The following is a 412,329-nucleotide window of genomic DNA, read 5'->3' on the forward strand; positions in this document are numbered from 1 at the left end:
AGGCCCAGGGCCAGCGAGGCGGCCAGCGTTGTAAGTGTTCCGCGACGGTTCATTGCACGACTCCAATAAGGAAAAGGGAAAAAATGAGAACCGGTCCAGATCGACCGTGCAAGGCACAACGCAATTGCTGTGCCAGGCCGCGTCCTTCACTGGCGCGTCGTGGTGGTACATACCGCTTGCGACCCGGTAGCGCGCATGATTCGCGCTGCGGTCAACCGTTGTGGTGCGCAATCGCCGGACCGGTGCAGGCACACTGCACCATTGCAGCGCGCGGCCTGGCGGTGGCATGCCACCGCAGGTGCAGAGGCCCGCATTTGGTGCCGGGCGCTCACCAAAATGTGGCCTGCTTCTTGCATCGTGGTGCTCAACCCGTTCTCACTCAGTCACTCACCGGACTTCATTCAGGATCGACCGCATATGGAACTCACTCCCCGCGAAAAGGACAAACTGCTGATCTTCACCGCCGCGCTGCTCGCGGAGCGGCGGCGCGCACGCGGGCTCAGGCTCAACTACCCGGAAGCCGTGGCCTTCATCAGCGCTGCCGTGATGGAAGGCGCGCGCGATGGCCGCAGCGTGGCGCAGCTCATGAGCGAAGGCCGCACCATCCTGACGCGCGACGACGTGATGGACGGCATCGCCGAGATGATTCCCGACATCCAGGTCGAGGCCACGTTTCCCGATGGCACCAAGCTGGTTACCGTGCATCAACCGATATCCTAGGAACATCTCCTGAGGCGCTTTCGCGCCTTCCCCCTTCGCTGCGGGCGGCCCTTGCTGGCTGGTTGCTGGTGTGGGCCGCTAACGACTTGAACTTCATTCACCTGATCGATTAGCCATGAAAAAATTTCGTTGTCTTGTTTCAGCGGCTGCGGCCTTCGCTGTGATTCCCTCTACGGTCTTCGCGCATGTGGGTGACCACGGCCACAGTCACAACCTGATCGACAGTTTCACCAGCGCGTTTGCGCATCCCTTCACCGGAGCAGACCATCTCGCAGCGATGGTGGCGGTGGGCATGTGGAGCGCGATTGCGGTGCGTCCCGCATGGCGCGCGCCCGTGGCCTTCGTGGCGTTGTTGATTGCGGGTTGCGTTGCGGGCTTTGCGGGTCTGGCCGTGCCGGGCGTGGAGCCGATGATCGCGGCCTCCGTGCTGGTGCTCGGTCTGCTCGTGGCGGTGCAAAAGCGCCTGCCCTGGGGCGTCGCCGCCGGCATTGCCGGTGTGTTCGCGTTCTTTCACGGGGCGGCGCATGGGGCCGAGCTGTCGGCCGACACCGCAATGATGGCGCTGGCCGCGCTGATCGGCATGGCCGCTGGCTCGGCCACGCTGCATCTCTTCGGCATGGGGCTCGGCCATGCGCTGCTGCAACGCCACGCGTGGATCGCCCGCGTCGGCGGCGCGGCAACGGCACTGCTCGGCGCCGTCATGCTCACCCGTCTGGTCTGAAACCAGGAAAAGGTACGCAATGACACCCGGTGAACTGTTGATCGACGAAGGCACCCGCGAGCTCAACACGGGCCGCGATGCGGTCACGCTGGTCGTGAAAAACGCCAGCGACCGCCCGATCCAGGTCGGCTCGCACTACCACTTTGCCGAGACCAACGCAGGCCTATCCTTCGACCGCGATATCGCCCACGGCATGCGCCTGAACATCGCGAGCGGCATGGCCGTGCGCTTCGAGCCCGGCCAGCAACGCACCGTAGAACTGATCCCCTTCGCAGGCGACCAAAAAATCTACGGCTTCCGCGCCCAGATCATGGGAAAAATCCACCCATGACCACAACAGAAGCGCGCACTCATCTCGCGAAGTCGCGAGATGAACGCCGCACGAGCGAAGCAAAGTGCCGAGCCCACATCTTCCCGACTGACTTGCGGCGGTTGTCCGAGCGCAGTGACGCAGGAACGAAGTCGAGTTCCGCCGCAGGTATTCCAGGCGCATTTTTGATTACTTTTTGGGCGCACCCCAAAAGTGATTGCCCCGCCGGGGCAGTCCCGGCCCCGGACCTCAACGTCCACTCCCAAGCTCGCCATCACCGATCGAACGGATGAATTGAAAAATGGCAAAAATCGACAATCGCGCCTACGCCGAAACCTACGGCCCCACGGTAGGCGACCGAGTCCGCCTGGCCGACACCGACCTCATCATCGAGGTCGAACACGACTACACCCTGCGCGCCGGAACCTACGGCGAAGAAGTGAAATTCGGCGGCGGCAAAACCATCCGCGACGGCATGGCTCAAAGCCAGCGCACGCGCGGCGAAGGCGCGATGGACACGGTCCTCACCAACGCGTTGATCCTCGACCACTGGGGCATCGTCAAGGCCGACATCGGCCTCAAGGATGGCCGCATTGCCAGGATCGGCAAGGCGGGCAATCCCGACACGCAACCGGGTGTGGACATCATCATCGGACCCGGCACGGAGATCATCAGTTGCGAAGGCAGCATCGTCACCGCAGGCGGGATCGATTCGCATATCCACTTCATCGCGCCGCAGCAGATCGAGGAAGCGCTCACCAGTGGCGTCACCACGATGATCGGCGGCGGCACCGGCCCGGCCACGGGCACGTTTGCGACCACCTGCACGCCCGGCCCGTGGAACATGGAGCGCATGCTGCAGGCGGCCGATGCGTTTCCCATGAACATCGGCTTTCTCGGCAAGGGCAATGCCAGTCTGCCCGCGGCCTTGCATGAGCAGATTTCCGCAGGCGCGATTGGCCTCAAGCTGCATGAAGACTGGGGCTCGACACCGGCGGCCATCGACAACTGCCTGAACGTGGCGGAAGACACCGACACGCAGGTCGCGATTCACACCGACACGCTCAATGAAAGCGGCTTTGTGGAAGACACCGTGGCCGCATTCAAGGGCCGCACCATCCACACGTTTCATACCGAAGGCGCGGGGGCGGTCATGCGCCGGACATCCTGAAGGTGGTTGGCGAGGCGAACGTGCTGCCCAGCTCCACCAATCCCACGCGCCCCTATACCGTGAACACGCTCGACGAACATGTGGACATGCTGATGGTCTGCCATCACCTCGACCCGTCGATTGCCGAAGACCTCGCGTTTGCCGAAAGCCGCATCCGCAAGGAGACCATTGCAGCGGAGGACATCCTGCACGACCTTGGCGCGATCAGCATGTTCAGCTCGGACAGTCAGGCCATGGGCCGCGTCGGCGAGGTGGTGCTGCGCACCTGGCAGACGGCGCACAAGATGAAGGTCCAGCGCGGCGCACTGCCCGGAGACAACAGCGCGCGCCATGACAATTTCCGCGTCAAGCGCTATGTCGCCAAGTACACCATCAACCCGGCCATCGCGCACGGCGTGAGCCACGAGGTCGGCAGCCTGGAACCTGGCAAATGGGCCGACATCGTGATCTGGAAGCCCGCGTTCTTCGGCGTCAAGCCATCGCTGATACTCAAGGGCGGCTTCATCGCGATGGCCGCCATGGGGATCCGAACGCATCGATTCCCACGCCCCAGCCGGTGCACTACCGGCCCATGTTCGGCAGCTTCGGCGGGGCCATCGCCAGGACCTCGCTCACCTTTGTCTCGCAGGCGGGACTGGCCGCCGGCATTGGCGAGCGTTTCGGTCTGCGCAAGAGCCTGTCGGTGGTGAGGGGCATTCGCGGCGTGGGCAAGCGCGACATGATCCACAACGACTACGCACCGCGCATGGAGGTGGATGCGCAGACCTATGCGGTGCGTGCCGATGGCATGCTGCTCACCTGCGAGCCTGCGGTCAGTCTCCCGATGGCGCAGCGCTATTTTCTGTTCTGATCGGAGGCCGCCGAATGCTGATGCTGGGCGCTCCTGCTCTCATGCCACACAAGCCAGTCCTGCGCGGCGATGACCGGCGCTCCCTTGAGCGCGGCGGGCATGGCCTCGTAGACCAGCACGCGCAACGTGCGTTCGCTGTCTTCGGCAGCCGGACGATGCGGCAGGAGTGCCACGCGCGCGTCAAGCACGCGCTTGGCGTATTCGCCGATGTCTTGCGGCCAGACGCATTCGATGCGGTCCAGCGCCTGCTCAAGCGCGTCGTCGAGCGGATAGACTTCGGCGAGTACCGGTGCGGTGCCGCTGAGGCTCAGGCCGGGATACCAGCCGAGATCGTGCAGCGTGCCGGTCAGCAGGGTCGTGCCCACGCGCGCTATGCCGCTGCGCAGCCGCGCAATGTCGTTCACGCCGCCCGCACGCAGCGTGCCGTAGACGGCGACATGCGTTGCGCCGCAGGCCTGCCAGGGTGGATTGGTGGTGATGGTGTCGCCCATGGCGCAAATGTAGTTTCTGAACAAAGACCTCGTCGCATGCATGCATGTTGCATGCGCGATGCCAACGTGCGAGGGCAATGCAAGGATGATGACGCAATGATCCAGATGAACAAACTGCTCGCCAAGGGCGCGGGCCTCTCTCAGGTGCTGCTCAAGCGCGCGGCGAGCGTCGAACTCGATTGGGATGTGCGCCAGAAAAGCCGCTTCGCCGCTACCGACAGCACGGGCCGCGAGCTGGCCATCTTCCTGCCGCGCGGGCAGGCCGTGCGCGGCGGCGACGTGCTCGTGGGCGAGGACGGATCGCTCGTGCGCGTGATTGCCGCGCCGCAGAAGGTGCTGCACATCGGCTGGTGCCGACAGCATGGAACGGCCTTCGATCTGACGCGCGCCGCCTACCACCTGGGCAATCGCCACGTGCCCATCGAGTTGCAAGCCGATCATCTCAAGATCGAGCCCGACCACGTGCTGGCAGGGATGCTGCGCAGCATGCACCTGATCGTCACCGAGGCCGAGATGCCGTTCGAGCCCGAGGGCGGCGCATATGGCGGGCATGTGACCCACGATGGACACGGCGGCCATCACGGCCATTCGCATGGCGCTCACGAAGGCCATCATCATCACGATCACTGAACGGCTGCGCCGCAGATGAGCACGCCGATCTCACCCCACAGCCTGCTGCAACTCATGTGGCTCGCTTCGCCCGCGCTTCCGATCGGTGGATTTTCGTACTCCGAGGGGCTGGAATCCGCCATCGACGCGGGATATGTCGATGGCGAAGCCAGTGCGGCGGACTGGCTGGTGGATCAACTGCATCTCACGCAGTCGCGCGGCGACATGGCGGCGCTGGCGCAGGCGATTCCCGCGTGGCAGGCGAGTGACGTGCATCGCGTCGAGGCGCTCAACGATTGGGTGACCACCACGCGCGAGACCAGCGAGCTGCGCCTGCAGAGCGAGCAGATGGGGCAGTCGCTCACGGTCTGGCTGCGCAATCAGCATGCGGATTCGGCGCAGCGCATGGTGCAAATCGAAACGCTGGCGCGGCTTTCGCAACGCACGCCCACCTACCCGATTGCCTTCGCGCTGGCCGCCGCATTCACGTTGGCACCGGTGCGCGAATGCGTGCTGGCCTACGCCTTTGGCTGGGCCGAAAACATGGTGCAGGCCGCCATCAAGGCCGTGCCGCTCGGGCAGAGCGCGGGACAGCGCATCCTGGCGCGGCTGGCCGTTGAGATTCCCCCCGCCGTGGAGCACGCGCTGAGCCTGCCAGACGAGGCGCGCACGGCGTTTTCACCCATGCTGGCGATCCTGTCGTCGCGGCATGAATCGCAGTATTCAAGAATCTTCAGATCATGACCACTTCCACCTCGACCACCCACTCCGCACTCCATCACATTCCCAACCGCACCAAGAAGCTGCCGCCACTGCGCGTGGGCATTGGCGGCCCGGTCGGTTCGGGCAAGACCACGATTCTCGAAATGCTCTGCAAGGCGATGCGCGACCGCTGGGATCTGGTCGCCATCACCAACGACATCTACACCAAGGAAGACCAGCGCCTGCTCACCATCAGCGGCGCATTGCCCGCCGAGCGCATCATGGGCGTGGAGACCGGCGGCTGCCCACACACGGCGATCCGCGAGGATGCGTCGATCAACCTCGAAGCCATAGACCGCATGCTCGGCGAGTTTCCCGATGCCGACATCGTCTTCATCGAGTCGGGCGGCGACAATCTGGCCGCGACCTTCAGCCCGAACTCAGCGATCTCACGATCTACGTGATCGATGTGGCGGCCGGAGAGAAAATCCCGCGCAAGGGTGGCCCGGGCATCACCAAGAGCGACCTTTTCGTGATCAACAAGACCGACCTCGCGCCGCACGTTGGCGCGAACCTCGACATCATGCGCAGCGACACCGAGCGCATGCGCCACACGCCCAAGGGCATGAAGCCATTCGTGATGACGAATCTGAAGACGCTTGACGGGCTCGACGAAGTGGTGGCCTTCATCGAAAAGAAGGGGCTGTTGGTCGCGTGAAAGCTGGCCCTGGGCGTTCAGTAGAATGCCGCGCTAATACCACCAACCGGCGCGGCGATCTTGGACAAAACTTTCATCAAAGGCCTGGTCCTTCTTGAAGCCATGGCCCGCAACGACAAGGGTTCGGGTGTGAGCGAGCTGGCCTCGCAGTTGCTGCTCAACAAGAGCAACGTGCACCGCCTGCTGCAGGCGCTGGTGCACCAGGGTTTTGCGCGCAAGAATGCCGACACCAACCGCTACGAACTCACGATGAAGATGTGGGAGCTGGGCTCGCGCATCGCGGGCAAGCTCGACGTGCGGCTGGAGTCGCTGCCGTTCATGAAACGGCTTGCCGAGGAAACGCGCGAGACCGTGCATCTGTCGATTCTTGATGGTGCCGAGGTTCTCTACATCGAAAAGATCGACAGCCCGCAACCGGTGCGCGCCTACACCTCCGTCGGCGGTCGCGCGCCCGCGCAATGCGTGGCGACCGGCAAGGCCCTGCTCGCATGGGCCGACGAGGACGTGCTGACGCTCGTGAAGAACCGTTTCAAGGCGCACACGCCAAAATCCATCGTGCGTATCGGCGATCTGCGCAAGCAACTCGAAGACATTCGCAGCAAGGGCTTTGCCATCAACGCCGGAGAGTGGCGCGAGCAGGTGGTGGGCGCGGCTGCGCCGATACGGGATGCGTCGGGCCGCGTGGTGGCGGCGCTCGGCATTTCGGGCCCCACCGACCGACTTGACCAGGAGGCGCTGGCCCGCACAGGCGCGCGCCTGATCGAGCAGACGCGGGCGATCTCGCTGCGCCTGGGCTACAGCTAGGGCCTGTTCACCCAATCCACGGGGTCGCGCAAGCCCGAAGGGTTGTGCAGTCTTGGGCGGTCTGCGGCGTTGCAGTCTCTCGCAACGTACCTACCTTGCTTCGAGCCTGCGCCTTGCATCCCATCCCAAGACTGCACAACGCGATCCCCGTGCGTTGGGTGAACAGGCCCTACGGCCTACTGGACGGCTTGCGTGCCCGCTGCGCCCGATTCGGGCACGTACACCATGGAGCCGTCCTTGAGCCGGTAGGCCACGCCCGCCTTCGCGCCCTGGCCCTCGCCGATCTCGCCGCTCGCGCGGTAGTGGTCGAGTTTCTGTCCATCCTTGACGATGATTTCCATGTTGTCCTTGCCGGGGTTGCGAATCACGGTCACCTGCTCGGCCGAGAACGGATTGACGGGACTCTGCGCCACCGCCAGCAGCAGCGCGGCGATGATCACCAGAAACACGTCGATGAGGTTGACGACGGAGAGAATCGGGTCGTCGCCGTCACCCTCATCCATGAGGCGCAGATGCTTCATGCCAGCACCTCGGGCGCAGGCCCCGCAACCGCGTGGTCGCGCACGCCCATGCGCTGTTCGATGGCGGCGAGATCGGCCGCATACCAGCGCTTGCGCACGTTGACCACCGCAAAGCTGATCGCCGCTGCCAGCAGCGCGAGAATGACGGCGGAAAAAGCGACCATCAGGCTGCGCGAGACGTCAGCCAACTGGCCTTCGGCAAGCGCCTTGAGTGCCGGCCCCATGGGGATCATGGTCGCGACGAGTCCGAGCATGGGCGCGACGCGCGTCGCGATGCGGGCCACTTCGAGGCGCTTGACGGCCAGTGTCTCCAGCTCGACCGGTGTGCGGGCAAGCTGTGCCGACATCGCGGCGTGCAGCTCGAACCCGGCGGGACGGCCGCGCCTGCGCTGCATGGCCTGCCAGCCAAACGCGCCCAGCGCATAGAAAGCATGGGCGAAAAGCACGGCAATCGCGATCAGGACGGGGTAGAGAAAGAGCTGGCTGATTTCATACATCGCCACTTCGATGGAGTTGTTCATGTTGCGGTTTCCTTGTTTGGTTGGTGCTGGATAAGGGATGCAAATCGCTGGTGCTGACGCCATGCGCCGACCAGGGCGAGCGCCGTGATGAGCAGCAAAAGCCATGGAGCGTTGCGCGTGTCCGAAGGCGGCTGCCAGGCTTCGACCGGTTGCAGCAGCAGGCCCGACAGCGGCGGTTGCTTGGGCGGCTGTGGTTCCTCACGGGCTTCGGGCTCGGGCGCCATCGCCGTCGCCATTGCCGTCTGTACGGGTGCGACGGTGGCCCTGGGCGCTGCGTGCACAGGGGCACTCATGCCAAAGCCCGCGCCGGGTTGGGCACGCGCCCCCACCATGGCCGCGAATGCCGCGTTGTCGCTGCGAATATCGTGCCTGCGAGCAAGATCCCGCCAGCGTTGCGTGAGTTCGTTGATCGTCGCCGCGTCGGTCTGCCAATAGCCCTGACGTGCGGCTTCGAGCATGCGCTCCATGGTTTGCGCCAACGCGTGCGGGTTGTGCCGCTCGAACCAGGCGCGCAGGCCGAGCTGGTGCTTGTCGCGAACATAGACCTCGGCCATCTCCTGCCACTGGTCGTCACGCACGATCTCGCGGGCCGTGGCGGTCCAGCCCCAGAAATTGTTGGTGGCATCCAGCACCTGCAGCGTGCCTGCGTAGCCTTCCCTCATCAGGCCGCTGATGTAGCCCGGATGAAATTGGCGGGTGGCGAGTTCCTTGGCGAGAAACTGCGACGCGCCTTCGACGCGCCCGGCACCCTGACCGCGCAGATTGCTGATGTAGAGCGCCGGAGCCTTGCCGTCCAGATGCCGCACGGCCAGCGAGATGCCGCCCAGATACTGAAAGGGATCATCCGTGGTGAGCATGCCGTAGAGGTTCGATGAGCGCGACAGCACCGCGCCCTGCGTGCCGCGCAAATGTTCGGCGTAGAGGTTGACGTCCTTGGCTCCGGCAATGCCGGATTCGCCCCAGTGTTGCTCGTCGGGACCGTAGGCGAACTGCATGCGCGAGAGATAGACTGCGGCGAGCTTGCGGTCGCCATCGGCCTTGCCCTTCCACGAGCCGGTGTCCAGCGCCGCGTCGTCGAGACCCGTGCCGTAGCGCCCGCTTTCCGAGGAAAAAATACGCGTGGCCCCGGCCCGCTCGGCAGCCGGGCCCGGAGCGCCGCGCGCGCGAAGCCGCTCGGCAATCGCGCGCGCGTTGGTGGCGATGGGGTTGTCGTCCTCCGCCGCGCGCGATGCGAGCCACACGGCCCGCGCCAGTTGTTTGAGCGTGTTGGGAAAGTGATCGCGGTACAGACCGGTTACCGACAGCACCACGTCCACGCGCGGCCTGCCCAGTGCCTCGCGCGGTAGCAGCCGCACGTCCGTCACGCGACCGCCTTTGTCCCACACCGGCTCCACGCCCATGAGCCACAACGCCTGCGCTTCGAGCTGGCCCTGATGGCGCATGGTCTCGACGGACCACAGGCTGAAGGTCAGCTTGGAGGGCTGGCGGCCATGCAGGCGCAGATGCTCCGCGAGCAGTTGCTCGGCGGACTGCTTTCCGGCCTCCCACGCCTGGCGCGTGGGCACGCGCGAGGGATCGAAGCCATACAGATTGCGACCCGTCGGGTAGGCGTCGGGATTCCTGATCGGGTCTCCGCCGTAGGAGGTGGGGAGATGTCGTCCATCGAGGAACGCGATCAGTGCGGGCGTTTCCCCCTGAGCGCCCAGATCATCGTAGGCCTTGCGAGCACGCGTGATCGCGCTGCGCAATGCGGCGGGCAGACCCTCGGCGCTCTCGCCGAGCACCACGTGGCGCTTCAGCAAGCGATAGGGCGCGGTGTCGGGCAGGCGTGCCCACGGGCCGACCAGGGCTTCGTCCAGATCGTCCTCGGCCACGCCAGCGTGCCGCGCGGCCGCTTGCCAGAATTCGCGGCCGAGCATCAACAGCACCGTGCCAAGGCGATGCAACTCCTCGGGCGCGCGGCCCAGCGTGTGCAGGCCCTGCGGCTGGGCGGTTTCGGCAAGTTCATGCAGTTGTGCATGCAGCGCGTCGACGAACTCCCGCATCGATTCGCGCGCACGCGTCTCGCTCCAGCCCATGTCGGCAAGCAGCCGCTCGCGCCGCGCGGCATCGACCAGATCGATGAAGATGCGCTCCTTGACCGCGCCTTCGTCCTGCGTGAGCCACTGGTGCAGCAGATCGTGGATGCGCGTGAGTGCATCGTGCAGACCGCCGGGTGCGAACGCGGGAGTCTGGTGCGTGATGGTCACGGCGCGCCCACGCCGCTTGGCCTGGATCGCTTCGCCGATGTTGTCGGCAATATAGGGATAGGCCACGGGAAGATCGCCCAGCGCGAGCATCGGCGGGTCATAGACCGAGAGGCCGCGCTCCTTGCCCGGCAGCCATTCCTGTGTGCCGTGCGTGCCATAGTGCACCAGCGCATCGGCGCGCCACTGCTGGCGCGCCCACAGATAGACGGCGAGGTAATGGTGCGACGGCATGGCGGTGTTCGAGTGATACAGCGTCTTTTCACGCGCATCCCATCGCTCGGATCGCGGCGGCTGCGGCAGCACGGCGACGTTGCCGAGCAGCAGCCTTGGAATCACGAAGTAGGGCGTTCCACCTTCACGCACCACCATGGCCGAGCGCTCGGGATCGCCCCATGCGCCGTGCAGCGCATCCTGCGTGGCCTTGGGCAGCGTGGCGAGCCATTCGCGATATTGCGCGACCGGCATGCGATCGGCCAGACCATCGCGCAGCAGCGGCTGCAACTGGTCGGTGCGGTACGCAGGCGCGAGCAGGCGTTGCAGCAGTGCGATGAGCGGCGCCTCTTCGGGGCCTGCGTGGAATAGCCAGCGGCCGACAGGCCGCCCAGCGTGCTTTGCAGGCTGCGCGGAACGTTGAGGAACGAGGCGCTCAGATTCTTTTCGCCGCCGGGGTAGTTCCAGAACATCAGCGCCACACGCTTGTCGGCCCGGGGCTTGCGCTGCAAGGCGACCATGCGCAGCGCCTTGTCGACCACGGCCTGCGTTTGCGCGGCAATCGGCACGACCTGATCGTCACCCTTGCGCGTGGCACCGGCCACCTGGATGTCGGTCACACCCGCGTACTCGGGCTGCGCGAGATAGAACGGAACATCCATGAGCGTCACGCCCTGCGGGCTTGCGGCCCACTGCGCCTCGTCGCCGCGCCGCGAGATCATGGCCTGCAACACGGGAATGCCCAATTGCTCGAATTCGCGGCGTCGGTCTTCGGGGTTGAGCATGATCTGCGTGGTGATCAGCACGTCGGCCAAGGTGTCGCGGCCCGGGCGCAGCAGGCTTGCGAAGCCGCTCGCGTCCATCATCGGCGTGTAGAAAGGCAGGGCAATCGCACCGGCCGCTTCGACGCGGTGGATCAGGTCGTCAATGAAGTCCGTCTGCATGGCCGCGATGTACTGCTGGTGCAGCGCGATGCCGATGATCGGCGCGCGCCGCGACGCACCGGCCCTGGCTTTGCCTTCCCTCGACTCGATGTAGGCACGGGCGTCGGAAAACACCAGCCCCGGTGCCTGCGGATGGTAGAAGGCCGCTTTGGGAAATACGATGGGCCGGGCGATGCCTTCGGTCGGCAGGTTGCGGAAATGCGCCGCGAGCGTGGCGAAGAACCCGGTGAAGTTCTGCCGCCCGCCATTGACGTAATAGTCTTGCAGACGCCCGGCAAGCGGCTCGGGAAACCCACTGGCCGTGGGCTCCCGTCCGTACAGCCAGACGATGGGTTGCTTGAGCTGCGGCAGCGCCCCGGCGAGCCGCTGTTCGACGGCATCGACGAGGTAGCTGTCGATGAACACGGCATCGTGCCCCCGCCATAAACCGGCATCGGTTTTCTCCGGCAACTGATGGAGATAGCGCACCTCCACGCTGATGCCGTGAGAGCGCGCGATGCTTGCGAGCTGGTGGAATTTTCCCGCCGGCACGTTGCCCGTGGCAATGAATAGCAGCGAGCGCTTGCCGTCGGCCGCCTGCGCGAGGCAGCACATCGACAGCATCCAGCAGGCGAGCACCAGTGACTTCAAACGCTTCATGTCAGATGTCCGGCGTGATCAGAAGTCCATGCGGCCCGACACGAAAATGCGCCTGCCCTGTTCCGCATAGCCGAACGCAGCGGATTTCTGCAGCAGCCGCAGGTCGCCAATGTTCTGCAGACCCGCACGCAGATGGAACTTGCGGTCATCGCCCAGATTCCACATGCGGCCCAAGCTCGCATTCCACAGCGTGTAGGCGGGCAGGCGTTCGATGTAGCTCGTTTGCCGGCCCGTGTATTCACCCTCGAGCTGCGCGCTCCACTGATGCACGCGCCACGACACACGCGAGGTGAAGCTGGTGCGCGGCCGGTCGTTGAGCTGCTTGCCGGTGGCCTTGTCGCGCGTGCTCAGGAACTGCGCGTCCGTGCTCCACCGCAGTGCCGGTGTCACATCCCATGCGAAGCCGGTCTCGAGGCCGCGCACACGGGCCTGGTCGACGTTGTCGTAGACATAGGTGCGCCGCATTCCCTCGGCCTTGAGCAGACGGTAGGTGATGAGCTGCTTCACATCCGTGTGGAACAGCGTGGCGTTGAGCTGCAATGCGGAGACCGGCTGCCAGTGCGCACTGAGTTCGAACGATGCCGAGGTCTCGGGCTGGAGGTCGCCATTGCCATGGAAGGTGTGCGGCCCCTCGGCACCGACATAGTTCGGTGAAATCTGCTTGAGGGTCGGGGCCTTGAAGGCGCGTCCGTATCCGCCCTTGATGACCAGATCGGGGTTTGCCTCCCAGGCGAGGTAGGCGCGGGGGCTGGCGTGGGAGCCGAACATCTCGTGATGGTCGGCACGCAGGCCCAGCGTGGCGGTCCAGCGCGCGCCCAGCGCGATTTCGTCCTGCAGGAAGAGCGCCTTGTGCGTTGCATCGTCGCGGCCGCCCTTCAGCCCGGCGTTCACCAGTTCCTCGTCGCGCCATTCGCCGCCCGCAGTGAGCAGGTGCGAGTCCAGCTTCATCGTGGCGTGGCCATCCACGACGGTGTCGCGCAGGTCCTGCGGGCGTGTGGGCGCGATGTTGTTGGTGCGGAAATTGCGCACCTTCATTTCGCTGCGGTAGGCGCGCAGCTGCCCGTTCCAGTTGTCGAATTGCCCGCGCCAGCCGACGTGGCCCTGGCTGCGGTCGATGTCGTAGCGGTTGTGATAAGGAATTCTGCGCATGTTCACCTCGTCGGAAAAGCGCGATTCCTTGCCATCCATGATTCCCGCTTCCACGAGCTGGCCCCGGGCAACATCCCACTCGCCGTTGACACCGAGCGTGCGCGGGCGACGACCTTCGATTTCGCTGAGGCGTCCATCCGTCGGTAGCGCGGCCATGCCGCGATAGCTGCCCTCGGCCTGAATCGAGAGCCGTGCCTTGTCGCCCAGAGGCCCAGCCGCGTAGACCGAGCCGCGTGCTTCGCGCGAGGCACTGTCGGCATCGAGCGGAACCGTGCCGGAAAAGCCCAGCGAGCCGACCCAGTGATCCCTGGGCCTGCGCGTGATCAGATTGATCACGCCGCCCAGAGCTTCCGATCCGTAGAGCGCAGACATCGGGCCACGAATGATCTCCACGCGCTCGATGGCCGACATCGGCAGCCAGCCGTATTGATAGTCCGAGTGCCCGATGACGTCGTCACTGGCGCTGATGCGGCGGCCATCGATCAGCGTGAGCGTGTGCTTGCCCTCCAGGCCGCGCAACGCAATGGTCTTGCGCCCGCCCACCTGCCGCGGGGTGAACGTGATGCCCGGCGCGCCGCGCACGGCGTCAAGCAGATCGGATGCGTTGCGCGCGGCCAGTTCCTCGGCGGTGATGACCGTGACGCTCGCGGGTGCGGTGCGCGTGTCGTGCTCGCTGAGGGTTGCCGTCACCGTCACGGTGGGCAGGGCGTTGGCGACGACCGACTCGCGCTGCGCGTCGGTGCCGGGGGGTGGTGCCTTGTCGCTGGCCTCTTCGGCGTGCGCAGCGCAATGGAGAAAAAACAATGCCGCGACGAACGGCGCGGCAACGAATGACTGACGTGGATGCATTGGAGTCCTTGCATGCAGGTGAAACCGCAATGGCTGGACGCAAAAGGCGTTGGGCTGGGCGGGGATGAAGACGGGATCGCTTCACAGCGATCCCGCAAGCCGTACAGAAATCACGGACCCACACACGACAGGTGTGCAGCGTGAGCGCCAGAGAAGATGGCGTCTACCCGCATCAGCATCCGGTTGGCGCGCAGGCCAGAACGTCACCGTGCTGCGTTGCCCAAATTAAATGCGAGTAATTCTTATTCGCTAATGTCGCGCAGTTTTAAACGAATGACCAATGATTTTTATCAACAAACCTGCGTGACTTCATGGGATGTGCGGCGACAGCACTTGTTGATGGTCAAGGTGTGTGCGCGGCGCGTGCGCTCTCTTCGCGGTACACGCGAATCCGCTCCTTCAAGCCCGGCGCAGAGGCCGACGCCACGAGCGCCGCCATGTCTCCATCGCGGTCGCGATGGCTGCTGCGGGTCAGCTCGCGCAGCAACCGGCGGCCTTCCGGGGGCAGGGACAGTGTGCTCGCGCTGACCTGCGCTATCAGCGCGGGCCATTCGTCCGGCGATTTCGTGCCCTGGACGAAACCGATGCGCTGCGCGTGTTCATCGCCAAAGCTCGCCGTGGTTTCGAGCAGTGAATAGGCGTGGCTTTCTCCGACGAGGCTGGCCAGCCTGCGCGTTCCCAGAGCGAGACCGAATTTCAGGCCCGGCATGCGGAACCTGCTTTGCGGCGCGCACCAGCGATGGCGGCACGCCGCAAACAGATCCACGCCCGCGCCGAAATTGTTGCCATGCGCGAGCGCGAGCGTGGCGAACGGGCCGTAGGCGATTTGCTGGAGCAGGGTCTCGATGCGCACGAATCGCAGCAGCAGATCGCCCTCGCTCTCGGCCTCATATCCGGTGAAATCAAAGCCCGCAGATAGATTCACGCCCGCGCCTTGCAGCACGAGCAGCGGCGCCTGTGCGGCGCTGGCCTCGCTCACGGCGGCGAGCAGCGCCTCGACCAGCGCGGCGGAAAGCGCGTTGCGCTTGTCGGGACGGTTGAGCGTGAGCGTCCAGTGCGATGCATGTCGACCGATCAGCAATACAGCGTTGGAGGAAGCGGCTTCGGTGCTCATTTCGCTGTCACTTCCTGCCCGTCGGCGAACACCTCGCCGTTGTGCTCGCCGAGCGCGGGCGGATTCATGCGAACCGGTTGGCCCTGGCCGTTGATCTTCACGGGCGATACGAAGGTTTTGGTCACGTTGTGGCCGGGCAGCGTGATCTCCTGCACCCAGTCCATGTGCTCGACCTGCGGATCCTCGAGTACCTGAGAGTAACTGTTGATCGGCGCGCTTGGCACGCCCGCGCGCGCAAATTCGGCAAGCCAGTGCGCGCCATCGCGCTGCATGAACGTCATCTCGAGCAGGTCGCGCAGCGCCACCTGGTTCTTCGCGCGCAGCGTCGGCGAGGTGAAGCGTTCATCATCGAGCAACTCGGGCAGGCCGACCACTTCGGTGACCGAGCGCCACAGCGCATTGTTGCCAGCCGCCATCGCGAAGTGGCCGTCGCTACAGCGAAATGCCTGGTACGGCGCATTGCGCGGATGGGCCGACCCGAGCTTGCCGGGGTCGCGGCCACTGCCGAAATATTCCGAGGTCTGCAGCGCCGCAATCGCCAGCGAGGTGCCGAGCATGGGCACGTCGATGTGCGCACCTTCGCCGCTCTGCTGCACATGGCGCAGCGATGCGGCAATCGTGTACGCGGCATAGAGACCCGCCGCGAAATCGCTGAGCGGAACGCCGCATTTGACGGGCGCGCCGTCCGCCTCGCCGGTCACGCTCATGATGCCGCTCATGGCCTGAATCGTGAGATCAAAGCCACCCTCGCTGGCACGCGGACCGGTCTGGCCATAAGCGGAAATCGAGCAGTACAGCAGCCGCCCATTCACCGCCTTGAGTGCGTCGTAGTCGAGGCCCAGGCGCTTCATCACGCCGGGCCGATTGTTCTCGATGAGCACGTCGGCACTCGCCACCAGTTCGCGCAGCCTCGCGACGTCGCCGGGTGACTTGAGGTCGAGCGTGACCGAGCGCTTGTTGCGGTTCAGCGAGGCAAAGTTCTCGCTGAAGCCCTCGGTGATCGGTGGCCAGGTACGCAGCGTGTCGCCGCCCGTGGGGTTCTCCACCTTGATGAGGTCCGCGCCCATGTCGGCCAGCAGCATGCCGCAGAACGGACCGGCCGCGACGTTGCACAGCTCCAGCACGCGGATGCCTTGCAGCGGAAGAATGGTCGGGGTGGACGGCATTGTCATGAATCTCCGGAAGTTGCATCGGTCGGTGGAATGTGCTTTTGGATATGCTGTAATCGTTCCAAATATTGAAACTATGTTTCTATTTTTGTACCGAGAGAAATTCTATGCCCGATTGCGCTGTGGTCAAACAATTGCGTGAGTCTGATCGGAGCCTGGCTCGCAAAGCCAGCGCTTTGGGAAACCGGCATGCGCGCATTCCGCATTGACATGCAGATTTTTTCGCCTCTATAGTCGGCGCGAGGATCGAAGGCCGGAGTGATGTCCGGCCCTGTTTTTCGTCCCGCCATTGCGCGTCGGGCCAGGCATGAGAAGCAAGAGAAGAGAGCAAACGATTTCAGATGAGCACACGGTTTGATCAATTCATTGAAGCCATGTCCCGGCTGACCGAAGAGGCTGCGGGCGACGAGCCGCGCATCCTGCGCGAAGGCAAGCCACTTCTCGGCGAGCTGGTGCGCCATGACGACTGGCTGGACGCGAGCCACGCGTTGCCGCATCCGCAGTTCTATCAACAGTATCTGCTGTACCGCGCGCCGGACAGCCGTTTTTCCGTGGTGAGCTTTGTCTGGGGCCCGGGACAGAAAACGCCGATTCACGATCACACGGTCTGGGGCCTGATCGGCATGCTGCGCAATGCGGAAACATCGCAAGCCTTCGACCGCGACGAGGGCACGGGCACGCTGACCGCTACCGAGCAAGTACGCCTCGAGCCCGGCGACGTCGAATGCGTATCGCCCACGGTGGGCGATATCCACCAGGTGGCGAATGCGTTCGATGATCGTGTGTCGATCAGCATCCATGTATACGGCGCAGACATCGGCCAGGTCCGCCGCCACGTCTTCGATCCTGCCAGTGGCGCGGCCAGGGAGTTTGTTTCGGGGTATGCGAATTAGCTGTCCCTGGAATATTCATTTCAGGCGACGCTAACTTTTCGCCCAAACGCTGCCAGCGCGAACTGGCTCGCTCAAGCCCGGCGAGGGTTGTTCTCACAGCACCCGCAGCACTACCAACGCTAGCGTGCATACGGCGACCTGCGCCTCGATCTCCTGCCACGGCATGCGCGAGGCCAGCACCGCCAGCGGATGGCGCACATCGATCATGTGATCAATGCGCGAGCGGAAGAAATCATCGGTGGCAGGGCAGGCAAACATCACGGCAAAACTCCCAGAGAACTGACGCTATTGGATAGCAAACTGGGAGTTTTGGGGATCGGAAATTGCCCCGAGCGGCTGTGTGCGGGCGGGTTTCTGGGGTTATTCAGGAGCGACTAGTTACATGTGATTTTTTTATAATTCGAGACTAATGCATCAAAATCAGCGTAATTGCCCTTCATTTTTATTGAGCACGCATCATTTAGTTTACATTTGTTATAGTCTTCTGACTGGCGTATTACCTCTCGCTGTATAGAACACACTAATTCTTTATTCCCGTCCGCCAAGGCTCGAATTTTATCCAGCTCATGAATTGTCGCCACTGATTTTGATGCCGCTATTTGATTGGATAAAGTAATTGTGTATTCAACAGTATACTCATTGTTCTTGTATACCCCTAGGCGATATCCGGCAAAAAAAGTCATCAGTATTACAAGAACTAAACCAAGTATTTTTTTCATGAGTTGAATTGCGAATTATTATTTATTTATAGCAAAAAATTTCAAACATAAAATCATTTTCGATGATATTTTTTGCAAAATAAATAAAATCCATAAATACAAGCTGCATAGAAAGATGCATTAATCACGTTGAATAGCATATTATGTCTTTCACTAGATTTTAAAAAATATTGTGCAACGCCAATCATTACAACAATCACGATCATGTGCAATATTGCAATTTGCGCTCTATTTTCTGAATTCAATTTGTCATTTGAAATAAGGATCATTAAAAAACAAAGAGTAGAGAAAATTAGTATATAGTGATTGAAGATATTCGAATAGCATAGATATGATGTTGAAACTATAGCGAGTACCAAAAAAACATATCTTCCATTTTTAATAAATTCACTCAACTCTTGAAATTTCATCATTAATTATCCTCACCTATTTATTCACTATTTAATTACAAGGATTGGATGCTTGTTGGAGATACTGTGGCGGCAGAAGCACCGATTCACCCCAGCGCGGAAGACATTGAGATTGATGAACTCCCACACCACCCACCGCGAGCCGGCCGTCTAGGGGGAGAGAAGCAGACAACGCAACTGCGCTGCAATGGTTTCCTGCACGGGCAAAAGGTCCTCGGGTTCTCCGCGCCTCTTCCATTTTGGCACCGTGACCGGGGGAATGTTGTAGCGCTGGGCAAGTTGTTCAGAAGTGACCGATGAAGCCCTGATCTTTGCTCTCGTTCGAAGGGTGATGCGAGCCTAGACGTGGATTTGGCTCATGCGATGAACTCCCTTTTGAAGGACTCAATGACGCTGCGCATTGCCTCTCTTGCCCGAAAGAAGTGCCCAGCTTCTTTGGGAATATGGTCGCACGAAACGGAACATACTTACTAATCCAGGTAAGAAATCCAGTAACTATCCAGAGCATCCATAAAAACGGAACCGCTTTTTTTAAAAAGCAGGCGAGCAATATTATTTTTCATATCATCAGGTAGATCAAAATAATATTCAAATTTCCAATCCTGAATTATATTTTTCGTGTTCAGATGATTTTCTACGAAAAGATCGGTTAATAAATTATCATTTAAATAGACTTCCTTCAAAAGTGACGGAAATGAGTGTTTATAAACAGGCTCATTTAAAACATCCGGCAACATCCATCCAGATATTTTTAAAGACGAAATATAATCCCAGTTTATATCTTTCCAAAGCTTGGATATCTCATAAAAGCATTTTTTTATATTCAACAGATCCCCTCGTAAAACCTATCAATTTCCAGAGAGCAAAACTCTGGAAATTCAATTGAATCTGAAGAGTTATAATATTTACACAAGCATTGAAATATATCATTCATAGCATTTCACCACAATTTTTTGCGGCATTCCAAACATTTCCTGCTTGCTGCCGATGATTATAATCGCCACCAGCAAAACACTTATTCATCATATTCTCACGTGCTCTGGCGCAAAGCCCAAATTGCGCGACTCGGTCTCCAATTATTGCAGCGGACATGTTTCGGCTGATCGCGTCGCTTGGCGGCGCACTCTTTATTGTGTCCTTTGGCGGTTTCTTTCGTTCAGGGCTCCCGTGATGGCGCCTCCTGCCCCAGGTTTGCTTGCCGGGGCTACAACGGGCAGGCTGTTGCCCGTTGGATCGAACCTCCGGCGGTGCTGGCCTCTTTATCGCAAAAGATTATCTGAAAATAATTCATACCTATAAAATTCATTCCTCTCTCCGAAATAAAAAAATTCTTTTCCGATTCCGTTTGAAAATTTACTATCAAAACTAATTCGTACCAATTTTCGTCCATCTTTTGTAGTTTGATCGAAATTTATATTTTGAATATTAGATTCTTTAAAATCACCAAGTTTTGATTTTATATATTGAAAATCTCTTTCATATTGATCCAATGAGACTGTCATGCCACTATATTTAGTCAGCCATTTGTAATTGGCTTCATAGTTTCCTGAATTATAATTTTCATGAAAAGCGTTCACATGCCTTTTCATATTATTTAAATTATCCTCGTCATTACAAGCGGTTATTGAAATGAGAAGCATTAATGCAATAAAATATTTAAACAATCGCATATTAACAATCCGTATTTTGAGTGCAGTCCAATTTGCTGACGCTGAATCCGTCTCCTTTGGCTACAGCAACGGAAATTGATGTTGAATTAGTAGCCACGTCTGTGGTGCCTTGAACTCCTGCCGAGCCCAAAGCGCCTCCACTAACATATCCGCCCGTTGATCTTGAAACCCCGCTTGAAGGCGCGCTATCTGAACCTCCTACCGCCACCCCTACACCATACATAACACCCAGCCCGAGCAAATCACAAGAAGTTGAATAATTGCAATTTATAATTGAAAGATCTTTTCTCATGCCAAATGCCTTGCCAGTTGAAATTGCTTTTCCATATACACCTTGGGCACCTGCATTTGTTTCCATAAAAATAGAAAAGGGAAGCGCAGGTGATTCTACAACTGGAGGCGGAGGACCCTTCATCGCCTCAGACAATGCCCCTTGATTACCAGGCAGGCTACCATTAAGTATAGGTACAGAACTCCATCCTTGTAAACCTAAGGGGTCGAAAAATTGGGCAGGATTATTAACATATACGAACTGATTCCACCCGCCATGCAGACCAATAGGGTCTTTGTTCGTATAGAAGCCGATTTCAGCTTGATAATAACGGTGCCGGTTGTAATACAGCGCGGTAGCGTCATCCTCATGCTGCCCAGGTAGCCGAATAGGCTGATACAGGCGCTTCGGACTGTATTCGTCTTTCACGTTCCCCCAAGCATCCAGCGTCGCAGCCCACTCCACTTGTCCTTCGCTGCTGAAGAGCGCATTGGGCGTTCCCAGATGGTCGCACAGGTAGTGCCGCACTTCCACGCTTTTGGCATTCTCCTGCCGCTCGCTGCGTGCCGTCTCTTCAAACTCCTGGCGCTGCGCGTTGATGAAGCTTTGCGCGTCAGCGGCCATGCCCAGCCCGACTATGCGCTCGTTGAGGAGCGCGCTGGTCGCATTGATATCCGTGAGCATGGCGCGCAAGGCGTCCCGCGCCATGCCAGCGGGGAGGTGGGCAATCAGTTCGTCGGCCATGCCTTGCGCTGCTCTGGCAGCCCGGCGCAACTGCACCAGCGGTGTAAAGCTGCCCGGCTCGTACACCGTGTGCACGATCTCCGGCTGGCTCTGCCCGTCGATGTCCCGGGCATTGCCATGGTTGAGCCGCTCGGTATGCACCAGCCGGTCCCCGTCCCAGCCAAAGTAATCGGTTGTCCCGCTTTCTTCGCCCGCATCCTTGTGACGTGTGTGACCTGTGTGACCTGTGTTGCCCGCATTGCTGTACTTGGCCAGCCGCCTGCCAAACGCGTCATAGCGGTAGCGCTGGGTGAGCTGTGTGCCTTCTTCCTCTTCACCATCATCTTTTTCGTGAACCACGACTTGCACCAGCTGGTTGCCCTTGTCGTAGGCCAGCTCCATCTGGCCCGTTGCCCAATGTAATATCAAGAATTTATTGAGTAGCTTTCAAATTTTATTGATATAAACCCCTCCACAATATCAAGTGCGAGGGTTTTTTCATTATAAACCTCACCCAATGTTGTTATTTTCACAAAGGAATTTGAAATATTTATATTGACTATATAGTCATTAGGCATCATGCCCTTTGGCGAAATCTCATAGTCCGTCACATTCATAAATTTTACGGCACAATTCTCAATATCTTTTGATTCTCCTGGTATCCAATTTTCTGTTTCGAAAATAGATAAACAATCAAACACAATGGTTATTGTATTTTTCATGGTTTCAAAAATAATTTTCTGAATAGCTCGATCACCCAGATAAATTTTCTGATTTTGATTTAATATCATATTGATTAATCCACTCCATTTCCCATGCAAGCTCTATCCGAAGTTTCCTCATCATGTCCCATCATCGTATTATTCAAAGCACAAAAGCACTGACCAAAGCCACCTTCTTTGCATGACTTTAGGCGTGTCATCTGAAGCAATCCCGTAGCGCATCGAGTACAGCGAACGATTTCAACGCAATGTGAGCCCCTGCACTATTAGCAGGCACTTGTTGACCATTTACATCAAGCGATGCACCTTGACCTTTTCTGCCCGCGCCACTCCCAGGTAGATGAGCATGGCCATGTGGGGTTGGATCGTTTGAGTGACCTTGCGGATTCAGCCTGTATGCATTAGACCCGTTTGAATACAAAGTGTGCGTATCAGGGCTAGATGGATTTGATGGTGGATACGGGATTGTTTTACCACCTACTGGTTCTGCAACGATATTTCCTCGCGAGTCAACAATGAATCGACCGACATTCTGTTTTGTAATAGGATCAGCCACACATACATTCGGGCCCGCCTGTGTTGCGAGCCCATAAGGATCGATCCATTTGAGTGGGTTGCCAGAATAGAGCCAGAGATTTATGCCTCCTGCATTTCCTATTGGGTCATGATTTATATAACCGCCCACCGCAACATCATAATATCGATGCCTGTTGTAATAAAAATTGGTGAGGTCATCCTCATGCTGCCCAGGTAGCCGAATAGGCTGATACAGGCGCTTCGGACTGTATTCGTCTTTCACGTTCCCCAAGCATCCAGCGTCGCAGCCCACTCCACTTGTCCTTCGCTGCTGAAGAGCGCATTGGGCGTTCCCAGATGGTCGCACAGGTAGTGCCGCACTTCCACGCTTTTGGCATTCTCCTGCCGCTCGCTGCGTGCCGTCTCTTCAAACTCCTGGCGCTGCGCGTTGATGAAGCTTTGCGCGTCAGCGGCCATGCCCAGCCCGACTATGCGCTCGTTGAGGAGCGCGCTGGTCGCATTGATATCCGTGAGCATGGCGCGCAAGGCGTCCCGCGCCATGCCAGCGGGGAGGTGGGCAATCAGGTCGTCGGCCATGCCTGGCGCTGCTCTGGCAGCCCGGCGCAACTGCACCAGCGGTGTAAAGCTGCCCGGCTCGTACACCGTGTGCACGATCTCCGGCTGGCTCTGCCCGTTGATGTCCCGGGCATTGCCATGGTTGAGCCGCTCGGTATGCACCAGCCGGTCCCCGTCCCAGCCAAAGTAATCGGTTGTCCCGCTTTCTTCGCCCGCATCCTTGTGGCCCATGTGACCCAAGTTGCTCGCATGGCCTGTGTTGCCCGCATTGCTGTACTTGGCCAGCCGCCTGCCAAACGCGTCATAGCGGTAGCGCTGGGTGAGCTGTGTGCCTTCTTCCTCTTCACCATCATCTTTTTCGTGAACCACGACTTGCACCAGCTGGTTGCCCTTGTCGTAGGCCAGCTCCATCTTGCGGCGCGCTTTTCCTGCCATGCCCTGCACGCTTTCAGTGCGGTTGCCCCGGCTGTCGTAGCGGTAGTGAATCCTGGCGCCTTCGCTGCTCGCATCTTCGCTGTTCTCGTAGTAGCCCACACGGTTGCCGTGCCACTTCGCGGTGGCGGCCCAGTCCTCCAGGTGTCCCCCTTGCTCCGGCTTGCCCTGCAGGGCGTTGTAGTCGCTGCGCGCCATCTGCTCGCGGCTGACCGGCGTTGCCTCGCGGCCCGCTCTTTGCTGCGTCCTTTGGCGGTCTGTTTCGTTCAGCGCTCCCGTGATGACATCGCCCGCCCCGGGGTTGCCTGCCGGCTCTGCAATGGGCAGGCGGTTGCCCGCCGGGTCGAACCTCCAGCGCTGCTGGCCCGCCTGCGGGGTGTCTGCACCTGTGAGGCGGCCTGCCGCGTCGTAGGCAAAGCGGCTCATGCCCGCCGGGCTCTGGATGCCCACCATCTGTCCCAGGCTGTCGTAGTGGTAGTGCCGGGACGCCAGCGCCCGAGCACGGCCTGTGGGGGCCTTGCGGGCTGGGCGAGGCCTGCGCTGTGGACGGGGCTGCCCCCGGCAGGCTGTCCAGCATGTCAGGCAGGCCCGCGCCTTGCGCAAAGCCGCCCACTGCATGGATGTCAGGCGCCCGGCGCTGTCCCAGCCCAGCTGGCGGATCAAAGGCTCGGCCGTGGTGCTCGCCAACTGGCGTCTGACCTCGCGGTGCAGCGCATCTCGCTCCAGGTCCACCAGGCTCTCGCCTTGCCAGGTGATGCCGTGCACGTGGCCCGAACCATAAAGCAGGTAGCCCACCTCGCCCAGACCCTGCAACTGGCTCGCTTGCCGGTTGCCCAGCACATCCAGGCGATGGCTGATGCGGTGTTCGAACTCGATCTCCGGCCCGGCGGCAGGAGGGTCCATCACACCGGCGCCGTTGTGGGTCGTGGCTCTGGAGGGGAGGTGTGTTTGTACAGGCGCTGGATCTCGCCTGTGACCCGGCCCGCCACATCGCGCTCGATGATGGCCTGGCTTTGCAGTTGCGCCCCGGCTTCTGGCGCTTCATGCCAGACGCTTGCTTGCAGCAACTCGCCTGCCTTGCCCCATTGGTAGCGGTGCGTGGTCGCGGGCACGAGCTCGCTTGGCGGCAGATGCCTTGCAATGAGCTGCCCCGTGATGCTCCACTCGTAGTGGCTCGTGTGGCTTGCCAGGCCCTGCTGCGCCTCCCAGCCGTCTGCCGAGTGCGTGAGCTGCCCGGCTGCATCGTAGCGGTAGCTTTGCACCCGGGCATCAAAGCCGGTCTCCCTTGCCAGACGGTCCATCACGTCCCACTCGAAGCGGGTGTGCTCACCGTTCTCGTTGGTCAGCAGCGCAAGGCGTCCGGCCACGTCATAGGCGAAGGCCAGGCTGTGGCCCGCGTGGCTGCGCCGCGTGAGCCGTCCCCACAGGTCGTACTCCATGCTGACCGAGGCCGCCGTCGTGCTGGCGGGCGCTCTGCTGCGGCCCTCTGCGCTGTACCCCTCCACGCTGTACACATCTGCGCTGCGCTTGTCATCCTGCCCCGCGCGCACCTGGCTCACCTGCCCCGGGCGTCGTACTCGTAGTGCTCTGAGCTGCCGTCGGCGTAGTGCACGGCCTGCAACTGGTCCCTGTCGCTGTACTGGTAGCGTACGCGCTCACCCAGCGCGTTCACCACCGCCGTGCTCCTGCCCCAGCGGTCGTACTCGTAGCGGGTGCTCTGCCCGGAGCAATCGGTGTAGCTTGCCACCTGCCCCGCCGCGGTATAGGCAATGTGCTTGTCTCCACCCCTGGCATCGGTGATGCGAACGGGTTTGTCTGCGTTCAGGCGCGTGGCAGGCTCCGCTGCCGCACTGGCAATGTCCGGGTAGTGATAGTGCTCGGCGCTGCCATCTGCCAGGATGATTTGCGTGAGGCGGCCCAGGCGGTCATATCCGTAGCGGATCGTGCGCCCGGCCGCATCGGTGGTGCTTTGCAGCAGCCCACTACCCTCCTCGTAGGTCTGGCTGCTGGTGCTGCCATCGGGCCCCTGGGTGGACAGCAGTTGCCCCAGGGGACTCACCTGCATGCGCACGCTGCGCCCCAGCGGGTCCGTGACGCCCGTGAGGTGCCCGTACTGGTTGTAGCTTCGCCTCACGGTGCTGCCATCGGCGCGCACATGCTCGGTCAGCCGCGACAGGCCCGCTTCGCCCTGGAAGATGTAGGTCTCAACGCGCCCCAGGCTGTCGGTGACGATGCAGGCCCGGCGCGGCTGTCCATCGGCTTCGGGTAGCGCGCGGTAGTCAAAGCGGTAGTCGATGCCCTCCTGGTTGCTTTGCTCTACCGCCTTGCCCCAGGCTCATAGCGGTCGTAGGCGTAGCGGTGCTCGGGCCCGCTTTTTTCCTGATGAAAGACCATCAGGTGGTTGCGCCAGGCAAACCGGCGCACTGTGTCCCCGTGGCGGTTCTTCACGGCAACCAGGTCGCCCTCCGCGCTGTAGGCGTAGCTGACGAGATCGATCGACTGCGCGAGAGCGCCGGTTTGCAGGGGAAGCGCAGGATCGCGCCTGAGCTCAATGCGCATCAGGCGCACGCCGCTGTCCGCCTGCCAGTGAAAGTGACTACCCTCGCGCCCGTAGTGCCGGGCGTCCTGTGCTGCGCTGACCCGGCTGTAGTGCAACTGGTAGTGGCGCCCCACGCCATCGTCGATGCCGGTGATGCGCGATTGCCCCAGCACCTCTGCCCAGTGGTAGCGCTGCGTGCGGCCAAGGCTCTCCAGCTTGCCCAGCAGCACCCAGCCCGCATCGGGCGCAGGCAGCTGCGTGGCCGGGTGCGTCTGCGCAGCCCTGCGCGCAGCCTCCATCGCCTGCCAGTTCGCGGGAGCAAACACCCACAGCGTGTCGCCACCCCCGTTGGCGGCAAAAATGAGATGACTTGCGCAGGCCATCTCGCGACTGATCCACGCAAAGCGGTCTCTCCACCAGGCGGGCGCCTGCTGGTCTGCAAGCGCAGCGGTGCCGACAGCCGAAGCCGCAACCGAAGCCTGCCCGCGTCCTGCCCGCGTCCAGGGCAAACCGCGCCCCGCCAGTGAGCGAGGCCAGCTCCTGCGCCAGGTTGCCCGGGTGCATCCCCGTGCGCAGCAGCCAGATGTCTTCGCTGGGACTGTAGAGCGACTCGCCTGGCGCCAGCGCATCAAACGTGATGGTGCGCCCCTGGCTGTCGTGCAGCAACGTGGCGCCGGCCTGCACCGTCAGGCGCAGCTCCAGCGGCGCGCTCCAGCCGTAACCCAGCACGCCGCAGTACCCCCCTTGCTCTGCGTTCACATAGCTGCTGTACTGGCGCTGCCACACCAGCGGCATGGCCCGGGCAGCGCAAAGTCAAGATCAGACGCCCCGAGAGCACCTTCGCGCCCAGCTGGGGATTGACCGGGCTGCCCTTGGCAACGCCCCCGGACACACCGAGCAGGCCACACCCCCTGGGTTCCTATCAGTACCGTGAGTGAGCCCGTCACAATGCGTGAATACGCAACCTTGTCGTCTATGCGTGCCGCTGGCTTTCCTGTCATGAAGACCTTCCCTCCAATTTTTTTCTGATCGTGCTTTCCAAAAAGCAATACCGGGATGCCCGCCCTAACAGTTGATGCGCACCAAGTCCGACAGGATGCGGATCAGGTCTTTATTCAGGCGGATGCTGCTTGAGCCACAGGTCAGCAGGATTTCTTGCGAGGCCGTGATCTCGATTTTCTTGGCCGTGATCTTCTGCGTCTCCTCCACCGTCACCGTGTCGCTCTTGACGGTGGTGGTGCGGGGGCCATTGACCACCTCGGTCTTGTCCACGCCACTGACCTCAATGCGCTTGCCGCCCACGATCGAGCTGTGCAGCAAGCCCACGTTCTCGGAGTGCACCAGCCCGACGTTGAAGGTGGAGAGCAGCCCCACCTTCTCCATCCGCATCTGGCCTACCGTGATATCCCATTTCTTCTTGATCTCGTCCGTCTCGTTCTTGAGGACCGTCTTCGTGCGGCTCTTCCTGACCGTCACATCCTCGTTGTGATCCACGGTACGCGTGCGGCTCTTGTGCACCGTGAGGGTCTCGTTCTTGTCCACCACTTCCGTGCGGTTGCCGTGAATCGTGATGGTCTCATCCAGATCCACTTCCTCGGTGCGCCACCCGTGCACATTGATCTTCTCGTTACGATCCACGATCTCCGTGCGGTCGCGGTGAATCGTGTTGAACTCATCCCGGTCGATCACCTTGCGCCGGTCGTTGCCCACCCACTTGTCCTCGTCGTGCTCGACCTCGGTGAGCTGGTCCTTCTGCGCATGCAGCCACAGTTGTTCCTCACCCTTCTTGTCCTCAAAGCGCAGCGCGTTGGCATCGCCCGCACCGTTCTTCATGCCCGCGCCGCCCGCACCACCCAGGCTGGAGCGGGTCTTGATGCCCGACTGCGTCTTGTTGGCAGGTAAATCCCACGGCGGCATCTGCATGGCGTTGTAGACCCGGCCCGTGATGATCGGGTAGTCCGGATCACCGTTCAAAAAATCCACGATCACTTCCTGCCCGATGCGCGGGATGTGCATGGAGCCGTAGTTCGCGCCCGCCCAGGTCTGGCTCACGCGAATCCAGCAGCTCGAGTTCTCGTCGTTCTTCCCGTAGCGGTCCCAGTGGAACTGCACCTTCACGCGGCCATACTTATCGGTGTAGATTTCTTCGCCTGCGGGGCCGGTGATGACCGCCGTCTGCGGGCCTGTGGTGTGGGGCTTGGGGGTCGTGCGCTGGCTGCGATATGGAACCGATTTGGGGATGACGCTGAAGCTGATGCGGTACGTGGTCGGGCTGTCGATGCCCGCGCGCTTGGCAGCGCCCGAGCCTCCCGCGCCGTCGCTTCGGCGCACGTTCTCTTCAAAGCGGTAATACGCCGACTCGATCAAATATTCCTTGTTCTGGTCGGCTCTCGGGTATTTGCTGAAGGTGAACAGGTAGCCTGGTGCGATGTTGCGCGCATTGCCTTCGCCCTGGGCGACTTCGCGCTGGGCCTTTTGCTGCTCGATGCGCACGCGTGCGTAGTTCTCGCCGTCGCCCGCATCGGTGTAGCCACCCGGCCAGTCGTAGAGTTCGCGACTGTCCTCGGGGTGGCCTGCGGGCTGCTGCTGGCGCGTCTCGAGCAAGGCCTTGGGTTTTTCGAAGTCGTAGTCATCCGATGCGAAGTGGCCGGAAGCGATATCTTCGGCAAAGCGCCAATCGTCAATGAAGTCGACGCTGTGAATGTTCGCAGCCCGGTTGCCGGGGTAATAGGAAATGGTGGCCGGTCCGTTGGGAAGAGGGCCGTGGCTTCCGATGTCATCCGCCAGCACCAGCTTGTGGCTTCCCATGCTGTGCTCAAAGAAGAAATAGCCGCCCTCGGCTTCAAGCAGGCGCGAGATGAAATTGAAATCAGTCTCGCCGTACTGGACCATATAGTCCCACGCGCGATAGCTGCCGACGAGCCGGTCATCAATGGTGAAACCGTAGGGACCCAGCACTTCCTTGATGATGTCCGGCACCTTCTTGAACTGGAAGATCTTGAAGTCCGAGCGACGTGTGGCATGCCAGAGCCAGGGGCGTAGCAGGGCCTCATATGCAAAATGGTCGCCGTCCTTTCCAATATAGGAAAACTGCGTCACCTGTCCCGAGAGAAATCGCTTGCCACTCCCTGCAGTTTCCGTCGTGAGATCGATCTCGATGCTCATGTCCTTGCCCAGCAAACTCCTGGCGGCAATCGACGAATTCTGGCTGATCAGACGAACCCGGTATTCAAACAATCGCGAGATCTGCTCATTGCCCTCCAATGAGCGGAATTCCAGTTCCTCGCCCAGCGGACTGTGCGCGATGAAGGTGCGATTCGCCATTGATTCCTCCTTTTGTCACTGACTTTTAATTAATTAAGCAAATGATACCCAAAGGGCAAGAAATTTCAATGATCGGTCAGGCGGGCTATCAAGGGGCTGACAAGATTGCGGATGCTCGCAAGACCGTGGCAATGCGCGCAGGCAAAAGCAAGGCTCTGAAATTGCCAGTTTGGGCCGCATTCGATACCTTGAAGACTCGGATTGAAGATTCGGGAAGTAGTGCGTTTCAAATTTTGGGGGATGGATGAGTTCGTCAGACTATCCTCAGCCCTCAATCACCTGCTGAATTTTCGCCTGCGCATCCCGCTCGCTCCAGTCGATTTCTCCAACGTGCCAGAACCGCACCTGTCCCTTGGCGTCGATGACGAAGCTGGTTGGCAGCGCGTAGGCGCTCCATGCCTTCATCTGTGTCTGGCTGCGATCGAGCAGCACTTCGCCGTTGAACGGCACAGCCTTCAGGAATTGCAGAATGCGCGCGGGCATCTCGCCATGGTTGACCGCCAGCACGCGCAGACCTTTGTCGCTGTAGAGATCCATCAGCATGTTGAACGCTGGCATCTCGAGACGACACGGGCCGCAGTACGACGCCCAGAAGTTCAGGATCAGCGGCTTGCCGAGATAGTCCTGCAGCGTGCGCTTGCTGCCTTCCATGGAGGTTGCGAGCAGCGCGGGTGTCGCGCCCTTCTTCCAGGGACGGAGTTTGCCGCCGCTGGCCTCCTGCGCGTCCGTTGGTTGCACGGCGAGTGCCGTGGGCGTTGCGGCACCCAGCCCGAAAGCGTCGCGAGGGCCGCCATGGCGCGCAGGCAGTCGCGTCGATCCATATGCGCTTGCCTCTTCATCGCCGTCAGGCCAGCTTGCGCGAGGTGATGGTGTAGGCGAAATGGGCCGGGTCGAGGCTGTCCAGGCGACCGTTGGCGGTCTCGCCCTGCGGATACATGAAAAAGCCTTCGGTGCGATTGGAGCCCGGCAGGCGCACGTCGGCGCCGGTGTTGTAGGCCATCCAGTTGCCCTCCCAGGCGCCGAACAGCATGGCGCGGGCGGCTCGCACCTTGGGCGCGTCCTTGGGCAGGCCGCCCGGTTGTTCTTCGAGCATGACCTTGGCGACATCGGCCGGATCGACCGGAATCCAGCCGTGACCGTCGGCATAGAACTCCGCGCGGCAGTGCTGGGCCTTGGAGATGTCGCCGCTCTTGCCAAGGCTCTTGAAGCCGCGTGAGGAATCTTCGACGCGCACGCCGTAGACGTCGCGTGCCGGAATCCGCGTGGCGCGGGCCAGCGCGGTGAACAGTCCGTTGAGATCGGCGCACTTGCCCGAGAGGTTGCCCGAGGTGAGCGTGTAGCTCACGTCGCCCGTGCCGCAGCCCGCCGTGGCCGGATTGCGCTTGGCGTTTTCGACGATCCATTCGTAGATCGCACGCGCCTTGGCGACGGTGTCCTTGGGGTGCCCGGCTTCGGCCTGGATTCTGTCGGCCGTTTCCTTGACGATGCCGTCGAGCGGTGCCAGCGATGTCGCCTGCAGATAGGGGCGCAGCGACGTGGCCGAGGTGCTGCCGCCATGTCCGCTGCTGCCCAGATCGACCGCGCGATCACGCGTGGCAACGCGGCTCACGATCTCGACGGACTGCGGCGCGCCCGCATCAGCAAATTTCACGGCCACCATGCGCACGTCGCTGCCGGGCAGGGTGAGCATGCGCGCGCTTTCGGCACCGGGGGCGTTGAAGTTCACGTCGAGCGTGCGCTGATAGTTGTCCAGCGTCGCCAGCGGCACGGGAATCCACAGGCGCGACAGCGCCGTCTGTTCGGCGACGTTCACCTTGGTGACGACTTCGTACTGACGCCAACCCGCGAGCGCATCCGGTGCGGCGAACACGTTCTGAAATCCACCGGCAGTGGCCGCGAGGGTGGACAGGGAAAGGAAGTGACGGCGCTGCATGGCGTTGGGACTTTCGCAAAAAACGGGGACGGTTGATCTCGGTCTCTTGCGAATTTGCCCGGAAAACGCGTGCGCATCGGCGCGACATCGCGAAGTTCCCGGGCGACACTGCAGGACCTGCAAGAGTGGGCAAATCCTATCACTTCCGCGTGCCGCAGGCGTTGTCCCTCGCAATGACGAAAACCGCCGGTCACCTCAGGGATGCGCATCCACCAGGCATTTCGCAAACGCGGCGGCCGCGCGGCTCGGCTCTGGCGACTTGCGCACCAGGCTCACGAAATCGCAATGGTAGTTAAGCAGTTGCGGGTGCACGGCCCGCATCAGCCCCTGCGATTCAAAATGCCCTGCGTAGTGCACCGGCAGAAAACCGAGGTAGCGGCCCGAGAGGATCAACGTGGCAATCGACTCCTGATCAAAGCCGGTCGCGGCACGCGAAAGTCGCGCCTGGTGTGTGAACTCCATGTTGGGGGAGTGATACCCAAGTCCGGCAAAGGCATGGGCGCGAACCGAGTCCCAATCGAGCCCCTCATGGTCGGCATCGAACAGCGAATGCTGCGCACCGCAGTAGAGCTGCATGGTCTCGCCGAACAGCCGGTGGTAGACCAGGCTCTGCGAACTGCGGTGCGTGGGAATGATGCCGATCTGGAAGGTGCCATCCATCACGCCGCGCTCGATCTCGTTGATCGAGCCCACATGCAGTTGCAGATGCACGTCGGGCGCCAGACTGTTGAACGCACCGATGGCCTCGCCAATGCGCGCGGCCGGATTGCTGGCCGTCTTGTCGAACACCGCCACCGCGAGCTGGCCGCCCATGCGCGCGTGGATGTCGTCGATGCCGTCGCGAAAGCCGCGCACGGACGACAGCAGGCGCAGCGTTTCCTCGTAGACGCGCTGGCCCTCGGCGGTCAGCGCAAAACCCGCTCGGCCCCGGCGGCACAGCGTGAGGCCGAGGCGCGTCTCCAGATCCTTCACATGGCGGCTCACGGTGCTGGTGCCGATGTTGAGCTCCAGCTCCGCCGCCGACATGCCGCCGCACTCCACCACCGCCTTGAACACCTGCAAGAGGCGCAGATCCATGTCGCTGAGCTGCCCGAGCACCGCGCGATTGCGGGTCGCGGGTGGGGTCTTTGGGGCTCTCGAAACCGGCGTTTTGACGGGGCGTTTTTTTACTTGCATAAAACCTCAAGTAAACAGTGATATTGCTCTATTTACGGGATTATCCATCGCCTCAACAATGCACTGGCGCCGCACTGCCAAAGTGCGCCGATTTCCCGAACCCATCCACGTCCTGCACGACCCAAGCCGGAGACACTCATGAGCCTCACCACCGTCGCCAATCCCGCCAGCGCCGACAGCGCAGTCCGCACCGATGCCGCGTGGCTCGATGCCCACTGGATGCCGTTCACCGGCAATCGCAACTTCAAGGCCAACCCGCGCATGATCGTCGGCGCCGAAGGGGCCTATCTGCATGACGACAAGGGCCGCAAGATATTCGACGGCCTCTCTGGCCTGTGGTGCACGGGTCTCGGCCACGGTCGCCGCGAGATCGCCGACGCCATCGGCAAGGCAGCGCTGCAACTCGACTACGCGCCAGCATTCCAGTTCGGTCACCCCGCTTCATTCGCGCTCGCCAACAAGATCAAGGAGATCACGCCCCAGGGCCTCGACTACGTGTTCTTCACGGGCTCGGGCTCGGAAGCCGCAGACACCTCGCTCAAGATGGCGCGCGCCTACTGGCGGCTCAAGGGCCAGGGCAGCAAGACCGTGCTGATCGGCCGCGAAAAAGGCTACCACGGCGTGAACTTTGGCGGCATCTCGGTGGGCGGCATCGGTGGCAACCGCAAGATGTACGGCCAAGGCATTGCGGCCGACCACATGCCGCATACCCAGCCACCGGCAGGCACGTTCCAGAAGGGCATGGCCGAGGACGGCGGACGCGCACTGGCCGACAAGCTGCTGGACATCATCGCGCTGCATGACGCCAGCAACGTGGCAGCCGTGATCATCGAGCCGTTTGCGGGCTCCGCCGGGGTGGTGATTCCCCCCAAGGGCTACCTCGAACGCATTCGCGAGATCTGCACGCAGAACCACATTCTGATGATTTTTGACGAGGTCATCACCGGCTTTGGCCGCTGCGGCGCAATGACCGGCGCGCACGCATTCGGCGTGGTGCCCGACATCATGAATTTCGCCAAGCAGGTCACCAACGGCTCGCAGCCCTTGGGCGGCTGCGTCGTGACCAAGGACATCTACGACACATTCATGGCAGCCGGTGGCCCGAGTACATGCTCGAGTTCGCGCATGGCTATACCTACTCCGCGCACCCGATCGCCTGCGCCGCCGGTATCGCCGCGCTCGACCTGCTCGAACAGGAAGACGGCCCGGGCCGCGTGAAGGCGCTGGCACCGTACTTCGAGAATGCCGTGCACGGCCTCAAGGGCACGAAACACGTCGCCGACATCCGCAACTACGGACTGGCCGCTGGCCTCACCATCGAGCACGCACCGGGCGAGCCCGCCAGGCGCCCCTATGAAATCGCCATGAAAATGTGGGAGCTGGGCTTCTACGTGCGCTACGGCGCAGACACCATCCAGTTGGCTCCTCCCTTCATCAGCGAGCGCGCCGAGATCGATCGCCTGATCAACGCACTCGGCGAAACCATCCCGTCGGTGGGCTGAACCACCAACCCGCTACCGCCACCAACCCGGCGGTAGCCGATTGTTGTCAAACCGATCCGGTTTGAATGGATCAGGTATTAAGCAAGGAGCTACGCGATCAGCGCAGCGCCCGATACCACCACCCCAATGACTCCCAACAAATCATGAACTGAAGCCGTGTGGCTTCCAGCGAGGACATAAACCATGAAAAACGACAAGAACGTTACTTCTACCGTGGGCCATCTGATCGATGGCAAGATCATTGCAGACACGGCACGCACACAACCCGTGTTCAACCCCGCCACCGGCCAGTCAAGCATCAACGTCGCCCTCGCAAGCAAGGCCACGGTCGAAGAAGCCATTGCCTCCGCCGAAAAGGCTTTTCCCGCCTGGCGCAACACCCCTCCGCTCAAGCGCGCCCGCGTGATGAGCAAGCTGAAAGTCCTGCTCGAAGAAAACGCCGACCGGATTGCCGAACTCATCACCGCCGAACACGGTAAAGTACTGGCCGACGCGCAGGGCGAATTGCAGCGCGGAATCGAGAACGTCGAATATGCAAGCTATGCGCCGCAACTGCTCAAGGGCGAGCACAGCCGCAACGTCGGACCCGGCATCGACAGCTGGAGCGAGTTCCAGGCCCTGGGCGTCACGGCAGGCATCACGCCGTTCAACTTCCCGGCGATGGTGCCGCTATGGATGTGGCCCATGGCCGTGGCCTGCGGAAACACCTTTGTGCTCAAGCCTTCGGAACGCGATCCGTCGAGCACCATGCTCATCGCACAACTCGCGCTCGAAGCCGGTCTGCCGCCGGGCGTGCTCAACGTGGTCAACGGTGACAAGGTTGCGGTCGACACGCTGCTGCAAGACCCACGCGTGAAGGCCGTGAGCTTCGTGGGCTCCACTCCGATTGCGGAATACATCTATTCCGAAGGCTGCAAGCACGGCAAGCGCGTGCAGGCCCTTGGCGGCGCAAAAAACCACGCCATCGTCATGCCTGACGCCGACATCGACAACGCCGTCACCGCGCTCATGGGCGCGGCCTATGGCAGCTGCGGCGAGCGCTGCATGGCGATCCCGCTGGTCGTGGCCATCGGCGATGAAACCGCAGACAAGGTGATCGACAGCCTCAAGGTCGAAATCCAAAAGATGAAGGTCGGCCCCGGCACCGACAACAGCAACGACATGGGCCCCCTGGTCACCCGACAGCACTTCGAGAAGGTCAAAGGCTATGTGGATGCCGGTGTCGCCGAAGGCGCAAAACTCGTCGTGGACGGACGCGGCGTGAAGGTGGCGGGCCACGAAGACGGCTACTTCCTCGGCGCCTGCCTGTTCGACAACGTCAAGCCCGGCATGAAGATCTATCAGGAAGAAATCTTCGGCCCGGTCCTCGGCGTGGTGCGCGCGAAGAACCTGCAGGAAGCCATGAAGCTCATCGACGACCATGAGTACGGCAACGGCACCTGCATCTTCACCCGCGACGGCGAAGCCGCGCGCTACTTCACCGACCACATCCAGGTCGGCATGGTGGGCGTGAACGTGCCACTTCCCGTGCCCGTGGCTTACCACTCGTTTGGAGGGTGGAAGCGATCACTGTTCGGCGATCTGCACGCCTATGGACCGGATGCTGTGCGCTTTTACACGAAGCGCAAGACGATTACGCAGCGTTGGCCTTCGGCCGGGGTGCGGGAGGGGCTATGTTCAGCTTTCCTAGCAGCAAGTAGTTTTTGTTTATTTGTTGTTGATTGCTGCTGTTTGAATGCTGCTGGCCGGGTCTCGCCCCGGCGGGCGAATTACTTTCTTTTGTCAAAAAAGAAAGTAATCAAAGAAAGTTGAGCCCGCTGTCCACGACCCCTCGCGTTGCGAGGGGCGACCTGGGGCGAGACGGTCGTGCGGTGCACGGCAAAACTCGCTGCGAGCCTGCGGCTCTCCGCTCAAACAATTGCCGTGAGCTAGACATTGAAGCTGTTGCGTCACTTGACGCAACAGCCACCGCACAACCGCCTCGCCCCAGGCGTGGTCAGAGGGCGGGAGTCGGCACTTCGCTGCGCTCGTGCAGTAGCGGGCACCAACGCCTCCACGCAACTCAAACCCGGCACGAGCGCAGCGACGTGCCGAACGCACCTCTTTCCAGCTGACTTGCGGCGGTTGTCCGAGCGAAGTGACGAAGGAACGAAGCGAGTTCTGCCGCAGGTATTCAAAGCGCTTTTTGGTGCCTTTTTGGCAAGACTGACCCGTCCTGAATAAAGTTGACACCTTGGACTTGCAAAAAAGGCAAGCGAGATGGAATCAGAGATCAAACGTACGCAGCGCGACTACACGCTGGCTTTTAAGCTGGCGGTGGTGGAGCAGGTAGAAAAAGGCGAGCTGACATACAGACAAGCGCAAAGCAAATACGGCATTCAGGGGAGATCGACCGTGTTGGTGTGGTTGCGCAAACACGGGCGACTGGGCTGGAGTGTTGGTGCATCATCTGCTGCCATGCGGATAGATAAAGAACCTCAGCCACTCACGCCTGAGCAACGGATCAAGGAGCTTGAAGTACAGCTCAAGGATTCTCAGCAGAAGGCGCAATTGTTTGAAGCAGTGATCGATGTGCTTCGCAAAGACTACGGAGTGCGTGTCGTAAAAAAGCCTTTGGGCAAGTTCTCCAGGAAAAACTCGTCCAAGGACTGAGTGTGAGCAGAGCTTGCCAACACATGGGCATGAGCCGTCAGGCGCATTACCAGGGCTGCCAGCGCCACGCCGCGCGCATGAACCAGGCCCAGACGGTCGTGCAACTTGTTGAACACGAGCGCATGCGCCAACCCCGGGTGGGCACGCGCAAGCTCCAGAAAATGCTGGAGGTTCCGCTACAGAAGGCGGGTATAGCGATGGGACGGGACGCGCTGTTTGATGTGCTGCGCAACGCCAGAATGCTTGTTGCGCCAAAGCGGGCCTATCACAAGACAACTCACAGCCATCATCGCTTCAGGCGCCACCCGAACCTGCTCAAGGCGGGCCACAGCAGGAGCAGGCCACAAGAAGCGAGCAAGTCTGGGTGGCGGACATCACCTACCTGCCCACGCAGGGAAAGTTCGTCTACCTGAGCCTGATCACAGACGCCTACTCACGCAAGATCGTGGGCTGGCATGTCCACGCAAGCCTGCAGACGCAGGAAGTGGCGCAGGCGTTCAAGAACGCATTGAAAGCACGACAAAGCCAGCAACCACTGACGCATCATTCGGACAGAGGCATTCAATACTGCGCAGACTACTACCAGGAGTTGCACAAGCGTCACGGGGTGACGTGCTCGATGACCGATGGCTACGACTGCTACCAGAATGCACTGGCCGAGCGGGTCAACGGAATCCTGAAAGGTGAGTTACTACTTCAAAGGCCAGCCGATCTGGCCCAGGCCAGGCGAATGGTGAAGGAGTCCGTGCAGATATACAACTGCGAGAGACTGCACACATCGCTGAAAATGCAGACGCCCAATGCTGTGCACCGGGCGTCTATGGCCGAATTACTCCGGAATGTTCAACCGTCTAAAGTGTCAACGTAATTTAGGACGGGTCAGACAAAAAGGTACTGCGCCGCCGGGCGCAATCCCGGCCAGCAGCACAAAAACCGTCCCCAAAACAAAAACAGCTCAAGAATATCCACAGCCCCCGGAGGCTCTCGGCATAGTCCGCCCCGAGCAGGAGACGGGCAAGCGGCCTACAATCGGCTCCCCTGTTCATGCTGACGGCTGACACAGATCATTAAATTCCGCCCTCAGCTTTGCCTTCGCTGGAGACTCTTGATGTCCGAGAATACGGCCCCGACCCCTGTTGATAAACGCGCTCAGTTGCGCAAAGCGGCGCTTGAATACCACGAGTTTCCGAAGCCCGGCAAGATCACGATTGCTGCGACCAAGCAGATGATCAACCAGCACGATCTGGCGCTGGCCTATTCGCCCGGCGTGGCGGCCCCCTGCGAAGAGATCGTCAAGGACCCGAACAACGCATTCCGCTACACGGCGCGTGGCAATCTGGTGGGCGTGGTCACCAACGGCACGGCGGTGCTGGGCCTGGGCGACATCGGCGCGCTGGCCGGCAAGCCGGTCATGGAAGGCAAGGCCGTGCTGTTCAAGAAATTCTCCGGCATCGATGTGTTCGACATCGAGATCGACGAGAAGGACCCGGACAAGCTCGTGGAAATCATCGCCGCGCTCGAACCGACGTTCGGCGGCATCAATCTCGAAGACATCAAGGCACCCGACTGCTTCTATGTGGAGCGCAAGCTGCGCGAGCGCATGAAGATTCCGGTCTTCCATGACGACCAGCACGGCACGGCCATCACCGTGGGCGCGGCCATCATCAATGGCCTGAAGGTTGCGGGCAAGGACATCAAGAGCGTCAAGCTCGTGGCCTCGGGCGCAGGTGCTGCGGCGCTCGCGTGCCTGGGTCTGCTGATCAAGCTCGGCATGCCGCGCGAGAACATCTGGGTGACCGACATTGCGGGCGTGGTCTACGAAGGCCGCACCGAGCTGATGGACGAGGACAAGGCGTTCTTCGCGCAGAACACGCCGCTGCGCAAACTTGCGGAGGTGATCGTTGACGCCGACGTGTTCCTCGGTCTCTCGGCGGGCGGCGTGCTCAAGCAGGACATGGTCAGGACGATGGCGGCCAATCCGCTGATCTTCGCGCTGGCCAATCCGAATCCCGAAATCGCGCCCGAGGACGTGAAGGCCGTGCGCGACGACGCGATCATCGCCACGGGCCGCACCGATTATCCGAACCAGGTCAACAACGTCCTGTGCTTCCCCTACATCTTTCGCGGTGCGCTCGATTGCGGTGCGACGACCATCACGACCGAGATGGAAATCGCCGCCGTGCACGCAATCGCCGAGCTGGCGCAGGCCGAGCAAAGCGAGGTGGTCGCCGCCGCCTATGTGGGCGAACAACTGGCATTTGGTCGTGAATACCTGATTCCCAAGCCGTTTGACCCGCGCCTGATGATGAAGATCGCTCCGGCGGTTGCCAAGGCCGCGGCCGACAGCGGCGTGGCCCTGCGCCCGATCGAGGACATGGACGCATACAGCGACCACCTGCAGACATTTGTCTACGCCTCGGGCACGACGATGAAGCCGATCTTCACCGCCGCGCGAGCGGCCGCGAAGAAACGCATTGCCTACGCCGAAGGCGAAGAAGAACGCGTGCTGCGCGCGGCGCAGATCGTGGCCGATGAGAACGTCGCGCGCCCCACGCTGATCGGCCGTCCCGCCATCATTGCCCAGCGCATCGAGAAATTCGGCCTGCGCCTCAAGGAAGGCCAGGACTACGATGTGGTGAACGTCGAGGACGATCACCGCTACCGCGACTTCTGGCAGACCTACCACCGCATGACGGAACGCAAGGGCATCACCGCCCCGGTCGCCAAGATCGAAATGCGACGCCGCCTGACGCTGATTGCTTCCATGTTGCTGCACAAGGGCGAAGTGGACGGAATGATCTGCGGCACCTGGGGCTTTACCGCGCATCACCTCAACTACATCGATCAGGTGATCGGCATGCGCGCGGGCTGCAACACCTATGCCTGCATGAACGGCCTGCTGTTGCCGGATCGCCAGGTGTTCCTGGTGGACACGCACGTCAACTACGACCCGACCGCCGCCCAGCTTGCCGAGATCACCGTGATGGCCGCCGAAGAAATGATGCGTTTTGGCATCAAGCCCAAGGCCGCGTTGTTGTCACATTCCAATTTCGGATCGAGCAACCATCCGAGCGCAGTAAAAATGCGGGAAACGCTGGAAATCCTCAAGATCCAGGCGCCATGGCTGGAGGTCGATGGCGAGATGCACGGCGACGTGGCGCTGGACGCCAAGTCACGCGCGTCCATCATGCCGCACAGCACGCTATCGGGCGACGCAAACCTGTTGGTGATGCCCAACATCGACGCCGCCAATATTTCCTACAACCTGCTCAAGACCGCCGCGGGCGGCGGCATTGCCATCGGCCCCGTACTGCTGGGCGCGGCCGAGCCGGTGCACATCCTCACGGCGAGTGCCACGGTGCGCCGGATCGTGAACATGACGGCCCTGACGGTGGCCGACGCAAACGCCGCGCGCTAGCCACCAGGCTCGCCTTGTCAGAACCTGCTCATACAAGGGACTGCTCAATTTTTGAGCAGTCCCTTGCTTTTTGCGGGTGTTTGAGTCAAACTATTGCCTCGAAATTCCGGGTAAACCCGTAGTTTTCGAAAGGTGTCGTTGATGTTGAAAGCTGTCGCCGTATCGGCGCATGGAACCGGTCTCAGAACTGGTTTGGCAGGTTTGGCGTACGCTTTGTTGATGACGGTGCCCGTCTGGGCTCCGGCCACTTCGCTCGCGCGCCAGAACACCGCTGATCCGGTCTCCATCCCCATTGCAGTTGCCGAATTGCCGCGCGAGGCGCGCAGCACCTATGCATTGATCAAGGATGGCGGTCCGTTTGCGCAGGACAAGGACGGTTCGATTTTTGGTAACTACGAGCGCCAGCTTCCCAGGGCGCGGCGTGGTTACTACCGTGAGTACACCGTCAAAACGCCTGGAGCCCGCAATCGGGGGCTCGGCGCATCGTCTGCGGGGGCCACCCCGGGTTCCCGACGCTTGCTACTACACCAACGATCACTACGCGAGTTTCCGAGAGATCAAGGAATAAAAGTCGACCTGTCGCCAATATGCGCACCCTGTAGGGAACTGACCCTTGGCGAGAGCCGGTTATGGGCCGACAATTCCGCGTTCCCCGAATTGAACCGAAACATTCATCTTTTGTGGATATCCAACAAGAAAGAGCAACGGAGATGGAAATGCCACTTCGTCACGATCAGGACAGTACGCTGCTGCGCGGTGTTCGTCCCAATATCGTCCAGTCCATCCGCGCCTATCGCATCCAGGATCTGCAGACCGCAGCCCAGGCGATGGGCAACCACTTCCTGTACGCCAATCTGGCGCATGCCCAGTCCAAGCAGGACATTCTCGACCTGATCGCCCAGCAGTTCATGTTCCCGGCGCACTTCGGCAAGAATTTCGATGCGCTGTACGACTGCATGACCGATCCGCTGCACAAGTCGGGGCCGCAGCCCGGGTTCATCGTGGTGCTCGAGCAGATACCCACCACGCCGAAGTTCGACAAGGAAGCGCGCGAGCAGCTCCTGGACATCTTCCGCGACGCTGCCGACTACTGGGCCGACCGCAAGGTGGCATTCCGCTGTTTCTATTCTTTTCTGTAGCCCGTTCTGCAACCTCAGGCCAAGTGGAACGGGCCAACGTGGCCGAAGCCGCCGCACCTCGTCGGCGCTCTCCTGCTATTGAAATCGTAGTAGATACATCCAGCGGCGAGAAAATGCCCACCGACAAGATCGTGGACGTTTCGCCGCAGGCCCTGCGCATGAGCAGTCCGTTCAACGCCACCTACTGGCTGGCGGCGGCCTGAAAAGCCCAACGAAAATCGCGTCCATTCATCGCAATCGACGCGATTTTTGTTGCCTGCGACCTCAGCGCCGTCAGGAATGCGGTGCGGGCGGTTTCAACTCGAGCGCCAACCGCACATAGTCCTCCACCGGCACTTCCTCGGCGCGCCGCTGCACATCGAACTCCCCGGTGAATCCGCGCGCCTGAAGCCACGCGCCCAGCGTGTGCCGCAGCTTCTTGCGCCGCTGGGAAAAGGCCACCTGCACCATCTCCTCCATCAGTTTCACGTCCACCGGCGCGGGATTGGCGCGCGGAACCATGCGCACCACGGCGCTGTTCACGCGCGGCGGCGGGTCGAAACTTCCGGGGGCACGAACAGGAAGTTCTCCATCTCGTAGCGCCACTGCAGCATCACCGACAAGCGACCGTAGTCGCCCGACGAGGGCGTACCGACCATGCGGTCGATGACCTCCTTTTGCAGCATGAAGTGCTGATCCTGAATCACATCGACATAGTCGAGCAGGTGAAACAGGATGGGCGTGGAGATGTTGTAGGGAAGATTGCCCACGACACGCACCTTGGGCACCTTCATGTCGGCGGCGAGCTTGCGGAAGTCCACGCGCAGCACGTCGGATTCGACCACGGTGAGCTGTCCGTGCCCGCGCAGGCGCTGCGCCAGATCGCGGTCGAGCTCGATTACGGTGAGGTGCCCGAGGCGCTCCACGAGTGGCTGGGTGAGCGCCGCCAGACCCGGGCCGATTTCCACCATCGGCTCGCCGGCCACGGGCGCGATGCCGCTGACGATGGACTCGATGATGTAGGTATCGCTCAGGAAATGCTGGCCGAAGCGTTTGCGCGGAATGTGCTTGCTCATAATGAAAATTGGCAGCCGGTGCTGCCATTCGAATACGCGATCCTGGGATTGTTCATTGCGGCGGTTCGCGGAATTCCACGTAGGCCCTCGAACGGGCCTCCTGCACCCAGTGCGTGTAGGCTTCTTCGAGCTTCTTCTCGCGCACCACGTCGCGAACCATCTCGCGCTGTTCGCGCTGCGTCAGCTTGACTTCGCGGCGATCGATCAACTGGATCAGGTGCATGCCGAAACGCGAGAGAAACGGCTGGCTCATCTGACCGGGCTGCAGCGATTCGACGACCTGCTCGAACTCCGGCACATAGCGGCCCGAACCCGCCCAGCCCAGATCACCGCCGTTCTGCGCGCTGCCGTCCTGCGAATGTTCGCGGGCCAGCGACTCGAACGTGGCCTGTCCGCTTTCCACGCGGCGGCGGTAGTCCTCAAGACGTTGCGCGGCTTCCTGCTCGGACATCTTGGCGTTCATGCGCAGGAGAATGTGGCGCACGTGCGATTGCACCGCTACGGTCGGCACACCGGTGAGCGAGCGATCCACCACCTTGAGAATGTGGAACCCCGCGGGCGAGCGGATCGGACCCACGACGCTGCCGACCGCAGCCTTCTGCGTGGCGGAGACGAACAGCTCCGGGTAGCGATCCGCAGGACGCAAACCCATCAGCCCGCCCTGCGCGGCATCGGCCGCATTGGACGATGCGCGGGCCACCTCGAAGAAATCCTTGCCGTCGCGAATCTCGCCCGCGAGCTGATCGGCCTTCGCCTTCTGCGCCTGCACCTGATCGGCCGAAGCACCCTCGGGCACGGCGATCAGGATGTGGCCCAGATTGATTTCCGCATTCGCTGCCGCGCTGGCGGAGGCACCGCGCTGGTCGCGCAAATGCTGGTCGATGTCGGCCTCCGAGACCTTGACGCGCGAATCCACTTCGCGCTCGCGAAGGCGTTGCACCAGCATCTGGTTGCGCAACTCGGCACGGAACTGCTCGCGGGTGATGCCGTCCTGCGCGAGGCGGCGATACATGTCTTCCTCGGCGATCTTGTTCTGCTGCGCCACCGACTTCACGGCCTGGGATACCGCGTAGTCGTCCACCTTGAGGCCCATTTCCTTGGCGTTCTGCAGCTGGATCTTCTCCATCACCAGACGCTCGAGCACCTCCTTGGCCAGAACGCGCTCGGGCGGCGGGGTCGCGCCCTGCGCCTGTGCCTGGGCGCGCACGCGCTCCATGCGGATCAGCACGTCGTTGTTGGTGATTGGCTCGGAGTTCACCACCGCGACGATGTAGTCGGCCGAACGCGTCGTGACGCGACCGTTGGTATTGGCCGGTGGCAGCGTCACGCTGGGCGACAGGCGCGGCGCCTGGGGTGTGCCTGCGGGCCGCAAGCCTTGCGCGGACGCGCCCAGAGGCAACAGGGCGGCGGACAAGGCGGCGGCGGATACGAGACCCAAGGTCAGTGCGCGAATTTTCATGACATCTTCAATGGTAAACGGGTGATTTCCACCCCTTGCGGCACGTGGCATTCAATCGCTGATGCGTCGGGCTGCCGCTGCATGGTCAATCGTATTGGCTGAAACGGCTCGGCGACACCGAATCCTGGCGCAGCATCTGGTAGCGCGGCACGTTGCGCTGCAAGCTTTGCAGCGGGTTCGATCCGAGCGACAGGCGCGAAAAACCGAGAAATTCCACCTGGAACATCAGCCGCGTATTGGAACTGCGGATCGAATTCTGCAAGCGCTCGAGCACCACGCGCCCGATCCAGCAGCAGCTCTCGTACTCGAAACCGACGATGGTATCGACGAACTTGCTGTCCTTCATGCTGTAGTTCAGGCGGCCCACGCTGTACCAGCGGCCCGGGCCACCGGGCACGCGCTCGCCCTTGTCACCCCACAGATCGTTGAGCGGCCACTGCCAACCTATGTCGAACTGCTCGCTGGGCTCGGTGATCGAGTCGGTGATCTTCTGCAGCCGGTAGGCCGCGCTGACCGTGTGGTACTTCGAGGGCGAGTAGCGCGCGCCGATGGTGCTGCGCGTGGAGCGCGAGGTCTTGGGGTTGTACTGAACCGTGGTGTCGAGAGACCACTGCGGCGTCCAGTTGATGCCCGCGCCCAGGAGAACATCCGAGAGGCGGTCCCGCACCGGATTGACACCCGGCATGGTGACGTCCTGGTCCGAGAACCGGATGCGCTGCGCCACGCCGAACCGCGCCGCCTCCGCGCCGGTATCGGCGTCGAGCAGGCGCGTGGTCACGCCGAGCGTGAGCAGATTGTTGTCGGCGATACGGTCATTGCCGCCAAACGCGTTTTCCGTATAAATCGACGCAAAGTTGAAGTCGCTCGGCGCGGTGTCGTAGATCGGCAGCATGCTCTGATCACGATACGGCGTATAGGTGTAGAACGCGCGCGGCTCGAGCGTCTGCAGAAAGCTGCGGCCAAAGAAATTGGCGTCGCGCTCGAACACCAGGCCACTGTCCAGGCTGAAGGTCGGCAAGGTGCGCGACATGCTGGTGCTGCCATTGACGAGCTGCGAATCGAATTGGTAGTTCGTGGTGTTGAGCATCACCTTGGGAATCACGAATCCCGCCGGAGCAAGAAACGGTCGGCTCAACTGCGCCATCGCGAACGAGCGCTCCGCATTCGGTTGACGCGTGAAGTTGCGATCCGCGCGGAATTTCGTGTAGTCGGCATCGACGCTGAAGTCGAAGCCGCCCGCCAGATCCTGCGGCGAATAGCGATAGTGCAGTTGCGGCAGGCGGTCATAAGGCGGCATGATCGGCGCCGACACGTCCTGCAGCGTCTGCCATTTGAGCGCACGCAGCGACACCGAATGATCGGCCCTGGTCCACCCAAGCGAGGCATCTGCGGCCAGCAGGCGCTGCGTGAGCTGCGTGCCCAGTCCAGCCGCGCTCGTGCGCTGGGAAAAATCGCGCCAGTAGTCATCGTCGCTGACGCGCTTGACGTCGATGTTCAGCCCGAGCCCGCCGATCGGCGAATCAAGCAGGCCGTTGTGCTTGAGCCCATAGGACCAGCGGTCACGGTCGCGCAACTGGTCTCTGGGCATGTACATCCCGGACGCTTCGCCGCGATAGGTCGGCTCCAGATAGCGGAAGTCGCCCGCGAGCGCCGCCCCACGGCGGGACATCAGTATCGGCGTGATCGTCGCATCGCGATTCGGGGCGATGTTCCAGTAATACGGCTGTTCGTACTCGACGCCGCTGTTGCTGCTCAGACCGATGGTCGGCGGCAGGAAACCGGATTTGCGTTTGTCCGACAGCGGAAACGACAGCCTCGGGACCGGCAGGATCGGAATGCCTTTGAACTCCAGCACGCCGTCTTCGGCGACGCCCACGTCCTCGCCGCGATCCAGGGTGATCTTGCGGGCCCGCAGAATCCAGTCCGGCCGCCAACTGGCTTCGTTGGTGCGCTCGCAGGTCGTGTACGTGCTGTTGTGGACGATGGAGTTGTCGTTGTCGATGAAATCGACACGCGACGCCTCGCCGTGGCCGCCGGTTTCGAGAAACCGGTAGCGCGCGTCGCTGAAGAAACCGGAGAACGCATCGACCTTCAGATCCAGCATCGTGCCCTGGTAGATATTGCCGGCCCGGTTGATGTGCACATTGCCTTCGGCCATCGCGCGGTCTTCGGGCACGTCGTATTCCATGCGATCGGCGCGGATGACGGTGTCGCCCCGGCGCAGCTCCGCATGGCCGTCGATCACGGCCTTGATGTCGGGCTGGCCGGTGACCTGATCGCCCGTGACGAACACCGGCAACTGCGGCCGCACCGCCGTCGGGATGTCTTCCTGCAGCATCGGGGACGCGCGTAGCGTCGGCGCGGGCAGCCCCGAAGTCACGGGCAGCGGATCGGACTCTTCGGTCGGCTGCGTCGTCAGCGTGGTCTGGGCCGTGCTCGCGGGCACCGCGCGCGAAGGTGCAGGAGTTGATGCAGGTGCAGGGGCAGGCACGGGCATGGCGGCTGGTGTGGACACGGTTGCGGCGGCGTCGGGATTTTTCGAATCCGGCGTCGCCACGGCCTGCTCGGCCTTGCGCGCTTCGGGCCTCCTGACGATGGAGGGAGTGGGCTCGGCAGGGAGCGCCTCCGCCGGTTTCGGTGCGGTCGCGGTCGCAGGTGGCGTGTCGAACGCCTCGATCACGACCGAGCCGTCCTTGGCCTTCCACTGCATGGGGTTCAGGTCCTGGGCAAGCAGGTGGCCGGACGCGGCACCGCAGACAGCAGCAGCCACCACGCGGGCGATCAAGCGTCGCTCGAAGCGCTGCAGGCCGGACACGGGCGCGCCCAGATGCACCGCAATGGTGGCATAGCCTGGGGCCAGGAAATCGGGAGTCTTCAGGTCTTCGAGCAAAGCAAGTCAGTCCAAGGTGTCGGAAGCCAGCGGCGCGTGGGAGCACGCACCGGGTCGTCTGCATCCGGCGGGCCGGGTTTGTAGAATCGGATTATCCATGAGCCAACCCAACCACCCCACTCCGGCGGGCACAGAAGCCCTCTCCAAAGCAGTTTCCTGGTCCGATCCGGCACGTGGGAAGCTATTCAATCAATGGCTGGCGGCGCTGGCTCCGGCACATGGCCTGCTCACCGACTCGGTCAGCATCGCCTCCGCAGATGCCAGCTTTCGCCGCTATCTGCGTGTGCAAAGCGCCAGCGGCGCAACATATATCATTATGGACGCTCCTCCGGACAAGGAGGACTGCCATCCGTTCGTGCATGTTCAGAAGCTGCTGCACCAGGCCCGGGTGCTCTCGCCCGAGGTGCTGGCCTGGGACGAGCCTCACGGATTCATGCTGATCACCGATTTCGGCGACCAGACGCTGATCGGCCTGCTCAACCCCGAACAGCCCGCCGCCGCGCACCCGTGGTACCTGAACGCGGTCGACACCCTGATCGACTGGCAGAACGCCTCGCGCCCCGGCCAGCTGCCCGAATACAACGACGCCCTGCTGCGCCGCGAGCTCCATCTCTTTCCCGACTGGTATCTGGGCCGGTATCGCCAAGCCACGCTCAGCGACAAGCAGCAGGCCACGCTCGCCAGGACCTTCGACGCGATCATCGCCAACAATCTGGCGGCACCGAGCGTCTTCGTGCACCGCGACTACATGACGCGCAACCTGATGGTGGCCGAGGACCGCTCGCTCGCGGTGCTGGACTTTCAGGATGCGGTCTACGGCCCCGTGACCTATGACATCGCCAGCCTGCTGCGCGACGCGTTCATCAGTTGGGACGAGGATTTCGTCATCGACATTACCGTCCGTTACTGGGAAAAGGCGCGCCGCGCGGGAATCCTCGGCGCGGGCAGCGCGACCGGCTGGGGCGCCGACTTCGGCGACTTCTACCGTGCAGTAGACTGGATGGCTTTGCAGCGCCATCTCAAGGTAGCCGGTATTTTTGCCCGTCTCACGCTGCGCGACGGCAAGCCGAAGTATCTGGCCGATACGCCACGCTTCATCGCCTACATCCGCCAGACCGCAGGCCGCTACCGCGAGCTCACGCCGCTGCTGCGACTTGTCGACGAGATCGAGGGCTCCGAGCCGGCCTACGGGTTTGCCTACGGCCGCATGTAATCGAGATACCAGAAGTCGCCACTCCGCCCCATGCCGCGTTTCCATTGCTCATTGCCGCTTGCCTCCGGCGCCGACGTCACCTTGCCGCCCATGGCCGCGCGCCATGTTCAGGTGCTGCGTTTGCAACCGGGCGACGAGGTCACGCTGTTCGACGGCCATGGCGGCGAGTACACCGCCACCGTCACCCGCATGGGCCGCAGCGACGTGGCCGTGCAGGTGGGCGCGCACGCCGCCACCGAGCGCGAGGCCCCGGTTGCCGTGCATCTCATCAGCGGCATGCCGGCCAACGAACGCATGGACTGGCTGGTCGAAAAGGCCACCGAGCTGGGCGCGGCCAGCCTCCAGCCGCTGGCCGCAGCGCGCAGCGTGATCAAGCTCTCGGGCGAACGTGCCGACAAGCGCAAGGAACGCTGGCAGGCGATTGCCATCTCCGCGTGCGAGCAGTGCGGGCGCAATCGCGTGCCCGGGGTGCACGCGCCCGTGTCTCTCTCCGAATGGTTGAAAAAGCCACCGGCCGAGGCGCTCGCAGCCGATGCCGTGCGCGTGGTGCTCTCGCTGCGCGAAGGCAATCGCCCGTTGCGTGAACTGGCGGCGGGCGCAAGAAGCGTCTGGATTCTTCATGGCCCCGAGGGGGTCTCACACAGGACGAGGAAGACGCCGCCATCGCCGCCGGCTTCGCTCCGGCAAGTCTTGGCAATCGCGTGCTACGCGCCGAAACCGCCGCCATCGCATCGCTCTCCCAACTGGTTTTTTCCTGATGCGCAGTGATTTTCAAGAACCCTCCGCAGCGACTGCGGAGGCCGATCTCCATGGCGATGCCACTGCCGCCGCCAAGAACCTGAAGAAAAAGAGAAACCAGCCCATGGATGATGCCGCATTGTTGATCGCCGAGCTGCTGGCTCGCCGCTGGTTGCCGCGCAATCACCCGCGTGTGAAACGCGCGCTCGTCGATGCCGAACTGTTCGCCCAGATCGAGCTGCGCCTGGCCCAATCGGGCCTGCGTTTGATGCAAAACATCTACGCCGACCATGTGAGCGTCGCGCTGCTGCCCGCCGCGCAGCACAGCCTGCTCGGCGAGGTGTGCCTGTCCTATGAGCAATCCGTGACCGAACCGCCACCCGGGCCGGATGTGGTGGACAACATGGAGGCCGCCATCGACGACATCGTCATCATCGACGAGCGCGCCACCACGCCACCGAGCCCCGGGAGTTCTGACACACCCTGTTCGATCTTCAGACTCCCGGACATCGACGAACCGTTCGCGCGCAAGAATTCGAGAGCGCGCGGTTCGGCACGGTGACAGGTCTTTACCGCAATCCGAATGCCCGACGGGCTGACCTTGCCGGTACCATCGCCGCCATGAGCACCCAATTCGAAGCCCTCAAAGACACCGACCTCTACCCGACCGCGTTTCGCGTGGAGTCGCCTGCCGAGCTGGGCGAGCGCCAGATCACGCCGCGCAAGCCCTCCTTTTTCGTCACGCGCACCCTGAGCGCAGCCACCGACGCCGAGAATGCCGCGCTCAAGGCAACGGTCGAAGCCGCGACCGACGCGCAGGCAGCTAGCGCAAAACGTCTGCTGGTGCCCGCACAGTTCGGGCTGGTGCCGCATTGGGTGAAGTCCGCGTCCGATGGCCGGTTGCGTGCGACCAAGCTCGTCAACGTCAAATCGGACATGCTGACCACGTCAACGGCGTTTCGCGATGCGTGGCTGGGCAATCAGCGCTGCATCGTGCCGATGATGGCCTTCATCACCAACGACCATCGCGGCGGCAAGCCGCAACCAACCCGCATCGCCCGCGTGGATGGCATGCCCATGGGCGTCGCGGGCGTGTGGGCGCGCTGGCGCGACCCCGAAGAGGGCTCGGAACTGCTGAGTTTCGCGATCATCACGATCAACGCCAACGCGCACGCGCTGATGAACCGCTACCAGCCGCCGGGTGCCGAAAAGAGCATGCCCGCGATCCTCAACGAAGGGCCTATGACGCGTGGCTCAACGCCAGGGCGTCGCAGGCCAAGGAGTTCCTGCGTGCCTATCCCGCGCAGAAACTGCTGGCCAACCCGGTCGAGAAAAAAGGGCGCAAGGACGCACTCGGTCTCGGGATGACGATCCGCCATCCGCGCTGATCAACGCGCCTTATTTTCGGGAAAGCGCTCATCGAGCCAGCCGAACAATTCGGCAAACACCGGCTCGGCATGCAGTTCGTTGAAGATCTCGTGGTAGAGCGCACCGAATTCCCTCACGCGCACGACGTCGGCGGGCGCGCTTGCAGCAAACGCGCGACTGCCTGCGGGTGCGACGAAATGATCCTCGCCAGCCCACATGAGCAGCGTCGGCACGGTCCATCGCGCCGCGGTGCCGACGGTTGCCGGCCCCGCTGTGGCAATGTACCTCGCAAGCCGCGCGCTCACGCGGTTATGCACCTGCGAATCGGTGCGGTAGGCCTCGATCACGGACGGGTCGTGCGAAAGATAGCGCAGCGGCAGGCCGGTCCTGACGCGCAGGTTGGGCGCGACGCGCGGCAGCGTCGCCACGAGCGCCTTCTGCACCGGGCTCAGCCCCGGATCGAGCGCCGGAGACGACAGCACGAGCGCATCGATGCGCGCCCTTTTCTCGGCAACGAAATGCCCGGCGACCAGACCGCCGAAGCTGTGGCCGAGCAACACCAGCGGCAGGTCTTGCGACATGCCGGTGATCGTCAGATTCAACACATGGGCGAGATCGAAGGTGAAACGCTTGTCATGGTCCATCCCGCCGCGCGGGCCGTCGGACTGGCCGTGTCCAAAATGGTCGTAGGCACGCACCGCAAACCCCGCTGCGAGCAGGCGCGACGCAAGCCGCTCGTAACGCCCCGAATGCTCGCCAAGGCCATGCACGATCAGCACCATGCCGCGCGCGGGCGGGGCAGGTTGCCGCCAGTCGCGAATGGCGAGGCGCACACCACCACTGTGTGAAAACCAGACGGACGACGTACAGGACAAGGCGCTTTCAACGTTGGCGGCCATGTACGGCTCCGTTCGGTGATCAGGGGTGATTCATGCGCGGGGCATCGGCGACCGGTCAGGGCCTGGCGGCAGGCATGCTCGCGATCACCTGGGCCACGGCAGCGGTGAGTTTCTTCGCATACGGCACGTGCAGAAATTCGTTGGGCCCGTGCGCATTGCTCTTGGGGCCGAGCACACCGCAGACCATCATCTGCGCGGTCGGAAAGCCCTTGCTGAGCATGTTCATGAGCGGAATCGTGCCGCCTTGGCCGATGTAGCCGCAGTCCGCGCCGAAGTGCGCGCGGCTGGCCGCATTCAGCGCCGTCTCGAACCAGGAGTCGATGCCAGGCGCGTTCCAGCCGCTGGCCGCTCCATCGGGCTTGAAGGTGACCTTGGCCTGGTAGGGCGCGTCGTCCTCGAGCAGCGCCTTGAGTTCACCGAGACAGGCCACGGCATCGACCAGCGGGGGCAGGCGCAGGCTGAGCTTGAATGCGCTGTAGGGACGCAGCACATTGCCCGCATCCTTGAGCGCCGGGAAGCCCTCGGCCCCGGTCACGCTCAAGGTGGGCTCCCAGGTGCGTTTGAGCAGCGCCTGTAGCGGATCGGTCGTGGTCGGCAGCGCGAAGGTGGTCGAGCCACCGCAGTCATAGTGTGCCCACGGGAAGCGCCTGTAGATTTCGTCACCCAGAATCTGCGCCGTGGCGTTGGCCTGCGCGACGCGATCGGCTGGCACCTCGCAATAAAAGCTTTGCGGCAGCAGGCGGCCGGTCTTGCTGTCTTCGAGCCGGTCAAGCACCATGCGCATGATGCGAAACGACGATGGCACCAGCCCCGACGAATCGCCTGAGTGCACGCCTTCGGTGAGGATTTCGACCTTGAGCGTGCCGCTTGCCATGCCGCGCAGGCTGGTCGTGAGCCAGAGCTGGTCGTAGTTGCCCGCGCCCGAGTCGAGGCAGATCACGAGGCCCACGTCACCCAGACGGGTCTTGAGCAAATCAATGTAGGGCAGCAGGTCGACGGAGCCGCTTTCCTCGCAGGTTTCGACGAGCCCCACGATGCGCGGATGCATGACGTTCTGGCGCTTGAGTTCCTGCACGGCGGCGATGCTCGCGTAGATCGCATAGCCATCGTCCGCGCCGCCGCGACCATAGAGCTTGCCGTCTTCGTACTTGGGCGTCCACGGGCCCAGATCGCTGCGCCAGCCTTCAAATTCGGGCTGCTTGTCCAGGTGGCCGTACATCAGCACGGTCTGCGCCGATGCAGCGTTCGATCCGGGCTGCGTGCCTTCCACTTCAAAGAAGATGACCGGCGTGCGCCCCGGCAGGCGCACCACTTCGAGCTTGAGGCCCGGCACCCTTTGCGCCTCGACCCAGGCGGCGGCGTTGCGCACCACCGTGTCGATGAAACCAAGTTGTTCCCAGTCCGGCGCAAAACCCGGCGACTTGGCCGGAATCGCGATGTAGTCGGTGAGCTGGCGGACGATGTCGTCGTCCCACTGCTGGCTGATGTGCGAGAGAGCGTCTGCGGATTGCAGCAGATGTTCGGCGGGTGTGCGTGCATTCATGGCGAAATCCTTTCTTCAACGAAACACGGGCAGGGGCGAAGCCGGATCGGCAGAGCGGTGTCTGTGAAGCTGCCATTGTCCCGCAGAGTGCATCGCCCTGCCAGCAGCGCGCTCGGTGAACAGGGATGAAAGAAAGTGTATCCATGCGCGGCAGGCACTTGACCCTCACATGGTGTGAACGTTCACACTGACTCCATCACTTCAAAGGAGTCACCATGACAACGTTCAAAGTACAAGGCATGACATGCGGCGGCTGCGCAGGCCGTATCGAACGCGCCATCGCAGCGCAGGACCCCGGCGCACGCGTGCAGATCGATCTGCGCGAACGGCTGGTGCAGGTGGACAGTGCCCTGCCCGCAGACGCGCTGACCGACACGCTGAAGGCCGCAGGCTACGACGCACAGGCCGTCGAATCCACCGCCTGAACGATGACCGAACGCGCCGCGCCATGCGGCGCAAACTGATGCGAGGAGACTGAAATGAACCATCCGCCCGATCATCGGCACGACACGGCAGCGCACACCGGCCATGTCCCAGCGGCCTCGGGAGGCGTGACCTACGTCTGCCCGATGCATCCGCAGATCAGACAGGATGCGCCCGGGCGCTGCCCGATCTGCCAGATGCATCTCGTCGCCGAGGACGAGGCTTCAACCACGGCCCATGCCCATCATCCTGTTCCCCAGGATGCGCGCGAACACGCCGCCCCGGCAAGCGGCGCGCACCGTGCCGAGCCGCAGCGCGCCGCTTCGGAGGGCACCGTCTACACCTGCCCGATGCACCCCGAGATCCGGCAGGACCATCCCGGCGACTGCCCGATCTGCGGCATGTCGCTCGAACCCCTGATTCCCCTCGACAGCGAGGACGACCACGAGCTGCGCGATTTCGAGCGGCGCTTCTGGTACACGCTTCCGTTCACGGTCGCCGTATTCGTGCTCGCGATGTTCGGCCACCGGCTTGGCTGGTTCGACATGTCCACGCAGTCATGGATCGAACTCGTGCTGTCGCTGCCGGTGGTGCTGTGGGCCGGGTGGCCGTTTTTCCTGCGCTGCTGGCATTCCATCAAAAATCGCAGCCCGAACATGTGGACGCTCATCGGACTCGGCACTTCGGCGGCATTTCTCTACAGCGTCGTCGCCACCGTCGCGCCAGGCGTGTTTCCCGCATCCTTCGTATCGATGGGCCGCGTGGCCGTGTATTTCGAGGCGGCGGTGGTCATCATTTCGCTGACCATGCTCGGGCAAATTCTCGAACTCAAGGCGCGTTCGCAGACCTCTGAAGCGATCAAGTCGCTGCTGCGCCTTGCACCGAAGACCGCGCGGCGCATCAATGCCGACGGCGGCGAGGAGGACGTCGCGCTCGACCACGTCCACGTCGGTGACCTGCTGCGCGTGCGGCCCGGCGAGAAGGTACCCGTGGACGGCATCGTCACCGAGGGCCAGAGCGCGGTCGATGAATCCATGCTCACGGGCGAACCGGTGCCGGTTACCAAGCGCACGGGCGACAGGCTCATCGGCGCAACGCTCAACACCAGCGGCGCGCTGGTCATGCGCTCCGAGAAGGTCGGGGCGGCCACGATGCTCTCGCAGATCGTGCAGATGGTGGCGACGGCGCAGCGCTCCAGGGCGCCCATGCAGCGCATGGCGGATACGGTGGCCGGCAAGTTCGTGCTCGTGGTCATCGCGGTCGCGATTGCGACGTTCTTCGTCTGGGGCCTGTTCGGTCCCGAGCCCAGTTGGGTGTATGGCCTCATCAACGCGGTCGCGGTGCTGATCATTGCATGCCCGTGCGCACTCGGGCTCGCAACGCCGATGTCGGTGATGGTGGCCACGGGCCGCGCGGCGTCTCAGGGCGTGTTGTTTCGCGACGCCGGCGCAATCGAGCGCATGCGCGAGGTCGACACGCTCATCATCGACAAGACCGGCACGCTGACCGAAGGCCGTCCGGCCTTCGACACCGCGGTCGCCGCGCCGGGCTTCACGCCGGACGAGGTGCTGCGCCTGGCGGCGAGTCTCGATCAGGGCAGCGAGCATCCGCTCGCCGATGCGATTGTGCGGGCCGCACGCGAGAAGGGCTTGCAGCTTGTCCATGCCGAGGATTTCGAATCCGGCAGCGGCATCGGCGTGCGCGGCAGCGTCGACGGCAGGCGGCTCGCGCTCGGCAATACCGCGCTCATGGAGCAGGAAGGCGTCACTGTGACCGCGCCGCTGCAGGCGGATGGCGAACGCCTGCGCGGCGAGGGCGCGAGCATCGTCCATCTCGCGGTGGACGGGCGGCTCGCAGGCATCCTCGCCGTGACCGACCCGATCAAGAAGACCACCCGCGAAGCCATCGAGACGCTCCAGCACAGCGGGCTTCGCATCGTGATGGCGACCGGCGACGGGCTCACGACGGCCAAGGCCGTCGGCGCGAAACTCGGCATCGACGAGGTCTACGGCGAAGTCAAGCCACAAGACAAGCTCGCTCTGGTCGAGCGCCTGCAAAGCGAGGGGCACGTCGTGGCAATGGCGGGCGACGGGATCAACGATGCGCCCGCTCTCGCGCGTGCCGATGTCGGCATCGCCATGGGAACAGGCACGGACGTGGCGATGAACAGCGGCCAGATCACGCTGATCAAGGGCGACCTGCGCGGCATCGCGGTATCGCGCGAGATTTCGACCGATACCGTGAACAACATGCGCCAGAACCTGATGTTCGCGTTTGTCTACAACGGCATCGGCGTACCGATCGCGGCGGGCGTGCTCTACCCATTCACCGGCTGGCTGCTGTCGCCGATGATCGCGGCGCTCGCCATGAGTCTTTCGTCTGCCTCCGTGATCGTCAACGCGCTGCGCCTGCGCATCAAGAAATAGGCGGACGATGGCGCTGCCAGCGCCCCCGCCATGTCTTGGGCGACATCACTCCCGCTCGAGACAGAACACCGCCGTGCTGGCGAGCACATTCGGCAAGGTGCGCACGATGCCGCCGTTTTCGTTGAGCCCGAAGGCGTCTGCCACGTTGAGCCCGCTCTTGCCCGCCAGCACCTCGAAATCCTTGAACGTGCCGACCCGGATGTTGGGCGTGTCGTACCACTGGTAGGGCAGGCGGCTCGTGACCGGCATGCGCCCGCGCAGGATCGACAGGCGGTTGGGCCAGTGCGCGAAATTGGGAAACGCGATCACGCCCTTGCGGCCCACGCGTGCCGTCTCGCGCAGCATGACCTCAGTATTGCGCAGATGCTGCAGCGTGTTGATCTGCAACACCACGTCGAACGAATCGTCCTCGAAGATCGTCAGCCCTCATCGAGATTGAGCTGCACCACGTTCACGCCGCGTTTGACGCAGGCCAGCAGATTGGCGTCGTCGATCTCGACGCCATAGCCCGTGCAGGCGCGCTCGCGCTGCAGATACGACAGCATCGCCCCGTCGCCGCAGCCCAGGTCGAGCACGCGCGCGCCGTCGGGAACCAGCCTGGCAATGGCTTGCATGGTGGCTTTGTCGGTCATGCGGAAAACTCCTTGGCGGCGTTGTCGAAATACGAGGCCATCAACGACATGTAGCGCGGATCGTCGAGCAAGAAGGCGTCGTGTCCATGCGGTGCATCGATTTCCGCATAGCTCACGTCACGCCGGTTGTCGAGCAGTCCCTTGACGATTTCGCGGCTGCGCTTGGGCGAGAAGCGCCAGTCGGTGGTGAAGCTCACCAGCAGGAAGCGGGCCTGCGCTTTGGCGAGCGCCAGCGTGAGATTGCCGCCGTATTGCCTGGCGGGATCGAAGTAGTCGAGCGCGCGTGTGATCAGCAGGTAGGTGTTGGCATCGAAGTAGTCACTGAACTTCTCGCCCTGGTAGCGCAGATAGCTCTCGATCTGGAATTCGATGTCCTGGGTGCTGTACTTCAGATCGAGTCCCTCGCGCAGAACGCGACCGAATTTCTCGTTCATCACGTCGTCGCTCAGATAGGTGATGTGGCCGATCATGCGTGCGATGCGTAGCCCGCGCTTCGGGATGACGCCGTGGGCATAGAAATCGCCGCCATGGAAATCGGGATCCGTGACGATGGCGCGGCGCGCGACCTCATTGAAGGCGATGTTCTCGGCATTGAGATTCGGCGCGCTCGCCACCACCACGGCATGGCGCGCGCGCTCGGGATGCTGCAGCGTCCAGGACAGCGCCTGCATGCCGCCCAGACTGCCGCCGAGCACCACCGACAGTTGGCGGATGCCAAGGCGATCGAGCAGCCGCGCCTGCGCGTTCACCCAGTCTTCGACCGTGACCACGGGAAAGCGCGATCCGTAGACCTCGCCGGTATCGGGGTTGGCATGCATCGGGCCGGTCGAGCCAAAGCACGAGCCGAGATTGTTCACCCCGATCACGAAGAACTTGTGGGTATCCACCGGCTTGCCCGGGCCGATCATGTTGTCCCACCAGCCCTCGCTTTTGGGCTGCCCTTCATAGACGCCCGCCACGTGATGCGAGGCATTGAGCGCATGGCAGACGAGCACGGCGTTGGACCGGTCGGCGTTCAGCGTACCGTAGGTCTCGTAGGCAAGCGTGTAGTCGCGAATCGAGGCCCGCTGGTGAGCGGCAGCGCCTCCTCGAAATGCATGAACTGTGGTGTGGCGATGAAGGACATGAAAAAACCCGGCATCGCTAAAAACGAGGCCGGGTCGATTGCGGGTCGCGATTCGTCGGACGGGTCTTTAGCAGGATTTATAAAGCGCCCGCAAGCTGTAGCAAATCGGCGCGTGAAGCGGTGATTATGCCAAAAGCTGCTTCACCGGTGACCACAATGCGATCAGGCCCAGCACGAGAAAGATCACGGCCGAGATTACATGCACGGTACGGATCGGCACCTTCTTGACGATCCGGTCGCCGAGCCAGACGACCGGCGCATTCGCGAGCATCATGCCCAGCGTCGTGCCGGCCACGACCCAGAAATACGAGCCGACGTACTTGGCGGCCAGCATCACGGTCGCGATCTGCGTCTTGTCGCCCATCTCGGCCAGAAAAAACGCAACCACCGTCGTGCCGAAAACGCCCCACTTGGAGTGGCTGCCGACTTCGTCATCGTCGAGCTTGTCCGGTATCAGCATCCACACCGCCATCGCGATGAACGAGATGCCCAGAATCCACTGCAGCGCGTTCTCGCCGAGATAGGCGGTGATCCAGGCACCGACGGCGCCGGCCAGGGCATGGTTGACGAGGGTGGCCACGAAGATCCCGAGCACGATCGGCAGCGGCTTGCGAAAGCGCGCGGCGAGCACGAGGGAGAGCAACTGGGTTTTGTCCCCATCTCGGCCAAAGCGACGATGGAGGTGGAAAGGAGAAAGGCTTCCATGGCGTGGGTGTATCGGCCGGAGACACCTGTACAAAACACATTGACCACGCACCGGCTCCGGCCCATATGAATATTGGATCGGTACGCAGTCAATGGTCTCGTCCAGCCCGTGATTCACACCGGCCTCATGCACCATAGGCCGTGAGGGCCCAAGTCTGTTGATGCATGCCTTTTTGCGCGCGGCAAAAACGGACTACTCCCCAAAGACAGCCTGTATTGTACCCCGGGGCCGCAACAGGCGGTGGCATGGCTGTTTGGCGATAGGAAAAAACGAATAACTCGGTTTTGGTGCAAAAATTTCGCGCAATTGCGGGTAAATCCTCATCCAAAGTGTTGCAGCCGCGCCAACTCTGCCTTTTTTCTTTGAATCCATGCTTGATAATCGTTTCGGCATTCTGTGTTACAGATTTGCGATTGCGGTGATGGTCGATTTCGCGTCTTTGAAGTCGTTACGGGTTTGTTGGCTGCGTTGGGCTCCATCGCTTATTCAGAAATTTCTTAGAGCCTCGTTTTATGAGCAACAAACTGTACGTGGGCAACCTGCCCTATTCCTTCCGTGATGGCGATCTGGAACAAACCTTTGGCCAATACGGCAACGTGCTGAGCGCCAAGGTGATGATGGAGCGCGACACCGGTCGTTCCAAGGGTTTCGGCTTTGTCGAAATGGGTACCGAGAACGAAGCCCAGGCCGCCATTCAGGGCGCGCATGGTCAAAACTTCGGTGGCCGTGACCTGGTGGTGAACATCGCTCGCCCGATGGAAGCCCGCCCTCCCGCAGCGGCGGCTTCGGTGGCGGTGGTGGTGACCGTGGCGGTTACCGCGGTGGCAACGGCGGCGGCGGTTACGACCGCAACGGCTACTGATTGTCGGCACGCTGGCGGACTGACTACAGTCAACACAAGCACACTATTCGGAATCTGATGTGACACCCCGGAATCTCTGTTTTTCTAGAGGCGGGCTCACATGAACTTGCGTTTTTTTCGAAGTTGTGGCGCATAATGTTTTGGCTGGGGTATTTTTCACGCCAAAGTTGCGGTGGTCCGTCAAATTTGTGCTCTATGCACATGGGTGATTAACCGACTGCGGTTTCGAGTCTCCATCACTTTTTTCTTAGTTCTTGAGGAGTCCCTTGATGGGCAACAAACTGTACGTCGGCAACCTGCCGTACTCGGTGCGCGATAGCGATCTGGAACAGGCCTTTGGTCAGTTCGGCGCCGTGAGCAGCGCCAAAGTCATGATGGAGCGCGACACTGGTCGTTCCAAGGGCTTTGGTTTCGTCGAAATGGCCAGCGACGCTGAAGCGCAAGCAGCCATCAACGGCATGAACGGCCAGCCCATGGGTGGCCGCAGCATCGTCGTGAACGAAGCTCGTCCAATGGAGCCCCGTCCTCCGCGCAGCGGTGGCGGTGGTTTCGGTGGTGGCGGCGGCTACGGCGGCGGTGGTGGTGGTGGCCGCAGCGGTGGCGGCGGCTACGGCGGTGGTGGTGGCGGCGGTGGCCGTGGCGGCGAAGGTGGCTTCCGTAGCCCCTACGGCGCTGGCTCGCGCAACGGCGGCGGCGGTGGTCGCAGCGGTGGCGGCGGCTACGGCGGCGGCAACAACGGTTATTGATTTTTGATTCCGGGCGACCGGAATCAGGCGTCAGCGAAAAAAGGCTCCTCATGGAGCCTTTTTCATGGGCGCTTCTTTATCAACGTCAGGCTTTGGGCGCTGGCGTACCACGGTGCTTGCGTTCGCGTCCATGCAAGGCCTTGTCAAAGGCCCAGTTGGGCAGCAGGCGCAGCAATTTGGCGACCACGCCCATCTGCCACGGGATGACGCGGTAGCTGGTGCGTGCCTCGATGGCATGAAATGCGCGGTTCGCGAAATCGTCCGCCGTGATCAGGAACGGCATCGAATACTGGTTCTCGCGCGTGAGGGGCGTATCCACATAGCCCGGCAGAATCGTCACGACCGACACGCCCTGCGGGCTCAGTTCGCCGCGCAGGCTCTCGCAATAGCTGATGACCGCCGCCTTGCTGGAGCAATACGCGCCATGCCCCGGCAGGCCGCGAATGCCCGCCACGCTCGCGATGCCGACCAGCGCTCCGTCGGCGCGCGCGCACATCAGCTTGATGAACGGCTGGAAGGTCGCGGCCAGGCCGATGTTGTTGATCGCGTAGACGCGTGCCATCTGGTCGATGTCCTCGCGCTCGGAGGTGTCCACGCCCACGCTGATCCCTGCATTGGCGATCACCACGTCGGGCACGCCCTGCCGCTCGATGCACTGCTCGCCCGCGGCGACGATGCTGTCGATGTCGGCCACGTCGGCATGGTAGATCTGGCAGCGGTCTTCGCCCAGCCCTGGGAGAGCGCCCACGCGCGCATGACCTCCGCGCGGCGTGCGACCAGCGCCAACCGGTAGCCAGCCGTGGCAAAGCGCAGGGCCAGCGCTTCGCCGATGCCGCTCGATGCGCCGGTGATGAAAACCAGGGGTGAGGAGTCCATGACGGCGTTCCGTAAGCGGCCATCAAGGCCGGGGGTGCGAGGTGAAATCGTCGAGGTGACGCGACCCGGTTGCATCCGGCCCTTCACGTCGCCGTGCATGCTGAGCACCTGGCTGAAGTTGTCGAAGTCCATGGCATTGCCGGTGAACTGATCCGGCCCGCGCGTGAGCGTCACGGGCAGATGCGACTTCACGCGTTCCTCGTTGGGCCAGACGTGCAGGAATTCGCCGCGGAACTGCATCGGCGGAACCGGCTTGGTGCCGCTCTTGCTGAACTCCTCGCGCGTGACGACCGCATCGCCAAACAGTTGCACCTCGGTGCCGTCGGAATTCGAAAGCGCGCGATTGGCCGTAGCCAGCGTCACGCGGCCATCCGGACTGACGGTGCGCATGTGCGCCTTCTGAATTTCCAGCGTGTCGGTGTCCATGAAGTGCTTCAGCGTCTCGCCCTTGATCTCGCTTTGCAGGCGGCCCGTGGCGTCGAACGACTTGATGGAGAAGTCGCGCATGTAGTAGTCGGGCTCGTGCGACACCGCGCGCTGCTGTGGCTGCTCGACCGGCTTGGGGGCATTGCGCACCAGCCACCAGGTACCGAGCGCCAGCAGGCTCATCAGCAAGATCGGCAGGTAGATGGAGAAGATCTCCCAGACGCGGCGCATGCGCTCGTTGAGGGTCATGCGTACTCCGCCAGCAATTGCGTGTATCTGCCGCTGGCCACCAGCAGCAGGTCGCAGAATTCACGCGCCGCGCCATGGCCTGCGGCGGCCCCGGTGATGTAGTGCGCATTGGCCTTGGCCTCGACCTGCGCGTTCGGCGGCGCGCAGGCGAATGCGGCGCGGCGCATCACGGGCAGATCGGGCCAGTCGTCGCCCATGGCGGCTGCCTGGCTCCAGTCAAGTCCCAGCTCGGCCAGAATCGCTTCGGCTGCCGGACGCTTGTCCTCGGTGCCGAAACGCGCATGCACCACGCCGAGCGCCTTCAGGCGCAAGCGCAATGCCGGTGAATCGCGACCGGTGACTACGGCCGGGGTGATGCCCGCCTTTTGCAGCAGCTTCAGACCGTGGCCGTCGAGCGTGTTGAAGCGCTTGAGGGTTTCGCCGGTCTCCGAGAAATACAGCCCGCCATCGGTGAGCACGCCGTCCACGTCGAAAAAAACCACCCGTACCGGTTGCGCGCGCAGTAGCAGTTCGGGATCGATCCGCAGCGCGGGTTGCAGCGGCTTTGCCGCAGCCTGGGAATTGCTCATCAAATGACCTTTGCGCGCATCAGATCGCCGATATGGACCATGCCGAGCAGTGTGCCCTGTTCGTCAGTGACCAGCACGCTGGTGATGGAATGCTGCTCCATGAGTGCCGCTGCATCGGCCGCGAGCGCCTGTGGACGGATGGTGCGCGGTCGCGTGTGCATCACCTCGCCGGCTTTTGCGCCGAGCAGCTCGCCACCCGATTCGATGCGGCGGCGCAAATCGCCATCGGTGAAGATGCCCAGCAGACGCCCCTCTGCATCGACCACCGTGGACGCGCCCAGAGACTTGGCGCTCATCTCGCGCATCAGTGCGCTGAACGAGGCGTCGAAGGGCACGCGCGGCAGCTCGTCGCCGGTGCGCATGACATCGCGCACCAGCGTGAGCAGCTTGCGGCCCAGCGCCCCGCCGGGGTGCGAGCGCGCGAAGTCTTCCGCACGAAAGCCGCGTGCGTCGAGCAGCGCCACCGCCAGCGCGTCGCCGAGCGCCATCTGCGCGGTGGTGCTGGTGGTCGGCGCGAGGTTCAGCGGGCAGGCCTCGCGCTCCACGCCGCTGTCGAGCACGACGTCGGCATGTTTGGCAAGCGAGGACTCCATGCCACCGGTCATGGCGACCAGCGGAATGCCCTGGCGCTTGAGGACCGGCAGCAGCACGGTCAGTTCATTGGCCTCGCCGCTGTTGGAAATGCCAAGCACCAGATCGCCCTGAGTGACCATGCCGAGATCGCCATGGCTGGCCTCGGCCGGATGCACGAAAAATGCCGGTGTGCCGGTGGATGCCAGCGTCGCCGCGATCTTGCGGCCCACATGGCCGCTCTTGCCCATGCCCATGACCACCACGCGGCCGGGAGTGGCGAGGATGCGCTCAACCGCGTTGACGAAGGATTCCCCTACGCGATCGGACAGGGCCACGAGCGCATGGGCCTCGTCCCGCAACGCCTCCCGGGCCAACTGCAATGCGCGGGCCGGGTCGAACGAAAGGGGCGGAATGGATAAAGAGGAAGACATTCGGGAATTTTATAGGGCGCATCTGCCTTTGGCTCGTTTAGCATCGGACATGTCCTCATTGGCCCTCACCCTGCTCTACCTGCTCGCCGCCGTGCTGGCCGTCGTCGTCTGCCGCACGCTCAAGCAACCACCCATGCTCGGCTACCTGGCGGCCGGAGTGCTGATCGGCCCGCATGCGCTGGCGCTGGCGAGCAATTCCGAGGCGTGCGCCATCTCGGCGAGTTCGGCGTGGTGTTCCTGATGTTCGCCATTGGCCTGGAATTCAGCCTGCCCAAGCTGCGGGCGATGCGCAAATTCGTGTTTGGCCTGGGCCTCATGCAGGTGGTGCTCACCATGCTGCTGTCGTTCATCGGGCTGATGCTGCTCTCGCGTTTCGTGGGCCGCGTCTGGGACATGAGCTGGCAGACCGCCGTGGCGCTGTCGGGCACGCTGGTGATGAGCAGCACCGCCATCGTCGTGAAGATGATGGCCGAGCGCGCCGAGCTGGAGACCGAACATGGCCGCCGCGTGATGGGCATCCTGCTGTTTCAGGATCTGGCCGTGGTGCCGCTGCTGATCCTGATTCCCGCGCTCGGCACCGATCCCGACAAGCTGATCTGGGCGCTGCCGCTCGAAATGCTCAAAGCCGGTGCCCTGATCGCCATCCTGCTCACCGGCGGTCAGCACCTGATGCGCTGGTGGTTCAATCTCGTGGCACGCCGTCACAGCGAAGAGCTGTTCATGCTCAACCTGCTGCTGTTCGCGCTGGGGCTCGCGTGGCTCACCGAACTGGCCGGGTTGTCGCTTGCGCTCGGCGCCTTCATCGCGGGCGTGCTGGTGTCGGAAACCGAATACAAGCACCAGGTGGAAACCGATATCCGCCCGTTTCACGACGTGCTGCTCGGCCTGTTCTTCATCACCATTGGCATGCAGCTCGACTGGCATATTCTCGTGGAGCGCTGGGCGCTGGTGCTGTTGCTGCTGATCGTGCCGATGCTGGTCAAGGGCATCGTGATCTTCGCCATCGCGCGATCCATGAAATCGACGGCCGGCGTGTCGCTGCGCACCGGCATCTATCTGGCGCAGGCCGGGGAATTCGGCTTCGTGCTGCTGTCGCTGAGCACGGCGCAGGGCTGGTGCAACCGGCACTGAAAAACCCGATTCTCGCGGCCATGGTCGTGTCGATGCTGTTCACGCCGCTGCTCATCCAGTACAGCAATCGCATCGTCATGCGGCTCGCCGCAAGCGACTGGTTGCAGCAGTCGCTACAGATGACGCAGATCGCGCGGCAGGCGATCAATACCGATCACCACGTGGTCATCTGCGGCTACGGACGCTCGGGGCAGAACCTTGCACGGCTTCTGACGCTGGAGCACATTCCCTATCTCGCGCTCGACCTCGACCCGGATCGCGTGCGTCAGGCGGCCGCGGGCGGTGAATCCGTGGTCTATGGCGACGCCACACGCCTTCAGGCGCTGATGGCGGCGGGCTGGCGCGGGCGAGCGCCGTGGTGATCACGCATCTGGACACCCACGCCACGCTCAAGACGCTTGCCAACATCAAGAAGCATGCGCCGGGCGTGCCCGTCATCGTGCGCACGGTGGACGATGCCAACCTCGACAAGCTGCAGCTCGCGGGCGCGAGCGAGGTCGTGCCCGAGGCCATCGAAGGCTCGCTGATGCTGGCAAGCCATGCGCTCGCGCTGGTGGGCGTGCCGATGCGCCGCGTGATCCGGCTGGTGCGCGAGCAGCGCGAGGGCCGCTACCAGTTGCTGCGCGACTACTTCCATGGTGCGGACGACGACACGCCTGCGGAACTCGATCAGGAGCGGCTGAAATCATTCACGCTGCCCTCGGGTGCCGCCGCGCTCGGCCGTGCGCTGCATGAACTGGCTCTGGGTTCGCGCGAGGTGCAATTCGTCGCCGTACGGCGCGCCAATGGCTCAGTCAGCGCCGACATGGCCGACCCGTCGCTGCTCGGCGAAGGCGATACACTGGTGCTGCGCGGCCTGCCCAGGGCGCTGGCCCTGACGGAAGACCTGCTGCTGCGCGGCAAGTGAGGGGCACGAGGTTCGCCCGCACCCCTTCCTGTCTTCCTCCCCACTCTTCTCTCTTTTTCTCACGCACGGCCACACCATCATGCAGCAGTCACTGAGCGTCAACGAATACCTGCGCCAGCACATCCGCACCGTGCCCGACTGGCCTGCGCCGGGCGTGCAGTTTCGCGACATCACTCCGCTGCTGCAGGACCCCAAGGTGTTTCGCGTGCTCATCGACGCGTTCGTGCACCGTTACATGGACAAGTCCATGCGCCCCGACATCGTCGCGGGCCTCGATGCGCGCGGCTTCATCATCGGCGCGGTGATCGCGTATGAACTCAATGTCGGCTTCGTGCCGATACGCAAGAAAGGCAAGCTGCCCTTCACGACGGTCGAAGAAACCTACGAACTCGAATACGGCAGCGCCACGGTCGAACTGCACGCCGATGCGGTCCAGCGCGGCGACCGGGTGTTGCTGATCGACGACCTGATCGCCACCGGCGGCACGATGATGGCGGGCAAGAACCTGCTCGAACGGCTCGGGCCACGGTGACCGAGGGCGCCGCCATCGTCGATCTGCCCGAGCTGGGTGGTTCCACGCGCCTGCGCGCATCGGGGCTGAAGATTTTCAACCTGGTGGATTTCGACGGGCACTGAACCCGCGCATTCGCGCGCCGGTTCGCTCTGCCGCGGCTACAGATCGCCGTATTGCGTGGCGCTCAGGTCGGAACTGGCCGAGTCGGCGGGCATCACCGTATCCGCGAAACTCGACGAGCCCGAAGGTTGCAGCAACGGCGAGCGCGTCATCGGGCCGCTGCGCACCGTGGTGCCGGGACGATCCGCTGCGGCATTGGGCCGCGCCGCCCCCCCGCCGCCATGCCGTGGAGCGCGCGCCTGAATGCGGCCACTTCATCGTCCTCGATCGGATCGAAATGACCCGCGCCGGGCGCGCCATTTCGGGCGCTGAGCGATGCTGCGGGCGCTGGCCTGCGGGCGGCCTCAGGAGTTGTGGGAGATACGGGCGCTGCGGCAGTTCTGTCCAGCAGGGGACTTCTGGCGCTCTCCAGCGGCGCACGCAGACTGGCAAGCGGCGTCAGTCCGGAATTGGCGCGCAGCGGCGCTGGCGCCGACGCCCGCGCCTCGTACGAGCCCACCGGCATGATCGGCGCGCGAATCGTGTTGGGCGTGCCCGACGCAGTGGCTGGTCCCGATTCCTTGTCCGTCGCGCGGCGCATGTGCAGGCCCACGGCCGAGTTGTCATGCATGCGCCAGTACACCGCCGTCACGAGAATTTCAAAACGCGTCTTGGCGCTCTGGATGATCAGGCTCTCGATTTCACCCAAGCGAGCCGTGCTGGAGCCATATTCGCGTGCGAGATCGATCATCACGACGAACTGCAGGCCCTGAGGGTCCAACGACAACACCTTGAATTTGTAGCCTGCCGACAACACGCCGGCACGCACCATCGCGTCACGAACCACCATGTACAGGGCTTCGCGGCGCTCCATGCGGACATTCTTGCGCGCGAGCTGCTCGGCCTGGTCTGCGACCTTGGGCGCGCGCGGCTGCGCAGCCGTCGCTGCTGCCGCGGCCGTTGGTGAGGGGTGGGAAGACGGCTTGCGCGTCGGCGCACCCTTGGATGGGCTTCTAGAAAACCAACTGAGAAAAGACATGGCGCACCTGAAAAGAAGCGCAAATTTGAAAAATGCGCAAGTAAGTGTACAGCGCAACCTCGGCGCGTGCTATTCGGGGCGCTAGAAGTTCGCCAGTCTTTTGGAGGGAAGCGCTAGCCCGAAAAATGGGTCAATCAGGTTGACGCCACGCGGCGCTTGCGATTGCCCAGGCGCTTGGATAATACCGCCCCACGGCCATCACCAGATGCAGCGCCACCGCCGGCTGGCGGTTCGACAGCTCGGTAAAGCGCATGGCCGGGAGACTCCACAGCTTGCATGGTGTGCCCGCCTGCACCGTGGCCGAGCGCGGCAGATGCGAAAAGAAGGCGCCTTCTCCCACCACCGATCCCGGGCCGACGATGGCCAGTCGCAGGCGCTGCTTGTCGTCCTCGAAATGCACGCTCAGCGAGCCGCTTTCGAGAAGAAACAGCGTGCGATCGGTCGTTCCCTGCTGGAACAGGACCTGCCCGCAGGCAACGATACCGGCAGGACATAGGAAGACAGCAATTCCCACTGCTCGCTGTTGAGCAGATTGTTCAGGCTGTCTTCCGCCGTGGCGTGACTGATGGCTTGCACCAACCCATGCAGATCTGCCTTGCCATCGCTTCTTGTGACTATCGTATTCATGGCGTGGAAGCTTATGTGAAGATGAAAAGGGAACCAGCATGCGTGCGCGCAAGCCCTCCCGGAATGCTCCGGCGTCGCGCGCGAATGCGTGAGTTAGGAAACGTTTGCCCACAATTTAATCAGTTCCGCGAGATTACTCAAGTCTTGTTTGCGCCGCGCCACTTGCGCAGCCACCCAAGTCCCTGGCTCGTGCCACCCGGCACGGCTCCGCGCACCGGTCGATATTCACAGCCCAGCCAGCCGTCAAAGCCCAGTTGGTCGATCAACTCGAACAGATAGGGATAGTTGACCTCACCCATGTCGGGTTCGTGGCGCTCGGGCACTCCGGCGATCTGCATATGGCCGACCCGCCCGGTCGGCAGAAACCGCCGCAGCTTCGCGGCCAGGTCGCCCTCGGCGATCTGGCAGTGATAGAGATCCATCTGCACCCGGACGTTGGATTCGCCAATCTCGTCGACGAGCGCGTGCGCGGCCTCTTGGCGCGACAGAAAATAGCCCGGCATGTCGCGCGCGTTGATCGGCTCGATCATGATGTCCACGCCCTGTTCGCCCGCGAGCCGCGCCGCATGCCGCAGATTTCCGACGTACGTGCGGTGCGCGTCGGCGCGATCAAGGCCCTCGGGAACCAGCCCCGCCATCACATGCACGCGCGGACAGGCCAGCGCTTGCGCATAGCCGAGCGCGAGCCCGATGCCGTCGCGGAATTCCGTCTCGCGTCCCGGCAGGCAGGCCGTGCCGCGCTCGCCCGCGTCCCAATCGCCCGGCGGCGCGTTGAACAGCACTTGGCTCAGTCGGTGCTGCTGCAGCCGCTGCGCCAGCAATTGCGGCGCAAACGCATAAGGGAACAGAAACTCGACACCCTCAAAACCGTCGGCAGCGGCGGCGCCAAACCGGTCCGGAAACTCCAGCTCGGTGTAGAGCATCGACAGGTTGGCGGCAAAGCGCGGCATGGCGAGTTGTCCTGTTGAGTGTTTTGCCGAAATCAGCGCCGTCACTTGCCGATGCAGAACGACGAGAAGATCACCCCGAGCAGATCGTCCGAGGTGAACTCTCCCGTAATCGTATTGAGCGCGTTCTGCGCAAGGCGCAATTCTTCGGCCAGCAGATCCAGCGCGGGGTGGTCGGAGTGGATCTGCGCGGCGGATTCCATCAGATGCGCATCCACCTCGCGCAGCGCCGCAATGTGGCGCGCGCGTGCTATGTACACGCCCTCGGAGGTCGACTGCCAACCGGCAATTTCGAGCAGCGTGCGGCGCAGCGCCTCCAGGCCATCACCGGTGCGCGCCGACAACTGCACCTGCGCCACGCGCCCCGGCGGCAGATCGACCGTCGCGTTCGATACGCTTTGCGCCGCGTCGGTCTTGTTCCAGACATCGATCACCGGCACCTGTTCGTGTAATTGACCGGCAAGCTCGGACGCGATCTGCGCATCGGCGGCTGCGTAGTCAGGCTCGTTCGCACGCGTCAGGTCGTGCAGGAACAGCACGGCGTCGGCGGCCTTGATCTCATCCCAGGCACGCGCGATGCCGATCTTCTCGACCTCGTCGTCGCTTTCGCGCAGGCCCGCCGTGTCGATCACGTGCAGCGGCACGCCTTCGATCTGAATCGTCTGCTGCACCTTGTCGCGCGTCGTGCCCGCAATCGGCGTGACGATGGCCAGTTCCGCGCCGGCCAGTGCGTTGAGCAGCGAACTCTTGCCCGCGTTCGGCTGCCCGCGATCACCACCTTGATGCCTTCGCGCAGCAGCGCGCCCTGTTGCGCGCGCTGCATCACGGCAGCCAGTTGGGTCTGGAGTCTTTCCAGCTGCCCTGCCGCATCGGCCTTTTTCAGAAAGTCGATTTCCTCTTCCGGAAAATCGAGCGTCGCCTCCACCAGCATGCGCAGATGAATCAACGCGTCGCGCAGCGTGTGAATCTCGTTGGAGAACGCGCCGGACAGAGAGCGTCCCGCGCTGCGCGCCGCCGCCTCGGTGCTGGCATCGATCAGATCGGCAACCGCCTCGGCCTGCGCCAGATCCATCTTGTTGTTGAGGAAGGCCCGTTCGGTGAACTCACCCGGTTCGGCCAGTCGCAAGCGCGGAAGCGCGGTGCGCGCCAATTCAAGGCAGCGCGCCACCAGCAATTGCAGCACGACCGGGCCGCCATGCGCCTGTAGTTCGAGCACGTCCTCGCCCGTGTAGCTGTGTGGCCCGGAAAGAACAGCGCAAGGCCATGATCGATGGCCTGCCCCGCCGCGTCCGCAAACGGCAGATAGTGCGCCTCGCGCGCGCGCGGCTTGCGCCCGAGCAGCAACTCCACAAACGCGCCCATCGACCGGCCCGACACCCGCACAATGCCCACGGCCCCACGTCCGGGAGCGGTGGCGATGGCGACGATGGGATCCAGATGGCGGGCGAACATGAAATGAGTGGCTTTCTCGGGGACGATCAACAAGCCCTGATTATCAGGGCTCAGGCCCCGTCCACGACATCCCGGCATCACGCCCGTGCGTAGGCCCTGCGTGCCAGAGCATTCGCCAGAATCGCCGTGGGATCGATCAATGTCCAGCCGCGTGCAGCAGGCGCCTGAGGCAGGGCGAGCGGGATCTCGGTGCAGGCCATGACCAGCGCGATGTCTCCATGCTGCGCGCGCAATTGCTCGCCGACTTCGGTAAAGCACTGCTGCGCCAATGCCAGATCCCCGGCCTTCACGCCGTCGTAGATGCCCTGCATGAGTCGCTTTCGTGCGGCTTGATCGGGCAGCAGGCACTGGATGCCGAGCGCGTCAAACGCGTGGCCGTACAGGCCCGCTCCATAGGTGCCCTCGGTGGCCAGCAAGGCCACGCGAGCGAGGCCGCGGCGTTCGACGTCGGTGGCCGTTTCGCTCGCGATGTGCAGCAGTTCGACCTCGGGCACGCGCTCCTGAAGGGCCGCGTGCCAGGCGTGCGCGGTGTTGCAGGGAATGGCAATGGCCGTGGCGCCGAGCGATGCGAGTTGCCGAAGTCCTCGCGCCATGGCATCGAGCGGCTGCTCGGCGCTGGCATCGGACAACGCGAGCGTGCGATCCGGCACGGGCAACTGCGCCATCCAGTGCTCGGGATAGGACTGATCGAGCACGGGATGACCATGCTCGCGCAACCAGCTCTCGCACGCCGCCACAAACAGGCGCACAAAATCGACACCGGCGGCCGGGCCCATGCCTGCGAGGATTCCGACGGTTCTGCTCACGGGCTGCGTGACATCGTTCATGGTGCTCGCTATTTCAACATGCTGGACATGGCGGACAGGCAATTGAGCATGCGCACCGCGGATTCGATTTCGGGCGCGGTGAAACGCACCGCGAGACCATCCACGCGTTCAAGCGTCGGCCACTGACAGAACAGATCGGCCAGCATCGGCGACTGAGTGACGAGATCGACCGTGATCGGCCCTTGAATCACGAATGGCGGCAGCTGCGCGCTCGACGCCTGCGCCACGGCACGCGCCACGCCCGCCTTGATCGCGGCGCACGACTGCTCGGGCGACAGGCTGATGCCCGAGGTCAGGCCGGTGGCGCGCTTGGTCTGCACGAATTCCGCGTGCGGAAACAGCCCCCGGTTTTCGCTGATGAACACGTTGTCACCCGAGGCCGCGATCACCGGCACGCCATATGCGCCCGCGAGCGCCCCATAGATGCCCGCCTCGCCGAGTTCCACGCCATTCATGCTGACCCGCGAGAACGCAAAGCTGTTGATGGTGTGCGCCAGAATGCCGCGCCCCTGCGCGCGCGAGTGGTAGCCAATGCAGCACAGGCCATTCAATCCAAGCTCGACGCCCGCGACCATGCCGAGATAGCGCGGCTTGCCCTGGATGGCCTGTGCACGCGCATCGAGCAGGTCGGGCGGCATGTTGCGAAAGCCGCCGTGTGAATCGTTCACATAGACCTCGGTGGCGCCCGCATCGAACGCACCGGCAATCGCCGCGTTGGCTTCGGCGGCCATCAAGCGCCGCGCGCGCTCGTATTCGACGTTTCCGGCGCGCACCTGTTCCTGGTGGTAGACACCGGCGACGCCTTCGATATCAACGGAAATCAGAATCTTCATAGGGCTTGAAAGAAAGGGCTCATGCGCCCAGGGTCGAGAGCACGTCGCGCAGCGACGCACGGTGGTTGCCATCACGCCCAGTGACCGGGCTGGCGTGCCAGAGCGCATGGATGATGGCCTGCTCCACGCTGTCGGCGGTGGCCTGGAAAAACCCGTCGAGCAGGGCCTCGTGCACCATGGCAATGCGCGGCATGGGCGCGTCGGGAAGATGCGGCAAGGTGTAGGCCGTCGAGAACGCGAGCGCGATGTCGCCACTGCCGTGGCCGAACACCGAGCCAGTGCGCGCCAGCCCGCGCCGGCGCGCCACGCGAGTCTATGCAACTGGCGCGCGTCGAGCGGCGCGTCGGTCGCGAGCACCATGATGATCGAGCCCTTTTCCGCGCGCTGCACCGGCGCGTCGCCGGTCGCCAATCTTTGCCCGAGCGGCTCGCCGCCCCACAACAGATTGGCGCGAACGCCGAAGTTGGAAAGCACCAGCGCGCCAACGGTGTAGTTCGTGCCATCGGCCAGCCCCACACGGCGCGATGCCGAGCCGATGCCGCCCTTGTACTGAAAGCTCGACATGCCGCGCCCCGCACCCACCGAGCCCTGCTCCACGACCTCGCCCGCACAGCGCAAGGCCTGTTCATAGTGCTGCGCCGTCACCGCCATGCGCTGGATGTCGTTGAGATAGCCGTCGTTGCATTCGAGCACCAACGGATTCACGGTGGGTAGCGTGCGGCCCGTCTCCGGGTTGTCACGCACGCATTGCGCGATCTGCGCCTGCGCAAGCGCGCCGACGCTGAAGGTGTTGGTCAGCGCAATCGGCGTTTCCAGTTGCCCGAGTTCTTCGAGCTGCATGAGCCCCACGCTCTTGCCAAACCCGTTGATCACCACGACCCCTGCCGGCACCTTGTGGCGAAACGCGTCCTGTGCGTGCGCACGGATCACGGTCACGCCGGTCTGCACGCCATCGTCGGCGAGCGTGACGCTGCCAACGGTGACACCCGCAACGTCCGTGATTGCATCGCGCGCACCCGATGCGAGCTGTCCGATGCGCGGCGGCTGCGTGTGGGAGGTCGTCATGTCTGGCGATCAATCTTGGGATCGAGCGCGTCGCGCAGGCCATCGCCGAGCAGATTGAATGCAAGCACGGTCAGAAAGATCGCAAGGCTCGGGAACAGCGCCACGTGCGGCGCATTCACCATGTCGGCTCGCGCTTCGTTGAGCATCGCGCCCCACTCGGGCGTCGGCGGTTGCGCGCCCATGCCGAGAAAGGACAGGCTGGCCGCCGTGATGATCGAGGTGCCCACGCGCATCGTGAAATACACCACGATGCCCGAGATCGTGCCCGGAAGGATGTGGCGCATGATGATCGTCCAGTCGTTCGCGCCAATGCTTTGCGCGGATTCGATGTAGGTCATGCGCTTGAGCACCAGCGTATTGCCGCGCACCAGTCGCGCAAACGCCGGCACGCTGAACACCGCCACCGCGACGATCACGTTGACCATGCTGCTGCCCAGAATCGCCACCACGCCGAGCGCGAGCAGGATGCCGGGAAACGCGAACAGCACGTCGGAGATGCGCATCACGATGCGATCCCACCAGCCTTCGTAATATCCCGCGAGCAGGCCAAGCGTCGTGCCGACCAGGCAGCCGATGGCCACCGACACCACGCCCGCCGCGAGCGAAATGCGCGTGCCCATGAGAATGCGGCTGAAGATGTCACGGCCCAGCGGATCGACGCCGAACCAGTGCTTCGCCGAAGGACCTTCATTCAGGCTGTCGTAGTCGAAATAATTCTCGGCATCGAACGGCGAGAGATACGGCGCCAGCACCGCAATCACCACCAGCAGCAACACGAAAACGAGCGCCGCCACGGCGACATGCTGCTTCTTGAATTTGCGCCAGAACTCGCGCCACGGCGTGCGCACGCGCGCGTCCTGCGCCGTGGCGACGGTCGCAGCAACGGGCGCCGGAGAGATCGGGGATGTGGTCATTTCGCTTGTGTCCTGCTGCGTTGCTTACTTGTAGCGGATGGTGGGGTTGATGTAGCCGTAGAGCATGTCCACCACCAGATTGATCAGAATGAACTCAAGGGAGAACATCAGCACCAGCGTCTGGATCATTGGGTAGTCGCGCTTGTTGACGGCATCGACCAGCAGACGGCCCACGCCGGGCCAGTTGAATACGGCCTCGACCACGATCGAGCCGCCCAGCAGAAAGCCGAATTGCAGGCCCATCATGGTGATCACGGGAATCATCGCGTTGCGCAGACAGTGCTTGAGAATCACCACGCGCTCGTTCAAGCCCTTGGCACGCGCGGTGCGCACGAAATCCTCGTTGATCACTTCAACGAACGACGCGCGCGTGAAACGCGCCATCACCGCCGCAACCGCCGCGCCCAGCGTGATCGACGGAAGTATGTAGTGTTTCCAGCTATCGGCGCCCACCGTGGGCAGCCAGCCGAGGTTGACCGAAAAAACCTGCATCAGCAACATGCCCAGCGCGAACGCGGGAAACGAAATGCCGGACACCGCAATCGCCATGCCGAGCCGGTCCTGCCACTGGTTGCGATACACCGCCGAGATGATGCCGATCCCCATGCCGAAGATGACCGACCACACCATGCTCGTGATGGTGAGCAACAGCGTCGGCATGAAGCGTTCCGCAATCTCGGCCGATACCGGACGATTGGTGATCATCGAGGTGCCGAAATCGCCTTGCAACATGCGCGTGAAGAAGTGCACGAACTGCGTTGGCAACGGCTGGTCCAGTCCCAGTTCCTTGCGCACGACCTGCACGGTGGCTTCATCGGCCTCCGGGCCCGCAGCCAGCCGCGCGGGATCGCCGGGCAGCATGTGGACGAACAGGAACACCAGCACCGCAACGATCAGCAGTGTGGGCAGCAGGCCGATCAGCCGCTTGAGGAAGTAATTCAGCATGAAAGCGTTGCTGCGCTTGCAGCAGAAAATCTAGAAATCAACCGGAAATCCGCCTCACGCACCATGGTTGACGGCGCGTGAGGCAGGAGGAGGCCTTACTTCACGGAGATCTCATCCGCGTTGATGTTCGCGTCGGGCATCACGTGTACGCCAGACAGACGCTTGGAATGGCCCGAAAGATTCACTTCGGTGACCAGAGGAATGCGCGGCAGATCCTTCATGAGCTGCTCCTGCACCGACTTGTACAGCGCTGCGCGTTCGTTGGAATCGTTGGTGACCAGCGCCTTGGCGATGCCGCTGTCCACCACTTCATTGCTGTAGTACGCCACGTTTTGCAGCTTGGGCGCCCAGGCTTCGGTCGCGAACAGCGGACGCAGCGCCCAATCTGCCTCGCCCGTGGAGGAGGACCAGCCGATGTAGTACATGCGCACGCCCGCAGTCTTCGGATCAGGCCATGCGTCGACCAATTCCGTACGCTGACCGGGCTCGAGAATCTGCACCTTGAGCTTGATGCCGACCTGCGCGAGCTGCTGCTGCACGAACTGCGCGACCTTCACGCTCGTGGTGTTGTTGTAGCCGCTCCAGATCACCGATTCAAAGCCGTTGGGCAGGCCCGCTTCCTTGAGCAGTTCCTTGGCCTTGGCGACGTTGTAGGGAATCGGGTCCATTTTCACGGCGTACTGAATGCCCTGCGGGACGATGCCCTGCGCGGGAACCGCATAGCCACCGAATGCCACCTTGGCGAGCGCCTCCTTGTTGATGGCATAGGCAATCGCCTGACGCACCTTGAGGTTGTCATACGGCTTCTGCAGCATGTTCAGGCTCAAAAAGCGCACGATGATCGACGGCGTGTTCACGACGTTGACCTTGTCGTTCTTCTTCAGGTTGTCGGCCTGTTCGTAGGGCAGCGGGAACGCGAAGTCGGCCTCGCCGGTCTGCAGCATTGCGGCGCGGGTATTGTTTTCGGGAACCGGTTTCCAGATGATCTGCTCGACCTTCGGATAGCCCTTCTTCCAGTAACCGGCAAACTTCTTGCCGATGATGGATTCGGTTTGCTTCCACTCGACGAATTCGAACGGGCCGGTGCCCACCGGGTGGAAGGCGATGTCCTTGCTGCCCCACTTCTTGAGCGCGGTCGGCGAGATCATGGCTGCCGAGGCGTGTGCCAGCGAGTTGATGAACGGACCAAAGGCTTCCTTGAGCGTGATGCGCACGGTGAGCGCGTCAATCGCCTCCACCTTGGAGATGCGATTGAACTGCGTGATGCGCAGCAGCCGGTTGGCCGGATCCATCACGCGTTCGAGATTGGTTTTCACGGCTTCGGCATTGAAGTCGCTGCCATCGTGAAACTTCACACCGCTCCGGAGCTTGAAGGTGTAGACGAGACCGTCCTTGGAAACCTCATGGCTCTCGGCCAGCACGTTCTTGACCTTGAGATCCTTGTCGAACTGGAACAGACCTTCGTAGAACGTCTTCGTCACGGCCGTCGTCATGGTCGTGTTGGTGTTGTAGGGGTCCAGCGTTTCGGGCGGATAGGCGATGGCCAGCACGGGGTTTGTGGGCGCCGCCAGCACCGCGCTGGAAGCTGCAATCGCGGCCAGTGCCAACAGACTCTGTGCAATGCGTTGGGTGGAAACCTTGTGTGTCATGAAAACCTCCGGTGAATAAACAATGAAGTGAAACGCGCGCTGGAACGCGCCGCCGTTCAGGCGATCAGGGGCGGCGCGACAAAATGATCCGGGCCTACCTGCACCATCGCTGGCACCACCGGCTCCTCGCCGACAGCGCGGATCGGGCTGGGAATATCACCCGCTTGCAGTTCGCGCCGGATGAAGCGGCGCGTCGGGTCGGCAATCGGCACAGCGGCCATGAGCTTCTTGGTGTAGTCGTGCTGCGGGTTCTCGAAAATCGCACGGCGCGGGCCGATCTCCACGATGCGGCCAAGGTACATCACGGCGACGCGGTGGCTGACGCGTTCGACCACGGCCATGTCGTGTGAAATGAAGAGAAACGCCACGCCCAGTTCACGTTGCAGATCGAGCATCAGATTGACGATCTGCGCCTGGATCGACACATCGAGCGCGGACACCGATTCATCGGCCACCACCACCTTGGGGTTGAGCGCGAGCGCGCGCGCAATCGCGATACGTTGACGCTGTCCACCTGAAAATTCATGCGGATAGCGCTGCGCGTATTCACGCGGCAGGCCGACTTTTTCCAGCAGCCAGTCGACGCGTTTCTGCGCCTCGTCACGCGTGCCGACCTTGTGCACGAGCAGCGGCTCCATGATCGAGAATCCGACGGTGAGACGCGGGTCGAGCGATGCAAACGGATCCTGGAAAATGAACTGGATGTCGCGGCGCAGGGCCTGCACTTCGCTGCGCGGCAGATCGAGAATATTGCGCCCACCGAACTCGATAGCCCCGCTCTGGCTTTCAACCAGGCGTAGCAATGAACGACCGGTGGTCGACTTGCCGCAACCGGATTCACCGACCAGCGCCAGCGTTTCGCCGGGATAGAGATCAAAGCTCACGTGCTCGACCGCATGCACGCGGCGCGTCACGCGGTTGAGCAGGCCCGAGCGCAAGTCGAAACGCGTGACCAGGTCCTTCACGCGCAGAATCGGCGTTGCGCCTTCGGGGCGCGTGTCGGTGGGCGTCGATTCGACCGATGCGGTGGTTCCATCGGCACGCAGCAGCTCGAAATGCCTGGGTAAATCGGTGCCCTGCATCGCCCCAGCTTGGGAACCGCGGAAAGCAGGGCGCGCGTGTAGCTGTGCTGCGGCGCCGCGAAGATCTGCTCCGACGTGCCTTCTTCCACCTTGTCGCCTCGGTACATCACCAGCACGCGGTCGGCCACCTCGGCCACCACACCCATGTCGTGCGTGATGAAGATGACGCCCATGTGCATTTCTTCCTGCAACTGCCGGATGAGTTGCAGGATCTGCGCCTGAATCGTCACGTCGAGTGCCGTCGTGGGCTCGTCGGCAATCAGCAGTTGCGGCTTGCAGGAGAGCGCCATCGCGATCATCACGCGCTGGCGCATGCCGCCCGAGAGCTGATGCGGAAAGCGGTCGAGCACGTTCCTCGCTTCCGGAATGCGCACCAGCTCCAGCATGCGCAGGGCCTCGGCGCGCGCAGCGGTGCGGTCCTTGCCCTGGTGCACGCGGATGGATTCGGCGATCTGGTCGCCCGCCGTAAACACCGGGTTCAGCGACGTCATCGGCTCCTGAAAGATCATCGCCACGTCCGCGCCGCGCACGCTGCGCATCTGCGCCTGCGAAGCGCTGACGACGTCAATCACCGAGCCACCGCGACGACGCAGCATGGCCGAGCCACTCACGATCTTTCCGCCGCCGTGTTCGACGAGGCGCATCAGCGCCAGCGAGGTCACCGACTTGCCCGAACCCGACTCACCCACGATCGCCAGCGTCTCGCCGCGATCGACATGAAATGAGAGATTGCGCACCGCCTCGACCGTGCGCTCCGAAGTGGCGAAACGGATCGTCATGTCGTTCACTGCAAGCACCTGATGCTCGGGCAGGATCAGCGGCGAACTGGCGGCTGGGGAATGCGTCATGGTCATGCAATGTGTCCGTTGGGAAACCGGTGCGCCGTGCGACTCAGCGGTAGATATGGGTTTCAGGCTCTGCACCCACGCGCGCGACGCCGCGGTACATGCCTTCGGTATTGAAGGGCAGGCAGACATTGCCGAGCCGGTCGACGGCGATCAGTCCGCCGCTGCCGTTGATTGCAGGCAGCGCCTCGTGCACCACCGCGTTTGCGGCCGCGTCGAGCGAGAGGCCACCATGGGCCATGCGCGCGCAGACGTCGAACGCCGCCGCCACGCGGATGAAGCTCTCGCCGTGCCCGGTGCACGACACCGCCGCCGCGCGGTCATCGGCATAGGTGCCCGCACCGATCTGGGGGTGTCTCCCACCCGGCCCGGGCGCTTGTTCGTGAGTCCTCCGGTGGACGTGGCGGCTGCGAGGTGGCCGTGCGCGTCGAGCGCCACCGCGCCGACGGTGCCCATCTTCCGGTTCTCGTGCAGTGGCCGCGCACCCAGCGAGGCAAGCGCCGCCGCGCCATCGTGATCGAGCACCGCACCGGCGCTGCTGGCCCGTGCCGCGAGCCATTGGGCGTGGCGCTGTTCGGTGAAGAAATATTCCGGGCCGACCATCGCGAGGCCCGCCGCGCGTGCCAGTTGCTCGGCTCCGTCGCCAATCATCAGCACATGCTTGCCATCGCGCATCACGGCGCGCGCCGCCTGCACGGGATTGCGCACCCGCATCACGGCCGCCACCGCACCGGCGGCGAGCGTCTCGCCGTCCATCACGGCGGCATCAAGCTCATGCGTTCCGTCCGCCGTGAACACCGCGCCATGACCGGCATTGAACAGCGGGCAATTTTCAAGCTCGGTGACCGCTGCGCAGACCGCCTCCATCGCCGAGCCCCCTGCGCGAGCACGTTCTGGCCGACCATGAGCACGGCCTGCAGCGCCGCGTGATAGGCGCGCTCCTGCCCGGCGCTGATATGGGCGCGGGTCAACGTGCCAGCGCCGCCGTGGATGGCGATCACGGGCACGGCGGCCGGGTGGAGCGGATTCTTGGTGGTGCTCATGGCGTTGTCATTCGGCCGAACGCGACCTGGCGGCGGTGTCGAGCGCCGCGCCGTTGGCGGTTCGGGATGGATGCTTGTGCTCGCCGGCACGCAGATGCAGGCGCGATGACTCGGCACCGTGCAGCCACGGCAGCACGGACTCGGTCATCTGCGCGGCGCTCTGCACGGACTCGTTGGCCTGTAGCGCAACCGCGCTTGCGAGCGCCTCGATCAGGGCCAGGATCGACGCTTCCGAGTTCGCTGCGTAGTAGTTTTCGGTCTGCGCATACAGGCAGCAGTCGGCAAACGCGGCGATGGGCGACTGCGGTCCATCGGTCAGCGCCAGCACCCGCACGCCGCGTTCACGCGCCGTTTGCGCGAGCAGGATGGTGTCGGTGATGTAGCGCGGAAAGCAGATGGCGATCAGCAGATCCGTGGTCTTCATGCGCGGCATGAGACGCGCGCCGTGCGACGATCCCGCGACACTGGTCAGCAGATGCACGTTCTCGCAATGCGACTCCAGATAGCGATGCAGCATGCCGCTGAGCCAGCCGCTGGAGCCAAAGCCCACGACGTAGACGCGTCGCGCACCCAGAATCTCATGCACCGCCGCCTCGCACGACGCGGGCACCAGCATCTCGCGCGTGGCCGCCACGTTGCGCTGGCTCTCCTCGAGCGCGGCCACGAACGCATCGTGCACCGAGCCCGGCTTTTCGAGCCGCGCGCGCATCTTCTCGACCGGAGCGAGCATCGCCTCGAAGCCGCGCACCAGTTCGGCACGCAGCATCGAATAGCCATCGAGGCCGATGGCGCGCGCAAAGCGATTCGCCGTGGCGATGGACACGCCGACCTGATCGGCCAGTTCGTCCACCGGCATCGTCGCGGCCTGCAGCGGATGGGCCAGCACATAGTCGGCCATCTGCTGGTGCGAGCGCGTCAACACCGGACGCGCCCGTGCAATGCGGGCACCGATGGAGATCGTCAGGGCCGGGTCTTCCGTGGTGATGGTCATGCTGGATTGATCGATTTTGATAAAAAAATCTCAATTGCCTATCTTATTGAAATTTTTTAGATCATTCCATAGGTGCAGGGCCTCATTCCTTAAGGGGAAACACCGAATTCGCGCGTTCTCGCCATGCGCGTGAAGACAAAAAAAGCCCGCTTGCGCGGGCTTGGAAATTTCCGTCGATGACGGCGTCTGCCTACTTCATCGTCGTCCAGTTGAACATCGGGCGGTCGTCTGCGCGGTGCTGCGTGGTCACGCCCTTGCGCATCGCCCAGGGGCGGATCTGGTGGTGGACCGGCAGGTAGTAGTACTCGTCCTTGACCAGCTTGAGCGAATCGTTGATCAGCGCGTCGCGCTTGGCGCTGTCCATCTCGACCTTGATCTGGTTGATCATGCCGTCGAGCTTGGCGTCGCTGAAGCGGCCGGCGTTGTAGGTACCAATGCCCTTGCCGTCCTTGGTCGACATGAGGGCGTCGAGCGAGTACAGCGAATCGAACGTGGCGACACCCCAGCCGAACAGATAGGCGCTCACTTCGGAATTCATCACGCGCGTGACGTACTGGGACATCGGCGCGGTCTTGAGATTCGTCTTCACGCCGATGCGGGTCCACATGGCGGTGACGGCCTGGCAGATCGCTTCGTCGTTCACATAGCGATCATTCGGGCATTCGAGATTCAGCGAGAAGCCATTCGGATAGCCCGCATCGGCGAGCAGCTTCTTCGCACCCTCGACGTCGAACTTCGCGGCGCGCGCATCGAGTTCCTTGGTCCAGCCGTGAACCATCGGCGCGACCATGGTGCCCGCATTGACGGACAGGCCGCGCATGGTGCGGTCGTGGATACCGGCGATGTCGATGGCCTGATACAGCGCCTGGCGCACACGCTTGTCCTTGAGCGGATTCTTGCCGGGCGTGCCGGCTCCCGGCAGTTCATCACGGAACTGGTCGAGACCCAGATAGATCGTGCGGTTTTCCGCGCCTTCGATGATCTTGATGTCGGAACTCGACTTCATCCGCGCCAGATCCTGCGGTGGCGGATCGACGACGAAATCGACCTGTCCGGAGATCAGCGCGGCAGAGCGCGTGGCGGCCGACTTGATGGGTGTGAACACCACCTCATCGATGTTGCCCTTGGGCTTGTCCCACCAGTTCGGGTTTTTCTTGAGCGTCAGCTTTACGTCCGGCTGCCAGCTCACGAGCTGGAAAGGCCCGGTGCCATTGGCGTTACGCGAGGCGAAATTTTCTTCCTTGCTCGCATAGTCCTGCGACTTGACGGAATTGTTCTTCTCGGCCCAGGCCTTGTTCATGATGCGGGCCTCGGTCAGGTCACGCAGCAGCGTCGGGTTGGGACCCTTGAGGATCAGGTCGACGGTGAAGTCGTCGATCTTCTTCATCTCCTGAATGCTCGCCACCGAGGCAATCATGTTCGATGGCTTGGTGCCCGCACGCGTCAGCGAGAAGATCACGTCGTCAGCGGTGAACGGCGCACCATCATGGAATTTCACGCCCTTGCGCAGCTCGAAGCGCACCTGGGTGGGGGACATCTGCGTCCACTTGGTGGCCAGCGCCGGAACGGTCTGGTATTTGTCGTCGTAGCGCACCAGGCTTTCGTAGACCTGCTGCATGTAGGAGTGCGTGGTCTGATGGTTCTGCGCCATCGGGTCGGTGGTGAGAACGTCGTTCGCACCGGCGGTGCGCAAGGTGACGGCACTGGCCGTGGCGGCCATGGTGAACAGCATGGCCGCAGCCAATGCGCCGCGCTTGAAACTCGCTCGTGGATTCATATCCCTGACTCCTGACTGAATGGGTTAAGTCATATGTCCATGAACTGGACGATGTACCTCGCTCGCAAAAGTCGTGCCCGCAAAACGATGGAACAAAGAACTAGGGATGCTACCGAAAACGACAACGGCCGCGTAGCGGCCGTTGTGCGATTTAGCTAGGGATAAACGCTCAAAGCAGGCGAGCGTCCACCGTGCCGTGCCGCTATTTGAACTTCGGCAGATTGAATTGCGGCGGAACCCCCATGCGGGTGTTGATGATCCACTGCTGTGCGATGGACAGAATGTTGTTCGTCAGCCAGTACAGCACGAGGCCGGCCGGGAAGAAGAAGAACATCACCGAGAACATCAGCGGCATGATCCACATGAGCTTGGCCTGCATCGGGTCCGGCGGCGCGGGGTTCAGCGCGGTTTGCAGCAGCGACGACAGCGTCATCAGAAGCGGCAGGATGAAGTACGGATCGGGAACCGACAGATCGTGAATCCAGCCGATCCACGGTGCATTGCGGATTTCCACGCTCGATTGCAGCACCCAGTACAGCGCCATGAACACCGGCATCTGGATCAGGATCGGCAGGCAGCCGCCCATCGGATTGACCTTTTCCTCGCGGTAGATGCGCATCATCTCCTGCTGCATCTGCTGCGGCTTGTCCTTGAGGCGCTCGCGCATTTCCTGAATGCGCGGATTGATGGCCTTCATCTTGGCCATCGACGAGTAGGCCTTGGCGTTGAACCAGTAGAACGCAATCTTCAAAAGCAGCACCAGCGCGACAATGGACCAGCCCCAGTTGCCGATGAAGCCGTGCAGCTTGGACAGCAGCCAGTAGAGCGGCTTGGCCAGAATCGTCAACCAGCCATAGTCCTTGACCAGTTCGAGACCCGGCGCTTCGGCCTCAAGCATGGGTTCGATCTGCGGGCCGGCAAAGAGACGCGCGCTCACCGACTTGGTCTGGCCCGGAGCCACCGTGCCGACCGGCGTGATCACGCCTGCGGCGTAGAGGTTGGGGCCGACCTTGTTCACGAAGTTTTCGCGCTGGGTGTCGTCCGGCAACAGCCAAGCGCTGGCGAAGTAGTGCTGCACCATGGCCACGTAGCCGGAGTTGGAGGTCTTCTCCACGCTGACCTTGTTGTTCTCGATGTCCTTGAACGTGACCTTCTGGTACTTCTTCTCGGGTGTGTACACGGCCGGGCCGGTGAACGTCGAGTAGAAAGGCGTCTGGTCGCCGGACTCCGAACCATCACGCACCAACTGCATGTAAAGGCGCGGATTGACGGCGGCGGCGCTGTTGTTGACCACGTCGTGCTGCACGGTCACGTCATAGGCACCGCGCTTGATGGTGTAGGTCTTGACGAGCTTCACACCGCCGACTTCCGCGGACTCAAAGCGCACCTGCACCGAGTCCTGGCCGTCCTTGAGTTCGCGCTCGCCGGGCTGCACGGTCATCGCGGTCTTGTGTGTCGGGAAAGTACCGCCGATCAGGCCGGTCTGTCCGAGATACTTGTGCGTGGCCGAATCGTCGAACAGCACCACGGGCCTGGGCGGCTCGGACTTGTCGAAATACTGGAGCAGCTCGGCGTGCTTGAGCGAGCCGCCTTCGCTGTCGAACGTCAACCGCAGCACGTCGCTGGTGATCACCACGTCCTGGCGCGGCGCCGCCACCGCAGCCGCCGGTGCGGGCGTCGCGCCCGGAACATCGGCAGCGCCGCTGCCCACTGCGGCCGATGCCGTGGGCACGCTGGCGTCGGCCGAAGCAGCCGCGCCTGCGGGCTGCGCGGCCTTTTGCTCGGGCACGGGGAAGAAGGTGGCCTTGTGGCCGTTATGTACTTGCCACTTGTCCCACAGGAGAACCAGCGAGAAGGCAAATATCACCCACAGTATGGTGCGGCGAATATCGTTCATGAAGTCTTCGTTGAAGAGGAATCGGATGAAGAGGAGGAGGCCATGTGCCGAGAAAACAGCCGCGTCGCGCGCGGCGGCTCCTGCGGTACGGGGTCGTGGCCTCCGTCACACCAGGGATGACAGCGCGCCAGCCGGCAGATCGTCAGATAGCTGCCGCCTGCTGCGCCATGTTTTTCGAGAGCCTCGAGAGCATAAACCGAACACGTCGGCTCAAAACGGCAAGCTGAGCCCAACCAAGGGCTAAGCAACAACCGATAGGCACGAACCATCCCCATGAGCGTATTACGCACGATCATGGTCGTGCGTCCTTGCCAGGGGTTTTGTCGCCGGCCTTCGCCTTGGGGGACTGTGGACTCAGGGCGTAGGTGAACAATTGCTCGAGTTCCTTGCGCACCGCCAGCCGCAAGGCGTCGGACGTGGCGCTCGGGAATTGCTTGCGGTCGAATGTCGAACGCAGACGCACCACATGCGCGGCCATCGGCAACTGCTGCTCGAAGGCGGCACCTGCGGCATAGATCTGGCGCTTGATGGCGTTGCGCGTGACGGCGCGGCGGGCCCAGCGTTTGGGCACCATCGCACCGAGCCACGGCTCGCTGACCTCGCCACCTGCAAGCGCGAACAGGGCCTGGGCCACGTGCTGCTCCTGCGGCGCGCGGCCAGACCCATCGCTTTTCTGCTCTGCCGGAACCGGGGCGGAAGCCACCCCATCGGCGCTGGCTGACGCTGTGTCCAAGGCAACGGGCATCAGTCCCAGGCGGTGCAGGGCAAAATGCGGGGTTCTGGAAACAGTTCCACCCGCCATGGCAGCCTGAAACTGCGGGCGGGTTTTCAACCGATGCATAAGCGCCACAAAAACGCCCTGCGCGCAGGAAAGGTGTTGCAACCGGAGCCTGCGGTCATGAGTGACGAGGCCCGCCAGTCAGCAAGACCTTAGACAGCCAGACGCTTGCGGCCCTTGGCGCGGCGAGCGTTGATGACGGCGCGGCCGCCACGGGTCTTCATGCGGACCAGGAAGCCGTGGGTGCGTGCGCGGCGGGTCTTGGATGGCTGGTAAGTGCGTTTCATGATCAAAAATTCCTTGATAGTTCGGTTACAGGCCCGGCTTCGATCGGCCGATCAGCCCGCCAGACGTTCCCGGAAAAACCATCAGGCACCCAAAAGACGGAGAAACGAACAATTGCCCAGCAACTGCTCAATTGCACTCCGCACTCATATGTAGGCGTTCTTTACGCGTACACATGGATGAAAAAGGATGAAAAAATGGCCCACCCGGGCTGGATCACCCTGAACAGGTTCAGGGAAACCCGAGATTATTGCAGGCTTGGAAAATTCTTGCAATCCCCGGGCATCGCCGGTTACACCGACGCTTCGCCGGGCATGCCCGAAAAAGTGCGCGACGATGTGAGGCCGATATTGCGGAAAAATTGTGGATAACTATTCCCGAAGGTACAATGGCAACCCGTCAACGTTCCTCCTATCCACAATTAGAATTCCCCCTGAAATGATCGAGGAACCCTCCAACACCGCCCACGACGAATCCGGCTCGGATGCCGGACAAGGCCTGTGGCAGGCATGCGTGGAGCAGCTCGCGCAGGAGCTGCCCGAGCTGCAGTTCAACACCTGGATCAAACCGCTGGCCGCCAAGGTGGCGCCCGATCTCTCCAAGGTCACGCTGTACGTGGCCAACCGCTTCAAACTCGACTGGATTCGCGCGCAGTACGCAGGGCGTATCGCGGCGATTCTCGAAGGTCTCTATGGCCAGCCGATTCCACTGGAGTTAGCGCTCGCTCAGCGGGAAAGCGTTGTACGCAAATACGTTCCACCTCAGCCCGTGGCTGAAAAGGAAACCGTCACAGCGCCCGAACCCACCTCCGCCGCGCCCGAGGACAATGGCTCCGGGCCGTTCCGCTCGCGCCTCAATCCGGCCCTCACCTTCGACTCGCTGGTCGAGGGTACCGCCAACCGCATGGCACGCTCCGCCGCCATGCACGTGGCCGCGTCTCCCGGCCATCTCTACAACCCGCTGTTCATCTATGGCGGCGTCGGCCTGGGCAAGACCCATCTGGTGCATGCCGTGGGCAACCGGTTGCTGGCCGACAAGCCTGACGCCAAAGTTCTCTACATCCATGCGGAGCAATTCGTGTCGGATGTGGTTAAGGCCTACCAGCGCCGCACCTTCGACGATTTCAAGGCGCGCTACCACTCGCTTGATTTGCTGCTCATCGATGACTTGCAATTCTTTGCGAACAAGGACCGTACGCAGGAAGAATTCTTCAACGCGTTTGAGGCGCTGCTTGCCAAGAAGAGCCACATCGTGATGACGTCGGACACCTACCCCAAGGGTCTGGCCAACATCCACGAGCGCCTGGTCTCGCGCTTCGATTCGGGCCTCACGGTGGCCATCGAGCCGCCCGAACTCGAAATGCGCGTGGCGATCCTGATCAACAAGGCCCGCGTCGAGAACGCCGACATGCCCGAGGAAGTGGCGTTCTTCGTTGCCAAGAACGTGCGCTCCAACGTGCGCGAACTCGAGGGCGCGCTGCGCAAGATCCTCGCCTATTCGCGCTTCAACCAGAAGGAAGTGTCGATCCAGTTGGCGCGCGAGGCGTTGCGCGATCTGCTGAGCATCCAGAATCGCCAGATCTCGGTGGAGAACATCCAGAAGACCGTGGCCGACTACTACAAGATCAAGGTCGCCGACATGTACAGCAAGAAGCGCCCCGCGAGCATCGCCCGCCCGCGCCAGATTGCGATGTACCTGGCCAAGGAACTCACGCAGAAGAGCCTGCCCGAGATCGGCGAGCTGTTCGGCGGGCGTGACCATACGACGGTGCTGCATGCGGTGCGCAAGATTGCGGGTGAGCGTCAACAGCTGACCGAACTCAATCAGCAACTGCATGTCCTAGAGCAGACGCTCAAAGGCTAGTCGTTTCGTGATGATTTGCCATGAATTTTGTTTCAGATCACAGGCAAAATGCCGTGTTGGGCGAAAGGGCCGGGCTCTTGAGAGGGAGCAAGCCCCGACACGCAACCGCCCTCTTTCGTTTTCCGCATTCAAAAACCAACCAAGGTTGAAGACATGATTGTCCTGAAGGCAACACAAGACAAGGTCCTCGCAGTTCTGCAATCGGTGTCCGGCATCGTCGAGCGCCGCCACACCCTGCCCATCCTGGCCAATGTGCTGATCCGCAAGACAGGAAATGCCTTGCAGCTCACCACCAGCGACCTGGAAATCCAGATCCGCACGACCGCCGAGCTGGGCGGCGACACCGGCGAATTCACCACCACCGTGGGTGCGCGCAAGGTGATCGACATCCTCAAGACCATGCCCTCGGACCAGACCGTGAGTCTGGAGACGAGCCAGAACAAGCTGATCCTCAAGGGCGGCAAGAGCCGCTTCACGCTGCAGTCGCTGCCCGCCGAAGACTTTCCGCTGGTGCAGGAAGCCGCCGGTTTCGGCCCGGCATTCAGCGTGCCGCAGAAGGTGCTCAAGAATCTGATGAGCCAGGTGTCGTTCGCCATGGCAGTACAGGACATCCGCTACTATTTGAACGGCATCCTGTTCGTGGCCGAGGGCAACACGCTGAGCCTGGTGGCCACCGATGGTCACCGCCTCGCGTTCTCGAGCGCCACGCTCGACGTCGAAGTGCCCAAGCAGGAAGTGATCCTGCCGCGCAAGACCGTGCTGGAGTTGCAGCGCCTGCTGTCCGACGCCGACGGCGCCATCGAGATGCAGTTCGCCAACAACCAGGCGAAGTTTTCGTTCGGCGGCATGGAGTTCGTGACCAAGCTCGTCGAAGGCAAGTTCCCCGACTACAACCGCGTGATTCCCAAGAATCACAAGAACAGCATCACGCTGGGTCGCGCGCCGCTGCTGTCCAGCCTGCAGCGCACGGCCATCATGACCAGCGACAAGTTCAAGGGCGTTCGCCTGAACCTCGAACCCGGCCTGCTGCGCGTGGCGTCCAACAACGCCGAGCAGGAAGAGGCCGTGGACGAACTCGACATCGACTACGGTGGCGACGCCATCGAGATCGGCTTCAACGTGAGCTATCTGATCGACGCGCTCACCAATATGAGCCAAGACATGGTCAAGGTGGAGCTGTCGGACAACAACAGCTCCGCCCTGCTCACCATCCCGAAAACGACCACTTCAAGTACGTCGTGATGCCCATGCGCATCTGATTGCAGGAACACCCATTGACGCACTGATCATCCGATCAATACCTCAAGGCTGCCATTGCTTGTTTTTTGAGCAATGGCAGCCATTTGATCATTTGATTGACTGAAATATCGACAGATTGTTAATGCCAGTTGCCCTGTTCCACACAGGAAAACGACTGGTTGATCGAGAGAAGAAAGCATTCCTCCATGACCGCAGAGAACACGCAGCCCACCCCCGAAGAGCCGACCGCAAACCAGGGCGGCGCAGCTCCCACGCCTTCCGCATCCGCAAGCGAAGGTTACGGCGAAGGCGCGATCCAGATCCTCGAGGGCCTGGAGGCCGTGCGCAAGCGCCCCGGCATGTACATCGGCGACACCTCCGACGGCACCGGCCTGCACCACCTGGTCTTCGAAGTGGTGGACAACTCCATCGACGAAGCGCTCGCCGGTTTCTGCGACGACATCGTCGTCACCATCCACACCGACAATTCCATCAGCGTGATCGACAACGGTCGTGGCATTCCCACGGGCGTGAAGATGGACGACAAGCACGAGCCCAAGCGCTCGGCCGCCGAAATCGCGCTGACCGAACTGCACGCCGGCGGCAAGTTCAACCAGAACAGCTACAAGGTCTCAGGCGGCCTGCACGGCGTGGGCGTTTCCTGCGTGAACGCGCTGTCCGTGACGCTCAAGCTCGTGGTGCGCCGCGACGGCCAGATCCACCAGATCGACTTCTCGCGCGGCCACGTACAGGACCGCATCATCGAGGTCGTGGGTGGCGTTGAAATCTCGCCAATGAAAATCGTCGGCCCGACGGAAAAGCGCGGCACCGAAGTGCGCTTCCTGCCCGACACCGAGATCTTCAAGGAGAACTACGATTTCCACTACGAAATCCTCGCCAAGCGCCTGCGCGAGTTGTCGTTCCTGAACAATGGCGTGCGCATTCGCCTGGTCGACGAACGCAACGGCAAGGAAGACGATTTCTCGGGCGCTGGCGGCGTCAAGGGCTTCGTCGAATACATCAACGGCACCAAGAAGGTGCTGCATCCCACGGCCTTCCACGCCATCGGCTCGCGCCCCGCAGAAACCTACGGCGGCATTCCCGGCACCGAAATCGGTGTCGAAGTGGCCATGCAGTGGAACGAGAGCTACGGCGAACAGGTTCTGTGCTTCACCAACAACATCCCGCAACGTGACGGCGGCACCCACCTGACGGGCCTGCGCGCCGCGATGACGCGCGTGATCGGCAAATACATCGAGCAGAACGAATTCGCCAAGAAGGCCAAGGTCGAAGTCTCCGGCGACGACATGCGCGAAGGCCTGTGCGCCGTGCTGTCGGTGAAGGTGCCCGAGCCCAAGTTCTCGAGCCAGACCAAGGACAAGCTGGTCAGCTCCGAGGTGCGCGCGCCGGTGGAGGACATCGTCGCCAAGGCGCTCACCGACTACCTCGAAGAAAAACCCAACGACGCCAAGATTCTCTGCGGCAAGATCGTCGAAGCCGCCCGTGCCCGCGAGGCCGCACGCAAGGCCCGCGAAATGACGCGCCGCAAGGGCGTGCTCGACGGCATGGGCCTGCCCGGCAAGCTCGCCGATTGCCAGGAAAAAGATCCGGCGCTCTGCGAAATCTACATCGTCGAGGGCGACTCCGCCGGCGGCTCCGCCAAGCAAGGCCGCGACCGCAAGTTCCAGGCCATCCTGCCGCTGCGCGGCAAGATCCTGAACGTCGAAAAGGCGCGTTATGAAAAGCTCCTGTCCAGCAATGAAATCATCACGCTGATCACCGCGCTCGGCACCGGCATCGGCAAGGCCAGCGCGGAAAGCGGCAAGAGCGCATCGGACGATTTCGACCCGAACAAGCTGCGCTATCACCGCATCATCATCATGACCGACGCCGACGTCGACGGCGCGCACATTCGCACCCTGCTGCTCACCTTCTTTTACCGACAGATGCCCGAGCTGGTCGAACGCGGCCACATCTACATCGCCCAACCGCCGCTCTACAAGGTCAAGAACGGCAAGGAAGAGCTGTACCTGAAAGACGCACTCGCGCTCGACACCTTTTTGCTGCGCGTGGCGCTCAACAACGCCTCCATCAGCACTGGCGGCGCGGACTCACGCGTGCTGCAAGGCGAGGAACTCGCCGACTTCGCGAAGAAACACCAGCACGCCGAACACGTGATCGACCGCCTGTCCAACTTCATGGACGCAGAAGCCCTGCGCGCCATTGCGGACGGCGTCGAAATCAAGCTCGACACCGTGCAGGACGCCGAAGCCAGCGCCGTGCAACTGCAACTCAAGCTGCGCGAACTCAATCTCAACGGCGTGCCCGCCGACGTCGCAGGCGAATTCGATACCCGCACCGACAAACCCATCCTGCGCATCAGCCGCCACCACCACGGCAACGTCAAGAGCAGCATCATCACGCAGGATTTCGTGAACGGCGCCGACTACGCCGCCCTCTCGGAAGAAGCCCACCTCTTCCGCAGCCTGATCGGCGAAGGCGCCAAGGCCACGCGCGGCGAAGGCGAAAAAGCCAAGGAAGAAAAGATCACCGACTTCCGCAGCGCAATGCAATGGCTCATCTCCGAAGCCGAACGCACCACCGCCCGCCAACGCTACAAGGGCCTCGGCGAAATGAACCCCGAACAACTCTGGGAAACCACCATGGACCCCGCCGTCCGCCGCCTGTTGCGCGTACAGATCGACGACGCCATCGAAGCGGACCGGGTGTTCACGATGCTCATGGGCGACGAAGTCGAACCGCGCCGGGATTTCATTGAGACCAATGCGTTGAGGGCGGGGAATATTGATGTTTGAGGTTTGTTTGTCTCTTTCGTTTGACAGTGAACACTGTGCCAAATTGGTGAAAAACTACCGACGCAGCTAGTGAAAAAGCGCCCGGCACAATCCGGGCTCTTTTTCCATTCTCCGCTGCGGTCAACCTATGAAGCTAAGCAGCGTTTGCCTGCCTTTCGGTCATGGCTGCCGACCCTATATCGCGACTAGATGCTCCCAATGATGCGGCATACCACTCATCGCAGACAAAGTTGATGCGGATATCAGCGAATTAACCGAAGAAGTGCTCAGCAAAATTGACCGAATCTTGACGGAGCATGGCAGCGGCAGAGAGTTGATTCTGAATCGTCAGATCTATCTGGCGGACATTCGCTAGTTCGCTGAAATGAATTCAATATGAAACAAATGGCTAGCATCAAGTAATGACCGGCACGCGCCACCGTGGAGGCGCGTCTCGCGAGTCCAGCCAAACCGATCAAAATTTGCATAGTCAGCTGCTGTGGGCGATTGGCGTTGGCGCTCTACAAAGATCGCGTGCCCTACCCCAAGCCGAAGGCAGCAAAGGCCTCAATCACGTGTCCGCACAATTGTGTCACCAAAACCTGATATGGTCTTTTTCTGTGCGGAGAATTTTCATGAATTTATGGCTTGCCGCAGCTTCGCTTGTATCAGCCGTCACCTGTGGACTGCATGTGTTCATGGGCGGTAAGGAGGCCGCTGGACCGCTGCTAAAGTCCTCGGAACTCGATCCGATTGCAAAATTCACCAACTACTACTGCTGGCATCTGGTGACCATTGTGATTGCGGGACTGGCGGTCGCATTTGCGTATTCGTGCTTAGCGGCCAGCGGAAATGATGTCGCCTTGCTTGCCACAGCTTTGGCGGCGCTGTTTGCCGCCTGGAGCGTAGGCATGATTGCCATTTTCCGCCTTCCGCCGCTGCAATTCGCTCAATGGGCATTGTTCCTGCCCATCAGTCTTCTGGGCTTGATCGGCAGCTTGCGGTGATGAATGCCCTCGGCGACGGCTGTCTGATTCAAAAATCAGATCGAACGCAGACTTTAGGTGCCTGACAAAGGAGAGGTTCATGACTCTGTCCAACTGGGGGCAATGCGGCTTGATCATTGGAGCGGCGTCAAGCGCAGCGGCTGCCGTCGCGCATTTGGTATGTATTGGGGTCGGCGCTCCTGCCTATCGCTTGCTCGGTGCAGGCGAGCGCATTGCGCGCAGAGTAGAAGCCGGGGATATCCAGCCCCATTTGCTGACGCTTGCCATCGCGGCGGTTTTGTTTTCCTGGTCGGCCTATGCACTTTCCGGCGCGGGAATCCTGTTTGATTTGCCCTTCACCAGGATCGTCCTCACGCTGATTACAGGCATCTATCTAGCGCGAGCCGTCGCGTTCCCGTTCGTGATCAACAAACATCCCGGCAACTCAATGCGCTTCTGGCTGGTGTCGTCAGCGATTTGCGGATTGATAGGCTTGCTGCACCTGATGGGCGTAGTTGCGTTGTGGCACGAGTAGCAAATAACCCATGCATGAGTGACGGGCCAGCAAATTACAAGTTCACCGATCCGTAAGGGCCAGCTTCAAACCCAGTCCCGCGAATGCCGACGCGAAGCCGTAGCGCAACCAGCGCTGCACTGCGGTGGATTCAATGACGAACTTGCGAAACGAGTGCGCGATGAATCCGTACACGACGAACACTGCAAAGGTCATGAGCATGAACACGCCGCTAAGCATCAACAGATGGGCGAGTGGATGCGGTGATTGAGGTGCAACGAACTGCGGCAGAAACGCCAGAAAGAAGATCGTGAGTTTGGGATTAAGGATGTTCAGCAAAAACGCCTTGGTCACCAGGCCCAACGCGTTGGTTCTGGACATGGCTCCATCCACGGCGAACGCAGACCTGCCACGCCATGTCATGACTGCAACGTACAAAAGATAGGCAACGCCCGCATATTTGAGCACCTGGAATGCAAGCGCGCTGGTGTGCATGACGGCAGCGAGGCCGAGCACGGTGGCCAACAGATGCGGCACGATTCCCAGCGTGCAACCGAGCGCAGCAAAGATACTCGCCTTGCGGCCCTGCGCGAGCCCTGCCGAAACGGTGTAGATCACGCCTGTGCCGGGAATGAGGACGACGATCAGCGAGGTGATGAGAAATTCAAAGGTGATCATGTGTGTACTTCTGTGTAGACATGGGTCGATCTGGAACGATTCCCCGCGAGCACTTTTGCGAAGCCCGCGCACCACGCAGTTGATTTACGTCCGCGCCGACCGATCACCGCCAGCAATTGGTCGCTGTTCCACTTGCACTCTTGGTGCCAGAGGCCGTGAGTTTGTATGTGCCGCACTTGTCTTTTGCTTGAATGCTCTCCGGTTTCGCGGTCAGTGTATAGCCGCCGTCGCCAGCTACTGGCGTTTCAACGGTGAGCGTGTAGTACCCGTTTTCGGATTTGCTCGGTATATTGAGTTTGGGCACTTCGTCTGCATATGAGCCATTCTGGGCACGCCAACGCTCCTGCCGTGCTGCTGCCTCCATGAGCATTTTCTGGCCCTCCACTCTACGAGAGCGCATCACATATTCCTGATACGAGGGAAATGCAATCGCAGCCAGAATGCCGACGACGGCAACTGTGATCATTAATTCGATCAGTGTGAATCCCTGTTCCTTAGCGCGCACTGAGTTCTCCTTGCACCTTGCTTTTCCCACCCGCACGCAGACGACCCCGACGACGCGTCGAAGCCGCTGCCATTGCATACGTTTTTCTGTCACTGCAACTGACGACGCCAGCTTTGGCGGCCACGGTCTAGACCGTCGTTGATGCCCAGGGAATCATTACCGCCTGGAGTAACCGCCTGACCACCGGCTGCCGTCACTTTACCGGGATCAAACTCGGTCCCGTTGACATCCTTGCTGCTGATCTGGTCAGCAGTAGTGAACTTGCCATCGTTGTTCATGTCGAACGCCGTATGGTCGGTCTTGCCGCCGTCGTTAGGATCGATGGCATAGATGGTGCCAGCAATGTCGGCCTTACACGGATCTTCCGAAGTACGCAACGACGTGAAGATCAGGCTTTTGCCGTACAACGTCATGTCATACACCACCTTCTCACCTGCGCGCGGAAGGTTCACAACCCAGCCCCACTTGGAAACATCCGCATCCGTGGTGCCGCTACCGGTTTTGTACCACGTGACCGCGCCGCCTGTGAGCTCGAAATTGGTGGACGGCTTGTTGGGATCGCTATTCGCGATACCGGTGAATGTCTGCGCATGCAGATCGCCGCGATTCTTGCTGGCGGTTGGCAGCGTCGCTGGCGTAGTTGCCCCTTTGGCGCTGTAACGGTCCCATATGCCATAAACGGTTTGTTGCTGCGTGCTTTCCTTGTCGGCATTACTCACAAAGCGACCGGTACCTACTATTACAAGATCACCTGGGCCGGTAGGATGCTTGATCACATAAGGCGCGGCGGTGATCGGCTGGCGCGTGCCGTTGATATCCTTGTCGCGCGCAACAAAGAACAGCTTGGCATTCCAGTCAGTGACGACTCCGCTTTTGAAATCAAAACGCCATACGTTGCCAACCAGATCGCCCGCGTAGGCCATGTCGATCTTTCCATCGCTGTCGTTATCCACGGCGGAAACGCGCGACAGACCATTGCCGAGCGGCAACGACGCGTTCAACTCACCGCCGCCCGGTGTGGTGGTCATGCCGCCGGGCAGATCAAACTTGCGGATCACGCTGCCGTTGGAAATATCCAGAACAAACATGCTGGCGTTGCCGGCAGCGCTGTTCAGTCCCTGATAGCCATTGGGCAGCAAGACCACCCATTTGCCTTGCACAGCACCCACATCGTTCAGTCGAGCAATCGTGGGCTGGGGCATGGAGTAACCCATATCCGAGCTCTGCGCTTCGCCGAACTCCCAAAGCAACTTCGGGCTGCTCGGGTCGGTGATATCAAGTGCGAAGATCTGACGACCGCCCGCTCCCATGCTGCCTACGAGTACCTTGTGCCAATCGCCGCCAAAGTAGACGTCTGTGACCGTCGGCGTGCCGTCAACGAAATAGCGATGCGCCAATCCTGTGGACGTACCGTAATTTGCAGAGGTCAGAACGTTGAGCGAAGCCTTCGTTGAAGAGGGAATGAACGCAAATACTTCGTCGCCCGTGCTGGCGTTGAAGGCGTGCAGCATGCCGTCGTTGGAGCCAACATAAAGCATCTCGGGCTGCGCAGCCTGCGCGGTCACAAAGGCTTGGTATTTCGTGCTGCCTTCGAGCTTGTCTGCTGCGCCTACGCGATAGGTGCCACCGCGAACGCGCACCAGAGAGGCATTCACGATATCACCGAGTATGTTGATTTTACCGGTGTCGATCTTGAAACGCTCGCGCAGCGTCTTATCGTCATTGCCGCGAATGAAATCGATGCGCTGCTGGGCCTTGCCATCCGGCACCAAGGTTGTCGGATTGATGTTGAGAGTCGTGATCCACGACGCATCATTCGCGCGCCCCGAGATATTCAGGTATGTGAACTCCGCCAACTCGGGCGCGCCGCCCGCATTCTTGCTTCCGTAGAAGATCTTGCGAGCGCTTGCTCCCTTGTCTGCCAGTTGCTGGGCCGCACTCCACCGGGTGGTCACGCCGGATGTAGCGAGATCACGCCGAATCACATCGCCGCTCCAGAAGTTGGCTTCAAAGGTGGTGTTATAGATCGATGACCCATTCGAGAGAGTCGATGATGTCTGGCTCACGTTCGCTGCAGTCACCGAAGTCGTGCTCTGCAGGATGCTGTTGAAGGCCTTGGTCATCTGGTCTTTCAAGGTCGTGGCATTCGTAACCAGAAAGTAGTTGTCCGGGTTTCCTACGATCTTGGTGGTATCGCGGTCCGGAATTCCGTACTTGGCTGCGTACCACAGTGGATCCTTGAGGAAACTACCGGAATCTGCGACACCCGGTGTGAACGAGCGAGTCGAACGCAGGCCAAGATTGGTGCACTCGTTTTTATCGTCAGAGGTCAAACCTGAGCGCGCGCAAAAACCTGGGAGCCTGCCCTGCGGAGTGTTGTATTTGTAGAAAGCGGATGCCGTGTCTTTATCACGCACATCAAGGTACATGCCATCGGTGGTGGTGCCGGAAATCACATAACCCATATGCTGACCGATGCCACCGGCTGCGAACTCTGAAACCAGGTCGATCTTTACCGTCGTGTTATCTGGCTGAAGCGCGATTACATAACGTGTGATCGCGTCCATGTCATGGTCAGCACCCTGCTCCACGTCTTCGTAGTTGATACGGAACTCGGCGTAAGGTCGGCCACCGTTGACACTGGTGTCTTTGTCGGAAGCCCCGGTGTTGGCAATTTTATCGACGTAATAATCAACGATCTGATTCGTTGGAGTGAACTTGTCGGGGTCAATGTTGTAGCCAGTCACGGACTTGGCAAACGGTGCGATGGTAATGAACTTGTCGTTGCCGACTGGAAAACGGATTTCCGGCAGCGGAGAGGCAATCGCCACCGAATACGTCATCATTTTGTTTTTGCCCTTGGCATTTCCGAAAACCGCGTTCTTGGCCGCAAAGCGTGCAACCGCTGCAGAGTAGTACGTGCCTTCCTTGCTTGGCTCTTGGGGGACAGGCCTCGCGCCCAAGATAGTTCGGACACTTGTTTGACGGACGGCGCCTGATCTGCATTGGTGCTGGATGACTGGCCGATGAAGAAGTTTTTGCCATTCAAGCCCTCATCTGCGCCGATGCCATTCGCTTCGCTGGAGGCATCGAACCCGCCAAGCGCCGAAAGGTCGTTGGCAGTAGATTCGAATCGGCTGCCAGGAACCTTTCCATCGTAAGACGGATTGATATCGCTGATCACGGTCATCACGGGTTTGGCGCAATGTTCGTAGCCGCCGCCACCATCTGTTTTGCTCTTGTATGGTGACACCCATGCCGGTTTGGACAATTTCAGTGTTGCATCCTTCGTGGAACTGCCAGTACCGTAATCGTAGGCAGCAAATGCACTGTTTGCGCCACCGAAATAGCGCATGGTTTCATACATCATTTCGCTAATGGGATTTCCCCACATAGCGCAGTCGGATGGCTTTGCCAATTGGCTAATGGCCTTGTCCGTAATCCAGCCACAGGTACCCCATGTTGAGCCGTTGTACCCAATGGCTCGTTGATTGTCGATGTTATAGACGACACCCTGTAACGACGTGAACTGACCCGTCTGCGCATTCACTTCGTCAGCGAAGTTACCGACATTGCGGCGCACGATTCCGCCTGCAATGTTTTTCTCATATGAGCCAGTCAACAGCCCAAAATACATCTTTCCGGTTTCCCCGAAATCGTGCAACAGCCCTGTTGGCTTGTACGTCACCTGACCACCGGTATTGGGATAGGCTTTGCAGCTCGCATCGCGCAAAGCGGCGTCGCTGGTTCCACCCGGGCAGACCTCAACACGAACGTTGTAGTCGGCAATGGCATTGGCGGGCTGATCGAATTGCCACGCCAATCCCCAGCCATCACCGCCAGTGGCATCCATATGCCTGAAGGTAATGTCCTGCCACCCGGCTGTACTGAAGTAAACCGATTTGGAATGCGCTTCGAAGGTTGAATCTGCGCGAGCTTGACCGTGTCCACCGTACCAGCTCCAAGAGTTGGAACCGATGGTTACGTCTACTGCATCATCTCCGTCGATACCAAATTTGTAGGTGCCCGCATTGGGGATGAAAATCTGGCCTTTAATGATCGTCATGTAGTTGTCTTGACCGCAACGGCCAGGCACAACAAACGGATTGTTGTCAGTGCCGGTGGCGTCGATGTCGGAGACTGAGCCCGTACCGCAGAGATTGGCTGCCACCGCGTGCGTATTGAACATCGTGTTCATCGCGGTCAATGTGGTGGGTGTACCCACGCTGGCAGGCTTGTTCCATGTGGTAATCGTCAGATTGCGGAAGCTTTCTGAAGGCACGACATCATAGCCTTTGACGGCCGCAGAATACGTGCAATTGGTAGTTGTGGTGACACAATTGTTTTGGCCCGCATTGCCCTGCTGCGACACCCAATCCCAAACCTTATAGCGCGTGTCGTTGAGCACACGGATTTGTGTGAGTTTGTCGGCGGTTTCCCCCTGCGTCGTTAGCGCGAACAAGTGGCGGGTACCAAACACCGGCTGAACCAAAGGTGTGTAGTTCTCGATAAGGTAGACAGCTTTGTCACGAACAGGGTCGTAGGCTTTTCCCGAGGCATGCGCATCTCGGGGCACATATGCCGCCTGCAGCACCGTACGGCCCGCGTTCGACGCATCTCCTTTGGTATCAAGCACCCGCGTGCCACCATAGAGTACACGGCGAATCGCATCCATCCGAGAGGTACCCAGATAGTTCAGAAAATCGCCACTCCATGCATTCGCGCACTGCTTCTTGTTGGTTCCTGTTGCAGCCGACACCGGTTTGAAGATGCCAGCGTTTCCGCTCAGTGTTTCGGACTTGTCATAGTTATAGCAAACGTTGCTATTGAAGTAGCCGTAGTAGTCGATCTTGTCAGGCTTGTATCCTACATCGATCACGCCATCACCGTTCAGATCGGAAGCGTCGTTATATGCCTCGTAGTACAGCTTGTGGTCTCGCCCCATCACCAGCATATTGAGCGGCGCGAGGGCCTGGCTCACGAAAAGCGGGGTTTGCGACAAGGCGGAGTTGGCCTGGCTGTGCACGAGTTGGCTGGCGCCGAGCAGCAGTGCCCCCGACACGATGGCCGTTGCCTGTACGGCATGCACCAGTCTGGCCGATGGACGACGGGTTGAATTTGAGGCGTAGATCATGATCGCTTCCCTCTTCTCTTTATTTGACGAACATGTTGATGCTCGAACGCAGACACAGGCCATCTGGTCCACACTTTTGCGCAGTCGTGAGTTCAGTGGCCTGCGCATTGACTTCGTAATACTCGGTACAACCAACGGTCGCTGCATTGAGCGCTGACGTGGCGCTGCTGCCTTTGGGGCACTCCGTTCCGATCTGGCGTGGATACCAGCGAGCCAAAGGTTTTACGGTCAGCCCGGTCGCCGCGGCACTGACGGTAAAGTCACTCCCCAGCTTCAGTGTGTCGGCCTTGGCTTCCGATACGTAGCAGGGAACAACACCATCCATCACAGAGGTGCTCTTGCACTTTTCGAGCGGAAATGCGTGCGTCAAGATGATGCGCTCACCCTCGCGCAGCGTGCCATCCGCAGCTTCATACATGCGCTGGTTTTCCAGCATGTTGGCGGTGATACGCGATTCCAGCGTGACGCTGCGCATGGCCACAACGGCGAGCAGCAACAGCAACAGGATCATGATCATCGACACCATCAGGGCCGCACCGCGCTGACGTGATGTATTGGAATATCTTTTGTGCATTGGAAAGGTCATGGCATCAAATTCCTCAGCATGAGGGTGCCGGTCGCGAGCTGATAAAGCTGGCCATTGCTGGTATCGCAAGATGCCGCCGTGCCGCCCGCGTCTGTCCAGCGGGTACATATCGACGAGGCCATGCCTTGCGTGAGATTTTTAGCGTTACTCGTCATGAGAATCGCGTAACGCAGTGATCTGATGACCTCATCGGCCACCGGCACGGTGCTCTTGAATTCGTCGACGTTCCGCCCCTTCTCTGGAGCGGCAGAGGTATCGACACCAAATTCGAAATGCACGTCCTTCACGCCGTCGGCCACCACCACGGATTTGTCGCTACTGCCGGCCGTACAAATCAATCCACCGTTGCTCAGCGAATAGCGCTCAATGAACAGGCCCGTGCCGGCGGCAGGGCCACATAGACGTCCGACGCGGCACCTAGCTTGCCATCAACGCCCGCGCAGTCGGTCTCGGACACGTCACGCGCCTGATAGCGGATACACAACGACTTGGCGTCGGGAGCATAAGCGGACTGGCCCCTCGCAAACTGGCAGGCGTTATTGGCATTGGCAGCACCATCGGCCGGAAATGCATCTTCGATGGCCTGCATGGGGTCGCGACGGTAACCAGCCTTGGTCAATTCATTGTCGAGCACGCTCAGCGCATAGCGCGAGTTGTTGAGATTCTCGCTTTGTCCCGCGCGAAAGCGCACTGTGGACAGACCCTGCACATAAATCGTCGTAGCGACGAGCACAATGAAGAGGCCGATGGCGATCGACACCATCAGCTCGATCAGCGTGAGGCCCCGTTCCCGCGAACGCAGGGTTGCGCTTGGCATGCGTTCAGAGACGCGATTGCAGCGTAAGGGTGCAAAATTCATCGTCTAATCCATCTTTCTTCAAACATTCACCCTTTTTGGTAGGCCAGGCTACCGTCACCGATACCAGTCCAGCGGCGTTCGAGGTGACGGAAAAATTCTTCGTCAACGTATCCGTGGTGATTTCGGGCATGAGCTTCATGGCGCGCGTTCCCCAGCAACCGACGCGCTTCGCCGCATCAGCAGTCAGGGGCTGACAATCGCCAGCCGAGACCGACGCCATTGCAGTCCCTTCCGCCTTTTTGTAACCACCGAGTTCGCTCTTGGGCATGCCCTTTTCGTCAAGAATGTTGCTCGCGTCGCTGCGCATGGTTTCCAGCAATTCGGTAGCCACCATTGCTGCCATTTGCCGACGCTCCGTATCGAGCGTGAATTCAACGGACCGCACATGCATGCCAGCCGCGCCGAGCAGTCCGAGAGTTACAACCAGCACGGCAACCAGCACTTCAATGAGGCCTGCACCCGACTGTTTCTTGAGAAAGGAATGACGAACTTTCATGGGACGATCACTCATGAGTAAGAGCAGGTGCTTCCGCTCGGGATGCGCTCCATGCGCACCACGCCCGAGCGTATGACGCTCACGCATTGAATACGGGTAGCCTGTGTTGAGCCGAATGACAGGCCAAAAGGTGGGGTGCCACCGCCGATCAGCTTCGCGGTGCCCATGGGATCGAAGGACACACCCTGATCCGAGTCGCTGCCCGGAGTGACCGTGACCTGAACCGGTAAGGTTGCCTCACGAAGCACCGCATTCCCGAGCTTCACCGACCAAGTCTGCGATGCTGCGGTCAACGTGATTTCCGATCGCTTGTAGATCGCCTCGGAGCGTGCAAACTGCAGCAGGGTCTGCACCTCCGACGCTGCAGTGCTCACCCGGTTGTTGGCGATCGCCGTCGTGAATGAGGGTGCAGCCAACGTCGCGAGGATGGCGACAATCGCCACCACGACCATCAGTTCGATGAGGGTGAAGCCGGTTTGCCGGGATCTGCAACGTATGCGTTCATGAATATGTGTTTGGCAACGAGAGAACTCGAGCGCCAGTTACGAATTTGAGGATTTCTATCGGAATTTGTTACTCGATACTCTAGGTAACAATTCACGAATCGAACATACCGCTCGTCGGACGCTTCAGACCAATTGTCCATATGCAAAGCGAATGAGTATCAGTTGCGGGAAAGGCGCACAACCGCGTCGTCGCCAGGAGAGAACACCTATGTCGGCGAGAGCGCCCGCCGAACCCATTCCGCAGTCACGAACTCTTGCTCAATGCGGCCGCGCTCGCGCGTCTTGAGGCGCTCGAAAAGCGCCTTTTCAGAATCCAGCAAGCTCGCTGGCAAATGGGGGCATGCACGATCTCCGGCACCGCCTGTGGTGCATGGGCATCGAAGGTGAGATCGTCCATCATGATGGCACGCAGCCCGGGAACGCAGGATCGTGCACGGCCCAGCATATATAGGCCCCACGTGTCCAAGTCGCCCCAATAGCTGACCTGCCTGTCTCGCAGCCAAGGGGCCGCGAGCCATTCGAGGTTCAAACCTGCACCAAGAATCGCAATCGTATCTGCCACCTTGGAAGGCAGCATATGTAGCGCCTGTTCGTTCTCGATGACCAGAATATGGGTTGCGGGCAATGCAGTGTGTATGAGGTCGCTCGCTGCGAGGCGCAGGCGGGGGAAAGGCAGCAGCCCCTGCGCGAGCGGCACGACCAGCAACCAATGCTCAGTTGCATGCAACGCACCCAGAAACGCGTGCAGACCCTGGCGCGTGGCCTCGCCGTCGAAGCGTTCGTCGAGCAGCGCCTTGAGCAGCGTTTCGTGGCGCTCAATGAATTTGCTGTCGTTGCCGGCCAGCGCAAGCGCACGCAGCGGTCGCCCTTCGGCGCAACCAGGCGTCAACAGCATGGCAACGCGCGTAGCCAGGATGAGCTCTTGTGGACTTAGCCCCTGTGTGAGTGCCGTGCGCCGTACAACCAGACGGTGCAGGCAGGGGTCGATCTGCGCGAGCGTCTCTCGCAGAAAGGCGTACTGCTTCTGCATCTCGGCGTCCTGCGCAGCGGCGAGCCAGTCCGAGGGTTTGTCGAGTAGCCATTTCACCGGCAAATCGACCGGCGCCGCTCCCGCCCGATATTTGCGTTGTGCCCACTGAACGCGCCCGGGACCGCCTTCGGACACGGCGCGCCAATCGGCGATATGCTGGCGCAAACGTGGCGTCATTCCTGCAAATTCGGCACTGTCGGGGAAGCCGATGGATTGCTCTATGGGCCATTCCTCGCCGCCTTGCAGCAGGCGCCGCTCGCGCAGATCGGCGTTGCGCCACTGGCGAGCCAGTTGCATCGCGATCTGGGCAGGAGACTTCATTCCGATGCGCCTCCGCCGTCCTCCGGAGAAGATGGCAAACGGGACGCGGCACGCACCAGGTCGAGTTCCTCCCAAGAGATAGATGTGAGGCTCGCCTGCTTGCCGCGCCGATGCACGACCACCGCGGAGCGCGAATGGTTGCGCAACAGCCGCATCTCCTTGTTGGGTGTGACGAACAGTGCATGCAAACCGAACTCCCGCAAGGCTTCGATGATGCGTCCAGCCACTGCCTGCGAGCTTTTGGAGAACGCCTCATCGAGCACGATGGTGCCGAACACCGGACGTGTGCGGCCTGCCGGGCACAACGCATAGCTCAGCGAGGCCGTCAGAACATAGCTCGCGATGATTTCCTTTTCCCCGCCACTGCCGCCCTGCGATCCCGTGCGTCGCTCAAGCAATTTTCCGTCTGTGCGCTGGTGTACCAACACGGAAAACTGCAGCCGGTAACGCGCGTCAAGCAAGGCCTGCGCCGCGCGAGTCTTGCGATTGGTAGCGTGGCGACGCAGCAGTTCAACCAATTCGCTTAGCACCTTGTAGTGAGACTCGCCGTTGTCATCACGCAGGCGCACGGATCGCAGTTCGCTCATCAGGCCGTTGAGGATCTTGAGTTCCGGATAGGTCACGTCCTGTGATTCCAACTGCAAATAACGACCTGTCTGAAAATCCACCTTCAACAAGGTCTGATTCAACTCGTCGATCCGATCCCGAATCTCTGTGGTCTGAGCGTTGATGCCGCTCAGCAGGTTGTTCACACCCTCTTCAGAAGACTTGTTCAGATAGGTCTGAAACCGTTGCCGCTTCTCGGCAGGGCTTCTTCTTCCAGCACGCGCAAACGAGAGAGAAATGCCGGCATCGAGTCAAGCTCGGCCATCTCGTCAGCAAGAAACCCGCGATTGGCTTCCTTCGCCACTGCCATTTGCCGGGTGATTTGGTTGGTGATCCGGCTCAGCGACTGACTCTCGGTATCCACCTGGGCTTGCACCTGTCGCAACGCCTGCCGCTCGCGCTCATCGAGACTTTCGCAAGTGAGCGGCAAATAGGCCGCGCTGAAATCTTCTGCCACACTGACGCTCTGCGCCTGCGCTTCGCGCTGTCGCCGTGCATAGCGCATTTGCGTGTCGACGGCGCGCTGAACATCACTTTGAACCACCGCCTCCTCCTTGCGCAAATTCATCAGCGCTTGCCGGTTCGTTGCCGTCAAGGCGCCCGCATGCTCCCAAAGTTGCTTGGCACGCGCAGTGTCGGAATCCGGGCGCAACAACGCATCAAGCCGTTGCTGTTCAAGCGCCAGCGCCTGCCTGGCTCCCTCCGCATCCACCGTTTCAAATTTCAGATCGATAAGTTGCAGGCAAAGCGCACGCAGCGCGACCAGATTGCCTTTGACGGCCTGCGCGTCGGCTTTACGCGACTCGCATGCTGACAATCGCCCCTGTGCATGAAGGCGCTGCTCTCGAAGCATCGACAGCCGGTCGTTATTGTCGAAGCCGGTCATCCAGTCGGCATCAAGACGCTTCTGATCCTGTTTGTCGAAGTAGCGCGCCTTGCCTGACATGCTGCCCTCACGGGTCATCGCATGCGGGGTGCTCTGAAGCTCTTCAATGCTGTCCACGCAGCGCAGATCATGCGCATGAAGCAGTTCGCGTAGCGCACCATCGTAGGCATGCGACTTGATGTTGAGCTTTGCGCAGAAACCGTCAACCCGGAACCGAACCGGAGTGTCAACGGTACGCACCTCCAAAAGCCGAACATGTAGTTGGTTGTGCCGTTGATTCACCCAATGCAATGCGGAGCGCATCGCGTCTGGAGGCACCAGAATACGCAGGCGCTGGCTTCCCAGAGCACGCTCGATGGCACCGCGCCAGTCGTTTTGCTTCTTCTGCACCTCGATCAATTCCGCAACAAACGGCAGTTCCTCAATGGGCCATTCCAGTTGATTGGCAAGATCGGCACGAAACCTCTGAAACTGCGGAGGGATGTTGGAGCCCGGACTCTTCAACGTCTGCTCATGCTCCTGTTGAAGCCTCGTGACATCGCTACGCGCATTGTGTTCTTCGGCGATTGCAGCCTCCAGCAAGGTTTCATGATCCTTGAGTTGCTGCGCCATCTCTTCACCGAGCGCCTCTGCCCTGCGCTGCTGTTCCGCCAATACCTCTGCATTCAAAACATCTGGTGCCACCAGAGAAAGGCTCTGAATGATTCTGCGGTAGTCGCGCTCACGTTGCTCGCGAGTGGCCAGCGTGTTCTTTGCAATGCCAATCAATCGTTCGAGCATCTGTATGTCGCTGCCACCGGTCTTCTGGTAGCTCGCGAAACACAGTTCTTCTTCTTGCCGCGCGCTCTCCACCATGGACTCGGCAGTGGAGATGTGGCCACCCAGTGTGGCAAGGCGCGCCTGCAATTCATCGATACGAATCCCCCAGAGCGCCTGCCCTTGTTCTGCAAACCACGCTGGAAGTGCTTCCTGCTGGTTCTGCATTGCTTGCAGCCGCTCGCCTTGCTCCACGTAACGCCGATCCTGCTCACGCAATGGCAGCAAAGACAGATGCTGATGGCGCGCCGTTTCCAGCTCCGCATGAATGCTCGTCAGTTCGTCGAAGTCTGTCGCAACTTTGAGCGCATCCTCAAAGGCGGACTGATCCTCCAGCACCAGTTCACGAAAGATCTCGTCGATGCTGTTGAGCTGCTTGAGCCCCGCCGCACGATTGAGCAGGGTGAACGCATTGGCGCCCACCTCGAAATGGCTTTGCAGTTTGGCCAAATAGGCTGACTTGGCGGTATGGACGTGCAGACCTTCGGTATTTTTCTCCAGTTTGGACAGCGCTCTCGCTCCGCCACGATGATGCTCCTCCAGCCAGAGATTGAGCGATTGGTGATCGGCGTTGTGCGAGAAGATCCAGCGACGCTGGAGATCCGTCGTCGAAGAGCTGCTGCCCTCAAACCAGAAAAGCGCACCAAGCCAAACCTGTTCGTTGGCATTTTTGACCATGCGCGCAGCGATTCCCGTGACCGTCTTGCCGGTACGGCTGATATGGTCGCTGCTGCCTTCAGTGCCCGGCCCGCTCACACCACGCACATAAGAAACCAGATCGCGGTCGCTCTCATGCCCGCCCGTAGATGCGAGGTTGTATTTGGGATTGGTACACAGCAGTGTCATCAACGCATCGATGACCGTGGTCTTGCCACTGCCTGTGGGGCCGACGATGGCAGTGTTGCGTGCGTCGAGGCTGGCCACGTGCCAGCCCTGGAATGCACCCCAGTTGTAGAGATGCAAATCCTGAAGCAGGTAGCTCGAACGCGCGGTTTCGAACCCATCGGCAGGGAGTTCCAAAAGATTCTGCTCGGCCATCCTCAAACGTCCTCCCGGTCGTCGCCATTTCCGGCGACAGCATCGCCTGCGATCTCGCCGCCTGCAACGCGTTGTAGGTGCAGGAGTAGCGCTTGAAGATTCTCAGGATTAGCCAGATGCACGATCATCGGACGAATCAGCACATAGTCCTGCGCGTCCACTTCCGACACCATGCCGTGCTTGCGCAGGTTGTCGAGCAGTTGCAGGAGCCGTTTGCGATCCTGCGTCTCGCTACCGCTACGGTCCATGAACACATCAAGCTGTGGTTGCAGATCATCCACCGCAATGCGTACGGTGACGCCAAGGCCACCCTCCTGCTCATGCTGAATGAACTCGCGCCGCAGTATCGCGACCAACAATGACTGTTCGAGCGTGAGCCGCTGCCGAAAGACCAGTGGATGCGACCAACCATCTTCATCTTCTTCGGGCACGGCCTCGCCTGCGAGATCATCCGTCAGCACAGTGAGAAACACGAGGCCACGCAGTTCGTCGATCTGGACTTGCAGATCGAATGGTTCCAGCATTGCGCCAATTACTGCGCTCCGGTTCTGCACAGTGGCAAACAGATGTGGCTTGGCACTGCGCTCAAGCGAACCATGTTTGAGCAGTTCCTGCACCGCACGGCGCAGAGCCGGCGCAGTGCGCTCGGCAGTGCTGTCGGAATCGCTGCCTGCCAACTCCACATTTGGTTGAATGTCTGGTGCATCCGAACCCGGCTGGGATTGCGGCTGAGCCAACGATGCGGACGCAGAAGCCCATTGGTCAAACAAGTCCACGTCCGGTTGCTTTTGGTTTGAAGTCATCACAACTCCCAATCCACGCGATCCAATGCCGCGCCATCCATCTGCACGCGCGGCACGGTAAAACACCAGCGCTGCTGCCCGTCCTCGGTCTCGATCTGTTCGCTGTCATCCTGCAACTCGAGCCCCGCCTCTCTTGCCATGCCAAGCCACAACGCCAACGTCTCCAGATCGTGCGCATGGGGTGGCAGTTGTCGCGCCAGCTCGGCGAGTGTCATCGGTTCACCTTTCAAACGCAATTGTTCCAACGTTTTTTCAAGCAGGGCATAGCGATCCAGCCCATCAAAGGCAAGCCAGAAATCGGCGTCCAGCGCTTCCACGCCAACTTGTTGCGATTGCAGCATGAGTTCAGGGCCTCCGCCGTCTTCCAGCGACTTGACGCGCAGGCGCTCGATCAACGGCATGCTGATGCCCAACCCCACGCCTACAGGCGGTAGCGGCGACCAGGAGCGACGCACCGACTGTTGCCGCCAGTCGATACGCGACGCTTGCTGCAAGATGTCGTTCACCAACTGCCCGACGCGATGATTTTCCGCGGCCTGCCCGCTCTTCATGAACTGGCTGACCTCACGCTCGCTGCGCGCGCGTACCGCCTGCACCAGCTTGGACTCCTTGATCAACTGAAGCACCAGCGTGCGCAGGCTGCTGCGTTGGACGTCATCAAGCGCCTGCGCCGTTGCAGGGTGATTCAAGATCTGAATGATGCGAAGGCGCATGGCATTGAGCTCATCCTGATCGCCCAATTGCTGATGGAAGTTGTCGAATACGCGACCCTCCAGCGTGCTCAGCAGATGATCATGCCCGTCGAGCAACTTGTCGACGACTTCACCGCGATGCAACTGTTCACTGATGATGGATTGCCGCAGGTTACGGTCGGCCTCCCGCCAGGAATCCTCCACGCGTTGAAAGTCGGCGCGCAGGCTCGTAGCCAGTACGTAGACTTCGCGAATGCCCTCCACAGCCTGCGCTTCAGAAAACTGAGGCACATGACCTGATCGCACTTCGTCCATCTGACACTGCAATTCATCGAGCTTGCGCTGAATGTGCTCCTCGCGTGCCTGCGGATCGGGGTTGAGTTGGGTGGCGAGGTGGTCGATTTCGCGCTGCACCACCGCCAGACGAGAGGCTGTGGATGTCATCATGCGCCGATCCAGTTGGGCCACGAAACGCAGGGCCATCTTGAATGCATCGGTTTCGAAGAGCTGACCCTGCCGTTCGACCACCAGAGACTTGCGGATCCAGTCCCTCAGATCGGCACGTGCCTGGCGTCCGATATCCGTCTCATCGATCTCGAACTCGGGCTGGCTGGCATGCGCAAGAAGAACACTGCACAACGACTGCACGGCCTCTTCAAAGGGCACGCCAGCGGGACGGTGCTCGAACACCGATTCAAGGCAACTGAGCACCAACGGCGCCCGCCGCGAAGCAAGCAGCATCCAAGCCGGATGCGTGCGCCGCGCAGAGACGTAGTTTTGCGTGCGTTGTTGGCTCACTGTGGACATGAGTAGGCAACCCGGGTTTGAAGACGCCAATGAGCCGTTTTACCACCGCTTGCGCGCCGTCCGTCGTGGCAGCCCCTAAACCGCCCGCTCGAACGGCGAGCGAATATCCGCCAGGAATTTCTGCGTGCGCGGATGCTGGGGGTGGTTGAAAAACTCCTGCGGCGTGGCGCGTTCGAGCACGGCGCCCTGGTCCATGAAGATCACGCGGTCGGCGACTTCGCGGGCGAAGCCCATTTCATGTGTCACGCAGATCATGGTCATGCCGTCCTTGGCAAGATCGCGCATGACTAGCAGCACTTCGCCGACCATCTCGGGGTCGAGGGCGCTCGTGGGTTCGTCGAGCAGCATGATCGGAGGCTTGAGCGTGAGTGCGCGGGCGATCGCGACGCGTTGCTGCTGGCCGCCCGAGAGCTGGCTCGGGATGGCCGTGGCCTTGTGTGCGAGGCCGACGCGTTCGAGCAGTGACATCGCGCGGGTCTTCGCGTCTGCGGCGCTGAGCTTGCCCAGTTGCACCGCGGCGAGCGTGCAGTTCTCGAGCACGGTCAGGTGCGGGAACAGGTTGAATTGCTGGAACACGAAGCCAATGCCCGCACGCAGCAGGTTCACGTCGAGTTTCGGGTCGTGCACGTCCTGGCCGTCGAGCAGAATGTTGCCGCCCTGGATTTCTTCGAGGCGATTGATGGTGCGGATCAGTGTGGACTTGCCCGAGCCCGATGGTCCGCACACCACGACGACCTCGCCGGTGGCGATGGTTTCGTTCACATCCACCAGCGCGTGGTATTCGCCATACCACTTGTTCACGTTTTTCAGCTCGATCATGCTGCTACCTTTGCTTGCGGGCGATTGCCGAGGCCTTTGCGCTCGAGTCGCCGCTCTATCCAGAATGCCAGTCGCGACAGGCCGAAGCACAGCACGAAGTATGTGAGTCCGAGAATGCCGAACACCTGCGCCGGCTTGGTGAAGACGAGGCTGTTGATCTGCGTGGCGATGAAGGTGACTTCGGCCAGACCGATGATGTAGCCAAGCGAGGTCTCCTTGATCGTCGAGATGAACTGGTTGACCAGCGAGGGCAGCGAGTTGCGCAGCGCCTGCGGCAGGATCACCGAGCGCATGGCCTTCATGTATGGCAAGCCCAGCGAGCGCGCGCATTCCATCTGGCCTCGGGGCAGACCGAGTATGCCGGCGCGCACGATTTCCGCGAGATAGGCGGCGTCGAACACCACCAGCGCGATCAGCATGGTCCAGAACTGGTCGGTCTTCACGCCGGTCACGCTGGGCAAAAAGAAGTAGGCCCAGAACACCACCATCAACAGCGGCGTGCCGCGCACGACGTAGACGAAGGCCGTGACCGGCACGCGCAGCCAGCGATACGGCGACACGCGGATCAACCCGAAGACGAGACCGAGCGGCAGCGAAAGCAGCAGGCCCAGGCTCGCCAGAATCAGCGTGAGCGCGAGCCCGCCGAGCGGACCCTTGGGGTATTGCCCGACCAGAAAATAAAGCCAGTATTGTTGAATGAGTTCCAGCATCGGCGTGTTCTCTTTTTTGTAGACGACGACTACATGGTGCGCACCGGATAGCGGTGCTGGAACCACGAGGCAAGGCCGGTGATGACGAGTGACACGCCGAGATAGGCGACGCTGGCAAAGCCGAACGCCTCGAAGCTGCGAAACGACTGGCTCTCGACCTGTCCGGCCTGGTACATCATTTCGGCGGCGCCGATCACCGTGGCAATCGACGTGCCCTTCCACATGTTCAGCGTTTGCGAGATCAGCGGCGGCACGGTCAGGCGAAACGCCTGCGGCAGGATCACGAGGCGCATGGTGCGCATGTAGCCAAGCCCCAGCGCGCGTGCGGCTTCCATCTGCACGGAAGGCACGGCGCGGATGCCGCTGCGGATGTCTTCCGCCATGTAGGCTGCCGTGTAGACGCCGAGCGCGACCACGGCGCAGATGGCTTCGACCGGGCCTTCATAGAGCAGCTCCTTGACCGAAGCGGGCAGCAGCTCGGGCACGCCGAAATACCAGAACAGCATGTGCACGATCAGTGGAATGCTGCGCACCACTTCCACGTACGTCGCGCCAATCCAGCGCAGCGGCTTGTAGGGCGAGAGCCGGAACAGCGCGATCACCAGCCCGAGCGGCAGCGCTATCCAGAAGGCCCAGAAAAGAAATTGCAGCGACATCTTGAGCCCGGCCACGAGCATGTCGTGGTACTGGCCCGAGATCAGCATCTGCGGATCGAAAGTCGTCATAAGTCAGGTCCCGCGTCGGCACGGGCCACACCCGTTGCGGCGCATGAAAGCACAAGGCGCTCTACCGGAGAGCGCCTTGTGCGCGGCAACGAGTCAGGCCCGAAGACCCTCATCGCATCACTCGCTGACCTTGTCGGTCTCGAACTTGAATGTGCGCTTTTCCATCTTCAGGTTGCTCTTCTGGCCAAACCACTGTTCATACAGGGCATCGGCCTTGCCGCTGGCTTCCATCTCGCGCAGCGTGTCGTCCACCACCTTCTTGAAGCCCGCTTCGCCCTTCTTGATGCCAAGCGCCAGCGGCTCGATGCTGATGATGGTGGGCAGCAGTTTGTAGTCCTTGCGCTGGTCACCCAGTTGCACCATGGCGCGCACCAGACTCATCTCGTCGTTCACGAATGCCACTGCCTTGCCCTGCTGCATGGCGACGAGCGCCTGCGGCGAGGTGTCGAACGACACCACCGTCACGGTCGGCACGGCCTTCTTGATGTTCACTTCCATCGAACCGCCCTTGGCCGTGGCCACGCGCTTGCCAGCGAGTTCGGGCACGTCCTTGATCGGGCTGCTGGCCTTGGTCATCACCTTCTGGCCGGTGATGAAGGTGGTCAGCGAAAAGTCGATCTGTGCTTCGCGCTCCTTGTTGTGCGTGAGCGATGCGGCCAGCAGGTCGACGTGGCCCTGCTGCAGCTCGGGGATGCGCGCTGCCAGCGTGATCTGCTTGAACACCGGCTTCACGCCGAGCTTTTGCGCCACGGCGCGGCCCAGATCCACGTCGTAGCCGACCATTTCGCGGGTCTTGGGATCGATGAAGCTGAGCGGCTCGTCCGTACCGAGCACGCCGACGACAAGCTCGCCCTTCTTTTTGATGTCATCGAGTTGATCGGCATGCGCGACGCCGCTGACGAGGGTTGCACCGGCGATGACGGCCGCAGCCAACAGACGAATCTTCATAGTTCTCCACTCCTTGGTTTGAGACCCGCATGCCATCCGGCAAAACGGGCCAAAGCCTGCCCTGAAAAAATGCCGCCATCGGCGTCACCGATGCATCGACGTCCGGGCGGCTTGCACAACCACTTTACCAGCCGCAAGCGGGTAGTTTGCACTCGCAAACCCGATAAGTCCGGCGAGCGGTTCGGCGCGCGACGTTTGATCAGAGGTTTTCAACATGGTTATCACCAGCTTTGTTCACATTCCCCTGACCCTGCGCAAACAGTCGGCGCATGCGACAAGCCATCCATCCATCTGTCGCAAAACCCGCTCCGGAGCGTCAATTCCCACAAAGTTATTCACAGAACGCTAACGCATGCACCCCAGGGCACCAAGCCGAGAAATCACATCAATATTTAACCGCCAAGTCTTTGATAATAAATAATTTAGCCCTCTTTACAACGTGTTGATGGACTGTGCACAAGTAGCGCATTTCTGTGGATGGCATGCCCGGCGCGCTGCACATCGGGCCATCAGTTGTCAACAACGGCCACTAAGCGGCCTCGCCCACCACGGCATCCCAGTGCAGGCCGAATTTGCCCAGGTATTTGCGCAAACGATCAGCATCATTGACCACCGCGCGCTGCTCGCGCGACTTGTCGAACAGTCGGCGACCCGCGTCCGAAAGCGTGCGCGACTGCCGACAGATGCGGATCACCGATTGCAGTTGCAGCCGATCAAAGCAATCCAGCGCCGCCAGTGCCTCGGGCGCAAGCAGCCGCTCCAGGTCGGCGGCTGGCGATGCTTCGCCGAGCGGGTCCGTGTGGTCGTCACCCGCGTGCTGCCACAGCCAGCGCAGTCGCTCGATCTCCGCCTCGACCTGATCGACGGAAATACGCCCGCCTTCTGCCAGCGTGGCAAGGCGCGTGATGCTTGCGGCGAGATCGCGGAAATTGCCCGACCACGGCGCCTCGCCCGATTTCGCAAACCGCAGATAGGCCGCGCGGGCCTCGGCGTTGAAACGCACGGAGCGGCCAATTTCGGCGGATGAGCGCGCCAGCATGTGGTCCATGTTCGGTTCGATGTCCTCGGCACGCTGCGCAAGCCCCGGCAGCGTGTACGACCACAGGTTGATACGCGCAAACAGGTCTTCGCGAAAGCGGCCCCGGCCACATCCACGCGCAGGTCGCGATGGGTGCCTGCCACGAGCTGGAAATCGCTCGACACCTCCTTGTCGCTGCCCATGGGAAAGAAACGTTTTTCCTCCACGGCCTTGAGCAGCATGGCCTGCTCGTCGAGGCCCAGCTCGCCAATCTCGTCAAGAAACAGCACGCCGTGGTGTGCCGCACGCAGCAGGCCAGCACGGTCCGCCGCCGCGCCGGTGAACGCGCCTTTCTTGTGGCCGAACAGCGTGGATGCCGCGCTGTCGCCGCGCAGCGTGGCGCAGTTCACCTCGACGAATTCACCCTCGACCTGATGGCGTGACTTCTTGAGTTCGAACATGCGCCGCGCCAGATGCGACTTGCCCGCGCCCGTTGGCCCGGTAAAAAGAATCGGTGCCTTTGAACGCACCGCCACGCGCTCGACCTCTTCGATCAACCGGTTGAAGCGCGCGTTGCGCGTGGCAATGCCGCTCTTGAGAAAGTCGATGGCCTCTTCCTTGGCCTGATGAAAGCGCTGCGCCAGCACGTCATAGCGCGAAAGATCGAGATCGATGAACGTGAGCTGGCCCGCCGCACCCGGCTCCTGCCTGCGCGGGGCGAGGTCTGCAGCAGCACGCCGGGAATCTGGCGCGACTCCACCATCAGAAACATGCAGATCTGCGCGACGTGCGTGCCGGTGGTGATGTGCACCCAATATTGCTCGCGGTCGGGATCGAACGCATAACCCTTGGCCCAGTCGTAGATGGCCGCATACATCTCGCCAAAATCCCAAGGGTCCCGCACCTCCATCGAAATCAGCCGCACCTCGGTTTCGGGCGACACATTGGCAATGTCCTTGACCAGCAGGTCGGCCAGCGCCTGATACCGCACCGAATACAGCAGATCGAGTCGATCGATCTGCGTGTCCTCGTGCTGCACCAGCGACACCGTGGGCCGCCACTTCGCCCAGCGTCCGGCACCCAGCCCCGAGTCGAGCTGGGTGCCGATGAAACCGATGACGACGTTTTTTCTGGTCATATCCAATTTTCTATATCTCTAGCTCAAATTCTAGCAATTGAAAGACAAAGATTTGGAAAATCCGTTATTCATCAGCAAGGATTTGATATTTTCTTCAACAAAATCAATGTCTTATGACTCATCAGAGGTGTTCATTCAAAAGTTGGCACACCCATTGCAATAAAGAAGGCACAGACGAATTGAATGAACGAACAAACGAATCGACAACCCCCTTAGATGAACCACTAGAAAGAACGAAAGAAAGGAAAGTCATCATGGTCTCGAAGCAACTTTTCCCCACCTACAAGGGCAACGCACTGCCAGCCGCAGATACGCTGAACAACGAAGCCTCGGCGGCTTACGCCTACAGCCCGCGTCATCAGCTCGCCCAGATCGCGGTGACCGGTTGCCTCGGCCAGACTTTCTATGCCAGCGCCCAGGATCAGCTCGATCAAATCGCCAACCTCGTGTTGATGGTGGACAACGAGTTCACCGCGAAGACGGCAGTCTATGCCCGCGAACGCGGTTACATGAAGGACGTGCCTGCCACACTGGCAGCGGCGCTTGCGGTGTGGAACACCGATCTGCTCGCACAGGTTTTTCCGCGAGTGATCGATAACGGCAAGATGCTGCGCAACTTCGTGCAAATCGTGCGAAGCGGTGCGATGGGTCGCAAGTCGCTCGGAACGCGTCCGAAGAAGCTGGTGCAGAACTGGCTGCTGACGGCGTCGGAAAAGCAACTGCTGAACGCATCGATTGGCAACACGCCTTCACTGGCGGACGTCGTGAAGATGGTTCACCCCAAGCCTACCGAGGCGTGGCGTGCAGCGTGGTTCGCCTGGTTGATCGGCAAGCCGTTCAACGAGGCCGACCTGCCGCCCATCACGCAGGCATTCGAGCGCTTCAAGCGCGATAACGCCCAGGGCGTGATCTCGCTCGACGTGCCGGACGTGCCCTTCCAGATGCTGACCGCGCAGACGCTCTACAGCAAGCAGTGGGCCGAGATCGCCAAGAAGGGATCGTGGCAGATGGTGCGACAGAACCTGAACACGTTCGCTCGCAACGATGTGTTCAAGCTGGCCGGAATGACGGATGCGATTGCGCAGAAACTGCGTGACGCCAACGCCATTGCCAAGGCCCGCGTGATGCCGTATCAACTGCTCGCAGCCTTCAAGGCCAGCGACGAGCAGGTGCCCGCCGCCGTGCAAAACGCATTGCAGGACGCGATGGAAATCGCGCTCGCCAATGTGCCGCGCTTCGACGGAAACGTGGTGGTATGCCCCGACGTGTCGGGCTCGATGGGCTCCATCGTGACCGGACATCGCGGTTCCGCCTCGTCCAAGGTGCGATGCATCGACGTGGCGGGTCTGGTGGCAGCCGCCGTGCTGCGCAAGAACAGCAATGCCCGTGTGTTGCCGTTCGAGCAGGAGGTCGTGAAGTTGAAGCTCAACGGACGCGATTCCGTGATGACCAACGCACAGAAGCTCGCCCAGATCGGCGGAGGTGGAACCAACTGCAGCGCGCCTTTGAAGCTACTGGCCGATGAAAAGGCCAAGGTGGATCTGGTGATCATGGTCTCGGATAACGAGTCCTGGATGGATAACCGCCATCGCGGTGCCACGGCAACGATGATGGAGTGGGAACGCATCAAGCAACGCAACCCTGATGCGAAGCTGGTGTGTATCGATATCCAGCCGTACGGAACTTCGCAGGCGATGGATCGAAAAGACATCCTGAATGTCGGCGGATTCAGCGACGCGGTGTTCGACGTGGTTGCCAGCTTTTCACAAGGAAAGCTCGGCGCTGCACACTGGGTGGGCGAGATCGAGAAAATCGTTCTCACTCCCCAGTGAGTTAACTGGAGTGAAAGTGAAATGAAATGAAGCGATCATCTGTCGCTGGCGAATGTTGATGGGACTACATCTTTAACCTGTACATGTCTCATCGCCTCCTCGTCGCCAGCGGCGGATGTTCCAACAAAAAGAAGAATAAGAAGAAAAATGAAGAACGAATGATTTTGAAGGTCTCGTTGCGAATGCAGGTGGAACTACAGCCTGTCACGCTCGTGGTCGCGGGTTCGAATCCCGCCAGCCCCGTAAAAAGGTGCTGTAGCTCAGTCTGGTAGAGCACGACGTTTCACCATCCCTCGTCGCAACGGGACATTCATTTGAAGAAGGATTTGATTTTTATGGGTGTGCGCGAATGCATGCAGGACTACATCTGGATCGCCAGGGGTTCGAATCCCCAGCCGGGCAACCGGTGGCACTACGTCCTGTAAATCCTGGTCGCGTCTTTTTGAATTTGAATTTTTGGTTTTGATTGCTGGTATCGAATGCAGGTGGAACTACATTTAATTTCGCTGTCGCGGGTTCGAGTCCCGTCAGCGTTCGCAAGTCCGCTGTAGCTCAGTTGGTAGAGCCCGAACGCGTTCCATCGATTCCTTGTCGATGCCGTGCAGTCAATACGTTGAACGCGAACGACGAAGATACAAGAGTTTGGTTGTCTCGCTGCGAATGCAGGTGGAATTACAGCTTCAGGTGCTCGGGATGCAGGTTCGATTCCTGCCAACGCAAGTTGTAGCTCAAGGGGATAGAGCACGAAAAATTTCACCCTCCCTTGTCGTGGCAAGTCCGCCAAGCAAAGATAGATAGATAGATAGATAGATAAAAGAAGGAAGCAAAAATGTCTGAAGAACTGAAGAACTACAACGTTGAACAGTCCCCCAACGGCGTGCCGGTAAAGATGTGGACCAAGGGCGTGCCGGTGGAAGACGAAGCCCGCCAACAACTGGCCAATACGGCGCAACTGCCCATCGTGTTCAAGCACATCGCGGCCATGCCCGATGTGCATCTGGGGATCGGCGCGACCATCGGGTCGGTGATTCCCACGATCAAGGCAATCATTCCTGCCGCCGTGGGCGTGGATATCGGTTGCGGAATGATGGCCGCCAAGACCACGCTGCGTGCGCAGGACTTGCCCGATAACCTGAGCGCCCTGCGTTCCGCGATCGAACGCGCGATTCCTCATGGCTTCTCGGGGAGGAATCGCGGACGCGATCCCGGAGCGTGGGACACACCGCCCGACGCGGTGGATCAGGCCTGGGCCGGACTGGTGGATGAATTCAACCAACTGGCCGAGCTGCACCCGCGCCTGAAGAACACCAACAACCACAAGCACCTGGGAACGCTGGGCTCGGGCAATCACTTCGTGGAAGTGTGCATCGATCAGAACGACTTCGTGTGGTTCATGCTGCACTCGGGCTCGCGCGGAGTGGGTAATGCCATCGGGAATCACTTCATTGAACTCGCGAAGAAGGACGCCGAGCGCAACATGCGAAATCTGCCAGACAAGGATCTGGCTTATTTCGAGGAAGGTGCTCAGTACTTCGGCGACTACGTGCGTGGTGTGTCATGGGCGCAGAAGTTCGCGATGAAGAATCGCGAGGTGATGATGACCAATCTGATTGCCGCCGTGCGCAAGGTGATTGCCAAGCCTTTCGAGTCGCATGTGGAAGCGGTGAACTGTCACCACAACTATGTGCAGAAGGAGCGCCACTTCGGTGAAGACGTGTTCGTGACCCGCAAGGGAGCGGTGAGCGCCAGGCGCGGGGAGATGGGAATCATCCCTGGAAGCATGGGTGCGCGCAGCTACATCGTTCGCGGCCTCGGAAATCCCGAGAGCTTCGAGAGCTGCAGCCACGGCGCGGGTCGCGTGATGAGCCGTACCAAGGCCAAGAAGATTTTCACAGTGGCCGATCAGATCAAGGCCACCGAGGGCGTGGAGTGCCGTAAGGATGCCGATGTGATCGACGAAATTCCCATGGCCTATAAGGACATCGATGCGGTAATGGACGCGCAAAAGGACCTGGTGGAAGTCGTGCATACGCTCAAGCAGGTGGTTTGCGTGAAAGGTTAGGGCCTGTTCACCCAACGCACGGGGAGCGCGCTATGCACTTGGGACGGGATGCAAGGCGCAGGCTCGAAACAAGGTATCTGCGTGACGCCGTGGCCTGCTGCAACGGCACGCCAGCGGCCGCGGCGACAACGAGCGACTGAATCGAACAATAAATGAACTGGGAAGAAGAAAATGACCATGATCGAGATCGACGGGTCCGCCGGAGAGGGCGGCGGGCAGATCCTGCGCACCTCGCTGGCGCTGTCGATGCACACCGGCCAGCCCTTTGCGCTGAACAACATCCGCGCCAAGCGAGCCAAGCCTGGGCTGATGCGCCAGCATCTGACCTGCGTGAATGCGGCCGCCCAGATCTCCGATGCGCAGGCCGAAGGTGCCGAACTGAATTCGCAGCATCTGCGGTTCACGCCCGGCGCAGTGAAGACGGGAGACTTTCAGTTCAACATCGGCTCTGCGGGAAGCTGCACGCTGGTGCTGCAGACGATATGGCCGGCGCTGTTGACGATGGCGGGAACGACCCGCGTGGAACTGCGCGGTGGCACGCACAACCATATGGCGCCACCGTTTCATTTTCTCGACCTGGCCTACGCGCCGCTGGTGCGCAGGCTGGGCGTGTCCGCGAGGCTGGTGCTCAAGCGACATGGGTTCTACCCGCAGGGCGGCGGCGAGATTCATGCCGAGTTCGGCGGTGCCGCCGGTCCGTTGACGCCTTTCGATCTGCTGGAGCGCGGTGAACTGCGCGACCAATATGCCGAGTGCCTGATCCCGTCGATTCCACGCTCCGTCGCCCGCCGCGAATTGCGGGCGCTCCAGCAGCGGCTGGGTTGGCAGGACGAGCAACTGCGTGTCGGCACCGCGCGGCAGGACGAAGGCCCGGGCAATGCGCTCATCGCGGTGCTCGCGCATCAGCACGTCTGTGAGGTGTTCACGCGCATCGGCGCAAAGGGCGTGACGTCCGAGCAGGTCGCGGACGGCGTGGCTTCCGAGGTGCGCAAGTACCGGATCAGCACGGCTGCGGTAGGCCCGCATCTGGCCGATCAATGGGCACTCCCACTGGCCATCGCAGTCCATCAAAGCGGCCAGGCGGCAAGCTACACCTGCTCGGCCATCACGCCGCACGCAACGACGAATTTCGAGGTGATTCAGCGGTTTTTGCCGGTGCAGTTCACCAAGGTAGTCTGCGACCACCATGTGAAGGTGAGCGTGGCACCCGCCTGAGAAAGCCAGGAAGGCTGGAACCTTCGTTCGCGAAACGCTTCTGCCTGCCTGGCTTTCCTTGGGCAGCTAGCGTTTCTTATCGCCACTCCAGTCCATAGCTGGCGTTTGTTACGAAATCAGTGATGTCTGAGGTTGATTCACGTAATGGCCGGATGCAAAACAGATCCAACGGAGACGGCAGAGGAAGATTAGGGCTTGCGCCTTGCATCCCATTCCAAGACTGCACAACGCGATCCCCGTGCGTTGTGTGAACAGGCCCCAGGGGTTTGCAAGGCCGTATCTCGCGCTGATCGCGGAGGATGCCGCGAATTAACAATTCAGGAATGATAAATTCAAATTGGTCATTGAATTTTCTCGCTGCGTGTATATGATTGTTCGGATAAATCATGTGCGGTGCATGCACCGCGCATTCACAGGGAGGATCAATGGCAAATCGCACTTTCATCGCCCACAGCCCGCTGGGCGAGGAACTGGAATTCCGTTCATTGGAGGGCAGTGAGCAGATCTCGCGATTGTTTGAATACCGGGTTCGTCTGATCAGCCAGAATTCGTCGATTGCCGCCAGGAGTTTGCTGGGCAGGGACATGTCCATCGAGATCGACCTCACGACGGAAACTACGGGGAGTGACAAGCGGTTTCTCTCCGGGCAGGTAACGCAGTTCTCGTACATAGGGCGCGATGGTGATTTTTACGCATATGAAGGGGTGTTGCGCCCGTGGCTCTGGCATGCGACGCGGCGCTCAGACTTCAAGATCTTCCAGTTCAAGAAGGTGCCGGACATCATCAAGGAAGTGCTTGGCCCCTACGGTTTCACGATTGATGACCGGCTCATCGGCAGCTATCGCGCGTGGGACTATATGGTCCAGTACGGCGAGACCGACTTCAATTTCATCTCGCGCCTGCTTGAAGCCGAGGGCGGCTATTTCTTCTTCGAGCACAGCCAGGGAAGCCACAAGCTGGTGCTGGCGGACGACATCGGAAGCCACGGCCCTCTTCCCAACGGACCGGCCACCATTTCCTATTACCCCGGCAACCGGGCTGCGAACATTCACAGCGTCGACTTCATTGACAATTGGCGCTTTGCCGAAGATATCGCTTCCGGCCACTTCGCGTCGGACGACTACGACTTCGAGAAGCCCAAGGCCTTGCTCGAGACCCGCCAGCAGCAGCCCGCAGGCCACCCCGAAGACAGTCGCGAACTCTACGACTGGCCCGGTGGCTACACCGATGCGGGCGACGGCGAGAACTACGCACGCGTGCGCATCGAGCAGCAAAAGGCCCAGCGCGAAGTCGCCCAGGGCGAAGGCAATGCGCGCAACATCGCACCAGGCTACCTGTTCACCTTCAGCAAATACCCGAGAGCCGACCAGAACAAGGAATATTTGATCGAGTCGGCGTATTACCGCTTTGAAGAGAACGTGCGCCGAAGCGACGGCGCGGGAGGCTCGGGCGCTGCCAAGCGCGCGGGCATCGACAGCCCGACCACGTACCGCATCAGCTTCAGCGTCATCCCCAAATCGGTTCCATATCGCAGCCAGCGCACGACCCCCAAGCCCCACACCACAGGCCCGCAGACGGCGGTCATCACCGGCCCGCAGGCGAAGAAATCTACACCGATAAGTATGGCCGCGTGAAGGTGCAGTTCCACTGGGACCGCTACGGGAAGAACGACGAGAACTCGAGCTGCTGGATTCGCGTGAGCCAGACCTGGGCGGGCGCGAACTACGGCTCCATGCACATCCCGCGCATCGGGCAGGAAGTGATCGTGGATTTTTTGAACGGTGATCCGGACTACCCGATCATCACGGGCCGGGTCTACAACGCCATGCAGATGCCGCCGTGGGATTTACCTGCCAACAAGACGCAGTCGGGCATCAAGACCCGCTCCAGCCTGGGTGGTGCGGGCGGCGCGGGCATGAAGAACGGTGCGGGCGATGCCAACGCGCTGCGCTTTGAGGACAAGAAGGGTGAGGAACAACTGTGGCTGCATGCGCAGAAGGACCAGCTCACCGAGGTCGAGCACGACGAGGACAAGTGGGTGGGCAACGACCGGCGCAAGGTGATCGACCGGGATGAGTTCAACACGATTCACCGCGACCGCACGGAGATCGTGGATCGTAACGAGAAGATCAATGTGCACGGGTGGCGCACCGAGGAAGTGGATCTGGATGAGACCATCACGATTCACGGCAACCGCACGGAAGTGGTGGACAAGAACGAGACCCTCACGGTGCACAAGAGCCGCACGCGTACCGTGGATCACAACGAGGATGTGACGGTCAGGAAGAGCCGCACGAAGACGGTCCTCAAGAACGAGACGGACGAGATCAAGAAGAAATGGGATATCACGGTAGGCCAGATGCGGATGGAGAAGGTGGGGCTGCTCTCCACCTTCAACGTCGGGCTGGTGCACTCCGAGAACGTGGGCTTGCTGCACAGCTCGATCGTGGGCGGCAAGCGCATTGAGGTCAGTGGCGTGGACAAGACCGAGGTGGTCAATGGCCCCGCACCACCACCGTCAAGAGCGACACGGTGACGGTGGAGGAGACGCAGAAGATCACGGCCAAGAAAATCGAGATCACGGCCTCGCAAGAAATCCTGCTGACCTGTGGCTCAAGCAGCATCCGCCTGAATAAAGACCTGATCCGCATCCTGTCGGACTTGGTGCGCATCAACTGTTAGGGGCGGGCATCCCGGTATTGCTTTTTGGAAAGCACGATCAGAAAAAAATTGGAGGGAAGGTCTTCATGACAGGAAAGCCAGCGGCACGCATAGACGACAAGGTTGCGTATTCACGCATTGTGACGGGCTCACTCACGGTACTGATAGGAACCCAGGGGGTGTGGCCTGCTCGGTGTGTCCGGGGGCGTTGCCAAGGGCAGCCCGGTCAATCCCCAGCTGGGCGCGAAGGTGCTCTCGGGGCGTCTGATCTTGACTTTGCGCTGCCCGGGCCATGCCGCTGGTGTGGCAGCGCCAGTACAGCAGCTATGTGAACGCAGAGCAAGGGGGTACTGCGGCGTGCTGGGTTACGGCTGGAGCGCGCCGCTGGAGCTGCGCCTGACGGTGCAGGCCGGCGCCACGTTGCTGCACGACAGCCAGGGGCGCACCATCACGTTTGATGCGCTGGCGCCAGGCGAGTCGCTCTACAGTCCCAGCGAAGACATCTGGCTGCTGCGCACGGGGATGCACCCGGGCAACCTGGCGCAGGAGCTGGCCTCGCTCACTGGCGGGGCGCGGTTTGCCCTGGACGCGGGCAGGACGCGGGGCAGGCTTCGGTTGCGGCTTCGGCTGTCGGCACCGCTGCGCTTGCAGACCAGCAGGCGCCCGCCTGGTGGAGAGACCGCTTTGCGTGGATCAGTCGCGAGATGGCCTGCGCAAGTCATCTCATTTTTGCCGCCAACGGGGGTGGCGACACGCTGTGGGTGTTTGCTCCCGCGAACTGGCAGGCGATGGAGGCTGCGCGCAGGGCTGCGCAGACGCACCCGGCCACGCAGCTGCCTGCGCCCGATGCGGGCTGGGTGCTGCTGGGCAAGCTGGAGAGCCTTGGCCGCACGCAGCGCTACCACTGGGCAGAGGTGCTGGGGCAATCGCGCATCACCGGCATCGACGATGGCGTGGGGCGCCACTACCAGTTGCACTACAGCCGGGTCAGCGCAGCACAGGACGCCCGGCACTACGGGCGCGAGGGTAGTCACTTTCACTGGCAGGCGGACAGCGGCGTGCGCCTGATGCGCATTGAGCTCAGGCGCGATCCTGCGCTTCCCCTGCAAACCGGCGCTCTCGCGCAGTCGATCGATCTCGTCAGCTACGCCTACAGCGCGGAGGGCGACCTGGTTGCCGTGAAGAACCGCCACGGGGACACAGTGCGCCGGTTTGCCTGGCGCAACCACCTGATGGTCTTTCATCAGGAAAAAAGCGGGCCCGAGCACCGCTACGCCTACGACCGCTATGAGCCTGGGGGCAAGGCGGTAGAGCAAAGCAACCAGGAGGGCATCGACTACCGCTTTGACTACCGCGCGCTACCCGAAGCCGATGGACAGCCGCGCCGGGCCTGCATCGTCACCGACAGCCTGGGGCGCGTTGAGACCTACATCTTCCAGGGCGAAGCGGGCCTGTCGCGGCTGACCGAGCATGTGCGCGCCGATGGCAGCACCGTGAGGCGAAGCTACAACCAGTACGGGCACCTCACGGGCGTCACGGACCCGCTGGGGCGCAGCGTGCGCATGCAGGTGAGTCCCCTGGGGCAACTGCTGTCCACCCAGGGGCCCGATGGCAGCACCAGCAGCCAGACCTACGAGGAGGGTAGTGGGCTGCTGCAAAGCACCACCGATGCGGCCGGGCGCACGATCCGCTACGGATATGACCGCCTGGGCCGCCTCACGCAAATCATCCTGGCAGATGGCAGCGCCGAGCACTATCACTACCCGGACATTGCCAGTGCGGCAGCGGAGCCTGCCACGCGCCTGAACGCAGACAAACCCGTTCGCATCACCGATGCCAGGGGTGGAGACAAGCACATTGCCTATACCGCGGCGGGGCAGGTGGCAAGCTACACCGATTGCTCCGGGCAGAGCACCCGCTACGAGTACGACCGCTGGGGCAGGAGCACGGCGGTGGTGAACGCGCTGGGTGAGCGCGTACGCTACCAGTACAGCGACAGGGACCAGTTGCAGGCCGTGCACTACGCCGACGGCAGCTCAGAGCACTACGAGTACGACGCCCGGGGCAGGTGAGCCAGGTGCGCGCGGGCAGGATGACAAGCGCAGCGCAGATGTGTACAGCGTGGAGGGGTACAGCGCAGAGGGCCGCAGCAGAGCGCCCGCCAGCACGACGGCGGCCTCGGTCAGCATGGAGTACGACCTGTGGGGACGGCTCACGCGGCGCAGCCACGCGGGCCACAGCCTGGCCTTCGCCTATGACGTGGCCGGACGCCTTGCGCTGCTGACCAACGAGAACGGTGAGCACACCCGCTTCGAGTGGGACGTGATGGACCGTCTGGCAAGGGAGACCGGCTTTGATGCCCGGGTGCAAAGCTACCGCTACGATGCAGCCGGGCAGCTCACGCACTCGGCAGACGGCTGGGAGGCGCAGCAGGGCCTGGCAAGCCACACGAGCCACTACGAGTGGAGCATCACGGGGCAGCTCATTGCAAGGCATCTGCCGCCAAGCGAGCTCGTGCCCGCGACCACGCACCGCTACCAATGGGGCAAGGCAGGCGAGTTGCTGCAAGCAAGCGTCTGGCATGAAGCGCCAGAAGCCGGGGCGCAACTGCAAAGCCAGGCCATCATCGAGCGCGATGTGGCGGGCCGGGTCACAGGCGAGATCCAGCGCCTGTACAAACACACCTCCCCTCCAGAGCCACGACCCACAACGGCGCCGGTGTGATGGACCCTCCTGCCGCCGGGCCGGAGATCGAGTTCGAACACCGCATCAGCCATCGCCTGGATGTGCTGGGCAACCGGCAAGCGAGCCAGTTGCAGGGTCTGGGCGAGGTGGGCTACCTGCTTTATGGTTCGGGCCACGTGCACGGCATCACCTGGCAAGGCGAGAGCCTGGTGGACCTGGAGCGAGATGCGCTGCACCGCGAGGTCAGACGCCAGTTGGCGAGCACCACGGCCGAGCCTTTGATCCGCCAGCTGGGCTGGGACAGCGCCGGGCGCCTGACATCCATGCAGTGGGGCGGCTTTGCGCAAGGCGCGGGCCTGCCTGACATGCTGGACAGCCTGCCGGGGGCAGCCCCGTCCACAGCGCAGGCCTCGCCCAGCCCGCAAGGCCCCACAGGCCGTGCTCGGGCGCTGGCGTCCCGGCACTACCACTACGACAGCCTGGGACAGATGGTGGGCATCCAGAGCCCGGCGGGCATGAGCCGCTTTGCCTACGACGCGGCAGGCCGCCTCACAGGTGCAGACACCCCGCAGGCGGGCCAGCAGCGCTGGAGGTTCGACCCGGCGGGCAACCGCCTGCCCATTGCAGAGCCGGCAGGCAACCCCGGGGCGGGCGATGTCATCACGGGAGCGCTGAACGAAACAGACCGCCAAAGGACGCAGCAAAGAGCGGGCCGCGAGGCAACGCCGGTCAGCCGCGAGCAGATGGCGCGCAGCGACTACAACGCCCTGCAGGGCAAGCCGGAGCAAGGGGACACCTGGAGGACTGGGCCGCCACCGCGAAGTGGCACGGCAACCGTGTGGGCTACTACGAGAACAGCGAAGATGCGAGCAGCGAAGGCGCCAGGATTCACTACCGCTACGACAGCCGGGGCAACCGCACTGAAAGCGTGCAGGGCATGGCAGGAAAAGCGCGCCGCAAGATGGAGCTGGCCTACGACAAGGGCAACCAGCTGGTGCAAGTCGTGGTTCACGAAAAAGATGGTGAAGGAGAGGACGAAGGCACACAGCTCACCCAGCGCTACCGCTATGACGCGTTTGGCAGGCGGCTGGCCAAGTACAGCAATGCGGGCAACACAGGTCACGCGAGCAACTTGGGTCACATGGGCCACAAGGATGCAGGCGAAGAAAGCGGGACAACCGATTACTTTGGCTGGGACGGGGACCGGCTGGTGCATACCGAGCGGCTCAACCATGGCAATGCCCGGGACATCGACGGGCAGAGCCAGCCGGAGATCGTGCACACGGTGTACGAGCCGGGCAGCTTTACGCCGCTGGTGCAGTTGCGCCGGGCTGCCAGAGCAGATTTGGATATGGCTGAAGAGCTAATTGAGCACATGCAACCGGGTGTTGCGCAAACGGCCCTTCGTGGCATGCTCAGAGATATTGGAGCGATAAATACGAGCATGCAGGGTTTTATCCAAAGACAGCTGATCGAATTTCAGCAAATGGTGCGAACGCAGCGTGCGGAAAGTGCGCAAAGTGTGGAGGTAAGGTATTACTTATGTGACCACTTGGGAACGCCAAACGAACTAGTCAATGAACAAGGATATTGTGAGTGGGCGAGTCTGTTTGACGCGTGGGGAAACGTTCAAAATGAATATAACCCCAAACACCTATATCAACCCATCCGCTTAGCTGGCCAACAAGTCGATGAAATTACTAACTTGCACTATAATAGACACAGATATTACGATAATTTTTGCGGAAATTACATAAACCAGGACCCAATAAATCTATCTGGTGGAATTAATCCATTTAGATATACAGCTAATAATCCAAATTCCGGTATTGATCCCCTAGGTTTGGCATGCGTTGCTTCTGGGAATACTGTGAATTGCAATGTTCCTGGCGGGCCTTCTATTTCATTCCCAAGACCAGACGGATGGCCGGATGCAATCAGTAGTGAAGCGAGTTGGCACTATCACTATTATAACAAGCAAGTTCCATTAAAGGGGGCAAATCCAGACTGCGTTATGAAAGGCATCGTTCAATCACCAACTCCCGGAAAGCCAAATGCTGCAACCCAAGCGGCGCCATGAACAATGCAACTCCAGATTTGGCACAAAGTGTATTCGATGGAGTTGATTATTTAAGTTCCTTTGGAAATGATTCTGGAGGATATAACAATAATCCAGTTAAGTCATTTAGTCTGAATAACGGAACCGTTGTTGTGAATGTCACTCAGCCTGGTCATAAACTTTTCCCGGGGTATGTGGCACGTACGGTGAGTAACGGCGTTGTGAATAATTTTGGAGAAGGCGTTGGTTGGGCGCAAGGGCCAATAGGGCAGAAATCTGGTTTGTCATATTTTATAGACAATGTATGGTATCCACAGACGGAACAAATACTAGGAGATTGCTTGTGCAAATGAATTTAAGAACATTAATCGCAATACTGATTGCCCCGCTATTTCCGGCCATGTTATTGATTTCTCTAAGTCTTATAACAAATGCGTCTCGATCAGGGTTGGGTGTTGGGGTTTTTGCTTCAATATTTTTTGGGTATATAGGTTTTTTTCTTTTTGGAGTTCCCAGTATTTTCATTTTGCAAAAAAATAATCTGCTTACTGTTCTGAATTTGGCCCTTTGTGCATCGATTTTTGGAGTGTTGGTGTATGGTGTTTTTCTTTTTTTATTTTCACTGATGATGGGTGTGAGTGTAAAAATGGAATCTCTAGGAAAGGTATTTGTAGGCGGGGTACTTGGCGCGGGTATCGCATTTTTCTACGGATTAATAGCAGGTGTTAGATTTAAATGAGGAATAGTAGTCGCTGAAATATTCATTTCAGGCGGCCCTACCGCCCCGAAGCGCTGCCAGTGTTGGAAGCCAATGAGTCGCTCCTGAATAATTTCGCCCTCGTGCGCGCAGCAGCTCGGGGATTTTTCGATGCAAAAACTTCCGGTTTGATATTCAATATCACCTGTCTTCTGGTGTTTTGCAGTGATGACGTTTTTTCACGCGCTACGTGCAGCATCCTGTAATTTTTGAAGATAATAAAATATTTATTAAATCTCGTAAGCTTTCCCTAAAATTAGACAACTCATAACTGGAGAATACGGCCTCAAAGAGAAAGCAGAGGCAGCAATGAGAAAGAGCAAGTTCAGCGAGAGCCAAATCGTGGCCATCTTGAAGGAAGGCGAAGCCGGCGCGCCGGTGGCTGAGGTCTGTCGCAAGCACGGTCATGACGCTGATGGCGGCCTGCTACAACCTCAAGCGTCTGGCTTCATTCCTTGAAAACGGGATTGATCCCTTCTTCAAATCGAAGCCCTCAAAGATACAGGCGCATCTGCAGGCTGCATAAGCGCGGGATTTAAGGACTAAAAGGCCTCAAATCGTCCGAAACTGCACTTTTGTCGTCAATTTACGCCTCTGAATCACGCTTTGCGCTACCAACCTCGCGAAATTCGGTGGCTATGAGAGGCACCCATATTGGACAGGGCAAGCAGCGTGATGATCTGAGCCGTGTTTTTAGCCCAAACCCTTGCATCACATCTTGAGGACGTTTTTCAGACTCTCCCCACGAGCCTTGCAATCAACTCATTCGTGCCCGACACATCGAACTTGCGAATCAAGCGCCCGCGATGGGCTTCGACGGTCCGCAAGCTGATGCCCAGATCGGCCGCAATCTGCTTGCTCGATTTGCCCGAGACCAGAAACTGTGCAATCTGCCGCTCGCGTGCCGTCAGGGCCGTGGTCACCGGGCGCTCGGCCGAGATGTCCTCGAACACCCAGACCGAAAGCGCGAAAGGATCCACGCGGTCCGCCGTCCTGCCCGCGACATGGCACCAGAACAGCGAGCCATCGTGCTTGCGCATGATGCGCGAGTCCGCATAGTTGCCTGTCTCGCGCATCAGCGCCAGCGCACGCGAGCCCGTGTCGGTAAATTCGGACGCAGACGGGTAGAGCACCTCCAGCGACCGGCCGAGCAGCGCCTCGGGCGGGTAGCCAAAGATGTCACAAAAGCTCTGGTTGTAGGAACTGATCTGCCGATGCTTTGCGACGAGGAGACCGACCGGAGCGAGGTCGAAGACCAGCAGATGATGATCGATATCGCTATAGGCCATGGCCGGGTTTGGGGCGAGTGCCGGAGTGGAACGTGCGCCCGCATGGTAATGCACGGATGGGAAACGCCCTCAAGCGCGCAGCAATGGGGCGCCGGTCATCGCCTGCAGTTGCTCGAACGTCAGGCCGTCCACCATCGAGCGCAGAACCAGCCCCCGGGGCGTCACGTCGATCACCGCCACATCGGTGTAGATGCGGTCGACAACACCGGCGCCGGTCAGCGGATAGGTGCATTGCTCCACGATCTTGGGCTGGCCGTCCCTGGTGGTGTGCTCCATCACCACGATGACCTGCTTGGCGCCAGCGACCAGATCCATCGCGCCGCCCACGGCGGGGATCGCGTCGAGCGCGCCGGTGTCCCAGTTGGCCAGATCGCCGTTGTGCGCGACCTGGAAGGCACCGAGCACTGACACGTCGATGTGCCCGCCGCGCATCATCGCAAACGACATGCTGTGGTCGCAGATCGATGCTCCTGCAAGCAGCGACACCGGTTCCTTGCTCGCGTTCAGCAGGCTGGGATCGACCAGGCCGTCAGCGGGGCGGGGCCCATGCCAAGGATGCCGTTCTCGCTGTGCAGGATCACGTCACGATCCTTGGGCAGGCATTTGGAGATCAGCGTCGGAATGCCGATGCCAAGATTCACGTAGCTGCCGTCCGGAATGTCGCTGGCGACGCGCGCGGCCATTTCCTCGCGGGTGAGTCGTTTGAAGGCGGTGATCATGGCTGGGAGGCTTTTACTTGAACGACGCGTTGCACGAAGATGCCGGGCACCATCACGTTTTCCGGCACGAAGCCGCCGAGCGCAACGATCTCGTCCACCTGTGCGACGGCAATCCTTGCGGCCATGCACATCACCGGACCGAAGTTGCGCTCGGCGTTGCGGAACATGAGATTGCCCAAGGGTCTGCGCTGCGCGCCTTCACGAACGCGAAGTCGCCACGCAGTGGGTTCTCGAGCACATAGCCCACGCCGTCGATGACCCGCGTTTCCTTGCCCTGCGCCAACGCGGTGCCATAGGACGTCGGTGTGAAGAACGGACCGAGGCCCGAGCCCGCGGCGCGCATGCGCTCGGCCATGGTTCCTTGAGGGACGCATTCGAGTTCGATCCTGCCCGCGCGATACCATTCGGCGAAGGCGTCGGCATTCGGTATTTTGGGGTTGGAATTGCGTGCGAACGAGCACACCATGCGCCGCACGCGGCCTGCCTCGATGAGTTGGCTCAGGCCATATTTCCCATTGCCCGCGTTGTTGTTGACGATGGTGAGTTCGCGAGCACCCTGATCGAGCAGCGCGCACACGAGTTCGGTCGGCACACCCGAAATTCCGAAGCCGCCGATCATGATGACGGCGCCATCCCGCACGTCGCGCACGGCGTGCTGCACCGAATCGACGACTTTGTTCAGCATGCGGACAGCTCCTGGAAACCGGCAGCTCTCACGGCGTTTCCGCCAGGCCCTGGCGCGACAGCGTGCCTGCGTTCGGTCATGGCGTCGCCGCCGCTGGAACTTCGTAGGTGGAGATCGGCCTGCCTTGCGCGACGAGCCGCTCGAGCAACGGAGCGGGTGTCCAGAGCTCACCGTGAATGCGGTGAAATTCGCGGATGCGTTCCAGCACCTTGGGCAGGCCGACGGTGTCCGCATAGAAGAGAGGGCCGCCGCGTCCCGCCGGGAAGCTGTAGCCGTTCACGTAGATCACGTCGATGTCGCTGCCGCGCTGTGCGATGCCGTCCTCCAGAATGCGCGCGGCCTCGTTGACCAGCGCGTACATGGTGCGCTCGACGATTTCCTCGTCGGTGATGGTGCGGCGCTCGATGCCGGACTCGTGCGCGCAGGCCTTGATGATGTCCTCGACCCTGGAATCGGGGATCGGCGCGCGGCTGCCCGCTTCATAGCGGTAGAAGCCTTCGCCGGTCTTCTGACCCAGTCGCCCGGACTCGCACAGTCGATCGGCGATGTGGCAGTAGCGGATGTGCCTGGGGCGTGTCGGCGCGAGACGCTTGCGTGCCGCCCAACTGATGTCGAGTCCGGCCATGTCGCCCATGCGCAAGGGGCCCATCGCCAGACCGAATCGCTCCAGCGCCTGATCCACCTGCTGCGGTGTGGCGCCTTCTTCGAGCAGGAAATGCGCCTCGCGCGTGTACGGGCTGACCATGCGATTGCCGACAAAACCATCGCATACGCCGACCACGGCAGGCACCTTGCCGATCTTTTTGGCGACCTGAAGCACCGTCGCCAGGACATCGGCCGAAGTGGCCTGTCCGCGCACGATCTCCAGCAGTTTCATGACATTCGCGGGACTGAAGAAATGCAGTCCCACCACGTCGTGCGGACGGCGGGTGACGGCGGCGATGTCGTTGATGTCGAGACGCGACGTGTTGGTGGCCAGGATGGCTCCTGGCTTGGCGATGCGGTCGAGTTGCCTGAACAGGTCGTGCTTGACGGCGACGTCTTCGAACGCGGCCTCGATCACGAGATCCACGTCGGCGAGCTGCTGCATGTTGGTCGCGCCGCAAATGCGGTCGACGCGCAGTCTGGCCTCTCCGGCGTCGAGCTTGCCTTTGCTGACGGTGGCCTCGTAGTTGCGCTGAATGGTCGCGAGGCCCTTCTGCAAATTCGTTTCAGCCACCTCCACCAAAGTGACCGGATATCCGGCGTTGGCAAACGCCATGGCGATTCCCGTGCCCATCGTCCCTGCGCCGATCACACCCACCGTCTGCACGTCGCGCAGCGGCGCGTCCTTGGCGTCGCGCGGTGGCTTGGCGGCCTCGCGCTCGGCAAAGAACAGATGACGTATAGCCTTGGACTGCGTGCCGTTGACCAGTTCCAGAAAGCGCGCGCGCTCAAACGCCAAGCCCTCTTCGAGCGTGCTGCGAGTGGCCTCTTCGACGCAGGCGATGCACTGCAGGGGCGCATCCATGCCGCGCGCGGTCTTGCGTGCGTTCTCGCGTGCCTTCTCGAACAGTTCTGCCGCGTTGCCGGGTACCTTGACCGGGAGCTTGCCCGTGGCGCGCAACGCGTGCGCCTTGTCGAGCCGGGTTGCGAATTCGACGGCGTTGCGGATCAGGTCGTCGTCAAACAGCGCGTCGAGCACTCCCGCATCCAGAGCCGCCCGGGCCTTGATGGTCTTGCCCGTGACGATCCAGTCCAGTGCCTTCTCCACGCCGATGAGGCGCGGCAGGCGCTGCGTGCCGCCACCGCCCGGCAGCAGGCCCAGCTTCACCTCGGGCAGCGCGATGCTGGCGTCGGAGAGCGCCACGCGCCAGTGGCATCCGAGTGCGAGTTCGAGCCCGCCGCCAAGCGCCGATCCATGAATGGCCGCGACCACGGGTTTGTCGAGGTTTTCCAGGCGCGTGATGAGTTGCGGCGTCGTTGGCTCCGACGTGCTCCTGGGGTGTTGAATTCGCGGATGTCCGCTCCGCCCGAGAACATGCGACCGTCTCCGGTGACGACGATGGCGTCGATGTCGGGGTCCGCGAGCGCGGCGTCGAGCCCCGCCGTCAGATGCTGGCGCAGCGCAAACGAAATGCCGTTGACAGGCGGGTTCGACCAGCTGATGACCGCCACGCGGCCATGTCGCGCAAACGGGGTGTGCGTGTGATCGGCGGTGCTCATTGCAGCTCCACCAGCGGCTGGCCCTCGGTCACCTCGTCGCCTGCATCGACCAGAAACTTCGCGACCCTGGCCGAGCCCTCGGCCTCGACGGGAATTTCCATTTTCATCGATTCCACGATGAGCAGTGCGTCGCCCGACGCGACGGTGGCTTGCAGCTCGGCGCACAAGGTCACGACGCGACCGGAGAGTGGGGACTTGAGAATGGTTGCCATGGCGGTGTGTTCGGTGAAACGTGGAATGAAGGGATGTGGCCGTCAGGGTCGAAAGCCGAAGCGTGCCTGACCGGCCAAACGCAGAGGGGCCGCGATATGTGCGAATTCGATCAGGGCGGCGCGGGTTTCGGCGGGATCGATGATGTCCTCCACCACAAAGGCTTCCGCGCTGCGATAGGGCGACGTGAGGCCGCGCACGCGCGCTTCGATGCGCTGGCGCGTCGCCTCGGGATCGGCCGATGCTTCGATGTCTGCCTTGTAGGCGACCTCGAGGCCGCCCTCGATCGGCAGCGAGCCCCATTGCGCGGACGGCCATGCGTAGCGGAAGTTGAAACGGTCGGCACTCTGGTGTCCGCCTCCCGCCACGCCGAACGCCTTGCGGATGATGATGGTGCACCATGGCACCGTGCTTTGGGCGATGGCGGTCAGCGCACGCACTCCGGCGCGCATCACGCCTTCCTTTTCTGCTTCGAGGCCGATGCGAAAACCAGGCACATCCACCAGATTCACGACCGGCAGATGAAATTGTTCCGCAAGGTCCACCATGCGCATGTATTTTTCGGCGGTCTGGCGATCCCAGGCGCCGCCATAGTGGTACGGATCGCTCGCGACGACGACCACCGGCCAGCCATCGATGCGCGCCAGTCCGGCAGCGATGGCTTTGCCCAATGGCGGCCGATCTCCATGAATGAGCCGGTGTCCACCAGCGTTTCCACGATGCTGCGGATCTTGTAGACCGAACGTGTGTTCTCGGGAATCGCGTTGCGCAGCGCCTGTTGATTGTCCGACGCGCTGCGACCGGCTTCGGCGCGTGGCGGCAGTTCATGGATCGAGGAGGGCAGGTAGGAGAGAAACCGGCGCGCGCGCGCGAAGGCGTCGATTTCGGACTCGGCTTCGTCGTCCACCACGCCATTGCGTGTATGGATCTGGCTGCCGCCGAGGTCGTTCTTGTCAATGTGCTGGCCCGTGCGCGCGACCACTGGAGGTCCGGCGACGAAGAGTTGCGCGGTGTCGCGAACCATCACCGAATAGTGGCTTGCGGACACCCGCGCCGCGCCGAGTCCCGCGACCGAGCCCAGGCCCAGGCCCACCACCGGCACGGTGGCCAGGTTGCGCGCGATATAAGGCCAAGACTTCAGCTTGGGCAGCAACGTGTGGCCCTTGAGTTCGATGTTCTTGACCGACCCGCCACCACCCGTGCCGTCGACCAGGCGCACCAGCGGAATGCGCAGGTCGTGCGCCATCTGTTCTGCCACGATCATCTTGTCGCCGACCGCCCCGTCGTTGGCGCCCCGCGCACCGTGAAGTCATCGCCCATTACGACGGCGGGCCGCCCCTCGATGCGCGCACGACCCATGAGCAGGTTGGAGGGCGTGAAGTCGGTCAGCGCACCGTTCCCGTCGTAACTGCCGCTTCCGGCAAGCCCACCCACTTCGCGAAACGATCCTTCGTCGACCAGCGCCGCGATGCGTTCGCGTACTGGCAGCTTGCCAGCGTCGCGATGGCGTTTGAGCTTGTCCGGCCCTCCCATGCGCTGCGAGAGTTCGGTTCTGCGTTGGAGTTCGTCGAGTTCTTTTTCCCAGGCCACCTTGTTGCGCTCCATATCTGCCGCTCGCCTCGTCGGCGTGCCTTGTCCATGTCGGTCGGTCCTTGCGCTGCTTCCGGTGCCGCCGCGCCGCCGCTCTCTGTCACTCGCTCAGCGTGATGTTGGCCTTGCGGATGATGTCGGCGTACTGCTTGGTCTCGGCGTCGATCTGCGTCTCGAACTGCTGCGTTGCGAGCATGCGGATGTTGCCCTGCTGCGCGAGCTTTGCCTTGACCTCGGGATCCTGCACGGCCGTGGCAATCAGGTCGGAGAGCGTCTTCACGATGGCCGGGGGCGTCTGCGCCGGAGCGAGTGCGCCCACCCAGAACGAGATGTCGAAGCCGGGATAGCCAGCCTCGGCAATCGTCGGAACGTCGGGCAGCTCGTGCCAGCGCTGCGCCGAGGTGACCGCCATCGCGCGCAACTGGCCCGCCTTGATCTTGGGAACCGACGAGGGGTTGTCGAATGTGGAATCGACTTCCTTGGCAAGCACGGCCACCTGCGCGGGCGCCGTGCCGCGGTACGCGACATGGGTCATCTTCACGCCCGCCATTCCATTGAGCAGTTCATAGCTCAATTGCGTGAGATTGCCGACACCGGCCGAGCCATACGAATAAGCGCCGGGCTTGGCCTTGGCAAGATCCAGCATGGCCTTGAGATTGGGCGCCGTGCCCATGGGCTCGTTCTGCGGGTTCACCGTGAGAATGAACGGCACGGACACGATCAGCGACACCGGAGCGAAATCCTTTTTGACGTCGTATGTGATCTTCTTGTAGAGCGATGGATTGACGGTGATGGTGCTGGAATTGCTGATCAGGATGGTGTAGCCGTCCGGCTGCGCCCGCGCCACTTCGGCGGCGGCCAGCATGCCATTGGCGCCGGTCTTGTTGTCGACCACCACTGGCTGCCCGGTCTTGTTGGTGATGTGCTGCGCGATGATGCGTGCCACGGAATCAATGGAATTGCCCGCGCTGAACCCCACGACAAAACGGATCGACTTGTGGGGGTAGGCCCCTTGGCCCTGCGCCTGGACTGCTCCGGCCGTCATGCACAACGCCGTGGCACAGCCCACGGTCGCTAGAAGAAAGCGTTTGTTGCTGATCACGTGTCTGTCTCCGTGTTGCTGGGAATATTTTAGAGAGTTCTATCTGACGAAATAAAAATTCTCTTTTATAGTTTTCAGGAGTTCGAGGATCAAGTCAATTGGTTGAGATAGGTGTTATCCCTGAATGACACGCATGAAGGCATGCACCAGCAAAAGAAGTTTTATTCTGCTTGGTGGAACCTCGAAACAGGCGCTCCGGTATGGCTGCGATGGCGTCCGGGCGGCGCGAACCAGTCCTCCGTCACAATCGCGTCCTGTTTCCGGTTATCCGGTTTTTCTGCTCACCTTTTTTGCACATGCTCAAGGCCTCCTCTTCCAGTGACCCACGGACCGCAGCGATGGTGGCGTTGCCGCCGTCGACCGCGCATTGCTGATCGCCACCTCTCTTGCCAATGCGGGCGGCGCGCTCACGCTGACCGAGTTGTCGCAGCGCACCGGCATGTACAAGAGCACGCTGTTGCGCCTGTTGTCTTCGTTGCAGAAGGCCGGGTTGGTGGTGCATCGCAATGACAAGCGCTACGCACTGGGGCCACTTGCCTTTGTGTTCGGGCGTTCGTTCGAGCAGACCAATGGTTTGCAGGAGGCCATCTATCCGCAGCTGGCGTGGCTGGTGAATCAGGGCACGGAGAGCGGATCGTTCCATGTGCGGCACGATGACGAGAGTCGGCTGTGCCTGATGCGCATCGACTCCAATCACTCGACGCTGGACCGGATTCGGCCCGGCGATCTGCTGCCGATCCGGCGCGGGGCGGCGGGCAAGGTGCTGACGACGTTTGGCGAGGGGCCCCGGCCGTCGAGCTCGATCCCTCGGGACTGTTGTTCACCTCGTTTGGCGAACGCGATCCGCTGTGCGGCGCGATTGCGGCGCCGGTGTTCGGTCCCTCGGCTTCGCTCGTGGGCGCGATGTCGGTATCCGGGCCGCTGGAGCGTTTTTCCGAATTGGCGGTGTCGCGCATGAAATCGCTGATGCTCAAGGCCGCGCGCGAGGCGACGGAAAACCTCGGCGGCAAGTGGCCGCAGGTTACGGCGGCGTGATCAGGCAACCGCGTGATGATTGATTTCCTTGGAAAGTCTTGAATGCTGCGATAGGCGGGGTCCGCAATCGTTGGTGCCGAAGAGTTTTGTGTTGTCGCTATGATGCGCATGTTCGGCATTGATTCGGACGAATTTCTTGGTCACCACTTCCTTTTCTCTAGAGCGGGAGCGTTTTCATGGCACTGATGGACTTCATCAAAAAACAGTTTATTGACATCATTCAATGGACTGAGGAAGGCGATGGGACTCTGGCCTGGCGCTATCCGATGCGCGACATGGAAATCCAGAACGGCGCGACGCTGGTGGTGCGCGAATCGCAACTGGCGATGTTCGTGAACGAGGGCAAGGTGGCCGACGTATTCATGCCCGGCACCTACAAGCTGACGACGCAGACGCTGCCGGTGCTCACCTATCTGAAGAACTGGGACAAGCTCTTCGAGTCGCCGTTCAAGAGCGATGTGTACTTCTTCTCGACGCGCCAGCAGATCGACCAGAAGTGGGGCACGCCGCAGCCCATCACGATTCGCGACACGGATTTCGGCATGGTGCGCCTGCGCGCCTTCGGCAACTACGCCTACCGCGTGGCCGATCCGAAGCTGTTTCACACCGAGATTTCCGGCACGCGTGAAAACTACACCGTGGATGATCTCGACGGTCAGTTGCGTGGCCTGATCCTGCAGCACATCAGCACCGCGATTGCGGCGAGTGGCGTGCCGTTCCTCGATCTCGCGGCCAACCAGATGATGTTTGCCGATGCGCTGGCGAAGGACCTCACGCCCGCGTTCGAGAAGGTCGGCCTCAAGCTCGAAGGCATGACCGTGCAGAACGTGTCGCTGCCCGAAGAGTTGCAGAAGATTCTCGATCAGAAAATCGGCATGGGCATGGTCGGCAATGACATGGGCAAGTTCATGCAGTACCAGACCGCGCAGTCGATCCCGAAGTTTGCCGAGGGCGCGGGCCAGGGCGGCGGCATTGCCGGTGACGCCATGGGGCTTGGCGCGGGCGTGGCGCTCGGCCAGGTGCTTGCGCAAAACCTTCAGCAGGGCTTGCAGGGAGGCAGCAGCAGCAACAACAACGGCAATCCCGCGTCGCAGCAGCCCGCAGCCGCCGCGACCGCGCCGGCTGCCGCGATGAAACCCGAGGACGTGATGGCCACGCTCGAGAAGCTCGGCGAACTCAAGTCCAAGGGCATTCTCACGCAGGAAGAGTTCGACGCGAAGAAGGTCGAGCTGCTCAAGAAGCTGGTCTGAGTGCATCGACGACGTCGCGTTGTCTTCGTCTATTTCTTCGTCCTGCATCGTCCGCCGCGGTCTCTGGTGAGGAGGGCCGCAGCAGATGCGTATCCACCCACATCAGCAGCAGATGAACTGATTTATGGCCGATAGCGCCACCCAGCGTTCGTACACCGCGCCCTGTCCGGGCTGCGGCGCGCCTGTGGAATTCAAGAGCGCGCAGTCGATCTACGCGGTCTGCCCGTATTGCCAGAGCACCGTGGTGCGTGATGGCGAGGTGCTGAAACGCATCGGCAAGATGGCCGAGGTGTTCGACGACTATTCGCCGCTGCAGCTCGGCGCTTCCGGCGCGATGCCCATTGATGGCAAGGACGTTCCGTTCATGCTCGTTGGGCGCGCCCAATACAGGAGCGAGCAGGGAAGCTGGAACGAATGGAATGCGTTCCTGCCCGACGGCACTCTCGCCACGCTGAGCGAGGACAACGGCAATTTCGTCTTCACGCGCGCCGCCCCATTGGGTCGCGAGGTGCCACCCGCAGACCGCTTTCGCGTGGGCATGACGACGGCGGTCGGCGGCAAGCAGTTCAGTGTCGGCACCAACCTCACCGTATCGCTCGCGGCAGCGCAGGGCGAGTTGCCCAAGCTGCCGAAGCTCGGCGAGCCGTTCACCATCGTCGAACTGCGCAGTGACGACGGCGAGGTGCTGTCGATCGACTACGGCACGACACCGCCGCAGATCCAGCGCGGTTTCGCGGTGCGCCTCGAGGCGCTGAACATGAAGGGCCTGAAGGACGGCGCTGCGGCCAAGGATGAGAAGGCGCGCCAGTTCAACTGCCCCATTGCGGTGCAACGGTGACGGTGGCGCTCGATTCGACCAAGTCCTGCACCTGCCCATCGTGCAAAAGCATCATCGATCTGAGCAACGGCATCGGCGGCGAGATGCGCGCCGCGGCGCAGGATGAACCGGTCGAGCCGATGATTCCGCTTGGCCGCATCGGCGAGTTCGAGGGTGCGAAGTGGCAGGTGGTGGGCTTCCAGCATCGCATGGGCATGGAGCCCGGCGACGACGAGTGGTTCGGCTGGGACGAGTACCTGCTCTACCACCGCAAGCGCGGCTTCATCTTTCTGGTCGACTCCACCGATGGCTGGAGCCTGGTGCGGCCCGCGACGGGTGCCCCAAGTACAACAAGGGCGCTAGCAGCACCAGCTATCTGGGAACGAACTACGCGCTGCAATACAGCTACAACGCCGAGACCAATTACGTGCTCGGCGAGTTCTACTGGCCCGTCGTGCGTGGCCAGAAAACCTTCAACAGCGACTTTGAAAGTTCGAGCGGTAAGGGGATTCTCTCGCGCGAGGAATCCAAAGGCGAAGTCACCTGGTCGCACGGCGAACGCATCGATGCGAGCGTGGTCGCCAATGCGTTCAAGATGACGGACAAGCTGTCGAACTTCAAACGCGAAGACGCCGCGCCGGTGCTGTCCGCCAAGGGCATTGGCTGCGGCACGGTGATCCTGATTCTCGTGGTGATATTCGTGGTGCTGATCATCCTGAGCACCTGTTCGAGCTCATCCGGCGGCAGCGGCTACCGGAGTTCGGGCGGCTCGTATGGCGGCTACTCATCGGGCGGTGGTCACAAGTGACCTGGTTGGATTGAATTCTGGGAGATTTGAAATGAACGCAATGGAATGGTTGAAGCCGGCAGCGCTGATCGGGTCCCTGGTCTACGCGCTGATGGGCGTGGTGATTTTCTGGGTGTGTTTCATCATCGTGGACAAGTTCACGCCGTATGACCTGTGGGCGGAGATTGTCGAGAAGCACAACAAGGCGCTGGCCATGGTGGTAGCCGCCATGTGCCTGGGCATCAGCATCATCGTTGCTGCGGCGATTCATTGATTTTTGTGGCTTGGCATTCGTGGCGGTGATTCTTTCCCGCTCTCCCGCTTGCGGGAGAGGGCCGGGGTGAGGGTAGGCAGCGGCACGGAATCGACACGGCGCCAAAGCCGGTGCTGCGCCCCTTCGCGTACTCTCCCCAAGGGTGATGGAACAAGATAAACGAACTCCGCAAAGAACCCGTTCACGTCCCCGCGCTCGCTTCCTCTCCACCTTGGGGGCGAAGGCGCTAGAGATATATGAATTCCCACAGCGAACCCATTCACCTCTCCGAGCCTGAGGCGCCGGTCGGCAGTGCGCGCCCGATCGACGTGGCGCTGCTCGCGAGCGTGTTCGTCATTGCGGCCTGCGGGCTGTTGTACGAACTGGCGGCGGGTGCGCTCGCGTCGTATGTGCTGGGTGATTCGGTGTTGCAGTTCTCCACGATCATCGGTACCTACCTGTTTGCGATGGGCGTGGGTTCGTGGCTGTCGCGTTATTTCGAGCGGCAGCTGCCCGCGCATTTTCTACGCATCGAGCTGATGGTGGCGCTGGTCGGCGGTTCGCTGCCCGCGATCCTGTTTCTGGCCAATGCCTATGCGCCGGGCGCGTTCAGGGTGTTGCTGTATGGCATGGTGCTGCTGGTGGGCACGCTCGTGGGCCTGGAGATCCCGCTCGTGATGCGGATTCTCAAGCGCAATGTGCAGCTCAAGGATCTGGTCTCGCAGGTGCTGACGTTCGACTATCTGGGCGCGCTTGCGGTGTCTCTGGCGTTTCCGCTGCTGCTCGTGCCGCAGCTCGGACTGGTGCGCACGGGCTGTTGTTCGGGTTCATGAACGCCGTCATCGCGGTGTGGGCGCTGTGGTTGTTTCGCAAGGAATTGCGGCGCTTCAAGTCGCACGCGCTGGCCTGCGCGCTGGTGCTGCTGGCCCTGCTTGCGGGGCTGTTCGGGGCAGAACACATCACACGTTTTGCCGAGGACAAGTTCTATCAGGATCGCATCGTGCTTTCCAGCGCCACGCCTTACCAGCGCATCGTCGTCACGCATGGCAAACCGGGCTATCGTCTGTATCTGAACGGCAACCTGCAGTTTGCCGAGCGCGATGAATACCGTTATCACGAAGCGCTCGTGCATCCCGTGATGGCAGCGCACGGCGCACCAAAACGCGTCGCCGTGCTGGGCGGGGGTGACGGCATGGCGGTGCGCGAGGTGCTGAAATATCCCTCGGTCGAATCGGTCACGCTGGTGGAGCTGGACCCTGCGATGACGGATCTGTTCAGCCAGCATCCGATGCTCACGCAGCTCAATCGCCACGCACTCGAAGACCCACGTGTGAAGGTCATCAACACCGATGCGTTCCAGTGGCTGCAACAGGGCACGGACACCTTCGACGTGATCATCGTGGACTTTCCCGATCCGACCAACTTCGCCATCGGCAAGCTGTTCACCAACAGCTTCTATGCGCTGCTCGATCAGCGGCTTTCGGCGAGTGGCTACGCGGTTATCCAGACCACGTCGCCGCTGATTGCGCGCAAGAGTTTCTGGACCGTGGTGACGACCATCGAATCGGTGGGCCTTGCCGCGAAGCCCTACCACGCCCACGTGCCGAGCTTTGGCGAATGGGGCTTCGTGATCGCAAGCCGCAGGCCGTGGCGCATGCCGGAGCAACTGCCGCAGGGCCTGCGGTTTCTGTCGCGCGATGCCATGAAGCTGATGTTCGACTTTCCGCTCGACATGGCGCGCGTGCCTGCCGAGGTCAACCGATTGTCCAATCAGGTGCTGGTGCACACCTACGAACAGGAGTGGGGCGAGGTGAGTCATTGATGCGTGCCGCAGCGACCACGCATCTCTCCCGCCGCCAGATGCTCAAGGCCGGGGCCGCCATGGCGGGCGCTGCCTGGCTTACGGGGTGCGAGCCCGGCGTGCATGAGCTTCAGGGAGGCTTTGCCGGCATCGACATGGAGAGGGGGCATGCGCTGCGCGAGCGCCTCAAGCGTGGCGATGCTGCGGCGCTGCAACCCACGGTGGAGCATCGCGCGAGAGTGGTGATCGCCGGTGGCGGCATTGCCGGGCTTTCCGCCGCGCGGGCCCTGCGGCTTGCGGGCGTGCACGATTTCGCGCTGTTCGAGATGGAGGACCAGGCGGGCGGCAACAGCCGGGGCACGTCGGTCGCGGGTATCGCCTGCCCGATGGGCGCGCACTACCTTCCGGTTCCCGGTGACGATACGCGCGAGGTGCAGGACTTTCTCGAAGAACTGGGCCTGCGCCAGCGCATCGCCGGGCGCTGGAAGTACGACGAAATGGCGCTGTGCCACAGCCCGCAGGAACGCCTGTTCTTCCACGGCCATTGGCAGGAAGGCCTGTTGCCGATGCAGGGCGTTTCGCAGTCAACGCTGTTGCAATATCGGCGGTTTTCCGCGCTGGTTGCGCAGGCCTCGCGCGAAGCGCCCTTCACCATGCCGGCAATGAAGACGTGGGTACATGGTCGCGCGCTGCCCGCATCGCATCTGGCGCTCGACGCGGTGACGATGCACACGTGGCTTGCGGCGAACGGTCTCGACGATCCGCAACTGCGCTGGTACCTCGACTACTGCTGCCGTGACGACTACGGCGCGGGCCTTTCGCGCGTTTCGGCATGGGCCGCGATTGCCTACTTCGCGAGTCGCCACGGTTTTCACGCGCCCGGCGAAGACGCTGGCGGTGGTGGCGCAGGCGAGAGCGAAGATGCCGACCGTGATGCGGTGCTCACCTGGCGAGAGGGCAATGGCTGGCTCAGCAAGCAACTGGCCGCGCCACTGCTTTCTGCCAACCAGTTGCACGTCGGAGCCAGCGTTCTGCGCATCGAGCAGATGCGTCACGGCGTGCAGGTGGACGTGCACAACGCGGCAGCGGATCGCATCGAACGCTGGACCGCGGAGCGCTGTGTGGTGGCCTTGCCGGTGTTTGTCGCGGCGCGCGTGGTGCAGACGCCGCCCGACTTTCTGACCGAGGCCGCCAAGCGCCTGCAATGGGCTCCATGGCTGGTCGCGAACATCCACATCGACGCACCGCTCGTCGACCGCGAAGGCGCGGCGCCCGCATGGGACAACGTGCTGTTCGGCGATTCCGTCGCCGGTGGGCTCGGCTATGTCGATGCCGGCCATCAGCGGCTCGACCCGCGCCCGGCGCCCACGGTGCTGAGTTACTACCAGGCGCTGGGCGACCTGCCCGATGGGCGCAAGCTGCTGGCCGAGCAACCGTGGCGTTATTGGGCGGACCCGATCCTCGCGTCGCTCTCGGGCGCGCATCCCGACCTGGCGCAGCGCGCGAGGCGCATGCAGATCACGCGCTATGGCCACGCCATGTCGATCCCGGCACCCGGCGATCAGGCGTTCCTCAGCCGCATCGGAACGCAGACGCTGGCGCGCGCGCATCCCATCCTGTCGAACGGCGAACGGGTTCGACCCGCGCCCACGCCCACCGACGGGCGATTGTCGTTTGCGCATGCTGATTGGTCGGGCTACTCGGTGTTCGAGGAAGCGTTCACGCGGGGCTTCTTCGCCGGTGCGTTGGCCGCTGGCTGACGCCAGACGCAATCCAACGCTGAATCATCTGTGGGGCCAAACGCACAAGCCCGGCCGATTCACGGCTCTGTCACACCGCATAGGCATGGTCGTGGGCTTCTGAACCGAGAGGAGCTTTCGTCCATGCCCGTCGTGAAAAACATCGTCGCAGCCTGCATCCTGCTGGCCAGCGCGAGCGTCGCCTTGCAGTCCCAGGCCCAGACATCGCAGCAAGCGTTTCCTGCCACGCTGGCCGGACACGCGGTGCTGCCCGCGCAGTCGTATGTCGCCGCGCCCAAGGATGCGCCTGCCGATCTGCAGACGAGTGGCAAGTTCACGACCCCAAGCGCATGGAACAGATCGGTAGCGTGGAAGGAATGTCCAACGGCCGCCCGACCGGCGTGTCGCTGCCGTTCAAGGGCCAGCCGCTGCAAGGCCATTCGGGTATCAAGCGCATGGCCGATGGCTCGTTCTGGATACTCACCGACAACGGTGCGGGCGCCAAGGCCAACTCGCCCGATTTCATGCTCTATCTGAACCATTACAAGGTGGATTTCAAGAGCGGCAAGTTTGATCGTCTGAAGACCGTGTTCCTGCATGACCCGGATAAGAAGGTGCCGTTTCGCATCGTCCAGGAAGGGACGAAGCAGCGCTATCTGACCGGCGCGGATTTTGATCCCGAGAGCTTTCAGTTCGCCGGTGGCGCGCTGTGGATTGGCGAGGAATTCGGTCCTTATCTGATCAAGGCCGATTTGAACGGCAAGGTGCTCGGTGTGTTCGAGACCAAGGTCGATGACAAGGTCGTGCGCTCGCCCGACGCTCCCGGCGTGGTCGCTCCGGGCGCACCGGACGCGAAGATGGCGGCCTTCCAGGTCAAGCGCTCCAAGGGCTTTGAAGGCATGGCATCGTCGCCCGACGGCAGCAGGCTCTATGCCCTGCTTGAGGGCCCGCTGTGGAGCGACGACGCCAAGGCGTATGAGAATGTGGACGGCAAGCAGTATCTGCGCGTGCTCGAGTTCGATGTGACATCCGGTCAATGGACCGGACGCCACTGGAAATACGTGCTCGAAGCCAACCACCACGCGATTGGTGACTTCAACATGATCGATGAGACCACCGGCCTGATCATCGAACGCGACAACGGCGAGGGAGTGCCCGACAAGGCCTGCCCGCAAGGCGAAAAGCGCAAGGACTGCTTTGACGATCTGCCCAGGTTCAAGCGTGTCTACAAGGTCGAGCTGACGCAGGCGAACGCGGGCGCGGAGCTGCGCAAGATCGGCTATATCGATCTGCTGAACATCCAGGACCCGAACCGGGTTGCGAGGAAGCCATTGAACGACGGCGTGCTCAAGTTCCCTTTCTTCACGATCGAAAATGTGGATGTGGTGGACGCCAATCACATCGTGGTGGGCAACGACAACAACCTGCCTTTCAGCTCCAGCCGCGAACCCAACCGGCAGGATGACAACGAGTTGGTGCTGCTGGAGGTGGGAGAGTTCCTGCGGGCCAGATAAGCGAGCGACGGGCAGGAGATAGAACTCGAAGCCTGCGCCGCAGACACGGCAATGCATCGTGAAACGCGGCGCGGGCAAAGGTAGAGCGCACGCTTGGCCACGCGGATGTTTTCAGCCGCGTGGCTTTTTTACGGGACCAGGCAATGTCCGGCAACGCCGTGTGCATTGCGCATGGGTGGCAAAATCGCGAGATCGGCCCCGCCATTTTCAGCGTTGAAGACATCATGTTCACCGGAATCGTTCAAGCCACGGCGGGTATCGCCGCCATCGAAGACCGCTCGGGTCTGCGCACCTTCACGCTCGAGTTTCCCGCAGGCTTCTGCAAGGATCTGGAGATCGGCGCGAGCGTTTCGACCGATGGCGTGTGCCTGACGGTGACCGAGATCGTTTCACCCACGCGCGCCAATTTCGACGTGATGCTGCAAAGCCTGAACATCACCACGCTCGGCAGCTACGGCGTGGGCGACCGCGTGAACGTCGAGCGCGCGGCCCGGGACGGCGCGGAGATCGGCGGCCATCCGCTATCGGGTCACGTCGATTTTTCCGCGACGCTCGCCGACGTGAAGCATCTGGACAACAACGTCGTGTGGCGCGTGGCGGTGCCGGAGGATTTCCGTCGCTATGTCTTCGCCAAGGGCTACATCGCAATCCATGGAGCCAGCCTGACGGTCGCCGAAGTCAACCGCCAGGAGGGCTGGTTCGAGGTCTGGCTGATTCCCGAGACCCTGCGCGCCACGGTGTTTGCCCACAAGAAGGCCGGTGACCGCCTCAATATCGAGATCGAGCGCAGCACGCAGGTCGTGGTTGATACCGTGCGCGAGACCGTGCAGGAGAGCCTTGGCAGGCTGCAGCCGGTGCTGGAGGCGATCCTCAGGGAAAAGGGGCTCTCGCTGGACGACTTTGTGCAATCGCCGAAGCTTCCCGGCCGAGGGTAGTTCTTTGAGCCTGTCGAGGTGGTCGGCGCGCGCCCTGCGCCTGGAGGATCTGGCAGGATTGGCCGCCGTGCAGCGCGCCTGCTATGGCAGCGAGTTGTTGGAGAGCGCGGACGTTTTTGCAAAACGAATCGCAAGCGACGCCAACTGCTCGTTGGTGCTGGAAGTCGAAGGCCGTGTGTGCGCTTATCTCGCCGCCTATCACAGTCGCGCAAAAAAGGTGACTCCGCTACACGGCGATTTTGACGCCATAAGCGAGCCGGATACGCTGTACCTGCACGACATGGCAGTGCTTTCCGAGTACGCCGGACAGGGCCTCGCACGTGCGTTGTTGAAGCTCATGCGGCAGCGGGCAAGTGAGTCGCGATTGCGATACTCCGGTCTGGTGTCGGTGCAGGGCTCCGAGGCCTATTGGAAGCGGCAAGGCTATGCGCCGTGCGAACTGAAGAATCCAGCGGAACAGCGAAACCTCGCGAGCTATGGTGAAGGCGCCGTGTACATGGTTTGTGAGCTAGGGCCTGTTCACCCATCCCAAGACTGCACAACGCGATCCCCGTGCGTTGGGTGAACAGGCCCTGGACTCTTGAATCCATCGCGGCATATCCCGAAAAAATGGCGATCATGGATCGCCATTTTTCATTTCAGCGACGCACCGCTCACGGCGTCAGCGTGATGCGTTCCCGCGTGACCTTCTCGACCGCATCGCGTGAATAGGTCAGCGGGAAATACTTGCCCGCAGCCCAGGTGCTTGCCAGATCGCGATAGTGCGGACTGGCCTGATTGCCCGATTGGCCGGGCGTGTTGACGGCGCGCGACGCATCCCAGTTTCCGACGTCGACCACCATGCGGAAAGAAGCCCCGACGTGAGCTGGTAGGTCTCGGCGTTGTAGCTCGTCGCCATGGGCGTGGCCCACGAACCGCCCACCGGGCCTGCGCCAACGTTCAGGCGTTGGCGCGTGGTTTCATCGACCGCGCCTGCGAGCGGATGCATGAAGTTGGCCTGATGCAGCGTGCCCCAGCTCCATTTCGACGCGTCCGCCCCTGCTTGCCCTGCAGCCACTGCATGGCCGGAGCAATCGAGGAGAGCAGCAGTTGGTCACGGTCGGTGGGCTCATCCAGCCTTGCGGAGTTTCGAGCACCGTGATCATGCGCGTGGCGCTGGTGTCCTTGGCAAATGCGCGTTCGTTCGCGGCGAGCAGCTTCTCGCTGACGGCACGCTTCAACGTGGCACTGCTCCACACCTCATACAGCGCCGCCGCCGGACTGTCGGGCGACATCGTGCCGTCCCATCGCTTGAGCAGCGCCAGCCCTTCGGCGGTGCGTGCATCGCTGCTCTCGAGTGGCGCGAGCAGCTTGAGCAGGCGCTGGGCGGGCACCGCGACGATGTCCGTCTGCCAGGCCTCGGAGTCGGCCACGCTGAGCTTCCTGCCTTCCTTGGCGGCGCGTTCAAACAGACCGTGCAGACGCTGCGCGCGTGCGGAGTCGCTCCATTCGTAGCCAATGCCCTTTTGATACAGCGGATGGTTGGGTGGAATGTTGTTCTCGTTCGCCGTGACCACGTAGCCGCGCGCGGGATTGAATTCCCATGGCAGTTCGTCGCCGTTGCGATAACCGCTCCACTCGTAGCGACCGTCGCCGGGCACGGGCATCAGGCCATCCCAGTTGGGGCGGATGGGCGTGAGGCCGCCGGGAATCCAGCCGATGTTGCCGCTGTTGTCGGCATAGACCTGATTCTCGCCGGGTGCGCCCCAGCGGTTCATCGCGGCGCGGAACTGATCGAAGTTCTGCGCGCGCATGTAGTCCATCGAACCGAAATACGGTGCCATGCCGTAGTCGAGCCATGCGGCGCGCAGCGCATAGGCGCGGCCCTTGGCGCTCACCAGCACCGGGCCATGGCGGGTGTACCAGTTGTCCACCTTGCGCGGTGCGGTTTCGCCCTTCACGACGATCAGCTCGCTCACACGTGTCATCGGCTCCCAGCGGCCCTGGTATCTGTATTCGCGCTCGTTGCTGCGCATGGTTTCGTACACGTACAGATCTTCCTGATCCATGTAGAAGCGCGTCAGGCCGAACGCAATGCGCCCGTTGTGGCCGATGGAAATGCCCGGCAGGAACGGCTCACCCGCGCCGATCACGTCCATGCCCGGTGCCGAGATGTGGGAGATGTAGCGCAGGCTTGGCGCGCCGTGGGCACGGTGGGGATCGTTGGCGAGGATCGGTCGCCCCGTGGTGGTCATCGATGGTGCGATGGTCCAGTTGTTGCTGCCGTAGGCCGCCATGGTGTCGGCATCGACCGCGTTGAGCGTCGAGCCGGACAGATCGAGCAACTCCTGCGGCGTGGTGTTTGCGGCCAGCACCTTGACGTTGTCCTTGGTGAACTTGGGGCTGGCCGTGGCGAGTGCATAGGCCTGCTTGAGTTCCTTGCCCGGAAGGCCACACACGTTGAGTCCATCGGGTACTTGCGGCTTCACGTCGGGCACGAGTTCGCGGCGCAGCCAGTCCACGCGCGCTCCGTTGCTCTTGCCGTCGCAGAACGCCTGAGCGCGATCAACCTCGCTGGTGAAGTTCAGCGTCAGTCCATGATGGCGAATGCGCACGATGTCTTCGGCCGCCCATTGCGCGGGCTGATAACCGAGCAGCTTGAATTCCTCGGGCAACAGGCTGGCGTCGGCACGCGTCTCGGCAACGAAGGCATTCACCCCGGCGACGAAAGCCTCCGCCACGCGTTTGGAATCCGAGCCGTAGGCCAGCCATTCGCGGTACATGTCGCCGCGAAACAGCACGGCACGCGCCGCCTTGTCGCTGTCCACCCAGGCAGCACCGAAATCGGCCGCCATCTCACCGAGCCCGCGCTTGCGCCACAGATCCATCTGCCACAGACGGTCACGCGCGGCCATGTAGCCCTGTGCGACGAATGCGTCATAGGTGGTGGCCGCATAGATGTGCGGCACGCCCCATTGGTCGATCAGCACTTCGGCGGGCTTTTCCAGCGCGCCGAGCTTGGCCTGCCGGTCGGGCTGCCTGTTGGAAACCGTGCTGCAACCGGCGGCTGTGACCACCGCCGCAAGCAGCAGAACCAGACGCGTTCGGGGAAAGGCGCGGGAGCAGGGTGCGCGGTGGGTTGGCATGTGAAGTCTCCTTGCATGTTGTTGTGAGGCGCATGAAGGAAAGCAGCCCGATTGCGGCCGCGCACCTCATGTCACTTGGTGGACCGCGTCCATGCTCCGATGTGCGACATCACGTAGAAATACGGGTTTGCGCGGCAATTTGTTATCAAGTGTGTGTTTCCATACATGCGATCCGGGCAGGCAAAGCCCGCTTGCCATAATGCGCGCATGCCAAATCGCTGGAAACCCAACGTCACCGCAGCAGCCGTCATAGAGCGCGATGGTCACTTTCTTTTGATCGAAGAAGACACGGCCGATGGCCTGCGTCTGAACAACCCCGCAGGACATCTCGACCCGGGCGAATCGCCCGTGCAGGCCTGCGTGCGTGAAGTGCTGGAGGAGACGGGTTTCGACTTCATTCCCGAGGCCCTGGTCGGCATCTACATGAACCGCTTCGTGCGCACACGCACCGGCGACGACATCACCTACATGCGTTTCGCGTTCAGCGGCAAGGTGGGCGCGCACCATGCCTGGCGATCACTGGACGATGGCATCGTGCGCGCGGTGTGGATGACGCTCGACGAGATCCGGGCCACCGCCACGCGGCACCGCAGCCCGTTCGTGCTGGTTACCATCGAGGACTACCTGCGCGGCCAGCGCTATCCGCTCGAGATGGTGCATACCGATGTGAGCGTGTTTCATTCGCCGTTCAAGATTTCTGCGTAGGCTGGATCGTCAGCAGCCATTGCAGCAGCAATGCATGAACGCTGTCTGGCGCGGCGGGAGCGCGCGCCAGCAGGCAATACCTTGAGCCGTCCTCGACGAAGCCAAGCGGTGCAGTGAGCACGCCGCTTGCAAGATCATCGCGCACCAGCTCCCGCGTGCCGATCGCTACGCCAAGACCGGCGATCGCCGCCTGCAGGCTGAAGTAGAAATGATCGTATTGGTGCGGTCGCGACTGCGTAGGCAGCTTTCTGCCCGTGATGCGCGACCAGGTGCGCCATGCATCGGGCCGGGTGCGTGTGTGCAACAGCGGGGTTCCGGCGCGCAGTTCCTGTCGGGATGTGAACCAGCGTGCAACGAGTTCCGTGCGGCAGACAGGCCCGGTTTCCTCGGCAAACAGCATGTCGGCATGCAGCGCATCACCCCAATCGAAATCGTCGCGACGTATCGCCAGATCGATGCCATCGCCGAACGAGAATGAACCGCCGCCCGCGATCAGATGGATGTGGGCGCGTGGATGCGAGCGTGCCAGTTTGCGTACAAACGCGGGCCAGCGCGGCAGCAGCCAGCGCATGAGCAGCGTGGGCTCGCACGAGAGCGTGAGGCGCAGCTCGTTCGGCGCGCTTTCGCGCAGCCGCATGCAGGCATGACGCATGCGCTCCATGCCCTCGCACACGGCCTGCGCCAGCTCACGTCCGGAATCGGTGAGAAACACGCGCCGATGGCGACGCTCGAACAGCGCGATTCCCAGATCTTCCTCGACGCTGCGCACGGCGCGGCTGATCGCACCATGCGTGAGATGCAGCTCTTCGGCTGCTCGGCCAAAGTGTTCGAGCCGCGCTGCGGCTTCGAAGCAGCGCAGCGCGTTGAGCGATGGCATGCGAGAAGAGGGGGTTCCATCGGTGAGCTGTACTCACCATTTCTGTCAGAAATCATCGTTGGATTCTCCACCCAAAGTTTATTAGCATCCAGCACATGTTTTCAAAGGATGGATGGCGCTCTCATGAACGAATGGCTCACCGTGATCACGATTACCACGCTCGCGGTGATCAGCCCCGGGCCGGACTTCGCGATGGTCTCGCGCAACGCGCTGGTGCTCACTCGTCGCGCGGGCATGCTCACCGCCGTGGGCATCGCGCTCGGGTGTGGGTGCACGTGGGCTACACGTTGCTTGGCGTGGGGTTGCTCATGCGACAGTCGCTCCTGCTGTTCAGTATCGTCAAGCTGCTCGGTGCGCTGTACCTGATCTATCTTGGCGTGCAGATGCTGCGCGCAAGTTCCGGCGACCGCAGTCTGGGCAAGGAATCACTCAAGCCTTCGTGACCTGGCGGCGCTGCGCACAGGTTTTCTCACCAATGCGCTAAACCCAAAACCACGGTGTTCATCGTAAGCCTGTTCATGCAGGTGGTGCAGCCGCAGACTTCGCTCGGCGTGCAACTGGCCTATGGCGGCTTCATCTCGGCAGCGCATCTGGTGTGGTTTGTGTTGGTCGCCTGCTGCTTTTCAGCGCCCTCCGTGCGGGAGCGTATGCTCGCGGCGCGTAAATGGATTGATCGCGTGTTCGGGCGGTGCTGGTCGGGTTGGGTGTGGCGTTGGCCGGGTCTCGCGCCGGGTAGGCAAAAAAAAAGGCCGGCACGCGCGTAAGCGCTGCATCGGTGTTTTCAGGTAGCGGCGACACGGGAGCGCGGTGCGCCTGCGGGCCTGACCGGCGTGGAGGCTTCGGCATGGGCTGCGCCCGGGTGGTGAACGACGCTGTCGCGCGGGAGCTGCGCAGGGAGTCGGCATCCAGAATCAATCGGCCCTGAACGCGCCCCTTCATGCGTTTGACCGAGCGCGTTGCATCCTGCATGTGCTGTTGCATCAGCGCGCGCACGCGTTCGACGTCGCGTGCCCGCGCGGCGGCGACGATGTCGCGGTGGTAGTTGGCGTTTTCCTCGCCAAAGCGGCGGTGTTCTGCCTGCGGCGTGCGGTTGCCGAAGACGATGAGCTGGCGAATCATTTCGTTGATCAGCTCGCAGGTGAAACGCAGAAAAGGATTCGGGTTCGCAGCCGCCAGAATGTCGTGAAAGTTCACGTCTTCGCGGCGCTGCATGATCAGGTTTTGATGGCCGACGACGGATCGCAGCACGAGATGCTGTGTTCAAGCTCCTCGAAATCCTTGTCGGTGAGATGCGGCACGGCGCCCGCAGCCAGTTCGGGCTCGAGCATCAGCCGCACGGCGTAGATGTCGTCGATCGACACCTCCTTGAAGAACAAGTAGTTCTGCATGAACTGCAACGTGCGATCAAGCGGCACTTCAACAATCGTTCCACCGCCCGACGGCCCCGTGGAAATCGTCACCAGACCCTGCACCTCCAGCGACTTGAGCGCCTCGCGAATCGTGCCCTTGCTGACCTCGAACTGAGCCTGCAATTCGCTCTCGCGCGGAAGTCTGTCACCGGGGCTCAGGTTGCGCTCGGTGATCATGCGTTTGATTTCCTGGGCCACGAGATCAGAGCGTTTGAGCTGCTTGATCGCCATCGATGAGGAAGACTTTCTGGTTGCCATTTGGAATCTGTTGATGGCCGCAAAACGGCCTTGAAATCGCGCGTTGCCAAGTGAAAGAAGTATGCACGTCAAACACGCGCCACCACCATCATCTAGGGTTTGTACGCGTCATATTTGTTCTATTTGTCACTATAAATAGGATGCTAGGGATGCGCTGCACGAAAGGCTTGGCACGCTGCCGGTGCGGATCGGGGTGGGATGAGATGCGAGGCGCAGGCCGCCCGAGTTCGCGCCTGCCGGGCATCGATCCGATTCGTGCAGGGCATCCCTGAGAGTGCGCGTGTTTCCGGAGGGGTCTGGCACGCATCCTGCTCCGATAACAAGGCAGGCCATGTTGGCCTCGATTCCACTTTGGAGACTCACGTCATGCAACGTCGCAACTTCCTGCAAATGTCCGCTCTCGGCGCGCTCCCGGCGTCCCTTGGCCTTGCTCACAGCGCATGGGCGCAGGCCAAGGACACCATTCAGTTCGGCTGTCCCGTGCCCATGTCCGGTGCGTTCGCGGCCAATGGCAAATACGCAGACCTGGGCATGAAGCTCGCGATCGAGCAATACGGCAAGGCGCTGAACCGGCCGCTCGGCTACACGCTGCTGGACACCGAGGGCAAGCCAGCCACCGCCATCCGCAAGGTGCAGGACGCATCGCAACAAGGCACGAAATTCTTTGCCGGTGGCATTCTGTCGTCGGAATCGCTGGCCATGGGCAAGGAAGCCGAGAAGGCCGGCGGCATCTTCATCACCACCGCCGGTGCCGATGAAATCACCGGCAAGGATTGCAACAAGGCAACGTTCCGCTGGTCGGTGCCCACCTTTGGCGCCATTGAGCAGACGGTGCGGCCGCTGCTCGATGCCCACCCCAAGGCCAAGCGCGTCTACACCATCACGCCGCAATATGTGTTCGGCGACGGATTGCTCGGCGCGGCCAAGAACATCTTCAAGGAGCGTGGCATCGAGCACGTGGGCAACAGCTATCACTCGCTCACCGAAAAGGAGTTCAGCGGCTACCTGACCAACGCCGTTGCCGCCAAGCCCGATGTGTTGCTGATCCTGAATTTCGGACAGCAATCGTCCGACACGCTGCGCCAGGCCGTGAGCTTCGGGATGAACAAGAACATGACCATCCTGATCGCATGGGCCTCGGGTCTGGAGCAATTCGAATCGCTGGGCGCGGACCTGTGCGACGGCATCTATTTTGGCGCGCAGTACTGGCACACCGTCGATGCGCCGCTGAATCTCGACCTCGTCAAGCGCTGCAACGACAGGTTCAAGCACAACCCCAACTACAGCCTGGCCGGTTCGTACATCTGCACCAAGCTGATGATCGACGCCATCGTCAAGGCCGGCACCGTGGACACCAAGGCCGTGATCGCCGCGATGGAAGGCATGAAATACCAGGGGCTGACCGGCGACGAGGAAATCCGCAAGGCCGACCATCAGGTGCTCAAGAACTACTACCTGCTCAAGGGCAAGGCCAAATCGAAGATGAAGAACAAGGACGACTACGCCGACATCGTCAGCTCCGGAAAGTCGTTCCTCGCGGTCGACCAGACCGGTTGCAAGATGACGTGATCGAAGCCGGGCGGTGCCAAGTTTGCTCATCTGCCTCGGGCGACAGGACGGAAGGGAGGGGAACCCGCTCCCCATCTCCCTCGCCCCCGTGGGGGAGAGGGCCGGGTGAGGGGGCTTTCGTCCAGCGCAATGCGCCGTCAAACGCTGCCGTCACCCTCACCCCAGCCCTCTCCCGCTTGCGGGAGAGGGAGGAAAACCGGCACGCGTTCGCGCTCGTTTCCATGCCCATCCATCGCAACCGCACGGCTTCGCGAGCCAGCACAATGACATGAGCATCTATCTGCTTCAGACGATCAACGGGATCGGCATCGGCATGCTGTACTTTCTGTTGGCGGTGGGCCTGTCCATCGTCTTCGGTCTGCTGCGCTTCGTGAATTTTGCGCATGGAACCTTTTATCTTCTGGGTGCTTATTTCTGCTACCAGATGGCGCAATGGGGAATGAGTTTCTGGCTCTCTCTCGTCGTCGTTCCCGTAGCGGTGGGCGCGATTGGCTGGATCACCGAGAAGCTGATCCTGCGCCACGTGTATTCCAAGCCGCACGAGTTCCACATCCTCATCACCGTGGGCTTCGCGCTTGTCGTTCAGGAAATCGTGATCATGATCTGGGGCCCGCTGGGCGACAGCGTGGCGACACCCGATCTGCTCAACGGCGTGGTGATGTGGGGAAGCTTCATCTACCCCAAATACCGGCTGTTCGTGATTGGTTTCACCGCCGTGCTGGCTGTGATCATCTGGTGGGTTCTCGAAGGCACGCGCCTTGGCAGCATCGTGCGCGCGGGCAGTGAATCCACCGAGATGGTGTCGCTGCTCGGCACCAATATCCTGGCCATCTTCAGTCTGGTGTTCGGCCTTGGCGTGGGGCTCGCGGCGCTGGCCGGGGTGCTCGCTGCGCCGATTCGCGGCGTGAGCCCGTTCATGGGCGTGGAGGCGCTGGGCGTGGCCTTCGTGGTCGTGGTGGTCGGGGTCTCGGCAGCTTCAGCGGCGCGCTGGTCGGAGGGCTGCTGATCGGCGTCGTTCAAAGCCTGATGAGCACCATCTGGCCGCCGGGCGCGAGCCTGATGATCTATGTGGCGATGGCGGCGGTGCTGCTGCTGCGTCCCAACGGCCTGCTGGGTCGCCAAGTCTGATCGAGGAGCGCCACACCATGCAGGCAAAACATTTCGAGTTCCTCATTGCGGTGGTGATCGTGATCGCCATGCCGCTGTTCATGAAGTCGGGCTCCCTCGCGAGCGAGGTGCTGATCTACGCGTTGGCCGCCATGGCCTGCAACCTGCTGCTCGGCTACACCGGGCTGTTGTCGTTCGGGCAGGGCGTGTTCTTTGGTCTTGGCAGCTACACGCTCGGCATCATGCTCACGCGTCTGCCGATTCCCATGCCGCTGGCGCTGCTTGCCGCCGTGGTGATGGGCGGCCTCGGCGCGGCCCTCGTCGGCTGGGTCGCGATTCGCCAGAAAGGCACTTATTTCGTGATGCTTACGCTCGCGTTTGCGCAGATGTTCTATTTCATCGCCTACAGCGCAAGCGATCTTACGGGTGGCGATAACGGCCTGATGGACATTCCGCGCAAGTCGCTGTCCATCGGCGGACAGACGATTCTTCCGCTCGAGACGCCGTGGCAGTACTACGGTTTTGTGGCGGTGTTGTTCCTTGTCGTCTATTGGCTGTTGCGGCGCGTCTGTGATTCGATCTTTGGTCGTACCTTGCTGGCCGTGCGCGACAACGAGGAGCGCGCCGCCGCCGTCGGCTACAACCTGCGCCTTCTGAAACTGCAGGCGTTCGTGATATCGGGCGCCGTGACCGGACTGGCGGGCGCGCTGCACGCGTTGATGACCGGTATCGCGCCGCTGTCCAATGCGGAATACCACACCAGCGAAATGATCCTCGTGATGACCGTGATCGGTGGAACGGGCAATCTGCTCGCATCGCTGCTCGGCGCGGCGTTCTACGTACTGCTTGGCGACTGGCTGTCCACGCTGTGGCCGCGCTGGTTGCTGATCCTCGGGTGGTGCTGATGGTCGTGAGTCTCGGCATGCAGGGCGGCCTGTGGGGACTTTGCCAGCGACTGTGGAATCTGGCGCGCGGGCGCAAATCGAAGGATGCAGATGCTGCGGCGCAGGCCGATGCCAAGGGAGGTCGCGCATGAACACGACGACGGCCGGCAATCCGGTGCTGCTCGAAGCCGTGGGCGTCGAAAAGCGTTATGACAAATTCGTCGCGCTTGGCGGCGTGGACATCCGGGTTCGCGCCAACACGGTGCATTCGGTGATCGGCCCTAACGGCGCCGGAAAGACCACGCTGTTTCACATGCTTACCGGCACCAAGACCGTGAGCGGCGGAAAAATCGTTTTCGACGGACATGACGTAACGCGCGAGCCAGACCATGTACGGGTGCGCCGAGGAATGGCGCGCTCGTTTCAGGTCACCAGCCTGTTTCTCACGCTCCCGGTGCGCGAAAACCTGCGCCTCGCGGCCCAGGGCGTATCGCCAGCGCAGGCGCTCAACTGTTGGCGCGAACCCGTGGGCGACCTCGCCCGCGCCGACACCGTGGGCAGCGTGCTTGCCAAGATCGGAATGGAGCGCTTTGCGGGCACACCGGCAGGAAACCTCTCGCATGGGCAGCAGCGCCGCCTCGAAGTGGGCATGGCGCTCGCGGCGCGTCCCAAGGCCATTTTTCTCGACGAGCCGACGTCGGGCATGGGTATCGATGATCTCGAAGAAATGAAGCACCTGATCCAGAGCCTGAAGGACGATCACACGGTGGTGCTGATCGAGCACAACATGAACATCGTCATGGATATCTCGGACACCATCACCGTGATGCAGCAAGGCCGGGTGCTGGCCGAGGGACTGCCCGACGACATCCGCAACGACGACCGGGTGCGCAAGGCCTATCTGGGCAACATGATCACCGGAGGCAAGGCATGAGCGCGAACGGCACGTCCCTTCTCCAGGTCGAGGGCATTCATGCGCACTACGGCAAGAGCCACGTATTGCAGGGCGTATCGCTGCATGTGAACGATGGCGAACTGGTCACGCTGCTCGGGCGCAACGGCGCGGGCAAGACCACCACGCTCAAATGCATTGCGGGCGCGATGCTGCCCACGCAAGGTCAGATCCGCTTTGCCGGCGCGCTGACCAGCAGGCTCGCAACGCATCAGGTCGCCCAGCGCGGCATCTGTCTCGTACCCGAACACCGGGGCATCTTCAAGCTGTTGACCGTGGAGGAAAACCTCATGCTCGGCCAGCGCAAGAGTTCGCCATGGCAGCTCGGCGATATCTACCGCATATTTCCGCGCCTGAAGGAACGCCGCACCAACGGTGGCGGCCAGCTCTCGGGTGGCGAGCAGCAGATGCTCTCCATCGGCAGGGCGTTGATGAACGCGCCGCGCCTGCTGATGCTCGACGAGCCCGTCGAAGGCCTCGCACCCGTGATCGTCGAGGAGATCGTTGCGCAACTCAAGGTGATCAAGGCCTCGGGCGTTTCCATCGTGCTGGTCGAGCAGAATCTCGAAGTCTGCACCCAGCTTGCGGATCGCCACTACATCGTCGAGCAGGGGCGGTGGTGCACGAGGCGACGAATGCGCAGTTCATCGCGGACGACGCGGTGAAGGATCGGTATCTCGGCGTCGGCATGGCTTGATTGGAGCTGGAGAATTTTGCAATGAGTAGCACCGCAACCCCGAACCAGAAGAATACCAAGAAAAAGTTTCTGATCGCGCGGCTGAACCACGAGACCAATACGTTCTCGCCCGTGCCCACGCCCCTTGAAGCCTTTTCTCCCAGCTTTGACGCGCAGGCATATCACGCCAACAAGGGCATGCGGACCGCGATGGCGGCGTTCATCGATCTGGCCGAGGCAGAAGGCGCAGAACTGGTCACGCCGGTTTCGGCGATGGCCAATCCGAGCGGCCCGGTGCATGCAGATGCATATGACGCACTCACGCGCCGCATCGTCGAAGCCGTGCCCGGCTGCGACGCCATCCTGCTCGACCTGCATGGCGCGATGGTGGCCGAAAACAGCGAGGACGGCGAAGGCGATCTGCTCGAACGCGTGCGCGCTGCGGCAGCGCCCGGTGTGCCGATCGGCGTGGCGCTCGACCTGCACGGCAACGTCACCGACAAGATGGTGCGCAATGCCGATGTGATCGTAGGCTTCAAGACCTACCCGCACATCGACATGTATGAAACGGGCGAGCACACAGGCCGCCTGCTGCTCGGGATGTGGCGCGGCGAGGCGCAATACGAGGTGATCTGGAAGCCCCTGCCGCTGATGAGCCACACGCTGCGCAGCACCACGCTCGACGGTCCGATGAAGGACGCGTGCGAGCGTGCAAAGCAGATGGAAAATCAGGGCCTGCCCGCCGTCACCGTGTTCGGCGGATTCTCGCTTGCCGACATTCCCGCGCCCTGCATGAGCGTGGTCGCCACGATCAAAAAGGGCACCGCTTCGGCGCAGCAGCCCATCATCGATGCATTCGCCAACCACATGATCTGGCAGCGCCGCGCCGAGTACGTGTACGACAGCGAGCCGCTCGAGACATCACTCGCCCGCGCGCGGCAACTCGCGGCCAGTGCCAATGGCAAACCCGTGCTGCTGCTCGATCATGGCGACAACTGCATGTCGGGCGGCACCTGCGACACCATGGACGTGTTGCAGACCGCGCTCACGCTCGGCATGGACGGCATCGCCGTCGGCCCACTCTGCGACCCCGAGGCCGTCGCGCAGATATTCGCCGCAGGCGAAGGCGCAGAAATCGACATCGCGCTCGGCAACAAACGCTCGCTCGCCCATCTGAGCATGCACAAGCAGCCCGCGCAACTGCACGGCGTGGTGCGCAAGCTCAGCGATGGCAGGTATGTCGTCAGCGGCCCGATCTACAACGGCATGGAATGCCATATGGGCCGCACCGCACTGCTCGATATCGGCGGCGCGCAGATCGTCGTGACCGAACAGACCCACGAGCCGTGGGACCTGGGCGTGTTCACTTGCGTGGGCGTGGATGCCACGAAGGCCCGCTACCTGCTGCTCAAGTCGCGCATGTATTGCAGACCGGTGTTCGTCCCACTTTCGGCCGGCCTGGTCGAATGCGACAGCCCGGGCGTGACAACGTCGGACTATTCGCGGTTTGCGTTTGGGAAGGTGAAGAGGCCGGTGTTTCCGTTGGATGAGGATGTGTAGGGGCGGCGGTTTGTGCGCATCAAATGACCCGTCCTAAATTACGTTGACACTTTAGACGGTTGAACATTCCGGAGTAATTCGGCCATAGACGCCCGGTGCACAGCATTGGGCGTCTGCATTTTCAGCGATGTGTGCAGTCTCTCGCAGTTGTATATCTGCACGGACTCCTTCACCATTCGCCTGGCCTGGGCCAGATCGGCTGGCCTTTGAAGTAGTAACTCACCTTTCAGGATTCCGTTGACCCGCTCGGCCAGTGCATTCTGGTAGCAGTCGTAGCCATCGGTCATCGAGCACGTCACCCCGTGACGCTTGTGCAACTCCTGGTAGTAGTCTGCGCAGTATTGAATGCCTCTGTCCGAATGATGCGTCAGTGGTTGCTGGCTTTGTCGTGCTTTCAATGCGTTCTTGAACGCCTGCGCCACTTCCTGCGTCTGCAGGCTTGCGTGGACATGCCAGCCCACGATCTTGCGTGAGTAGGCGTCTGTGATCAGGCTCAGGTAGACGAACTTTCCCTGCGTGGGCAGGTAGGTGATGTCCGCCACCCAGACTTGCTCGCTTCTTGTGGCCTGCTCCTGCTGTGGCCCGCCCTTGAGCAGGTTCGGGTGGCGCCTGAAGCGATGATGGCTGTGAGTTGTCTTGTGATAGGCCCGCTTTGGCGCAACAAGCATTCTGGCGTTGCGCAGCACATCAAACAGCGCGTCCCGTCCCATCGCTATACCCGCCTTCTGTAGCGGAACCTCCAGCATTTTCTGGAGCTTGCGCGTGCCCACCCGGGGTTGGCGCATGCGCTCGTGTTCAACAAGTTGCACGACCGTCTGGGCCTGGTTCATGCGCGCGGCGTGGCGCTGGCAGCCCTGGTAATGCGCCTGACGGCTCATGCCCATGTGTTGGCAAGCTCTGCTCACACTCAGTCCTTGGACGAGTTTTTCCTGGAGAACTTGCCCAAAGGCTTTTTTACGACACGCACTCCGTAGTCTTTGCGAAGCACATCGATCACTGCTTCAAACAATTGCGCCTTCTGCTGAGAATCCTTGAGCTGTACTTCAAGCTCCTTGATCCGTTGCTCAGGCGTGAGTGGCTGAGGTTCTTTATCTATCCGCATGGCAGCAGATGATGCACCAACACTCCAGCCCAGTCGCCCGTGTTTGCGCAACCACACCAACACGGTCGATCTCCCCTGAATGCCGTATTTGCTTTGCGCTTGTCTGTATGTCAGCTCGCCTTTTTCTACCTGCTCCACCACCGCCAGCTTAAAAGCCAGCGTGTAGTCGCGCTGCGTACGTTTGATCTCTGATTCCATCTCGCTTGCCTTTTTTGCAAGTCCAAGGTGTCAACTTTATTCAGGACGGGTCAAAATCGATTGGGGAAGGACTGTGTTGGCGGCTTGCGGCCAGAAGCGGACGGTGGTGGTTAGGAAGGGCTGACGATCAACGATGTTGCTGAGAGGGCTCGGCGTCATCGAGCCAATGGGGCATTTTTTTATTCGTGAGACGGAGCAGCCAAAAGCTGCAAGCCGTTGGCTTGCAGTGCATCAAGAAGGTCGTAGAAGGAAACGTCAACACTCCATCGGCCCATTGCATAGGCGCTCACCTGGTATGGAGCAAAAAGAAATGTGAAGTGATCTACACTGACTGTAAAAGCTGCGAAATTCTCCGCGTTCGGGCCAGCTCCTGACTGAAACCACTTCATCTGATCGTCGTCGGGTTTCTGACCCATTCGAATCCAGCACTCTCGGCAGAGGGCAGCTATGCATAGTTCGCTAATGCGTTTGATAGCTTCTGGACCGTCTTTGAAAAAGTCTTCAAGACTAAGGATGTGCAACTGATCCTGTATGGCGAAATTGAACGTTTCGAAGTGCGAGTTGGGGTGCGCCGCTCCCGCGCTATACCAACCAACTTCATATGTCAGACTCAGAAGTTGAGTAGTGGCGTGGACGACCCCAAAGCCGTCCCATCGGCCATTCATTGCAGAAAATCCGTCAATCTCTGGGTAGATATCAGGTGATTGATCCCAAGGTTTTTGACGGGATTCGATTAGCGTTTTGGCTGCTCGTCCCGCAAAGAAGAATGTGAGCTCTTTTGCAATGTCCGAGAGAGATGCTGACTCAAACCGAGGATATTCAATTTTTATGTCGTGTCCGGGAGCACCTTGCCACTGCTCCTCGAATTTCTCGGTAAACACTCGGAACGGGCCGGCGTCTAAACCTCTGGCTAATTCGATGGACTGCTGCTCGGCAGCGAGCTTCAATGAGGCTTGGACTTGCTCCCAAGCTCCTGCGGTACTCAGGTCAACGTATTGAAGTCGTCCGGCAATGTGACTAGGAACTTCGCATGGCTCAAGGAGCAGCGGAATCACATATATGTCCGTAGGTTGCTTGTATCTGAGACGTTCGATAGCGTCATTGGCCTCGCGTTGCACAAAACCACGTTTGTTGACGCTTTGTTTGCTCAACAAGAGAACAACTACGTTTGCATCGCTGAATGCTCTGTCGATTTCTGCCTCCCAGTTCTGACCGGGAAGCAGGTGTTTTACATCCATCCAAGGACTAGTCCCATCCTGGATAAGAAGGTCGTAGTATTTCAGCGCGAGATCCCGATCCTCTTTCGCATAACTCACGAAAATCTTAAGTGACACAGCAGCTCCTATAGTTTCAAAGACCGTAGCCTGCGCACGAGGCATTGCTCATATCATTGCTCCGTAGATCGTCAGACAACGGTGTTGTGGATTTGCTCTGACCGACTGCTTTGGGTCGGAAGCAGCACTTCAACGATTAGAACTGAAGTTGCCGCCCCGCCAAATGCGCAGGCCGTTTTGTTTCCGGGGCGAGGTAGATCAGCAGTTGCTCATCCAGGCACCATCCCAACACGAATGATGTTACCTGCGCCGCCATTCGCATCACCCCACCGCGTCACTGCGCCGTAATCTTGCGCTCCCGCACAATCGCCCCCACTGGTCGTATTCCTTCTTCATGAAGGTCGCGAACTCGGCGCGGGTGGTGGGTTGGGGGTCGAGGCCGTGTTTGCTCAGCGCGTCCTTTACGCCTGGGTCGTTGAGTACCTTCACGATTTCCTTGTTCCAGCGGTCGAGCATCGGGGCAGGGGTTTTGGACGAGGCCACGAATGCATACCAGTTCAGTGCCTGAAATCCCGGATAGCCGGATTCGGCCACGGTGGGGATGTTGGGCAGGTAGCTGGGGCGCTTGAGGCCGGTGGTCGCGAGCGGGATCAGCTTGCCGGTTTCGATGTGCGGCAGGGCCGTGGGTGGTGCGGCGAAATAGCTGGCGACGCGCTCGCCGAGCAGGTCTTGCAGCGCCGGTGCGCCGCCCTTGTAGGGCACGTGCACCATGTTGACGCCCGCGCGCTGGTTGAACAGCTCGCCCGCGAGGTGCGATGCCGAGCCCGCACCCGTCGATGCGAATTCCACGTTGCTGGTCTTGGCCTTGGCGACGAATTCGGCGAGCGTCTTCACGCCGACGGCCTTGTTCACGACAAGTACGTTCGGGAAATACACGCCGCCCGAGATCGGCGCGAGGTCCTTGAACGGGTCGTAGCTCAGCTTCATGAGGTGCGGCGCAATCGTGAGCGGGCCGACCGAGCCGAACAGCAGCACTGAACCGTCAGAGGCACCCGATGCCACCTGCTGGTGCGCGATGTTGCCGCCCGCGCCACCCCGGTTGTCCACCACGACCGACTGGCCGATGTTTTCGCCGAGCTTCTTGGCGATGAGGCGCGCGGCTGCGTCGGCCGCGCCACCGGCTGCAAAGCCGACGACCAGCGTCACGGGCTTGGTGGGTGGAAAGACGGGATCGGCGGCGTGCGCCGTGCTGACGCCCAGGGCGGCCAGGCTGGCGATGGCCGTGGCGCGAAGGAGTAGGGATCGTTTGTTCATCGTGATTTTTCCTGTGTGTTGAAGTCTGTCAAACCGCAGCAGCTGTGGCACCATGAAACGCTGCTTTTCTTGTCTTGCGATGGCCTTGTCAACGCGCAACGTTGACGAGCGCGGAGTTCGCCGACTACCGCACGAGGCTGTCTAGAAACGTCAATTGAATCAGTCCGCGCCGAGGCCAATCGGATTCGGTTCACGCTTCTCGGTCGTGTGGCGCAGCAGGGCCGCCGTGCGGAAGACGCCGTGTGCAAATTTGCCATAGGGCAGCGTAAGAAACAACGCCATCACCGCGCCGAGGTGTGCGCACAGCAGCAATGCCATGGCTGGCGTGCTGCGGAAAATCCAGAGCGCGAGGCCGGTGAGCGAGACCAGGAACAGTAACGCGATGAAGCCGAGGTCCATGGGCTTTTGCTTCAGGTCTCCGTGTTCCGGATCACGCCTGCGGTTCAGGTGCCACAGGCCGCTGGTGCCGACGAGCAGGCTCACACCGCCCAATGCGCCGAGGATCTTGGGCAGGCTGGGAAGCTCGTATGGCGCGACGATGCCGAACAGGTAGTGATACACCGTGCCGAGCGCGGTTGCCGCAAAACACAGCATGAAACCGTAGAACGTGAAATGGTGCATGCGGCGACGTGCGAGCGTGTAGGCATCGTCTTCGTTCGGGCAACCCTGACCCGCACCGCCGTCGAGGTACTTCATGCGCAGCACGTCGTGCGTGGCTTCCGCCGCAGCGGGGCCGCTCACGTCGGCGCCGCTGGTGGCCGGTTTGATCTGCTTCCAGAACTTGCTTACCGCCATGGATAACGCAAACACCACAAACAGGAAAACCGGCGCGAACATGCCAACCAGCAGGTTGTGCGGGAACAGGTTGTAGAAATTGCCGGCGGTTTGTTCGCTCCACAGGGCACCGAGGCCACCGTGTGCGGCCGCAGCGATGATCAGGAACAGCGCCAGGCCGACGACCAGCGCCAGCGCCAGCGTGAGGCCGTTGTTCTTGTAGAGTTTTCCAAACGAGGGCGGCCACGCGTACTCGGCATAGGTTTGGCCGCGCACCTCGGCCATGGCCCTGGGCACGTTGACTGCGAATTCATGCGGTGGCGCGTACTGGCACGCGTGCAGGCAGGCACCGCAGTTGTGGCACAGATTGGCAAGAAAATTCACGTCGGCCTTCGGAAATTCGAGGCGCCGCGTCATTGCGGGAAACACCGCGCAGAAGCCTTCGCAATAGCGACAGGCGTTGCAGATCTGCATGACGCGCGCAACTTCGTCTTCGGCGGGCGTCATGGGCACGATATGGCCTTGGGCGAGTGCCTTGGCGTCGTCGGTCAGGGCTTGTAGCGTTTGCATGGTGGGGCGGCCTTACTTCTTACTCACACACTCGGATTCATTGGTCACTGACAGCGCCTGCAACCGCAGGCTTGCCCTGTGCGGCCAGCGCCGCGTTGCGTCCCGCGATGCGACCGAAGGCCGTGCCGATGGACATGCCGACACCGGCGGTATAGCCCTTGCCGAGCACGTTGCCAGCCATCATCTCGCCGGCCACGAACAGGTTGCGGCTTGGCTGGTCGTTGAAGCGCACGGCCGATGTGTCGTCCACTTTCAAACCCAGGTAGGTGAATGTCACGCCGGGGCGCAGTGCGTAGCCGTAGAACGGCGCGGTATCGATGGGGCGCGCCCAGTGCGTCTTGGCTGGCGTGATGCCCTGGGTGTGGCAATCGTCGAGCGCGGTGTGATCGAAGTGGCCGACATGGCAGTTGTCGTTGTATTCGGTGAGCGTCTGCATGAAGGTGGCGCGATCCAGCTCCAGCTTGTCGGCCAGTTCTTCGAGCGAGTTCGCCTTCACGCCCGGAAACACCGGCGGCATGAAGCGACCGATGGCCTTGGAGTCAATGATCGAATACGCGATCTGGCCCGGCTGCATCGCCACGAGTCGCCCCAGATCGCATAGCGCTTGGGCCAGAAGTCCTCGCCCTCATCATAGAAGCGCCTGGCCTCGCGGTTGACCACCACGCCGAGCGACACGCAGTCGATGCGCGTGCAGATGCCGCCGTCATACAGCGGCGCGCGCGCATCAATGGCCACCATGTGAGCCTGCGTCGGATCGCCGATGCGGTCGGCGTTCTGCTCGTCGAGCATGTGCCTGAGCAGCACACCCTTGTTGAACGCCGTGCCGCGAATCAGAAAGTTGTCGGACGGAAACTCGCCGCGCTCGTTCTGGCCCCAGGCCTCGCGCAGCCATTCGCGGTTGGACTCGAAGCCACCCGCCGCCAGCACGCAGCTCTTCGCGGTGAAGCGCTTGCCGTTGCTGGTGAGGGCAGCCTTGAACACGCCGTTGTCGATCTCGAGGCGATCCACGGGGGTTTCGTAATGGATCTGTACGCCGAGCCGTTCGGCGCTGCGGAAATACGCATTCACGAGCGCCGTGCCGCCACCCATGAAGAACGCATTGGTGCGCGCCACGTGCAGCGCACCCGAAAGCGGTGGCTGGAAGATCACGCCATGCCTGCGCATCCAGTGACGACAGGTGGACGAGGCGCGGATCACCATGCGCGCGAGGTGTTCGTTGGTGATGCCGCCGGTCACCTTGAGCAGGTCCTGCCAGAACTCCTCTTCCGGGTAGGCATCGGTCAGCACATCCTGCGGCGCGTCGTGCATGCAGCGCAGATTGCGCGTGTGACCAGAGTTGCCGCCGCGCCAGTCGCGCGGCGCAGATTCGAGCAAGGTGACGCGCGCACCGGCCTCGGCCGCCATGAGGGCTGCGCACAGCGCGGCATTGCCGCCGCCGATCACCAGCACGTCGCTGTCGAAGGCTTCGGCGCTCATGATGAAAGCGGGCCGCCAGCGCGGCTGCATGGGGATGAAAGGGCAGTGTGTATCGTGGGCACAGCGGACCTCGTCGTGGGAGTGTGTTTTTGTGATCGCTCGTTCCTGACGCGCCGCGCCGCAACAAAGGCGGCCCTCAGCGCGAGGAACGGGTGGCTGATCCGAATGTAGGGAACCGGGCGCACCGTGACCAGAGGGCTTACGGCAAGGCTACTTCACGGTTTGTGATGGGTTGCGAGCGCCCCCGGCTGCGTTCGGCGCTCGCGGGGGATTTTTCGCTTTCAGCCGAGGCGCTGCTCGTGTGCGACCAGACTGGCCCCAATCCACTTGCCCGACTGCACCAACTGCTTCGCGCAGTCTGCCAGCACCACGCGCGCGGCGAGGGCGGCGGGGGAGAGTTCGTCGTCGGACAGGCTGCACAGTTGCGCGTGGCGGCGCACGCGGTCGTCGTCGATCTCCGTCCATGAGAAGCGCTCCGCCGCATCTTCATACGGATTGACGGCGGACCAGGGCTGGACGGTTGCACCGAGGCCCGCATCCACCGCTTCCATGAGCATGGTGAGCGAATCGATCTCCATTGCAAGCTGCGGCTGGAAACCCGCCTGCGCGCAGGCCGTGACGACCGAGCTGCGCAGGCCGTGCGTGCCGGAGGGCAGGATCAGCGGCTTTTGCTGAAGCTGTTGCAGGCTCATTTTCTCGGCCAGCGGCCACAGCGGATTGCGGCGTGACTGGATCAGGAACAGGCGTTCTTCGAGCAGCGGCGTCACGCTCCAGCGGCGCGCGGTGTTGACGTCGAAGAGGATGGCCAGATCGAGCTGACGCGCATTGAGCAGGCTGGCCATGTGACCCGAGAGCGCCGAGACCATGTGCAGCCGCACGTCGGGGTAGCGCTCGCGCATCGCACGCATGAGCGGCAGGCCGAGCACGGATGCAATCGTGGGCGACAGCCCGACACTCACCGCGCCGGAAAGCCGTGCCTGCTGCGCCGCAAGAATCGCCTGATCGGCATGGCGCAGCGTGAGTTGCGCCTCATGAAAGAACGCAAGTCCGGCCTCGGTGGGCACGGCCCCTTGCTCGTGCGCTGCAGGAGCCGCGTGGAGAGTTCGCCTTCCAGACGACTGATTTGCTGGCTCAGCGCCGACTGCACCATGCCCAGATCGAGCGCGGCCCGCCCCATCGAGCCCAGCTCGACGATGCGGACAAAGTAGCGGAGCTGGCGCAGTTCCATGGGGAGTTTCACACTTTTTCAGGCCGTCAGGGATCAGAACCGATACTGCATCCCGACCCCGAACCCGGTCGCGCGGCTCTTGTTGCCTGGGCCCTGGTAGCCGTCGTCCCAATTCGTCAGATCGAATTCGGCATACAGCTTGGTGCGATACGAGATCTTGTATTCGTAGAACGCGACAAAGCGCCCAAAGCCGTCGTCGGCGTATTGCGAGCGCTCGCGGGCGACCTTGTAGTAGGCCAGCGTCCAATCGGCCTTGGTGGTGGTCGAAAGGGTCGCGCCCAGCGAGTAGACGCGCTGCGTGGTGCTTGCGAAGTCGCCTTGATCGGCCTTGCTGTGGGTTGCCGAGGCCGCAAGGCGCGTGTTGCCCGACTGGTAGGCAAGGCCTGCGGTCCATGCCTTGAGCGCGTGGCCTTCGGCGTCCTTGAACGTCTGGTAGGCGCCCGAGAGCGTAGCGCCCCGGTCTTCGACGCTCATGGCGAGGCCGGTGGAGGACAAGGGCTTGCGGTCACCCGCCTGCTCGCCAAAGCTGTACATGGCGCTCGTGCGGAAACTGGTGCTCTGGCTGGTGAATTTGACCGCGTTGTCCAGCCAGTAGGCGTTGCCGGCAAGGCCGGTGTTGCCGTATTGGCTCGTAAGACCCGGCTGGCTCAGCGCGCCGATGGTGAGGTTGGGGTTCAGATCGGGCAGGCGCTTTTGCAGAGGGTCGATCGACGTGAGCGAGTCTGCCAGCAGCGAGGTCTGGCGGCCTACGGTGAGCAGGCTGCCGGTGCTGTCCCGCAGGCCGATCCAGCTCCCGCGATCAAAGTATTTGCCGCCGTGGGTCTGCGTGCCGGTATCGGCGTTGATGCCCGATTCCAGCTCCCAGATGGTGCTGAGGCCACCGCTGAGCGGCGTGACGCCGCGCACGCCCCAGCGGCTCGTATCGTTGATGCCGCTGGTCACGCCGCTTTGTGAGGTGCCGATGGGCGCATGGTCGGCCGAGAGCCCGGACGAGCGGCGCACGCCGAGGTCCATGACGCCATAGACCGTGAAATCCCGGGCCTGTTGCGCCGCTGCGGGAAGTGCGGAGGTGGCGATGAGCACGGCGCAGAGTGCGCCGAATTCTTTCTTCAAGACTGACTCCGTTGTCGGGAGTGAAGAGTGCTCGGATGGCCTTGTCTTCACGCATTCGAGGGGAAACTGTGGTCGCCTACGGGCCCGTTGGATTGATCGTGCAGGCCATAGACAAGCCGTCAGGATCGCATTCATGGCAGCCGCGATGCGATGACAGGCACTGCAAAAGCAGGGTAGGGAAATCGCACGCAAGCGCTTGTCGGATGGGGGCGAGTTTAACCCTCGCCCTTAACGATGGGCGAATTTGCAATAACGTTGCGATTTGTTTCTTTCCTGTGGGGATCGTGAAGCGCCCGCTCAAGGGATATGCAATGCCGTTGGCAGCACGGCGCGGGCCAAAAAAATACAATATGGCCCCCATGAGCGTTTCTCCTTCATCCTTTTCATCTTCTTCCGCTTCCCGGCATCGTGTCGTCGTCGGCCTGTCGGGCGGCGTGGATTCGGCGGTCACCGCGTATCTGCTGAAAAAGCAGGGCCACGAGGTGGTCGGCATCTTCATGAAGAACTGGGAAGATGACGACGACAGCGAGTTCTGTTCCTCGAATGTCGATTTCGTCGATGCGGCGGCGGTCGCCGACGTCATCGGCATCGAGATCGAGCATGTGAATTTCGCCGCCGAGTACAAGGACCGCGTGTTCGCCGAGTTCCTGCGCGAGTACGAGGCCGGGCGCACGCCGAATCCGGACGTGCTGTGCAACGCCGAGATCAAGTTCAAGGCGTTTCTCGATCACGCCATGCGCCTTGGTGCCGAAAAAATCGCCACGGGCCACTACGCACGCGTGCGCCAGAACGACGAGACGCGGCTGTTCGAGTTGCTCAAGGGGCTCGATCCGTCCAAGGACCAGAGCTATTTTCTGCACCGCCTCAATCAGGCGCAGCTCTCGCGGTCGATGTTCCCCGTCGGTGAGCTGCACAAGACCGAGGTGCGCCGCATTGCCGAAGAAATCGGCCTGCCGAACGCGAAGAAGAAGGACTCGACCGGCATCTGCTTCATCGGTGAGCGGCCTTTCCGCGATTTCCTGAACCGCTACATCAAGCACGAACCCGGCCCGATCATCGATGATCGCGGTCGCAAGCTCGGCAGGCATGTGGGGCTGTCGTTCTACACGCTCGGCCAGCGTCAGGGCCTTGGCATCGGCGGCGTGAAGGACAAGGGTGTACAGCGCGGCGCGGGCGATCACTCGCCATGGTTTGTTGCGCGCAAGGACCTTGAAAAGAACACGCTGCGCGTGGTGCAGGGGCATGACCACCCATGGCTGCTGTCGCACGACTTGCAGGCGCAGGACGCGAGCTGGATTTCGGGCCACCCGCCGGTTCAGGGCAGCTGTGCGGCCAAGTCCCGCTACCGCCAGCAGGACGCGCAATGCAGCGTGGTGCACGCCGACGGGCAGACCTTTCGCCTGCATTTCCCCGAGGCGCAATGGGCCGTCACGCCGGGCCAGTCGGCGGTGCTGTATGACGGCGACGTGTGCCTTGGTGGTGGTGTGATCACCGCGTGAGTGCGGCGCTGGCGTGCACCGGCCCTGATCGCCAGGAGCTGCGGTTCGCGTCATTCATTTGAAATTTTCCGCAGGCAGTTGAAAAGAATTCAGTGCCTGGATCGACTCTGGGCGCGTTGCTTTCGCTCGGATTCGGTATTCGTTCCAATAGACTCGCTCCCGTTTTGCAAAAAGCGGGTTTGCCCGCTCACGCATGTCAAAAAAGTTGCATGAAACTGATCGTTGCCCATCGCTTGGGCGACCGATCCAAGCAAGCAATTCACAACAGTTGGTCTATTCAAAAAAGGGGCGTATCAGATGATTTGGCAGCAGGTTTACGATCCTATTGGCAACATGGTGGTTTCCACCTTGCTCGCAGCAATCCCCGTCGTGGTGATGCTCGCCGCGCTCGGGTTCTTTCACATCAAGGCACATATCGCCGCAGGCATGGGGCTGATCGCGGCGTTGCTCGTCGCGATTTTTGCCTACGGCATGCCCGCCGACATGGCGGGCCGCGCGGCGTTGTTCGGCGGCTTCACCGGTCTGCTGCCGATTGGCTGGATCGTGTTGAACATCATCTTCCTGCACCAGCTCACCGAGCAGAACGGGAGCTTCAAGGTGCTGCAGGATTCGCTCTCGGGCATCACCGAGGACCGCCGCATCCAGTTGTTACTGATCGCGTTCTGCTTCGGTGCCTTCTTTGAAGGCGCGGCGGGCTTCGGCACGCCGGTGGCGGTGACGGCGGCGATCCTGATCGGCCTGGGCTTCTCGCCGCTGGCCGCCTCGGGCCTGTCGCTGATTGCCAATACCGCTCCGGTGGCCTTCGGCGCGCTGGGCACGCCGGTGATCACGCTGGCCAAGGTGCACGGCTACGATCTGATGGAAGTGACCGCGATGATTGGCCGCCAGTTGCCGTTCTTCTCGGTGCTGGTGCCGTTCTGGCTGATCTGGGCGTTTGCCGGTCGCAAGGGCATGATAGAAATCTGGCCGGCGATTCTCGTGGCCGGCCTGAGCTTTGCCATTCCGCAGTTCCTGGTGTCGAACTACATCGGCCCCGAGCTGGTGGACATCATTGCGGCCATCGTCTCGATGGCATGCCTCGTCGGTTTTCTGCGCGTGTGGCAACCCAAGAAGATCTGGACCTCGGCATCGCTGCGCGGCAAGGACGTGAGCGCGTCGGAAGTGAAGCCGCCCCAACCGATCGTCAAGCACAGCCGCGAGGCGCTGATCGCCGCGTGGATGCCCTGGGTGATTCTTTCGATATTCGTGTTCATCTGGGGCCTGCCGTCGGTGAAGGCCTGGCTCAACGGCATCTTCGCACCCGCGTTCCCGATGTCCGGCCTGCACAACCTGATCGAGAAAGTGCCACCGGTGGTGCCGCAGCCGACCAAGGAAGGCGCGGTCTACACGCTGAATCTGCTGTCCGCCACCGGCACCGCGATTCTGCTTTCCGCTGTGATCAGCGGCTTCTTCATGAAGTACAACCCAGTCGCCATCGTGCGCACCTTCCTGAAGACGATCTGGCTGGTGCGCTTCTCGCTCTTGACCATCGTGCTGATGCTGGCGCTGGGCACGCTGACGCGCTACTCGGGCACCGACACGACGCTCGGCCTCGCGTTCGCCAACACCGGCGTGCTGTACCCGTTCTTTGGAACGTTGATGGGCTGGCTGGGTGTTGCGCTCACGGGCTCGGACACCGCATCGAACGTGCTGTTCGGCGGCATGCAGAAGGTGGCGGCGGATCAACTGGGACTGTCACCCAACCTCATGGGCGCCGCCAACAGTTCAGGCGGCGTGATGGGCAAGATGATCGACGCCCAGTCGATCGTGGTGGCCTCCACGGCAACGCGCTGGTTCAATCATGAAGGAGACATCCTGCGTTACGTGTTCTTCCACTCGATTGCGCTGGCTTGCCTGGTCGGCCTGTACGTGACCATGCAGGCTTATGTGTGGCCGTTTACGCTGATGGTCGTGCATTAAGCAAATGCGATCCCGTGCGTTGTGTGAACAGGCCCTAGCCCGCCGCCATCACCTGCTTGAGTTCGTCGCGCAGCACCCATTCCGCCTCCTGGGTGCTGGGATGATCGGGGTAGCGCGACTTCATGCGCATGAACACGCGCAGGGCCTGTTCGGGTTTGTCGGTGCCCAGCTTGAGTGCGCGCACGATGAGTTCCTGCGCGGCGGGCGTGAGCGCATGCGCCGGATGGTGTTTTTCAAAGGTCTGCAGCAACGCCAGGACATGGCGCACCTGCATGCCTTTCCATGCGTATTGCGCGAGGGCGAGGGTGATTTCAGCCGAGTCGAGCTTGAACTGCGGCGCGCGCTTGTAGCAACTGCTCCACACCTCCAGAGCCTCGCTTTCGTGCTTGCGTTGCAGCAGCAACGGAATCAGGCGCTGCGCATGGCGCGTCAATTCATCCGTCTGTTCGGTGAGTTTCAGCACGCGGTGATATCGGCGCTGATCGTCCACGTTGTCCGAGCCGGTACGTTGCCATTCGCGCGCGGTTCCAAGGGCGCCCTGCATGTCGCCGTTCTGTACCAGGTTCGCGACCGCGGCGTCGCGGCGTCGGGCCTCTGCAATGGCCGGGTCTTCGGGCTCGATCTGCGGACCGTCGGGTGCCATCACCGGCTCGATGTCGAGTTCTGAGTGATGCTGGTACATCACGTAGCCGATCATGGCCGCCATGACCCATGAGAAATAGATCACGGCGAATGCGGACAGCGGAATCAGCACGAACTTCGGCACGATGGGCAACAGCAGGCCAATCGCCATGGGGGCGCCCTGCATCAGCAGATACAGGAAAAGACACAGCAACCAATACGATTTGCCGACGCCGGAAATGGTGCCCAGCAGGTTGAACAGATTGATGGCCGCGCGCAGGCTGGCGGTGTTGATCAACACCATCAGCGTTGCAGGAATCGCAAGGGACGAGAGCAGACTGCCGAGCGCTCCCAGGCCCCGCTGGCATGGCTCAGCCATCCGATGACGAGGCCGTGAACGACCAGCACGCCAAAGAATTTCCACGGAAGCGACTTCCAGTCGTCGTCGACCATGTGCGGGCGGTAGTCGGCACTGTCGGTGATGCCGCGTGAAGCAAGTGCCGCCACCTTGAACGCGTAACGGCTGATCGCCAGCATGAGGCCAATGCCGACCACCATGGAAAAGAAGAACCCAAGCGTCAGCAAATAGCTGCACAGCGCCAGAATCGTGGCGTAGATCAGGGGTTCGGTCTGGAACGGGAACAGGAAGAAGCTGTTGAGCCTTTGCCAGAACGGTGGAATGTTCCATCTGGCGGTTTCCTGCGTGTCGTCATCATCATCATCTTCGCGTCTGCGCGATGGCCTCATGGTCTCCTCCCGAGAGTCCCTTATGTCTTCAGAGCGGTAATGTTACGACATGTGATGAGCGACCCCGGGATTTGTTGAAGTCACGCCGCGGGCTGCTGCATGGCGAGCCAGCGCGTGATGGCCTCCTGAGGCGCATCGCGCTGCAACGCGGGCAACCACGCGCGCGCGTCTTCCAGCTTGCCGGTCTTGGCCATGCCGTTGACCAGCATGGTGAGTGTCCCGGCCCACTGCGGATGCGTCGCGGATCCCTCCAGCATCCGGCACAGCTTCTGCGCGTCCGCCAGTTCGCCTTGCCTGACGAAGTTGCGCGCCAGCGCATGCATGGTGCTTTCCGTGATGCGCGGAACGGGCTGCGCGCGCTCGCAGTAGCTGCGCCACGCATGGTGCTGCAACTGGCGTTCGGCGTCGGTATGACCGGGCAGCTTGAAGATCGAGCGCGCAGCGGCATGGAAGTCTTCACTGGCAGGCGCATGACGGGCGCTTTCAAACCACGACCTGAGGATTTTCAGATGGCCAGGCGCAAGTTTCGCCGCGTGCCTCCAGGCCTTGGTGGCCTGATTGAAATCCAGCGCATGGGTATGTTTCTGCGCATGGCGGATGGCCTGATTCACGGCCTCCTGCTGTGCCAGAGCGGCTTTCTTCTTTTCGCCTTCCTCATCGACCGGTGTCTCCACGGCTTTTACGCGCATGTACAACCACATGGTGATCGCGCCAACCAGCAACCCGCCAAAGTGCGCCATATAGGCCACCTCGCGCCCGCCGATGAAGTGCTGGGCCAGCTCGAACGCCATCCAGACCGGAAGCACCACCAGCGCGGGCCACACGGCGTAGTTGAAATAAAACGCCAGCATGTAGAAAAAGCGGATGCGCCGCATGCGGTACATCACCGCATACATGGCCATCAATCCCGCTATCGCGCCGGACGCTCCAAGTCCGAAGCCACCCATGTTGTCGTAGAACAGTCCCGCGAACAGCGACGCGCCGAAACCGCAAAGCAGGTAGAACGCGAGATAGACAAACGGCCCGAGCGCCATCTCGAGCGTGAAGCCGAACAGGAACAGAAACACCATATTGCCGATCAGGTGCGCGGTGCTGCCATGCAGGAACGTGGAAGTCAGCGCCTGAACCGGCTGCAGCCCCGCGCCGGGCTCGTAACTCATGGCCCAGCGCGATGTGAACGGCTTGGGTTCAACGGGTGAAAAAGCCGCACGGGCGGCTTCCCATTGCGCGTACTGGGGACTGTCGCCCGGTAACGCCTTGCCGTCGAGCAGTTGCTGGCGAAAGGTGCGCTCCTGCCACATCAACTCATAGAGCGGGCCGTATTGCTTTTTCTCGTACAGCGCCTTCGCCTGTCGCACCAGCGGTGCCGTGATGCGGCTGCCCTTGCGCTTGCTCTCGCTTTCGAGGTACTGGATGAGCAGTGGCAGCTCGATCACCGGCAAAGCGGTGCGCGCATAGACCTGCGCTGTCCGGGCCACGGTTTTTTCCTCGGATTCCTGCCAGCCCCAAAAAAGGGCCGGTGTCAAGTCTTTTATGCGGCTCACGCAAAACTTGAAACTGTATATGAGACAGCAGGTTAGCTCGTTCTTAGGCTGCTTTGCAGAGGTGCGACTTCGTGGTCTAGGAGCCACATAGGAGCGTCGCAGTGGCAAGCCATGTCGCGTTGCATCGGTATCGAAAACCGATGGACATTGCGAACAGCAGGTTGTCAGCATAGCCCAGTTCTTCACATCCCAGCTTGACCCATGGCTTGACTCCCAAACTCTTTCATAGAATAATTGATGTCATATTTTTTAACTGACATCGTGTTTTATGGCATCAGAAACCATTCCAAGACCGGAGCAAGTTCGTGCCGCGCGCAGCTTGCTCGGCTGGTCGCAGCAAGATCTCGCCGCCAAGGCAGGGGTTGCAATCTCCACGATCGCTGACTTCGAACGCGGGCAGCGCAGTCCTATACCAAACAACGCGCTTGCCATCCGTCAAGCGTTGGAAGCGGCGGGTGTGCTATTTACCGAGACAGGCGTTAGTCATGGCTTTCATTGGACGTTCATGACTGAGCGCGGGACGAGTGGCTTGATCGTCACTTTTACCCCCGAAGCGGCCGGGCCAGTGATCGACTTTGCGTCAATCTTTGGCAAAGTCGAGCCTCCAAAGGTTTCGATCGACACAATCCAGTGCGCAACGCCAGAACTCAGGAACAAGGTCCACGATTACGTCGATCGGCATGCGGCTAAAACGCCACATCTGTTCCGCTTGCGCAAGATGCTCGACGACATGCCTGACGGGGAGTTCTTCCTGCTCCTGCCAACGCCGCCGTCCTCAACGGCTGAGCAATTTCGCTATGAGCAGGTACTGCACCAGCTCAATCATCCGCAAGAGCAACCTCTAGATGAACACTTGCAGGTCTTCGGGCGCTTGCTTGAGAAATATGACTTGTGCATGCCTCGAACCGACAAACATTTCAACATCGGCAATGCCAAGAAGGCAGACAGAACTTGTCGATTTTGTGGCAACTCAAGGAAGACTGGAGCACAATTCAATAAGGAGGCCCATGCCATTCCAGCCGCACTGGGCAACAAGTACCTCAAGCTCGCTGACGAATGTGACGATTGCAATCAGTATTTCGGAGACAAGATCGAGCCCACCCTTGTCGAGCTTCTCAATATCCAGCGGGTGTTTCTCGGCATTGAAGCTCGCGGGTCATTGCCTACTGTTAAATTCCCAGGGGGCAGGCTGTTCCGTGATGGCAACAACGACAAGATGATGGTCGTTGTATCCGAGAAAATCTCTGAGGATGCTTCCGGCGTACTGACTGCGCAACTAGGAACGGGAAAACCCATAGTCCCACAGAGTTTCTACCGCGCTCTGAGCAAGATCGCCCTATCTGTTATTCCAGAACAAGAACTTCCTGCACTGGCGAAAACGATCCGTTGGGTACGCTATGGCGAATCTTCCGAAGCTCCTTTGCCGAAGATAGCCGCTGCAGTGGTAATGCTCCCTCCCGACCCATCGGCCCAGATCACTTTGTACATCCGCAAGGAGCCTCATTCGAAGATGCCCCATGTCTTGTGTGAATTCCGACTGGGGTGCTACATGTACGTCTATGCCCTGCCTTTCTCCGAGAGAGATGATGGAAACCTTTTGGGATTCTTCGAGGAAGAGGAATTCAAGCAAACTTTTCGGCACTACGCATCGGTGCCCTCGTGGAGTCAACAGGACTACAGCGGAAACCAGGAAATCCAGGTGCTCCAAAGTATTAGACTGCAACCGAGCAACGCGCCTATTGATGGGCAACCATCCTGATCGCTGATTGCCTAAGCTGCTCTCGTGTCATTCCCTCACTTTGAGAGCCGCTTGAAGTTTCGATCCCCCGCCATGAACGCCTCCAGCATGTGCGGGATCAGCGTCGTGGCATCAACCGCCTCGCCATACGCCTGCGCATGCAGTGCGGCGTAGCGGTCGAGATCGGCTTTCAAGCTGGCCGGGCAGGCGAAGGTCAGCTTCACGCTCTCGATCTTGGGCAGCGGCCCCAGCCGTAGTTTCCTGGTTGTGCTCATCGTGAAGTCCCCTTGATGAAGAACAGCGGCTGATAGGGCCGCAGCACCAGATCACGGTTCACGATGATGCGCACCGGCAAGCCGGGGCGGCTGGTCAGCGTGGGCTGGATGTTGAGGTTGCGCCGGGTCACTTCCTGGCCGACCTGGTTCACGGTGTCCTGCAGGCTGTCGCGCCCGGCGATGATGACGCGATCACCGTCCTGGCGGTTCTCGGGTGCGGCCAGTTCGGCACCGACGCCCAGCAGCGTGGTCAGCACGGCACCGGCAAAGATCCGATCCCAATGCCAGTCCACATCGTCTTCCAGACCCGCATAACCTGCCGGGTCGGTGCCGATCAGGTTGTCGAGCGTGAGCGAAGACGTATCCGGCAGGATGATGCGGTTCCACACCACCTGCACGCGGCTCTGGCCATAGCTGACCTGGCTGTTGTACTTGCCCAAGATGCGCGAACCCTGCGGGATCAGCAGGAACTTGCCAGTGGCCGTGTCGTAGATCGGTTCCGTCACCGTGGCGATCACATCGCCCGGCAGGTCGGACTTGATGCCCGTGACCAGTGCCCCAGCAATGACCGTTCCAACCATCACTTGATACGGCGAGGTGGGTATTTGCAGGTTGCCGGAGTTACGGGTTTCCGTAGAACCGCCTGTCAGGAACGCCTCTTTCTGGTCTTGCCGGTTCTGCACGGCAGTCGGATCAGCAGGCTGGGCCGCCGTCGAGGCCGGGCCAGCGGCCAGGGGATCGAAAGCGGCATTGGCAGCGAAGCCCGGTGCGGCGGCGACCTGCGACTGCGCCACGGGCGCAGCCTGCGGGGAGCCAGTGCGAAAGAACACCGATGAAGCTGCCGCCGCTTCTTCTTCCTTGCGCAGCGCATCGTTGGGGTCGTAGCCGGGCGCGGCATAGGTGGCGGCGACCGGCTGCTGCGAGTTCACGATGGCTGGCCCCAGGTCGCCAGGCAAAGGAGGCCCCAGTTCCGGCACGTCGGGCGGCAGCGGTGGCAGCTTGGAATAGTCCGTTGGCAGCGCATCCAGTCCCTCCGACTTGGACACGCGATCCACGTTGTACAGCTCGGTGGATTCACCCGCGCCGCGTTGCTGCGGCTGCAGCGACCAGATCAGTGCGCCCATCACGCCAACCGACAAGCAGCCGGCGAGGATCGCCAGCGTGCGCCGGTTCAGGCGCGTGACCGGGCGCGGTTGGGCGCGCAGCGCCACCGCCTCGGGAGCCACCTTGTCCGCCTGAGGCGTGGCAAGGTCGGGAATGTCATCCTGGCTCATACTCAGTTCCTCCCGGCAATGCCATCCGTGCGCTCGATGCGCACCACGTCGCCCTTGTCGGCGCCCAGGCGAAGTTCGGCCGCACCGAACAGGCGATCCACGATGTAGTACGGCGAGCGGAAGCGATAGTTCACCAGTTGCCCATCCCCCTGCGCACCGATGACGAACAGTGGGGGCAGTTCGCCCTGGGCGATGCCTGCCGGGAACTGGATATAGACCTTCTCTCCATCATCGAAGGCGCGCAGCGGCTTCCACGGTGGATTGCTGCCGCTGATTGCATAGCGAAATCGGATGTTCTCCAACGACAGGCCCGCATCGACCGGCGCGGCCGCGTTGGCGGCTTGCGCCTGGCGCTGCAAGGCCAGCATCCGATCCTTGGGATAGTCCCAGGACACCGACGCCATCCATGCCTTGTCGGTCGAGGTCAGTTCCAGCAGGTACGTCCTGCGGCTGGTCGTGATGACCAGATTGGTCTTCAAGCCGGAACGAATAGGCTTGACCAGCACATTGACGCGCAAATCGGCCCCGCTGCCGCTGGAGGTGTCACCCACGATCCAGCGCACCGTGTCGCCCGCAGCGACCGTCACCAGTTCCTCGCCGGGTTGGAGCGCGATCACCGTCACGCGACCCACCGACGCATAGACCTGGTACAGCGCGCCATCGGTGAAGGGCCAGACCTGAATCGCATTGACGTAGCCCTCGCGGGTCGGCGCGATCCGTGCCTCGGCATTGGCGCGGGAGACGCGCACCTTCTCGTCAGCAGGCTCCAGTGCCGCCGGGGCCGCATCCACGTCCGGCAGCGGCTTCAACTGCGCGGGCAATGCCAACGGTTCGGGCACGGCCACCACTTCGATGGGTTTGGGCGGCTCGGGCAATGGCTGCGCTTGCACCGGTTCATCGAGCGAGATCACCGGCGGCGGCTTGCCCTGCGTGGCGCAGCCCGCAAACAGGACAGTCGATGCCAGCAAGATCACCGGCAATGCGGCTTTACGGAAATGTGCATTCATGGTTTGGCTCCTTCAGAAGAATCCAGTTCACGGCTCCACGACAGGCCATTGACGTAGATGCCCAGCGGGTTGCGGCGCAGGCGTTCTTCGGTGCGCGGGGTCTGCTGCACGATGGACACCACCGCCGTCCATCGCTCCAGCCCGGCAGCCGCGCCATTGACGTAGCGGCGTTCCGTCCAGCGCACGTTGAACGACGCCTCACTGGCGCGAACCACACTGGTGATCTGCACCGTCACCGACTCCTTGCCGATACGGGCAAACGGGTCATTCACCCGCGCATAGTCGTTGAGCACCGCCGCGCCCCGATCGGTGGTGTAGTCGTAGGCATCGAGCCAGTTCTGGCGCACGACGATGGGGTCGATGGACAGCGAGCGCACCAGCGTCACGAAGCGCGCGATGTGGTGCGCCGTCTGCGCATCGGTGGGTCGGTACGGCGTGGCCGCTTCGCCCACGGTGCGCACTTGGCCGGACTGATCGACCTCGATGACATAGGGCGTGACGATGGATTGTGCTGAGCGCCACACCAGGCCACCGGCCATCAGCAGCGCGAGCACCAGGCAGCCAAAGGCCATCAGCCGCCAGTTCTTGGCCTGCACGCGGGCCGAGCCGATGCGCTCGTCCCACACCTGGGCAGCGGCTTGATACGGAGTGGCAGGCTGCGGCGTATCGGCATAGCGCACCTGCGGTCGTTTGAATCGCATGGAGTTCTCCTTGAAAGTCAGCTATCGGGTCATTCATCGGGGCGCAGGCTCGGGCCTTGGCCCGAACCGCCGCCGTCGCCACCGCGCAGCGTGTGCGCGGCCGTGGTGGTGGCCTGGGTGAGTTGTTGGCGACGTTGCAGGCGCTTGGCCCAGCCGGGTTGTTCCTGCTTCTGCGCGTTGGCATCGCCAGCGGCGGTTTGCCCGGAACCGGCAGTGCTACCGCCTGCGCCGCCATCGGCGCCAGAGCCTTGCCAGCCTGCTTTGAATGGCGCGGCCGCCTTGGCTGCCGCCGCTTTGATGCCTGCACCAGCGCGCTGACCAGCGGTCTGTGCGCCGCCCTTGGCGACATTGCCCAGCCCTGCCATCGCGCCTTTGGCTCCGCCGCCCGCAGCGGCGGAACCGGCCTGAAAGGCCGACTTCGCGCTGCCAGCCGCCGAGGTTGCGGCCCGCGCGCCAGCCCCGGCGAGCTTGGCGGCAGCCGGTGCCATGCGCGCCCCGGCCATCACCGCACCGCCCACGCCGGTGGCCGCAGCACCTACGGCAACCGCCGCGCCTGCGGCACCAATCGCAGCACCGGCCATCGCGCCTGCGCCAAGCTGCGGTGCGCCGGAGACCAGCCCGGTGGCGATACCCGGCCCGAAGATTCCCAGCGCCAGCAGCGTGAGCGAGGCCAGCATGATGACCACCGCATGGTCGATGGACGGCTCGGCCGGATGTACCTGGAACTCGGCAAACAGGCCCGAGCCAATGCCGACGATAACGGCCAGCACCAGCACCTTGATGCCCGAGGACACTACGTTGCCCAGCACCTTTTCGGCGAGAAAGCTGGTCTTGTTCCACAGCGCGAACGGCACCAGTACGAAGCCCGCGAGCGTGGTCAGCTTGAACTCGATCAAGGTGATGAAAAGCTGGATCGCCAGCACGAAGAAACACAGGATCACCACCGCCCAGGCCAGGAACATGACCACGATGGGCGTCATGTTCACGAACACCTCGGGGAAGCCCGCCATGTCACTGATCTGCTCAAGGATCGGCGCTGCCGCGTCGATGCCGGTCTTGGCCAGGCGTCCCGGTTGCAGGAATTCGCCCATGCTCATCGTCGAGCCGCTGGCCGTCAGGCCCAGGCCCGCGAACGAGCGGAAGACGATGCTGGCCAGCCAGTTGAAGTTATTGATGATGTAGGCGAAGGCACCGACGTACAGCACCTTGCGCAGCAGCTTGGCGATCACTTCATCGCCCTGGCCGGTGGCATGGCTCATCGCCCAGTACAGCCCGGCGATGGTCATGTCGATGACGATCAGCGTGGCGGTGAGGAACGCGACTTCGCCCTGCAGCAGCCCAAAACCCGAGTCGATGTAGCGCGAGAAGGTGTCGAGGAAGCGGTCGATGACCGTCACGTCGTTCATGGCAGCCCCTGTCAGTTGCCGTAGAAATCCACGCGCTGCGGCGTGTATGGCGTGCCATCGCCCAGGAATCGGCGCGTTACTTCACGGCCGCGCTCGACAGCCGCTGCTTGGCGTGCCAGTTCCAGCGCGGCGGCGCGTTCCTGCGTGATCTGGAGCTGCTGCGCCTGGATCGACTGCTTGGCCTGTAAGGCCAGAAGCTGGTTGGTCGCCTGCATGGCTTGCAGCGCGCCGGTTGCTGACTGACTCTGGCTGACCAGATCGGACAGTGCGCTTTCGTCTTGGGCCAGGTTCTGCGACACCTGGGCCTGCATCCGCATCGCGGTATGCAGACCATTCAAGGTGTTCTTCCAGCGCTCCTGCGCGTCGCGTAGCATCTGGTCGCCGCTCACGGTCGCGGCGTACTGCTCCGGGTACAGCCGGGCGAAGGTGGCATCCATGCTCTGCACGTCATAGGCCAGACCGCGCGCCTCGGCGATCAAGCGCTCGGTCGTGGCGAGCGTCGAGCGCAAGCGATTGACGATGTTGAAGTCCAGATTCGCCAGATTACGCGCCTGGTTCATCAGCATCTGGGCTTCGTTCTGAAGCTGGTTGATCTGGTTGTTGATCTGCTCCAGCGTGCGCACGGCGGTCAGCGTGTTCTGCACGAAGTTCGACGGGTCGAACACTGTCAGCGCGGATGCGGGCTGAACGGCCAGCAGCGACACCGACAGCACGGCGGCGAGCGAGGCGGACAGCAAACGGGGCTGGGTCTTCATGGTGAAACCTCCGGTCGTTGAGAAGCGAGGAAGGACGCTGCTGCCGGTGAGGACGGCAGCAGGTCGGCGGCCCAATCGAGGCCGCGATGGCGCAGCCACGCGCCGGCAAATCCCGGTGTGCCGGCGTCCAGCAGCACGCGATCCATGTCGCGTTGGTCTTGCGGGATGGAAGCCCCGGCAAAGGCCAGCGTGGCTGGCCCCAGGTCGAGGTCGAACAGGCGATTGCCCAGGCGCGATTGGTAGTAGTAGTCACGCTTGGGCTGCGCGGTCGCCACGATCTCGATCTGGCGCGCGTTCAGCCCAAAGCCTTCGTAGATCGTGCGAATCTGCGGCTCGGTGGCCTGCGGGTTAGGGAGAAAAATCCGACTGGCGCAGCTTTCGATCACTGCCGGGGCAATGCTCGAATCCTTGATGTCGGCCAGCGACTGGGTGGCAAAGATGACGCTCACGTTCTTCTTTCGCAGCGTCTTCAACCATTGCCGGATGCGGGCGGCAAACACCGGGTCATCGAGGAACAGCCAGGCTTCATCGAGGATCAGCAGCGTGGGTGCGCCGTCGAAGCGTTCATCGAAGCGGGCGAACAGGTAGCCCAGCACGGCCAGCACCGCCGCCTTGCTGTGCATCAGCTCTTCCATCTCGAAGCCCTGCACGCTGCCGGAGCCCAGTCGGTCGGCATCGGCGTCCAGCAGCTTGCCGTGGGCACCACCCAGCACATAGGGTGCGAGCGCCTGGCGCAGTGCGTTTGATTGCAGCAGTACCGACAGGCCCGTCAGCGTGCGTTGCTCCGCTGGCGCACCGGCCAAGCTGCCTAGTGCCGACCAGATCGCAGCCTTCTCGTCCGGGCCAATGACGACACCTTCATGCAACAGGCGGCCTTCCACCCATTCGGCGGCCCAGGTGCGGTAGCCCTCCTGGTCGATGCGGGCCAATGGCTGAAAAGCAATCGCCCCGTCATTGCCGAGGTCGTAATGCTCGCCGCCCAGCCCGAGGATGGTGGCGCGCATCGAGCGGCCCATGTCGAAGGCGAAGATGCGCGAGCCGGGATAGCGGCGAAACTGCATTGCCAGCGTCGCGAGCAACACCGACTTGCCCATGCCGGTCGGCCCGGCCACCAGCGTGTGGCCCACATCGCCGATGTGCGTCACCAGCCGGAACGGCGTCGCGCCATCGGTGCGGGTGACGATCAGCGGCGGGCCATCCAGATGCGCGTTCCTCTCCGGACCGGCCCACACGGCGGACAGTGGCATCATGTGCGCCAGGTTCAGCGTCGAGACGATGGGCTGGCGCACGTTGGCATAGGCGTTGCCAGGGATCGACGACAGCCAGGCATCCACTGCGTTCAAGGTCTCGGGGATGGTGACGAAGCCGCGCCCCTGGATGACGCGCTCCACCATGCGCAGCTTCTCGTCGGCCACAGCGGAATCGGCATCCATGACGGTGACGGTGGCCGTCAGGTAGCCGAAGGCCACCTGATCGCTGCCCAGTTCTTGCAAGGCGGCGTCTGCATCGGCGGCCTTGTTGTTGGCGTCGGTATCGACCAGCGGGCTTTCCTGCTGGAAGATCGTTTCACGCAACAGCGCGACGACATTCTTGCGCTTGGCGAACCACTGGCGACGCAGGCGTCCAAGCTCTTTTTCCGCTTCGGCTTTGTCGAGGCAAAGGAACCGGGTTGCCCAACGATAGCCGAAGCCCAAGCGGTTGAGGTCGTCCAAAATCCCCGGCCAAGTCGAGGTCGGAAAGCCTCGCACCGACACCACGCGCAGGTGCTGATCGCCCAGCATGGGTGCCAGACCACCGACCAGCGCGGAGTCGGCCAGCAATGCGTCGATGTGGAATGGCACCTCGGGTACGCCGACGCGGTAGCGCCGCGTGGACACCGTGGCGTGCAGGTAAGTCAGTGTCTGGCTGTCATCGAGCCAGGCAATCTCCGGCATCACGCCGTCGAGCAGGTCGAACACGCGATCCGTTTCCGCCACGAAGGCTTCCAGCCGACCCTGCCAGTCCACGCCATCGCCCGGCGCATTCTCATAGAGCATCTTGGCGGCACGGGCGCGGGATTCTTCTGGTGGCAGGTAGGCCAGCGTCAGGTGATAGGCGCTCTCGTAGTGGTGGCCGGATTCCTCGAAGGCTGCACGGCGTTCTTCCTCCACCAGCCAGGACAACGGCTCGGGGAAATCGGAACGTGGATAGCCCGCCGCTGCGCAGCGCTCGGCTTCGATGAACAAGGCCCAGCCCGACCCCAGGCGGCGCAGTGCGTTGTTCAAGCGTGCCGACGTGGCGATCAGCTCGCCTTGCGTGGCGCTGTTCAGATCCGGCCCGCGAAAATGTGCCGTGCGCTGGAACGAGCCATCCTTGTTCAAGACGACGCCCGGCCCGATCAGCCCGGCCCAGGGCAGCCAGTCGGCCAGCAGTGCGGGCCGCTGGCGGTATTCGGCAAGGTTCAGCATGTCGGCACTCCCCTATGCGTCCAGCAGCGGCTTGTGCTTGATGTGCCGGGCGAAGACCTGCATGAACTGCGGATCGACGCGCGCGCCCCAGACCGCCAGCGAATGGCCGGCGATCCAGAGCACCACGCCGGGAATCCACAGTTGCAGGCCCAGCCCGACGGCGGCGGCCAGCGTGCCGTTGGCAATCGCCACGGTGCGCGGCGCACCGCCCAGCAGGATCGGCTCGGTCAGCGAGCGATGCAGCGGCACTTCAAAGCCCGGAAGATCGGTGGCCGTGCTCATACGACGGCCCCGCCGGAGAAGCTGAAGAACGACAGGAAGAAGCTCGAAGCCGCGAAGGCGATGGACAGGCCGAAGACGATCTGGATCAGCTTGCGAAAGCCGCCACTGGTATCGCCGAAGGCCAACGCCAGGCCGGTGGCGATGATGATGATCACCGCGACGATGCGGGCTACCGGCCCCTGGATGGATTCGAGAATGGATTGCAGCGGGCCTTCCCACGGCATTGAGGAACCGGCGGCCTGCGCCGTGCCCGCCAGCAACAGCATCAACACCGCGAGCAGCAACCCTTGTCCTGCGGGTCGGGCCAGGCGATGCAAACGCGCCAGCATGGGCAGCGGGGAAAGCGGGTTTACAGAAAGACGGAAAGCATCAACGTGCGTCATGGCAGTTCTCCAGGTTGTTCAGGGATCGAGGAAGGCGTAGCGGCAGCGGCTGTAAGAGGAACCGGCGGCAGCTCGGGAAGCGTCGCTTCCAGCGCATCCGCCAGGCGGTAGCCCGCGCCGTCGAAACCGACGACGCGGGAAATGGTTTCGACGTGGCGCTTGCGGCCGCGGCCTGCGATGTGGATCACGACATTGACCGCCTCGGCGATCAGGGCGCGGGGCGGATTCACCGCCACTTCGAGGATCAGTTGCTCCAGGCGCAGCAGCGCGCCCAACGCGGAGCCGGCATGAATGGTGGCGATGCCGCCGGGGTGGCCGGTGCCCCAGACCTTCACCAGATCCAGCGCTTCGCCGCCGCGCACTTCGCCGACGATCACGCGGTCGGGCCGCAGGCGCATCGTGGCCCGCACCAGCTCGGTCATGGACACGACGCCGGCGCGGGTGCGCAGCGGCACATGGTCGCGGGCCGCGCATTGCAGTTCGATGGTGTCTTCAAGCACCAGCACGCGGTCGCCGGTGGCGGCGATCTCGGCCAGCAAGGCATTGGCCAGCGTGGTCTTGCCGGTGCTGGTGCCTCCGGCGATCAGGATGTTGTGCCGCTCGCGCACGGCATGACGCAGAAACTCGGCCTGCCCAGTGGTCAGGATGCCATCAGCCACATAGCGATCCAGACCGATGATGCTCACGGCACGCTTGCGCAGCGCAAAGGCCGGGCCGGGTGCGGCGGGCGGCAGGATGCCCTCGAAGCGTTCGCCGGTTTCAGGCAGTTCGGCGGTCAAGAGCGGTTGGCCGCGATGCACCTCCGCACCGACATGGGCGGCGACCAGGCGGATGATGCGTTCGCCATCGGCTTCGGGCAGTTCTACGCCGAGCGGCGCACGGCCAGACGACAGCCGATCCACCCACAATGTCCGGTCGGGGTTGAGCATCACTTCCACCACGTCCGGGTCTTCCAGCGCAGCGGCGATCACCGGCCCCATCGCCGTGCGCAGCATCTGGATGCGGCGATCCTGGGACGCCGCAGCGGATGAGCGTGGTTCTGGTGGGATTGGAGGAACGGCACTCATGACGCACGCTCCGCAGTGCGTTCATGGGCGGCGGCCATCGCGGCCGCGTCATCCATGCGCATCTCGAACTCACGATCCTGGGGATGCAGTTCTTCCACCACGTCCCGTACCAGGCTGCGGCCACGCAGCAGGTGGCGGCCTAACTGTTCGACGAACTGCTCGAAGCGCGCCTTGCCCTGCGCGCGAGCCGCATCCTGATGGGCCTCCGGCACCGGCGTGCTGACGGTCAGGTAGTAGCGGACGAATAGCGCCAGCGTCTCGATCTGGATGTTCTGGTCACGCTCCAGGCGCTCGGCCTGCCGCGACAGGCGATCCAGTCGTTTGGCGATGGCGGCCTCACGCTGGTCGCCGGCATCGGGTGACAGCCAGGACGCCAAGGCAGCGGCGACGATGCTGGACTTTGACACGCCTTTCTTCGCGGCCAGCTCGTCCAGACGCTTGGCGTGCTCGTGCTGGATGAACAGGTTCAATCGGTATTGGCTCATAGGTCGATTCCGTCGTTGGGTCGAGAGATGCCAGCCGCGCCGTGCGTTGCAGGGCGGGGTCGAACTGGCCGGGAAGCAGCGGGGCATGTCGTCGTCATCGAGCAGCGCCAAGTCGCTGGGCGTGTAATCGGGTTCGGGGTCGTAGGCGACGGTTTCGGACAGCTCGGGCTGACGGCGGGGCCGCCGTCGTCGGAGCCACCCAGGTCATCGGCAGATGCCGTGGCCTGTGCCGCAGGCACGGCCGGGATCGCCAAACCGCTCCAGTCATCGGGACGTGCAGGCGGCACATCGGCATAGCGGCCTGCCGTTAGCGCAGGCGGCGGCAGTACCCGCTGCTTGAAATTGGCATCAGCGTAGTAGCGCAACTTCTTGGCCTTGATCGGCGCGACGCTGGACACCATCACCACTGATTCGTCTGGCGCAAGCTGCATGACTTCGCCGGGCGTCAGTAGCGGCCGCGCCGTCTCTTGGCGGGACACCATCAGGTGGCCGAGCCACGGCGCAAGTCGATGGCCTGCGTAGTTCCGCTGCGCACGCAGTTCGGTAGCCGTGCCCAGCGTTTCGGAGATCCGTTTCGCCGTGCGTTCGTCATTCGTGGCGAAGGTCACGCGCACATGGCAGTTGTCCAGAATCGAATGGTTCTGCCCATACGCCTTGTCGATCTGGTTGAGCGACTGCGCGATCAGGAAACTGCGGATGCCGTAGCCGGCCATGAAGGCCAGCGCCGTCTCGAAGAAGTCCAGGCGCCCCAGAGCCGAGAACTCGTCGAGCATCAGCAACAGCTTGTGGCGGCGCTCAATGCCGTCGCTGCCATCGAGCGACTCGGTGAGCCGTCGCCCGATCTGGTTGAGGATCAACCGGATCAGCGGCTTGGTGCGGCTGATGTCCGAAGGCGGCACCACCAGATACAACGACACAGGGGATGCAGACGCGATCAGATCGGCGATGCGCCAGTCGCAGCGCGACGTGACTGCGGCCACGGTCGGATCACGGTACAGGCCGAGGAACGACATGGCGGTGCTCAACACGCCGGAACGCTCGTTGTCCGACTTGTTGAGCACTTCGCGGGCGGCGGACGCGACAACGGGATGCGGTACATCTCCAAGATGCCGCGTGGTCATCATCCGATGCAGCGTCAGCTCGAACGGGCAAGCCGGGTCACTGAGGAAGTTCGCCACGCCGCGCAGCGTCTTGTCCTCTCCCGCGTAGAGCACATGCAGGATCGCGCCGACCAGCAGCGCATGACTGGTCTTCTCCCAGTGGTTGCGCTTCTCCAGCGCCCCTTCGGGATCGACCAGGATATCGGCGATGTTCTGCACGTCGCGCACCTCGTGCGCGCCGCGCCTCACTTCCAGCAACGGGTTGTAGGCCGCCGAACTGGCATCGGTCGGGTTGAACAGCAGGCAGTGGCTAAATCGACTGCGCCAGCCAGCGGTGATCTGCCAGTTCTCGCCCTTGATGTCGTGGATGACGGCGGATGCCGGCCAGGACAGCAGCGTCGGCACCACCAGGCCCACACCCTTGCCCGAGCGCGTGGGCGCAAAGGTCAGGACGTGTTCCGGCCCTTCGTGCCGCAGGTAGTGGCCGTCATGCTGGCCGAGAAAGACGCCGGCGGGCTGCGTCAGCCCGGCCTTGCGAATGTCGGCGACATCGGCCCAGCGGGCCGAGCCATAGGTCGTCACTTTGCGCGCCTGGCGCGAGCGCCACACCGACATGGCGATGGCGACCACCACGGCCAGCAGGCCGCTGCTCGCCGCGATCATGCCGCCGGTGTCGAACACCTGCGGCGCGTAGGCGTCGAAGAAGAACCACCACTCGAACAGCTTCCACGGGTAATAGACCGGCGTGCCGTGGAAGTCGAACCAGGGCGCGCCCAGGCGTAGCTGGTAGCCCAAGGCGGCGGCGGTCCATTGCGTGGCACCCCACACACCGGCGATCACGATGCCGAAGACGGCGGCGATCTGCCCGAACAACACGCCCTGAGCTTGCATACCCTGGCCTCCGATTTCTCCTGCGCTGATTCCCCGTGGAAAACGCGGCACAAAGGCGTGCCGCAGGCGTCAGGATCGGTGCCGGTTCAGTGCCGGTCAAAGACCGTTATCGGCAGCAAGGTGATGCAAAAAGCATGGTGTCATGCAGAGGCGAAACCAGTAAAAACGCCGCAGGCGTGAGCGCGCGGCGGCGTGTCGAGAAAGAAAAATCAAGATTCGCGGCAGAAAGCCAACAATCAGAACTTCGGCGGCGTGTAGGGCGTGTTTCCATAGCCAAAGAAGCGCTTGTTCGTCGCCTCGGCCACCCGGTTGCACAGCACGTCTCCCATCGTCGGGCGTTCGGTCTTGCACTGGCGGCGCAGCTCCCTCAGGCGCGCAGGATCTGCGACCAGCTCTTCCACGGTCGGTACATTGGTTGCCTGTTTCGGTGTTTCGGACTGGCCGCAAGCGGACAGCGCGGCGACCAACAGGAATGGGGCGATCTGCTTCATGGTCATGACTCGACTTCCTCTTGGGAATCGGGTTCAAGGGGGGCGTGGCTCTGATGCCGTCCGGCGATTCGATGGCCTGCACACGCTCGATAAAGCGTGACAGCACGTCCGAGGATCCACCTTCCCGGTGCAGCACATAAGTGGTCAGCATGGGTGAGCGACCCGCCAGCGGCCGAGCCACAATCCCAGGCTCACGGCTGCCTGCGATATGCGGCGCTCCGGCTAGGCCCAGCGCAAAGCCCGCCGACACTAACGCCATCATCAAATCGCACGAAGCCACACGTTCGGCAATCAGCGGCTCCATATCTATCCGGCGCAGTACGCGCTCGACTTGGCGAGCATGGCCTTCGCATACGTGCGGATCGCACAACACCAGCGGATAGCGCAGCACTTCTTCCAGCGGGATGCGCTTGTGCTTCAAAAGCGGATGACGTGCAGGAACCGCCACCATCAGCGCATCGCTCCAAACGGCTTCGGCAGTGATGCCTTCTCCAACTTCATCGGACTGGGCAAAGCCCACGTCGTAAAGGTCGTCATGCAGTCCCTTGATCTGCTGCGACAAGGGTACCTCGAACAGGCGAATCTCGACTTCGGGTTCTTCCTGCCGACACAGCGCCAGCAAGGACGGCAGGCGCGAGGGCGTGATGCCGTCGGACAGTGCGATACGCAACTGACCGTGGAAGCCGTTGGTGGCTGCATTCACGCTATCGCGCGCCTGCTGCAAGGCGGTGAAGATGCGCGGCACATGCTCCAGAAACAGCTTGCCCGCCCGTGTCAGCCGCGTGCTGCGGCTGGTACGAATGAACAACTGTTCGCCCAGGCTCTCCTCCAGCTCCTTGATAGTGCGCGACAGCGGTGACTGCTCGATGTGCAGCCTCTCCGCCGCGCGGGCGAAATGTAGTTCTTCGGCGACAGCGAGAAAGCAGCGTAAGTGTCGAATCTCCATTTCGCCTCCTGTTGTCAGTACAAAGGCCGTTTGAGAGTCGCAGCGTTGTAGCCGCTCATCTCACCGAGTTCATCCAGTTCAGGCCTGTCGCCGCTTTTGTGGCGCTGCGCGACTGCCTCGCCCTGCGGTCCGGGCAAGGCGTGTGACCAGCCGCCGGCCAGCGTCTTGTAGACCGCCACCAACGCCGTCGCCCTGCGGGTGGCGCTTTGTGCCAGCAAGTCTTCGGACTCCAAGCGTGAACGTTCGGCCTCCAGCACATCCAAAACATGGATGGCGCCGCCCTCAAATTGCAGGCGAGCCGTCTTGGCTGCCCGGCGGCTGGCCTCGGTCGCCTGTACCAGCATGGCGTACTCGGTCTGCGCGCGCGATAGGCGTACCAGCGCGTTCTCGGTTTCTTCCATGGCGCGCAGCACCGTGCGCTCGTATACCGCCAAGTTTTCGGCAGTGGCTGAATTGGCCGCCGCGATGCGCGACCGCACCCGGCCCACGTCTAGGAAGGAACCACCCACACCGAGCGAGATCATTCGCGTTTCACTATCACGCTCGAACAACGAACCAAAGCCCAACGCCTGCGTGCCGATCAGCCCTCCCAACGTAAAGCGAGGGAACAGGTCTGCCATGGCTACGCCGATACGCGCAGTGGCCGCAGCCAGCCTACGTTCTGCCGCAGCCACATCGGGACGGCGACGCAGTAGATCGCCCGGTGCACCGGCGTTGATCTGGGCGGGCAGCTCAGGCAAGGCTGCGGGGTGATCCAGCACTTCGGCCATCGCCGCAGGCGTGCGGCCAGTGAGCACGGCAATGCGGTGGGCGGCCACAGCAGCCTCAGCTTCAAGCGGCGGAATGCGCGAGCGTGTCAGCGCCAATTGCGTGCGGGCGCGGTCGGCATCGAACGACGTGCCCCGGCCGTTCTCGAACAAGACCTCGATCAGCCGCAGCGTATCGGCTTGGTTGATTTCGTTGTCCCGCGCGACCTGTAATTGCACTTGCAAGCCGCGCAAGCGGAAATAGGCGTCGGTCAACTCGGCCACCATAGCCACTTGTACGCCCGCCAGGTCGGCTGCGCTGGCCTCGGTCTCGGCGCGCTGCGATTCCACGCTGCGCCGCACTCGGCCAAAGAAGTCCAATTCCCAGATCACGGATAGGCCAGCCGAATGCAGATCGTTATCCCGGTCGGAGCGGGACGCATCCGGTGCTTGTGCAGCACTGGCGCGCTGGGTACTGATTTCACCGGACGCGCCCAGCGTCGGATAGTAGTCTTGGCGACGTTCGCGCGACAGTGCGCTGGCTTGCTCGTAGCGCGACAGTGCTATGCGGATGTCGTGATTGGCGTGAAGAGCATTCTCCACCAAAGAGTGCAGCACCGGGTCATCCAGTTCCCGCCAGAATTGCGCATCGGCCTCCGGTACAAGCTGGGACACGGCAACGGGGTCTTGGCGGGCATACGTCACTGCCTGGGGCGCGGCAGGTGCCTTGTAATTCGGCCCTACTGCGCAAGCTGCCAGCGTCAACGCCACCAAAGGGAGCAGTACCAGATGTGGCATCCGACGTAGGCATGGTCGGATGCGGGATGGCGTTTGAAGCATGACGGAATCAGTCCTTGTGGAGTCAGACATGGGTGGCCTCCATGGCGACATTTGCCTGGCGACGTGGCTTGCGCGTCGCGAGCCTGCGTAACGCGACGTAGAAAACAGGAGTCAGGAATAAACCGAACAAGGTCACGCCGAGCATGCCGGCGAACACAGTCACTCCCATAACCTGGCGAATCTCCGCGCCTGCGCCGGAACCGACCATCAGCGGCACCACGCCAGCGATGAAGGCGATGGAAGTCATGATGATCGGGCGCAGACGAAGGCGTGATGCCTCCAGCGCGGCATCGAGGATGCTGTGCCCCTTGCGCTCAAGTTCACGGGCGAACTCCACGATCAGAATGGCATTCTTGGAGGCCAGACCAATCAGCACTATCAAGCCAATCTGCACGAAAATGTTGCTGTCACCACCCGCGAGCCACACGCCCGTCATGGCCGACAACAGGCTCATGGGCACGATCAGGATGACGGCCAGCGGCAACGTCCAGCTTTCGTACAGTGCCGCCAGCACCAGGAAGACCAACAGTACCGCCAGCGGGAACACCACCAGCGCGGTATTGCTTTGCGTGACCTGCTGGTAGCTGAGGTCGGTCCACTCCAGTTGCATGCCTGGCGGCAGCACCTTGTCTGCAATGGATTGCACTTGCTGCAATGCCTGCGATGACGACACCAGACGCGGATCTGACTCACCAATCAGGTCGGCAGATGGATAGCCGTTGAAGCGGATGACGGGATCGGGGCCGAATGTCTTGCGCACGTCCACCATGCTGCCGATGGGCACCATGTCGCCATTGGCGTTGCGGGTGCGCAGTTTGACCACGTCCTCGACAGAACTGCGGAACGGTGCGTCCGCCTGAGCCATCACCCGGAAGGTGCGGCCAAAGCGCGTGAAGTCGTTGACATACGCCGAACCCAGGTACACTTGCAGCGTATCGAAAAGATCGGTCACGGCCACGCCCTGTGCCTTCGCCTTGGTGCGGTCCACTACGGCGTCAAGCTGCGGCACATTGGCCTGATAGGAACTGATCGGATATTGGAATCCCGGTTCTTGCGAGATGGCCGTCGCCAGCTCGGTGGTCGCCGTCTGCAATGCGGCATAGCCCTCACGGTTGCGATCCTGCACGTAAAGAGAGAACCCGGAACCCGCGCCCAGCCCCATGACAGGGGGCGGCATGATGGCAAAGGCCAGACCGTCCTGCTCCTGAGCGAAGCGCTCGTTCAACTGTTCCGCAATCTCGGTTGCAGTGTGCTTGCGCTCATTGATGGGCTTGAGTACGAAATACACTAGGCCGCTATTGGACGTGTTGGTCGACTGCAAGCCGTTCATGCCCGGGAACTGCACGGCGTTGTAGACGCCATCGGTCTTGAGCGCGATGTCGCTCACACGGCGGACCAGCGCTTCCGTGCGCTCCAGGGATGCACCCTCGGGTAGCTGGATGACACCGATGAGATACAGCTTGTCCTGCATGGGGATGAATCCGCCAGGGACGGCCTTGAACACAGCTCCCGTCGCCACCAGTAGCGCGATGTAGACGAGAAACACCGCACCACGCCGCCCGAGGATGCGCGACACGCTGTTTCCATAGCCATCCGCGCTGCGCAGGAAGAAACGGTTGAACGGCCGGAATATCCAGCCCAGACTGCGATCCAGCACCCGCGTGGGCAGGTCTGGCGCGGCACCATGCGGGCGAAGCAGGCGCGCGGCCAGCGCAGGCGACAGCGTCAGCGAGTTGATGGCCGAAATTACCGTGGAGATCGCAATGGTGACGGCGAACTGTTTGTAGAACTGCCCTGTCACGCCGGACAGGAATGCCATAGGCACGAATACCGAGCACAGCACCAGCGAGATGGCGACGATGGGGCCACTGACTTCGCGCATGGCCTGATGGGCCGCAGCCAGCGGCGCCAGCCCTTCGGCGATGTTGCGCTCGACGTTTTCCACCACCACGATCGCGTCGTCCACCACGATCCCGATGGCAAGCACGAGTCCAAAAAGCGTGAGCGTATTGATGGAAAAGCCCAGCATCAGCAGCACGGCGAAGGTGCCTACCACCGACACCGGCACGGCTAGCAGTGGGATGATGGAGGCACGCCAAGTCTGAAGGAACAAGATCACCACCAGCACCACCAGTCCGATGGCTTCCAGCAGAGTGTTGACGACCGCCTTGATCGACTGACGCACGAAGACAGTTGAGTCATACTCCACCGACCATTCCACTCCCTCGGGAAAGCGCTTGGCCAACTCGTCCATCTTCGCGCGGACTTGATCCGAGATTTCGATGGCATTGGCGCCCGGGCTTCAAGGACAGAGATCGCGACAGCAGGCTTGTTGTTGAGCAACGACATCAGCGAGTAGCTGGATGCGTCCATTTCCACGCGCGCCACATCTCGCAGCCGGGTGACCTGACCCTGCGATCCGGTCTTGACGATGACGTCGCCGAACTCTTCTTCCGTCACCAGCCGGCCCTGCGCATTGATGGACAGGAGGAAGTCGCTTCCCGAGGGGTTGGGCGGCGCACCTAGTTGACCGGCCGAGACCTGGACGTTCTGTTCGCGCACGGCTTCGACCACATCGCCGGCGGTCATACCCAGCGCCGCAATTTTGTCGGGGTCCAGCCATAAGCGCATGGCGTAGTCGCCAGAGCCGTAGATCTTGGCATCGCCCACCCCCTGGATGCGTGCCAACTCGTCGCGTACATGGAGCACGGCATAGTTGCGCAGGTACAGCGCGTCATAGCGATCGCCCGGCGAGCGCAACTGCACGACCAGCGTTTCGTTGTGGGACTGTTTGACGGTCACCACACCTTGCTGGCGCACCGCTTCGGGAAGACGCGGCTCTGCCTGGGCGACACGGTTCTGTACCTTGACCTGGGCGTCGTCGGGATCGGTGCCAGGACGGAAGGTGACGGTCAGCACCAACACGCCATCACTACCGGCCACGGACTTCATGTAGAGCATGTTTTCCACGCCGGTGATGGATGCCTCCAGTGGTGCGGCTACCGTGTCGGCGATTTCGCGCGGATTTGCGCCAGGATACGTGGCGCGAACCTGTACGCTGGGTGGCACGACTTCCGGGTACTCGCTGACGGGCAAGAGCGGGATCGCGATCAACCCAACCACGAAAATGATGATGGACAGCACGGCCGCAAAAATCGGCCTGTCCACGAAAAAGCGGGCAAAGTTCATGATGGCTGGCTCTCCGCGCTCATTCGCTCGCCTGGGCGATTTGTCGGCCTGCAGGCGCCATTTCAATGTCCTGGGCCGTCACTGGCATGCCGACAGAAACCTTCTGGATGCCGTTGACGATCACGCGGTCGCCGGGATTTAGACCTTCCTCGACGATGCGCAGGCCTTCGGCCTTGCGTCCCAGCGTGATGTCGCGGCGCTGGGCGGTGTTGTTCTCATCGATCACATACACGTACTTGCGGCTCTGGTCGGTCAGGATGGCCTTGTCGTCGATCAGCATGGCCTCGAAACTGCCGCTACCCGGCAGGCGCACTCGGGCATAGAGGCCCGGCGTAAGCAGGCCGTCGGGATTGACCAGGGTGGCGCGTGCGCGGATGGTGCCGGTGGCCGCATCGACACGGTTGTCCACGAAGTCCACGTTTCCGGCGTGTGGATAGCCGTTCTCGCCGACCAGGCCCACCTGCACCGGGATACTTTCGCTGCGCTGGTCGGGGCGCTCTCCGTTGCGAGCCATGTGGGCGTAGCGCAGATAGGTACGCTCGTCGCTATCAAAATGCACGTGCACCGGGTTCAGCGAGACTACGGTGGTCAGGATGCTGGCCTGGCCGTCAGCACTCACCAAGTTGCCTGCCGTGACCAGTGCACGTCCGGCGCGGCCTGTGATGGGCGAACGTACCTGGGTGAACGACAGATCCAACTTGGCGGTCTCGACTGCGGCTTGGGCGAACTGCACGTTGGCTTGGGCCTGATCGGCGGCGGCGTGGCGCTGCTCCAACTCCTCGGTGGAGGCTGCTTGCAACGAAGCCAGCTTTTGAGCACGGGCCGCTTCGCTACGTGCCAGTGCGGCCTGCGTGCGGGCGCGGGCCAAGTCTGCTTCCGCGCGAGCCAGAGCAGCACGGTAACTGCGAGCGTCAATCTCGAACAGCACGTCGCCACGTTTGACGATCTGGCCCTCTTCGTAATTGACCCTGTCGATGTAGCCACTCACACGTGGCCGCAGCGCAACGCTTTCCACCGCCTCGACGCGGCCATTGAACTCATCCCATAGGACGATCTTGCGCACCGACACAGGTGCCACGCTGACCGTGGGTGGAGGGGCGGCGACCGCGTCGGCGGCGTCGCTATTGCAGCCAGCTAGGGACAGCGCCAGCAAGCTCGCCGCAGCTAACGGCAAGGCGCGGCGCCAGGAAGGCAGGACCGCAAGGTAAGGCAATGTGCTCATTGTTTTCAGTCTCGAAGGGATGGCGAAACCCGGTTGATAAAATTTGACATACGTGACGTATGCCATTTATCATCCACTCATACGCAACGTATGTCAATCATTTACATACACTTCTTATGTGAAAAATCGGAGGACGACCTAATGGCACAAAAGCGTGCAGAGATGATTGAGGAAACGCGGGCCAAGCTCATCAGTGCCGCCCGCGCTGCGTTCGCAACCGTGGGATATGCGGACAGTTCAATGGATGAGCTGACGGCCCAAGCCGGACTGACGCGCGGAGCGCTCTATCACCACTTCGGTGGAAAGAAAGGGCTGCTGGAGGCGGTCATCGCCCAGATTGATGCAGAGATATCTGGCCGACTGGCCGTCATCGTCGAGGAGGCGGAGTCCACCTGGGACGGCTTCGTTCAGGAGTGCATTGGCTACATCAAGATGGCCGTCGAGCCCGAAGTCCAGCGGATCGTCCTGCTGGACGGGCCAGCGGTTCTGGGCGATCCCTCCCAGTGGCTCTGCCAGAACGTGTGCATCGTGAACACGCGCCGCAGCCTCCAGAAGTTGATCGAGGAGGCAGTCATACGCCCCGTCGATCCCCTGGCGACGGCCCGCCTGATAAACGGGGCGCTGCTGGGCGCATCGCTGTGGATCGCCAGCGCAGACGACCCACGCGCCGCTTCCGAAAAAGCCGTGCAGGGATTTCTTGTACTGGTGGCGGGCTTGCGGCGGGACACCTCTCCCGCGCAGCCGTAACAACCCAAAGGTGCCGACCGGCAGGCCGGACTCTTTGACCCAGAAATATAGGAGTAATATTGAATGTCATCTCAACTCCAAGACGCTCTAGGCATGTTCGCCTTTCTCGCTATCGAGCTATCGGTTTTATTCATTGGCATTAGCTTGCTGGTCGGAGTTCTTCAACGTCACATCCCACCATCCAAGGTGGAAGCGTTACTGACTTCCAGTGGGAAGCGAGGCTATTTTCTTGCTGCTGGTTTAGGAGCTATAACGCCCTTCTGTAGTTGCTCGACTATCCCCATGTTGAAAGGGTTGATTCGGGCACGGGCCGGTTTTGGGCCGATGATGGTGTTTCTTTTCTCATCTCCGTTGCTGAATCCTATCGTCGTCGGCCTGCTGGTTGCCACGTTTGGATGGACACTTACTGCTATCTATGTGCTCGCCGCTTTGGTGGTCGCGGTAGGTGCCGGATGGCTGCTTCACACGCTTGGCTTCGAGCGTTATGTGCGCCGGACGGCGACACAAGAGAGCAGTGGATGTAGTTCATCAGCAAGCCCGTGCAGTGCTACATCGACCGCATCGAGTTGCGGCACCAACAGCTGCGACACCACTCCGAAGACGGCTTCTTGCGGGGCTGATAGGAAGACAACAGTCTCTACGTCTAGCGAATGCTGTGACAGTCAACCCACTGTCACGGTTAAGAAAGAAGGGAAGTACAGTGGTGTGTGGCGGGAAGCTTGGTCGGACTTTATCGATGTGTTGCCTTACCTGCTCATCGGTATTGCGATTGGCAGCGTGATCTATGGTTTCATGCCCACTGACTTATTGGAGCAGTATGCAGGCCCAGATAATCCCTTTGCCATTCCAGTTGCCGCTGTCATCGGCGTGCCGTTGTATATTCGCGCTGAAGCCGTCATACCTCTGGCAGCGGCTCTGATGGCCAAAGGCGTGGGTGCCGGGACGGTGCTAGCGTTTATCATCGGCAGTGCCGGAGCCAGCCTGACTGAGCTCATTCTGTTGCGCTCTTTGTTCACGCTGAAGCTTTTAGCGGCGTTTTTAGCAGTCATTTTTGCTATGGCGATGATTGCCGGTTACGCCACCTACCTGTTTTTCTGATCAAGGCGGGAGATGATTAATTCGTTAAGCCTTCCTGGGTACCAGTTGGTGGATTCTGATGAGCAGAATGAAGACATACATTTTCGGCTTGAAGCACCTACACCAGTAGCCTGCGAGGGGTGCGGCGTGCAGGGTGAGTTCGTGCGGTTCGGCAAGCGTGACGTTCCCTATCGTGATCTGCCCATCCACGGCAAGCGGGTCACTCTCTGGGTGGTCCGCCGCCGATACACCTGCCGGGCCTGCAAGACAACATTCAGGCCCCAGCTACCGGAGATGGTGGACGGATTCCGTATGACACTGCGGCTGCATGAGTACGTGGAGAAGGAATCCTTCAACCACCCCTACACCTTTGTGGCGGCACAGACCGGCCTGGACGAGAAGACGGTGCGCGACATCTTCAACGCCCGCGCCGAGTTCCTGGGGCGCTGGCACCGCTTCGAGACGCCCCGCATCCTGGGCATTGACGAGCTATACCTGAACAAGCGCTACCGCTGCATTCTGACCAACATTGAGGAGCGAACCCTGCTCGACCTGCTGGCCACCCGCCGCCAGGACGTGGTGACCAACTACCTGATGAAGCTGAAAGACCGGCAGAAGGTCGAGATCGTCAGCATGGACATGTGGAACCCCTACCGGGCAGCGGTCAAGGCTGTGCTGCCCCAGGCCCGTATCGTGGTCGATAAGTTCCATGTGGTGCGCATGGCCAACGATGCCCTAGAGAGAGTGCGCAAGGGCCTCAGAAAGGAGCCGAAACCGTCCCAGAGCCGGACTCTCAAGGGAGACCGGAAAATCCTGCTGAAACGCGCTCACGAAGTCTCAGACCGGGAGCGCCTCATCATGGAGACCTGGACAGGCGCGTTCCCGCAACTGCTGGCCGCCTACGAGCACAAGGAGCGCTTCTACGGCATCTGGGACGCCACCACACGGCTCCAGGCAGAAGCCGCCCTGGACGAGTGGATAGCCACCATCCCGAAGGGCCAAAAGGAAGTCTGGAGCGATCTGGTCAGGGCAGTGGGAAACTGGCGCGAAGAGACCATGACCTACTTCGAGACGGACATGCCCGTCACCAACGCTTACACGGAGTCCATCAACCGACTGGCCAAGGACAAGAACCGTGAAGGGCGCGGTTACTCCTTCGAGGTGATGCGGGCACGAATGCTCTACACCACGAAGCACAAGAAGAAGGCACCGACTGCGAAGGTCTCTCCTTTCTACAAGAAAACCATCGGTTACGGACTGCCGGACTTCGCAGAGGAACTCAACTACGGAGTCGATCTATCAACCATCTGAGGGTGGTATCAGATTGATGGGGTGAAGGTGCCCCATCAACCATTAAATCCGTATACCCCAACCATTAAATCCGTATACCCGTATTTCTCAATGTCCCGTCTTTTGGCGACGTGGGTCACATCCATGACCTGTGGCCATTCATGGGCTACGTCACGGCACAGACGTCGCGCATCGCGCTCGCAACTGGCAGCGTCATCACCACTCTGCGTCATCCCTTGCTTGTGGCCAAAGCAGCAGCCTCGATCGACCGCTTGTCAAATCAGCGCCTGGTGCTAGGTATCGCCACGGGTGATCGGCCAACAGAGTTCCCGGCCTTCGGTCAGACAATGGATGCGCGAGCCACGTTGTTCCAAGAAGCATTGACTGTGTTGCGTCAAGCCTGGCGTGAGGACTTCCCGGAAATCTCCACGCCCCGAGTGAACTTGTCGGGTGCAGATACGCTGCCGAAACCGGCGTTGAGAGACATTCCCGTGATGGTGACTGGTCATTCACGCCAGTCGGTCGAATGGATTGCCGAGCATGGGGATGGCTGGCTTTACTATCCCCAAAATATCGCGCAGCAAGCCATGACAATCAAGAATTGGCGGTCGCTGACACCAAGATTCAAACCCTTCACGCAATCCTTCTATATTGACCTGTCGGAGAATCCCGATGAACCCCCGTCGCCCATCTTCCTCGGGTTTCGGGCTGGTCACCGATTCTTTACTGACTACTTCAGCCGCTTGCGCGATATTGGGGTTAATCATATTGGCCTCAACCTGAAATACGCGACACGTCCGGCGCATGAGATTGTTCAGGAACTTGGCGAGCATGTCGTACCGCACTTTCCGGCGCACGCTACTGCCCATTTGGAGGAGGCGCAGGATGCTGCACGGTCATAAAATTTTTGCCTGGGATCTCGCTTTTACTTCTTCGGCTGGTACCTATGCCTTCGATGTCCAATGCGAAATGCTGGCTGACATCGGTTATGACGGCCTGACCTATGCCGTCTGGTCAGGGAGCCGATGGGAAACCGCAAAGCGTCTATCCACCGTGAAAGATCGTTTCGGTTTGGAGGTCTTTAGCGTGTATGTGGTGATCGACCTGGATCAGGGCCCACAGCATCCCATCAACGCAGGACTCTTGCGGATGCTTGAGGAGATGGAAGGCGTGAAGGCTGTCAATCTTGGAATCAGGACGGCAGGCCACGGTTCAAATCATCGAAAGGCACCGGACGACAAGGTATTGCAGGACTTCCTTGGTCGGGCACTTGAGATTTGCGCACGGCGCGGAATTGACATCCTGCTGTATTTTCATCTGGGCTTCTGGATGGATCATTACTCCATTGCGGCACAGATCTGCTCGGTCGTGAACCATCCGAATCTCGGCATCGTGTTTCCAAGCTATCACTGGTATGGCTACGAAACCAATGCAGGCAGCCCGACGGAGGGCTATCAGGCAGTAGACCCGACGCCAGCGTTAATGGCGTCAACACCCTTCATGCGGGAATTGACTCTCAGCGGCGCAACCCGCAGCCCACTTGGCTGGAGTCGTATTGCCACTTTCGAGGCGCTCGATGCAGGAGAACTCGACAACTTCGCACTTCTTGGACTTGCCAAGTCGTTCGGTTATACCGGCCCCGTCGGCTATGACGGCACATTGGTCGGGGGGAATCCATACAGCACGCTCAAACGCTCCTATGACGCGATGGACGAGATGTTGGGTTTGCTGACAAAGCACCCTGGTTGGGCCAAGCGTGAAACGCACCCGTAACCTATGATTGAGCACACCTACATGTCCCAACACCCTTTGATTGCTGCCCAATTGAGGCAGGCGATGCGCGGCGTGGCCTCCACGGTGACGCTAATCACGTCGATCGCTCCCGATGGCCACGGACACGTAATGATCGCCAGTTCATTCACATCAGTCTCACTGGAGCCGCCCACGGTTCTAGTGTGCATTGGTCAGCAAACCCGTATCCATGGGCCGCTGCTGGCTGCTCGACGATTCTGCATCAATGTACTCCGCGCAGAACAGGAGGTACTTGCGGTGCACTGCCGTAGCGCCACGGGGACCGACCGTTTCGATCATGAAGCCTGGCGATTTGATGAAGTCAATGGGTTGCCCTATCTGCAAGGGGCGCAGGCTTCGCTGTTCTGTGAGCTGATTGAACACCATGCAGTCGGCACCCACTCGGTAATGCTGGCCAGTGTCGAGCGTGTGCTCACATCTGCATATGCCGATCCACTCGTCTATCTGGATGGCCGCTTCCGGGCCATAGATCCAACCCGTTGAAGATATGCAGCGAAGAATTTCACAACTGCCTCGGCATATCTCTAGACAGCCTGCCGGGTTATGTGGCTGAGACTCTTCGAGCATTAGCCAATGCCCATTCCCCGCTGCCGTCCGATTTCCCACGCCACGCCGCCACCGCTCACCGTCGCGGCAAGTTGCTGCCCCAGTCGCTGTTCAATCACGGGTTTCCACGGCACCAGCGAGAAGCCCAAGCCATCATCGAGCATCGCGTACCGCCCACTGGCGAGCATGACGTTGCGGCGATAGATGCCGGCCACACGCTGGCCGTCTGTCACGGGCCGGTGCTCCAGGCCGGTTTCAGCGGCAATGTCCTTGGCGACCTGTGACAGCTCCCGGCTGCGCAGCGTGTCCAACAGGTTGCGCGCCAGAATCACGCGCTGTCCGCGTCGCTCGGCCAGACCCTGTTCGGCCAGGAAGTCGGCGCGCTGCTGCATCGCCTGTTTGGCCTCTGCACCAAAGCCCAGATCACCCAGGCCCGAGCCGCCAATCAACTGCTGGTCGAGCCAGGTGGCCCCGATGACGCGCACCTGTCGCTCGATGGGCAGGTGCGATTTCAACTCCACGGCCACGCCGCCCAGACGCTGCGCGTCGTAGCGCCGGCCCTGCTCGGGAAGGTCGCCAGGCACCTTCCATAACCCTCGGCCATGCGCTCCACGATGCCGGCCCGGCGCAGGGCTTCCAACCTGCGGACATGAGCTGTCACGACCTCTTGCGGGTCACGGCCGGGGACGGCCGGGCCCTGTGCCACCGCCAGGTGGTGATCGGTGCGGTACAGGCCATCGCTCGCCAGCGCGGCGATGTTCCTGTCGGCCGCGCGCACGTCGGCCGATCCCTTCACCTCCACCACGGCCCCGGCCGGGTAGTTCGCCAGCTCGTCGCGGGTGTTGAGCGCGACGTAATGGGCCTTGCCGTCCACGCCGTCGATGACCAGATAGCCTCGGTCGCGCAGCTCGTCGGCCAGCCCCTTCGCTGCAACGCGCCCGAGGATGGTTCGGCCATCGTCTCCCGGCTCGAACACCGCCAGTTCGCGCGGCTCGCCGCGCATGGCCCGCTGCATGGTGCGGATGATGTCGCCACGTTCGCCAAGGGCGCGCAGGGTCTTTTCCGCATCCGCATGGACGGCCCAGGTGCCGGGCTGCGTATCGTCGGCCAGGCCCAGGCGCTGCAAGCGTTGCAGGCGGCCGATCAGCAGCAGGCGCTGGCGTTGCAGCCGGGGTTCGTTGAAGCGTTCGATCTGCACCCGGCCATCCTCGCCGGCCTCGCGTTGCAGGGTGCGGTCGAGGCTCGTCCAGCGCTCCTGTTCCACCTCGCGCTGCAAGGTCTGCTGGATCTCCAGTTCGGTGCGCGGCCCCAGCCATTCGGTCGCCAGTTCGGCGGCGCGATGGCGGAAGCCGTGGGCGATGTAGTCGCCGGCGATGATGAGGTCTTTGCCGGTGTCGTCACGTCCGAGCACGATCAGGTGGGTGTGCGGGTTATCGGTGTTCCAGTGATCGACCGCCACCCAATCCAGCCGCGTGCCCAGGTCGGCTTCCATGCGGTCCACCAGATGCCGGGTGTAGGTGCGAAGGTCGTCCAGTTCGGCGCCGTCCTCGGGCGAGACGATGAAGCGGAAATGGTGCCGGTCGTCGGCGGCCCGCTCCTTGAAGGCGTCAAGGTCGGCTTCGTCGGTCTGCGGCCCGTAGGCCCGGCCCGGTTCGCCGTCGCGGCCCGCGCCGTCGCGCTCGATGTAGCGCAGGTGCTTGGCGAGCGATTGCGGGCTGGCACGCTGGTGATTGACCAGCAGCGTCTTGATGGTCACGCGCCGCGACATGGGCGTCAGCTTCGCGCCCGCGAAACGCGCCGCCGTGTGGCCGCGCCCCAGGCGTGAACCAGGCCGCTGGCCGGCGCGTGCGCCGCCGCCGGCTGCGGAATGACGCATCGAGGACTTGCCGCCGCTGGCCTTGCCCGCCTGCTTGAGCACCTTGGAAACGAAGCTCTGGCCCTGGCCCTTGCCCCGGTTCTTCGGGCTCTGGGGCGCACGCGGAAATCGTCGTCGCGGCGGTCGGTCATGGCTGCGCTCCTCGCAAGCTACGGCGTGTCCTGTCGTGCAAAGCACGCGGACATGCCTGCATTGGCGCGACCCTCGCGCCCCAAGCGGCACGGCGGCAAAGCCGCTGCGTGCCGCACCACCCCCACGTGCAGACTGGCTTTCGACGCGGCCCGGTGCCGCGTCCTTTTGTCTTGCCTTCCGCCTTTGCCTGTCGCTGGTGCTCCAGGCGTCGGCGGCCCGGCGGTGCTGTGCTGCTTGCAGCCAGCCCGCCGGCGAACGCGCAGAGGGACACGCCGATGGCCGCTAGCCGGGCGCGTTCGAGGCAAGACGCCTGCACACTGGATGGCAGCGCGAAGTGCGGTGCGAATGCACCCGCACTGCACGCGCGACGACATGGCGGCAGCAGCCAGAACGACATGCCCGATGGCACGATGAGATGCACGGCAGCGTGCAGCGAATCGGCCGCCATCATGGGCGTGCCTCCAGCCAGACCCGATGCGCAACGCCGATCACGGTGGATGCGCTGACCGGCCCGAAATAGCGGCTGTCGAACGATGCCGGCTTTGTCACGCTCAACAGGAACAGCTCGCCCGGTTCGAGGTGGCGGCAAAGCTGCAAGGATGGCAGCGACCGGCCCAGCCGGTCGGCAGGCAGCACGGCGGCCGAAGGCACGCCGTCGATGCGTACCTGTCCAGCGACGATGCAAACGTGTTGCGGTGCGACTGCGCCCACACGTTTGAGCAGCGGAACGCGCGTCGGCAGGTAGCCGCGCTGCGCAGCCAGTGCGGCTACCTCGACTGGCAACGGCACGAGCACGATGCTGTCCACGGACAACGGACGTAGCAGCGAAGCAGTGCGCGGGTCGAACGGTTCGATGCGATACCATCCGACCGCCACGCTGTCGGATGGGTTGTACGTCAGGCGCGGCAGCGGTTGCACGAACGCCGCCCAGGCCAGCGCAGCGAGGCCGACTGCGGCGAAGCCCGCCAGCACGATGCGAGCGCGCAGGCGCGAGCGAGGATGCGGCGAGGCGGACGAAGTGGAAACGGTCGTCATGGCAGCGCCTTCCCAGCGAGCCACGCGGAATGCCGCTCGGCGGTGTATTCGGGCAGCGGCAGGCGGGCCTCCAGACGGTTGCCCAGCGTGCGCCAGTACGCGGGCGAGACGGCAGACGCGGCGATGCCCAGCGCCTCGATGCCGTCGATGCGTTCCAACACGGCGCGCACGTTGGCGTCATCCTCGGCGTGCAGCAGCAGACGTGCGCCTGGCCGCACGCCGGGGATGCGCTGCAAGGCATCCAATGGCGTGCCAGCCTGCATCACCATGAGCTGCCAGCGGATCGTGCCGTAGTCGTTGGTCTGCCAGCGGATGCGGCAGAGAACAGCGTTCGGCAGGAACACCGCGCAGCGCCGCCAGCGGTCGAGCTGGAGCGTGCGCGCAGGTTCGCCGAAGCGCAGGTAGAGCTTGAAGCGCGGTTCGATGTAGGCCAGCGATACGCGCGTCAGCGGCACGTTGCCGGCCTGGCGGGCGAGTGTCGAAAGCGAAGTCGCTGGCGTGGTCGATGCAGAAGCCGTGACCGCGTTCGCGGCAGGTGCGATGGATGCGTTCATGGCAGGTTCTCCGTGCGGGTCTCGGGAAACTCCCGTTCCAGCAGGCCGCGGAGCAGTTCGGCCACGGTCACGCCCTGACCGAAGGCGGCGATCTTGATGCGCGCGCGCAGCGCTGGCGTCACGTCGAGGGTCAGGCGTGCGGTGTAGAGGTCGCCCTTATTGAGCGCATCAGCGTCGCCCTGGCGAATCCACGCCTCAGCGTGCGGATTCGCCGGTGGGCGCGCACCGATGCCAATGCGCTTGGCCGTGCGCTTGCTGTTCGGTGGCGACTGTGCGGTCATGTCGGCCACCGCAGCAGTTCATCGACCAGCGCGGCGATCTCGCGGGTGGCGGCGCTGTCGGGCGCCGTCTCGCGGGCGAGTCGACCAGCGGCCACGCTGTCGGCGAAGACGATCCTTTGCCGAACCTCAGCGCGCAGCGCCGGCAACGGCTGTTCGGCCAGCGATTGCCGCGCCTCCCGACCGATCACCGTGGTGCTAACGCGGCGGTTGATGACGAAGGCCGCGCGCAGCGCAGGCCGGAACACCTGCGCCTCACGGATCAGTGCCACCATCTCGGCGCTGGCCCACAAGTCGTAGGGGCTGGGCTGCACCGGAATCAGCACGCGCTCGGCTGCCAGCAGCGCGGAGCGCGCCAAGGCGGCGATGCGCGGCGGCCCGTCGATGATGACGTGATCTGCGCGGCGGGCGAGTTCTGGCGCCTCTTGGTGCAGCGTTTCGCGTGCAAGGCCCACGGCGCTGAACAGCCGTGGCAAGCCTTGCTGGCTTCTGCGCTGCGTCCAGTCCAGCGATGAACCCTGCGGGTCGGCATCCAGCAGGACGACGTGCTGGCCGCGCATCGCCAGTTCGCCGGCGATGTGGGTGGCGAGCGTGGTCTTGCCGACGCCGCCTTTTTGGTTGAGTAACGCGACGATCATGGCGCGGCCCTCCGTGCTGGAAAGCCTTGCTTCGAGTCGCCTGCAAAACCTGATTTCTGGCGGCTTGGATTGCCTGCCGTTTGTGGCCGCGTGGCGGTTGTCCACCGCAGCGGCGCTTCTCTACTAAAAGTTAGAGAATTTAAGTTATGTATGTTAGAGAGCGCGCAAACCCAATGCTGGCGCGGGTTTTCGGCCGATTGGCACGCCTGATAGCACGATAGGGCCACGCCTGATAGCACGATACCCCGCACGCCTGATAGCACGACACTATTCACAGGTTGTCCCGGAGTTATCCCCGTGCCGTGGACGGCACGGGTCGGAAGGTCAATAACTCCGTTCCGTCGTCCGGCATCCGCTCGATGCCCAGGACGTAGCCGGGCAGCGACTGCCGCGCCACCAGCGCGCGCAGGTCGCAGGCGAAGTCGTAAGGTTTGGCGGTACTGCCGGACTTCTGGTGCAGGTAGCGGAAATCGAACTGCCAGCCGTATTCCTGCCTGCCACCGTGCTTGCGTACCAGCCGGTACAGCCATCGCTCGATACCGCCGGTCAGCCGGAAATACGCCGGGTCGATGGTCAGCACCAGGGCGGCATCGAGCACGCCGGCGTAGAACCAGTCCGGCAGGATCAGTTCGATGCCCAATGGCGTGCCGCTGGCGTCGGCCAGTTCCTTCCACTCGTTGATCCACGAGAAGCGGTGCAGCCGCCTTCCCGTGGTCTCGCGGATGGACGTGGCCACCGTGGTCGATTGCAGCCGGTCGAGCGCGGCCTTGAGACGCTGGTAGTCGCGTGAGCCGGTGCCGCGCCCGATGAAGCGCAGGATCTCGTAGGGCGTGGCGTGCATCAGCCGCGATGGCCGCAGGCCCGCGTCCTGCGCCTCCACGATCTGGCTGGCGGCCCAGATCAGGATGTCGGCATCCCAGATCGTGGCGATGCCATGCTCGGTCGTGCCTTCCACGCGGATCGTCACGTTGCCCGCCCGGAAGTCGATGGGCTTGACCCGCTTGGACTTCGCCAGCGAGAAGAACGGATAGGCCATCAAGTCTTGGCTGTCGCGCGGCGCCATGTCGCCCGGCAAGGCGCGAAACAGGTCGAGCTGTTCGCGCTCCTGCACCGACCGCTGCCGGGGCGGCAGCGCGAGACTGGACATGACGGCGGCCACCCGTGAACCTGCGATCAGCGGCGATCACGGTAGTCACCCGCATGGCGCTCGGCGTACTCCGGGTCGGAGGTGGCATCGAAGCTGCGCGCATCGGCCCAGGCATCCAGGTCGGCCACCGCGTACATGACGCGCCGGCCGAACTTGCGGAACTTCGGCCCGCCGCCGATCACGCGCTGTTTCTCCAGCGTGCGGGGCGACAGCCGCAGGTAGTCGGCGGCTTCGTCGTTGGTCAGATAGCGTTGGGGCTGCGCGGGCGCAGCAACAGCAGCGGAAGGAGCGGTTACAGAGGGCCGCAAGGGAGCGGGTCGCATGGGATTTACCTCCATCAAGCCCGGCCACACCACGCGGCCGGATGGAGGCACTTTCGAGAAATTCAGGCTTCCTGCTAAGGGACGAATTGCAGGGAGTGCAAAACGTCCCCCTTGCTACGATGCAACTGGCCCAAGCTGCGCCAGGCTGCGATAGCCGCCGCGCATCAGCGCCTCGCCGCGACGCGCCAGCCGCCGCACGCGGGCACGCAAGGCGCTGTCGGCGTGCCAGTCGGCGGCCACGGCATCCACGCCGAACAACCCTTCGGCCACCTCGCGCAAGGACGCGCCGGCCAGGGTCGCGTCAAGCGCCTGGAGCGTGTGCAGTTCCTGCACCGCCGCGAGCGTGGGCCGGGAACGGGCCATTGCCGCAGGCACGGCATCCGGCAGCGCCGCCAGCTTGTCCAGTTCGGCCACCAGTGCCTGATAACGCGCGCAGGGTGTGGCGCAGGCGCGGGTAGCGTAGAGGTAGGCCATGCCGTCTTCCAGGCCCGGCGCCAGCGCGAGCCGCAGGCAGCAACCGGGCCAGCGCGACACCAGCACCAGGCGTTTGCCGTCGTGGATCAGATGCTTGCGGCCGGGAACACACCAGAACTCGAAGGCATAGGCTTCGGGCGGTGGGTCGGCATCGGGATAAAGCTGCACCACGGCATCGTGGTCGGGAAACCAGGCCGGATGCGCGTCACGTGCGTCTAGGGCGGGATCTTCCAGCAGGCGCAGGCCCCAGCGGTGCGCCGCATCCGGGCGGCGGCGACGGCGCAGCCAGTCTAGCCGGTAGTCGGGATTGCGGCGCAGGTACTCCCAGGCCAAGGCCGGGCCATCAAGATGCAGCGTGTAGAGATACGCAGCGGTCGGATACCAGTGTTCTCGATGTTCGGCACTCGGGCCAGCCATGACGCAACCTCCTGTCAGTCAGCAGGAACGTCGCTGCGGCTCGGCATGCGGGAGCTATCGTTTCAACATCAAAACGTCATCGTTATCGGGTTAAGCTGAAACTACGGGTGTCAAGTCCGATTGGCTCCGGTGCATTGCGAAAATCGTCTGAATGCGACGGCTGTGCCGCCTGGAATCGACGGTCAGCAGCCGATACCGTGCCGCAGCCCGGGCCAAAGACCATGACTGTTTACATCAGAGTTGCACCGCTTCGGTGCAAGAATGCGGATTCAGACCGGGCGGGTCTTGAGTGAGACGGAAATAGTCACAATGCGCTGCGCTTGGCCTCGCTGCGCGGGCCTGCATCAGTCCGGTATCGAACCGTCTTCTTCGGCCAGCCGCACATACTCCGACAGCCGCCGTGTCGGTTGAAAGTAACGATCGCGCATCACGGGCTGCTTGCGCGGCCCGACGATGGACGCCAGATCGGAGAGCTTCACCGTGCCCAGGGCAGGCATCCCGATGCCCAGGTCGATCAGGCCATAGGCCGTATCGCCGTCGGTGGGATCGAGCGAGGCCAGCAGCCAGGTTGCGTGCGCGTCGGGGGTGAACAGCCGCACCACGGGCAGCGGGTCGGTATCCTGCCCGGCGGCGCGGGCCTGGCCGTGGGCCAGCAGCCGCGCCCGGTCGTCCTCGGTGACAAGCGGGGTCACGACCGCGCGCCTTGCACGAATGCACGCAAGCGCTGAAGCGCATTCGTGCTTGCGCCCTGATGCACAAATGCGCAAGCGTACGAATCCGCAGAAGCGTAGAGCCACGCAGGCGCATGTACGGAAGTCAGGAAAGACACGGATCAGGCTCTCCGCTTTTGAAGAAAGCCGCTGATGTGGATTTCTTCAAAGGCACAAAAACAAGTGGGATCGGATGAATGAGTTAAATATAACGTGGTTTTAAATTTTGTACAAACTGAAACTTCTGCATATGCAGAAGCGATCCATCCAGCGTGGCCGACCGACGGGCGCGACAACCTTTGAAGCGGAGCCGGCACAAGCGTTTGGCGCCGCAGTACGCTCTATCAGGACTGCACAGGGTGTTGCGCAAGAAACTTTGGCAAATCGTGCAGGAATCGAGCGCTCACATATGGGGAAGATTGAACGAGGAGAGCATATGCCCACTCTGGCGATTATCTTGAAAATTGCTAGAGCACTGGGATGCAGCGCTTCTGAATTGATGAAGGAAACAGAAAATGGGCTTGAGGCAATCAAGGGAAAATAACCCATTCCAATGCGCTGCTGTTGCAACGATCGAAGGGTCTCTTTGGAGTTGGAGGAAGGTTTTTGCGAAACAAAAATCATTCCCGCCCCACCGCACGCGAATAGCCACTATCAAGAAACCTCGCCTTTTCTGAAATGGGCAGGAGGGAAAAGGTGGTTGGTCGAAAAGCACTCACACCTTCTAAATATAGAGCACGAAAGATATATCGAGCCTTTTGTGGGTAGTGGCGCAGTTTTTTTTAGCCTGCTTCCGCATTCCGCTATTCTTTGCGATAAAAACGAAAAGCTCATAGAAGTTTATGAGGCAATAAAAAGCGACTGGAAGAAAGTTGCAGATTTGCTTCGAGTTCATCACAAAAATCACTCTTCAGAATATTATTATCAAACTCGCCGAAAGCGGTTACGCACGCCAGAAACACGAGCAGCGCAATTTATTTACCTAAACAGAACCTGTTGGAATGGCTTATACCGGGTAAATAAGAAAGGTGAATTCAACGTCCCAATAGGAACGAAGCAGAATGTAGTTCTGTCGACTGATGATTTTGAAAAAATCGCCTTGTGCTTAAAAAATGTAGAGCTTCTCTCTGGCGACTTTGAAATTGCTCTTGAAAAGGCCGGGCAGGGGGATTTTGTTTTTATAGATCCTCCTTATACAGTCAAACATAACTACAACGGCTTTCTAAAGTACAACGAAAGTATATTTTCCTGGGAAGACCAGGTTCGACTTCGTGATGCCGTCGAGCTTGCTGTATCACGAGGGGCAAAAGTGCTTGTGACTAACGCCTGCCATGACAGCATAAAACGCCTATATGAAAACCTAGGCGAGATCTCAACGTTAAATAGAGCCAGCATCATAGCCGGGAAATCTTCCGCTCGGGGCAGGTACGAGGAGGTCGTCATCAAATGCTACTAAAGACCATCGGCCGCCTGCCTCTAATTCAATGCCTGGTGCATTTTCCTCTGAATGCTCATAAAACAGCATTAAAGAAATTCTCTACGCTTTGGATTTTGACCAGCCTTCCTGTCATCGTCGCTGTATTTCTGTCGCCAATACCAGATGGAACCTCGGGTGTGGGAGTAAAGCTTCTGCTGAAGCTAAGAGAGTCCATTACAGTTTCAGAATTATTTGTGTACACCGCCACATTTCTTACGCCTATTTTCTATATGATTTTTGAGAAGTACCAAGAATCATCAGAAACTCAATTTGGCGAAAAAATAGTACAAAGCGTTAGAAGGTTATTCAAGGGCTACGGGTTGCTGGCGTTGATTTCAATCGTCATCATGATCTTGACCGCTATTGCTTTCGGGCAGATTAAGGCAGGGTCGAGTGACTTCCAAAACTCGTTTCTCGGCTACTACCTAAGTAGTTTATCACTGCCAATCTACATCTTTTCTTTATACTGCTGGTATCTCACGCTCCTTGATGGAGCATGGAGAGGTGATTTTGTATCGGAGAATAGAAGCTCTGAAAAAAATATAGTGAACGATTTTTCTGCAAGGCTGCGTGCTCGGGAGTCTGGTGATGAGTAAAGAATTAAAGCTTACAGTCCTGAAAGTCCGCCAGCCAATTGGCGATTTTTATATCGCATCAATAAGGGCACAAGACCTAGTAGATATATCCTTCTCGGATGTAAGGCGGTTAGCCAAAGACCAGCGTGACCTTGAGAAATATCTTGGTATCCAGCGCCCTGTCAGCCCCAAGAGAATTAAAGAAATAAAGCAATATATCGAAGGAGAGGATTCGACATTTCCAACATCAGTTATCCTTGCTGTGGATGAAAAGTGCGCTGAATATGACTCAGATGGGAACGGCATCGGCACACTGGTTCTTAAGGAGTATCAAGCCGATGCCTCTGATGAGGCAGACTCAATACCTTACGCTAGAATTGCAAAAGTTATAGATGGTCAACACCGCATTGCTGCCTTCATGGATGAAAACAATAATTGGTGTTTTGATTACGATGAGCGAGATTTTGATATTAATGTTGCGATATTTATCGGGGCGGATGTCTCCGAGCAGGCAAATATATTTGCAACCGTAAATCTTGCGCAAACAAAAGTTAATAAAAGCCTTGTGTATGACCTGACGGAGCTGGCAAAAACATCAAGTCCTCATAAGACATGCCACAATGTAGCGGTGGCATTGGATAAAGAGCCAAGCAGCCCGCTATATCAAAGGATTAAGCGGCTAGGAACAGCTACGCCAGGTCGAAAAAAAGAGCCCTTGACACAAGCATCCTTTGTTGAATCTTTAGTTAAATTCATTTCACCCAACCCCGTTCAAGATAGAAATGATCTCTTGGCAGGGAAGAAAATAAAGCACGTCGCTGGATCTGATTTGAAAAAATTTCCATTTAGAAATTTATTTATTGATGGAAAAGAGATTGATATTACCGAAATAATTTACAACTACTTTAAGGCAGTTGAGAAAAAATGGCCAGACTCATGGAATGCAACTGATCGCGTGGGCAATCTCCTTCCTCGATCAAACGCCTTTAAAGCCTTCATGATTTATTTGCGAGAAGATGCGTATCCAGAACTTGCGCAAGGAAACTATGGACTGATTCCGTCCGTGAATGAATTTTATAAAAAACTGGATCACATCGAGTTAAAAGACGAAGACTTTACAACCCGAAATTTCGCACCAGGCAGTGGTGGACAAGCCACGTTCTTAAAGATGTTGCGTGGGGAGATATCGCTCGAAGATATGCTAGACGGGTAAGTCCCGAATGTCCTTCCTCGTATCAGAAAACGGGGGCAATAGCCCCCGTGTGTCATAACAAGCCATGCTCTGCAAACGACACCGTGTTTGCACCGGCCACGATGACATGATCCAGCGTGCGAACTTCCACCAGCGTCAGAGCCTCTTTCAGCCGCTGCGTCAACACCCTGTCGGCCTGTGACGGCTCAGGATTCCCGCTCGGATGGTTGTGCGAGAGGATGACCGCCGCCGCATTGAGCCGCAGGGCTTCCTTGACCACTTCACGCGGATACACCGATGCACTGTCGATGGTGCCGTGGAACATCTCCCGGTACTCGATCAGCCGGTGGCGCGTGTCCAGAAACAGCACTGTAAAGACTTCATGCTCGAAGCCTGCCAGCTTGTTGCGCAGGTACTCCTTGACCAGCGCCGGGGAAGTGAACTCAGCACCACGCTGCATTTTCAACTCGATGGCCTGGCGCGCCGCTTCGAGAATTTGATCCACCGATGCCGGCATGTAGCGCCCTTGGGCGTCACGCACCAGCAAAGCGTCATCGAACGAGGAAAAGGACAGTTGCGACATAATCGTGCTCCGGTTGCTCGGGCGGAATTGCCCGGAACCGTTGCCAGCACGGCGCAGCGCAAGCAGTCAGAGATCGAAGACGGCCACTAGGCCGCAAGCGTGCGAGCACGCGCAGTCATTGACGGCGAGAACGCCGTGATACGGTGAAGGGAACAGCAAGACCGCCTACACCCCACTCAGCCACACACCCGCCGTTGGCAAGTGCGCAGCACGCGCAGGCCCGGATCAACGATCCAGGCCGGAGGCGTCAGGGATCAGCGCCGAATGGCTGTGATTCGGCACGAAGCACGGGCGCAGCCCGCGAGCCCGACGGCGGTACGCCGGGACGCACAACTATGGCTTGCCGTCCTTGAAGGACAGCGCTCCGCGAGATTCGAGCAGCCGCCGCGTGTTCTCCAGTTCTTTTTGCAACAACTCGGCATCTGGCAGCACAGTGCGGTAGTTCGCCGCCATCACCTTGGTTGGCAAGCCATCCAGCGCATACCGCGCCAAAGCATGGCCCTTGTCGGCACACAGAATCAGGCCCACCGGCGGGTTCTCGTCCGGGTAGGCCCAATGCTCCTTGGCATAGTTGCAGTACATATGCATCTGCCCCACATCGGCATGGGTCAGGCTGCCCAACTTCAGGTCGATGATGACCAGGCAGCGCAGCTTGCGATGGAAGAACAGCAGATCCACCCGGTACCAGGTCTGGTCGATGCGCAACCGGCGCTGCCGCCCAACGAAGGTGAAGCCTTCGCCCAGCTCCAGCAGAAAGTCTTCCAACCGCTGGATCAAGGCCGCTTCCAGGTCGGATTCCGAGTACTCGTCCTTGAGGTCAAGGAACTCCAGCACATACGGGTCTTTGATGGCGTCATTGGGCGTGACGATATCCTCGGGCTTGGCCGCCGCACCCTTGACCAACATCACGGCCTTGTCTTTGGACAAGGCCGTGCGTTCATAGAACTGGCTGCCTATCTGCCGGTCGAGCTGGCGCACGCTCCAGCCACCGCGCAGTGCTTCGGTCTCGTAGAACCGGCGGGCATGGTCATCCTTGACCGACAGCAGCCGGACATAGGCCGACCACGGCAGGGTAAAGACCTGAGCCAGTTCGGACAGACTCAATTTCCCAGACACTGTCTGGGATTTCTCAGGGGGCGACTCGTTTCCCAATTTCCCAGACAGTGTCTGGGAAATCTCTGGTTGGGGGTACGCGAGGTAGAAACGCCGCATGCTCTCCAGGTTGTTGACGCCGAACCCGCGCCCGAATCGGGCCGTCAGGTCGGCGGACAAGCGTTCCATCAATTGCTCGCCGTAACCAGCCCGCCGCCTGCCTTTCTGCTCGGCCTCGACGATCCGGCGGCCGATTTCCCAATAGCTGGCGGTCATCATTGCATTGACACTGCGCGCCGCCGCCTGGCGCGCCGCATCCAGCAGCTCGACGATGCCGCCGTGGATGCCGGCGTAGCCGGCAGGTAAGGCGGCGGGCTTCCGCGTTGCCACAGGCGTCTTCCTTGTCATGCTGTCGCCTCCATAGAACGGGATGCCCCGGTAATCGCCAGCCGCCGATTCGCCACCAGTTCGGCCGCGTCCCGCACCGGCTTGTCCTCGGTATGAACATAGTGCATGAACATCGCCACGGTCTTGTGACCTGTGAGCTTCATGCCCACCTTGGTCGGAACACCCGAGTTGGCAATGTCGGTCGTCGCCCGGTGGCGGATGCCGTGTGTACCGACATGCGGCACGCCTGCCGCCTTGAGCACGCGCGTCCAGCCGCCGTAGTGCTCGCCGTGGGTCAGGTGCCGGGTCGGGTCGTTCGGCGACGGTAGGACATAGGGGCAGCCTTCCCGGCGCGGTGCCGTCGAAAGCAGCCGATAGGCTTCCTCGCTCATGGGCTTGGAGATGCCACCCGTCTTGCTGTCGGGCCAGACGACGCGGCGCTTTTCCAGATCAACCCATGCCCATTCGAGCGGGCAGATTTCCGAGCGCCGTGCGGCGAACTCGAATTGCAGGCGAATCGCCAGCGGAATGACGTAGTTCTCCAGCCCCTCGGCCTCCAGCTTCTCCAACTGGCGGAAGATCCGCACCAACTCATCGTCCACGATGAGCCGGGTTTCCTTGCCGGGCGGGTACATCGGGACGTGTCGGCACGGATTCGTGCCGTCTGGGCGCAGCCCCCACACTTCGGCCAGGTTGAACATCTTGCGCAAGACGCCGAAGGTGCGGTTGGCTTCGGCCTGCTTGTAGGCCAGCTTCTTCATCAGCGCGGCCACGTCCGGGCGCTTCACGTCCTGCACCTTCATCCGCCCCATGATCGGGATGATGCAACGGTCAATCACGCCCTGATAGCCGCGCTGCGTGCTGGGCTTGTTGCGCTGCTTGGAGTAGTCCTCCATGAAGGTGTGGCAATACTCCTTCATGGTCGGCGCCTTGCGCGCGGCATTCTTGGCCGCGCTGGGGTCGCCGCCCCGGCGAACCTCGGCCAGCCACTCCTGCGCCATCGTGCGCGCCTGATCGACCGTCAGTTCCCCGTACTGGCCCAAGGCGGGCTTGCGGCGCTCGCCGGCGTTCGTGCGGTACTGAAGCATGAAGACCTTGCGCCCTGCCGGGGTGATCTTGCACAGGAAGCCGGGCACCACGGTGTCCCGCAGTTCGATGGCCTTGTCTTGAGGTTGCGTCGCATCGACTGCGGACTTGGTGAGTTTTATTCTTGCCACGATGACTCCTCGGAAAGCCCGGTTTCCAAGAGCCGCATGGGAGCCACGCGAGGGAAGCCGGGTCAAGTTTCGGAAAGCACCGGCATATGTTGAACTCGCCTAAGTAATTGATAAACCTGCTGTATCGAGCCTTGGCGTAGTCCAGCGAATTACGGTACTGGAGTCATCGTGAAACAAAAAATGGCGCAATTCACGAGGATGAGCAATACCGTCATCCACGGCGGTGATCGCCACGAGGGTTTGGTTTCGAGCGGAATGGCGATGAACATCCGCCGATTGTGCAAGAGATTGCACAAAAGTTACATGTCAATTCATCGGCGCGCTTGCATTATCTTGCGCACTCTGGAGAGGGTCGCGAAGTTCGGGTTAAGCGCCGAGCATGCCAGAGATGACCAAACGCGTTGATTGCAACTGTGGAGAGTGGCGACCAGGTGTTTGATGATCAGAACGGAATATCGTCATCCATGTCGTCGAACCCCGAATTCGCGCGCGGTTGTTGCTGCTGCGCGGGGGCCGGTGCCGGGCGAGGTGCGGGAGCCGATGGCGGGCGTTGCGCCGTGGGTGCCGGGGCTGCGCGGCGCTGGGGGGCTGGTGCTGGGGCGGCGTTGTAACCGCCGTCGTTGGCACCACTGTAGCCGCCATCGTCGTAGCCGCCACTGTCGCCACCGCCGCCCGCATTGCCGCCGCCCATGCCCTGACGGCCGCCGAGCATCTGCATCTGGTCGGCACGGATTTCGGTGGTGAAGCGTTCCTGGCCCTGCTGATCGGTCCACTTGCGCGTGCGCAGGCTGCCTTCGACATAGACCTGCGAGCCCTTGCGCAGGTACTGCCCCGCGATTTCGGCCAGGCGGCCATTGAAGGTGACGCGGTGCCACTCGGTGGCCTCACGGTTCTCTCCGGTGTTCTTGTCGCGCCAGCGGTCCGTCGTGGCAATGGTCACGTTGGCCACCTGATCGCCGCTGGGGAAAGTGCGCATTTCGGGGTCGCGGCCCAGATTGCCGACGATGATGACTTTGTTGACGGATGCCATGCTGCTGTTACCTTCACTGAATGTTGAGTTTGCGCGCCAAATGGTGGTGGGAGTAGCGCGCCTGAACGGGAGATTGTGCACCAAACCCGCGTGTTGCTGGCGGTGGCTTTGGCCGCGCATCTCGACAGTTTGGCGGATGGCTTTGCTTTCAGTGCGCGCCCTGCGCGGCAACTTGAGCGGCGTGCGCACGTCCAATGGGGCGCAGCGGCCAGGTCACGACGAGCCACAGCGCGCAGAGCGCTGCGGTCACGCCGAATAAACCCGGTGCGCCGAGCGTCTTGATCAGCAGGCCGCCCAACGCGCCGCCGCGAACAGGCCGAGCGATTGCAGCGTGTTGTAGCTGCCAAGCGCCGCGCCGCGCAACTGGGCGGGGGCCATGCGCGAGACCAGGCTAGGTTGCGAGGCTTCGAGCGCGTTGAAGCCGCAGAAGAAGACAAACAACAGCCCGCCCATCACCACCAGCGAGGGCGTGCTGCCGCTTGCAAACAGCAGGCCGAGCGCGATCTGCACCACCAGCACCAGCGCGATGGCACCGAGCAGCGCGGCACGCAGGCGGCCCTTGCGTTCCATGGAAAACAGCCCGCCCATGGCGACAAAGGACAGCACGACGGCGGGCAGATAGAGCTGCCAGTGTTCGCTCTTGGCCAGGCCGGCCTGGACGATGAGCGCGGGCACCGCCACCCACATCGACATCTGGACCGTGTGCAGCACGAACACGCCGAAATTCAGCCGCAGCAGATCGGGGTGTTTCCAGACGTCGGCGGCGCGGCCGCGCGGAGCATCGGCATGTGGGGCGGATTCGGGCGGCACGACCCAGATCACCACGGCGATGCCGGCGAGCGCCAGCGCGCAGGTGAGGCCGAACAATCCCGAAAGCCCCATGAGCGAGGTCAGCGCCGGAGCGGCGACCAACGCCACCGCGAACATCAGACCGATGCTGCCGCCGACGAGCGCCATCGCCTTGGTGCGCACGCCATCGCGCGTCTGATCGGCGAGCAGCGCCGTCACCGCCGCCGAGACTGCGCCCGCGCCTTGCAGTGCACGGCCCACCAGCAGGCCGGTGAGCGAATCCGCCATCGCCGCGAGCAGGCTGCCCGCCGCAAACACCAGCAGACCGAAGACGATGACGCGTTTGCGTCCGAAGCGGTCGGATGCCATGCCAAGCGGCAGTTGCAGAAATGCCTGCGTGAGGCCATAGATGCCCATCGCCAGACCGACCATCGCCGGATCGCCGCCGCCGGGGTATTTGCGCGCCTCGAGCGCAAACACCGGCAGCACGAGAAACAGGCCCAGCATGCGCAGCGCAAAGATCAGCGCAAGGCCGATGCTGGAGCGGCGCTCCAGCGGCGTCATCTTGGTGGGGCTGGGCGAGGAGGTCGAGGATGGGTCCGACACGGGCGGCTTCAGGCGGGATAGGTTGGATGGATGTTGCCCCGGGGCCCTGGGATGTGCTTCGGGAGCACTGCTGTCGGCAGCGCTGGCTGGAATTCTCCGGTGATTTTGCCATGCCTGTGTGCCGCCGCTGGTCAGGCGCTGTTCGCGGAACTCACGGGGTCGCGCAGGCCGTCGGCGCGCTCGCCTGCGACGGCTACGCCGTGAAGTCAGGGTTTTGTAGGCTTGAACGCAGCTCATGCGTGCAGCGCGGCAGACGCTGTCCTATGATGTCCGGTTGCCCCGAACTGTTCAAGATTCCATGCCCTCCAAGCAAGACAAGCAGACTGCGATGAGCCCTGGTGCCGAGACCGACAAGCCGCGCGGCGTTCGCGATGACGGACGCTACATGGCCGATTCGCTGCGCCAGCGCCGCATCAGCATTCGCGGAGCGCGCACGCACAATCTCAAGAACATCGATCTGGACATCCCGCGCGACCAGCTCGTGGTGATCACGGGGCTGTCGGGTTCGGGCAAGTCGAGCCTCGCATTCGACACGCTGTATGCCGAAGGCCAGCGCCGTTACGTGGAGAGCCTGTCGACCTATGCGCGCCAGTTTCTGGGCAAGCTCGACAAGCCCGACGTCGACCTGATCGAAGGACTGTCGCCCGCCATCAGCATCGAGCAGAAGGCCACCAGCCACAACCCGCGCTCCACGGTCGGTACGGTCACCGAGATTTACGACTACCTGCGCCTGCTCTATGCGCGCGCCGGGACGCCGTATTGCCCCGACCACGGCCTGCCGCTTTCCTCGCAGACCGTGAGCCAGATGGTGGATGCCGTGCTGGCTCTGCCCGAGGACACGCGCATCATGTTGCTGGCGCCCGTCGCGCGGCAGAAAAAGGGTGAGTTCCAGGAGCTGTTCACGCAGATGCAGGCGCTCGGCTATGTGCGCTTTCGCGTCGATGGCAGCGTCTACGAGTTTGAAAATCTTCCGTCGCTCAAGAAAACCGAGAAGCACGACATCGACGTCGTGATCGACCGCCTCAAGGTACGGCCCGACGCCAAGCAACGCCTCGCCGAAAGCATCGAGGCCGTGCTGCGCGTGGGCGCTGCCGAGGGCAATGGCCGCGTGCTCGCGCTCGAGATGGATGGTGACAAGGAGCACTTGTTTTCCAGCAAGTTTGCCTGCCCGATCTGCAGCTATTCGCTGCCCGAGCTGGAGCCGCGCCTGTTTTCGTTCAATTCGCCGACCGGCGCGTGCCCGAGTTGCGATGGCATCGGCCAGCAGGAAGTGTTCGATGCCGAGCGCGTCGTGGCGTTTCCGTCGCTGAGTCTTGCGAGTGGAGCGATCAAGGGTTGGGATCGTCGCAACGGTTACTACTTCGCGATGCTGGAGAGCCTTGGCAGGCACTACGGTTTCGATGTGGAAACGCCGTTCGAGGCGCTGCCGGAACAGGTGCAGCGGGTGATTCTCCATGGCTCGGATACGGAGGAAATCGCCTTCACCTACCTGCTCGACAGCGGCCCGCAAAAGGGCAAGGCGGTGGAGCGCAGGCATCCGTTTGAAGGCATTCTGCCCAATATGGCGCGGCGTTATCGCGAGACCGATTCTTCCGTCGTGCGCGAGGATCTGGCGCGCTATCGCAGCACCCAGGCCTGCCCCGACTGCCACGGCGCGCGTTTGCGACGCGAGGCCCGCTTCGTGCGGGTCGGCGAGGGCGAGCAATCGCTGGCAATCTACGAGATCAGCCATCGCACGCTGGCGGATGCGCTCGCGTGGTTCGAGAACCTTCGGTTGCAAGGCGCCAAGGCCGAGATCGCCGACAAGGTGGTGCGCGAGATCGCCTCGCGGCTTAGCTTTCTCAACGACGTGGGGCTCAACTATCTGAGCCTGGATCGCAGTGCCGAAACGCTCTCGGGCGGCGAGGCGCAGCGCATTCGCCTGGCCAGCCAGATCGGCTCCGGATTGACCGGCGTGATGTATGTGCTCGATGAGCCCAGCATCGGCCTGCACCAGCGCGACAACGACCGGTTGATCGGCACGCTCCAGCATCTGCGCGACATCGGCAACAGCGTGATCGTGGTCGAGCATGACGAAGACATGATTCGCGCCGCAGACCACTGCGTGGACATGGGCCCGGGCGCGGGCGTGCACGGTGGCCGCGTCATGGCGCAGGGCACCTACGACGAGCTGTGCGCGGAGCCGAAGTCGCTGACCGGCCAATACCTCTCGGGCAAGCTCAGCATTCCCGTGCCCAGGCAGCGCACGCCGTGGAACCCGGTGCTCGAATCGGACCTGCCCGCCGCGCCGCAAAAACCGGCGAAGTCGCGCTTTCCCGAAACCCCCGCAAGCCGCCGCCGGGCCGAGCGCATGGAGGTGCATCGCGCCACGCAGGGCGACCTGCAGACCCTGCGCGTGATCGGTGCGACGGGGCACAGCCTCAAGAACGTGACGGCGGAATTTCCGGTCGGCCTGTTCACCTGCGTGACGGGTGTGTCCGGCTCGGGCAAGAGCACGCTCGTGAACGACACGCTGTACACCGCCGTCGCGCGCCAGCTCTACCGCGCGCACGAGGAGCCCGCGCCGCACGAGGCGATCGAGGGCATGGACTATTTCGACAAGTGCATCAACGTCGATCAGTCGCCGATCGGCCGCACGCCGCGCAGCAACCCGGCCACCTACACGGGCCTGTTCACGCCGATCCGTGAACTCATGGCCGAGACCAACACCGCGCGTGAGCGTGGCTACGGTCCGGGCCGCTTCAGCTTCAACGTTGCCGGTGGGCGCTGCGAAGCCTGTCAGGGCGATGGCGTGGTGAAAGTGGAAATGCACTTTCTGCCCGACGTGTATGTGCCCTGCGACGTCTGCCATGGCGAGCGCTACAACCGCGAAACGCTCGAGGTGCAGTGGAAGGGCAGGAACATTGCGCAGATTCTCGAACTCACCGTGGAGGATGCACATGCGTTCTTCAAGGACGTGCCGACCATCGCGCGCAAATTGCAGACCCTGCTCGACGTGGGCCTGTCGTACATCCGTCTCGGCCAAAGCGCAACCACGCTGTCGGGCGGCGAGGCCCAGCGCGTGAAGCTCGCGCAGGAACTGTCCAAGCGCGACACGGGCCGCACGCTGTACATCCTTGACGAGCCGACCACCGGCCTGCATTTTGCGGACATCGATCTGCTGCTCAAGGTGTTGCTGCAACTGCGCGATGCTGGCAACACCATCGTCGTGATCGAGCACAACCTGGACGTCATCAAGACGGCAGACTGGATCATCGACATGGGCCCGGAAGGCGGCGCGGGCGGCGGCATGGTGGTGGCCACCGGAACGCCCGAAGAGGTGGCGAAAAATCCCGCAAGCCATACGGGACAGTACCTGAAGCGGTATCTGACGCGCTGAAATGAGCGGCCCTGTCTGGCTTGCGCGCCCCCGTGGGTTGGGTGAACAGGCCCTGGCTTGAGCGAATGCGGCTGGCGACGTGCGGCGCGCCGGCCCGTTGCCGCCCCTCGTTCGGTCGTTGCAGTGCATAACGGTTATGCGAAGGCGTGGGTTTGGTTGTTGAGCGTCCGCAAGGAAATAAATGCCTTGGTAAAGAGAATGGTTCGCGTCATTTATTGACTCCTTCATCCAACGCAATTCTGGAGACTGCGCTCATGACCGTATATGCCGCACCCGGCGCCGCTGGCGCCAAGATCGCCTACCAATCCCGCTACGACAATTTCATCGGCGGCAAATTCGTGCCGCCCGTGAAGGGTCAGTATTTCGACGTGGTCACGCCGGTCAGCGGCAGGGTCTACACGCAGGCCGCGCGTTCCACCGCGGAGGACATCGAACTGGCGCTCGACGCGGCGCACGCGGCCGCCGAACCATGGGGCAAGACCGACGCCGCCACGCGCGCCAATGTGCTGCTCAAGATTGCCGATCGCATCGAAGCGAATCTGGAACTGCTCGCGTATGCCGAAACCGTCGATAACGGCAAGGCGATCCGCGAGACACTGAATGCCGACATTCCGCTGACCATCGACCACTTCCGCTATTTCGCGGGATGCCTGCGCGCGCAGGAAGGCGCGATCAGCGAGATCGACGAGAACACGGTCGCATATCACCTGCACGAACCGCTCGGCGTGGTCGGTCAGATCATTCCCTGGAATTTTCCGATCCTGATGGCTGCATGGAAGCTGGCTCCTGCGCTCGGCGCAGGCAACGCCGTGGTGCTCAAGCCTGCGGAAAGCACGCCCATCAGCATTCTGATCCTCGCCGAGCTGATTGCCGATTTGCTGCCGCCGGGAGTGCTCAATATTGTCAACGGCTTGGGCCGCGAGGCAGGCATGCCGCTCGCGACCAGCAAGCGCATCGCCAAGATCGCGTTCACCGGTTCAACCAGCACGGGCCGCGTGATCGCGCAGGCGGCGGCGAGCAATCTGATTCCGGCCACGCTCGAACTGGGTGGCAAATCGCCCAATATCTTCTTTGCCGACATCATGGACAAGGACGACGCATTCCTCGACAAGGCGGTCGAAGGACTGGTGCTGTTCGCGTTCAACCAGGGCGAAGTCTGCACCTGCCCGAGCCGTGCGCTGATTCAGGAGAGCGTCTACGACAGGTTCATGGAGCGCGTGCTCCAACGCGTTGCCGCGATCAAGCATGGCAACCCGCTCGATACCGATTCGATGATGGGCGCGCAGGCCAGCAAAGAGCAGCTCACCAAGATCCTGTCCTATCTGGAGATCGGCAAGCAGGAAGGCGCGCAGGTGCTGATCGGCGGCGAACAGGCCAGGCTCGGCGGTGAACTCGACGGTGGCTACTACGTGCAGCCCACGCTGTTCAAGGGCCACAACAAGATGCGCATCTTCCAGGAAGAAATCTTCGGCCCGGTGCTCGCCGTGACGACCTTCAAGGACGAGGCCGAGGCGCTCGCCATCGCCAACGACACGCCTTATGGTCTGGGCGCAGGCGTGTGGAGCCGCAACGGCAATGTGGCGTATCGCATGGGGCGTGCGATCAAGGCGGGGCGTGTGTGGACCAACTGCTATCACGCTTATCCGGCGCATGCCGCGTTTGGCGGGTACAAGGAATCGGGGATTGGGCGGGAAACTCACAAGATGATGTTGAATCATTACCAGCAGACCAAGAATCTGCTGGTGAGTTATGGGGAGAACAGGCTTGGGTTCTTTTGAGCTGCTACTTGTAGGGGGGGGGGCGCTCGTCGGGGCATTGATTCCCGGGCCGGGGGGCGCCCGGCGGCGCAGTTCCTTTTTTGCTTGCGCACAAAAAAGGAACCAAAAATGCGCTTGAAGCACTTCGCGTTGCTCGTGCCGGTGATCTCGCGACTTCGCGAGATCAGGAAATCAGCCTGCGGCGTGCGAAGCGTACTACCGTGACGCCTGCTCGCGCCTGGCGTGTGGAGGGCATGACGAGGACGCAGTCGTCGTAGGGCGTGGTGACGGCTTCGCCGTCGTTGTCGCCGATCACCGTGCCCGCTTTGGCGATGACTTCGAGACCGGTGAAGGCTTCTGTGAAGCTGAAGCGTTCACTCTTTGCGACGACTGGGCCGGTGACTTCCAATGCCCATTGACGCGGTGCGTCGGATTGACGCCAGTTCGCAAGTCTTGCATCGATAGTCGCGCGTGACACGGTCTGCGCGGCTTCGAGAAAGCGTGCGCACATGTCCTGCGCGACGACGCGGCTTTGCGGGTCACCGTGGAAGCCGCATTCGATGAGCAGCGTGCGTGAATCACCGGCCTGATCGTCGGGAAGACCGAAACGGCCATAGTCGCGCATGCGGGTGCCGTCCTTGTGGCCCGCGTCGATGACGATGTGTTCGGGTGAGCGCATCTGCCTCGCGAGTTCGAGGTTGCGGGGCTGCACCCCGGTCAGCGACAGCGGCGCACTGGGTTCGTGCATGGAATGCAGGTCGAGCACCCAGTCCGCCTTCCGGATGAACGGGCGCAGCAGCGCGGCGCGGCGGCGTTCGGCGGTGTCGGCAGCGTCGATGCGGTCGTCGCTCCACTGGCGGTTCAGGTCCTGATCGACGAAGCGCGATGCATCGTGATTTGCGGGATCGAATCTGTCGAATGCGTTGATGTTGCAGAACGCCAGCGTCAGCGTGCCCTGCTCGGGCCTGATGCTCGCGTCGAGCAGGCCCTTGAGCGCCCATGCGCCACACAGCTCATTGCCATGGATGAGGGCACTGATCAGCACATTGCGACCGGGCTTGCCGGAATCGAAATGCCAGACGCCTTCGACGCCGGTATTGCCTGCGCGCCATTGCGAGATGTCGGGGGCGGGGAGCTCAAAGGTCAGGGAACGCATGCTTTCCTCGCTGCTTATTCTTCGATCTTCGCGAATTGCACGATCTTGGTGTATTTGGCAATTTCCGAGTTAAGAAACTTGCCCATGTCCACATCGGGCGACGCAACGCTGGAGCCCGCCGCTGCCATCTTCTTGCGGAAGTCGGGTGATTTCAGCGTCTCGTTCAGCGCGGCCTTCAACTTGGTGGCGATGGGTTGGGGCAGGTTGGCGGGGGCCATGAGCGCGAACCACGAAGTGATGTCGACGTTCTTGAATTGTGGAAACTCCGCGAGCGCGGGAATGTCGGGCGTGGCGGGGGCGCGTTTGGCTTCGGTCGTGCCAAGCGCGATCACCTTGCCGGCCTTGATGTGCGGGAGGCCGCTGGAGAGCACGAACACGCCAAAGTCGATGTTGTTGCCGACGAGGTCGTTGGTCAGCGGTGCGACGCCGCGATACGGGATGTGCGTCATGAACAGGCCACCCTGCTCCTTGGTCATTTCGCCAGCGAGATGCAGCGCCGTGCCTACGCCCGAACTGCCGTAGCTGTACTTGCCGGGATGCTTCTTGACGAGCTGCGTGAACTCGTTGGCGTTTTTCACGCCGGAGTTGATCGACGCCACCAGCACCATGGGCTGCGAGCCGATCAGGCCGATGGGCGTGAACTGATTGATGTTGTACTTGACGCTTTTGGCGACGAGCTTGGCAATCGCGAGCTCGTTGTTTGCACCGACGAGCAGCGTATAGCCGTCGGCCGCGGCGCCTGCCACCTTCTGCGCGCCGATGGTGCCGCCCGCGCCGCCGAGGTTTTCGATCACCACCGGCTGGCCGAGGCGGTTGGAGAGCTCGGCACCCACCAGACGGCCCATCAGGTCGGTGCTGCCTCCGGGCGGGTAACCGACGACGATGGTAATGGGCTTGGTGGGCCATGCGGCCGGGTCTTGCGCCATCGTGGGCAAGGCGGCGACCAGCAGCGAGAGGCCACAGGCCATGGCGACCGCACGTCGGCGAGAAATCAGGGGAGGGTGACGGCGCATGGTGGCTCCGGTTCTTTGTTGTGGATGACGGTGACGGTGAGAGGAGCCTGCTGGCTTCACGCGCGCGCTGCGTTCAGCGTGTCCCGCGTGGCAAGCGCCGCCGTGCGGGCCGCTTGGGCGAAGTCGTCTGCGGAGGATGCGTAGAGGATTGCGCGCGAGGAGTTCACCGCGATCAGCCCCTCCTGCGTGAGTCCCGCGCGCACGGTGGCCACCGCATCGCCGCCCTGTGCGCCTACGCCGGGGATCAGCAGGGGCAGTGTCGGCGCGAGCGCACGCACGCGTTCGATTTCGGCAGGGTAGGTTGCGCCGACGACGAGGCCGAGCTGCCCGTTGGTGTTCCACGGACCTTGCGCGAGTCGCGCAACATGTTCGTAGAGCAGCGGCTGGCCGTCTATGTCGGCCAGGCGCTGCGCCTGCAGATCATTGCCGCCGGGGTTCGAGGTACGGCACAGCAGGAACGCGCCCTTGCCGTGGTATTGCAGATAGGGCTCCACCGAGTCGAACCCCATGAACGGCGAGAGCGTGACCGCGTCGGCTCCGTAGCGCTCGAAGGCTTCCTTGGCGTACTGCTCGGCGGTGGAGCCGATGTCGCCGCGCTTGGCGTCGAGAATCACCGGCACGTGCGGGGCCGAGGCGCGCATGTGTCGCATCAGCCGCTCGAGCTGGTCTTCGGCGCCGTGGGCCGCAAAGTAGGCAATCTGCGGCTTGAAGGAGTTGGCCAGATCGGCGGTCGCATCGACGATGGCAGCGCAGAAATCGTAGATCCTGTGGGCGTCTCCGCGCAGCGCTTGCGGAAAGCGGCTGGGCTCGGGGTCCAGGCCCACGCACAGCAGGGATTGGTTTTGCGTCGTGGCGTCGCGCAGCATTTCGGTGAAGGTCATGGGCGCAATTTTAGTAGTGCGGGCAAGAAATGCCTCGCGCAGGCAGAATCGGGCGCTATGCCTTCGTTTACTAGACGCCAGCTGGTGCTGCTGGTCATGCTCACTGCGATCTGGGGTCTGAACTGGCCCGTGATGAAGCACGGGCTTGCAAACTTTCCACCGCTCACCTTCCGCGCCGCATCGCTGGTGATCTGTCTTGCCGTGGTCGGCCTGGTCATGAAGGTGCAGAAGATCAGTTTTCATGTTCCGCGCGAGTACTGGGGCACGGTGCTCAAGCTGGCCATTCCCAACGTGATCATCTGGCACTGCCTGATGATTCTTGCGATTCCCAATCTCTCGAGCGGCCGCGCGGCGATTCTGGCCTATACGATGCCGATCTTCTCGGCGATCGTGGGCAGTGTGGTCTTCAAGGACCGGCTGGCATCGCGCGCCTGGATCGGCGTGGGTGCGGCGGCCCTCGGCGTGGTGCTGCTGCTGTGGCACGAGGTCGGGGCGCTGGGCAGCAAGCCCTTCGGGATGATGCTGATGCTGACCTCGGCGCTGAGCTGGGCCGTGGGCACGCAGCTATTGCGACGCACCCAGCTTCCGGTGCCGCTTCTGACGCTGTCGTTCTGGATGATCGCGCTCGCCAGTGTCGTGCTGGTGATCGTCGCCGCCGTGTTCGAGCATGAGCGCTGGACGATGCCCGATGGCGCGGCCACGTTCGGCATTCTGTACAACGCAATTCTCGCGCTGGGGTTTGCGCAGATCACCTGGTTCTTTCTGGCGCGCAGCTTGCCGCCCGTGGCATCGACCCTGAGCGTGATGCTGATTCCGGTGATCGGCGTGTTCAGTGGTTCGCTGCTGCTCGGCGAAGTGCTGCACTGGCAGGACTGGACCGCCGTGGGACTGATGATGGTGGCCATCGCTTCGGTCCTCATGCCCGCGCGCAAGACTTGAAAGAGAGAGGGCCTTGAGACACGGAGCGGCGCCCGTTTCGCTTCGATGGCTGCGCAAAAAGAAACCGCCCGAGGGCGGTTTCTTTTTGGCCGTCTGGTGCGAGTATCAACGAACGGTGGAGCCCAGCAGGCGCTTCACGTCGCGATCCATGGGCAGGGCGTAGTCATGTCCACGAATGATGCGGCTGTCGTCGGTGCGCACGAGCTTCAAGCTCACGTAGGTGTAGGCGGCAGCGGGGGAATAGGTGCCCACCAAAACCATCACGGCGTTGTGCTGGCGTGCGATGTCGCGCACTTCACGCGACAGCAGCAGTTCGCCCGCGCCTTCGCGCACGAACAGGTTGCCGCGCAGCTTGATTTCCTTGACATTGAAACCGGCCATCGCCATGTTGGTGGCGTACTGCTCGGACAACGTGCGACCCAGCGGAGCGGAGCGCGTGGTGTCGTTCACGTCCACGATGGTGGCGACAAGCACCGGACCCGGGCCGACGGAGTCGACATCCAGACCCCGAGCAGCTTGGCAACGGCGTCCTTGCTGCTGTTCAGGAAGGCGTTCTCGCCCGCTTCCTTGTAGGTGGGCTCGATGCGCGTAGACACGGGTTCAGGCCGAAACGCCGAGCAACCGGCGAGCACCGAGGCTGCCGCGAGGGTGAGCGCGAATTTGCTGCTGATCGATTTCATCATCATTGACCCACCACCTTCACGTTGACAGGGCGCATGTGGTTCGGCTTGGCGAACAACGGTACGTCGGCATTGGCGAGGTAGTAAACGTCGGTCTTGCGGGCGACGTACTGACCGTTGTGCGTGACCGAGGTGGTCAGGATGACTTCGGTGTTCGAGCCCGAGGGATGGGCCTCTTCGGTGTACACGCCGACGTTGGCGTGGCCCGAGGTCTTGACCACGTGAGCGTGATAAGTCACTTGCAGACGCTGATTGGGATCGGTGTACACCTTGACGCCAGTGTCGGTCAGGCGGGTGATCAGCAGCTCGCGGAAGGCCGCATCGAAGGAGCTCGGGTTGGCGGGCATCGCGACGTACACCGGCGTGTCGGCTGCAAAGCCGGAGCGCAGCAGCATGTCGTGCGTCTGGGACGCGGCATCCTGGGACAGGGCGTCCCAATGACCGGCCGCGCGAACCTTGTTCTGACTGGTCTCGCCGAAATTCTTGGTCAACGGTACCGGCGGTGTGCCGCAACCCGACAGTGCAACCGCCACGCCGGCCACTGCCACTGCAAGGCCGAGCTTCTTGTAAATCGCCATATTTCCCTCCATACCAATAAATGATGGGAGCGAAAACGGCACCCCCAGGATCACTATCGATTCTGGTCAGAGACGTTACAAAAAACAAGAGAAATTATGGATAAGTGCATGGCAATGCAGCATTTCTGTTGTTTTGTACGCAGTTTCTTACATCGACCAGGGCGGGGGCGACCCGTTCACGAAGCCGCGCGCTTTTGCAGAATTTCGAAGGCGGGGAGCGTCTTGCCTTCCAGCACTTCGAGGAACGCGCCGCCGCCGGTAGAGATGTAACCGATATCCTTTTCGATGCCGTACTTGGCGATCGCGGCCAGCGTGTCACCGCCGCCCGCGATGCTGAACGCGCTGGAGTCGGCGATGGCCTGCGCCACGACCTTGGTACCGTTCGCGAACTGGTCGAATTCGAACACGCCGACCGGGCCGTTCCAGACGATGGTGCCGGCAGCCTTGAGCTGGGTGGCCAGTTTGGCGGCGGTTTCCGGGCCGATGTCCAGGATCATGTCGTCGTCGGCCACCTCGGTCGCCTTCTTGACCGTGGCGACTGCGTCCGCAGCAAAATTGCGCGCAACCACCACGTCGGTCGGAATCGGCACCTCCGCGCCGCGCGCCTTCATCGATTCGATCACGGCCTTGGCCTCGCCGACCAGATCGGGCTCGGCCAGCGATTTGCCGATGTTGAGACCAGCCGCCAGCATGAAGGTGTTCGCAATGCCACCGCCCACGATGAGCCCGTCCACGTTGCTCGACAGGCTTTTCAGAATGGTCAGCTTGGTCGAAACCTTGGAGCCGGCCACGATGGCAACCAGTGGGCGCCTGGGATTGGCCAGCGCCTTGGTGATGGCGTCGATCTCGGCGGCCAGCAGCGGCCCTGCACAGGCGATTTTTGCGTATTCGGCGATGCCGTAGGTCGTGCCCTCGGCGCGATGGGCAGTGCCGAAGGCGTCGTTCACATAGATGTCGCAGAGCTTGGCCATCTTCCGGGCCAGTTCGGGGCTGTTCTTTTTCTCACCCTTGTTGAGGCGGCAATTTTCCAGCATCACGAGTTGGCCGGGCTGGACGTCAACGCCATCGACCCAGTCAGCGATGACGGGAATGTCCCGGCCCATGAGTTCGGACATGCGCGCGGCGACGGGGGCGAGCGAATCCTCTGGCTTGAACTCGCCTTCGGTGGGGCGACCCAGATGGCTGGTCACCATGACGGCGGCACCGGCGTCCAGTGCCATTTGAATGCAGGGAATCGAGGCGCGAATGCGCGTATCTTCGGTGATCTTGCCGCTATCGTCTTGTGGGACGTTCAGGTCGGCACGAATGAAAACGCGCTCTCCAGTAGACTTGCCCTGTGCGCAGATGTCGGAAAAACGAAGAATGTGCATGATGATTTCTGGTAAAGGGAACGGCACCGGACCGCAACTCGCCGTCACGGCACAGACATGAATCTGCCACCGATTGTAGGTGTCGCCGGTTCCTGGCGCGCTGGCTTACCAGCCGAGTCCGATATGCAGCGGCAGATAAATGATCATGCCCACGAGGATCGTGCCGAGGATTCCGCGCCTGGTGTAGTAGTAAGTCACGGCGCCCACCAGCGCTGGCAGGCGCGCATCCATCAGCGTGTGAATGAATTTGCCCTGAGTCATGAACAGCTCGGGCACGATCACCGCCCCAGCGCGGCAAGCGGCGCGTACTTCAGACCGCGCCGCAGCCACTCGGGCATGGGGAGGTCCTTGTCTGAAATCATGAAAAACGAGCGCGTGACCAAGGTGATGATCGCGAGGCCCAGTGTCGCGAGAATCATTTCGAGCGCATACCAGATCATGGGCGAGGCCCTCCTGGTTCGTCGGGAGGGCGACCTTCCCGTGGCTCGAGTTCCTCGTCCAGCCTGGCTTCCGCCGTTTGCCGCAGTTTGAAGCGCTTGAACTGCCGGTCAGCCTCTTCGAACATCAGGCCCGCGGCCACGGCCGCGAGCACGGCGACCAGGATATTCATCTTGAGCGGTAGCGCGTACGCGGCCACGGCTGCCGTGCCGGCCACCGCCGTCGCAAGCACGGTGAAGCGGTCGTTGATCATCGACAACAATATCCCGAGCAAGGCGAGCACACCTGCAAACCCCAAACCCACGACAACGGGATCGCATTGGCGAGCAACATGCCGGCAATGGACGGTATCTGCCACATGAGCCAGTTCGTGGATGCCGCCCCGGCGAAATAGGCGATCTGGCCGGGAGCTGGTTTTGCTTCCGGAAAACGCTTCATGAAGCCGACAAATATGACGTCTCCACTGAAATATCCAAGCAGAAGACGTTTGTTTCGTGGGAATTCGTGAAAATAGCTGCGCCACATCTGGCTGAAGATCACGAAACGCAGATTCACGCAGGCGGCAGTAAGCCAGATCACCCAGAGTGGCGCGCCAGCCACCAGCAACGGCAGCACGGCCAGCTGCGCGCTGCCCGCATACACCAGCAGGGACATGAAAATCGCGAGCGGCACGGGTAGCCCGCTTTTGACCATGGCCACACCGGTCACCAGACCTCAGGCAGCAATGCCGATACCGGTGCCGAACATGTCGGTCACGCCCAGTTTGTAATAGGGCTCGCGCATCATCTCCCGCCACCACGCCCATTGCTCCCTGGCAAATTGCCGCAGGCGCACGGCTTGCTCGGATAGGGATAGGCGACTCATGGATGCGGGCGGACGGGTGCGGGCAGTTAGGCAGGTTGTCTATCAGATTGAAAAATATCGCCGACGTTGAGCGGAAAACCGCGCAAAAAGTCCGCAAAAGCGAGCCGTTTTCCGCCCGCACGTTGCAACGTGGTCAGGCGCAGAACGGTGTGGTCGCCACAAGCAACGTCGATGCCGTCGCCGCTGATGTTCAAAATTTGGCCGGGAATTGAATTCTGCACGCTGGCTCGCGATTGCGCTTGCGCTGCGGAATCGGCCGGGAAATCCGGCGCTGGCTCGGCGGCCCAAATCTTCACGGTTTCGCCATGGAGCATCGTGGAAGCGGCAGGGAAGGGATCGAAGGCACGCACGCGCCGCGCGATGACGGGGGCGGCTTCCGTCCAGTCGATGGCGCTTTCGGCCTTTTCGATTTTGTGCGCGTAAGTCACGCCTTCTTCGGGCTGTTGCACGGGCACAAGCTGGCCGCAGGCGGCGATCTCGAGAGCCTCGACGATCAATCGACCGCCTAGCTCGGCGAGCTTGTCGTGCAGCGTGGCCGTGGTGTCGCGCGCGGAGATGGCAAGCGACTCGCCCAGCAGCATGTCGCCGGTATCCAGCCCGGCGTCCATCTGCATGATCGTCACGCCGGTCTGTGCGTCACCGGCCTCGATGGCGCGATGGATCGGTGCCGCGCCGCGCCAGCGCGGCAACAGGCTCGCGTGGATGTTCAGGCAGCCCAGCCGGGGCAGGTCGAGCACCCATTGCGGCAGGATGAGTCCGTAGGCCGCCACGATCATGCAGTCTGCGCCGCTCGCGAGCAGCGCTTCATGGGCGGCTCGGGCGTCCTCGGGATACTTGCCATCCAGACGCAGGCTGCGCGGCTGGCTCACGGGGATGCCTCGCTCCAGCGCAGATTGTTTGACGGGTGAAGCCTGCAGCTTCATGCCGCGACCGGCGGGGCGATCAGGTTGGGTGAGCACCAGCGGAATCTCGAAGCCGGCTGCAATCAACCGCCGAAGCGCTACGGCTGCAAATTCGGGCGTGCCGGCAAAAACGATCTTCATGCTGCTTATCCTGAAAGCTGGGGTCTATGGGCTGTGCCTGCCGTTCCGCGGTGGGCGCGACAGGCTGGCGGCGGCTTCAGAAAGCGCGGAAATCGTCGGCCGTGGGCTCGTCCGTGAACATCACCTTGGCGACGCGGTCATCGAGGCCGATGTGAATGTGGCCGAGGCGGCGCAGATTCATGTCGTCCATGAAGCGGTAAGTCCAGACCTTGCCCCTGAAGCTGGCGACTTCGGTGATTTCATACGGCGGACCGAAGAAGTCGAGTACCTGATGACGCGTCGAGCCCACGGGAAAGCGCGAGAGATGCAGGAAATCCAGCACCTGATTGAACGAGGTCAGGCGCCCGGCGGCGTCGAAATTCGCGTGATACACCTCGCGGCCCATCGGCAGCGTGGAATACAGCCAGCGCTGGCCGCCCTCGGGCAGAGTGCTCACATTGAGCGGCGCGCCCATGTGGGACTGCACCTGCGCCGTGCTTGCTCCAGGTTCCGGTGCGCTGAAATGCGCACAACCGGTAAGCGCCGCGCCCAGTAAGAGTGTCGCGGCGACCGTGCGAAGGCTGACAGGCCAGGATCTGCCTGCCGTGCGCGTCGTCATACGCGCTCCTCGCTCTTCTTCTGCTTGAGCAATTTGGTCTTGATGCGGTTGCGCTTGAGTGGCGAGAGATATTCGACGAACACCTTGCCGATCAGGTGATCGAGCTCGTGCTGCACGCATACCGCGAGCAGGCCATCCGCCTCGATCACGCGCGACTGGCCGTCGCGATCGAGGGCGCGCACATGCACCTGCTCCGAGCGCTCCACGCCGTCGTAGATGCCGGGAACGGACAGGCAGCCCTCGTCGCCGACCAGCTTTTCGTCGCTATACCAGGTGATCTCGGGATTGATCAGCACCATGGGCTGGTCGCGATCCTCCGACACGTCGATCACGACGATGCGTTCGTGGACATCGACCTGCGTGGCGGCGAGGCCGATGCCGTTGGCGTCGTACATGGTCGCGAGCATGTCGTCGAGAATCGTGCGCACGCGTTCGTCCACGACTTCAACAGGCTTGGCAACCTTGTGCAGTCGCGGGTCGGGGTAACAGAGAATGGGAAGAATTGCCATGTGCAACGGATGAATATGTCGGTATTTTCGCCACTTTTGCCGATTCCTGCGGCAGCGGCACGCAATAATCATTGCTCTATCAAGGGCTTGGGCTGAGAATCTGAGATTGTTTGTAACGTTGTGCGTGCAAATGCCAAGAATCTTTTTCTATGGCGCACCAAGGCAATATGGTCGTTGAGAGGGCGAATTTCAATGCGTGAAAAGATGAACAACAAGGCCGGTCCTTCCAAAGCAAGCGTCTCGCGAGTGGCGGCGGCGCTGGCATTGACGGCTGGTTCGATGTTGGCCTCAGGGGCGCATGCACAGCAGTATCCGGTGACACCGAAGCAGCGCGCCACCGCGCAGCAGGTCGCATCGCGCGGCGTGCCGGTGTCCGAGCTCAATGCCAATGCGCCGGAGACCTACGTCGTCAAGCGCGGCGACACGCTCTGGTCGATTTCAGGCATGTATCTCGCAAAGCCCTGGCGCTGGCCGGAATTGTGGGGCATGAACATGGATGCGATCCGCAATCCCCACCTGATCTACCCCGGTCAGACCCTGTATCTGGAGAAGATCAACGGTCTTGCGCGCCTGTCCACCCGCGCGGGTCGCGGAGGCGGTGACTCCGAAACCGTGCGCATCACGCCGCGCACGCGCACCGACAGTGTCTCGGGCACGGCGCTGCCCACCGTGCCGCAGCATCTGATCGAACCGTTTCTCGTCGAGCCCGAAGTGCTGCCCGGAAACGCGCTGGAACTGGCCCCGCGCATCGTGGCGGCCACCGAGACCCGCACCATCCAGAGTGCTGGCGACCGCGTCTATGCGCGCAGCGCCAGCGGCCAGGCGCTGCTGACCGATCCGGGTGAAGATCGCACCTTCCGCATTTTCCGCAACGCCATTCCCATGAGAGACCCCGAAACCGGAGCGATTCTGGGCTACGAGGCGCAATACGTGGGCCGCGCCGAAATGGTTCGTGGCGAGACGCAGGAAGTCACGCCCGACGGCCAGGGTGGCCGCACGGTGGATCCGGTTCCAGCGACGCTCGACATCATCTCCGTCAAGGAAGAAGTGCGTGTGGGTGACCGCCTGTTGCCGCTGGCTCCGCGCAGCTTCATGAACTATGTTCCACGCGCTCCCTACGATGAAGTGGATGCACGCGTTGTTTCGATCTATGGCAGTGCTTCGGTCACCAATGCGGGCCAGAATCAGGTGGTGTCAATCAACCGCGGCGCCAACGATGGACTGGAGCCCGGCATGATTCTTACCGTGCTGACCAAGGGTGATCGCATCCGCGACAAGACCGATAGCAGTCGCACCATGATCAAGCTGCCGAGCGAGGCCAATGGCATGGCAATGGTGTTCCGCACCTTTGACAACGTGTCCTACGCGCTGCTGCTGCAGGTGCGCTATGGCGTGACCGTGGGTGACCGGTTGGTGAATCCGCAATAGCGCGGATATGCCGTGCCGGTGCTCCACCGGCCCGGCTCACGGGAAGAAGGAAATGCCGGATCGTCCTCGCGAGCCGGCATTTTTCATTGGAAGAGGCAAAAGATGATGCGTGATGAATTGACGGCCTGGCTGCGCCTCACGGCGACGCCCGGCGTGGGCAACCTGTCTTCGCGCAGGCTGTTGGCCACTTTCGGCATGCCTCAGGAGATTTTTGCGCAGCCGCTGGTCGCGTTGCAGGCCTGCGTATCGGGCTCGCAGGCGCAGGCCCTGACCGACACGCCGGACAACCTCAACAAAATGGTGGAGCAGACCGTGCAGTGGCTCGACGCTCCGGCGGCCAATCAGAACATGCCCGCCCGCGCGATCTGCACGCTGGGCGACCCGGGCTATCCCGAGCACCTGCTCGCAACCGAAGATCCGCCGCTGCTGCTCTATGTCGAGGGCGCCCGCGCGTTGCTGGAAAACGGGGGATTGGCCGCAGCCAGCAAACATTGCCTCGCCATGGTCGGCAGTCGCAATCCGACGCTTCAAGGACGAGAGAACGCGCGGCAGTTTGCGAGAGCGCTTCGCGAAGCGGGGCTGACCATCGTCTCCGGCCTGGCGCTTGGCATTGACGCGGCAGCCCATGAGGGCGCGCTCGCGGCCGATGCCCGGCCATCGTCGGCCGCGACCATCGCGGTCGTGGGTACGGGGCTTGATCGCGTCTATCCGCGCTCCCATCAGAATCTGGCCACCCGCATCGCGCACAGCGGCATTCTGGTGAGCGAATATCCACTGGGCACACCGCCGCTGGCCGCGAATTTTCCCCGGCGCAATCGCATCATCTCGGGCCTGTCACTCGGCACGCTGGTGGTGGAGGCGGCGCTGGCGTCCGGATCGTTGATCACGGCGCGGCTCGCAAGCGAACAGGGACGCGAGGTTTTTGCGATTCCGGGCTCGATTCACGCGCCTCAGTCGCATGGCTGCCACGCGTTGCTGCGGCAAGGCGCGAAACTGGTGGAGTCGGCGCAGGACGTGCTCGAGGAACTGCTGATGCCGCGCCCGAGCGGCTCGGATATGCCCGTCGATCTGGACCAATATGCCTTGGTGCGCACGGGCACCGAACATCTGTCGTGCGAGCAGCATGATCTGTTGGGCGCTCTCGGATTTGACCCGGTGGGGCTCGACGCGCTCGTTGCCCGTACCGGTTGGGACGCGGCGACGCTGCAGGTGCAGCTTCTGCAACTCGAACTTGATGGCCATGTGGCTCGCATGCCCGGCGGGCTCTACCAAAGGCTGGCGAGCGGATAAGAAAAAAGCCGCCTGGTCGATCAACCGGCGGCTTTCTTCGGGGTAGTCTGGAGCAGCGTGGCGGCTCAGATGTCCAGCATCAGCTTCAGATTCTGCACGGCCGCACCGCTCGCGCCCTTGCCCAGGTTGTCGAGGCGTGCCACCAGCACCGCATGCTTGTAGCTGTCGCTGCCATACACGCGCACCTCGAGCTTGTTGGTGTCCTTGAGTGCCACGGCATCGAGCTTGCCGTCTTCGGTCGCGGGCAATACCTGAACCCAGTGATCGGGCGTGTCGGTCTTCGCGTAGTGGGCGGCCAGTGCGTCGTGGATGTCGGCGACCTTGGGCGCGCCCGGCAGCGTATCGAGATGCAGCGGCAGTTGCACCAGCATGCCCTGAGGGAAGTTGCCCACCGCCGGCACGAAGATCGGGCGGCGCGTGATGCCGGTGTACTTCATGATCTCGGGAATGTGCTTGTGCGACAGGCCGAGCGCATACAGCTCGAACGGCGCGGCGTTGCCAGCCTCATAGGCTTCGATCATCGTGCGGCCGCCGCCCGAATAGCCGCTCACCGAAGGCAGCGTCACCGGATAGTCCGTGGGCAAAAGACCCGCATCGACCAGCGGACGCAGCAGCGCGATGGCCCCGTGGCATAGCAGCCGGGGTTGGCCACGCGCGTGGCCTGGCGCACGGCGTCGAGCTGACCAGCGGCGAGTTCCGGGAATCCGAACACCCAGCCGTCGGACACGCGGTGTGCGGTCGATGCGTCGATGACCTTGATGGTCTTGCCGGTCTCTTTGCTGACGTCGTCGATCAACGCGACCGATTCGCGCGCGGCGTCGTCATGCAGGCACAGCACGACCAGATCCACGCCCGCGATCAGCGCGCGTTTGGCGGCAGGGTCCTTGCGCAGTTCGGGAGCAATGCTCACCAGTTCAACTTGCGGCATGGTCTGTAGGCGCTCGCGGATCTGCAATCCGGTGGTGCCTGCTTCGCCATCGATAAAGACTTTTGCCATGATGATCTCCGAAAGGTGTCCGCCACAAAGCAGACAAGGGATAAGTTATATCCACAATATTGGTGCGCCGCAACATGATACATTTATTAGCTGCCATGCTGATGAAGCCCGCGGCCAGGCACCCTGACTGGAGCGGCTGATTTTGTGGAAGCCCGCATGCTGCTGTCTTGCGCGAAAAACAACACCCGAGGTGAGGTTGACGTGTAAGCCGGTGGTCATACGGAGCGAATTGAATCCCTGATTCGCTTTTCACGGTCCGCTGCTCTGAATGGCGTTCGGGCACCAACCACTTCTCCGAGAGACACCTCATGAAGATTCACGAGTACCAAGGCAAGGAAATCTTGCGTAGTTTCGGTGTGCCCGTTCCGCGCGGCATCCCTGCATTCACCGTTCAGGAAGCTGTTGAAGCAGCACAAAAGCTGGGCGGCCCTGTCTGGGTTGTGAAGGCCCAGATCCACGCGGGTGGCCGCGGCAAGGGCGGCGGCGTGAAGGTTGCCAAGACCATTGATGACGTGAAGGCACGCGCGAGCGACATTCTCGGCATGCAACTGGTCACCCACCAGACCGGCCCGAAGGCCAGAAGGTGCGACGCCTCTATATCGAAGACGGCGCCGACATCCAGAAGGAATACTACCTGTCCGCCGTGACCGACCGCGCGACCCAGAAGGTCGCCTTCATCGCTTCGAGCGAAGGTGGCATGGACATCGAGGAAGTGGCTCACTCCACACCCGAAAAAATCATCACCGTGTTCGTGGACCCGCTGGTCGGCTTCACGCAAGCCAATGGCGAAGAACTCGGCAAGGGCATCGGCATGCCCGCAGATTCGATGGCGCAGTTCATCGACATCTGCCAGAAGCTCTACAAGTGCTACATGGACACCGACGCTTCGCTGGTTGAAATCAATCCGCTGAACCGCGATTCCAAGGGCAACATCATCGCTCTGGACGCCAAGTTCAACTTCGACTCCAACGCGCTGTTCCGTCACCCCGAGATCGTCGCCCTGCGCGATCTGGACGAAGAAGATCCCGCCGAGGTCGAGGCTTCCAAGTTCGACCTGGCCTACATCTCGCTCGACGGCAATATCGGCTGTCTGGTCAACGGTGCCGGCCTGGCCATGGCCACGATGGACACCATCAAGCTGTTCGGCGGCGAACCGGCCAACTTCCTGGACGTGGGCGGCGGCGCCACTCCCGAGAAGGTCACCGAAGCCTTCAAGATCATGCTCAAGAACCCCAAGGTCAAGGGCATCCTGGTCAACATCTTCGGCGGCATCATGAAGTGCGACACCATCGCCACCGGCGTGATCACCGCCTGCAAGGCCGTGAACCTGCAAGTGCCGCTGGTCGTGCGCATGAAGGGCACGAACGAAGAACTGGGCAAGAAGATGCTGGCCGAATCCGGTCTGCCGATCATCTCCGCCGACACGATGGCCGAAGCGGCCACCAAGATCGTCGCTGCCGTCAAGTAAGCCCTGGAGAGAAACACCATGTCTATCTATATCAACAAAGACACACGCGTCATTACCCAAGGCATTACGGGCAAGACCGGCCAGTTCCACACTGAAAAGTGTCAGGAATACGCGAATGGCAAGAACTGCTTCGTCGCCGGCGTGAACCCCAAGAAGGCTGGCGAAAAGATTTTCGACATCCCGATCTTCGGCACCGTCAAGGACGCAGCCAAGGAAACCGGCGCCACCGTTTCGGTGATCTACGTGCCGCCCGCAGGCGCTGCTGCCGCGATCTGGGAAGCCGTGGAAGCCGACCTCGACATGGCGATCTGCATCACCGAAGGCATTCCCGTGCGCGACATGCTGGAAGTGCGCAACAAGATGCGCGCCAAGGAAGCTGCGGGCGGCAAGAAGACGCTGCTCTTGGGCCCGAATTGCCCCGGCCTGATCACGCCCGATGAAATCAAGATCGGCATCATGCCCGGTCACATCCACAAGAAGGGCCGCGTTGGCGTCGTGTCGCGCTCCGGCACGCTGACCTACGAAGCCGTGGCGCAGTTGACCGAACTCGGCATTGGCCAGTCGACCGCCGTCGGTATCGGTGGTGACCCGATCAATGGCCTGAAGCACATCGACGTGATGAAGGCGTTCAACGATGATCCGGAAACCGATGCCGTCATCATGATCGGCGAAATCGGTGGCCCGGATGAGGCCGAAGCCGCTCGCTGGTGCAAGGATCACATGAAGAAGCCAATCGTCGGCTTCATCGCCGGCGTGACAGCGCCTCCGGGCAAGCGCATGGGTCACGCGGGCGCGCTGATCTCGGGCGGCGCGGATACTGCCGATGCCAAGCTGGCCGTGATGGAAGAGTGTGGCTTCACGATCACACGCAATCCGTCGGAAATGGCTCGCCTTCTCAAAGGCCTGCTGAAATAATTCGATAGCAACAAAGCTTTTTCCCAAAACGTTTTGCGGGCGAAAGTTCTTGAATGCTTACGCATTAATACGCATGACGAGGGCCTTGCGCCCTTCTAAACTGCGAACTCCAAAAAGAAAGGCCAGCCTGAATTTCAGGCTGGCCTTTCGACACATAACAGCGGAGTCACCATGGAATTCCTCAGCACCCCTGATTTCTGGATCGGACTGGTCAAGATCATCTGGATCAACATCATTCTGTCCGGTGACAATGCCGTTGTCATTGCACTTGCTGCCCGATCGCTTCCCCCTGAACAGCAAAAAAAGGCCATCATGATTGGCTCGGGCGCCGCCGTGGTGCTGCGGATCGTGCTGACCGTGGTCGCGGCCAAGTTGCTGGAGCTGTCGTTCCTGCAGATCATCGGCGGCTGCCTGTTGCTGTGGATCGGCTATCAACTGCTCACCAGTGACGAGGGCGAGGAGGGCGAAGCCAAGGGCAAGGGCGGCATGATGGCCGCCGTGCGAACCATCCTGATCGCCGACCTCGTGATGAGCCTGGACAACGTGATCGCCGTGGCCGCCACCGCGCAAGGCAACATGGTCCTGCTGATTCTGGGCCTGGCCATCAGCATCCCGCTGGTGATCTTTGGCTCCACGCTGATGATCAAGCTCATGGAGCGTTTTCCGGTCATCGTCGTGCTGGGCGCCGCGCTGATCGGCTGGGTGGGCGGCGAGACCATCGTCAACGACAACATCTTGCACGACTATGCCGTGGCGCATCCGTGGCTGCATTACGTGGCGGCCGCCGCGGGTGCAATTCTTGTCGTGGGGATTGGCAAGTTCGTGCAGTCACGCAACCAGGCCAAGGCACAGCACACCGCGGCTGCCTGATTGGCGAGCAGGACTGAATTTCAAATTCAAAGGCCGAGCCTTCCTTGGAGGGCTCGGCCTTTTTGCCTTGATGGCTCGGCGCAGGATGGATGTATTGCTGCAAGCTATCCAAGGTCACGGCAAACGGCGCTCGCTGTCGGTGCTGTCCCTGAACGACGGGCTCCACCTGAAAATGAGTGCATCTGAGTGTGTATGCGCACACTTTCCGATTGCTCGTCTGTCGGCGTTGACGGTTCCGTGAATGATTTCAGAAGCCGAGTGCTCAATCCCGGGAATAAATGATGATGCCGCGCAGTCTATTGGCGAGATCGCCTGCAAAGGCTTTGTTTCTCGTCATTGCATTGTGAATAAAAACTATCGGTATCGCATTGTTTCGACACGTCAGCTATCATTGCACGCAATTCAAGGAAACCATAAAAAACTCCATAGCACCCGGTTCAGTCGTCGCAGTCAGCGGCGCAGTACGGCCCATGCCGCACACCATCCGGCTGAACATTCGTTCCCACATGATTCACCGGTCCACATCCCAATATGAGTTCGTCGCGTTGACGGATACCGGCCGAGTCCGCTCCAACAACGAAGATGCCATTGGCGTGAACGATGCGACAGGCGTTGCCGTACTGGCCGACGGCATGGGTGGATACAACGCCGGCGAGGTCGCAAGTTCTATGGCCGTCGGCTATGTGGACTCCCACCTCGCGCGCCTGCTGAACGAGTTGGGAAACGATGTCACATCTACCGAGCTGCGCATCGCCATCGAAATGTGCATCAACGGCGCCAATCGCAACATATTGCAGGCCGCCCTGACCAGCCCGAACAAATGGGCATGGGGACGACCCTGGTCCTGGGCCTGTTCCGCAGCGATCGCCTGTTGCTGGCACACGTGGGCGATTCGCGCTGCTATCGCCTTCGCGACGGCGCGCTGGAACAACTCACGCGCGATCACTCGTGGTTGCAGGAGCAGCTCGATGCGGGCCTGATCACGCCCAAGCAGGCTGAAACATCGGAGCATGGCAATCTGGTCACCCGTGCGCTGGGTGTGGAAACCACCGTGCAGATTGACTTCAATGAGTTTCCGCTGGAGGCACAGGACATGTACATTCTGTGCTCGGATGGCCTGACGGACATGATCGGCGACGAGGATCTTGCCGCGCTCGCCAACGCACCCGCACCTCTCACGGAGAAAGCACATCGCATGATCCAATTGGCCAATGCCATGGGAGGGCGTGACAATATCAGCGTGGTTCTGATCCAGGCGGCCGGGGAAAGACAGAAGACCGTCCGGCCCAGCCTGATGTCGCGGCTGCTGCGATCTCATTGAGCCCGATCTTTGCTTATAGATAGATAACAGATAGCGCTTGAACTAGAAGGAAAAGATCATGCCCAAAATGGTCGTATCGGTGGATGGAGTGGTCATCAAGGAAGTGCCCCTGACCAAGGAGCGCACCACGCTGGGCCGTCGCCCATATAACGACGTCGTCATCGACAACCTGGCCGTCAGCGGCGAACACGCGCTCCTGCACATGGCGGGGGACGATGTGGAAATCGAGGATCTCGGCAGCACCAACGGCACGCACGTCAACGGCAAATCCGTCAAGCGCCATAAATTGCGCGGCGGCGACACCATTGAACTCGGTCGCTACAAGATCCGCTTCGTCGACGAGGCCCCGGGCGGCGGCCACGCCGTGGATTTCGAAAAGACCATGCTCTTCAAACCCGGCATGGCCCTGCCCAAGGTTCCCAACTCGCGCCCCGCACCGCTCATGGCGTCCACGCCGCTGCAGGCCGACGTCAAGGTCCTGTCGGGCGCCGCCGCTGGCCGCCAAGTCTCGCTGGTCAAAGTGGTCACCACCATCGGCAAACCCGGCGTGGCAGTCGCCGCCATCACCAAACGCCACCACGGCTTTGTGCTGGCACATGTCGAAGGCGACGAAACCCCCATGCTCAACGGCGAACAGATCAGCAAGGACCCCGTCCCGCTCAAGGACGGCGACCGCATCGAGATCGTCGGCACGACGATGCTGTTCATCCAGCGCTGAGCGATTCGCTGGGGCGGCTATGAGAGTTGAATTTTCAATAACATTTGCCGTGCCGAAAATGTAGCTGTTGACACTTCTGCGCGGACAAAATTGTCATTTGTTACAAGTTCGGATCGCTGGATTTACCTGGAAATGACAATCCAAGGGGAACTGGCAGGTGGATCAAGGTTGGCACGGTCCCTGCTTATAAGATGACAAGACTTGAGGCTCACGGAGTAATCCTCAAGGTCCCTTTCAATTAATTCTTACTCCGGGAGAAATTTCAAATGAAGCGTTCTATCCAAAAGGGTTTCACCCTTATCGAATTGATGATCGTTGTGGCGATTATCGGTATTTTGGCTGCTGTGGCGTTGCCTGCTTACAACGACTACGTTACACGTGCTCAAGTGGCTGAGCCGACGGAGCTGCTTGGTGGCTTGAAGGCGCCGCTTGCCGAGTATGGTGCGAATGAAAATGCTTGGCCTGGACTGGTCCAATCGGATGGAACCAATAGTCAAACAGTCGCCGCAGGGAAAATTGCAGTGAATCTTTCGGGTAAATACTCTACTCTTGATGACAAGGTTACTGGAACGTATCCCGAAGGTTCCGTAACCGGTACACTGCGTGCAAACTCGCGCGCCGCCGGTCAGACAATAATTTTTGCGACAACTAATGGTGGTCAAGAATGGACTTGCACTGGCGGTACTGTAATTGCTAAATTCCGCCCACAGGCTTGCCGCGCTGCAGCCGCTTCGGGAACGTAATATTTACTATTTAGTAAAAAGGGCCTTTTGAACTGCACCCCAAAAGTTGGACACCAGTCCAACCAATGGGGTGTTTTTCATGGCGAAATACGATGAGAGCTTCAAGCTCGAAATAGTGCAGAAGTATCTGGGGGAAAGATTGGCCACAAGGTCTTGGCCAAGCAAGCGGGCTTGGTTACGACGCTCCTGAGCCGATGGATACATAACTACCAAGAGCATGGCATCAAGGGGCTGCGCAAGAAATACAGCCGCTACAGCGCCCAGTTCAAACTGAACGTGTTTGCCCAAGTCAGACGCCGGGGCAGGCGGGGTAGTAGTCCAATGGCGACGCCTATACGATCAGGGCGGTGTGCAAGCACTTCATTCCTGACCCAGAGGGCGCCCTCCCAAGATGCCAACATCCAAACCTACCCCCACCGCGCCAGATCAAGCGCAAGACTGGCACACCGTTGCGTGACTGCGCAAAGAAAACGAGGCATTGCGTGCGGAGGTTGCCTACCTAAAAAACTCGAGGCCTCGGTTCGAGCCAGCCGGCAAGCTGCACCCAAAGGGCGCAAGCCGTCCTCGAGCTAAGGCCTCACCACTCGTTAAGTACGCTGCTGCTGGCAGCGCACCTGTCACGCAGCACGTTTTACTACCAAGCCAAGGCGCTGCAGGCGGGGGACAAGTATGCCCAGCTCAAGGCCTGTATCCGAGCCGTGTACGAACGCCACAAGGGCAGTTACGGCTATCGGCGCATTACGGCAGAGCTGATGCGTAGCGGCCAGCAGGTCAACCAAAAGACGGTGCAGTGCCTTTATGAACGATATGTCGTTGAAGTCGCTCGTGCGTCCTAAAAAATATCGATCCTATCGGGGAGAGGTGAGCACAACGCCCAATCTGCTCAACCGCCAGTTCAAGGCCAAGCGGCCCAATGAGAAACGGGTGACCGATGTGACCGAACTCAACGTAAGGGCGAGAAGCTCTACCCCTCGCTCGTCATGGACCTATTCAATGGAGAAATCGTGGCCTATGAGATGCAGGAGCGCCCGCTCTTCCCGCTGGTGAGCAATATGCTCAAGAAGGCACTGGCAAGGCTTACGGACAAGCAGGCCCTGTGCTGCACTCGAACCGAGACTGGCACTACCACATGCTTGCATATCGGCAGCAGCTAGCCGCAAACGGTGTGACCCAAAGCATGTCCCGCAAGGGAATTGGCTGGACAACGCTGCGATGGAGAGTTTCTTTGGAACACTAAAATCGGAGTTCTTTAAGCTGAACAGGTTTGAGAGCATCGAGCAACTGCGCAAAGAGTTGCACGACTACATTCACTACTACAACCACCACCGACTGAAGTTCAAACTAGAAGGCCTGAGTCCGGTGGAGTACCCGACTCAGGCCTCGGGCCTCTAATATTCAACTGTCAAACTTCTGGGGCAGTTCATTTGGCCCTTTTTATTTAAATGAATTTTTTTAAAAAAAACTTTAGAAGAATCTCAATAATATTTGTTATTGTCATCGCTGCGCTTCTGGTGATGCTTCCAAACTGGAATATCTTCTGGGTTCAAAGCTGGTATGATGCCCAGCGTATAGGTTTATTAATAGCGATACTGTTCGGAGTAAGCTTTGTATGCTTTTGCTCGTATGCTAAATTCGAGCGTATGCTGTATGTTCATAGATCTATTTTTGGGTTGTTTGCAATCCTGTTGTTATTTGGAGTTGTCTCTGCGAATTCAGCAGAGAGGCCGTACTGGGCGTTTTTAGAAATTTCTTTAATTTTGGGGTGCATGGGCTTAATTTGGGCAGTTTTTTTGGCCAGGCCTCTTGTCGGATATGATGTATTTGACGGTATATTTGCACGCATGGTCTTGCTTCTGTCAGTCATTTTGATACTCAAAGCATTAATCATATTAATATTGATGCTTTATTTTAATGATTCTTACATAGAGATTTGGGATCTATTTCATGGTTTTGAGAATGTGAGATTCGCTGGGCAATTTTTTTCGATATCTCTGCCCTTGTTGTATATTATTTTCTTTCTCCGTCAGTAGGGGGAATTGAGAAAAATATCAGCTGGTTTGTCGTAGTCTTTTTATGGGCGCTGACAATCGCTTCAGGCACTCGAGGTACATGGATGGCAATGGCTGTAGTTATGGGCTGTGCTTTTTTTATGGGTGCTATGGGGAGAAAGTGGTTCTTCTTGCAGTTTCTGGGATCCCTATCTGGCATGCTACTGTACAAAGTATTTGTATGGGGAATAAGTTCCATGGGCTTTGAAGTATTGCATTTGGCTGGGGATCGAATTAGTGCGACTATGTCAAGCAGAGGTGTATTATGGGGTCAAGCTATTTTGATGATGCAGAAAAAACCAATTCTAGGTTTTGGCCCTATGCATTTTGCAAATATTCCTAACTCATACGCTGCGCATCCGCACCAGTCACTATTGCAATGGGTTTCGGAGTGGGGGGTGCCGTCTGCAATTTTAATGGCTATGATGGTTATCTTTTCCATATACTCTATGGTTAAGCATTCCAAAATACTTATAAAGGAAAATGATCCCAACGCGCCATTGTATTTTTGCCTAAGCACGGCTTTGTTTTCATCTTTAGTCCAAAGTCAAGTAGATGGTGTTTTTGTAATTCCCTATACTCAATTTTGGATTGTTTTAATATTAGGTTGGCTAATTTCTGTCCATTTTCAAACTGTAGGCGGTAAAAATAATCAATCAAAATATTTCAAGATTCATGTCTTCTGGATCCATGGTATTTTGTTTGCCGTTGTCTTGATGCTATTCTCGGTGTTTATTTATGAGGCGCCTAGGACTTATGCTGGATACAACCTTTTGTTGGAGTCCGGTATGAAAAGATATGAACCGAGATTTTGGCTTCATGGCGTTATTGGCCAAAGTGGGAAGTAGTCGCCGCCGAAATATTTATTTCTAGGCGACTTTATCCCTTCCTGCGGATTCAATCGGTTAAGGAAATTCTGCAAAACTCCCGCTGAAGGCAGTCGCCCTCAGCGCAATTCTGCGATCATCGCCACATGAAGCAAATCAGTCTGGGCTTGAACCTGTCGACCAAGAAGACTCGCAAGCGCGAATTTCTCGAAGAGATGGACAAGGTGGTTCCGTGGGATGTACTTGTGCAAATCGTCGCACCTCACTGCACCAAAGCCAGGACCGGGCGTCCAGCGTTCTCCGTCGAGACGATGCTGCGCATTCACTACCTGCAGCAATGGTTCGGCCTGAGTGATCCGGCCATGGGGAATCCTTGCACGACGTGCCCGTGTACCGCGAGTTTGCCAAGCTTGATTGTGTGCTTGAGCGACTGCCTGACGAGAGCACCATCCTGCGCTTTCGTCATCTCCTGGAGAAGAACAATCTGGCCCCGGACATGTTGCGTGTGGTCAACGCCCTGCTGAGCTACAAGGGCTTGCTGCTCAAGACCGGAACGGCTGTCGATGCCACGCTGATCAACGCACCCAGTTTAACAAAGAATGCCCGCGGTGAACGCGACCCTGAGATGCACCAGACCAAGAAGGGCAATCAGTGGTACTTCGGAATGAAGGCTCACATTGGCGTGGACGCCGATTCGGGGTTGGTGTATGCGGTCATTACGACAGCGGCCAATGTGAATGATGTGACGCAGGCCAATGCCTTGCTGCATGGCGAGGACGTTGAGGCGTATGGTGACTCGGGATACCAGGGCGCTGACAAGCGGCCCGATGCTCGCAGTGATGTGCGCTGGCATGCGGCAATGCGCCCCGGCAAGCGCAAAGCCTTGGACAAGTCGCAGTGCAAAGAACGCCTTGCCGATCAGATACAGACGATCAACGCACGCATCCGCGCCAAGGTGGAACACCCCTTTGGGGTCATCAAGCAGCAGTTCGGATTTGCCAAGGTGCGCTACAAAAGGCTTGGCGAAAAACACAGGACAGATCGTCACGTTGTTTGCGCTTGCCAATCTATGGATGGCTCGCAACAAGCTGCTGGCATTGCAGGCATAAGGGCGTCTGAAAACAGCCTCAGGGTATTTGAGCGGAGTGTTTGAAACGCATTCTGAAACGGCGCTGCATTAGATTACCATCCTTCGGAGCATTCAAATGCGCACCTTGATCGCTTCCCATATCGAAAAATGAGTTTTCCAGACCTTCGTTAATTATGAATGTAAATAGAATCAAATTTTCGGCTAAAGCCTCGGGAGTACACTTTCTGATCAGTTTGTTACAAACTGGTTTGGCAGCTATTTTGGTACATTGTGTTTGGTTTCCGTCGCCATTGGGTAGTTTGCTTGGCGCTCAATATCTTTTTAAGGTATTGATTATTGTTATTTTTATTTCTGGACCATTATTGACGGCTATATTGTCAAATCCTTCAAAAAAAAGAAGAGAGCAATGGTTGGATTGGTTGCTAATAGGAGGGATTCAGAGTTTGGCGCTGTGTTTTGGACTGTATGGCATAGGATTGACCAGGCCAGTCGCAGTGGTGTTCGAGGTTGATCGTTTTGTGGTTGTTTCAATTGGGGATATTTATCAAAGTTCGTCTAGTAAAACGGAAAAATCGTTTGCAAGCAATTCTTGGGCGGGCCCTGTTTGGCTTGGAGTAAGAGAGCCCCGCAGCAGTGATGAGAGGCTCGAAAATATTGAGTTATCGATAAACGGAATTGAGCCTAGCCTTCGACCCGATTGGTGGCAGAATTTGGAAAAAAGCACGACAGCGATGAGGCGGCGAGCTCAATCATTGAAGTACATTGTTCCGACTCTCGATTCGGAATCACAGAATATGATTCGCGAGGCAGTTGCTCAAACGAACACTAAAATTGACGAGTTGAGTTTTTTGCCTTTAGTGAGTAGAAAAAACCTCGATAGCTGGGTTGTATTGATTGACGCGCAAACAAAAATAGTGGGTTATGCACCGATAAGTGGCTTTAGGGATAAATAGTCGTCCCTGAAATATTCATTTCAAGCGACTCTACCCTCGCCCAAGGGTTGCCAGCGCTCGCAGCCCATGACTCGCAGCCAGCCCGAACTGGCTCGCTCAAGTCCGGCGAGGGTTGTTCTCTCAACGCGACGCAGCCCTTCTGACGCCAGCGTGCATACGGCGTGCAGCCACAAAAAAATCGCCCACAAAAAGGCAATCCCTTCCTCGCGATCATGCGCAGCAGCCACCTGAGGTTGTAGCCCGCCGCACACAACACCGCATGCACGCTGTCGCCCTGCTCGCCCTTGAGAGGGCAGCGGTTCATGCGGTGATCAGCCTTGAGGTGCCCGATGATCGGCTCGATGGCCTGGCGGCGCTTGAGTTGTTGCCGCTCCTGTGCGCTGAGCCGTTTGCTCTTTCCCCGGTGCACGATGCGCACATCCGGGTTGTCCGCATCCACACCCGGTAGCCCAGATCGACAACGGCTCTCGTGGGCCGGGCCTGACAGTCCTGCATCAGGATGCGGCACTGCTCCAGTTGTTCGCTCAGCGTGTGTCCGTCATACGGATTGCCCGCAAACGCCCGGGCGCCCACGATCAGGTTGCCCCTGAGCGTGCTGGCGATGCCCACCTTCACGCCAAACTCGTAGGGCTGTCTGGCCTTGCCCTTGCTGATGCAGCTGACCTCCGGGGCATGCCATGCGTAGAGCTTGGGATGCCCCTCAACGGGTTTGCGCTGGCGGCTTTGGGTGGCGATGCGTGCGGCTTTGTCCAGGGTCTCTTGCAATGCCTGGCGCACCGCGTGACCAAGGGCGCTGGCCTTGCGCCCGATCTCGCGCACCAGCCTGCCCACGATGGTGCGCTGGCGCTTGATGGCCCGGCGCATGCGCTTGAACTGGCGGGCATGGGCGTAGCGTCCGGCCTTGCGGCTGAGTTCCTTGCCTTCCTTGGCAAAGGTCTGCTTGAGCTCGATGCCATTGTCCCTGGCGGCCTGCACCAGCCTGGCGCGTGCCGTCTCCAGCAGGCGGCTGTCGATGGGGTGGGCAATCGCCTTGGATTGCACGGTGCTGTCCACGATCACCTGGCTGAGTTGCTGAGGGGAGACCAGCTTGAGCTGCACGGCCACCCGAATCGTCTGCGCCAGCAATTCCTCCACGCCTTCTTCGCCCAGCAGTCGGCGGAATTTGACCAGGGTGGTGGCGTCGCAGGGCGGGCGATCCTCGTAGTAGGCGCAGCCCGAGAAGAACTGCCAGCGCGGCGTGTCCGCCCAGCGGGCCACCACTGCCTCATCCGATTCATTGAACGCGTGCTTGAGGTACAGCAGCGAGATCATGATGCGCAGCGGCACGCGCGGTCGCCCCGCATGGCTCGCGCGAGCAGCACGCTGCACCTGCTCGCCGAAGAGATCCAGATCGGGCAGAGCCGCACCTGTGCGCGCCTTGCGAGAAAAGACCTGGGCGACCTGCGCCTCGATCTCCTGCCAGGGCATGCGCGAGGCCAGCACAGCCAGCGGATGGCGCACATCGATCATGTGATCAATGCGCGAGCGGAAGAAATCATCGGTGGCGGGGCAGGCAAACATCACGGCAAAACTCCCAGAAAACTGGTGCTATTGGATAACAAACTGGGAGTTTTGGGGATCGAGAGTTGCCCCGAGAGGCTGTGTGCTTGCGGGTTCCTGAGGTTATTCAGGTGCGACTAAATAGCGTTAATATATAAATTGTTGAATTTTCCTCCGCGCTTCTCTGTCACTTTTATGCCATCAATTTTCATCTTCTGATCCACCGCCTTACACATATCATAAATAGTCAACAAGGCAATCTGCACCGCAGTCAGCGCCTCCATCTCCACCCCGTCTGCCCACGGTTTCCACTGTTGCGGCGCATTGAACGGATGATTCCGATTCCTTGATTTCAAAATCCACGGCCACCCGAGTCAATGCCAGTGGGTGGCATAGCGGGATCAGATCGCTGGTTTTTTTCGCGGCCATGATGCCTGCGATGCGGGATATTCCCAGGACGTCGCCTTTTTTGGCTGTGCCTGCCTGGATGATTGCCAGTGTGGCCGGCTGCATCTTGATTTCACCGGTGGCCACTGCGACGCGGTGCGTGGCCTGTTTGCTGCCGACATCAACCATGTGCGCCTGGCCGTGTTGGTCAAAGTGCGTGAGGGTCGGTTGAGTCTGTTCGGGCTGGTTGCTGGAAGGGGTGTCATTGCTCATGGGGCAAAATCAGTTAACGTAGGTGGGGACGGTTCACCTTGGATGATCCGAGGAGTGGCGCGTCGGCTTTTTGTTTCTCCCTCGCCTGCGGGTAACGCAATCGGATGCAACCATTGTGGGCTCGGGGCATCATACGATCCTCGATGCGCTGTTGGCGCGGTGGTCTGGGCGTTGTCGGGTCTTTGACGGAGTGCGAACGTTGACTCTCACCAATACTATTTTTTGCCGTCGCGCGGTCCGTGCGTTGGCGGTTTGTCTCGTGGCGGTTTCTGCGCTCGCCGCGAGCGGCGGCGCGGCGTGGGCCGCGGGGCTGCCTTCTCTTGGAGATGGTCAGAATCTGACCACGCCCCAGGAGCGCAAGCTTGGTGACCGCATCATCCGGGAGCTTTACCGCGATCCTGACTATCTCGATGATCCGGTGTTGACCGAGTACGTCAACCAGATTCTGGCATCGCTGATGAAGGCCTCGGAGGAGCGCGGCGAGCTGAGCGAGGAGCTCAAGGAGCGCTATGCCTGGCAGGTGCTGCTGGGACGTGACAAACAGGTGAACGCGTTTGCGCTGCCCGGTGGGTATTTTGGTGTGTATCTCGGGCTGATCTCGATTGTGTCGACGCGCGACGAGCTGGCGTCGGTGATGGCGCATGAGCTGAGCCATGTGACGCAGCGGCATATCGCGCGGCTGATGGCGCAGCAGGAAAAGATGACGCCGCTCATGATCGGCTCGATGCTGCTGGGCGCGTTGGCGGCGAGTCGCAGTCCGGATGCGGCGGCGGCGATGATGATGGGCGGTCAGGCGGCCGTCGTGCAGAACCAGCTCAATTTTTCCCGCGACATGGAGCGCGAGGCGGATCGCATCGGTTTTGGATTGATGAAACCTGCCGGCTTCGCGGAGCAGGGTTTTGTCGGCATGTTCGACAAGCTGCAGCAGGCCAATCGCATCAATGACAACGGCAGTTGGCCCTATCTGCGCAGTCACCCACTGACCACGCAGCGGATTGCCGACATGCACGCACGCATTGGCAAGGAGGGCGGCGCCGAGCCGCCGGCCGCGCTGGATCACGTGATGATGGTGGCGCGCGCGCGGGTGTTGACGCGGCCGGGCGTGGAGGTGCTGCGGCAGTACATCAACGAAACCAGGGATGTAGGGTTTGCCGACAAATCGGTGAATCGCCGGGTCGGTGGTCTGTACGCGGCGGCGTTGAGTGGGGTGCAATTGCAGGACTATGTCCAGGCGCGCGATGCACTTGCCAGGCTCAGGCCGCTGGTGCAAGGAAATCCGGCCGCACAGCGCCAGGCGCAATTGTTGGCGGCGGAAATCGCGATGGCTTCGGGCCAGCCGGAAGACGCCTTGCGTGAATTGAATGCGGATGCGCAGCGCGTCACCACGAATGTCGGCCGCCCGAGTTGCTGGCGCGCACGCAGGTTTTGCTGCAATTGAAGCGCGGCGCGGAGATGACCGGCGCGCTTCAGACCTGGGTGGCGACGCATCCCAAGGATTCGGGCGCATGGCTGGCGCTGTCCCGGGTCTGGAACGAGCAGAACCAGCCATTGCGTGCGATCCGCGCCGAGGCCGAGGCGCAGATGGGGCACTATGACTATGCGGCGGCGCTGGATCGCTTCAAGGCCGGACAGGATCTAGCGCGCAAGGGGGGCGGCGATTTTTACGACGCATCGATCATCGACACGCGTCTGCGCGAGGTGGAGTCACTTCTTAAGGAACAGACCGCCGATCGCAGCCTCAATTAGCATGCCAAGCACCGAATAGATCAGCGAGCCGATCAGCGCAGCCGTAAAACCATGTACCTGGAAGCCGCTGCCAAGCAGCGAACCGGCGGCCCAGAACATCAGCGCGTTGATGACGAAGAGAAACAGACCAAGCGTGATCACTGTGACGGGCAGCGTGAGCAGCACGAGCACCGGTCGCACGATGATGTTGAGCAGGCCGATGACCGCGGCAGCGATCAGGGCGCTGGTGAAGCTGCGCACCTCGACGCCGCTGCTGTAGACATAGGCCACAAAAAGAAGTGCTGCTGCGCTGAGCAGCCATTTGAGCAGGAGTTTCATGGCCTTGGAGAATAGCACCACCGGCTCGTGATGGCCGGTGATGTTTCCGAGACGGATGACCCTGGATGACGCGAAGAAGTGGCGATCACTCCACCGTGACAAACATCATGCACATCAGGCCCGCCAGCGTGCCGGGAAGCGCCCAGGTGCGGCCTGGTTTTTTGACCTTCACCGTTGGGGCTGCGGGCGCTGGTTGTTCGGCAACGGGATTGGGCACGTAGGCCTGTTGATGGGCCGCGCCTTCCTGCTTGGGGCGGCGCGCGTCCAGCAACTGCGCCTTGGCACCGTACTGCTGCTGAAGCTGCTCAAGCAATTCGGGCAGCGGTATTTTGGCGAGCACGGTGCTCACCTGGCCATTGCCGGACTCGAGCCACGGCAGCAGTTGTGCAAACAGCTTGTCGGCCCATTTGGCACGCCAGGATTCGCGCGCGCTATGGCTCACCCACTTGCTGATGCGATGGGTCATGCGCGGCGCGCACGCCACGAGCACCCAGTGCGTGGTCTGAGCGGATTCGCCTTGTTGCAGAGCGGGTTGCATGATTTGCCGCGCGTACTCGGCATCATCGACATACACGATCACGGTGTCCATGAGTTGTCCTTGAAGTGGCTGCGTGGTTGTAAAAAAAGTTGTTGCTGATCCCGAAAGAAACGACGCATCGCATGATGCGAATACAAGGCCGCTTTTGGGAGCAGTTGTGAATGCAATATACAGACGCATTCACCCATGAGGGACTATTTGCACCGCAGATCAGGGGATTGCCGACATGCCGTTCCCCTGCTTGCGCGCAACATGCGCAAACGCGCCGGTCAGTGCGCTGCGGGCGTGACGCCTGCGGCCCTGCGTCTGGCGAGCACGGCCTTGCCGATCAGCAGGACCAGCAGGGCACCGGCAACGCTGGCGGCGTAGCGGATGGTGTCGGTCTGCGGGATCTTGAACATCCACTGCCACTTGTCGGGGTTGGCGAACACGGGGTCGGTCACGAGCATGCCGCCCGCGATCCAGCCCAGCAGCATGCCGCCGGCGGTGATGATCATCGGGAAGCGTTCCATCAGCTTGATGACCAACTGGCTGCCCCAGACGATGATCGGGATCGAGATCAACAGACCCAGCACGACCAACAGGAACGAATGCTCACCGGCGTTCTGCGCGGCGCCAGCAATGGCGATCACGTTGTCCACACTCATCACCAGATCGGCAACGATGATGGTCTTGATGGCGGCCAGCAGCCTGTCGCTTCCGGCGACGTCGCCGTGCCCTTCTTCATCGGGCGCAAGCAGCTTCACGCCGATCCACACCAGGAGGATCGCTCCAACGAACTTCAGGAAAGGTAGATTCAACAGCGTCATCGCGAATGCGATGAGGATCACCCGCAGGATGATGGCGCCGGCCGTGCCCCAGATGATGCCCTTGGCGCGCTGCGCAGGCGGCAGTCTGCGGCAGGCGAGCGCGATCACCACTGCATTGTCGCCACCCAGCAGGATGTCGATGATGATGATCTGACCGAGCGCGACCCAGAATTCGGGCGAAGTCAAAAAGTCCATAAAGTCCTCAACGTCAATGTTCGAAGAGCGATGCGGTCCACCGCATGGTAGGACAAAGCTCCGGCTGATTGGATGCTGAACCGAACGAAGTGAACTTGTCCTACGCTGGGGCGCAATGCCATGGAGCGTAACGGAAAGAGCAGCCTTGATCAGCCCAACATGGGCCATCAAAGGTCTTGCTCAGCCAGGCTATTGACGTTGTATTTGGCCTGTGCCCGGGCTGCCGGAAGCTTGCGCTTCGTATTGACGACAGACCGATAAGCCCGGCGACAGGCGCACAACAAATCAGAATCGATCCCGTTGGTTGGCGTAGTGTCGGGTTGGGAGCTACTCCCCTTCAATCCGATGATTGGAACACAGTCGAAAAGGCACGCGCAAGGGGTGGTAAAAGTATCTTTGTGTTTCCCGGAAAATGAAATCGCCCTGCAACACGCCCACTGTAAGGCTTTGTTGCTATCCATTTTCTCTATCGAAAAGGCGTTGGTGATTTCCCTTGTGGGGGTCGTGGCGCTCGCCGCGACGTATCATCAACGCCCTCCATGCAGAGCACAGCAGCCATCCACATCACCGATATCGAGGCCGCCATCAACCATTGGCGCAGCCGTTCGCCTGTCGATCCGGGGGCATCGCTCGGGTGGAGTTGCTGGCGCTGGCCGAGGTCTACGCGCGCATGGTGTTCCAGCATCTCGATGAGATCGCCGAGAACGCCATGCCGCGTGTGGCCATGTCGGCTTGGCTTGACTGGTATGACACGACCATGGACACGCCCTGCATTGCGATCTGCTCCACAAGCCAGGGCGACGAGACCTGCAAGGGTTGCGGGCGCACTTTTGCCGAGGTGCAGAACTGGCTGGAACTCGACCCCGTGCATAAACGCGCGGTGTGGCGTCGCATCACCAACGAAGGCGTTGCGCTGCGGTTCACCCGCTACAAGGAGCGCGCCGGGGACTAACGCCTGTTTACGCCATTGGCGCAACCGGCTATCGTGGTGCATCATGCTGCGTTTATTGACCGCCCCCGACATCGTTCAGGCTAGGATCTGGTGCGATCTGCTGTGCGAGGCGGGCTTTCCCGCAAGGCTGCTGCGCGAACATTTCGCGTCGGTGCATGGCTTGATGCCACCCACGGAATGCAATCCCGAGATTTGGCTCGAACATGAGGAGCATACCGATGCCGCGCGCCAATTGCTTGAGGAACTGAAACATCTGCCGCAGCGTCGCTGGCAATGCCGTTGCGGTGAAACGGTCGAGGGCGGATTCGAGCAATGCTGGAGTTGCGGCGGTTTCATGCAGCTCGGGCAGGCGTTATAGCGCAGCGGCGCTTCGCCACGCCGCTATTACTTCCAGCGGATCGGCTCGAAATGGACGCTGCCCATCTGGCTGCTCAGCGTGAGACCGCCTTCCTGAATCGTCGCCTGCAATTGCATGCTGCGCTCGGCCAGTTTTGCAAGCTCCTGCGAGGCCTCGGTCGGAATGCGCCAGACCTGCACCTTGTCGAGGCGCGAGAGCTTGTTCTCGATGCCTTTCCACCAGATTTCCGCCGCGTGATTGAACGGGTAGACGATGACGGCATCAGTCTTGCTGCAGGCCTTGGTGATGGGCTTGTCCTCGGGTTGGCCGACTTCGATCCACAAGCGTTTGCGGCCTGTGAAATCGGTGAGCGAGACATCGGGATCTTCCACATCCGACAATCCCGCGCCGAAGGCCAGCGTGCCGTCCCCGTTGCAGACAGCCTGCAATTGGTAGGCGTTAAGCGCGAGCGCCGCAAGCCGGACCATCATGCGTTCGTCGGTTTCGCTGGGATGGCGCGCAAGCGTCAGCGCATGGTCTGCGTAGTAGCTGTTGTCGATGTCGGCGACGGACAGATTGGCTTTGAAGATGGTGGATTTGAGCGCCATGAATGGATACTGTTTCGCGGGACTGTCGGTGTCTAAGTGACCGCTGGTTGGGGGAGTCGCATGCGTTGGGGCTTGAGCGAAAGGGCGGGCTTCTCAATCCAGTGCCACGACAGTGCTGCGAGCGTCAACGTGCTCATCAACGTGATGGCGAGGGCTACTGGAAACCCCAGTTGATTGGCCGAGGCCCACACGACGAGTTGCTGGACGGGAAATGCGTAGATATAGAGGCCATATGAAAAATCGCCAAAGCGTCCTGCACGATGAAGAACCGGCGTACATGCGGTTCCCCAGACGACACCCAGCGCGGCAATCATGAACATCAGCGCCTGGCTCTTGATGACCGACGGACCGAAGAAGTGCAGCACGGTGAAAGCGGCCACTAAAGCGATGGCGCTCAGGACGCGGCGGGAACTCCAAAGATCGCTGAAACAGGCGAGTGTGGAGCCCAAAGCAAACATCAGACTGTATTGCAGTAGCGGTGACCATTCGGGCGATGGCTGTCCGGGGCTGGACTGTAGCGCCAATGAAAGAAAGCGGCCAGCAAGAGAAACGCGAATGGCGCAAACCAGCGCGTGCGGGTCACCTGAAACACTCCCAGCACGGCCAGGCCAAGATAGCAGGTCACTTCCAGCGGAATGGTCCAAATTGGCCCGTTCACTCCATTGGGGAGGGGATTGGTTTCGAAAACGCCCGGAAGCACATATTTGGTTTGCAGCCAGAGGTTGGAGAAATAATCCCAGGTCACGGGGCTGCGCAAATATTGAGCGAGCGGCAAGGTGGTGGCCAAGGGTCCCAGAATCAGGGCGCAACCCAATACGGCAACACACAGGCCCGGCCAGATTCTCAGCACGCGGCGACGGGTAAAACGCAGCACATGAGGATCTGCAAGCCACGATCCGGTCACAAGATACCCGCTGATCGCAAAGAACAACACCACGCCGACCGCCCCGGGCTCATTCCCGTTGAGAATGAGCGGGACTGGGCGCCCCATCACAGAGAACTGGTGACTCCAGATCACCAGTAGTGCGGCGACCAAGCGCAGCGCGTCAAAATTGTTGAAGCGATGATCCAGCGTGGTCGAGCTCATGCGGCAGCGAGCAGCATCAATCAAACGCGCCTGGCCAGTTCCGCTGCCTTGCCGGTGTAGCTGCCCGGCGTCATTGCCAGCAGGCGATCCTTGTCGGGCTGGGGAATGTCGAGCGAGCGGATCAGTGCATGCAGCGCCTCTGCGGTGACGGTCTTGCCGCGCGTGACTTCCTTGAGCTTTTCGTAGGCGCCGGCCACGCCGTAGCGGCGCATGACGGTCTGGATGGGTTCGGCGAGTACTTCCCAACTGCTGTCCAGATCCCTGGCGAGGGCTTCCTCGTTGAGTTCGAGTTTGTTCAATCCGGTCAGCAGCGAGTTGTAGGCGAGCACGGCGTAGCCCAGCGCCACGCCGATGTTGCGCAGCACGGTGCTGTCGGTCAGGTCGCGTTGCCAGCGGCTGATGGGCAGTTTTTCGGACAGATGGCGCAACATGGCGTTGGCCATGCCGAGATTGCCTTCGGCGTTTTCAAAGTCGATGGGGTTGACCTTGTGCGGCATGGTCGAGGAGCCGATTTCACCGGCCTTGAGCTTCTGCTTGAAGTAGCCGAGGCTCACATAACCCCAGATGTCGCGCGAAAGGTCGATCAGGATGGTGTTGGTGCGCGCCACGGCGTCGAACAGTTCCGCCATGTAGTCGTGCGGCTCGATCTGGATCGAATACGGCTGGAACGTGAGGCCGAGGCCTTCGGGCTCATGCGACTCGATCACCTTGCGGCTGAAGGCCTCCCAGTCGAAATCGGGCCAGGCGGAGAGGTGGGCGTTGTAGTTGCCGACGGCACCGTTCATCTTGGCGAGCATGTTCACGGCCGCGATGCGTTCGCTGGCGTTCTGCACGCGCATCACCACGTTGGCGATTTCCTTGCCCACCGTCGTGGGGCTGGCGGTTTGGCCGTGGGTGCGGCTGAGCATCGGCACGTCGGCGAACTGGCGGGCCATGTCGCGCAGCTTGAGCTGGATGCGGTCCAGCGTGGGCAACACGACCTTGTCGCGGCCCGCACGCAGTTGCAGTGCGTGGCTGGTGTTGTTGATGTCTTCGCTGGTGCACGCGAAATGCACGAATTCGGAGGCTTTCTGCAGTTCCGGGCGTGATTCGAATTTCGACTTGATCCAGTACTCCACGGCCTTCACGTCGTGGTTGGTGGTCTTTTCGATCTCCTTGATCGCCGCAGAATCCGCTTCGGAGAAATTCTTCACGAGACCCTGCAGATAGGTGCGGGCTCCAGCCGACAGCGGCTTGAATTCGGCAAACCCGGCATCGGACAAGGCGATGAACCAGGTGATTTCGACCTGAACCCGGCGCTGCATGTAACCATGCTCGCTCATGATGGGGCGCAGATCGGCAAGCTTGGCGGCGTAGCGGCCGTCAAGAGGGGAAAGGGCGGTGATCGTGGACAGGCTCATAGCCCTCTATTGTAGGTCTCGCGCCGGTGACGGCATATCCTGCGGAATTCGCCACGCACCGCTCGATGGTCGATTCGTGCCGGGGAAACCGGCGGCCGCGATGTGTTGTTCTCGCGGCACGCTCGCCTGTCAGCGGCCATGTGGTTTGCACCTACCGTCTGCAACTGATCGAAGCCGTTCACCAACAAGCCCTAGAATCAGAATCCAGAATCAGTACCTAGATTACGGATCTTTTTTGATAGCGAAAGCCTTACCATGAAACTTCTCGGATCCTCGACCAGCCCCTACGTGCGCAAAGTGCGCGTTGTGATGGCTGAGAAGAAGCTGGATTACCGCTTCCAGGAAGAGGCCGTGTGGTCCGAGGAAACGAAGATCGGTGAATCCAACCCGTTGGGCAAGGTGCCGTGCCTCGTGATGGAAGGCGGCGAGGCCGTGTTCGACTCGCGCGTCATCGTGGAATATCTGGATACGCTTTCGCCCGTGGGCAAGCTGATCCCGACATCGGGCCGCGAGCGCGCCGAGGTCAAGACCTGGGAGGCGCTTGCCGATGGCGTGCTCGACGCCGGTGTGCTGGCCCGCTTGGAGGCGACCTGGCCGCACCGCCAGGATTCGGAGCGCTCGCAGGCGTGGATCGACCGGCAAATGAGCAAGATCAGGGCCGGCCTGTCGTCGATGAGTCTGGGGCTGGGCGAGAAGCCCTATTGCAGTGGCATTCACCTGAGCCTGTCGGACATCGCCGTGGGCTGCGCGCTGGGCTGGCTTGCGTTTCGTTTTCCGCAAATCGACTGGCGCGGCCAGCATCCCAACCTCGCGCGCCTGCACGACAAGCTGATGCAGCGCCAGAGCTTCAAGGACACCGAACCCCAATAGCTGGCTGATGAGGGGCACACGCCGTGAGCGTGCAGCCACCTCGAAGCGGATTGCCGCAAAAAGCAAAGAGCGCCATCAAGGCGCTCTTTGCTTTGGGCTGAATAAAAAAAGTCGCGAAGCGTCCCGAAACGAATTAAGAGAGGGAGGGAGGAGAAGCGCCTCAGGATTTCCAGTCAGACGCGATGTCTGAAAGGCTTCGCAACTACAAATAGATTCTGTTAAATATCCAAAGAATTATTTATTTGGATGAACTAGTTTCTCATATAGACCCGGTCCAGGCTCGGGAAGTTCCATCCAAATTTCACTAAAAAATGTAACCACCGTACATGCATTCCACTGAGCCGATGCAGTGCTATCAAAGTGATTCCATTGTGAACCGAATTCAAGGCCTGCCGTGTCAGTCTATGCCGCATCTGTCAGGTCGCAGGCTATGCGAATGACCACAAGATTACACTATCTTCGACGCGATTGACTGAGTAAGAATACTAATCCGTGACTCGGGTTGCACTCGATCAAGTCTGCACCGGGGGCTCCGCTGATTCGGGCGCTGCGGGCTGACGTTTGTTGCGACGCAAGCGGCGCAGACACCACTGCTCGAAGTCGTCGACATAGGTGAACAGCGGCGGAATCACCAGCAGGCTCAGCACGGTGGACGTGATCAGGCCGCCGATCACGGCGGTTGCCATCGGCGAGCGGAAGCTCATGTCCGCGCCACCCAGCGCCAGCGCAATCGGCAGCATGCCAGCGCCCATGGCGAGCGTGGTCATGATGATGGGACGCGCGCGTTTGTGGCAGGCGTCGAGCAGCGCGTCGAGGCGGCTCATGCCCTGATCGCGGCGCGCGACGATGGCGTATTCGACGAGCAGGATCGAATTCTTCGTCGCTATGCCCATCAACATGATCAGGCCGATGAGCGAGGGCATGGAAAAGCTCTTGCCCGCGAGCAGCAGGCCCACGAATGCGCCGCCGAGCGACAGCGGCAGCGCCGCCAGAATCGTCACCGGCTGCAGGAAATCCTTGAACAGCAGCACCAGCACGATGTAGATGCAGACCACGCCGGTGAGCATCGCCAGGCCGAAGCTCGTGAACAGCTCGCCCATCATCTCGGCGTCGCCGATGTCGATCAGGCGCACACTGGCCGGAAGGCCCTGCACCGAGGGCAAATGGCGCACGGCTTCCTGTACCTCGCCGAGGCCGCGCGAGCCGAGTTCGATCTCGAAATTCACGTTGCGCGCGCGGTCGTAGCGGCTGATCACGGCCGGGCCACCCGCCACTTCAAGCGACGCCACTTCGCTCAGCCGCACGGGACCGTGCGCTCCCGGCACCGTGAGGCGCTCAAGCGTGGACAGGTCTTCGCGCGCCGCGTTGTCGAGCCGCACGACGATGGGAATCTGCCGCTGCGCGAGGTTGAGTTTGGGCAGGTACTGGTCGTAGTCGCCGACCGTGGCCACGCGCAGCGTTTCCGCAATCGCGTTGGTGCTCACGCCCAAGTCGGCGGCGCGCGCGAAATCCGGGCGCACGGCAATTTCCGGGCGCACGAGGCTGGCGGACGAGCTCACGCCGCCAATCCCGGCGATGGTGCGCACGTCACGCTCCACGGCCCGCGCTGCGGCGGACAGGGCCTGCGGGTCTTCACTGGCGAGCGCGAGGATGTAGCGGTCGTTCGAGCCACCGAGGCCGATCTTCACGCGCACGCCGGGCAGATCCTGCATGACCTCGCGCAGTTGATTCTCGATGACCTGCTTGCGTGGCCGCTCACCGCGTGGCGAAAGCGACAGCGTGAGCGTGGCCTTGCGGGGATCGGCGTTGGCGTTGCCCACAAACGGATCGGAGCCCGCCGAGCCGCCGCCGATGGTGGCGTAGACACTAGCGACATGTTCGAGCTTCATGGCGCGCGCCGTGGCCTGGCTCACGACCGCGCGCGTTTCGGGCAGCTTGGTGCCGGGCGGAAGTTCGAGCATGACCTGGGTCTGCTGGTTGTCGTCCGCGGGAATGAAGCCCGAGGGCAGCAGCGGAATCAGCGCGATGGAGCCGATGAAGAACAGCAGCGCGGCCAGCAGCGTCAGCACGCGGTGCTTCAGGCACCATGCCGACGCGCGCATGTACGCGGAGAGCCAGCGCGGTTCCTTTTCCTGCGCAAGCAGCGGCTTGAGCATGTAGGCCGCCATCATCGGCGTGAGCAGCCGCGCCACGACCAGCGACGCGAACACCGCGAGCGCCGCCGTCCAGCCGAACTGCTTGAAAAAGCGCCCCGCGATGCCGCTCATGAATGCCGTTGGAAGAAACACCGCAATCAGCGTGAACGTGGTGGCGATCACCGCAAGCCCGATCTCGTCGGCCGCCTCCATCGCCGCCTGGTAGGGCGATTTGCCCATGCGCAGATGGCGCACGATGTTCTCGACCTCGACGATGGCGTCGTCCACGAGAATGCCGACCACCAGCGACAGCGCCAGCAGCGTGATGATGTTGATCGAGAACCCGAGCAGGTACATGCCGATGAAGGCCGGGATCACCGACAGCGGCAGCGCCACGGCCGAGACGATGGTGGCGCGCCAGTCGCGCAGGAACAGCCAGACGACGACCACGGCGAGAATCGCGCCTTCGTAGAGCAGGTGCATGGAACTGTCGTATTCGTCCTGCGCGATGGTGACGAAATCGAACGCGCGCGTGAGCTTGAGATCTGGATGATCGATCAGCAAGCGGTCTAGCACCTTCTGCACGCCCGCCCCGACTTCCACTTCGCTGGCTCCGCGTGCGCGCGAGACCTCGAAGCCGATCACCGGCTTGTCGTCGTAGAACGCGGCGGTGCGCTGCTCGGCGGTGGTGTCGGTCACCGTGGCGATCTGATCGAGGCGAATATGCCGCCCGCCCGGCAGCGCGATGTCGATGGCCGCGATCTCACCGGCGGTCTGCACCGTCGCCAGCGTGCGCAGCGGCTGCTCCTCGCCGCCGAGTTCCGCGCGGCCACCGGCGCTCTCCAGCTGGGTGGCGCGCAACTGGCGTGACACGTCGGCCGCCGTCGCGCCGAGCGCCTGCATGCGCTGCGGATCGAGCGCCACGCGCACCTCGCGCGCCACGCCGCCAACGCGGCTCACGGCGCCCACGCCCGGCACGGCGAGCAGCAGGCGCGTGAGCGTGTCATCGACGAACCAGGACAGTTCCTCGTCATCGAGTTTGGTGGACGACAGCGTGAACGCCAGAATCGCCTGCGACGAAAGTTCGAGCTTGTTGACGATCGGGTCGCGCAGGTCGGCGGGCATGTCGGCGCGCACGCGCGAGACGGCGGAGCGCACGTCATCGACGGCTTCCTGCACCGGTTTTTCAAGGCGGTATTCGGCGGCGATGATCGCCGTGCCATCGGTCAGCGTGGTGGTGATGTGCTTGAGTCCCTGGGTCGTCGCAATCGCGTTCTCGATCTTGCGGGCCACGTCGCTTTCAAGCTGACCGGGCGCGGCTCCCGGCAGCGACGCGGTCACGGTCACCACGGGCAGATCCATGTCCGGAAAGTTCTGCACCTTCATCGCGCGAAACGACAGCAGGCCTGCCAGCGTGAGCAGCACGAAGATCATCGCGGCCGGAATCGGATTGCGTATGGACCAGGCGGAAAGATTCATCGGGGTGTCCTCGCAGAGACCTTATTTGGCGGGCGTGGCGGCGGCCGGAGCCGGGGCCGCGGGCGCTGCGTCGGCCTGCACGCGCACCAGATCGCCGTCGTTGAGGAAGGCACCGCCGCGCGCGACGATGGCGGCATCGGGCTTCAGACCCGAGGTGATTTCCAGCATATCTCCGGTACGCTGGCCGGTCTGCACGCGCACCATGCGCACATGGTTGTCCTTGGTGACTTCGAAGACGTTGCTGAACCCGTCGCGCACGACGATGGCAGATGAAGGCACGGTGATCGCATTGCGCTGGCCGAGCAAGAATTCGCCGCGCGCGAACATGCCCGCGCGAATGCCGGCGTGGGCCGGCAAATCCACGTAGACGATGGCGTTTCGCGTCTGCGCGTCCACGGTCGGCGCGATGGTGCGGACCTTGCCTTCGACCTGCGCGCCGCTGGCGGCGGTGACCCTGGCCGTGGTCCCGACCTTGATGCGCGAGAGTTCGCTGGACGCCACATCGGCACGCCATTCGAGGCGGCCCTTGCGCACCATGCGAAACAGTTCCGTGCCTGCGGCGAGAACCGCACCGACGGTGGCGGTGCGCGCGGAAATCACGCCGCTGTCGGGGCCTGTACCGTCGTGTGTTTCATGCGCAGTTGCTGCGCGTTGAGCATCGCCCTTGCGGCTTCGACGCGCGCCTTGCCGGTCTGGGCGGCGGTGGCGTATTGCTGGATCTGCTGCGCGCTCAACGCGCCGGACTGGCTCAGCGTGCGGGCGCGCTCGGCGTTGGCTAGCGACTCTGCCGCGTTGGCCTGTGCTTCGAGCAGGTTGGCGCGGGCCTGCGCCACGTCGGCCTCTATGGTCTCGCTCGCAAAGGTGGCGAGCACCTGTCCGGCCTTCACACTGTCGCCGACGTTCACGCGCACGTCGGTCAGACGCAGACCGTTGCTTTCCGCGCCGATGCTGGCCTCCTGCCAGGCCGCGATATTGCCGTTGGCGGGCAGGCGGGCCGCGATGTCGGCACCTGCCGGACGCACTACCGTCACGGTGAGCGCGGGGCGTGGCTCGCTCGCGGCCGCTTTCTTGTCGTCGGCGGCGCGGGTGTCGGCAGTGACGAGCAAGGAGCCCGCCGTGCCGAGCACGGTCAGCATCGCCAGCGTGACGAGGGAAGAATGGGCGGTCAGAAAATTCAAGCGCGACATGGCAACAAATCCGGTCAGTGGTTTACGCAATTCGGTGTTCATCCGGCTACCCCACCATCAAGGAGCAGACACGGCAGATGCAGCGCTTGCGGGGGATCTCGCGGTGCCTGGCTGACGGCCTTGCGGATCGACGACGTTGGCGTCCCATCCGCCACCTGCTGCGCGATAGAGCTGGATCCACGCGTTCATGCGTTCCTGCTCCAGCGTCACGAGCGCCAGTTCGGAGGCCAGCGCCGTGCGCCGGGCGTTCTCCAGATCGAGCTGGCTGGCGAGGCCTCCGGTCCACAGCGCCTGCGTGGCTGCTAGCGAGCGCCGGTAGCCATCGGCGGCGTTCTGCGCGTCGGTACGGCGTTCGCTGGTGTTGGCGAGTTGAGTGAGCGCCTGTTCGACCTCGGCAACCGCTTGCCTTACCTGTCCGCGATAGGTGAGCGCGGCGGCCTCGTATCGGGCCTTGGCCGCCGTGACTTCGGCGGCGCGCCGACCACCATCGAACAGCGGCAGCGAAACCGCGAGCGGGCCGATCGACCATACGTTGCTGCTGCCGCTCACGTTGCTGGCGCCCAGGTACATGCGTCCAATCGAGCCGCCGAGCGTGAGCCTTGGGTAGCGATCTGCCTCGGCGCTGCCGACCTCGGCGCTGGCCGCGGCCACTTCGCGCTCCGCGGCATAGACATCGGGGCGCTGCGCCAGCGTCTGCGCGGGGATGCTGTCCACGGTGAACAGGTTTTCGGGCAGGGGCATGGCGGGAGATTGCGCGAGCGCTGCGCGCAGCGCCGGCTCGTCGCGGCCGGTCAGCGCCACCAGCGTCTTGATGCCGATGTCGCATTGCAACTGCTGCTGCGCCGCGCGCACGCGCCCATCGGAAAAACTGGCGGCCGCAAGCGCCGCGTTTGCCGGGGCGGTGAAGCCCGCGCGCTCGCTTTCCCGGGACAGTCGGGCCGTCTGTTCGCGTGATGCCGTGTCGTCGCGCAGCACGCCGACCAGTCTGACGCAATAACGCCAGCCGGTGTATTGCAGCGCCACTTCGGCGGCAACCGACACGCGCGCGTCGTGCCATCTGGCATGCGCGCCCTCGACCCGGCTGCGCGCCGCATCGGATGTGGCGGCGTTCCTGCCGAACAGATCGATTTCCCAGCCCGCCTGCAAACCGATCTGTGCGGTGTTGGCAATGCCCGCGTTCTGCTCGCTGAAGCCGCGGCTGGCGTTTGCCTGTGCGTCCAGCGATGGCAGCAGCGCGGCGCGCGCGGCTGTCTGCGTGGCGCGTGCCTGCTCGAACGTGGAACGCGCCTGTGCCACGCTCGGGCTCAAGAGCTGCGCCTCATGTATGAGTTCGGCCAACAGTGCATCGCCCGCACCGCGCCACCACGATTCAAGTTCGCTCACGCTGCCGCCGTGGGGCAGTGGCGCTTGCCAGTTCATGGGGGCGGACGACGGCACGTGTTCGGGAGGGCGCTGCATGGCGCAGCCCGCCAGAGCGACGGGCAACGAGAGAGACAGGGCCAGATGCTGCAAGCGATTTCGCGGCATGGGTAGGACGTCAGGAAATGCGCCCTCGTGAGGCGACTTCGGGATGAATGGTCTGGCGCGCGCGAGATGGGCCCTCTGGCTCCACCCTTCACGGGGCTATCGGTGAACAGGCCATGTGCGCAAGTTCCGCTGGACCGGCAAGCGTTGCATTAAAGCATGAATGCGTTGATAACCTCTATCAATGCGCGCGCCTGGCATGAGCGGCCCTGTCTGGCTTGCGCGACCCCGCGGGTTGGGTGAACAGGCCCTAGCCAAACACCGCCGTCGAAAGCGCCAGAATCGCCTCGCGCTCGGCGACCAGTTCGTCGTTGAGCACGCGCGTGGGCTGTTCGTTGAGGCGCGCACGGTGCTGCACTTGGCGCAGGGTGCGGTAGGCATTGGCCGCGTTCACGCCGATGCCGGAGGGCAGCAGTCCGGCCGATTCGGCGCGTTGCAGCAGCGCAATGTTGCCGACGTTGTCGCGCAGGCCCGGGTGTGCGTCGGACTGCGACAGCACCAGATACTGCACGGCGAATTCCGCATCCACCATGCCGCCGTGGCTGTGCTTGACGTCGAACTCGCCGTGGGGCACGGAATGCGCGCTGCGCACGCGTTCGCGCATGGTGACGATTTCGTCCTTGAGCGCCACCGGGTCACGTGGCGCGGTGATCACCGCCTCGCGCACGGCGTCGAAGCGCTCGCGCAGATGCAGTCCGCCATGCGGCTCGTCTGCGGCAATCGGTTCGCCCTTGTCGTCGAGCGGCACCAGGTCTTCCGTGCCGAGCACGAAACGCGCGCGCGTCATCGCCTGATGCTCCCAGGTCCACGCGGTGTTGCTGCCGCGCCGGGTCTGGTAGTCGGCATAGGCCTCGAAGCGCGTGACCAGCAGCCCCGAATTGCCATTCGGACGCAGCGCGGTGTCGATCTCGAACAGATCGCCCTCACCGGTTTTCACCGACAGCCAGTTGACCAGTTTGCGCACAAACGCGGCGTAGATCTCGGAGGCGTTTTCGTCGTCGTCATCGAACACGAACACGATGTCCAGATCGCTGCCGTAGCCCAGTTCCTTGCCGCCCAGCTTGCCATAGCCGATGATCGCGAATTGCGGCGTTTCGCGGTGCTTGTTCTTGAGGCGGGCCCAGCACCAGCGGGCCGTCACGCGCAGCACGCAATCGGCAAGCGCCGAGAGATCATCGGCCACCTGTTCGACCGTGATGCGGCGCTCCACGTCGCGTGCCAGCGTGCGGAAGGTTTCGGCATGGTGCGCGCGGCGCAGCAGATTCAGCAGCGTCTCGTCGTCATCCTCGCCGGTCGAACGCAGCGACGCCAGGCGCAGTTCCAGCTCGCGTTCGAAATCGGCGGGCACGAAGCGCTCGGACATCAGCGCATCGCTCGCCAGCTCGTCGATCACGCCCGGGTGCTGCAGCATGTAGCGCGCCGGCCATTTGGCGGACCCCAGCAGATGCAGCAGATGCTCGTGAACCGAAGGACGCTCCAGCAGCAGCGCCAGATAGCTGTCGCGGCGCAGCAGCGGCTCCAGCCAGTCGACCAGGCGCACTGCGGCCTCTTCCGTGGTTGCGCCTTCGGCGACCCAGCGCGCGGTACGCTGCACCAGACGGAAGAGACGCGCCCGCGCCTCGTCGCGCAAACCCTGAACGCGCTGATTGCTGCGCCACTCGGCCACGCGCTCGCGCATCTTGGGCGGCAGTTGCTCGATCAGCGTGTCGAGTTCGGGCGCGGGAGCCGAGCCACCTGCGGAGCGTGGTCCGCCGCAGGTGCCGCCGGCGCATTTCTTGTGCTCGCTCTCGCCGCCCAAAAGCGTGTCGAACTCCTGCGCGACCAGTTCGCGGTGGGTATCCAGTTCCTTGAGAAAGTCGCTGCAGTCCACGCCCATCGTCTGCCCGATCCAGCACAGATCCTCATCCGAGGTCGGAAGCACGTGAGTCTGCTGATCGTCCAGATATTGGATGCGGTGTTCGATCTTGCGCAGAAAGTCGTAGGCCCCCGCGAGCGCGTCGGCCGTCTCCTGGGGCATCAGTCCGGCGCGCGCCAGCCGCTGCAGCGCCTCGAGCGTGGGGCGGCAGCGCAGCTCGGGGAACTGGCCGCCGCGCACCACCTGCAAGAGCTGCACGGTGAATTCGATTTCGCGAATTCCGCCGCGCGAGAGCTTCACGTCGTTGGCGCGCTCGGGTGACCGGCGCTGCGTTTGGCGGCGTGTTCGCGGATCTGGCGGTGCAGCGAGCGCAGTGCGTCGAACACGTTGTAGTCCAGATAGCGGCGGAACACGAACGGCAGCACCACACCGCGCAGCGCCTGCACATTGGGCGTCGAAAGACAGGCGCGCGGCGCGACGATGCGGCTCTTGAGCCAGGCAAAGCGTTCCCACTCGCGGCCATGCACCAGCAGGTATTCCTCGAGCGCGCTCAGCGATACCGCAGACGGGCCGGAGTTGCCGTTGGGCCTGAGCGCCAGATCGACGCGAAACACGAAGCCGTGTTCGGTCGTCTCACCCACGAGACCAAAGATCGCCTTGACGGCGCGCGCAAAGTATTCGTGGTTCGACAGCTTGCCGCGCCCATCGGCCTGGCCTGCGGTCTCGCCATCGTGTTCGTAGACGTAGATAAGGTCGATGTCGCTCGACACGTTGAGTTCGCGCGCACCGAGCTTGCCCATGCCGATCACCCAGAGTTGCACGGGCTCGCCATCGGGCCCAGCGGTGCGCCGTGGCGTGTATCCAGTTCCGCGCGTGCGGCGGTCGAGGCGCGATCCAGCGCCAGTTCGGCCAGGTGCGTGACGGGCAGGCAGATGTCCGCTAGCGGTGCGCGCTGCTCGCAATCGAGCCGGATCAACCGCTCCATCACGATCTGCCGCAGGATGCGCAAGGCCGCGCCGAGATCGTGGCCCTTGCCGATCAGCGCATCGCAGGTGTCGGCCATGGTCTCGCGCGTGGGAACACCGGCGGGCAGCAAGGCCATTTCCGGCTCATAGCGCCGGTGCAGGCGCTGGAAGAATCGGGAATGGTCTGCGAGATGGCCTGGGCCATCGGTGGGGGACAAATCTGATGAGGGCTTCTGCATTTCAGGCTGACGCATGCGCACTGTCACGGCATGAGTTCAACCGGCATTCGCTGCGCGGCTGTACATCACGACACCATGTGCGCAGAACCTCGGGCGATGGGGCGGGTCATAATTCCATACATCCATCAACGTTTCGCCATGACCGAGCAGCCATCCCATCCATCACGTCCGCTGCATTTGCTTGCAGGGTTTGCGCGATGGTCACTGGGGCTGCTGCTCGCTTTCTGGCTGCTGGTCGCGGTGGCCTGGGGCTTGCTGCACGGCTTCATTGTGCCGCGTATCGGAGATTTCCGTCAGCAGGTGCAGACACATGTCGGGAAAGCCTTGGGGGTACCCGTGCGAATCGGTGCCCTGGCCGCGCGCAGCGATGGACTGATACCCACGCTGGAGCTTTCGTCCGTCCAGTTGCTTGACCCCATGGGCCGTGAGGCATTGCGTCTGGCGCAGGTGGTGGTGTCGGTGTCGCCGCGCTCGCTGCTGCGCTGGAGACTCGACCAGATCTATATAGATGCCCCGAACTCGACGTGCGGCGCGACGCTGCCGGACGAATCCACGTCGCGGGTCTGCCGATCGAGGGCGGCGCGAGCAGCGACGACAGTCCGGCACTCGACTGGCTTTTCTCGCAGGGCGAAGTCGCGATCATGCACGGCAAGGTGCGCTGGACCGATGAACTGCGCGAGGCACCGCCACTGGAACTCACCGACGTGAACCTGATCCTGCGCAACGGCACCTGGCGTCACCGCATACGGCTCGACGCGACTCCGCCCGCAGGATGGGGCGAGCGCTTCTCGGTGCGCGCCAGGTTTCGCGAGCCGATCCTGTCCGCAGGCAGGGGCAACTGGAAGAGCTGGAGCGGCCAGATCTATGCCGATCTGCCCAACGGCGACGTATCGCGCCTCAATGAATACGCCGACCTCGGCGCGCTCACCGTGGGCGAGGGCGAGGGCGCGGTGCGTGCCTGGATCGACGTGCGCGGCGGCAAGATCACGGGCGGCCTTGCCGACGTCGCGCTCAAGCAGGTGCGCGCAACGCTGGGCCGCAAGCTCGAGCCGCTGGCGCTGCAATCCGTCAGGGGCCGCGTAGGTGCGCAGCAGTTCGACAACGGCTTCGAGATCGACGTGCAGCACCTGTCGTTCGTGGCCGACGATGGTCTGAGCTGGCCCGACACGACGCTTTATTTCCGCCAGACCGGAGCGCACGCCAGCAATCCCGCCGCCGAGCAGGGCGAACTGCGCGCAAGCCAGCTCGATCTCGCGGTACTCGCGCAGATTGCCGATCGGCTGCCGCTCGGCGACGCGGTGCACGAGCCGCTGCGCAAGCTCGCCCCGCGCGGCGTCGCGCGCAACGTGAAGGCGAACTGGCACGGTCCGCTGAGCGCGCCGCGTCAATATCAGGCCGATGGCCTGATCGAGCAGTTGACCATGGGCAGCAGCGGCAAGGTCGGCGACACCGTGCCAGGGATTCGCAACGCGCGCGTGCAATTCACGCTCACGCAGGCGGGAGGAAACGCCGCGCTCGCGGTCAGCGATGGGGCGCTGACCTTTCCCGGCGTCTTCGAGGAACCGAGCATCCCCATGCAGCAGCTCTCGGCCAACGTGAACTGGCAGATCGATGGCGAGCGCATTGCGGTCGATGTGCAGAACATGAAATTTGCCAACGCCGATGCCGCGGGCGAGGCGCGCATCGCATGGCACACGGCCGATCCACGCAAATCGTCGTCGGGTTCGCGCTTTCCGGGCGTACTCGATCTGTCGGGCTCGGCCTCGCGCGCCGACGGCACGCGCGTGCATCGCTATCTGCCGCTCGGCATTCCCGAGCACACGCGCCATTACGTGCGTGATGGCGTGAACGCTGGTGTGGCGACGGGCGTGCAATTCAAGGTCAAGGGCAATCTGCACGACTTCCCGTTCAGCAAACCGGGGCAGGGCGATTTCCTGATCGCCGCCCAGGTCAGGAACGTGAACTACACCTACGTGCCCGCGTCGCTGCAAGCGGCGGGAGAGCTGCCGTGGCCACAGCTCACCGGCCTGTCGGGCGAGCTGGTGTTCAACCGTTCGAACATGCAGATCAGGAACGCCAACGGTACGCTGGGCGGTCTCGATCAGGTCAAGGTGCGCAACGCCAATGCCGAGATTGCCGATCTCAACCATCCGGTGGTCGGTGTCGATGCGAATGCGGCGGGCCCGCTGGCCGACCTGCTCGAGCTGGTGCGCAAGTCGCACATCACGCAGCTCACCGAACATGCGCTCGATCAGGCCGTGGTCACCGGCAACGCGGAACTCAAGCTGCAGCTCAGCCTGCCGCTCGCTCACATCCAGCAGTCGAAGGTGCAGGGCAATGTGAAGCTCGTCGGCAACGACGTGCAGTTCATGCCCGACATTCCGCAGATCACCGATGCGCGGGGTTCGGTGCAGTTCTCCGAGGGCGGCTTTTCGATTGTCGGCGTACAGGGGCGGGCACTCGGCGGCGACGTGAAGCTCGAAGGCGGCATGGGCGCGCAGCCCGGCGCGACGGCGGGGCAAAAGCCGACGGTGCAGGTGCGCGCCGAGGGCACGGCCACGGCCGACGGGTTGCGCGCGGTCGCGCCCTCGGGGCCGCTCGCGGGCCTCGCGGCACACGCCACGGGAACGACGCCGTATGCGGTCAAGGTCGGCATTCGGCGCGGTGTGCCCGAGGTGCTGGTCAACGCCTCGCTGCAAGGCATGGCAATCGATCTTCCGGCGCCGCTCGGCAAGCCCGCGCAGGGCGAGATGCCGGTGCGCTTCGAAACCCGGCTTACGCCGCAATCGGCCGACGCGGCGACACCTGCGGCACTTCAGGAGCAACTGACGGTGGATGTCGCCCACGTCGGCGCCGTGCACTATGTGCGCCAGCTTGCCGACGCCGGGCAGACCGCCAGGGTGTTGCGCGGCGCGATCGGCGTGGGCCTGCCAGCGGGGCAGGCGCTGCGATTGCCGGAATCCGGCGTCACCGCCGAACTGATGCTGGGCGATGTCGACGCAGGCGCGTGGCATGCGTTGACGGGCGCCGACTCGACCGCGCCGTCGTCCGCTGCCGCACCCGCCGATCCGGCGTTGCAGGGCTATGCGCCATCGCGCATTCTGGTGCGCGCGCGTTCGCTTGCGTTTGGCGGGCGGACGCTGCATCAGCTGGATGCCAACGTGTCGCGGCAGAAGGATTCGTGGCAGATCACCGCCAAGTCCGACGAGCTCAGTGGCCGCATCGAATACCGTCCCGAAAGCGATTCCGTGCCCGCGCCGGGACTGATCTACGCGCGCCTTGATCGCCTGAAACTGACTCCGACGCAGGACGATGGCAGCGTCGCCAACGATCTGCTCGACGATGAGCCGCGCACGCTGCCGGCGCTCGATATCGTGGTGCAGAATTTCGAGATGCATGGGCGCAATCTGGGCCGCATCGAGGCGCTCGCGCGCAACAGCAACACGAGTGATGGTCGGCGCGAATGGCGGCTGGCGCACCTGAACCTGATCACACCCGAGGCCACGTTCACGTCGAGCGGCAACTGGGCACTGGTCAGTGGCGCCGGGGCCGATGCCGAGCGGCGCACGGTGATGAATTTCGAGCTCGATGTGCGTGATTCGGGCGAGTTGCTGGCGCGTTTCAACATGCCCGGCGTGATCAAGCGAGGCCGGGGCAAGATGACCGGGCAGGTCGCGTGGCTGGGAGCACCGCTGTCGCCCGACTATCCGTCGATGACCGGACAGGTAAGCGTGGACATGCAGGCCGGTCAGTTCCTGAAGGCCGACCCCGGCCTTGCCAAGCTGCTCAGCGTGCTCAGTCTGCAATCGATTCCGCGCCGCCTGACGCTTGATTTCCGCGATGTCTTCAGCGAAGGCTTCGCGTTCGATTTCGTGCGCGGTGACGTGAACATCGAGCGCGGTCTGGCCGTCACCAACAACCTGCAGATGAAGGGGCTGAACGCGGCGGTGCTCATGGAAGGCAAGGCCGATCTCGAGCATGAAACGCAGGACCTGCGCGTGGTCGTGGTGCCGGAGATCAACGCCATGACCGCGTCGCTGGTGGCCACCGCGATCAACCCGGTGATCGGACTTGGCAGTTTTCTCGCGCAGGTGTTTCTGCGCGGTCCGTTGATTCAGGCCGCTACGCAGGAGTTCCGCATCGATGGCACCTGGTCCGATCCGCGCGTCGAGAAGGTCGCAAGGCGCAACCGCGCAGCGACTGGCCTCACGGGCCAGGCTGCGGAAGCACGGCCGAAGCAATCAGGAGAAATGCAATGAAGATCGCTGCGATTCAAATGGTCTCCGGCACCGCGCTCGAGGCCAATCTCGCCACCGCACGCAGGCTGCTGCGCGACGCCGCGGCACAGGGCGCGGAGCTGGCCTGCCTGCCCGAATATTTTTGCGTGATGGGCCACAAGGACGCCGACAAGATCAAGCTGCGCGAAGAATCGGGCAAGGGGCCCGTGCAACAGTTCCTCGCCGACACCGCGCGCGAGCTGGGGCTGTGGATCGTCGGCGGAACGCTGCCGATGCGCGCACCGAGCGAAGACCATGTCTACAACAGCACACTCGTGTATTCACCCGGCGGTGAGTGCGTCGCGCGCTACGACAAGATCCATTTGTTCCGCTTCGACGGCGGCAACGAACAGTACGACGAGGCGCGCGTGATCACGCGCGGCGCGCAGCCGGTGCGCTTCACCGTCACGGCGCGCGATGGATCGGCATGGCGCGTGGGGCTGTCGGTCTGCTATGACCTGCGCTTTCCCGAGCTGTACCGCGCGCATGCCAGAGCCGGTGCCGATCTGCTGCTCGTGCCGAGCGCCTTCACCTTCGTCACCGGCAGTGCGCACTGGGAGGTGCTGCTACGCGCGCGTGCCGTGGAGAATCTGTCCTATGTGCTCGCGCCCGCGCAAGGCGGCGTGCATGAGAATGGCCGCCGCACCTGGGGCCACAGCATGCTGGTCGATCCCTGGGCACGGTGGTCGCACAGCACGCGCAGGGCGAGGGCGTGGTGATCGGCGCGCTCGAGCATCGGCTGATGCGCGAGATGCGCGCGCAGCTTCCGGCGCTCGATCACCGGGTCTTGTAGCAAACAGAGGGACGGCGGCGTCGCCTCGGTCAACGAAACCAGGATGGAATGGAACAAGTGATGCAGTCGCCGTCGCAGGCCGAAGCGGCGCAGCCCGACGAGGCGCCGCAGCAATGGCATCTGCAGCGCTGGCACAGCGCATGGCGGCGCTGGTCGCTGTGGTCGCTGCTGGTGGTGCTGGTGGCGAGCATGCTGGTCACGCTCGTGTGGCTGGCCGGTCGCTACGAGGCCAGCCAGGTGCAGTCGCGCGTCGAACGCGATGCGGCCGATGCGGTGGCGGACATACGCACGGCCTTCTCGCACAACGTGCACAGCATGCAGTCACTGTTGGTGGGCGATCCCGATCTGACCAGTTGGGAGAGCCGCGCGAGCGATCTGCTCAATGCGCGGCGCGAACTGGTGCGCCTTGAATGGCGCGACGCCCAGCTCAAGGTGCGCGCGCACGCGGTCTCGCCATTTCGGCCAGCGAACGCGGATCTGGTCGATGGCAGCAGCATGCATTCCGATCTGAACCTCTCGTGCACCAACGCGCGGCGCGTGGGCGGGCCGTCGTATTCGAACAGCTATTTCCAGCCACTGCCCAACGGCATGGGCTCGGAGATGATGGAGCTATGCCTGCCGCTTCTCGATGATGGCCGCGTCATCGGATTCCTGATCGCGACCTATTCGCTGCAGACCGTGCTGGTGGACCTGATCGCGCCGAGCCTGCAGCGCGGCCAGGAGGTCTCGTTCACGGAGGCCGACGGCACGCGGCTGGCCGTGGTCGGCGCGATGCGGCGCGGCACGCGCATGTTCACCGCGCAGCAACTCTTCGACCTGCCCGGAACCACGCTGATTCTGCGTCTCGACAGCTGGCATGCCGCGCCTAGCGTGTTTCCCAACGTGCTCACGGCGCTGGTCACGGCGATGTCGATCGCGCTGGTCTCGGTGCTGATCGTGCTGGTGCGCGACAACCGCCGTCGCCTGCGCGCCGAGCGCGATCTCGGCGAGGCGCTGGCGTTTCGCAAGGCGATGGAGGATTCGCAGGTCACGGGTCTGCGTGCGCGCGATCTCGATGGCCGCATCACCTACGTGAACCCCGCGTTCTGCGAGATGGTGGGGTTCAGCGCCGACGAACTGATCGGTCACACCAACCCGCTTCCGTACTGGCCGCCCGAGCATGCGGGCGAGTACACCGCGCGGCATACCGTGCGCCTGTCGGGCAATCACATACCGCCGCGCGAAGGCTACGAATCGACCTTCATGCGCAAGGACGGAACGCGCTTTCCGGTGATGATCTACGAGGCCCCGCTGATCAACGCGCAGGGCCTGCACACGGGCTGGATGGGCTCGTTTCTCGACGTCAGCGAGCAGCGCCGCGTCGAGGAAATCTCGCGCACTTCGCAGGAGCGCCTGCAGGCCACGGCGCGCCTCGCGACGGTCGGCGAGATGGCGTCGCTGCTGAGCCATGAACTCAACCAGCCGCTGGCCGCCATATCGAGCTATGCGACCGGCTCGCTCAATCTTTTGCAGACCGAGGCACCCGCCGCCATTCCGCCCAGGGAAAATCTGGCCGACGTTCGCGTGGGCATCCAGCGCATCGCCCAGCAGGCCGAACGCGCGGGCAAGGTGATCAAGAGCGTGCATGACTTCGTGCGCCGCCGCGACCAGTCGCGCGAGCCGGTCTCGCCGCAGGATCTGCTCGACGCGGTGCTGCCCATCATCCGTTTGCAGGCGCGCAAGCTGCGCGTGCAGTTGCAGATCACCATCGAGGGAGATCTGCCCGACGTGCTCTGCGACCGCACCATGGTCGAGCAGGTGCTGCTCAATCTGGCGCGCAACGGCATGCAGTCCATGGACGACCCGTCCATCGAGCCGCGCGTGCTGGAAATCCGCGTGCGCACCGCCGCCTCCAATGCGCAGAACAAGTGGCTCGAATTCTCGGTCGGCGACGTGGGCCTGGGCATCAGCGACGACGTGGCCGGGCGCCTGTTCACGCCGTTCTACACCACGCGCGCCGAAGGCATGGGGCTGGGCCTGAGCCTGTGCCGCACGGTCGTCGAGCAACACGGAGGCTATCTGGGCCATGCGGCGCGCCAGCCGCGTGGTACGGTATTCACTTTCACGCTTCCCGCCAATCAACCAGAAGGAAGAAGTCTGACCTGATGGAACCCGTCTCCAACGCCACCGTTTACATCGTCGATGACGACGCCGAAGTGCGCGAGGCCCTCGCCTGGTTGCTGCGCTCGCGCCGCTTGCCCAGCGAGGCTTTTCCGAGCGCCGAGGCCTTCGAGCAGATGCTCGCGGAGCGCTCCATGCAGCGCCAGCCCTGCTGCCTGCTGCTCGACGTGCGCATGCCCGGCATGAGCGGCCTCGCGCTGTTTGATCGCATGATCGAACGCGGCGACATCGCCGCCATGCCGGTGATCTTTCTGACAGGACATGCCGACGTGCCCACGGCGGTTGCCACGGTCAAGCGCGGCGCGTTCGATTTCTGCGAGAAGCCGTTTTCGGACAACCAGCTGGTCAACCGCATTGAAGCGGCGCTTGTGCAATCCGGGGTCTATCTGGAAGCGTCCAAGGCCCGGCACCAGATCAAGGACCGACTCGCCGAACTCACCGACCGCGAGCGTGACGTCATGCGGCTGGTGGTGGAAGGTCTGCCCAACAAGCTGATTGCCGACCAGCTTGACATCAGTGTGCGGACGGTGGAGGTGCACCGGGCGCGGTTGTTCGACAAGATGCAGGTGAAGTCGGCAGTGGAGTTGGCCAATCTGCTCAGGGATGCGGACTGAATTGCCGCCTGCACGCCTTCTTACTCCCTCTCCCGCTTGCGGGAGAGGGTCGGGGTGAGGGTGACTGCGGCTCCGGCACAGAGCCGGTCCGCGCCTGCTCACCTCATCGAATCATCAGCCCTGACGCTGTCCCACGTAAATTTCCACACGGCGATTCTTGGCGCGGCCTTCGCCGGAGTCGTTGGAGGCAATCGGTTCGCGCGAGCCACGGCCTTCGACCTGGATGCGGGAGCCGTTCACGCCGTGGGAGGTGATGTAGTTGCGTGCGCTGGTGGCACGGTCAAGCGACAACGGGTTGTTGATGGCGTCGGAGCCGGTCGAGTCGGTGTGGCCGACGATGCGGACTTCCGTGTTGGGGTTGTTGCGCAGGCCTTCGGCGAATTTGTCGAGGATGGGCTGGAAGTTGGGCTGGATGTCCGAGCGGTTGGTCGCGAACGAGATGTCGCTCGGAATGTCGAGCTTGAGCTGGTTGTCGGGAGTCTGCGTCACGACCACGCCCGTGCCCTGGGTGGCGGCCTGCATTTCCTGCTTCTGGCGTTCCATGTGTTGGGACCAGAGGTAGGTGCCGAGGGCGCCCACGCCCGCGCCGATCACGGCGCCTGTGCCTGCGTGGCCGCCGGTGACGGCACCGACGGCGGCTCCGCCGAGTGCGCCGACGCCGGCGCCAGTGGCGGTGCGGCGCTGTGTGTCGCTCATGTCGGCGCAGCCGGTGGCGAGCATGACGGCGGCGAGACTGCCTACGAGTAGTGTTTTGCGCATGATGGACTCCTGTGGATCAATGCCGTCCCGTGACGCCTGTGGTCTGGCGGGGCAGGCGATCTTCGATGGTAAAAAAGGATGCAATCCAATCGATCCGTTTGGATGAACCCGGACGGGCAGCGTAGCAAGCGCTTGTTACATAGTCTGTAGGACGCTTACTTGCGTGGCCCTGCGCGAAATTCCATGCTGAGGAATGTCATTGCAAAACTGTGTCAAAAGTGACAGGTCGGGTTTTCTGCGGTCCGCCCATCTCAGTTGTCGCTATCCTTGCGCTGCTGTGAATCGCCGGAGCCTGGCGGTTCACCCTTCTTGCGCCCGGAGAACATGGTCCACCAGACAATGGCGACCAGGATGATCAGGGCCAAAAGTGCCTCTATCAAAATCAACACCATGAATTTTCGACTCCTGCGCCTGGTTGCAACGACGCTGATTGTAGGAACGCTCGCGGCCTGCTCGACCAAGCCGACCCAAACCCCTGCTCCCGCACCCGAAACTCCGGTCCCTGTCACGGTGCCCGAGTACCACCCGGTGCCGGGCACGCTGAACCAGTCCAAGAGCCGCTGGGTGCCGGTGGAGTGGAGCGATCTGCCGGGCTTCTCCGACGATTCCTTGTTCGAGGCGTGGAACGCCTGGCTGCGCAGTTGCGAGAAGCCTGCTCCCGCGTTTGCCCCGCTGTGCGCGGACGTGCGCCGGTTGTCGATTGCCAACGGCGAGGAGCAGCGCGCCTGGATGATGGACAAGCTGCGTCCTTACCGCGTGGAAGGCAACGACGGCAAGGTCGATGGCATGCTCACCGGTTACTACGAGCCGTTTCTCGACGCTTCGCGCACACCCGGCAATGGTTTCAACGTGCCGCTGTATGCGCCGCCCGCCGATCTCGGGGTGCGCAAGCCGTGGTTCACGCGCCAGCAGATCGACACGCTGCCCGCCGCGCAGGCCGCGTTGCAGGGCAGGGTGATCGCCTGGGTGCGGGATCCAGTCGAGGCGATGGTGCTGCACATCCAGGGCTCGGGCCGGATTCGCGTACAGGAGGCCGATGGCACCATGCGCGTGACGCGGCTGGCCTTCGCGGGCACGAACGACCAGCCCTACAAGAGCATCGGCAAGTGGTTGCTGGATCAGGGTCTGGTGCGCGATGCGACCTGGCCCGGCATCACCGCCTGGACGCTGCAGAATCCGCAGCGCGTGAACGAGCTGCTGTGGGCCAACCCGCGCTATGTGTTCTTCCGCGAGGAGCAGCTCAGCGCGCTGGACGCAGGGTTTGGGCCACGCGGCGCGCAGGGTGTGCCGCTGACGCCCGGGCGCTCGATTGCGGTTGATCGCGCGAGCATTCCCTACGGCACGCCCGTGTGGCTGGCCTCGAGCGGCCCGACGGTGCAACTGTCGCGCCTGGTTCTGGCGCAGGACACGGGCAGCGCGATTCTCGGTGCGGTGCGCGCCGACTTCTTCACGGGCTGGGGCCACGAGGCAGGTGAAGTGGCGGGGCGCATGAAGCAGAACCTGCGGCTCTGGGCGCTCTGGCCGAGGTGAGTTCCTTGCATCGACTCGACGCTTTTTCTGCTGCCCGGCGCTACTCGATTTCCACGACGTAGCGCGTCACGACCGGCGGATTTTCGCCAACGTGAAACGCCAGCCTGCGATCCCGCAGTGCCATGTCGGCATTGGTGGAGCGGTCAAAGCGCCGCAGATGTTCCACCCACGATTCATCGAGAATGCGCTCCACGTAACGTCGCGGATCGGCGATGTCGTGCTCCAGTTCCCAGCGCAGCGCGCCTTGCTGCAGGCGGGTGCGGCGGCTTTCCTTCATGACGGCGCGAAATTCCTGCGCCCGGGCCGGATCGATGAAGTATTCGATGGTCACCACCAGATGCAGGCCGGCTTGGGGCGTGGTGCTGGCCTTGGGGCGGTTGATCGCGGTGGCGGGACTCAGGTCTTCCTCGCCCGGACGATTGCGCACCACGCGCTGAATCAGCAGCATGATGACCACGCCCGAAAACGCGGCGATCCCGAGGCTCACGTGCACGCTGAACATCGACGCGACCTGTCCCCAGAGCGCCGCGCCCGCAGCCGTGGCGCCCATGATGCACATCTGATAGATCGACATGCCGCGAGCGCGCACCCAGTTGGGCAGCACCAGCTGCGCGGCCACGGTCAGCGAATTGGCGGTCGTGATCCAGGCGGCCCCGCGAGGATCATCGCGGGCACGGCGACATACACGTTGGGTGCCACGGCGATCACGGCCGTTGCAACCGCCTGCGCGGCGGTGCCGTAGCGCACCAGTTCGTCGAGCGTCATCAACTGGCGCAGGCGCGGCAGGAACATGGCCGAGCAGATCGCGCCCGCGCCCATCGAGGCGAGCAGCAGCGTGAAGGTTCCCGCGCCGCCCGATTCGAGATCGCGTGCCACCAAGGGCAGGAGGGCCAGCAGCGCGGTCGCGTGGAAGAAGAAGATCGAGATGCGCCACAGCACTGCGCGCATCGCGGGCGATTCGCGCACGAAGGTCACGCCCACGCGCATGGCGCTGGCCAGGCGTTCGCGGCCCAGCGGATTGGCCGGGTGTACGCGCCGCCAGCGCATGATGGTGAAGCCCGCCACCAGCGACAGCGCGGCATTGAGCACGAACACCCAGGCGCTGCCAGCGCTTGCGATGATCGCTCCGGCGACCAGCGGGCCGATGATGCGCGAGGCATTCATCGCCACGCCGTTGAGCGCCAGCGCCGAGGGCAGTTGCTGGCGGCTGACCAGTTCCGGCACGATGGCGGCAAACACCGGCCAGCGCATTGCCAGGCCGATGCCATTGGCGAAGGTGAGGGCAAGCAGCAGGCTCGCGCTCATGCCGCCGCTCAGGATCACCGCGCACAGCACCATGGCGACGCCCGCGACCCAGAACTGGGTGATCATGAAATATTTGCGCCGATCCAGAATGTCCGCGAGCGCGCCACTGGGCAGTCCGAGCAGGAACACCGGCGCGGTCGAAGCCGTCTGCACCAGTGCCACCATCACGGGCGAACTGGTCAGCGTGGTCATCAGCCAGGCCGTTGCCACGTCGTTCATCCACATGCAGGTATTGGCGACGATCCAGGTGCCCCAGAGCATGCGAAACACCGGCACGGACAGCGGCCCGAATGGCGAGGCCGACGCCCGCTCGGCGGCGCTGCGCTTGAGTTCGGCGGCGGCTGCGGCTTCGGCCTGAGCGGCGCGTTCGCTGTTGACGTTCTGATGACCGGAATCGTCGACCGGCTCCGCATCGCCCGTGAGGCGAGAGTCCTGGTCGGCGGAACCGTCCGTGGCGGGCTGCGGCCCGGTATCGTGAGGTGGCTGTGGCGGCATGTCAATCGATTGTCGCGTTGATATCCGTCAGGGCTTGTCTGACGCCGGCTCATGCCGCCAGCGGGATTGCGGAAATTGGAAACAAGCTGTAGCCGATCATCCCGCCAGGCGGAATATTCAAGCCGTTATTTCACCGTTTTCGGTTGCAGCGCCGTCGTCGCCAGATGCGTGAGCGGCAGAGCGCCGGCCATCTTCACCTCGCCCAGTGAAAAGCTGGTGTGCATGTCTTTCACGTTGGGCAGATTGAGCAGCACGTTGCGCGCGAAATGCGAGAAGCTGTCCAGATCCCGGGCCACCACCTGTAGCTCGAACGTGCCGCTGCCGCTGATGTAGTGGCAGGCGACGACCTCGGGAATCCTGGCAATCGCTTCTTCCATCGCCCGCGTGAGATCGCCGGTGTTGCGCTCGGCATCGAGCCGCACGAAGGCGAGCACGCCGAGCCCGACCTTGTGGCGGTCGATCTCGGCGTGGTAGCCCAGGATGAAGCCGGCTTCCTCAAGCGCGCGCACGCGCCGCCAGCAGGGTGCCGCCGAAAGCCCCACGCGCTGCGCGAGTTCCGCATTGGTCAGGCGTGCGTTGTTTTGCAGTTCCGAAAGGATTGCAAGATCGAATTTGTCCAAAGTTTCCATTTCACTATTGTTTTAGGAAAGATTCTTTCTCGCATTGGGGTAAACACGGCACAAAAAGAAAACACATATCCAGATTGCGCGCATACACTGCGCGGATACGGGCAAGAACCCAGAAGCCCGATAATTGATGCTGCTCAAAAGGCGGCCACCCACAATCACGATGGAGACAAGGCTATGAACGCCCCGCTGCCCGAATCAATTCGCCGCGCGCTGGAGACAGTGTCGCTGGAAGACAAATACACGCTCGACAGTGGCCGGGCGTTCATGAGCGGGGTGCAGGCCCTCGTGCGCCTGCCCATGCTGCAGCGCCAGCGCGATGCGCACAATGGTCTGAACACCGCCGGCTTCATCAGCGGCTATCGCGGCTCGCCGCTCGGCACCTATGACCAGTCGCTGTGGGCCGCCAAGAAGCATCTGGCCGAGAACAACATCGTCTTTCAGCCGGGCGTGAACGAGGAACTGGGCGCGACCGCCGTCTGGGGCACGCAGCAGCTCGACCTCTATCCCGATTCGAAGAAATTCGATGGTGTGTTCGGCATCTGGTATGGCAAGGGTCCGGGCGTGGATCGCTGCTCGGATGTGTTCAAGCACGCCAACATGGCGGGCACGTCCAGGCACGGCGGCGTGATCGCGATTGCGGGTGACGACCACATCAGCAAAAGCTCGACCGCGGCGCACCAGAGCGACCACATCTTCAAGGCCTGCGGTCTGCCGGTGTTCTTTCCGAGCAGCGTGCAGGACATCCTCGACATGGGGCTGCACGCGTTCGCCATGAGCCGTTTCTCGGGCCTGTGGTCGGGCGTGAAGACGATTCAGGAAGTGGTGGAGTCGTCGTCCAGCGTCTCGGTCGATCCGGACCGCGTGAAGATCATCATGCCCGAGGACTTCCCGATGCCGCCCGGTGGCCTGCACATCCGCTGGCCCGATCCTCCGCTCGAGCAGGAAGCGCGCCTCATGGACCACAAGTGGTACGCGGCGCTGGCCTATGTGCGTGCCAACAAGCTCAACTACAACGTCATCGAAGGCCCGAACGACCGCTTTGGCATCATCGCGAGCGGCAAGGCCTTCAACGACACGCGCCAGGCGCTGGCCGATCTGGGTATCGATGACGAGACCTGCCATCAGCTCGGCATCCGCCTGCACAAGGTGAACGTCGTCTGGCCGCTCGAGGCCACGATCACGCGCGACTTCGCGCAAGGCCTGCAGGAAATCCTGGTGGTCGAGGAAAAGCGCCAGGTCATCGAATACCAGGTCAAGGAAGAGCTGTACAACTGGCGCGCCGACGTGCGTCCCAACGTGCTCGGCAAGTTCGACGAGATCGAGGGCGACAACTCCGGCGGCGAATGGAGCATGCCCAACCCGAGCCAGAACTGGCTGCTGCGTCCCAAGGCCGACCTCACCCCCGCGATCATCGCCAAGGCCATTGCCAAGCGCCTGAAGAAGCTCGGCGTGTCGAGCGACATCGCCCGCCGCATGGACGAGCGCATCGCCGTCATCGAGGCCCGCGAACTCGCGCTGACCGAACCCAAGCAGCAGACCGGCGACCGCGTGCCATGGTTCTGCAGCGGCTGCCCGCACAACACCAGCACCCGCGTGCCCGATGGCTCGCGCGCCGTGGCCGGCATCGGCTGTCACTACATGACGACCTGGATGCCGGATCGCAACACCAGCACCTTCACGCAAATGGGCGGCGAGGGTGTGACCTGGGTCGGTCAGGCGCCGTTCACCAAGGAAAACCACGTGTTCGCCAACCTCGGCGACGGCACGTACTTTCACAGCGGGCTGATGGCGATCCGCCAGAGCATCGCCTCGAGCGCGAACATCACCTACAAGATCCTGTACAACGACGCCGTGGCGATGACCGGTGGCCAGCAGGTGGGCGAGCGCCCCGAGGGTCACTCGGTCGCGCAGATCGCGCACAGCCTGCGTGCCGAAGGCATCGTCAAGCTCGTGGTGGTGACGGACGAGCCCGAGAAATACCATGGCCGCACGCAGCAGGCCGAGCCCAATGCGGCGCGCGCCAAACATGCCGAGCTGATCAACGATCTGCCGTCCGGCATCGAGGTGTTCCACCGCGACGAGCTGGACCGCATCCAGCGCGAATTCCGCGAGATCAAGGGCGCAACCGCCATCATCTACGACCAGACCTGCGCGACGGAAAAGCGCCGTCGCCGCAAGCGCGGCAAACTCGCCACGCCCGCCAAGACCGTGATCATCAACGAGCTGGTGTGCGAGGGCTGCGGCGACTGCTCGACCAAGTCGAACTGCCTGTCGGTCGAGCCGGTGGAAACCGAATTCGGCCGCAAGCGCCGCATCAACCAGAACTCCTGCAACAAGGACTATTCCTGCGTGAATGGCTTCTGCCCGAGTTTTGTGACCATCGAGGGCGGCGAGCTCAAGAAGGCGAAAAAGGAAAAGAAGGGCGATCTCACGCAACTGCTGCCGATCCCCGAGCCCGTGCTGCCCGTGGCCGAAAGCGCCTGGGGCATCGTGGTTGCGGGCGTGGGCGGAACGGGCGTGATCACCATCGGCTCGCTGCTCGGCATGGCCGCGCACCTCGAAGGCAAGGGCGTGATCACGCAGGACGCTGCGGGTCTCGCGCAAAAGGGCGGATCGACGTGGAGCCACATCCAGATCGCCAACCGCCCGAAGACATCTTCACCACCAAGGTGGACACGGCCAAGGCCGATCTCGTGATTGGCTGCGACCCGATCGTTGCCGCCACCAAGACCACGCTCGCCGTGATGCAGCCGGGCCGCACCTTCGTGGCGCTGAACAAGCACGGCACGCCCTCGGCGGCGTTCGTGAACGACCCGAACTGGCAGTTCCCCGAAGCGAGCTGCGAAGCCGCCATTGCGGACGCCGTGGGCGCCGACCTGGTCGGCCTGTTCGATGCCGAGCAGGTCGCGGTGCAACTGCTGGGCGACAGCATCTACACCAATCCGTTGATGCTCGGCTACGCATGGCAAAAGGGACGCGTGCCGCTCACGCACGCGTCGCTGATGCGGGCCATCGAACTCAACGGCGTGCAGGTCGAAAACAACAAGGCCGCGTTCGAATGGGGACGTCGCTGCGCATACAAGCTCGCCGAAGTGCAGGCCCTGTTCCAGACCGCGCAGGTGATCGAGTTCGTGAAGAAACCCGGCCTCGCCGAAATGGTGAACAAGCGCGTGGAATTCCTCACCGCGTATCAGAACGCGGCCTATGCAAGGCGTTACAGCGACTTCGTGGAAAAGGTGAAACAGGCCGAAGCCAGGCTCGGCCCGGCCACCAAACTGTCCGAGGCGGTTGCGCGCTATCTGTTCAAGCTGATGGCGTACAAGGACGAATACGAAGTGGCGCGCCTGCACACCGATCGGGCGTTCGTCTCCAGGATCGAGAACATGTTCGAAGGCGACTTCCGCATCGTCCATCACCTCGCACCGCCAACGACCGCGAAGAAGAACGACAAGGGCGAACTCGTCAAGAAGAGCTACGGTCCCTGGATGCGCAAGGCCTTTGGCGTGCTCGCCGGCTTGAAGGGCTTGCGGGGCACGGCCCTCGATCCGTTCGGCAAGACCGAGGAGCGCCGCACCGAACGCGCGCTGATTGAGGAATACCGCGCGAGCGTCGAGGAAATCCTCAAGAGCCTGAACGCCCGCAATCTCCCGCTGGCCATCGAGATCGCCCGCATACCCGAGGAGATTCGCGGCTATGGGCATGTGAAGGAGCGGCATCTGCATGCGGCTCGGGGAAGTGGGAGGGGTTGCTTTCCCAGTGGCGTGGGGTGCCGGTGGAGATCGTCAAGCAGCGGGAGATTGCTTGATCCTCGGCGTGAGTTGTGCCATTTCCTGGGCTGCTGGCCGGGTCTCGCCCCGGCGGGCGAATTACTTTCTTTTTTCAAAAAAGAAAGTAATCAAAGAAAGTTGAGTCCGCTGCCCACGACCCCTCGCATTGCGAGGGGCGACCTGGGGCGAGACGGTCGTGCGGTGCACGGCAAAACTCGCTGCGAGCCTGCGGCTCTCCGCTCAAACAATTGCCGTGAGCTAGACATTGAAGCTGTTGCGTCACTTGACGCAACAGCCACCGCACAACCGCCTCGCCCCAGGCGTGGTCAGAGGGCGGGAGTCGGCACTTCGCTGCGCTCGTGCAGTAGCGGGCACCAACGCCTCCACGCAACTCAAACCCGGCACGAGCGCAGCGACGTGCCGAACGCACCTCTTTCCAGCTGACTTGCGGCGGTTGTCCGAGCGAAGTGACGAAGGAACGAAGCGAGTTCTGCCGCAGGTATTCAAAGCGTTTTTTGGTGCCTTTTTGGCAAGACAAAAAGGTACTGCGCCGCCGGGCGCAATCCCGGCCAGCAGCACAAAACTACTCAAACAAAAGCAAAAAAGATAGCAACCCAACCAAAAACCCATAGAGAGAAAAAGCTTTTAAACCCCCTTTGAGCGTTGCAAAGGGCCTCCAAGCCCTGTCCCCAAACAGGCTTTGCCAAGCCACAACCACCTCGCCCGAATACAATACTCTGTTGCGCTGGCGAAGCCACGCCCCCGTTTCGTTCCCATTCGACCATCCTGCTGATAGAAAGTGGAGTCTTCACGTGTTTATTTCCAATGCCTTTGCCCAGACTGCGCCGGCCGCCGCCGAAGGTGGCCTGATGGGCTCGCTCACCGGCATGCTGCCGCTGGTGCTGATGTTCGTGGTGCTGTACTTCATCATGATCCGGCCCCAGATGAAGCGTCAGAAGGAGCACCGCGCCATGATCGACGCGCTCGCCAAGGGCGATGAAATCGTCACCTCCGGTGGCCTGCTGGGCAAGGTGTCGCGTCTGGGCGAAGGTTTTGTACACCTCGAGATCGCCGATGGCGTCGAAGTGCAGGTGCAGCGCAGCGCCGTGGCGCAGGTGCTGCCCAAGGGAACGCTGAAGTAACAAGCCAGCCACATCAACCGTAGACCGTAGTAGTAGTAATAGTAAACCCCACGGTTTCGGCCAAGTCCGTTGCGGGCATGCATGCGTGCCCGTCGTCGATGGCCCGGTGAAGCAATGAAGCAGGCGGGCCCGCCTCGTGCAGAAGGGGCCTGATGGCTGCTCACCGGACCGTCACTCTCCGTGATAGTGAAGAGCGCGATCATGAACCGATATCCGGTCTGGAAATACGCGATCATGGTGATCGTGTTGCTGTTGGGGGTGCTGTACACCCTGCCGAATTTTTTCGGCGAAGCTCCCGCAGTACAGGTGTCGTCCCTCAAGGCGACCGTGAAGGTGGACAACGCCGTGCGGCAGCGTGTGGAAGACGCGCTGAAGGCCGGTGGCATGCAGCCGGATTCCGTCGTGCAGGAGGGCAATTCGATCTTTGCCCGCTTCGACTCGGTGGACAACCAGGCCAAGGCCAAGACGATCGTCGAGAAGGCGCTGATCCCCGACGCCAACGATCCGACGTTCATCGTGGCGCAGAACATGCTTTCGCGCTCGCCCGCCTGGCTGACCGCGCTGCATGCGCGTCCGATGTATCTGGGTCTCGATCTGCGTGGCGGCGTGCATTTCATGCTGCAGGTGGACATGGGCGCCGCCATCACCAAGAAGGTCGAGTCCTATGCGGGCGACCTGCGCGCTGCACTGCGTGACAAGAAGATCCGCCACGGCGGCGTGAGCCGCAATGGCGACGCGGTCGAAGTCAAGGTGCGCGACGAAGCCACGCTCGCGCAGGTGCGCAATCTGGTCACCGATACCATTCCCGATCTGTCCGCCACCACCAGCTCCGATGGCGAAGGTTTCGTGCTGCGCGCCACCATCAAGCCCGAAGCCATGCGCAAGGTGCAGGAACAGGCGCTCAAGCAGAACATCACCACGCTGCACAACCGTATCAACGAACTTGGCGTGGCCGAGCCGGTGATCCAGCAGCAGGGTCTGGACCGCATCATCGTGCAACTGCCGGGCGTGCAGGACACCGCCAAGGCCAAGGACATTCTGGGCCGCACCGCCACGCTGGAAGTGCGCATGGTGGACGAAAGTGCCGAGGCGCGTTCGGCCGAAATGGGCCAGGGCCCGGTGCCGTTCGGCAGCGAAAAGTACCTGGACCGCAACCAGATTCCGGTGATCGTCAAGAAGCAGGTGATCCTGACCGGCGAGAACCTGAACGACGCGCAGCCCGGCTTCGACGGCCAGACCCAGGAGCCGACCGTCAACCTGACGCTGGACTCCAAGGGCGCAAGCATCTTCAAGCAGATCACTGCTGAAAATGTGGGCAAGCGCATGGCCATCATCCTGTTCGAGAAGGGCAAGGGCGAGGTCGTGACCGCGCCCGTGATCCGCTCCGAAATCGGCGGGGCCGCGTGCAGATTTCCGGTCGCATGACGACGCAGGAAGCCAACGACACCTCGCTGCTGCTGCGCGCCGGCTCGCTCGCCGCGCCGATGGAAATCATCGAGGAATACACCATCGGCCCGAGCCTGGGCGAGGACAACATCCAGCGCGGTATCCACAGCGTGGTGTGGGGCATGGTGGCGATTGCCGTGTTCATGTGTATGTACTACATGCTGTTCGGCGTGTTCTCCACGATCTCGCTCGGCGTGAACGTGCTCCTGCTGCTCGCGATATTGTCGATGCTGCAGGCGACTCTGACGCTGCCGGGCATTGCGGCCATGGCGCTGGCGATCGGTGTGGCGATTGATTCGAACGTGCTGATCAACGAGCGCATCCGAGAGGAACTACGCGCCGGGGTTGCGCCGCAGCAGGCGATCTCCGCCGGATACCAGCACGCCTGGGCGACGATTCTGGACTCCAACGTCACCACGCTGATCGCGGGTCTCGCGCTGCTTGCGTTTGGCTCCGGCCCGGTGCGCGGCTTTGCGGTGGTGCACTGCATCGGCATTCTGACCAGCATGTTCTCGGCGGTGTTCTTCTCGCGTGGTCTGGTGAACCTCTGGTACGGCCGCAAGAAAAAGCTCAAGAGCGTTTCCATCGGTCAGGTCTGGAAGCCGGAAGGCGAGTCGGGCCATCGCTCCGTGGCCTCGGGTCGTGCCGTCGTTGACGGCGATGGCGATCAATAAATAAATAAGAAAGGGGAAGACCATGGAGTTTTTCCGGATCAAAAAAGACATTCCGTTCATGAAATACGCGTTGATCCTCAACGTGATTTCATTCGTCACCTTCGCGCTGGCCGTGTTCTTCCTGGTCACGCGCGGCCTGCATCTGTCGGTGGAGTTCACGGGCGGCACCGTCATGGAGGTCGCCTACAAGCAGACCGCCGACATCGGCAAGGTGCGTGATGCGGTCGCGAGTGCGGGTTTCACGCAGGATGTGACCGTGCAGAATTTCGGCGGCTCGCGTGACGTGATGATCCGCCTGCCGGTGCAAAAGGGCGTGTCCTCCGCTCAGCAGAGCGATCAGGTGATGAGCGCCCTGAAGGCCGCCGATCCCGAAGTGACGCTGCGCCGCACCGAGTTCGTCGGGCCGCAGGTGGGCGAGGAACTGGTCCACGGCGGCCTGATGGCGCTCGGCATGGTGGTGCTGGCATCATCGTCTATCTGGCGTTCCGCTTCGAATGGAAGTTCGGCGTGGCCGCAGTGATCGCCAACTTGCACGATGTGGTGATCATCCTGGGCTTCTTCGCATTTTTCCAGTGGGAGTTCTCGTTGTCGGTGCTGGCCGGGGTGCTCGCGGTGCTGGGCTATTCGGTCAACGAATCGGTGGTGATTTTCGACCGGATTCGCGAGGCGTTCCGCAAGTTCCGCAAGCTCAGCACGCCCGAGGTGATCGACCACGCCATCACCTCGACGATGAGCCGCACCATCATCACGCACGCGTCGACCGAGGCGATGGTGCTGTCGATGTTTTTCTTCGGTGGCCCGAGCTTGCACTACTTTGCGCTGGCACTGACTATTGGTATTCTGTTCGGCATCTATTCCTCCGTGTTCGTTGCGGCCGCCATCGCCATGTGGCTGGGCGTCAAGCGCGAGGATCTGGTGAAGGCGCCGTCGCGCAAGGATCTGGACCCGAACGATCCGAACGCCGGAGCCGCCGTCTAAGAGCAAAAGTCCAACAGTTGGGAGATCCGTGTCGCCGCAGCCTTGAATCTTGATACAGAATCCGGGTTGATGGCGTCTCGGGTCCACCGGCTACTGCGGTGGGGATAGACCCATAGGCCCTCGCCGCACATAATCAATCTCCTATGGAATATCCGCCGTCCTCTCCTACCGACCAGCGTCTGGCCCTGCATGGTCGCCAGCGCTTTGCCGAAGGGGTGGTCGCCGGACTGGCGGCACTGGGCACGAGGCTGCAGGAATTCTTCCTCACGCTTGCCGAGCAGTCGGGCGTGGTTCGCGACATGCAGACCAATCGCGACGCCTGGATGTCCTACAAGGCACACGAGGCCGACTGGCTGCAACGCCTCACCAGGACCTGGAACGAGGCAGGCGCGGCAGGCAGCACCCTGCACCAGGCGGCATCCACGGTATCGCCAGCGCCCAATGAGCTATCGCTCGATGGCGGGTTTGAGCTGCTCAGCGACGACGTGGTCGAAAACAAGATCCTCGCATCGCGGATTGCGCTCACCGTGAGCGAGCAGGCGGGTAGCCACTTCGAGACGGTCAAGGTGCGCACGCAGCGGCTGCAAGGCCGGGAGCTTTCCAGTCGCGACCTGCTGCGGCCCGAGACGGTCTGCCTTGACGTGGTCGACCAGTGGATCGAATCCGGCATGTCGCGCGCCGATCTGCAACTGGTGATCGATCCGCTGCAAACCGAACTCGGCAACCTGCTCGAAAAGGAATACAAGGCGCTCAACAAGCTGTTCGAGGAACGTGGAGTCTCCGCGTCGGCCAGCGATGATCTGCGCTCGCGCGTCAAGCGCACGGCCTCGCACGGCGGTGGCGGTGCTGGCAACAGCATGGCAGGCGCGCTCAACAGTGGCTACGACAGCGGACCGGCGCCGATGGGCCAGAGCAGCGGTTTCGGCGGCATGCCGCTGCACGGCTATCCCACGGGATTTGGCGTGGCCGGTGCGGGCGGCCTGTTTCCCATGCCGCAGGGCGCGGGCTGGGCGAACCCGGGCCAGATGCATCAACCGGGTGCGGCGCATGCAGGACATGGCGGGCACGCCGCCCATCCGCCAGGCTCGCAGTTCTCGTCCCAGCCGATGCCGCAGATGTCGCCGCAACTGGCCGCGCAGATCAACGCCCAGATGGCGATGAACGCGCAGCTCAACGCGCAGATGAGCGCGCAAATGGCGGCTTCGCCGTTTCTTGCGCCGCTGCAACGCGCGCGCCAGAGAGCTGCGGCAGTGATGGTGCAACTGCGCAACCTGCTCACGCAGCCGGCCATGAACTACGACATGGTCAACGCACCACCGGCCTCCGCCGCGCTGGTGCAGGCGATGACCAACTACCACGCCATGTCGCCCGACACCATGCTGTTGACCGTGCCCGGCGGCATGGCAGCGCTGACCAAGCCGCAGGACTACACCCCGCAGGTGGTCAATCAGGTCATCGGCGCGGTCCGCGAGCGCGCCGCCGAGTTCAAGAAGAAAGCCTCGAGCGCCAGCGAAAAAGCCATCATCGAAGTGGTGGCGCTGATGTTCCAGAGCATCCTGAACGAGGACCGCCTGCCGCCCTCGATCCGCGTATGGTTTGCGCGGCTACAGGTGCCGGTGCTGCGCGTGGCGCTGGAAGAGCCCGAGTTCTTCAACAACGTCACGCATCCGGCCCGGCAACTGATTGACCGCATGGGCGCGTGCGTGCTCGGCTTCGACGCGGCCACCATCAACGGCACGGCGCTAGAGGCTGAGGTGCGGCGCGTGGTGCAGGTGATCGAGCAGTATCCCGAGACCGGCAGCCGTGTGTTCCAGCTCGTGTTCGAGGAATTCGAGCGCTTCATCGCCAAGTCGCTCGCCGAGAGCAAGAGCACGCAGAAGATCGTCGGCGTGGCGCAGCAGGTCGAGCAGCGCGAGACGCTCTCGGTGCAGTACACGATCGAGTTGCGCGACATGCTCAAGGACATGCAGGTGCGCGACGAGATTCGCGAGTTCCTGTTCAAGAACTGGGCCGAGGTGCTGGCGGTGTCCGCCGTGCGCAGCGGCCCGCAGCATGACGAGACTGTGGCACTCAAGCGTACGGCCGCCGATCTGGTCTGGGCGGCGAGCGCCAAACCGCATCGCTCCGAGCGCGCGCAGGTGATCCAGAATCTGCCCAATCTGCTGCAGAACCTGCGCCACGGCCTGTCCCTCACGGGCGTGACCGGCGCGCCGCAGGACGCGCTGATCAAGGTGTTGACCGACACGCTGGCCGATGCCTTCCTCTCCAAGACCGCGACGATTCCGCGCGAGTACATCGACGCCATGATCCAGCGTCTGGCGAATCTGGAAGACGTGATCGGCGACACCGACGCGGGCGACTTCGAGCTGTCGTCGGAGAACGTGGAAATGCTGCTCGGCATCGACGCCTCGTCGATTCACGTGATCCCCGACAACGGCTCGCCCGTGCGCGACGAGGTCGTGCGCTGGGCCCAGCAGATGCCGCTGGGCGCGTGGTTCACGCTCGACCACAACGGCTCGTCGGCGCAGGTGCAATATGCCTGGCACAGCCGACGCAAGAAGCTGCATCTGTTTGCCGCCATCGACGGCACGAGCTATCTGATCCAGTTGCGCCGCCTTGGCACCTACCTGCAATCGGGCCTGCTGGTCGCGCAGGAGGAAGAGGCGCTCACCATGCGCGCAACCCGCGATGCGCTGGTCAAGCTGAACGCCAATCCGGAGCGGCTGCTCGGTTGATGGCACTTCATGCGCATGCGGCACGCCGTCCTGGCGCGGGTGCGTGACGACACCCATGAACCAGCCGCCGTTCTTTCCCGTCTCGCTGCGCAAGCTGGCCGTGCTGAGCATCTGCACGATGGGTCTTTATCACCTCTACTGGTTCCATGCCCACTGGCGGCACGTGCGCGTATGGAATGGCGGGTGCGATTTTTCCCCCGCGCGGCGCACGCTGCTGTTCCTGTTCTTTTGCTACCCGCTGTTTCGCCGCGTGCGCACGCTGGAGGCAAAAACCGATGGCGGCTCCCCCTGCAGGCCGGATTGCTCACCGTGGGTTACGTCGCGGTGAACCTGCTGGATGTTCTGCCCCATGTCTGGGCGTTGCTGAGCATCTTCGGCTTTGTCTTTCTGCTGCCGGTGCAGGCGCATGCGAACCGCCTGAACGAAAGGCAACTGGGTTCGGTGCCCTTTGATCGCAACGCATCGCTGAGCGCGTGGAACTGGGTGGTCGTCGTGGTGGGCGCGATGCTGGTGGTGATCAGCGTGTTGGCCGCCGTGAGTGACGCGTCCAAGTAGTATCCAGCCGGCGCGACCGGATCAAGCGACGTCGTCGCCGTCGTCCTTGCCCGCAGTCTTGAGTACCTTGCGCACCAGCTCGCCGCTGAATCCGCGCGATGCCAGAAAGCGCATCTGTTTGGCGCGCTCCTGCGGGGTTTCGGCGGGCGGTCTGCCGCCAAACTTGCTTTTCCATACGGCGGCCGCGCGCTCGAATTCCGTTGCCTGCAATTGCGCCGCCGTGGCCTTGATGAGCGCATCGTCGAGCCCCTTGCTGCGCAGTTCGTGGACCACGCGCTGCGTGCCCATGCGCGCGGCTCGGCGGTGCACGACCGACGCGGCCACGCGCTCCGGATTGATGAATTGCCTGGCTTCGAGATCGTCGAGGATTGCGGCCAGATTCTCGCCTTCCTCGACATGTTGCGCGAGCTTGGTTTCAAGCTCCAGGCGCGAATGTTCGCGCTGCGCGAGCAGCCTCAGCGCGCGGCCTTTGAGCGAGAGTTTGGCGAATCCCATGGTCTTTCCGCATGAGCGAATCTGAAATGCAAAAAGGGGCCGTTCAGCCTGAACGGCTGCACGGCCCATCAAGTCGAAAATGATTCGACAATTGCAAAGAAAACTGTTTCCTGAAACGCGTCGTGGCTCAGGGCCTGATCAGGCCTCGTCGCCGTCTTCCGCCGCGTCCTTGTCGGCGGCGGGGCGGCCGTAACGGCGGTCACGCCGATCGGTGGAATGCCCAGTGATTCGCGCACCTTGTTCTCGATTTCGATGGCCAGATCGCGGTTCTCGCGCAGGAATTCACGTGAGTTGTCTCGGCCCTGGCCGATTTTTTCGCCGTTGTAGGCATACCATGCGCCGCTCTTTTCAACGATGCGCGCATTCACGCCCATGTCGATGATTTCGCCTTCGCGCGAGATGCCTTCGCCGAACAGAATGTCGAACTCGGCGGTCTTGAACGGCGGCGACACCTTGTTCTTGACCACCTTTACGCGGGTCTCGTTGCCGATGGCCTCGTCGCCCTTCTTGATGGTGCCGGTGCGGCGGATGTCGAGGCGCACGGAGGCGTAGAACTTGAGTGCGTTGCCGCCGGTGGTGGTTTCGGGCGAGCCGAACATCACGCCGATCTTCATGCGGATCTGGTTGATGAAGATGACCATGCAGTTGGTCTTCTTGATCGTCGCGGTGAGCTTGCGCAGCGCCTGGCTCATCAGGCGCGCCTGCAGGCCAGGCAGGGCGTCGCCCATCTCGCCTTCGATTTCGGCCTTGGGGGTGAGCGCGGCGACCGAGTCGATCACGATCAGGTCCACCGCGCCGGAGCGCACCAGCGAATCGACGATCTCGAGCGCCTGCTCGCCGGTGTCGGGCTGGCTGATCAGCATCTCGGAGAGATTCACGCCGAGCTTCTGTGCATAGCTGGTATCGAGCGCATGTTCCGCGTCGATGAACGCGCAGGTGCCACCCTGCTTTTGCATCTCGGCAATCACCTGCAGCGTGAGCGTGGTCTTGCCCGAGCTTTCGGGGCCGTAGATCTCGATCACGCGACCGCGCGGCAGGCCACCCACGCCGAGCGCCACGTCGAGGCCGAGCGAGCCCGTGGAAACCACCTGGATGTCGGCAATGGCCTCGCCTTCGCCCAGGCGCATGATCGTGCCCTTGCCGAATTGCTTTTCGATCTGCGCCAGCGCGGCCTGCAAAGCCTTGGCCTTTTCGCTGTTGTCAGCCGTACCTGCGGTGCTCTTCACAGTGGTGTCCATGGTGGGTGTCCTCTTGCTCGTTGCCATTGCGATGTCCGATCTTGATTTGAATAGAACTGTTTTTAAATACAGTCTGTGTGCTTGAACAGTAGTTTAGGCGGGGATACTTTCCTGTCAAAGCAAATTTTGGTCAGTTTGCCTGACAATATGAGACAACGCACCAAGGCCTGAAAATGACCGAACTCCATCCCGCAACGCCCGCGTCCGACGCGTGGCGCGAGACCCATCTGGGCCGCCTTCTGGGTCACGCCATGCGCCGCTTCGATGAGCGCGTCTACCAGCTCATGGCACATGACGTGCAGGTGCCGCTTGCGCTGTCCAATCTCGCGGCGCGCGAGCAGGTGAGTGCCGCGCACATCCACATCACTCGGCATCTGTCGCTCGCCGGTGATCGCTTGACCGATCTCGCGCAATCCGCCGGGATGACCAAGCAGGCCATGGCCAGCCTGGTCGATCAATGTGAGGCCTGGGGCCTCGTGACCAGAGAGCCCGATCCGCACGATGCCCGCGCGCGCATCGTGCGCTTCACAGCGACCGGGCTGGCGTGGCTCAAGGCGTTCGAATCGGCGGTCGCCCAAGCCGAAGCGGAGTTTCGCGAGGCCGTGGGTGCGGAGGTGGCGACCGTGGTCACGCTGGGATTGGAGGCTTATGGCGAATTGGGGTGACGCGCCCAGTGCTCCAACTGGTCCTGCACCGCGGGCCCACAGGTGCGACGGCCGGGGTCATTCGCAGACAGGCGGATGGCTGCTGGCTGTACGTGATTGACCACGCGATGGCCTTCACGTTGCCGGATGCGTGAGCGTGGCCCTGGCGTCCTCGACGTGACGGATGAAATGCGCAAGCTCGGGAACGCGGGCGTTGGCCGTCTTGGCAAGGTCGTCCCAGCGTCGCAAGGCCAGCGCATCGCGCGCGAACGGGCGGGCGGCAAATGCTTGCGCCTGCTCTTCGGTGAACACGCCGCCTTGCAGTCGCAGGCTGCGCACCGAATCGGCGGACAGCGACGCGAGGTAACCGGGCTCGTGCAGGCAGAGATAGCGCTTGGCGTCCACATGCAGGCGAATCGGCGCGAGCGTGGCTTCGCCAACGAGCCCGCGCAGAAAGGGAATGCAGCGGTACTGGTGCACGTCGTCCACGCCGTGCGCGGTGGGTGAGCCCTGCATGTCGTGCAGCAGGTGGCCGAGGTCATGGAGCAGGGCCGCGGCGATGAGGGGGCTTGCGGCGCCGGACTGCTCGGCCAGGTGGGCCGATTGCAGCGCATGTTCGAGCTGGGTGACGGGTTCGCCGTCGTATTGCGCATCGCCTCGGGTTTCGAACAGGTGGACGATGTCTGCGACGGTGAGGCTCATGGGCGGTGTAGTGGTTCGCGTATTGCACGACAGATACCTTTTGCGGACGCGAGCGCGCTCGCGACCCTACAATTTCGGTATTGCCCTGCGGCGCAACTAAATCACTTTCCCGTGACGGGACGGTGACAAATCCGGTGCGTCGATTGAGAGCACGGCCAATCAAGGGCGCTCATTCACGAGCGCGCCACCACCGGAAACATGGAGACGGGTAATGCGCATTCTCATCGCTGAAGATGATCAGGTTCTGGCCGATGGGCTGCTGCGCACGCTGCGGGCGTCGGGTGCGGTGGTGGATCACGTGGCCAATGGGTCCGAGACCGACTCTGCGCTGTTGACCAACAACGAATTCGATCTGCTGATTCTCGATCTCGGCCTGCCCAGGATGCACGGGCTCGAAGTGCTCAAGCGACTGCGCAGTCGCGGCTCGGCCATGCCGGTATTGATCCTCACTGCCGCCGACAGCGTGGAAGAGCGCGTACAGGGCCTCGACTACGGCGCGGACGATTACATGGCCAAGCCGTTTTCCCTTCAGGAACTGGAGGCCCGGGTGCGTGCGCTCACGCGGCGCGGAATGGGCGGCGCGACCAGCGTCATCAAGCATGGCCCGCTGACCTACGACCAGACCGGTCGCGTCGCCACCATCGACGGCAAGATGGTCGAACTGTCGGCGCGTGAACTCGGCTTGCTGGAGGTGCTGCTGCAGCGCGCAGGCCGACTCGTGAGCAAGGATCAACTGGTCGAGCGGCTGTGCGAGTGGGGCGAAGAGGTTAGCAACAACGCCATCGAGGTCTACATCCACCGTCTGCGCAAGAAGATCGAAAAAGGGCCGATCCGCATAGCCACCGTGCGCGGCCTGGGCTACTGCCTCGAAAAAATTCCTGGGTGACTTACTTTTGCCGCGCGAGCTTTGGCGGTGCCGGTGGGAGGATGGTGGTTCCCCGGTGGCCCGCCCGTCAGTGCGCGTCAGCGTCGCGAATGGCTGGTAGGTGATACTGTGATGATTCGTCTTTTTCTTCGTTTGCAGGCCCGGCATTGAAGATTTTTCAGCGCGAGCAGCGTTCCCTGTTTGGTGAGATCCTGGACTGGATGCTCACGCCGCTGCTTGTGCTGTGGCCGGTGAGTCTGGCACTCACCTGGCTGGTGGCGCAGGGCCTTGCGAACAAGCCGTTCGACCGGGCGCTCGAATACAACGCACAGGCGCTCGCGCAGCTCGTTTCGGTCAACAAGGACAAGGTGCAGTTCAATCTGCCGCAACCGGCGAGCGAGATACTGCGCGCCGATGAGTCGGACATCATCTACTACCAGGTGATTGCGCCGGACGGCCGGTTCCTCTCGGGCGAGCGCGACCTGCCCAGGCCGTCGGACGAGGAAAAGCCGTTCTCCGGCGAGGTACGGCTGCGTGATGCGGAGATGCGCGGCGTCGACATCCGCATCGCCTATATCTGGGTGCGCGTGCCATTGCCCGACGCGCCCGCCGCGCTGGTGCAGGTGGCCGAAACACGCTCCAAACGCAGCGTGCTTGCCACGGAAATCATCAAGGGCGTGATGCTGCCGCAATTCGTCATCATGCCGCTCGCGGTCTTGCTGGTGTGGCTGGCGCTTGCGCGCGGCATCAAGCCGCTGCATCTGCTCGAAGAGCGCATTCGCGCGCGCAAGCCGGACGATCTCTCGCCACTCGACCACAAGGCGGTGCCGATGGAGGTGGCGCCGCTGGTGGACTCGGTCAACGATCTGCTGCGCCGCTTGAACGAATCCATCGCCACGCAAAAGCGCTTCCTCGCCGACGCCGCGCACCAGCTCAAGACGCCGCTGGCGGGGCTGCGCATGCAGGCCGATCTCGCGCAGCGCGAGGGCACCAGCACCGAGGAACTCAAACTCTCGCTCAAGCAGATTGGCCGCTCCTCGATACGCGCGACGCATACCGTGAATCAACTGCTGTCGATGGCGCGCGCCGAAGGGGGCAGCACATCGGGCCTGCAACGCCAGCGTGTCGATCTTGCGCGGCTGGTGATCGAGGTCGTGCAGGACAGCGTGCCGCGCGCGCTCGACAAGGGAATCGATCTCGGCTACGAGGGCGCCGAACCCGGCTCGCCCGGCGTCTACGTGGAAGGCAACGCCACGCTGCTCAAGGAACTGGTGCGCAATCTTCTGGACAACGCCATCAACTACACGCCCTCGGCACCCGACAGGCCCGGCATGGTCACCGCGCGCGTGCTGGCCGACACCTTTGGACGCGTGGTCATGGTGCAGGTCGAAGACTCCGGCCCCGGCGTGCCCGAGGCCGAGCGCGAACTCGTGTTCCAGCCGTTCTACCGCGCGCTCGGCACCGAGGCGGACGGCTCCGGCCTGGGCCTGCCCATCGTGCGCGAGATCGCACGTCAGCACGGCGGCGAGGTCAGGCTTGAAGACGCCCGCCCCGGCGCTGCCAGCCCGGGGGCGCGGTTCAGCGTGCAGTTCGTGGCGCTGTCCTGGCACTGACGGCGCGCGATCACCACCTCGCAGGACGTGATCTTCGAGTGGCGGCAGAATCGAGGCATCCCGAAGCCAACGGACCAAGACCTATGACCCGCATCGCGCGCAGCTTTCTTTTTGTTCCCGGCGACCGTCCCGAGCGGTTCGACAAGGCGGCGGCCAGTGGTGCGCACGAGATCATTCTCGATCTCGAGGACGCGGTCGGCATGGAGATGAAGTCCCATGCGCGCGAGCAGGTGCGCGTCTGGCTGGACGGCACGGACAGGGCTGCAATCGTGCGTATCAATGCCTTTGGCACGCCGTGGTTCGATGACGATCTGGCCATGCTCGCGCGCACGCCGAACGCTGCGCTCATGCTGCCCAAGGCCGATGCGCAGTCACTCGCGCAGGTGGTCGCGGGGCTTGCGGGCAGGCGCGTGATTGCGCTGGTCGAGACGGTTGCCGCCTGCCTTGACCTCGCGGCCATCTGCGCAGTTGTGGGGGTTGCGCAACTGTCCTTTGGCAGCGTGGATTTTTCCACCGAAAGCGGCATTGCCGATGAGGATCACGCGCTCGACGCGGTGCGCACGCAGATCGTCCTCGAATCGGTGCGTGCCGGGCTGTTGCCGCCCATCGATGGCGTGAGCGTGAGTGTCCATGATGCGGAGTCGATTGAAAAGGACGCGCGGCGTTCGCGTCAGCTGGGTTTTGGTGCCAAGCTCTGCATTCATCCGGCGCAAGTGGCCGCCGTGAATGCCGCGTTCGCGCCGTCGGCGCAGGAACTCGATTGGGCGCGGCGCGTGCTGGTCGCCATCGATGCAAGCGCCGGGGCTGCGACGACCGTTGACGGCAAGATGATCGACAAGCCGCTCGTGGACCGCGCGCGGCGCATCATCATCAGCGCGGCAGAGACGTGAGCGGCGAGCGACGGAGCAGCAGTGCTTCGGCACGGGCGAGATCCTGCGGTGTGTCGATGTCGGTGATGCAGCCGATGTCGTCGATCTCCAGATCGAGCACCTGTTGCCGCTCGCGCGCTTCGCGCACGATCGATGCCGCGCCCCGGTCGCCCGCGAGCGCCGTCAGTCGCGCGAAGCAGCTTGCGGCGAACGCCACGGGGTGGCCCTGCTGCGCCCGGTAGTGCGGCACCACGACCTCGTGTGATCCCCGCGCAAGCGCCTGTGCCATCAGCGTGAGCGTCTGCGGCAGCAACAGCGGCAGGTCTGCGGGAATGATCAGCCAGCCATTGGCATCGCTCGCGGCCCGAACACCCGCGGCAATCGAGTCGCCCATGCCATCCCCGCCGTCGCCCGGGCGGACCACGTGCAGGCGCAGGCCCGATTGCCGCGCCGCATCCAGCGATCTCTGCAACACGGGGATACCGGCAAGCGGTGCGTCGAGCTTGTGCGTATGCCCACCGGCGGCGCGAAAACGAGCGCCCAGCCCTGCGGCGAGGATGACGAGGGTGGGCAAAGCGGGGTGGCTGGGTTGCATGGCACCCGATTTTTTCACAAATGGTCACCGCGTCCGGTCGTCACTCGGGCGTCTGTTGCTTGACGCGTATCAATATTGGCGGTCATGATGGACGCGCAGCAATGCAGGCAACGGCGCACTTTCACGATCCATTGCGCGCCCTCCCACAAGAAAGATCTCCACGATGACCACCAACGTTTCGATCAATGGCAAGGAGCAGGCCGTACAGGCCGATCCGCAGACACCGCTTCTCTGGGTGCTGCGCGACGAACTCGGCATGACGGGCACGAAGTTCGGTTGCGGCATGGCGCTGTGCGGTGCCTGCACGGTGCATCTCGATGGATCGCCGATACGCTCCTGTGTCACGCCGGTTTCGGCTGCCGCCGGCAAGCAGGTCAACACCATCGAGAACATGGAGGGCGACCGCGTGGGGCGTGCCGTGCAGGCCGCCTGGGTCGAACTCAATGTGGCGCAGTGCGGCTATTGCCAAGCCGGGCAGATCATGTCGGCGGTCGGTCTTCTCAAGACCAACGCGGCGCCGAGCGATGAGGACATCACCAACGCCATGAGCGGCAACCTTTGCCGGTGCGGAACGTATTTCCGCATTCACGCGGCGGTCAGGCATGCGGCCGATTTGCTCAGCAAGGGAGGTCAGTGATGTCGCAGATATTTTCGGATGCACAGCGCGGCGCGCTCAATCGCCGCTCGCTGCTCAAGGCCGGTGCCGTCACGGGCCTGATGCTGGCGGTGAGCATGCAGGGCGTTGTCCACGCGCAGGACGCGGGCAAGAAATACGGTGCCGATTCCATGCCCGGTGGAACGGTCGATGACCCTCTGGTGTTCGTGAAGATCGCCACCGATGGCACGGTCACCATCGTTGCGCATCGCGTGGAAATGGGCACAGGCGTGCGCACCAGTCTGCCGATGGTGGTGGCCGACGAGATGGAGGCCGACTGGGCGCGCGTGAAGGTGGTGCAGGCCGATGGGGACGAGGCGCGCTACGGCAATCAGAACGTCGATGGTTCACGCAGCGTGCGTCACTTCCTCATGCCGATGCGCCGCGTGGGCGCGGCGGCGCGGCAGATGCTCGAAGGCGCTGCCGCCGCGCGCTGGTCGGTGCCGGTGGGCGAGGTCAAGGCGACGCTGCATCAGGTCGTGCACTCGAAGACGGGGCGCAAGCTCGGCTACGGAGAACTTGCAGAGGACGCGGCGAAGCAGCCGGTGCCGCAGGCCGGTCAGCGCAGGCTCAAGAAGGAGTCGGAATTTCGCTACATCGGCAAGGACAAGGTGCGCGCCATCGACCTGGAGGACATCGGTCGCGGTCGCGCCAAATACGGCATCGATCCGCACATGCCCGGCATGGTGTTCGCCGTGGTTGCGCGGCCTGCGGTGCTGGGCTCCGGAGTGAAGAGCGTGAACAGCGACGCCGCGCTCAAGGTGCCCGGAGTGATCAAGGTGATGCAGATTCCCGCGTACACCGGATCGCCGGCGTTTCAGCCGCTCGGCGGCGTGGCGGTGGTGGCAAGCAACACCTGGGCGGCGATGCAGGGGCGCAAGGCGCTCGTGATCGAGTGGAGCGAGAGCGAGCACGCCTCCTACGATTCGGCCGAGTACCGAAAAGCCATGGAGAAGGCCGCGCGCGAACCCGGCAAGGTGGTGCGCAACAACGGCGATGCAGGCGCCGCATGGAGCAAGGCCAGCGACCAGCAGCGCGTGACCGCCGAGTACTACATCCCGCACCACGCACATGCGTCGATGGAGCCGCCATCGGCCACCGTGCTGATCGATGGAGACCGTTGCGACGTCTGGGCGTGCGTGCAGGACCCGCAGAATGCGCGCGATGGCGTGGTCAAGCAGCTCGGTCTTGCCAAGGACAAGGTTGCGGTGCATCCGCAATTGCTTGGCGGAGCGTTCGGGCGCAAGTCCAAGGCCGATTTCGTGACCGAGGCGGCCATCATCGCCAAGGCCATGCCGGGCAAGCCGGTGAAGGTGGTCTGGACGCGCGAAGACGACATCCAGCACGATTTCTATCACGCGGTCTCGCTCGAACACCTCGAGGCCGTGATCGGCAAGGACGGCATGCCCGAGGCATGGCTGCACCGCACCGTCGCACCCACGATCAGCTCGCTGTTCGACTCGTCCGCACAGGGCGAAAGTGCCCCGGAACTTGGCATGGGCGCGGTCAACCTGCCATGGAAGATTCCGAATTTCCGCGTGGAGACCGGCAAGGTGCCGGCGCATACGCGCATCGGCTGGTTCCGCTCGGTCTACAACGTCCCGCACGCGTTTGCGACGCAGTGCTTCATCGCCGAGCTGGCGCATCGCGCGGGCAGGGATCACAAGGAATATGCGCTCCAACTGATCGGCCCTGCGCGCAAGCTCAATCCGCTGAAGGAATTCGAGGACGGCTGGAATTATTCCGAGTCGCCCGAGGTCTATCCGTTGGATACCGGCCGTCTGCGCGAGGTGATCGAGGCCGCGTGCAAAGGCGCGAAGTGGGGTCGCAAGCTGCCCAAGGGACGCGGCCTGGGGCTCGCATTCAGCTACAGCTTTCTGACCTATGCCGCCACCGTGGTCGAGGTGGAGGTGAACGACAAGGGCGAGGTGCGCGTGCTTGCGGCGGACATGGCGCTCGATTGCGGACCTCAGATCACGCCCGAGCGCATCCGCGCGCAGATGGAGGGCTCGGTGATCATGGGCCTCAGCATCGCGCTCAAGAGCGACCTCACGTTCGAGAAGGGCGCGGTGATGCAAAGCAATTTCCACCAGTTCGAGATCGCACGCCACAACGAATCGCCGCCCGTGGTCCGCACGCACCTGATCAACAACCGCCTGCAAACCCCGCCCGGCGGGGTCGGTGAACCGCCGCTGCCGCCGGTTGCGCCAGCGATAGCCAACGCGATCTTCGCTGCGACTGGCAAGCGCATGCGGGATCTGCCGATCAGAACGTTGGCGTAGAGATCCAGCGAGAGTGGCAGCGCCAAAATAACCTTTTGCGACTCAATGCCGTTGAGGCTCAGGCTATGCTGCTCCTCACACGTCGATGAAGCCTTGATGACGATGCGGCCACGCTGGCGGGTTTCGCGACGTGCAGAAACACGACGAAGTGAGACAACAGCCCATGACAGATTCTTCCCGCTCATCAGGCAGCGCCACCCACAGGCGATTCAGCGTTGCGCCCGGCAGCACGCCGCTGGTGCTCGATTCGCCGCACAGCGGCACCGACTATCCCGATGATTTCGGCTCCGTGCTGCCGCGTTCGGTATTGCGGCAGGCCGAGGACACGCATGTCGAAAAGCTCTACGACTTCGCGCCGCTGATGGGTGTGGCGTGGATCGAGGCGCTTTTCCCGCGCATCTATCTCGACGCCAATCGCGACACCACCGAAGTCGATGTCGATTTGTTCGACGGCGAATGGCCGCATGGCGTGACCGAGGACGAGGTCACGCTGCAGAAGGTGCGCCTCGGCAAGGGGCTGATCTGGCGCTATACCGACGATGGACAGGCGATCTACGAGCGCCAGTTGACGGTCGAGGAAGGCCAGCGCCGCATTGCCGAGTGCTGGACGCCCTACCACGCCGCCGTGTCGCAGGCCATCGACGCTGCGCATGCGCGCCACGGCTACAGCATCCACATCAACTGCCATTCGATGCCTTCGGTGGCGGCAAGCCATGCGACGCTGCATCCGGGGCTCGAACATGCGGATTTCGTGGTCGGCGACCGCGATGGCACGACGGCCTCGCCCGCACTGTCGATGATGGTCTGCGACTTTTTGCGATCGCGCGGCCACGACGTGGAATACAACCACCCCTACAAGGGCGTCGAACTCGTGCGGCGCTATGGCAACCCGAAGAGCATCGCCACAGCATCCAGATCGAGATCAACCGCAAGATCTACATGAACGAAGAGACGCTGGAGATCATCCAGCCCGGGTTTGACAAGCTCAAGCAGGATCTGCGTGATCTGGTGGAGTGGCTGCTCAAGACCGATCCGCGCAAGCTGTAGTCGCTCAGGTGCTGGCCACGGTCGTCAATTGCAGCCTTGCAATGGCTTGCCAGCCAGCGCGGTTTTGAAGTCGCGCTGCAGCCGGGCGCGCGTGGCCTCGTCCACCGCTGGCAGGCGCAGCGTGTAGGTGCTCGCCTCCTTGCGCTCGACCACCACCTTGGCGGTGCGCACGCCCTTGCCCGTGAGCTGCGTGAGCATGCGTTGGGCGGCTTCCTCGCTGGAGAAACGGCCCAGCGACAGGCCTGGCTCGAAGGCAGGGCCGGGGCGGTCGTAGTCGATTTGCAGGGTCTTGAGTTCGGCGCGTTTCTTCGCGACAGCCTCGTCGTCCGCCAGTTTGCCGATGTAGACCATCCAGCGACCCGAAACCGACGACGCATCGAGCTTCCAGCTCGAATCGGGCAGCACGCCACGCGCTGCCGAGCGCCACGCCTGCGCCTGCTGTTCGTCAAGCGGACCTGCTTGCAGGCACACGGTGCGCACGTGGGCGCTGCTGGCGGCGGCGGGAGGAATCGGTGGCGTGGCAGGAGCACTGGCGGCAGCCGCCGAGGCCGACGAGGCTGCGCCCGCCGATGGCGTGTTCGACGCGGCGACGGTGGCCGGGGCGGTGGTCGAAGCGGCAGGGACGCGCACGGCGGCGGTCTGCTCGCCTGGCTTGATGGGCGTGACCTGCATCTTCTGCGGCTCGATCTGCTGGTTCAGCCGCTGCGGTTCGACCTGCACGGACGGCCCCCAGCCCATCGAGCGCAGCATGCCCTGAGACCAGGCGTAGTAGCCCGCGTTGGCGAGCAGGAGAACCAGTACGGCGATTCGCAACATGATGTGTGGTGGCCTTCCCTCTGAAGCTTTGTGTTCTTTGCTATTGCTTTGTGAGGGTCGATTTTAGTGTGCGATGCCCGGCAACGCCTGTCCGATCGGGCGCACGCTGATGTCGCCGCTGTTGACCGGCTGCAAGCCCGCGCCGGTTTCGATCAGCAGGGTGCCGTCATCGCTCACCCCGCGCGCGATGCCGCTCGCGCCATTGCTCAGGTGCACGGCGCGACCCGACAGCAGGTCGCGCTGGGCGAAGCGGCTCTTGAACGGTGCGAAGCCCGCGCGTGCGAAGGTTTGCAGGGTCCTGACCAGTGGTGGGACCACGCGCAAGAGGGCTTCAGGTGCCGTCCAGCGGCCATCGATCTCGGCCAGGCACGCGGGCTGTGTGGTCATGCCCTCGCCCGGGCGGGGCAGCACGTTCAGGCCAACGCCGACGATGACGTAGCGCGTGCCGCTCGCGTCTTCCTGCGGCAGTGAGCCCTGGGGCGCGACCAGGCTCGCGGTCTCGACAAGAATGCCGCCGAATTTGCGATCACCTGCCAGCCACAGATCGTTGGGCCATTTGAGGCCGACGCGCGGCACGCCGCTGCCGTCGCGCGGAATTTCGGGCTGTATGCTGTCCGCCACGCTGGTGCCCACGGCCAGCGACAGTCCGGACCATTCCCGGGGGGCGAGCGGCAGGCCGAGCGACATCATGAGCGAGGCCGGGCCGCGCTCCTGCGCGGCATGCGGGCTTTCCTGACTCTGCCACGGGCGACCCAGACGCCCCCGCCCGGCGGTCTGTTCCTCGGTCACGAGCAGAATCGGCTCGCAGCGACCGGCGCGCGCGCGGCGCATGAGTTCGGTATTGGTGGAATCGATGCTTGGTACGATTTCCACGCTGAAGTCCGGCACATCGGCGACGACGGCCTGCCAGACGGCCTCGGCGGGCCAGCGAACCGGCTGTGCGCGGGGCGAACCGCTCACTTTTTCTTGCCCCCGGCCTTGCCTGGCTTCTTGTCCTTGGGCTTGTGCTTTGCTTTGGCCTTGCTCTGGTCCTTGTCCGCCGATTGGTGCGCGTCGGTTTTTTTCTGCTTCGGTTTAGCTATCTTTTTTGAATCTGATTTCTTTGCTTTATCGGCCGATTTCGACTTTTTCTTCTTCCCGGCGGGCTCCATTCCCTTGGGCACCCAGCCGCGTTTCGGGGCCAGCAGCGTGCCCCGGCAGTTTTCGCTGCCACACCAGCAGGGATATTCGGCTTTGAGTTTCGCGGTATAACGCTCCTCGATAATCAGGCCGTAGTCGTAGTTGAGCTCTTCGCCAGCAGGAATGTTTTGCAGGGCGGTGATGAAAATCCGGCCGTCGATCTCATCTGCGTAGCAGTTGGGATCGCAGCTATGGTTGATCCAGCGCGCCGAATTGCCGCCGTGTTTTGCATCGATGACGTGGTCTTCGTCCACATGGAAGTAGAAGGTGTGGTTGGGTTGCCTGGGGTCGTGCGGATGCCGATCCTGCGCCTCCTGCCAGCCGATCACCTCGCCGATGTACTCGATGATGACCTCGCCCTCCGCAATGTCCTGCAACGCGAATACGCCCTTTCCATGCACGCCCGATTGGCGCGTCTGGATGCGGCGACCCGACGGAATCATCGGGATATTGGAGGGTGCGTTGCGAGCCATGGCTGAAAACTCTGTTAGTTTGAATATGTACACATGCGTGCGCGTGCGCGCGTGAAGCCGAATTGTAGAAGCGCCGGAAGGCGAACCCACATCAAATGAATAAAACGCTGGTCATTGCAGAGAAACCGTCGGTTGCACAGGACATCGTGCGGGCGCTTACGCCCGTTGCGGGAAAGTTCGACAAGCACGACGAATATTTTGAGAGCGAGCGCTACGTGGTCACGAGCGCCGTTGGTCACCTCGTGGAGATTCAGGCCCCGAGCAGTTCGACGTCAAGCGCGGCAAATGGAGTTTTGCGCACCTGCCGGTGATTCCGCCGTTCTTCGATCTGAAACCGGTCGACAAGACCAAGACGCGCCTGAACGCGGTGGTCAAGCAGGCCAAGCGCAAGGACGTCACCGAACTCATCAACGCCTGTGACGCGGGCCGCGAAGGGGAACTGATCTTTCGCCTGATCGAGCAATACGCGGGCGGTGCCAAGGGCGCGCTCGGCAAGCCGGTGCAGCGCCTTTGGCTGCAGAGCATGACGCCGCAGGCGATCCGCGACGGCTTCAAGCATCTGCGCAGCGACGCGCAGATGCAGGGCCTGGCCAACGCCGCGCGCAGCCGCTCCGAGGCCGACTGGCTGGTGGGTATCAACGGCACGCGTGCGATGACCGCGTTCAACTCGCGCGATGGCGGCTTCTTCCTGACCACGGTGGGCCGCGTGCAGACGCCGACGCTGTCGCTGGTGGTCGAGCGCGAGGAAAAAATCCGCAAGTTCGTGAGCCGCGACTATTGGGAGGTGCACGCAGGCTTTCATGCCGAGTCGGGCGACTATCTCGGCAAGTGGTTCGATCCCAAGTGGAAGAAATCCGAGGACCCGGAGGCCAGGGCCGACCGCCTCTGGAACCACAGGGACGCCGTCACCATTGCCGACGCCGTGCGCGGCAAGCCCGCCACGGTGACCGAGGAATCCAAGCCGACCACGCAGGCATCGCCGCTGCTGTTTGACCTGACCAGCCTGCAGCGCGAGGCCAACGGCAAATTCGGCTTCTCGGCCAAGACCACGCTCGCGCTCGCGCAAAGCCTGTACGAGCGCCACAAGGCGCTGACCTATCCGCGTACCGATTCGCGCGCGCTGCCCGAGGACTATCTGCCGGTCGCCAGGGAAACCTTCGGCATGCTCGCCACGAGTGGCATGCGCCATCTCGCGCCGTTCGCCAAGCAGGCGCTCGACGACAACTACGTGCGTCCGAGCAAGCGCATTTTCGACAACAGCAAGGTGTCGGATCACTTTGCCATCATCCCGACCACGCAGGCACCCTCTGGTCTCTCGGAAGCCGAACAGAAGCTCTATGACCTCGTGGTGCGCCGTTTCATGGCGGTGTTCTTCCCGAGCGCCGAATACCAGGTCACCACGCGCATCAGCCAGGTCGTGGGCCACAATTTCAAGACCGAGGGCAAGGTGCTGGTCAAGCCCGGTTGGCTGGCGATCTACGGCAAGGAAGCCGCCAATGAGGTCGATGGCGCGAAGGAAGGCGAGAAAGGCCAGCCGCTCGTGCCGGTGAAACCTGGCGAGACGCCGCGCACCGACCACGCCGAGGCCAAGGGCCTCAAGACCAAGCCACCCGCACGCTATTCGGAAGCCACGCTGCTCGGCGCGATGGAGAGCGCGGGCAAGCAGATCGACGACGATGAACTGCGCGAAGCCATGCAGGAAAAGGGGCTGGGCACGCCAGCCACGCGCGCCGCGATCATCGAAGGTCTGATCACCGAAAAATACATGCTGCGCGAAGGCCGCGAGCTGATCCCGACGGCCAAGGCGTTTCAGCTCATGACGCTGCTGCGCGGTCTCGGCGTGGAGGAACTCTCGCGCGCCGATCTGACCGGCGAATGGGAATACAAGCTCTCGCAGATGGAAAAGGGCCAACTCTCGCGCGAAGCCTTCATGCAGCAGATTCAGGCCATGACGGAAAAGCTCGTCAAGAAGGCCAAGGAATACGACCGCGACACGATTCCCGGCGATTACGCCACGCTCACGACGCCATGCCCCAACTGCGGCGGCGTGGTCAAGGAGAACTACCGCCGCTTCGCCTGCACCGGCAAGGCGGGCGATGGTAGCGAAGGCTGTGGCTTCTCGTTCACCAAGTCACCTGCGGGTCGCACGTTCGAGACCCAGGAGGCCGAAACGCTGCTGCGTGATCGCCGCATCGGGCCGCTCGAAGGATTCCGCTCCAAGGCCGGTTGGCCGTTCACCGCTGAAGTCGCCATCGTGCGCGATGAGGACAACAACAACTTCAAGCTCGAGTTCGACTTCGGTGACGACAAGGCCGATGAGGAGTCGGGCGAGCTGGTGGATTTCTCGGGCCAGGAAAGCCTCGGCAACTGCCCCGTCTGTGGAGCGCCCGTGTACGAGCACGGCGCAAACTATGTGTGCAGCAAGTCCGTGCCAACGCAGCAGCAGCCGACGCCAAGCTGCAAGTTCAAGAGCGGCAAGATCATCCTGCAGCAACCGATCGAGCGCGCACAGATGCACAAGCTGCTCGAAACCGGCAAGACCGATCTGCTCGACAAGTTCGTGAGCATGCGCACGCGCCGCGCATTCAAGGCCTTCCTCGTGTGGGATGCCGCCGAAGGCAAGGTGAATTTCGAGTTCGAAAAGCGCGACTCGAAGTTCCCGCCGCGCAAGACCGCAGCCGCATCGGCCAAGACACCGGCAGCCAAAAAGGCCGCCACGGCCGCTGCCAAGAAAGCGCCTGCCGCCAAGAAGGCACCGGCCAAGAAGAAGGCCCCTGCGGTCGGTACGCTCAAGCCCAGCGCAGAACTTGCAGCGGTGATCGGCGAAGGCACGGTTTCGCGCCCCGAAGTGGTCAAGAAAATCTGGGACTACATCAAGGCCCACAACCTGCAGGACCCGGCGGACAAGCGTTCCGTTCTGGCCGACGCCAAGCTGCGCCCGGTGTTCGGCAAGGACAAGGTGACGATGTTCGAGATTGCCGGCATCGTGGGCAAGCATGTGAGCTGAAGGCGCGTCCGACAGCGACGGCCTTGGGCCCCGCATGTTCGCGCGGTGGCATCGATGCCAGGGCCTGTTCACACAACACACGGGGATCGCGTTGTGTGAACAGGCGCTAGTCGTGCGGCGCGTCTTCTCTGGGCAGCGGTTGCACATCCGGCATGCTGCGGCCCATGCGGTCTTCGAGCAGGGCGAACACGCGCAGGCAGGCGCGGATGTCGGCATCGCTCGCGCCCTGGAATAACTGTTCGCGCACGGGCTGGAGGGCGGCCTCGATCTGGGTGGTGAGCGCGTGACCGGCGCGCGTCAGATGCAGCGTCCTGGCGCGACCATCGACGGGATCGTCGCGGCGCTCGATCAAGCCTTCACGCTCCAGATGGTCCAGCGGGCGAGCCAGCGATGGCGCCTTGATGCCCAGAATGTCGGCAACCACGCCCTGTCGCAAACCGTCGCCATAGCGCGCGACCACGAGCAGCGGCCAGGTCGATGCTTCCGACAGGCCCAGATGCGCCATCGCCTTGTTCGCAATCGGCGCATAGCGCGCGTTGCAAAAACCCATGCTGCGCGTGAACCTGAGCAGCGACTCTTCGCGCCCGAGACCGGCGTAAGGGTTGGGTGGTTTTTCTTTCGGTTTCACCATGGCGATTTTGCGGTATTACAGGCGTTGCTCAAAGCATTCGGGGCCTTGACTTACCATGGTCTTCTTTTTCTGCGCCGAATTCAGGGAACCCAGCCATGCGATCCTCCTCCACACGCCTTGCGACCGCCGTCATCGTTCTGGGACTGGCTTCGTTGCTGGCCGCGTGCACGACCCAGCGCACCTCGGCGCAGAGTCCTGGTTCGCAAGCGGGCGATGCCAGCGGGGTCACGGTCTTCGGCACCGTGGACGCCGGAGTGGGTGGCGTCAGGTAGAGAGTGCCGACTTTGACTCGGAATTGCGTATCACCACGTACTGCTTGCGAAACTCCATGCCGGCGTCCGGCCAGGTGCGCGCGTATTCGCGCAGCATCGGCAGGGCGGCCGGAAAATCCTGCCCGTTCACGCGGCAATCGGCATTGCAATGCCCTTCGCCGTCGCGCGTGGCGTAGAGGCGGATCGCCAGAAAACGCTCGCTTCTGAGCAGGGAGTCGAACGCATCAAGGCTGTTGGTGAGCAGGCAACAGGGACAGAACGCATGGTCTTCGGACTCGCTCGACGCATATTCCTGATAGTGCGTCATCGGCCCGAGCAAAACCTGGCGGTCCCGCATGAAGCCGTCGTCACCGAGTTCGTAGCGGAGTTCGAGTACCGAGCAACTGTCGGGCGTTGACCGGCAGGCATCGGTCAGCGTGACGAGATCCATGTCCGCCCACTGCTCGAAGCCATCACGCAGGGCGTCTTCGCGCGTCGTGCCGCTGGCATGCTGATACTCGAAAATCGGATGGGGAAACAGCGTTGCGTGGCTGACCTCGATCACGGTCGACGTGTGCGCTGCGTGCGGCGATTTGGCCTCGGCGGCCATGAGCAGCGGCTCCAGCACCAGTCCGTTTTGCAGCGTGAGCCGTTGCCCATCCTCGGAGGTCATGCAAGACATGTCTCGCGCGTGCAGAACCTCCGTCAGGATTTGCTGAAGAACTTGGGGAGGCAAAGATTCCATGACAGTCACGCAGGATAACGTACCGGATCATCGTAGCGACTCGTTTGCGACAAAACGCGGCCGAATTTGCGTGCAAATGCAACTTCAAATAGGTCAACAGAAGCGTTAGCGATTCCGCTGCACGGACTTTGTCCGTGGGGCGACAAGGACTCAGTCTTTTCTGGCCATCAATGTGCTGATGACCGGGTGGTATTGGTCACCCGCGCCGCTTGCAATCGCTTGATCGAACCATTCATCGACGAGCTTTGCGCCGCGTGCGTCCACGCCTGTTTCATCAGCGAGTTGCAGCGCATAGTGCAAATCTTTTTGCGCATACCTGACCGAAAAGGCACGTTCGGGAAACTCGCCCGGCAGCACGGCCTTCATGCCGTGGTTGCGCAGCGCAAAGCTGTCGGCCGAACCCTGGGTGAGCGTCTCGAACAGCACCTTGGGATCGACCCCTGCGCGCTCCCCGATGTTCTTGGCCTCGCTGATCGCCACGACGTGTTCAAACAGCATCATGTTGTTCAGGATCTTGACCACCTGACCGCAACCGACCGGACCGCAGAGCGCGATGTCGGCGGCGAAGGTGGCGATCAGGGGGCGTACCTGCGCGAACAGCTCCGGCGTGGCTCCCACGAACACCGCCAACGTGCCTGCCTCGGCCGCGGCACGCGTGCGGGCGACGGGCGCATCGACCCAACGCGCCTGCCTGCCTTGAAACTCCCCGGCGAGTTCGCGCGTGGTGTTTACCGACGACGTGCTCAGATCGATCACGATCTGGCCTGCGCGCGCGTTGGCGAGCAGCCCGTTCGCATCGCGGCTCAGGGCCGCCACCACCTCGCCCGAGGGCAGGGAGAGGAACACCACATCGCACTGCTGCATGACTTCGGCGGGCGTCGCTGCGGTCTTCACGCCATCGGCGGCAAGGCGCTGAAGCGGCTCCTTCGACAGGTCGAACGCCATCACGCGCGCACCGGATTTGCGTGCGAGATTGCGGCAGATGGGCTCGCCCATGACGCCAAGTCCGATGAAGCCGATGTGTGTGGGATTGCTCATTTCAAAGTCTCTTCTTTCATTGCGGATCGGGCTGCGGATCAGGCGAGCTGGCCCATGCCGAAGTAGATACCCTTGGGTTGCTGGTACAGACGCATGCCGCCAACGCCCTTTTCGCGACCGATGCCGCTGTCCTTGAAGCCGCCAAACGGCGTAGCGATCGAAAGCTGCTTGTAGGTGTTGATCCAGACCGTGCCCGCCTCGAGCGCGCGCGCCACGCGCCAGGCGCGCTGGTAGTCACGCGTCCAGACACCCGAGGCGAGGCCGAAGCAGGAGTTGTTCGCCTGCGCGATCAGATCGTCCTCATCGTCGAACGCGATCATGCACAGCACCGGGCCAAAGATCTCCTGCTGCGCTATCGCCGCATTGTTGTCTATGCCGCCGATCAGCGTGGGCTGGTAGTACGCGCCGCCTTCGAGTTGTTTGCCATCGGGGCGTGCGCCGCCTGCCAGAATTTGCGCACCGGCGGCGCGCGCCGCGTCCACCATGCCCGCAACCTTGTCACGATGCGCGAGGGTGGCGAGCGGGCCCATTTCGGCACCCGCCGCATCGGGCAGATCGACCTTGAGCGCGCGCGCCACGGCGCTGAGCTTTTTCACCACCTCGTCGTACACGCCGCGCTGCACGAAGGCGCGCGAGCCGGCGACGCAGGACTGGCCGCTGCCCTCGAAAATGCCACCCGCCAGCGCCGCCACGGCAGCGTCCACGGGCGCATCGTCGAACACGATGTGCGGCGACTTTCCGCCCAGCTCCAGCGCCACCGGCATGAGCTTGCGCGCCGCGGTCTCGGCAATGCGGCGGCCGCTTTCCGTGCCTCCGGTGAACGACACCATGCGCACGCGGGGATGCTCGACCAGCGCCGCGCCCACCTGCTGGCCGGTGCCCGGCAGCACGTTGAGGATGCCCGGCGGCAATCCGGCCTGCTGCGCGATCTCGGCCAGCAACAGGCCGGTGGACGGCGTGATTTCCGACGGCTTGAGAATCACCGCGTTACCGGCGGCGAGCGCGGGCGCCAGCTTCTGCGCCTCCATGGTCATCGGCGAATTCCACGGCGTGATCGCGGCGACGACGCCATAGGGTTCATACACCGACATCGAGAGATAGTCGCCGCGCGCCGGAGTCACCTCGGAGCCCGTGGTCTCGCACACCGCCGCGTAGTAGCGAAACGTGGCGGCGGCGCTTTTCACCTGCGTCTGGCATTCGCGCCAGACCTTGCCGTTCTCGATCATCTGCAGCCGCGCCAGTTCCTCGCCGCGCCGCTCCATGCCGTCGGCAATCTTCGAGAGAATCGCTGCCCGCGCGGGCGGCAGCATGTTGCGCCATTTCGGATCGCGCGCCGCCTCATCGGCCACCTTCACCGCCGCATCGGCCGCCTTGGCCCCGGCGGCGGCCACTTCGTAGTTGACCTGGCCCGTGGCCGGGTTCACCGACACGAGCGGCGCCACCCCCACATCGCCATCCACCGCCTGGCCGCCAACCCACATTTTCTTCATGGAACTGCTCATCGCTTGCCTTTTGTTTGGTCTGCCTGTCAGAACTATGGTTCTATTAAAAGTCAGTTTAGGGCAAGCTGGAACTCGATCAAATTAGGGTAATTGCTGATGAATGCGGGCTCCGGCGAAGCAGGGCCCGCTGGGATGTGGGCATCGGCTATTCTTGAACCTCTCGTCCACCCAATCACAACGAAGGAGATGCATCTTGTTCAGTCACATCATGGTCGGTGTTCAGGATCTGGAGCGATCCAGGAAGTTCTACGACGCGCTGCTCGGCACGCTTGGCATTGCACCGGGCGTGGCCAACAGGAACCGGTTTTTCTGGCGCGGCTCGGGCGGGACGTTCGCGATCAGCACACCGATCAATGGCGAGTCCGCCAGTGTCGGCAATGGCAGCACGCTCGGGTTTGCGGCGCTGTCGGAAGAACAGGCCAACGAGGCGCATGCGGTCGGTCTTGCCCATGGTGGCGTGACGGCCGAGGACCCGCCGGGGTATCGCGGCGAAGGGGCGGCGCGGCTGTATCTAGCCTACCTGCGCGATCCTGATGGCAACAAGATCTGCCTGCTGTATCGCCCACCGAAGAACGTCTGATCGCGATGATCCGCGAATGAATACCGCTGCGTGAGCACCGGCAAGCGGCGTGGGCGATACTTCGCCGCGCCGTTTTTTTTCTTTGGCGAGGCGTTTTTTGGGATTTCCCTTTTTTCGGAGAGTGCGTGCAATCAGCAAGCGAGCAGTGGTTTGACGAGTCCTACTACCAGCGGTTTTATTTTGACAAGAAGACCAGCGTGATCGATGTCGAGCATGCGAAGCGCCTGGGTTCCTTCGTCTGCTCCTATCTTGCGTATCTGCGCGTGCCCGTTGCCCGGGTGCTCGATGTCGGCTGCGGCATTGGCCTGTGGCGCGAGGCGGTGAGCGCGCACTTTCCCGGTGCAACCTATCACGGCGTGGAGTTCAGCAGCTATCTCTGTGAACGCTTTGGCTGGGAGCAGGGCTCGGTGGTCGATTACCGCAGCGACGGGGGGCTATTCGACCTGGTGATCTGTCAGGGCGTGCTGCCCTATCTGAGCGCGGCCGATCTCAAGCTGGCGCTGGCCAATCTGGGGCGGCTCACGCGCGGCGGTCTGTACGTCGAGGCCGTGAGCCGCGAAGACTATGAGCGCGGCGTGATCGACGAGGACCTGACCGATCCGCGCCTGTTTCGGCACCGCGCGGCGCTCTATCGGCGTGGCCTGGAGGACGCCGGTTTTCGCGAATTGGGTGGCGGGCTCTGGCTCAGCGAACACAGCGAAGTGCCGATGTTCGAGCTGGAATGCCGTCAGGGCTGACGCCCGGAATCTGTCCGCATGAGCATGAGCATGAATCAGCAGGCATCGGCCCTAAAGAACTCGGAGCGCGAACCACACGCCGTGGCGCGACTGCGCGCGGCGCGTCTGGCCGTCAGCACGCGCCCGTTTCGCGCGCGCGGTGGACCCAAGGGCGAGCGTTGCGCAGGATGCCGCTTGCGGCCTTCGCATTGCACCTGCGACAGCGAGGTGCGCCAGCCGGGCACGCGCGCCGGCATCTGCCTGCTCATGCACGACGCCGAGCCGATCAAGCCTTCCAACACGGGTTGGCTGATTGCCGATGTCGTGCCCGACACGTTTGCGTTCGGTTGGTCGCGCATCGACGCCGATGCCGGACTGCTTGAGCTGCTGCGTGATCCGCGGTGGCAGCCTTTCGTCGTTTTTCCCGCGGAGTACGTGACCGAACCCCGGCGCGTGGTGCACGACGTACAGGCGGGCATGGACTCGTTCGCGGCTTGCGCCGCACCGCATGACAGACGCCCGCTGTTCATCTTGCTCGACGGGACGTGGTCGCAGGCGCGCAAGATGTATCACAAGTGCCCGTACCTCGATGGATTTCCGGTGCTCAGCCTGCAACCGGATCAGGTCTCGGCATATCGTCTGCGCCGCTCGCACCGTGGCGACCATTTCTGTACGAGCGAAGTGGCGGCGCTGTGCCTCGAACTGTCGGGCGACGAGGGCGCCTCGCGGGTGCTGTCGGCGTGGCTGGACGTGTTCTCGCACCACTACGAACAGGCGCGCAACCAGCGCCCACCCTTGCGGGATGGCGTGGAGCATCAACAGTTGCGCGAACTGCTTGCGCGCTGACCTCAGTCGACCGCGAAGCCTGTCTCGGTGAGTTGCAATTCGCCATATGGGCCATCTCGCAGCCAGCCCTTGTCCTTGGCAAATTCAATCGCCTCTTGTTGCTGCACCTGATCGATGTCGTGCCGTGTCAGGTCATGCGTGAGATTGTCGGGACTCATGCCGTCACCGGCGCGCAGTCCCTGCTCGTTGACCATGATGAAGAGAATGCGCTTGGCGACGGTTTCCTGTGGACTGGGAGCATTGGACATGCGGGGGACTCCTAGGGTGGATATGCACCGGTTTTACTTCAGGCCCGCGTGAGCGCTTGTCAGCCAAAAGGCTGACCGTGTCGAGGACATTGTGTGGTCTGCGCCGCCCTGCCGCGCAGCTTGCGTCACAGGTCCACGTTGATCAGCTTCCATCCCATGAGTCCGTCGCGGCGGAAGATGAAGGCACGGGCCGGATCGCTTTTTCTGGATACACGCACCTTGCTGAAGCCCTGATAGTCCACCGAGAAGTTGCGGTCGTTGTTCTGATCGCGGGAGTCTTTGCCGGAGGCGTCGTCGGGCCGGGCTTCGGGTGCGCGCCTTGCCTTATTGGCGGGCGGCAGCCTGGGATCTAACTGGCCCGAGTGCAGCATCGCCATGACGCCTGCGGGCGACACCATGGCCTCCACCGCAGCGCCCACCATCATGCCGCCAATCGCCTGTCCGAGACCGCCGAGCGGGTTGGACGAATCCTGCGCGGGAAGCCTGTCCGCAATCGAGCTCATGAGCTTGCCCTTGATGTTCTCGCGCAGCACCGGATAGTCCACATACTGCGACAGCGCGTCGGCATCCCTGGCATCGAGCGCCTTGCCGATGGAGCGCATCGCGAGGTAGGGCGAGGCGTAGAGCAGCGCGACAAAGACCAGAGCCATTACGGCGACGACCGCGACGATGACGTTGGTGGTTTTCTTCATGGGTGGATCAGGATAGGGAAGGAGTCGCGACAGTTCGCATGCTCGCACAATGCAAAAAGGCGATCCGCCATGAATGCGGTCGCCTTGCAGGATGGGTGCGCGGGCGGTCAGCCGGCCTTCTTCATCCAGTCCGAGAGCTCATCGGCATGTTCCTGTTCCTGCTCCAGGATCTGCTCGATCAGGCGGCGCGTCGTGTGATCCTTGTCGCCGATCAGTTCGATCAGCTGCGTATATGCCTCGATGGCCACGCGCTCGGCGATCAGGTTCGAGCGGATCATTTCGTGCAGTTCGAGCTGCTCGTTGTAGTCCGCATGGCTGCGCTTGGTGAGCGTATCCGGGTTCAGGTCGGGCTCGCCGCCGAGTTGCACGATGCGCTGGCAAATGCGGTCGGCATGGGCCTGTTCTTCATTGGCGTGCACCAGGAATTCTCCGGCGATGGCGGGCGATTCGAGACCCGTGGCCGTGAAATGGTGGCGCTTGTAGCGCAGCACGCAGACCAGTTCGGTCGCCAGCGAGTCGTTGAGCAGGCGGATGATGTCTTCGCGGTAGGGGCCGTCGTTTGCCACGACGGCGCCCTTGTCGAGGCTTTTCTTCGCCGCATCAAGGCGCTTCTGGTCGAGTTGCAATTTTTCCTTCTTGGAAGCTTTGGTCGTGGTCATCGTGGAATTCCTGTGGATGGGGGGTGATGGATGCCTTGGTATTCGCAAGTATCTGCTCCGCGCACGGTCGGCACCTTGGAACCGTAGCCAATCGGCACGGATTTGTCTGTGAGACAAAGCTGACATTCACTAGGAGCGCACGCCTCAAGTGATTTGGAAAATCAATCGCGCAAGCAGGACGGCTCCCTAGAATTTGCGGCTGTTTTGCCGTGAACAGGCCCTGACCATGACCGCGTTTTCCAAGCCCTCCATCTGCCTGAACATGATCGTCAGGAACGAGGCCCATGTGATCGAGCGCTGCCTTGCCAGCGTCAAGCCGTGGATAGACCGCTGGGTGATCGTCGATACCGGCTCCAGCGATGGCACGCAGCAACGGATTCGCGACTTCATGCGGGACGTTCCCGGCGAGTTGCACGAGCGGCCATGGAAAAACTTTGCCCATAACCGCAACGAAGCGCTGCAACTGGCGCGCGCCACGGCCGACTACCTGCTGTTCATCGACGCGGATGAGCAGCTTCAGATGCCCGCGCCGTTCCAGTGGCCGCCGCTTGAGGCCGACGGCTACTTTCTCACCTGCCACATGGCGGGCACCGAATATCAGCGCAATGCCCTGATCGCCACGCGCCGCGACTGGCGCTGGGAAGGCGTGCTGCATGAATTCCTCACCGCACCCGATGCCTCGCCCTGGGAGCGACTGCCGGGGCCGGTGATCGCCGTATCGCACGATGGCGCGCGCGCACGGGATTCAGAGACTTATCTCAGGGACATAGAACTGCTCGAGGCGGCGCTTCAAACCGAGCCGCAGAACGCGCGCTATGTGTTCTATCTGGCGCAGAGCTACCGTGATGCAGGGCGGCCAGAACAGAGCCTTGCGCGATATCGCCAGCGCGCGGCCATGGGTGGCTGGGAAGAAGAACGCTGGTTCGCTCAATTCCAGATCGCGAAGCTGATGGAGCGCACCGGCGCCGCGCCGCAAGCGGTGCGCGAGGCGTATCTGGCGGCCTATGCAGCGCGGCCGCAGCGCGCGGAGCCGCTGTGCGAGCTGGCCCGCTTTTGCCGCGAACGCAAGGAGTTCGCCCTCGCGAGCCTGTTTGCCTTGCAGGCGTCGAAGATGCCGCTTCCGGGCGAAGACCTCCTGTTCGTCGACGCATCGGTATACCGCTGGCGCGCTCTCGACGAACTGGCCGTGAGCGCGTTCTACACTCCGCAGCAGGCGCTGGGGCGCGAGGCGCTCAGGCAATTGTTGGCGCAGCGCCTGTTCCCCGAGAGCGACACAACGCGGATCGAAGCGAATCGCGCGTACTACGGGCTGTAGTAGCGCAGGTGTCTCACTGAACTCGAACGACGGTCATGTAAGCGCCCGCACCGTTCTGCAGAATGGCCGCGGCGATCAGGTCCGCGAGTTCGAGAGCAATGGTGTCACCGGCCGCCAAGGCAATGATCGCCTGCGCCTCGAATGAAGATACCGAAACTCCTGGAGCATCGGTCAGAGGCGCTGCGGGAACGCCGTTGATGCTTACGCGCGCGGACATCAACAACGCGGCGGTGGTGCGAATCTTGTACGAGACCAGATAGCTCCCGGCGGTCGTGGCAGTGAAGACCGTATTCGTGCCGTTGGCGAGGAAATTGGCGGAGTTCAACGTGAAGGGCAGGGGGACCGGTGTTCCGCCGATGACAACGTTGATGATCGCACCGCTGATGTTGCTGGCCGACAGATAGCCTGGCTCAACGCCGGGCCCGGTGCTGCCGGTTGCGCCTATGGCACCTGTCGCGCCGGTCGGACCGGTTGCGCCCGTCACACCCGTCGGACCATTGGCTCCCGCAACCCCCGGAATGCCTTGCGGCCCGATCATGCCGGGCAGGCCTTGCGGTCCCATCGGTCCTGCAATTCCCTGTGCGCCCGTCGGCCCGGTGGGGCCCGGTGTTCCGTTGATGCCAGTCGCACCCGTGGGTCCGGTAGCCCCTGTCGCTCCAGCAGCCCCGGCTGGGCCGGTCGCTCCGGTCGCGCCCAGGGTTCCCGTGAGTGGCGTGGCTCCATCGGGACCGGCACCGGCGTTGGCCGAGCACGGCCCCAATTGGCCACCCGCGTTGAAGCAGGTGAGCGCCTGTTGCGCCATCGAGGCCGGAACCGTGGGAACGAATACGTTGTTGGCAGCGGTGTCATCGACTCTCAGGAAGAGGCTGCTGCCGCCGCTGTCCTGAACCACCACGCGCCCCGCAGCCGGGGGCGCAGAATCACGTCGTCCGCCCGCACCAGCGGCGCAGCGACCAGGATGCCCGCTCCCACGGCGAGCGTGAGAGCACGGTAGAGACGAGTGCGAGCAATGCGGTTTGGTGCGCAGTTCATGGGACAACCCCTTCTTGTGGATTCAGGTTTTGGAAGTGGAGAGATTCGCGAAGTGAAAGACTGTGGTCGCCGCTGCGGCGCGGTCGTCGACTCAGTTTGGACGTTGCCGCCTTCGCCGCAACGAGCCGCCGCACACCCCGGCCAGCAGCGCGGTCAGCAGGCCCAGCCCCGGACCATTGATGGCGGGCACGGGTGTCGGGCGTGAAATCTCCGGATCAGGCGCTCCGCCTGGACAGCCTGCCGGGGGCGTCTTGCCGATCCACACGCCCGGTGCGAGATGCACATTCGCATCCTGTCCGGTGGCGGTGGCTTGCTCCAGCAGGCGGATGCCCGAGCACTGGCCGCCTTCGATGTAGATGTCCTTGGGGCTCCAGTGAGTCTCAGGGCGCCGCTCACGGTCTGGACGGTGTTGGGCGGCAGGACAATGTGAAGCGCCCCGTTCTGTGAGTCGATCGTCAGGTTGGCAAAATCCGTGACGCCGCTCACCTGAACCGTGTCTGACGCGCAGCCTCGTGCGAATTTCACCGTGCTGCTGCCTGCGTTGAAGGTACCCGCGTTGCTCCAGCTACCGTTCACTTCCAGGAGTCCGGAATCTCCGTTGACGACCCCTCCGGCCGTGATCTGGGCATTCCTGGCGAGAACCAGCGAGCCGGTGTTCAGATTCAACTGCCCGCCCACGGAAAGGTTGGTGCAGGCCAGTGATTCAAATCCCGAATTGAGGGTGATTATTCCATTGGTGGGAATAGTCACGTCGGCGCACGCAATGGACTGAACCAACGCCAGCGTGCAGCAGACGGCTATTGGTTTCAACGGGAGATTGACTCGCATAATTCCCTCGCGGTTGTTGCCTTGAGGTGATTAGAGATCAATATCCTTTTTTATGATCGGTGTTAGTTTCGAAATTAAATAAATCGATTCTATTCGATCCATATCAATTCATCGCACAAAATTCACGTGAATGTACAAGCCTTTTGACTGGGTCTTAAGCGACGCCGATTGTTTCATCATGTTGAAACCCACGCCGCGTCGCGCATGATTCCTGATGGGTCAGATATGCTTTTTAGGGTTGAATGGCGGTAATATTTCCTTGGATTACTATTGCTGTTTCAATCCAATTGATTAGTATTTTCTATAATGGTCATATGTAAATGGAGTTGATTAATTGCTCAAATTCGCTCGATTTCATGTAGTCGCACCTGAATAACCTCAGGAACCCGCAAGCACACAGCCTCTCGGGGCAACTCTCGATCCCCAAAACTCCCAGTTTGTTATCCAATAGCACCAGTTTTCTGGGAGTTTTGCCGTGATGTTTGCCTGCCCCGCCACCGATGATTTCTTCCGCTCGCGCATTGATCACATGATCGATGTGCGCCATCCGCTGGCTGTGCTGGCCTCGCGCATGCCCTGGCAGGAGATCGAGGCGCAGGTCGCCCAGGTCTTTTCTCGCAAGGCGCGCACAGGTGCGGCTCTGCCCGATCTGGATCTCTTCGGCGAGCAGGTGCAGCGTGCTGCTCGCGCGAGCCATGCGGGGCGACCGCGCGTGCCGCTGCGCATCATGATCTCGCTGCTGTACCTCAAGCACGCGTTCAATGAATCGGATGAGGCAGTGGTGGCCCGCTGGGCGGACACGCCGCGCTGGCAGTTCTTCTCGGGCTGCGCCTACTACGAGGATCGCCCGCCCTGCGACGCCACCACCCTGGTCAAATTCCGCCGACTGCTGGGCGAAGAAGGCGTGGAGGAATTGCTGGCGCAGACGATTCGGGTGGCCGTGCAGCTCAAGCTGGTCTCCCCTCAGCAACTCAGCCAGGTGATCGTGGACAGCACCGTGCAATCCAAGGCGATTGCCCACCCCATCGACAGCCGCCTGCTGGAGACGGCACGCGCCAGGCTGGTGCAGGCCGCCAGGGACAATGGCATCGAGCTCAAGCAGACCTTTGCCAAGGAAGGCAAGGAACTCAGCCGCAAGGCCGGACGCTACGCCCATGCCCGCCAGTTCAAGCGCATGCGCCGGGCCATCAAGCGCCAGCGCACCATCGTGGGCAGGCTGGTGCGCGAGATCGGGCGCAAGGCCAGCGCCCTTGGTCACGCGGTGCGCCAGGCATTGCAAGAGACCCTGGACAAAGCCGCACGCATCGCCACCCAAAGCCGCCAGCGCAAACCCGTTGAGGGGCATCCCAAGCTCTACGCATGGCATGCCCCGGAGGTCAGCTGCATCAGCAAGGGCAAGGCCAGACAGCCCTACGAGTTTGGCGTGAAGGTGGGCATCGCCAGCACGCTCAGGGGCAACCTGATCGTGGGCGCCCGGGCGTTTGCGGGCAATCCGTATGACGGACACACGCTGAGCGAACAACTGGAGCAGTGCCGCATCCTGATGCAGGACTGTCAGGCCCGGCCCACGAGAGCCGTTGTCGATCTGGGCTACCGGGGTGTGGATGCGGACAACCCGGATGTGCGCATCGTGCACCGGGGAAAGAGCAAACGGCTCAGCGCACAGGAGCGGCAACAACTCAAGCGCCGCCAGGCCATCGAGCCGATCATCGGGCACCTCAAGGCTGATCACCGCATGAACCGCTGCCCTCTCAAGGGCGAGCAGGGCGACAGCGTGCATGCGGTGTTGTGTGCGGCGGGCTACAACCTCAGGTGGCTGCTGCGCATGATCGCGAGGAAGGGGATTGCCTTTTTGTGGGCGATTTTTTTGTGGCTGCACGCCGTATGCACGCTGGCGTCAGAAGGGCTGCGTCGCGTTGAGAGAACAACCCTCGCCGGACTTGAGCGAGCCAGTTCGGGCTGGCTGCGAGTCATGGGCTGCGAGCGCTGGCAACCCTTGGGCGAGGGTAGAGTCGCTTGAAATGAATATTTCAGGGACGACCATGTATTTCTCATCTATTTGTAGGCTCGCAGCGACACATAGAAACGACCGATTGACAAGCGGTTGGTTGATATATGCCGGGCCAATATCAGCGACGCTCCACAAGCGCATCAACCACCATCGCGCCTTCTCCCACGGATCCCACGAGCACGGGATTCAGGTCCAGCGACGAGACCTGATCGCTGGCGGACATCGCGAAATGCCCGATGGCCACGGCAAGTTGTGACAGTGCAGCGATGTCCATGGGCGGCTCGCCGCGCACGCCGTCGAACAGCGGCGCGATTTTCAGGGTGCGTAGTGCGGCCTGCACTTCCTCGGCACTGAACGGCGGCAGCAGCACCACGCAGTCGTCGAGCGCCTCGGTGTACTTGCCGCCATCGCCGACCACGACCACCGGGCCGAACACCGGATCGATCTGCGCGCCGACCATGAATTCATGGCGTCCGCCGTGCATGGCCGCGACGATCACGCCGTCGCGCGTGGCCTGCAATTCGTCCATCCTGTTCCAGAACTGCACGAACAACTGGCTTGCCTGATCGGCCGAGTTCACGTTGAGCGCGACGAGGCCATGTTCGGACTTGTGCGGAATGTCGCGCGAACAGGCCTTCATTACCACGCGCTTGCCGTCGGCGCTGATGCGCCCGTAGGCCGTGCGAGCCTCGTCAGCGGTCTGGCAGAGCTGCATGTCCACGACTGGCACGCCATGCTGCGCCAGAACGGCGAGGCTCTGCGCCTCGTTCAGGAAAGGGTCCGTCCCCTGCGGCAGCGTCACGCGCGTGGGCGCGGGTGCCGCCACGCGCGGGCGGCGCATGAGCGCCGTGTGGTTGGCCAGTTGTGCGAGCACGGCAATCGCTTCGCCCTCGTTGGGAAAGATCGCCATTCCCTGGGCGCGAAACGCCGATGCCACGCTGTCCTGCCAGGCGGCGATGGCGACGGGCTTTCCCGCCGCGGCCTCGAACGCTGCCGCATCGCGCGCGAAACGTTCCACGTCGTAGCCCGCACCGGCGACGGGAATGTTGAGGAAGAAAAGATCGGCGGCGGGATCCTTGGCCACTTCGGGCAGCACGTCGCCAAACAGGCCGCTGTTGGACAGCAGCGCGGCGGTGATGTCGATGGGATTCTGCGTCGTCGCGAAGCCGGGCAGCTTGGCGGCGAGTGCGTCCTGCGTGCCTTGCGCAAGCTCGGCCATGGGCAGTTTTTCATCGTCGGCGGCATCGGCGCCCATCACGCAGCTCGCACCGGAATTGCTGACCACGACGAGGCGCTTGCCGTCCGGACGCCAGCCCTTGAGATAGGCCTGTGCGGCGCGCGCCTGTTCATGCGGATCGCGCACGCGCCAGATGCCGTGGTGGCGAAAGAAGGCGTCCACACTGCGATCTTCGTTGGCCAGCGAGCCGGTGTGCGACGAGGCCGCGCGCTGCCCGCCCGCCGTGCGACCGGCCTTGACAGCGACGATGGGCAGATCGCGCGAGCGAGCGAACGCGGCGGCCTGCGCGAGGATCTCGGGCTTGCTGACGCTCTCCAGATAGAGCAGCATCAGCTTGACGTCGGGATCGTGCGCAACCGCCAGCGCCATCTCGCCGACCGTCACATCGGCCTCGTTGCCGGTGGCGTGGACATGCCGCACGCCGATGCCGCGTCCGCGCAGCAGGCCATAGATCATCGAGCTCATGCCGCCGCTCTGGCTGATCACCGCAACCGGGCCGTCCTCAGGCGGCACTTCGATGAACATGGTCGAAAAACCGGCGATGGCACCGGTGCCGAAATTCGCCAGCCCCTGGGTGTTCGGACCGTAGAGGCGCATTCCGGCGGCGCGGGCCTTGGCGAGCATGTGCTGCTCAACTTCCTTGCCTGCCGCGCCGGTCTCGCCGAAGCCCGAGGCGATGATCACCGCCGACTTCACGCCGCGCGCCGCACACTCCTCGACGGCGGCCACGGTCCTGTCGCCACCGACGACGATCAGGGCCAGATCGGGCACCTCGGGCAGCGCCGAGAGCGATGCATAGGATCGGTGGCCCTGAATTTCCTCACGCCCGGGATTGACCGGGAAAATCTTACCCAGATAGCCCTCGCGCTGCATGTAGTGGATCGGTCGGCCACCGATCTTGTGAATGTTCTCCGATGCGCCAATGATGGCCACCGAGCGTGGATTGAGCGCGGATTCCAATAGGTCCATTTGAGTCTGCCTGGCAAGTGGGTTGATCATTGAATGGCGGCGGCAGTCAATCCACCTTGGCTCCGGACGCCTTGACGACCTTGGCCCATTTATCCACCTCGTCCTGGATGAACTGACCATAGGCAGACGGCGTATTCCACGCGGACGAGAAGCCCTGTGCTTCGAATCGTTGCCTCACTTCGGTGTTTTCCAGCGCCTTCTTGAGTTCGGCGTTCAGCCTGTCGATGATCTCCTTGGGTGTGCCGGCGGGTGCCTGAACGCCGTTCCACGCGATGGCTTCATAGCCGGGCAGGCCCGATTCAGCGACCGTAGGAATGTCCGGAGCGACCGGGGAGCGCTGGCTGCTGGTCACGGCAATCGCCTTGAGCTTGCCACCCTTCACGAACGGCATGGCGGAGAGCATGGTGTCGAACATCAGGTCGGCCTGACCGCTCATCACGTCGGTGAGCGCGGGTGCGCTGCCCTTGTAGGGAATGTGGTTCATCCTGGTGCCGGCCAGGCTGTTGAACAGCTCGGCGGACAGGTGCGTGGACTGTCCGTTGCCCGACGACGCGAAGTTCAGGCCGCCATTCTTCGCCTTGGCGAGCGCGATCAACTCCTTGACGTTGCTGGCCGCAAGCGTCGGCGTGGCGACGATCACGAGCGGGCCGCTGGTGAGTTGCGAGACCGGTGCGAGGTCCTTGGTGATCGAATAGTTGAGCTTGGAAAACAGTGACGGATTGATGGCGTGCGCGGTCGTTGCCACCATCAGGGTATAGCCGTCGGGCGCGCTGCGCGCGACCTGCTCCGCGCCGAGGTTGGCCCCGCGCCGGGCTTGTTGTCGATGACGACGGGCTGGCCCATCTGCTCCTGGAGCTTCTGCGCGACCACGCGCGCGACGATGTCGGTCGGGCCTCCGGGCGGGTAGGGCACGACCAGCCTGATCGCCTTGGTCGGGTAGTCGGCGGCCAGGGCCTGCGTGCCGATCAGCGGTGCGGCGAGGCCGCAGAGGGCGATACATGCCAAGCGCAATGCGGTGTGGCGGCGGGTGGAATGCTTGCGGTTCATGGTGATTGTCTCCTGGGTCTCGTTCTGGGTGGGTGTGAATGAAGCGGTGAATGCCAGCCTCGTGGGCGGTCCTAACTTATGGGCTCGAAGCGCAGCAGCACGCGGCCCTGGTGTTCAAAAAATCCCGCATTCACGCGCTGGCCGATCTGCACGTCGGCATCGGCATGGCCCATGAGCCGCGGGCCTTCGTCCAGCTCCACGATGACCAGCGTGTACGGAGCCAGCGCGCGGAAATCGTCGGATGGCGCACGCGACACCACGGTTTTCGCGCGCACCGTGGCAAGGCCGCTGGCGTCGTGCCAGACAAGCTGCTCCGCACCGCAACGCTGGCAGGCATAGCGCGCGAGCGTCTGCGCGTGAGTGCAGGCGCGGCAACGCTGGTAGCGAATCACATGGGCCAGCAGTCCCTGCGTGAAATGGGCGGACAGCGGCTTGTGGGGCGACGTCGTGGTGGCAGTGGTGTTCGTGATCATGGCGTGCTCATCCTTCCCGCGTGAAAACCAGACTGACGTGCGACGACATCACGCCACCATCGGCATGGATGAAGGCGCGCGAGGGAGTGCTCCGCAACTGGCGATCTCCGGCCTGATCGCTCATCTGCCGCCATGCCTCGACGACATGGGCCATGCCGCCCGCCACGCCGCAATGTCCGTATGACAGAAGGCCGCCGTGCGTGTTCAGCGGCAGCGCGCCGTCCCGCGCAAAGTCTCCGTGCCGCAGCCGCGCGGCGGCACCTGCGCGCGGTGCAAAACCCAGTTCCTCGAGCAGCATGACCAGCGTGATCGTGAACGAGTCGTAGATGCCGAGGTAGTCGAAATCGGTGATCTCCATGCGCGCTTGCGCGAGCGCGAGGGAAGCGGCGTCAGACGCACCGGTGCGCATCACGTCCTCCATCGCGGTGAGATGTTGGTGGCGATGCGCCTGCCCCGCGCCGCGCATGGCGATGGCGGCCTGCGGGTGGGGCTCGGCAGAAACGATCAGCGCCATCGCACCGTCGGAGATCGGACAGCAATCGAGCAGCGACAGCGGCGATGCGATCGACTTGCTGGCCAGCACCTCCGCAGTGGTGATGGGCGTGCGCAGATGGGCGCCCGGATGCGTGATCGCGTTGTCGCGCATCAGCACCGCAAACGCGGCCAGATCGGCGGAATTCACACCGGTGCGTTGCATGTACTCCGACGCCATGAGCGCGTAGTACGCAGGGACCGAGGCACCATTGGGGACTTCGTAGTCCGCGTCGCCGACCTGCGCGAGTGTCTGGATCGAGCTGTCGCGCGACTGGCCCGAGAGGCGGTTTTCACCGGCCACGACCAGCACGTTGCGGCAGCGGCCCGAACGCACCAGCTCGCGCGCCGCCATCAGCATCGCAGCTCCCGTCGCGCCGCCCAACTGCATGCTGTGCGCATAGTCGGGCCGAAGAGCAAAGCGCTCGCAGAACAGTGTGGAAAGCATCAGGTGCGGCAGCGTCGTGGCATAGCCGCACAGCAGGCCATCGATCTGCGCACGTTCGAGCCCCGCGCTGTTCAGCGCACCGCCGGCCGCCTCGGCCATGAGGTCGAGCGCGCTGCGGCCTTCATGTCGGCCAAAGGCGGTCGAGCCGGCTCCGCGCAGGAAGGCCTGGCTTGTGGGATGCATGGGTTGTGTCTCCTTGTTTATGTTGGCGATCTCATCGGTCATCGTTGGTCTTCGCCATCATTTGCTCGCGCTCAGGCGATGCGCGGTGCGACCTTGCGGCCGTGTCGCCTCGGCCCAGCGCACCTGGCACTGCATGGCCTCGTGCATCAGCGACTGGCCCATGCTCGCCTCGCGCGAGAGAATCCGGTCATTGAGCGCGGCGATGCTGATGGCGGCCACGGGCCGCCCCTGAGCGTCGAGAATCGGCACGCCAATGCCGCCCATGCGCTCGACGACCACGTCCAGCAGCACGGCGTAGCCCTTGCTTCGCGCCTCGGCGATGCGCTCGTGCAGCAACGCGGCGGTGATGCGCGGATAACGCTGCAACTGGCCGAGCAGAATGTCGATGGCCGCTTCGCGTTCGGCATCGGGGAGCCAGGCGAGCAGCGCCAGGCTCCCCGCGCCGACGCCGAGCGGCCTGCGGCTGCCCACGCGCAGATAGTTGGCTCGGATCGGGTAGGTGCCTTCTTCGACGTCGATGCACAGCGACTCGATGCCGCTCGGAATCGACACCACGGCGCTGTCCTCGAACTGACCGACCAGGCGCATCAGGCTTGGACGCACGATGGGACGCGGGTCAAAGCGCCGCAGCGCCGCCGCTCCCAGCACCATCAGCTCGGCGCCGAGCGCGAACTGCTTGGTGGTCGCATCGCGCATCACGAAACCGTCGCGCACCATCATGTCCAGCAGGCGCAGCGTCGTGGCCTTGTCCAGATCGGCGGCCACGGCGATGTCCGTGAGCCGGGCATTCGCGCCTTCGGACATCACCCTGAGCACGCGCATGGCGCGTTCGACCGACGACACGCTGTTGCCGGAAGTGCGCGTGACGATGGACTTGCTGCGCGGCGATGAACGATCCGATGCGGCCATGCTTGTTTCTCTGGGTGAAACCTGGATGAGAGGTAACTCTAGAAAAACAGGGCAGATTGGTCAAAAGGAATGAAGAAAGTTTTGAGCACCGAAATTTCGCGGTGACGAAGTGATGACAAATTCGTATACGAAAAATCTATTGACCTAGGGTAAACCCTCAATTTCAAGGAAATGCAAACAAACGCAGATTCACAAGTTTCATTCGGCAACAAATAACGAATTACCGTCATTTGTTGCTATAGATTTCGAAGTGCAAATTTAATTGTCAAAAAGCATCTACTGGTATTGGCGATAGCTAAACAAAAAAATAGCATTCATCTATTCGAGATTAATTTTGTTTAGGAAGTAGCTATGTTGAATTGGGCTCGTCAATTGACTGGTCTGGCAGTGGTCGGCAGCGTGTTCGCAGCGCTCAGCCTGCCCGCCGTCGCACGCACCGAAAGCAGCGCGACCGCAGGAGAAACGAAACAGGCGAGCATCGCGTCGCAGCTCACCGAGAGCGGCGCATATCCCGAAAAGGCGCAGGTAGGCGGGCGCACGGTGCAGCTCAACGGTGCGGGAACCCGCTTCAAGGCGGTGTTTCAGGTCTATCGCGCTGCGCTCTATACCGAGAAGCCGATCCAGCAATACAGTGATCTGGCGGGGAATACCGGAGCCAAGCGCATCCATCTGGTCATGCTGCGCAGCGTCAATGCCGACGAGCTGGGCAACATGTTCCTGCGCGGAATGCAGGAGAACATGGACAAGGGCTCATCCGCGCGCATGATGCCGGCGATGCTGCGCATGTCCGCGCTGTTCAGCGACTACAAGAAGTTGGAAGCAGGCGACTCGATCATCCTCGACTGGGTCCCCGGCAAGGGGACGGTCGTGTCCGTTCGCGGCCTGCCTGCGGCGGAGTCGATGCCCGAGGCGCAGTTCTATCACGCGCTGGCTGGCATCTGGCTCGGCGCTGCGCCGGCCGACTGGAAGCTGCGCGACGCCATGCTCGGCGTGAAGGCCACCACCGATACCGCGAACCGCAATTGATGCCCACGGGTGAGTGACCGCGCCCTGGGCGCGCGCCCACCTGATCCCCGTTCTTTGACACGCCTTGTTCCAAGCCCGAGGAACCTTTTGCCGTGCCGACGCTTCTGACCACCTGAAAATGCGCACATGAGTGGTGCCTTGGAAGCAAAACATGAAGAACATCGGTAATTGCGGACGGCACCTGCCGGCGCGTCGTCTGTGGCTGGGCTCGGCCCTGTCGCTGGCCTTGGTCATGGTCGGCTGCGCGGCCTCTGATCGTGCCATGGCGCAGCCAAGCCACACGATATCTGCGGGCCAGATCCAAGAGGCCGTGGCCCAGAAATTCCCGCGCAAATACTCGTTCAGCGGGCTGATGAATCTTGCATTGAGCGATCCGCAAATTCACCTGCGCCCCGAACGCAATCGGCTCAACACCGTGCTCGCGGTGGTTGCGTCCGGCCCGCTGCTGCAGGCGCGCAACTACCAGGGCGCGCTCGACGTTGATTTTTCGCTGCGCTACGAAGCGTCGGATCGCACCTTGCGTGCCACCGATCTGCAAGTGAATGGCCTGCGCATGGAGGGACTGAACCCTCAGGCCGAGTCGATGCTGCAGCAGTACGGCACCACGCTTGCACAGCGCTCATTGCAGGAAGTAGTGCTGTATCAACTGACCGACAAGGATCTTGCGCTGGTGAACGGATTGGGGCTCGAACCTGGCAAGTTCACCGTGACACCCAAGGGTCTGGTGATCACGCTGCAAAACAAGCCAGTCCCCTGACGCCTGCCTCGTGAAACTGTCCTACGCGGCGGTTCATTCTGCGGTGTTACAAAGGCATGAACCGCCGTGGCCCTCGCGGAATCGGCCGGTGGTTTGAAGCACAAAGAAAAAGGGAAGCACAGTCCATGAGCCCACAGACAAACAACAAGAAGGATTCTTCGCAAACCGCATCGTCAGCCGCTGGTGCGCGCAACCGCCCGCTGGTCGTCGTGATTTCGGGCGCATCGAGCGGCATCGGCCACGCCACCGCCGTGGCATTTGCGGCACGCGGTGCCAGGTTGGTGCTCGCCGCGCGCAGCGCGGACACCTTATCGCACGTCGTCACCGAGTGCCTGGCCGCAGGCGGTTCGGCGCTGGGCATCCCCACCGATGTGACGGACGCCGAAGCGGTGCAGAAGCTCGCCAATCGTGCCGTGAGCCACTTCGGGCGCATCGACGTGTGGGTGAATGCTGCGGGCGTGGGTGCCGTGGGCCGCTTCGATGGCGTACCGCTCGAAGCCAACCGACGCGTGATCGAATCCAATCTCATGGGCCATTTGCACGGCGCACACGTCGCGATGCAGCATTTCCGCGAAACCGGGCGCGGGCTGCTCGTCAACCTCAATTCCATGGGCGGCTGGGTCGGCGCGCCGTTCGAGGCCGCCTACAGCGCGAGCAAGTTCGGCGTGCGCGGTCTTTCGGAGAGCCTGCGCGCCGAGGTCGCCGATCTGCCGAACGTACACATCTGCGACGTCGCCTCCACGCGCGTGGACACTCCGGGGCTGGCCCACGGTGCCAACTACACCGGCCATCGTCTGCGCTCGGTCATGCCAGTGCTCGACCCACGCCGCGTCGCGCAAGCCATCGTTGCGCTCGCCCATTCATCCAATCCGCGTCCCGTCACCTGGCTCGGCGCGGCGGCCTTGCCAAGCCGCGTGGCGAATGCCGTCACGCCCACGCTGTTCGGCCGCGCCAGGCGCTGGCTTGGCGCACGCACCCTGAACCACGGGCAGTCGGCACCGCTGAGCGATGGCAACCTCTATGAGCCGTCGGGCGACGCGGCCATCGACGGCGGCATACGCTCGGCCCGCGCCGAAGCCGCGACGGCCGCCGTGGTGCTCGGCACCATCGGTCTGGCGCTCGGCTGGTGGGTTGGAAGGCGCTCACGCTGACGGTTTGAGCCGAGATACGCATTCGTCTCGAACCGGGTGAGAAGCGTGTTTGGAGTGACTCGCTCTATCCGGTGAAGCTCAGCGCGATTCGAGCCACCTCCTTGGAGACAAAACGGCTTGCTGCATCACACCCATATCGCGATGGGGCCGTTTCATCGCAACGCCCGGTCAGGAGTACTGCAGTCGAATAAATCCCTGATTCAGCTTCGAATCAAAAAATACATACAGCATCCCGCCCATAAATATTCCTTTCAATTCGGGGAATATTTTCTCGAAATACATCCCCGAAAATTGCGCGACGAACTCACTTCGCGAAAAATCGATTCTGTCTTGTAGCCAATTGGGGGATCCTCCCATCTTGTCTTCCAGATCCTCCGAGAACTCATCCTCATCCGTTTCAATGCTGGGGATTTTCTCGATCAACTTCGCAGAAATTTTTGGCAGCTCTTCGCAACTGCGCGGAGTTCCAACCGGGTGATGAATGACGCAACCTGCAGCGCCATGTCTTGCCAATCCGATAGGTATATCAACACTATTTTTCTCAAATGGGCAAAAAACTGACAACAAATGTCCCTCGGGTATTTTCACAGAGGTTTCTGAATTTAATAATTCCGAAGAGATGGAGCCGATGAAAATCATCTTTCGCCCGCCTTCATCTAATGGCCATTGAACAAGTGCGGGTAACAAAGGGTCACCACAGATTCGATTTAACGCCAGTGCATTAGCTGGAGTTTCGTACTTAAAATATACTGGCATATTCGCCTTGAATCACCTGGATGGACCAAATCGCCGCCTTCATCGAGGGATGGTCTGAATCGAGATATCTATTCAGATTGGACTCCGCCAAGCATCGCACTTGGATTTGGAGATCGCGAATGAATATTTCAAGGTGAGCACCTTAATTCATACTTTAGTCTTGCACTCTATTGCTGCAAGAGTGAAGATCTTATAAAAATCCAACGCTCCCACCTCTCCCAGTGATTTCTTAAAGTCATGGGGTCCTATGACTCCGTAAGGCACTCTGACATCTGGTTTGTAGAAAGTCTCCAGCCACATTAAAGCTTTTTTTGATAAATCAATAGGTAATTCTTTGCGAACTAGGTCTTTTATTCTTTCATAAAAATAACCAGTTAGTTCGGAAATACAATTTTCTTCAATCGGCGGTGGTATAACTTTATCCAGATAGCAATAATTGCCAAATTGGCACCTAACTAGAGATGCATTAGAAAAATCAACCAAATCCATTCGATTGGCGACTTCGTGGGGTTCGATTTTCTTATAAATTTCCTTTTGTAGATCTACAACTTCTATTTGATCATGTCCAAAAAAAGAACAATCATTCAACATGCCTGAGAACGATGTTTGACTTATTGGCGATGACCCAAATCTGATGCCGGTCATTTCCCCTTCGAAAGAGCAATTGTTGATCTTTTTCACATTGAATGAAAAGTCATCTCGTGCATTTATTTTTTTAAAATCTACGTTTTTAAATATTGATTTCGTAAAATTAATATTTTTGAAGCTACACCCGTCAAATGTGCACTCCTCAATACTAACCCCATCAAGTCTGATATCGCCTATGAATTTCACATCTACAAACAAGCAATTTCTTAGAGTCCCTTCTTTCAGGTCAAATCCGGTCCAACTCCCCCGGAGAAATCAACATCAAATATATCCGTTTCGTGCGTGCTATTTTCCCATCCGCCGCCCATCACCAATGGTGTTGAGCTTAACGAAATGCCTCTGAAATCAACAAGACCTTGAGTAGTTAGGCCAAATGGTGATTTTTTAAATCCTTCCGTCTTCCGGAAGATTTCATCTGAGTGATTGAAGATTTCCCAGCGTTTTTTTAGGTCATTTTTTCTCATGTCATCGTCTCGACGGGAAACGCTGGACACCCGTTCCTGGCTTCGGTGCAGTGCGGTGCGACGATTTGCACAAGCACCTCCCACGGAACCACCTTGTCCATCTCTTCGAGAAAATCGCGCTTGCGAGTCTCCTTGGTCGACAGGTTCAAGCCCAGACTGATTTGCTTCATTTGGCGATGATCGCAGAATTGTGGTGATGGTGACGGCCTTCAGCGGGAGTTTTGCAGGTTTTCCCTAATAATTTCCATTATCATTGTCTGCTGCGGCAAGCCATGCAGTACCTTGCCTGATGTCAATTTTTGATAATAGCTTTTCGGTCACTTTTTTTGCGTACTGAACGTTAACGCCCGGTCGACAAATGCTGAACCATGCCTCGACATAGTTTTCATCTAGAATGTATTGAGACACCATTCTTTCGAGATCAACCTGTGAAATATTTTCGACTAGCCAAGGGAGTTTTCTGTCGAAAAAATGATCTTCGTAGTTTTGAGAATTATAGTAATTGGCTTCATACAAGCAAGTATTGTTAGCGCCCCTTGATGGAAAAACACCTGTGTAATTTGTGTTGAGCTTATTGTGAAATTTTGCAGGAACCCTATTTTTGTAGGAGTCAAGACTTAACAGAACGTCATCCAATATGCTGCTTTTTTCCGCCGCAGCGCGAAGATCGGCTATTTTTGTTGTAGATAGAGTGTTGATAAGATTAGTCACCGCAGCGGAAATAATTGTCTCATCTCCTGTTGCTATCACATCCTCGGCGGCCAAAAAATCGACGAATTGAATTTCCGATTCTGATATCTCTACACAATAGCCGCGTTCCAAGTAAAGTGCGGCAAAATATGGTGTGCGCTTTGTCTCTGTTGGGTGATTGACTACCCCATAGCTGACAATGTCATGTTCTGCATGGCAAATAGGCACAAAGAAAGGAGGCCATGGATAATAATTATCCAAGTTTAATATCGGTAAAAAAATTTCAGGAAGTGCAATATTGCCTTCTGCCAAATTCTGAATTCCGTCGCTAAATCCTAGTTCTTTCAAGGACTGGACGTATAAATTCAATGATTTTTTTGGGTTCATTTTAAATGGGATGTGCAAGAACGGAAAGATCGATCCTGTGCTGGCTATGTATAGGGCTTTTCCAGATTTGCATGGATTCGATGTGGTGCGCCTATGTGCCTCAGCGTGTCCAAGGCAATGCACCGTGCATCGAGGAACCTCTTAGCCCCTCCGAAGTCTCGATATATCACTTCCTACCCCGTCGGTTTTGTAGGAAATTGAAGTTTTGAGAGGGCTACCATGGTGGGCGCATACGGACCGGCCAATCGCGTCTCTTGCAAGGTATCTTTCAAGTCGCTGAATCGCTGTATGAATGCCATTTTCCAGTTTGATTCAACGTCGCCAATTTTTCTGCAAGTTTGACTCACTTTTTTTAAGCCGCGTACCTTTGCAGAAAAATATCCAGAACAGATCCATTGTTTAGCATCTTTGCAGAATAGTTTTCCAAGTCCTCTGCATCGTCATCATCTGTCACAGTTACAAACAACAAAAAGTCAGTACACCCTCAAAACAGTCGGAATTTTTTAACAACAATAGCGCATTAATCATACTGCTGTGCATTTGTTTTTTAAACTCTTCAAAAACACCTTTTTCCGCAGCCTGAAGGCTTTGCGCTCGTAATTTTTTATTAACACCGTTTAATTTTTCATCTCCTCCAATCTCAAACTTCCATTCACTTGTACTCCACTTGTAGTAAGCCAAATCCATGGGGTCGTTCACGTTTTCAGAGGCTATTTTTTCCTCATACGCTTCAAGAGTATTCGCAGCAGGAATTACGGTAAAACAATCACTGTCTGTATATAATGCAAACGCATAGAATTTTGAATCCTTGTTTTCATTCATTACTTTTGAAAATAGACGTTTCGCAGCCTGAAAAACATCCGTCTCAAATTCATTCCAATCCATATTTAAATCTCCTATATTTCATTTAAGGTGTAAAAACTTCTGCGCCTATTCGCTTTAACTCAGCGATCATAGCAAGCTTTCCGCATTCACTTTTTGGATCTACTCCTTGCGATTCCAATTTTTTATGAGCCTCCTCCAGTTTCTTCGCGACTGCTTCCGCATTTTCAATTGAATGAGCTCGATTGGGTGCCCACATTAAAGCTTCTACGTCATTTACCGGATCAATTCCATATGCGCCCACTACGGATCGACTTCTACCTAAGGCGGCTCTCATTTTTGGAGAACGACTAAAGGCGCCCTTGTAAATAATATGATGCCCATGTGGATCGTCATTTTCCATACCCTTAGGTATTGGTATGCCTGCTTTTAGAAGCAGTTGCCCCAGCAGCCTACCAGACCAAGTGGGTCAATCCAGCCTGTTGGGTTTGTCGGGTAAATATATAGATTTTGCGCACCTAGCAACCCAATTGGATCCTGACTAACAAACCGCCCCACATCAGGATCGTAGTACCTGAACCGGTTGTAATGCAGCCCCGTTTCTTCATCAAAATACTGTCCTTGAAATCTCAGGTTCTGCTCAACGCGCTCATCCAACGGGTCGGCTCGATATTGCACGATTTCAGTGGCCCGTTCCTGCACCACCCGCAGCGTATTTCCCCAAGCCTGATAGGTCGCGCTCCATAGTGCGTTCCCTTGCTCTCCGCTCAATTCTCGTGGTGTTCCGAGATGATCGTTATGGTAGTAACGCACCTTCCAATCTTCGAGCCGCACCACTTTGTCTGCTTGGGGGACTGGCAATCCAGAAGGATCGTGGGCCTCCTTCTCATCATTTGCAGCCATGGCGGCTGGCCGGCTTTGTCCCGTCTGCCCAGCGGTGACGCGAAGCGCGTTTCGCATGTCTTCTTCAAACGCCTGGCGAGTTTGCCGGGGCTGCCAATCCGCTTCGTCGCCTTCGTTGAGTGCACCTGATTGGATTGCACGGAGTTCCGCGGGATTTTCCTGGGCTGATGCCCGATCTTCAACGCACACCTGTGCCAAGGGCGCAAAGCTGTCTGCTTCGTATAGGTACAGAGTCTGCTGCGAGCCTTTTTGCTCTGCCAGCAACCGGTTGCCGTCCCATTCGAATAGCGTGCTTGCGAAAATGCCCTGCTTCTCCAGCCGCCGCCCAAACGCGTCATAGCGGTAGTTCGTCTGCGTCTGCACGGGCTTTCCGGTATGGGCCGCCTTGGTCACTTTGGCACTTTGCAGTTGATGTTCCACGTCCCATTCAAAGCGCATCACCGTGTGCTTGCCGATCTTCTTTTCGATCAGGTTGCCATGAGTGTCGTAGCTGAATCGTTTGTCTTCGAACACCTCAAGCCGGTTGTCCTTGATGAAGCCATTGCTGCCTCCTGCTTCACCTTGCCGACCGCTCACGGGCAGCATGTTGTGTGCGGGGTCAAACGCAAAGCGCTCGTCCAACTGAGGCTGCATTGCGGCCAGGATTCGCCCTATCCTGTCGTATCGGTACTGCGTGGCTCCATTGCGGCTGTCATGGATGGTCTGCAGATTTCCTGCAAGGTCGTACTGGTAGCGGCGACCCAGCACCAGGGCCTCTGCTGGTATGGAGCGTTGTGCACCCGCCTGCGGATCGATCTCATCTCCCAGGGCTTGCCATGCTCCCGGTCGTGCTGCACCCGCGTTCAGCGCATCGCCATCTGATGGCGATGCATGCCATGTGGCCTGTGCAGTGAGGCGGCCCACGGCATCGTAACCGTAGCGACTTTGCAATTGCCCTTGCGTGCGCCGAATCTCCCGGTGCAAACCATCGCGCTCCATATCACTGATGATTCGACCGTCAATATTGATCTGGTGAAGGTGGCCTGATCCGTAATACAACCAGTTGATTCGCCTGCCGTCGGGCAGGGCGGTTTGCGTGCGGTTGCCCAGCGCATCGTATTGGTGCTGCAAACGGTGCGCCAGTCCTTGACCGGTGCGGGCCTCTTCCACGACCTGACTCAGCAAATCGTAGGCCAGCGTCGTGCGACTGCCTCCGTCATTGATCGCCTCCGTCAGGCGGCCCCGCACGTCGTAGGCGTAGCGGGTCACCTTGAATTGCGGTCGCGCTGATCCATTCAGGCTGAGCGTCTTTCCGGCCACTTCCTTCGCCAGAAGACGGCCTGCCGCGTCACGCTGATATCGCGTGTGAATGGCATATCCCGGCGGTGCCATGAGGGGGCCGTCTCGTCAGCAAGGCCCAATCCCCATGGATCGTCCATGGTGGGCGTCGTGCGTTGTGCAGGAACGGACGCATCGCCCGAGCCGCCCACTTGCGCCTCTCGTTCAAGGCGTTTTTCAAGTCGCTGGGCGGCGGTAAGGCAGCCGTTTTCCAATTTGGCGAGAATCAGCCCAGTCCGGTCGTAGCGGTACTGCGTATTGCGTCCGTCGAAACCAGTTTCTTCAGTAAGCCGATCGAGCACGTCATAACTGAAGTCGTAACTCGCATTGTTCTCGTTGTGGAGCGTTAAGAGGCGCAGTGCCTCGTCGTATTCGTATCGTAGTTCACCGCCTTCGGCATTGCGCCTTGCTAGCGGACGGCCATCGGGACTTAAGGTGTACTCGGTGATATTGCCTAGCGGGTCTGCATACGCGATGAGCCTGTCGGCGGCGTCATAAGCAAAACGCTCAACGCCCCCATCTGCATGGGTAACAGCTGCGAGAGTTCCCGTTTCGTTGTAGCTATAGCGCACGGCGTTGCCCAGTGCATCAATCACGCTGGTCAACTGGCCCATACGTCGTAGGTATAGTTCGTGGGCTGGTTCGAGCAGTCCACATACTGAATCAACTGACCCGACTGGTTGTAGCGCAGCAGTTTGGATTTGCCCAGCGCATCCACAACGGTGATCGGCAAGCCACGCTGATCCAGGGCGTAGCGAGTGACATGGCCTAGTGCATCGGTTGCTTTGACGAGGTTGCCCACTTCATCATATTGATATTCGGTTTTCGCTCCATCGGCTAACGTCACCTCTGTAGGCAACCCCAACTTTGAGTCGTATCCAATGCTGATTGTGTTCAGGTCCAACAGTGACGCATTGGGCTCTTGTACGCGAGTCAATCGACCCTTGTCGTCGTATGCGTACCTGGTCGTGCGTCCTGCGGGATCTGTCACACCGATCAGATTTCCAAATCCATCGAGCTTGCGCTCTGTAAAACCTCCCGCGGCATCGGTGGTACCTGTCCACTCCTTGAACTCGTTGAAGTGATACAACTCGACTCGCCCAAGGTTGTCGGTCACTTGCGTGTGGTGCTTGAAATACTCGAACGCAAACGATTCGCCCGTGCTTATTTCTGAACGCAGTACCTTGCCTTTGGGAGAATCGATACTGTAGTGATAACGAGCGGCCACTCCAGGCACGCTGTGCGCAACAAGAATGTGGTTTCGATATTCAAACTGCCGCGCCACTCGCCCCACACGATCCAGCACAGCGACCAAATCGCCCTGATCATCATATTGATAGGCTACCAAAGGCCGGTGTTGAGCCTTGTTGCCTACAAAGTCAACCCAACTGATGGCAGTCAACCTGCGAAGGGGTTTGACGGCACGTTGCGTTGCAACGCCAACGTCATCGAACCGTAGCACCAATGTACGTCCGGCGCTGTCGGTGATATGAGTGGGTTCGCCCAATTCGTTGTGAACAAGGCTTACCGCATTGCCGTTACGGTCCTCCATGGCAGACATCGCAAAACGGCGTAAGGTACGCCTCGGTGCTAACGGCAGTTCCGTGAAAGTCAGTTTGACTTCTGCATTGGTTCCCTCCAGCGTCAGGCGACCGTCATCCAGCATCCGGAGCACGATCTGCTCATATCGATTGAGTTGCGATTGTCCTGGTGTGAGATAAGAAAACTTGATATCGCGACCGAACTCGTCGACAAGGACGAAGATGATGCCTTTTTGCGTGCGCTTCTCCACCACATGTGCACTGAAGGGCACTGACCAACCTTGTCCCAGCCACCCCGCATGCCCGTTGTTGGACACATAGGTTCTTTGCCAGGGCAACGGTAGCGGCGCCGGTAAATTGAAATCCATGTCCTCGCCGCCCGCGAGCACTTTGACGCCGAGGACGGGATTTACCGGCCTCTTTCCCACGACGGGGCACAACGGGCACTGCGGATTGCGTTTGTTTCCCGGCGTTCCCGAATCGTCTGAAGTCGGAGTTCTAGGCTTGCTTGGATGATCATTTCCTCCGACCTCCTTGCGATCCTTCTTGTATTTCTTCATTTTGCGGATCATTTCCGCAAGGCTGTCTCCTTTGGATATGCCCATCTTGGTCATCATTTCCGCGGCCTTGGTTGCTCCTTGCGCTGCCTTTCCGGCTACGGCTCCTCCGGCCATCGTCAGCGCAATCGTTGTCGCAACCTGTCCGAGCAAATAGCCGATCGCCTCGCATCCCTTTCCATCTTTGACCATCTGCTCGAGCTTCTGCGCTACTGAGCACAATGCGTCCTGCAGCATGTCGCCTGCGAACTCCAGCAGGTCGTCCATGGTGATCGAGCCATCCGACAAACCTTTGACCAATTCGGCAACTTGCTTGCCGGCCTCGTAGGCCTGCTGGCCATACTTCTTCAGCTCGCTCGCAGCGCTTTGTATGGAACCTACAGGGTCAGAAAAAAAGCTCGTGATCCCACCCCAGATGCTTCCCAGCATGTCGCCTGCTGCCTTCGCGTCCCCGGAGATGGATCCCCAGGCACCGCCCAACACTTCCTTGCCACATCCTCCAGGGTCCGCCTTCATCTTGTCGACGGTTGAAATGCCGAGCGCTGAAAGATTGGTCTGAAGCTGCTCCCAACAGGCCTTGTCCGCTATGGCAACATCGGGGTTAACATTGGTATAGACCTTCGCTGGCGCGTTTCGCTTATTGATCCAGCCTTTGTGACCATCAAATACCGCGCCGCTGCCACTGATCACCAGAGTGTTCGACCATTCACTTGGCTCGAATTCCTCCATATAGGTGCCGCTCTTGACGCCACCGCCACGCCCCAACTCTCCGCGCACGCTGACGGGAGCACGTGATCGAGCAATAAAATAGTCGTTGCCGCGTCCTTCCGAGTTGGGCGCTGTTTTCACCGACAAATTGAAATAGGCAATCGTCCAATATGGAACCGGGGTTCCTTTATTTGGTTTGGCCGGTGTGTACTTCCAGTCCGGGGCTTTCGCCATCGCGTAGTGCTCGACGCGCTTTTCCGCTTGCTCGGGTTTTCCCATGTCAACGCTCCATCACGCTCAAACTTGCCTGGCTCCATTCGGCGCTCGGCGTGGTCAGAGACCATACGAGTGAAACAACAGCGGTATCCAGATCTATATGCACGGAGGCTAGATCCATGGGAAATGCCAGCACGATGTTGTCATGATCTACCATGAGCGCGGTGGCCTTGTAGTTCGGCAGCTTGAAAGTGCGAACTTTGCCGAATAAACCGGAGATGGCTACCGCCTCGTTGCCCTTGAGAAAACCATCCGCCTGCTGATCGTCCGGCGCGCAGTTGAAATACCGAAGATCAAAATCTTTGGGCAAGTGCGGAAGCACATTTTTTTCCCAATGCGCATCGGTAGTGCCAATGCGTTTCAGTCTCGGTGCCCAATGCCCGGGAATGGGTCCAAATCCGGCGGTTTCGCAGTGCCGGGACCCGGGTAGTTGCGGAAGACGCTCAGTTCGGCTGAGTATCTGGGGTCCAGGATAGATCTCATCCTTGTTGGGTCTGGTCTTTCCGAAATAGCCTCTCCCCACAGGGTTCCATGGCCAACTGTCACGAGGCTTTTCAGGCGGAGTCACGATCTCACCACCATATGCGTATTCATAAAGTAGGCGAACGCTGCTGGCGGGTGAAATATCACTCAGCTCCCAACCTCGGATGGCGCGGTGCTGCCATTGCCGCTCGCCCGTGATCTGGAGCGCTTTGTATAGCGAACCAACCTTGATCTCCGCCAGCCAACGCTCGGCCACGCCCCCATCTGGAGCGTGTGCGTGGCCAGACAGAAGAACATCCGTGCGCTGGCGGTACGGCACGATATCCGAGGCAAGAACCATCCCCGATTTAATTGGCTCGCCCACAAACTCATCGTTCAGCAACATGGGCTGTTGCTCTTCTTGCAAGACCAACCCTTCCCCTACCAGCTCAAAACTGGCTTTCACGGAAAGACAAAAATACTCTCGGGAATCATAGAGTTCTGTATCAAATCCGAACGCGGGGAAATCTGTTTCATTGATCAGGGCGATCGCCATATGTACCCCGACCTTTATTTATTCAGGTGAACGATCTCACCGTCCACGTGAACAACAGTGGAACCGGCGATTTTTATCTTCACGCCTGTCATCGTGATCGTCCCATTCTTGTGCAGCGTGATCGAAGACTGGCCGCACAGCAGGCTCATTTCATCGCCGGCTTGGCTGACCATGGTCGTGCCCGCATCCATGTTCACTGTTTTGCCGGAACTCACCGAATAGGCGGTACCGACAGTTGTGGAAAATTTCACGCCCACATTGTGCATATGGGTGAAGCCCACGTTACTCATCCACGCCGCGCCCACATTCAGGTTGTATGCGGCACCAATGTTGGTCATCTGAGCGATTCCCACACTCTTGATGCTTGTAAGACCGATCGTTTCCATCTTGTTGGAGCCCACGCTCAAATTCTGATTGACCCCAATCTTCACTTTTTCGTTCTTGCCCACCGACTCTGTACGATTGACACCCACAGTAATTTTTTCGTTGAGATCTACGGTTTCGGTACGGTTCTGGTGAATAGTGATCTTCTCGTTTAAGTCAACCGTTTCGGTTCGATTTTGATGAATCGTGATGGTCTCGTTTTGATCAACCGTCTCCGTCCGATTTTGGTGAATCGTTATGGTTTCGTTCTGATCAACCGTCTCTGTCCGGTTCTTGTGGATCACATTGGTTTCGTTACCATCCACCGTTTTCCTGCGGTCATTACCAACCCATTTATCCTCATCATTTTCGACCTCGGTGAGTTGGTCTTTCTGGGCATGCAGCCACAGTTGCTCCGCCCCTTTCTTGTCCTCAAAGCGAATCGCATTGGCATCGCCCGCACCATCCCTCATCCCTGGGCCACCGGCACCTCCCATGCTCGACCGGCTCTTGATGCCTGACTGTGTCTTGTTACCAGGCAATTCCCACGGAGGCATTTGCAGCGCGTTGTAGACCCGCCCGGTAATGATCGGGTAGTCCGGATCACCGTTCAAAAAATCCACGATCACTTCCTGCCCGATGCGCGGGATGTGCATGGAGCCGTAGTTCGCGCCCGCCCACGTTTGAGACACGCGAATCCAGCAGCTCGAGTTCTCGTCCTTCTGCCCATAGCGGTCCCAGTGGAACTGCACCTTCACGCGGCCATACGGGTCGGTGTAGATTTCTTCGCCTGCTGGCCCCGTGACGACGGCTGTCTGCGGCCCCGTGGTGTGGGGCTTGGGAGCCATGCGCTGGCTGCGATACGGAACCGATTTGGGGATGACGCTGAAGCTGATGCGGTACGTGGTCGGGCTGTCGATGCCCGCGCGCTTGGCAGCGCCCGAACCTCCTGCTCCATCGCTTCGGCGCACGTTCTCTTCAAAGCGGTAATACGCCGACTCGATCAGATATTCCTTGTTCTGGTCGGCTCTCGGATATTTGCTGAAGGTGAACAGGTAGCCTGGTGCGATGTTGCGCGCGTTGCCCTCACCCTGCGCGACTTCTCGCTGCGCATTCTGTTGCTCGATACGCACGCGAGCGTAGTTCTCGCCATCGCCCGCATCGGTGTAGCCACCGGGCCAGTCATAGAGTTCGCGACTGTCCTCGGGGTGGCCTGCGGGCTGCTGCTGGCGGGTTTCGAGCAAGGCCTTGGGCTTCTCGAAATCGTAGTCGTTGGCAACGAAGTGACCCGAGGCGATGTCTTCGGCAAAGCGCCAATCGTCGACTACATCGGCGTCGTGAATGTGCGCAGCCCGGTTGCCGGGGTAATAGGAAATGGTGGTCGGTCCGTTGGGAAGAGGGCCGTGGCTTCCGATGTCGTCCGCGAGCACCAGGGTGTGGCTGCCCTGCTGATGCTGGTAGAAGGTGTAAATTCCCTCCTGCTCCATGATGCGCGAGACAAAATTGAAGTCTGTCTCGCCATATTGGACAAGATAAGGCCACTCCCTATAGGTGCCGGTCAGCCTGTCTTCAACGGAGAAGCCGTACTTGCCCAGTACTTCTTTGATGATGTCCGGAGCCTTCTTGAACTGGAATATCTTGAAGTCCGAGCGACGTGTCGCATGCCAGAGCCAGGGGCGCAGCACGGCTTCAAATGCGTTGAAGTCACCATCCTTCCCGATGTAGGAAAACTGGGTCACCTGCCCAGAGAGAAACCGCTTGTCGCTGCCCGCCGACTCGGTCGTGAGATCGATCTCGATGCTCATGTCCTTGCCCAGCAGGCTCTTGGCCGCGATTGCCTGAGACTCACTGATCAGTCGCACCCGGAATTCGAACAATCGCGAGATCTGCTCGCTTCCCTCCAGTGAGCGAAACTCCAATTGACCACCCAGTGAGCTATGAGCGATAAAAGTCCGATTCGCCATTAGATTTACCTCAATATTTTTAAATCCGATTGATTTTAAACATCATAAATCGGGATTCTGTGACAAAAAAAGCGCCAGAATCCGCCAGCAGCAGCACATCTTGATAGGTCCTGCGCTGTATCGTCCAGTTTTTTGTTGCTTATGCCCCAGGCGACTGCCAAGCGTAGCCCTACGATCCAGGCATTGGGCAGTTCGAGGCGTGGCTGCTCGTTTCGACCGTGGCACTTGTCCTATGGTCAATTCAGAAACGAAGCATTAGCATGGATCATCCCGTTTGACTCATTCGGACTCGCTGCGCAAGGCGCATCGGTCCCCAAGGAGCGAACCATGATCGAGCCGCCACAGATCACCGACCTTGCGCTCCATCGCGCGACGGCCATCATCCATGTGCGTTGCACACGCGAAGAAATCCAGCATGTCATGGGCCGTGGCGTTCGTGAGTTGCTTGACGCCGTGCAGGCCCAAGGTGCCAGGCCGATTTCTGCGCTCTACACACACCACCTTTGCCGCCCCACGGATCGTTTTGATTTCGAAATCGGCGTGCCCGTCGATCAGCCGGTCCGTGCCTGCGGGCGCATGCGTCCTGCCGTGTGGCCGGCCATGCATGTGGCGCGCACCGTTCACTGCGGGCGCTATGAGGATTTGCCGCGCTCCTGGGGCAGTTCAAGCGCTGGATCGGGTCGCGGGGTCTGGTGATCTCGTCGGACCTTTGGGAATGCTACGTGAGCGGACCCGAGCGCGGATCGGACGCGCGCAGGTGGCGCACCGAATTGATCCAGCCGCTTCTGGGATCCTCCTCCTTGCCTGCCTGATCGCGCTTCGCGGAGCTTTCACACCTCGGCGACGGCGAACTGCCCCGAGAGAAAGTCCACCACGGCGCGCACTCGCGGAGCCTGCAGGCGACCGTGCGGATAGAGCAGGTAGAAGCGGTCTTCTTCCGTGCGCTCCTGAAAATCCGTCAGCAACGCAACGAGCCTCCCGGCCTCGAGATCGGCGGCGATGTGGAAGTGCGCGAGCCGCACCACACCGAGTCCGAGTAGCGCCAGCGTGCGCAGAAGCTCGCCCTGATTCGAGCCGATGTGATTGGGGATGTCGATGGTCTTGAGACCGCTTTCGTCATGAAAGGTCCAGCGATTCCACTGCGTGCGGATGCTGAAGTTCAGGCAGCGGTGCGCGAGCAGGTCTTCGGGACGCTGCGGTTGTCCGAAACGTTGCAGATAGTCGGGTGCGGCGGCGATCACCCAGGGCCGCAGCATCAAAGGTCGCCCCACCAGTGTGAGTTCGGTGGGACGGCCGCTGTGAATGGCGACGTCAAGGCCCTGCCGCACGAAATCCGCGCGTTCGGTGCCGAGCACGAAATCCAGTCGCAGCCGGGGATGCTTGTCCAGAAGCAGCGGCAGTTTCGGCGCAATCAGGTACTTGGCCGTGGTGAGCGCCGTGTGGATGCGCACCACGCCCGAGATGTCGGCATCGGCCACGTGGATCGCATCCTCGGCGTCCGTCATCGCCTGCACGACCTGTTCGCCGGCGGCACGAAATCGCTCGCCTTCGAGCGTGAGGCGAATGCTGCCCGCGATGCGCTCGAAGAGGCGTGCGGACAACCGTGCCTCAAGTCGCGCAATCAGCTTGCTGACCGCGGACGGCGTGAGTTCCAGTTTGCGTCCGGCAGCAGAAAAGCTGCCTTGCTCCACGACGGCCAGAAACACCGACAGTTCCGCATATTTGTCCATGGTGTGAAGGATAGATGTGAATTGAATTCACAGCCACTGTTCTTGGGTGCGCATTGTTGAACAATGGCGCGCTGTTCAAAATCGACGCACACCTCCATGGAGACAACATCGATGAGTGAATCAACGAACAGCAAGCGGCTGCGTATCGGCTCGGGCGCAGCCTGGTGGGGCGATCGCGTGGAGCCCGCAGGGCTGAATGCGGAAAAGGGCGATCTCGACTATCTGTGTTTCGAGACCATGGCCGAGGCCACCGTGTCGGCCGCGCAGGTGCGGGCGCGGCGCGACCCCTCCTTTCCGGGCTATGACACCTACCTCGATGATCGCATGCGCGCCGTGCTGCCCGGCTGCATACGGCGCGGCACGAAGATCATCTCGAACCAGGGCTGGATCAATCCGCAGGGTGCGGCCAAACGCATCGTGGAGTTGTTGCGCGAGTTGGGCATTGCGGGCGTGAAAGTGGCGGCGGTCAGCGGCAGCCTGATCACCGAGCGCGTGCTGTCGCTCGCGCCGACGATTCTCGAAAACGGCGAGCCCACCGGAACGCTCAAGGACACGCTGATTTCCGCCGAGGCCTACATGGGGCCGAGCCCATCGTGCAGGCCTTGAAAGACGGCGCGCAGATCGTGGTGACGGGACGCGTGGCGGATCCGTCGCTGTTCGTCGCGCCGATGATGTACGAGTTCGGTTGGGATGCGCTCGACCACGAAAAAATCGGTGCCGGCAGCGGCATTGGCCACCTCATGGAATGCGGCGCGCAGATCACCGGAGGCTACTTCTCGGATCCTGGGTTCAAGGACGTGCCCGAGCCCTGGAACTTTGCGTTTCCAATCGCCGAGGTCGAGGCCGATGGCAGCGTTGAAATTTCCAAGGTCGCGGGCTCGGGCGGCGCGATCACGCTGCAGACCGTGAAGGAGCAGATGCTCTATGAAGTGCACGATCCCGCCAACTACATCACGCCCGATGTGGTGGTGGATTTCAGCCAGGCCAGAATCGAGCAGATCGGCCCGGACCGGGTGCGCGTCACGGGCCTGACCGGCAAGCCGCGCACGCCCACGCTCAAGGTCTCGATGGGTTGCACCGAAGGCTTCATCGGCGAAGACATGTTCTTCTACGCAGGCCCGGGTGCGCTGCGCCGCGCGCAACTGGCAAAGAGGATTCTGGAGGAGCGCTTCAAGATCGTGAAGCTCGAGGCCGAGGACGTGCGCGTGGATTTTCTCGGCATCAACGCGATTCACGGCGCTGCGACACCGCTCGATGCACCCGAACCCTACGAAGTGGCGGTGCGGGTCGCCGCACGCACGAAGACGCGCGAAGAAGCGCTGAAAGTGGGCCGTGAGGTCGACGGCATGGCCGTCTCGGGCGTGGGCCACACGGGCAAGCGCGTGCCGCATCAGGATCGCACGCGCGAGGTGATCGGCGTGTGGTCATCGCTCGTCCCGCGCGAGCAGGTGAGTCCGCAGATCGAATTCTTCACGAGCTGAATCACGGAGTATTTGCACATGTCCACGCATCAGAAAGTCCGGCTGGAGCGCCTCGCGCACACACGCTCCGGCGACAAGGGCAACACCTCGAACATTGCCGTGTTCGCCTACGAACCGGCGCTCTACCCACTGCTCAAGGAGCAACTCACCGCAGAGCGCTTCAAGGCCTTTCATCGCACGGCGATCAGGGGGGAGGTGCTGCGCTACGAGGTCGACAATCTTCACGCGCTCAACTTCGTCGCGCATGGCGCGCTGGGCGGTGGCGTCTCGCGCAGCCTGTCGCTCGACAACTACGGCAAGGCGCTGTCCGCCGCGATTCTGGGTTACGAGATCGACGTGCCCGAAGCACTGCTGCCGCTGCTGAAAACGCGCCTGCCCGCGTGAACCTCATCATTCGAACAAGGAGACAAGACATGCTGAACATGCTCAACACCAAGCGGCACCTGCTCTGCCATGCCGCGCTCGCGCTGTGCGCGCTGGCAAGCTCTGCAAGCGTGTCGGCGCAGGCTGCGGTGGCCACCTACCCGAACAAGCCGGTGCGCATCATCGTGCCTTATCCGGCGGGCGGAACCACGGACATCATCGCGCGCATCGCGGCGAACCAGCTCACCGAGCGTTTGAAGCAGTCGTTCATCGTCGAGAACAAGGCCGGGGCAAGCGGCGCAATCGGCGCGCAGGCGGTCGCCCAGGCCGCGCCCGACGGCTACACGCTGGTAATGGCAACGGCCAGTTCGCACGGCATCAACTCGGCGTTGCAGAAGAATCTGCCGTATGACGCGGTAAAGGACTTCGCACCGATCACCGTGGTGGCCAACACGCCCAACATCATCATCGCCAACCCCGCAGTGCCGGTGAAGAATCTGCAGGAGCTGGTGGCGCTCGCCAGAAAGGAACCGGGCCAGATCAACTTCGGTTCCACCAGCGCGGGCGGTTCGCCCCACATGAGCGCGGAACTGCTCAAGATGATGGCCGGTATCGACATGACCCACGTGCCCTACAAGGGCGCGGCTCCGATGCTCACCGACCTGATCGGCGGGCAGGTGCAGATCGGCTTCGATAACCTGCCCTCGACCATCGGCTTCGTGAAGAGCGGCAAGGTGCGCGCGCTCGCGGTTACCACGGCCAGGCGTTGGCCCGGCGCGCCCGACATTCCCACGGTAGCGGAGAGCGGCGTGCCGGGCTATGAGGTTTCGGGCTGGTTTGGATTGCTTGCGCCAGCGGGCACGCCCAAGGATGTCGTGGACAAGATCCAGACCACGATTGCCGAAGCCGTGAAATCACCTGCCGTCGCCAAACAGTTGAATGATCTCGGTGCCGAGCCGGTCGCCAACAAGCCCGAGGCGTTTGCACAGGAGATCAGGGACGACGTCGAAAAATGGCGCAAGGTGGTGAAGACGACGGGCGTGAAGCTCGACTAGGGCCTGTTCACGCAACCTCGCGGGGTAGTGTGAACAGGGCTTACCCTCGCTGCGCATGGCATGAACGGCAATCGTAGAATCTCGCTCATGAACATCACCAAAGACACAGCCGTCACGCTGAACTACAAGATCACCGACCCGGTTACCGGCAAGCCGCTGGATGCGGGCGATGTGGCCTATCTGCATGGCGGATACGAAAACATTTTCCCCAAGGTCGAGGCCGCGCTCGAAGGTCAGGCAACGGGCTTCGCGACCTCGGTCGAACTGGCCGTGGGCGATGCCTTCGGTGAACGCGACGAGAGTCTGGTGCGCGCGATTCCGAAGAGCGAGTTTCCTGCGGGCGTGAAGGTCGGCGGCCAGCTTCAGGGCCCGGGCAGCGATGGCCACATGATGGTTTTCAACGTCATGAAGATCAAGGGTCCTGAAGTGCACCTCGACGGCAACCATCCGCTTGCGGGCAAGGCGCTGAAGTTCAGCGCCAAGGTCACGGAGGTGCGCGCGGCAACGCCCGAGGAAATCGCGCACAAGCACGTGCACGGCGGCCACGGCCATCACCATCACTGATTTTTTGCGCCGGGGCGGCGTGTGCGTCTCAGGCCGGAAGAGTCATCGCTGACGCAGCAGCGCACGGCGCAGGAGCCGGGACGCACGGTCGCGGATCTGAAACGGGCTGTGTCCGGGTAGCGGCTGCTGTTTGGCGCGCTCGCAGGCGATCAGAAAGTCGTCGAGGATTGGCCGCGCATCCAGGATGCTGTCATCGTGCGCGCGAAACTCCGGGTGCCATTGCGTGGCCGCGATGTAGCTGTGACCACGCGTGGGATGGCGGCGGATCGCCTCGGGTACCGCGTCGGGATAGCTCCAGGCCTCAATGTCGAAACCCGGGCAATCTGCTTGATGCCCTGGTGGTGGATGCTGTTGACCTTCACCTGTCCAAGGCCGGGATACATGCGCGCGAGCCGCGTGTTCGGCACGATTTCGACGTCGTGGAAATGCTGGTCATAGGTGACCGGATCGCGATGCAGCTGCGCGCCCGGGTGCTGGGTTTCGATGTCCTGATACAGCGTGCCGCCGAACGCCACGTTGATGAGCTGAAGTCCGCGGCACACGCCGAATATCGGCTTGCCGGCCTGCTCGAATGCCTCGACCAGCGCCAGATCGTAGAGGTCGCGGATACGGTCGCCGAGCCATGCATCCTTGAGCGGCTCCTCGCCGTAGCTGCCGGGCCAGACGTCGGCGCCACCATGCATCACGACGCCATCCAGCCACTCTGCATAGTGGTTGAGCGAGACGTCGCCGAGCGCGGTCTCTCCCGTCGGGCACGGCACCATCACCACCATGGCACCGGCCGACATGATCCAGTGCGCAATCGTCTGCTCGACGTATTGCAGCGTCTTGTTGGTGAACAGGGGCGATAGGGATCGGCATGCGAAAAGCAGGCAGACAGGCCGATTTTCAGGCGATGGGCGGAGCTGGGGCTGGTCATCGTTAACGGTTCTTTCCGACAGTGACTGGGATCAAGTCCACGCCTCTTTGTAACACGCATCCGGCACGACGGACGGCGCGCGCGTTCCATGCGCGGTGGTGCACTGTAGGCGTCCTTTGACAATGGCTGTCGGTAGGGAAAGCGAGAGCCGATCCCCCGTCGATTTGATGGATATCAAGCGCTATGCTGTCCACACTGGCATTATGAAGTTGTCCACACATTCATTAGTTCATGCGTTCATTCCGAATGACCGATCCACCAGTGAATGATCTGGATTGTTTTTTAGATACAGGAGAAGTTGATGCAAGTGCAAGTACATACCAACGACAAGATTCAGGGCGGTGAGTCCCTAGCTCAATGGGTACAGCAAGAAGTGTCCACCAAGCTGTCGCGCTTCAAGGAAAGCGTCACGCGCGTGGAAGTGTTCTTCTCCGATTCCGACGGCGCGGCCAAGGCTGGCGCGCAGGACAAGCGATGCGTGATCGAGGCGCGGCCCGCAGGGCGGCAGCCCGTGGCAGCCAATGCGGAGGCAGCGAAGGTGGCCGATGCGCTGACGGCGGCGCTCGACAAGCTGTTGCGGGGCTGGAGGCCGACCAGGGGCGGATCCGGGACAAGAACAGTCGCGAATCGATTCGCGATGTTGAGCAACCTTGATTCTCTGAATATTTCCTGTTCGGTTGATCGAACGCCCGGGTTTTTTATCCGGGCGTTTTTGTTTTGCGGGGCTCGGTTCCGGGGGCTGAGCGGAGATGGCCGGGATTGCGCCCGGCCACGCTTGCGGTAGAACTCGCTTCGATCAGAATGAACTGCCGGGGGTTTGCAGAAAGGCTTGTTCATCCTTGGTGCTTTCTCGGCCCAGCACGGCGTTGCGGTGGGGGTAGCGGCCGAAGCGCTGGACGATTTCGCGGTGGCGCTCGGCGAAGTCGAGGTTCACGGGATTGCCGAGCGCTGTGAATTGGCGGATGGATTCGTCCTGAACCATCAGTGATTCGCTGTGCATGAGCGGCATGTAGGTGAACGCGCGCTGGGCTTCGGTGAAGTCGCGGTCCAGACCGAGCGCGATGACTTCCTGGCTCAGCACGAGGGCCATGCCGTCCTGCGCAAAGGCTTTGGGCGTGTCGCGCCAGACGTTGCGCGAGAACTGGTCGAGCACGATGATTTCCGCGAGACGGCCCAGAGCATCGCCGCGCCATTTCCAGAGTTCACCGCGTGCGGCGATTTCAAGTACGGCGCCGAAGCGTTTGCGGATGGTGTCGTCGAACGCGGCGTCTTTGGTGAACCATTGCTGCGGTGTCGATTCCTCGAACCAGAAGCGGATCACGGTCTGGGCGGTGGGGTCGTGTGCTGGGGTCATGAGTGTCACTTTAGCGTGTTGAAGACCGGGAAGGCGATTCCTGGATTCTGAGCGATGAATGGGCAAAGAAAAAGGCACCGCGGATGTGAATCCTGCGGTGCCCAAGGTGATGGTCAGTCGTCTCGTTGTTGTGGGGTGTTTCCAGTGGATCGGGTGAGATCCACCTGTCGGCCCATCAGCGGCGCGAACGAAGGTTGCCGTTTTCGTCGGCAATCACGATTTCCACGCGGCGGTTCATGGCGCGACCTTCGGGCGAAGCGTTGTCAGCCACCGGGAAATCCTTGCCGTAACCGCGCACGGTCATGCGGTCGGCGGCCACGCCACGGCTGGCCAGGGCGCTTTGCACGGAGGCGGCACGGCGCTCGGAGAGCGTCTGGTTGGCGGCGGCGGTGCCGACGCTGTCGGTATAGCCTTCGATCAGCAGCTTGCGATTGGGAAACTCGGTCAGGAACTGGGCGAGCTTGTCCAGGCGCGGCGCGGCCTGGGACGTGAGTTCTGCCTTGCCGAACTCGAACAGCACGTCGCCCAGCGTCACGAGCAGACCGCGTTCGGTTTGCTGTGCCTGCAGTTCGTTGAGTCTCGCCTGCAGATCCTTGACCTGCGCCTGCGCGGCCTGCGTTTGCTGGCGTGCGCGGTCAGCGGCGGTGGCGCTCGCGGCCGCAGCGGCGCGTGCCTGATCGGCCTGCTGCTGGGCGCGGGCGGCATCGCCCTGAAGGCGCTGGCGTTCGGCGTTGACACCGGCTTGCTTGATGTCGGCGTCGAGCTGGCGGGTCTGCGCCACGTTCTGGGCGATCTGCGCGCGGCGCACGGCCAGGTTGGACAGATGGGTCGCCTCGGTCGCGTCGGCTTCCTTGGTCCAGGCGGTATCGGCCTGTGCCAGCGTGTCGGTCGCGCTCTTGAGTTCCAGCGGAGCGAGCTGCACCACCTTGGCATCGTTCATGGCGGTGTTGACGGCGGCGCGGGCCTTTTGCAGGGGCTCGAGCGGCGCGTTGCGTGAGGCGCACGCGGCCAGCAGGGAGATGGCGACGACGCTGGTCGTGAGCATGCCGGCACGGCGCAGTGGGCCGCGGATGCTGGTGGTGGGTTGTTGGGTGTGCTGCATGTTGGTTTCCTTGTTCCGATGAGGCTATGCGATGGTGTTGCGAGTTGGGCTCAGCAACGCATCAGCGCACGGGTGCGGGCGTGACCTGATAGCCGCGCTCCACAGCCTGCAGACGGGCCTTGTTCTCGCCGACCTGAGCCTTGGATTCCGCTACACGCGCCTCGGCTTCGGCGGCTTCCGCATAGCGACGCGCATCGGCGTACTTCTTGTCATCCATGGCGCGTTGGGCCTTGGACCACAGGTCGCGGGCGTTCTGAATCTCGACGGGCGCATGGGTCGTCACTTGCGGCGAGTTGGATGCGCGTTCGACCGCGCTTTGAGCGACGGCCATCTCGCCCGTGGGCGCTGGAATCGAAGAGCAGGCAGCCAGTGCGCCGATTGCGAGCACGGCAATCGTGCTGCGAAGATATTTGGATTGCATGAAGAAGTCCTCCTCTTGTGAATTTGTGAGCGGTTCGCGGCGAATTCACTCACTGTGAACTGGGGCGAAACCGCCTGCCTCAATGACCTGCCGCGTTTCGCCGTGGCGTCCATTGTTCATTCGGGGAGCAGGCGTCCTGGTAGTCCCATTGTTGCTATCAATGTCAGAGTAGGGACTTCAATGCTTGAGCTGTTTTCCTACAGTAAATGTCAAATATTTATAACCTCGTCTGCGACCGGTGCACCACACAGCATCCGGGCAAAAGAAAAGCGCCCGCAGGCGCTTGTCTGAGGGCGGGAACGCAGGCTTACTTGCCAGCCATCACGCGAACCATTTCGAGGCACTTGTTGGAGTAGCCCCACTCGTTGTCATACCAGGAGACGACCTTCACGAACGTGCCGTCGAGGGCGATGCCGGCGTCGGCGTCGAAGATCGAGGTGCGGGTGTCGCCACGGAAGTCGGTCGCAACGACCTTGTCTTCGGTATAGCCGAGCACGCCCTTGAGCGCGCCTTCGGACTGGGCCTTCATCTCGGCCTTGATCTCGTCGTAGGTCGCTGCCTTGTCGAGTTCCACGGTCAGGTCGACCACCGACACGTCGGAGGTCGGCACGCGGAAGGACATGCCGGTCAGCTTCTTGTTGAGTTCAGGAATCACCACGCCCACGGCCTTGGCAGCACCCGTGCTCGACGGGATGATGTTTTCCAGAATGCCGCGACCGCCGCGCCAGTCCTTGTTGGAGGGGCCGTCCACGGTCTTCTGCGTGGCCGTGGCGGCGTGCACGGTGGTCATCAGGCCGCGCTTGATGCCCCACTTGTCGTTGAGCACCTTGGCCACGGGGCGAGGCAGTTGGTGGTGCACGAAGCGTTCGAGATGATGGCCTGGCCCGCGTAGGTCTTGTGGTTCACGCCGAAGACGAACATCGGCGTGTCGTCCTTGGAAGGAGCCGACAGCAGCACCTTCTTGGCACCGGCGGCGATGTGCTTTTCCGCGGTGGCCTTGTCGAGGAACAGGCCGGTGGATTCGATCACGATGTCGGCACCGATTTCGTTCCACTTGAGGTTGGCGGGATCGCGTTCCTGAGTGAGGCGGATCTTCTTGCCGTTCACGATCAGCGTGTTGCCTTCGACCTTCACGTCGCCCTGGAAACGGCCGTGGACCGAGTCGTAGCTCAGCATGTAGGCCAGGTAGTCAGGCTCGAGCAGGTCGTTGATGCCGACGACTTCGATGTCGGAAAAATTCTGCACGGCAGAGCGCAGCACATTGCGGCCAATGCGGCCGAAGCCGTTGATACCAATCTTGATCGTCATAGTTTCACCTCAAATGAAAAGTCAATTACCAAACCAGAAAGACAAAGCAACGCCGCGCTGTGCGTTCGCGTCGTGGCGCGGCGTCGTCATGAATCAACGGGCGCGCCGCAGCGCAGCCTGCACGGTGTCGGCCACGTTTTCGGGTGTGAAACCGAAGTGCTTGAACAGCACGCCTGCGGGAGCGGATTCGCCGAAGGTGTCGATGCCGACCACGGCCGCGCAGCCGTATTTCCACCAGCCATCGGTCACGCCCATCTCCACGGCGATGCGCGGCAGGCCGGTTGGCAGAACGAGCTTCTTGTACTTGGCGTCCTCGCGGTCGAAGGTCGTCGTGCTGGGCATGGAGACCACGCGCACGGGAATCTTTCTCTCGGCCAGCAGCTTTTGCGCCGCCACGGCGAGCTGCACTTCCGAGCCGGTGGCGATGATCACCGCCTTGGCCTTCTTGTTCAGACCGACGTCGGCGGGCTCGGACAGCACATAGGCACCGCGCGAGATATCACCCAGGTCCTTCTTGGCGAGATAGGGCAGGTTCTGGCGCGACAGCAGCATGGCGGTCGGCTTGTTGCGGTTGGAGAGCGCGACACTCCAGGCAACCGCCGTCTCGGCGGTGTCCGCAGGACGCCAGACATCGAGGCCGGGAATCAGGCGCAGGCTGGCGGCGTGCTCGATCGACTGGTGCGTCGGGCCGTCTTCGCCAAGGCCGATGGAGTCATGCGTGAACACGTGGATCACGCGCTGCTTCATGAGCGACGCCATGCGGATGGCATTGCGGCTGTAGTCGCTGAACGTGAGGAAGGTGCCGCCGTAGGGATGAAACCGCCGTGCAGCGCGATGCCGTTCATCACCGCGGCCATGCCGAATTCGCGCACGCCGTAGTTGATGTGGCGACCGCCGATCTTGACGGTTTGGTCGCCGAGTGGCATGTCGGCCTGAACCACGTCGCCGTTCTCGTCGAACCGCAGCGCCGGGGTGCTCTTGGTATTGGTGAGATTCGAGCCGGTCAGGTCGGCACTGCCGCCAAGCAGTTCGGGCAATTTGGCGGTGAAGGTTTCCAGCGCCAGTTGGCTGGCCTTGCGGCTCGCCACGGTCTCGGCCTTGGTGTGGGCGGCGATCACCGCATCCACGGCGGTCTGGGCGAAGTGGCGCGGCAGATCGCCCGCCATGCGGCGCGCGAATTCCGAAGCCAGTTCCGGGAACGCTGCGGCGTAGGCGTCAAAACGCTTTTGCCAGGCGGCTTCGGCGGCCTTGCCGGTTTCCTTGGCGTCCCAGTCGCCGTAGACGTCGGCGGGAATTTCAAACGCTCCGGAATTCCAGCCGAGGGCCGCGCGCGTCAGGCCGATTTCTTCGGCGCCGAGCGGCTCGCCGTGGGCCTTGGAGGTGTTGGCGCGGTTGGGCGAACCCTTGCCGATGGCCGTCTTGCAGACGATCATCGTCGGCTTGTCGGTGCTGGTCTTGGCACTTGCGATGGCGGCGTCGATGGCGTCGGCATCGTGTCCGTCGATGGGACCGATCACGTTCCAGCCGCAGGCGCGCATGCGCTCGGGCGTGTTGTCGATGAACCAGGGCGCGACCTGGCCGTCGATGCTGATGCCGTTGTCGTCATACAGCGCGATCAGCTTGTTGAGCTTCCATGCGCCGGCCAGCGAAATCGCTTCCTGGCTGATGCCTTCCATCAGGCAGCCGTCGCCGAGGAACACGTAGGTGTGGTGATCGACCACGGTGTGGCCGTCGCGGTTGAATTCCTTGGCCAGCAGCTTTTCCGCCAGCGCAAAGCCCACGGCGTTGGTGAGGCCCTGGCCGAGCGGACCGGTGGTGGTTTCCACGCCGGGAGTGATGCCGTGCTCTGGGTGGCCGGCCGTCTTGCTGTGCAGTTGGCGGAAGTTGCGCAGTTCCTCGATCGGCAGATCGTAGCCCGAGAGGTGCAGCACCGAATACAGCAGCATCGACGCGTGGCCGTTGGAGAGCACGAAACGGTCGCGATCCGCCCAGTTCGGGTGGGTCGGGTTGTGCTTAAGGTGACGTCCCCACAGGGCCACGGCCATGTCGGCCATACCCATCGGCGCACCGGGGTGGCCGGAATTGGCTTGTTGAACGGCATCCATTGCGAGTGCGCGGATCGCATTCGCCATTTGTTGTGAATTGGCCATGAGAGGCGGGCTCCGGAGGGACAGGGATAGAGAAAACCCCTCATTTTACTAAGTGCTCGCGGTCGGGGCGGCCAAGGGGGTTAGAAACTGGAGAACGAAGCCCCGGCAATCGGCTGGCAATCCACTAAAGTGTGAGTCATGCAGATCGCCTCGAACACTTCGATGTCCACCCCATCCTCCGCCGTTCCCGCTGGCCCGGGCCCCTTGAGCGCCATGTTGCTGGCCGCGGGCAGAGGCGAGCGCATGCGCCCGCTGACCGACACCACACCCAAGCCCCTGCTCAACGTGCATGGCCGCGCCTTGCTCGACTGGCACATTGCTGCACTGCAGCGCGATGGGGTGAATGCGCTGATCGTGAACACCGCCTGGTTGGGCGATCAGATTCCGCAGCACCTCGATGCCTACTGGCCCGCGCTGGCCGATGCGGGGCGGCTGCGCTACTCGCACGAAGGCCGCGATTTTGGCCACGCGCTTGAAACCGCAGGCGGCATAGCGCGCGCATTGCCGATGCTTGGCGAGGCCTTCTGGCTCGCGGCAGGCGACGTGTTCGCGCCGGATTTCGTGTTCGATGCGGGCAGGGCGCGGGCGTTTGCGGCCTCGGACGATCTCGCGCATCTCTGGCTCGTGCCCAATCCCCAGCACAACCCCGGCGGCGATTTCGCATTCGAGGAATCGGCGCCTGCCAGTGGCACGGGCCGCCCACTCAATGTCGGCAAGGATCAGCCCAGCGCCTTCCCGCGCTATACCTACAGCACGATAGCGCTGCTCAAGGCCGGGCTGTTTCGCGCGCCCTGGTGCGACATCGCGCCGGGCAATCCCGACGGCGTCGCCGAGCCGCTGGTCGCGCTGCTGCGCCGCGCCATGGACGCGGGCCGCGTGGGTGCAAGCCTCTATGAAGGCCGCTGGACCGACGTGGGTACGCCCCAGCGGCTCGCGCAACTGAATGCGGAGTGGATGGTGCCGCTGTCGCGTTGCTGACGGGGCGGCGATCAGGCTCGTGGAAAAAATCGGAATCTTGATGGGAATGCAATGGGGCAGCTTTGCGATGTTGCTGGTCGTCGTCGCCTTGGCCTGCGCGTGCCAGAACCTCACGGGCTTCGCGTTTGCGCTGATCTTCGTTGGCCTGGCGGGCGCGCTGCACCTGCTTCCCATTGCGGATGCGGCCAACGTCGCGGGCCTGCTGTCGCTCGTCAACGGCGTGGTGTATCTGCGCAGTCACCCGTTCACGCCGCGCTGGGACCTGCTCAAGCCCATGCTGATCAGCAGCCAGATCGGCGTGCTTGTGGGGCTTGGCTTGCTGCAATTGCTGAGTGGTGATCTGGTCAACGTGCTGCGCATGCTGCTCGGCGTGACCATCATCGCCTGCGCCTTTTTGCTGCTGTCGCAGAAAGGGCGGCGTGAAAAACTCTCCGGTGTACGCGCGATGTATACGGCTGGCGGCTTGTCGGGCTTGCTGGGCGGGTTGTTCTCGACTTCGGGGCCGCCCATCGTCTACCACCTGTACCGCGAACCGCTGCCCGCCGCGCTGATCCGCCAATGCCTGTTGGTGCTGTTTCTCGCCAATACGGTGCTGCGGCTGGGCATTGTGATCGCCATGGGCGAGTTGACCAGATCGTCGATGATCGTCGCCGCGTTCGCTGTGCCGGTGGTCGCTGGCGTCACCTGGCTGCTGGCCAGATATCCGCCGCCGTTGCCCGTGCGCGTGCTGCAATGGCTGGTGTGCACGCTGCTGCTGCTTGCGGGGGTGAGCATGCTGGTGTCGGCGCTCTGAGGTCTTGAATTCGGGCCTGCGTCGGCGCAAACATGAGCGCCGCAGTACGATGCGCGCATGAACTCTGCCTCCGTTTACGCCCAACGACGTGCCCGCCTCGCATCGCAGCTTGGCAAGGGCGGCATCGCCGTCATTCCCACCGCGCCCGAACGCCAGCGCAATCGTGACAACGGCTTTCTGTATCGCCATGACAGCTATTTCTACTATCTGACCGGTTTCACCGAACCGAATGCCTGCCTGGTGCTGGACGCAAGTGGTGCAAGCACGCTGTTCTGTCAGCCCAAGGATCTGGAGCGCGAAATATGGGACGGCTACCGGCTCGGTCCCGAGGCGGCGGTGGCGACGCTCGGCGTGAACGCGGCGCATTCGATCACCGATCTTGGGGCGCGCATTCCGCGCCTGCTCGAAAACACCGACTGCGTCTGGTATCCGTTCGCCACGCATGAGGGCCTGGCCGCGCAGGTCGAGGGCTGGTTGAACAAGGTGCGGGCGCGCGTGCGTTTTGGCGCGATGTGCCCGACCGGGCAGCGCGACCTGTGCGCGCTGCTCGACGACATGCGGCTCGTGAAGGACGCGCACGAAATCGACATCATGCGCCGTGCGGGCATCATCAGCGCGCGGGCCCACGTGCGTGCCATGCAGCGCTCCGCGCAGATGCTGCGGGCGGGCGAGGACGTGCGCGAATACCATCTCGACGCCGAGCTGCTGCACGAATTTCGCCAGAGCGGGGCGCAATACGTCGCCTATGACTCCATCGTCGCCGCCGGCCCCAATGCCTGCGTGCTGCATTACCGTGCCGACAAGGCGCCGGTGCAAGCCGGCGAACTGGTGCTGATCGACGCCGGTTGCGAACTCGACGGCTACGCGAGCGACATCACGCGCACCTTCCCGGCCAACGGAAAATTCACCGGCCCGCAGCGCGCGCTCTACGATCTGGTGCTCGCGAGCCAGGATGCCGCGATTGCCGTGACCCGGGCGGGCAACCGTTTCAACGACCCGCACGATGCAACCGTCGCGGTGCTCGCGCAGGGCATGCTGGACCTGGGCCTGCTCGACAGAAACAAGCACGCGACCGCGCAGGACGTGATCGAATCGCGCGCGTATTTCCAGTTCTACATGCACCGCACCGGCCACTGGCTCGGCATGGACGTGCACGACTGCGGCAGCTACGTCGAGCCCACCGAGATCGGCACCGTGAGCGCGCGCAAGGATCCGTTGTCAGGCGAGGTGATCCAGAACCGCCCGAGCCGCATCTTGCATCCCGGCATGGTCACGACCATCGAGCCCGGCATCTACGTGCGCCCCGCGCCGAATGTGCCCCAGGAGTTTCACCACATCGGCATTCGCATCGAAGACGACGCCGTGGTCACGGAAACCGGCTGCGAGCTGCTCACGCGCGGCGTGCCGGTGAAGGCTGACGAGATCGAGGCGCTGATGCGCGCGTGACGCGTGCTGCGCCCGGTAAATCAGGCGGCGGCTCGCAGCCTTGGCTGAAAGAAATCGATGAAGGCGCGCAGCTTGCGCGGCATCTGGGCCCTGCTCGGGTAGTAGAGGAAGAAGCCCGGAAATGTGGCCCACCACGGCTTGAGCAGCGGCACCAGCGTGCCCCGCTCGAAGTCGTCCTGCACTTCGATCAGAAAGCCAAACCCGATGCCGGCGCCCGCGCGTACCGCGTTGATCAGCACGTGGTTGTCGTTGGCGATCAAATTGCCGTGCACGGCCCACTCGAATATCTGCCTGTCGCGCATGAACTCCCAGCGATAGAGCGCGCCCGTCGTTTGCCGCATCGCCATGCACTGGTGATCGCGCAAGTCTTCGGGCTTGCGCGGTGGCTTGCGTTCCTGCAGATATCGCGGTGCGGCAAAGCAGGCCATCTGTAACTGGCCGCCGAGCGGCAACGCCACGACGTCACGTGCGAGGCTCTCGCCCAGTCGGATGCCCGCATCAAAGCCCCCCTCGACCAGATCGAGCATGCGGTTATCGCAAATCAACTCCAACACCACGTCCGGATAGTGGACCGCGAAGTCAGCCAGATGAGGCACCAGCAACTGGTGCGCCGCGATACTGGAGACATTGAGCCGCAGCACGCCGGTCGGTGCGTCACGCTTTTCGTTCAGGGCCTCCACCGCCGTGCCGAGCTGAGCGAGCGCGGGGGCAACTTCGGCGAGGAAATGTTGCCCCAGTTCGGTCACGCCCACACGGCGCGTGGTGCGGTCGAGCAGGCGCACACCGATGCGACGCTCCAGCGTCCGCACCGTCTGGGACAACGCCGACGGCGACACGCCGAGTTGCGCGGCCGCCTTGGTAAAGCTGCCATATCGGGCCACCTCGGCGAATGCGGAAATGGCGGGGAGAAGTTCGGGCGTCATGGGTTTATTTTGAAGCACTGCTTCATAAAGCATGCGGCATAGAGGGATTTTTCTTTCGCAATGAAGCGTTTACCTTTGGCTCCGGGATCCACCTGTTTTCGATTCTTTCATTCCCACAAAGGAGTTTTCATGTCTTTGAGCGAATATCGCACCCTGGGCCGCAGCGGGCTGCGCGTCAGTCCGCTTGCGCTTGGCACCATGACCTTCGGCACGGATTGGGGCTGGGGCGCCGACGAAGCCGAAGCGCGGCGCATTTTCGATCTTTATGTCGAGCGCGGCGGCAATTTCATCGACACCGCCAATTTCTACACGGGGGAAGCAGCGAGACCCTGCTGGGCCGTTTTGCGGCAGGCCGGCGCGACCAGTTGGTGCTGGCCACCAAGTATTCGCTGAACATGCATCCCGGGGATCCCAATGGCGGCGGTAACCACCGCAAGAGTCTTGTACGCGGTGTGGAAGCCAGCCTGAAACGGCTCGGCACCGACTACATCGATCTGCTGTATCTGCATATCTGGGACGAAACCACGCCAGTTGACGAGGTGATGCGCGGCTTCGACGATCTGGTGCGAGCGGGCAAGATCCTCTACGCCGGTATCTCGGACACACCCGCGTGGCAGGTCGCGCGCATGCAGACGCTCGCCGATTTGCGCGGCTGGGCGCCGCTGGTCGCGCTACAGGTCGAGTACAACCTCGTGCAACGCACCGTGGAGCGCGATCTCGTGCCCATGGCCGATGCGCTTGGCCTGGGTGTCACGGCCTGGTCACCGCTGGGCATGGGCGTGCTCGCGGGCAAATACGACCGCGCGTCCCTGAGCGCGGGTGATCGCGATGCCGTTGGTGTGACCGGCACGCGTCAGCAAGTTGCGTTGACGCACGACATGCTCAGTGATCGCAATCTACAGATCGCCGACCGCGTGCGCGAGATCGCGCAGGGCATCGGGTGCTCCAGTGCGCAGGTTGCGCTCGCCTGGCTGCTGCAGCGTCCCGGATGCGGTGCGATTCCGATCGTCGGCGCCCGCACGTTCGCTCAATTCGAAGACAACCTGGGCGCTCTCGCTCTGCGGCTCGACAACGCCCAACTGCAACAGCTCGATGCCGCGAGCGCCGTGCCTTTGGGATTCCCGCACGACTTCATGCGGCTGGGGTACCGCGCAACAACATCTTTGGCGGAACCTCGGTCAGGGTGTTGCGTTGACGGTCACGCCTCAGGGAATCCTTGTCTCGATCACCGAATCGGGTTCGACCTCCGGCGCATAGGCACGGCTGGCAACGGGCCTGCTGACCGTGGCGAGAAAACTGAAGCGTTCGCCGTGCGGCAGCAGTGCCTGGATGGCGTCGAAGAGCTTGGCAGGCGCGATGCCCTTGCCCATCAGCGGCTGAACCTCGGGGTGGTCCGCGGTCCATTCGCTGCGCGCGAGGGCGCGCGTGGCGACGTCTTCGTCGGTCAGTCGGTCATGGATGAAGACGATGTCGTATTGCACCTGGTCCCATTCGCTTGCCGAGACCGCATGGCTTTTGAGCAGGTGATCCTTGAGCGCGCCATCGAGGGCGTCAAGCAACGAAGTGCGATGCCGCTCATGGCCCATGCGCCATTGCGCTTCATTGAGGACAGGTGCTGGCTTGGCGAGACGCGCCGCGTCCTCGATCACGCGGGCGCGGTACTCGGCGAGGCTCGGCAGCGGATGCGCGAGCTGGAAGTCGGTGCATTCGGCGTAGAAGCGGGTGTTCAGCGCGCGCAGGTTTTTCGGGGTGACTTGGATGACGGGCGTTTGCACCGGTTGATCCCGCAGCCATTCCACGATCTCGCGCGCCGGGGTTCCGAGCCGGAACTGGCGGTAGGACATGTGCGGCGGATAGTTCTCGGGACGGTAGAACGGATTCGTGCCCACGCCCAGGACGCCGCCGTCTTCATGAAAACGGATCACGTCGAGGCAGGTGAACATCTCGCCGCATTCCATGACCAGCGCCAGCGAGCCGTCCTTGTGATGGGTGCCGCTCCAGATGCGCAGTTGCGGCATCTCGGGAACGGAGTAGCGCCCCGACGAACGATAGGACAACATCTTGAGTTCGTCCATGTAGCTGCGCACGAGCGGGTCGCGAAATGCGAGTTTTTCCAGCTCCATGGTGATGCGCGGCTGAATCGGTGCCGGCCCGGCGTTCACCCCCGCCGCCATGGTCATCAGCCCGCCGAGGCGGCGCCTGACGTAGTACCTGAGGCCGTATTTGAACAACAGGGCAAGCACCAGCAGGCACAGCAGTACGGTGACGAGGACGGTCATCATGGTCGATTGCATCTCGCTCCCTTGTGTGGGCCAGAGTAGATTGGCCATATTGGATTTTCGTCATGATAGTTGTTGTGATCCTGTCATGAGACTGGAGATCGCCCGGATCAATGAGGCATATCGACAACGCAAAACTTGCGACACCCGCGCCGCATCGATAGACTTCGTCGCTCGCCCTGGTGCGCAATGCATCAAGCCAGCAAGTTCCGTATTCCTCTCATCCCAAACGTCAAGGAGCAGCACCATGAACAAGACTGCAGAACAACTACAAGACCGCATCGTTTGCCGCATGAACGAGGTGGCCGCGCAGGCCTGAGTTTTCTCTTTTTCTTTTCCCGTCCCGTTTTCAGTACGCACGCTTCTTCCCTTTGCCTGGTCGAGACCAAGGCATCGGATCTCGCCGTGCGCTGATGGATGGAAGAGCCTTCCGGACTGCCCGCCGCCTGCTTTCATCGCAGCGTCGCATGCATTGTTTCGCGCCACGTTGGCACCTTCCCGGTGCGCGCCGCGCGATGGATCATTCCTTTCCGGATTCCAATCGTATGGGCACTATCCCAATTCAAAATCAGCACGGCAATGCGCAGGTTCGCGTGTTTGCCGGTGAGCGTGTGTGGCTTGAAGACGCCGCGCTCGAACAACTTCGCACCACGGCCCGGCTCGCGCACATTCGCGCGGCGGTGGGCCTGCCGGATTTGCATCCCGGTCGCGGTTATCCCGTGGGTGCGGCGTTTTTTTCGGTGGATCATTTCTATCCCGCGCTGGTGGGCGGCGACATCGGCTGCGGCATGGCGCTGTGGCGTACCGATCTGCGGGCGCACTCGGCATCGCCGAGCAAGCTCGAAAAGCAGATCGGCAACATCGACGGTGCGCTGCCGGACGGTCTCATGAGCGATGCGCTCAGTCAGCTCGATGGCATCGCCACCGGGCATCTTCCGGCCACGCGCGAGATGCTGGCGCAGAGCCTTGGCACGATCGGTGGCGGCAATCATTTTGCCGAGCTGCAGGTGGTGGACGAGGTCTATGCGCCGCAAGACCCGCGCGTCGACAAAAAGCGCGTGCATCTGCTGGTGCACAGCGGCTCGCGCGGGCTTGGCGGTGCGATTTTGCGCAAGCATGTCGAGGGACACGGCCACGCGGGCTGATGGCTGGCGCGGACGCGGCGCGCGAATATCTGGCCGAGCATGACGCGGCGCTGGACTTCGCGTGCCTGAACCGTGTCTGGATTGCGCGGCGCATTCTGCAGGCGATTCGCGCCGAGGCGCAGATGCTGCTCGACGTGAGCCACAACCATGTGTTGCCGGCTCAGGTCGATGGCGAGCGCGGCTTTCTGCATCGCAAGGGGCGACACCGGCCGATCAGGGCATGGTGATGATTCCGGGTTCGCGCGGCGACTACAGCTATCTGGTGGAGCCAGTGGCGGATCGGCACGAAGCGCTTGATTCGCTCGCGCATGGCGCGGGACGCAAGTGGGCACGCGGCGATTGTGTGGGCGGCTGGCGCACAAATTCAAATCGGAGGAGTTGCGCCGCACCCGTTTTGGCAGCACCGTGGTCTGCAATGACAAGGAGCTGCTGTACGAGGAGGCACCGCAGGCATACAAGGACGTGGACTCCGTGGTTGCAACGCTCGTCGATGCCGGACTGGTGCGCTTGATCGCGCGCTTCAGGCCGCTGCTGACGTACAAGAAGGGAGTGCTTTCCGCATGCTGCTGAACAACACGACCCTGGTACAGATCACGGCCGCGCAGGGGCCGTCCGAATGCGAACGCGCGGTGGCCGTCACGCTGCGCGCCATGCTGCGCGATGCGTTGCGTGCCGAGGTGCAGTTGCACCCGGTCGAAGAGAACGCCACGGTGGCCGGATTCAAGTCCGTGCTGCTGCAGGTGCAGGGCGCGCATGCGCACGACTGGCTATTGCAATGGGAGGGCACGGTGCAGTGCGTGTTCGCGAGCCCATTTCGGCCCGGACATCGGCGCAAGAACTGGTTTGTCGGAATCCGCCGGTGCGATGTCGCCGAGGACGATCCGGCGCTCGATGATCGCGATCTGCGATTTCAGGCCTGCCGGGCTTCGGGCAAGGGCGGCCAGCACGTGAACACCACCGACTCAGCGGTGCACGCAACGCATCTGCCGAGCGGCATTTCCGTCAAGGTGATGACCGAGCGCAGCCAGCATGCGAACAAGCGGCTGGCGCGCGCGCTGATCGCGATGAAGCTCGCCGAGCTGGCCCAGCAAAACGCCGATCTGGCGCGGCGTGACCGCAACCAGCAGCATGGCTCGCTGGAACGCGGCAATCCGGTGCGGGTGTTACGGGAATGAGGTGAGCGATAGGGTAATGTCGGTTTTTGTACGAAACGGGGCGCATGTGTACCGACCATGTAACCCGTTTTGTGCAAAAATTGAAACTCGATTACACATACCGACGAGAGACTCATGGTCATGCATATCCGCCGCGCCACCAAGATTGTTGCCACGCTGGGCCCCGCCTCGAGCGATCCGGCACTGCTGGAAAAGATGATTGCCTCGGGCCTGAACGTGGTCCGGCTGAACTTCAGCCACGGCAAGGCGCAGGACCATATCGACCGCGCCGAGATGGTGCGGGCCGCCGCGCAGCGCGCGGGCCGCGAGGTGGCGATCATGGCCGACCTGCAGGGCCCGAAGATTCGCGTGGGCAAGTTCGCCGAGGGCAAGGTCATGCTGGAAGACGGCGCGCCGTTCGTGCTGGACGCCTCGCGCGCCGAGCCCGGTGATCTCAACGGCGTGGGGCTCGATTACAAGGAGTTGCCGCGCGACGTGCGCCCGGGCGACACCCTGCTGCTCAACGACGGCCTGATCGTGCTCGAGGTGACGGCCGTGCGCGGCGATGCGGTGCACACCGTGGTGAAGATCGGCGGCGAGTTGTCCAACAACAAGGGCATCAACAAGCAGGGCGGCGGCCTGACCGCGCCCGCGCTGACGGCCAAGGACATGGACGACATCAAGACCGCGATGAGCTTTCAGGCCGACTACGTGGCCGTGAGCTTTCCCAAGAACGCGACCGACATGGAAATGGCGCGCCAGCTCTGTTACGTGGCGGCAGCGGGCACCGGCCACCGTCCGGGATTGATCGCCAAGATCGAGCGCGCCGAAGCGGTGCCGCTGCTCGAAGAGATTCTGCGCGCGTCCGACGGCATCATGGTGGCGCGCGGCGATCTCGCCGTCGAGGTCGGCAACGCCGCCGTGCCCGCGCTGCAAAAGAAGATGATCCGCATGGCGCGCGACATGGACAAGTTCGTGATCACCGCCACGCAGATGATGGAGAGCATGATCACCAATGCCGTGCCCACGCGCGCCGAGGTGAGCGACGTGGCGAACGCGGTGCTCGACGGTACCGACGCGGTGATGCTGAGCGCCGAGACCGCAGCGGGCCGCTATCCGCTTGAGACCGTGCGCGAGATGGCGAAGATCTGCGCGGCGGCCGAGGCCGCGGAAGATCCCGATCGCGATGACGATTTCCACGGCCAGACGTTGGGACGCATCGACCAGTCGATCGCCATGGGCGCGCTGTTCACCGCGCACCATCTGGGCGCGAAGGCCATCGTGGCGATGACGGATTCGGGCTCGACGGCGCTCTGGATGAGCCGCCACCGCATCCACATCCCGATTTACGCGTTGACGCCCAAGGTCGCGACCCAGCGCAAGATGGCCATGTACCGCAACGTGCGCCCGCTGCTCATGGACACCAGCGCGGATCGCGACACGGCGCTCGATCAGGCGGAAAACCACCTCAAGTTGCGCAACATCGTTCAGCAGGGCGATCTCTACGTGATCACCTGCGGCGAACCTATGGGAGCGCCGGGCGGGACGAATATGCTGAAGATCTGCCGCGCCCATTGAACATCGGGCCGCGCCTGAGTAGTTGCCGGGCTGCGGCGGCGATCAGGCAGGCGGCGACGATGCCGGTTGCCGCGCCGCCGATCACGTCCGACGGCGTGTGCACGCCAAGGCACACGCGGCTCCAGGCGATGCCGAATGCGCACAGCCACGCCGTGGCAATCACGGGCAGGCCGCGTGTCATGCGCCTGACATGCGGCGCGAAAAGCAGGCCCTGCGCCAATGCGAAGGCCTGCGTGGCGTGCATGCTCGGAAAGCCCGCGCGTGCGCCGTGCTCCAGCCATTGAATTCCCCAGCCCAGTTGCGCCGGTCGCAGGCTGGGCCAGTGCTGGCGGATGACGTAGGCAATCATCGCGGCGAGCGCAATGCCCGCAATCGTGACCAGCAGATCGCGTCGCACCGGCCGGGTAGCAAATGCGAGTGCGCCGATCATCGTGCCGAACAGGCACGACGGAAGACCGAGCGACAGCCATTTGGCCGCTGCCACCACGAAGGCGGGCGTGCCAGGGTCGGCATTCAGCGACAGAAAGAGCGCATGGTCGAAGGGCAGCATGTCGGGAGCGGCGGGCGGGTTCCGAAAGATGCGGTGCCTGTCAATCTATGCCCCGAACATGAAAGCTGTCTGAATACTTTGTGAAAACGGCATGAAATGCGGCAATTCACCGTAATTCCGGTCCGACGGGTCATGGCGCTAAAATCATGAGTTACCAACCGGTTACCAAGCTGCGCTGACACAGTGCAATACTCGTGCGACCGGTTCAAGTCGATCACAAACTCTTCAACGGAACACCCCATGCCTCTCGTCTCGATGCGCGAATTGCTCGACCATGCTGCTGAAAACGGCTATGGCATCCCGGCTTTCAACGTGAACAACCTCGAACAGGTGCAGGCCGTGATGGCGGCTGCGGACGAAGTGGGCGCACCGGTCATCCTGCAGGCCAGCGCCGGCGCTCGCAAGTACGCGGGCGAATCCTTCATCAAGCACCTGATCCAGGCTGCCGTCGAGGCCTATCCCCATATTCCACTGGTCATGCACCAGGATCACGGCACGTCGCCTGCCATTTGCCAGGGCGCGCTGAACCTCGGTTTTGGCTCGGTGATGATGGACGGCTCGCTGCGTGAAGACGGCAAGACGCCGGCGGACTTCGACTACAACGTCGACGTGACGCGCAAGGTCGTTGACATGGCCCACAAGATCGGTGCCACCGTCGAGGGCGAACTGGGTTGCCTCGGTTCGCTCGAAACCGGCATGGCCGGTGAGGAGGACGGCGTGGGCGCGGAAGGCGTGCTCGACCACTCCGCGCTGCTGACCGATCCCGAGGAAGCCGCTCAGTTCGTCAAGGCCACGCAACTGGACGCGCTGGCCATCGCCATCGGCACCAGCCACGGCGCCTACAAGTTCTCGCGCAAGCCCACGGGCGACATCCTGTCGATCCAGCGCGTCAAGGAAATCCACGCGCGCCTGCCCAACACCCATCTGGTGATGCACGGCTCGTCGTCGGTGCCCCAGGATTTGCTGGCGATCATCAACCAGTTTGGCGGCAAGATGAAGGAAACCTACGGCGTGCCCGTCGCGGAAATCCAGGAAGCCATCAAGTTTGGCGTTCGCAAGATCAACATCGACACCGACATCCGTCTCGCAATGACCGGTGCGGTGCGCAAGTTCCAGGCCGAAAATCCCGACAAGTTCGACATGCGCGAGTGGATGAAGCCCGCGCGCGAAGCGGCCAAGCAGATCTGCAAGCAACGCTATGAGGAATTCGGCTGTTCGGGCCAGGCGGCCAGCATCAAGGGCGTGCCGCTGACCGACATGGCCGCCAAGTACGCCGCCGGTTCGCTCAAGCAAGTGGTGAACTGAGCGGTTTCCATTCGATTGAAAAACACCGAAGCCCGGTGTCTCGCAAGAGGCACCGGGCTTTGTTTTTGCCGGTGGCGCTGGGCCGAAGAGTGAGAGTAAACCCTTGAACTCCGGGCATTTCTCAAGGTTTTTGTAAGCTTTCTTCACACTTGTGAGGCCTGCGCCGATTCGTCCCGCAAAATGCTCTGCGGCACAAATCAAGCGTCGATCCGATTCGTGCACAGGGTTCCCAGATAAAAAAGATTTCAAGACTCCAGGAGAAGCCATGTTGATAGGTGTGCCGACCGAGACGTTGGCTGGGGAAAGCCGGGTTGCGGCAACGCCAGAGACGGTCAAGAAGCTCAAGGCGCAGGGCCACACGGTTCGCGTGCAGAGCGGGGCGGGCCTTGCGGCCAGCGTGACCGACGAGGCATATGCCGCAGCCGGAGCAGACATCGTGGATGTGCAGTCCGCCTGGGCCGCCGATCTGCTTGTCAAGGTGCGTGCGCCGAGCGAGGCGGAAATGCCGCTGCTCAAAGCCGGTACGACGCTCGTGGGCATGCTCAACCCGTTCGATGCCGCCGGTCTGCAGCGCATGGCGGGCGGCCGTGTCACCGCCTATGCGCTCGAAGCCGCGCCGCGCACCACGCGCGCGCAGAGCATGGACGTGCTCTCGTCGCAGGCCAACGTGGCGGGCTACAAGGCGGTGATCATGGCGGCGGATCGCTATCAGCGCTTTTTCCCCATGCTGATGACCGCCGCGGGTACCGTGAAGGCGGCGCGCGTGGTGATTCTGGGCGTCGGTGTGGCGGGTCTGCAGGCGATTGCGACGGCCAAGCGTCTGGGCGCCGTGATCGAGGCGAGCGACGTTCGTCCGAGCGTCAAGGAGCAGGTCGAGTCGCTGGGCGCCAAGTTCATCGACGTGCCATTTGAGACCCAGGAAGAAAAGGAAGCCGCCGAAGGTGTGGGCGGCTATGCGCGCCCCATGCCCGAGAGCTGGCTTGCGCGTCAGCGCGCCGAAGTCGCCAAGCGCGTCGCGCAGGCCGACATCGTGATCACCACCGCGCTGATCCCGGGGCGGGCCGCGCCGGTGCTGGTGACCGAAGAGATGGTCCAATCGATGAAAGCCGGATCGGTGATCATCGATCTGGCGGCGGCTCAGGGCGGCAACTGCCCTCTGACCGAGGCCGACCGGACGGTCGTGAAGCACGGAGTGACCCTCGTGGGGGAGACCAATTTGCCAGCGCTGGTCGCGGCGGATGCGTCGGCACTGTACGCTCGCAACGTTCTGGACTTTCTCAAACTCATCATCGACAAGGACGGCAAGCTGCACATCAACCGCGAGGACGACATCGTGGTCGCCTGTCTGGTGGCGCACGACGGCGCCGTCACTCGCCAATGAAGCGCCCGCCAACCGCCTGATCGAGATAGCAAGGATTTTGGTTTTTCATGTTGAAGAAAAAGAAGATTTCTGTGCGTACGCGCTCTTCCGCGCTGGCGATGGCCGCCGTGGTTGCGGCATCTGCGGCGTTTCTGTCTGCCTGTGCTCCGGTCGAGCCCAATCTGGTGAAGGTTGGCCGCTCCGAGTTGCAGTTGCCGCCGGGCAACTGGGAATACCTGGGGCAGGGTGACGATGCGCTCTTCAACGTGCTGCCCGACGACGTATCGCACGATCTGCCGATGCGCACCCAGGCCGTGGGCCTGCGCGGACCGCAGCACGAAATGCTGGCCGTGATCATCGTGCAGACCAATGCCACGAATGCGCCGCGCGACACCACCTTGTGGAGCCAGACCTGCCCGGATCAAAAGGGCGTGCAGGTCGATGACTTCGCAAAAGGTAGCCCGATTCGCATCGACTGCCTGCGCTTCAAGCGGCGCGCAGACAACGAAGAGTTTCTGACGAAGAACCGTCCCGTGCTGGAGAAGTGGGTCATGCAACACAATGCCATGCCCTCGCGCCGTATTCGCATGTGTCCTACCGGTATGCGACTGCGGAAGGCGGCTATCTGCTGGCCGAAGCACTGGTCGACCAACGCCTGTTGCGGCCAAAAGCCGTGGGCACGGATGAGTTCATGATGGCGGGCCGACCCGCGCAGAGCTGGCTCGGACAATTTGTGCAGGCCGCCAAGAACAGCGTGGCCCTGCTGGATGGAAGATTCGTCGTGCCGCCGTTTCCCGTACCGCTGCCTCAGTAGCCCATTGCCGGGCGCGCGCCAGAACACCAGGAGGGAGCGCAGCCCGGCACAAGGTGAGCAGGAGCACCCGTCATAACACCAAGGAGAACGTTCATGGAGTCCGTTTCCCCAACCCTGATCAATCTGATCATCTTCGTCCTCGCGATCTACGTGGGCTACCACGTCGTCTGGACGGTGACTCCGGCGCTGCATACGCCTCTCATGGCGGTGACCAATGCGATTTCGGCCATCGTGATCGTCGGCGCCATGCTGGCCGCCGCGCTCACCGAAACCACGCTCGGCAAGACCATGGGCGTGCTTGCCGTGGCGCTGGCAGCGGTGAACGTTTTTGGTGGTTTCCTCGTCACGCGGCGCATGCTGGAAATGTTCAGGAAGAAGGAGCGCAAGACGGCTCCTCCCGCCTCCGAGGCCAGGAAGGAGGCGTGAACATGAGCATGAATCTGGTCACGCTGCTGTACCTCATTGCGAGCGTCTGCTTCATCCAGGCCCTGAAGGGCCTGTCGCATCCCACCACCTCGATTCGCGGCAATGTCTTCGGCATGGTCGGCATGGCGATTGCGGTGGTCACCACCGCTGCGCTGATCTACAAGCTCGCGGGCAACCACGCGCAGGGCCTGCTCTGGGTGCTCGGTGGACTCGTCGTCGGTGGCGGCATCGGCGCCACCATGGCCAACCGGGTCGAGATGACCAAGATGCCCGAACTCGTCGCCTTCATGCACAGCATGATCGGCTTGGCGGCGGTATTCATCGCCGTCGCTGCGGCGGTCGAGCCCTGGGCCTTTGGCATCACAGGCCACAACTCGCCGATTCCCCACGGCAACCGCCTCGAACTGGCTTTGGGCGCGGCCATCGGTGCGATCACCTTCAGCGGCTCGGTGATCGCGTTCGGCAAGCTCTCGGGCAAATACAAGTTCCGCCTGTTCCAGGGAGCGCCCGTGCAGTTCAAGGGCCAGCACATCCTGAATCTGGTGCTTGCCCTGGCGCTGGTGTTCTTCATCGTCGGTTTCACGATCAGGGAATCGCGCTTTGACCTGTGGATGCTGATCGCGCTGTCCTTTGTGCTCGGCGTGCTGATCATCATCCCGATCGGTGGCGCGGACATGCCGGTCGTGGTCTCGATGCTCAACAGCTACTCGGGCTGGGCTGCGGCGGGCATCGGTTTCTCGCTCAACAACAGCATGCTGATCATCGCGGGCTCGCTGGTCGGAAGCTCGGGCGCGATCCTCAGCTACATCATGTGCAAGGCGATGAACCGTTCGTTCTTCAACGTGATCCTCGGCGGATTCGGCGGTGACACGGCAGCGGCCACGGGCGGCAAGGCCGAACAGCGTCCCGTGAAGAGCGGCAGCGCCGACGATGCAGCGTTCGTGCTGAGCCAGGCGGAAACCGTCATCATCGTGCCGGGCTACGGCCTGGCCGTGGCACGCGCCCAGCATGCCGTCAAGGAACTCGCGCTCAAGCTCATTGAAAAGGGCGTGAACGTGAAATACGCCATCCACCCGGTGGCGGGCCGCATGCCAGGTCACATGAACGTGCTGCTCGCCGAGGCCGAAGTGCCGTATGACCAGGTGTTCGAGATGGAAGACATCAACGGCGAATTCGGGCAGGCGGACGTAGCCATCATTCTCGGCGCGAACGACGTCGTGAACCCTGCCGCGCACACCAAGGGCAGCCCGATCTATGGCATGCCGATCCTGGAAGCCTACAAGGCCAAGACGATCATCGTGAACAAGCGGTCGATGGCCGCAGGGTATGCGGGCTGGACAACGAACTGTTCTACATGGACAAGACCATGATGGTGTTTGGGGATGCGAAGAAGGTGGTGGAGGATATCGGTAAGGCTATCGAGTAAGTAAGGCTTTACTCCACGGCTTGGTTTGGCTTGATCGTGCCGCGCGGGATTGTTTCTTTGCGCGGCTTTTTTGCGTTTGTGGTGGGTTGGGGTTTCGGGCCGGGATGTGCGCCCGGCGGCGCAGTCACCTTTTGCTTGCGCGCAAAAGGTAACCCAAAACGCGCTTTGAATACCTGCGGCAGAACTCGCTTTGCTACTGCGTAGCGCCGCTCGGACAACCGCCGCAAGTCAGTGGGAATGCGGGAGGTGTGTTCGGCGCATTGCTTCGCTCGCGCCTTTTCATCTCGCGACTTCGCGAGATGGTGGGTGTCTGTGGTGGATTTGAGTTTCTGGCCGGGATGTGCGCCCGGCAGCGCAGTCACCTTTTGCTGCGCGCAAAAGGTAACCCAAGACGCGCTTTGAATACCTGCGGCAGAACTCGCTTTGCTACTGCGTAGCGCCGCTCGGACAACCGCCGCAAGTCAGTGGGAATGCGGGGAGGGGTGTTCGGCGCATTGCTTCGCTCGCGCCTTTTTCATCTCGCGATTTCGCGAGATGGTGGGTGTCTGTGGTGGATTTTAGTTTTCTGGCCGGGATGTGCGCCCGGTGGCGCAGTCTCCTTTTGCTTGCGCGCAAAAGGTAACCCAAGACGCGCTCTGAATACCTGCGGCAGAACTCGCTTTGCTACTGCGTAGCGCCGCTCGGACAACCACCGCAAGTCAGTGGGAATGCGGGGAGGGGTGGTCGGCGCATAGCTACGCTCGCGCCTTTTTTCATCTCGCGACTTCGCGAGATGGTGGCCTGCGGTCTGTGGATTGTTTTTGTTTCGAGTATCTTTGTCGCATGAACTCTGCTGATTTTTCTCCGCGCGTTCGGGCGGTGCTTGTGGGGCGTGTCGAGGCTTTGGGTGCAACGCGCAGCGCGATTCGCAAACTGCCGGTGGCTGATGCTGTCGAGGTTGCCGAGATGGGGCTGGCGGGGACGAGCAGGCCGATCTGCGCATTCATGGCGGCGTCTACAAGGCCGTGCATTGCTATGCGTGGGAGCACTATGCGCGGTGGCGGGAGGCGTTGCCCGGCAATGCGTTGTGGGATGCGCCGGGGGCGTTCGGCGAGAACCTGAGCGTCGAGGGGTTGCGTGAGCAGGATGTGTGCATAGGTGATCGCTGGCAGATCGGGTCTGCACAGTTTCTCGTGAGCCAGGGGCGGCAGCCGTGCTTCAAGCTGAATCTGCGTTTTGGCGTGCGCGACATGTCTGCGCGCGTGCAGGATTCGTTGATGGCGGGATGGTATCTGCAGGTGGTGCAGGCCGGCGCGGTGCGGGCGGGCGATGCGCTTGAGCTGCTTGCGCGGCCGCATCCGGAGTACAGCGTTGCGCGGCTGCTGGAAATGATTCGCGACCGGTTGACCGACGAGACAGCGCTGCGCGAGGTGCTCGAGTTGCCGCTGACGCCAAGCTGGCGCAAGTTGTTCGAGGCGCGCATGAAGACCGCTCGCGTTGAGGACTGGAGTCGGCGCATGCAGGGCGGCGGTCACTGACGGCCACTGCTGCTGCTTCATGCTGCATTCGTTCGTTCATTCACCGGTTTTCACGCACCATCCATGCCCTCAGAAGATGCGAGGCATTCGCATTTTCTGAGGCGTCTGTGATAAAAGTGAACGACCGTGCAGAACGTCGCATTTCTCTAGGGTATTCCAGACTCCGAAATCCAACGGCTCACGGGACAATGCCCGGGATTTAGCCAAATTTCTTTGCATCAGACTTCGAGAAAAGCAGGAGACCCCAGAATGACAGATCGCCCCTGGCTCAGCGCTTATCCGCCGGGCGTGCCATCCGATATCGACCCAACGCAGTACGAGTCGCTGGTCGAACTCATGGAGCAGGCATTTCGTGATTTCGCGGGCCGGTCGGCCTTCAGTTTCATGGGCAAGGATTTCTCCTATGCGCAGACCGATGCGGAGAGTCGCCAGCTTGCTGCCTATCTGCAATCGCTAGGGTTGGTGAAGGGTGATCGCGTGGCGATCATGATGCCCAACGTGCCGCAGTACCCGGTGGCGGTGGCGGCCATTTTGCGGGCGGGGCTGGTGGTGGTGAATGTGAATCCGCTCTACACCCCGCGCGAGCTGGAGCATCAGCTCAAGGACTCGGGCACCAAGGCCATCATCATCGTGGAGAATTTCGCGGCCACCCTGCAATCCTGCATCGCCAACACGCCGGTCAAGCATGTGGTGTTGGCCACCATGGGTGATCGCATGGGATTTCTCAAGGGCACGGTGATCAACTACGTGGTGCGCAACGTGAAGAAGCTCGTGCCGCAGTTCTCGCTGCCGGGCTCCGTGCGCTTCAACGACGCGCTGGCCCGAGGTGCGAAGGCTTCGTTCAGCAAGCCCGCAATCCAGCCCGACGACATTGCGCTGCTGCAATACACCGGCGGCACGACCGGGGTGTCGAAAGGCGCGGTGCTTTTGCATCGGAACATCATCGCCAACGTGTTGCAGTCCGAGGCCTGGAATGCGCCCGTGATGAGCAAGGTGCCGACGGGCGAACAACCCACCAACATCTGCGCGCTGCCGCTCTATCACATCTTCGCCTTCACGGTGAACATGATGCTGTCAATGCGCACTGGCGGAAAAAGCATCCTGATTCCAAATCCACGCGATCTGCCGGGTGTGCTCAAGGAGCTTTCCAGGCAGACCTTCCACAGCTTCCCGGCGGTGAACACGCTGTTCAACGGGCTTGCGAACCACCCCGATTTCGGGACCGTGAACTGGAGGAACCTCAAATGCTCCGTCGGTGGCGGCATGGCGGTGCAGGGCGCGGTCGCCAAGTTGTGGCTCGAGAAGACCGGCTGCCCGATCGTCGAAGGCTACGGCCTGTCGGAAACCAGTCCGTCCGCGAGTTGCAACCCGATCACCTCCAAGGAATTCTCGGGCACCATCGGGGTGCCGATTCCGAGCACCTACATGAAGCTCGTGGACGATCAGGGCCGGGACGTGATCCTGCTGTCTACCCCCGGCGAAATCGTGATCAAGGGCCCGCAGGTCATGGCCGGCTACTGGCAGCGCCCGGACGAAACCGCCAAGGCCATGACCGAGGACGGCTACTTCAAGACCGGTGACATTGGCATCATCGATGATCGCGGCTATTTCAAGATCGTGGATCGCAAGAAGGACATGGTGCTGGTGAGCGGCTTCAATGTGTATCCGAACGAGGTCGAGGACGTGGTGGCGACGCTGCCCGGCGTGCTGGAATGTGCCGTCGTCGGCGTGCCCGACGAAAAGACCGGCGAGGCCGTGAAGCTCGTGATCGTGAAGAAGGACCAGAGCCTGACCGAGGCCCAGGTCAAGGAGTTCTGCCAGAACAACCTGACGGGCTACAAACGCCCGCGCGTCATCGAGTTCCGCGAGAGCCTGCCCAAGACCCCCGTGGGCAAGATCCTGCGCCGTGAGTTGCGGGACGACAAGAAGTAGGACATCCCACCGCCTCGATTTGAAGAAAAAGAAGAAAAACAGCATAAGCCGTGACCATCGCCATCATCAGCGCCCTGCCGCAGGAGCAGGGCAGCCTTGTCCAGGCACTGCAACAGCCCGAAAAGATCGTCGTCACTCGTTCCGGGCGCACATTCTGGCGCGGCGAACTGCACGGGCACGCGGTGGTGCTCGCGTTGTCGGGTATCGGCAAGGTGGCGGCCGCCACGACCGCGACGGTGCTGGCTGAGCGCTTTGGCGTCACGCGCATTTTGTTCACTGGTGTGGCCGGTGGCATTGGTGCCGATGTGCGCGTGGGCGACGTGGTGGTGGCGCGCGAGTATCTGCAGCACGACATGGACGCCTCGCCGATTTTCGAGCGCTGGCTCGTGCCCGGCTATCCGCAGATCCGCATGCCCTGTGATCCGGTGATGACGCAAGCCCTGCTCGCCGCGACCCGCAGGGCGGTGGAGCAAGACAGTCATGAGATCGACTGGGCATCGCTCGGGCTGGAACCCGCTCACATGCCGCGCGTGCACACGGGGTTGATCGTGAGCGGTGACCGGTTTGTGAGCACCGCGCTTGAATCCAACGTGCTGCGGACCTCGCTTGAGTCAGCGGGACATGCCGTGTTGGCGGTGGAAATGGAGGGGCGGCCGTGGCGCAGGTTTGCGCTGACTATGGGATTGCGTTTGCTGCGGTGCGGACGGTGTCTGATCGCGCGGATGACGCGGCGCATCTGGATTTTTTGCAGTTTGTGGAGGTGGTGGCGAGTCGGTATGCGGATCATGTCGTGCATGCGTTCCTGTCTCTTCTTTGATTTTTTTGTTTTGGCTGGTTGGATTGGTTTTGTGCTGCTGGCCGGGATTGCGCCCGGCGGCGCAGTACCTTTTTGTCTTGCCAAAAAGGCACCAAAAAGCGCTTTCAATACCTGCGGCAGAACTCGCTTCGTTCCTTCGTCACTTCGCTCGGACAACCGCCGCAAGTCAGCTGGAAAGAGGTGCGTTCGGCACTTTGCTTCGCTCGTGCCTGGGTTGAGTTGCGTGGAGGCGTATGCGCCCGCTACTGCACGAGCGCAGCGACGTGCCGACTCCCGATCCCTGGCCCTCTGACCACGCCTGGGGCGAGGCGGTCGTGCGGTGGCTGTTGCGTCAAGTGACGCAACAGCTTCAACGTCTAGCTCACGGCAATTGTTTGAGCGGAGAGCCGCAGGCTCGCAGCGAGTTTTGCCGTGCACCGCACGACCGTCTCGCCCCAGGTCGCCCCTCGCAACGCGAGGGGTCGTGGGCAGCGGGCTCAACTTTCTTTGATTACTTTCTTTTTTGACAAAAGAAAGTAATTCGCCTGCCGGGGCGAGACCCGGCCAGCGGCCTCAGGCAGGCAAGTCAGAGGGGATACCGAGAAATACGCTCGGTTCGCCCCAAGTCGCCCTCGCAACGCGAGGGTCGTAGGCAGCGGGCTCAACTTTCTTTGATTATTTTCTTTTTTGAAAAAATAAAGTAATTCGCCCGCCGGGGCGAGTCCCGGCCAGCGGCTCCTACTTCAACCACCCACGCTTACGGAAGTAAAGCATGGGAATCAGCGCGCTACAGATCATCAACCCAATCCCGAAGCCATACCCAAACTCCCACTCCAGCTCAGGCATGAACTTGAAGTTCATCCCGTACACGCTGGCGATCAAGGTGGGTGGCAGCAGGGCCACGCTGGCCACGGAGAAGATCTTGATGATCTTGTTCTGGTTGATGTTGATGAAACCGACGGTCGCGTCCATCAGGAAGTTGATCTTGTCGAACAGGAACGCCGTGTGGCTGTCGAGCGATTCGATGTCGCGCAGAATCTGGCGCGCGTCTTCGAATTGTTCGGCGTTGAGCATCTTGGAGCGCATCATGAAGCTCACCGCGCGGCGCGTGTCGAGCATGTTGCGGCGAATGCGGCCGTTCAGGTCTTCCTGCCGGGCGATGGCGGCCAGGACCTCGCTGGCCTTGGCGTCGGTCACGTCGCCGGAGAGCACCTGGGTGCTGACGAGTTTCAGTTCGTCATAGATGCCTTCGAGCGTGTCGGCGGAGTACTCGGCGTCGGCGTCGTAGAGCTTGAGCAGAACTTCCTTGGCGTCTTCGATCAGTCCCGGCGCGCGGCGCGCGCGCAGGCGCACGAGGCGGAACACCGGTACGTCGTCGTCGTGGATCGAGAACAGCACGCCCTTGCTCTTGAGCGAATCGTTGACGAGGTTCAGGATGAAGGCGACGCGCACGGCACGCGGGTCGTCGTCGATGTCGACCAGAAAGTCGCTGCGGATGTGGAGTTCGCCGTTGTCTTCTTCGTAGAAGCGGGCCGATTCTTCGAGGTCGTCATCGGTCGCGTCCTCGGGGATGGACAGGCCATAGTGCTGCGTGACCCAGCGCTTTTCCTCGACCGTGGGCGATTCCAGGTCCACCCAGATGGGCTGAAAACGCTTGAGTTCTTCCAGCGATTCGATTTCTTCCTGAACCAGGCGACCGTTGGCGAGCGTGAAGATGTTGAGCATTGCTCGGCGTTCCCGAATATGTGTGTGCGAGGGCGAATAGTGGTTCGCCCAGGGGCTGAACGCTACCGACCAGGGTAGGTTTCCACGGAAGCTGTCTCCACAAAATAATCCGCGATTATGGCACCCGCGCGAGCCTGTTCAGGCTTGGGAAGCTTTGCGCACCACGGCAAGTGCGCGGCACAGGTCGGCCCAGGCCGATGCCTTGGCGTCGGGCGCGCGCAGCAGATAGGCCGGGTCGTAACTCACGATGGCCGGCGTGCCGTTGTACAGCGGGTGCTGCGCGGCGCGCAGGCGGCCCAGCGGTTCGCGATTGCCAAGGGTCGCCCGCGCCGCACCCAGACCGAGGATCAGCACCATCGAAGGCTGAAGCTCGTCCAGCACGTGGGCAAGCGCTGCCTTGACGGCGTCGGTGTGGAAGTCCTGCTGTTGCGACTGCGCGCCGCCGGGCGCGGAACGCTCCAGCACGCAGGCAAAGGTGCGCGGATGCAGGTGCAGGCGCATGGCGCGAAGCATGTTGTCGAGCAGTTTGCCGGAGTCGCCGCCGAACGGCTGGTCGGGCGTTGTGGTTTCAAAGACCACCAGCCAGCCCGAGCCCAGCTCTGCGGGTGTGGCCGCGGCGTCGGCATCCGGATAGAGAGGCTGCGGCGCGCGCAGCACCGAGGTGGCGGGTGCGGCGGCGGGCTCATGGTTCGTGGGCGCAAGCACCGGCGCGCTGTCGCGAACGGGGCGCGCCGCTGCGGGTGCGGTCTGGCGTTCGATGGCGGGCGGCGCCATCAGCACCGCGACATCATCATCATCATTTGCCGCATCAGCGGCGGCGCGCGTTGCGGCGCGGGGGGCGCGGCGTCCGCCGTTTTCGCCACGGGTTGCCAGAGCGTGATGCCCATTTCCTGCAGCATGGCACGTTGGCGTGCGTCGAGTTCGAGGCTCATAGTGGGATGCTCATGACGACGGCGTCTTCGCGCTCGCCCATGTCGGCGGGGTAATAGCGCTTGCGTTCACCGACGCGGCGAAAGCCGAATTTTTCATAGATTTCGCGGGCCCGCGTATTGCTCACACGCACTTCGAGCCACAGCCACTGAGCATTCTGAGAGCGCGCCCAAAGCACCAGCGCCTGCAGCAGCAAATGCGCGAAGCCCTTGCGCTGGTGGTCGGGTGCAACGGTGATGTTCAGCAGGTGAACCTCGTCCACGCCCTGCATCGCGACAAAGTAGCCCAGCAGCGCTTCGTCGTTCAGCAGCAACTGCATCTGGTAGCCCGACGCCATCGCGTCGATGAAGTTGCCGCGCGTCCAGGGATGGGAGTAAGCGCTTTCTTCCACCTCCAGCAGTGCCTCCAGGCGCGACAGCGTCAGAAGCTCGAAGTGCAGATCCTCGTCTGCATCCTGGGGCGGGTCTATGGGATGGGCGCTCATGAATTGTTGGAGTGGGAGTGTAGGCCGGAGCGGGCGAGTCCACCAAAGGTCTGCCGCTTCCCCGATCCTCACGAATGTACCAACAGAACGGTCCTCGGCGCGCGTCATTCGCTCGGCTGCGCCAACCGTTTGGCCTGTTCGCGCTCCGCCGTCGTCTGCGCCACCTTGTCGCGGATGTACAGCGGCAGGGCCTCGCTTGCCGCAACCGCCAGACCCTGCGCGAGCAGCCCCGGCGCGAGACGCAGCATGGCCGCGGCCTTGGGCAGCGCCAACACGTGGTTTCCGGCCGGAGCCAGGCGTTCGCCGTACGCCGCACGCGCATTGCCGGCCACGGTGAAGCCCGGCGCGACGATCAGTTGCTCGGCGGCTGAAGGCTGAAGTCACCCAGGCTGCGCCATTGACTGTTGTCTGCATCCCACAGATAGGCACCTGCATAGACCTCGTTCATGCGCGCGTCGAGCACCGCATGCACCTGCGTCGATCCGTGTTCAAAACGCGCGGTCTCGGCGACCGCGAGCAGCGAATCCACCGGCAGCACGGGCACGCCTTTGCCATGGCGCGCGCCAAAGGCCAGGCCCTGGGCCACCGAGCACGCGGTGCGCAGGCCGGTGAACGAGCCAGGACCGCGACCAAAGACGATCAGGTCGAGATCATCGAAGGAAAACTGCGCGCGGGCCATCACATCGCGGATCAGTGGAATCAGCGCGGCGGACGACTGCGCGCCGCCGGGCGCACTGCACTCGAGCACCGCGCCGTCGCCCTTTTGAACGGCAACGGAAAGCGTATCGGTGCTGGTGTCTAGCGCAAGAAGATTCATGGTGCGGGGGAAAACGAGGGCGAGCGAAGCGGCGGGGGAGGGCGTCGTGCACGGGCAAGGCGCTCCAGGAATTATCGCCGTGCGACAATGTCCGTGGGCCTTGCCAGCTTTGTTGGCTGAAAAGCCCGATAAATCATAGACTTGCGGGATGTCATTGAAATTCCCCGTCGTTTCCGTCATCGCCTGCGCCCTGCTGACGGGATGGTGCGCTCTCGCCACGGCCCAGACCGGGCGGGCCGCCGTACCGGCTCCACCACCGGTGGCTTCGCCCCAACAAAACACCATGCTGCCGCCCGCCGTGGAGGCTGCGCTGCAACGCGTCAAGGTGCCGCGCGAGGCGCTCTCGGCCATGGTGGTCGAACTCGATTCCCCGCCAGGGCCACGAAGCTGGCCTACCGCGCCGACGAAGCGGCCAATCCCGCATCGGTGATGAAGCTCGTCACCACCTACGCGGCGCTGGAGCTGCTCGGCCCTGCATTCCAGTGGGAAACGCCGGTGTTCTTCGATGCCCAGCCGCAGGACGGCGCATTGCGCGGCAATGTCTACATTCAGGGCAGCGGCGATCCGCAACTCGTGCTCGAACGCCTGTGGCTGACCATGCGTCGCCTGCGCAGCATGGGGGTGACCGTGATCGTCGGCGACATCGTGCTCGACCGGACGGCGTTTGACATCGGCACGCGCGACGCGGCCAAGTTCGATGGCGAACCCTGGCGCCCGTACAACGTGGCGCCGGATGCGCTGCTCATCAACTTCAAGGCGATGAACATGCGCTTCGTGCCCGACGTGGCGTCTGGCGTGGCGCGCATCACCTACGAGCCGCCGATGGGGGTATGCAACTGCCCGCGACAGTGCCGCTTGCGCCTTCCTCGACGAGCTGTGGCGACTGGCAGGCGGGGCTCAGGGCCGAGTTGGCCGAGGCCGGGCGCATCGGCTTTGCCGGGCAGTTTCCTTCGTCATGCGGCGAACGCGAGTGGAGCATTGCCCCGGCCGACCCCGATGGCTACGCGGCGCGCGCCATCGAGGGCATGTGGCGCGAACTCGGCGGCAAGATCACGGGCACGGTGCGTGATGGCAAGGTGCCCGTGGGCCTCAAGCCCGCGTTCGTGAACAAGTCCCTGTCGCTGGCGGAAGTGATTCGCGACATCAACAAATACAGCAACAACGTGATGACCCAGCAACTGTTCCTCACGCTGGGTCTGCAGTCCACGGGACGCGGCTCGTGGGAGTCGGGTCGGCAGGTCATCGGCAACTGGTGGCGCAGCCGCTGGCCGCAACTCACGCCGCCGGTCTGGGAGAACGGCGCGGGCTTGAGCCGCGAGGAGCGCATCACCGCGCGCTCGCTCGCCGGCATGCTACAGACCGCCTGGGCGTCGCCGCAGATGCCCGAGCTGCTGTCTTCGCTGCCCATCGTTGGTGTGGACGGAACGCTGCGCCGCGTGAACACCTCGGGTGCCAAGGGCATGGCACACCTGAAAACCGGCACCTTGCGCGATGTGACCGCGCTGGCGGGGGTGGTGAACTCCCACTCCGGCAAGCGCTACCTGCTGGTGGGGATGATCAATCATCCACTGGCGCCCAACGCGCGGCCCGCGCTCCACGCACTGGTGGACTGGGCAGCGCAGGATGCGCCGAGCGCAACGCCGAATCTGGCGAGCAACGCGCCCAAGGTCTCGCAGCAACGCTGACGACGTGCCGAAACGCGTGGACAAAAGCAACCATGGCCCCGAAGATTCCGGGGCCATATTTGTAAGCGCGTTCCTATCGTTTTCCCCGAGAATTTTTATTGGAAATGGCCGAATTCCGTTGTCGCAGCGTTGTTTCGACGGGAAGTCAGTGTTTACCCAAATATGAGTACTGGTGAATCATCTTTATCATTTTGAAAAAAACGAACGGTCGTTCGATTCAATGAAGGAGCCTTTTAAATGAAAGCACGCATGCGTATGCACTGGATCGCCGCGGCAGTTGCCGCAGTGGCATTGACAGCCTGTGGCGGTGGAGGCGGAAACACCACGCCGGCGCAGAATGTCACCAAGATTCGGGTGATGGGCGACAGCCTGTCGGACACCGGCACGTTCGGCTTCAAGGCGACCGTGCAGAATGCCGGTAATCCGGATGATGCCAATGGACCATCGTGGCTGTGGGTCGAGCATGTGGCGAAACGCTACGGCGTGCCGCTTTGCTCGCACTACCGCGCCGCAGACGCATCGACTTACACGACCGTCGCAAGCTGCAACAACTTCGCCGTAGCTGGCGGACGCATCAACTACTTCGCCAATCCGAAGGATCCGCACTCGATCACCAAGCAGATGGCCGATGCCGCAGCCACGGCCTACAACGCCGAAGAGCTGGTTCTGATCGACGGCGGCGGCAACGACGCGGGCGACCTGTTCGGTGCCTATCTTGCAGCCTCGACCGATGGCGGCAAGAGCTTCTTTGCGCTGATCGGCACGATGCTGGACGCCCCGACCGTGCAGGCGCTCGCTGCGCAAGGCGCAGCCGGCATGCCCAAGGCGGGCGCTGCCTACATGCAGGCGCTGGCCGGGTACTTCGCGAGGAACATCAAGACCAACGTGCTGGACAAGGGCGCTCCGCGCGTGGCCGTGCTCAACATGCCGGGTGTGACGCTCACTCCGAAGTTCCAGATGGTGCTCAAGCGGATCACCGCCACACAGGGCGCTGCGGCCGCGCAGCAGTTGAACACGCTGTTCGACACCTGGGTGCAGACCTTCAACACGCAACTGGGCACCAGCCTGGGGACCGACTCTCGTCTGGCGCTGGTGGATTTCTATGACTCGTTCAGGGATCAGGCTGCGAATCCCAGCCAATACTCCTATCAGAACGTGACGGATCCGGTCTGCCCGCCGACCGGTCAGGATGCTTCGGGCCTGCCAACCTACACCTTCACGAGCTGCACGGCCCAGGCGCTGTCGGCACGGACGCCGCCCACAGGCGCGAGCGGTGGTGCCAATTGGTGGAGGTCCTATGGTTTTGCCGACAGCTTCCACCCCACGCCTTACGGTCAGCAGTTGATGAGCCAGTTGGCATCGCGTTCGCTCTCGCGTGCGGGCTGGTATTGATCCGAACAGAACATTGCATACAGGAGGCAATATATGAAGGGCTTCTTCAAGACGGGCGCAGCGTTGCTCGTATTGGCCGCCGGCGTTGGCGCGCAGGCACAGGTGGCGGGCACGTTCAGCGCCCGTATCGGCGCCACGCGCATCATGCCGGACGTGACCAGCGGCAATCTCTCGGAACCCAGCTTTCCCGGAACCAAGATCGACGTCAACGATGCGACGCAGCTGTCGGGCGGTGTGAACTACATGCTCACAGACAACATCGCGCTCGATGTGCCGTTGGCGCTGCCGTTCAAGCACAAGTTCTTCGGTGACGGTGCGATTGATGGCGTGGGCCAGCTCGGACAGGTCAAGGTGTTGCCCGCGACGCTGTTCGTGCAGTACCGGTTCCTGGAGGCCAATGCGGCTTTCCGGCCTTACGTCGGTCTCGGCGTGACCTATGCGAAGTTCTTCAAGAACCGCACGACGGCCACGCTGACGGGCCTGACGGGCGGCACGCCCAACAATCCGACCACGGCGAAGATGGACAACAAGTTCGCACTGACGCCGCAGATCGGTTTTGTCTACAACATCAACGAGCGCTGGTTCCTCAACGCGTCGTACTACAAGTCGTTCCTGAAGACCAAGGCGCATCTGTCCACGGGCCAGAGCATCTCGGTGAAACTCAACCCCGACGTCGTTTCCATCGACATTGGCTACAAGTTCTGAAACCGGTCTCCAGGGTGTTCAGCAGCCGACCCCAGGGGTCGGTTTTTTTATGCGCATTTCCAGCGTTCGCCGGGCACCTGCATGAAATGAAACGGGCGGCCACCGGTTTCGCACCAGTGGCCGCCCGCAAATCCGGACTCAGCCGATCAGGGATGGATCAGACCATCACCATTGCCGCGCGACGATGTCGCGCGCAAAGTCGCCCAGACGGCGATTCGCCTCGGGGTCAAGTAGATCTTGTCGGCAAACGCATAGCGGTTGTAGTTCACATCGATCAGCGTGCTGGTGGTGCAGCGTGCCGAATTGACCTCGTTGGTGCCGATGCCGATGCCGTTGCCGGGATCGATCGAATTGCACACGGGCTTCTCGGCGTTGCTGAAACCGTAGCGGTTCGGGTCGCCCTCGAACAGGTTCACCTGATAGGGCACATCCACGTACAACACCTGCTTGCCGCCCATCTCGTTGATGTCGATCTTGATCTTGCTGTTCATTGCAATGCTCACGCGCGAAAGCAGTTGCTCCTTGTCGATGGCCTTGGCCCAGGGCGAGCGGCTCAGGTCATAGGACCCTGTCACGACGATGTGCTTCGCGCCTGCGGCATTCAGGCGCTTGACCTGCGCGGCCATATCCGCGCCCGCCTGTTCGGCGTTCTTCATCAACTGTTCTTCCGTGATGGCTCCGTTGAGGAAGGCCAGCGTGTTGGCGATCACGTCGCTCACGCCTGCGCTGACCACCACCATGTCGTTGTTGTTGAGCTTGCCGCCCGCGAGGAACGCGTCGATCTGCTGGACGACGGTAGGCGTGGCGTTGTTGCCGGTCGCGTCCGGCTTCTGGGAGATGCGGGCGTTGCCGTAGGCGTAATTTGTGCCGCCGCTGGATGACGGTGCAATCTTCACGTCATAGCGACTCGCGAGCTGGACGGTCCAGTTGTTGATGCTGCCGTCGTTGACGCTGTACGTGCTGCCGAGCTGGCCCTGGTCTGCAAGACCGTCGCCAAAGACGATGAAACGCTCAGGGCTGATCGCCGACTCCACGCTGCTGGAGCCGCAAGCGGTGAGCAGGGCTGCCGATGCGCAGGCCGCTGCCACCAAAGTGCGGCGCATCCAATTTGCTGCCATATAAATCTCCAATACGATGAGGTGAGTGTAACTAGTGCCTGTCAATCATGGGCGGAGCATCCGCTACAAACTGTAGGAGCTTCGGTTTCATGCCGCCGCCGCAGCGCGTTGCAGCCGGTCGCGAACGCCTTCCCAGTCCGCCGATTCTGGTGGCCATTCCACCCAGATGAGTTTGACCTTGGCGGTGTCGAAATCACGCAGCGCGGCAAACAGCTCCTTGCCGGCCTCCTGCGCGTCGTCCGGCATGCGGCGCAACACCACGTTCCTGGCGGGCGTGAGCATGCGCGCACGCGTGTAGATCGCAATGTTTGCTGCGTCCATGCCCAGCACTTCAAGCGCGGTCTGGATCTGCTTGGCATTCATCAGCCGCACCGTCGCGCTGGGCGCATAGTGCGCGAGCAGCGTGCCCGATGCGCGGGGCGTGTGTTCGGGCAGTTCCTCGCGTGACAGGGCGCGCATGCCGCAGACGCGCTCGATATCGTCGCGCGTGATGGCACCGGGGCGCAGCAGCACCGGCGCGCCGCGCGTGCAGTCGACGATGGTCGATTCGATGCCGACCTCGCAGGCACCGCCATCGAGCACCAGCAGACCGTCGCCGAACTCCGATGCCACATGCTGCGCCGTCGTCGGGCTCACGCGGCCAAACTTGTTGGCGCTCGGCGCGGCCACCCCCCACACGGGCGATTCGAGCGACTGGCAGGCGAGCAGCAGCGCATGGGCGACGGGATGCGCGGGGCAACGCAGGCCCACACTGTCCTGCCCACCGGTCGAAGCCTTCGCGGCCTGAGGCAGGCGCGGCAGGATCACGGTGAGCGGGCCGGGCCAGAACGCATCGATCAGTTGCTGTGCGAACACCGGCACCTCTCTGGCGTAGCGCTTGATGCTTTCGGCGTCGGCCACATGCACGATCAGCGGATGGTTGGTCGGGCGGCCCTTGGAGGCAAAGATTTGCGCGACCGCCGCGTCGTTGTCGGCGTCGGCTGCGAGGCCATAGACCGTTTCGGTCGGCATGCCCAGCAGCTCGCCGCGCGCGAGCGCCTCGGCTGCGGCCTGGATCGACTTCGGAAGGCTTCCGTCGAGAATCATGATCAGAACGGCTCGATGCCAAGAATCGCGGCGGCCTTGAGCGCCGTCGCGCGCACTGCTTCGGGCGTGGCACCGGTGATGTTCAGATGACCCATCTTGCGCGCTCGCTTGGCGTCGTGCTTGCCGTAGAGATGCAGGGCGCAGCCGGGCAGGGCGAGTACCTGATCCCACGCGGGCGACCTGGCCTCGGACGAGTTCTTGAACCACAGATCGCCCAGCAGGTTCAGCATGATTGACGGGCTGTGCTGGCGCGGCTGCGTGAGCGGCAGATTGGTCATGCAGCGCACCTGCAGCTCGAACTGCGAGACGTCGCACGCGTTCTGGCTGTAGTGTCCGCTGTTGTGCGGGCGTGGCGCGATTTCGTTGACCACCAGCATGCCGTCGGTCAGCACGAAGAATTCCACGCAGAGCACGCCGACGTAGTCGAGGCCGATGGCCACCGACCTGGCGGCGGCAATGGCCTTTTCGACCTGGGTGGCCGGCAGGTTGCCTGCGTAGACTTCGGTGACCGCGAGAATGCCGTCACGGTGCAGATTGCGCTGCACTGGCAGATTCACGATAGTGCCGTCGCGGCCACGCGCGACGATCACCGAGCATTCGAGTGCCAGCGGCAGCATTTTTTCGAGCACGCAGGGAACGCGGCCCAATTGCTCCCATGCGGTGTTCAGCTCTTCGCGCGTGGTCACGCGCACCTGACCCTTGCCGTCGTAGCCCATGCGGGCGGTTTTCACGATGCCAGGCAGCAGCACATCGTTCACGGCGGCAAGCTGCCCGGGCGTTTCGATCACGGCATAGGGCGCACAGGGCACGCTGCACTTCACGAAATGCGCCTTCTCGGCCGCACGGTCCTGCGCAATCGCCACGGCGGAACCGGCGGGAGACACCGGCAGCGACTCGGCCAACCGGTTCAGCGAACCGGCGGGTACGTTCTCGAATTCGGTGGTGACGGCGGCGCAGAGCCGGGCGAGTTCGGCCAGACCTTGCGGGTCTTCATAGCCGCTGCGGATGTGGTGGTGACTGACGAGACCGGCGGGGCTGGTCTCGTCCTTGTCGAGGACGGCGGTGAAATAGCCCATCGCCTGCGCGGTCTGCGCGAACATGCGGCCAAGCTGGCCGCCGCCGAGCACGCCCAGCGTGGCACCGGGAAGAATCACGCGTGTATCGCGGTCCTGCGCGCTCATGCGGAAACCGGAGGCAGGGTCATCGCGCGTGCCGCAAGGGTCTGCTCCGCGCGGAACGTTTCGAGTTTCTTGCGCAGCGCCGGGTCTTCATTGGCGAGCAAGGCCACGGCGAACAGCGCCGCGTTGGCAGCCCCGGCGGTGCCGATGGCGAACGTCGCAACCGGCACACCCTTGGGCATCTGCACGATCGAATGCAGCGAATCCACGCCTTGGAGATGGCGGCTTGCCACCGGCACGCCAAGCACCGGAACCGTGGTCTTTGCCGCGATCATGCCCGGCAAGTGGGCCGCGCCACCCGCACCGGCGATGATGGCCTTGAGGCCGCGATCGGCGGCGGCTTCGGCATAGCGGAACATGTCGTCGGGCATGCGATGGGCCGACACCACCTGCGCCTCATGGGCGATGCCGAATTGTTCGAGGATGGCAACTGCGTGCTGCATGGTGTCCCAGTCGCTGCTGGAGCCCATCACCACGCCGATTTGGATGGATTTCATTTGGTAGGTGCGAGGGGCGGCAAGGGCCTGCCCGCTGGGGTGTAACCCACGATTTTACTTTTTGTCAGACTGCCGCGCCGAACAGGCTCGCGTTTGGGTTCACCCGGCCCAAATACCGATGCGCGGCGCGTGTACTTTGCATGCCCGAAGATGCAGGAGAATGGGGGCTTGCGGATGTCGAGCCGCGGGCGCTCGGGCCGTCGACCGGCTTGTGATTTGCTGTTGCGCCCACATGTATCCGGCTTGTTCCATGTCTCGTTCCTGCGCTGCTGCCAAGACTGCGGCCGGGCTTCACTACCATCACCACCACGCACCGGGTTTTGCCATGATTGATGTCACCGTAGAAAATTTTGAATCCGAAGTCATCGCTGCGTCGATGCAGACTCCCGTGCTCGTGGATTTCTGGGCTCCCTGGTGCGGTCCCTGCAAGACGCTCGGCCCGATTCTGGAGAAGGTCGAGACGGAATATGCGGGTCGCTTCAAGCTCGTGAAGATCGACTCCGACCAGCAGCAGGAATTGGCGGGTGCGTTTGGCATTCGCAGCATTCCCACCTGCATCCTGATGAAGAACGGTCAACCGGTGGACGGATTCATGGGCGCGCAAAGCGAAGGCCAGGTCAAGGAATTCCTCGACAAGCACGTGCCCGCCGCGGAGGAAGTCGCAGCCCAGGAGGATCTCGCCGAGGCGCAGGCCGCGCTTGCCGAGGAAGATCCGGAATCCGCGCTTGAGCGCCTTCAACATGCCGTGGCGACCGATCCGTCCAACGACGACGCACGCTACGACTACGTCAAGCTGCTGCTGCAACAGGGCCGTGAGGACGATGCCAAGGTGGCGTTCGCGCCGGTCATCGCCAAGGCCGGTACGTCGCGCAAGCTGGCGGCCCTGAAGGGCTGGATGGACGCGCTCGACTTCTCGGCGCAAAGCGGCCCGATGGCCGGGTTCGACGCGAAGATCGCCGCCAACAAGCGCGACTTCGAGGCACGTTTCGCCCGTGCCCGCAAGCTGATCGCCGAGCAGAAATGGACCGACGCGATGGACGAGCTGCTCGATATCCTCATGCGCGACAAGAGCTGGAACGAGGACGCGGCGCGCCAGCTCTACATCTCCATTCTCGAGTTGATCGAACCACCCCGGGTCAAGGTGGCGGATGGCCAGATTCCGCCCGAAGATCCTACCGTTGCGACCTATCGCCGTCGCCTCTCAAGCGTCGTGCTCAGTTGAGCCGCTGGCCGTGAATCGCGGAGACCCGTCGCCTGCGCTCTTTGCGCGCCGCGACCTGCTGCGCGGCGCGCTGGCGGTGGCTCCGGCATCCGCGCTCTCGCTGCTCGCGGGCTGCGCGAGCAACCTGCCCAGGCCCGATGCGCGCATCACCGGCAAGGCCTTTACCCGCAACCGCGTCTATGTGCAGCCGGATGCGGTGTTCGAGGCGGTACTGATGGACGTGAGCAACGACAACGGGCCGCCGGTGGCGCTCGCACGCCAGCGTATGGAGCCGGCGGGACAGTCTCCGTTCGAGCTGAACATCCCCTTCGAGTCGGGCCAGTTGCAGCGCGACGGCAAATATCTGGTGCAGGCGCAGGTGACGCTCTACAACCAGCTTTTGTTCTATACGCCGGGCTCGCATCCGGTACTGCCGGAACCGGCCTTCTACCGCACGGACGTCATTCTTGAGCCCTATCCCCGGACGACGGCGACTGCGGCCGCAGGGGTAGCGTTCTCGCAAACCCATTGGCGCCTGGCGAGCGTCGGCGAGTTGCCGGGCATCGCCGTGGCCGCACCCGAAAAGGGTGCCGCGCCTGCATTCATCCAGTTCCACCCCCAACGCGCAAATCTGCCGGCAGGGATGGAACGCGGCGAGTTTTCCGGCTCCGGTGGCTGCAATCGCTTTCTCGGCAGTTATCAGGTCGAAGGGGGAGCGCTGCGACTTGCGCTCAACACCACGTCCATTCGTCTGTGCCTCGAAGGTGGCAAGGATGAACCGGCCTTTCTGAGCGCGCTGCTGGAAGTCAGAACGTTCCTGCAGACCGGACGCGAACTGGTGATGCGCGATCAGGAGGGCAAGCCGATCTTGCGGTTTCACGCCGATGAGGCCGGAGAAGCGGCCTTCGAGCCCTACGAACCGGAGAACTCGCCGCAGTAGCGTTCCAAAGAAAAGCCGCCCTGAACGAATCCGGGCGGCGCTTGATGGCGAGGGCGGTTTTCCGATCAGGCGGTCAGGCGTTCCAGCGCTTCGCGGTACTTGGCAGCGGTTTTCTCGACGACTTCGCGCGGCAGGCGCGGCGCGGGGCGGTCTTGTCCCAGGGCTTGCCATTGATGCGCACGGCTTCGAGCCAGTCGCGCACGAATTGCTTGTCATAGCTTGGCGGATTCGTGCCGTTTTTTAGGGCTTCTTCGTAGCCTTCGACAGGCCAGTAACGCGAGCTGTCGGGTGTGAGCACCTCGTCCATCAGCACCAGTTCGCCTTCGGGCGTGAGGCCGAACTCGAACTTGGTGTCGGCAATGATCATGCCTTTTTCGAGCGCGATGGCGGCGGCCTTCTCGTACAGCGCGATGCTCACGTCGCGGATGCGTGTGGCGAGGTCTTCGCCGACGATCTCCACGGTCTGCTCGAAGGTGATGTTCTCGTCGTGCTCACCGGCAACCGCCTTGGCTGCGGGTGTGTAGATCGAATGGGGCAGCTTGGCGGCGTTGGTCAGGCCTTCGGGCAGGGGCACGCCGCAGACCGAGCGCGATTCCTGGTATTCCTTCCAGCCGCTGCCGGCGAGATAACCGCGCACCACGGCCTCGACCGGGATCGGTTTCAGCCGCTTGACCAGCATCGAGCGGCCCACGACCTGCGGCGCTTCGGCGGGTGTCACGACGCTTTCGGGCGCTTCACCGGTCAGGTGGTTGGGGACGATGCCGTGGAGCTTGTCGAACCAGAACAGCGCCATTTTGGTCAGCAGTTCGCCCTTGCCGGGAATCGGTTCGCCCATGATCACGTCGAATGCGGACAGGCGGTCGGAGGCCACCATCAGGATGCGGTCATCGCCCACTGCATAGTTGTCGCGCACCTTGCCGCGCGCCAGCAGTGGCAGCGAGGTCAGGGCGGAGGTGTGCAGAGCGGAAGAGCTGGGCTGAGTCATTGCGGATATCGGGCAAACACAAAAAGGAAATCCCGCCGGTCAGACACGCTGGGCCAACGTGCTTGTCGAGAGGGACGGGACGTGAGAGATGATTTTACGCTCGCACCGCTCGCACCGCTCGCACCGCTCGAGGCGGGTGGGGCAAAGACTCGCCGTGGGGGACATGGCGTTGCTCGAGCATCTCGGGCAACTTGGCATTGTGACTGTTTTTTTTCAGCTTGGCATCTGTAACAGCTATCCCGGATACCCCTGCTGGTCAGCCGTTGATTTTCCCCATGGCCGGGCGCATAGTGAATCCCACTGAATGCATTCAAGTTCGTTGCCCGACCTCCCGATTGACGGGGTGTTGGGCACTTTCCATCAACTCAGCGTCACAGGAGACGTTTTATGAACTTGACGATTAGCGGACATCACCTCGAAGTGACTCCGGCCTTGAGAGGCTATGTGACCTCCAAGCTCGAGCGCATCACGCGGCACTTCGATCAGGTGGTAGACGTCAAAGTGCTGCTCACTGTCGAAAACCAGAAGGAAAAGGACAAAAGGCAGCGCGCTGAATGCAACGTGAGAGTGAAAGGCAGTGATCTATTCGCGGAAAGTGCACATTTCGACCTCTACGCGGCAGTGGACGAGCTTATCGACAAGCTCGACCGCAAGGTAATGAAATACAAGCAGCGTCTACAAGACCACCAGCCGGCCCTGCGTCGGGCAACGGCGGCATCGGCGGTCGCAGCGGCAGCGGGCTGATGACTGTCTGACAGACGTATCCGGCGCGACTGAGACATAATGCGGTCTTCCCATTCGTCGCGCCTGCAATCTCTTTACAAGATTGGATACGCAACCGCCTTCCAAGGCGGTTTTTTGTTGCTTATAGTAAATCCTTTAAGGGTTTACGCTGGACGCGCATAATTGACATCATGAATCGCCTTGCTTCCATTCTGCCGCCGGCCCAGGTGCTGGTCGGTGTTGACGCCACCAGCAAGAAGCGCGCTTTTGAAGAGGCGGGTTTGCTGTTTGAGAGTCAACACGGTTTGTCCCGTGCGCTAATCACCGACAGTCTCTTCGCTCGCGAGCGCCTCGGCGCCACGGGGCTGGGACATGGCGTCGCGATTCCGCATGGACGCATCAAGGGCCTGAAATCGCCCATGGCCGCGGTGTTTCAGCTCGCCCACCCCATTGGTTTTGACGCCCCGGACGAGCAGCCCGTCTCGCTTCTGATCTTTCTGCTCGTTCCCGAAGCGGCCACGCAGAAGCACCTCGAAATCCTCTCCGAAATCGCCGAACTGCTCAGCGACAGCGCGCTGCGCGAGCGCATCAAGTCGTGCACCGACGCGGCTGCCCTGCACGGCATGATCGCCGACTGGCGTTCCGCGCAAACCGCCTGATCGGTCTTTGCCCCGCTGTTGCGGCGGCTGCTGCTGACGGTCCGGCAAGCGCCTGATCCCCTTCAAATCAGTCAGGAATTTCCGTGAAACCCAATCTCGTCAGTGCCGACGTCCTGTTTGAAGAGTTTCGCAGCTCCCTGAAGCTGGTCTGGGTCGCGGGCCTCGGGGCCTCTGCGCGGCGCTTTGATGAAGAAGCCGTTCTGGCGGCCCGCTCGGGCGCCGATCTGGTTGGGTATCTGAACTACATCCATCCGTTTCGCGCCCAGGTGCTGGGCGAGCGGGAAATCCGCTATCTCACCAACGGCACCGAAGAAGACTGCAAGCGCCGTGTTGCGCGCATCCTGACGCTGGAGCCGCCCGTGCTGATCATGGCGGACGACCAGACCGCGCCCGATGCCCTGATTTCGCTGTGCGAGCGCGCGCAGATTCCGCTGTTTGCCACGCATGAATCGTCAGCCTTCGTGATCGACGTGGTGCGCGCCTATCTCTCCAAGCACTTTGCGACCCGAACCACGCTGCACGGCGTGTTCATGGACATTCTCGGGCTCGGCGTGCTGATCACGGGCGAGTCGGGACTTGGCAAGAGCGAGCTGGGCCTCGAACTGATCTCGCGCGGCAACGGTCTGGTCGCGGACGACGCGGTCGATCTGTATCGCATCAACCAGACCACCATCGAGGGCAAATGCCCGGATCTGCTGCAAAACCTGCTGGAAGTGCGCGGCATCGGCCTGCTCGACATTCGCGCCATCTTTGGCGAGGCGGCGGTGCGCCGCAAGATGCGCCTCAAGCTGATCGTGCATCTGGTGCGCAAGGAAACGCTGGAGCGCGACTACGAGCGCATGCCCTATCAGCCGCTCACGCAGGACGTGCTGGGCGTGCCGGTGCTCAAGGTGGTGATCCAGGTGGTGGCGGGGCGCAACATCGCCGTGCTGGTCGAGGCGGCCGTGCGCAATACCATTCTGCAATTGCGCGGCATCGATACCTATCAGGAGTTCGTCGAGCGCCACCGCCGCGCCATGGCCAGCGGCATTCAACCCTGAGTTTCCTGGCCCTGAAATCAAAAAAAGCGAAGACCTACCGGCTTCGCTTTTGTTTTTGTGCGCGTTCGTCGTCTCAGCGACCGACGCCCTTCTTGGCGCATTCGGCGCACTGGCCGTAGAGCGACATCGAGTGATCCTGGATCACCCAGCCTTTTTGCTTGGCGATCAGGTTCTGGCGCTTTTCGATCTCTGCGTCGTAGAACTCCTCGACCTTGCCGCAACCCGTACAGACGAAGTGGTCATGGTGCTGACCCTCGTTGAGTTCGTAAACCGCCTTGCCGCTTTCGAAGTTGCTGCGCAGCAAAATACCCGCCTGCTCGAACTGGGTAAGCACACGGTAAACGGTTGCAAGGCCGATGTCGGAGCGTTCTTCCAGCAATACGCGGAAAACGTCTTCAGCCGTCATGTGACGCTGCTGCCCTTTCTGGAAGATGTCGAGGATCTTCAGTCGGGGAAGCGTCGCTTTGAGGCCGGTGCTTTTCAGTTCGTCGATATTCGTCATGACAAGGTCTTTCGTTAGCCGAAGGCGCGTTAAGGCCCGGGGAATTCCAGCCGCTACAATGATCCGATCATATCCCTATGGCTTTATCCATGTTTGCTCCCGCCCGTTACGGCGTCCGTTGTGGCGCGATCATTTTGCTCAGTGCCGGGTTGGCCGCCTGCGGTAGCTTTGACAGCGCAAGCCATCGTCTGGCCAGCGCCATCACACCATACAAAATTGATGTTGTGCAAGGAAATTTCATTTCCAAGGAGCAGGTCGATGCGCTCAAGCCCGGGATGGGCCGCCAGCAAGTCAAGGAAATCCTCGGTACGCCTCTGGTGATGCCGCTGTTCCACAATGATCGTTGGGAGTACATCTTCACGCTCAAGCGCCCAGGCGTGGAGCAGCAAACCCGCAAGCTGAGCGTGTTCTTCAAGGACGATGTGCTCGAGCGCTACGAGGGTGACGAGATGCCGACCGAGGCGGAGTTCGTTTCCTCGCTGGCCTCCAAGGTGCCCAAGAGCAAGGTGCCGAACCTCGAAGCCACGGACGACCAGCTCAAACGCCTTCCGGCCAAGCCCGAGCCCACGGCGGCGGAGAACCCCGCCAACCAGCCCCCGCTTGCGCCGCTGCCGTCGAGCTATCCGCCGCTTGAGACGCGAAAGTAATTCCTCTTTAAAAATCGCTCTGCCGTTGCAGGGACCGCGTGCACAGCGTGGGTCATGCGAAAGCCGACAACCGGCGCGCAGAGTACGAACGAATCGATTGCAGAAATGACCGCTCCCACTTCCTCCGCTCCACGCCGTGTTGCCGTGGCAGGTGCCTCGGGCCGCATGGGCCGCATGCTCATCGAAGCCATTCGCCAAAGCAGCGATTGCGTGCTTTCCGGTGCACTGGACGTCGCGAGCAACCCCGGCGTCGGCACCGATGCGACGGCATTCCTGGGACATGCGAGCGGCGTGCAGATCACATCCAACCTGCGTACCGCGCTGGCAAACGCCGACGTGCTGATCGACTTCACCCGTCCCGACGGAACGATGAACCATCTGGCCGCCTGTGAGGATCTGGGCGTACAGATGGTGATCGGCACCACCGGCCTCACGGATGAGCAGAAGGCGCGTCTGGTCGAAGGCAGCAAAAAAATCGGCATCGTGTTTGCGCCCAACATGAGCGTGGGCGTGAATGTCGCGCTCAAGCTGCTCGAGCTGGCTGCCAAGGCGATGAACGACGATGGTTACGACATCGAAATCATCGAGGCGCACCACAAGCACAAGATCGATGCGCCGTCGGGCACGGCGCTCAAGATGGGCGAGGTGATCGCCAAGGCGCAGGACACCCAGTTGGCCGATCGCGCGATCTACGAACGTTACGGCGAGACCGGCGCGCGCAAGCCAGGCAGCATCGGGTTCGCGACGGTTCGCGGCGGCGACATCGTGGGCGACCACACGGTGCTGTTTTGCAGCGAGGGCGAGCGCATCGAGATCGCCCACAAGTCGTCGAGCCGCGCCGGCTACGTGCGCGGCAGCCTGCGTGCCGTGGCCTATCTCGCGGACAAGAAAAACGGCATGTTCGACATGTTCGACGTGCTCGGCCTCAACGACTGACGCACTGCGGCGCGCGCAACATGAACGGACTCACGTGGCTGCGACAGGGAGATGCCGTCACGCAGATCACGGCGGCGTTGCTGCTCGCCATGTCGGTGGCGAGCTGGGTCATCATCGTCTGGAAGGCGTGGCTGATGCGCCGCGCCCATGTGGACGTGCCGCGCAGCACCGCGGCCGTCTGGCAGGCTCCCACGCTGGCGGCTGCCAGCGAGCAGTTGCTGCAATGGGATCGCGAGGCGCTGGTGCGCCCGATGGTGAATGCGGCGCTTGCGGCTTCGGACCATTCCGTCGATACGCTCGCCGGGCAGGGCAACAAGGCCCAGCAGCTCACGCGCGTGCTGCGCAACGCGTTGCATGCGTCGATCTCACGCCTCAAGTTTGGCCAGGTGCTGTTGGCCACGGTGGGCTCCACGGCCCCGTTTGTCGGATTGCTTGGCACGGTCTGGGGCATCTACCATGCGCTCACCGGCATGGCGAGTTCGGGTCAACTGACCATCGAGCGCGTCGCGGGGCCCGTTGGTGAGGCGCTCATCATGACGGCTGCGGGTCTTGCCGTGGCGATTCCCGCCGTGCTGGCCTATAACGTGTATGGGCGCATCCTCGGCAACGTCGAGGCCGATCTGGAAGGCTTTGCGCACGATCTGCGCGAGTTGCTGGCAGGCGGCTCGGCTGGCGCCGCGCAGTCCTTCGAACCCACGGGCCATAGGCCGGAGATCGCGAGATGGCATTCGGACGACTTGAGCGCTCGCAGGAATCCAGGCCGATGAGCGACATCAACGTCACGCCGCTGGTGGACGTGATGCTGGTGCTGGTGGTGATCTTCATCCTCACCGCTCCGTTGCTCGCCAGCGCCATACGGCTGGACCTGCCGCGCGCCGAGGGAGCGCAACCGGGCGCGACCGCCGAAAAGCCCGTGACCGTGAGCATGGATGCGAACGGGAAAATTTACCTGAACGACGAGGCGCTGGAGCCGCAGGCGTTTGGCGATGGCCTGCGACGACTCGCCGCACGCCATGCGGACGCCGAAGTACAGCTGCGGGCCGATACCACCGTGCCCTATGGCCGCGTGGTGGAGCTCATGGGCGAACTCAACAAGGCGGGCCTGCACCGCATTGCCTTCGTGACCGAGCCGGTCCCCAGTAGCGTTCGCTGATACCCTACGTCTAGTTTTGAGACACCGTCGATAGCGACAGCCGCCGTCGCGTCGGCAAACACTACATTCGTTTCGTGTCCACTTTGGAGGGAGATCGCATGGATAGCACCTTGTACCAACTCGCGGCGCAGTCGCCGCGTGATCCACAGGCGCTAGCGCAACTGCACCGGCTCGCTACGGCGCCCGGCGAGCCCCGCATGCTCGCGCGCAATTTGCATTGGGGATTGCTGCTGGTCGCCGCGCTGTTGCTGGCCAGTGGTTTGATCTTCTGGATCGCTGCCAACTGGCAGGAGCAGACGCGCATGTTCAAGCTGATGCTGATCGAAGGCGCGCTGCTCGTGAGCGTGCTGGCATCGATCTTCTGGCGGCGCGGGCGGATTGCGGCACTGCTGTGCGCAACGCTGGCGGTCGGCGGCCTGCTGGCGTTCGTCGGGCAGACCTACCAGACCGGCGCCGATGCATGGCAGTTGTTCGCGACCTGGGCAGCGCTCGCGCTGATCTGGACGCTGCTCGCGCGCAGCGATGTGCTGTGGCTGTTGTGGATCGGCATTGCCGCGACCGCCATCGTCATGTGGTACGGACACCTGGAGCTGTGGGAGATGTTGTTCCGCGGCCCCAGGATGCGGGTGCAGCAGATCGTCTATCTCCTGCTTTGGTTGACGCTCGCGATGGTGCCGTGGCTCGTGTCGCTGGTGCCATGGACGCGCCATCGCGACGGCATGGCATGGTGGTCGCATCGCATGGCGCTGGCATTTGCGTTGGCCGCATGGACGACGATTGCGGTGATCGATCTGTTCACCGAAGAACGCATCGGCCTGGCCTTCCCGGTCAGCGGGCTGCTGATCGGCGCAGCGATGTATCTGTCCTACCAGGGGCCGCTGCGTGACTTTGCGAGCCTGTGTCTGTGCACGCTGGCGGCCAATGTGTGGGTGCTGGCGATGGTGGCACGCGTGGCGTTCGAGGGTTCGGACTCCGGGGGCGGACTGCTGTTGTTCACGCTGGCGGGGCTCGGCTGTCTGGGCGGTACGGTATCGGGGCTGCTGGCGGTGCAGCGCAAGCTGCGTTCGCAGGCAGCCATCAAGGCCCGCGCGAGGGAGGTGCGGCATGAATTTCTTCACCTCAAGACCTTCATGGTGGCCGCGCGCCCAGGCGCACGGTCTGGTGCAAGGCGATGCCCCGGCACCGTTCGCGGATGAAGAGCCGAGCATCTTCGTGATCGCGCTGGCGCTCATCGGCGCGCTGGTGTGCGCGTTGACCGCGGGCGCCTTTCTCGTGACGCTGGTCGATACGGACTTCTGGTTCCGCCACCCGCTTTCCTATGTATTGAGCCTGATGGGACTGGTGGGCTCGGGCGTGCTGCTCACGCGCAATCGCGGCGTTTTCGCGAGCTGTCTTGCGCTCGTGCTCTGGGGCACGTTCTGCGGATTGTTCCTGATCCGTCTGTCGAACGACGTGGGCGGAAATGATCTTGCCATTCTGCTGTACTCCGGCGTGATGGCATTGCTGCAACTGGTCGGCGCATCGCTGGCACATGCGCAGTGGCTCAAGCGCATCATGGGCCTCGTGTTCGGATTGGCGCTCTACGTGTTCCTCGTGCGTTGCACGTCGGAAGTATTGGCGCTCTACGTCTTCGACGTGGCCGGTGTGCTGATGGCGCTGGGCTGGATCGCGTGGCTGTACAGGGAACCGCAGTCGCTGGCACGGGTGCACGCCAAGCCGGCGCTGGCCGGTTGGGCGGCCTTCGTCGACAGCGCCGCTGTGGCGTTGATCTGCATGCTCGTCTTCGGCTTTGCGCGCATGGGCTACGGCCTTGGCATCGGGTATGACACGTTTGCCGCGTTCGACGTGGGTGACACCAAGGAAAGCACCCTGCGTGCGATCCAGTTGGCCGGACGTGCCTGGGCATCGCTGCTGGTACTCGTGGCGACCGGGCTGCTGTATTCACGCTGGAAAAAAACCGCAATGGCCACGGCGCAGACGCTGGTCACCGTGCTTGGCGTGGGCGTGCTGCTCGCCGTAGCCGCGTGGTTCAGTCCGTCGCTGGGCGTGATTTCGCTGCTGGCCGCCGGAGCGCTGATCGGCGGGCGCTGGCGCATCGCCGTGATGTGCGGGCTGGCGGCGCTCTGGGCATTGTCGATGTTCTATTACAGCCTCGCCTGGCCGCTCGCGCAGAAGGGCTGGGTCTGGCGATCATGGGGGCCGCGCTGTTGGTGGGGCTGTATCTTCAGCGTGTCTTGGCGGCGCGCCCAGCGGGCGACGATGGACACCATCACGCGGCCGATGGCTTTTCGCAAATGGCGGCGTGGTCACGCGTTCGCCTTGCGTGCCTGATCGTGGGGGCGTTGCTGGTGTTCGGTCTCGTGAATTGGGACGTGCGCGGCAAGGAGCAGGTGATCACCGCAGGTCAACCGGTGCTGGTGCGGCTCGTTCCCGTGGACCCGCGCTCGCTGATGCAGGGTGACTACATGGCGCTGAATTTCTCGCTGCCGACCGAGGTGCGGAAGGCGCTGGAGGGCACTTTCGCGCCCACGGCCCGCGTGCGCGCCCGTCTCGATGCCAGGGGTGAAGCCACGGTGCTGGGCTTGCTGGGCGAGGGTGCGAGCGCGGGGCCGGGCGAAATCATCCTGCCGCTCAAGCAATTGAAGGGACGCTGGGCGTTGGTGACCGATGCCTATTTCTTCCCGAAGGCACGGGCAAGGTGTTCGAGCGGGCAAAGTTTGGCGACTTCCGCGTGCTGCCCGATGGCCGCGCGCTGCTCGTGGGTCTGGCCGATGCCGAGGGCAAACCGATACCGGTGCCACGCGCGCTCGAGAAAAGCGAGCGGATGGAGCGCGAACTGAGCGAGGCCTCCGAGGCCGTGGATGCCTCGGAGGCTTTTGCGGCGGACGCCGAATCGCCGGCCGATACCGCCATGCCGCAGGCCAGCAGGCCCTGAGCGCGGCGCGCCGGTCTTCAGGCCGACAGCACGCCCACTTCGTTCTGCCTGAGCCCGATCTTCACGTCGTTCCCCGAAGGGTTCTGGAACGCGTGCAGGCCGAACTCGGGCAGGATCGCCATCAGGTGATCGAAGATGTCGCCCTGTATGGATTCGTACTCGGCCCACGCGGTGGTCGCCGTGAACGCGTAGATCTCCAGCGGCGTGCCATTGGTGGTGGGCTCCATCATGCGGGCCATCAGCGTCATGTCCTTGCGCAGGCGCGGGTGGGATTTCAGGTACGCGTTCACATAGGCGCGATAGGTGCCGACGTTGGTGAGCTTGCGCAGGTTCACGACCTCGCCCGCCATGTCCGGTGCCTCGCGCGCGAAATTGCTGTTGAACTCGCCGATCTCCTGCGTCTTGCTCACGAGGTAGGGCTTGAGCAGCGCGATCTGCCCCAGCTCGGTGATTTCGGAGTCGCTCAGAAAGCGCACCGTGGCGTGGTCGATCAGGATGCTGCGCTTGATGCGCCGCCCGCCCGACTCCGACATGCCGCGCCAGTTCTTGAAGCTCTCGCTCATCAGCCGCCAGGTCGGTATGGTGGTGATGGTGTTGTCCCAGTTGCGGATCTTCACCGTGTTGAGCGCCATGTCCACCACGGCGCCATCTGCGCCCATCTGATCCATCTGCAACCAGTCGCCCACGCGCAGCATGTCGTTGCCCGCGAGTTGCACACCGGCGGTGAACGAGAGAATCGTGTCCTTGAACACCAGCATCAGCACTGCCGACATGGCACCCAGCCCCGAGAGCAGGATCAGCGGCGAGCGGTCGATCAGCGCGCCGATCATGATGATGACCACGACCAGCATCGTGACCAGCTTGCCCAGTTGCACGTAGCTCTTGAGCGAGCGCGTGCCGGGAGCCTTCGAGAGCGCCTGCAGGTTGTGGTCCTGCACGGCGTCGAGCACCGCGAGGATGACGCGGCCAATCGCCAGCACTGTGCACGCAACGGCCACGTTGTGGATGATGTTGGCGAGCACGGGCGAGAGGCGCGGCACGGCGAACACGCCCACCTGGAACACCAGCGACGGCACGATCTGCGACAGCCGCGTGAGCACGCGCTTGTCGAGCAGGGTCTGGAGCCAGCCGACTGGAAAACTACCGGCCAGGCGTGGCAGCACGTTCAGCAGAATCAGCCGCGCGATGAATCGCAGCAGGTAGGCGATGACTGCCAGCGCGAAGAGGCCGATGGCGGCCTGCGCCCATGGATCGAGATGGCTGATGGTGTCGTAGTACTCGGAAAGCACGAGTTCACACTCCTTGTCGTGAATGGACGGTGAATGGGAGCCGGTTCTGAACGCGGGCAGAATCGTCGGAGAACAGCGGTCGCCATGGCATGGCATGGCGTTGCGTGAGTGCTCTTGAATCAAGAGCGAAAATTTCAAATCCGGTGTCCAGGGCCTGTGCACGCAATCCGCGGGGATCGCGTGGTGTGAACAGGCGCTGACGTGCCGAAACGAAGCCGCGATTTTCTCATGTGCGCGGCCTGACCTTTGCGGCGGGTCGGGAGATACACGCGCATGCGCGTGCGTGATTGGCGTCGCAAGCCGGGGGATCGGTACAAACGCCTACAATCTTCGACCATTCGGTTCGCGTTGACGCCGTCGGCCTGCAAGGCAGGTTTTCTCGCGCAGGCAGTTGCGGCCGCATTTATTCCCATTTGAGTTCCATGCAAGACAAATACAACCACGCCGAGGTCGAGCGCGCAGCGCAAGGCCACTGGACCGCCAACGACGCCTACCGCGTGACCGAAGACGCTTCCCGGCAGAAGTTCTACGCCTGCTCGATGCTGCCGTACCCAAGCGGCAAGCTGCACATGGGGCATGTGCGCAACTACACGATCAACGACATGCTCACGCGCCAGTTGCGCATGAAGGGCTTCAACGTGCTGATGCCCATGGGCTGGGACGCGTTCGGCCTGCCAGCTGAAAACGCCGCGCTCAAGAACAAGGTGCCACCGGCCCGGTGGACCTACGAAAACATCGCCTACATGAAGAGCCAGATGCAGGCCATGGGTCTGGCGATTGACTGGAGCCGCGAAGTCGCGACCTGCGATCCCGAGTACTACCGATGGAACCAGTGGCTGTTCCTCAAGATGCTGGAAAAAGGCATTGCCTACCGCAAGACCCAGGTCGTGAACTGGGACCCGGTCGATCAGACGGTGCTCGCCAACGAGCAGGTGATCGACGGGCGCGGCTGGCGCACCGGCGCGCTCGTCGAAAAGCGCGAGATCCCGGGCTACTACCTCGCCATCACGCACTACGCGCAGGAACTGCTCGACCACGTGCAGATCGGCAACGACAAGGCGACGCTCACCGGCTGGCCCGACAAGGTGCGCCTGATGCAGGAAAACTGGATCGGCAAGTCCGCAGGCGTGCGCTTCGCGTTCACGCACGACGTCAAGGACGCCGAGGGTCAGTTGATCCAGGACGGCAAGATGCACGTCTTCACCACGCGCGCCGACACCATCATGGGCGTGACCTTCTGCGCCGTGGCACCCGAACATCCACTCGCCACCCACGCGGCCACGCTCCATCCCAAGCTGGCTGCGTTCATCGAGGAATGCAAAAAGGGCGGAACGACCGAGGCCGAGCTTGCCGTCAAGGAAAAGGAAGGACTGCCCACGGGCCTGTTCGTCACGCACCCGATCACCGGCAAACAGGTCGAAGTGTGGGTGGGCAACTACGTGCTCATGAGCTACGGCGACGGCGCCGTGATGGGCGTGCCCGCGCACGACGAGCGCGATTTCGCATTTGCGCTCAAGTACCAGTTGCCGATCCGGCAGGTGGTGAAGGTCGAGGGCGAAACCTACGACGCAACGCAGTGGCACGACTGGTACGGCGACAAGGAACGCGGCATCACCATCCATTCGGGCGAGTTCGATGGCCTGGGCTACAAGGACGCGGTTGCCGCCGTTGCCAGGGTGCTCGAAGCCAAGGGTCTGGGTGAGCTCAAGACCACATGGCGTTTGCGCGACTGGGGCATCAGCCGCCAGCGCTACTGGGGCACACCGATCCCGATCATCCATTGCGAAGACTGCGGCTCGCAGCCCGTGCCCGAGAAGGATCTGCCGGTCGTGCTGCCGCAGGACCTGGTGCCCGATGGCAGCGGCAATCCACTGGTCAGGAGCGAAGCATTTCATGCGGGCGTCGTCTGCCCGTGCTGCGGCAAGAGTGCGCGCCGCGAGACCGACACGATGGACACCTTCGTCGACAGCTCGTGGTACTTCATGCGCTATTGCGATGCGAAGAACAGCGAGAAGATGGTCGCTGGCGGTGCTGATTACTGGATGCCGATGGATCAGTACATCGGCGGCATCGAGCACGCGATTCTTCACCTGCTGTACGCGCGTTTCTGGACCAAGGTGATGCGCGACATGGGCCTCGTGAAGATCGACGAGCCGTTCACCAGACTGCTCACCCAGGGCATGGTGCTGCGCGGCGCGTTCTCGCAGAAGCAGGCCAGCGGTGCCAAGGTGTACTTCTGGGAGAAGGACGTCGACGTCATCAAGAACGAGAACGACGTGGTCATCGGTGGCACGCTCAAGAGCGATGGCTCGGCGCTCGATTACGAGATGACGACCATGTCCAAGTCCAAGAACAACGGCGTGGATCCGCAGGACCTGATCGAGAAATACGGCGCGGATACCGCGCGGCTGTACACCATGTTCACCGCGCCGCCCGAGCTCACGCTGGAATGGAACGAATTCGCCGTCGAAGGCAGCTACCGCTTCCTGCGCCGTGTCTACAACTTCGGCGCAAAACTTTCTGCCACTGAATTCGATGCGGCGCGTGTCCGGGCAACGGCCAGAGGCGGCGTGGCGGGCGTGGCGTTTGGCAAGGAAGCCAAGGCGCTGCGCCTTGAAATCCACACCGTGCTCAAACAGGTGGATTACGACTACCAGCGGATGCAGTACAACACCGTGGTCTCCGGTGCGATGAAGATGATCAACGCGCTCGAAGACTTCAAGGCGCTCGACTCCGAGGGTGGCCGCGAAGCCGTGGTCGAATGCTTCGGCATCCTGATCCGCGCGCTGTATCCCGCGACCCCGCACCTCGGCCATGCGCTGTGGTCGGAACTCGGCTATGCCAAGGCGCAGGGCGAACTGCTCGACGCCGCGTGGCCCGAGGTTGATCCACAGGCACTGGTGCAGGACGAGATCGAACTCATGCTGCAGGTGAACGGCAAGCTGCGCGGCTCGATCCGCGTTGCTGCCGAGGCCGACAAGGCCACCATTGAGGCCACCGCCCTCGCGAACGGGGAATACCAGAAGTTCGCCGAAGGCAAGGCGCCGAAGAAGATCATCATCGTGCCGGGTCGTCTGGTCAACGTTGTGGTTTGATACACCGACCCGAATCGTCACGCAGGAGAATTGCAGCACCATGATGCAAAAACGCACAGTACTCGCCCTGCTCGCCGCAGCTCCGCTCGCGGCCTGCGGTTTTCGCCTGCGCGGCGCGCCAGATTTCAGCTTCAAGTCCATCCATGTGAAGGCGGCGCCGGGCTCGCAGTTGGCCCGGGAACTGGTTCGCACCCTGAAGGGCGCGGGCGGCGACATCGTCGTGATCACCGAGCCCGAGCGCATTTCCGAAGCCGAGGTGGTCTGCAACATCCTCTCGGAAAATCGTGATCGCCTGGTCGTCGGCCTGAACGCCTCCGGTCAGGTGCGCGAACTGCAGTTGCGCCTGCGCATGCATTTTTCGCTGACGGGCAAGGACGGTCAGGAATACGTTCCCAACACCGAGTTGATGCAGCAGCGCGACGTGAGCTACAACGAGTCTATCGCGCTGTCCAAGGAAGGCGAAGAGGCCATGCTGTTCAAGAACATGCAGACCGACCTGGTGCAGCAGCTCATGCGCCGCCTCGCCAAGGTCAAGCTGATCCCGTATCCTGATCGGCGCAGACCGCATGCAAGTGGCACTGAACCAGCTCGCTGGACATCTGCAAAAAGGCGTGAAACCGCTGTACGTGCTGCACGGTGACGAGCCACTGTTGCAGCAGGAAGCCGTGGACGCCATCCGCGCCGTCGCGCGCGAAGTGGGTTACACCGAGCGCAACAGCTTCACCGTGCAGGGCGCGCATTTCGACTGGAGCGGTGTGCTCGCAGCGGGCGGCTCGCTTTCGCTGTTTGCCGACAAGCAGATCATCGAAATCCGCATTCCTTCGGGCAAGCCCGGCAAGGACGGCGGCGCGGCCCTGCAACAGATCGCGCAGGACTCGGCGGGCAACGAAGGCACGCTCACCATCGTGATGCTGCCGCGTCTGGACAAGGCGACGAAGACCGGCGCGTGGTTCAGCGCGCTTGACTCCGCAGGCATCAGCATCCAGATCGATCCGGTTGAACGCGGCGCGCTGCCGCAATGGATTGCGCAGCGCCTGTCGCAACAAGGCCAGCGCGTCGCGCCCGGTGAAGACGGCCAGCGCACGCTCGCCTTCTTCGCCGACCGCGTGGAAGGCAACCTGCTCGCCGCGCATCAGGAAATCCAGAAACTCGCGCTGCTGTACCCGCAGGGCGAACTCTCCCGATCACAGGTCGAACAGGCGGTGCTTAACGTCGCCCGCTACGACGTCTTCAAGCTCTCGGAGGCCGTGCTCAGCGGCAACGTCGCCCGCATGCAGCGCATGATGGACGGCCTTCAGGCAGAGGGCGAGGCCGAGGTGCTCGTGCACTGGGCCTTGGCCGAAGACATCCGCTCGCTCAAGCGCGTGAAGGACGCCATCAATGCAGGCAAACCCATGCCCATGGCCCTGCGCGAAAACCGCATCTGGGGACCGAAGGAACGGCTGTTCGAGCGCGTCCTCCCCAACGTGGGCGACGCCGCGCTCGCGCGCCTGCTGCAATCGGCGCACATCGTGGACGGCATCGTCAAGGGCCTGAAACAACCCGACTGGCCGCAGAACGGGTGGCTGGCGTTGCAGCGGCTCGGGTTGCAGTTGTGCAAGACCTGTGGGGCGCGATAACCGCCTTACTGCTCCGCAATCACATCGACAAACACCAGCGGCTCCGTGCCTGTGGCCGTCAGCCCGTGCGACTCGCCCTTGCGCACGATGGTCACATCGCCGGGCTTCACGGGGACGTCCTTGCCGTCCTTGTCCTTGAAGATGCCGGTGCCCGAGATGATGATGTAGGTGTCTTCGTTGGTGGTGTGCTTGTGGTAGCCGATGGAGTCGCCCGGCTTCAACGTGAGCCAGCTGATTTCCTTGATGGCTTCGTCCTTTTTGGGCATGTCGCGCGTAAACGCGTATTCACCGTTGAGCACGCCCTTGCCGCCTGCGGCCTCCTTCTTTTCGGCCTTGATCATGCTCTCGCGCGGGTAGACCTCGGCGTGGGCAGGGGAAGCTGCCGTAGCGATGGCGACAAGCGCAGCCAGGGCGGCCAGGATCGGGTGTTGGGTGAGGGCAGATGTCGGCATGGTGCGGGAAAACCTTTCGGGGAGCGAGCAAGCGAATGGAACGCGTTGAGTGACGTAGTGGCTGCGGCGGATCGAATGCACGGCAGTCAGCGTCGGTTATCGCAATCTCGCGCAACGATGTCCACGGTGATTTCCCGTGTTGCGGCCTGGCCCCGGTCATCCCTCGCTTTGCAATTGCTGCCCCGCCTTGTCGGCCCAGAGTTGCAGGTTGTCGTGCAGATCCTTGTGGCTGAAGGAGCAGCTTTCCTCGGTGAACAGCGCGCCGGTTTCGAGCCGGTCGAGCAGGCCGAGCAAAACCTCGCCATAGCGCGCGGGCAGGGCGGCGAGCAGCGCTTCCTGGGAGCGGGCGCTGTCGCTGAAGCCGTGTGGGCTCAGGCTGCCGTCCTCCAGTTGCTGGAGAAATTGCCTGAAGCGCTGCAGTTCGTAGCGTGCGGTGTCGGACATGGCTTGGTCTTTGGCGAAAGAAGTGCCAAGCGTAACCCGAACAGGCCCTTGTGCGCGCAGGTCGGCCGGTTTGGGCGAGAATCACGGTATGAACGCGCTCAATCTCGCCGAATACACCCACGCCCTCGGAGTCCAGGCCAAGGTCGCCTCTGCGCTGATGGCGCGTGCCCCGTCTGCTGCCAAGAGCAAGGCCCTGAAGGCCCTGGCCCGTTTGCTGCGTGAAAACATCGACGCGCTGCAAGTGGACAACGCGCGCGACCTGGATCGCGCGCGCGCCGCAGGGCTGCCGGAACCGATGGTTGATCGACTCAAGCTCACGCCCAAGGTGTTGGAAACCTGCGCCGAAGGTTGCGAGCAACTGGCGGTGATGCCCGACATCATCGGCGAGATCATCGGCATGAAGCAGCAGCCCAGCGGCATTCGCGTGGGTCAGATGCGTGTGCCGATCGGCGTGTTCGGCATGATCTATGAAAGCCGCCCGAATGTGACCATCGAGGCGGCCAGCCTGTCGATCAAGAGCGGCAACGCCTGCATCCTGCGCGGTGGTTCGGAAGCCATCGACTCGAACAAGGCGTTGGCGCTGCTGGTCGGCAGAGCGCTGGCCGAGGCCGGTCTACCCGAGCACGGCGTGCAATTGGTGCAGACGACCGATCGCGAGGTGGTGGGCCAGCTCATCACCATGCCTGAGTATGTGGACGTGATCATCCCGCGCGGCGGAAAAGGCCTGATCGAGCGCATCAGCCGCGATGCGCGCGTGCCGGTCATCAAGCATCTGGACGGCAATTGCCACGTCTACGTGGACGATCCGTGCGACATCGCGATGGCGGTGCGGGTCTCGGAAAACGCCAAGACGCAGAAATACAGTCCCTGCAACGCGAGCGAAAGCCTGTTGGTGGCGCGTGGCGTGGCCGACGAGTTCCTGCCGAAGATCGGCGCGCTGTTCGCGGCCAAGGGTGTGGAGATGCGTGGCACACCCGAGGCGCTCGCGATCCTGGAACCCGTGGCCGGAGCCCGGCTGGTCGAGGCCGTGGAGGCCGACTGGAGTGAGGAATATCTCGCGCCCATCATCAGCGTGAAGCTGGTGGACGGCGTGGACGAGGCGATTGCGCACATCAACCGATATTCGAGCCACCATACCGATGCGATCCTCACGACCAACCATCTGCATGCCCAGAAATTCCTGCGCGAAGTGGATTCGGCGAGTGTGATCGTCAACGCCAGCACGCGTTTCGCCGATGGGTTCGAATTCGGCCTCGGTGCCGAAATCGGCATCAGCACCGACAAGTTCCATGCGCGCGGTCCGGTAGGCATCGAGGGGCTTACCTCGCTCAAATACGTGGTGCTTGGCGAAGGCGAAGTACGGAGCTGATCGACGATGCCATGGCGTCGCCGATCTGTTTTTCATTGATGAAGTTGAATTCTTTTTCAGCGATGGCGACCATGCAATCAGCTTGTCTCGTGGCGCGCTGCCGCGCCGCAGCGGCGTTTCAGCGGGAAGGCGTCCGGCACCTCGGGCGGGAGATCCTGACCCATGAAAATCATCATTCTGGGAGCGGGCCGCGTCGGTGCGAGCGTGGCGGACAGCCTGGAGTCCGAGCGCAATGACATCACGGTGATCGACAAAGACCCGGAGCGTCTGCGCGAACTCGAAGCGCGCTACGACCTGCGCGGCGTGGTCGGCAACGGCATCGATCCCAGCGTGCTCGCCGAAGCCGGCGCAAACGACACCGATCTGCTGATCGCGTGCGCTGCGCAGGACGAGACGAATCTTGTCTGCTGCAAGGTGGCGCAGATGATGTTCAACGTGCCCAAGCTCATTGCGCGCGTGCGCTCGTCGGGTCTGGAGACGACCGAGCAGTTGCTCGGCAAGGACGGCTTTGGCGTGGACCGGATCATCTGCCCGGAGGAATCGCTCACGCGCTACATCGGCAAGCTGATCGAATTTCCCGAGGCGATGCAGGTGCGCGAATTCGCAGGCGGGCGGGCATGCCTCGTTTCCGTGCGCGCACGCGGCGCCGCGCCGATGGTGGGCCACCGCATCGGCGCGCTGCGACTCATGGCGCCCGACGTGGCGATGCGCATCGTCGCGATCTACCGGCGCTTTGCGGACGAGCCCGACCGGTTCATTTCGTGCGATGGCTCGACCATGGTGGAGCCGGGCGACGAGGTGTTCGTGCTGTCGGGACGTGATCAGATTCCCGAGGTGCTGGCATCGTTTCATCGCCAGAGCGGCCAGTCCTCGCGGCCGGTGCGTCGCGTGATGATGGCCGGTGGCGGACGCGTCGCGCTGCGGCTTGCCAAGCAGCTCACCAAGCGCGGCAATCTGCAGATCAAGATCATCGACCTCAACAACGAGCGCTGCGTGGACCTGGCCTCGCAACTGCCGAGCGACGTGCTGGTGCTGAACGGCGACGCGACCGACGAGGAACTGCTGAGCAGCGAAAGCATCGAGGACATCGACCTGTTCCTCGCAATCACCAGCGATGACGAGGACAACATCATGGCGAGCCTGCTCGCCAAGCGCATGGGCGCGAGCCGTGTGCTGGCGCTCATCAACCGGCGCAGCTATGCCGACCTGATGCACGGCACGCAGATCGACATCGCGCTGTCACCCGCGCAGGCCATGCTTGGAGAACTGCTGGCCTATGTGCGCCAGGGCGATGTGCAGGCGGTGCACAGCCTGCGCCGTGGCGTGGCGGAGGCGCTGGAGATCGTCGCGCGCGGCGATCGCAAGAGTTCGCGCGTGGTAGGCCGCAAGATCAGCGAGATCCCGCTGCCGCCCGAGGTGAACATGGGGCTGATCGTGCGCGGTCTGCCCGATACGCGCGAGCCCATCGACGGAGAAGCACCGCCGCCGCCAGAGCGGGAACCCGAGGTGATCATTCCGCGCAGCCACACGGTGATCGAGTCGAACGACCACGTGGTGTTCTTCCTGCCGAACAAGCGCCTCGTGAAGGACGTGGAAAAGCTGTTCCGCGTCAGCGCCACCTATTTCTGAAACCCGCGCCGCAGCCGTTGCCACGATGTCCGACCTCTTTCCCGTCCTGCGATTGATGTGCGCATTGCTCGCGATGTTCGCGGGCGCGCTGCTCGTGCCGCTCATCGCGTCCTTCTATGCAGATGATGGGCTGTGGAAATGTTATGTCGCCTCGATTCTGTTCACGCTGCTGGTGTCGGCGATTCTGTGGTTCAGCACACGCAGGTTTCAGCGCGAACTGCTGCCGCGCCACGGGGTGATGCTGGTGTCCATGGTGTGGGTGGTGCTGCCGTTGTTCGCGGCGATTCCGCTGCTGCTCGTCTCCTACGAGATCAACCAGCCGATGTCGTTCACCCACGCCTATTTCGAGGCGGTTTCGGGGCTCACGACGACCGGCAGTTCGGTGCTGTCGAACCTCGACCAATTGCCGCTGTCGCTCAATGTCTGGCGCACCTTCATGCAATGGCTTGGCGGCATGGGAATCCTGATTCTGGCCGTCGCCGTGCTGCCGCTGCTGGGCGTCGGCGCGAGCCAGCTTTTCAAGGCCGAGGCGGCCGGCCCGGTCAAGGACACCAAGCTCACTCCCCGCATGACCGAAACGGCCAAGGGACTGTGGGGCGTGTACGTGCTGTTTTCGCTGTTCTGCGCGCTGGGCTACTGGTGGGCCGGCATGACGCCCGAGGACGCGATCATGCACATGTTCTCGACCGTGAGCCTGGGCGGGCTGTCGCCGCACGACGCGAGCTTTGCTTATTTCAAGTCGCCGTTGATGGAGCTGATTGCGATCTTTTTCATGATGGCTGCAAGCTGCAACTTCGCGCTGTATTTCATCGCGCTGCGCAAGGGCAACTGGCACGGTTTCTGGCGCGACGTGGAAATGCGCGCCACGATGGCGACGCTCGTGGGCGGAGGACTGCTCGTGGCCTTGCTTTTGTGGGCCAAGGACGTCTATGCGCCGCTCGAAGCCCTGCGCATGGGCATGTTCCATGTGGTGTCGGTGGCAACGACGACCGGCTACACGACCACCGACTATCTCGGCTGGCCGGTGTTCGCGCCGGTGTTCATGATCATGCTCTCGGGCGTCGCGACCGGAGCGGGGTCCACGGGCGGCGGCATCAAGATGGCGCGCATGCTGATCCTCGTGAAGCAGGCCAAGCGCGAAATGGCCCGCATCATCCATCCCAGCGCCGTGCAGCCGGTCAAGCTCGGCAATGCGGTGGTGGACAACCGGATGATCTTCTCCGTGCTCGCGTTCATGCTGATGTATGGCGCGACCGTGATCGTGCTGAGCATGGCACTGCTGCTCACCGATCTCGATCCGGTGACGGCCTTCTCCGCGGTGCTGGCCAGCGTGCACTGCGCGGGCTCCGCAATGGGGCGGCTCGGCCCAAGCTCCAGCTACATCATCCTGACCGATTTTCAGCTCTGGGTGTGCACGCTCGGCATGCTGCTCGGGCGTCTGGAGATTCTTTCGTTCATCGCGCTGTTGACGCCGACTTTCTGGCGACGGTAGTGGGGGCGGTGCAACGGACCTTGGCAAGATCCGTTGAGTGGGTCGCCTAGAATGGCTCGCTTACGCGCCGATAGCCTTTTGCAATTTGCGAGGACATTGATGGTTCCCCATCTCATTACCGCCCTGACCGGTCCAATCAACGAACTGGAACAACGCATTCTGGACTCCATGCCAGCGATCGAGCGCTGGTTCCGCCTCGAGTGGATGGAGCACACGCCGCCGTTCTACTCGTCGGTGGACATTCGCAACGCGGGTTTCAAGCTGGCGCCGGTGGATACCAATCTGTTTCCGGGTGGCTGGAACAATCTCACCGAGCAGATGCTCCCGCTGGCCGTGCAGGCCGCGATGGCCGCCATCGAGAAGATCTGCCCCGAAGCGCGCAATTTGCTGATCGTTCCGGAGAACCATTCGCGCAACACCTTCTATCTCGCCAACGTGATGCAGCTTCAGCGCATCTTCAACATGGCGGGCCTGAACGTGCGCATCGGCTCGGTCAGCCCGGAGATCAAGAAGGCCACGACGATCACGCTGCCGCATGGCGAAACGATCACGCTCGAGCCGGTGATCCGCACCAAGCGCCGACTGGGGTTGAAGAATTTCGACCCCTGCACGATTCTGTTGAACAACGACCTGTCCGCAGGCGCGCCCGGCATTCTGGAAGATCTGTACGAGCAATACGTGCTGCCGCCGCTGCACGCGGGCTGGAGCGTGCGCCGCAAGAGCCGCCATTTCCAGAGCTACGAAGAGGTTTCCAAGCGCTTTGGCAAGATGCTGGGCATCGATCCGTGGCTCATCAATCCTTGTTCACGAAGGTGGAAGGGGTCGATTTCAACGAGGGCATCAAGCTCGACGAGCTTCAGGCTTCGGTGGACGCGACGCTCACCAAGGTGCGTCGCAAGTACAAGGAATACGGCATCAACGAAAAGCCGTGGGTCGTGGTCAAGCCCGACAACGGCACCTACGGCATGGGCATCATGACGGTGCACGATGCCAAGGAACTGAACGATCTCCAACGCAAGACGCGCAACAAGATGGCCGTCATCAAGGACGGGCAGGTGGTGCACGACGTGATCGTGCAGGAAGGCGTGCTCACTCGCGAACGCGTGCAGGAAGCCGTGGCCGAACCCGTGGTCTACATGATGGATCGTTACGTCGTCGGTGGCTTCTACCGCATGCACGCCGAGCGTGGAACCGACGAAAACCTGAACGCGCCCGGCGCGAGCTTTGTGCCGCTCGCCTTCGAGCACAGCACGCACCTGCCGCAACCCGGCGCGCGCCCCGGCGCAAGCGCGCCCAACCGGTTTTACATGTACGGCGTGGTCGCGCGTCTGGCGATGCTGGCATCGAGCTACGAGCTGGAGGCCACAGATCCCAATGCCGAGGTGTATGACTGACGGAATCTGCAAAGGCACCGTCAACGATTGCATGTCATATTTCGGCGCTGGCACAAAGTGGGCCGATTGGTGGAGAATACCGCCCCACAGCCGCCGTCGCGTTCTGGGTGTTAAACCTCTGTGCAAAATTCGAAATCTTCCCTCACCACGCTGACTCTGGGCGCGATTGGTGTTGTCTACGGTGACATCGGCACCAGCGTCCTGTACACGCTCAAGGAGGTCTTCGGTTCGGGCTACGTCCCGTTCACGCATGACAACGTCTACGGCATCCTGTCGATCCTGTTCTGGACGCTCACGCTGATCGTTTCGCTGAAGTACGTGGTTCTCGTGCTGCGCGCCGACAACAACGGCGAGGGCGGCCTGATCGCCATGCTCGCGCTGGCCTCTCAGGCGGTGAAGGACAAGCCCAGGCTGCGCTCGGTGCTGATGATGATCGGCATCTTCGGCACCTGCCTGTTCTACGGCGACGGGGTCATCACTCCGGCGATTTCGGTGCTCTCGGCTGTGGAAGGCCTCGAGATCGTGTCGCCGCATTTCGCCAAGGGCGTGGTGCCGCTCACCGTGGTGGTGCTGATTGCCCTGTTCATGCTGCAAAAGCGCGGCACGGCGGGCATAGGCAAGTTCTTCGGCCCCATCATGCTGCTGTGGTTCATCTGCATTGCGGCGCTCGGCATCTGGAACATCTGGCAGCACCCGACGGTGTTGCGCGGCCTGAGCCCGCATTACGCCATCGGCTTCATCGCCGCCAATCCCCTCGTGAGCTTCGTGATCCTGGGCGCGGTCGTGCTGTGCGTGACCGGAGCCGAGGCACTGTATGCGGACATGGGCCACTTTGGGCGCAAGCCGATCCGGCTCGCCTGGTTCAGCATCGCGATGCCGGCTTTGACGCTGTGCTATTTCGGACAGGGCGCGCTGGTGCTCGAAAATCCCGAAGCCATCAAGAACCCGTTCTACATGCTTGCACCGAGTTGGGGCGTGATCCCGCTCGTGGTACTGGCGACGATGGCGACGGTCATCGCTTCGCAGGCATTGATCACCGGCGCGTTCAGCATCACCAAGCAGGTGATCCAGCTCGGATACCTGCCGCGCATCCAGATCGAGCACACCAGCGTGCGCGACATGGGTCAGATCTACATCCCCTTCATCAACTGGAGCCTGTGCGTGGCCATCGCACTGGCGGTGGTGATGTTCCGCTCCAGCAGCAATCTGGCGGCGGCCTATGGCATTGCGGTGACGCTGGACATGACGATCACCTCGGTCCTCACCTTCTTCGTGCTGCGCTACGGCTGGAAGTACCCGCTGTGGGCGGCGCTCACGCCGACGCTGTTTTTCTTCTGCATCGACGTCACGTTCTTTGCCTCGAACATGCTCAAGCTCTTCGAGGGCGGCTGGTTCCCGCTGAGCATCGGTTTCGCGGTGTTCACGGTGATGATGACCTGGAAGCGCGGCCGCGACCTCATCTACGACAAGCTGCATTCGGACGGTATCGATCTGCGTGATTTCCTGCAGATGGTGCTGTTGCAGCAGCCCCGATCACGCGGGTTCCGGGCACGGCGGTATTTCTCACCGCTGATCCCCGGGTCACGCCCACGGCGTTGCTGCACAACCTCAAGCACAACAAGGTGCTGCACGAGCAGAATATCTTTGCCACCATCGTCAATCACGAGGTTCCTTGGATTGGTCTCGACAAGCGCGTGCAGATCGAATCGCTGGGCAGCGACTGCTGGAGCGTGAAGATCAACTACGGTTTCAAGAACGACCCCGACGTGCCCGCCGCGCTTCAGCAACTGCGCGGACGCGGCTGCGAGGTCGAAAGCATGGGCACCAGCTACTTCCTCTCGCGTGACGTGTTCGTGCCCGGCGACAACAACAGCGGCATGGCGCTGTGGCGCCAGAAGCTGTTCGGGCAGATGCACCACAACGCTGCGGGTGTGGCCGACTTCCTGCTGCTACCGAGCAACAGCGTGGTCGAACTGGGCTCTAAGGTGCAAGTCTGACGCTTCGAGCGCGCGCGTGCGTTTCTTTGTATATTGCGTGGGCGTCGTGAACCCGCTTTGAAGCGGAATCGAGAAGACATCGCGTCGCAGTTGCGAAAGACTGATCGATGCGATTTTTCAAGGATTTGACGCTCTCCGCCTTTGTTGCCGGCTTCGTGTCGGTGCTCGTGGGGCTGACCAGCTCGGTCGCCATCGTGTTTCAGGCGGCGCAGGCATTTGGCGCGACGCCGGCAGAAATCGCATCGTGGATGTGGGCGTTGGGCATTGGCATGGGGTTATGCACCCTGGTGCCCTCGCTGATTCTCAGGAAACCGGTGATGGTGGCCTGGTCCACTCCCGGCGCAGCGGTTCTGGCGACGGCGGGAGCGGTTGGCGGCTTCACCATGGGGGACGCCGTGGGCGCGTTCATGGTGAGCGCCGTACTGGTCATTCTCGCGGGCGTCACCGGCTGGTTCGAGCGCGTCATGGACAAGATTCCGCAGGAAATCGCGGCCGCCCTGCTCGCCGGGGTGCTCGCGAAGTTCGGCATGCAGGCATTCAGCGCTGCGCAGACGGCGCCCGCGCTGATCATCGGGATGCTGCTCACCTATCTGCTGACCCGACGCATGCTGCCACGCTACGCCGTGATGCTCACCTTGTTGGTCGGCATCGCGCTCGCGGCCGTGCAGGGCCGGATGAACTGGTCCGCCGTTCAATGGGATCTGGCGGTACCCATTTTCACCATGCCCACGTTTTCGCTCGCGGCCCTCATGAGTCTGGCATTGCCGCTGTTCGTGGTGACGATGGCGTCGCAGAACCTGCCGGGCGTCGCCGTCATCAAGGCCAGCGGCTATGACATGCCGGTCTCGAAGCTGATCAGCATGACGGGCATCGGCACCTTGCTGCTCGCGCCGTTTGGTGGCTATGCGCTGAGTCTCAGCGCGATCACCGCGGCCATGTGCATGGGGCCGGAGGCCCATCCGGATCCGGCCAAGCGCTACACGGCGGCCGCGTCCTGCGGAATCA

296 protein-coding genes, 90 pseudogenes and 1 riboswitch (2 of these 387 only partly in view) are annotated in these 412,329 nt (G+C 61.9%); of the genes and pseudogenes, 168 read left to right on the forward strand and 218 right to left on the reverse strand.

The features are described from left to right. On the reverse strand, positions 1 to 53 hold the 5' end (the start) of the coding sequence (gene urtA, locus H9K75_RS13465) for an urea ABC transporter substrate-binding protein (protein WP_187723062.1). Its footprint begins 1,219 nt before the window's first position; 53 of the gene's 1,272 nt are visible here — the first part of the coding sequence; the start codon lies at positions 51 to 53; the stop codon falls past the left edge of the window. Positions 54 to 417: 364 nt separating this feature from the next. Between urtA and H9K75_RS13470 the strand changes: the two genes are divergently transcribed. The 4 genes and pseudogenes from H9K75_RS13470 to ureC all read left to right on the forward strand — a co-directional run bounded on the left by H9K75_RS13470 (position 418) and on the right by ureC (position 3,772). Continuing rightward, the gene (locus tag H9K75_RS13470; protein WP_187723063.1) at positions 418 to 720 is read left to right on the forward strand and encodes an urease subunit gamma; all 303 of its coding nucleotides are present in this window, start codon (positions 418 to 420) and stop codon (positions 718 to 720) included. Positions 721 to 835: 115 nt separating this feature from the next. Beyond that, the gene (locus tag H9K75_RS13475; protein WP_187723064.1) at positions 836 to 1,441 is read left to right on the forward strand and encodes a HupE/UreJ family protein; all 606 of its coding nucleotides are present in this window, start codon (positions 836 to 838) and stop codon (positions 1,439 to 1,441) included. A 19-nt stretch (positions 1,442 to 1,460) separates the two neighbouring features. Then, positions 1,461 to 1,772, forward strand: a complete 312-nt coding sequence (locus tag H9K75_RS13480; RefSeq protein WP_187723065.1) for an urease subunit beta — start codon at positions 1,461 to 1,463, stop codon at positions 1,770 to 1,772. Between the two features lie 280 nt (positions 1,773 to 2,052). Then, positions 2,053 to 3,772: pseudogene (ureC, locus tag H9K75_RS13485) on the forward strand (urease subunit alpha). On the opposite strand, the gene H9K75_RS13490 reads toward ureC, so the two are convergent. Beyond that, entirely contained in the window at positions 3,757 to 4,263 is a 507-nt protein-coding gene (locus tag H9K75_RS13490; protein ID WP_187723066.1) for a gamma-glutamylcyclotransferase family protein, read from the reverse strand. The pseudogene ureC and the gene H9K75_RS13490 overlap by 16 nt on opposite strands. Before the next feature lie 96 nt (positions 4,264 to 4,359). Between H9K75_RS13490 and ureE the strand changes: the two genes are divergently transcribed. From ureE to H9K75_RS13510, 4 genes and pseudogenes are all read left to right on the forward strand, one after another. Next, positions 4,360 to 4,893, forward strand: coding sequence for an urease accessory protein UreE (ureE, locus tag H9K75_RS13495; RefSeq protein ID WP_187723067.1), 534 nt, complete (start codon positions 4,360 to 4,362; stop codon positions 4,891 to 4,893). Positions 4,894 to 4,908: 15 nt separating this feature from the next. Further along, positions 4,909 to 5,616: an urease accessory protein UreF gene (locus H9K75_RS13500; RefSeq protein WP_187723068.1), complete on the forward strand. Its 708-nt coding sequence runs from the start codon at positions 4,909 to 4,911 to the stop codon at positions 5,614 to 5,616. Then, positions 5,613 to 6,292: pseudogene (gene ureG / locus H9K75_RS13505) on the forward strand (urease accessory protein UreG). The gene H9K75_RS13500 and the pseudogene ureG overlap by 4 nt, the downstream one beginning before the upstream one ends. Positions 6,293 to 6,394: 102 nt before the next feature. After that, positions 6,395 to 7,096 (forward strand): IclR family transcriptional regulator, encoded by a 702-nt coding sequence (locus tag H9K75_RS13510; protein WP_264293794.1) that lies wholly within the window; start codon positions 6,395 to 6,397, stop codon positions 7,094 to 7,096. 176 nt (positions 7,097 to 7,272) lie between these two features. Here H9K75_RS13510 and H9K75_RS13515 read toward each other — a convergent pair whose 3' ends face one another. From H9K75_RS13515 to H9K75_RS13540, 7 genes and pseudogenes are all read right to left on the reverse strand, one after another. After that, a complete protein-coding gene (locus H9K75_RS13515) occupies positions 7,273 to 7,617 on the reverse strand; it encodes a DUF2149 domain-containing protein (RefSeq protein ID WP_187723070.1) in 345 nt (114 codons plus the stop codon). After that, positions 7,614 to 8,138, reverse strand: coding sequence for a MotA/TolQ/ExbB proton channel family protein (locus tag H9K75_RS13520; protein ID WP_187723071.1), 525 nt, complete (start codon positions 8,136 to 8,138; stop codon positions 7,614 to 7,616). Before H9K75_RS13520 ends, H9K75_RS13515 begins: the two co-directional genes overlap by 4 nt. After that, on the reverse strand, positions 8,135 to 10,888 hold the full coding sequence (locus H9K75_RS13525) for a cobaltochelatase subunit CobN (RefSeq protein WP_264293795.1): 2,754 nt from the start codon (positions 10,886 to 10,888) through the stop codon (positions 8,135 to 8,137). Before H9K75_RS13525 ends, H9K75_RS13520 begins: the two co-directional genes overlap by 4 nt. Positions 10,889 to 11,007: 119 nt before the next feature. Further along, positions 11,008 to 12,180 (reverse strand): annotated as a pseudogene (locus H9K75_RS24810) (cobaltochelatase subunit CobN); the annotation flags it as partial. Positions 12,181 to 12,198: 18 nt separating this feature from the next. Beyond that, positions 12,199 to 14,178 carry a TonB-dependent receptor plug domain-containing protein gene (locus H9K75_RS13530; protein WP_187723072.1) on the reverse strand — a complete coding sequence of 660 codons (1,980 nt, stop codon included), beginning with the start codon at positions 14,176 to 14,178 and terminating at the stop codon, positions 12,199 to 12,201. A gap of 343 nt (positions 14,179 to 14,521) precedes the next feature. Further along, on the reverse strand, positions 14,522 to 15,292 hold the full coding sequence (locus H9K75_RS13535; RefSeq protein ID WP_187723073.1) for an enoyl-CoA hydratase/isomerase family protein: 771 nt from the start codon (positions 15,290 to 15,292) through the stop codon (positions 14,522 to 14,524). Beyond that, entirely contained in the window at positions 15,289 to 16,464 is a 1,176-nt protein-coding gene (locus tag H9K75_RS13540) for a CaiB/BaiF CoA transferase family protein (RefSeq protein WP_226858182.1), read from the reverse strand. Before H9K75_RS13540 ends, H9K75_RS13535 begins: the two co-directional genes overlap by 4 nt. A 338-nt stretch (positions 16,465 to 16,802) precedes the next feature. Here H9K75_RS13540 and H9K75_RS13545 point away from each other — a divergent pair, with 338 nt between their 5' ends. Continuing rightward, a complete protein-coding gene (locus tag H9K75_RS13545) occupies positions 16,803 to 17,354 on the forward strand; it encodes a cysteine dioxygenase family protein (RefSeq protein WP_187723074.1) in 552 nt (183 codons plus the stop codon). Positions 17,355 to 17,447: 93 nt separating this feature from the next. Here the strand turns inward: H9K75_RS13545 and H9K75_RS13550 are convergent, their stop codons facing one another. The 14 genes and pseudogenes from H9K75_RS13550 to H9K75_RS13610 form a co-directional block, all read right to left on the reverse strand. Then, positions 17,448 to 17,615: a hypothetical protein gene (locus H9K75_RS13550; RefSeq protein WP_187723075.1), complete on the reverse strand. Its 168-nt coding sequence runs from the start codon at positions 17,613 to 17,615 to the stop codon at positions 17,448 to 17,450. A 113-nt stretch (positions 17,616 to 17,728) separates the two neighbouring features. Continuing rightward, positions 17,729 to 18,073 carry a hypothetical protein gene (locus tag H9K75_RS13555; RefSeq protein WP_187723076.1) on the reverse strand — a complete coding sequence of 115 codons (345 nt, stop codon included), beginning with the start codon at positions 18,071 to 18,073 and terminating at the stop codon, positions 17,729 to 17,731. 880 nt (positions 18,074 to 18,953) lie between these two features. Continuing rightward, complete coding sequence (locus tag H9K75_RS13560; protein WP_187723077.1) at positions 18,954 to 19,310, reverse strand: hypothetical protein; 357 nt, start codon at positions 19,308 to 19,310, stop codon at positions 18,954 to 18,956. Positions 19,311 to 19,413: 103 nt separating this feature from the next. Further along, on the reverse strand, positions 19,414 to 19,575 hold the full coding sequence (locus tag H9K75_RS25540; RefSeq protein WP_187723078.1) for a hypothetical protein: 162 nt from the start codon (positions 19,573 to 19,575) through the stop codon (positions 19,414 to 19,416). Positions 19,576 to 19,742: 167 nt separating this feature from the next. Beyond that, the gene (locus H9K75_RS13570) at positions 19,743 to 20,153 is read right to left on the reverse strand and encodes a hypothetical protein (protein ID WP_187723079.1); all 411 of its coding nucleotides are present in this window, start codon (positions 20,151 to 20,153) and stop codon (positions 19,743 to 19,745) included. Position 20,154: 1 nt separating this feature from the next. Then, positions 20,155 to 21,549 carry an RHS repeat-associated core domain-containing protein gene (locus H9K75_RS13575; protein WP_187723080.1) on the reverse strand — a complete coding sequence of 465 codons (1,395 nt, stop codon included), beginning with the start codon at positions 21,547 to 21,549 and terminating at the stop codon, positions 20,155 to 20,157. Positions 21,550 to 21,572: 23 nt separating this feature from the next. After that, positions 21,573 to 21,938 (reverse strand): DUF6258 family protein, encoded by a 366-nt coding sequence (locus tag H9K75_RS13580; RefSeq protein WP_187723081.1) that lies wholly within the window; start codon positions 21,936 to 21,938, stop codon positions 21,573 to 21,575. Positions 21,939 to 22,065: 127 nt separating this feature from the next. Then, on the reverse strand, positions 22,066 to 22,668 hold the full coding sequence (locus H9K75_RS13585) for an RHS repeat domain-containing protein (RefSeq protein ID WP_187723082.1): 603 nt from the start codon (positions 22,666 to 22,668) through the stop codon (positions 22,066 to 22,068). Further along, the gene (locus tag H9K75_RS13590) at positions 22,665 to 24,296 is read right to left on the reverse strand and encodes an RHS domain-containing protein (RefSeq protein WP_187723083.1); all 1,632 of its coding nucleotides are present in this window, start codon (positions 24,294 to 24,296) and stop codon (positions 22,665 to 22,667) included. The genes H9K75_RS13585 and H9K75_RS13590 overlap by 4 nt, the downstream gene beginning before the upstream one ends. Then, positions 24,296 to 24,952, reverse strand: coding sequence for an RHS repeat protein (locus tag H9K75_RS13595; protein WP_187723084.1), 657 nt, complete (start codon positions 24,950 to 24,952; stop codon positions 24,296 to 24,298). Before H9K75_RS13595 ends, H9K75_RS13590 begins: the two co-directional genes overlap by 1 nt. Beyond that, positions 24,949 to 25,548 carry a hypothetical protein gene (locus tag H9K75_RS13600; RefSeq protein WP_226858184.1) on the reverse strand — a complete coding sequence of 200 codons (600 nt, stop codon included), beginning with the start codon at positions 25,546 to 25,548 and terminating at the stop codon, positions 24,949 to 24,951. Before H9K75_RS13600 ends, H9K75_RS13595 begins: the two co-directional genes overlap by 4 nt. Before the next feature lie 161 nt (positions 25,549 to 25,709). Beyond that, positions 25,710 to 26,441: a hypothetical protein gene (locus tag H9K75_RS13605; protein WP_187723086.1), complete on the reverse strand. Its 732-nt coding sequence runs from the start codon at positions 26,439 to 26,441 to the stop codon at positions 25,710 to 25,712. Positions 26,442 to 26,622: 181 nt separating this feature from the next. Beyond that, positions 26,623 to 26,727 (reverse strand): annotated as a pseudogene (locus H9K75_RS25190) (DUF6531 domain-containing protein); the annotation flags it as partial. Positions 26,728 to 26,997: 270 nt separating this feature from the next. Next, positions 26,998 to 29,256 (reverse strand): type VI secretion system Vgr family protein, encoded by a 2,259-nt coding sequence (locus H9K75_RS13610; RefSeq protein WP_187723087.1) that lies wholly within the window; start codon positions 29,254 to 29,256, stop codon positions 26,998 to 27,000. A gap of 68 nt (positions 29,257 to 29,324) precedes the next feature. Here H9K75_RS13610 and H9K75_RS13615 point away from each other — a divergent pair, with 68 nt between their 5' ends. Further along, positions 29,325 to 29,504 carry a hypothetical protein gene (locus tag H9K75_RS13615; RefSeq protein ID WP_187723088.1) on the forward strand — a complete coding sequence of 60 codons (180 nt, stop codon included), beginning with the start codon at positions 29,325 to 29,327 and terminating at the stop codon, positions 29,502 to 29,504. 16 nt (positions 29,505 to 29,520) lie between these two features. On the opposite strand, the gene H9K75_RS13620 is transcribed toward H9K75_RS13615, so the two are convergent. The 3 genes from H9K75_RS13620 to H9K75_RS13630 form a co-directional block, all read right to left on the reverse strand. Next, entirely contained in the window at positions 29,521 to 29,994 is a 474-nt protein-coding gene (locus H9K75_RS13620) for a TlpA family protein disulfide reductase (protein ID WP_187723089.1), read from the reverse strand. A gap of 106 nt (positions 29,995 to 30,100) precedes the next feature. Then, complete coding sequence (locus H9K75_RS13625; RefSeq protein WP_187723090.1) at positions 30,101 to 31,189, reverse strand: transglutaminase-like domain-containing protein; 1,089 nt, start codon at positions 31,187 to 31,189, stop codon at positions 30,101 to 30,103. A gap of 195 nt (positions 31,190 to 31,384) precedes the next feature. After that, positions 31,385 to 32,365: a LysR family transcriptional regulator gene (locus H9K75_RS13630; protein WP_187723091.1), complete on the reverse strand. Its 981-nt coding sequence runs from the start codon at positions 32,363 to 32,365 to the stop codon at positions 31,385 to 31,387. 138 nt (positions 32,366 to 32,503) lie between these two features. Between H9K75_RS13630 and H9K75_RS13635 the strand changes: the two are divergent. The 4 genes and pseudogenes from H9K75_RS13635 (at position 32,504) to H9K75_RS13650 (ending at position 39,937) form a co-directional block, all read left to right on the forward strand. Beyond that, a pseudogene (locus tag H9K75_RS13635) lies at positions 32,504 to 33,867 on the forward strand (aminotransferase class III-fold pyridoxal phosphate-dependent enzyme). A 183-nt stretch (positions 33,868 to 34,050) separates the two neighbouring features. Then, positions 34,051 to 35,567: pseudogene (locus H9K75_RS13640) on the forward strand (CoA-acylating methylmalonate-semialdehyde dehydrogenase). 559 nt (positions 35,568 to 36,126) lie between these two features. Further along, positions 36,127 to 37,387 (forward strand): annotated as a pseudogene (locus H9K75_RS13645) (IS3 family transposase). Between the two features lie 240 nt (positions 37,388 to 37,627). After that, a complete protein-coding gene (locus H9K75_RS13650) occupies positions 37,628 to 39,937 on the forward strand; it encodes an NADP-dependent malic enzyme (RefSeq protein ID WP_187723092.1) in 2,310 nt (769 codons plus the stop codon). Between the two features lie 44 nt (positions 39,938 to 39,981). Here the strand turns inward: H9K75_RS13650 and H9K75_RS23970 are convergent, their stop codons facing one another. Then, positions 39,982 to 40,266, reverse strand: coding sequence for a hypothetical protein (locus H9K75_RS23970; RefSeq protein WP_226858791.1), 285 nt, complete (start codon positions 40,264 to 40,266; stop codon positions 39,982 to 39,984). On the opposite strand from H9K75_RS23970, the pseudogene H9K75_RS13655 reads away from it, so the two are divergent. Both H9K75_RS13655 and H9K75_RS13660 read left to right on the forward strand, forming a co-directional pair. Continuing rightward, positions 40,157 to 40,505, forward strand: a pseudogene (locus tag H9K75_RS13655) (ribonuclease domain-containing protein). The gene H9K75_RS23970 and the pseudogene H9K75_RS13655 overlap by 110 nt on opposite strands. 142 nt (positions 40,506 to 40,647) lie before the next feature. Continuing rightward, on the forward strand, positions 40,648 to 41,076 hold the full coding sequence (locus tag H9K75_RS13660) for a barstar family protein (RefSeq protein ID WP_187723093.1): 429 nt from the start codon (positions 40,648 to 40,650) through the stop codon (positions 41,074 to 41,076). 273 nt (positions 41,077 to 41,349) lie between these two features. On the opposite strand, the pseudogene rsmA reads toward H9K75_RS13660, so the two are convergent. From rsmA to H9K75_RS13680, 3 genes and pseudogenes are all read right to left on the reverse strand, one after another. Beyond that, a pseudogene (gene rsmA, locus H9K75_RS13670) lies at positions 41,350 to 42,131 on the reverse strand (16S rRNA (adenine(1518)-N(6)/adenine(1519)-N(6))-dimethyltransferase RsmA). A 52-nt stretch (positions 42,132 to 42,183) separates the two neighbouring features. Further along, positions 42,184 to 43,590: a peptidylprolyl isomerase gene (locus tag H9K75_RS13675; RefSeq protein WP_187723094.1), complete on the reverse strand. Its 1,407-nt coding sequence runs from the start codon at positions 43,588 to 43,590 to the stop codon at positions 42,184 to 42,186. An 85-nt stretch (positions 43,591 to 43,675) separates the two neighbouring features. Further along, positions 43,676 to 46,087, reverse strand: a complete 2,412-nt coding sequence (locus H9K75_RS13680) for an LPS-assembly protein LptD (protein WP_187726042.1) — start codon at positions 46,085 to 46,087, stop codon at positions 43,676 to 43,678. A gap of 490 nt (positions 46,088 to 46,577) precedes the next feature. Between H9K75_RS13680 and H9K75_RS13685 the strand changes: the two genes are divergently transcribed. The 4 genes and pseudogenes from H9K75_RS13685 to H9K75_RS13700 all read left to right on the forward strand — a co-directional run bounded on the left by H9K75_RS13685 (position 46,578) and on the right by H9K75_RS13700 (position 49,819). After that, positions 46,578 to 47,693: an aminoglycoside phosphotransferase family protein gene (locus tag H9K75_RS13685; protein ID WP_187723095.1), complete on the forward strand. Its 1,116-nt coding sequence runs from the start codon at positions 46,578 to 46,580 to the stop codon at positions 47,691 to 47,693. 30 nt (positions 47,694 to 47,723) lie between these two features. Next, a pseudogene (locus H9K75_RS13690) lies at positions 47,724 to 48,451 on the forward strand (16S rRNA (uracil(1498)-N(3))-methyltransferase). Further along, positions 48,451 to 48,993: a hypothetical protein gene (locus H9K75_RS25545; protein WP_404826349.1), complete on the forward strand. Its 543-nt coding sequence runs from the start codon at positions 48,451 to 48,453 to the stop codon at positions 48,991 to 48,993. The pseudogene H9K75_RS13690 and the gene H9K75_RS25545 overlap by 1 nt, the downstream one beginning before the upstream one ends. 59 nt (positions 48,994 to 49,052) lie before the next feature. Next, positions 49,053 to 49,819, forward strand: a pseudogene (locus H9K75_RS13700) (SOS response-associated peptidase). Here the strand turns inward: H9K75_RS13700 and H9K75_RS13705 are convergent. Continuing rightward, positions 49,820 to 50,698: an alpha/beta hydrolase gene (locus H9K75_RS13705; protein WP_187723096.1), complete on the reverse strand. Its 879-nt coding sequence runs from the start codon at positions 50,696 to 50,698 to the stop codon at positions 49,820 to 49,822. Between the two features lie 55 nt (positions 50,699 to 50,753). Next, the gene (locus H9K75_RS13710) at positions 50,754 to 52,241 is read right to left on the reverse strand and encodes a M20 family metallopeptidase (protein ID WP_187723097.1); all 1,488 of its coding nucleotides are present in this window, start codon (positions 52,239 to 52,241) and stop codon (positions 50,754 to 50,756) included. Between the two features lie 215 nt (positions 52,242 to 52,456). Between H9K75_RS13710 and H9K75_RS13715 the strand changes: the two genes are divergently transcribed. After that, positions 52,457 to 52,666, forward strand: a complete 210-nt coding sequence (locus tag H9K75_RS13715) for a heavy-metal-associated domain-containing protein (RefSeq protein ID WP_187723098.1) — start codon at positions 52,457 to 52,459, stop codon at positions 52,664 to 52,666. 54 nt (positions 52,667 to 52,720) lie between these two features. Further along, positions 52,721 to 55,090 carry a copper-transporting P-type ATPase gene (locus tag H9K75_RS13720; RefSeq protein WP_404826350.1) on the forward strand — a complete coding sequence of 790 codons (2,370 nt, stop codon included), beginning with the start codon at positions 52,721 to 52,723 and terminating at the stop codon, positions 55,088 to 55,090. A 45-nt stretch (positions 55,091 to 55,135) separates the two neighbouring features. Here the strand turns inward: H9K75_RS13720 and metW are convergent. Beyond that, positions 55,136 to 55,722: pseudogene (gene metW / locus H9K75_RS13725) on the reverse strand (methionine biosynthesis protein MetW). Beyond that, positions 55,719 to 56,848 (reverse strand): annotated as a pseudogene (gene metX / locus H9K75_RS13730) (homoserine O-succinyltransferase MetX). Before metX ends, metW begins: the two co-directional pseudogenes overlap by 4 nt. Here metX and H9K75_RS13735 point away from each other — a divergent pair. Further along, positions 56,793 to 56,972 carry a hypothetical protein gene (locus H9K75_RS13735; protein ID WP_187726174.1) on the forward strand — a complete coding sequence of 60 codons (180 nt, stop codon included), beginning with the start codon at positions 56,793 to 56,795 and terminating at the stop codon, positions 56,970 to 56,972. The pseudogene metX and the gene H9K75_RS13735 sit on opposite strands and share 56 nt — an antisense overlap. On the opposite strand, the pseudogene H9K75_RS13740 reads toward H9K75_RS13735, so the two are convergent. Continuing rightward, positions 56,973 to 57,553, reverse strand: a pseudogene (locus H9K75_RS13740) (TMEM165/GDT1 family protein). It lies immediately after the preceding gene. Between the two features lie 14 nt (positions 57,554 to 57,567). Continuing rightward, positions 57,568 to 57,767: riboswitch (yybP-ykoY riboswitch) on the reverse strand. Between the two features lie 299 nt (positions 57,768 to 58,066). Between H9K75_RS13740 and H9K75_RS13745 the strand changes: the two are divergent. Both H9K75_RS13745 and H9K75_RS13750 read left to right on the forward strand, forming a co-directional pair. Continuing rightward, a pseudogene (locus H9K75_RS13745) lies at positions 58,067 to 58,416 on the forward strand (RNA recognition motif domain-containing protein). 269 nt (positions 58,417 to 58,685) lie between these two features. Beyond that, the gene (locus tag H9K75_RS13750; protein ID WP_187723099.1) at positions 58,686 to 59,162 is read left to right on the forward strand and encodes an RNA recognition motif domain-containing protein; all 477 of its coding nucleotides are present in this window, start codon (positions 58,686 to 58,688) and stop codon (positions 59,160 to 59,162) included. An 85-nt stretch (positions 59,163 to 59,247) separates the two neighbouring features. Here the strand turns inward: H9K75_RS13750 and H9K75_RS13755 are convergent. The 4 genes and pseudogenes from H9K75_RS13755 to H9K75_RS13770 all read right to left on the reverse strand — a co-directional run bounded on the left by H9K75_RS13755 (position 59,248) and on the right by H9K75_RS13770 (position 62,286). Further along, positions 59,248 to 60,038: pseudogene (locus H9K75_RS13755) on the reverse strand (SDR family oxidoreductase). A 63-nt stretch (positions 60,039 to 60,101) separates the two neighbouring features. After that, positions 60,102 to 60,713 (reverse strand): annotated as a pseudogene (gene lptC, locus H9K75_RS13760) (LPS export ABC transporter periplasmic protein LptC); the annotation flags it as partial. Then, positions 60,710 to 61,282, reverse strand: coding sequence for a KdsC family phosphatase (locus H9K75_RS13765; protein ID WP_187723100.1), 573 nt, complete (start codon positions 61,280 to 61,282; stop codon positions 60,710 to 60,712). The gene H9K75_RS13765 and the pseudogene lptC, both read right to left, overlap by 4 nt. Then, entirely contained in the window at positions 61,282 to 62,286 is a 1,005-nt protein-coding gene (locus tag H9K75_RS13770; protein ID WP_187723101.1) for a KpsF/GutQ family sugar-phosphate isomerase, read from the reverse strand. The genes H9K75_RS13765 and H9K75_RS13770 overlap by 1 nt, the downstream gene beginning before the upstream one ends. 49 nt (positions 62,287 to 62,335) lie before the next feature. Here H9K75_RS13770 and H9K75_RS13775 point away from each other — a divergent pair. Together H9K75_RS13775 and H9K75_RS13780 are read left to right on the forward strand one after the other, a co-directional pair. Further along, positions 62,336 to 64,324 (forward strand): annotated as a pseudogene (locus H9K75_RS13775) (monovalent cation:proton antiporter-2 (CPA2) family protein). Positions 64,325 to 64,403: 79 nt separating this feature from the next. Further along, positions 64,404 to 64,960, forward strand: a pseudogene (locus H9K75_RS13780) (adenine phosphoribosyltransferase). Between the two features lie 146 nt (positions 64,961 to 65,106). On the opposite strand, the gene H9K75_RS13785 reads toward H9K75_RS13780, so the two are convergent. The 18 genes and pseudogenes from H9K75_RS13785 to rpmH all read right to left on the reverse strand — a co-directional run bounded on the left by H9K75_RS13785 (position 65,107) and on the right by rpmH (position 83,935). Next, positions 65,107 to 65,976 carry a hypothetical protein gene (locus H9K75_RS13785; RefSeq protein ID WP_226858187.1) on the reverse strand — a complete coding sequence of 290 codons (870 nt, stop codon included), beginning with the start codon at positions 65,974 to 65,976 and terminating at the stop codon, positions 65,107 to 65,109. A gap of 134 nt (positions 65,977 to 66,110) precedes the next feature. Beyond that, a pseudogene (locus H9K75_RS13790) lies at positions 66,111 to 66,603 on the reverse strand (Crp/Fnr family transcriptional regulator). Positions 66,604 to 66,740: 137 nt separating this feature from the next. Beyond that, positions 66,741 to 67,553 carry a 2-oxo-tetronate isomerase gene (otnI, locus tag H9K75_RS13795; protein ID WP_187723102.1) on the reverse strand — a complete coding sequence of 271 codons (813 nt, stop codon included), beginning with the start codon at positions 67,551 to 67,553 and terminating at the stop codon, positions 66,741 to 66,743. A gap of 41 nt (positions 67,554 to 67,594) precedes the next feature. Beyond that, positions 67,595 to 69,002, reverse strand: a pseudogene (gene mnmE, locus H9K75_RS13800) (tRNA uridine-5-carboxymethylaminomethyl(34) synthesis GTPase MnmE). Between the two features lie 77 nt (positions 69,003 to 69,079). After that, complete coding sequence (locus tag H9K75_RS13805; protein WP_187723103.1) at positions 69,080 to 69,829, reverse strand: aspartate/glutamate racemase family protein; 750 nt, start codon at positions 69,827 to 69,829, stop codon at positions 69,080 to 69,082. Between the two features lie 8 nt (positions 69,830 to 69,837). Continuing rightward, a complete protein-coding gene (locus tag H9K75_RS13810; protein WP_187723104.1) occupies positions 69,838 to 70,662 on the reverse strand; it encodes a M55 family metallopeptidase in 825 nt (274 codons plus the stop codon). A 19-nt stretch (positions 70,663 to 70,681) separates the two neighbouring features. Next, positions 70,682 to 71,727: pseudogene (locus H9K75_RS13815) on the reverse strand (P1 family peptidase). Next, the gene (gene gsiD, locus H9K75_RS13820) at positions 71,724 to 72,641 is read right to left on the reverse strand and encodes a glutathione ABC transporter permease GsiD (RefSeq protein ID WP_187723105.1); all 918 of its coding nucleotides are present in this window, start codon (positions 72,639 to 72,641) and stop codon (positions 71,724 to 71,726) included. The pseudogene H9K75_RS13815 and the gene gsiD overlap by 4 nt, the downstream one beginning before the upstream one ends. Positions 72,642 to 72,665: 24 nt before the next feature. Further along, the gene (gene gsiC, locus H9K75_RS13825; RefSeq protein WP_187723106.1) at positions 72,666 to 73,586 is read right to left on the reverse strand and encodes a glutathione ABC transporter permease GsiC; all 921 of its coding nucleotides are present in this window, start codon (positions 73,584 to 73,586) and stop codon (positions 72,666 to 72,668) included. Positions 73,587 to 73,681: 95 nt separating this feature from the next. Continuing rightward, entirely contained in the window at positions 73,682 to 75,235 is a 1,554-nt protein-coding gene (gene gsiB, locus H9K75_RS13830) for a glutathione ABC transporter substrate-binding protein GsiB (RefSeq protein ID WP_187723107.1), read from the reverse strand. A 56-nt stretch (positions 75,236 to 75,291) separates the two neighbouring features. After that, a pseudogene (locus H9K75_RS13835) lies at positions 75,292 to 77,165 on the reverse strand (dipeptide ABC transporter ATP-binding protein). Positions 77,166 to 77,208: 43 nt separating this feature from the next. After that, positions 77,209 to 78,205, reverse strand: a pseudogene (locus H9K75_RS13840) (isoaspartyl peptidase/L-asparaginase family protein). Positions 78,206 to 78,212: 7 nt separating this feature from the next. Further along, complete coding sequence (locus H9K75_RS13845) at positions 78,213 to 79,196, reverse strand: MurR/RpiR family transcriptional regulator (protein ID WP_187723108.1); 984 nt, start codon at positions 79,194 to 79,196, stop codon at positions 78,213 to 78,215. Positions 79,197 to 79,386: 190 nt separating this feature from the next. Further along, complete coding sequence (locus tag H9K75_RS13850) at positions 79,387 to 80,973, reverse strand: ABC transporter substrate-binding protein (RefSeq protein ID WP_187723109.1); 1,587 nt, start codon at positions 80,971 to 80,973, stop codon at positions 79,387 to 79,389. A 202-nt stretch (positions 80,974 to 81,175) separates the two neighbouring features. After that, positions 81,176 to 82,870: a membrane protein insertase YidC gene (yidC, locus tag H9K75_RS13855; RefSeq protein WP_187723110.1), complete on the reverse strand. Its 1,695-nt coding sequence runs from the start codon at positions 82,868 to 82,870 to the stop codon at positions 81,176 to 81,178. Beyond that, entirely contained in the window at positions 82,867 to 83,163 is a 297-nt protein-coding gene (gene yidD / locus H9K75_RS13860) for a membrane protein insertion efficiency factor YidD (RefSeq protein WP_187726044.1), read from the reverse strand. The genes yidC and yidD overlap by 4 nt, the downstream gene beginning before the upstream one ends. Further along, positions 83,163 to 83,711 carry a ribonuclease P protein component gene (locus H9K75_RS13865; protein ID WP_187723111.1) on the reverse strand — a complete coding sequence of 183 codons (549 nt, stop codon included), beginning with the start codon at positions 83,709 to 83,711 and terminating at the stop codon, positions 83,163 to 83,165. Before H9K75_RS13865 ends, yidD begins: the two co-directional genes overlap by 1 nt. 89 nt (positions 83,712 to 83,800) lie before the next feature. Further along, positions 83,801 to 83,935 carry a 50S ribosomal protein L34 gene (gene rpmH, locus H9K75_RS13870; protein WP_005798102.1) on the reverse strand — a complete coding sequence of 45 codons (135 nt, stop codon included), beginning with the start codon at positions 83,933 to 83,935 and terminating at the stop codon, positions 83,801 to 83,803. Positions 83,936 to 84,371: 436 nt separating this feature from the next. On the opposite strand from rpmH, the gene dnaA reads away from it, so the two are divergent. From dnaA to H9K75_RS13895, 5 genes and pseudogenes are all read left to right on the forward strand, one after another. Further along, positions 84,372 to 85,796: a chromosomal replication initiator protein DnaA gene (dnaA, locus tag H9K75_RS13875; RefSeq protein ID WP_187723112.1), complete on the forward strand. Its 1,425-nt coding sequence runs from the start codon at positions 84,372 to 84,374 to the stop codon at positions 85,794 to 85,796. 153 nt (positions 85,797 to 85,949) lie between these two features. Then, positions 85,950 to 87,055, forward strand: a pseudogene (gene dnaN / locus H9K75_RS13880) (DNA polymerase III subunit beta). A gap of 186 nt (positions 87,056 to 87,241) precedes the next feature. Continuing rightward, positions 87,242 to 89,851, forward strand: coding sequence for a DNA topoisomerase (ATP-hydrolyzing) subunit B (gene gyrB / locus H9K75_RS13885; protein ID WP_187723113.1), 2,610 nt, complete (start codon positions 87,242 to 87,244; stop codon positions 89,849 to 89,851). A gap of 401 nt (positions 89,852 to 90,252) precedes the next feature. Next, a complete protein-coding gene (locus tag H9K75_RS13890) occupies positions 90,253 to 90,837 on the forward strand; it encodes a hypothetical protein (RefSeq protein ID WP_187723114.1) in 585 nt (194 codons plus the stop codon). Positions 90,838 to 90,916: 79 nt separating this feature from the next. Next, entirely contained in the window at positions 90,917 to 91,351 is a 435-nt protein-coding gene (locus tag H9K75_RS13895) for a hypothetical protein (protein WP_187723115.1), read from the forward strand. A 42-nt stretch (positions 91,352 to 91,393) separates the two neighbouring features. On the opposite strand, the gene H9K75_RS13900 is transcribed toward H9K75_RS13895, so the two are convergent. The 19 genes and pseudogenes from H9K75_RS13900 to rtcR all read right to left on the reverse strand — a co-directional run bounded on the left by H9K75_RS13900 (position 91,394) and on the right by rtcR (position 112,451). Beyond that, complete coding sequence (locus tag H9K75_RS13900) at positions 91,394 to 92,008, reverse strand: LysE family translocator (protein WP_187723116.1); 615 nt, start codon at positions 92,006 to 92,008, stop codon at positions 91,394 to 91,396. 103 nt (positions 92,009 to 92,111) lie between these two features. Beyond that, positions 92,112 to 92,513: a type IV pilin protein gene (locus H9K75_RS13905; protein WP_319016822.1), complete on the reverse strand. Its 402-nt coding sequence runs from the start codon at positions 92,511 to 92,513 to the stop codon at positions 92,112 to 92,114. A gap of 89 nt (positions 92,514 to 92,602) precedes the next feature. After that, positions 92,603 to 95,359, reverse strand: coding sequence for a pilus assembly protein (locus H9K75_RS13910; RefSeq protein WP_226858189.1), 2,757 nt, complete (start codon positions 95,357 to 95,359; stop codon positions 92,603 to 92,605). After that, a complete protein-coding gene (locus H9K75_RS23975) occupies positions 95,356 to 97,647 on the reverse strand; it encodes a hypothetical protein (protein WP_226858191.1) in 2,292 nt (763 codons plus the stop codon). The genes H9K75_RS13910 and H9K75_RS23975 overlap by 4 nt, the downstream gene beginning before the upstream one ends. A gap of 19 nt (positions 97,648 to 97,666) precedes the next feature. Continuing rightward, a complete protein-coding gene (locus tag H9K75_RS13920) occupies positions 97,667 to 98,233 on the reverse strand; it encodes a pilus assembly PilX family protein (RefSeq protein ID WP_187723117.1) in 567 nt (188 codons plus the stop codon). Then, a complete protein-coding gene (locus H9K75_RS23980; RefSeq protein ID WP_264293801.1) occupies positions 98,230 to 98,538 on the reverse strand; it encodes a PilW family protein in 309 nt (102 codons plus the stop codon). Before H9K75_RS23980 ends, H9K75_RS13920 begins: the two co-directional genes overlap by 4 nt. A gap of 44 nt (positions 98,539 to 98,582) precedes the next feature. Continuing rightward, complete coding sequence (locus H9K75_RS23985) at positions 98,583 to 99,050, reverse strand: PilW family protein (RefSeq protein WP_226858195.1); 468 nt, start codon at positions 99,048 to 99,050, stop codon at positions 98,583 to 98,585. Positions 99,051 to 99,054: 4 nt separating this feature from the next. Then, on the reverse strand, positions 99,055 to 99,603 hold the full coding sequence (pilV, locus tag H9K75_RS13930; RefSeq protein ID WP_187723118.1) for a type IV pilus modification protein PilV: 549 nt from the start codon (positions 99,601 to 99,603) through the stop codon (positions 99,055 to 99,057). Then, on the reverse strand, positions 99,600 to 100,040 hold the full coding sequence (locus H9K75_RS13935) for a GspH/FimT family pseudopilin (protein WP_319016823.1): 441 nt from the start codon (positions 100,038 to 100,040) through the stop codon (positions 99,600 to 99,602). The genes pilV and H9K75_RS13935 overlap by 4 nt, the downstream gene beginning before the upstream one ends. A gap of 298 nt (positions 100,041 to 100,338) precedes the next feature. After that, complete coding sequence (locus tag H9K75_RS13940) at positions 100,339 to 101,445, reverse strand: DUF3322 domain-containing protein (RefSeq protein WP_187723119.1); 1,107 nt, start codon at positions 101,443 to 101,445, stop codon at positions 100,339 to 100,341. Continuing rightward, positions 101,442 to 102,197 (reverse strand): SbcC/MukB-like Walker B domain-containing protein, encoded by a 756-nt coding sequence (locus H9K75_RS23995; RefSeq protein WP_226858199.1) that lies wholly within the window; start codon positions 102,195 to 102,197, stop codon positions 101,442 to 101,444. The genes H9K75_RS13940 and H9K75_RS23995 overlap by 4 nt, the downstream gene beginning before the upstream one ends. Before the next feature lie 20 nt (positions 102,198 to 102,217). Further along, the gene (locus H9K75_RS13945) at positions 102,218 to 104,791 is read right to left on the reverse strand and encodes an ATP-binding protein (protein WP_226858201.1); all 2,574 of its coding nucleotides are present in this window, start codon (positions 104,789 to 104,791) and stop codon (positions 102,218 to 102,220) included. Between the two features lie 2 nt (positions 104,792 to 104,793). Continuing rightward, positions 104,794 to 105,567 carry a DUF4194 domain-containing protein gene (locus H9K75_RS13950; protein WP_226858203.1) on the reverse strand — a complete coding sequence of 258 codons (774 nt, stop codon included), beginning with the start codon at positions 105,565 to 105,567 and terminating at the stop codon, positions 104,794 to 104,796. A gap of 26 nt (positions 105,568 to 105,593) precedes the next feature. Further along, on the reverse strand, positions 105,594 to 107,093 hold the full coding sequence (locus H9K75_RS13955; protein WP_187723120.1) for a DUF3375 domain-containing protein: 1,500 nt from the start codon (positions 107,091 to 107,093) through the stop codon (positions 105,594 to 105,596). Between the two features lie 75 nt (positions 107,094 to 107,168). Then, the gene (locus tag H9K75_RS13960; RefSeq protein WP_187723121.1) at positions 107,169 to 107,912 is read right to left on the reverse strand and encodes an amino acid ABC transporter ATP-binding protein; all 744 of its coding nucleotides are present in this window, start codon (positions 107,910 to 107,912) and stop codon (positions 107,169 to 107,171) included. Beyond that, positions 107,909 to 108,622: an amino acid ABC transporter permease gene (locus H9K75_RS13965; RefSeq protein ID WP_187723122.1), complete on the reverse strand. Its 714-nt coding sequence runs from the start codon at positions 108,620 to 108,622 to the stop codon at positions 107,909 to 107,911. Before H9K75_RS13965 ends, H9K75_RS13960 begins: the two co-directional genes overlap by 4 nt. Before the next feature lie 29 nt (positions 108,623 to 108,651). Then, positions 108,652 to 109,347, reverse strand: coding sequence for an amino acid ABC transporter permease (locus H9K75_RS13970; protein WP_187723123.1), 696 nt, complete (start codon positions 109,345 to 109,347; stop codon positions 108,652 to 108,654). A gap of 117 nt (positions 109,348 to 109,464) precedes the next feature. Continuing rightward, complete coding sequence (locus H9K75_RS13975; RefSeq protein ID WP_187723124.1) at positions 109,465 to 110,295, reverse strand: ABC transporter substrate-binding protein; 831 nt, start codon at positions 110,293 to 110,295, stop codon at positions 109,465 to 109,467. Between the two features lie 529 nt (positions 110,296 to 110,824). Continuing rightward, positions 110,825 to 112,451 (reverse strand): annotated as a pseudogene (rtcR, locus tag H9K75_RS13980) (RNA repair transcriptional activator RtcR). Between the two features lie 254 nt (positions 112,452 to 112,705). Here rtcR and H9K75_RS13985 point away from each other — a divergent pair. From H9K75_RS13985 to H9K75_RS25560, 12 genes and pseudogenes are all read left to right on the forward strand, one after another. Then, positions 112,706 to 114,283, forward strand: a complete 1,578-nt coding sequence (locus H9K75_RS13985; RefSeq protein WP_187723125.1) for a vWA domain-containing protein — start codon at positions 112,706 to 112,708, stop codon at positions 114,281 to 114,283. A gap of 829 nt (positions 114,284 to 115,112) precedes the next feature. After that, on the forward strand, positions 115,113 to 116,345 hold the full coding sequence (locus H9K75_RS13990; RefSeq protein ID WP_187723126.1) for an RtcB family protein: 1,233 nt from the start codon (positions 115,113 to 115,115) through the stop codon (positions 116,343 to 116,345). 177 nt (positions 116,346 to 116,522) lie between these two features. Continuing rightward, a complete protein-coding gene (gene rtcA / locus H9K75_RS13995) occupies positions 116,523 to 117,560 on the forward strand; it encodes an RNA 3'-terminal phosphate cyclase (protein ID WP_187726048.1) in 1,038 nt (345 codons plus the stop codon). A gap of 425 nt (positions 117,561 to 117,985) precedes the next feature. Further along, positions 117,986 to 120,242, forward strand: a pseudogene (locus H9K75_RS14000) (type VI secretion system Vgr family protein). A gap of 336 nt (positions 120,243 to 120,578) precedes the next feature. Continuing rightward, positions 120,579 to 120,626: pseudogene (locus H9K75_RS25550) on the forward strand (hypothetical protein); the annotation flags it as partial. Positions 120,627 to 120,925: 299 nt separating this feature from the next. After that, entirely contained in the window at positions 120,926 to 122,293 is a 1,368-nt protein-coding gene (locus tag H9K75_RS14005; protein WP_187723127.1) for an RHS repeat protein, read from the forward strand. A 49-nt stretch (positions 122,294 to 122,342) separates the two neighbouring features. Beyond that, positions 122,343 to 122,945 carry an RHS repeat protein gene (locus H9K75_RS14010; protein WP_187723128.1) on the forward strand — a complete coding sequence of 201 codons (603 nt, stop codon included), beginning with the start codon at positions 122,343 to 122,345 and terminating at the stop codon, positions 122,943 to 122,945. 799 nt (positions 122,946 to 123,744) lie between these two features. After that, positions 123,745 to 124,986: an RHS repeat-associated core domain-containing protein gene (locus H9K75_RS24010; RefSeq protein WP_226858204.1), complete on the forward strand. Its 1,242-nt coding sequence runs from the start codon at positions 123,745 to 123,747 to the stop codon at positions 124,984 to 124,986. Beyond that, on the forward strand, positions 124,983 to 125,318 hold the full coding sequence (locus H9K75_RS14025) for a hypothetical protein (protein WP_187723131.1): 336 nt from the start codon (positions 124,983 to 124,985) through the stop codon (positions 125,316 to 125,318). Before H9K75_RS24010 ends, H9K75_RS14025 begins: the two co-directional genes overlap by 4 nt. Continuing rightward, complete coding sequence (locus H9K75_RS14030) at positions 125,309 to 125,704, forward strand: hypothetical protein (RefSeq protein WP_187723132.1); 396 nt, start codon at positions 125,309 to 125,311, stop codon at positions 125,702 to 125,704. Before H9K75_RS14025 ends, H9K75_RS14030 begins: the two co-directional genes overlap by 10 nt. A gap of 327 nt (positions 125,705 to 126,031) precedes the next feature. After that, a pseudogene (locus H9K75_RS14035) lies at positions 126,032 to 126,127 on the forward strand (transposase); the annotation flags it as partial. Then, positions 126,117 to 126,248, forward strand: a pseudogene (locus H9K75_RS25560) (IS5/IS1182 family transposase); the annotation flags it as partial. The pseudogenes H9K75_RS14035 and H9K75_RS25560, both read left to right, overlap by 11 nt. Positions 126,249 to 126,453: 205 nt before the next feature. Here the strand turns inward: H9K75_RS25560 and H9K75_RS14040 are convergent. The 7 genes and pseudogenes from H9K75_RS14040 to H9K75_RS14070 all read right to left on the reverse strand — a co-directional run bounded on the left by H9K75_RS14040 (position 126,454) and on the right by H9K75_RS14070 (position 133,522). Continuing rightward, positions 126,454 to 127,011 (reverse strand): PAS and helix-turn-helix domain-containing protein, encoded by a 558-nt coding sequence (locus tag H9K75_RS14040; RefSeq protein WP_187723133.1) that lies wholly within the window; start codon positions 127,009 to 127,011, stop codon positions 126,454 to 126,456. A 69-nt stretch (positions 127,012 to 127,080) separates the two neighbouring features. Beyond that, positions 127,081 to 127,730: pseudogene (locus H9K75_RS14045) on the reverse strand (3-oxoacid CoA-transferase subunit B). Further along, a pseudogene (locus H9K75_RS14050) lies at positions 127,727 to 128,415 on the reverse strand (3-oxoacid CoA-transferase subunit A). Before H9K75_RS14050 ends, H9K75_RS14045 begins: the two co-directional pseudogenes overlap by 4 nt. A gap of 76 nt (positions 128,416 to 128,491) precedes the next feature. Continuing rightward, positions 128,492 to 130,620, reverse strand: a pseudogene (locus tag H9K75_RS14055) (3-hydroxyacyl-CoA dehydrogenase NAD-binding domain-containing protein). After that, a complete protein-coding gene (locus H9K75_RS14060) occupies positions 130,617 to 130,832 on the reverse strand; it encodes an acetyl-CoA carboxylase biotin carboxyl carrier protein subunit (RefSeq protein ID WP_187723134.1) in 216 nt (71 codons plus the stop codon). The pseudogene H9K75_RS14055 and the gene H9K75_RS14060 overlap by 4 nt, the downstream one beginning before the upstream one ends. Before the next feature lie 42 nt (positions 130,833 to 130,874). After that, positions 130,875 to 132,420, reverse strand: a pseudogene (locus H9K75_RS14065) (acyl-CoA carboxylase subunit beta). A gap of 100 nt (positions 132,421 to 132,520) precedes the next feature. Continuing rightward, positions 132,521 to 133,522: a Bug family tripartite tricarboxylate transporter substrate binding protein gene (locus H9K75_RS14070; RefSeq protein WP_226858206.1), complete on the reverse strand. Its 1,002-nt coding sequence runs from the start codon at positions 133,520 to 133,522 to the stop codon at positions 132,521 to 132,523. A 367-nt stretch (positions 133,523 to 133,889) separates the two neighbouring features. On the opposite strand from H9K75_RS14070, the gene H9K75_RS14075 reads away from it, so the two are divergent. The 9 genes and pseudogenes from H9K75_RS14075 (at position 133,890) to H9K75_RS14115 (ending at position 144,218) form a co-directional block, all read left to right on the forward strand. Continuing rightward, positions 133,890 to 134,480 carry a helix-turn-helix domain-containing protein gene (locus H9K75_RS14075; RefSeq protein ID WP_226858207.1) on the forward strand — a complete coding sequence of 197 codons (591 nt, stop codon included), beginning with the start codon at positions 133,890 to 133,892 and terminating at the stop codon, positions 134,478 to 134,480. A 253-nt stretch (positions 134,481 to 134,733) separates the two neighbouring features. Next, positions 134,734 to 135,807: an SPFH domain-containing protein gene (locus tag H9K75_RS14080; RefSeq protein ID WP_187723135.1), complete on the forward strand. Its 1,074-nt coding sequence runs from the start codon at positions 134,734 to 134,736 to the stop codon at positions 135,805 to 135,807. A gap of 124 nt (positions 135,808 to 135,931) precedes the next feature. Beyond that, positions 135,932 to 137,432 (forward strand): annotated as a pseudogene (locus H9K75_RS14085) (DUF4178 domain-containing protein). Positions 137,433 to 137,463: 31 nt separating this feature from the next. Then, entirely contained in the window at positions 137,464 to 137,685 is a 222-nt protein-coding gene (locus tag H9K75_RS14090) for a DUF350 domain-containing protein (RefSeq protein ID WP_187723136.1), read from the forward strand. A 236-nt stretch (positions 137,686 to 137,921) separates the two neighbouring features. Then, a pseudogene (locus H9K75_RS14095) lies at positions 137,922 to 139,486 on the forward strand (polyamine aminopropyltransferase). Continuing rightward, a complete protein-coding gene (locus H9K75_RS14100; protein ID WP_187723137.1) occupies positions 139,486 to 141,225 on the forward strand; it encodes an FAD-dependent oxidoreductase in 1,740 nt (579 codons plus the stop codon). The pseudogene H9K75_RS14095 and the gene H9K75_RS14100 overlap by 1 nt, the downstream one beginning before the upstream one ends. 123 nt (positions 141,226 to 141,348) lie before the next feature. After that, positions 141,349 to 142,718: pseudogene (locus tag H9K75_RS14105) on the forward strand (esterase-like activity of phytase family protein). 224 nt (positions 142,719 to 142,942) lie between these two features. Further along, entirely contained in the window at positions 142,943 to 143,653 is a 711-nt protein-coding gene (locus H9K75_RS14110) for a riboflavin synthase subunit alpha (protein WP_187726050.1), read from the forward strand. A gap of 4 nt (positions 143,654 to 143,657) precedes the next feature. Continuing rightward, positions 143,658 to 144,218, forward strand: a complete 561-nt coding sequence (locus tag H9K75_RS14115; protein ID WP_226858210.1) for a GNAT family N-acetyltransferase — start codon at positions 143,658 to 143,660, stop codon at positions 144,216 to 144,218. Between the two features lie 88 nt (positions 144,219 to 144,306). On the opposite strand, the pseudogene H9K75_RS14120 reads toward H9K75_RS14115, so the two are convergent. Then, a pseudogene (locus tag H9K75_RS14120) lies at positions 144,307 to 146,778 on the reverse strand (penicillin acylase family protein). 207 nt (positions 146,779 to 146,985) lie between these two features. Between H9K75_RS14120 and H9K75_RS14125 the strand changes: the two are divergent. Beyond that, on the forward strand, positions 146,986 to 147,483 hold the full coding sequence (locus tag H9K75_RS14125; RefSeq protein WP_187723138.1) for an NUDIX hydrolase: 498 nt from the start codon (positions 146,986 to 146,988) through the stop codon (positions 147,481 to 147,483). Here H9K75_RS14125 and H9K75_RS14130 read toward each other — a convergent pair. Further along, complete coding sequence (locus tag H9K75_RS14130) at positions 147,467 to 148,360, reverse strand: LysR family transcriptional regulator (protein WP_187723139.1); 894 nt, start codon at positions 148,358 to 148,360, stop codon at positions 147,467 to 147,469. The genes H9K75_RS14125 and H9K75_RS14130 overlap by 17 nt on opposite strands. Positions 148,361 to 148,461: 101 nt before the next feature. Then, positions 148,462 to 148,596: a hypothetical protein gene (locus H9K75_RS24825; protein ID WP_264293803.1), complete on the reverse strand. Its 135-nt coding sequence runs from the start codon at positions 148,594 to 148,596 to the stop codon at positions 148,462 to 148,464. 72 nt (positions 148,597 to 148,668) lie between these two features. Here H9K75_RS24825 and H9K75_RS14135 point away from each other — a divergent pair. Next, positions 148,669 to 149,124, forward strand: a pseudogene (locus H9K75_RS14135) (LysE family translocator). A gap of 85 nt (positions 149,125 to 149,209) precedes the next feature. Here the strand turns inward: H9K75_RS14135 and H9K75_RS14140 are convergent. Then, positions 149,210 to 150,027: pseudogene (locus tag H9K75_RS14140) on the reverse strand (FadR/GntR family transcriptional regulator); the annotation flags it as partial. 366 nt (positions 150,028 to 150,393) lie between these two features. On the opposite strand from H9K75_RS14140, the gene H9K75_RS14145 reads away from it, so the two are divergent. The 6 genes and pseudogenes from H9K75_RS14145 to H9K75_RS14170 all read left to right on the forward strand — a co-directional run bounded on the left by H9K75_RS14145 (position 150,394) and on the right by H9K75_RS14170 (position 156,775). Continuing rightward, a complete protein-coding gene (locus tag H9K75_RS14145; RefSeq protein ID WP_187723140.1) occupies positions 150,394 to 151,596 on the forward strand; it encodes an ABC transporter substrate-binding protein in 1,203 nt (400 codons plus the stop codon). 268 nt (positions 151,597 to 151,864) lie between these two features. Beyond that, positions 151,865 to 152,724, forward strand: a pseudogene (locus tag H9K75_RS14150) (branched-chain amino acid ABC transporter permease). Between the two features lie 17 nt (positions 152,725 to 152,741). Further along, a pseudogene (locus H9K75_RS14155) lies at positions 152,742 to 153,739 on the forward strand (branched-chain amino acid ABC transporter permease). Then, positions 153,736 to 154,521 (forward strand): ABC transporter ATP-binding protein, encoded by a 786-nt coding sequence (locus H9K75_RS14160; protein ID WP_187723141.1) that lies wholly within the window; start codon positions 153,736 to 153,738, stop codon positions 154,519 to 154,521. The pseudogene H9K75_RS14155 and the gene H9K75_RS14160 overlap by 4 nt, the downstream one beginning before the upstream one ends. Continuing rightward, positions 154,518 to 155,236 (forward strand): annotated as a pseudogene (locus H9K75_RS14165) (ABC transporter ATP-binding protein). Before H9K75_RS14160 ends, H9K75_RS14165 begins: the two are co-directional and overlap by 4 nt. Before the next feature lie 21 nt (positions 155,237 to 155,257). Next, complete coding sequence (locus H9K75_RS14170; RefSeq protein ID WP_187723142.1) at positions 155,258 to 156,775, forward strand: M81 family metallopeptidase; 1,518 nt, start codon at positions 155,258 to 155,260, stop codon at positions 156,773 to 156,775. Positions 156,776 to 156,813: 38 nt separating this feature from the next. Here H9K75_RS14170 and H9K75_RS14175 read toward each other — a convergent pair. The 7 genes and pseudogenes from H9K75_RS14175 to H9K75_RS14205 form a co-directional block, all read right to left on the reverse strand. After that, positions 156,814 to 158,075 (reverse strand): IS3 family transposase gene (locus H9K75_RS14175; protein WP_187723143.1). Its coding sequence is split into 2 segments (ribosomal slippage): positions 156,814 to 157,731 and positions 157,734 to 158,075, totalling 1,260 coding nucleotides; the frame shifts between segments, so codons are not numbered across the junction. A 179-nt stretch (positions 158,076 to 158,254) separates the two neighbouring features. Continuing rightward, positions 158,255 to 159,454 carry a TIR domain-containing protein gene (locus H9K75_RS14180; RefSeq protein WP_226858212.1) on the reverse strand — a complete coding sequence of 400 codons (1,200 nt, stop codon included), beginning with the start codon at positions 159,452 to 159,454 and terminating at the stop codon, positions 158,255 to 158,257. Between the two features lie 229 nt (positions 159,455 to 159,683). Continuing rightward, positions 159,684 to 160,663: pseudogene (locus H9K75_RS14185) on the reverse strand (Bug family tripartite tricarboxylate transporter substrate binding protein). Positions 160,664 to 160,822: 159 nt separating this feature from the next. Beyond that, a complete protein-coding gene (tcuB, locus tag H9K75_RS14190) occupies positions 160,823 to 162,007 on the reverse strand; it encodes a tricarballylate utilization 4Fe-4S protein TcuB (RefSeq protein WP_187723145.1) in 1,185 nt (394 codons plus the stop codon). A 37-nt stretch (positions 162,008 to 162,044) separates the two neighbouring features. Then, positions 162,045 to 163,483, reverse strand: a pseudogene (gene tcuA / locus H9K75_RS14195) (FAD-dependent tricarballylate dehydrogenase TcuA). Between the two features lie 281 nt (positions 163,484 to 163,764). Then, a pseudogene (locus H9K75_RS14200) lies at positions 163,765 to 164,711 on the reverse strand (LysR family transcriptional regulator). Positions 164,712 to 164,744: 33 nt separating this feature from the next. Then, positions 164,745 to 165,824, reverse strand: coding sequence for a porin (locus H9K75_RS14205; RefSeq protein ID WP_226858213.1), 1,080 nt, complete (start codon positions 165,822 to 165,824; stop codon positions 164,745 to 164,747). A gap of 359 nt (positions 165,825 to 166,183) precedes the next feature. Here H9K75_RS14205 and mnmA point away from each other — a divergent pair, with 359 nt between their 5' ends. After that, positions 166,184 to 167,323, forward strand: coding sequence for a tRNA 2-thiouridine(34) synthase MnmA (gene mnmA / locus H9K75_RS14210; protein WP_187723147.1), 1,140 nt, complete (start codon positions 166,184 to 166,186; stop codon positions 167,321 to 167,323). 297 nt (positions 167,324 to 167,620) lie between these two features. Further along, positions 167,621 to 169,282 (forward strand): L-lactate permease, encoded by a 1,662-nt coding sequence (locus H9K75_RS14215; RefSeq protein WP_187723148.1) that lies wholly within the window; start codon positions 167,621 to 167,623, stop codon positions 169,280 to 169,282. Between the two features lie 34 nt (positions 169,283 to 169,316). Here H9K75_RS14215 and H9K75_RS14220 read toward each other — a convergent pair whose 3' ends face one another. The 3 genes from H9K75_RS14220 to H9K75_RS14225 all read right to left on the reverse strand — a co-directional run bounded on the left by H9K75_RS14220 (position 169,317) and on the right by H9K75_RS14225 (position 172,128). Then, entirely contained in the window at positions 169,317 to 170,207 is an 891-nt protein-coding gene (locus H9K75_RS14220) for a tetratricopeptide repeat protein (RefSeq protein ID WP_226858218.1), read from the reverse strand. Further along, positions 170,207 to 170,650, reverse strand: a complete 444-nt coding sequence (locus H9K75_RS24020; protein WP_226858220.1) for a hypothetical protein — start codon at positions 170,648 to 170,650, stop codon at positions 170,207 to 170,209. The genes H9K75_RS14220 and H9K75_RS24020 overlap by 1 nt, the downstream gene beginning before the upstream one ends. Before the next feature lie 80 nt (positions 170,651 to 170,730). Then, a complete protein-coding gene (locus H9K75_RS14225; protein ID WP_226858221.1) occupies positions 170,731 to 172,128 on the reverse strand; it encodes a rhomboid family protein in 1,398 nt (465 codons plus the stop codon). 334 nt (positions 172,129 to 172,462) lie between these two features. Between H9K75_RS14225 and H9K75_RS14230 the strand changes: the two genes are divergently transcribed. Further along, positions 172,463 to 173,953: a helix-turn-helix domain-containing protein gene (locus H9K75_RS14230; protein ID WP_003462893.1), complete on the forward strand. Its 1,491-nt coding sequence runs from the start codon at positions 172,463 to 172,465 to the stop codon at positions 173,951 to 173,953. 35 nt (positions 173,954 to 173,988) lie between these two features. Here H9K75_RS14230 and H9K75_RS14235 read toward each other — a convergent pair whose 3' ends face one another. The 17 genes and pseudogenes from H9K75_RS14235 to H9K75_RS14315 form a co-directional block, all read right to left on the reverse strand. Then, positions 173,989 to 174,207, reverse strand: a complete 219-nt coding sequence (locus H9K75_RS14235) for a DUF2274 domain-containing protein (protein ID WP_003462895.1) — start codon at positions 174,205 to 174,207, stop codon at positions 173,989 to 173,991. Further along, the gene (locus H9K75_RS14240; RefSeq protein ID WP_003462898.1) at positions 174,204 to 175,481 is read right to left on the reverse strand and encodes a TrbI/VirB10 family protein; all 1,278 of its coding nucleotides are present in this window, start codon (positions 175,479 to 175,481) and stop codon (positions 174,204 to 174,206) included. The genes H9K75_RS14235 and H9K75_RS14240 overlap by 4 nt, the downstream gene beginning before the upstream one ends. A gap of 2 nt (positions 175,482 to 175,483) precedes the next feature. Continuing rightward, the gene (gene trbG, locus H9K75_RS14245) at positions 175,484 to 176,488 is read right to left on the reverse strand and encodes a P-type conjugative transfer protein TrbG (protein WP_003462900.1); all 1,005 of its coding nucleotides are present in this window, start codon (positions 176,486 to 176,488) and stop codon (positions 175,484 to 175,486) included. Further along, positions 176,485 to 177,189 carry a conjugal transfer protein TrbF gene (trbF, locus tag H9K75_RS14250; protein ID WP_003462903.1) on the reverse strand — a complete coding sequence of 235 codons (705 nt, stop codon included), beginning with the start codon at positions 177,187 to 177,189 and terminating at the stop codon, positions 176,485 to 176,487. The genes trbG and trbF overlap by 4 nt, the downstream gene beginning before the upstream one ends. A 29-nt stretch (positions 177,190 to 177,218) precedes the next feature. Continuing rightward, on the reverse strand, positions 177,219 to 178,595 hold the full coding sequence (trbL, locus tag H9K75_RS14255) for a P-type conjugative transfer protein TrbL (protein WP_003462906.1): 1,377 nt from the start codon (positions 178,593 to 178,595) through the stop codon (positions 177,219 to 177,221). 11 nt (positions 178,596 to 178,606) lie between these two features. After that, positions 178,607 to 179,350, reverse strand: a complete 744-nt coding sequence (gene trbJ / locus H9K75_RS14260) for a P-type conjugative transfer protein TrbJ (RefSeq protein WP_124164495.1) — start codon at positions 179,348 to 179,350, stop codon at positions 178,607 to 178,609. Further along, positions 179,347 to 181,797 (reverse strand): conjugal transfer protein TrbE, encoded by a 2,451-nt coding sequence (gene trbE, locus H9K75_RS14265; RefSeq protein WP_124164494.1) that lies wholly within the window; start codon positions 181,795 to 181,797, stop codon positions 179,347 to 179,349. Before trbE ends, trbJ begins: the two co-directional genes overlap by 4 nt. Positions 181,798 to 181,809: 12 nt before the next feature. After that, positions 181,810 to 182,079, reverse strand: coding sequence for a VirB3 family type IV secretion system protein (locus H9K75_RS14270; protein WP_003462917.1), 270 nt, complete (start codon positions 182,077 to 182,079; stop codon positions 181,810 to 181,812). Beyond that, entirely contained in the window at positions 182,076 to 182,462 is a 387-nt protein-coding gene (locus tag H9K75_RS14275; protein WP_022960600.1) for a TrbC/VirB2 family protein, read from the reverse strand. Before H9K75_RS14275 ends, H9K75_RS14270 begins: the two co-directional genes overlap by 4 nt. Further along, positions 182,459 to 183,529: a P-type conjugative transfer ATPase TrbB gene (gene trbB / locus H9K75_RS14280; RefSeq protein ID WP_124164493.1), complete on the reverse strand. Its 1,071-nt coding sequence runs from the start codon at positions 183,527 to 183,529 to the stop codon at positions 182,459 to 182,461. Before trbB ends, H9K75_RS14275 begins: the two co-directional genes overlap by 4 nt. After that, positions 183,526 to 184,014 (reverse strand): ribbon-helix-helix protein, CopG family, encoded by a 489-nt coding sequence (locus tag H9K75_RS14285; RefSeq protein ID WP_008294937.1) that lies wholly within the window; start codon positions 184,012 to 184,014, stop codon positions 183,526 to 183,528. Before H9K75_RS14285 ends, trbB begins: the two co-directional genes overlap by 4 nt. Then, a pseudogene (locus H9K75_RS14290) lies at positions 184,011 to 186,005 on the reverse strand (conjugal transfer protein TraG). The gene H9K75_RS14285 and the pseudogene H9K75_RS14290 overlap by 4 nt, the downstream one beginning before the upstream one ends. Before the next feature lie 236 nt (positions 186,006 to 186,241). Next, the gene (locus H9K75_RS14295; RefSeq protein WP_024718240.1) at positions 186,242 to 186,496 is read right to left on the reverse strand and encodes an EexN family lipoprotein; all 255 of its coding nucleotides are present in this window, start codon (positions 186,494 to 186,496) and stop codon (positions 186,242 to 186,244) included. A 31-nt stretch (positions 186,497 to 186,527) separates the two neighbouring features. Then, positions 186,528 to 187,442: pseudogene (locus H9K75_RS14300) on the reverse strand (LysR family transcriptional regulator); the annotation flags it as partial. Between the two features lie 14 nt (positions 187,443 to 187,456). After that, the gene (locus tag H9K75_RS14305; protein WP_022960603.1) at positions 187,457 to 188,986 is read right to left on the reverse strand and encodes an efflux transporter outer membrane subunit; all 1,530 of its coding nucleotides are present in this window, start codon (positions 188,984 to 188,986) and stop codon (positions 187,457 to 187,459) included. A gap of 64 nt (positions 188,987 to 189,050) precedes the next feature. Further along, positions 189,051 to 192,217: pseudogene (locus tag H9K75_RS14310) on the reverse strand (efflux RND transporter permease subunit). Positions 192,218 to 192,236: 19 nt separating this feature from the next. Further along, positions 192,237 to 193,439: an efflux RND transporter periplasmic adaptor subunit gene (locus tag H9K75_RS14315; RefSeq protein WP_008294933.1), complete on the reverse strand. Its 1,203-nt coding sequence runs from the start codon at positions 193,437 to 193,439 to the stop codon at positions 192,237 to 192,239. 141 nt (positions 193,440 to 193,580) lie between these two features. On the opposite strand from H9K75_RS14315, the gene H9K75_RS14320 reads away from it, so the two are divergent. From H9K75_RS14320 to H9K75_RS14345, 6 genes are all read left to right on the forward strand, one after another. After that, on the forward strand, positions 193,581 to 194,186 hold the full coding sequence (locus tag H9K75_RS14320; protein WP_023047514.1) for a TetR/AcrR family transcriptional regulator: 606 nt from the start codon (positions 193,581 to 193,583) through the stop codon (positions 194,184 to 194,186). Between the two features lie 63 nt (positions 194,187 to 194,249). Next, entirely contained in the window at positions 194,250 to 195,284 is a 1,035-nt protein-coding gene (locus H9K75_RS14325) for a permease (RefSeq protein WP_009586987.1), read from the forward strand. A gap of 12 nt (positions 195,285 to 195,296) precedes the next feature. Beyond that, complete coding sequence (locus H9K75_RS14330; RefSeq protein ID WP_022960607.1) at positions 195,297 to 196,574, forward strand: ISL3 family transposase; 1,278 nt, start codon at positions 195,297 to 195,299, stop codon at positions 196,572 to 196,574. 140 nt (positions 196,575 to 196,714) lie between these two features. Continuing rightward, positions 196,715 to 197,455, forward strand: coding sequence for an LLM class flavin-dependent oxidoreductase (locus H9K75_RS14335; protein ID WP_021204041.1), 741 nt, complete (start codon positions 196,715 to 196,717; stop codon positions 197,453 to 197,455). Then, positions 197,439 to 198,326, forward strand: a complete 888-nt coding sequence (locus tag H9K75_RS14340; protein WP_004350834.1) for a sugar phosphate isomerase/epimerase family protein — start codon at positions 197,439 to 197,441, stop codon at positions 198,324 to 198,326. The genes H9K75_RS14335 and H9K75_RS14340 overlap by 17 nt, the downstream gene beginning before the upstream one ends. A 3-nt stretch (positions 198,327 to 198,329) precedes the next feature. After that, the gene (locus tag H9K75_RS14345; RefSeq protein WP_004350836.1) at positions 198,330 to 198,848 is read left to right on the forward strand and encodes a flavin reductase family protein; all 519 of its coding nucleotides are present in this window, start codon (positions 198,330 to 198,332) and stop codon (positions 198,846 to 198,848) included. 83 nt (positions 198,849 to 198,931) lie between these two features. Here H9K75_RS14345 and H9K75_RS14350 read toward each other — a convergent pair. From H9K75_RS14350 to H9K75_RS14390, 9 genes and pseudogenes are all read right to left on the reverse strand, one after another. After that, a pseudogene (locus H9K75_RS14350) lies at positions 198,932 to 200,787 on the reverse strand (DUF3363 domain-containing protein). 579 nt (positions 200,788 to 201,366) lie between these two features. Continuing rightward, positions 201,367 to 201,954, reverse strand: coding sequence for a S26 family signal peptidase (locus tag H9K75_RS14355; protein WP_073646493.1), 588 nt, complete (start codon positions 201,952 to 201,954; stop codon positions 201,367 to 201,369). Continuing rightward, positions 201,951 to 202,508 (reverse strand): DUF2840 domain-containing protein, encoded by a 558-nt coding sequence (locus H9K75_RS14360; RefSeq protein ID WP_073646492.1) that lies wholly within the window; start codon positions 202,506 to 202,508, stop codon positions 201,951 to 201,953. Before H9K75_RS14360 ends, H9K75_RS14355 begins: the two co-directional genes overlap by 4 nt. Next, entirely contained in the window at positions 202,505 to 202,789 is a 285-nt protein-coding gene (locus tag H9K75_RS14365) for a chromosome partitioning protein ParB (RefSeq protein ID WP_073646498.1), read from the reverse strand. The genes H9K75_RS14360 and H9K75_RS14365 overlap by 4 nt, the downstream gene beginning before the upstream one ends. Next, positions 202,786 to 203,424 carry a ParA family partition ATPase gene (gene parA / locus H9K75_RS14370; protein ID WP_073646491.1) on the reverse strand — a complete coding sequence of 213 codons (639 nt, stop codon included), beginning with the start codon at positions 203,422 to 203,424 and terminating at the stop codon, positions 202,786 to 202,788. Before parA ends, H9K75_RS14365 begins: the two co-directional genes overlap by 4 nt. Before the next feature lie 289 nt (positions 203,425 to 203,713). Beyond that, a complete protein-coding gene (locus tag H9K75_RS14375; RefSeq protein ID WP_073646490.1) occupies positions 203,714 to 204,571 on the reverse strand; it encodes a replication initiator protein A in 858 nt (285 codons plus the stop codon). 26 nt (positions 204,572 to 204,597) lie between these two features. Beyond that, entirely contained in the window at positions 204,598 to 204,894 is a 297-nt protein-coding gene (locus H9K75_RS14380; protein WP_073646489.1) for a helix-turn-helix domain-containing protein, read from the reverse strand. A gap of 114 nt (positions 204,895 to 205,008) precedes the next feature. After that, entirely contained in the window at positions 205,009 to 205,785 is a 777-nt protein-coding gene (locus tag H9K75_RS14385) for a DUF2285 domain-containing protein (protein ID WP_073646488.1), read from the reverse strand. A gap of 344 nt (positions 205,786 to 206,129) precedes the next feature. Continuing rightward, a complete protein-coding gene (locus tag H9K75_RS14390; RefSeq protein ID WP_073646487.1) occupies positions 206,130 to 206,477 on the reverse strand; it encodes a DUF2958 domain-containing protein in 348 nt (115 codons plus the stop codon). Between the two features lie 268 nt (positions 206,478 to 206,745). Here H9K75_RS14390 and H9K75_RS14395 point away from each other — a divergent pair, with 268 nt between their 5' ends. From H9K75_RS14395 to H9K75_RS14410, 4 genes are read left to right on the forward strand one after another with little or no spacing between them, the layout of a single operon-like run. Further along, positions 206,746 to 207,039 carry a helix-turn-helix domain-containing protein gene (locus H9K75_RS14395; protein ID WP_073646486.1) on the forward strand — a complete coding sequence of 98 codons (294 nt, stop codon included), beginning with the start codon at positions 206,746 to 206,748 and terminating at the stop codon, positions 207,037 to 207,039. Positions 207,040 to 207,081: 42 nt separating this feature from the next. After that, positions 207,082 to 207,951, forward strand: a complete 870-nt coding sequence (locus tag H9K75_RS14400) for a DNA adenine methylase (RefSeq protein WP_226858223.1) — start codon at positions 207,082 to 207,084, stop codon at positions 207,949 to 207,951. Further along, on the forward strand, positions 207,942 to 208,568 hold the full coding sequence (locus H9K75_RS14405) for a hypothetical protein (protein ID WP_124164490.1): 627 nt from the start codon (positions 207,942 to 207,944) through the stop codon (positions 208,566 to 208,568). The genes H9K75_RS14400 and H9K75_RS14405 overlap by 10 nt, the downstream gene beginning before the upstream one ends. Next, complete coding sequence (locus tag H9K75_RS14410) at positions 208,561 to 209,760, forward strand: DGQHR domain-containing protein (protein ID WP_073646485.1); 1,200 nt, start codon at positions 208,561 to 208,563, stop codon at positions 209,758 to 209,760. The genes H9K75_RS14405 and H9K75_RS14410 overlap by 8 nt, the downstream gene beginning before the upstream one ends. 52 nt (positions 209,761 to 209,812) lie before the next feature. On the opposite strand, the gene radC is transcribed toward H9K75_RS14410, so the two are convergent. The 5 genes and pseudogenes from radC to H9K75_RS14435 all read right to left on the reverse strand — a co-directional run bounded on the left by radC (position 209,813) and on the right by H9K75_RS14435 (position 215,401). Then, positions 209,813 to 210,322 (reverse strand): RadC family protein, encoded by a 510-nt coding sequence (gene radC, locus H9K75_RS14415; RefSeq protein ID WP_073646484.1) that lies wholly within the window; start codon positions 210,320 to 210,322, stop codon positions 209,813 to 209,815. Positions 210,323 to 210,655: 333 nt separating this feature from the next. Further along, positions 210,656 to 211,822 carry a PDDEXK nuclease domain-containing protein gene (locus H9K75_RS14420; RefSeq protein ID WP_073646483.1) on the reverse strand — a complete coding sequence of 389 codons (1,167 nt, stop codon included), beginning with the start codon at positions 211,820 to 211,822 and terminating at the stop codon, positions 210,656 to 210,658. Further along, positions 211,819 to 213,018 carry a tyrosine-type recombinase/integrase gene (locus tag H9K75_RS14425; protein WP_073646482.1) on the reverse strand — a complete coding sequence of 400 codons (1,200 nt, stop codon included), beginning with the start codon at positions 213,016 to 213,018 and terminating at the stop codon, positions 211,819 to 211,821. Before H9K75_RS14425 ends, H9K75_RS14420 begins: the two co-directional genes overlap by 4 nt. A 442-nt stretch (positions 213,019 to 213,460) precedes the next feature. Then, on the reverse strand, positions 213,461 to 214,048 hold the full coding sequence (ssb, locus tag H9K75_RS14430; RefSeq protein WP_187723151.1) for a single-stranded DNA-binding protein: 588 nt from the start codon (positions 214,046 to 214,048) through the stop codon (positions 213,461 to 213,463). 148 nt (positions 214,049 to 214,196) lie between these two features. Continuing rightward, positions 214,197 to 215,401: pseudogene (locus H9K75_RS14435) on the reverse strand (MFS transporter). A 427-nt stretch (positions 215,402 to 215,828) separates the two neighbouring features. Between H9K75_RS14435 and uvrA the strand changes: the two are divergent. Then, complete coding sequence (gene uvrA, locus H9K75_RS14440) at positions 215,829 to 218,822, forward strand: excinuclease ABC subunit UvrA (protein ID WP_226858734.1); 2,994 nt, start codon at positions 215,829 to 215,831, stop codon at positions 218,820 to 218,822. 254 nt (positions 218,823 to 219,076) lie between these two features. Further along, positions 219,077 to 220,600 (forward strand): acetaldehyde dehydrogenase ExaC, encoded by a 1,524-nt coding sequence (gene exaC, locus H9K75_RS14445; protein WP_187723152.1) that lies wholly within the window; start codon positions 219,077 to 219,079, stop codon positions 220,598 to 220,600. 163 nt (positions 220,601 to 220,763) lie between these two features. Here exaC and H9K75_RS14450 read toward each other — a convergent pair whose 3' ends face one another. Genes H9K75_RS14450 through pyrF form a run of 3 tightly spaced genes read right to left on the reverse strand, consistent with a single transcriptional unit; the run spans position 220,764 to position 223,629 of the window. Beyond that, positions 220,764 to 221,735, reverse strand: coding sequence for a M14 family metallopeptidase (locus H9K75_RS14450; RefSeq protein WP_187723153.1), 972 nt, complete (start codon positions 221,733 to 221,735; stop codon positions 220,764 to 220,766). A 14-nt stretch (positions 221,736 to 221,749) separates the two neighbouring features. Beyond that, on the reverse strand, positions 221,750 to 222,748 hold the full coding sequence (locus H9K75_RS14455) for a Bug family tripartite tricarboxylate transporter substrate binding protein (protein ID WP_187723154.1): 999 nt from the start codon (positions 222,746 to 222,748) through the stop codon (positions 221,750 to 221,752). Positions 222,749 to 222,804: 56 nt separating this feature from the next. Then, positions 222,805 to 223,629, reverse strand: coding sequence for an orotidine-5'-phosphate decarboxylase (gene pyrF, locus H9K75_RS14460; protein WP_187723155.1), 825 nt, complete (start codon positions 223,627 to 223,629; stop codon positions 222,805 to 222,807). A 57-nt stretch (positions 223,630 to 223,686) separates the two neighbouring features. Here pyrF and H9K75_RS14465 point away from each other — a divergent pair, with 57 nt between their 5' ends. Beyond that, complete coding sequence (locus H9K75_RS14465; protein WP_187723156.1) at positions 223,687 to 224,568, forward strand: DMT family transporter; 882 nt, start codon at positions 223,687 to 223,689, stop codon at positions 224,566 to 224,568. A 105-nt stretch (positions 224,569 to 224,673) separates the two neighbouring features. Here the strand turns inward: H9K75_RS14465 and H9K75_RS14470 are convergent, their stop codons facing one another. The 9 genes and pseudogenes from H9K75_RS14470 to def all read right to left on the reverse strand — a co-directional run bounded on the left by H9K75_RS14470 (position 224,674) and on the right by def (position 230,648). Then, on the reverse strand, positions 224,674 to 225,042 hold the full coding sequence (locus H9K75_RS14470; protein WP_264293804.1) for a FlgO family outer membrane protein: 369 nt from the start codon (positions 225,040 to 225,042) through the stop codon (positions 224,674 to 224,676). After that, positions 225,015 to 225,254 (reverse strand): outer membrane protein assembly factor BamD, encoded by a 240-nt coding sequence (locus H9K75_RS24025; RefSeq protein WP_226858224.1) that lies wholly within the window; start codon positions 225,252 to 225,254, stop codon positions 225,015 to 225,017. The genes H9K75_RS14470 and H9K75_RS24025 overlap by 28 nt, the downstream gene beginning before the upstream one ends. Continuing rightward, entirely contained in the window at positions 225,251 to 225,826 is a 576-nt protein-coding gene (locus H9K75_RS14475; RefSeq protein WP_187723157.1) for a hypothetical protein, read from the reverse strand. Before H9K75_RS14475 ends, H9K75_RS24025 begins: the two co-directional genes overlap by 4 nt. A 176-nt stretch (positions 225,827 to 226,002) precedes the next feature. Then, positions 226,003 to 227,196: a phosphoglycerate kinase gene (locus H9K75_RS14480; protein WP_187723158.1), complete on the reverse strand. Its 1,194-nt coding sequence runs from the start codon at positions 227,194 to 227,196 to the stop codon at positions 226,003 to 226,005. Between the two features lie 105 nt (positions 227,197 to 227,301). Next, positions 227,302 to 227,636: pseudogene (locus H9K75_RS14485) on the reverse strand (AzlD domain-containing protein). Continuing rightward, positions 227,633 to 228,420, reverse strand: a pseudogene (locus tag H9K75_RS14490) (AzlC family ABC transporter permease). Before H9K75_RS14490 ends, H9K75_RS14485 begins: the two co-directional pseudogenes overlap by 4 nt. Positions 228,421 to 228,524: 104 nt before the next feature. Next, positions 228,525 to 229,541 carry a methionyl-tRNA formyltransferase gene (gene fmt, locus H9K75_RS14495; protein ID WP_187723159.1) on the reverse strand — a complete coding sequence of 339 codons (1,017 nt, stop codon included), beginning with the start codon at positions 229,539 to 229,541 and terminating at the stop codon, positions 228,525 to 228,527. Positions 229,542 to 229,617: 76 nt separating this feature from the next. Continuing rightward, the gene (locus H9K75_RS14500; protein WP_187723160.1) at positions 229,618 to 230,139 is read right to left on the reverse strand and encodes a hypothetical protein; all 522 of its coding nucleotides are present in this window, start codon (positions 230,137 to 230,139) and stop codon (positions 229,618 to 229,620) included. Beyond that, on the reverse strand, positions 230,136 to 230,648 hold the full coding sequence (def, locus tag H9K75_RS14505) for a peptide deformylase (RefSeq protein ID WP_187723161.1): 513 nt from the start codon (positions 230,646 to 230,648) through the stop codon (positions 230,136 to 230,138). Before def ends, H9K75_RS14500 begins: the two co-directional genes overlap by 4 nt. A 192-nt stretch (positions 230,649 to 230,840) precedes the next feature. Between def and H9K75_RS14510 the strand changes: the two genes are divergently transcribed. Together H9K75_RS14510 and dprA are read left to right on the forward strand one after the other, a co-directional pair. Next, entirely contained in the window at positions 230,841 to 232,076 is a 1,236-nt protein-coding gene (locus tag H9K75_RS14510; protein WP_187723162.1) for a LysM peptidoglycan-binding domain-containing protein, read from the forward strand. 102 nt (positions 232,077 to 232,178) lie between these two features. Continuing rightward, positions 232,179 to 233,366: a DNA-processing protein DprA gene (dprA, locus tag H9K75_RS14515; RefSeq protein ID WP_187723163.1), complete on the forward strand. Its 1,188-nt coding sequence runs from the start codon at positions 232,179 to 232,181 to the stop codon at positions 233,364 to 233,366. Positions 233,367 to 233,431: 65 nt separating this feature from the next. Here the strand turns inward: dprA and argC are convergent. After that, positions 233,432 to 234,363 (reverse strand): annotated as a pseudogene (argC, locus tag H9K75_RS14520) (N-acetyl-gamma-glutamyl-phosphate reductase). Between the two features lie 308 nt (positions 234,364 to 234,671). Here argC and sucC point away from each other — a divergent pair. The 7 genes and pseudogenes from sucC to H9K75_RS14560 all read left to right on the forward strand — a co-directional run bounded on the left by sucC (position 234,672) and on the right by H9K75_RS14560 (position 241,790). After that, positions 234,672 to 235,831 (forward strand): annotated as a pseudogene (sucC, locus tag H9K75_RS14525) (ADP-forming succinate--CoA ligase subunit beta). An 18-nt stretch (positions 235,832 to 235,849) separates the two neighbouring features. Further along, positions 235,850 to 236,746 (forward strand): succinate--CoA ligase subunit alpha, encoded by an 897-nt coding sequence (gene sucD / locus H9K75_RS14530; protein ID WP_187723164.1) that lies wholly within the window; start codon positions 235,850 to 235,852, stop codon positions 236,744 to 236,746. Positions 236,747 to 236,917: 171 nt separating this feature from the next. Beyond that, on the forward strand, positions 236,918 to 237,616 hold the full coding sequence (locus H9K75_RS14535; protein ID WP_187723165.1) for a TerC family protein: 699 nt from the start codon (positions 236,918 to 236,920) through the stop codon (positions 237,614 to 237,616). Positions 237,617 to 238,122: 506 nt separating this feature from the next. Continuing rightward, positions 238,123 to 238,937 (forward strand): annotated as a pseudogene (locus tag H9K75_RS24030) (PP2C family protein-serine/threonine phosphatase). A 58-nt stretch (positions 238,938 to 238,995) separates the two neighbouring features. Then, positions 238,996 to 239,655, forward strand: coding sequence for an FHA domain-containing protein (locus H9K75_RS14550; RefSeq protein ID WP_187723167.1), 660 nt, complete (start codon positions 238,996 to 238,998; stop codon positions 239,653 to 239,655). Positions 239,656 to 239,921: 266 nt separating this feature from the next. Continuing rightward, a complete protein-coding gene (locus H9K75_RS14555; RefSeq protein ID WP_187723168.1) occupies positions 239,922 to 240,398 on the forward strand; it encodes a pilin in 477 nt (158 codons plus the stop codon). Between the two features lie 79 nt (positions 240,399 to 240,477). Then, positions 240,478 to 241,790 (forward strand): annotated as a pseudogene (locus tag H9K75_RS14560) (IS3 family transposase). Positions 241,791 to 242,049: 259 nt separating this feature from the next. Here H9K75_RS14560 and H9K75_RS14565 read toward each other — a convergent pair. After that, positions 242,050 to 242,262 (reverse strand): hypothetical protein, encoded by a 213-nt coding sequence (locus tag H9K75_RS14565; RefSeq protein ID WP_187723169.1) that lies wholly within the window; start codon positions 242,260 to 242,262, stop codon positions 242,050 to 242,052. Positions 242,263 to 242,511: 249 nt separating this feature from the next. Between H9K75_RS14565 and H9K75_RS14570 the strand changes: the two genes are divergently transcribed. The 3 genes and pseudogenes from H9K75_RS14570 (at position 242,512) to H9K75_RS14580 (ending at position 245,316) form a co-directional block, all read left to right on the forward strand. After that, positions 242,512 to 243,294, forward strand: coding sequence for an O-antigen ligase family protein (locus H9K75_RS14570; protein ID WP_264293807.1), 783 nt, complete (start codon positions 242,512 to 242,514; stop codon positions 243,292 to 243,294). Between the two features lie 125 nt (positions 243,295 to 243,419). Then, positions 243,420 to 244,382, forward strand: a pseudogene (locus tag H9K75_RS14575) (IS5 family transposase). Between the two features lie 229 nt (positions 244,383 to 244,611). Beyond that, a complete protein-coding gene (locus H9K75_RS14580) occupies positions 244,612 to 245,316 on the forward strand; it encodes a hypothetical protein (RefSeq protein WP_226858225.1) in 705 nt (234 codons plus the stop codon). A gap of 193 nt (positions 245,317 to 245,509) precedes the next feature. On the opposite strand, the pseudogene H9K75_RS14585 reads toward H9K75_RS14580, so the two are convergent. Together H9K75_RS14585 and moaC are read right to left on the reverse strand one after the other, a co-directional pair. Next, a pseudogene (locus H9K75_RS14585) lies at positions 245,510 to 246,876 on the reverse strand (IS5 family transposase); the annotation flags it as partial. 116 nt (positions 246,877 to 246,992) lie between these two features. Then, a pseudogene (moaC, locus tag H9K75_RS14590) lies at positions 246,993 to 247,515 on the reverse strand (cyclic pyranopterin monophosphate synthase MoaC). A 259-nt stretch (positions 247,516 to 247,774) separates the two neighbouring features. Between moaC and H9K75_RS14595 the strand changes: the two are divergent. Next, positions 247,775 to 249,261: pseudogene (locus H9K75_RS14595) on the forward strand (M48 family metalloprotease). On the opposite strand, the gene H9K75_RS14600 reads toward H9K75_RS14595, so the two are convergent. The 3 genes from H9K75_RS14600 to H9K75_RS14610 all read right to left on the reverse strand — a co-directional run bounded on the left by H9K75_RS14600 (position 249,220) and on the right by H9K75_RS14610 (position 251,121). Then, positions 249,220 to 249,579 carry a phage holin family protein gene (locus H9K75_RS14600; protein ID WP_187723171.1) on the reverse strand — a complete coding sequence of 120 codons (360 nt, stop codon included), beginning with the start codon at positions 249,577 to 249,579 and terminating at the stop codon, positions 249,220 to 249,222. The pseudogene H9K75_RS14595 and the gene H9K75_RS14600 overlap by 42 nt on opposite strands. 85 nt (positions 249,580 to 249,664) lie before the next feature. Continuing rightward, positions 249,665 to 250,168: a hypothetical protein gene (locus tag H9K75_RS14605; RefSeq protein WP_187723172.1), complete on the reverse strand. Its 504-nt coding sequence runs from the start codon at positions 250,166 to 250,168 to the stop codon at positions 249,665 to 249,667. A 218-nt stretch (positions 250,169 to 250,386) separates the two neighbouring features. Continuing rightward, positions 250,387 to 251,121 (reverse strand): TerC family protein, encoded by a 735-nt coding sequence (locus tag H9K75_RS14610; RefSeq protein WP_187723173.1) that lies wholly within the window; start codon positions 251,119 to 251,121, stop codon positions 250,387 to 250,389. A gap of 539 nt (positions 251,122 to 251,660) precedes the next feature. On the opposite strand from H9K75_RS14610, the pseudogene H9K75_RS14615 reads away from it, so the two are divergent. Further along, positions 251,661 to 252,073: pseudogene (locus H9K75_RS14615) on the forward strand (DUF3717 domain-containing protein). A 43-nt stretch (positions 252,074 to 252,116) separates the two neighbouring features. Further along, complete coding sequence (locus tag H9K75_RS14620; protein WP_187723174.1) at positions 252,117 to 252,431, forward strand: putative signal transducing protein; 315 nt, start codon at positions 252,117 to 252,119, stop codon at positions 252,429 to 252,431. A gap of 26 nt (positions 252,432 to 252,457) precedes the next feature. On the opposite strand, the gene H9K75_RS14625 is transcribed toward H9K75_RS14620, so the two are convergent. The 4 genes from H9K75_RS14625 to purB are packed head-to-tail and all read right to left on the reverse strand — an operon-like array spanning position 252,458 to position 255,505. After that, positions 252,458 to 253,018 carry a YaeQ family protein gene (locus H9K75_RS14625; RefSeq protein WP_187723175.1) on the reverse strand — a complete coding sequence of 187 codons (561 nt, stop codon included), beginning with the start codon at positions 253,016 to 253,018 and terminating at the stop codon, positions 252,458 to 252,460. A gap of 32 nt (positions 253,019 to 253,050) precedes the next feature. Next, positions 253,051 to 253,476 carry an acyltransferase family protein gene (locus H9K75_RS24040; protein WP_226858226.1) on the reverse strand — a complete coding sequence of 142 codons (426 nt, stop codon included), beginning with the start codon at positions 253,474 to 253,476 and terminating at the stop codon, positions 253,051 to 253,053. Then, positions 253,476 to 254,105, reverse strand: coding sequence for an acyltransferase family protein (locus H9K75_RS24045; protein WP_226858228.1), 630 nt, complete (start codon positions 254,103 to 254,105; stop codon positions 253,476 to 253,478). The genes H9K75_RS24040 and H9K75_RS24045 overlap by 1 nt, the downstream gene beginning before the upstream one ends. Positions 254,106 to 254,125: 20 nt before the next feature. After that, positions 254,126 to 255,505: an adenylosuccinate lyase gene (purB, locus tag H9K75_RS14635; RefSeq protein WP_187723176.1), complete on the reverse strand. Its 1,380-nt coding sequence runs from the start codon at positions 255,503 to 255,505 to the stop codon at positions 254,126 to 254,128. Between the two features lie 255 nt (positions 255,506 to 255,760). On the opposite strand from purB, the gene H9K75_RS14640 reads away from it, so the two are divergent. Continuing rightward, positions 255,761 to 256,375 carry a glutathione S-transferase N-terminal domain-containing protein gene (locus H9K75_RS14640; protein ID WP_187723177.1) on the forward strand — a complete coding sequence of 205 codons (615 nt, stop codon included), beginning with the start codon at positions 255,761 to 255,763 and terminating at the stop codon, positions 256,373 to 256,375. A 512-nt stretch (positions 256,376 to 256,887) separates the two neighbouring features. On the opposite strand, the gene H9K75_RS14645 is transcribed toward H9K75_RS14640, so the two are convergent. The 4 genes and pseudogenes from H9K75_RS14645 to glnE form a co-directional block, all read right to left on the reverse strand. Then, positions 256,888 to 259,989: an efflux RND transporter permease subunit gene (locus H9K75_RS14645; RefSeq protein WP_187723178.1), complete on the reverse strand. Its 3,102-nt coding sequence runs from the start codon at positions 259,987 to 259,989 to the stop codon at positions 256,888 to 256,890. Positions 259,990 to 260,010: 21 nt separating this feature from the next. After that, positions 260,011 to 261,125 (reverse strand): annotated as a pseudogene (locus H9K75_RS14650) (efflux RND transporter periplasmic adaptor subunit). Between the two features lie 108 nt (positions 261,126 to 261,233). After that, positions 261,234 to 262,703, reverse strand: coding sequence for an efflux transporter outer membrane subunit (locus H9K75_RS14655; RefSeq protein ID WP_187723179.1), 1,470 nt, complete (start codon positions 262,701 to 262,703; stop codon positions 261,234 to 261,236). A gap of 247 nt (positions 262,704 to 262,950) precedes the next feature. Beyond that, a pseudogene (gene glnE / locus H9K75_RS14660) lies at positions 262,951 to 265,759 on the reverse strand (bifunctional [glutamate--ammonia ligase]-adenylyl-L-tyrosine phosphorylase/[glutamate--ammonia-ligase] adenylyltransferase). Between the two features lie 138 nt (positions 265,760 to 265,897). Here glnE and H9K75_RS14665 point away from each other — a divergent pair. The 4 genes and pseudogenes from H9K75_RS14665 (at position 265,898) to H9K75_RS14680 (ending at position 273,603) form a co-directional block, all read left to right on the forward strand. Then, a pseudogene (locus tag H9K75_RS14665) lies at positions 265,898 to 270,018 on the forward strand (YhdP family protein). Then, positions 270,015 to 270,829 (forward strand): annotated as a pseudogene (locus H9K75_RS14670) (carbon-nitrogen hydrolase family protein). Before H9K75_RS14665 ends, H9K75_RS14670 begins: the two co-directional pseudogenes overlap by 4 nt. A 60-nt stretch (positions 270,830 to 270,889) precedes the next feature. Further along, positions 270,890 to 272,974: a two-component system sensor histidine kinase NtrB gene (locus H9K75_RS14675; RefSeq protein WP_226858738.1), complete on the forward strand. Its 2,085-nt coding sequence runs from the start codon at positions 270,890 to 270,892 to the stop codon at positions 272,972 to 272,974. Then, the gene (locus H9K75_RS14680) at positions 272,974 to 273,603 is read left to right on the forward strand and encodes a response regulator transcription factor (RefSeq protein WP_187723181.1); all 630 of its coding nucleotides are present in this window, start codon (positions 272,974 to 272,976) and stop codon (positions 273,601 to 273,603) included. Before H9K75_RS14675 ends, H9K75_RS14680 begins: the two co-directional genes overlap by 1 nt. 114 nt (positions 273,604 to 273,717) lie before the next feature. Here H9K75_RS14680 and H9K75_RS14685 read toward each other — a convergent pair whose 3' ends face one another. Together H9K75_RS14685 and H9K75_RS14690 are read right to left on the reverse strand one after the other, a co-directional pair. Next, positions 273,718 to 274,362 (reverse strand): OmpA family protein, encoded by a 645-nt coding sequence (locus H9K75_RS14685; RefSeq protein ID WP_187723182.1) that lies wholly within the window; start codon positions 274,360 to 274,362, stop codon positions 273,718 to 273,720. 251 nt (positions 274,363 to 274,613) lie between these two features. After that, positions 274,614 to 274,754, reverse strand: a complete 141-nt coding sequence (locus H9K75_RS14690) for a hypothetical protein (RefSeq protein ID WP_187726175.1) — start codon at positions 274,752 to 274,754, stop codon at positions 274,614 to 274,616. On the opposite strand from H9K75_RS14690, the gene mltA reads away from it, so the two are divergent. After that, entirely contained in the window at positions 274,687 to 275,892 is a 1,206-nt protein-coding gene (gene mltA / locus H9K75_RS14695; protein ID WP_187723183.1) for a murein transglycosylase A, read from the forward strand. The two genes, H9K75_RS14690 and mltA, sit on opposite strands and share 68 nt — an antisense overlap. 40 nt (positions 275,893 to 275,932) lie before the next feature. Here mltA and H9K75_RS14700 read toward each other — a convergent pair. Both H9K75_RS14700 and H9K75_RS14705 read right to left on the reverse strand, forming a co-directional pair. Then, positions 275,933 to 277,692, reverse strand: a pseudogene (locus H9K75_RS14700) (MFS transporter). Between the two features lie 125 nt (positions 277,693 to 277,817). Further along, positions 277,818 to 278,321: an Lrp/AsnC family transcriptional regulator gene (locus H9K75_RS14705; protein ID WP_187723184.1), complete on the reverse strand. Its 504-nt coding sequence runs from the start codon at positions 278,319 to 278,321 to the stop codon at positions 277,818 to 277,820. A gap of 174 nt (positions 278,322 to 278,495) precedes the next feature. Here H9K75_RS14705 and H9K75_RS14710 point away from each other — a divergent pair. The 7 genes and pseudogenes from H9K75_RS14710 (at position 278,496) to H9K75_RS14740 (ending at position 289,618) form a co-directional block, all read left to right on the forward strand. After that, positions 278,496 to 282,126: pseudogene (locus H9K75_RS14710) on the forward strand (indolepyruvate ferredoxin oxidoreductase family protein). 774 nt (positions 282,127 to 282,900) lie between these two features. Then, positions 282,901 to 283,230: a preprotein translocase subunit YajC gene (yajC, locus tag H9K75_RS14715; RefSeq protein ID WP_187723185.1), complete on the forward strand. Its 330-nt coding sequence runs from the start codon at positions 282,901 to 282,903 to the stop codon at positions 283,228 to 283,230. A gap of 201 nt (positions 283,231 to 283,431) precedes the next feature. Beyond that, positions 283,432 to 285,350 (forward strand): annotated as a pseudogene (gene secD / locus H9K75_RS14720) (protein translocase subunit SecD). Positions 285,351 to 285,372: 22 nt separating this feature from the next. Next, a pseudogene (secF, locus tag H9K75_RS14725) lies at positions 285,373 to 286,328 on the forward strand (protein translocase subunit SecF). Between the two features lie 143 nt (positions 286,329 to 286,471). Continuing rightward, on the forward strand, positions 286,472 to 289,063 hold the full coding sequence (locus tag H9K75_RS14730; protein WP_187723186.1) for a DUF1631 family protein: 2,592 nt from the start codon (positions 286,472 to 286,474) through the stop codon (positions 289,061 to 289,063). Positions 289,064 to 289,106: 43 nt separating this feature from the next. Further along, positions 289,107 to 289,391 carry a hypothetical protein gene (locus H9K75_RS14735; protein ID WP_187723187.1) on the forward strand — a complete coding sequence of 95 codons (285 nt, stop codon included), beginning with the start codon at positions 289,107 to 289,109 and terminating at the stop codon, positions 289,389 to 289,391. Continuing rightward, positions 289,373 to 289,618: a hypothetical protein gene (locus H9K75_RS14740; protein WP_187723188.1), complete on the forward strand. Its 246-nt coding sequence runs from the start codon at positions 289,373 to 289,375 to the stop codon at positions 289,616 to 289,618. The genes H9K75_RS14735 and H9K75_RS14740 overlap by 19 nt, the downstream gene beginning before the upstream one ends. 21 nt (positions 289,619 to 289,639) lie before the next feature. Here the strand turns inward: H9K75_RS14740 and recX are convergent, their stop codons facing one another. Further along, positions 289,640 to 290,113 carry a recombination regulator RecX gene (gene recX / locus H9K75_RS14745; RefSeq protein ID WP_187723189.1) on the reverse strand — a complete coding sequence of 158 codons (474 nt, stop codon included), beginning with the start codon at positions 290,111 to 290,113 and terminating at the stop codon, positions 289,640 to 289,642. A 68-nt stretch (positions 290,114 to 290,181) separates the two neighbouring features. Beyond that, entirely contained in the window at positions 290,182 to 291,351 is a 1,170-nt protein-coding gene (gene recA / locus H9K75_RS14750) for a recombinase RecA (protein ID WP_226858233.1), read from the reverse strand. A gap of 173 nt (positions 291,352 to 291,524) precedes the next feature. Here recA and H9K75_RS14755 point away from each other — a divergent pair, with 173 nt between their 5' ends. Further along, a complete protein-coding gene (locus H9K75_RS14755; RefSeq protein ID WP_187723190.1) occupies positions 291,525 to 292,016 on the forward strand; it encodes a MarR family winged helix-turn-helix transcriptional regulator in 492 nt (163 codons plus the stop codon). A 114-nt stretch (positions 292,017 to 292,130) separates the two neighbouring features. Here H9K75_RS14755 and H9K75_RS14760 read toward each other — a convergent pair whose 3' ends face one another. Further along, on the reverse strand, positions 292,131 to 292,697 hold the full coding sequence (locus tag H9K75_RS14760) for a phosphonate degradation HD-domain oxygenase (RefSeq protein ID WP_187723191.1): 567 nt from the start codon (positions 292,695 to 292,697) through the stop codon (positions 292,131 to 292,133). Positions 292,698 to 292,908: 211 nt separating this feature from the next. Between H9K75_RS14760 and H9K75_RS14765 the strand changes: the two genes are divergently transcribed. The 3 genes from H9K75_RS14765 to H9K75_RS14775 all read left to right on the forward strand — a co-directional run bounded on the left by H9K75_RS14765 (position 292,909) and on the right by H9K75_RS14775 (position 296,065). Then, positions 292,909 to 293,583 carry a response regulator gene (locus H9K75_RS14765; RefSeq protein ID WP_187723192.1) on the forward strand — a complete coding sequence of 225 codons (675 nt, stop codon included), beginning with the start codon at positions 292,909 to 292,911 and terminating at the stop codon, positions 293,581 to 293,583. Positions 293,584 to 293,729: 146 nt separating this feature from the next. Then, positions 293,730 to 295,175, forward strand: coding sequence for a sensor histidine kinase N-terminal domain-containing protein (locus tag H9K75_RS14770; RefSeq protein ID WP_187723193.1), 1,446 nt, complete (start codon positions 293,730 to 293,732; stop codon positions 295,173 to 295,175). Between the two features lie 83 nt (positions 295,176 to 295,258). Further along, entirely contained in the window at positions 295,259 to 296,065 is an 807-nt protein-coding gene (locus H9K75_RS14775) for an HpcH/HpaI aldolase/citrate lyase family protein (protein ID WP_187723194.1), read from the forward strand. Here H9K75_RS14775 and H9K75_RS14780 read toward each other — a convergent pair. Then, positions 296,046 to 296,639, reverse strand: coding sequence for a nucleotidyltransferase family protein (locus H9K75_RS14780; RefSeq protein ID WP_187723195.1), 594 nt, complete (start codon positions 296,637 to 296,639; stop codon positions 296,046 to 296,048). The two genes, H9K75_RS14775 and H9K75_RS14780, sit on opposite strands and share 20 nt — an antisense overlap. A gap of 163 nt (positions 296,640 to 296,802) precedes the next feature. On the opposite strand from H9K75_RS14780, the gene H9K75_RS14785 reads away from it, so the two are divergent. From H9K75_RS14785 to H9K75_RS14795, 3 genes and pseudogenes are all read left to right on the forward strand, one after another. Then, entirely contained in the window at positions 296,803 to 297,276 is a 474-nt protein-coding gene (locus tag H9K75_RS14785; RefSeq protein ID WP_187723196.1) for a (2Fe-2S)-binding protein, read from the forward strand. Next, on the forward strand, positions 297,276 to 299,576 hold the full coding sequence (locus H9K75_RS14790; RefSeq protein WP_187723197.1) for a xanthine dehydrogenase family protein molybdopterin-binding subunit: 2,301 nt from the start codon (positions 297,276 to 297,278) through the stop codon (positions 299,574 to 299,576). The genes H9K75_RS14785 and H9K75_RS14790 overlap by 1 nt, the downstream gene beginning before the upstream one ends. Positions 299,577 to 299,739: 163 nt before the next feature. Beyond that, positions 299,740 to 300,623, forward strand: a pseudogene (locus H9K75_RS14795) (N-formylglutamate amidohydrolase). Between the two features lie 24 nt (positions 300,624 to 300,647). Here the strand turns inward: H9K75_RS14795 and H9K75_RS14800 are convergent. From H9K75_RS14800 to H9K75_RS14810, 3 genes are all read right to left on the reverse strand, one after another. Continuing rightward, complete coding sequence (locus H9K75_RS14800) at positions 300,648 to 301,439, reverse strand: SPOR domain-containing protein (protein ID WP_187723198.1); 792 nt, start codon at positions 301,437 to 301,439, stop codon at positions 300,648 to 300,650. A 63-nt stretch (positions 301,440 to 301,502) separates the two neighbouring features. Next, positions 301,503 to 302,399, reverse strand: coding sequence for a biotin--[acetyl-CoA-carboxylase] ligase (locus H9K75_RS14805; protein WP_187723199.1), 897 nt, complete (start codon positions 302,397 to 302,399; stop codon positions 301,503 to 301,505). Beyond that, positions 302,396 to 303,091 carry an SET domain-containing protein gene (locus H9K75_RS14810; protein WP_187723200.1) on the reverse strand — a complete coding sequence of 232 codons (696 nt, stop codon included), beginning with the start codon at positions 303,089 to 303,091 and terminating at the stop codon, positions 302,396 to 302,398. Before H9K75_RS14810 ends, H9K75_RS14805 begins: the two co-directional genes overlap by 4 nt. A gap of 95 nt (positions 303,092 to 303,186) precedes the next feature. Here H9K75_RS14810 and H9K75_RS14815 point away from each other — a divergent pair. Continuing rightward, positions 303,187 to 306,098: pseudogene (locus tag H9K75_RS14815) on the forward strand (DNA topoisomerase III). A gap of 106 nt (positions 306,099 to 306,204) precedes the next feature. Here H9K75_RS14815 and H9K75_RS14820 read toward each other — a convergent pair. Continuing rightward, positions 306,205 to 306,729: a MarR family winged helix-turn-helix transcriptional regulator gene (locus H9K75_RS14820; RefSeq protein WP_226858234.1), complete on the reverse strand. Its 525-nt coding sequence runs from the start codon at positions 306,727 to 306,729 to the stop codon at positions 306,205 to 306,207. Positions 306,730 to 306,824: 95 nt separating this feature from the next. Here H9K75_RS14820 and H9K75_RS14825 point away from each other — a divergent pair, with 95 nt between their 5' ends. Continuing rightward, a complete protein-coding gene (locus H9K75_RS14825; protein WP_187723201.1) occupies positions 306,825 to 307,001 on the forward strand; it encodes a hypothetical protein in 177 nt (58 codons plus the stop codon). Here H9K75_RS14825 and H9K75_RS14830 read toward each other — a convergent pair. The 3 genes from H9K75_RS14830 to H9K75_RS14840 form a co-directional block, all read right to left on the reverse strand. Beyond that, complete coding sequence (locus H9K75_RS14830; protein WP_187723202.1) at positions 306,994 to 307,653, reverse strand: DUF6348 family protein; 660 nt, start codon at positions 307,651 to 307,653, stop codon at positions 306,994 to 306,996. The genes H9K75_RS14825 and H9K75_RS14830 overlap by 8 nt on opposite strands. A 222-nt stretch (positions 307,654 to 307,875) precedes the next feature. Further along, positions 307,876 to 308,763, reverse strand: coding sequence for an NAD(P)-dependent oxidoreductase (locus tag H9K75_RS14835; RefSeq protein ID WP_187723203.1), 888 nt, complete (start codon positions 308,761 to 308,763; stop codon positions 307,876 to 307,878). A gap of 38 nt (positions 308,764 to 308,801) precedes the next feature. Then, a complete protein-coding gene (locus tag H9K75_RS14840) occupies positions 308,802 to 310,265 on the reverse strand; it encodes an aldehyde dehydrogenase (RefSeq protein WP_226858236.1) in 1,464 nt (487 codons plus the stop codon). Positions 310,266 to 310,458: 193 nt separating this feature from the next. On the opposite strand from H9K75_RS14840, the gene H9K75_RS14845 reads away from it, so the two are divergent. The 3 genes from H9K75_RS14845 (at position 310,459) to H9K75_RS14855 (ending at position 312,407) form a co-directional block, all read left to right on the forward strand. Continuing rightward, positions 310,459 to 310,845 (forward strand): VOC family protein, encoded by a 387-nt coding sequence (locus tag H9K75_RS14845; protein ID WP_187723204.1) that lies wholly within the window; start codon positions 310,459 to 310,461, stop codon positions 310,843 to 310,845. A gap of 125 nt (positions 310,846 to 310,970) precedes the next feature. After that, complete coding sequence (locus tag H9K75_RS14850) at positions 310,971 to 311,582, forward strand: class I SAM-dependent DNA methyltransferase (RefSeq protein WP_187723205.1); 612 nt, start codon at positions 310,971 to 310,973, stop codon at positions 311,580 to 311,582. An 18-nt stretch (positions 311,583 to 311,600) separates the two neighbouring features. After that, positions 311,601 to 312,407 (forward strand): tRNA-uridine aminocarboxypropyltransferase, encoded by an 807-nt coding sequence (locus H9K75_RS14855; RefSeq protein WP_187723206.1) that lies wholly within the window; start codon positions 311,601 to 311,603, stop codon positions 312,405 to 312,407. Positions 312,408 to 312,409: 2 nt separating this feature from the next. Here the strand turns inward: H9K75_RS14855 and H9K75_RS14860 are convergent, their stop codons facing one another. The 3 genes from H9K75_RS14860 to H9K75_RS14870 all read right to left on the reverse strand — a co-directional run bounded on the left by H9K75_RS14860 (position 312,410) and on the right by H9K75_RS14870 (position 314,006). Beyond that, the gene (locus tag H9K75_RS14860; protein ID WP_187723207.1) at positions 312,410 to 312,655 is read right to left on the reverse strand and encodes a hypothetical protein; all 246 of its coding nucleotides are present in this window, start codon (positions 312,653 to 312,655) and stop codon (positions 312,410 to 312,412) included. Positions 312,656 to 312,780: 125 nt separating this feature from the next. Next, the gene (locus H9K75_RS14865; RefSeq protein ID WP_226858238.1) at positions 312,781 to 313,347 is read right to left on the reverse strand and encodes a DUF2939 domain-containing protein; all 567 of its coding nucleotides are present in this window, start codon (positions 313,345 to 313,347) and stop codon (positions 312,781 to 312,783) included. 107 nt (positions 313,348 to 313,454) lie between these two features. Continuing rightward, on the reverse strand, positions 313,455 to 314,006 hold the full coding sequence (locus tag H9K75_RS14870; protein ID WP_187723208.1) for a ferritin-like domain-containing protein: 552 nt from the start codon (positions 314,004 to 314,006) through the stop codon (positions 313,455 to 313,457). Between the two features lie 226 nt (positions 314,007 to 314,232). On the opposite strand from H9K75_RS14870, the gene H9K75_RS14875 reads away from it, so the two are divergent. After that, positions 314,233 to 315,321, forward strand: a complete 1,089-nt coding sequence (locus tag H9K75_RS14875; protein WP_187723209.1) for a glycosyltransferase — start codon at positions 314,233 to 314,235, stop codon at positions 315,319 to 315,321. Positions 315,322 to 315,334: 13 nt separating this feature from the next. Here the strand turns inward: H9K75_RS14875 and H9K75_RS25210 are convergent, their stop codons facing one another. The 3 genes from H9K75_RS25210 to H9K75_RS14890 form a co-directional block, all read right to left on the reverse strand. Further along, entirely contained in the window at positions 315,335 to 316,216 is an 882-nt protein-coding gene (locus H9K75_RS25210; RefSeq protein ID WP_187723210.1) for a collagen-like protein, read from the reverse strand. Then, positions 316,177 to 316,353 (reverse strand): hypothetical protein, encoded by a 177-nt coding sequence (locus tag H9K75_RS14885; RefSeq protein ID WP_187723211.1) that lies wholly within the window; start codon positions 316,351 to 316,353, stop codon positions 316,177 to 316,179. The genes H9K75_RS25210 and H9K75_RS14885 overlap by 40 nt, the downstream gene beginning before the upstream one ends. A 91-nt stretch (positions 316,354 to 316,444) precedes the next feature. Beyond that, the gene (locus tag H9K75_RS14890; RefSeq protein WP_187723212.1) at positions 316,445 to 316,636 is read right to left on the reverse strand and encodes a hypothetical protein; all 192 of its coding nucleotides are present in this window, start codon (positions 316,634 to 316,636) and stop codon (positions 316,445 to 316,447) included. Positions 316,637 to 317,659: 1,023 nt separating this feature from the next. Between H9K75_RS14890 and H9K75_RS14895 the strand changes: the two genes are divergently transcribed. After that, complete coding sequence (locus H9K75_RS14895; protein ID WP_226858740.1) at positions 317,660 to 319,201, forward strand: IS5 family transposase; 1,542 nt, start codon at positions 317,660 to 317,662, stop codon at positions 319,199 to 319,201. A 109-nt stretch (positions 319,202 to 319,310) separates the two neighbouring features. On the opposite strand, the gene H9K75_RS14900 is transcribed toward H9K75_RS14895, so the two are convergent. The 5 genes and pseudogenes from H9K75_RS14900 to H9K75_RS14920 all read right to left on the reverse strand — a co-directional run bounded on the left by H9K75_RS14900 (position 319,311) and on the right by H9K75_RS14920 (position 324,989). Beyond that, positions 319,311 to 321,398 carry an acetate--CoA ligase family protein gene (locus H9K75_RS14900; protein WP_187723213.1) on the reverse strand — a complete coding sequence of 696 codons (2,088 nt, stop codon included), beginning with the start codon at positions 321,396 to 321,398 and terminating at the stop codon, positions 319,311 to 319,313. A gap of 46 nt (positions 321,399 to 321,444) precedes the next feature. Then, a pseudogene (locus H9K75_RS14905) lies at positions 321,445 to 322,445 on the reverse strand (tripartite tricarboxylate transporter substrate binding protein). 71 nt (positions 322,446 to 322,516) lie between these two features. Beyond that, positions 322,517 to 322,918, reverse strand: coding sequence for a Zn-ribbon domain-containing OB-fold protein (locus H9K75_RS14910; RefSeq protein WP_187723214.1), 402 nt, complete (start codon positions 322,916 to 322,918; stop codon positions 322,517 to 322,519). 7 nt (positions 322,919 to 322,925) lie between these two features. Next, positions 322,926 to 324,080: a thiolase family protein gene (locus tag H9K75_RS14915; protein ID WP_187723215.1), complete on the reverse strand. Its 1,155-nt coding sequence runs from the start codon at positions 324,078 to 324,080 to the stop codon at positions 322,926 to 322,928. Between the two features lie 57 nt (positions 324,081 to 324,137). After that, complete coding sequence (locus H9K75_RS14920; RefSeq protein ID WP_187723216.1) at positions 324,138 to 324,989, reverse strand: IclR family transcriptional regulator; 852 nt, start codon at positions 324,987 to 324,989, stop codon at positions 324,138 to 324,140. 351 nt (positions 324,990 to 325,340) lie between these two features. On the opposite strand from H9K75_RS14920, the gene H9K75_RS14925 reads away from it, so the two are divergent. From H9K75_RS14925 to H9K75_RS14935, 3 genes are all read left to right on the forward strand, one after another. After that, positions 325,341 to 326,015 carry a chalcone isomerase family protein gene (locus H9K75_RS14925; protein ID WP_187723217.1) on the forward strand — a complete coding sequence of 225 codons (675 nt, stop codon included), beginning with the start codon at positions 325,341 to 325,343 and terminating at the stop codon, positions 326,013 to 326,015. 151 nt (positions 326,016 to 326,166) lie between these two features. Beyond that, complete coding sequence (locus H9K75_RS14930; protein WP_187723218.1) at positions 326,167 to 326,772, forward strand: DUF1439 domain-containing protein; 606 nt, start codon at positions 326,167 to 326,169, stop codon at positions 326,770 to 326,772. Positions 326,773 to 326,897: 125 nt separating this feature from the next. Then, the gene (locus H9K75_RS14935) at positions 326,898 to 327,923 is read left to right on the forward strand and encodes an SDR family oxidoreductase (protein WP_187723219.1); all 1,026 of its coding nucleotides are present in this window, start codon (positions 326,898 to 326,900) and stop codon (positions 327,921 to 327,923) included. 168 nt (positions 327,924 to 328,091) lie between these two features. Here H9K75_RS14935 and H9K75_RS14940 read toward each other — a convergent pair whose 3' ends face one another. The 12 genes and pseudogenes from H9K75_RS14940 to H9K75_RS14995 all read right to left on the reverse strand — a co-directional run bounded on the left by H9K75_RS14940 (position 328,092) and on the right by H9K75_RS14995 (position 340,337). Continuing rightward, complete coding sequence (locus tag H9K75_RS14940; protein ID WP_187723220.1) at positions 328,092 to 328,679, reverse strand: DUF1963 domain-containing protein; 588 nt, start codon at positions 328,677 to 328,679, stop codon at positions 328,092 to 328,094. 147 nt (positions 328,680 to 328,826) lie between these two features. Next, positions 328,827 to 329,525: a pentapeptide repeat-containing protein gene (locus H9K75_RS14945; RefSeq protein WP_187723221.1), complete on the reverse strand. Its 699-nt coding sequence runs from the start codon at positions 329,523 to 329,525 to the stop codon at positions 328,827 to 328,829. A gap of 23 nt (positions 329,526 to 329,548) precedes the next feature. After that, positions 329,549 to 329,791 (reverse strand): hypothetical protein, encoded by a 243-nt coding sequence (locus H9K75_RS14950; RefSeq protein ID WP_187723222.1) that lies wholly within the window; start codon positions 329,789 to 329,791, stop codon positions 329,549 to 329,551. Between the two features lie 2 nt (positions 329,792 to 329,793). Beyond that, positions 329,794 to 329,961: pseudogene (locus H9K75_RS14955) on the reverse strand (IS5/IS1182 family transposase); the annotation flags it as partial. 64 nt (positions 329,962 to 330,025) lie between these two features. Further along, positions 330,026 to 330,886 (reverse strand): hypothetical protein, encoded by an 861-nt coding sequence (locus tag H9K75_RS14960; RefSeq protein ID WP_226858239.1) that lies wholly within the window; start codon positions 330,884 to 330,886, stop codon positions 330,026 to 330,028. Positions 330,887 to 331,324: 438 nt separating this feature from the next. Next, complete coding sequence (locus H9K75_RS14965) at positions 331,325 to 331,753, reverse strand: DUF4303 domain-containing protein (RefSeq protein WP_187723225.1); 429 nt, start codon at positions 331,751 to 331,753, stop codon at positions 331,325 to 331,327. Between the two features lie 22 nt (positions 331,754 to 331,775). After that, positions 331,776 to 332,093 (reverse strand): hypothetical protein, encoded by a 318-nt coding sequence (locus tag H9K75_RS14970; protein WP_187723226.1) that lies wholly within the window; start codon positions 332,091 to 332,093, stop codon positions 331,776 to 331,778. Positions 332,094 to 332,119: 26 nt separating this feature from the next. After that, positions 332,120 to 333,841 (reverse strand): RHS repeat-associated core domain-containing protein, encoded by a 1,722-nt coding sequence (locus tag H9K75_RS14975; RefSeq protein WP_226858241.1) that lies wholly within the window; start codon positions 333,839 to 333,841, stop codon positions 332,120 to 332,122. 26 nt (positions 333,842 to 333,867) lie between these two features. After that, a complete protein-coding gene (locus H9K75_RS14980) occupies positions 333,868 to 334,524 on the reverse strand; it encodes an RHS repeat protein (RefSeq protein WP_187723228.1) in 657 nt (218 codons plus the stop codon). After that, positions 334,512 to 336,995, reverse strand: coding sequence for a DUF6531 domain-containing protein (locus H9K75_RS14985; protein ID WP_187723229.1), 2,484 nt, complete (start codon positions 336,993 to 336,995; stop codon positions 334,512 to 334,514). The genes H9K75_RS14980 and H9K75_RS14985 overlap by 13 nt, the downstream gene beginning before the upstream one ends. Position 336,996: 1 nt before the next feature. Then, positions 336,997 to 338,010, reverse strand: coding sequence for a DUF2169 family type VI secretion system accessory protein (locus H9K75_RS14990; RefSeq protein ID WP_187723230.1), 1,014 nt, complete (start codon positions 338,008 to 338,010; stop codon positions 336,997 to 336,999). A gap of 14 nt (positions 338,011 to 338,024) precedes the next feature. Continuing rightward, on the reverse strand, positions 338,025 to 340,337 hold the full coding sequence (locus tag H9K75_RS14995) for a type VI secretion system Vgr family protein (protein WP_187723231.1): 2,313 nt from the start codon (positions 340,335 to 340,337) through the stop codon (positions 338,025 to 338,027). A 327-nt stretch (positions 340,338 to 340,664) separates the two neighbouring features. On the opposite strand from H9K75_RS14995, the gene H9K75_RS15000 reads away from it, so the two are divergent. Then, positions 340,665 to 341,033, forward strand: a complete 369-nt coding sequence (locus H9K75_RS15000; protein WP_226858243.1) for a GyrI-like domain-containing protein — start codon at positions 340,665 to 340,667, stop codon at positions 341,031 to 341,033. 134 nt (positions 341,034 to 341,167) lie between these two features. On the opposite strand, the gene H9K75_RS15005 is transcribed toward H9K75_RS15000, so the two are convergent. Further along, a complete protein-coding gene (locus H9K75_RS15005; protein ID WP_187723232.1) occupies positions 341,168 to 342,067 on the reverse strand; it encodes a LysR family transcriptional regulator in 900 nt (299 codons plus the stop codon). Between the two features lie 111 nt (positions 342,068 to 342,178). Between H9K75_RS15005 and H9K75_RS15010 the strand changes: the two are divergent. The 4 genes and pseudogenes from H9K75_RS15010 (at position 342,179) to H9K75_RS15025 (ending at position 345,530) form a co-directional block, all read left to right on the forward strand. Next, positions 342,179 to 343,548: pseudogene (locus H9K75_RS15010) on the forward strand (acyclic terpene utilization AtuA family protein). A gap of 18 nt (positions 343,549 to 343,566) precedes the next feature. Next, positions 343,567 to 343,932, forward strand: a complete 366-nt coding sequence (locus tag H9K75_RS15015) for an AtuA-related protein (RefSeq protein ID WP_187723233.1) — start codon at positions 343,567 to 343,569, stop codon at positions 343,930 to 343,932. 29 nt (positions 343,933 to 343,961) lie between these two features. Further along, positions 343,962 to 344,966, forward strand: a complete 1,005-nt coding sequence (locus H9K75_RS15020; RefSeq protein ID WP_404826351.1) for a Bug family tripartite tricarboxylate transporter substrate binding protein — start codon at positions 343,962 to 343,964, stop codon at positions 344,964 to 344,966. An 87-nt stretch (positions 344,967 to 345,053) separates the two neighbouring features. Continuing rightward, a complete protein-coding gene (locus H9K75_RS15025) occupies positions 345,054 to 345,530 on the forward strand; it encodes an FKBP-type peptidyl-prolyl cis-trans isomerase (RefSeq protein WP_187723234.1) in 477 nt (158 codons plus the stop codon). Positions 345,531 to 345,572: 42 nt separating this feature from the next. Here the strand turns inward: H9K75_RS15025 and H9K75_RS15030 are convergent. Beyond that, a pseudogene (locus H9K75_RS15030) lies at positions 345,573 to 346,449 on the reverse strand (gamma-glutamyl-gamma-aminobutyrate hydrolase family protein). 301 nt (positions 346,450 to 346,750) lie between these two features. Here H9K75_RS15030 and H9K75_RS15035 point away from each other — a divergent pair. Then, positions 346,751 to 347,103, forward strand: a pseudogene (locus H9K75_RS15035) (HPF/RaiA family ribosome-associated protein). Between the two features lie 142 nt (positions 347,104 to 347,245). Here the strand turns inward: H9K75_RS15035 and H9K75_RS15040 are convergent. The 5 genes and pseudogenes from H9K75_RS15040 to tkt all read right to left on the reverse strand — a co-directional run bounded on the left by H9K75_RS15040 (position 347,246) and on the right by tkt (position 352,784). Continuing rightward, positions 347,246 to 347,803, reverse strand: coding sequence for a DUF924 family protein (locus H9K75_RS15040; protein WP_187723235.1), 558 nt, complete (start codon positions 347,801 to 347,803; stop codon positions 347,246 to 347,248). A 175-nt stretch (positions 347,804 to 347,978) separates the two neighbouring features. Further along, positions 347,979 to 348,905 carry an OmpA family protein gene (locus tag H9K75_RS15045; RefSeq protein ID WP_226858245.1) on the reverse strand — a complete coding sequence of 309 codons (927 nt, stop codon included), beginning with the start codon at positions 348,903 to 348,905 and terminating at the stop codon, positions 347,979 to 347,981. A 61-nt stretch (positions 348,906 to 348,966) separates the two neighbouring features. Next, positions 348,967 to 349,326: a DUF4398 domain-containing protein gene (locus H9K75_RS15050; protein ID WP_187723236.1), complete on the reverse strand. Its 360-nt coding sequence runs from the start codon at positions 349,324 to 349,326 to the stop codon at positions 348,967 to 348,969. A gap of 307 nt (positions 349,327 to 349,633) precedes the next feature. Then, positions 349,634 to 350,634 (reverse strand): annotated as a pseudogene (gap, locus tag H9K75_RS15055) (type I glyceraldehyde-3-phosphate dehydrogenase). 93 nt (positions 350,635 to 350,727) lie between these two features. Then, positions 350,728 to 352,784 (reverse strand): annotated as a pseudogene (tkt, locus tag H9K75_RS15060) (transketolase). A 162-nt stretch (positions 352,785 to 352,946) separates the two neighbouring features. Here tkt and H9K75_RS15065 point away from each other — a divergent pair. Genes H9K75_RS15065 through H9K75_RS15075 form a run of 3 tightly spaced genes read left to right on the forward strand, consistent with a single transcriptional unit; the run spans position 352,947 to position 356,001 of the window. Beyond that, positions 352,947 to 353,762, forward strand: coding sequence for a nucleotidyltransferase family protein (locus H9K75_RS15065; RefSeq protein ID WP_319016826.1), 816 nt, complete (start codon positions 352,947 to 352,949; stop codon positions 353,760 to 353,762). A gap of 40 nt (positions 353,763 to 353,802) precedes the next feature. Then, positions 353,803 to 354,555: a TSUP family transporter gene (locus H9K75_RS15070; protein ID WP_187723237.1), complete on the forward strand. Its 753-nt coding sequence runs from the start codon at positions 353,803 to 353,805 to the stop codon at positions 354,553 to 354,555. Positions 354,556 to 354,612: 57 nt separating this feature from the next. Further along, a complete protein-coding gene (locus H9K75_RS15075; protein ID WP_187723238.1) occupies positions 354,613 to 356,001 on the forward strand; it encodes an aminopeptidase P N-terminal domain-containing protein in 1,389 nt (462 codons plus the stop codon). A 20-nt stretch (positions 356,002 to 356,021) separates the two neighbouring features. Here the strand turns inward: H9K75_RS15075 and H9K75_RS15080 are convergent, their stop codons facing one another. Then, entirely contained in the window at positions 356,022 to 356,924 is a 903-nt protein-coding gene (locus tag H9K75_RS15080; protein WP_226858246.1) for a LysR family transcriptional regulator, read from the reverse strand. A 129-nt stretch (positions 356,925 to 357,053) separates the two neighbouring features. Between H9K75_RS15080 and H9K75_RS24830 the strand changes: the two genes are divergently transcribed. Both H9K75_RS24830 and H9K75_RS24060 read left to right on the forward strand, forming a co-directional pair. Further along, complete coding sequence (locus H9K75_RS24830; RefSeq protein ID WP_264293808.1) at positions 357,054 to 357,317, forward strand: aldo/keto reductase; 264 nt, start codon at positions 357,054 to 357,056, stop codon at positions 357,315 to 357,317. Continuing rightward, positions 357,293 to 357,964 (forward strand): annotated as a pseudogene (locus H9K75_RS24060) (aldo/keto reductase); the annotation flags it as partial. The gene H9K75_RS24830 and the pseudogene H9K75_RS24060, both read left to right, overlap by 25 nt. 165 nt (positions 357,965 to 358,129) lie before the next feature. Here the strand turns inward: H9K75_RS24060 and H9K75_RS24065 are convergent. Continuing rightward, complete coding sequence (locus H9K75_RS24065) at positions 358,130 to 359,218, reverse strand: hypothetical protein (protein WP_226858792.1); 1,089 nt, start codon at positions 359,216 to 359,218, stop codon at positions 358,130 to 358,132. A 530-nt stretch (positions 359,219 to 359,748) separates the two neighbouring features. On the opposite strand from H9K75_RS24065, the pseudogene H9K75_RS15090 reads away from it, so the two are divergent. From H9K75_RS15090 to pyk, 3 genes and pseudogenes are all read left to right on the forward strand, one after another. After that, a pseudogene (locus tag H9K75_RS15090) lies at positions 359,749 to 360,918 on the forward strand (RNA ligase RtcB family protein). Further along, a complete protein-coding gene (gene prfH / locus H9K75_RS15095; protein ID WP_187723240.1) occupies positions 360,909 to 361,523 on the forward strand; it encodes a peptide chain release factor H in 615 nt (204 codons plus the stop codon). The pseudogene H9K75_RS15090 and the gene prfH overlap by 10 nt, the downstream one beginning before the upstream one ends. 120 nt (positions 361,524 to 361,643) lie before the next feature. Beyond that, complete coding sequence (gene pyk, locus H9K75_RS15100; RefSeq protein WP_187726062.1) at positions 361,644 to 363,080, forward strand: pyruvate kinase; 1,437 nt, start codon at positions 361,644 to 361,646, stop codon at positions 363,078 to 363,080. On the opposite strand, the gene H9K75_RS15105 is transcribed toward pyk, so the two are convergent. After that, the gene (locus H9K75_RS15105; protein ID WP_187723241.1) at positions 363,028 to 363,630 is read right to left on the reverse strand and encodes a phosphatase PAP2 family protein; all 603 of its coding nucleotides are present in this window, start codon (positions 363,628 to 363,630) and stop codon (positions 363,028 to 363,030) included. The two genes, pyk and H9K75_RS15105, sit on opposite strands and share 53 nt — an antisense overlap. Before the next feature lie 240 nt (positions 363,631 to 363,870). Between H9K75_RS15105 and fba the strand changes: the two genes are divergently transcribed. The 5 genes and pseudogenes from fba to H9K75_RS15130 all read left to right on the forward strand — a co-directional run bounded on the left by fba (position 363,871) and on the right by H9K75_RS15130 (position 368,961). Next, on the forward strand, positions 363,871 to 364,935 hold the full coding sequence (fba, locus tag H9K75_RS15110) for a class II fructose-bisphosphate aldolase (RefSeq protein ID WP_187723242.1): 1,065 nt from the start codon (positions 363,871 to 363,873) through the stop codon (positions 364,933 to 364,935). A gap of 265 nt (positions 364,936 to 365,200) precedes the next feature. Further along, a complete protein-coding gene (locus tag H9K75_RS15115; RefSeq protein WP_187723243.1) occupies positions 365,201 to 366,316 on the forward strand; it encodes a Re/Si-specific NAD(P)(+) transhydrogenase subunit alpha in 1,116 nt (371 codons plus the stop codon). A 71-nt stretch (positions 366,317 to 366,387) separates the two neighbouring features. Then, the gene (locus H9K75_RS15120) at positions 366,388 to 366,990 is read left to right on the forward strand and encodes a hypothetical protein (RefSeq protein ID WP_226858248.1); all 603 of its coding nucleotides are present in this window, start codon (positions 366,388 to 366,390) and stop codon (positions 366,988 to 366,990) included. A 212-nt stretch (positions 366,991 to 367,202) separates the two neighbouring features. Next, on the forward strand, positions 367,203 to 367,535 hold the full coding sequence (locus H9K75_RS15125) for an NAD(P) transhydrogenase subunit alpha (RefSeq protein WP_187723244.1): 333 nt from the start codon (positions 367,203 to 367,205) through the stop codon (positions 367,533 to 367,535). Between the two features lie 2 nt (positions 367,536 to 367,537). Beyond that, positions 367,538 to 368,961 (forward strand): annotated as a pseudogene (locus H9K75_RS15130) (NAD(P)(+) transhydrogenase (Re/Si-specific) subunit beta). 8 nt (positions 368,962 to 368,969) lie between these two features. Here the strand turns inward: H9K75_RS15130 and H9K75_RS15135 are convergent. Then, entirely contained in the window at positions 368,970 to 369,323 is a 354-nt protein-coding gene (locus H9K75_RS15135) for a hypothetical protein (protein WP_187723245.1), read from the reverse strand. 642 nt (positions 369,324 to 369,965) lie between these two features. On the opposite strand from H9K75_RS15135, the gene H9K75_RS15140 reads away from it, so the two are divergent. The 3 genes and pseudogenes from H9K75_RS15140 to H9K75_RS15150 all read left to right on the forward strand — a co-directional run bounded on the left by H9K75_RS15140 (position 369,966) and on the right by H9K75_RS15150 (position 373,227). Further along, entirely contained in the window at positions 369,966 to 370,478 is a 513-nt protein-coding gene (locus tag H9K75_RS15140; RefSeq protein ID WP_264293809.1) for an MOSC domain-containing protein, read from the forward strand. A gap of 249 nt (positions 370,479 to 370,727) precedes the next feature. Next, positions 370,728 to 372,410 (forward strand): long-chain-fatty-acid--CoA ligase, encoded by a 1,683-nt coding sequence (locus H9K75_RS15145; protein WP_187723246.1) that lies wholly within the window; start codon positions 370,728 to 370,730, stop codon positions 372,408 to 372,410. Positions 372,411 to 372,460: 50 nt separating this feature from the next. Further along, positions 372,461 to 373,227, forward strand: a pseudogene (locus H9K75_RS15150) (5'-methylthioadenosine/adenosylhomocysteine nucleosidase). Between the two features lie 717 nt (positions 373,228 to 373,944). On the opposite strand, the gene corA reads toward H9K75_RS15150, so the two are convergent. The 5 genes and pseudogenes from corA to tsaB form a co-directional block, all read right to left on the reverse strand. Then, positions 373,945 to 374,931 carry a magnesium/cobalt transporter CorA gene (gene corA, locus H9K75_RS15155; RefSeq protein ID WP_187723247.1) on the reverse strand — a complete coding sequence of 329 codons (987 nt, stop codon included), beginning with the start codon at positions 374,929 to 374,931 and terminating at the stop codon, positions 373,945 to 373,947. Positions 374,932 to 375,069: 138 nt separating this feature from the next. Further along, positions 375,070 to 375,705, reverse strand: coding sequence for a uracil-DNA glycosylase family protein (locus H9K75_RS15160; protein WP_226858250.1), 636 nt, complete (start codon positions 375,703 to 375,705; stop codon positions 375,070 to 375,072). Further along, complete coding sequence (locus tag H9K75_RS24070) at positions 375,705 to 375,863, reverse strand: hypothetical protein (RefSeq protein ID WP_226858252.1); 159 nt, start codon at positions 375,861 to 375,863, stop codon at positions 375,705 to 375,707. The genes H9K75_RS15160 and H9K75_RS24070 overlap by 1 nt, the downstream gene beginning before the upstream one ends. Beyond that, on the reverse strand, positions 375,860 to 376,345 hold the full coding sequence (rimI, locus tag H9K75_RS15165; protein WP_187723248.1) for a ribosomal protein S18-alanine N-acetyltransferase: 486 nt from the start codon (positions 376,343 to 376,345) through the stop codon (positions 375,860 to 375,862). The genes H9K75_RS24070 and rimI overlap by 4 nt, the downstream gene beginning before the upstream one ends. Before the next feature lie 104 nt (positions 376,346 to 376,449). Further along, positions 376,450 to 377,162, reverse strand: a pseudogene (gene tsaB / locus H9K75_RS15170) (tRNA (adenosine(37)-N6)-threonylcarbamoyltransferase complex dimerization subunit type 1 TsaB). Between the two features lie 148 nt (positions 377,163 to 377,310). Between tsaB and dacB the strand changes: the two are divergent. The 3 genes and pseudogenes from dacB to H9K75_RS15185 all read left to right on the forward strand — a co-directional run bounded on the left by dacB (position 377,311) and on the right by H9K75_RS15185 (position 380,944). After that, positions 377,311 to 378,847: pseudogene (dacB, locus tag H9K75_RS25570) on the forward strand (D-alanyl-D-alanine carboxypeptidase/D-alanyl-D-alanine endopeptidase). Between the two features lie 237 nt (positions 378,848 to 379,084). Then, positions 379,085 to 380,239, forward strand: coding sequence for an SGNH/GDSL hydrolase family protein (locus H9K75_RS15180; RefSeq protein WP_187723249.1), 1,155 nt, complete (start codon positions 379,085 to 379,087; stop codon positions 380,237 to 380,239). A 33-nt stretch (positions 380,240 to 380,272) separates the two neighbouring features. After that, the gene (locus H9K75_RS15185; protein WP_187723250.1) at positions 380,273 to 380,944 is read left to right on the forward strand and encodes an OmpW/AlkL family protein; all 672 of its coding nucleotides are present in this window, start codon (positions 380,273 to 380,275) and stop codon (positions 380,942 to 380,944) included. A gap of 146 nt (positions 380,945 to 381,090) precedes the next feature. Here the strand turns inward: H9K75_RS15185 and H9K75_RS15190 are convergent, their stop codons facing one another. From H9K75_RS15190 to purE, 4 genes are all read right to left on the reverse strand, one after another. Continuing rightward, positions 381,091 to 382,062, reverse strand: a complete 972-nt coding sequence (locus H9K75_RS15190; RefSeq protein WP_319016829.1) for an SGNH/GDSL hydrolase family protein — start codon at positions 382,060 to 382,062, stop codon at positions 381,091 to 381,093. Between the two features lie 87 nt (positions 382,063 to 382,149). Beyond that, a complete protein-coding gene (locus H9K75_RS15195; RefSeq protein WP_187723251.1) occupies positions 382,150 to 383,148 on the reverse strand; it encodes an L-threonylcarbamoyladenylate synthase in 999 nt (332 codons plus the stop codon). A gap of 2 nt (positions 383,149 to 383,150) precedes the next feature. Further along, a complete protein-coding gene (locus H9K75_RS15200; protein WP_187723252.1) occupies positions 383,151 to 384,329 on the reverse strand; it encodes a 5-(carboxyamino)imidazole ribonucleotide synthase in 1,179 nt (392 codons plus the stop codon). After that, entirely contained in the window at positions 384,326 to 384,823 is a 498-nt protein-coding gene (purE, locus tag H9K75_RS15205; RefSeq protein WP_187723253.1) for a 5-(carboxyamino)imidazole ribonucleotide mutase, read from the reverse strand. The genes H9K75_RS15200 and purE overlap by 4 nt, the downstream gene beginning before the upstream one ends. Positions 384,824 to 385,148: 325 nt before the next feature. Between purE and trxA the strand changes: the two genes are divergently transcribed. Together trxA and H9K75_RS15215 are read left to right on the forward strand one after the other, a co-directional pair. Beyond that, on the forward strand, positions 385,149 to 386,045 hold the full coding sequence (gene trxA / locus H9K75_RS15210; RefSeq protein ID WP_187723254.1) for a thioredoxin: 897 nt from the start codon (positions 385,149 to 385,151) through the stop codon (positions 386,043 to 386,045). Positions 386,046 to 386,055: 10 nt separating this feature from the next. Next, positions 386,056 to 386,964 (forward strand): YbaY family lipoprotein, encoded by a 909-nt coding sequence (locus H9K75_RS15215; protein ID WP_187723255.1) that lies wholly within the window; start codon positions 386,056 to 386,058, stop codon positions 386,962 to 386,964. 65 nt (positions 386,965 to 387,029) lie between these two features. Here H9K75_RS15215 and H9K75_RS15220 read toward each other — a convergent pair. Continuing rightward, positions 387,030 to 387,949, reverse strand: a pseudogene (locus H9K75_RS15220) (phosphoribosylaminoimidazolesuccinocarboxamide synthase). A gap of 387 nt (positions 387,950 to 388,336) precedes the next feature. Here H9K75_RS15220 and hpf point away from each other — a divergent pair. The 3 genes from hpf to hprK all read left to right on the forward strand — a co-directional run bounded on the left by hpf (position 388,337) and on the right by hprK (position 390,371). Beyond that, positions 388,337 to 388,693 carry a ribosome hibernation-promoting factor, HPF/YfiA family gene (gene hpf / locus H9K75_RS15225; RefSeq protein ID WP_187723257.1) on the forward strand — a complete coding sequence of 119 codons (357 nt, stop codon included), beginning with the start codon at positions 388,337 to 388,339 and terminating at the stop codon, positions 388,691 to 388,693. Positions 388,694 to 388,863: 170 nt separating this feature from the next. Beyond that, positions 388,864 to 389,331 carry a PTS sugar transporter subunit IIA gene (locus H9K75_RS15230; RefSeq protein WP_187723258.1) on the forward strand — a complete coding sequence of 156 codons (468 nt, stop codon included), beginning with the start codon at positions 388,864 to 388,866 and terminating at the stop codon, positions 389,329 to 389,331. 83 nt (positions 389,332 to 389,414) lie between these two features. Then, entirely contained in the window at positions 389,415 to 390,371 is a 957-nt protein-coding gene (hprK, locus tag H9K75_RS15235; RefSeq protein ID WP_187723259.1) for an HPr(Ser) kinase/phosphatase, read from the forward strand. A gap of 73 nt (positions 390,372 to 390,444) precedes the next feature. Here the strand turns inward: hprK and fur are convergent, their stop codons facing one another. After that, complete coding sequence (fur, locus tag H9K75_RS15240) at positions 390,445 to 390,873, reverse strand: ferric iron uptake transcriptional regulator (RefSeq protein WP_187723260.1); 429 nt, start codon at positions 390,871 to 390,873, stop codon at positions 390,445 to 390,447. Positions 390,874 to 390,950: 77 nt separating this feature from the next. Between fur and H9K75_RS15245 the strand changes: the two genes are divergently transcribed. The 7 genes and pseudogenes from H9K75_RS15245 to H9K75_RS15275 all read left to right on the forward strand — a co-directional run bounded on the left by H9K75_RS15245 (position 390,951) and on the right by H9K75_RS15275 (position 396,449). Further along, positions 390,951 to 391,520 carry an outer membrane protein assembly factor BamE gene (locus H9K75_RS15245; RefSeq protein WP_187723261.1) on the forward strand — a complete coding sequence of 190 codons (570 nt, stop codon included), beginning with the start codon at positions 390,951 to 390,953 and terminating at the stop codon, positions 391,518 to 391,520. A gap of 105 nt (positions 391,521 to 391,625) precedes the next feature. Next, positions 391,626 to 392,456, forward strand: coding sequence for a 4-hydroxy-tetrahydrodipicolinate reductase (gene dapB, locus H9K75_RS15250; RefSeq protein ID WP_187723262.1), 831 nt, complete (start codon positions 391,626 to 391,628; stop codon positions 392,454 to 392,456). A gap of 20 nt (positions 392,457 to 392,476) precedes the next feature. Beyond that, a complete protein-coding gene (locus H9K75_RS15255; protein ID WP_187723263.1) occupies positions 392,477 to 393,223 on the forward strand; it encodes a MotA/TolQ/ExbB proton channel family protein in 747 nt (248 codons plus the stop codon). After that, a complete protein-coding gene (locus H9K75_RS15260; protein ID WP_187723264.1) occupies positions 393,178 to 393,609 on the forward strand; it encodes an ExbD/TolR family protein in 432 nt (143 codons plus the stop codon). The genes H9K75_RS15255 and H9K75_RS15260 overlap by 46 nt, the downstream gene beginning before the upstream one ends. Before the next feature lie 197 nt (positions 393,610 to 393,806). Next, positions 393,807 to 394,082, forward strand: a pseudogene (locus tag H9K75_RS25750) (DUF2157 domain-containing protein); the annotation flags it as partial. 631 nt (positions 394,083 to 394,713) lie between these two features. Beyond that, positions 394,714 to 395,940, forward strand: a complete 1,227-nt coding sequence (locus H9K75_RS15270) for a DUF4401 domain-containing protein (protein ID WP_187723266.1) — start codon at positions 394,714 to 394,716, stop codon at positions 395,938 to 395,940. After that, positions 395,904 to 396,449, forward strand: a complete 546-nt coding sequence (locus H9K75_RS15275; RefSeq protein WP_187723267.1) for a GDYXXLXY domain-containing protein — start codon at positions 395,904 to 395,906, stop codon at positions 396,447 to 396,449. Before H9K75_RS15270 ends, H9K75_RS15275 begins: the two co-directional genes overlap by 37 nt. Before the next feature lie 112 nt (positions 396,450 to 396,561). Here H9K75_RS15275 and H9K75_RS15280 read toward each other — a convergent pair whose 3' ends face one another. Next, complete coding sequence (locus tag H9K75_RS15280) at positions 396,562 to 397,833, reverse strand: mechanosensitive ion channel family protein (protein WP_226858253.1); 1,272 nt, start codon at positions 397,831 to 397,833, stop codon at positions 396,562 to 396,564. Positions 397,834 to 398,255: 422 nt separating this feature from the next. Here H9K75_RS15280 and leuS point away from each other — a divergent pair, with 422 nt between their 5' ends. The 3 genes and pseudogenes from leuS to holA all read left to right on the forward strand — a co-directional run bounded on the left by leuS (position 398,256) and on the right by holA (position 402,547). Next, positions 398,256 to 400,928 carry a leucine--tRNA ligase gene (gene leuS / locus H9K75_RS15285; protein WP_187723269.1) on the forward strand — a complete coding sequence of 891 codons (2,673 nt, stop codon included), beginning with the start codon at positions 398,256 to 398,258 and terminating at the stop codon, positions 400,926 to 400,928. A gap of 43 nt (positions 400,929 to 400,971) precedes the next feature. Next, positions 400,972 to 401,463 (forward strand): annotated as a pseudogene (locus H9K75_RS15290) (LPS-assembly lipoprotein LptE); the annotation flags it as partial. 31 nt (positions 401,464 to 401,494) lie between these two features. Next, positions 401,495 to 402,547 (forward strand): DNA polymerase III subunit delta, encoded by a 1,053-nt coding sequence (holA, locus tag H9K75_RS15295; RefSeq protein WP_187723271.1) that lies wholly within the window; start codon positions 401,495 to 401,497, stop codon positions 402,545 to 402,547. Positions 402,548 to 402,552: 5 nt separating this feature from the next. Here holA and H9K75_RS15300 read toward each other — a convergent pair whose 3' ends face one another. Both H9K75_RS15300 and H9K75_RS15305 read right to left on the reverse strand, forming a co-directional pair. Beyond that, positions 402,553 to 402,999, reverse strand: a complete 447-nt coding sequence (locus tag H9K75_RS15300) for a cupin domain-containing protein (RefSeq protein ID WP_187723272.1) — start codon at positions 402,997 to 402,999, stop codon at positions 402,553 to 402,555. Between the two features lie 156 nt (positions 403,000 to 403,155). Then, a complete protein-coding gene (locus H9K75_RS15305; RefSeq protein WP_187723273.1) occupies positions 403,156 to 403,443 on the reverse strand; it encodes a hypothetical protein in 288 nt (95 codons plus the stop codon). An 88-nt stretch (positions 403,444 to 403,531) separates the two neighbouring features. Between H9K75_RS15305 and H9K75_RS15310 the strand changes: the two genes are divergently transcribed. From H9K75_RS15310 to H9K75_RS15335, 6 genes and pseudogenes are all read left to right on the forward strand, one after another. Next, positions 403,532 to 404,812 (forward strand): glutamate-5-semialdehyde dehydrogenase, encoded by a 1,281-nt coding sequence (locus H9K75_RS15310; RefSeq protein WP_187723274.1) that lies wholly within the window; start codon positions 403,532 to 403,534, stop codon positions 404,810 to 404,812. A 162-nt stretch (positions 404,813 to 404,974) separates the two neighbouring features. Beyond that, positions 404,975 to 406,441, forward strand: coding sequence for a Trk system potassium transporter TrkA (gene trkA / locus H9K75_RS15315; protein WP_187723275.1), 1,467 nt, complete (start codon positions 404,975 to 404,977; stop codon positions 406,439 to 406,441). 25 nt (positions 406,442 to 406,466) lie between these two features. Further along, positions 406,467 to 407,933, forward strand: coding sequence for a TrkH family potassium uptake protein (locus H9K75_RS15320; protein ID WP_187723276.1), 1,467 nt, complete (start codon positions 406,467 to 406,469; stop codon positions 407,931 to 407,933). 99 nt (positions 407,934 to 408,032) lie between these two features. After that, positions 408,033 to 409,327, forward strand: a pseudogene (gene gshA / locus H9K75_RS15325) (glutamate--cysteine ligase). Positions 409,328 to 409,447: 120 nt separating this feature from the next. Then, positions 409,448 to 411,324, forward strand: a pseudogene (locus H9K75_RS15330) (potassium transporter Kup). A gap of 107 nt (positions 411,325 to 411,431) precedes the next feature. Next, on the forward strand, positions 411,432 to 412,329 hold the 5' portion of the coding sequence (locus H9K75_RS15335) for a benzoate/H(+) symporter BenE family transporter (RefSeq protein ID WP_187723277.1). The gene runs 281 nt beyond the window's last position; 898 of the gene's 1,179 nt are visible here — the first part of the coding sequence; it begins with the start codon at positions 411,432 to 411,434; the stop codon falls past the right edge of the window.

It is taken from the genome of Diaphorobacter aerolatus, from assembly GCF_014489535.1.
Taxonomy (GTDB): domain Bacteria; phylum Pseudomonadota; class Gammaproteobacteria; order Burkholderiales; family Burkholderiaceae_C; genus Diaphorobacter_A; species Diaphorobacter_A aerolatus.

Bases quoted from the DNA above. Each gene is read 5' to 3' on its own strand.
- H9K75_RS15015 (WP_187723233.1), top strand. From the start codon at position 343,567: ATGTCCACGCATCAGAAAGTCCGGCTGGAGCGCCTCGCGCACACACGC.
- H9K75_RS13945 (WP_226858201.1), bottom strand. From the start codon at position 104,791: ATGGCCGAGCAGAATCTTTTGGAACTCCCTGCCGATGGGTTCGAAACC.
- H9K75_RS14640 (WP_187723177.1), top strand. From the start codon at position 255,761: ATGAAACTTCTCGGATCCTCGACCAGCCCCTACGTGCGCAAAGTGCGC.
- H9K75_RS24065 (WP_226858792.1), bottom strand. From the start codon at position 359,218: ATGCAATCGACCATGATGACCGTCCTCGTCACCGTACTGCTGTGCCTG.
- H9K75_RS14320 (WP_023047514.1), top strand. From the start codon at position 193,581: ATGGCACAAAAGCGTGCAGAGATGATTGAGGAAACGCGGGCCAAGCTC.
- H9K75_RS13900 (WP_187723116.1), bottom strand. From the start codon at position 92,008: ATGATCACCTTTGAATTTCTCATCACCTCGCTGATCGTCGTCCTCATT.
- H9K75_RS13970 (WP_187723123.1), bottom strand. From the start codon at position 109,347: ATGACGACTTTCGATCCGCAGATGCTGATCTCGGGCCAGTACCACGAC.
- H9K75_RS14790 (WP_187723197.1), top strand. From the start codon at position 297,276: ATGTCGCAGATATTTTCGGATGCACAGCGCGGCGCGCTCAATCGCCGC.
- H9K75_RS14685 (WP_187723182.1), bottom strand. From the start codon at position 274,362: ATGCGCAAAACACTACTCGTAGGCAGTCTCGCCGCCGTCATGCTCGCC.
- gyrB (WP_187723113.1), top strand. From the start codon at position 87,242: ATGACCGCAGAGAACACGCAGCCCACCCCCGAAGAGCCGACCGCAAAC.
- H9K75_RS15255 (WP_187723263.1), top strand. From the start codon at position 392,477: ATGAACGGACTCACGTGGCTGCGACAGGGAGATGCCGTCACGCAGATC.
- H9K75_RS15200 (WP_187723252.1), bottom strand. From the start codon at position 384,329: ATGAGCGCGCAGGACCGCGATACACGCGTGATTCTTCCCGGTGCCACG.
- H9K75_RS14570 (WP_264293807.1), top strand. From the start codon at position 242,512: ATGGCAATGGCTGTAGTTATGGGCTGTGCTTTTTTTATGGGTGCTATG.
- H9K75_RS14655 (WP_187723179.1), bottom strand. From the start codon at position 262,703: ATGCCGCGAAATCGCTTGCAGCATCTGGCCCTGTCTCTCTCGTTGCCC.
- H9K75_RS23975 (WP_226858191.1), bottom strand. From the start codon at position 97,647: ATGATCTACGCCTCAAATTCAACCCGTCGTCCATCGGCCAGACTGGTG.
- H9K75_RS14275 (WP_022960600.1), bottom strand. From the start codon at position 182,462: ATGACGCACGTTGATGCTTTCCGTCTTTCTGTAAACCCGCTTTCCCCG.
- H9K75_RS24830 (WP_264293808.1), top strand. From the start codon at position 357,054: ATGTCTTTGAGCGAATATCGCACCCTGGGCCGCAGCGGGCTGCGCGTC.
- H9K75_RS13500 (WP_187723068.1), top strand. From the start codon at position 4,909: ATGAGCACGCCGATCTCACCCCACAGCCTGCTGCAACTCATGTGGCTC.
- H9K75_RS14925 (WP_187723217.1), top strand. From the start codon at position 325,341: ATGTTGAATTGGGCTCGTCAATTGACTGGTCTGGCAGTGGTCGGCAGC.
- H9K75_RS14230 (WP_003462893.1), top strand. From the start codon at position 172,463: ATGGCATCAGAAACCATTCCAAGACCGGAGCAAGTTCGTGCCGCGCGC.
- H9K75_RS15160 (WP_226858250.1), bottom strand. From the start codon at position 375,705: ATGGCGCCGCCCGCCATCGAACGCCAGACCGCACCCGCAGCGGCGCGC.
- otnI (WP_187723102.1), bottom strand. From the start codon at position 67,553: ATGCCGCGCTTTGCCGCCAACCTGTCGATGCTCTACACCGAGCTGGAG.
- H9K75_RS14305 (WP_022960603.1), bottom strand. From the start codon at position 188,986: ATGCCACATCTGGTACTGCTCCCTTTGGTGGCGTTGACGCTGGCAGCT.
- H9K75_RS15050 (WP_187723236.1), bottom strand. From the start codon at position 349,326: ATGCAATCCAAATATCTTCGCAGCACGATTGCCGTGCTCGCAATCGGC.
- H9K75_RS14170 (WP_187723142.1), top strand. From the start codon at position 155,258: ATGAGTAGCACCGCAACCCCGAACCAGAAGAATACCAAGAAAAAGTTT.
- H9K75_RS15075 (WP_187723238.1), top strand. From the start codon at position 354,613: ATGAACTCTGCCTCCGTTTACGCCCAACGACGTGCCCGCCTCGCATCG.
- H9K75_RS13715 (WP_187723098.1), top strand. From the start codon at position 52,457: ATGACAACGTTCAAAGTACAAGGCATGACATGCGGCGGCTGCGCAGGC.
- H9K75_RS15125 (WP_187723244.1), top strand. From the start codon at position 367,203: ATGGAGTCCGTTTCCCCAACCCTGATCAATCTGATCATCTTCGTCCTC.
- H9K75_RS14270 (WP_003462917.1), bottom strand. From the start codon at position 182,079: ATGAGCACGGCCACCGATCTTCCGGGCTTTGAAGTGCCGCTGCATCGC.
- fmt (WP_187723159.1), bottom strand. From the start codon at position 229,541: ATGAAGATCGTTTTTGCCGGCACGCCCGAATTTGCAGCCGTAGCGCTT.
- H9K75_RS14450 (WP_187723153.1), bottom strand. From the start codon at position 221,735: ATGCGTTCCCTGACCTTTGAGCTCCCCGCCCCCGACATCTCGCAATGG.
- H9K75_RS14600 (WP_187723171.1), bottom strand. From the start codon at position 249,579: ATGAAACTCCTGCTCAAATGGCTGCTCAGCGCAGCAGCACTTCTTTTT.
- H9K75_RS14780 (WP_187723195.1), bottom strand. From the start codon at position 296,639: ATGCAACCCAGCCACCCCGCTTTGCCCACCCTCGTCATCCTCGCCGCA.
- H9K75_RS14675 (WP_226858738.1), top strand. From the start codon at position 270,890: ATGCAGTCGCCGTCGCAGGCCGAAGCGGCGCAGCCCGACGAGGCGCCG.
- H9K75_RS14480 (WP_187723158.1), bottom strand. From the start codon at position 227,196: ATGCACATTCTTCGTTTTTCCGACATCTGCGCACAGGGCAAGTCTACT.
- H9K75_RS13590 (WP_187723083.1), bottom strand. From the start codon at position 24,296: ATGGACCCTCCTGCCGCCGGGCCGGAGATCGAGTTCGAACACCGCATC.
- H9K75_RS15180 (WP_187723249.1), top strand. From the start codon at position 379,085: ATGAAAGCACGCATGCGTATGCACTGGATCGCCGCGGCAGTTGCCGCA.
- H9K75_RS14555 (WP_187723168.1), top strand. From the start codon at position 239,922: ATGAAGCGTTCTATCCAAAAGGGTTTCACCCTTATCGAATTGATGATC.
- H9K75_RS14620 (WP_187723174.1), top strand. From the start codon at position 252,117: ATGCTGCGTTTATTGACCGCCCCCGACATCGTTCAGGCTAGGATCTGG.
- H9K75_RS13660 (WP_187723093.1), top strand. From the start codon at position 40,648: ATGGAAATGCCACTTCGTCACGATCAGGACAGTACGCTGCTGCGCGGT.
- H9K75_RS14345 (WP_004350836.1), top strand. From the start codon at position 198,330: ATGATTGAGCACACCTACATGTCCCAACACCCTTTGATTGCTGCCCAA.
- H9K75_RS15115 (WP_187723243.1), top strand. From the start codon at position 365,201: ATGTTGATAGGTGTGCCGACCGAGACGTTGGCTGGGGAAAGCCGGGTT.
- H9K75_RS24040 (WP_226858226.1), bottom strand. From the start codon at position 253,476: ATGTTTGCTTTGGGCTCCACACTCGCCTGTTTCAGCGATCTTTGGAGT.
- H9K75_RS13865 (WP_187723111.1), bottom strand. From the start codon at position 83,711: ATGCATCGGTTGAAAACCCGCCCGCAGTTTCAGGCTGCCATGGCGGGT.
- H9K75_RS24020 (WP_226858220.1), bottom strand. From the start codon at position 170,650: ATGAGGCCATCGCGCAGACGCGAAGATGATGATGATGACGACACGCAG.
- H9K75_RS14355 (WP_073646493.1), bottom strand. From the start codon at position 201,954: ATGACGACCGTTTCCACTTCGTCCGCCTCGCCGCATCCTCGCTCGCGC.
- H9K75_RS15070 (WP_187723237.1), top strand. From the start codon at position 353,803: ATGGGAATGCAATGGGGCAGCTTTGCGATGTTGCTGGTCGTCGTCGCC.
- H9K75_RS14080 (WP_187723135.1), top strand. From the start codon at position 134,734: ATGGCACTGATGGACTTCATCAAAAAACAGTTTATTGACATCATTCAA.
- H9K75_RS14285 (WP_008294937.1), bottom strand. From the start codon at position 184,014: ATGAGCCAATACCGATTGAACCTGTTCATCCAGCACGAGCACGCCAAG.
- H9K75_RS14565 (WP_187723169.1), bottom strand. From the start codon at position 242,262: ATGACTGACAGAAGCAAGACCATGCGTGCAAATATACCGTCAAATACA.
- H9K75_RS14920 (WP_187723216.1), bottom strand. From the start codon at position 324,989: ATGGCCGCATCGGATCGTTCATCGCCGCGCAGCAAGTCCATCGTCACG.
- H9K75_RS15230 (WP_187723258.1), top strand. From the start codon at position 388,864: ATGAATCGCCTTGCTTCCATTCTGCCGCCGGCCCAGGTGCTGGTCGGT.
- H9K75_RS14935 (WP_187723219.1), top strand. From the start codon at position 326,898: ATGAGCCCACAGACAAACAACAAGAAGGATTCTTCGCAAACCGCATCG.
- fba (WP_187723242.1), top strand. From the start codon at position 363,871: ATGCCTCTCGTCTCGATGCGCGAATTGCTCGACCATGCTGCTGAAAAC.
- H9K75_RS15275 (WP_187723267.1), top strand. From the start codon at position 395,904: ATGGCGGCGTGGTCACGCGTTCGCCTTGCGTGCCTGATCGTGGGGGCG.
- H9K75_RS25540 (WP_187723078.1), bottom strand. From the start codon at position 19,575: ATGTCCGCTGCAATAATTGGAGACCGAGTCGCGCAATTTGGGCTTTGC.
- H9K75_RS13575 (WP_187723080.1), bottom strand. From the start codon at position 21,549: ATGGAGCTGGCCTACGACAAGGGCAACCAGCTGGTGCAAGTCGTGGTT.
- H9K75_RS13490 (WP_187723066.1), bottom strand. From the start codon at position 4,263: ATGGGCGACACCATCACCACCAATCCACCCTGGCAGGCCTGCGGCGCA.
- H9K75_RS14985 (WP_187723229.1), bottom strand. From the start codon at position 336,995: ATGGGAAAACCCGAGCAAGCGGAAAAGCGCGTCGAGCACTACGCGATG.
- H9K75_RS14625 (WP_187723175.1), bottom strand. From the start codon at position 253,018: ATGGCGCTCAAATCCACCATCTTCAAAGCCAATCTGTCCGTCGCCGAC.
- exaC (WP_187723152.1), top strand. From the start codon at position 219,077: ATGACCGTATATGCCGCACCCGGCGCCGCTGGCGCCAAGATCGCCTAC.
- H9K75_RS13615 (WP_187723088.1), top strand. From the start codon at position 29,325: ATGATCGGTCAGGCGGGCTATCAAGGGGCTGACAAGATTGCGGATGCT.
- trxA (WP_187723254.1), top strand. From the start codon at position 385,149: ATGATTGATGTCACCGTAGAAAATTTTGAATCCGAAGTCATCGCTGCG.
- H9K75_RS14980 (WP_187723228.1), bottom strand. From the start codon at position 334,524: ATGGGCCAGTTGACCAGCGTGATTGATGCACTGGGCAACGCCGTGCGC.
- H9K75_RS14550 (WP_187723167.1), top strand. From the start codon at position 238,996: ATGCCCAAAATGGTCGTATCGGTGGATGGAGTGGTCATCAAGGAAGTG.
- H9K75_RS14765 (WP_187723192.1), top strand. From the start codon at position 292,909: ATGCGCATTCTCATCGCTGAAGATGATCAGGTTCTGGCCGATGGGCTG.
- rpmH (WP_005798102.1), bottom strand. From the start codon at position 83,935: ATGAAACGCACTTACCAGCCATCCAAGACCCGCCGCGCACGCACCCAC.
- H9K75_RS14340 (WP_004350834.1), top strand. From the start codon at position 197,439: ATGCTGCACGGTCATAAAATTTTTGCCTGGGATCTCGCTTTTACTTCT.
- H9K75_RS14915 (WP_187723215.1), bottom strand. From the start codon at position 324,080: ATGCATCCCACAAGCCAGGCCTTCCTGCGCGGAGCCGGCTCGACCGCC.
- H9K75_RS14335 (WP_021204041.1), top strand. From the start codon at position 196,715: ATGGGCTACGTCACGGCACAGACGTCGCGCATCGCGCTCGCAACTGGC.
- H9K75_RS14455 (WP_187723154.1), bottom strand. From the start codon at position 222,748: ATGCGCCGTCACCCTCCCCTGATTTCTCGCCGACGTGCGGTCGCCATG.
- H9K75_RS15300 (WP_187723272.1), bottom strand. From the start codon at position 402,999: ATGCCGACATCTGCCCTCACCCAACACCCGATCCTGGCCGCCCTGGCT.
- H9K75_RS14500 (WP_187723160.1), bottom strand. From the start codon at position 230,139: ATGACGACGCGCACGGCAGGCAGATCCTGGCCTGTCAGCCTTCGCACG.
- H9K75_RS14885 (WP_187723211.1), bottom strand. From the start codon at position 316,353: ATGAACTGCGCACCAAACCGCATTGCTCGCACTCGTCTCTACCGTGCT.
- H9K75_RS13720 (WP_404826350.1), top strand. From the start codon at position 52,721: ATGAACCATCCGCCCGATCATCGGCACGACACGGCAGCGCACACCGGC.
- H9K75_RS13960 (WP_187723121.1), bottom strand. From the start codon at position 107,912: ATGATCGAGCTGAAAAACGTGAACAAGTGGTATGGCGAATACCACGCG.
- radC (WP_073646484.1), bottom strand. From the start codon at position 210,322: ATGTCGCAACTGTCCTTTTCCTCGTTCGATGACGCTTTGCTGGTGCGT.
- H9K75_RS25545 (WP_404826349.1), top strand. From the start codon at position 48,451: ATGCGCAGTGATTTTCAAGAACCCTCCGCAGCGACTGCGGAGGCCGAT.
- trkA (WP_187723275.1), top strand. From the start codon at position 404,975: ATGAAAATCATCATTCTGGGAGCGGGCCGCGTCGGTGCGAGCGTGGCG.
- leuS (WP_187723269.1), top strand. From the start codon at position 398,256: ATGCAAGACAAATACAACCACGCCGAGGTCGAGCGCGCAGCGCAAGGC.
- H9K75_RS13650 (WP_187723092.1), top strand. From the start codon at position 37,628: ATGTCCGAGAATACGGCCCCGACCCCTGTTGATAAACGCGCTCAGTTG.
- H9K75_RS14180 (WP_226858212.1), bottom strand. From the start codon at position 159,454: ATGCCTCGTGCGCAGGCTACGGTCTTTGAAACTATAGGAGCTGCTGTG.
- dprA (WP_187723163.1), top strand. From the start codon at position 232,179: ATGATGCGTGATGAATTGACGGCCTGGCTGCGCCTCACGGCGACGCCC.
- H9K75_RS13555 (WP_187723076.1), bottom strand. From the start codon at position 18,073: ATGAAAAAAATACTTGGTTTAGTTCTTGTAATACTGATGACTTTTTTT.
- H9K75_RS14990 (WP_187723230.1), bottom strand. From the start codon at position 338,010: ATGGCGATCGCCCTGATCAATGAAACAGATTTCCCCGCGTTCGGATTT.
- H9K75_RS13770 (WP_187723101.1), bottom strand. From the start codon at position 62,286: ATGTCTTCCTCTTTATCCATTCCGCCCCTTTCGTTCGACCCGGCCCGC.
- purE (WP_187723253.1), bottom strand. From the start codon at position 384,823: ATGAAATCCATCCAAATCGGCGTGGTGATGGGCTCCAGCAGCGACTGG.
- pyrF (WP_187723155.1), bottom strand. From the start codon at position 223,629: ATGACCTTCACCGAAATGCTGCGCGACGCCACGACGCAAAACCAATCC.
- H9K75_RS14090 (WP_187723136.1), top strand. From the start codon at position 137,464: ATGAACGCAATGGAATGGTTGAAGCCGGCAGCGCTGATCGGGTCCCTG.
- H9K75_RS24070 (WP_226858252.1), bottom strand. From the start codon at position 375,863: ATGAGCCTCGAACTCGACGCACGCCAACGTGCCATGCTGCAGGAAATG.
- prfH (WP_187723240.1), top strand. From the start codon at position 360,909: ATGCTGCTGAACAACACGACCCTGGTACAGATCACGGCCGCGCAGGGG.
- H9K75_RS14215 (WP_187723148.1), top strand. From the start codon at position 167,621: ATGATTTGGCAGCAGGTTTACGATCCTATTGGCAACATGGTGGTTTCC.
- H9K75_RS15260 (WP_187723264.1), top strand. From the start codon at position 393,178: ATGGCATTCGGACGACTTGAGCGCTCGCAGGAATCCAGGCCGATGAGC.
- H9K75_RS13850 (WP_187723109.1), bottom strand. From the start codon at position 80,973: ATGAATCCACGAGCGAGTTTCAAGCGCGGCGCATTGGCTGCGGCCATG.
- H9K75_RS13475 (WP_187723064.1), top strand. From the start codon at position 836: ATGAAAAAATTTCGTTGTCTTGTTTCAGCGGCTGCGGCCTTCGCTGTG.
- H9K75_RS13580 (WP_187723081.1), bottom strand. From the start codon at position 21,938: ATGATATTAAATCAAAATCAGAAAATTTATCTGGGTGATCGAGCTATT.
- H9K75_RS14535 (WP_187723165.1), top strand. From the start codon at position 236,918: ATGGAATTCCTCAGCACCCCTGATTTCTGGATCGGACTGGTCAAGATC.
- holA (WP_187723271.1), top strand. From the start codon at position 401,495: ATGCAAGTGGCACTGAACCAGCTCGCTGGACATCTGCAAAAAGGCGTG.
- H9K75_RS14325 (WP_009586987.1), top strand. From the start codon at position 194,250: ATGTCATCTCAACTCCAAGACGCTCTAGGCATGTTCGCCTTTCTCGCT.
- H9K75_RS15270 (WP_187723266.1), top strand. From the start codon at position 394,714: ATGAATTTCTTCACCTCAAGACCTTCATGGTGGCCGCGCGCCCAGGCG.
- H9K75_RS14855 (WP_187723206.1), top strand. From the start codon at position 311,601: ATGAGCATGAGCATGAATCAGCAGGCATCGGCCCTAAAGAACTCGGAG.
- H9K75_RS14145 (WP_187723140.1), top strand. From the start codon at position 150,394: ATGCAACGTCGCAACTTCCTGCAAATGTCCGCTCTCGGCGCGCTCCCG.
- H9K75_RS13845 (WP_187723108.1), bottom strand. From the start codon at position 79,196: ATGACCATCACCACGGAAGACCCGGCCCTGACGATCTCCATCGGTGCC.
- H9K75_RS14125 (WP_187723138.1), top strand. From the start codon at position 146,986: ATGCCAAATCGCTGGAAACCCAACGTCACCGCAGCAGCCGTCATAGAG.
- H9K75_RS14040 (WP_187723133.1), bottom strand. From the start codon at position 127,011: ATGGCCTATAGCGATATCGATCATCATCTGCTGGTCTTCGACCTCGCT.
- H9K75_RS14060 (WP_187723134.1), bottom strand. From the start codon at position 130,832: ATGGCAACCATTCTCAAGTCCCCACTCTCCGGTCGCGTCGTGACCTTG.
- H9K75_RS15105 (WP_187723241.1), bottom strand. From the start codon at position 363,630: ATGCTGCCCTTCGACCATGCGCTCTTTCTGTCGCTGAATGCCGACCCT.
- H9K75_RS15145 (WP_187723246.1), top strand. From the start codon at position 370,728: ATGACAGATCGCCCCTGGCTCAGCGCTTATCCGCCGGGCGTGCCATCC.
- H9K75_RS24045 (WP_226858228.1), bottom strand. From the start codon at position 254,105: ATGAGCTCGACCACGCTGGATCATCGCTTCAACAATTTTGACGCGCTG.
- H9K75_RS24825 (WP_264293803.1), bottom strand. From the start codon at position 148,596: ATGCCCGCGCGACGAGTGAGCACCAGCGCGTTGCGCGAGACCATCGCG.
- H9K75_RS14940 (WP_187723220.1), bottom strand. From the start codon at position 328,679: ATGCCAGTATATTTTAAGTACGAAACTCCAGCTAATGCACTGGCGTTA.
- H9K75_RS14220 (WP_226858218.1), bottom strand. From the start codon at position 170,207: ATGGTGTTGATCAACACCGCCAGCCTGCGCGCGGCCATCAATCTGTTC.
- H9K75_RS15000 (WP_226858243.1), top strand. From the start codon at position 340,665: ATGATCGAGCCGCCACAGATCACCGACCTTGCGCTCCATCGCGCGACG.
- H9K75_RS14860 (WP_187723207.1), bottom strand. From the start codon at position 312,655: ATGTCCAATGCTCCCAGTCCACAGGAAACCGTCGCCAAGCGCATTCTC.
- corA (WP_187723247.1), bottom strand. From the start codon at position 374,931: ATGCTCAACATCTTCACGCTCGCCAACGGTCGCCTGGTTCAGGAAGAA.
- H9K75_RS14130 (WP_187723139.1), bottom strand. From the start codon at position 148,360: ATGCCATCGCTCAACGCGCTGCGCTGCTTCGAAGCCGCAGCGCGGCTC.
- H9K75_RS15320 (WP_187723276.1), top strand. From the start codon at position 406,467: ATGTCCGACCTCTTTCCCGTCCTGCGATTGATGTGCGCATTGCTCGCG.
- rtcA (WP_187726048.1), top strand. From the start codon at position 116,523: ATGATCGAGATCGACGGGTCCGCCGGAGAGGGCGGCGGGCAGATCCTG.
- trbB (WP_124164493.1), bottom strand. From the start codon at position 183,529: ATGAGTGCCGTTCCTCCAATCCCACCAGAACCACGCTCATCCGCTGCG.
- H9K75_RS14235 (WP_003462895.1), bottom strand. From the start codon at position 174,207: ATGAGCACAACCAGGAAACTACGGCTGGGGCCGCTGCCCAAGATCGAG.
- H9K75_RS13955 (WP_187723120.1), bottom strand. From the start codon at position 107,093: ATGTCCACAGTGAGCCAACAACGCACGCAAAACTACGTCTCTGCGCGG.
- mnmA (WP_187723147.1), top strand. From the start codon at position 166,184: ATGAGCGTTTCTCCTTCATCCTTTTCATCTTCTTCCGCTTCCCGGCAT.
- H9K75_RS14865 (WP_226858238.1), bottom strand. From the start codon at position 313,347: ATGAAGAAAACCACCAACGTCATCGTCGCGGTCGTCGCCGTAATGGCT.
- H9K75_RS13985 (WP_187723125.1), top strand. From the start codon at position 112,706: ATGGTCTCGAAGCAACTTTTCCCCACCTACAAGGGCAACGCACTGCCA.
- H9K75_RS14775 (WP_187723194.1), top strand. From the start codon at position 295,259: ATGACCCGCATCGCGCGCAGCTTTCTTTTTGTTCCCGGCGACCGTCCC.
- H9K75_RS13630 (WP_187723091.1), bottom strand. From the start codon at position 32,365: ATGCAAGTAAAAAAACGCCCCGTCAAAACGCCGGTTTCGAGAGCCCCA.
- H9K75_RS14875 (WP_187723209.1), top strand. From the start codon at position 314,233: ATGACCGCGTTTTCCAAGCCCTCCATCTGCCTGAACATGATCGTCAGG.
- H9K75_RS13765 (WP_187723100.1), bottom strand. From the start codon at position 61,282: ATGAGCAATTCCCAGGCTGCGGCAAAGCCGCTGCAACCCGCGCTGCGG.
- H9K75_RS14005 (WP_187723127.1), top strand. From the start codon at position 120,926: ATGGCCTGCGCAAGTCATCTCATTTTTGCCGCCAACGGGGGTGGCGAC.
- H9K75_RS14965 (WP_187723225.1), bottom strand. From the start codon at position 331,753: ATGGATTGGAATGAATTTGAGACGGATGTTTTTCAGGCTGCGAAACGT.
- H9K75_RS14835 (WP_187723203.1), bottom strand. From the start codon at position 308,763: ATGAGCAATCCCACACACATCGGCTTCATCGGACTTGGCGTCATGGGC.
- rimI (WP_187723248.1), bottom strand. From the start codon at position 376,345: ATGAGCGCCCATCCCATAGACCCGCCCCAGGATGCAGACGAGGATCTG.
- ureE (WP_187723067.1), top strand. From the start codon at position 4,360: ATGATCCAGATGAACAAACTGCTCGCCAAGGGCGCGGGCCTCTCTCAG.
- pyk (WP_187726062.1), top strand. From the start codon at position 361,644: ATGCATATCCGCCGCGCCACCAAGATTGTTGCCACGCTGGGCCCCGCC.
- H9K75_RS13895 (WP_187723115.1), top strand. From the start codon at position 90,917: ATGACTCTGTCCAACTGGGGGCAATGCGGCTTGATCATTGGAGCGGCG.
- H9K75_RS13920 (WP_187723117.1), bottom strand. From the start codon at position 98,233: ATGACCTTTCCAATGCACAAAAGATATTCCAATACATCACGTCAGCGC.
- H9K75_RS14605 (WP_187723172.1), bottom strand. From the start codon at position 250,168: ATGGACACCGTGATCGTGTATGTCGATGATGCCGAGTACGCGCGGCAA.
- H9K75_RS14610 (WP_187723173.1), bottom strand. From the start codon at position 251,121: ATGGACTTTTTGACTTCGCCCGAATTCTGGGTCGCGCTCGGTCAGATC.
- H9K75_RS14465 (WP_187723156.1), top strand. From the start codon at position 223,687: ATGCCTTCGTTTACTAGACGCCAGCTGGTGCTGCTGGTCATGCTCACT.
- H9K75_RS14475 (WP_187723157.1), bottom strand. From the start codon at position 225,826: ATGGCGATTTACAAGAAGCTCGGCCTTGCAGTGGCAGTGGCCGGCGTG.
- H9K75_RS14830 (WP_187723202.1), bottom strand. From the start codon at position 307,653: ATGACCTCCGAGGATGGGCAACGGCTCACGCTGCAAAACGGACTGGTG.
- H9K75_RS14100 (WP_187723137.1), top strand. From the start codon at position 139,486: ATGCGTGCCGCAGCGACCACGCATCTCTCCCGCCGCCAGATGCTCAAG.
- H9K75_RS14025 (WP_187723131.1), top strand. From the start codon at position 124,983: ATGAACAATGCAACTCCAGATTTGGCACAAAGTGTATTCGATGGAGTT.
- H9K75_RS15045 (WP_226858245.1), bottom strand. From the start codon at position 348,905: ATGCAGCACACCCAACAACCCACCACCAGCATCCGCGGCCCACTGCGC.
- sucD (WP_187723164.1), top strand. From the start codon at position 235,850: ATGTCTATCTATATCAACAAAGACACACGCGTCATTACCCAAGGCATT.
- H9K75_RS14510 (WP_187723162.1), top strand. From the start codon at position 230,841: ATGCGTGAAAAGATGAACAACAAGGCCGGTCCTTCCAAAGCAAGCGTC.
- tcuB (WP_187723145.1), bottom strand. From the start codon at position 162,007: ATGCAAACGCTACAAGCCCTGACCGACGACGCCAAGGCACTCGCCCAA.
- H9K75_RS14375 (WP_073646490.1), bottom strand. From the start codon at position 204,571: ATGTCCAGTCTCGCGCTGCCGCCCCGGCAGCGGTCGGTGCAGGAGCGC.
- H9K75_RS13680 (WP_187726042.1), bottom strand. From the start codon at position 46,087: ATGCCCGTGCCTGCCCCTGCACCTGCATCAACTCCTGCACCTTCGCGC.
- H9K75_RS13990 (WP_187723126.1), top strand. From the start codon at position 115,113: ATGTCTGAAGAACTGAAGAACTACAACGTTGAACAGTCCCCCAACGGC.
- H9K75_RS14895 (WP_226858740.1), top strand. From the start codon at position 317,660: ATGTTTGCCTGCCCCGCCACCGATGATTTCTTCCGCTCGCGCATTGAT.
- H9K75_RS13975 (WP_187723124.1), bottom strand. From the start codon at position 110,295: ATGAAGATTCGTCTGTTGGCTGCGGCCGTCATCGCCGGTGCAACCCTC.
- H9K75_RS13545 (WP_187723074.1), top strand. From the start codon at position 16,803: ATGAGCACACGGTTTGATCAATTCATTGAAGCCATGTCCCGGCTGACC.
- H9K75_RS13675 (WP_187723094.1), bottom strand. From the start codon at position 43,590: ATGAAAATTCGCGCACTGACCTTGGGTCTCGTATCCGCCGCCGCCTTG.
- H9K75_RS13935 (WP_319016823.1), bottom strand. From the start codon at position 100,040: ATGGTCGTGGTGGCGATTGTCGCCATCCTCGCGACGTTGGCTGCACCC.
- H9K75_RS14950 (WP_187723222.1), bottom strand. From the start codon at position 329,791: ATGAGAAAAAATGACCTAAAAAAACGCTGGGAAATCTTCAATCACTCA.
- H9K75_RS13805 (WP_187723103.1), bottom strand. From the start codon at position 69,829: ATGAACGATGTCACGCAGCCCGTGAGCAGAACCGTCGGAATCCTCGCA.
- ssb (WP_187723151.1), bottom strand. From the start codon at position 214,048: ATGGCATCCGTCAACAAAGTCATCATCGTCGGCAATCTGGGCCGCGAC.
- gsiD (WP_187723105.1), bottom strand. From the start codon at position 72,641: ATGACCACATCCCCGATCTCTCCGGCGCCCGTTGCTGCGACCGTCGCC.
- H9K75_RS14420 (WP_073646483.1), bottom strand. From the start codon at position 211,822: ATGACAAGGAAGACGCCTGTGGCAACGCGGAAGCCCGCCGCCTTACCT.
- H9K75_RS13480 (WP_187723065.1), top strand. From the start codon at position 1,461: ATGACACCCGGTGAACTGTTGATCGACGAAGGCACCCGCGAGCTCAAC.
- trbG (WP_003462900.1), bottom strand. From the start codon at position 176,488: ATGAATGCACATTTCCGTAAAGCCGCATTGCCGGTGATCTTGCTGGCA.
- H9K75_RS14680 (WP_187723181.1), top strand. From the start codon at position 272,974: ATGGAACCCGTCTCCAACGCCACCGTTTACATCGTCGATGACGACGCC.
- trbJ (WP_124164495.1), bottom strand. From the start codon at position 179,350: ATGAAGACCCAGCCCCGTTTGCTGTCCGCCTCGCTCGCCGCCGTGCTG.
- H9K75_RS14820 (WP_226858234.1), bottom strand. From the start codon at position 306,729: ATGGTGAAACCGAAAGAAAAACCACCCAACCCTTACGCCGGTCTCGGG.
- H9K75_RS14380 (WP_073646489.1), bottom strand. From the start codon at position 204,894: ATGCGACCCGCTCCCTTGCGGCCCTCTGTAACCGCTCCTTCCGCTGCT.
- H9K75_RS15195 (WP_187723251.1), bottom strand. From the start codon at position 383,148: ATGATTCTCGACGGAAGCCTTCCGAAGTCGATCCAGGCCGCAGCCGAG.
- H9K75_RS13965 (WP_187723122.1), bottom strand. From the start codon at position 108,622: ATGCTGGAACTCATTCAACAATACTGGCTTTATTTTCTGGTCGGGCAA.
- trbL (WP_003462906.1), bottom strand. From the start codon at position 178,595: ATGAACGACGTGACGGTCATCGACCGCTTCCTCGACACCTTCTCGCGC.
- H9K75_RS13710 (WP_187723097.1), bottom strand. From the start codon at position 52,241: ATGAATGCACGCACACCCGCCGAACATCTGCTGCAATCCGCAGACGCT.
- H9K75_RS14785 (WP_187723196.1), top strand. From the start codon at position 296,803: ATGACCACCAACGTTTCGATCAATGGCAAGGAGCAGGCCGTACAGGCC.
- mltA (WP_187723183.1), top strand. From the start codon at position 274,687: ATGGTCCACCAGACAATGGCGACCAGGATGATCAGGGCCAAAAGTGCC.
- fur (WP_187723260.1), bottom strand. From the start codon at position 390,873: ATGACGAATATCGACGAACTGAAAAGCACCGGCCTCAAAGCGACGCTT.
- dapB (WP_187723262.1), top strand. From the start codon at position 391,626: ATGACCGCTCCCACTTCCTCCGCTCCACGCCGTGTTGCCGTGGCAGGT.
- H9K75_RS13510 (WP_264293794.1), top strand. From the start codon at position 6,395: ATGGCCCGCAACGACAAGGGTTCGGGTGTGAGCGAGCTGGCCTCGCAG.
- H9K75_RS15190 (WP_319016829.1), bottom strand. From the start codon at position 382,062: ATGGCAGCAAATTGGATGCGCCGCACTTTGGTGGCAGCGGCCTGCGCA.
- trbE (WP_124164494.1), bottom strand. From the start codon at position 181,797: ATGCTGAACCTTGCCGAATACCGCCAGCGGCCCGCACTGCTGGCCGAC.
- H9K75_RS13685 (WP_187723095.1), top strand. From the start codon at position 46,578: ATGAGCCAACCCAACCACCCCACTCCGGCGGGCACAGAAGCCCTCTCC.
- H9K75_RS14295 (WP_024718240.1), bottom strand. From the start codon at position 186,496: ATGAAGCAGATCGCCCCATTCCTGTTGGTCGCCGCGCTGTCCGCTTGC.
- H9K75_RS13910 (WP_226858189.1), bottom strand. From the start codon at position 95,359: ATGATGACGTATTCGGTGGCGATTGCCTCTCCGCTGCCGGAAATCCGT.
- H9K75_RS13810 (WP_187723104.1), bottom strand. From the start codon at position 70,662: ATGAAGATTCTGATTTCCGTTGATATCGAAGGCGTCGCCGGTGTCTAC.
- H9K75_RS14385 (WP_073646488.1), bottom strand. From the start codon at position 205,785: ATGGCTGGCCCGAGTGCCGAACATCGAGAACACTGGTATCCGACCGCT.
- H9K75_RS13520 (WP_187723071.1), bottom strand. From the start codon at position 8,138: ATGAACAACTCCATCGAAGTGGCGATGTATGAAATCAGCCAGCTCTTT.
- H9K75_RS15080 (WP_226858246.1), bottom strand. From the start codon at position 356,924: ATGACGCCCGAACTTCTCCCCGCCATTTCCGCATTCGCCGAGGTGGCC.
- H9K75_RS15020 (WP_404826351.1), top strand. From the start codon at position 343,962: ATGCTGAACATGCTCAACACCAAGCGGCACCTGCTCTGCCATGCCGCG.
- H9K75_RS13540 (WP_226858182.1), bottom strand. From the start codon at position 16,464: ATGACAATGCCGTCCACCCCGACCATTCTTCCGCTGCAAGGCATCCGC.
- H9K75_RS15005 (WP_187723232.1), bottom strand. From the start codon at position 342,067: ATGGACAAATATGCGGAACTGTCGGTGTTTCTGGCCGTCGTGGAGCAA.
- H9K75_RS14110 (WP_187726050.1), top strand. From the start codon at position 142,943: ATGTTCACCGGAATCGTTCAAGCCACGGCGGGTATCGCCGCCATCGAA.
- purB (WP_187723176.1), bottom strand. From the start codon at position 255,505: ATGAGCCTGTCCACGATCACCGCCCTTTCCCCTCTTGACGGCCGCTAC.
- H9K75_RS14760 (WP_187723191.1), bottom strand. From the start codon at position 292,697: ATGAGCCTCACCGTCGCAGACATCGTCCACCTGTTCGAAACCCGAGGC.
- gsiB (WP_187723107.1), bottom strand. From the start codon at position 75,235: ATGACACACAAGGTTTCCACCCAACGCATTGCACAGAGTCTGTTGGCA.
- H9K75_RS14410 (WP_073646485.1), top strand. From the start codon at position 208,561: ATGAGTAAAGAATTAAAGCTTACAGTCCTGAAAGTCCGCCAGCCAATT.
- H9K75_RS14810 (WP_187723200.1), bottom strand. From the start codon at position 303,091: ATGGCTCGCAACGCACCCTCCAATATCCCGATGATTCCGTCGGGTCGC.
- H9K75_RS15025 (WP_187723234.1), top strand. From the start codon at position 345,054: ATGAACATCACCAAAGACACAGCCGTCACGCTGAACTACAAGATCACC.
- H9K75_RS13750 (WP_187723099.1), top strand. From the start codon at position 58,686: ATGGGCAACAAACTGTACGTCGGCAACCTGCCGTACTCGGTGCGCGAT.
- H9K75_RS15040 (WP_187723235.1), bottom strand. From the start codon at position 347,803: ATGACCCCAGCACACGACCCCACCGCCCAGACCGTGATCCGCTTCTGG.
- H9K75_RS13515 (WP_187723070.1), bottom strand. From the start codon at position 7,617: ATGAAGCATCTGCGCCTCATGGATGAGGGTGACGGCGACGACCCGATT.
- H9K75_RS14755 (WP_187723190.1), top strand. From the start codon at position 291,525: ATGACCGAACTCCATCCCGCAACGCCCGCGTCCGACGCGTGGCGCGAG.
- H9K75_RS14705 (WP_187723184.1), bottom strand. From the start codon at position 278,321: ATGGAAACTTTGGACAAATTCGATCTTGCAATCCTTTCGGAACTGCAA.
- H9K75_RS14690 (WP_187726175.1), bottom strand. From the start codon at position 274,754: ATGGTGTTGATTTTGATAGAGGCACTTTTGGCCCTGATCATCCTGGTC.
- H9K75_RS13785 (WP_226858187.1), bottom strand. From the start codon at position 65,976: ATGTCTTTTCTCAGTTGGTTTTCTAGAAGCCCATCCAAGGGTGCGCCG.
- H9K75_RS14645 (WP_187723178.1), bottom strand. From the start codon at position 259,989: ATGAATCTTTCCGCCTGGTCCATACGCAATCCGATTCCGGCCGCGATG.
- H9K75_RS14910 (WP_187723214.1), bottom strand. From the start codon at position 322,918: ATGATCACGAACACCACTGCCACCACGACGTCGCCCCACAAGCCGCTG.
- H9K75_RS14405 (WP_124164490.1), top strand. From the start codon at position 207,942: ATGCTACTAAAGACCATCGGCCGCCTGCCTCTAATTCAATGCCTGGTG.
- H9K75_RS14395 (WP_073646486.1), top strand. From the start codon at position 206,746: ATGCAGAAGCGATCCATCCAGCGTGGCCGACCGACGGGCGCGACAACC.
- H9K75_RS13625 (WP_187723090.1), bottom strand. From the start codon at position 31,189: ATGCAGCGCCGTCACTTCCTTTCCCTGTCCACCCTCGCGGCCACTGCC.
- H9K75_RS13570 (WP_187723079.1), bottom strand. From the start codon at position 20,153: ATGCGATTGTTTAAATATTTTATTGCATTAATGCTTCTCATTTCAATA.
- gsiC (WP_187723106.1), bottom strand. From the start codon at position 73,586: ATGCTGAATTACTTCCTCAAGCGGCTGATCGGCCTGCTGCCCACACTG.
- H9K75_RS13940 (WP_187723119.1), bottom strand. From the start codon at position 101,445: ATGAAGTCTCCTGCCCAGATCGCGATGCAACTGGCTCGCCAGTGGCGC.
- H9K75_RS13535 (WP_187723073.1), bottom strand. From the start codon at position 15,292: ATGAGCACCGAAGCCGCTTCCTCCAACGCTGTATTGCTGATCGGTCGA.
- parA (WP_073646491.1), bottom strand. From the start codon at position 203,424: ATGATCGTCGCGTTACTCAACCAAAAAGGCGGCGTCGGCAAGACCACG.
- yidC (WP_187723110.1), bottom strand. From the start codon at position 82,870: ATGAACGATATTCGCCGCACCATACTGTGGGTGATATTTGCCTTCTCG.
- H9K75_RS24025 (WP_226858224.1), bottom strand. From the start codon at position 225,254: ATGATGATGAAATCGATCAGCAGCAAATTCGCGCTCACCCTCGCGGCA.
- H9K75_RS15305 (WP_187723273.1), bottom strand. From the start codon at position 403,443: ATGTCCGACACCGCACGCTACGAACTGCAGCGCTTCAGGCAATTTCTC.
- H9K75_RS14900 (WP_187723213.1), bottom strand. From the start codon at position 321,398: ATGGACCTATTGGAATCCGCGCTCAATCCACGCTCGGTGGCCATCATT.
- H9K75_RS14930 (WP_187723218.1), top strand. From the start codon at position 326,167: ATGAAGAACATCGGTAATTGCGGACGGCACCTGCCGGCGCGTCGTCTG.
- H9K75_RS14365 (WP_073646498.1), bottom strand. From the start codon at position 202,789: ATGACCGCACAGTCGCCACCGAACAGCAAGCGCACGGCCAAGCGCATT.
- H9K75_RS15185 (WP_187723250.1), top strand. From the start codon at position 380,273: ATGAAGGGCTTCTTCAAGACGGGCGCAGCGTTGCTCGTATTGGCCGCC.
- H9K75_RS14825 (WP_187723201.1), top strand. From the start codon at position 306,825: ATGCGATCCTCCTCCACACGCCTTGCGACCGCCGTCATCGTTCTGGGA.
- H9K75_RS14800 (WP_187723198.1), bottom strand. From the start codon at position 301,439: ATGTTGCGAATCGCCGTACTGGTTCTCCTGCTCGCCAACGCGGGCTAC.
- H9K75_RS13530 (WP_187723072.1), bottom strand. From the start codon at position 14,178: ATGCATCCACGTCAGTCATTCGTTGCCGCGCCGTTCGTCGCGGCATTG.
- recX (WP_187723189.1), bottom strand. From the start codon at position 290,113: ATGGGATTCGCCAAACTCTCGCTCAAAGGCCGCGCGCTGAGGCTGCTC.
- H9K75_RS13890 (WP_187723114.1), top strand. From the start codon at position 90,253: ATGACCGGCACGCGCCACCGTGGAGGCGCGTCTCGCGAGTCCAGCCAA.
- pilV (WP_187723118.1), bottom strand. From the start codon at position 99,603: ATGAGTGATCGTCCCATGAAAGTTCGTCATTCCTTTCTCAAGAAACAG.
- H9K75_RS14240 (WP_003462898.1), bottom strand. From the start codon at position 175,481: ATGAGCCAGGATGACATTCCCGACCTTGCCACGCCTCAGGCGGACAAG.
- dnaA (WP_187723112.1), top strand. From the start codon at position 84,372: ATGATCGAGGAACCCTCCAACACCGCCCACGACGAATCCGGCTCGGAT.
- H9K75_RS14840 (WP_226858236.1), bottom strand. From the start codon at position 310,265: ATGAGCAGTTCCATGAAGAAAATGTGGGTTGGCGGCCAGGCGGTGGAT.
- trbF (WP_003462903.1), bottom strand. From the start codon at position 177,189: ATGCGATTCAAACGACCGCAGGTGCGCTATGCCGATACGCCGCAGCCT.
- H9K75_RS14970 (WP_187723226.1), bottom strand. From the start codon at position 332,093: ATGGAAAATGACGATCCACATGGGCATCATATTATTTACAAGGGCGCC.
- def (WP_187723161.1), bottom strand. From the start codon at position 230,648: ATGGCAATTCTTCCCATTCTCTGTTACCCCGACCCGCGACTGCACAAG.
- H9K75_RS23985 (WP_226858195.1), bottom strand. From the start codon at position 99,050: ATGCCAAGCGCAACCCTGCGTTCGCGGGAACGGGGCCTCACGCTGATC.
- H9K75_RS14160 (WP_187723141.1), top strand. From the start codon at position 153,736: ATGAACACGACGACGGCCGGCAATCCGGTGCTGCTCGAAGCCGTGGGC.
- H9K75_RS14995 (WP_187723231.1), bottom strand. From the start codon at position 340,337: ATGGCGAATCGGACTTTTATCGCTCATAGCTCACTGGGTGGTCAATTG.
- hpf (WP_187723257.1), top strand. From the start codon at position 388,337: ATGAACTTGACGATTAGCGGACATCACCTCGAAGTGACTCCGGCCTTG.
- H9K75_RS15065 (WP_319016826.1), top strand. From the start codon at position 352,947: ATGTCCACCCCATCCTCCGCCGTTCCCGCTGGCCCGGGCCCCTTGAGC.
- H9K75_RS13470 (WP_187723063.1), top strand. From the start codon at position 418: ATGGAACTCACTCCCCGCGAAAAGGACAAACTGCTGATCTTCACCGCC.
- H9K75_RS14360 (WP_073646492.1), bottom strand. From the start codon at position 202,508: ATGAACGCATCCATCGCACCTGCCGCGAACGCGGTCACGGCTTCTGCA.
- H9K75_RS14315 (WP_008294933.1), bottom strand. From the start codon at position 193,439: ATGAGCACATTGCCTTACCTTGCGGTCCTGCCTTCCTGGCGCCGCGCC.
- H9K75_RS14730 (WP_187723186.1), top strand. From the start codon at position 286,472: ATGGAATATCCGCCGTCCTCTCCTACCGACCAGCGTCTGGCCCTGCAT.
- H9K75_RS13610 (WP_187723087.1), bottom strand. From the start codon at position 29,256: ATGGCGAATCGCACCTTCATCGCGCACAGTCCGCTGGGCGAGGAACTG.
- H9K75_RS13705 (WP_187723096.1), bottom strand. From the start codon at position 50,698: ATGGCCGCCAACGTTGAAAGCGCCTTGTCCTGTACGTCGTCCGTCTGG.
- H9K75_RS15310 (WP_187723274.1), top strand. From the start codon at position 403,532: ATGAACGCGCTCAATCTCGCCGAATACACCCACGCCCTCGGAGTCCAG.
- H9K75_RS14870 (WP_187723208.1), bottom strand. From the start codon at position 314,006: ATGACCACGACCAAAGCTTCCAAGAAGGAAAAATTGCAACTCGACCAG.
- H9K75_RS14330 (WP_022960607.1), top strand. From the start codon at position 195,297: ATGATTAATTCGTTAAGCCTTCCTGGGTACCAGTTGGTGGATTCTGAT.
- uvrA (WP_226858734.1), top strand. From the start codon at position 215,829: ATGGCCGATTCGCTGCGCCAGCGCCGCATCAGCATTCGCGGAGCGCGC.
- H9K75_RS15245 (WP_187723261.1), top strand. From the start codon at position 390,951: ATGGCTTTATCCATGTTTGCTCCCGCCCGTTACGGCGTCCGTTGTGGC.
- recA (WP_226858233.1), bottom strand. From the start codon at position 291,351: ATGGACACCACTGTGAAGAGCACCGCAGGTACGGCTGACAACAGCGAA.